The organism is Falsirhodobacter deserti, assembly GCF_004015795.1.
GTDB lineage: Bacteria > Pseudomonadota > Alphaproteobacteria > Rhodobacterales > Rhodobacteraceae > Falsirhodobacter > Falsirhodobacter deserti.
In genome coordinates, this window is record NZ_ML137218.1 from 1,458,002 (window position 1) to 1,904,168 (window position 446,167).

Below are 446,167 nucleotides of genomic sequence, written 5' to 3' on the forward strand. Positions count from 1 at the left end.
CGGCAGGCCGAGATTGCGTGGCGGCAAAGCGTGCTGGACGCGGTGGAGGATGTGCAAAGCGCAAACAGCACCTTCCGGCGCGACGGGCGGACGGTGGCGCTTCTTGCCCGGTCCGTCGCCTCGTACGAGCGGGCGCTGACCCTTTCGCAGCAGAACTTCGAGGCGGGTGCCCTGTCACTTCTGGATCTTCTGGACACCGACCGCTCGCTTGCCAATGCGCGTCTGGGCGAGGCGTCGGCGGTGCGCGATCAGGCCGTCGATTATGCGACGTTGCAGATCGCGCTTGGGGCGGGCGCCTATCCGGCGCCCTGACCCGTCATTTCGGCAAGGCCCCGCAGAAACCGCCCGTGGCAACTGCGCCTGATCCCAGCGCCAGCAGCGCCGGCGCCTTGTAGGGGTTTGCCGGCGCGCCTGTCACATCCAGCGCGATCACGCCAAGGATGAAGGCCAGTGCCGCCCCTGCTGTCAGCTTGCGCGTCATGCCCGGCCCTCCAGCCCCAGATGGGGGCGCAGGCGCACGCCCAGCGCCGATCCGGCAAAGCCTGCCGCGAACCACGCCCAGCCATGCAGGCTGCCGGTGGAAATGCCCGAAAAGAACGCCCCCACATTGCAGCCGAACGCCAGGCGCGAGGAATAGCCAAGCAGGAAGCCCGCGATGATCGTGGCGATCCATGCCCGTGCGGGCAGGCTCGGCAGGGGCTGCGACAACCCTCCGCGACGCCACGCCGCCACAAGGAACGCCCCGCCGATGATGCCGAAATTGGTAAGCGAGGTAACATCGGTCAGAACGCTTTGCCCGATGCGCGCGGCGTTGCCCGGTGCGGCCCAGAAGGCGGAACCCGACAGGTCGGCACCCATTGACGTTGCAGCCTTGGCAACCCAAAGGCCAAGGCCATAAACCACGCCCCAGGGCTGCCCCGCCACCACGAGGTTGCCAAGTGCCAGTGCCGCCATCAGCACGGCCGCCACGATCAGCCGCGTCGGGATGCGGCGCGTGCCGGGCGCGGCAATCACCAGCACCACCACGGCCACCAGCGCCAGCAGCCCCAGCGTCACCGCAAGCCCGCCGGTGCCCTGCAGAACGATGATTGGCAGCGATCCAAGGTCGGTCCACCACACAAGGTTCAACGCCCCGAAAAAGCTTCCGATGCAGAAGAACGGCAGCGCAACAAGGCTGACCGGGTTTCCGCTGCCCGCATTCACCAGCGTTCCCGATCCGCAACCAAGAACGATCTGCATCGCGATGCCGAACACAAAAGCACCGCCAACCATCGCGAAACCTATCGGGGCCTGCGCGCCCGTAAGCTCCCCCGCGTGGGAGGAAAGGAGCGGAAAGGCGACAACAGCCACCAGCGCAATGGCCAGAAGCTGCGCAAGAATGCCCGCCGGATCACGCCGCAGCAGCATCGCCCGCCAAGGACCTGCAAATCCGAAACGCAACCCCTCCAGCACGATGCCGAACCCAAGGCCGATGGCCAGCAGCAGCCCGAACCGTGCGCCCGCCAGCAGCGACACGGCCCCGACGGCAACAAGTGCCAGAAGGATCAGCGTACCGCGTTTTGCCCCTGCCCCTGCAGGGGCATCGATCGCAGCCGTTGCCATCAGTTCACGCCCCGGATCTGCCGCAGCAGGTTGTCCATCAGGCCGGGTACGTTCGCCATTTCACCGCCGTTATGGGAATAGCCGACAACGGATTCGGGATAGAGCTTCACGTTCGGCAGCCCCGCCAGTTCCGAAAGCGCGAACCATTCGGTGGAGGCCCAGTGACCGGTATTGCAGAAGGACACCACCTCTTCCTGCCCGTTCAGGCCAAGCCGCGCGGCGATTTCCTTGGCGTTGGTGGCATCACCGATGCGGGGCGTGCCATCGAACCAGACGGAATGGGGAACATTTTCCGCCCCCGGAAGCGTGCCGGGGCGGTCAGCCGAAGGGTGCGCCTGCTTGCCCTCGAAGAAGGCGGGCGGGCGGGCGTCCACCAGCGTGGCGGTCTTTTCGCCGCCCACGACAGCGTTCACGTCTTCCTCGGTGGCCAGCCACTGGTCCGAGAAGGTGATGTCGATATCCGACGGCTGCGGCGCAGTGGCCTGCGTGGTGACTGCAAGGCCTGCATCGCGCCAGGCGTTCATGCCGCCGTTGAGGATCGCGATCTGGCTGACGCCCGAAGATTTCAGCGTCCAATAGACGCGTGCCGCCGCACCGAAGTCGCTGTCATCCTTGCCTTGGTGCACGATCAGCGTGGGGCGTTCGTACGTCACGCCCAGATCGCGCAGCGTCGCCTCCAGCTTGTCTTCGGGGATCAGCTCTCCGGGGTTGCTGGCCGGCCCGCGGAACAGCGAATAAGGTGCGGAAACCGCGCCTTCGATATGGCCCTTGTCGAAGCCTTCCTCGCGGATATCGAGGATCAGCGGCGCGGTTGCTTCCTGCACCTGTGCCGGGGCCAGAAGCGGACCGAAGTCATTGGCAGCTGCCATACCGGCCCATCCGGCCAGCGTGATCGCGGAAAGAAGAATGGTTTTCATCGGATGCCCCGTCTGCATGGGTTTGGCCTCCATTTCGGCGGTTTGCCGCCTGATCACAAGTGGCACGGGGGAAACGGCCGCTCGCTATGCCCCTTGCGCGTTTCGCGTCATCCAGCGGGGGCGAACGGCCGTTCTTTCGCTGCCATCACGGCGGAACAAGGTTCCTGTGCCGTCGGGCCATGGCGGGGGATGTCCTTATTGCGCGACCCTCTTGCATGGGAACGGAAGGCGGCATAGCTTCGCGTGAACTGCTCGTTGGGGTGCCCGTTCCGGGGCTGAGAGGTGCCGCGCACCGACCCATCGAACCTGATCCGGGTCATGCCGGCGTAGGGAACGAGCGGACGGATGCGCGCAAACCGGCGCGCGGCGTTCTGCCGCCCCTGCCCGTCATGCCCCCATGTGGAGAGAACGCATGACCAAGACGGCATTGACCATCGCAGGCTCCGACAGTGGCGGCGGCGCGGGGATCCAGGCCGACCTGAAGGCATTCTCGGCGCTTGGCGTTTACGGCGCCAGCGTGCTGACGGCGATCACGGCGCAGAACACAGTGGACGTGCGTGCCGTTGATGCGGTGGCCCCGCCCATGATCGCAGCGCAGATGTCGGCGGTACTGGATGACATCGCCGTTGATGCGATCAAGATCGGGATGGTCGGCGGGCCGGAGGCGATTGCCGTGGTTGCGGCTGGCCTGCCCGATCTGCCCGTGGTGCTGGATCCGGTGATGATCGCCAAATCCGGCGCGGCACTGCTGCCGGACAGCGCGATCGAGGCGCTGGTGTCGCAACTGCTGCCCCGCGCCACGATCCTGACGCCGAACCTGCCGGAAGCGGCGCGCCTGCTGGGCACCAAGCCCGCCACGACCGAGGAGGAGATGCTGGCGCAGGGCCGTGCGCTGCGTGCGCTTGGCCCCCGCTTCGTGCTGATGAAGGGCGGTCATGCCGACGGCCCCGTTTGCACCGACCTGCTGGTGGGCACGGGGGTGGAGCGGTTCACCGCCCCCCGCATCCACACCCGGAACACACATGGCACCGGCTGCTCTCTATCCGCGGCCATCGCTGCCGGGCTGGCACAGGGACTGCCGATGACCGATGCCGTGCGTCGCGCGCATGGCTGGCTGCAAGGCGCGATCCGCGCCGCCGACGGGCTGGGGATCGGGCGCGGCCACGGCCCCGTGCATCACTTCCACGAGGTGTGGGCATGATCACCATCCGCGGCGCCGGTGTTCTTGGCCTTTGCATCGCAACAGAACTTACGGCGCGCGACGTTCCGGTGCAGATCGCCGGCAGCCCTGCCGGGCCAGAGGCATGTTCGTGGTATGCGGGCGGCATGCTCGCCCCCTTCTGCGAAGGGGAGGCGGCGGAAGAACCCGTCACCCGCAACGGCTTGATCGCTGCCGACTGGTGGCAGGCACAAGGCGTTCCCGTCATGCGCAACGGCACGCTGGTCGTCAGCCCCGCCCGTGACCGCGCGGAGGTGACACGCTTTGCCCGCCGCACCAGCAATCACCGCGACATCGCCCCGGCCGAGGTGGAGCCCGACCTTGCCCGCTTCACGCGCGGGCTGTTTTTTGATGACGAGGCCCATCTGACACCCCGCGACGCGCTGGCGATCCTGACAGCAAATCTGCAAGGCAAGGGCATCGCCTTCGGGGCCGAACCGCAAGGCCGCATCATCGATGCGCGCGGCCTTGCCGCCCGCGATGCCCTGCGCGATCTGCGCGGCGTGCGCGGCGAAATGCTGGTGATCCGCTGCCGCGACATCACCCTGTCACGCCCTGTCCGGCTGCTTCATCCGCGCATTCCGCTTTACATCGTGCCGCGCGGCGACGGTGTTTTCATGCTGGGCGCGACAACGGTGGAATCCGCCCATCGCGGCCCCGTCACCGCGCGTGCGGTGCTGGAGATGCTTTCCGCCGCCTATGCCCTGCACCCCGCCTTCGCCGAGGCGGAGGTGCTGGAGCTTGGGGCCGATGCCCGCCCCGCCTTTCCCGACAACCTGCCCCGCATCCGCCGCAAGGGCGATACGATCCATGCCAACGGTTTGTATCGCCATGGCTTCCTGCTGGCGCCCGCCGTGGCGCAAATGGTGGCGGACCACATCACCACGGGCCAACGACCGGAGTTCATGGATGAAGATCACGATTAACGGCACCCCGCACGATCTGCGCGCCACCACCGTTGCCGAGGCGCTGGAGGAAGCGGGCTTCACCGGCAAGCTTGCCACCGCCCTGAACGGCGATTTCGTTCCCGCAGGCCTTCGCGCCACCACGGCACTGACCGAAGGTGCGGCGCTGGAAGTGCTTGCCCCCATGCAGGGAGGCTGAGGATGCCCACCTTCTATGGCACCGAAGTTTCCAGTGCGCTGATGCTGGGCACCGCGGGATACCCCTCGCCCGCCATTCTGGCCGAAGCGTTCCGCGCCTCGGGGGCGGGCATCGCCACCGTGTCCTTGCGGCGCGAAACCGGCGGCGGGCAGGATTTCTGGGCGTTGATCCGCGATCTTGGCACCCGCATCCTGCCCAACACTGCCGGCTGCCACACCGTGCGCGAGGCCGTCACCACCGCCCAGATGGCCCGCGAGGTGTTCGACACGCCATGGATCAAGCTGGAGGTGATCGGCCATGCCGACAGCCTGCAGCCCGATCCTTTCGCACTGGTCGAAGCCGCCAGCATCCTGACGGCGGACGGGTTTCAGGTCTTCCCCTATTGTACCGAGGATCTGATCGTCTGCGAACATCTTCTGGATGCGGGATGCGAGGTTCTCATGCCCTGGGGTGCGCCCATCGGATCGGGCCTTGGGCTGAACAACCGTTACGGGCTGCGGGCGTTGCGGGCGCATTTTCCGGATGTTCCTCTGGTGGTGGATGCGGGCATCGGCCTGCCCAGCCATGCCGCAGCCGCGATGGAAATGGGGTTTGACGCCGTTCTGCTGAACACCGCCGTGGCCAAGGCGGGCGATCCCGCAGGCATGGCCCGTGCCATGGCGCTGGCGATCGAGGCGGGCACCGCCGCCCATGCCGCCGACCCGATGGAGCCGCGCGACATGGCCGCGCCCTCCACCCCCCTTATCGGAAAGGCCTTCCTGTGACGCTTCCCCGCTTCTATCCCATTTTCGACAGCGCCGACTGGATCGCCCGCGCCCTGCCCCTTGGCGTGCGCATGGTGCAGTTGCGCGTGAAGGACCGCGATCCGGAGGAGGAGATTACCCGCGCCCGCGATCTGTGCCGTGCGGCGGGTGCCATCCTTGTGGTGAACGATCACTGGCAGGCCGCGCTGGATCTGGACTGCGACTGGGTGCATCTGGGGCAAGAGGATCTGGACGACGCTGACCTGCCGGCCATCAAGGCCCGCCTGAAGCTTGGCATCTCCACCCATGACGAGGCGGAGCTGGAGCGGGCGCTGGCCTGCGATCCCGATTACATCGCCCTTGGTCCCGTCTGGCCGACCATCCTGAAGAAGATGAAATGGGAACGGCAGGGGGTGGAAAAGCTGACCGAATGGAAGGCGCGGATCGGGACCATCCCGCTTTGTGCCATCGGTGGCCTGACGCCCGAACGCGCACGCGAGGCGCTGGCAGCGGGCGCCGACATCGCCTCGGCCGTTACCGACATCACGCTGAACCCTGACCCCCAGGCAAGGATGCGCGAATGGCTGACGCTTTAAGATACGCGCGTCAAGCGCTGGTCACGGGGCCGGAGGGCGAGGCGAAGCTGCGCGCCGCGCATGTGCTGATCGTGGGTGCCGGTGGCCTTGGCGTGCCGGCGCTGCAATATCTTGTCGGCGCGGGCATCGGGCACATCACCCTGATCGATCCCGACAGGGCCGAGGAAACGAACCTGCACCGCCAGCCCATCTATGGCCGCCACATCGGCAAGCCAAAAGCCACGGCGGCAGCAGCAGAAATGGCGGCGCTGAACCCCCTTGCCACCGTGACACCACTGATATGCACGCTTGATCCGTCGAATGCGGCGATGGTGGCGCAGGCGGATGTGGTTCTGGATTGCGCCGACAGTTTCGCTGCCAGCTACACCCTTTCGGATGCCTGCCTTGCGGCGGGGGTGCCGCTCATCTCGGCCTCGGTTCTGGGGGTCGCGGGTTATGTCGGCGGCTTTTGCGGCGGCGCGCCCTCGCTTCGTGCGGTGTTTCCCGACCTGCCCGAAACGCTTGCAAGCTGTTCGACGGCAGGCGTGCTGGGCCCGATGGTGGGAATGCTGGGGGCAATGCAGGCGCAGATGGCGCTTTCGGTGCTGTTGGGGCTTGCCCCCTCACCGCTTGGTCAGTTGATCCGGATGGACGGGCTGCGCCCTTCGACCTTCCGTTTCGATCGCGCGCCCGAACCGCAAGGCGGATACCGGTTCATCGCGCGCAGCGACCTGCGGAAAACCGACCTGATCGTGGAACTGCGCGGAAAGGACGAGACACCCGCAGCGATCGCTCCCCATGCCCTGCGGCAACCCGGCCGCGTCACCCCCCACGAGGGGCAGCGCACCGTCTTTGCCTGCCGCTCGGGGCTGCGCGCATGGCGGGCGGCGGATGCCCTGGCCACGAGGTGGGACGGAGAGATTGCGCTGCTCGCCGCGGGGGATTTCTGAACCACGGCAGGCAGGAGTACGGGAACGTTGCCTGAACCTGTCCAAAAGAACAGTTCTGTTAAACTTTCTGCGGTATTCAATATGTAATGCTATCATTTAGGTGTCCCATTTGGCTGTGGGATCGGGGAGAAGCAGAACTCGTTAAGGTTTCTCACCGAGTGTCTGGTCATGCGGCTTATCAATCATTCCCCCCCGACCTACTCTCGGCGATCGGCATCGATCACCCTTCTGGCAATCCTTTTCCTCGGTCTTGCGGGCGTGCTGGTTGCGGGGATGTTTTCCTTTATGGGCGTTCGGCAGATCAATCATGATGCGGCACAGCGTGAAGCGGCATTTGCCCGGACAATGATAAGCTCTCTGCTGGAAAGCCAGCCAAGGGAACAGCGCAGTTCCGTCGTGTGGAACGACGCCGTTCTTCAAGTGCGCAAGCGAAACGAAGTGTTCATGCGCGACAACCTTGGCGTCTGGATGCAGGAATATTTCGGCCACGATCTCGATTTCATTGTCGATCCCGCAGGAACGCTCATCTATGCAGCTGCGAAAATGTCGACCGTTCCGGTCGATACGCAGGAACAAACGCTTCAGGCCATCCGGCCGCTGCTTGCCGAACTGTATGAGCTGGTGCTTGAGGCAGCCGATGCAGAGGAAGCCGGCAAGCTTTCCCGGACCGATATCGTCGATCTTGAAGATGGACCGGCGTTCATCAGCATAGTGCCCATCGTGCCGGAAAACGACATGATCCCCTTCCTGCCCAAGGCGACCTCGCTTCACGTCGCGGTCCGGCATCTGAATGCGGCTCTGGCGCAGAAAGTGGCCCAGCCCTTCCAGCTTGCCGATGCGCAGTTCAGCACATCGGTCGCAGCGACCCCGCGCCTTTCCGTGCCCGTTCTTGACGGCGCGGCGCGGGAAAGTTGGTTTTCCTGGGCACCGGACCGGCCGGGCCACGCGCTGGCGCGGGAACTGGCACCGACCGCCGCAATGGTTTCGCTCGTGTGCTTTGGGATGTTCCTGATGCTGGCCATCCGCCTGAACCGCACAACCAAGCAGCTGGCACGAAGCGAGCGGGACGCGAGGCACCGGGCGCATCATGATATGCTGACCGGCCTTGCAAACCGCGTGCTGCTGAAAGAACGCATGGAACAGGCGCTGCAGGACAATGCCCCCCCTGCCGGTGTGATCCTGGTCGATCTTGATGCCTTCAAGCAGGTGAACGACAATTATGGTCACCCGATGGGCGACAAGCTTGTTCAGCGGGTTGCGGCGCGCCTGCTTCGGGTTCTTGATGACGGCGCGACGGTTGCACGGCTTGGCGGGGACGAATTCGCGATCATCGTGCCCGATGTCGCGACCGAGGACGACCTTGCGCAGCATTGCCGCCGGATCGATGCGGAACTGTCGGAGCCTTTCCGCATCGACGGTCATTATTTCCAGATCACCGCCAGCATGGGTGCCGTCCATTCGGAAGCCTGCACCCGCACGAAGGATGAAATGATCCGCTGCGCCGACATCGCGCTTTACCGGTCCAAGAACGGCGGGCGGGCCCAGTTCACCCTTTACCATGGCAGCATGGATGATGCGGATGGCAAGAAGAACCGGCTCGCGGCTGATCTGGCGGTTGTGCTGACCAATGGCGGCGACGAGATCACGGTCCAGTATCAGCCGATCTTCGACAGGCAAGGCGCGCTGCTGGGGGCGGAAGCGCTTGCAAGGTGGCACCATCCCGATCTGGGGGAAATCTCACCCGAGGTGTTCGTGGCTCTTGCAGAAGAACGCGGCCTTATCGAAGGGCTTGGGCGGACGGTGCTGGCCAAGGCATGCCGTGCGGCCATGGAACTGGCTTTGCCGAAGGTGTCCGTCAACGTCTCCGCACTGGAGATTTCCCGTGCCGGCTATTCCGCGCAGGTTCTGGCGGTGCTGAGCGATCACGGCCTGCCCCCTTCGCGCCTCGAACTGGAACTGACAGAGCGGACGGCCATAAACCGTCGCAGCATTACGCAAAAGAACATCACGGCCCTGCGCGAAGTCGGCGTAACGATCGCCTTGGATGATTTCGGAACGGGGCATTCCTCCATCCGCTATCTTCGGGAGTTCGGCTTCGACCGGGTGAAGATCGACAAGTCGTTCGTGCAGCAGCTGGACTGCGATGCGACAGCCATGAGGCTTGTGCACACGATGATCGAGATGGCCTCCTCGCTTGGGATCGACGTTACGGCCGAGGGCGTGGAACAGGAAACGCAACTGGTTGTCCTGACGTCCCTGGGCTGCACGAGCTTCCAGGGGTATCATCTGGGACGGCCCATGAATGCAGAAGCGCTGGCACGCCTGCGCCTGGAACTGGAAAGCCCGTCGAAGGTGACCTATCTGTCCCCGCCGTCGCGTTCGATCGCCTGAACGACAAACCACAGTGCAATCAAGCAGAGGATGGTGGAGTCGAGGGGGATCGAACCCCTGACCTCGTCATTGCGAACGACGCGCTCTCCCAACTGAGCTACGACCCCAACGGCGAAATTTCTGCCCCATCGTCATTTGTCTGTCAACGGGGCAGAAAAGGCTTATTCGGCCGCGTCCTGATACGCCTCGATCGGCGGGCAGGTGCAGATCAGGTTCCGGTCGCCATAGGCGTTGTCGACGCGGCCCACGGACGGCCAGTACTTGTCCACCCGGAAGCTGCCTGCCGGGAAGCAGCCCTGTTCGCGTGGATAGGCGCGGGTCCAGTCGGCAACCAGATCCTCCACCGTGTGGGGGGCGTGCCGAAGAGGGGAATCATCGGCCGAGATTTCGCCCGCCTCCACCGCCTTGATCTCGTCGCGGATGGTCAAAAGCGCGGTAATGAAGCGATCCAGCTCTGCCTTGGTTTCGGATTCCGTCGGCTCCACCATCAGCGTGCCGGGAACGGGGAAGCTCATGGTCGGCGGGTGGAAGCCGTTGTCGATCAGGCGCTTGGCAATGTCATCTACCGTCACGCCCGCTTCGGCGAAGGGACGGGTATCAAGGATGCATTCATGCGCCACGCGTCCACGGTTGCCCATGAACAGCACCTGATACGCCCCGCGCAGCCGCGCCGCGATATAGTTGGCGTTCAGGATCGCCACGCGCGTTGCCTGCGCCAGCCCCTCGCCGCCCATCATCAGGCAATACGCCCAAGAGATCAGCAGGATCGAAGCCGAACCATAGGGAGCAGCCGAAACCGGCCCTTCATCCCCACCCGTTTCGGGGTGGCCCGGCAGGAACGGCGCCAGATGCGCCTTCACGCCGATCGGCCCCATGCCGGGGCCGCCGCCGCCATGCGGGATGGCGAAGGTCTTGTGCAGGTTCAGGTGGCTGACATCACCGCCGATGGCACCGGGCTTCACCAGACCCACCATCGCGTTCATGTTGGCCCCGTCGATATAGACCTGACCGCCATGCTTGTGCGTGATCTCGCACACCTCGCGCACGGCTTCCTCGAACACGCCGTGGGTGGAAGGATAGGTGATCATGCAGGCGGCCAGCTTGTCGCCCGCGGCTTCGGCCTTGGCGCGGAAGTCGTCGATATCCACGTCACCGTTGGGCGAGGATTTCACCACGACAACCTTCATCCCCACCATCTGCGCGGTGGCCGGGTTGGTGCCATGGGCCGACATCGGGATCAGGCAGATGTTCCGGTCCACGTCCCCGCGCGAGCGGTGGTAGGCCTGAATGGTCAGAAGCCCCGCATATTCCCCCTGCGCCCCCGAATTGGGCTGCATGGAAAACGCGTCATAGCCGGTGATGGTGCACAGCTTCTCCGCCAGGTCGGAGATCGCCTCGGCATAACCCTGCGCCTGGTTGACCGGCGCGAAGGGGTGCAGGCTGCCGAATTCCGGCCAGGTGATCGGCATCATCTCGGCTGCGGCGTTCAGCTTCATCGTGCAGGATCCCAGCGGGATCATCGCACGGTCCAGCGCCAGATCGCGATCGGCCAGACGGCGCATGTAACGCATCATCTCCGATTCCGCCCGGTTCATGTGGAACACGGGGTGGGTCAGGTAATCGGTCTGGCGCAGCATCGCCTCGGGGACGGAAGGTTCGGTTGTGGCAGGCGCGGCTTCCGTGATGCCGAAGGCGTCCAGAACGCGGGCGATCACTTCGTCATTCGTGGTTTCATCAAGGCTGATGCCGACGCGGTCGCGGCCCACCTTGCGCAGGTTGATGCCGCGGTGACGGGCCGCCGCCATGATGCCCTGCTGCCCCACGCCCACGCGCACGGTGATCGTGTCGAAGAAGGCGGAAGGCTGCACATCGGCCCCTGCCTCGCGCAGCGCATTGGCCAGCCGGACGGTGTTGAAATGCACACGTTCGGCAATCGCGCGCAGGCCCCGCGGGCCGTGGAACACCGCATAGAAGCTGGCCATCACCGCCAGCAGCGCTTGTGCGGTGCAAACGTTGGAGGTCGCCTTTTCGCGGCGGATGTGCTGTTCGCGCGTTTGCAGGGCAAGGCGATAGGCCTTGTTCCCACGCGCATCGATAGAAACGCCCACGATACGGCCGGGCATCGACCGCTTCAGCTCGTCCCGGCAGGACATGAAGGCCGCATGCGGGCCGCCATAGCCCATCGGCACGCCGAAGCGCTGCGAACTGCCTACGGCGATATCCGCGCCCATCGCGCCCGGCTCTTTCAGGATGCACAGTGCCAGCAGGTCGGTCGCCACCACGGCGATGGCCTTGGCGGCGTGCAGCGCCTCGATCTCGGCGATGAAGTCGCGCACTTCGCCGAAGGTGCCGGGATACTGGAAGATCGCGCCAAAAACGGCGTTCGCATCCAGCGTATCCGCCGGCCCCACGATCACCTCGATCCCCAGCGGCAGGGCGCGGGTGCGGATCACCTCGATCGTCTGCGGGTGGCAAGCTTCGTCCACGAAGAAGGCGCGGGCCTTCGATTTCGCGGCGCGTTCCGCCATCGCCATGGCCTCGGCCGCCGCCGTCGCCTCGTCCAGAAGCGAAGCATTGGCAACCGGCAGGCCCGTCAGGTCCGACACCATCGTCTGATAGTTCAGAAGCGCCTCAAGGCGGCCCTGCGCGATCTCGGGCTGATAGGGGGTATAGGCGGTGTACCAGGCCGGATTTTCCAGGATGTTGCGCTGGATCGCGGGCGGCGTGACCGTCCCGTAATACCCCTGCCCGATCAGCTGCGTCATCACGCGGTTCTTGTCGGCAACTTCGCGCATCCTTGCCAGCAGTTCATGCTCGGCCAAGGGGGCCCAGTCCAGCGGCTTGTCCTGCCGGATGGAGGCGGGGATCGTTTCCTCGATCAGCTGATCCAGCGAGGAAACACCGCAGGCGGCCAGCATCTCTTCCATCTCGGAAGGGGATGGGCCGATATGGCGGCGGTTGGCGAAATCATAGGGATCGTAAGCGACGGGCGTATAGGCCATGACAGTCCTGCCGTAAGAAAAGCGGGGGCACAGCGGCCCCCAGGATCAGCCGATAAGGTCGGCGTATTCGTCTTCGTCCATGAAGGTGTCCAGAACGCTCAGATCGTCCACCTTCAGCTTGAAGAACCACGCGCGTCCGGTCGGATCCTCGTTCACGAGGCCGGGGTTGGAGGCGAGTTCGTCATTCACCTCCACGATCTCTCCGTCGATGGGGGCAAGGATGTCCGAGGCGGCCTTGACGCTTTCGATCACGACAACCTCGTCACCCGTGGCAACCTGCGTTTCCACCTCGGGCATTTCGACGAAAACCACGTCGCCCAGCTGGGTCGCGGCGTGTTCGGTGATGCCGACGACGACATGATCGCCTTCAACGCGCAGCCATTCATGCTCTTCGGTATATTTCATGGGGAAGGTCCTTAACGTTTGTAGGATGCGGGGACGAAAGGAAGGGCGGCAACGGTGACGGGCAGACGCTTGCCCCGCACCTCGCCAAACAAGGGCGTGCCAACGGCAGCATGGGCAGAGGCGACATAGCCCATCGCGACCGGCTTGCCGACCGACGGGCCGAACCCGCCAGAGGTGACGGTGCCGACCGGCGTGCCATCAGCAGCAAACAGCGCCACACCCTCGCGCATCGGCGCGCGGCCTTCGGGCAGAAGCCCCACGCGAAGACGTTCGGGCCCTTCGGAAAGTTCCTTCACGATACGATCGTCACCCGCGAAACCGCCAGCGCGGCGCGATTTCTGGATGGCCCATGTCAGCCCCGCCTCGACCGGGCTGGTGCGATCGTCGATGTCATGGCCGTAAAGGCACAGCCCGGCCTCCAGCCGCAGGCTGTCGCGGGCACCAAGGCCGATGGGCGCAACCTTTTCCATGGCCAGAAGCGCACGGGCAAAACCATCGGCGCCGGCATCCGGCACCGAAATCTCGAACCCGTCCTCGCCTGTATAGCCCGAGCGGGAGATCCAGAGCGGCCCGAACAGCGTGTCGACGGTGATCACGTCCATAAAGCGCATCGCGGAAACCGCGGGAACCAGACGGGCCAGCGCATCTTCTGCCAGCGGACCTTGCAGCGCCAGAAGGGCGCGGCCTTGCACCGGCTGGACCTGATCGCCCAGATGAGCCGTCAGGTGGGCAATATCGGCGTCCTTGCAGGCGGCATTGACGACCACATAGAAATGATCGCCCCGGTTGGCGAACATCAGATCATCGCGGATGCCGCCCTGTTCGTTGGTCAGAAGGCCATAGCGTTGCCGCCCCTCGGCCAGCGCGGCAACGGATACGGGCATCAACGCCTCAAGCTCGTGCGCAAGGGCGTCCATGCCGGCACGCGGCTTCAGGATCACCTGCCCCATGTGGCTGACATCGAACAGACCGGCCTTTTCGCGGGTGTGCAGGTGTTCCGCCATCACGCCCTGGAACTGGACGGGCATTTCCCATCCCGCAAAGGGAACCATGCGGGCCCCATGTTCAACGTGAAGATCGTGCAGCGGAAGGCGTTGCAGGTCGGCCATGGGCACCTCTCGGTCATGTCAGGCCGGGGAATTACCGGCACCACTCGGACAGGCAGATCCCTGTCCCGCGATGCCCCCTCTGTCCCTTGCGCCTGAGATCGTTATCCCGTCGGCGGGCCGCGCGAAAACGGCCTCTCTCCAGAGCTTCGTGTCAGGCCGGTCCTTTTGCCTGAGAGTTTACCGGGGCGGTTGCTCCTTCGGCACCGGCGCGAACCGGCTTCTCCCTGACCTGATGGGCGCACGTCTAGCCAAGGGAAAACCGTCTGGCAAGAGATTTACAGCGCCCGCGACCCGCTTCATGATGCGCAGCGCAAACATGAGGATAACCGCAAGATGCATCTGGAGCTGCGCCACCTTCGCACCATCCGCGCCATCCACCGCGCCGGCGGACTTGCCCGCGCGGCCGAGATGCTGAACATCACCCAATCGGCGTTGTCGCATCAGGTGAAGGGCCTTGAGGATCAGGCGGGGGTCGAACTGTTTGTTCGCCGCACCAAGCCCATGAAGCTTTCGGCGGCGGGGCTGCGGATGCTGCGCCTTGCCGACCGCGTCCTGCCCGAGGTGGAGGCGCTGGGAGAAGAGTTTCGCGCCCTGCGGTCCGGCAAGACAGGGCGGCTGCACATCGCCATGGAATGCCATGCCTGCTTCGAATGGCTGCTTCCGGCGCTGGAAACCTTCCGCCACGAATGGCCGGATGTGGATGTGGACATCCGTGCGGGGCTGGCCTTCGATGCCCTTCCCGCCCTGTTGCGCGATGAAATCGACGTTGTCATCACATCCGATCCCGTCGCGATGGAGGGGGTGACCTTTCATCCGCTGTTCGATTACCAGCCAACCTTCATCTGTTCGGCCATGAACCCGCTGGCCAGCCGCGACATGATCGAGGCTGCCGATTTCCGCGACCAGCTTCTGATCCATTATCCCGTCGCCCGCGAAAAGCTGGACATCTTCACCGAACTTCTGACGCCTGCGCGGGTGGAACCCCGTGGCACGCGGGCGGTGGAACTGACGGCCGTGATCCTGATGCTGGTGGCGGCGGATCGCGGCGTATCCGTCATGCCCGACTGGGTCCTTCGCGAGGTACGCGAGCATCCGGATTACGCCCTGCTGCCCCTTTCCCCCGGCACGATCACGCGCACCAGCTATGCCGCGACGCGCACCGCCGACGACGCAAAGCCCTTCATGACCGATTTTCTTGCGCTGTCGGAATCGCAGTCGCTGGCGCTGCGGGACTGGAAGGGTGCGCTGATAGGCCGCAATCTTGCTGGCGCTGCGGCCCCTGCGGGTTTATGACCAAGGCACGCAAAGCGGAGGGATAGGATGACGGACGTTCAGAATGTCGTGAAGCCGGCCACGGCGCCGGCCTTATCCACGGCCTATCCTGTCATTCTTGCTGTCAGCCTGTGCCACTTCGTCAACGACGTTCTGCAATCTCTGCTTTCGGCCATCTACCCGATCCTGAAGGAAGACTTCTCGCTGGATTATTGGCAGATCGGGATGCTGACGCTGATCTTCCAATGCACCGCATCGCTGCTGCAGCCGGTGGTCGGCATCTATACCGATCGCAAGCCCGCGCCGATGTCGCTGCCCGTGGGCATGGCCTCCAGCTTCATGGGGCTGCTTGTTCTGGCATGGGCGCCCAGTTTCGCGATGCTGCTGGTCGGGGCGGCGCTGATCGGGATCGGAAGCTCTGTCTTCCACCCGGAGGCAAGCCGCGTGGCGCGCATGGCCTCGGGCGGGAAGTTCGGGGCGGCGCAGTCGATCTTTCAGGTGGGCGGCAATGCGGGCCAGGCGGCCGGGCCGTTGCTGGCGGCTTTCATCGTGGTGCCGTTGGGCCGGCCTTCTGTCGCATGGTTCTGCGTTCTGGCGGCACTGGGCATCGTCATCCTCTATCGCGTGGGCCTGTGGTACCAGGATTATGCGCGCACCAAGGGCCGCGCCCCGGTGGATCGCACGCTGCCCCTGCCCCGCAACCGCATCATCCTTGCGCTGCTGGTTCTGGCTTTCCTGACCTTTTCCAAGAACGCCTACACGGCCAGCATTTCCTCCTATTACACCTTCTACCTGATCGAGAGCTTCGGCGTTTCGACCCAGACCTCGCAACTGATGCTGTTCCTGTTCCTTGGCGCTGTGGCGGCGGGAACGCTGCTGGGCGGGCCGATCGGCGACCGCTTCGGCACCACAACGGTGATCTGGTTCTCGGTTCTTGGTGCGCTGCCCTTCACGCTGGCACTGCCTTATGCGGGGTTGATGGGCTCGGCGGTTCTGACGGTGATCATCGGCTTCATCATCGCATCCTCATTCCCCGCCATCGTGGTCACGGCGCAGGAACTGCTGCCGGGGCGCGTGGGCATGGTGGCCGGCATCTTCTTCGGGCTGGCCTTCGGGATGGGCGGCATCGCCGCGGCAGGGCTGGGCCTTGCAGCGGACGCTTACGGCATCCGCGCCGTTTATGCGGCCTGTGCCTGGCTGCCGGCGCTTGGCATCCTGACGGCCCTGCTGCCACGCCGGCACGAGTTCGCCCGCTGACCCCTTTTCTTCGGGCGGCCCTGCGGGTATACCCCCGCCCTTGAAAACAGGAGTCCCTCGGCATGCAAGGCAGCGCGAACCTCAACGTCATGATCAAGGCGGCCCGCAAGGCTGGCCGGTCCCTCGTGAAGGACTTCCGCGAAGTCGAGAACCTTCAGGTCTCCTCCAAGGGGCCGGGCGACTTCGTCACGAAAGCCGACCGCGAGGCTGAACGGATCATCAAGGAAGAACTGATGACCGCCCGCCCCACCTATGGCTGGCTGGGCGAGGAAACAGGCGGCGCCGACGGGCAGGACCCGACCCGTCGCTGGATCGTGGACCCGCTGGACGGGACCACCAACTTCCTGCACGGCCTGCCCCACTGGTGCGTTTCCATTGCACTTGAACACAAGGGCGAAATCGTCTCTGGCGTCGTGTTCGATGCCGCGAAGGACGAACTTTTCTGGGCCGAAAAAGGCGCCGGCGCCTGGATGAACGACCAGCGCCTGCGCGTGTCGGGCCGTCGCCAGATGATCGAGGGCATCTTTGCCACCGGCGTTCCCTTCGGCGGCCGCGGCACCCTGCCTGCGACGCTTCAGGATCTGGCACGGCTGATGCCCGTTTGCGCCGGCGTTCGCCGCTGGGGCGCCGCCGCGCTTGATCTGGCCTATGTGGCGGCCGGCCGCTACGACGGTTACTGGGAACGCGGCATCCAGCCGTGGGACATGGCTGCCGGGCTGGTCATCGTGCGTGAAGCAGGCGGCCTTGTGTCGGGGATTCGCGACGGTCAGGATCCGCTGGAAAGCGGTTCGGTCATCGTCGGCAACGAGGGCCTGTTCGAGCCCTTCCGCAAGGTCATCCGCGGCGAGTGACCTATCGCCGCAGCCCGCTTGCGCTTGCAGGGGGGCTGCGTCACAACCTGCGCCACGAACCCGTGGTGGCGCAGCGTGCCCTTCGGCATCCGCCGCCCTGTGCGATCTGGAGTAAGGAGGGGCGCCATGCCCGCATTACGAAGTCTGAAGGTCATGCTGGCCGCCGCCATCGGCGCACTTGCGTTGGTTGCGCTGTGGGTGGGCGTGCTTTCGCCGCTGATGGACAAGCGCGCGGCCGACCGCATCGGCTATGGCGATTACGCCCTTGAAACCACCGAAGGGACGACCTTCACCTCTGCCTCCCTGCCCGGCCAGGTGACGGCGGTGTTCTTCGGCTTCACCCATTGTCCCGATGTCTGCCCCACCACCCTTGGCGACATGATGCTGTGGCAGGACGAGTTGGGCGAAGCTGCGGACGATCTGCGCATCGTTTTCATCACGATCGACCCTGAACGCGACACCCTGCCGATGCTGAACGATTACGTCGGCTGGCTTCCGGGTGCCCTTGGCGCAACCGGCACGCCCGAACAGGTCAAAGCCGCCGAGGACGCGTTCCGCAACTTCTCGCAGAAGGTGCCGCTGGAGGGGGGCGATTACACGATGGACCATACCTCCAAGGTCATGGTGTTCGACCGCAACGGAGAGTTTGCCGACACCATTTCCTATCAGGAAGATCCGGCCAGCGCGGTGGCCAAGCTGCGGGTCCTGCTGACGGCATAAGCCAAGGCGCGGCGGATTCGCGTGCCGCGCATCTTGCGATAGAAGGGTGGATGGTGCTGCAAGAGAGGATTGAACTCTACGTTGACCCATATAAATCAATGACTTACATGCGATATTGGCACGCCGGAACGCACCAAATTTGGAACTAAAAAATGTTGCGTCACTTCCGTCTGCAATGTGCCAGATATGGCCACAGCGGAGCCTTGGCGGCAGATCTTCTGCGGGCACCCGATACACCTGGATGACAAGACCATCATCCTTCTAAGACTTCGCGACTTCGCGACGCGGCCGGTCCCACCAGCCATTCCTCAATTCAAGGCGAGTGGCGGTCGCGGATACATTGCAAGCGTCTTGGGGTAGCTGCCCCCCTTTTCAAGGCCAGCAGTCATCACCCTCCACGCTACTGAACCAGTCTGCGTAAGGCGTGTTCTTCGCCATCTTCCGGGTCAGGTCCGGTGCGCCACCGGACCACCAGACGTGACCCCGCTCGCCAAGATCGTGCTTGACCTGATCGACCGCACGGTGTGCCGCCGCTTCGCCATCTGCATCTCTGGCCGCCCGCGCCGCCTTCACCTCTCGCCGCGCATCCATCAGCGCGGCGACAAGGCGTTTTTGCTCTTCGTCCGGCAGGTTCGGGTTCGCGGCCCGCCACAGCCGACCGCGCACGATGATGTAGCGATGGTCAGGGGTCATCAGCGGCATGCCGAGATCATTCCACCAGGATCAGCTGGTCATCGCTCAATGGCCGCTGCAGCGCCTGCGCGATTCGCCAGTCGGCGGTTAGCCACATGTCGATCTCGTCCTGCGTGGTCAGGATTACGGGCATGGCCTTAAGGTGGATGGGCTTCACGACCTCGTTTGGTTCGCAGGTCAGGAAGGCGAAGAGTTCGTGATCTCCCGGTCGTGGGGTGCGGCCAGATCCGCGTGTGCCGCGCCACAGCGTCCAGATCCCCGCAAAGACAAACAGCGGGCGCGTGTCGTCGAGGGCAAACCAGTGCAGCGGCTTGCGCTTAATGGCGGGGTCAGGCTGCTGGCCGTATTCCGAGAAGGCGGTCGCTGGCACCACGCAGCGGTTCTCCACGCCCAGCCAGCGCCGCCAATGCGGGCTGGACGTATTGCGGATGTTGGTCACGCCGGTGTCCGGGGCATCCGGCGCCTTCAGGAACTGCGGCGGTGTCGGCATGCCCCAGGTCAGCCGTGCCAACTCGCGCCCCGCCTGCGTGTTGCGCACGACAGGCGCGGGCCGGTCCGGATAGACATTGAGCGCCGGCTCGAGGTTGCCGAGGCTGTCCTGCATCACGTCCACGATGTCCCGGATCGCCTGCTGGTTCGTGGTCACGTTATACAAATTGCACATCATCCGTCCTCCGCGCGGGCGTTTTCGCGCCCTCTCCTGCCGCAACGACCTGATCACGAGTGTGGTTCACCGGATTGACTTGAATACCGCAATGGAACGACCGGGGAACATATGCCTTGAGCTCTCAATCCAACAGAGCCCGACACTGCCATGTCTGCGCACCACGGATCATCTCCGTCTTCCTGCCCACCTGGCCGACGGATCGGCTGCGGCGGCAGGACGATACGCCTTCGGATAGGCCGCTGATCATCGCCAGGCGGGTCGACAACCACCGTGTGGTCACGGCCCCCAACGAAGTCGCCCTGACCCTCGGGCTGCGCGTCGGCATGCCGGTGAGCAAGGCGCACGCGCTGGTGCCGGATCTGCTGATCGAACCCGCGAACCCGCAGGCGGATGCGGAGAGCCTCGGGCGGCTCGGCCTCTGGGTGCTGGAACGCGTCAGCCCAATGGTTGCGGTGGATCCGCCGGGCGGCCTCGTGATCGACTCCGCCGGCGCATCATCCTTGACGCAGGCATGATCGCCGTGCGCGGCCGGGTGCAGCGCGAGGGCGAGGTCGTGCACCTGGTTGCGCAACATGTCGCGGGCCTGTCCGCTGATCTTGGAAGCGTGGGGGAGCGCGGCGCCGCCTTCAAGCTACCGCCTGGACGCGGTGACGGCTTCCACATCGCCCCTCCGCACCCGATCCGCGTGTGATGCCATCCGAGGGGCTCCGCGCGCGGGACAAGTATATCCGCGAACTGCATCACGAGGCGATTCACGTGAGAACGCGGGATTTTCGATAGCTTCACGACCGGCACGAGCGGGGCTACATCAGCAGGCTGGACTGCTTCACTCCGCTTCGCATTTTAAGCCGCCGGTGCCTGAGGCCTCCGGACGATATTCCCTCTGTCTCTCCGCGGGCACCTACGGCTACGTTGCCCCGGCCGCTCTCAGACCCTTCGGACGAAAAAGCCGCTGGCCGCTCACCGACGCGAAAGCCCCTAAGCCGCCGTTCGCGGTATGGCTGCCGACCAAGGGTTAAACGCTCCAGTTCGGCACAAGCCGACATCCAGTAATGGATCTCGACGCTGCGGGGCGGCCTGTCAAAGCAGATGTGCGCTGCAATAGCAAACTATCGAGGCATCGAAAGCAGCATTGCAACACACGTCAGTTGGAAACTGTCCTTGGGCGGCATAGGTCTTCTGTGATGAATATTCGCGTGAAGATGATCATGATCACTTTGGAACCAACAATTTCACAGATTGAAAAACTTCTTGAAGAAAACACAGAAGCCAGCGTGACCTATGCCGCTCTTGAGTGCCGTCTGGCTATCGAGAGAATTTGCTATGAACGTCTACGGTTAGTGCATGACTAAATTTCTCACGATGATCTGAGGAAATGGCAGCCGAGCGATATAGTGAAGACTCTTATTCAGGAGGTTGATGTCAAAGCCGCCGGGACCCTTACGCTGTCTATCGCGCGGGGACCTGTGCCAGAGGGTTCGCCTCCGCCCACTCGTGAGGATTACGAGGCCATGGATTGGCTTCCTGTCGGCACTCAAGTCGGCTTCTCCCCCAGCAAGCTTGGAAAGTTGTGGAACGGGCTTGCGAAACTCGCCCTACACATCGAAATTCCGACCTCTAAAGACGCGACCGTCAACCAATACGGTGACATTCAAGCGATAGCGTCTAAGGTCAAACAGGCTCTTGCAGAAATCAAGAGAATTTCCGAAGGCACATTGATGTCTTCTGGCATGGGCGAGGAAGTTTCCTTCGAATGTATCTGCGGTTCAAAAAACAAGCGACGGCTTGAACTGTTAAAGGAAGGGCAGTCCATTAACTGCATAAACCCCGATTGTGATGAAAGCTATGACTACGTGCAGTCTGACATGTCCTTCGGGCGCAGAACCTTTGGGATTGTCTGTCGCGCATGTAGAGCATCCCGCGACATTCCTAAGCGAATAATTGAGAAGCTCAGGACCGATCAACACGTTCACTTCGATTGCGAAGGGTGCGGCGAAACCATTTATGTATCGTGGCGTCCCATGCAAGCACAGCGAACAAAATCGCCAAAGAAAGCTTGGCGCGACCAATCGGCTGTCGGTTCCTTGAAGCCGCTCTAAAGCAACCCCATCGCTGGAGCACGCTGCGCCACCGCAAACGGCAGCTTCGTCCCATCCGCTACTAGAACGTGTCCGAGCGGCCGCTCGTCCTTTCTGGGTGACAAAGCCGGGATAGCGCGTATGGCGCTCCATGAGTTTGCGGCCGCGCCAACTCCATCAGCCGATGAGTGTGCTGCGGTAAAGTTCATGGACAAAAGCCACATCCCCTTGTCCCGGCAGGGCCAGTGCGGCGTGGACCTCAAGAACATACGGACCGTCTGCGGGGAGCAGCCGCGCAAGAGTGGTGCGTCGCACGAGACCAGCGCTTTCGAGCAGCACTCCGAAAGGGACAGCCGTATGCAGCATCCGGTGCCGAACATCCTCCGGCAGCCCCCCAGGCAGATAGATGTTCACAGCGTTGGAAACAGCCGTATCCTGCCAGAGCAGGTCCACGCACCGGTGCCGTCTGCCATCCTCGGCCGCGCGATCTTCCAGAACCTGCGCCACAAGCCTTCCGGGCCCGAAACGCCGCACACACCAGTCGCGGAGCACGCCACTGGCCGTCGCACCCGACGTCAGACGAGCCCTCAGATCTTCGGCGGTGTGGTTCATCTGTCTTGAAGTTCCCCGATGAAACATCGGAGGCAGGCACAGTTCGGCGTCGGATCGGGTCTTGCAACGGCAGCCGAGTGCTGAAGCTTACGTATCATCATGGGGTTCCTTTCCGCTTTCATCGGGCCGTCGCACGTCTTAAGCATCCGATCTTCATCATACAGGGCCAGATCATGGCGCAGAAATCCACCATCCACAAAGTCGAGCTTTCCGTGTCCGACATGGATCGCCACTACTATGCGACCCATAAGCTGACCGTTGCCAAACATCCCTCGGAGACGGACGAGCGGTTGATGGTGCGCATTCTCGCTTTTGCCCTGAACGCCCACGAGCAGTTGGAGATGACCAAAGGCCTCTCGACGGATGACGAGCCGGACATCTGGCAGAAGACCCTGAGCGGGGAACTTGAACTCTGGGTTGCTTTGGGACTTCCAAGCGAAAAAGTTGTTCGTCAGTCCTGCAGCAAATCCAAAGAGGTCATCCTCTATTGCTACGGTGGACGAACGACCGAGATCTGGTGGGAGAAGATCAGGAGCAGCACCACTCGGTTCGCCAACCTTCAGGTTGTGAACATATCCGAGAGGGAGTCCGCTGCACTTGGAAAACACGCCAGCCGCTCCATGAAAGTGCAGGTCAACGTTCAGGACGGCGATGTGATGGTCAGCGTGGACGGCAGTATCATCTACGTCACGCCGGTCGAATGGAAGAGTGCTGGCTGATTGAGGAAGCGACGTGCCTATCGGTGTCCGATGACCGATGTCTCATTGCGGAGGCAGGCTGTCGGCACCTGCCGGGAGAAATGACTTCATACGGCGAATGATGTCAATCGGCCTCCAAAAGGAACCCCCTATCGGCGTGCAAAAGGGACCCCATTGGGGTGTGGTAGCTGGCCCGATGCGGCGTAGCTTCCATATCGCGCAGCCGTGTCGGGCCAGCGGGTCACCGGGTGTCACGCACGGGTCTTGAAGCGCCAGCTTTCGTTGCCGGTCTCGACGATGTCGCAATGGTGGGTGATACGATCGAGCAGTGCGGTTGTCATCTTTGCGTCGCCGAAGACGGCGGGCCATTCCCCGAAGGCGAGATTGGTGGTCACGATGATCGAGGTTCGCTCGTAGAGGCGACTGACGAGGTGGAACAGGAGCTGGCCGCCGGTCTGGGCAAAAGGAAGGTAGCCGAGTTCATCGAGGACGAGGAAGTCGAGCCGACCGAGGATGTCGGCGGTGTGGCCTTGTCGATCATCGCGGGCCTCGGCATCGAGCTTGTTGACGAGGTCGACGACATTGAAGAAGCGGCCACGGGCGCCGTTGCGGATACAGGCGCGGACGATGCTGACGGCGAGATGGGTCTTGCCGGTTCCGGTGCCGCCGATCAGCACCACGTTGCGCTGCTGCTCGAGGAAGTCGCCTGAGGTGAGGTCCCGGACCAAGGTCTCGTTGACCGGCGTGCCCTCGAACTGGAACTCGTCAATCTCCTTGGCCAGCGGCAGCTTCGCCACCGTCATCTGATACCTGATTGAGCGGGCCCGCTTCTCGCTGATCTCGGCCTGGAGCAGGTCACCGATCACCCGTTGGGGTTCGTGCTGGCGCTTCACCGCAGTGGTGAGGATCTCGTCATAGGCAGCCTTCATGCCGTAGAGCTTGAGTTGGCCCATCGTGTCGAGGATCTGCGATCTTTGCATGGTCGGTGCTCCTGAGGGTATCGTATCGGGCGCAGTCGGCGACGGGTTCGTGGGCCAGCTTCAGCGCTTCCGGGGTGGCGATCGGTGCGGGCGGCTTGGGTTCGCGGCGGCGGGCGAGGATGTTGAGAATGACATCGGCGGAATGGACACCTTCGCCGAGCGCTTCGGTGCAGGCAGCTTCGACGGCGTCCGTACCGTCGCTCAGCAAGGCGGCGAGAATCTCGACCATCTGGCGATCCCCGCCCGGGATCCGTTCCAGTTTCCGCCGGACACGGCGCATGGCGGGCGGCAAATCCCAGTCCTTGAACGGTGCCCCGTTCCGTAGTGCGCCGGGCTTGCGCGCAAGCACAGGGAGGTAGTGCAGCGGGTCGTAGACGGCATGATCCCGTCCGAAGGCGCGGGCATGTCTGCCGACCACCTGACCATCCTGCCAGAACTCGACCCGATCAGCGTAGGCGCGGATCTCGACCGGGCGCCCGACGGCGCGGGCGTCCACCGAGTAGCGGTTACGGTCGAACCGCACGAGGCAGGTCTTGGAGACCGAGGCGGGCACGGCATGGAAGCCGTCGAAAGGGCCGACATAGGGCACCAGGCGCGGACGCTCGGCCTCGAAGACCTCCCAGGTAGTCTTGTCCCGGATCTCGGTATGGGGATTGGCCTTTGCCCAGGCGATGCAGCGGTCCTGAAGCCAGGCGTTGAGTTCGGCATAGCTCCTGAACTTCGGCCTGGGCACGAAGAACCGCCGCCGGATCACCCCGACCTGGTTCTCGACCTGGCCCTTCTCCCAGCCGGAGGCCGGGGTGCAGGCGACTGGTTCGAAGAGGTAGTGCCCGCTCATCTGCTGGAACCGGCGGTTGTAGGCCCGGTTCTTACCGACGAAGATCGTGTCCACCGCGGTCTTCATGTTGTCGTAGATGCCCCGTGTGCAGGTGCCGCCGAAGAAGGCGAACGCCTTGTCGTGGGCGTCGAACACCATCTCCCGGGTCTCGCGGGGATAGGCTCGGACGAAGACCATCCTGCTGTGGCACAGCCGGACGTGGGCCACCTTGATCGTGGTGGTCACCCCGTCGATGATCGCGACCTCGTGGCTCCAGTCGAACTGGAAGGCTTCCCCGGGATCGAAGCTGAGCGGCACGTAGGCTGCGGCGGAGGCCTCGGCCTCCGATTGCGACCAGCTCGCGGCGTAGCGCCGGACAGCATCATAGCCGCCTTCGTAGCCCAGGGCCCGGAGCTCCTCGAAGATCCGGATGCGGGTCAGACGCTCACGCTTCGGACGACGGGCATTCTCGACGAGCAGGCGGTCAAGTTCATCGCGCCACGGCCCGATCTTCGGCTGGGGCTGCACGGTGCGCTCGTAGCTGAACTCGGTGGCCCCGGAGCGGATTACCTTCCGGACCGTCTTCCGCGACACGCCCAACTCGCGGCAGATCTCCTTGATTGGCTTGCCATCCTGAAAATGCCAACGCCGGATCTTCGCGATCGTCTCCACAACCAACATCCCAAAAGCCGCTCCCGATTTGCCTCGGAAGCACGATGGACCACCGCATCAGGGGGGTCCCTTTTGGAAGCCGATCACCCCAATACGGGGTCCTTTTTGCATGCCGGTTCACAAATGACCGCTTCGTCCCATCCCGATACCTTTGGTGGTGACGCTTCAGGGATGATGTTCCTTCGAAGCGCCACCCTATGCGCTCGCATGCGAATATCCGTGATTGGGGCGACATCCGATGTGCCATGATGTATGGCTGGCGGGCGTCCCGAAGAACGGCAAGCCGAAAGGTCCCGCACCATGATACCCGAGTTCAAGATCATCTCCTTCTCCGACACGGCCCTCGTCCACTTCGCCGCCGTGCAGATGGTTGCCGACGAGCGCCGAGAGCTCGCGATCCACGAGGAGGACGGGCAGGTCGTATTCACGCTCGCCAACATGGGCCACGACGACCGCCCCGAGCAGGCGGGCTTCACGGACCAGGAGTTCGACACGCTCAACGAGGCCTACGAGCACCTGGCGCTCCTTCTGGGCAAGGACACCTGAGCCACGGAAGCGCCGCCCTCTACACGCCTTCGAGCGGGAGCCAAAACCTGACGAGCGGAACTCCTCCCATCGTGAGGATCCGATCGCGTGCTGATCGACACGCATATCATGGGCAGATTGCGCGAAGCTCCGGTTCGGCAGACACCCACTTCCTGACGCTGAAGGTCTGCTTCGTCCCATCCTCGACTGCACGACCGGCGCTAGGCAGTCGTGCAGCACCGACACTCGGAGCCCAGAGCGGTCATTGACCTGACCCTTCCCGCCGCCCATACCGCATGGAAACGAAAGGAGAACCCATGCGCCGTGGCAGCTTCGAGCACGACGACCTCATCTTCTCGTTCCTCGACGGCGGCGGCGACGGAAAGCCGCTGCTTGCCTTGCATGGACACTGGATGGGCGCGTCCGATTTCGAGGATCTTGCGGCTGACCTCGCGCCAGCTTGGAGGGTGGTGGCCCTAGATCAGCGCGGCTTCGGTGAAAGCGATCATACGGATCGGCATGCGTTGCCAGCCTACATCAGCGATGCCGTAGCTCTTCTGGATCACCTTGGCATCATCGATCCGGTGCCCGTGATTGGTCATTCCTTTGGCGGCATCGTCGCTTACCATATGGCCGCGCAGCACCCCGAACGTGTCGAGTGCATGGTCATCGAGGACATCGGTGTTGAGATCGCCGATGACTCCGCACCCTTCGTCGCGCCTTGGGCGGGCATCTATAGGCGGCGCGAGGAGCTGGAGGCCAAGCTGGGCCCGCGCCTTGCCCCCTACCTGCAACGGTCCATCGAACGACGCCCCGAAGGGTGGCAGCTCAACTTCGACCCGGATGAGTTCCTGCGCTCAGAGCAGGCTACGAATGGCGATCATTGGGGCGTTTGGCTCGCCAGTGAATGTCCCGCACTAGTCGTCGGGGGCCGGGCAAGCCGGGTTTGCAATGCCGAGCACCTGAAGGCGATGGCCGACCGGCGAAAGGACACGATGCTTGTCATGCTGGACGCAGGACACTCGGTCCATGTGGATGCGCGAAAGGATTTTGGGGTGTTGTGCCAGCAGTTCTTGGAACGCGGGGCATAGCAGTAGGCGAACGGCAGCTTCGTCCCATCCTCGACTGCACGACCGGCGCTAGGCAGTCGTGCAGCACCGAAACTCGGAGCCCTTAGCAGTCCTTCGTCATCCGGTAGGATGAGAGGCTTAGACCTCCCCTAGTTCTCCACGGTGTCTGGCATTCGATCACGTATCCAGCGGCCTGATAAAAAGGCACAGCGGAAGCCGCCGCATCAAGGATGATCTTCTTGACCCCGCTTTGGCGCATGCGTCCTTCAGCCGTCGAAAGCAATTTGCTCGCCACGCGTTGGCGCGACCATTGTGGATGGACGAAAAGCCCTGCGATCTCGTTATCCATGTAAGAGCAAAAGGCGGCGAGGGTATCCGCGCAGATGGCGGCGACAAACGTCTCGCCGGCGTCCATGGAGTTTACATAGCCGCTTGAGGTAAGGCCAAACGCCCAACTCTCGCACTCGCCCTCCGTGTAGGCTTCGCGTCCAAGTGTTCCGATCGCGGCTTGATGCACAGCCAGAAGTGCATCTGCATCGTCGTGTGTCGCGTCTCTGATGATAACGGTGCTCATTCGAGTAGCTTAACAAGCTCGGCGAGTTCGGCAATCCGGCGCACGAACGTCCGGTAATGGGATGTGCCGGCTGCTCCCCCCAGCGTTGTGTTATCCTGAACGGGATCACCGCATCGAAAGGAGTAGTAGCCATGCGCGTGAAGAAAGCGGGACATCTTGAAGACTTGGCCGTAGTCGGCATCGACATCGGCAAGGACACATTTCACCTGGTCGGTTTTGACTGCGGCGGTCAGCTGGTCTTGCGCCAGCAGATCAGGCGGCAGGCGCTGCCCGCCGTCTTCGACGGCCTGCCACGTTGCATCGTTGGCATGGAGGCCTGCCTCAGCGCCCACGTCGTCAGCCGAACGTTGCGGGCGATGGGCTTCGAGCCGCGGATCATCCCGGCGATCTACGTGAAGCCGTTCAACAAGGGCCAGAAGAACGATTACAACGACGCGGAGGCCATCGCCGAAGCGGCGCTGCGCCCGAACCTGCGGACGGTATCAGAGAAGAGCCAAGACCAGCTTGATCTTCAAGCGCTGCATCGCGTTCGGGCCCGCCTCGTGTCCCGCCGCACCGCGACCATAAACCAGATACGCGCCTTCCTGATCGAGCAGGGTATCACTGTTCGTCCCGGTCTGCGGGCGCTGGACAACTCGTTCGACAACATCCTCGAACAGCGTCACCACGAGATATCTCCAAGGATGCGTGCCATCCTGATAGGGCTGCGCGATGACTGGCGCTGGCTGGACGGGCGGATCGAGGGGGTCTCGGCCGAGATCGTGGAGGTCAGCAAAGCCGAGGAGAACTGCGCCAATGTCATGACGATCCCCGGCATCGGCCCGATGATCTCGACAGCACTGGTTGCCGCGATTGGAAAGGGCGAAGCTTTCGACCGCGGCCGCGACTTCGCCGCTTGGGTCGGGCTGGTGCCCCGTCAGTTCAGCACCGGCGGGCGCACGGTCCTTGGCCGGATCACCAAGCGAGGTAGTCGATACCTCCGGATGCTGTTTGTTCAGGCCGCCAAGGTCATCATGATGCGCCCACACCGATGGCCTGTGTTCAGCTTCGGCGCCTGGCTGACCGACGCCGCCGCGCGCTTACCCCACAACAAGGCCGCCATCGCACTGGCCAACAAGTTGGCCCGCACCGCATGGAGCATCCTGAGGCACGGCACCCGCTTTGATGTCATAGAAGATAGAGACATGGCCGCGGAAGCGATCTGATCGCACCCCCGGCCTTCACGGAGTTCGCAGGAGAGAGAACAGCATGGAACGGAGAACATACGCCCCCAGAGTCTGATGGGACAATGGGTCATGACCGACCTGTCCGCTATGTAGACCACGGCGCGTCCGCAACCCCAGAATGGCCACGGCCCGCGAGCCGAGACACAGGCCGCATACATATGAGCGACTTCCGCAAACCACGCTGAAAATCTCGATTGCGAACAGCAGCCGGCACATACAATTGTCCCATCCTCGACTGCACGACTAGCGCTCGACGCAGCCGGCGCAGCACCCGCATTCAGACTCGGGGCCGACATTGCGCCTTATGGGATGTTCTCATAAGGTTCCGGTGATCAGCACGGAGATTGCATGTCGGCGTCAGCGAGCACCACGTCTGGAGACCGCCTTCCACTCGCTGTCTCCTCGATCATCCTGACTGTTCTGGCGTTGTCTCTCGGGGATGCCCTCATAAAGATGACCAGCGGCAGCTTTGTCATCTGGCAAATCTTTGTCCTCCGATCACTGATCTTGCTTCCGATCCTTGGGTGCCTTGCGTTCTCATTGGGGAGCCTTCGTGTGCCTGCGGCTATAGGTTGGGTCACACTGCGAAGCCTGATGCTTATAGCCATGTGGGTGTCCTATTACCTTTCCCTGCCGAAGCTTTCCCTCCCGGCGGCGGCAGCGGCCTATTACACGCTTCCGATCTTCATCATCCTGTTCTCGGCCATTTTCATTGGCGATCGTATCTCGAAGACCGGATGGTTCGCCGTTGTCCTCGGTTTCCTGGGCGTTCTGCTGATCCTTCGACCGAAAGCAGATGATTTTAACGCCTATGCTCTCCTGCCGCTGATTTCCGCCATGCTGTATGCCGGGGCCATGATCGTGACGCGAACCCGGTGCCGCGATGAACATCCGTTAAGCTTATCTTTGGCTCTGAACATCGGCTTCATCATCGTCGGAGGCGTTGCTGCTGGGATCATACTTCTCCTGCCGATGGAGCTGAGGCAGGGCTTTTTGCTGTCGCCTTGGACGCCGATGGGGCAAGCCGAGTGGATCTCGATGGGGCTTCTGGCCGCCGCCATCCTGATTGGCAGCGTCGGCGCGGCCATTGCTTATCAGAACGGCCCACCTGCGGTGATCGGCGCTTTCGACTTCGCTTACGTCGGTTTTGCTGTCATTTGGGGTATCGTGTTTTTCAACGAGGCGCCTGACGTGATTGCGTCCATTGGCATGATCATGATCGTCGGGGCGGGCGTGCTGTCCTTGCGGCAATGAATGTCGGAAATTTCCTATCCTCGACTGCACATCCGGCGCCAGGCGCGAACGAGCAGCCTCGACGTTCGGAGCCTGAAGCGAGCTTCGGTGCCAGCCGCTGGACGGCTGACGCCTGTGCTGGGCGAACACGGCCGCCAGGCCGGCACACCCCCTATCAGACCTGTTGCATTCCGCCGTCGACGAACAATTCCACGCCTGTGATGAAGCTCGCCTCGTCGCTGAGAAGGAAAAGCGCGGCAGAGGCAACTTCACTTGGGCGCGCCATGCGTCCCATTGGGATGGTGGCAACGATGGCTGCGCGAACGTCGTCTGGAACAGCCGCCATCATCTCGGTATCCGTAGATGCGGGTGCCAGAACGTTGACGCGGATGCCGCGAGAGACCAGCTCGGCCGTCCAGGTGCGGGCGTAAGCGCGGACAGCCGCCTTTGTCGCACCATATGTGGCATAGTCGGCAATGCCCGCGCTCCCGGCGACCGATCCCATCAGGACTACGGAGCCGCCTTCACGCATGAGGGGAACCGCTGCCTGAAGCCCGAACACCAGTCCCTTCACGTTGACGGAGAAAAGACGGTCGAAATGTTCAGGTGTCATTTGGCCCAGTGATGCCGGCTCCGATATGCCTGCGTTGAGGACCAGCGCGTCTAGGTGCCCCTGCTCTTGCCTGATCGTCTGCACCACCTGCGCCAGATCATTGGCGTTGCTCGCGTCCGCGATGAGGCCGCGCGCGCCTTGGCCGATGGCCATCGCTGCGTGTTCGACATCCGCAGATCGCCGCCCGGTCAGATACACCTTTGCGCCTTCGGCGGCCAGCCGCTCGGCGATCGACCAACCGATCCCCTTTGCGCCACCAACGACCAGCGCGATCTTGTCCGTCATGCGTCCCATGATCCTGTCCTCATACTGGGGCATCATTCTAACGTCCGGGCGGCCTGCGCGATCACTTCGGCCACCTCGTCGGGGCTCGTCATCGGCAGCATGTGGCCGTTCTCGATCTCGACGACAGTCGAACCCGCGCGTTTGGCCATGCGGCGCTGCAGATCGGTTGCGATGACCCGGTCCTCGGTGGCGATGACGGCCCAGCTCGGTTTGCCGCTCCAGGCCGCAACATCAACCTCATGCGCGAGGTTTGCCGAGTTGGTCATCGGCTGGGACCTTGCGGCGAAGCGGGCGTCTTCGTCGGAAAGGCCGTTGCCGTTCAGCGCGACGAATGCGTCTTCACGGACCAGGAAATGCCCATCGTCAAAGATTCTGAGCTTGTCGGCCGTAAACTCCGTCGGCTCCGAGGCCAGCAGCATGTTGGCGCTTTCCCCGGTGTCCGGCTGGAACGATGCGACATAAACGAGGCCCTTCACGTTCGGGTCGCCACCGGCTTCGGTGATTATCACACCGCCATAGGAATGACTGACAAGCAGCATCGGGCCATCTTGAGCGTTAAGGTTTCTCTGAACCGCCGCGACATCATCCTCGACGGATGTCATCGGCATTTGAGAGATCGTGACGTTGAAATCTTGTGCGATCAGCCGGTCGTAGACCTCTCGCCAGGTGCTGCCATCGACGTTCCCCCCGTGAACCAAAACGATGTTCTGAACGTCAGCGGCGGCCACGCCCGGCAGCGCAATCATGGTGCCGAGTGCTACGCTTCCAGACAGGAAAAGACTGTGGAAATTTATCATTGTCGGTGTCTCTGTCGTTGCTGAATGATACCTGAAAGCGAGATAGCCATGCCCTCTGTCGATCACTATACTGATTGAAGTGATAGCGCTTATCAGCGGAGCCTATGAATGGATCGTCGCGATCTTCCCGACCTGCAATTGTTCCAGGTGGTGGCCGAGGAGGGCAGCTTTACCCGCGCTGCTCTGCGGCTCGGACGCGCGCAGTCGGGGATCAGTCAGGCGATCGCCGCGCTGGAACAGCGCATCGGCCTGCCCCTGCTGGCGCGGACAACGCGCAATGTGCGTCCGACCGAGGCCGGACAGCGTCTTCTAAACTCGTTGAACCCGGCCCTGCGGCTGATCGAGGATGGGCTGACCGAGCTAAGGGAGGCGCGCGGCGGCGTGGTCGGCACCCTACGCCTGACGTCAATCGAATACCCGGCAAGGGCGATCATGATCCCCGCGCTGTCGGGATTCATGGAGCAATATCCAAACGTGATCGTCGATCTGCGCATCAGCGACCAGCTGACCGACATCGTCGAGGCCGGGTTCGATGCCGGCATCCGGATGGGTGCGCATCTGGAGCAGGACATGTCGGCAGTGCCCCTCGGTCCCGACCTGCGCGCGGTGGTCATCGGCTCGCCCGACTACTTCGCCCGACGCGGGGTTCCGAAGCGTCTGGAGGACCTCGCCGACCATGCCTGCCTGAACTATCGACATGCGAGCCACAGCGATCTGTTCCGATGGTCGTTCAGACAAGGCGAACGTCGTATCGAGATGGCGGTCAAAGGTCCGCTGATCGCCGACGACGCCCATGTGCTGATCGAGGCCGCACTGGCAGGGCAAGGGCTGATCTACCTGTTCGAGCCCTTCGTCTCGGAGCATCTGGCGACGGGCCGTCTTCGGACCTGCCTCGAAGAGTTTTGCCCGCTCTGGTCAGGCTATCATCTCTACTACCCTGGCAGGAATCAGAAATCCGCCGCGCTTGCGGCGCTGGTCGAATACCTCCAGTCCAGAAAGCTGCGATGAGTGACGCTTATCCGATCATTGGCGCCGACGAATGGCCGCTTCATCCCAGCATTGACCAACGAGACGGTCAAGGCAGGCCAGACCTCATGAATAGTGGCTATTTCGACTCTGACTGGCGGAATGAAGTGCGGAGCGTGACAGGACTCCGCACGTGGTCGATCATGGCGCGCAGCTTGGGCGCGACATTCCGCCGGCTGGGATAGAACAGATAGAACCCTGCAAAAGGCGGCAGGAACGGTTCGAGAACCGGGATGAGGCTTCCCGTCGCAATATGGGGTGCGAAGCTTTCTTCCATCCCGAAGGTGATGCCACCGCCGGCCAGCGCCGTGCGGATCATGAGCTGCATGTCGTTGGTCGTCAGATGGGCGGGAACGGCCACGTCGAAGGCGCGACCGTTCTCCTCGAATTCCCACCGGTAGGGCGCGCGGCCCGGCGCAGGGCGCCAGCCGATGCAGCGATGCGCCGTCAGCTCGCGCGGATGGGTGGGGGTGCCGTGGGCGGCAAGGTATCCAGGTGCGGCAACGGCGATCTGGCGCTGCTCGCCGGTCAATGGCACGGCGATCATGTCCTGCGCGATCACCTCGCCAAGACGCACGCCTGCGTCGAACCCCTCCGCCACGATGTCGAACTCGGCATCGGCCACGGTAACGTCCAGAGTGATGTTGGGATATGCTTGGATGAAGCTGGCGACCAGCGGGCCGGACAGGAACCGCTCTGCGATGGAGGTGACGGCGATGCGCAGCGTTCCGCGTGGTGTGTCGGTCGCCAGATCTTCGAGCGCCGCACCGATTTCCGCAAAGGGATTGGCGATGGCCGCATGCAACCCCGCCCCCGCCTCGGTCAGACTGACGCTGCGGGTGGTGCGGTGGACAAGGGCGAGGCCGCGCTGATCCTCTAGCCGGCGGATGCCCTGGCTGATGGCGGAGCGTGTTACGCCCAGTCGTTCGGCGGCGGCAGTGAAGTTGCCCGCCTCGGCCACAGCAAGGAAGATGCGCAGGAGGTTCAAATCCATTGGTTAGCCTGGCTGGACAGTTTGTTGATCACTGGGCGGATACCGCGCTCAAGTGCTCGCGTCTACCTTCGCCTCATCAACAAAGGAGACGAAGATGGACAAGGTAATCCTGATCACCGGCGCATCGAGCGGCATCGGCGAAGGCATCACGCGCGAGTTGGCAGCCACAGGGGCGAAACTGATGATCGGCGCGCGGCGGATGGACCGGCTGGCAGCGCTGGCTGACAAATTGGGCGGCAACATCCGCTTCCGTGAACTGGATGTGACGCGGGCCGATGATGTTGCCGCCTTCGCAGAGGCGGCGCGGGCCGAATGGGGCCGGGTCGATGCCATCATCAACAATGCGGGGGTGATGCCGCTCTCGCCCATGGCCGCAACGAAGGTCGCGGAGTGGGACCGGATGGTGGACGTGAACATCAAGGGCGTGCTCTACGGCATAGCTGCGGTCCTGCCCGAGATGACGGGACGCGGGTCGGGCCATATCATCAACATCGGCTCGATCGGTGCCCTTTCGGTCTCGCCTACGGCGGCAGTCTACTGTGCGACGAAATATGCCGTCCGTGCGATCTCCGACGGGCTTCGTCAGGAGAATCCTGACATCCGCGTGACCTGCATCCATCCCGGCGTTGTGGAAAGCGAGCTTGCCGACAGCATCACCGATCCCGTCGCGGCGGAAGGCATGAAAGCCTACCGTGCCATCGCCCTGAAGCCCGATGCCATCGCCCGCGCGGCCCGTTTCGCGCTGGAACAGCCCGAGGATGTCGATGTGAACGAGATCGTCATCCGCCCCACCCGCTCGGTGTGAGAGGACGCATCATGGACCTGAACATCCCAGCCATCGTCGTGGCAGACGACGTTGCGGCGCATCCCTATGCCGGAATGTGGATCACCGCAGATAACCACATCCGGCATGAGCTTCTTCAGAACGGCCGCTACATCGAGGCACGCGGCACGCGCGAGGCCGCCTACACAGGCCGATACACGGTAACCGGTGACCGAATCGAATATCGGGACGATACCGGCTTCACTGCCGATGGAGATTTCGTGGAAGGCGTCCTCTATCACGGCAGCATGGTGCTGCGTCGGTGATGGAAACGGGTGCCGACAACCCTGTATTCACAAGCGTGCAAGTTCAAGACAGTCCCATTGATCTGTCTCGAATGTCGGCTCAGTCCCATCCCGATCACCTTTGGTGGTGACGCTTCAGGGATACTGTTCCTCCGGGGCGCCACCCTATGCGCTTCATAACAGAAACCGCGCAATTCTGCGTCGGCAGACGATGCGCTGGCATGCGAAGATCCGCGATCGGGCGACATCGAATGTGCCATGATGTATGGCTGGCGGGCGTCCCGAAGAATGCCAAGCTGAAAGGTCCCGCACCATGATACCCAAGTTCAAGATCATCTCCTTCTCCGACACGGCCCTCGTCCACTTCGCCGCCGTGCAGATGGTTGCCGACGAGCGCCGAGAGCTCGCGATCCACGAGGAGGACGGGCAGGTCGTATTCACGCTCGCCAACATGGGCCACGACGACCGCCCCGAGCAGGCGGGCTTCACGGACCAGGAGTTCGACACGCTCAACGAGGCCTATGAGCACCTGGCGCTCCTCCTGGGCAAAGACACCTGAGCCGCGGGAGCGCCGCCCCATGTGCCCATAGCGGTTTCGGCGCCTTCCGACCCGCCTTCATCCGTTCCTGATCCCGTGCAACCATGGCTCTCAGTCTCCTCCGGCGCTGACGCCGAGATGGGGTGCCGCTCGAGGCGCGGGTTGGGGCTATAAAGCAACCTTTTGGGTTTTTGGGGCAATCCTATGCCGAAAGATATCCTTGAAATACCTGCCTGAAATTTCAAGCGCTGCAACGTCGCCAACGGCAGGCATGTCCCATCATCGACACCGACATGAGGTTCAGAGCCACGTCCCGTCGGTGCGGCGCTCAATGTCCCATCCTCTGTCGCGCGGCAGACCCTAGGCGCGGCCAGAGCAACACCGGCATTGAGCTCACGCTAACGTTCATCGTTGCCATGTAGATCTCTGGGCCACGCGACGTGACGCCAGCGGCAGAACGGGCGATGTCATCGGCCTGGCAAGCATTCTGGCTAACGAGCGTCTTTTGGTGCTGACAGCGACACGCAACAGAGGAGCATAGGGCGCCACTTCGATGGCGACCCAACCGGCATGAGGATGAGCGCAGGGCGCTTGTCTAGGACTTCGGTCTGCCCTTGCGGTGCCATCCTGACGCGCCACGTCCAAGCGGGTCTGCCCTGGAACGTGCCTGTAAGCCGGCGAAGGCCCATGGAGATCAAGCCTTTCCTCATGCCCATGCCTGCCCGATGCTGCAGGGGTCAGCCGGAGAACTTCGAAGATCGGGGAAGGTTCTGTCGTCAGGCGCCCTTGACGATGCGCCCCCGTAGCTTCGAGAGCTGGAAGCACGTCACTGGGACGCAGAATGCGCCTTCGCACTCCGAGGGAGGAGGTGCGCTTTCCGGGCTTCCATCATCGACCGCACCTACATTTCTGTAAGTACGGTCAAAGCGGGCATGGAACGCAAAGCTCAGCGAGCGAGACCCGCTTTCACGAGCCAGTCCACGGACCCATGGATGCTGTCCTTGTCCCGTAGTTCTAGGATGAGGCGCGGGTTCGACGGCAGTTCGGAGAGCGCAGCAAAGACGGAATGCCACAGGATGTTGCCCTCCCCTATGGCCCAGTGCCGATCCGCATGCCCGTCGGCGTCCTGCAGATGCACATGCTGCAGCCGGTCGCCTGCACGCCGGATGAAATAATCCACCGGCGGCGCGCCGGTCGATCCGTGCGCGTAATGCGCATGTCCCGTGTCGACCGAGACGGCCACGGCCGACGAGCCGAAGCTGTCGGCCAGTATGCGGCGGATGTCGGGATCCTTGTCCTCGATGTTCTCGATCACGAGGGTCACGCCGATCTCCTCAGCGCGACGCACCACGGGGCTCATGATCCGGTGACAGGTTTCCGTCACGCGGGCGTAGCGGGCGCGTCCCGGCTCGTTGTCAAGGTTGTTGAAGTCCCAAGTCGAATAAGGCGAGTGCACGACCATCTGCGTGGCGCCCAGATGCTCGCAAACCTCGAGCCCCTGCAGATGCTTGCGACGGACGAGGTCGCCCATCTCGATATCCGGGTTGGCGATGTTCAGGCCCCAGAAGGGGCCGTGAATCCCGAGGCGCCCCCCATATCCGGCAAGGCGTGCCTTGGCTTCCTCCGCCACGGCGCGCCAATCACCGTTCAGCAGGTCAGCGTCGCAGAAGTCCTGCAGTTCCAGATCACGATTTTCGGACAGCAGGAAATCGCGGTAGACGGGCAGCAGCCGGGTCGGGATCGCTATGCCGAGAAGCGGAAGATCGGTCATGTGTCAGGCCATTTTCTGAGAGGAGGGAATACGGGTGCGCAGCAGGGCCAGCAGCCCGTCTGTGCCATGCACGACATGATGGGCCCCGGCGGCCCGTAGACGGGCATCCTGTTCGGGACGATGATCGGACGGGCCGACGAACCCCACGGCCAGACAGCCCGCCGAGCGGGCGCAGGCGACGCCGTGCACATTGTCGTCAATGAAGATCGCATCTTCCGGCCGGATGCCGAGCTGACCTGCTGCGAACAGCGCCAGATCGGGCGCGGGCTTGGCACGGGCCACCTGCTCTGCCGAATAGACGTGTCTCCCGAACCGCCGCGGCAGCGGGGTGCGGCCAAGGGACAGGTCCAGCCGCCGGATCATGGAATTGGAGCAGACGGCCATCGGCACGTCGATAGCGTCCAGCACCGCCTCGATGCCGGGGATCAGCGGCACCTCATGCTCGAACATGGCAAACAGAATCCGGTCCACCTCGGCAAGGACCGCGCCGCCGTCGAGGCCGTTCGCCGTCATCCAGGCAAGGCTTTCGGCGTGCCCGTTGCCTGGAAAGATGGCCGCCGCGTCATCGGGCGTCATGGGCAGGCCGGCGGCGGTGATCGCCTGCGCCAAGGCGACGCAGCCCATCGGCTCGCTGTCGATCAGCACACCGTCGCAGTCGAAGAGGATCGCGCTCATCCGGCGAGGCTCCGCGCGAGGACGGGATCGTCCGACACGATGAAGCCGACATCGGTGCCGGCCCAGCGGCGGATGGTGTCCGCGTCGTTGATCGTCCAGACGGAGGTCGTCTCCATCGGGCGGATCGCGGCGATCGTGTCGATCTCGGCCTCGTAAAGCTCATGGTGGATGCCGACGATGTCGACCAGCCCGTCCACCTCGCCGAGGAAGGTCGCGATACCCCCCTGCCGGTCAGCCCAGTCCCGGTTGACGGAGATCAGGCGGCGGAAGCCGGGGGCCGTGTCGCGGATCTCGCGCACCACGGCGATGTCGAAGCTGTGCAGGACGCTGCGGTCGCGAAGGCCGTGGCGGTCCAGCACGGCCGCTGCCATCGCCGCCATGCCCGAATAGGAACGCCCGGCCTCGTCCCCCTTCAGCTCCACGTAAAGATCGGCGGAGCCTTGCCGCAGGATCTCCAAGGCTTCCTCGAAGGTAGGCACGCCTTCATCGATGGTCTTGCCGTCCGGCCCCTTCAGGCGCAGGGCGCGGCGGCTTTCATCCGTCAGCGCCCGCACGGGGCCGGTGCCGGTCGTCGTGCGATCCAGCATGGCATCGTGAATGACGACCAGTTGCCCCGCATCGGTCACGTGCAGGTCGAACTCTATCGCGTCGAAGCCGAGGGCCACCGTTTCGCGGAAGCCTAGAAGCGAGTTTTCAGCCCAGAGGTTGCGGGCACCCCGATGGGCCATGATCTTCGGCATGTAACTACCTTACCGTGGGGTCGAGCCTGTCGCGCAGCCAGTCGCCAAGGAGCGAGATGGACAGCGTGGTCAGCACGATGATGAGCGCGGGAGCGAGCATGATGTGGGGCGCGCGGGTCAGGTATTCCCGCCCGAACCCCACCATGTTGCCGAGCGAGGTTTGCGGCGGTTGCACCCCGAGGCCGAGGAAGCTGAGCCCGGATTCCATTAGGATGATCTCGGGGAAGGTCAGCGTCATCGAAACGATGAGGGTGGAGGCGACGTTCGGGAGGATGTGCTTCAGGTAAAGCCTGCGCGGCGTGGCTCCCAACTGCACCACCGCCGCAGCGTAACCCTGCGCCGAGGCGGAAATGGCAAGCCCGCGCGCGATGCGGGCATACCGCTCCCACCCGTAAAAGCCCATCAGGCAGACCAGCAGCACCATGGAGGTTCCGAAGAAGGCCAGCACCGACAGCGCCATGATCATGAAGGGCAGCGCGGCCTGAAAGTCGGCCAGTGACATCACGAAGTTCTCCACCCAACCCCGGAACTGCGCGGCAAGAAAACCCAGCGTCGTGCCGAACACCGCCGAAAGGATCGTGGCGCCGAAGGCGATGACCAGCGACACGCGGATCGACTGGACGAGGCGGGAAAAGACATCGCGCCCCAGCTCGTCCGTGCCGAGCCAGTGGCCAGGTGTGCCGATCGGCGCCAGGCGGGCCATGAGGTCCATCCTCGTGACCTCGTAGGGCCGGATCAGGTCGGCGAAGATGGCGGTGGCGACCATCAGCGTCAGCCACCCGATGGCGATGGCGACAAGAAGCGGCACGCGCAGGCGGATGCGGGTAAGAAGGCGGGGCTTTGCGATTGCGATCGTCATCGAACCCTCAATGCGCGGGGCGGGCGGACCGCAGGCGCGGGTCCAGCAGGCCATAGGTGAAGTCAACGAGGAGGTTCGCGATCACCATTGTCGCAGCGATCACCAGCAGCAGGCACTGCACCACCGCAAGGTCGCGGTTGGCAACGGACACGACGATCAGCCGCCCCACGCCGGGCCAGGAGAAGATGCTTTCCACCACCACGGCCCCCGCGATCAGCGAACCGAGCATGAAGCCCACGAGCGTGACGATGGGCACGGCGGCGTTCGGCAGCGCGTGCCGCCATACCACGTCGCGCCAGGGCAGGCCCTTGGCCATCGCGGTGCGGATGTATGGCTGGCCCAGCACCTCGATCATGGCCGAACGCGAGAAGCGCGCAAGGATGCCGATGCCGCCAATGGACATGGTCAGGATCGGCAGGATCGCATGGCGCCACGTATCCTGCCCACCCGAAGGCAGAAGATCGAAGGTGATGGAGAAGATCAGGACCAGCACCAGCCCCAGCACGAATGAGGGGATCGTGAAGCCGAAGATCGAGGCCATGATGACCCCCCGGTCGGCGATGCTTTCGCGATGGAGCGCCGCATAAACGCCTGCAGGGATGCCGATCGCCAGCTTCAGGACCAGCGCGGGAACGGTCAGCGCCAGCGTGGCAGGCACCCGCTCCATGACAAGGTCGATGGCCGCGGACCCGTCGCGCATGGAGACACCGAAGTCGCCCCGCAGGATCTGCCCCAGATAGGCGAGATACTGGCGCCACAGCGGATCGTCGAAGCCCCAGCGGGCGCGGAACGCGTCGATGGCATCCTGCGGTGCGTCGGGGCCGAGCATGATCTGCGCCGGATCGCCCGACAGGCGCAGCACGACGAAGGCAAAGGTCATGACCAGCAGGATCGTGAGCAGCGCGCGGGCAAGTTTGAGGAAGACGAAGCGGATCATGCGGCCTCCCGTTCGCTCAGGCATAGGCAGGCGGCGAGACGACCATCATGATGTTCCAGCGCAGGCTCGGTCGCGGCGCAGGCGGTGACAGCCGCGCGGCAGCGCGGATGGAAGGCGCAACCCGAAGGGCGGCAGGCGGGGTTCGGCGGCTCTCCGGGCAGGATGATGCGGCCTTCCAGTCCCTGTCCCACTTTCGGGATCGATGAGACGAGCGCCTGCGTGTAGGGGTGGCGCGGGTCCGAGAAGATCCGGTCGGAAAGCGCCTCCTCCACCACGCGGCCCAGATACATGACGGCCACGCGGTCGCAGATGTTGCGCACGACCTTCAGGTCATGGCTGATGAACACCATCGTCAACCCGTCCCGCTCCTGCAGGTCGCGCAGCAGGTTCACCACCTGCGCCTGGATCGACACGTCCAACGCCGAGACCGGCTCATCGCAGACAAGAAATCGCGGACGGCTTGCAAGGGCGCGGGCGATGACGACGCGCTGACGCTGCCCGCCCGACAGCTCGTGCGGATAGCTTCGCGCCTGATCGGGGCGCAGACCGACGCGGTCCATCAGTTCGGCCACGCGGTCCGCCGCGTTTGCACGATCGATGTCGTGGATCTCCAGCGGCTCCGCAATCTGGGCGCCGATCGTCATCCGGCGATCGAGCGCGGCAAGCGGGTCCTGGAAGATCAGCTGCATCTGGGCGCGCAGCTCGCGCCAGGCGGCGGTGCGCGGGGAAGGCATGGGCCGGCCCTGCCACAGAACCTCGCCTTGATGCGGGACTTCCAGACCAAGAAGCATCCGGCCGAGCGTCGATTTGCCGGAGCCACTCTCCCCCACGATGCCGAGGATTTCGCCCTCGCGCACCGACAGGTCGATTCCGTCCACCGCACGCACGGTATCGGCCTCGCCGAACAGCGACTTGCCGGTGACGTAGCGCTGGACCAGCCCGCGGGTCTGCAGAAGCGGGGTCATGCGAAGGCCTCCTCGCGCTGCGGGGCGGGAATGGGGTAGAAGCATGCGACTTCGCCGCCGTTCGGCTGCGGCTTCAGGTCGGGCTCCTCCATCCGGCAGAATCCGTTGGCGCGGACACAACGGGGCGAGAACGCGCAGCCCGCCGGAAGGGCCTTGGGATCGGGAACAGTTCCCTCGATCGGCGCAAGGCGCGCGCGTTCGGCATCCAGATCCGGGATCGCGTCAAAGAGGCCCCGCGTGTAGGGATGCATCGGCGCGCGGAACAGCGCCCCGATCTCCGCCCGCTCCACGATGCGGCCAGCATACATCACCGTCGCACGATCACAGATCGACGACACGGCGCCGAGGTCGTGGCTGATGAACACCATCGCCATCCCCGTCTCGTGCCGCAGGCGCGCCAGAAGGTCGAGGATCTGCGCCTGGATCGTGGCATCGAGCGCGGTCGTGGGCTCGTCTGCGATCAGGAGGTCCGGCTGCCCGGCCAGCGCCATGGCGATCATGATGCGCTGGCATTGCCCGCCGGAGAATTCGTGCGGGTAAAGGTCGATCCGCTTCGCCGCCGAGGGGATACCCACCATGTCCAAAAGGCGGATGGCCTCCGCCCTTGCAGCCGCACCCCGCAGCCCGCGGTGCAGCGCGAGGCTTTCGCCGATCTGCCGGCCGATCCGATGCACCGGATTGAGCGAAGAGGACGGGTCCTGAAAGATCATCGCGATGCGCGCGCCGCGCACCTTTTCGACCGCACGGCGGGAAGCCCCGATCAGCTCCTCCCCGTCCAGCGTGACGGAGCCGGTGACGCGCGCCTTTCCCGGAAGGAGACCGAGCGCTGCCAGCCAGGTGACTGACTTGCCGCAGCCCGACTCACCGACAAGCCCCACTGCTTCGCCCCTCGCGATATCGAGGTCGATGCCGTGCAGCACGGGCACGCCACTGAATGCGACGCGCAGATCGCGAATGGAAACGAAGGCCATCCCGCCCTCCTTCGTGGGTCAAATCGGGCACGGCGGGAGCGTTCGCCCGCCGTGCGTCAGGGATCAGGCGCTCCAGTTCGAGGCGCGGAAGTCCATCGCAAAGGCCGGTGCGGCCTTCCAGTTCAGCTCCGACTTCATTCCGGTGAAGACGGCATTCTGGTGAAGCACCTGATAGGCCGGATCCTCGCGCTCGCAGATGTCCAGCATCCGCGCGAAGGCCTTCTTGCGCGCGGCCCGGTCGGTGGAGGTTTCCATGACAACCGAAAGCTGGTTCACCTCATCATTCCAGAAGTGGCGCATCTGCTGCGCCTGTCCGTTGGGTCCGAACTGGACGACCATTGGCGTGATGGGATCGTTGATCGTGTTGGAGGCGGACCAGTCGAACACGCCGCGCGTGCCTTCGGCATCGTGGATCTGGGACCAATTTTCCTTCATCTCGATCTCGACGTTCAGGCCGACCTGAGCCCACATCTCCACCAGGATCTGCGCCGTGGGCGTCTGGTTCGTGTAGTAGTTGTTCAGCAGACGATAAGGGATCGCATCGCCCTTGTAGCCTGCCTGCTTGAGGAGGTTGCGCGCCAGCTCGGGGTCGTATTCCGGCACCGCCCAGCCCTCGATGAACATGTCGGACGACCGGAAGCTTTCGAATTGCAGGCCGGCGGGCACCACCGTCTCGCCGCCCCACATCGCGTCCACGATCATCTGGCGGTCGATCGAATGGGTCAAGGCGCGGCGCACCAGCGGGTCCGCGAGGATCTCGTTCAGCTTGTTGAATACCGAAAGGCGGTGATTCCAGATGGTGGAGGACTGCACCTCGAGGCCCGGCGCGGCCGCGACCGTGGCGATCTGGTCCGGCGGCAGGTCGCAGGCGAAGTCGTAATCCCCCGACATGAGGCCGTTCACGCGGCTCGCGACTTCGGGAACCTCCACGAAGCGGATGCGTGCCAGCGGCGGGCGTCCGCCCCAATAGTCGTCATGCGCGACCAGTGTCAGTGACACGTCGGGACGATACTCCTCGACCATGTAGGCGCCGGTGGTGACGGGCTTGGCAGCCCATTCAGCATAGCTTGCGGCTTCATCCCAGGCTCGCTTGTTCAGGATCTGCGAGCCGTTGGCGTAGAGACGACCTTCCAGCGTCAGGTCCGGGGTCGCATTGTGGAAGCGGACGGTATACCTGTCCACGGCTTCCACGCCGCGCAGGGCGGGCCACATGCGGCGCGCGACGCCGGGAATGCCGGCCGGAAGCTCCTTGGCGTTCTGCGGCTTGAAATCCTCGGCATACAGGGTGGTGCCGCCGACCGGCGCGGTCCCGGCGAACAGGCGCTCGTCCGAAAAGGAGAATACCACGTCCTCGGCCGTCATCTCGTCGCCGTTGTGGAAGCGGACGCCTTCGCGCAGCTTCAGCTCGATCGTCTTGTCGTCGAGGCGGTTCCACTCGGTGGCAAGGGCCGCCACCGGACCTTGGTTGCCCATCCAGTCGCGGTCGATAAGCCCTTCCCACATGTTGGGGAAGAACACCCGCTCGCCGACGTTCGACTGCTCGTTCCAGACGTCGAGCGTCCCGTTGTTGGTGATCTTCTGCACCGCGATGGTGATCTCGCGGCGCGTTCCCTGCGCACGCAGACTGCGCGGCAGGATCAGCGACCCGGTGGCGGCCCCCAGAAGGCCAAGGGTGTGGCGGCGATTGATGAGCATGGTCCCTCGCGTTTCCCGTTTCGGTGCTTTTGCCAATCTGCTAGCGGCATTATTTTTCATTTTTGTGACCGCGTGGAATAAATCTCCAACCGATCAGCTTGACGCGGCCTCCGCCTGTGCGCAAAATCCATGGACAGGTTCGAGAAAGACGGCAGATGAGATCCACCGACGGCGCGTCCGTTCCGACCGACGTGCTGGACCTGTTGCAGGGCAGCATGGATGCCTTGCCCAACGCACTGAGTCGCATTGCGAAATACGTGCTGGAACATCCCGAGATGGTCATTCACCAGTCGGTAACGGAGCTGGGCAGCTTCTCCGGCAGTGGCGAAGCAAGCGTCGTGCGGCTCTGCCGCAGCCTCGGCTTCAAGGGCTACCGGGACTTCAAGATGGCGCTTGCGGTAGAGCTGGGCCGTCCGCAGACGCCGCCACCCGGCCTATCATCGGGAGGTGCCTACGACACGATACGAGACGCTTTCGAGCGGAGCATCAGCGATGCAGCGCGGAGTATGGATGGGAAGGAGCTTGCTCTTGTCGCGACCCTTCTGCTCCGCAGCCGACGCATCGACATCTACGGCGCCGGGTTATCCAGCATGGCAGCCGATATGCTGACCTACCGTCTGCAGCGGCTGAACCTTCCCGCCTTCTCCTTCCGCGACGCGCATATCGCCCATGAGGTCGCACATGGCCTCGATGCGGGCTGCGTCGCGATCGCCTTCTCCCTTTCAGGCCTGACCGAGGACACAGTGAAGTTCCTCCGCAGCGCACGGCATGCGAGAGCAAGGGCCATCGCCATCACCGGACGTGCGTCAAGTCCTGTCGGTGAAGCGGCCGACAAGGTCATCGCGCTGTCCGGCCTGCGGATCCGAAGTTCGGATGGCATCCTCACCCCTTTGACCGCCAACCTGTTGGTGATTGAATGCCTGGGCGCGGAAGTTGCACGACAGCGAATGAAATGAAGCGCTATGCGAACGGGAATTGCTAGCTCCAGATCCATTGTTTCTGAACGCTCGTCTTCGGCATCTCTCGCCGCGGCCGGGAGCTCCTCAGAAACGGCTCTCCAGGCCTGTCAACAGAGGAGCCTAGACTTACACTTGGGTGGCGACCCATGCGGCATCAGGATGAGCATCGCGGGCTCGTCTAGGACTTCAGTCTGCCCTTGGGGGCCATCCCGACGCGGCGCATCCGAGCCGCTCTGCCCCGGAGCGTGCCTGTATGCCGGCGAGGGCTCCCATGGAGATCAAGCCTTACCCATGTCCATCCTCGTCCGGCACCGCAGTCTGGCCGGGCAAGTCATGGGTCGAGGAAGGTCAGCTTTGGGGGCCGCGCGACCCCTACCGCAAGCTCGGCCAGCATGTTCCATGGAGTGCAGACATGCTGCAGCAACAGCCGGAAGGTCCACGTTGGCCGGAGGTGCCCAACATCTGAAACAGAGCCGTTTCGTCGTGCCGGAGGATGCCTTCCGAGACGTGACAACTGGAGCCGTCTCACGACATTATATGTATCTTACTTCTTACTGGTAACTTTAAACCTTTGTCGAGAAACGGCTCCGGCTGTCACGCTGATCCGCATCCTGGGACAACCTTCCGGCACCCGAGGAACCAGTCAGCCTTCCGGCGTTCCGGTGACGTTGGGCGGGCAGGCGCCCCCGGCCTTCTGCCCCTGCTACATACGCAGACCCGATCAGGTAGTTCTTGAACCTGCGCCAGAGCGCTTCAGCGCGTCCCTGGCAGCCTGTTCACTGTGTCCTGGTGCCGGTGGTGCACCCAGCAGGGAAAGCCAGCCAGGCGCGCGCTTTGAGAGCTTTTGTGATTGGCGCTGGTGTCACGTCTCGATCAGCTTTCCGGCACGGCCATCGGTTGTCCTTGGAGGAGGGTGCGGTTTCTCGGGCGGATAAGGCGAGCTGATCAGGCGCGGCACCCGTAGGCTACTGTCTGAACAATCCTTTCCGCAGGCAGATCGTGCCGCCTCTCCCCTCTTGGAGGGGATGTGAGCACCTGGACGGGCTTCGATACACCTTTCGACTTCTTCCCCCTCTCACCCAGGGCAGGTAGCCCTTTTCGCTGCGCTCCCGCCTGGCCGAGCCGCCCAGCCTGGGCATCATCCCTTGTCCGCCTCTCGGCCTCCTGTGAGTTCGAACACCCAGGCTTGAGGAGGATGGGCTTCCGAATGTGCCTGCGACTGCGTGAGCGAGCCGCAGGCTGGCCTTTAGGATGCTCTGGAGCTGGTGGAGCGCCCCAAATGCGAAGCTGCTTCAGCACGCGCTTCAGGTGAAATTGACGAGATTCGGAAAAGTGCATCTGGGGTGATTTCCGTCAAGCTAGGGTATGGTGGTGTCAAGCAACGGGGGTGTTCCGGGCGGGCCTGGCCGGGGTTGCTTGACCTTGCTTGACAGCTTTTGCCTTGTGACATTGACGTTTCAGGCCGAAGTTGACGGCCTGTAACGTGGAAGCGTTACAGATCAGGCCTCTGTCAAGCAAATCCCGGCCTCCTGCTCCGGCCGGGACGGGCCGGCCAGACCGGAAGTTCAGATCAGAAGATGGCCCGCAGAGCCGCCCGCAGCCGGCTCGTCAGGCGCGGATCGCTGCCCTTCGAGGCGTCCCAGAAAGGCGGTCGTTCTCGAACGCCCAGCGGAAAACGGCGCGAACACTGGCAAGGTAGACATCAGAGACGGTCTTCGGCGCTTTCTTTTCGCTCAGCAGCTTGTCGCGCCAATCGAGCAGATTGCGCTTCGTGATCCGGGCCGCGTCACTGTGGCCGACGAATTTGATCAGATGCTTGACCGCGTTCTCCCATTGCTTCGCTCCGTCCTTGTGCTTTCCGAGAGCTTGCCGGCTGGCGATGTATTCATGGAAAAGCATCTTGAGCGGGACCGGCGCAGGTGAGTCCTACACCGGGTCCGCGTTCCCGATAAGGGGGTGCGATGACTGAGCGGTGAAATCGCCCTCATCTCGCTCGACAACTCGGGCAAGTGCCTCAAGCTCGGCGGCGCAAAGAGCACGTGCAATCGAACGCCATTCTTCCGAACCCGCGTCTGCCGTCAGATTTCCGGCTCTACGAAAACGTTCGATCTCTAAGCCCATAGTCTCGGCGAGTTGGAGATCACTGAGCTTGCCGGCCGATCCGTCCCGGAGCTGCTGCACCAGCTGATCGTCTATCCCTATCAAAGCATAGCGTGAATCGTTCCGCAGTTCGTCATCGAAGGCGAGCCGCCGGATGTAATGGCTGGCGGCGATCTGAGCAGGCGTGAGAAGGAAGCGTCCCTCCTGGACCGGCATGGCTCCCGCTTGGGCAGCTTGACGCTCGGCGGACATGATTTGCGCCTGAAGGACGGCCACCGCGCCTGGGTGCTTCCGCATAGCCGCGCGCCGATCGCCACCCAGAGTTTCCAGTAGCTCGGACTTGCCGACGTAGGGGATCAGCGGCTTGGGAACAGCAACGCGGGCGTAGAACCGCCCGCCCTTCTCTTTCCAGTGTCGCAACTTTCCAGCCATCGTCTCGCCCTCATTCTGGCACCGCGTTTGGCACCAAAAAGGGCACGAACCCCCTAGATACAAGGGTTTTCTTTGTTATCAACGGGATATAATGGTGCTGCAAGAGAGGATTGAACTCTCGACCTCACCCTTACCAAGGGTGTGCTCTACCACTGAGCTACTGCAGCGCCGTGGCGGGTGGATAGACGCAAAAATCACGGCATGCAACCCCAACTGGACGGTTTTTTTTCCCCGCGCTACAAGATGGCATGAACAAGGATGACACACCCTCGGGCATGAAGCCGCCGAAGCGCGGTGCGCCCGCCCCAGAAACGCGCGAAGACCGGTTGAAGGCCGCGTTGAAGGCCAATATGGCCCGACGCAAGGCACAGGCGCGCGCCCGTTCCCAAGGGAACGCCGAGCAGGACAAGGACTGAGATTTTGGATTCGATTCTGGTGCGGGGCAATGGCCCCCTGAACGGGCAGATCCCGATTGCAGGTGCCAAGAACGCCTGCCTGACGCTGATGCCGGCCACCCTTCTGACGGATGAACCGCTGACGTTGACCAACGCGCCGCGCCTGTCGGATATCCGTACCATGACGCAGCTTCTCGGCTCTCTCGGGGCCGAGGTGGCGTCGCTGCAGGGGGGGCAGGTTCTTGCGCTTTCCTCGCACCAGATCGCCAGCCAGAAGGCCGACTACGAGATCGTGCGCAAGATGCGCGCTTCGATCCTTGTTCTGGGCCCGCTGCTGGCGCGGTTCGGCCATGCCGAGGTTTCGCTGCCCGGCGGTTGCGCCATCGGCGCGCGCCCTGTGGACCTGCACCTGAAGGCGCTGGAAGCGATGGGCGCGGATCTGGACCTGCGCGACGGCTATGTCCATGCCAAGGCACCGGGCGGGCTGAAGGGCGCAGTGTTCGACTTCCCCGTCGTCTCGGTTGGCGCCACGGAAAATGCGCTGATGGCCGCCACGCTGGCCAAAGGCACCACCGTCCTGAAGAACGCAGCACGAGAGCCGGAGATCGTCGACCTTGCCCGCTGCCTGCGCCGCATGGGCGCACAGATCGAAGGCGAAGGCACGTCCACCATCACCATCCAGGGGGTCGACCGGCTGGGCGGCGCGACGCATCCCGTCGTGACCGACCGGATCGAGCTTGGAACCTATATGCTGGCCCCCGCCATCTGCGGCGGCGAGGTGGAGCTGCTGGGCGGCAGGATCGAGCTGCTGGGCGCCTTCTGCGAAAAGCTGGACGAAGCCGGCATCAGCGTCGAGGAAACGGCAGCCGGCCTCAAGGTCAGCCGCAAGAACGGCCGCATCCGCGCCGTGGACGTGGTGACAGAGCCCTTCCCCGGCTTCCCCACTGACCTTCAGGCGCAGATGATGGCACTTTTGTGCACCGCCGAAGGCACCAGCATCCTTGAAGAGAAGATCTTCGAGAATCGCTTCATGCACGCCCCGGAACTGTCCCGCATGGGTGCGCGGATCGAAGTGCATGGTGGCCACGCCACCGTGCATGGCGTTGACAAGCTGCGCGGCGCGCCCGTGATGGCGACGGACCTGCGGGCCTCTGTCTCGCTGATCCTTGCCGCGCTGGCGGCGGAAGGCGAAACCGTCGTCAGCCGCGTGTACCACCTTGATCGCGGATATGAACGGGTGGAGGAAAAACTTTCCGCCTGCGGCGCGCTGATCGAACGTATTGAAGGCTGACCTTGCCCTTCCCCGTCCGGTGCTTATCTTGACCACGCACCGGACGGGGGAGACAAAAATGGCCGACGCGCGATTCGAAGATGCCGAGGAGCGGCCGCTTTACCTTGGCGCCGAAGATGCCGAGGATCTGAAGGTGATCTCGGCGCTGGTGCAGGATGCCGTCCTGCCGATCACCGAAATGCGGTATCGCCCGTCCAAGCGCCAGTTCCTGATGCTTCTGAACCGTTTTCGCTGGGAAGATCGCATCGCCGCGCCGGAGCGTGTCCGTTCAATCCTGTGTTTCCAGGATGTTCTGGCGGTGCGCAGCCAGGGGATCGATCGGAACGACAAGGACACGGTCCTGTCGGTGCTGGCCCTGAACTGGGTGCCCGCCGAAGAAGGCGCGGGTCTGCTGGAGGTTGTTCTGGCCGGCGATGGCGCGATTGCGCTTCAACTGGAAGCGTTGGACGTTTCGCTGCGTGATGTCACGCGCCCCTATCTTGCCGCATCGCGCCGTGCGCCCGCCCATGATTAGTGGGCGCGCCGCACCGGCCGGATTTCCACACCCCACGCCTTCGGGTCGCGATCGCGCATAAGTTCCCGGGCAACCTCGAACGGGCGGTCGGTCGTGATGCTGAGCGGGACGGTGCCGATGGCCTGCGCCACGTTGCTGATCAACTGCACCTCGAAGAAGGAGGTTGTCGCCGGAACCGCCCGCGCCGGTGCCAGAAATGCCATCCCCACTTGCTTCAATGCCTGAACGATCATCGGAAAGCTCCTCCTGTGATGCGGCAAGGATCGCGCGGAAAGGTTAATGGCCCGAAAATGCTGCGTACATTTCGCGGCCCATTGATGCGGCGGCAGCGCCGCGCGATAAGCGCCCCATGCAGACCCTTCCGATCGACGAGGCTCTCCCCGCCCTGATCACCGCCATCGCCGATCGCGGCATGGCCGTGCTTCAGGCCCCGCCTGGCGCGGGCAAGACCACCCGTGTGCCACCCGCGCTGCTGCCGCATGTCGCGGGCCGCATCGTCATGCTGGAACCGCGCCGCCTTGCCGCCCGCGCCGCCGCCGAACGCATCGCCGAGGAGATGGGCGAGCATGTGGGCCAGACCGTCGGCTATCGCATTCGCGGCGATTCGAAGCCCGGCAGCCGGATCGAAGTGGTGACCGAAGGCATCCTGACGCGCATGGTGCAGGATGATCCTTCGCTTGACGGGATCGGAGCCGTGATCTTCGACGAATTCCACGAACGGTCGCTGAATGCCGATCTCGGCTTGGCGCTGGTGCTGGAATCCCGCGGGGCCCTGCGCGAGGATCTGGCGGTGGTGGTGATGTCGGCCACGCTGGATGCGGCCCCCGTGGCCGCGCTGATGGATGCGCCTGTCATCACCTCGGCCGGTCGGGCCTTTCCGGTGGAAACGCGCTGGCTGCCCCGCCCCGCGCAGGGGCGGCTGGAGGCGGATACGGCGGCCTTGGTGCGCCACGCCGCCGGGGAAACCGAAGGCGACATCCTCGTTTTCCTGCCGGGCGAGGGAGAGATCCGCCGCGTCCAGACGCTGCTGGACGGCGATGTGCGCCCCCTGTTCGGCGCGATGGATTTTACCGCGCAGCGGGCGGCGCTGGCCCCTTCCCCGAACCGCCGCATCATCCTTGCAACATCCATCGCCGAAACGTCGCTTACCATTCCCGGCATCCGCGTCGTGGTGGATGCCGGGCGTGCACGGCGGGCGAGGTTCGATTCTGCCTCGGGGATGTCGCGGCTGGTCACCGAACGCGTGACACGGGCCGAGGCCGAGCAGCGCCGTGGCCGCGCGGGCCGTGTGGCCGAGGGCATCTGCTATCGCCTTTGGACGAAGGGCGAGGAAGGTGCCCTTGCCGCCTTCCCCCCGGCAGAGATCGAGGTGGCGGACCTGACCGGCCTTGCCCTGGAACTGGCCGTCTGGGGCAGCGACGATCTGCCCTTCCTGACCCGCCCGCCCGAAGGCCCGCTGGCCGAGGCGCGGGCGCTGCTGCACGATCTGGGTGCCTTGAAGGACGGGCGCATCACCGATCACGGCCGCGCACTGTCCCGCGCCCCGCTGCATCCGCGGCTGGCGCATATGCTGGCGCTGTCAGGCGGCGACAGCCCGCTGCTGGCGGCCCTTCTGGCAGAACGCGATCCGCTGCGCGGCGCGGCGCCCGATCTGGCCCAGCGCATGGCCGCCATTCGCGATCCGAACCGGTTTGCTGCCGCCCACCGCCCCACGATCGACCGCATCCGGCAAGAGGCAAAGCGCCTGTCGCGCATGGCGGGCAAACAGGATCACTCCTTGGGCCAGATGGCCGCGCTGGCCTATCCCGACCGCATCGGGCTGCGCCGCAAGGGCGATACCCCCCGCTGGGTGCTTTCGGGCGGCAAGGGCGCGGCAATGGAGGCGGGCCTGCCCCTCTCCTCCCAACGGCTGATCGTGGCCACCGACCTTGATGGCGACCCGCGCGAGGCGAAGGTGCGTCAGGCCGTTCCGATCGCCGAGGCCGAGCTGCGCGCCCTTTTCCCGACCCGATGGCGCGACGTTTGCGAATGGTCCCGGCGCGAAAACCGCGTGATCGCCCGCAAGCAAGAGATGTTTGGCGCCTTGGTGCTGGATGACCGCGTCTGGGACGCCCCGCCCCAAGCGACAGGGCTTGCGGCTTTCGAAGGCCTTCGCCAGATCGGCCTGCCATGGACGCCCGCCGCCGCCCGCCTGCGCGCACGCATCCGGCTCTGCGACGTGATGGATGTGTCGGACGAGGCACTTCTGGCCGATCCTGACTGGCTGCTGCCCTTTCTTGCCGGCAAACGCACCGCCGCCGACCTGCGCGCGCTGGACCTGAGCGAGCCGTTACGCGCCCGGCTGGGCTGGGACGGGGTGCAGACGATCGACCGGCTGACGCCCTCGCACTTCACCTCCCCCTTGGGAAACCGCATCCCCATCGACTATGACGGCGAGGTTCCCGCCATCGAGGTGCGCCTGCAAGAGATGTTCGGCCTGACCGCCCACCCCACGGTTGCAGGCCGGCCGCTGCGCATTTCACTTCTGTCGCCCGCCCGCCGCCCCGTGCAGGTGACGATGGACCTGCCCGGCTTCTGGGCCTCCAGCTATGCCGATGTGCGCAAGGACATGCGCGGCCAGTACCCCCGCCACCCGTGGCCAGAAGACCCGACGCAGGCCGCCCCGACCCTGAGGGCGAAACCACGCGGCACCTGAACGCGTTGTGCGGGGAAACAGGAGAAACCCCGATGAAACGCAGACTTGGTCAGACCGACATCCAGATCGCCCCTTGGGTTCTTGGCACCAACACGGCGGGCTGGACGGCGGATGAAAAGACATCCTTCGCCACCTTTGATGCTTTCGTGGATGCAGGCTTTTCCGCGCTGGATACGGCCGATGTCTATTCCCGCTGGGTGCCGGGCAATGACAGCGAAAGCGAACGGATCATCGGGCGCTGGATGAAGGCGCGCGGCAACCGCGACAAGGTTCATGTTTTCACCAAGGTCGGCATGGATCTGGGCGGCGAAGGCCAGAAGGGCCTTTCCGCACGCTGGATCGAAAAGGCGGTGGAGGATTCTCTGACGCGGCTTCAGACCGACTATATCGATCTTTACCAGCCACATGAACCCGACCCCGAAACCTCGCCCGCCGAAACGCTTGAAGCGTTCGACCGGCTGGTGAAGGCAGGCAAGGTACGCTGGATCGGCTGCTCCAACTACAACACGGCGCAGCTTGATCGCGCGATCCGCACCTCGAAGGAAAAGAACCTCGCGCAGTTCCAGTCAGTACAGAACGAGTTCAACCTTTACACGCGTGAGAAATACGATGCCGATCTGGCCGAGCTGATGCAGGGCAACGGTGTCAGCCTGCTGCCCTATTTCTCGCTCGCGGCCGGGTTCCTCACCGGCAAGTACCGCGGAGAGGCGGACCTGAAGAAATCCTCGCGCGGGGAAAGCATCGGGCGGCGCTACATGAACAACAAGGGTCATGCGATCCTGCACGCGATGGACCGCGCGGCGGAACGTGAAGGCGCCAGCCTGACGGAAATCGCGCTGGCATGGGTCGTGGCGCAGCCCGGTGTCGTGGGGGCGCTTGCCTCGGCCAGCTCCCCCGATCAGGTGGAGGAACTGGCAAACGGCGTGCAGCTGGAGCTTTCGGACACCAGCCTGCGAGAGTTGAACGCAGCCGGGGGTTAAACCCCAAGGCACCAGCGCATGACGGCCTTTTGCGCGTGAAGGCGGTTTTCGGCCTCATCGAAAATCACCGAGTGGGGGCCGTCCATCACAGCGCTGGTCGCCTCGTCATTCCGGTGGGCGGGCAGACAGTGCATGAACAGCGCGTCGGGGTTTGCCCGCTCCATCAGGGCTTCGTTCACCTGATAGGGACGAAGCTGGTTGTGGCGGCGTTCCTTGGCCGATTCCGGATCGTGCATGGAAACCCATGTATCGGTCACGACAAGGTCGGCGCCTTCAACAGCCTTCAGCGGATCACGTTCGATGCTGAACCCGATGCCGGCATTGCGGGCAAGTCCCTGCCATTCAGCCTCGGGGTCCAGCGTTTGCGGACCGGTGAACGTGAAGTCGAAGCCGAACTGGGCGGCCGCATGAATGAAGCTGGCGCAGACATTGTTGCCGTCGCCCGCCCAGACCACCTTCTTTCCGGTGATCGGACCGCGCTTTTCCTCATAGGTCATGATGTCGGCCATGATCTGGCACGGATGGGTGCGGTTCGTCAGGCCGTTGATCACCGGCACGGTGGCATATTCGGCCATCTCGTGCAGCGTCGCTTCTTCGAAGGTGCGGATCATGATCAGGTCGACGTAGCGCGACAGGACGCGGGCCGTATCCGCGATCGTCTCGCCGTGGCCAAGCTGCATTTCCTTGCCCGACAGCACCATCGTCTGCCCGCCCATCTGGCGGACGCCCACATCGAAGGACACGCGCGTGCGGGTGGACGGTTTTTCGAAAATCAGCGCGACCATGTGGCCCGCCAGCGGCTGATCGTCATCAGGTGTGCCCTTCGGGCGGCCGTTCCGCGCCGCCTTCATGGAAAGGGCGCTGTCCACCATGCCCCTCAACTCGGGCTTCGCGGTGGTGTGGATATCAAGGAAATGCTTCATGTTCTTGCTTTCGGAAGGCGAAGGATTGAGGGGATCAGCCAAGCGATGCCGCCGCGCGGTCAAGGCGCGACAGGGCTTCGGCAATATCCTCGTCGGGGATGTTCAGTGCGGGCAGAAGGCGGATGACGTTGTCGGCGGCGGCCACCGTCAGCAGTTGCTGATCGTATCCGGCCTGAACAACATCGCCCGCTGGCTTGCGGCACTTGATGCCCAGAAGCAGCCCCTGCCCCCGGACAGCCTCGAACACGTCGGGGTGCGAGGCGACGAGTCCCTCCAGCCCCTGCCGGAACAGCGCGGCCTTTCGCCCCACCTCAGCCAAAAAGGCCGGATCGGACACGATCTGCATGACCTTGCCGCCCACCGCGCAGCCCAGCGGGTTGCCGCCATAGGTGGACCCGTGCGTACCCGCCACCATTCCGGCGGCCGCAGCCTCGGTCGCCAGCACCGCGCCCAGCGGGAAGCCGCCGCCGATGCCCTTGGCCACCATCATGATGTCGGGGGTGACGCCAACCCATTCATGCGCGAACAGCTTGCCGGTCCGGCCCATGCCGCACTGAACCTCGTCGAAGATCAGCAAGGCGCCGGTTTCGTCGCATTTCGCCCGCAGCGCCTTCAGGAACGCGTCCGACGCAATGCGGATACCCCCTTCGCCCTGCGCGGGTTCGATGATGACAGCGGCGGTGGCGGGGGTGATCGCCTCAAGCGAGGGCATCTCGTCAAACGGAACCTGAACGAAGCCGGGCAGCAACGGGCCGAAGCCCTTCACCATCTTCTCTGACCCCGATGCCGCGATCGCCGCCGAGGAGCGGCCGTGGAACGCGCCGTGGAAGGCCACGATCTCGCTCCGGTCCTCTTTGCCGTACCAGTATTTGCGGGCCATCTTCACGGCCAGCTCCATCGCTTCGGTGCCCGAATTGGTGAAGAACACGGTATCGGCGAAAGTGGCATCAACCAGCGCCTGCGCCAGCGCTTCCTGTTCGGGAATGCGATAGAGGTTGGAAACATGCCAGAGTTTCGCGGCCTGTGCGCTGATGGTTTCCACCAGTTCCGGCGCGGCATGGCCAAGCGCGTTCACCGCAATCCCGGCCCCCAGATCCAGAAATCGGCGCCCGTCCTCGGCGACAAGCCAGCTGCCGCGGCCTTCGACAAAGGCAAGCGGGGCGCGGTTATAGGTCGGCAGAACGGGAGCGATCATGAAAAAGATCCTTTGAAAAAACGCACGAAAAGGGGTGCCAAGGCGATGCCCGCAAGTCAACGTCATAAGGGATGGGATATGCGCGAAGAAACGCCCGCGCAGGCGTGATCGTGAACGTCAGCGACGACGTCGGCGGCAAGTGATATGTGCAATCCGTTCGATCATGACGTAAGCGTTAGCGGCGCTGCACGTGTTCGACAAGCACTTTCCGCCCCCTGCCCTTGAATTCCGGCGGCCGTGCTTGTATCTCCGCCCTTCGCGCGGATAGACTGCGCCGCAAGCGGAACCCTCAGCGGAAGACCGATATGTCCTGGACCGATGAACGCGTTGAAACCCTGAAGCGTATGTGGACGGAAGGCCAGTCTGCCAGCCAGATCGCCAAGGTTCTTGGGGGCGTGACGCGCAATGCCGTCATCGGCAAGGTGCACCGTCTGGGCCTTTCGAACCGTGGAACGGAAGGCGAGGATGTCGCGGTTGCCGAACCGGCGCCCGAAGCCAAGCCCGAACCCGTGCGCCCCGACCCCGAACCCGTCCGCGAGGCACAGCCCGCCCCGCGCCCCGCGCCCGTCGCCACCGCGCCGACGCCGATGCGCCGCCCGATCGTGCCTGCCGGCCAGCCACTGCCCCCGCAGCCTTCCGCGAACGAGATCAGCCCCGAAACGCTTGCCTCGGTCCGCGAAGTTGAAAAACGCGCACGGAAGCTGACGCTGATGGACCTGACCGAGCGGACCTGCAAATGGCCGATCGGCGATCCCGCGACTGAAGAGTTCTGGTTCTGCGGCTTGCCCTGCGCCGCCGGCAAACCCTATTGCGAGGCGCATGTGGGCGTTGCCTTCCAACCGATGAGTGCGCGGCGCGACCGCCGCCGCTGACCGCGGATATATTTTTTCTCGAGGCGCCGGAACCTATGCTCCTCTCCGGCGTTACCTGAACGAGAGACTGCGCCCGCTGCGCGGCGGGTGCGGAAATCAGGGAGCCTCCACAATGACACGACAGGACCCCGAAGGCTTCGGCCCGCGCGCGGGGGCGGATTGGGCTGTCCCTGCCCTCCTGCCCCGCCTGCCCGGTCTTGATCACACCTTCACGTTGCTACGCCAGGGTTACCACTTCATCGGCCGCAACTGCGACGCGATGCATGTTGACGGTTTCCGGGCACGCCTGATGGGGCGGGAGGCGGTTTGCCTGCGCGGCCCGGAAGCGGGCCGTCTGCTTTACGGGTCCGATGTTGTCACGCGGCAGGGGGCAATGCCTGCAACGGTGCTGCGGCTGCTTCAGGACAAGGGCAGCGTGCAGCAACTGGAGGGCGAGGAGCATCGCGCGCGCAAGGCCATGTTCATTCGTCTTGTCATGGACCCTGCCCGCGTGGATGCCCTTGTGCGCGGGTTCGAGGCAGCATGGCGCGCCCAGCTTCGCCCCGGCACCGAAATTTCCATCCTGCATCTGGCCAATGCCGCGCTGACGCGGGCCGTGTGCCATTGGGCCGGCCTTTATCCTTCGGAAGCGCGCCTGCGGCAACTGACGCGCGTTCTTTTCGCAATGAGCGATCGGACAGGCCATTTCAGCCCCTCCACCCTTGTGACGCTGATGCAGCGGCGACGCGTGGAGCGATGGCTTCGCCAGCAGGCCGCCGCCGCGCGCGCGGGTGGCAACGCCCCCGAAGGCAGCGCCCTTGCCGTGATGGCAGCCGAACTTCCGCCCGAAGTTGCGGCCGTGGAAATCCTGAACATCCTTCGTCCGGTTGTGGCCGTTGGCCGCTATATCGCGTTTTCTGCAAAGGCGCTGCACGAACATCCGATCTGGTGCGGCCTGTTCCACAGCGGCAACGAGGATTACATCACCGACTTCTGCGAAGAGGTGCGCCGCATCTCGCCGTTTTTCCCGTTCACCGCCGCCGTTGCCACGCGCGACGTGGAATGGCAGGGCGCGACCATCGCCGCCGGAACGCGCATCCTGTTCGACATCTACGGCACCAACAACGATGCGCGGAACTTCCCGCTGCCGCACAAGTTCCGGCCTGAACGGATGCTGGACTGGAAGGTGGAAGATCCTGCCTTCGTGCCGCAAGGCGCTGGCGCAGTTGCCACCACCCACCGCTGCCCGGGCGAGGCGATGACGCTGGCGCTCATGGCCTCGGCCGTGCGGATGCTGTGCAACGAGATGAGCTATGAGCTTCCCCCGCAGGATCTTTCCGTGGCGATGAACCGCGTCCCGGCGCAACCTGCATCCGGCGTGCGGATCAGGGTTCAGCGGATCGACTGAACCAGCGCCGGAAGGTCGCGGAAGCTGTCGAAGCGCAGACGATGGGGCAGATCCTCGGCTGGCGTCTTGCGATAGCCGCCGGTGAAAAGCGCGAAATCGATGCCGGCGGCTTTCGCGGTCGCGGCATCAACCTCGCTGTCGCCCACGTAAAGCACAGGCCCGTCGCCCAGCGCGTGCGCGGCAGCAAGCAGCGGTGCCGGATGGGGTTTCTTCTGCGGCAGGCTGTCACCGCCGATCACCACCTGAAACGGGCCAAGGTCCAGATCTTCCAGCACGCCAAGCGTCAGGTCATACGGCTTGTTCGTGCACAGCCCGAAGTGCGCCAGCGGCGCAAGGGCTGCCAGCGCCTCAACCACCCCGTCGAAAGGACGGGTGAGCGAGCCATTGCCAGCATAATGCCGGGTGAACACCTCCACCCACAGGGCCCGAGCGCCCGAGGCGCCGGCGGCCCGCATGATATCCACCACCCACGGCTCCACCCCGTGGCCGATGCAGCTGCGGATCGTCGTCCTGTCCAGCGGAAGATATCCCATATCCTCCAGCGTGGCCGAGGCAGCCGCATGGATGTCGGGCAGGCTGTCCACCAGCGTGCCGTCAAGATCGAAGACGATCCTCATTTTTCGCCCTCGGCTTTCAGGTATGCGATGATGTCGGCCAGATCCTGATCCTTGCGCAGACCAGCAAAGATCATCCTGGTACCCGGAAAGGCCTGACGGGGATTGTAGAGATAATCGCGCAGAAGCTCGTCATCCCAGACGCGCCCCTCCTCCCCCGCGGCAACCAGCGCATCGGAATAGGTATAGCCATCCACAGCGGCCACAGGGCGGCCGACGATGTTATGAAGCGACGGCCCCTGACGGTTCGCGCCTTCGTTGAGGCTGTGGCAGACCATGCATTTGCGATAGACGATCCGGCCCTTGTCCGCATCGCCCTCTGCCAAGGCGGGGCTGGCGACAAGCGCCGCCAGCAAGGCCAGAACGGTACGCATCAGTAGATGATTACGCTGCGGATGCTTTCGCCGTGATGCATCAAATCGAAGCCCTTGTTGATGTCTTCAAGGCGCAGCGTGTGGGTGATCATGGGGTCGATCTCGATCTTGCCGTCCATGTACCAGTCCACGATCTGCGGAACGTCCGTACGCCCGCGCGCCCCGCCAAAGGCCGAACCTTTCCAGACGCGGCCCGTGACCAGCTGGAACGGACGGGTCTGAATTTCGGCCCCCGCGGGTGCCACGCCGATCACGATGGATTGGCCCCAGCCGCGGTGGGTGCATTCCAGCGCATCACGCATCACCTGCACATTGCCGGTGCAATCGAACGAATAATCCGCGCCGCCGATCTGGTCGATCGGGGTCTTCGTCATGTTGACGATGTGCTGGACGATACCGCCCTCGATCTCCTTGGGGTTCACGAAATGGGTCATGCCGAAACGCTCGCCCCATTCACGCTTGTCGTTGTTCAGATCGACGCCGATGATCATGTCCGCGCCGGCCATTTTCAGGCCCTGAATGACGTTCAGGCCGATCCCGCCCAGACCGAACACGACAGCCTTGGCGCCGATCTCCACCTTGGCCGTGTTGATCACCGCGCCGATGCCCGTGGTCACGCCGCAACCGACATAACAGACCTTGTCGAAGGGCGCATCGTCACGGATCTTGGCAAGCGCGATTTCCGGCACGACCGTGTGGTTGGCGAAGGTGGAACAGCCCATGTAATGCAGGATCGGCGTTCCATCCAGCATCGAGAAACGCGTTGTCCCGTCCGGCATCAGCCCCTGCCCCTGCGTTCCCCGGATCGAGGTGCAAAGGTTGGTCTTGCGCGAAAGGCAGCTGGGGCACTGGCGGCATTCGGGGGTGTAAAGCGGGATGACGTGATCGCCGGGCTTCAGCGTCGTCACGCCCTCGCCCACTTCCAGCACCACGCCGGCGCCTTCATGGCCAAGGATGGCGGGGAATATCCCTTCGGGATCGGCGCCTGACAGGGTAAAGGCATCGGTGTGGCAGATGCCCGTTGCCTTCATCTCCACCAGAACCTCGCCCGCTTTCGGGCCTTCAAGGTTGACCTCCATGACTTCCAGCGGCTGTCCGGGGGCAAGGGCGACGGCGGCACGGGTACGCATAGCTACACTCCTCAGCTGTTCGTGTCATTTGTGACGTGACCATGCACGGGTTGCAAGCGCTTGAGTTCGCCTGCCCCCCACCCTAAACCTTAAAGGCAAAGAGGAGATCCGCATGACGATCCGCATCGATCTGGCCGCATCAATCGGCAACACCCCCCTCATCCGCCTGCGCCGCGCCTCCGAGGAGACGGGATGCGAGATCCTTGGCAAGTGCGAGTTTCTGAACCCCGGCCAGTCGGTCAAGGACCGCGCGGCGCTTTACATCATCCGTGATGCCATGGCGCGGGGCGCCCTGAAGCCGGGCGGCACCATCGTCGAAGGCACGGCCGGCAATACCGGCATCGGGCTTGCGCTGGTGGGGGCCTCGATGGGCTTCCGCACCGTCATCGTCATTCCTGAGACGCAAAGTCAGGAAAAGAAGGACATGCTGCGCCTTGCCGGGGCCGAACTGGTGCAGGTGCCGGCTGCCCCGTACAAGAATCCCAACAACTATGTCCGTTATTCCCAGCGGCTTGCGCAAATGCTGGCCAAGACAGAGCCGAACGGCGCGATCTGGGCCAACCAGTTCGACAACACCGCCAACCGTCAGGCCCATGTGGAAACCACAGGGCCGGAAATCTGGGAACAGACGGGCGGCAAGGTGGACGGCTTCGTTTGCGCCGTCGGTTCGGGCGGAACGCTTGCCGGCGTGGCGATGGCGCTGCAGCCCAAGGGCGTGAAGATCGGGCTGGCCGATCCCGAGGGCGCGGCCCTGCATTCGTTCTATACCACCGGCGAATTCGCCTCCCCCGGCAGTTCCATCACCGAAGGCATCGGCCAGGGACGCATCACCGCCAACCTTGAAGGCATCACGCCCGATTACAGCTGGCGCATTCCCGATTCCGAGGCCCTGCCGATCGTGTTCGACCTGCTGGAGGAGGAAGGCCTTTGCCTTGGCGGATCGTCGGGCATCAACGTGGCGGGTGCCATCCGCATGGGGCGCGAAATGGGCCCGGGCCACACGATCGTGACCGTTCTGTGCGATTACGGAAACCGCTATCAGTCCAAGCTGTTCAACCCGGCCTTCCTGAAGGAAAAGGGCCTTCCTGTCCCCGAATGGCTGGACCGCGCCCCGCGCAGCATCCCCGAAGTTTACGAAGACTGACTTGCACGCAACCCGCCTGCTTCCTATGTGGGGGTGGACGGGTTCTGCTCTTCACGTGCGAGGCTTTTTTCCAGTGGCCGATAAGCACTTCCGAGGGAGCTGGCTCTGCCATGATCCTGGTCATGGTATCTGGTTCCCACCTGATTCGTCAGGCTCTCGGGAAATCCCGCCGTCCACGGTCGCTGCGGGCCCGTCACCTTCCCCACACATCTTTTTCGCCTGATCGTCCGGCATGAAAAAGGGGCGGCTTTCGCCACCCCTCAGGTCCGCCCTGCGACGGAACCGGGTTTCTTAGAACCCGTAAACCAGCGACACGCCCAGCGTGTTGTCGGTGCGGTCTTGCGAGCCGCCACGTGCTTCGTTGTAGTCCGACAGGTAGCTGACGCGGGTGGAGAATGCGTCCGTGATCTTGAAGTTCACGCCCAGGTCGTTGTTGACGCGCAGCGCTTCGTCCGAGTTCAGAGCGTCCGTGTCCATCGTGACGAAGACGTTCGGGTTGATCGCCCAGTAGAAGCGCGACGACAGCACGTAGCCGACCTCGGATTCGCTGCGACCGTCGCCGAACTTCAGGTAGGACTGGCCAACACCGACCTGAACGCGCCATGCAAGATCTTCACGGTTGAAGATGCGGTAACCCGGACCCACACCGATGAAAGCGTCCTGCTCGACGGTGTTGGCGATGATCTCGGCGCGCTGTGCGTCCGACAGCAGCGATTCGTCCACGACGCCGAAATAATCTTCAGCTTCGGTGTCGGAAACCTCGTCAGCGAGACCGTCAGTGACCACGCGGCCCATGACGAAGCCGTAGAAGCGGTCGTTGAAGTCATAGACGCCATCATAGATGCCGTACACCTTTTCCTTCTGCGAGTCTTCGTCGTTCTCTTGGTACTGCATCAGGAAGTTCAGGTTCTGCGTGAACACGCCGGACTTGTGCGTCAGGCGGGCACCGATGTTTAGGTTTTGCGTTTCATTGTTGCCGGTGTTGCCGGAGTAGCCCAGCGACGCGCCGCCCGACAGGCCTTCACGAACACCCGGAGCGCCGTAACGGAAAGCGTCGTTCGAACGGTCGAATTGCTGCTGCACGTCGAAGCGCTGCTGGTCGATCTGATCACCGATGGAGTTCGGGTTCACGATCGTGTCCGTTGCGCTCTGCGCGAAGGCCGGTGCTGCGATCATCAGAGCCAGCGCGGATGCGCCTGCGATCTTCATGCTCTTTTTCATTCTTCCTGTCCTTTCAAACCGGAGTATCCCCGGGCCATTCGGCCAGCGAGGCGGCTTCTTGATATTGCCAAGAAGAAGAATAGGCGTGTTGACCTAAGTGACCATGAGCCCCGAGACGGACGAAAAATTTCCGTTAAGCGGGAACCTGTTTTCATCTGCTTAAAATCGGCAATGAACCGCCTGAAATCCTCCCAAACGGGAATGTTACCTTACGTTGTGTAAAGGGTGTAACCGTTATGTAACACAAAGATCGCCTTCCGACGCTCACGTTACGTTTGCAGGTATCAGGCCCCGAACGACGTCATGAGACCTTCTTGTTGCCGTGTTGCAACAAAAAACCCGCCATAGCGGCGGGTTTTCAGGTCAGAAGCGATCCGGCTGGGCCTCTCGGGCCATGTGATCCAGCACCGCATTGACGAATTTCGGCTCCCGCCCGTCAGGGAAGAAGGCCTTCGCCACATCCACGAACTCGGTGATGACCACCTTCGGGGGTGTATCGCCAAGCACAAGCTCCGCCCCGGCAGCGCGGAACAAGGCCCGCAGGACCGAGTCGATCCGGTCGATCGGCCACTTCGCCACCAGCGCCCGGTCGGTCATCTGGTCGATGCGCCCCTGACGCTCCACAGCCTCGGAAACGAGGTGGCGGAAATGGTTCGGCTCGCCCTCGGCCATCTCCTCGCCATCAAGGATCTCACCGAAGCGGTGCGTTTCGAACTCCCGCACCACGGCTTCGACCGTCTGACCGCGTGCTTCCATCTGGAACAGTGCCTGCACCGCATAAAGACGCGAGGCGGATTTCATCTGTCGTTTTTCGGCCGGTGTCATGCGAGCGTCCCCTCGCCCTTGGCCAGATGCACCTCGTCAGGGCGGAAGCCGATGTTGCGGCGCGGCGCGGCAAAGCGGCGGCGCAGCGCGATCAGGTGCAGCGCGGCGGCGGCAGCCCCGCCCCCCTTGTTCTGATCAGCCACATCGGCGCGAACTTCGGCCTGGCGGCGGTTTTCCACGGTCAGGATGCCATTGCCGATGCAGGTGCCCTGCAGGCCCAGCAACGTGATGGCGCGGCTGGAATCGTTGCAAACGGTGTCATAATGCGTCGTTTCTCCGCGGATCACGCAACCAAGCGCGACATAGCCGTCAAACTCCGCCTGCCGTTCGCAGATCGCGATGGCAGTCGGAATCTCCAGTGCGCCCGGCACCTCGATCACTTCGACGGTGGCGCCAGCCTGTTCGGCCGCGGCGCGGGCACCGGCGATCAGGTTGTCGGCGATATCCTTGTAATAGGGCGCCACAACGATGGCGAGTTTGACCGGCGCCTCGAAGCTGGGCAGCGGCAGTGAATAATGCTGTTCCGAGGCAGCCATCGGTCAGTCCTTCCTGATCATGCGGGTTCCGGCGATGGTGAGGCCGTATGCCTCCAGCCCCACCACTTTCGGAGCCGCCGAATTGGTCAAAAGCGTCAGCGTGTGCAAGCCCAAGGCGGCCAGAATCTGCGCCCCGACGCCATAGTTCCGCAACGTCTGCGGCGAAGCCTCGCCCGCAGCGGGCACGGTCTGGCTCAGATCACGCAGGATCACCACCACTCCGCGCCCTTCCTCGGCCACGGCACGCATCACGGCCGGCACCTCGTCCACACGCTCGGGGGCAAGGCCAAGAACGTCTTCCAGCGGGTTGAGGACATGCACACGCGTCAGCACAGGCGCGTCGGTGGTAATGTCGCCCTTGATCAGGACGATATGTTCGGCCCCCGTCGGCTCGTCCACGAACAGGCGCATCATCCAGTCACCGCCGAAGGCGGACTTGACGTGCCGCACCGCGCGTTCCTTCACAAGGTTGTCGTGCCGGCGGCGATACGCGATCAGGTCGGAAATGGTGCCGATCTTCAGCCCGTGACGCTGCGCAAAGGCCACGAGGTCGGGCAGGCGCGACATGGTGCCGTCATCGTTCATGATCTCGCAGATCACGCCCGAAGCGTTGAGGCCGGCAAGACGCGACACGTCCACAGCCGCTTCGGTATGTCCGGCACGAACCAGCACACCCCCGTCGCGGGCCCGAAGGGGGAAGACGTGGCCCGGGGAATGGATGTCGTCGGCACCCTTGGACGGATCAATCGCCACCGAAACGGTGCGGGCGCGGTCATGGGCGGAAATCCCGGTGGTCACGCCCTCCTTCGCCTCGATCGACAGGGTGAAGGCCGTTTCGTGCCGGCTGCCGTTCTTCATGCTCATCTGCGGCAGGCCTAGCGCGTCGATCCGGGCCGACGGCAGGGCAAGGCAGATCAGCCCGCGCCCATGGGTCGCCATGAAGTTGATCGCCGATGGCGTGCACATCTGGGCCGGGATGACCAGGTCGCCCTCGTTCTCGCGATCCTCGTGGTCGACCAGGATGAACATGCGCCCGTTGCGGGCATCGTCGATGATCTCCTCGATGCTCGAGATCGCGTCGCTGAATTCGGTTTTTTCGGTCATGGCACTCTCCGCGGATCGCTTTGCACATAACTTCAGGGACCCGCGAAGGCCAGAGATGTCAGCCCCGCCTCACGAAATAGGGTGCCCTGTCAGCCCCATTCGCGCAGCCTCGCAACATAACGGGCCATCGTGTCCACCTCCAGGTTGACGCGCTGGCCAAGGGCGGCCTCGTTCCACGTCGTGACCTGCTGGGTATGGGGGATGAGGTTGACGCCGAATTCGGCGCCCGCAACCTCGTTCACGGTCAGCGAGGTGCCGTTCAGCGCAACCGACCCCTTGGGCGCGATGAACTTCGCCAGCGCTTCGGGGGCGCGGAAGGTAAGGCGCAGGCTGTCACCTTCGGGGCGAAGATCCACGATCTCTGCCACGCCGTCGACATGCCCCGAAACGATATGGCCGCCCAGTTCATCCCCCACGCGCAGGGCGCGTTCAAGGTTCAGGCGCTTGCCTTCGGCCCATCCCCCATTCGCGCCGATGCTCGTCACCTCGACCGTTTCGGCCGATATATCGACGTCGAACCAGTCGGGCCCCAGCTGCACAACGGTCAGGCAAACCCCGTCACAGGCGATGGAAGCGCCGATATCTATGCCGGCCGTATCGTAAGCGGTGCGGATCCGCGCCCGCAGGTCGCCGCGCCGTTCTGTCGCAACAACCGTTCCGATGTCGGTGATAATTCCCGTGAACAAGTCTGGCACCTCGCTTTTGTTCTGGGTAACCCTGTTGACGCAGCGTAACAAGCCTCGGCCTTGCAAAGGAAGCTCCGTTTGAAGAGAATTCAGCCTTGATAAGTCATGCGGCCCACTGACATGTCCAATACTGCTCGTGTTTTTCTGTTCCTGCAGGGGCCCCACGGGCCGTGGTTCCGGACCCTGGGCCGGGGCATAGCCGCATCGGGCGCGCAGGTCTGGCGCGTGGCCTTCAATCCGGGCGATCAGGCTTTCTGGCCAAGGGAGACGCTGATCCCCTTCACGGGCCAACCCGAGGAGTGGCCCGACACCTTCGCCAGCATCGCCGCAGCCAAGGGCGTGACCGATATCGTGCTTTACGGCGATACCCGGCCCATCCATGCCCGCGCCGTCGAGATCGCCCGCGCCCGCGGCATCACCGTCCACGTGTTCGAGGAAGGGTATCTGCGCCCGCATTGGGTGACTTATGAACGCGGCGGCTCCAACGGCAATTCGCGGCTGATGGACATGCCCATCGACCAGATGCGCGAGGCGCTTGCCCGCTGCGACATGGAGCTTCCCGAAGCGCCCGCCCGCTGGGGCGACATGCGCGAACACGTGTTCTGGGGCGCCGCCTACCACTTCTTCGTCATGACGGGGCGCGGCTATCCCAACTTCCGGCCGCATCGCGACCTGAAGGTGGGCGATGAATTCCTGCTGTATCTGAAGCGCCTGGCCCTGATGCCGCTGCACCACGTGGAACGCCGCCTGGCCACGCGGCGGATCATGCGCGGGGGCTTTCCTTATCATCTGGTGCTGTTGCAGCTGGAACATGATTCCAGCTTCCGCATGCACTCCTCCTTCTCCACCATGTCGGAGTTTCTGGAACTGGTGATGGAGGCTTTCGCCACTGGCGCGCCGGCACATCACCACCTTGTCTTCAAGGCCCACCCGCTTGAGGATAACCGCGCGCCGGTGGCCGATGACGTGAAGCGGCTGGCACGGGAACTGGGGATAACCAACCGCGTGCATTTCGTGCGCGGCGGCAAGCTTGCCCGCCTGATGAACGATGCCCGCAGCGCGGTCACCGTCAATTCCACCGCCGGACAGCAGGTGCTGTGGCGCGGCCTGCCGCTGGCTGCCCTTGGCCGCACCGTCTATGGCAAGCCGGAACTTGTGGCCGATCAGCCGCTGGCGCAGTTCTTCGCTTCGCCGCAGCGGCCCGACGGGCGCGCCTATCGCGATTTCCGCCACTATCTGCTGGAAACGTCCCAGGTGCCTGGCGGCTTTTATTCCGCGCGGGGACGCCATGCGCTTTTGCGGCAGGTCGTGGACATGATGCTTCAGTCCGAGGACCCGTATGACGCCCTGCCCTGTGGCAAGTCGGCCCCGCGTCAGCCGCTGCGCGTGGTTCCTTGACACGTTTTCGCGATTTAAGGGGTCACATCACGGGCATCCTAATGTAGTATCCATGAAAAATGCGACCTGAATGGAGCGGCAAGTGAAGTCGAACGCAGTGCGGTTGGCCCGGGGGGCCATCCTCGTTACCCTTATGACAACGGTCGCAGCGTGTGGGCTTCCCCGCTCCGGCCCGAACAAAAAGGAAATCTTCGCCGGTTCGGTGCAGAACGGCGGGGATTCGTTCATCTTCACCGTAACGCCGCAGGTGAACCGGATCATCAACGATCCCACGAATTTCGGCTTCAGTTCCGCCTTCCGCAGCGCGGCAGAGGTGGGGCCGGACACCATTTCCTCGGGCGATACGCTGACGCTGACGATCTTTGAGAACGTCCGCGACGATCCGCTTCTGGGAAACAGCGGCCAGCGGGTTTCCTCCCTCAGCGAGGTGCAGGTGGCAGGCGACGGGTTCATCTTCGTGCCCTATGCCGGCCGCATCCGCGCTGCCGGGCAGACGCCGGAAGCGCTTCGCCAGTCCATCACCAATGCGCTGCAGAACCAGACGCCCGATCCGCAGGTTCTGGTGCAACGCGTAGCCGGCGATGGCGCCACGGTGTCCGTCACCGGAACGGCGGGCGCTGCGGGCATTTATCCACTGGCGCAGCCGTCGCGCACGCTTCTTCGCGTTCTGTCGCTTGCAGGCGGTTCGGTCGATGAACCCTCGGCGACGGTGGTGCGGGTAACGCGCGGGAACCAGACGGGCACCGTTCGCCTGCAGGATCTTTACGACAACCCTTCGCTTGATATCGCGCTGCGCAATGGCGACGTGATCACCGTCGAACGCGACCGTCGCCGCTTCATCGCACTTGGCGCCACCGGCCAATCTGTTGTCCCGTTCGAGCAGGCGGAGATGTCGGCGCTGGAAGCCATTGCGCAGGTCGGTGGCCTTCAAACCAATCTCGCCGATCCGAAAGGCGTTTTCGTGTTCCGGGATGAGCCGGCCGAAACCGTACGCCAGCTGACGGGCCGCACCGATATCGTGGGCAGCCAGCGTGTGGCCTATGTTCTGGATCTGACCCAACCTTCGGGCATGTTCCAGGCGCGTGATTTCCGGGTGCAGGATCGCGATACGATCTATGTGACCGAAGCGCCGTTTGCCCAGTGGACGAAAACCGTTCAGGCCATCCTTGGCACGACAAACGCGGCCAACTCGGTCACCAGAGTCGGTAGGTGACGCCAAGGCGCTTGTTCTTCTACAATGCGGGTCTGCTTCGGCAGGCCCGCATTCGTCGTATCCTGCAACTGGCGGGGTACGAATTGCGGATCGGCCTTCCTGGCCCCGAAGATGCCGTTGTGGTCTGGGGGCACAGCCCCGTTGCACGGCGGGGCGAGGCGGCGGCACGGGCCCGCGGTGTGCCCCTGCTGCGGCTGGAGGATGCCTTCCTCCGCTCTGTCCATCCCGGTCGGGCGCGTCGCTGCGGTCCACTTGGCGTGTTTCTGGACAACACGGTGCATTTCGATGCCAGCCGCCGGTCGTCCATCGAAGCGGCCCTGCACGAACCTGCGGAACCTGACCTTCTGGCCCGTGCGGAGGAAGGTATTGCGCGCCTGCGGGCACTGGATCTTAGCAAGTACAACAGTTTCGATCCCGATGCGGCGCTGCCCGCCCCGGGTTTCGTGCTGGTGGTCGATCAGGTGCGCGGCGATGCCTCCACCCGTGATGCCGGTGACGCCGCTTTCGCGCGGATGCTGGTGGCGGCGCGGGAAGAACATCCCGGTATGCGAATAGTCGTCAAGGCCCATCCGGAAACGATTGGTGGCCTGCGCGGGGGCCATTTCAGCGATATCGAAACGCTGACCACCCCCGTGTCGCCATGGAAGCTGCTGGAGCGGGCACACGCTGTTTATACCGTCTCGTCGCAACTGGGCTTCGAGGCGATCCTTGCCGGTCACCGCCCCCGGGTTTTCGGTACGCCCTTCTATGCCGGCTGGGGCCTGAGTGTTGACGAAGTGTCCTTCCCCCGACGCAGCGCACGCCCTTCGGTGCAGCAGCTTTTCGCAGCCGCCATGATCCAGACGCCCTTGTGGCATGATCCGTGCCGCGACCGCCTTTGCACCTTCGAAGAGGCGGTGGACCAGCTTGAGGCGGAAACCCGCGCCTTCCGCGACGATCGCCACGGCCATGTCGCAACCGGCATGCGCTTGTGGAAACGGAACCGCCTGCAGGCCGTTTTCGGCGGGGAAAAGCCGCTGCGCTTCGTTCAGGATCCAGCCAAGGCTGCCGCCGAGGCGACCGATCGGGGTGCTGGCCTGCTGATCTGGGCTGGACGGGAACCGGCGGGCCTGTCTGCCCCCGTGATCCGACGCGTGGAAGACGGCTTCCTACGCTCCAGGGGGTTGGGGGCGGAGCTGGTGCCCCCCCTTTCGCTGGTCGCCGATGATCTGGGGATCTACTACGACCCCTCGCGCGAAAGCCGGTTGGAAAGGCTGATCCTCGCACCGCCGCCAGCGGGGGCCGAAGCTCGGATAGAACGGCTGATCGCAGCGCTGAAGGCGGGCGGGGTGTCGAAATACAACCTTGGCGGCGCGGTGCCCGACATGCCGCAAGGCCACCGCATCCTGATCCCCGGACAGGTGGAGGATGACGCCTCCATCCGCCTTGGCGGCGGCACCGTTCGGCGGAACGAGGATCTGCTGAAAGCGGCCCGCGCGGCGCATCCCGATGCCGTCCTCATCTACAAGCCGCACCCCGATGTGGAAGCTGGCCTGCGCCCCGGCGCGACCGAGGCACGCGACGCCGACATTATTGCGCGAAATGCCGACCCGATGGCGCTGGTTCTCTCCTGCCAGGAGGTCTGGACCATGACCTCCCTTCTGGGCTTCGAGGCGCTGCTGCGCGGCCTGCAGGTGACCTGCCTTGGCGCCCCCTTCTATGCCGGCTGGGGCCTGACGCGCGATCTGGGGCCTGTTCCGTTCCGGCGCGCGCCGCGCCCCTTGTGGCAGGTGGCACATGCCGCGCTCATCGCCTATCCGCGATATTTCGATCCGGTCACCCGCCGCCCCTGCCCGCCCGAGGTGGTGGCGGAACGGCTGATCCACGGCACCATCCCCCGCCCCGGCCCCGGAAACCGGATGCTGGCCAAGGCGCAGGGGGCGCTGGCCAGCCGCGCCCATCTTTGGCGTCAGTAGATATAGCGGATCTGCTCGGTCCAGAACCGCTCCATCTTGCGAAGCGCACTGTTTGCATCTTCCAGCATGTCCAGCGTCAGCAGGCCGCGATCGTTCAGTCCGAAGACATGACGTTCGAGAAGCTGCGCCAGCCGTGCTCTGAGCTTCAATCCCTTGTCGGTCAGCCGCACGCGCACCGAACGGCGATCAACCGCCGAACGTTCGTGATGCATGTATCCCAGATCCACCAGCTTGCGCAGGTTGTAGCTGACATTGGAGCCTTGATAGAAACCGCGGCTTTTCAGCTCCCCCGCGGTGACTTCGTTGGCGCCGATGTTGAAAAGAAGCAACGCCTGCACGGAGTTGATTTCAAGAAGGCCGATCCTCTCGAATTCATCCTTCACGACATCCAGCAACAGGCGGTGCATCCGTTCCACCAGGCTCAACGTTTCCAGATAGCTCGACAGCATGGCTGTTGCAGATCCATCGATGAGCTCGGCGGACATATCCATCACACGTCTCCATAATCACACGAACACATTCGGCAGAAATTGGAAACATATGGTAAATCGCCCTTATTTTCTGAAACGCTCCCGTGCGAAGACGGCGATTTCGGAAACAAGCGGTGCAATCGGTCCCTCTGGGATCGGCCGCTGGCCCAGCATCCAGGACAACAGATCCTGATCGTTTTCTTCCAGCAGCAGATCGTAAAGCTCTACCTTCTCTTGCGGAAGATTTTTCAGATTCGCATCGGACCACGGACCAAGAATCAGGTCCATTTCCTTCATGCCGCGTCGCCACGACCGCATCGACAGCCGCTTGAGCCGGTCATCCATTTCTTTTCTCCCTCTCCGGAGGCTTGATCGAAAATTGCGCTGACCCTAAGACGGTTGCGCGAAAACTTCAAATTGAGGAGCCGCCATGGCCTTCCTGTCCGATACCCTTTCCCGCGTCAAACCTTCCCCCACCATCGCCGTGACCAACAAGGCGCGGGAACTGAAGGCCGCGGGGCGCGATGTTATCGGCCTTGGCGCGGGCGAGCCCGACTTCGACACGCCCCAGAACGTCAAGGATGCGGCCAAGCGCGCCATCGACGCGGGCAAGACGAAATACACGGCCGTGGACGGCATCCCTGAACTGAAGCAGGCCATCTGCGACAAGTTCCAGCGCGAAAACGGCCTTTCCTACAAACCGAACCAGGTGACGGTCGGCACCGGCGGCAAGCAGATCCTTTACAACGCGTTCGTGGCCACCCTGAACCCCGGCGACGAGGTGATCATCCCGGCCCCCTACTGGGTCAGCTATCCCGACATGGTGCTGCTGGCCGGTGGCACGCCCGTTCCGGTGGTCGCGGGAATCGAGACGAACTTCAAGCTGACGCCCGAGGCGCTGGACGCGGCCATCACGCCCAAGACCAAGTGGTTCATCTTCAACTCCCCCTCCAACCCCACGGGCGCGGGATACACGAAGAACGAACTGAAGGCCCTGACGGAGGTGCTGCTGAAGCACCCGCATGTCTGGATCATGTCCGATGACATGTACGAACACCTTGTGTTCGACGATTTCGAATTCTTCACGCCCGCGCAGGTCGAACCCGCGCTATATGACCGCACGCTGACCTGCAACGGCGTGTCCAAGGCCTATGCCATGACCGGCTGGCGCATCGGCTATGCCGCCGGCCCGGTGGAACTGACCAAGGCCATGGGCACGATCCAGTCGCAATCGACCTCCAACCCCTGCTCCATCTCGCAATATGCGGCGCTGGAAGGGCTGACGGGCCCGCAGGAATTCCTGACGGCGAACAAGGCTCTGTTCCAGCGCCGCCGCGATCTTGTGGTGTCCATGCTGAACAAGGCGAAGGGCGTCACCTGCCCCACCCCCGAAGGCGCATTCTATGTTTATCCCGACATCTCGGGCTGCATCGGCAAGACGACCGCCGCCGGCACGAAGATCACGGATGACGAGGTGTTTGCGAATGCCCTGCTGGAAGAGGAAGGCGTGGCCGTGGTCTTCGGCGCGGCATTCGGCCTGTCCCCGAACTTCCGCGTTAGCTATGCTACTGCCGACGAGGTGCTTCGCGAAGCCTGCACCCGCATCCAACGGTTCTGTGACAGTCTGAGCTGAGTAATGGCCAAGCAATCCCCCGATCTTTATTTCCGCATTCGCGACAACGGCGCGCTCGTGTTCCGGCTGGACACGGAGAACCGCCACCGGCGTCTGGACATGGAGCATGTCGCGACGGTGAACATCGCCAAGGGCGAGTTCAAGAACCAGGGGGATCGCGTCCTGACCGGGGACGAGGAAGAAGCGATCGGCGCGTGGATCACCGCGCGCCGCAGCCTTCTGGCCCTGCGCGAGATGGAAGCCATACGCACTGCGATGGAGCAGATGAACCTTGCCGCCCAGTGGGCGCAAAGCAAGGCGACGGATGAACAGCTTGATGCTGTTACCAACGATCTGCTGATGACGATGCACGATCTGCGTTCGGTCCTTGTGCGGCGCGCGGCCGAGCGTGCAAGGGATCCGAACGAATAAGCGTCAGGTGATCGCGCGGATCGCTGTGTCCAGCCGGTTGCGTGGCAGCATCACCAGCATTCCGGGCCTGTTGAAGGACAGTACCACATCCGGCGCCGCAACGGCATTGGAGGTGCCGATCCGTCCGTCAGGCGCAAGGGTCAGCCCGTCGATGGGCCACACCAGTCCTTCCGACCGTCCGGCGATGCGCGCCATCGGCACCAACGAGATCCGATCCCCCACTTTCAACCGCAGGTTGACAGTTTCGTGAACATGGAAGATTACATCCTGCGGCCCGACAAGGATGCAGGGCGGGCCGGAATGGCGCACCAATGCATTCAACACGGCAAACCCATGATCCACACGCGCACCCGCCACACCCACCGCAAGAATAAGCGGCGCCTCCACATACCTCAGTGCCTTTTCGAAATCCGTGCTTTCCTGCTCGGCCACATGATGCAGACGGCCTGCCAGCCGCACCCGCGCACCATCCGAAATGGAGTCAAGATCGCCGATAACCGCCTCCGGCTCCATCCCTGCGGCAAGCGCCCGGTCGGCCCCGCCATCGGCCGCCACCAGAACGGGCGCACGTGCGGTGCAAAGCCGCAGATCACGTCGCGTCACCGGCCCGCCAGCCACAAGCGTTACAGCCTGCGATGATTGAACAATCCGCGTCATCATGCGAGTGAAGGGGCAACGCGCCATGAAGATGGCGAACGGACAGGTTCCATCCCTGAAGTGACCACGATCTGATTACCAACTTGCCGACCCGGATCGGGCCCGAGGGGCGGGCACCATATGAACGGACCGAAGAAAATCCTGACCGTCTCATACGGAACCTTCTCCTGCACTTTGGAGGGGTTTGATGATCCGTTCAACACCATGAAGCAAGTTACCTCGCACTTCCGCACGCTTGCAGCAACCGACCCTACTTTCGGGGCGGCCCCGCAGGCGCGCGACGCCAAACCCACGCCCGAAGAAGCCGATCCTTCGGTGGACCGCCTGATCAAGGAAGCCGACAGCCAGATGAACGAGCCACGCGCCCAGCGACGCCAGCTGGCGATTCGCCACCTTCGCGATCTGGTGGCCACGCGCGCCGCCCACCGGCTGGACGGAACTGCGAATACCGCGCCCCGACGGACAAGGACCGAACCTGCCCCCGGCTCTACCGGCTTTGCCTGCCTTGCCGACCGGCTGGGCGCCGAAACCCCGCCCGAACTGGTGGAGGCCGCGGCCGTTTTCTCGGTGTGCATGGAACATCGCGCCACGTTCACGCGCCCGCAAATCCTGCGGCACGTGGCCAGTCTTGGCACGATCACGCATGAGGCGATGGTGGAAGCGTTCGAAGAACTTGTTGCGGTTGCGATCCTGGAAAAACAGGATCGTAACCGCTTCGCCCTCACCTCCCGCTCGGTCTTTCTGCGAGAGATGAGGGGCTGATCGCGGATCAGTCCGCGAAGGGGTCCGTCACAAGGATCGTGTCGTCCCGCTCGGGGGAGGTGGAGAGCAGCGCGACGGGGCACTGGATCAGCTCCTCGATCCGGCGCACATACTTGATCGCGGCTGCGGGCAGATCGTTCCACGAACGGGCGCCGGCGGTCGATTCGCTCCACCCGTCCATTTCTTCGTAAACGGGGGTGCAACGCGCCTGCTGGTCCGCCGCGATGGGGAGATAGTCCAGCTTCTGGCCATCCAGTTCATAACCGGTACAGATCTTCAGCGTCTTGAAACCGTCCAGAACGTCCAGCTTCGTCAGCGCGATGCCGGACACGCCCGAGGTGGCGCAGGTCTGACGCACCAGAACCGCATCGAACCAGCCGCAGCGGCGCTTGCGCCCCGTCACGGTGCCGAATTCATGCCCACGCTCGCCCAGACGCTGGCCATCATCGTCGTTCAGCTCTGCGGGGAACGGGCCTTCGCCCACGCGGGTGGTATAGGCTTTGACGATGCCCAGAACAAAATCGATGGAATTGGGGCCAAGGCCCGTTCCCGTCGCCGCCTGACCCGCGATCACGTTGGAGGAGGTGACATAGGGATAGGTGCCGAAATCGATGTCCAGCAGCGCGCCCTGCGCCCCTTCGAACAGGATGCGCTTGCCGGCGCGGCGGGATTCGTTCAGCACCTTCCAGACGGGTGCCGCATAGGGCAGCACCTGCACCGCGATTTCCCGCAAGGCGGCCAGCAGCGCATCGCGATCCACCGGCTCCATCCCAAGGCCGCGGCGCAGCGCATCATGATGTACCAGCGCACGATCGACCCGCAGTTCCAGCGTGGCATCATCGGCCAGATCGGCCACGCGGATGGCACGGCGGCCAACCTTGTCCTCATAGGCCGGGCCGATGCCGCGGCCCGTGGTGCCGATCTTGGCAACCGAAGCCTGCGATTCCCGGGCGCGGTCCAGCTCGCCATGCAGCGGCAGGATCAGCGGCGCGTTTTCCGCGATCAGCAGGTTTTCCGGGGTGATTTCCACACCCTGCCCGCGCAGCTTCTCGATCTCGCTCACAAGGTGCCACGGGTCCAGCACGACGCCGTTCCCGATGACGGAGATCTTGCCACCGCGCACGATGCCCGCAGGCAGCAGCGACAGCTTGAACGCCTTTTCGCCGATGACCAGCGTGTGGCCGGCATTGTGACCGCCCTGACAACGCGCGATGACATCCGCGCGCTCGCTGAGCCAGTCAACGATCTTGCCTTTTCCTTCGTCGCCCCACTGGGCGCCGACGACGACGACATTGGCCATATGGCGGTCCTTTCCGGTCCTTGGTCAAACCGTGCGTGTCATAGCCGCTGGCGGCCCCAACGGAAACCCCTAACGCAAGCGTGGCTTCCCTCGGCCGCGATCCGCTTCTATGCTTTGCGCGCGCAAGAACTGACTGCCCTGGGGAACCGATACAATGAAACGGCTGATGCTCGCCCTCCTGATGACCGCCGTGCCGGCCCTTGGCCACGCGTTCGACACGCGTGCCAGCTCGGCCTGGGTTTATGACATGACCACGCACACCGTGCTTCTGGACAAGAATGCCCATGTGCCGGAACACCCGGCTTCCATGTCCAAGCTCATGACGCTGAACATGCTGTTCGAGGCGCTGCACGAAGGCCGCGTGACGATGGACACCACCTTCCCCGTTTCGGAAAAGGCATGGCGGATGGGCGGGTCGAAGATGTTCGTCAAACCCGATGACCGCCCCACGGTGGAAGAACTGATCCACGGCATCATCGTGAACTCGGGCAACGATGCCTGCGTCGTGGTCGCCGAAGGACTTGGCGGCACCGAGGAACATTTCGCCGAGATGATGAACGAACGGGCCGCCCAGCTCGGCCTGAACGATTCCCATTTCGCCAATTCCTCGGGCTGGCCGCATCCCGACCACCTGATGTCGATGCATGATCTGGGTGTGCTGGCCGTGCGCCTGATTACCGAATTCCCTGAACTTTACCAGAACTTCGCCGTCCGCTCGTTCGACTACAAGAACCGCGTGCCCGCAAACTCCCAGAACCGCAACCCGCTGCTGGATATCCGCGCGGGCGATTGGCAGGCCGACGGGCTGAAGACGGGCCATACCGAACAGTCGGGCTATGGCCTTGTGGGATCGGCCGAATCCAGAACCGACGGGCGGCGCATCGTGTTCGTGCTGAACGGCCTGCAAAGCAATGCGGACCGCGCAACCGAGGCCGAGGCCATCGCCAACTTCGCCTTCCGCCAGTTCGCACAGAAAAGCGTGATCCAGCCGGGCCAGCGCGTCGGCGCCGCCGATGTCTGGATGGGCGAAGCCACGCAGGTTGGCCTTGTCGCCCCCCAGGAGGTGAAGCTGCTGGTGCCCGTGCAGTCGCAGGACCAGATCACCGCCGAGATCGTTTATACCGGCCCCGTGCAGGCCCCCGTCGCCAAGGGGCAGGAACTGGCGCAGATGCATATTCGCGTGCCCGGCATGAATGACCAGACGATCGCGCTTGTGGCGGAAACCGACGTGCCCGCAGGCGGCTTTGGCACACGCCTGATGACCGCCGCGCGCGTTCTGGCCGACCGCTTCCTTGCGGCCGACACTGCTGGCGGGCAATCCGCCTCGTGACCCGCCGGGGCGTATTTCTCAGCTTCGAAGGGATCGACGGGTCGGGCAAATCCACGCAGGCGCGCGCGCTGGCAGAAAGCCTGCGGTCGCGCGGCCATCACGTGACCCTGACGCGCGAACCCGGCGGCAGCGAGGGGGCGGAACAGATCCGCCGCCTCGTGCTGGAGGGGGACCCCGACCGCTGGTCCGCAATGACCGAGCTGCTGCTGTTCACCGCGGCGCGGCGCGACCACCTGGAAAAGACCATCCTTCCGGCGCTGGAGGCGGGCGGGATCGTCATATCCGACCGTTTCGCCGACAGCACGCGGATGTACCAGGGCCTGCGCGGGGGACTGTCCGAACAAACCGACCTGCTGCACCGCACCATGATCGGCACCGAGCCGGACATGACCTTCCTGATCGACATTGATCCCGCCCTTGGTCTTGCCCGCGCCCGTACCCGCGGGGGAGAGCAGCGGTTCGAGGATATGGGCCTGCCGCTGCAACAGGCGATGCGCGACGGTTTCCTGCAGCTTGCGCAGGCCGGCCGTTTCCGCGTGATCGACGGGGGCCGCGATGCCGATGCCGTGGCGGCGGATGTGCTGGCGGCAGCGCTGGCGCATCTGGACAGCGCATAGAAGTTTCCCTCGCCACGCGGCGAACAAGGTATGACCATGGCCGAAACCGAGCTTCCCGAACCCGACCGCGTTGAGGGTGCCCCCCATCCCCGCGAAACGCCGATGCTGTTTGGCCATTCCGCGGCCGAGGCGGCGTTTCTTGACGCCCACCGTTCGGGACGGCTGCATCACGGCTGGCTGATCACCGGGCCGCGCGGCGTGGGCAAGGCCACCCTTGCATGGCGGATCGCACGGTTCCTTCTGGCGCAGGATGGCAGCTCCGGCATGGATGTGCCGCCCGACCATCCCGTGGCTCGCCGCATCGCCGCCCTGTCCGAACCGCGCCTGTTCCTGCTGCGGCGGGGGGCGAATGCCACCGGATCGGCCCTTTCCGCCGATATCCGCGTGGACGAGGTGCGGAAGATGAAGACCTTCTTCACCCTTTCGGCCGCCGATGGCGGGCGGCGCGTCGCCATCGTGGACGCGGCCGATGAACTTGCCCCGGCCGGTGCCAACGCCATCCTGAAACTGCTGGAGGAACCGCCGGCCGGCGTCACCCTGATCCTGATCAGCCACCAGCCGCAGCGCCTTCTGCCCACCATCCGCTCTCGTTGCCGCGAGTTGCGGCTGGGCGCGCTGACGCCCGATCAGATGCGCGACGCGCTGGCGCAGGCGGGGGCCGAAGTGGACGATCCGGTGCCGCTGGCCGAACTCGGCGGCGGCTCTGTGGGCGAGGCCGTGCGCCTGCTGAACGTGGGCGGCCTTGGGCTTTACCAGCAGCTGGTGGATCTGCTGGGCACCCTGCCCCGCATGGATCGTGGCCGCGCACTGGCGCTGGCCGAAAGCGGTGCGGGCCGTGGGGCCGAAGCCCGCTTCGACATGATCGTGGGGCTGGTGGACCGCCTCCTTGCGCGAATGGCGCGGGCCGGCACCCTTGGCCAGCTTCCGCCCGAAGCCGCAAGGGGCGAGGCGGACGTGATCGAACGCCTGTCCCCCGATCCCCTGTCCGCCCGCCAATGGGCCGAACTTCAGCAAACCCTTGGCCTGCGTGCACGGCGCGGGCGGGCGGTCAACCTTGACCCTGCCGCCCTTCTTATGGATATGTTCCTCAGAATCGACGAGACGGCGGCCCTGGTCGCCCGCAATCAATGAGCCTTATCCCCTTGATCGTTGACAGCCACTGCCATCTGGACTTCCCCGATTTCGACGCCGAGCGGGACGAGGTGATTGCCCGTGCCCGCGCCGCAGGCGTTTCGCGCATGGTCACGATCTGCACCCGCCTGCGCAACGAACCGCAGGTGCGCGCCATCGCCGAAAGCCATGACGGCGTCTTCTATGCCGCCGGCACCCACCCGATGAGCGCGGCGCAAGAGCCGATGGCCACGGTGGACCAGCTTGTTGCCATGTCCGCGCATCCCAAGTTCGTGGGCATCGGCGAAACCGGCCTTGATTACCATTACAGCGGCGATTCCGCTGCCGTTCAGCAGGAAAGCCTGCGCGTGCATATCGAGGCGGCGCGCCAGACCGGCCTGCCGCTGATCATCCATGCCCGCGAGGCAGATGACGACATGGCCCGCATCCTGACCGAGGAACACCGCGCCGGCACCTATTCCTGCGTGATGCATTGCTTCTCCTCCTCGGCGGAACTGGGCAGGGCGATGCTGGATCTGGGCTTCTATCTGTCCATGTCGGGCATTGCGGCCTTTCCGAAATCGGGCGCGCTGCGCGACATCTTCGCTGCCGCGCCGCTGGACCGGATCCTTCTGGAAACCGACAGCCCGTATCTGGCCCCGCCCCCCTTCCGCGGCAAGCGGAACGAGCCCGCCTATACCGCCCATACCGCAAAGGTCGGGGCCGAGGTGTTCGGCCTCTCGCTGAAAGACTTCGCCGCCGCAACAACCGCCAACTTCGACCGGCTGTTTACAAAGGCGGCGGCATGATGCGGCATACCATCCTCGGCTGTGGATCATCCGGGGGGGTGCCCCGGCTGGGCGGCCATTGGGGAAGCTGCGACCCCGCCAATCCCAAGAACCGGCGCCGCCGCTGCTCGATGCTGGTCGAACGGGACGGGCCGGACGGCACCACCCGCGTGCTGATCGATACCACGCCCGACATGCGCGACCAGCTTCTGGATGCAGGCGTGGGCACGCTGGATGCAGTCGTCTTCACCCATCCTCATGCCGATCATGTGCACGGCATCGACGATCTGCGCCAGATCGTGTTCAACACCGGCACCCGCCTGCCCGTCTGGGCCGACCAGCAAACGCAGGATGCGCTGTTCTCGCGCTTTGCCTATGCCTTTGTGCAGCCCGTCGGCTCCAGCTATCCGCCCATCTGCGATCTGCATCCAATCGACGGTGCGTTCGAGGTTCGGGGCGCGGGCGGGCCGATACCCTTTCTTCCCTTCCGCGCGGATCATGGCGCCATCCATGCCCTCGGGTTCCGCATCGGGAATGTCGCCTATCTTCCCGACGCTGTCGACATCCCCGAGGAAAGCTGGCCCGCGCTGGAAAACCTTGACCTGTTCATCGTGGACGCGCTGCGCCGCAATCCCCATCCAAGCCACGCGCATCTGGCACTGACACTGGAGTGGATCGCCCGCGCAGCCCCGGCACGCGCGATCCTGACCAACATGCACCTGGACATGGATTACGACACGCTGCTGGGCGAACTGCCCGCGCATGTCCGCCCCGCCTTCGACGGCATGAGGATCGAGGGGTGAGTGCGCTCCTCGACGTCATCCTTCCTGTCTTTCTCGTCATCGGTTTCGGCTATTGGGCGCGCAGGTCCGGCCTGATGCAGGACAGTGCGGTGGATGGCATCCTGCGGTTCGCGCAGAACTTCGCGGTTCCGTGCCTGCTGTTTCGCAACATGGCCACGCTGGACATCGCCAACAGCTTCGAGCCGGGGATCTTCCTCGCCTTCTATACCGGCGCGTTCGTCTGCTTCGCAATCGGCATCCTTGCCGTGCTTTTCATCTTCAGGCGCCCGGCCGAGGATGCGGTGGCCATCGGGTTCTGCTGCATGTTCTCCAATTCCCTCCTCATGGGGCTTCCCATCATGGAGCGGGCCTACGGGCCCGATTCGCTGGCAGGGAACTTCACCATCATCGCGCTGCATTCGCCCATCCTTTACGGCAGCGGCATCGCCCTGATGGAGATTGCGCGCGCCCGCGGCACGGGCCTGTCCCCCCTGCAGCTTGCGCGGCAGATCCTGCGGGCCATCGTGCGCCAGCCGCTGGTCATCGGGATCATGCTGGGCTTTGCGTGGAACTTCAGCGGCCTTGCGATTCCCACCGCGGTGGATGGCGGGCTGCAGATGATGGTTCGCGCCGCCCTGCCGGCTGCCCTGTTCGGCCTTGGCGGCGCATTGTGCCGTTACCGCCCCGAGGGGGATGCGAAGCTGATCACCATGGTCTGCTTCCTGTCGCTGGTCGTCCATCCGGGCGTTGCCTATCTTATCGGCCACGCCGTCGGGCTCAATGTCGGCCAGATCCGGTCGGCTGTGGTGACGGCAGCAATGGCGCCCGGAATGAACGCCTATCTGTTCGCCAACGTCTATGGGGTGGCACGCCGCGTCAGCGCGTCCAGCGTGCTGATCGCGACGGCAGCGTCACTGGTTTCCATCTGGCTCTGGCTGCATATCCTGCCATAACGCCAGCGCCGCCAGCCTGTCGCGGCAATCGCGCAAGGCGGTGCGGTCGCGGCCCCATGCCAGCTCCACCTCGGCCTGCGTCAGGCTGCGGTCGGGCAGGCCTTGCGGGGCCGCGCAGGGCACCAGCAGGCTGGGCGGCGGCGCGGGCCTATCGGCGGGCGATGCGGCGCACGCTGTCAGCGCGCAAAACGACAGAATCGGCGTCAGGGTCCGCATGGGCGGCATCCTCCAGGGCTTGGGCAAGCTGGTCACGTTCAGCGGCGGCGACAAGGCGCGCGATTTCCGCCCGCCCCGCAAGTTGTGCAGCGCGAAAGGCCTCGGCACGCGCGGCAGAAAGCGCCAGCGCCGCCTCCGTTTCTGCCGCCCCGTGCCCCATCCGCCAGCCCTGCGCGCCCGAAGCGGCGCAAAGCAGCAGCACGGCAAGCACCCACTTCACGACACGACCGTATCGGGAATTCGCGCCCACTTGGCATAGGCCGCCGCCAAACGCGTATGATACCCGTGGCGGGCATAGCCGGCACCGTTATAGCCGCGGGCAAAGGCCGACCAGTCATGGCGGCGCAACTCGTCATCCAGCCCTTCGGACCGGATGAAGTTCACCATAGCCTCAAGTTGGGCCGCCTCGCTGTCCATGAAGGCCGCGACCATACCCTGAACCGTGTCATACCCCGCCGCCTTGTGGTTGAAGCCCATGATCTGCCCCATCCCCCACGACGCTGACCGCAGCGCCGCCGTGTTGTCCAGCAACCGCGCCAGTGCCAGCCGCTGATAGCTGTCCTTGGGATAGGGCCGCGTGCCCCAGACGGGATAGGCAAGGCCTGCCCGTTCAGCCCCCTTCCGCTTTGCTGCCGGCAATTCGCGCCAGAAGACATGCGGCTCGAACAACATGCGCGGACGGCCCTGCGAATCATATCCGCCGCCCGCAGTTTCCACCTCGATCACGGCATGCAGTTCATCCTCACCCACGCCGATCAGCGCGCCGATCTCGGGCAGGTCGAAGTCGTTCAGCCGCTCTGCGCGGCCCCGGAAGCTGAGTGTCACAGGCTTGATCCCCAGATGATGAAGGTGATGATCGTGGCCAGCGCCCAGGCGCGGCCTTCTTCGCGGGCAAGACGGATCAGCAGCTCAGGCATCGTGCAGCCTCCGCGCGCGGCTTTCGCAGATCGCGCCGAACATGCGCACGCCGGAAATTCCAAGCGTGCCCGAAATGAAGGCCGCCATGGGAATCGCCTGCGGCGCCGCATCCATGCCCAGCGCCCAAAGGCTCATCGGCCAAAGATAGTGGCCTGCCAGCGCCCCGCCGGCCACGGCCAGCACCGCCGATTTCAAGCGCCGCTGTTCCGAGGCAATCCAGCGGGTCAGCCCGCCAAAGGCGCCGGCCAGCACCGTACGCGCCCCTTCCGATCCCAGCGCACAAAGCGCCATGCCGCAGCCATCCATTCCCCGCCCCTTTCCGCGTTGATGACGCAAAGGTGCCTGTCGCGGGTTAAGGTGGGGAAAGCGGACCGTACGGTGGGGAGCGCAACGAACAAGGGCGGACCTTGCAGCCCGCCCTTGGTTCAAAATGGTGCGGTCGAGAAGACTCGAACTTCCACGGGAGTTACCCCACAGCGACCTCAACGCTGCGCGTCTACCAATTCCGCCACGACCGCACTGCCTTGGCTTGGTGTCGGGCTTTTAACTGACGTTCCGCGCGATGAAAAGCGGATTCTTGCAGTCGATCGGCGATTGTATCCGGCGGCGGATTCGCCCATCTGTGATGGCGTTACAGAAAGGCCCATCATGGACTGGACCCACCTTCCCGGTCACGCCGATTATGCCGCCACCCTTGCCGCGATGGAGGAGCGGGTCGCCCGCATCGCCCGCGGCGAGGCGGAGGAGGCGATCTGGCTGCTTGAACATCCCCCCCTCTACACCGCAGGCACCTCTGCCCGCGCCGAGGATCTGGTCGCGCCCGACCGTTTTCCCGTCTTCGACGTGGGGCGCGGCGGGCAATACACGTATCACGGGCCGGGGCAGCGTGTCGCTTACGTGATGCTGAACGTGGGCGCCCGCGGGCGCGATGTGCGCCAGTTCGTGTGTTCGCTTGAAAACTGGGTGATCGACACGCTGGCCGAATTCGGCGTGCGGGGCGAACGTCGCCAAGGGCGTGTCGGCGTCTGGGTCGCGCGTCCCGACAAGGCCCCCGGCCCTACGGGCGCCGTTCGCGAAGACAAGATCGCCGCGATCGGCGTGAAGCTGCGCCGCTGGGTCAGCTTCCACGGAATCAGCCTGAACGTCGAACCCGACCTGTCGCATTTCGACGGCATCGTGCCCTGCGGCATCCGCGAACATGGTGTCACGAGCCTTGTCGATCTGGGTCTGCCCGTCACGATGGAGGATGTGGACACGGCCCTGATGGCGACGTTCCCGCGCCACTTCCCCGAGTTGAACGGCACGGACACGGCAGTATAACCTGCCCTCAACAGCCGGGCGCCGCGCCCCAGCCAGAACGGAGGGCCCATGGCCGACCTCTTGAACCACCGCCTTCCGGCAACCGATCCGCGCATGATCGGTCTGCGTTTCCTGCTGACGGCGGTTCTGGCAGGTGTTCTTTCGCTGGCACTGACGGCCCTGATGCGCCTGGAACTTGCCTCACCGGGCCTGCAGCACCTGTGTCAGGGCGGCATCCGCCTGATTGCCGATGCCGCGCGTCCCTGCACTGATTCGGGCTTCTGGCCCGTGCTTGCCGCTTCGCACGGGCTGCTGATGGCGTTCTTCACGCTGATGCCGGCGCTGTGCAGCGGGCTGGGGCTGTGGCTTCTTCCCTCGCTGATTGGCGCGAAGGATCTTGCCTTCCCGCGGATGGCGCTGACCGGCTGGTGGATCTATGCCGCGTCCCTGCTGATGGCGGTTGTGGCGATGGCGCTGTCGTCGGCCCCGCTGGCACTTGCAGCACTGGCGATGACGGGGCTTTCGGCAATCCTTGGTGCGATCAACACGATCACCACCTTCCTTAATCACCGCGCCGAGGGGGTCACGCTGGACCGTGCACCGCTTTTCGCGTGGTCGCTGACAATCGCCGCCGGCCTTGTCCTGCTGGCGGTGCCGACGGTGGCAGGCGCAGCGCTGATGCTGGCACTTGGCAAGGGCAGCGCGGCAGACCTGCTGGCGCGCCAGGGCGGCGATGCCGAGGCGATGCGCCAGATCCTGTGGTTCTTTGCGCATCCGCAGCTTTACGTGATCGCCCTTCCCTCCATCGGCATCGCCAGCCACATCATCGCGATCCGCGCAGGCCGCCCGCTGGTCGGCCGTCCGGCCGTACTGGCTGCGATGGCACTACTGGCGGGCCTCGGCGTTACGCTCTGGATGCAGGAACTTTACACCAACGGCCTTGGCGTCAGCGAGGAAGGGTTCTTCGGCATCGCGACATGGGCCTTCATCCCGCCCGCACTGCTCGCGGCGATGATGTGGATCTTGACGCTGGCCGGCGGGGCGCGTCCCTTCGATGCGCCGCTGCTTTGGGCTTGCGGGTTCGTCGCACTGATTCTCGGCGCTGTTCTGCTGGCCCTCGCAGGTACAGAAGGCACGATCGCACGCTTTCACTACGCGCTTGGCCTTGGCGCGGTGTTCGGGCTGTTCGCCGGGCTGCACCTGTGGCTGCCGATGATAACCGGCCGCGCATTGCCCGACGTTTCGGGCCGCTTGCAGGCGCTGATGATGTTCGCGGGTGTGAACCTGTCATTCCTGCCCGGCCTGACCGAGATGTGGCAGAACGCAGGCGCCACCCTGTCATTCCTGTCCTTCGCGCTGTTCGTCGGATCAGTCGGCTGGTCCCTGCGCTTCGGACAGCGCGTAACACTGCCCGAAGTGGCAGGGGAACCCGCACCGGCCCAGGTCCGGCAGGCCTAACCCGCCGGACGCTGCGGCCCTGCCAGATCGGGCGGGGCCATTTCTTCCAGCTCTGCCAGTGTCAGCATGTCATACATGTCGCGCGAACGGTGGTTAAGTGCACGCGCGTTCAGCAAGCCACGGCGGGCGGACAAAGCCGCCCCCGCACATTCGGTAAAGTACTCGGATCGGACCTGAGCGTTCACGGGAAAGCCTCCTTCTGGTGCGTCGGGTCACAAGTCGCTGCAACACGCACCAAGGCCAGAGGTTCCCTGAACAGGCGGATGTCAGCCGAGACGGGCCTTCAGCTGCGCCCCGGCGGCGCCGAAATCCATCTGCCCGGTATATTCTGCCTTCAGATGCGCCATCACGCGGCCCATGTCGCGCAGGCTGGTCGCACCGGTTTCCGCGATGGCGTTGTCGATCGCCTGTTCCACTTCCGCAGGCGAAAGCTGGCGGGGCAGGAAATCCTCGATCACGCGGATCTCGGCCCGTTCCTTAGCGGCAAGATCGGTGCGGCCACCCTCTTCATAAACGCGGGCGCTTTCCTGGCGCTGCTTGACCATGCGGCCCAGCACGGCAAGAATATCTGCATCGGGCACGACTTCCTCGCCCTCGGCGCGGGCGGCGATGTCGCGATCCTTGACGGCGGCGTTGATCAGGCGCAGCGTCGAAAGGCGATCCGCCTCCTTCGCGCGCATGGCATCCTTCAGCGCAGCCTGCAGCTTGTCGCGGATTGTCATAAAAGAACTCCTGCTGTTCCAGTGGCGCAGAATACAGATCAAGGCCCGCATGCGCAACGCGCGTTAAGCCTTGACCATGCCCCCTCCAGACCATAGGTTCCGCCCGTTTATCCAAATGCAAAAAAAGGAGTCGCGCGATGGAGCCGCAATCCAAACCCACAGCCTGCCTAGCGCTGGCCGACGGGACGGTGTTCTATGGCCGCGGCTTCGGTGCCGTCGGGGAAACGGTGGCCGAACTGGTCTTCAACACCTCCATGACCGGTTATCAGGAAATCATGACCGACCCCTCCTATGCAGGGCAGATCGTGACGTTCACCTTCCCGCATGTCGGCAATGTCGGCACCACGGCAGAAGATGACGAAACCGCTGATCCGGTTGCCGCCGGCATGGTCGTCAAATGGGATCCGACCGAACCGTCGAACTGGCGCGCCACGACCGAACTGGCAGAATGGCTTCGGCTGAAAGGCCGGATCGGCATCGGCGGCCTGGACACGCGGCGGCTGACCCGCGCGATCCGCCAGCAGGGCGCACCCCATGCCGCGCTGGCACATGATCCTGATGGCAACTTCGACATTTCCGCCCTTGTTGCGAAGGCGAAAGGGTGGCGCGGCCTTGTCGGCCTTGATCTTGCCAAGGACGTGACCTGCGCCCAAAGCTATCGCTGGGATGAAAAGCGCTGGGCATGGCCCGAAGGCTTCACCAGGCGTGAGGGCGAAGGGCTGCGGGTCGTCGCCATCGATTACGGTGCGAAACGCAACATCCTGCGCTGTCTCGCATCGGCCGGCTGCGACGTGACGGTTCTGCCCGCCACCGCCACCGCGGAAGAGGTGCTGGCCCTCAACCCCGAAGGCGTGTTCCTGTCGAACGGCCCCGGCGATCCTGCGGCAACCGGCGAATACGCCGTGCCGATGATCAAGGGCGTTCTGGAAAAGGATGTGCCGGTCTTCGGCATCTGCCTTGGCCACCAGATGCTGGCGCTGGCGCTTGGCGCAAAGACCGTAAAGATGAGCCATGGGCACCACGGCGCCAACCATCCGGTGAAAGACAATGACACCGGCAAGGTTGAGATTACGTCGATGAACCACGGCTTTACGGTCGACAGCCAGACCCTGCCCGCTGGCGTTCTGGAAACGCATGTCAGCCTGTTCGACGGTTCCAACTGCGGCATCCGTCTGGATGGCAAGCCTGTGTTCTCGGTCCAGTACCACCCCGAGGCCAGCCCCGGCCCGCAAGACAGCTATCACCTGTTCGAACGGTTTGCAGAAGCCATGCAGGCCCGCCGCGCCTGATTAATGGCGGATTAACCTTTTTACGCGATGCCTTCCGGAGCACCGGAGGGCATCCCGATGAGCCTGCAACCGATCTATTCGCCCGAGCGGGCCGCCAAGCGTCCTTCGGCCCGGCCCACGCTGCCCGAACTGCTGCTGGCCAGCGGCGCGCTTGGCGAAACCGGGCTCGCCAGGGCCCGCGACTTTGCCGTTGAACGGGATATTGGCCTTGCCCAGGCAATTCTGGCGCTGCGGCTTGTTCCATCCGACCGGCTTTATCCCCTTCTGGCCCGCCATCACGGCATGCGCCGCATCGATCCCCTTACTGATGCGCCCGATCCGCGCCTGATCGACAGTCTGGATGCGGATTTCTGCCTGCGCCACAACCTCGTTCCGTGGCGGCAGCTTGGAGACGTAACGATCATCCTCGCCCCCACTCCCGAGGATTACGAGGCGCATCATGCCCACCTCACCTCGCGGCTGGGCCCCGTTGCTTGCGCCTTGGCGGATGAGGCTTCGGTGAACGCGGCCCTTCTGAACACGCGCGGCGCGGTGCTGGCCATGCGGGCACAGAACGCGGTGCCCGATCTTTACAGTTGCCGCAACTGGAACAACGCAGCGGTGCAGGACCCGCTTTTGCTGTGCCTGATCCTGCTGGTGGCCGTCGTGATCCTGTGGCCGGCATCTATTCTGGCAGTGGCCTCTGTTTGGGCCATCATCTCGCTTGTCCTGTCCATGGGGCTAAAACTGGTGGCAGCCATCGCTGCGCACCGTGCCAACCCGCCGCCCGCGCAGCCGCCCGTCATGGCCCACCTGCCGGTGGTGACGATCATCGTCGCCCTCTACCGCGAGGCTGATATTGCCGAGCGGCTGGTCCTGCGCCTGTCGAAGCTGGACTACCCGCGCGACCGGCTGGAAATCCTGCTGGCCGTGGAAGAACGCGATCACCTGACGCGGCAGGCACTCGCACACGCCAGCCTGCCCGAATGGATGCGCGTGATCGTGACACCACATGGCAAGCTGAAAACAAAGCCCCGCGCACTGAACCACGCGCTGACCTGTTCGCGCGGCAGCATCATCGGCATTTTCGACGCCGAGGATGCCCCGGCCCCCGACCAGATCCGCAAGATGGTGGATCGCTTCCACGCCGCGGGGCCGGATCTGGGCTGCCTTCAGGGTATCCTCGACTACTACAACCCCCGCACCAACTGGATCGCACGCTGCTTCACGGTGGAATATGCCGCCCTGTTCCGCGTGATCCTGCCGGGCATCCAGCGCCTGCGCATGGCGATCCCCCTCGGCGGCACCACCCTTTACGTCCGTCGCGAGGTTCTGGCCCGCATCGGCGCATGGGATGCCCATAACGTGACCGAGGATGCCGATCTGGGCATCCGCCTTGCCCGCCACGGCTATCGCACCGAATTGGTTCCCACCGTCACGCATGAGGAAGCCAACTGCATGCCGCTCGCCTGGATCCGGCAGCGGTCGCGCTGGCAAAAGGGCTACATGATGACATGGATCGTGCATATGCGCGAACCCCGCCGCCTGTGGCGTGAAATCGGGCCGCGCGGCTTCATCGGCTTTCAGATCATGTTCTTCTGCGCGCTGTCACAGGCGATCCTGGCGCCGGTGCTGTGGTCCTATTGGCTGTTGGCGCTTGGCTTTCCGCATCCCGTCACGCATGCCCTGCCAGGCTGGTCGGTCGTGGCGCTGGTGGGCATGTTCCTGATGACCGAGGCGATCAACATCACCATCGGCATCCTTGCCCTGCGTAAGACGGGCCACCGGATGAACCCGCTTTGGGTGCCGACCCTTCTGTTCTATTATCCGCTGGCCACCATCTCGGTCTACAAGGCGCTGTGGGAAATGGTGGCCAAGCCATTCTACTGGGACAAGACATCCCACGGCCATTTCGGCTAGCGCAGCTTCAGCTCTCCGGCATCCACCAGAAGGCGGGTTTCGAAGGCGCGGCTGATATGCATGCGCAGCGCCTCGTCGGCAGCTTCGCCGTCCCGCGCCTCGATCGCGGCCACAATGGCATCATGTTCGGCCATGGCCGATCCGTCCCGCCCTTCGGCCGCAAGCGAGGTGCCGGCCATCAGGGCCATCGACCGCTGCAAAAGTCCAAGCTGTTGCACAAGGAACCGGTTGTGCGAAGCAAGGTGGATCTGCTTGTGGAACCGCCGGTTGGCCCGTGAAAGAAGCTGCGGGTCCCCCCCCAGAAGCGAACGGTCTTCCTCCACCATGCGGCGCAGGACGGTGATTTCCTCGTCCCGCGCATGGCGGGCGGCAAGGCGCGCAGCCAAGCCTTCCAGCTCGGCCCGAACGGCATAGAATTCGGCAAGCTGGTTGTGATCAAGCGCAGCGACGATCAGGCTGCGCCCGTCGCGCACCAGCATCGACTGCGTTTCCAGCCGCTGCAGCGCCTCGCGCACGGGTGTGCGCGATACGCCCAGCCGTTCGGCCAGCTCTGATTCCACCAGGCGGTCGCCGGGTTTGTAGGTGCCGCCCTCGATCGCGGCGATGATCAGCGAATATGCGTCCTTCTGCACCCTTGGCCCCCTTTTCCGGCTGCCGCATTTATCCCCCTGCGGCAAAGTGCTGCAACCGCCGTTCCGGTGACAGATTGCCGCGCCCGCATCACAAAGCTATTATCCTGCACATGATTTCCCAAGACTTTCAGCATGTGCGCGCATGGGTGTTCGATCTGGACAACACCCTTTACCACCCATCCGCCCGCCTGTTCGACCAGATCGAGGTGAAGATGACCGATTGGGTCATGCGCACCCTTTCAGTTGAACGGGAGGAAGCGGACCGGATGCGCGCCGCCTATTGGCAGCTTTACGGCACCACGCTTGCCGGCCTGATGCGCGAACATGACGTCGATCCCGTGTCCTATCTGGTCGACGTGCACGACATCTCGCTTGCCCATCTGACGATCGACGATCTTCTGGCCTCGCATATCCGCCGGTTGCCGGGGCGGCGCATCGTTTACACCAATGGCTCCGCCCCCTATGCCGAACGGGTGCTACAGGCGCGGGGCCTGTCGGGCCTGTTCGATGCGGTTTACGGCGTGGAACATGCCGATTACCGCCCCAAGCCCGAGCGTGAGGCGTTCGAGGCCATTTTCAGCGCCGACGGTCTGAACCCCGCCGAAGCCGCCATGTTCGAGGATGACGCACGGAACCTTGCCGTGCCCCACGCGCTTGGGATGCGCACGGTGCATGTGGCCGAGCGGCCTGCCCCCGCGCCCCATATCCACCACCACACCGATGATCTTGCCGCCTTTCTGGGACGGCTTCTGGAATAGCATGATGGACACCGACATTCTGATCTCGGGCGGCGGGGTGGCCGGACTGACCGCAGCCGCAGCTTTCGGCACCAAGGGCTTTCGGGTGATCTGCGTTGATTCCGCACCCGTCGCGCCCGAGGATCAACGCTCGACCGCGTTTCTTCAACCCGCCATCCCTGTGCTGGAGGCGGCGGGGCTTTGGGATCGCCTTGCCCCGCAGGCCGCGCCGCTGCAGGTCATGCGGATCGTCGATGCGGGCGGGCCCCTGCCCGAAGCGCGGCTGGTGCGGGAATTCGATGCCGCCGAAATCTCGGATCAGCCCTTCGGGTGGAACCTGCCGAACATGCTGCTGCGCAAGGTGATGGCCGCCCGCCTGGAGGACCTGCCGAACGTGACGCATCTGCAAGGCATCGGCACGGCCCGTCTTGCCACGCGGGAAGCGGGCGCACGGGTGGCGCTGACCGATGGCACGACCGTCAGCGCAAGGCTGGTCATCGCCGCCGATGGGCGCGACAGCCCGATGCGCCGCGCGGCAAACATCCCGGTGCGGGTAACGCGGTTCGGGCAGAAGGCGCTGGCCTTCAGCGTCACGCATGACATCCCCCACCAGAACGTTTCCACCGAGGTGCATCGCACGGGCGGGCCCTTCACGCTGGTTCCCCTGCCCGACAAGGACGGCACCCACCGATCCGCCATCGTCTGGATGGAACGGGGAGCGGAGGCGGAGCGGCTGCGCGGCCTGCCCCCGGACCAGCTTTCCGTGGCCGCAACCGAACGTTCGGCCGGCATCCTTGGCACGCTGAAGGTCGACTCGCCCACCGGCATCTTCCCGATCATCGCGCAGGTCGCAGATCGGATGGCCTCGGAACGGCTGGCCCTGATGGCCGAAGCCGCGCATGTGCTGCCGCCCATCGGTGCGCAGGGGCTGAACACCTCGCTGGCGGATCTGGCGGCGCTGCTGGATCTGGCCCACCCCGACACGCTGGGCAATGCCGCGATGCTGGAGGCGTATCACCGCCGCCGCCATGCCGATGTGCGGACCCGCGCCGCAGCGATCCGCGCCCTGAACCGGACCTCCATGCTGTCGGTGCCGATGATGCGTGATCTGCGGGCCTTCGGGCTTCAGGCGCTGCACGGGGTGACGCCAGTGCGCCGCGCCTTGATGCGGGCGGGACTTGGCCGCTAAACCGGGCCGGGGCGGCGTTCCTCGCTCAGCAGGACGTTCGCCTCCACCTGCCCCACGCCCGGCAGGGTCATGATCCGCCGGCGCAGGACGCGTTCGAAATCGGCAATATCGCGCGCCACCACCCGCAGGCGGTAATCGAACAGGCCCAGAACGTGCTGCACGATCTGCACCTCGGGAATGGCGGTGGCGGCGCGCTCGAAATCCTCAAGGCTGACGCGGCCTTTCGTGGCCAGCTTGATGCCCAGAAACACCGTCACGCCAAAACCAAGCGCCTCGCGGTCCACCACCACGCGGCGGCCGGTCAGGATCCCCGCCTCTTCCAGCCGGCGGATACGGCGCCAGGCGGCAGGCTGGGACAGGCCGAAACGGCGGCCCAGCGCCCCCGCCGATTGCGTCGCATCCTGTGCAAGCGCGCGAAGAAATGCGCGGTCGGTGTCGTCAAGATCGGTCATACCGGCAGCGCCTCGGCATCCTTGATGGTGGAAACAAGCATCAGCGCCTCGATATCGGCGATATGCGGCAGGGTCAGGATCTTCTCGCGATAGATTTCCTGCCAATGCGCCATGTCGCGGGCGATGACGTTCAGCCGCAGGTCGATCCGGCCAAGGAAGGTCTCGATCGCCAGAACCTCCGGCACCTCGCGCGCGGCGGCGATGAAATCGTCAAATGCGCGGGGGGCCGTCTTGTCGAGGCTGAAGCGCAGGGACACCTCCACCTCGTAGCCCATCGCCCGCCAGTCGATCACCGCTTCCTGCGCACGGATGATGCCTTGGGCCGTCAGCCGTTCCAGCCGCCGCCACGCTGTTGCCTGCGCCACCCCCGTTCTTTCGGCAATGGTGGCCGTGCTGGCGGAAGGATCATCCAGCAGATGGCGCAAAAGGCGGCGGTCGGTATCGTCCAGCTGCATGATCTATTCCGCTTTCAGCCTAGCACGCATGAATATCTCATCCTCTGACGGAAGACCTGCAAGATTGCAACGTGGTTCGCTCGTTTGCGGCTACACTGCCCCCACAAAGACAAGGAGAGCGGATATGCGCGTCTATTATGATCGCGATTGCGACATCAACCTGATCAAGGACAAGAAGGTCGCGATCCTCGGCTATGGCAGCCAGGGCCACGCCCATGCGCTGAACCTGCGCGATTCGGGCGCGAAAAACCTCGTCGTCGCGCTGCGCGAAGGCTCCCCCTCAGCCAAGAAAGCAGAAGCCGAAGGCCTGAAGGTCATGGGCATCGCCGAAGCCGCCGCTTGGTGCGACCTGATCATGTTCACCATGCCCGACGAACTGCAGGCCGAGACGTACAAGAAATACGTCCATGACAACCTGCGGGAAGGCGCGGCGATTGCCTTCGCCCACGGCCTGAACGTGCATTTCGGCCTGATCGAGCCGAAGCCCGGCGTGGACGTCATCATGATGGCCCCCAAAGGCCCCGGCCACACCGTTCGCGGCGAATACACCAAGGGCGGCGGCGTTCCCTGCCTCGTGGCCGTGCACCAGGATGCAACGGGCCGCGCGATGGAGCTTGGCCTGTCCTATTGTTCGGGCATCGGCGGCGGCCGTTCGGGCATCATCGAGACGAACTTCCGTCAGGAATGCGAAACCGACCTGTTCGGCGAACAGGCAGTTCTGTGCGGCGGCCTCGTCGAGCTGATCCGCATGGGCTTCGAAACGCTGGTGGAAGCCGGCTATGAACCCGAGATGGCCTATTTCGAGTGCCTGCACGAAGTGAAGCTGATCGTGGACCTGATCTACGAAGGCGGCATCGCCAACATGAACTACTCGATCTCCAACACGGCCGAGTATGGCGAATACGTGTCGGGCCCGCGCGTTCTTCCCTATGAAGAAACGAAGGCCCGCATGAAAGCTGTCCTGACCGACATCCAGAACGGCAAGTTCGTGCGTGACTTCATGCAGGAAAACGCCGTCGGCCAGCCCTTCTTCAAGGCAACGCGCCGCATCAACGATGAACACCAGATCGAACAGGTCGGTGAAAAGCTGCGTGCGATGATGCCTTGGATTTCCAAGGGCAAGATGGTCGATCGCGCCCGCAACTGATGATGAAAGGGCGCCCGGCCGGGCGCCCTTTTCATTTCCGCCCGACCGTGACCTTCACCTTCGCAGGCTTGGCGGCCGTCCTGGCCGCGGCAACTGCCAGAAGGCTCAGGCACAGGGCAAGCACGACAAGCGTATCCACCGACATCGTTCTGTCCTTTCGCATCTTCACGAAAGCAACCGGCGGATCGGGCAAATGTTCCCTCAGCCCGCCTGCTCCACCGCGGTGACGACACTTTCGACCACCTCGGAAAGAAGCACGGGATCTTCGGCCTCGGCCATCACGCGGATCAGGGGTTCCGTCCCCGACTTGCGGATCAGCAGCCGCCCCTTGCCATGCAGCCGCGCCTCGGCCTCCGTGATGGCGGCCTTCACCGGTGCAGCTGCCAGCGGCTCCTGCCCTGCGGCGTAACGGACGTTCTTCAGCATCTGCGGCACGGTCTCGAAGCTCTGCGTCAGCTCGGATGCCTGCCTGCCAGACCGCGCCATCTCGGCCAGGAACTGCAGGCCGGCCACCAGCCCGTCGCCGGTGGTGGTATGATCGGTCATCACGATATGGCCCGACTGTTCGCCGCCCAGATTGAAGCCGCCCTCCCGCATCCGTTCCACGACATAGCGATCGCCGACCGGTGTGCGCTCCAGCCGCAGGCCGCGCCCTTCAAGAAACCGCTCCAGTCCAAGGTTGGACATCACGGTGGCCACAAGCGCGCCGCCTTTCAGCCGGCCCTCCTCGGCCCAGCGGGCCGCCAGCAGCGCCATGATCTGGTCGCCATCGGCCACACGGCCATGCTGGTCAAGGATCATCACGCGATCCGCATCGCCATCCAGTGCGATGCCCACATCCGCGCCATGCGCCACCACAGCCTCGGCCGCGGCTTCGGGATGGGTGGAGCCGCAATGCAGGTTGATGTTCTTGCCATTGGGCGAGGTGCCGACCGGGATCACATCCGCCCCCAGTTCCCAAAGCACCTCGGGCGCCGCGCGATAGGCGGCACCGTTGGCGCAATCGATCACCACCTTCAATCCATCCAGCCGCAACCCGTGCGGGAAGGTCGTCTTGGCATATTCCTGGTAACGCCCGCGCCCATCCTCGATCCGTTTGGCGCGGCCGATATCGGCGGGATCGGCCAGCGGGATCTCGGTGTCCAGCAGGGCCTCGATCTCGGCCTCGGCGGCGTCAGACAGCTTGAAGCCGTCAGGACCGAAGAACTTGATGCCGTTATCCTGATGCGGGTTGTGACTGGCCGAGATCATGACCCCGAGATCCGCCCGCATCGATCGTGTCAGAAAGCCCACGGCCGGCGTCGGCACCGGCCCCAGCAGCAGCACGTTCATGCCCATCGCCGTCAGCCCCGCTGTCAGCGCATTTTCCAGCATATAGCCGGACAGGCGCGTATCCTTGCCGATCACCACGCGCGGCATCACCGACTTGCGCCGGAAATACTTGCCTGCCGCAAGGCCAAGCCGCAGCGCGATCTCTGCCGTCATGGGCGCCGTGTTGGCGGTGCCGCGCACCCCGTCTGTGCCGAAAAGCTTGCGGGTCATTCCATTCCTCCGGTCGAGGCCATCCACAGCGACAATGCCTGCCGTGTTGCCCATACATCATGCACGCGCAGCAACTGCGCCCCTTGCGCCACGCCCGCCAGCGCGACCGCAACCGATCCCGGCATCCGGTCACGCGGAACCATTGCCCCGCCGATCCTGCCGATGAAACCCTTGCGCGACACGCCCAGCAGGATCGCACAGCCAAGCCCGTGAAACAGCGACAGCCCGCGGATCAGCGCAAGGTTATGGGCCATCGTCTTGCCGAACCCAATTCCGGGGTCCACCACGATCCGTGCGCGGGGAATGCCCGCCGCCTCGGCCACCGCGATACGCTCGGCCAGATGGTCGTAAACATCCAGCAGCACATCGCCGTATCGCGGATCGTTCTGCATCGTTTCCGGCACGCCCTGCGCATGCATCAGGCAGATGGAGGCGCCGGTGCGGGCCACGGTTTCGGCCATGGCCGGATCATAAATCATCGCCGAAACGTCGTTGACCATCGCAGCCCCCGAAACCTCGGCCACCGCCGCCTTGCGCGTATCAACCGAGATCGGGCAAAGCCCCTGCAGAGCCGCGATCACCGGACGGGTGCGGCGGATCTCTTCATCCGCGGCGACGGTTTCCGCGCCGGGACGCGTGCTTTCGCCGCCAATATCCAGCATGTCGGCATCTTCAGCCACGATCCGCGCCTGCGCCACCGGATCATATGTGCCGCCATCGGAAAAACTGTCCGGCGTCGCGTTAACGATGCCCATGATGCGCGGCGCATCCCATGTCAGCCCGTGCAGCCCCGGACGCGGGGCCGTCAGGCGGGCCAGAACCTCAGCCGGCAGGTCCGATGCCGCGATCAGGCGGGGCGGGCGATCCCGCTCCAGCACCTCGGCGCGATCGAACCAGCACCAGCCGCCGGCGAGGGGAAGCGCCCCGTCCGGGCGCGCGCGATCGGTCATCGCGATGGGGCGGTAATAAGTCATGGCGGCAGTTCTATCCAAGCCGCGTGCGGTGGCAAGTCACCCCTGAACGACGCGGACGCGGCTTTCCGCCGAGATTGGAACAAAAGCCGTGATCTCATCCACGCCAAGGATCTTTGCAAGCCAAAGCACCAGCGCATCCGGCGCGGTGGAGGCAGGCGGCTCGGATGCCCCCAGCACCATCTTTGACGGCGCCCAAAGCACTGCCAGCCCCTGCCGCAGCGCCCAATCCATCTCGGTCCGCGTTGCGGCTACGGTAACGCCGCCTGTCACCCGCTGCCACGCCGCCTGTTCGATCGCCAGAAGGTCCAGCCGGCGCTGCGCCTGCGGATCGGAAACCTGCACCGGGTCGCCTGCCACGCAGTTGATCGCCCCGGCAACCGGCACGCCCGCATGCCCCAGCCAGACGATGCGGGGGGCGGGTGCGGCCCCGCCCGTCACCGTCACATCCCCGCGCCGGCGGGTAACGTCGATGCCAAGGGTGAAGGGGCCGCGATCGGGCTTTTCGATGACCAACCGAACTGCTTGCGCCTGCGGATGGGCCAGAATACGACCCGCAATGCCATCCGCCAGCGTTTCCAGCAGGTTGACCCGGCGCGCCGCCAGTTCATCGGCAATGGCTTCTGAAATACGGTCATAGGACAGGATAAGGTCAACCTCGTCCCCCGCCCGGACGCGCGTCACCTCCACCTCCACATGGAAGCGCAGCCGCTGGCGAGTGCCGCGCTCCACCTCGAAGGCGCCAATCTCGATTTCGACCACGTGGTCGCGCAGAAAAATCCGGTCCATGCGGCGCAATCTACGCCACTCTCATTCCCGGTAGAAGAGGTGACCGCCGATCGCCGCCGTGCGTGGCAGTCGCGAGGCCCAGGACGGGTTCACCGCCCGCGTGTGGAAATGCGTCGCCCCCTTGGTCAGCATCCTTGGCGCCCCGTCCAGCATCACGGCGGCAATCTTGCCCGCCCGTTCGAAGGCGCGCTTTTCCGTCACGACTTCCGGCTTGCCGTCGCAGATGAACGAAAACTGGCACACCGACCCCTTTTCGCCCTGCGTGACCACCGCGCAGACATCGGAAGGATAGGATGAGGCATCGACGCGGTTCAGGATCACCTCTGCCACCGCGAACTGGCCCTGCAGGGGTTCGCCCCGTGCTTCGAAATAGACGGCTTCGGCAAGGCACTTCCAGTCGGCATCATGTGCCACCTCGGGGCTTTGCGCACGCAGCCACTGGGTGTCATAGCGGATCATCGGAAGCGCCTTCGGCACCGGATCAGAAAGAGAGCGGCCGGCATCTGGCACATAAGCCACACGTTCCACCTCGGCATTCGGGCCAAGTCGGGGCATGTGGAAGCCCGGATCGGCTTTGGCGCCCATCGTGCCCGCCAACAGGAAGGCCGCAGCGGCCAGTCCCAGTCCAAACAGTCGCATGATGTCAGTCCCGCATTGTTTCACACGTCATGCGGCTGGGACGTCCCTTCTACCCATCCGCGCACAACAGCGGTCTCTCGTAACGGCTAGATGACAGAAAGTCCACCTAGAGTGGTTAAGAAGGGTTAACGATAGTGTCAGGGCGGCGCAGTTCCCCCGTGATCCAGTCCCGCTCCCCCACCGGGGTGACACGTTCCGAAAGGGCCAGATGCGCCGCAGCCAGCCGCGCCAATGGCACCCGATAGGGCGAGCAGGAGATGTAATCGAAACCGGCCTTGCGGCAGAAGGCGATGGTGTCCGGATCGCCGCCATGTTCGCCGCAAAGCGAAAGCGTCAGGTCCGGCCGGGCCGCCCGCCCCCGCTCGGCCCCGATCAGCAACAGCTCGCCCACGCCTTCGATATCAAGGGTGTGGAAGGGATCTTCGGGAAAAACGCGGCTTTTGACATAGGCGTTCATGAAGCGGCTCGCGTCATCGCGCGACAGGCCATAGGTCATCTGCGTCAGATCGTTCGTGCCAAAGGACAAAAAGGCAGCGTTCACCGCCAGGTCGCCCGCCCGAAGCGCGGCGCGGGGCGTTTCCACCATCACGCCCAGACGGTATCCCAGTTCCGCCCCTTCCTGCATCCGCACCGCCGAGGCGACGGCGTCGATCCGGCTGCGCACCAGTTCCACCTCCCGCCGTGCCGAGATGAGGGGGACCATGACCTCGGGCACTACGCGAATCCCCTCGCGGGCGCAGGCCAGCGTCGCCTCGAAGATGGCGCGGGCCTGCATTTCATAGATTTCCGGCCATGCGATCCCAAGGCGGACGCCGCGCATTCCCAGCATGGGGTTCGCCTCGGCCAGCGCCTCGGCGCGGCGGATGATCTCGGACAGCGGCCGGTCCAGCGCTTCAGCAAGGGACCGCAGCCCTTCACGCGTTTTCGGCAGGAATTCGTGCAGCGGCGGGTCCAGCAGGCGGATGCAGACCGGCTTGCCTGCCATGATCGTGAACAGCCGTATGAAATCTGCCCGCTGCATCGGCAAAAGCCGCGCCAGCGTGGCCGCACGATCCGTTGGCCCGTCGGCGAAGATCATCTCGCGCATGACGGTCAGGCGGTCATCCTCAAGGAACATATGTTCCGTCCGGCACAGGCCGATGCCCTGCGCGGCAAAGCGGCTGGCAAGTTCGGCATCGGCAGGCGTGTCGGCATTGGCCCGAACGCCGATGTCGCAGGCGGCCTCCACCCACCCCAGCAGCGTGCGGAACGCATCGTCCAGTGACGGCGCAAGCAGCTCCGCAGCGCCTGCCAGCGCTTCGCCGGTGGAACCGTCCAGCGTGATGATATCGCCTTCATGCAGCACGCGCCCGTCGGGCAGGGTCAGAATGCGTTCGCGCGGATCAAGCCGCAGATCGCCCGCCCCCACCACGCAAGGCACGCCAAGGCCGCGCGCGATCACGGCGGCATGGCTGGTGGCCCCGCCCCGTTCCGTCAGCACGCCGGCGGCGGCATGCATGCCACGCACATCCTCGGGCGCCGTTTCGCGGCGCACCAGAATGCACGGCTCCCCCCGTGCGGCAAAGGTCTGCGCGGTGACGGAACTGAAGGCGATCCGCCCGACCGCCGCACCCGGCGAGGCGGGAATACCCCGCACGATCCGGTCGCGCGGCGCGCGGGGATCGACCTGACGGTGCATCATCTCGGCCAGATCGCGGGGCTTGATCCGCAGAACCGCCTCTTGCCGCGGGATCACGCCGTCATTGGCCAGCGCAACGGCGATGCGCACACCAGCCCCCGAACTGCGCTGCACCTTCACCGCATCCAGCACCGACAGATGGCCGTTCTCGATCGTGAACTCGATCTGCATTTCTTCGCGCAGGCGTTCGCGGCAACGGGCGCCGTGGCGGATCAGGTCCGCGAACATCTGCGGGGCCTCCTCCTCCAGCGAGGGGCCGCGCGCATCGCGCGTCAGGTAAAGTTCGGCACCCTCGGCCAGCGAAAAACCGCCCTGGCTTTGATTGCGGAAGCGGCCCGTGATCTGCGGGCGGCCCGTTTCGCCGTCCACGAACTGGATCACGCCCGAACCCGAAAGCCCCTGCCCCACGCCCTGCGCCATCTGCTGCACCAGCAGGCCCAGCCCAGCCCCTTCGGGCGCACCCTTGGCCTGCCGTAGCAGCCGCGCGCTCGTCCCCTCCCACGCGCGGGACATGGATCGGGTCACCTCGGTCAGCTGGCGGGCGGGATTTTCGGGGAACGGTTCATCCGTCTGGTCCTGATAGGCGCGCAGCGCCTCGCCCAGGTCGGACCCGTCGAACATGTCGGGATCAAGCCGCGCCACGTGGATGGCATAGGCCTGAACAAAGCGCAGATAAAGCTGGTCCGCCGCGGCCTTGCCATGGGTGCGGGAAAGCTCGGCGTGCCGCGCCGCGTTCATGCCGATGTTCAGGACGGTTGAAGGGCCGCCCCAATCGGTTTCCTGCGGGCTCGGCCTGACAGAAACAAGAGGCGCGGGACCGAAACGCGACAGGATGCGCGCGCAATCCACCGGCTGGCCCTGCGCGATGGCCCGCACGGTCACGATGGGCAGCGCCACCGTCAGCGGCACGGGAATATCCAGCCGGATCAGCCGCTGCAGGCACTTGGCCCGCCAGCCATGTGCGGCGGCGGTGATGCATTGGGTGGGGGTGATCAGGACATGGTCCGGGAAGGGCGCGCTCATCTGCATGATACAAGGATAGCGGCGGCGCGCCGTTTCGCCAATGGCCCGCGTCCGGAACATCCGGACGCGGCAAGGCCGTCAATCGGCAATCTTCGTGAGGTCGGCGACGCTGGAACAGGCGGCGCGGATGCGGTGCAGCAGGTTCAGGCGATTCCGGCGAACGATCTCGTTCTCAGAATTGACCTGCACAGCCTCGAAGAAGGCATCGATCGGCACGCGAAGGGCAGCCATCGCGGTCATCGCGGCTGCGAAATCCTGCGCTTCCAGTGCCGGGCCGATCCGCCCGTCGGCCAGATCAAGCGCGGCAAACAGCGCTTTTTCTTCATCCGTTTCGGCGAACTTGGCATCGGCACCGAAGGAATATTCGACACCGTCCTTCGCTTCGGCCTGGCCAAGGATGTTGGCGGCACGGCGGAAGCCCTGAAGCAGGTTCGTGCCGTCCTCCGAAGACAGGAACGCCTGAAGCGCCTCGGCCCGCTTCACCAGAAGCGCCAGATCGTCGTTTCCTGGCATGGCAAGGCAGGCATCAATCACATCGTGCCGAACGCCCTGATCGCGCAGGTGGACCTTCAGACGATCATGGAAGAAGCCCAGAAGATCGGCGACGACGTCGGTCGCACCGCCATGCTGTTCCACGCCCCTGGACAGGATCTGCGACAGGCCGGTGGCGATGCCGTTGCCCAGCACCAGCCGGATCACGCCCAGCGCGGCGCGGCGCAGCGCGTAGGGGTCCTTCGATCCCGTCGGCTTTTCGTCAATCGCCCAGAAGCCGGTCAGCGTGTCGATCTTGTCGGCCAGCGCCACCGCCACCGTGACCGGCGCCGTCGGCACCACGTCCGACGGGCCAAGGGGCGAATAATGCCACTGGCACGCCTCGGCCACCTGGCCATCAAGGCCCGCAGCTTCGGCGTAATAGCGGCCCATCAAGCCCTGAAGCTCGGGGAATTCGCCGACCATGTCAGATTGCAGATCGGCTTTGGCCACCTGCGCGGCTTGCGTTGCCAGCGCGGGATCGGCACCGACCAGCGGCGCGAGTTCCGCCGCCAGATCGGCGATGCGGGCCACGCGGTCGGCCTGGCTGCCAAGACGGTTGTGGAAGGTCACATCGGCAAGGCCTGCGCCCATCCCCTCCAGCCCTTCGGCCTTCACGGTGCGCAGATCGTTTTCCCAGAAGAACCGCGCATCCGACAAACGGGCGGACAGCACCTTCTGGTTGCCCTTCAGGATCGTCTCGCCTTCATCGACGGTGGTGCGGTTGGCGACGGTCACGAACTTCTCGATCCGGCCCGAAGGCGCTTTGACCGAAAAGAACTTCTGGTGTTCCTTCATGGAGGTCTGCAGAACCTCGGGCGGCAGGCCAAGGAACGCCTCGTCGATGCTGCCCATCAGCACGACAGGCCATTCGACCAGTCCCGCAACCTCGGCCAGAAGGCCCTTGTCCTCCACCAGCTCCAGCCCTTGGGCGAAGGCGGCGGTGGTGGCGTCGTTCCAGATGATCGCCTCACGCTCGGCACTGTCCAGCACCACATGGGCAGCCAATAGTTTCGCGCGATAATCGTCGAATGAGGATACCGCGAACCGGCCCGGCGCCATGAAGCGATGGCCTTCCGTGGTGTTGCCCGCCGTCAGGTGATCGACGGTCACCGGCACCACGTCGCTGCCCGCCTCGGTCGTCAGCAGGCACAGGATGGAATGCAGCGGGCGCACCCAGCGAAGCTGTCCGCTGCCCCACCGCATGGATTTCGGCCACGGGAAGGTGCGGATCGTCCGCTCCACCACCTCGGCCACGATATCGGCGGCAGGGCGGCCAGGCTTTGTCACCCGTGCATAGAGGATCTGGCCCTTCTTGTCGTCGCGAACCTCGATCACGACGCCGTTCAGGTGGACATGGCTGCCCGAAGGCTGGCCCGCCAGCGCCATCACGGGCGCCGCATCGGTGATGCCAAGGCCGCGCAGGAACCCTGCCAGCGCCTGTTCGGGGGCATCGGCCTTGGGGCCCTTGCGCTCCTCCGCGACGGTGGGGGATTCGGCGTTCAACCCTTCCACCGCCAGCACCAAACGGCGCGGCGTGGAAAAGGCCCCGGCCGAGGCATAGGTCAGACCCGCCTCCACCAGACCATTGGTGACCAGCTTTTGCAGATCCTCGCGCGCGCGGGCCTGCATGCGGGCGGGAATTTCCTCGGAGAAGAGTTCGAGCAGAAGATCGGGCATGTACAGGTATCCGTCAGTGAGAGGCGCCGGCGTCGGTCATCACGAAGGCATCGGCGCAGCGCTTGGCCAGCGCACGCACGCGGCCGATATAGGCCTGCCGTTCTGTGACAGAGATGACGCCCCGCGCATCCATCAGGTTGAACAGGTGGCTGGCCTTGATGCACTGGTCATAGGCCGGCTGCGACATGATGATGCGGCGGCCTGCGCCGTCCACCTCGGGGGCCGACAGGATGCGGTCGCATTCCGCTTCGGCATCCTTGAAATGCTGCAGCAGCATGTCGGTATCGGCAATGTCGAAGTTCCAGCGGCTGTATTCCTGTTCGGCCTGCCGGAACACGTCGCCATAGGTCAGCGGCGTCGGGCTGTCCGGGTCGTTGAACGGCATGTCCATCACGTGATCCACGCCCAGCACATACATGGCCAGACGTTCAAGGCCATAGGTCAGCTCGCCCGAAACAGGTTTGCAGTCATGCCCGCCGACCTGCTGAAAATAGGTGAACTGCGACACTTCCATCCCGTCGCACCACACTTCCCAGCCAAGCCCCCACGCCCCCAGCGTCGGGGATTCCCAGTCATCCTCCACGAAGCGGATATCGTGCAGGTTCATGTCGATGCCGATGGCCTGAAGGCTGCCAAGATACAGCGCCTGAAGGTCGGGCGGCGAAGGCTTCAGGATCACCTGATACTGGTAATAGTGCTGAAGACGGTTCGGGTTTTCGCCATAGCGTCCGTCTGTCGGGCGGCGCGAGGGCTGGACATAGGCCGCAGCCCACGGCTTGGAGCCGAGAGAGCGCAGGGTCGTGGCCGGGTGGAAGGTTCCCGCCCCCACCTCCATGTCGTAGGGTTGAAGCACCGCACAACCTCGGGCACCCCAATAGCCCATCAGGCGCAGGATGATCTCCTGAAAACTGCGGGGGGGCGTGGTGGCAGACATGGCGGCTCCTTCACTCGGGGTCGCCACTGCATAGGGGGCACGGGCGGGTGCGTCAACGCATCCAGAAGCGCGGCATGAACAGCACGAACACTGTCAGCAGCTCCAGCCGGCCAACAAGCATGCCGAAGATCATGATCCACTTGGTCGCATCGGGGAAATCGGTCAGCGCCCCACTGGGGGCGACCCCGCCCCCGAACACCGGCCCGACATTCGCGATCGATGTCCATGCCGCCGTGATGGAGGCCCGCACATCCAGCCCCGTCATCGACAAAAGCACCACCAGCACGCCGAAGGTCAGCATGAACATCGTGAAGAACAGGATGACCGAGTTCATCACGTCGCGATCCACCACCTTGCCTTCGTACCGGACCGAGATGACGGCGTTGGGCGAACGCAGGCGGCGGATCTGCACTCGGATCGCCTCGAACAGGATCAGATAGCGGAACACTTTCACTGAACAGCCGGTCGAGGATGTGCACCCGCCGATCAGCCCGACGATGATGAGGATCAGCAGCGGGAAGGCATCCCATTGCGACAGGTCCACGCTGGTGAACCCCGTGCCCGAAAATGCCGAAACCACGTTGAACATCGTTTCGCGAAAGGATGGCAGAACCGGCGCGCGGTTGGCCCAGACGTCATAGATCACGATGGCGACGGTGGCATACAGGTTCCAGCGCAGATAGGTCCGCACCTGCCGGTCGTGCCAGATCGGCGCGTAATGGCCGTGCAGCATCTGGACATACCGGATGAAGGGCAGCGTCGCAGCCAGCATGAAGAACACGCAGGCATATTCCAGCGGACCCGCAAACGCCCCGAACGAGGCATCGTGCGAGGAGAAGCCGCCCGTGGAGATGGCCGTCAGCGAATGGGCCAGCGCATCGAAGCCCGTCATGCCCATCGCGCTGAAGGTCAGCATGCAGACGACCGTCATGCCGACATAGATGCGGATCAGCGCGGCAGAGATGTCCATGGCGCGGGGCAGGATCTTGCCCAGCGTGTCAAACCCTTCCGAGCGGAAGAACTGCATCCCCCCAACCTTCATGACCGGCAGGAACAGCATCGCGACAATAACGATCCCCAGGCCGCCCAGCCACTGCAGGATGGCGCGCCACAGGATGATGCCTGCCGGAAGATCGTCCAGCCCGCTGAAAACGGTGGCCCCGGTGGTGGTCATTCCCGAAACGGATTCGAACATCGCATCGGTGAAGCTTGCCTGCGTGGCACCGATGATGAAGGGCAAGGCCCCGAACAGCGGCAGCCCGATCCAGACCCCTGCCGTCAGCAGGAAGATCTGCTGCAGGTTCATCGCACCGCGTGTACCATTGGCACAGGCCAGTGCCGTGGCCGCCCCCAGCACCATCGTGATGAGCGAGATTTGCAGGAAACTCGCCCACTCCCCCTCGCCGGTGAACAGATCGAACATCATCGGCACCAGCATCGTGACGCCAAGCGCCACGACCAGAAGGCCGATCACATAGGCAACGGGCCGTATATCCACTAGCCCCGTTTGTTTTTGCGCCCGTTCAGCCACTGTGGACCAGCGTTGCAAGCATCTTCGGGTCGATGCTTTGCTGTGCGAAGGTCTGCCCCTCGGTCAGGACCGAAACGGCGTCGTGGGAGTGGAGCGATTCCTGATGGCTGGCGATGATGCGGAAATCGCGTACGCGCGGATCGGCCTGCAGCACGGCGCAGAAGGACCGGGCGGCGTCTTCCACGAAGATCGGGTTGGCGGCGTTCAGTTCGGCAAAGGCCTGTTCATCCTCGCGCTTGACCATGACCTGCGTTTCGGTCGGCACGGCGGTGCGGGCCAGCGCGATCAGATCCTCGAACCACAGCCGGTCGCCCGTCATTTCCACCGACAGGCGCGCGACGGACCGCTGCGAATGGGGCGTGGCAAGCTGCCCCCGCGTTTGGCGGGCATGTTCGGACAGTTCCAGCGAACACGGGCAGGTGGAGGAGTAAACATAGTCGAGATGCATCATCTTCTTGCGCTGGCCGGCCACGTCCACCAGTTCCAGCGCGATGTCGTAATACTGCCACCCCGTCAGCCCCGACCGCAGCGAGTGCACGCGCGCGGGGAAGGAAAACCGCATCTGGATGCGCGCATCGAAGCTGCCAAGGTCGCGCTTGTAATCCTCCAGCGCGTGCTCGATCACTTCAAGCGAGCAGTCACGCTCGGCATGGGCATAAAAGGACCGCATGATGCGGCTCATGTTGATGCCCTTCTTTTCCGCCTCAAGGCTGACGGTGCCGGTGACCGAGGTTTCCAGAACCACATCCCCGCCATCCTTCAGCCGGTACCGGATCGGCAGGCGGAAGTTGGAAATGCCCACATGCTGGATGACGGCCTGCGCCCCCACGATCAGGCTGGACGGGCCGTTCTGCAGATCGGGAAGCGTCGCGCGGTAGGCCGCATCGGCCGTGAAACCCGCAGGATAAGCGCGGCTCAGCTCCGGATAAGCGCGAAGAACCGCGGGAAGCTGCAGCGCGGCAACGTCATCCTCCGTCGCGTTGGCCGTATAGTGGCGCAAAACCGCAAGCGCGGCCTCCGCCTCGGCCCGCGTCGGCGGAAGGTCAGCACGGATGTTCATCGTAAACCCCTTCGTGGGATCAGGCGCGGCTTATATAGCGCCGCCGCGCCGTTCGCCCAAGTCAGATCACATCCAGCGCGTTGCGGATGTCGGTAATAAGATCGTCCGCATCCTCGAGCCCCACGGACAGGCGGATCAGGCCGGGCGTGATGCCCAGTTCGGCCTTCTGTGCGTCCGGCAGGCGCTGGTGCGTCGTGGTGGCCGGATGCGTCGCGATGGATTTCGCATCCCCCAGGTTGTTCGACATCTTGATGACGCGCAGCGCGTTCAGGAAGCGGAAGGCCGTATCCTTGTCCGCCAGTTCGAACGCGATCATCGTGCCACCTTCGGACATCTGCGACTTCGCCAGCGCCTGCTGGGGATGGCTGTCCAGGAAGGGATGGATCACGCGGCCCAGCCGGGTGTCGCCGGCAAGCGTTTGCGCGATCTTCCACGTGGTTTCGGCCATCGCGCGGCAGCGGAGGTCCAGCGTCGCCATGCCGTTCAGCATGATCCACGCGTTGAAAGGGCTCATCGCGCCGCCGGTATGGCGCATGTAACCTTCCAGCGTGCCACGGATGAAATCGACCGTGCCGCAAACGACGCCGCCAAGGGCGCGGCCCTGCCCGTCGATATGCTTGGTGGTGGAATAGATGACGACGTCGGCACCCAGATCCTTCACGCGGCTGAAGATCGGCGTGGCGAACACGTTGTCCACGATCACCAGCGCACCGGCGGCATGGGCGATCTCGGACACGGCGCGGATGTCGATCACTTCCAGCGTGGGGTTGGAGATGGATTCAAGGAACACCGCCTTGGTGCCGGGCGTGACGGCCTGCCGCCATGCATCCAGATCGGTGCCGTCCACCAGCACGATTTCCACGCCAAAGCGGCCAAGCACGTTTTCAAGGATGTACAGGCAGGATCCGAACAGCGCCCGCGCGGCCACGATCCGGTCGCCCGCCTTGCAGATCGACATCAATGCGCCGTTGACGGCGGCCATGCCGGATGCGGTGGCGAAGGCATCCTCCATCCCCTCGATAGCGGCGATACGTTCTTCGAACATGCGGGTCGTGGGGTTGCCATAGCGGGCATAGATGAACTCGTCGCCCTCGGTGGCCTGGAACCGCTTTTCGGCCTGTTCAGCCGTGTCATAAACGAAGCCCTGCGTCAGGAAGATCGCCTCGGCCATTTCGCCATACTGGCTGCGGCGGCTGCCGGTATGCACAAGCTTCGTGCGGGTTTTCCAGTCCTCGGCCATCGTCCACTCCAAAACGTCAAAAGCCTCCGACGCCGGAAGCGCGGAGGCGTTGCCCTCACCTCTTTAGCGGCTTGTTTAACGTGGCCCGCAATCCGGTCTCAAAGCGCCACAACCGTGGGCTTAGGACGCGCGATGGCTTTCGTCAATCCTTCACCTGCCCGTCATCACCGCTTCGCCTTGCAGTGCGACAAACGGGCCAAAGGGACAAGCGGGGGCGCAGGATGCTGATCGCCGTCAATGCCATGGGGGGTCTGCCCGTCGAAGCCAGCGACGGTGCGATCCCTGCCGCCCTCGGGGCGCTTGAGGCGGACGCGCCGGTGTCCATCCTGGTCCACGGGTTCCGGTACGCCCCGCGCCATCCGCACGACGATCCGCATGCCGGCATCCTTGGCCCCGACGGCTGGCCGCGCCGCCTTGGCTTCGGGCGCGGGCAAAGGGGCCTGTGCATCGGGTTCGGGTGGGACGGATCGGGCACCATCTGGCAGGCCAACCGGCGGGCCGAGGCTGCGGGCCGCGCCCTTGCCACGCTGATCCGGCAACTGGATCGCCGCGGTGCCCCCGTCAGCATCCTTGCCCACAGTCTTGGGGCGCGCGTGGCGCTGGCCGCCCTGCCCCACCTTCCCCCACGCGCCATCACGCGCATGGCCCTGCTGGCCGGGGCAGAATTCCGCGACACCGCCGAACGCAACCTGACGGGAACGGAAACCGAGGTTCTGAACATCACCAGCCGCGAAAACGACAGCTACGACATGCTGTATGAGAACGTGATCGCGCCGCTGTCGGGCCGCCGCACCATCAGCACGTTACCCTCCGGCCCGCGCGTGGCCACGGTGCAGATCGATGCTGCCTGCCACCGCGACGCCCTTGCCGAGCTTGGCTTTCCCACGCGCCCGCCCGAACGGCGGATCTGCCACTGGTCATGCTATCTGCGGCCCGGCATGTTCCGCCTGTACCGCCGCTTCCTGTTGGACCCGCAGGCGCTGCCGCTTTCGACCCTTCGCGCGGCCCTGCCCGACGAGGTGACGCCCCGCTGGTCGGCGATCTGGTCGGGTGCACAGCCGCTGCGCGCATGAAGGGCTGGCACCGCATGCCCATGCCCCCTACCTTTGCAACCGAGGCATTGCGAAAGGATGCAGAATGATCGACCTTTATTACTGGCCGACCCCGAACGGCCACAAGATCACCATCGCACTGGAAGAAATGGGCCTGCCCTATACCGTCCATCCGATCAACATCGGCAAGGGCGAACAGTTCGCGCCCGACTTCCTGAAGATCGCGCCGAACAACCGCATGCCCGCGATCACCGATTCCGAAGGCCCCGATGGCCAGCCCGTTTCGATCTTCGAATCCGGTGCGATCCTGCAATATCTTGCCCGCAAGACGGGCCAGCTTTACGGCAGCACCGAACGCGACCGGATCGAGGTGGAACAGTGGCTGATGTGGCAGATGGGCGGCGTCGGCCCCATGGCCGGCCAGGCGCACCACTTCCTGATGTATGCCCCCGCGATGGATCCGGCCAACGACCTGCCCTATGCCAAGAACCGCTACCGTAACGAGGTGGCACGGCTTTACGGCGTGCTGGATCGCCGCCTTGCCGATCGCGATTTTGTGGCAGGCGATTTCGTGTCCATCGCCGATTGCGCGATCTGGCCATGGGTCATGGGCTGGGAAAAGCAGGAACAAACGCTGGAGGACAAGCCCAACCTTGCCCGCTGGCTGAAGGCGCTGGAAGATCGCCCCGCCTTTGCCAAGGGCCGCGCCGTTGGGGCGGAATTCCGCACCGATGCCGGTCAGGACAAGGAAGCCCAGAAGCACCTGTTCGGGAAACGCTGAAAAAAGGGGGCGTTGCGCCCCCTTACTTCTTTTCGATGCCGTAGGTCTGCAGCAGCTTGCCCTGCCCCATGAAGAACAGGAACAGCGCCGCTGTCAGCCCGAACGTCTTGAAGCTGACCCAAACCTCGGTAGAGAACATCCGCCAGACCACCTCGTTCGCGAGCGCAAGGGCGAAGAAGAAGGCGCAGATGCGCCTGGTCAGGATCATCCAGCCTTCCTCGCGCAGCGGGATCGCCTCCTCCAGCACCAGCCGAAGATAGCTTTGCCCCCGCAGCAGGCCCACGCCCAGAATGGTGCCGAACAGCAGATAGATCAGCGTCGGCTTGATCTTGAAGAACCTTTCGTCGTTCAGCCAGACCGACAGGCCGCCGAACACGACCGCCAGCACCACCGTGGCCACCTGCATCTTCGACAGGTGTCCCGTCAGCCGCCAAAGGATCAGCGTCGTGATCACCAGCAGCGGGATGAAGGCCCCCGTCACCACGATGAACCCGCTGTAGTCGGTGCCGCCGATCGTATAGGTACTGTCCTTCAGCGCCAGATATCCAGCGAAGAACAGCACGACGGGGCCGACCTCCAGCACCATTTTCAGCAGGGGATTGATCTTGCGGCGTTCCATGTCGTTTCCCTGATTACCTTGCGTCCAGCCCGACCAGTGCACGGGCGAAATCATCCGGATCGAAGGGGGCCAGATCGTCGATCTGCTCGCCCACGCCGATGGCGTGGATGGGCAGGCCGAACTTGTCGGCCAGTGCAACCAGAACGCCCCCGCGTGCCGTGCCGTCCAGCTTCGTCATCACAAGGCCCGAGACATCGGCGATCTTGCGGAAAATCTCCACCTGGTTGACGGCGTTCTGCCCCGTGGTCGCGTCCAGCACCAGCAGCGTGTTGTGCGGCGCCGAGGGGTCCTTCTTGCGGATCACGCGGACGATCTTGGAAAGCTCTTCCATCAGGTCGGCGCGGTTCTGCAACCGCCCTGCAGTGTCGATCATCAGAAGATCCGCGCCATCGGCCTCGGCCTTGGTCATGGCGTCAAAGGCAAGGCTGGCGGGGTCCGATCCTTCGGGCGCCGTCAGAACGGGCACGCCCGCGCGCTGACCCCAGACCTGAAGCTGTTCCACAGCCGCCGCGCGGAAGGTATCGCCGGCCGCGATCACCACCTTCTTGCCGGCGGCGCGGAACTGGCTGGCCAGCTTGCCGATCGTGGTCGTCTTGCCCGAACCGTTGACGCCGACCACCAGAACCACTTGCGGGCGGCGGGCCGAAAGCGGCATCGGGCGGGCCACCGGCTCCATGATGCGGGCAACCTCGGTGGCCAGCGCCTGCCGGATCTCGGTGGTGGAAACGCGCTTGCCGAACCGCCCTTCGGCGATGTTGGCCGCCACGCGAAGCGAGGTTTCGACGCCCATGTCGGCGGCGATCAGAACCTCTTCCAGCCCTTCCAGCATGGCATCGTCGAATTCGCGCTTTGGCTCTTCCTGCCCCAGAAGGCGGCCAAGAAGGCCGGGCTTGGGCGCGGGTTCGGGCGGCGCCAGCGGGGCCGGCTGCAGTGCAGGCGTTTCAGGTGCCTGCGGCGCCGGCGCCTTGGGCGCATCGGCCACGACGGCATCGATCCCCTCGCCCAGCTTGTCCGAGGACCGCGTCATCCGTGCGCGCAATTTGCTGAAGAAGGACGCCATCGGTGCCTCGTCATCCTGTGGGTTTCCTCTCACCTATGCGCTTTGGGGGCGAAGGGCAACGGTGGCGCACCGCGCCATCCTCTGGCAGGATCGCCGTTCAGACATGGAGGACAAAGATGCGCGCAGTCTTCGGCGCAATGATGATCGCGGGGATCTGCGGCCCTGTTGCCGCCCAATCCCCCCTTACGGCCGAGGCGTTCGAGGAATACGCCACCAACCGCACCCTGTCCTATGCCAGCGACGGGCGGGTTTTCGGAACCGAACAGTATCTGCCCGGCCGCCGCGTCGTCTGGGCTTTCCAGGGCGAGCAATGCCAGTATGGCCGCTGGTATCCGCAAGACGAACAGATCTGCTTCGTTTACGAAACGGGGGAGCCGCAGTGCTGGACCTTCTGGCATGACGGCACCGGCCTGTCGGCCCGTTTCATGAACGAACCTGCAGGCACCGAACTGTCCGAAGTGTCACGATCCGAAAAGCCGCTGTTTTGCCCCGGACCGCAGGTCGGGGTCTAGAACAAGGAGCCTTGTGCGGGCGGATCGTCGCGGCGGCTTTTCTTCGGCTTGCCGTTCAGCAGCAGGCGGCCATCGGCAAACTCCGCTTCCAGCCGCGTGGCGCGTTCGGCGGCGGCCTTCGTGGTCACCACCCCGTCATCGCCCCGGATCACGGCATAGCCGCGCGCCAGCGTTTCGCGATAGCCCAGCGTCTGGCGCAAACGGTCTGTCGCCTCCAGCCGGTCCGACAGCACGCGCAAGCGGGCGGCGGGGGCCTCATCCAGCCGCGCCTGAAGCGCCGCCAGCCGCTCCCGCCCGCGGGCCGTTTCGCGGCCCGCTTCGGCCAGGGCACGGGCATAGGCAGGGCCCAGCCGCGCCGAAAACGCCGTCAGTCGTTCGGCCCCGCGTTCGTGGCGGCGATGGGTGCACGCCTCCAGCGCCTTGGCGCGTTCGGCCAGACGTTCCCGCCCACGCGCGGCCAGATCGGCCAGCAGTCGCGGGCGCAGATGCACCGCAAGTTCGGTCAGGCGCGACTGGCGGGCAGTGATGCCAAGGCCAAGTGCGCCATCCAGACGCCCCGCCCAAAGATCATGCCGCTGCGCTGCCGTCTGGGTCAGGGTTTCCGGACGCGGCAGCGCGCGCGCCAGATCACGCAGGCGCTGGCTGCGGTTCACAAATCCCATCGCGATGCAGCGCGAGAGGCTGGCCCCGCGCTGGTCCACCGCCGCCAGAAGCTCCACCCGCACCGGCACCGCCATTTCTGCCGCCGCAGTGGGCGTCGGGGCGCGGCGGTCCGAGGCGTAGTCGATGAGCGTGGTATCTGTTTCGTGCCCCACCGCCGAAATAAGCGGAACGCGCGAAGCGGCGGCGGCGCGGACCACGATCTCCTCGTTGAAGCCCCAAAGGTCTTCAAGCGAGCCGCCGCCACGGGCAACGATCAGCAGGTCGGGCTTCGGCATTCCGTCCGGCATGTTGTTGAAGCCGCGAATGGCGGCCGCAACCTCGGGGGCGCATTTCTCGCCCTGTACGGCCACGGGCCAGATCAGGACATGGCGGGGGAAACGGTCGCGCAGCCGGTGCAGGATGTCGCGGATCACGGCCCCCGAGGGCGAGGTGACCACCCCGATCACCTGCGGCAGGAACGGCAGCGGGCGCTTGCGGTCTTCGTCAAACAGCCCTTCGGCAGCCAGCGCCTTGCGCCGCTTTTCCAGCATCGCCATCAGCGCGCCAGCCCCTGCGGGGCGGATATCCTCCACGATCAGCTGGTACTTCGACTGGCCGGGGAAGGTCGTCATGCGGCCGGTGGCGATGACCTCCATCCCCTCTTCGGGCTTCACGGTCAGCTTCGCCGCCTGCCCTTTCCACGTGATCGCGGCAATGACAGACCGGTCATCCTTCAGGTCATAATAAAGATGGCCCGAGGCGGGGCGGGACACGCGCCCGATCTCTCCGCGCACGCGGACCATGCCGAACTCGCCCTCGATCACGCGCTTCACGGCCCCCGAAAGTTCGGAAACGGTGAAGTCATGGGCATTGCCTGCGGGTTCCTCGAACAGATCCATGTGGGCCTTCTTGCGGTTTGACGGGGGCAACCCTAGAACGCATGGGCATGAAGGCCAAGCGGGGGCGGCAATGAACATCCTTATTCTGGGCAGCGGCGGGCGTGAACATTCGCTTGCATGGGCGGTGAAGCAGAACCCCAAATGCGACCGGCTGATCGTTGCACCGGGCAATGCGGGCATCGCGGCACTGGCCGAATGCGCCGATCTGGACATCATGGACGGCGCGGCAGTTGTCGCATTCTGCGAAACCAACACCATCGACTTTCTGATCATCGGGCCGGAAGCACCGCTGGCGGCAGGCGTGGCCGATGCCGCGCGGGCCGCAGGCATCCTGACCTTCGGCCCTTCCGCTGCCGCAGCGCAGATCGAGGCGTCGAAGGCCTTCACCAAGCAGCTTTGCGATGATGCGCGTGCGGCCACCGCCTCCTATGCCCGCTTCACCGAGGCCGAGGGTGCCAAGGCCTATATCCGCCAGCAGGGCGCACCCATCGTGGTGAAGGCCGATGGCCTTGCCGCCGGCAAGGGCGTGATCGTCGCCATGTCCGAGGCCGAGGCGCTGGCCGCCATCGACGACATGTTCGGCGGCAGCTTCGGCACCGCCGGTGCCGAGGTGGTGATCGAGGAATTCATGGAGGGCGAGGAAGCATCCTATTTCGTGCTCTCGGACGGGGTGAACGTTCTTCCCATTGGCACGGCGCAGGATCACAAGCGCGCCTTCGAAGGCGATGCGGGCCCCAACACGGGCGGCATGGGCGCCTATTCCCCCGCACCTGTCCTGAGCGATGCGATCGCGAAGATGGCGCTGGAAGAAATCGTGAAGCCTTGCGTGGCGGAACTGGCAAAGCGCGGCACCCCCTATCAGGGCGTGATCTATGCGGGGCTGATGATCAAGGACGGCCTTCCGCGGCTGGTGGAGTTCAACGCCCGCTTCGGCGATCCCGAATGCCAGGTGCTGATGATGCGGCTTGGCGCGCAGGCGCTGGACCTGCTGATGGCCTGTGCCGAAGGCAAGCTGGACAGCGCACAGGTAAACTGGGCCGACGATCACGCGCTGACGGTGGTGATGGCCGCCAAGGGCTATCCCGGCACCTATGAAAAGGGCAGCGTGATCCGCGGGCTTGAAACGATGCCGGAAACCAGCCGCCAGATGGTGTTCCATGCGGGCACGGCCATGAAGGACGGGCAGATCGTGGCCACCGGCGGGCGCGTGCTGAACGTCACCGCACGCGCCGCGACACTGGCCGAAGCGCAGGCCGAAGCCTATCGCATGCTGGACGGCATCGACTGGCCCGAGGGGTTCGCGCGGCGCGACATCGGCTGGCGGGCGCTGTAAGCCCCCATTCTGCCCCGGATCATCCGGCGCGCCTTTCGGGGTGCGTCGGCGATTCAGCCGCCCATCCCATTTCACGCCCCGCAGCGCAGGAAAGATCATTGCCTTTCCTGACAGCCGCTTGCTCTTGTCATTTCGGATCGTTAGAGGGGATCGCGTATGTCCGGCAGAGGGGGGACCATGCCACTTCTCGTCATGAAATTCGGGGGCACCTCGGTGGCCGATCTGGCACGCATCAAGAATGCGGCCCAGAAGGTCAAGAAAGAGGTCGAGCGCGGATACGACGTCATTGTCATCGTCAGCGCCATGTCGGGCAAGACGAATGAGCTTGTCGGCTGGGTCGAACAGACCTCGCCCATGTTCGATGCGCGCGAATATGACGCCGTTGTTGCCAGCGGCGAAAACATCACCGCGGGCCTCATGGCGCTGACGTTGCAGGAAATGGATATTCCCGCGCGCAGCTGGCAGGGCTGGCAGGTGCCGATCAACACCACCTCGGCCCATTCGGCGGCACGATTCGTCGATATTCCGCGCGGCAATCTTGATGCCAAGTTCGCCGAAGGCTTCCGCGTTGCAGTTGTTGCGGGCTTCCAGGGGGTCAGCCCCGAGGGGCGGATCACCACGCTGGGCCGTGGCGGTTCGGACACCACCGCCGTGGCCTTCGCCGCCGCCTTCGATGCCGAACGCTGCGACATCTATACCGATGTGGACGGCATCTATACCACCGACCCGCGCATCACCTCGCGCGCGAAGAAGCTGGACCGCATCGCCTTCGAGGAGATGCTGGAACTGGCCTCGCTGGGCGCGAAGGTCCTGCAAACCCGTTCGGTCGAACTGGCAATGCGTTACAACGTTCGCCTGCGGGTGCTGTCCAGCTTTGAAGATACCGACGAGAACTCCGGCACGCTCGTCTGCGCAGAGGATGAAATCATGGAATCGAAAGTCGTCTCCGGCGTCGCCCACTCGCGCGAGGAAGCCAAGATCACCCTGTTCACGATCGAGGACCGCCCTGGCGTCGCCTCGGCCATCTTCGGCCCGCTGGCCGATGCGGGCATCAACGTGGACATGATCGTCCAGAACATCTCGGAAAAGGATTATGACGAGGCGCATCCCGGTGCCGTCACGGACATGACCTTCTCCTGCCCGATCAACCAGGTCGCCCGCGCGAAGAAGGCGCTGGAAGATGCCAAGGCCGCCGATCTGATCAGATATGACGAGCTGATCATCGACGAGGACGTGGCCAAGGTCTCCGTGGTTGGCATCGGCATGCGCAGCCACGCGGGCGTTGCGGCGAAGATGTTCCGCGCGCTGTCGGCGGAAGGCGTGAACATCAAGGTCATCGGCACGTCCGAGATCAAGATCTCGGTCCTGATCGACCGCAAGTATACCGAGCTTGCCGTCCAGGCCCTGCACGACGCATTCGAACTCGACAAGGCCTGAGCCCCCTGCAATCCTGGGTTGCGCGGGACGTCATCAGGTCCGACAATGGGATAAGCGCGACGCAAATGCGCGCGCACGGGATCGGGAGGCATCGTGCCGGAACGCAGCGACAGCGACAGCCGCAAGCTTCTGCGGCGCCTTCGTGACAGCCTTGCCCTTCCGGGGCAAGGCCAGGACCGGCTGGACCGCATCACCCACCTGATCGCGGATTCGATGCGGTCGGAAGTCTGCTCCATCTACATGTTCCGCGATGCCGACACGCTGGAGCTTTGCTCCACCGAAGGGCTGAAGGCCGAGGCCGTGCACCAGACGCGCCTGAAGCTGGGCGAAGGGCTGGTGGGCCAGGTTGCACGGATGGGCAAGCCGCTGAACACCGCCGATGCGCCGGCGGCGCGCGGCTTCCGCTATATGCCCGAAACCGGCGAGGAGGCGTATTCGGCCTTTCTCGGCGTGCCGATCCAGCGGGTGGGCGAACGCCTTGGCGTGCTGGTCGTGCAATCGAAAGCCGCCCGCATCTATGCCGAGGACGAGGTCGACGCGCTTGAGGTCGTGGCCATGGTTCTGGCCGAGATGGCCGAACTTGGCGCCTTCAACGGCGACGAGGTTGCCCCTGCCAAGCATACCCATCCCGTTATGTTCCGTGGCGGCACGGGGCAGGAAGGCGCGGCGGAAGGCCATATCTGGCTGCACGAACCGCGCGTCGTGGTCACCAACCCCGTGGCCGACGACCCCCTGACCGAGATCGAGCGCATCCGCGAGGCCGTCGCCAAGCTGCGCGTTTCGGTGGATGACCTGCTTTCGGCGGCCTCGCTGGACAAGGAACAGCGGCAGGTTCTGGAAGCCTATCGCATGTTCGCCAATTCGCGCGGCTGGCTGCGCCGGATGGAAGAAGACATCACCCGCGGCCTTTCGGCTGAAGCGGCGGTGCAAAAGGAACAATCGGCCGCCCGCGCCCGGATGGAGGCCGTTCCCGACGCCTATCTGCGCGACCGGCTGCACGATCTGGACGATCTGGCAAACCGCCTGCTGCGGATCCTGACGGGGCAAGGCCGCGATACAGGGGCCGAGATGCCCCCCGATCCGGTGCTGGTGGCGCGCAACATCGGGCCTGCCGAGTTGCTGGATTACGGGCGCAAGCTGAAGGGCATCGTGCTGGAGGAAGGTTCGGTCGGATCGCATGCGGCGATCGTGGCGCGGGCGCTGGCGATCCCGCTGGTCATCCATGCCGACCGCATCACGACCGAAGCACTGAACGGTGATCCGGTGCTGGTGGACGGGGATCAGGGGATCGTCCATCTACGTCCGGAAGAAACGGTAACAAGGGCTTTCCGCGACAAGATGGCGATGCAGGCGCAGGCGCAGGAACGCTATGCTTCGTTGCGGCAGCTTCCGGCCCAGTCCAGATGCGGCACGATCACGAAGCTGCACATGAATGCGGGCCTGATGGCAGACCTGCCCTCGCTGGAACATTCGGGCGCGGAAAGCGTGGGCCTGTTCCGGACGGAGCTTCAGTTCCTTGTCCGCAACCAGATGCCCCGCCGCGAGGAACTGGTCCGCATCTATGCCCGCGTGCTGGATGCAGCCAAGGGGCGCTGCGTGACTTTCCGGACGCTGGATATCGGCTCCGACAAGGTTCTGCCCTACATGAAGCCGCAGGATGAACCGAACCCCGCGATGGGCTGGCGCGCGATCCGCGTGGCGCTGGACAAGCGCGGCGTGATGCAGATGCAGCTTCAGGCGCTGATCCGGGCCCATGGTGCGCGCCCGATGACGGTGATGTTCCCGTTTATCGCGGAAGGATCGGAATTCCGCGAAGCACGCGATATCCTGATGCACCAGATCGCGCGGGAGCGGAACCTTGGCCACCCCGTGCCGGAAAGCCTGCGCGTGGGCGCGATGCTGGAAACCCCTGCCCTTGCCTTCGCGCCCGACCGCTTCTTCCGCGAGGTTGACTTCATCTCCATCGGCGGGAACGACCTGAAGCAGTTTTTCTTCGCCGCCGACCGCGAGAACGAGCGTGTCCGCCGCCGCTATGACACATTGTCGGTGGCGTTCCTTGACTTTCTGCGCCGCATCGTCGCGCGGTGCGAGGCGACAAACACCGACCTGTCCTTCTGCGGTGAAGATGCGGGCCGCCCGATCGAGGCGATGTGCTTTGCCGCCCTTGGCATCCGCACGCTGTCGATGCGCCCAGCCTCCATCGGGCCGGTGAAGACGCTTCTGCGCCGGATCGATCTGTCCGAGCTGCGCGAGGTGATCGAGGCGGCGATGCTGAACGGCGACAGCGTCCGCGAACCTGTCGTCGAATGGCTATCGGCGCAGGCCGGCGACTGATCGCTGACCAGCAAGTGACTGCGCCGCATTTGCTTTGCCCTTGACCTTGTGGTCCCGACTGTCGAAACAGCACACATGGCCACCGCACGTCTCTTCATCGATCTCGACGCCATCGCCGCCAACTGGCGCGCGCTGGACCGCATGTCCGCCGCCACCACCCAGACAGGTGCCGTGGTCAAGGCTGATGCCTATGGCACCGGCGCAGGCCGTGTCAGCCGGGCGCTGGCCCGCGCGGGTGCGCGGCGCTTCTTCGTTGCCGCAGCCGAAGAAGGCGCGGCCGTTCGCGCCGTCCTTGGGCACGGGCCGCAGATCAATGTCTTTTCCGGCCACATGGCCGGCGATACGGACCTGATCCGCGATCTTGACCTGACGCCGATGCTCAATTCCATCGACCAGATCATGCGGCATGTGGAAACGCTGCCGGGGCATCCGTTCGGCATCCAGCTTGATACCGGCATGAACCGGCTGGGGCTGGAAATGCCCGAATGGGAAGCCGTGGCGGGCATGGTTCTGGAACTGGGGCCAGAGCTGATCATGTCGCACCTTGCCTGTGCCGATGAACCGGACCACGCGATGAACGAAGCGCAGCTGGCTGAATTTCACGCCATGACCGACGGCTGCGGCGTTCCGCGGTCGCTTTCGGCCACGGGCGGCATCCTTCTGGGCGAACGATATCATTTCGACCTGACGCGCCCCGGTATCGGGCTTTACGGCTGCCGTCCCTTCGATTCCGGGCGCAACCCGCTGCAGCTGTCACTGCCCGTGGTGCAGGTGCGCGAGGTCGCCGCGGACGAGGTCGTGGGTTATGCCGCGTCGTGGCGGGCCGAGGGGCCAAGCTATGTTGCGACCGTTTCCGCCGGATATGCCGACGGGCTGCTGCGCGCGCTGTCGGGTCAGGCCACGCTTTGGGCGGGCAAGGTCCCCTGCCCGCTGATCGGACGCGTTTCGATGGATCTGATCACGGTGGATATCTCGCATCTGGAAACGGTGCCGGACACGCTGGATATCATCGGCCCCTACCAGTCGGCGGATGATCTGGCCGATATCGCCGGCACCATCGGATACGAGATGCTGACCTCGCTCGGCCAGCGCTATCATCGCCAATACGAAGGAGAGGGCGCATGACCCTGACCGCTCCGCTGGCGGCACTGGGCCGTCTGGTGCTGGACATGCTTGCCAGCATCGGGCGCATCGCGATCTTTGCGTTTCAGGTTGTCAGCCACATCTTCCGCCCGCCTTTCTATCCGCGCGAGTTTCTTAACGCGGTGCTGCAGATCGGCTGGTTCAGCCTTCCGGTCGTGGGCCTGACCTCGCTGTTCACGGGCGGCGCGCTGGCGCTGCAGATCTATGCCGGCGGGGCGCGTTACGGGGCCGAGGCTGCGGTTCCTTCCATCACCGCGATCGGCATGGTGCGCGAACTTGGTCCCGTTCTGGGCGGCCTGATGGTGGCGGCGCGGGTCACGTCCTCCATCGCGGCCGAAATCGGCACGATGAAAGTGACCGAACAGATCGACGCGCTGACGACGCTTTCCACTAACCCGCTGAAATACCTGGCGGTGCCGCGTGTCGTCGCGGCGGTGCTGGTGGTGCCGGTGCTGGTGGCGGTGGGCGATTCCATCGGCATCGCAGGCGGCTGGATCGTCGGGATCAACCAGCTTGGTTTCAACTCCTCCACCTATATCAAGAACACGGTCAACTTCCTGCAGTTCTGGGACATCGGTTCAGGCCTTGTGAAGGGCGCGGCCTTTGGCTTCATCATCGCGCTGATGGGCGTTTACCACGGCATGAATTCGGGCCGCGGCGCACAGGGCGTGGGCGATGCGACCAAATCGGCGGTTGTTGCCGCCTCGGTCCTGATCCTCGCGGCCAACTTCCTGCTGACAAGGGTGTTCTTCGGGTCATGATCGAGCTTCGGAACGTTCACAAGGCCTTCGGGTCCAACCATGTGCTGCGCGGCGTGGATCTGGTGATCCCCAAGGGTACCAGCATGGTGATCATCGGCGGATCGGGCACCGGAAAATCGGTGCTGCTGAAATCGGTTCTGGGCCTTGTGCGGCCCGACAGCGGCACGATCACGCTGGACGGCCAGGACGTGACCCGCGGTGACCGCGATGCCTTTCTTGCCCGCTTCGGCATGCTGTTCCAGGGCGGTGCGCTGTTCGATTCGCTGCGCGTTTGGGAAAACGTGGCTTTCCGCCTGCGTCAGGGCGCGCGGAAGCTGCCAAAGGATCAGGCGCGGGCCATCGCCATCGAAAAGCTTCGCCGCGTGGGCCTGAAGGAACATGTGGCCGATCAGTATCCGGCGGAACTGTCCGGCGGGATGCAAAAACGCGTGGGCCTTGCCCGCGCCATCGCCGCCGAGCCGGAGATCATCTTCTTCGATGAGCCGACGACCGGCCTTGATCCGATCATGTCGGGCGTCATCAACGACCTGATCCGCGAGATCGTGACCGAGATGGGCGCGACCGCGATGACGATCACGCATGACATGACCAGCGTGCGCGCGATCGCCGACAACGTGGCGATGCTGCATGGGGGCAAGGTGCGCTGGACGGGTGCGGTGTCCGGTCTGGATGCGACCGACGATCCCTATGTCCAGCAGTTCATCCATGGGCGGGCCGAGGGGCCGATCGAAAGCGTCCGCTGATGGCGAAGGGTCCGGCCTTCACCTGCACAGCCTGCGGGGCTTCTCATCGCAAATGGGCGGGCAAATGCGACGCTTGCGGCGCGTGGAACACGATCGTCGAGGAAGCGCCACTTTCCACCGGCCCGAAGGCGCTTGGCGCCGCGCGCGGCAAGGGGATCGAGCTGACGGACCTTGCGACCGAGGAAGCCCCCCCGCCCCGCGCCGCGTCCGGCATGGACGAATTGGACCGCGTTCTGGGCGGGGGCCTCGTTCCCGCCTCGGCGGTGCTGGTGGGCGGCGATCCGGGCATCGGCAAATCCACCCTTCTGCTGCAGGCCGCTGCCAGCTTCGCGCAATCGGGGCTGAAATGCCTTTACATCTCGGGCGAGGAAGCCTCGGCGCAGGTGCGCATGCGTGCGCAGCGTCTGGGGCTGGCCAAGGCCCCGGTGGCCCTTGGTGCCGAAACCAACCTGCGCGAGATCCTGACCACGCTGGACCGCGAACGCCCGGCGCTGGCCATCATCGATTCGATCCAGACCATGTGGCTGGACAACATCGAAAGCGCCCCGGGATCGGTCAGTCAGGTGCGCGCTGCCGCGCATGAACTTGTGACCTTCGCGAAAACGCGGGGCGTGGCGGTGATCCTTGTGGGCCACGTGACCAAGGAAGGCCAGATCGCGGGCCCCCGCGTGGTCGAACACATGGTCGATACGGTGCTTTACTTCGAGGGGGAGCGCGGCCACCAGTTCCGCATCCTGCGTGCCGTGAAGAACCGCTTCGGCCCCGCCGACGAGATCGGCGTGTTCGAGATGACGGGCGACGGGCTGGCACAGGTGGCAAACCCCTCGGCGCTGTTCCTGTCCGAACGCGACAAGCCCGCGCCGGGATCGGCCGTGTTCGCCGGCATCGAAGGCACGCGCCCGGTCCTGACCGAGATTCAGGCGCTGGTCGCCCCCTCCCCCTTGGGCACCCCGCGGCGCACGGTAGTGGGGCTGGATTCGGGCCGCCTTTCCACCATCCTTGCCGTGCTGGAGGCGCGCTGCGCCATTCCCTTCGCCGGCCTCGACGTGTTCCTGAACGTGGCCGGCGGCATGCGGGTAAATGAACCCGCCGCCGATCTGGCCGTTGCGGCGGCACTGGTTTCCGCGCGCGAGGATGTGGCAATTCCGCCAGATACCGTGCTTTTCGGCGAGATCAGCCTTTCGGGCGCGCTGCGTCCCGTGGGACAGACAGAAAACAGATTGAAAGAAGCCTCGAAACTTGGTTTCACACGGGCGATTGCCCCCAGCCGATCCAAACTCGGCTCCACGGGCGGGATGGAGGTTCGGCAGATGGCCGACCTTACCGCCTTCGTGGGTGAGATGTTCGGGGCAGGCTGACCAGGAGAAGGTTATGGACGGCTTTACCCTTATCGATGCCGTGGTTGCGGTTGTGATCGTCTTGTCGGCCATCCTCGCCTATGCGCGCGGACTGGTGCGCGAGGTCATGGCGATCCTCGGCTGGATCCTGGCCGCCGTGCTGGCCTTCGCCTTCGCCGCAGCCGCGAAGCCGCTGATCCTTCAGATCCCGGTGGTGGGCGATTTCATCGGCGACAGCTGCGAACTTTCGATGGTCGCGGCCTTTGCCGCCATCTTCGCGCTGTCGCTGGTCGTCATTTCGCTGTTCACGCCGCTTTTGTCCTCGGCCATCCAGAACACGGCACTGTCGCCGGTGGATCAGGCGCTTGGCTTCCTGTTCGGCGCGGCGCGGGGCATCATCCTCGTGGCTGTGGCCTTCATCGTCTATGACCGCGTGATCGGGGCGCAAACCGTGCCGATGGTGGACAATTCGCGCGCGGCCCATGTGTTCGCCTCGTTCCAGGGCAAGATCAACGACCAGGTTCCCGATGACGCGCCCGGCTGGGTCGTGCAGCAGTATGAAAAGCTGGTGGGCACCTGCGGCGTTCCGGTGCAGCCCGTGGCCCCTGAAGCCCCCGCGGCAACGCAAGGCTGATAAAACGTATCAGGAGGGTGACAGCCGCGCCGGAAGTGACTACATGGGGGGGCAATTCCACGGACTCGGAGCGCACCCATGCGACCCTTCCTTTCCCACCCCTTCGACGATGACAAGTTGAAGGAAGAATGCGGCGTTTTCGGTGTGGTCGGCGTGGCCGATGCGGCGAATTTCGTGGCCCTTGGCCTTCACGCGCTGCAGCACCGCGGTCAGGAAGCGGCCGGCATCGTCACGCACCACCCCGAGCACGGGTTCAACTCGGCCCGTCGCTTCGGTTATGTGCGCGACAACTTCACCAACCAGAAGGTGATGGACACGCTGCCGGGTGAACTGGCGATCGGCCATGTCCGCTATTCCACCGCGGGATCGAAGGGCGCGACCGCGATCCGCGACGTGCAGCCTTTCTTCGGCGAATTTTCCATGGGCGGCGCAGCCATTGCCCATAACGGCAACCTGACCAACGCCGCCCAGCTCCGCAAGGAACTGATCGAGCGTGGTTCGATCTTCCAGTCCTCCTCGGACAGCGAATGCATCATCCACCTGATGGCCCGTTCGATCCAGCGCACCGTGCCGGAACGGATGAAAGATGCCCTGCGCCGCGTGGAAGGGGCCTTTTCGGTCATCGCCATGACGCGCACGAAGCTGATCGGCGTGCGCGACCCGCTGGGCGTGCGCCCGCTGGTTCTGGGCAAGGTTGGCGAAGGGTACGCCCTTTCGTCGGAAACCTGCGGTCTGGACATCATCGGCGCCGATTTCATCCGCGAGGTGGAACCGGGCGAGATGGTCGTGATCGAGAATGGCGTCATCACCTCCTCGCGCCCCTTCGCGCCGGCCAAGTCGCGCTTCTGCATCTTCGAGCATGTCTATTTCTCGCGCCCCGACTCCATCCTCGGCGGCCGCTCGGTCTATGAAACCCGCCGCCAGATCGGGGTGGAACTTGCCCGTGAAGCCCCGGTGGAGGCTGACCTTGTGTGCCCCGTGCCTGACAGCGGCACGCCTGCCGCCATTGGCTTCAGCCAGGAATCGGGCATCCCCTATGCGATGGGCATCATCCGCAACCAGTACATGGGCCGGACCTTCATCGAGCCGACGGAGTCCATCCGCAACATGGGCGTTCGCCTGAAGCTGAACGTCAACCGGGCGCTGATCAAGGGCAAGCGGATCATCCTTGTGGACGATTCGGTTGTGCGGGGCACCACCAGCCGCAAGATCAAGGACATGATCCTTGATGCCGGCGCGGCCGAGGTGCACTTTCGCATCGCATCGCCCCCCACGGCATGGCCCTGCTTCTATGGTGTGGACACGCCCGAACGGTCCAAGCTGCTGGCCGCGAACATGTCCGAGGACGAGATGCGCGACTGGATCGGCGTCAACTCGCTTCGCTTCATCTCGCTTGACGGGCTGTATCGCGCGGCGGGCGAGGCGGCGGGCCGTGATCCGAAAGCCCCGCGGTACTGCGATGCGTGCTTCTCGGGTGAATATCCGGTCGCCCCGACCGACAAACTGGCCGAAGGCTTCGAAATGAAGGAGGCCGCCGAGTGATCTTTACACCCTTGCCCTGCTCCCGCATAAAAACGGGGCAAGGCAGGGGGGGCAGCATGATCACCACGTTCGAGGCCGATGGCAACGCAATTCCCTTTCGCGATGCCCTTGGCCGTTTCGCGACCGGCGTGACGCTGGTCACCACGATGACCGATCAGGGCCCCGTGGGAATGGTTGCGAACAGCTTCGCATCCGTGTCACTGGACCCGCCGCTGGTGCTTTGGTCGCCCGCCCGCTCCTCCTCGCGTTTCGTACATTTCGAACGGGCGGAACGCTTTGCGATCCACATCCTTGGCCATGATCAGGCGCATGTTTCGGCCGCTTTCGGACGCGGCGGCCCCGGTTTTGCCGACCTTGACCACGATGTTGGCGACCACGGCGCGCCCTTGGTGAACGGGGTTCTGGCGCGCTTCGAATGCACCACCCATGCCACGCATGACGGGGGCGATCACCTGATCGTCGTGGGCCGCGTTGGCCGCGTGACGGTGGGCGATGGCGATCCGATGATCTTCAACCAGGGCCGCTTCGGCAGGTTTGCGGGATGAAGGCGATTGCGCTTCTTTTGCTGCTGGCCGCCTGCGGCCCGCGCCCGGACATTCCCGCCCCCACCGATGAAGGCCCCGCCCCTGTCCTGCTACCGCAGGAAAAGATCGATGCCCGCATCGGCAAGAACCTGACCGGCCCCGAAACCGCCTCGGATCTGGACGCACGTGCCGCCGCCCTGCGCGCCCGTGCCGCGCAGTTGCGCTAAAGGCTGGCAGGGGCCGTCGCAACCGGCTATCACTCCGAAGGCTATTATCGGAGGATTCATGCCCGCTCCCCTGCGTATCGGACTTGCCGGCCTTGGAACGGTCGGCGTCGGTGTCATCAAGATCGTTCAGCAGCATGCTGACATGATCGCAATGCGCGCGGGGCGGCCGATTACCATCACTGCCGTTTCCGCCCGCGATCCCATGCGCAGCCGCGGTGTGGATCTGTCGGGTTTTGCCTGGGAAGCCGATCCGGTTGCCCTTGCCCGCCGCGACGATGTGGACGTTTTCGTTGAAGTGATGGGCGGGCACGAAGGTGCCGCCAAGGACGCGACCGAAGCTGCGCTGGCCGCTGGCAAAGACGTGGTCACCGCGAACAAGGCGCTGCTGGCCCATTACGGCCAGGCGCTGGCGGAAACCGCCGAAGCGGCGGGCCGCTGCATCCGGTTCGAGGCTGCCGTTGCCGGCGGCATCCCGATCATCAAGACGCTGGCCGAAGGCCTTGCCGGCAATGGCATCCGCCGCGTGATGGGCGTGATGAACGGCACCTGCAACTATATCCTGACGCGGATGGAAGATGCGGGCCTGCCCTATGAGGTCGTGTTCGAGGAAGCCCGCGCCCTCGGCTATCTGGAGGCAGACCCGAATCTGGATGTCGGGGGCATCGATGCCAGCCACAAGCTGAGCCTGCTGTCCTCCATCGCGTTCGGCACGCAGGTTGCCTTCGACGCGGTGGAGATGGAGGGCATCGGCGCCATTTCCATCGACGATATCCGGCGCGCGGCCGATATGGGCTATCGCATCAAGCTGCTGGGCGTTGCCCAGATGACGGGCCGCGGTCTGGAACAGCGGATGACGCCCTGCCTTGTACCTTGCGACAGCCCGCTGGGCCAGCTTTCGGGCGGCACGAACATGGTCGTGGTCGAAGGCGACGCCGTGGGCCAGATCGTGATGCGCGGTGCGGGTGCGGGCCAGGGGCCCACCGCCAGCGCCGTGATGGGCGACGTGATCGATCTGGCGCGCGGCATCCGCACGGCCACGTTCGGGGTGCCCGCCGCATCGCTGACGGTGCCTGTGGCAGCCCGCTCTGCCGCGCCGGCCGCGTGGTATCTGCGGATGCGCCTGCAAGACAAGCCCGGCGCGCTGGCCAAGATCGCAACGCGGCTGGGCGAGGCTGGCATCTCCATCAACCGGATGCGCCAGTATGGCCACATGGACGGCGATGCGCCGGTCCTGATCGTCACGCACAAGGCCACGCGCGATGATATCCTGACGGCGCTGGAATCGTTCCGAAGCACCGGCGTTCTGGTGGGCGAACCGGTCGCCTTGCGCATCGAAGACGTCTGATAGCGCCACCACGCTTGCCCCACGCCTCCCCCCGCTCTACCACTAGGGCGCAAAGAGGAGACGAGGGGCAAGATGGCCAACGCAGAACAATTTCAAGACCGTATGCTTTCGCTGGGCCTGGCCCGCGTGTCGGAGGCAGCGGCGCTTGCCTCGCACAACCTGATCGGGCGCGGCGACGAAAAGGCCGCCGACCAGGCCGCCGTGAACGCCATGCGCGACCAGCTGAACCTGCTGGATATCGCAGGCGTCGTGGTGATCGGTGAAGGCGAACGCGACGAAGCGCCCATGCTGTTCATCGGCGAGGAAGTGGGCACCGGCAACGGCCCGGCGGTGGATATCGCGCTGGACCCGCTGGAAGGCACGACGCTGACGGCCAAGGACATGCCGAACGCGCTGACCGTGATTGCAATGGCCCCACGCGGCACCCTGCTGCACGCGCCCGACGTTTACATGGAAAAGCTGGCGATCGGGCCAGATTATGCCCCCGACACGGTGACGATGGCCATGTCGCCGGCTGAACGCGTGTACGCGCTGGCCAAGGCCAAGGGCGGTTCGGCGCAGGACATCACCGTCTGCATCCTTGAACGTGATCGTCACGCCGATCTGATTGCTGAGGTCCGCTCCACCGGTGCGGCGATCCGCCTGATCACCGATGGCGACGTGGCGGGCGTGATGCACTGCTCCACCCCCGGCACGGGCATCGACATGTACATGGGTTCGGGCGGGGCGCCGGAAGGCGTGCTGGCAGCCTCGGCGCTGAAATGCATGGGCGGCCAATTCTATGGCAAGCTGCTGTTCCGCAACGATGACGAGATCGGCCGCGCCCGCAAGGCCGGGATCGAGGATCTGGACCGCGTTTACACCCGGGACGAGCTGGTGACCGCCGACGTGATCTTCGCCGCCACCGGCGTGACCGATGGCAACCTCGTCGCCGGCATCAAGCGCGAGGTGGGCTGGCTTACGACTGAAACCATCCTGATGCGCTCGCGCACCGGGTCGGTCCGGCGGATGACCTATCGCAACCCGATCAAGGCGATCTGATCCATGAACGCCCTGCCCCCGCGGCAGGGCGTTTTCGCATACCGGCCAGCCTCTACCCATTCCGCGGCGAAGGGCTTATGTCGGGGCCATGACGATCCTGCGCCCCTTCCTGAACGTTGAACGCTCCCTCACCGGTCGCCGCTGGGTCGGCCCCGGCGACGAGGAGGACCGCCTGTCCGAAGCGATGGTGCAGGCAACGCGCCTGCCCGCCGCCCTGTGCCGCACGCTTGTGCGCCGCGGCGTGGCCCCGGCCGAGGCGGAATTGTATCTTGCCCCTGCCCTGCGGGATCTTCTGCCCGATCCGATGACGCTGCGCGACATGGGCCCTGCGACGGACCGCGTGCTGCAGGCCGTGCGGCGGAACGAACGGATCGCGATTTTTGCCGATTACGACGTTGATGGCGGATCGTCTGCCGCGCTGCTGATCGTGTGGCTGCGGGCACTGGGACGGCAGGCGACACTGTATATCCCCGACCGGATCGATGAAGGCTATGGCCCCAACGTGCCTGCGATGCGCGATCTGGCGGCGCGGCACGATCTGATCATCTGCGTGGATTGCGGCACGCTCAGCCATGAACCCATCGCTGCGGCGGCTGGGGCCGATGTGGTCGTGCTGGATCACCACCTTGGGGCGGAAACCCTTCCGCCCGCACTGGCCGTGGTGAATCCCAACCGGCAGGACGAGGATGGCAGCCTTGCCCACCTTTGCGCCGCCTCGGTGGTGTTCCTGATGCTGGTGGAGGCGAACCGCCGCCTGCGGTCCGAAGGCGTGACGGGGCCGGACCTGATCGGGATGCTGGATCTGGTGGCGCTGGCCACGGTGGCCGATGTTGCCCCGCTGATCGGGGTGAACCGGGCGCTGGTGCGGCAAGGCCTGAAGGTGATGGCGCGGCGCGAACGCGTGGGACTGACGGCACTGGCCGATGTGGCACGGATGAACGAGGCGCCCACTGCCTATGCCCTTGGGTTCCTTTTGGGGCCGCGGGTGAATGCGGGCGGGCGCATCGGGCAGGCCGATCTGGGCGCGCGGCTGCTGGCAACGGACGATCCGCGCGAAGCGGCCGCCCTTGCGGCGCGGCTGGACGAGTTGAACACCGAACGCCGCGACATCGAGGCGCGCGTCCGGCAGGAAGCCATGGCACAGGCCGAAGCGCGCGGGCTTGACGCGCCGCTGGTCTGGGCGGCGGGCGAAGGCTGGCATCCAGGCGTCGTGGGCATCGTCGCCTCGCGCCTGAAGGAAGCCACCAACCGCCCTGCCATCGTGATCGGGATGGATAACGGGATCGGCAAGGGATCGGGCCGGTCCATCAGCGGCGTGGATCTGGGGGCGTCGATCCACCGGCTTGCCTCGGAAGGGCTCCTGCTGAAGGGCGGCGGGCACAAGATGGCCGCCGGCCTGACGGTGGAGGAGAAGCGCCTGCCCGAAGCGATGGAGCGGCTGGCGGCACTGCTTGCCAAACAGGGGGCCGGCAATGCGGGCCCCTCCGACCTTCGGCTGGAAGGGTTGCTGATGCCCGAGGCCTGCACCCCCGAGCTGATCGAGCAGATCGAGGGGGCCGGCCCCTTCGGCGCCTCCTCCCCCGCGCCACGCTTTGCCTTTGCCGCGCAAAGCCTGAAATGCCGCCGAATCGGAGAGAGTCATCTGCGGCTGACCTTTGGCGGCCTTGGCGGCCCGCAGATCGACGCGGTGGCCTTTGGTGCATTCGACGGCCCGCTTGGCCCCGCGCTGGAAGGCTGCGGCACGCGCCGCTTCCACCTTGCCGGCCGGCTGGAGATGAACAGCTGGGGCGGCCGCAACCGCGTGCAGCTTCGCCTTGAAGATGCTGCCGAGGAAAAGTGATTTTTCCTCTTGCGCCTGCCGTTCGGGGGCACTAGAAGCCCCCGCAGTGGCCCGTTCGTCTATCGGTTAGGACGTCAGGTTTTCAACCTGAAAAGAGGGGTTCGACTCCCCTACGGGCTGCCACTTCCCCCTTTCATGACAGAATGATCGCCTCCGGCTTTCGCTTGCCGGTCCGCCTTCAACTTTATCAAGAAACTTTCAAAAATCCTCTTGCGCCCTTTGCGCGTTCTGCGTAGAAGCCCGCTACCCAAGTGGCCCGTTCGTCTATCGGTTAGGACGTCAGGTTTTCAACCTGAAAAGAGGGGTTCGACTCCCCTACGGGCTGCCACGGGTTTCTTTCTGGAAAGAAGGCCTGCAGGTTGATCCTGCACAAGAAATTCCCCTCGCCTTTCCCGATCCGACCGCTACCATCGCCCTTGAAGAACGAGGGATGGATGCAAACACAGATCGCGATTGCCGGTGCGGGATTGGCCGCCGCCGTAACGGCGCTGCGGCTGCTGGATCGCCGCGATCCACCCCGCATCACGCTTATCGATCCGCGCCCGCTGACGGGGCGCACATGGTCGTTTCACGAACATGACGTGACGGCGGATGAACGCCGCTGGCTGCAACCGGCCATCGCGCATCAATGGCAGGGGCAGGAAGTGCATTTTCCCGCCTTCCGCCGCAGCCTGCGCGCCGGATATGCCACCATCACGCCCGAACGCATGGCGAACGCCCTCCAGCATGACCGGCTGACCATCATCGAGGCGCGAACGGAATCGCTGGCCGAGGATCACCTGCAACTGGAAGACGGAGCCCGTATCGACGCCGCCTGCGTGATCGATGCGCGCGGCATGGCCCCGCATCCCGCGCAGGATCTGGCGTTCCAGAAGTTCGTCGGCCAAGAGGTGGAGCTTGCCGCCCCCCACGGCCTGAAGCACCCGATCATCATGGATGCAAGGGTGGACCAGATCGACGGCTACCGCTTCGTTTATGTTCTGCCCTTTGGCCCCGACCGCCTGCTGATCGAGGATACGCGCTATTCCGACAGCGCCGATCTTGCACCCGAAGGATTCCGCACCGCCATCGCCGCCTATGCCGCGCAGCAGGGCTGGCAGATCAGCCGCGTTCTGGCCGAGGAAACGGGTGCCCTGCCCCTGATGCTGGAGTTCGACGCGCCCCGCTTCTGGCGTGACACGGACCTGCCGCGCATCGGGATGCGGGCGGCGCAGTTCCACCCTGTCACCGGCTATTCGCTGCCCGACGCCGTCCGCACCTCGGCCCTGGTGGAGGCGCACTGGCAGCGTGGGTCCGCCCGCCTGTCGCAGGCAATCCGCCATGACGCGCTGCTGCGCGCGCGGGGGCAACGGTTTTACCGCATGTTGAACCGGATGCTGTTCCGTGCCGCCCGCCCGGCCGAGCGTCGCAAGGTGATGGAGCGGTTCTATCGCCTGCCCGAGCCGCTGATCGAGCGTTTCTATGCCGGCCGCACCAGTTCGGCCGACATGGCACGCATCCTGATTGGCAAGCCTCCCGTGCCCATCGGACGCGCCCTGCGCGTTCTGCCCGAAAGGATCTCGAATGTCTGAAAGAACGGCCGCCGTGATCGGCGCGGGACTTGGCGGCCTTGCGCTGGCCATTCGTCTGCAATCGGCGGGCATCGCCACGACCCTGTTCGAAAAGCGCGACCTGCCGGGTGGGCGCGCCTATGTCTGGCACGATGCGGGCTTCACCTTCGATGCGGGGCCGACCGTCATCACCGATCCCGAATGCCTGAAGAAGCTGTGGCGCCTTTCGGGCCGACGGATGGAAGATTACGTCACGCTTCTGCCCGTCACGCCCTTTTACCAACTGTGCTGGGAGGACGGGTTCAAGTTCGACTATGCCGACGATCAGGACTCCATAGACCGGCAGATCGCGGCGAAATCCCCGCAGGACGTGGAAGGATATCGCCGCTTCCTGCGCTATTCACAGGACGTGTATCGCGAAGGGTATGAAAAGCTGGGGACAGTGCCCTTCCTGCATTTCAAGTCGATGATCAAGGCGGGGCCGCAGCTTGCACGGCTGCAAAGCTGGCGCTCGGTCTATTCGATGGTGGCGAAGTTCATCAAGGACGACCAGTTGCGCCAGGCCTTCAGCTTCCACACCCTGCTGGTGGGCGGCAACCCGTTCGAAACATCGTCGATCTATGCGCTGATCCATGCGCTGGAACGTCAGGGCGGCGTGTGGTTCGCCATGGGGGGCACCGGCGCCTTGGTGCAGGGCATGGTGAACCTGTTCCAGGACCTTGGCGGCATCATCCATTGCAACGCCGAGGTGGAGCGGATCGAAACCGCAGGCAGCCGCGCCACCGCCATCCACGTGAACGGGCAGCGTCATGCCTTCGACATGATCGCCAGCAATGCCGATGTGGTGCACACCTATCGCAAGCTGCTGGGCGATGCCAAAGGCGACAGGCTGGCGGCGAAGCGGCATTCGATGTCGCTCTTCGTCACCTATTTCGGGCTGCGCGGCGAAAGGCCGGACCTGCGCCACCACATGGTCCTGTTCGGCAAACGCTATCGCGAGCTGATACAAGAGATTTTCCACGGGCATGACCTGCCCGACGACTTTTCGCTTTACCTGCACGCGCCTTCGGTGACGGACGGCTCGCTGGCGCCCGAAGGGTGCAGCGCCTATTACGTGCTGTCACCCGTTCCGCATCTGGGGCAGGCCGATGTGGATTGGGATGTGATCGGGCCGCAATACCGCGACAAGATCCTCGATTACCTAGAGGAGCGGTACATCCCCAACCTGCGGCGCGACCTGATGACCGTTCGCCACTTCACGCCCTTTGATTTCCGCGACGAATTGAATGCACACCTTGGCAGCGCATTCTCTATCGAGCCGATCCTGACGCAAAGTGCGTGGTTCCGCCCCCATAACCGCGACGAGCGGCTGGAGAACCTTTACATTGTTGGCGCGGGCACCCATCCCGGCGCGGGCATTCCCGGCGTCGTGGGCAGCGCCGAGGCAACGGCAGGGCTGATGATATGACCGACACCACGATCGCCCATGCCGAGGAAAGCATCGCCAAGGGCTCCAAAAGCTTTGCCGCCGCCGCCCGCATCTTCGATCGGCGAACGCGCGATGATTGTGTCATGCTTTACGCATGGTGCCGCCATTGCGACGATGTGATCGACGGGCAGGATCACGGCATGGCGCAGTCCGAAGGGTTCCGGCAGGGCCAGATGCAGCGCCTTGCCGACCTGCGGGCGAAAACCGCCGCCGCGCTGGCGGGTGAACCACAGGCCGATCCCGTGTTCGAAAGCCTGCGCCGCGTGGCGCAGCGCAACGCTATTCCCGCCCTTTATCCGAACCAGCTTCTGGATGGCTTCGCCATGGATGTGGAAGGGCGGGAATACCGCACCACCGATGATCTTCTGGATTACTGCTATCACGTGGCGGGCGTGGTGGGGGTGATGATGGCGCAGATCATGGGCGTGCGCGATCCGGCGGTGCTGGACCGCGCTTCGGATCTTGGCATCGGCTTCCAGCTGACCAACATCGCCCGCGACGTGATGGAGGATGCCGCCGCCGGCCGCTGCTATATCCCCGCCGACCTGCTGACCACGCGCGACCGCGATGATCTTTACCGCGCCGCGCTTCAGCTTCTGGACATGGCCGAAGGGTATTACGACAGCGCCCTGACCGGCATGGGGCAACTGCCGCCCCGCTCTGCGCTGGCCATTGCGGCGGCACGGCGCGTGTATGGGGCAATCGGGCTGAAACTGCGCGGCGGCGGGCCGGCGGCATGGGACCGGCGCATCAGCACCACCAAGGCGGAAAAGGCGGCAATGTTCGCCGCCGCGCCCGCCGATGTCGCCCTTAGCAGGGTTCGCAAGCCGAAGCCGCGAGTGGGGCTTTATCAGCGGCCGTCCTGAACGTCGCGCACCACCTCGGGGTCGGTGCGCTTGTTCTGGTCAAGCTCTTTCACCAGCGCCTTGACGGGCTTGGCATAGATGAAGCCGAAGGACACGCAGCCTTCCTTGCCTTCCACCGCGTGATGCAGCCGGTGCGCCTGGTACAGCCGCTTGGCATAGCCCTTGCGGGGGATATAGTTGAACGGCCATCGCTTGTGCACCAGCCCGTCATGGGCCACGAAATACAGCACGCCGTAAAGCGTCACGCCAATGCCCAGCCACGTTGCCGGACGCCAAAGATATTCGCCCGCCAGAAACAGTCCGATGGCGAAGATGGCGAAAACAACGGCGTAAAGGTCGTTCATCTCGAACGGGCCATGCGTTTCCTCGTGGTGGGACTTGTGCCAGCCCCAGCCCCAGCCGTGCATGATGTATTTATGCGATGCCCATGCGACCCATTCCATGAAGGCCACGGTCGCGATCACGACGATGACGGGAAGAAGCCAGTCCATCAATACGCCACTCTTTCCTCTCGGGGGGCCGCGACGCGGGCGGCCAGAAGGTCACGATCAAACACCTGCCCGATCATCCACTGGTAAGGGGCGGGATCGACCTTGGCCGCATCCAGCGCATGCTGCGCCCGCAGCAGAAGATCAAGGCAGCGATGCAGCGCCCGTTCGGGCCCAAGCGCGGCAACGAAGGTTTCCTTGCCCGCATCCTTGCCGACATCCTTGCCGAATTCCTCCCTGGTCTTGATCACGTCGCCCAGATCGTCGGCAATCTGAAAGGCCTGCCCCAGATCCTCGGCGAAGCGGCGCAGATGGCGGCGGCATTCGGCGTCGCGGGAACCAAGGACCGCCCCCATCTCCATCGCGGCAACCAGAAGCACCCCCGTCTTCATGCGGTTCACACGGTCGATCCGCCGCAGGGCGCCGCCCGCCGCACCATCGCCCGCGGCAAAGCCGTTCACGTCATATTCCTGCCCCGCGACAAGGCCTGTCCAACCCACGGCCCGCGACAATGCGTTCACCAGCGCCACGCGCTGCGCGTCGTCGGCCTGCAGGGTGCCGATGATGGCATAGGCCTGGTTCAGCAGCCCGACCGCCCCGAGGATCGCCGTCGCCTCCCCCCATGCCACATGGGTGGCGGGCTTGCCGCGCCGCAGGCTGGCATCGTCCATGCAGGGCAGATCATCAAGGATCAGGGATGCGGTATGCACCATTTCAAGCGCGCAGCCGGCATCCAGCAGGGCCATGTCGCAGGCGCCCTGACCCGCCAGATGCAACAGGAACGGGCGCATCCGCTTGCCCGACGCCATGATCGCATCGCCCGACGCCGCCATCAGCCGCGCAGGCGCACCGGGAGGGGTCCCAAGGTGCAGGTGCATCCGCTGCTCCAGCGCCGTGCGAAAGGCCCGGAACCGCTCGTCATGGCTTGCAGTCGAGGACAGGTCGTGCGTCATGTTCATCGTCGGGGATCGCTTACGTTTGCCGCGGCTGTCATCTGGCACTATCTGGAGGGAACCGCCCGTATGTCAAATCATAGCTTCGGAAACCCCGCCCCAATGACCAGCCAGCGCAAATCCCAGCACCTGGATATCGTGCTGGGCGGACAGGCGGCAGGCAGCGGACGAACCGGGCTGGAGGAGGTGCGCTTTGCGCACAATGCCCTGCCCGACCTCCACATGGACGGGATCGACCTGACCACCACGTTCCTTGGCCGCCCCGTGGCCTTGCCCTTCCTTGTCAGCTCCATGACCGGGGGGCCGGCGCGGGCGGCTGCGATCAATGATAATCTTGCGCGGGCCTGCCAGGCGGCGCGGGTGCCGCTGGCCGTCGGCTCGCAGCGCGTCGCGCTGGAGGCGGGCGATACCGGCGGGCTGGACCTGTCGCTGCGCAAGGCTGCCCCCGACATCCCGATCCTTGCCAATTTCGGCGCGGCGCAACTGAACCTTGGTTACGGGGAAGATCACGCAAGGCGCGCGGTGGAGGCGATCGGCGCCGACGCGCTGATCATCCATGTGAACCCCCTGCAAGAAGCGCTGCAACCCGAGGGGGATCGTGACTGGCGCGGCCTAACAGCGAAGATCGGCCTGCTGGCCCGCACGCTGCCCGTTCCCGTGGTGGTAAAGGAAGTGGGTGCCGGTCTTTCGGCAGCGCTTGTGACACGGCTGGCGGATGAAGGCATCACGATCTTCGACACGGCCGGCAGCGGCGGCACAAGCTGGGCTGCCGTGGAAGGCGCAAGGGCGGCGCATCCGCGCGATGCAGCCATCGCCGGCGCCTTTGCCGATTGGGGCATTCCCACTGCAAGTTCGGTCCGGCAGGCGCGCGCGGCCTGCCCTTCGGCAACGATCATTGCCTCGGGCGGGCTGGCGACGGGGCTTGATGCCGCCCGCGCCATTCGCATCGGTGCGGATATGGCGGGCTTTGCCGCAATGCTGCTTCCCGCCGCGATGCAAGGCCCCGAAGCGGTTCTGGACGTTTTTGCAGTGCTTGAAGGCCAGCTTCGCGTGGCCTGCTTCTGCACCGGATCGGCCGACCTTGCCGCCCTGCGCAACGCCGCCCTGCTGTAATCCCCCTTCCGCGACGGGCCGGCCATCGCTATATGGCTGCGATGACCCAGAACCCGCCGAATCTCCGCCCCGACCTGGCCCCCAGGATCGTGATCGACGCGCCCGCCCGCGCCGGCCAGCCAACCATCGGCATGGTCAGCCTTGGCTGCCCCAAGGCGCTGGTGGACAGCGAACGGATCCTGACGCGCCTGCGTGCCGAAGGTTACGCCATCAGCCCCGATTACAAGGGTGCGGATGCCGTTATCGTGAACACCTGCGGGTTTCTGGATTCGGCCAAGGCCGAAAGCCTTGATGCCATCGGCGAGGCGCTGCGTGAAAACGGCAAGGTGCTGGTCACCGGCTGCCTTGGCGCCGACCCCGAATACATCACCGGCACCCATCCCAAGGTCATGGCCGTCACCGGCCCGCACCAATACGAAGCGGTGCTGGATGCCGTGCACAAGGCCGTGCCGCCGCAGCCCGACCCTTTCATCGACCTGCTGCCCGCGCAAAGCGTTTCGCTGACGCCGCGGCATTTCAGCTATCTGAAGATCTCGGAAGGCTGCAACCACAAGTGCAAGTTCTGCATCATCCCCGACATGCGCGGCCGCCTTGTCAGCCGTCCGGCCCACGCCGTCCTGCGCGAAGCGGAAAAGCTGGTCGAGGCGGGGGTGAAGGAACTTCTTGTCATCTCGCAGGATACCTCTGCCTATGGCGTGGACCGCAAGCATGATCTTGCCCCGTGGAAGGACGGCGATGTGCGCACGCACATCACGGACCTATCGCGCGAACTGGGCAAGCTGGGCGCGTGGGTGCGGCTGCATTACGTTTATCCCTATCCGCATGTGCGCGACCTGATCCCGCTGATGGCCGAAGGGCTGGTGCTGCCATATCTGGACATCCCGTTCCAGCACGCCCATCCCGACGTTCTGAAGCGCATGGCCCGCCCTGCTGCCGCCGCGAAAACGCTGGACGAGATCGCCGCATGGCGCGCCGCCTGCCCCGACATCACGCTGCGTTCGACCTTCATCGTGGGCTACCCCGGCGAAACGGAGGCAGAGTTCCAGACCCTGCTGGACTGGCTGGACGAGGCGCAGCTGGATCGCGTCGGCTGCTTCCAGTACGAAAACGTTGCCGGTGCACGGTCCAACGACCTGCCGGACCATGTTCCGGCCGAGGTGAAGCAGGACCGCTGGGAACGCTTCATGGAAAAGGCGCAGGCCATTTCCGAAGCCAAGCTGGCACGCAAGGTCGGCACGCTGCAGCAGGTCATCGTGGACGAGGTTGACGCCGATGGCGCCACCTGCCGCACCAAGGCCGACGCACCGGAAATCGACGGCAACCTGTTCATCGACGAAGGGTTCGAGCATCTGAAACCCGGCGACATGGTCACCGTGCGGGTGGACGAGGCCAGCGAATACGACCTCTGGGGCAGCCTCACTTGAACATCGGCGCGGGCAGCGCCTACATGGGTGTCAGCAACTGACGAAGGATATCCCATGACGCTGCCCCTGCCCCGCCCCGTTTTCGACGCCAATGCCAGCGGCGGGGGCTTCGGCAAGCTGCCCGAATGGGACCTGACGGACCTTTACCCCTCCCCCGACGCCGCCGAGGTGGAACGCGATCTGGACTGGGTGCGCGACACCTGTGCCCGCTTTGCCGCCACCTATCAGGGCAAGCTGGCCGATCTGGATGCGGCGGGCTTGCTGGAATGCGTGCAGCTTTACGAACAGATCGACATCACCGCCGGCCGCCTGATGTCCTATGCCGGCCTTCGCTATTACCAGAACACCATGGACAGCGACCGCGCCAAGTTCATGGCCGACGCGCAGGACCGCATCACCACCTTCACCACCCCGCTGGTGTTCTTCAGCCTTGAATTCAACCGGCTGGAGGATGCGCATCTGGACGGCCTTCTGGCGGAAAATGCCGATCTGGCCCGCTATCGCCCCGTGTTCGACCGGATGCGCGCCATGCGTCCCTATCAGCTTTCGGACGAGCTGGAGACGTTCCTGCACGATCAGTCCACCGTGGGCGCTGCTGCATGGAACCGCCTGTTCGACGAAACCACCGCCGGCATGACCTTCGATGTCGATGGCGAGGAGTTGAACCTTGAAGCGACCCTCAACCTGCTGACCGATGCCGATCGCGCCCGGCGCGAAACGGCGGCGCGGGCGCTTGCGGCCGTGTTCGACAAGAACGTCAAGCTGTTCGCCCGCATCCACAACACGCTGGCCAAGGAAAAAGAGATCGAGGATCGCTGGCGCAACATGCCCAGCCCGCAATCGGCCCGCCACCTGTCCAACCATGTGGAGCCGGAGGTGGTCGAGGCGCTGCGCAATGCGGTGGTTGCGGCCTATCCCAAGCTTTCGCACCGCTATTACCGCCTGAAGGCGAAGTGGATGGGGCTGGACACGCTGCAGGTCTGGGACCGCAACGCGCCCCTGCCCACCGAAACGCCCCGCACCATCGGCTGGGACGAGGCTTGCGACACGGTTCGCACTGCCTATGCCGCCTTTGATCCGCGCCTTGCCGAACTGGCCGAACCGTTCTTCACCAAGGGCTGGATCGATGCGGGCGTGAAGCCGGGCAAGGCCCCGGGCGCCTTCGCGCATCCGACGGTCACCACGGTGCATCCTTACGTGATGCTGAACTACCTTGGCAAACCGCGCGACGTGATGACGCTGGCGCATGAACTGGGCCACGGCGTCCACCAGCGCCTTGCCGCCGATCAGGGGGAGCTTTTGTCCTCCACCCCGCTGACGCTGGCCGAAACGGCAAGCGTGTTCGGCGAGATGCTGACCTTCCGCAAGCTGCTGGATGGTGCAAAAACCAGGGAAGAACGCAAAACCCTGCTGGCCGGCAAGGTGGAGGACATGATCAACACGGTCGTCCGCCAGATCGCCTTCTATGATTTCGAATGCAAGCTGCACGCCGCCCGCGCCGAGGGCGAGCTGACGCCCGACGACATCAACGCGCTGTGGATGTCGGTGCAGGCCGAAAGCCTTGGCGACGCGTTCGAATTCATGGACGGGTACGAGACGTTCTGGTCCTATGTCCCGCACTTCGTGCATTCGCCCTTCTACGTCTATGCCTATGCCTTCGGCGACGGCCTCGTGAACGCGCTTTATGCCGTTTACGCCGAGGGTGGCGCGGATTTCCAGGACAAGTATTTCGAGATGCTGAAGGCGGGCGGCTCGAAGCACCACAAGGAATTGCTGGCACCCTTCGGCCTTGACGCATCCGACCCCGCATTCTGGGACAAGGGGCTTGCAATGATCGCCGGCTTCATCGACGAGCTTGAGGCGATGGAAGACTGAAAAAACGCCCGCGAGATCATCGCGGGCGTTTTCTCATGACGGAATGGCCATTCCCTTGCCACGGGCAAGGTCGCGCATCCGGTTCTGCAACTTCTCGAAGGCGCGCACCTCGATCTGGCGGCTACGTTCGCGGCTGACGCTGTAGGTTGCCGAAAGATCTGCCAGCGTCACCGGCTCGTCCGCCAGACGGCGCTGCACGAGGATGTCCTTTTCACGATCGTTCAGCACATCCATCGCCTGCGCCAGCAACTCGCGCCGGGTTTCCAGCTCGTCCCGTTCGGCATAGTCGGCGGCCTGATCGCTGTCTTCGTCTTCCAGCCAGTCCTGCCACTGCGCGCCGCCATCTTCGGACCCCACCGTCGCGTTCAGCGACGCATCGGATCCCGACAGGCGCCGGTTCATCGAGATGACCTCGTCCTCCGACACGTTCAGATCGGTCGCGATGCGGGCCACGTTTTCGGGACGCAGATCGCCTTCTTCCAGCGCGCCCACCTTTGCCTTGGCCTTGCGCAGGTTGAAGAACAGCTTCTTCTGTGCGCTGGTGGTGCCCAGTTTCACAAGGCTCCATGACCGCAGGATGTATTCTTGGATCGAGGCGCGGATCCACCACATCGCATAGGTGGCAAGGCGGAAGCCCTTTTCGGGATCGAAGCGCTTCACGGCCTGCATCAGGCCCACATTCGCTTCCGAGATCACCTCGGCCTGCGGCAGGCCATAGCCGCGATACCCCATGGCGATCTTGGCGGCCAGCCGAAGGTGCGAGGTAACGAGCCTGTGGGCTGCGCTGGCGTCCTGATGATCCACCCAGCGCTTTGCCAGCATGTATTCCTCTTCCGGCTCCAGCAGGGGGAACTTGCGGATCTCCTGCATGTAGCGGTTCAGCCCCTGTTCCGGGCTGGGTGCGGGAAGGTTGGTATAGCTTGCCATGTGAACCTCCATTCATGCCTGCGGCGGTGCCGAAAGCATCGTCACAACCGTTTAACGCGTTTAACGCGTATCGCAGGGGAAACCGTCGCGGATGCGCATTTGTTGCGTCCGTTCACGCGAACGTGGCCGATGTGGGGGTGGATGTTTCAGATTTCAACACCGGCCCCCGCCCGCAGCAGGTTCAAAAGCGCCGCCATATCCGGCGGAAGGGGCGATTCGAAAGCCAGATCCTGCCCCGTGACAGGATGAACAAAACCCAGCGTGGCGGCGTGCAGCGCTTGCCGCGGAAAGGCCGCCGCAGCTTCGGCCGCGGCCAGGCCCAGCGCCTTGGCGGCCACCTTGCGCTTGCCGCCATAGGTCTGATCGCCCAGCAGCCCGTGGCCCACATGCGCCATGTGCACGCGGATCTGGTGCGTGCGCCCGGTTTCCAGCCAGCATTCCACCAGCGCGGCAACACCGTAATCTTCCAGCACACGGGCGCGGGTGACGGCATGGCGCCCCCCATGGAAGGTGACGGCCTGCCGCTGGCGGTCGGTGCGGTGGCGATCCAGATGCGTGGCGATCTTCAGGATGCCCCCCGCCTCGAAGCTGACGCCGGGCGTGCCGCGCAGGCGCGGATCGGCGGCATCGGGAACGCCGTGGATCAGCGCGACATAGCGGCGCGTAACGGTGTGCGCTTCGAACTGGGCGGCCAGCCCGTGATGGGCGCGGTCCGATTTCGCCGCCACCAGAAGGCCCGAAGTGTCCTTGTCGATCCGGTGCACGATCCCGGGTCGCTTCTCTCCGCCGATGCCCGAAAGCGTATCGCCGCAATGGGCCAGCAGCGCGTTCACCAGGGTGCCCGAGGGCGACCCCGGCGCGGGATGCACCACCATCCCCACGGGCTTGTCCACCACGATCAGATCGTCATCTTCATGAACCACGGTCAGCGGAATGGCCTCGGGGCGGGTTTCCACCTCCTCGGCGGGGGAAAGGCGCAGGGTCAGCACGTCGCCTTCGGCCACGCGGTCCTTGGCGGCAACCGGCTGGCCACCCCGCAGCACGTCGCCTGCCGCGATCATCTTTGCAAGGCGGGACCGGGACAGGGCCGCCTCCTCTGGCACCTCGCGCGCCAGCGCCTTATCAAGACGGTCAGGCGGGTTCGGCCCGATGATTACCTGAAGATTGGCCCCCTCGGGGCCGGAAAGGATCGCCATGGACGAGGCTCCGCAAGGCTTGCCGCCCGGATTGGGCTTTTTGAAGGCGCTGGTCACCATCCTGACGGTGGTGTTGATCGGGGGCCTGATAACCGTGATCTGGCTGCTTGTCACGCGCGTGCCGCAAATGGCCAGTCAGGAACCAATGCTGCCCCCCGCGATCAACCTGCCCGACGGGGTGGCCCCACAGGCGGTGACGCTGGGGCGCGGCTGGGTGGCCGTGGTGACCGGGGATGACCGCATCCTGATCTATGGCACGGATGGCACGCTGCGACAGGAGGTGGCGGTCGAATGATCCTGTACCGCCTCCTGATGCTGCTGGCGCTGCCGGTTCTGGCGCTGGTTGCGTGGCGGCGCGGCGGGCTGGCAGAACGGCTGGCCCTGCGCCCCCTGCCCCGTGGCGCGGTTTGGGTGCATGGCGCCAGCAACGGCGAGCTTGCCTCGGCCCGCAGCGTCATCGCGGCGCTGGCACAGGAGGGGCCGGTGCTGGTCACCTGCAATAACCCCACTGCAAAGGTTCTGGTCGGATCATGGGGGCTGGCGGGGGTGACGTCGCGGCTTGCCCCGCTGGACGCATGGCCCGTGATGCGCCGGGTGTTGCGCCACGACCCCAAGGCGCTTGTCATCGTGGAGAACGAGCTTTGGCCCGAGCGTATCCTGTCCTGCGCCACGCGGATGCCGGTGCTGATGATCGGGGCGCGCATGTCCGACCGGTCGGCCCGCCGATGGGCGCGGCTGCCGCTGATGCGCCGGATGCTGGGCGCGATGTCATGGGTCAGCGCGCAGGATGCCGCAAGCGAGGCGCGGCTGAAGGACCTTGGCCTGCCCGCACGCGCGATCGGCCCGCGCATGCTGCTGAAGGCGTCGGTTGCGGCCGATGATGCGCCCCTGCCCCCCATGCCCCATCCACGGGAAGAAACGCTTCTGGCTGCCTCCACCCATCCGGGCGAGGACGAGGTGATGCTTGATGCCTTCGGCGCCCAGTCGCGCTTCCGCTGGCTTGTCATCGCGCCCCGCCACCCGGTGCGCGGCCCCGATATCGAAGCACTGGCGCAGGCGCGCGGCCTGACGGTGGCGCGGCGGGGCGCAGGTGCGGCACCGTCAGCCCAGGTCTATGTCGCCGACACGTTGGGAGAGATGGGCCTGTGGTATCGCGCCGCTGCCGTGACGGTGATCGGTGGCAGCTTCGTTCCCAAGGGCGGGCACACCCCGTTCGAGCCTGCGGCCCATGGCTCTGCCCTTGTTCACGGGCCGGATGTGGCGAACTTCACCGAGGTGTTCGCCAGCCTGCATGCGGAAGGCGGGGCCGTGGCGGCCACGGCCCAGTCCCTTGCGCCGCTGCTGGATGGGCTTGATCCGCAGCGGCAGGCTGCCATGGTGCAGGCCGCCAGCCGCGCATTGCCGCAAGGCGATGCGGCAGCCACCGTTCTGGCTGCCCTGCGCGGCTGCGACACTCCGGCACAGGGGTGACATGGAACGGTTTGACCTTCCTGTGCATTCGGTTCCCTGAACCCGAGGGAAACCGATGCAGGAAACAATCCCATATTGCGGCCCCGCCCCCTTGCCAGCGGAGGTCTGGCAGTCTTGGAACATGGATCCGGTCGTCATCGGCGGCCTGATCCTCGCGCTGGCGCTGACGGGCAGGACCGCCGGATCGCGAACGGCCTGGCTGGCGGGGCTGGCCGTGCTGGCAATCACCTTCATCTCTCCGATCTGCGCGCTGGCCAGCTCGCTTTTTTCGGTGCGGGTGCTGCATCACGTGCTGATCGTGGCGGTGGCCGCACCGCTGCTGGTGCTGGGGCTGCGCATGCGATCCCAAGACGGAACGCTGGCTTTTCTGACGCATCTGGGCGTGATCTGGCTGTGGCACATGCCTGCCCCCTATCAGGCGGCGCTGGATTCGGTGCCGATCTACTGGGTGATGGAGCTTTCGCTGCTGCTTTCCGCCATCTGGCTTTGGTCCGCAATTCTGGCGCCGGGGAATGTGGGCCGGGCGATCACGCTGTCGCTGGGCACGCTGGTGCAGATGGGCCTGCTGGGCGCGCTGCTGACCTTTGCCAACCACCCGCTGTTTGCGGCCCATCTTGCCACAACCGCCCCCTTCGGACTTTCCCCGCTTGAGGATCAGCAGCTTGCCGGCCTTCTGATGTGGGTGCCTGCCGCGATCCCCTATGTCGGCCTCGCCCTGCACCGGCTGTGCGTGGACCTTCTGTTCCGCGAGCATCCGGCATGAGCGAGCTGCTGAAGATCGTGCACATCGCCGCCATTGCGGTGTGGTGCGCCGGACTGATCAGCCTGCCTTCGCTTTACGTTCAGCGTCGTCATGTGAAGACGAAGGACGAGCTGCACCGCCTGCAGAAGACGGTGCGGTTCGGCTATATCGTGATCGTCTCGCCCCTCGCGTTCGTCGCAGTCGGGTCAGGAACGGCACTGATCTTCACAGAGCAGGTGCATCAGGGGTGGTTCGCGGCGAAGCTGGCCTTTGTTGGGGTGCTGGCCTTTCTGCACGTTCTGACCGGCCTTGTCGTGATCCGGCTGTTCCGCGAAGGCGAACGCTATACGGCGTGGCGCTTTGTGACGACCACGGTAATGGCGGCGGGCACGGCGGCGGTGATCCTGTGGCTGGTGCTGGCCAAGCCCGAATTCCCCCCCCTTGCCGCCGGACTTTTCGCCCCCGGCGGGCTGCGCGATCTGGTTGCGCAGATCAATCCTTGGATGACACCATGAGGCCGATGCCGTGATCGAAGATCAGCTTTCCTCCATGCCAGCCGGCGATGCCGGTCATCACAGCACCCAGCAAGGAAAGTGCCAGACCCTGTGGCAGGATGCTGGACGGATCAAGGATACGAAAGCCCCAGTTCGCCCCGGCCACGGCCACCAGTGTCATGCCGGCGATGGCATGGGCCCAGCTTGCCGCGCGGGCGCGGATGCCGGGAACGGCCAAGATCTCCACCGTGCCGACAAGCGCGGCCCCGATGCCGGCAAGAAACGCCATCCCCGAGGACCAGAGGCTGACACGCACCCAGAAGGGATCGCCCGTCCACCAGTAAAGGATATCCACCCCAAGCGTGCTGATCACCAGCGCGATGGGAAAGTGCACGGCCATTGCGTGCAGGGGATGACCGGCCACCGCCACGGCGGATTCGGTCGTCTTCTCCTGCACGTTGGCGATGACGGGGTTGGTTTCGCTGTTCTTGGTTTCGCCCAGCGCCAGCTGGGTCTCGTTTTCCGAATCTTGGGTCATGGGGCCTCCATCAGCGCCACAAGGATCGCGGCAGGCATCGGGTTCCCCGCGATGTTGCTTGCCGGATGCGAGGGCGACCTTTCGACGCTGGCCCCCGCAGGGCCGGTCGCGCAAGGGATGGCGAACCTGTGGTGGGCGATGTTCTGGGGTGCGCTGGCCATCTTCCTCTTCATGATGGCGCTGTTCCTGTTGCTGATGTTCCGCCCCGACATGGGCCGCAACACACCCGCCTATCGCTGGATCATCTGGGGCGGGTTGGTGTTTCCCGTGCCCGTTCTTCTTCTGGTGACGGGCGTGGCCCTTTGGCAGGGCGAGCGTGCGCTTGGCGGCACCGCCCCCGACCGGATCGAGGCCGAGGCCCAGATGTGGTTCTGGCGCTTCAGCTATCCCGGAACGGGCATGCCCGACAGCATCGACGTGATGCACATGCCTGCAGGCCGCGACGTGGAGATCGTGGTGACCAGCCCCGATGTCATCCACAGCTTCTGGATTCCCCGCCTTGGCGGCAAGATCGACGCCATCCCCGGCCATGCCAACACCATCGTGCTGCATGCGGACGAGCCGGGGGAGTTCGGCGGCGTTTGCGCCGAATATTGCGGCATCGGCCATATCGACATGAGTTTCACAGCCGTCGCCCATGCCGACTGGCCAGCGGAGGCGCAATGACCCCGATCGAGCGTCACAAGCAACTGGATCGCATCTGGAACAGCGGAACCGGGTTCCAGCGCCTTTCGGCGGTGAACCACCCGGTTGTCGGGCGCAGGTTCATGGCACCCGCGCTGGTGTTCTTTGTCATCGGCGGGCTGCTGGCGATGCTGATCCGCACGCAGCTCGCCTCCTCCGAAAGCCCGTTCATGGAACCGGGGACCTATGCGCAGATCTTCACCATGCACGGTTCGATCATGATGTTCCTGTTCGCGATCCCCTTCTTCGAGGGGCTGGCGATGTATCTGCTGCCCAAGATGCTGGGCGCGCGCGACATGGCGTTTCCGCGCCTTTCTGCCTATGGCTACTGGTGCTATGTCATGGGTGGGTCGATCCTGATCGCGGCGCTGGTGCTGGGCGTGGCACCGGATGCGGGCTGGTTCATGTATACGCCGCTGTCCTCCAGCACCTACAGCCCGGGCATCAATGCCGATGTCTGGCTGCTGGGCGTCACGTTCGTCGAGATTTCGGCCCTTTCGGCCGCGGTAGAGATGCTGGTGTCGATCCTGCTGCTGCGGGCCGGCGGGATGTCGCTAGACCGGATGCCGATCTTCGCATGGTACATGCTGGTCGTGGCGGGGATGATGCTGGTGGGCTTTCCGCCGCTGATCCTCGGCTCAATCCTGCTGGAGGCGGAGCGGGCGTTCGACCTGCCCTTCTTCGATCCCACGCGCGGGGGCGATCCCCTGCTGTGGCAGCACCTGTTCTGGCTGTTCGGCCACCCCGAGGTTTACATCATCTTCCTGCCCGCCGCGGGGGTGCTTTCAACGCTGATCCCCGTTTTCAGCAGCACGCGGCTGGTCGGGTACCGCGCCATCGTGGCTGCAATCGTGGCGATGGGGTTTCTGTCGTTCGGGCTGTGGGTGCACCACATGTTCGCCACGGGAATTCCGCATCTGTCACTGTCGTTCTTTTCCATTGCCAGCGCGCTGGTGGCGCTGCCTACCGCCATCCAGATCTTTTCCTGGCTGGCCACGATGGCGACGGGCCGGCCACGATTTTCCGTTCCGATGCTGCATGTGGGCGGGTTCTTCTTCATCTTTGTCTGCGGCGGCCTGACCGGTGTGATGCTGGCGATGGTTCCGTTCGACCTTCAGGCCCATGATACGCATTTCGTGGTGGCCCACCTGCATTACGTGCTGGTCGGCGGCTTCGTCTTTCCCATGACGGCGGCAGCTTATTACTGGCTGCCCCACATCACGGGGCGCCAGCCGGTGCAGCACCTGTCACATGCCGCATTCTGGACAATCTTTGTCGGCTTCAACCTGACCTTCCTTGGAATGCACCTGACCGGCCTTCTGGGCATGCCCCGCCGTTCATGGGCCTATCAGGATCCGATGTGGGAGGTGCTGAACTTCGTCTCCTCCATGGGCGGGTTCGTCACCACCATCGGCTATGCGCTGCTGGCGATGGATTTGCTGATGCTGGTGAAGTTCGGACGCCCCTTCCGGCGCGATCCCTGGAAATCGGGCGGGCTGGAATGGGCCATGCCGACCCCGCCCGCCACCTATGCCTTCGGGGCGATCCCGCATCTGGACGCCCGCGGCGACAGCCTGAGCCCTGCTGAACTGGGGCCGAAGCTTGCGGCGGGCGAAGGCTATCTTGCCACCCCGCGCGGAGAGCTGGAAACGCTGGGCGTCGATCCGCTTTCCGGCAAGCCGAGCCAAGTCGTCATCCTGCCCCATCCCAGTTATCTGCCGCTGATGACCGCGCTGGCCACGGGGGGGGTTTTCCTGTCGCTTCTGTTCAAGGTCTATCCCATGGCGATCGTTTCGACGGTGGCAGTGGTGACGCTGTTCCTGTTCTGGACGCGCGGGCGGCAAAAGCCGCAGATGCTGGATGCCGGCATGGGGCTGACATTGCCGAACCACCGCGCCCACCCCGCGCCGCCCTCGCTTTGGGCGATGCGCTTCGTGGTGGCGGCCGATGCCACGGCCTTCGCCTCGTTGCTGTTCGGCGCGGGGTTCCTTTGCATCTCTGCCCCCGACTGGCCGCCCGCCATCTGGCCGGGCCCGGGATGGCTGACGCTGCTGCCCGCCATCCCCGCGCTGGTGGTGCTTCTGGCGCCCAAGGGGATCGTGCCGGTCATCATGCAAACCGCCGCCCTTGCCGGCTTTGCGCTGGTTCTGGCCCGGACCCAGGGGATGACCGAACATGCCGCCGCAGCCTCGCTTTCCGCCGTTGCCATCTATGGCGGGCTGCATGCGGCGCTGGGCATCCTGTTCGCGGGCTATTCCCACTGGCGGCGCGGGCCGGACGATGTGTCCATCTCGGCGCTGTGGCAACGCTATGCGGGGATTGTCGCCGTGACCGCCAGCGGCTTTCCGTTCATCCTCCGCCTTCTTGCCACGGGTGTCTCATGAAAGATGTTACCCTTCTGGTGTCCGGCTTCGTCATCTGGTCCGGCGCGTTCCTGCTGATCTATGCCCTGCACGCAACGGGCTGTGCGCTGGGCGTGCGGGCCGAGGTGCTGCGCGCCCTGCTGATCCTGGCCTTCGCGGTTTTCGTGTCGGCGGGGTTCGTGCCGCTGTGGCTGGCGATCCGCAGGCGCCGCGGCCTTCTGGGGCAAAGCGCGGTCATCGCGACCGTCGCGGCCCTTGTCGCAACGGTTCTGACCTTCTCCACCGTGCTGTGGCTGGGCCTGTGCTGATCCGGCCATTCGCGGAAAAACGCTGATCCGGGCAGCCGCGAGAACCATCTTGGAACGTTGGCCTGTCGGAGGTGTTCCCCTTCCACTCACTGCGGAAGGATATGATGGACAAGAACGAACATACCGGGTTTCTTCCGATCACCGAAGAACGGGCAAGCGTTTCCAAGGAAAGGCATGTCAGCGGTCGGGTGCGTGTCAGCACGCGGACGGAAACGGTGGAAAGCCGCCTGCCCGTCGATCTTACGGAAACCGAGGTGGACGTGGTCCGTGTGCCGGTCGATCGCAGGATCGACGCTGCGCCCGAGGTCGTCACCCAGGGCGATCTGACAATCATCCCCGTGGTGGAAGAGCGGCTTGTCGTGACGCGCGAACTTTACCTGCGCGAAGAGATCCACGTTCGCCGCGTCGAGCGTCGGGAAACGGCCGAGGTGCCGGTCACGACGCGCAGGCAAACCGCCATTGTCGAGCGCCTTCCCCCTGAAGGGGATGCGCCGTCCACACCTCGACACTCACAAAAGGATTCAACCGATGACCTATAACAGCGATATCGGCACTTCGGCTTCGGGTACCACCTCCGTTTCCGCCCTGTTCGACAGCCGCGCGGATGCCGAATCCGCAGCGCGCCGCCTGCGCGAGATCGGCATCTCGGATGCGCAGATCCGCATGGTGGAGGGGTCGACCGGAACCACCGGCACCACCACGACCGGCACCGCCGATGCCGATCGCAACAAGGGCTTCTGGGATACGCTGAGCGATTATCTTCTCCCCGACGAGGACCGCTATTCCTATGCCGAAGGGCTGTCGCGCGGCAGCCACCTGATCACCGTCACCGGGGTCGATGCAGCCAACTATGACCGTGTGCTGGATGTGTTGGATGATGAAGGCACCGTCAACCTGGATGAACGGGAGGCAAGCTGGCGCGCCGAAGGCTGGGGCGGTTACGATGCCGGCACCCGTGGCCGCGCAGCAGCCGACACGAGCGAAGATGCCAGCATTCCCGTCGTGGAAGAACGGCTGCACGTCGGCAAGCGCGACACCAGCCATGGCCGCGTCCGCGTCCGCGCCTATACCGTGTCCGAGCCGGTCAGCGAAAGTGTCGAGCTGCGCGACGAACGCGTGGAACTGGAACGTCGTCCGGTGGACCGCGAGGTGACCAGTGCCGACGGTGCCTTCCGCGACCGCACGCTGGAGGCCGAAGAGCATCGCGAGGAAGCTGTCGTGGTCAAGGATGCACGGGTGGTCGAGGAAGTCGGCCTGCGCAAGACCACCGACACGCATCGTGAAACGGTTTCCGACACCGTCCGCCATACCGAGGTGGAGGTCGAGGATGATCGCGATACGCGGGACGGCACGGCCCGCCCGATTCGCTGATCCGATTGCAGGGCCATGCGGCCCTGCCGCCGGTTCCGGCCCGTCATGGGCCGGATCTTTCGCAGGATCCGAAACTCCGGTTGCGTCAGAAGGCAATCCGAGCCATGATAGACAAGCAACCTGATTTTCGTGATTCTGTTCCTCTGCGGCCAGCACTCGATGTTGAGCTGCCAAGTCGTTGCATGTTGCGGACGACATTTACTAAAGGGAACATCACCATGGCTACGGGCACCGTAAAGTGGTTCAACGACACCAAAGGTTTCGGCTTCATCGAAGTTGAAGGCCAGAAGAACGACGTGTTCGTTCACATCTCGGCCGTCGAGCGTTCGGGCCTGAACGGTCTGAAAGAAGGTCAAAAGATCTCGTTCGAGACCGAGCAGGACCGTAACGGCCGCATGTCGGCAACGAACCTCAAAGCTCTCTGAGCTTTCGCCTGAAAGAATTTGAAAAGCCCGCCATCCGGCGGGCTTTTTTCATTGGTTCTCCTGAACGTCGCTGTTCGGCTTGCCCTTGGTGCGCTGCGGGTTCATGGGCGCGAATTCTTCGGGGCTGTGGGCCGAACCTTCGTGTGCCGCCTGATCGTTCTGCTTGCGCGGGGGATCGCTGCGGCTTTCGTCGGCCTTGCGCGGTTCATTCGCCATTCGTGCGTTCCTTTTGCGGTTCGGTGGTGGCCTTGGCCGCCAGCTTGGCAATATCGGGCAGATCGCGGGACATCGCTCCGAAGTGTACCGTCTTTTGATGGTTCAGATAGTCGGAGCGCAGGGCGGCATAGAGAGTTTGTGACAGGTTGATGCTGGAATGCATGGTCGTCCTCTTTCGTCCGGCCGGTGGGGCCGCTGAAACACAGACGCACGAGGGAAGATAATGTTCCCGCCTATGATACCTGCGCCCAGAACAGCGCCACGATCCCGCCGAGGCCAAGGAAGGCCCAGCAGATCTTGAACAGCAGCCAAAGATCCCCCGCCCCGGTGACGCCCGTAAGGATCGCCGCGACCAGAAACGAAACCGCCCCGCTGAGCGCTACGATCATCACAAGCGACATTGCGGTCAGAAGATACATGCGGCCTCCGTCGTTGTTACTGGCAAGACGTTCGAAAGGCGGTGATGTTCCGTGGGGGGGTGGTTTGCAGTGCCGTTGCCTGCATCTTCCAGAGAGTTGCGCCGCCGATCGAAGCGAAAGGCCGTCCGGCGGCGTGCCAGCAAAGATAACCGGCCGATCTTCCAGCTGCCCGGTTTTCCCGCGCAGCCGAGGGATGTGCTGGCGGGGCGAAATGCCCCGCCAGCAGCGTGTCAAAGTGCGATATCCGGAACCTTGCGGACCTCGCCGGCCGGCGTTGCCGGCGTGGAGAGCACGGACCGGTCAACCACCGGCACGGCCATCTCCAGCTCCAGCGCGTCCGCCGTTTCAGCCCAGACGCGTTGCAGCGCGGCCGGATCGTCGTTCAGCTTGGTGCCATAGCTGGGGATGATCTGGCGCAGGCGGCCTGCCCATTCACCTTCGACCTTCTCGGGGAAGATCCGCTCCAGCAGGGTCAGCATGATGGGTGCTGCAGTCGATGCGCCCGGCGATGCGCCCAGAAGCGCCGCAAGCGAACGATCCTCGGCGGCAACGATTTCGGTACCCAGCTTCAGCTGGCCGCCATCTTCGGTCCGCTTGATGATCTGGACGCGCTGACCGGCCTGCCACAGGCGCCAATCCTCGTCCCGCGCTTCGGGGTAATAGGCGCGAAGCTGCTCCATCTGGTCTTCAAAGGACAGCATCAGCTGACCGACGAGGTATTTCACCAGCGCCATCTCGTTCACGCCGACCTGCATCATGGGCACGATGTTGTCCAGCGACACCGAGGACGGCAGATCCCAAAGCGAGCCATGCTTCAGGAACTTGGTGGAGAAGGTCGCGAACGGACCGAACAGCAGGTTCTCCTTGCCGTCCAGCACGCGCGCATCCAGGTGCGGCACTGACATGGGCGGGTTGCCAACGGCGGCCTTGCCATAGGCCTTCACGCGGTGCTGCGCCACAACCTCGGGATTTTCACAGATCAGGAACGAACCGCCCACGGGGAAGCCGGCATAAGCTTCGCCCTCGGGGATGCCCGATTGCTGAAGCAGCGGCAACGCGCCGCCGCCCGCGCCGATGAACACGAAGCGCGCATCGACGGCAATCTCGCGGCCGCCGTCCACGGGCTGGTGCACGACGCGCCAGCTGCCATCTTCAAGGCGCTGGATGTCGGTCACGTCATGGCCGGTGGTCAGCGTGAACCCGTCATGTTCCGACAGGTGCTGGCCGAACTGGCGCGTGATCTCGCCGAAGTTGACATCGGTGCCCAGCGGGGACCACGTGGCGGCCACCTTCTCGGTCAGGTTCGGGCCCGTCATCATCAACGGCACCCATTCAGCGATCTTTTCAGGATCGGTGCTGAATTCCATGCCGGCGAAAAGCGGGCTTTGCAGCAGGGCCGCGTGGCGCTTTTCAAGATAGGCGATGTTCTTGTCGCCCCACACGAAGCTCATATGCGGGGTGGAGTTGATGAAGCTGCGCGGGTTTTCCAGCACGCCGCGGCGGATCTGGTGGGCCCAGAACTGGCGCGTGACCTGGAACTGTTCGTTGATCGACAGCGCCTTGGTGATATCGATATCGCCGGCATCAGTTTCGGGGGTATAGTTCAGCTCGCACAGGGCCGAATGGCCTGTCCCCGCATTGTTCCACCCGTTGGAGCTTTCCTCGGCAACCGAATCCATCCGTTCGATCATGTGGATCGTCCAGTTCGGCTCCAGCTCTTGCAGGAAGACGCCCAGCGTCGTGCTCATGATCCCGCCGCCGATCAGGACAACATCGACTTTTTCGGCTGTTGTCTGCGCAATGCCGCGTGCCGGAGCGATCGCGCTTGCCGCGACTGCCGCCGCTGCGGTTCCAAGCAGACGCCGGCGGGTGATCCCTGCGGGGCTGCGGGTGTTGGCGCCTTTTTTATTCATCGGAGGTCTTCTTTCTCTAAGGCCCCCCTCCCCGCGCGGCACATAGTGGCGTTGGGGGAGGGAAGTCAACGGCATACTGCAGCATGCTTTGTGTCAGGCCCGGCGACCCCCCATGAGCCGGTCAGCATGCCCCCCACTCCTGATTTCATTTGTCCTACATAACGGAACCCGTGCTACCCTGCCCTTTCCGGTCACAAAGATCCGAAAGCTATGGTTTCGGAGATCATCAGGGAGGAGAACCATGCTGCAATTTGGACGACGATGCTCCGTCGCCGCGCTGATCGCGTGCCTTGCAGGTCACGGCTGGGCACAGGAAAGCCAGACCGCACTGCCGCTTGATGCCTTTGCCGATGGCATCAACCACTGGCACAACAAGCACGGGTCGGATTACGAAACCCATGCCCCGGAAGATATCGCAGCCATCGCCGACAACCTTCTTCTTTATCAGCGCGACAACGGGGGCTGGGTGGAAAACCGTGATCCGACCCGGGTCCTGTCCGACGAGGAAAAGGAGGAGCTGCGCACCGCCAAGGATCAGCAGGATACAAGCTTCGACAACCGCAACGTCTACAGCCAGACGGAATATCTTTACGGCGCTTATGAACGGACCGGTGACGAGCGATACCGTGATGCCGCCCGCCGCGGGCTGGACTTCATCCTTTCCGAACAGATCGAAAGCTGCGGGGGCTGGCCGCATTCCTCGCCGCCAAGGCAGGAATACCACGACCGGATCACCATCACCGACGAGGTGACGACAGGTATCCTGACCATGCTTCGCAGGATCGCGGATGGCGATGCGCCTTTCGCGAAAATCGATGCCAAGACGCGCGAAGAGGCCGAGGCGGCGGTTGCGCGCGGAAATGACTGCCTGCTGCGCCTTCAGGTGAAGCAGAACGGCCGCGGAGCCGCGTGGGCGGGCCAGTATGACCCCGAAACGCTGGAGCCGACGGGTGCCCGCACCTTCGAGCTGCCCTCCATGATCTCTTGGGAAAGCGTGAGGGTCGTGAACTACCTGATGGGCGATCCCGATCCGTCACCCGAGATGGTGACTGCCATCGAGGATGCGGTCGCATGGTTCGACCGCGTGAAGCTTGCAGGCGTCAAGATCGAGGAATTCGATGCCCCGAGGGAGGTGTATGATTATCACACGGCCACGACGGATCGGCGGCTGGTGGAAGATACCGATGCGCCGCCCCTTTGGGCGCGGTTCTATGATCTGGAAACGAACGAGCCGGTGCTTGCCAATCGCGACGGTGTGCGGGTCGAAACCTATGATCAGGTTCACCGGGAACGGCGCACGGGCTATCACTGGTTCGGAACCTGGCCGGAGGAGCTTCTGACGACCGACTATCCGAAGTGGAAAGAGGCGCGGGGGAAATAGGCGATGCCATGCTCGGTGCCGGTTCACGGCACCGAGCACGGCACTGAGGCTCAGGTCGCGGGCACAACGGGCGGTGCGAAGGAAAGCACGGCGGTTTCAGGCAGACAGATTGTTGGTGCCCGCAGTCGGACTCGAACCGACAAGACCAAGGTCGAGGGATTTTAAGTCCCCTGCGTCTACCATTTCGCCATGCGGGCGGCAGGCGCGACCATAGACGATGCGGCGCGCGCGGCAAGTCAGAAGGTTGTCAGCCCACGCTCGGTTATGATGGCATCAAGGGGTTGGTCGGTCGGTTCCACCGGCACCGCAGGCAGTTCCTGCGCGGCGAAGGCGAAGCCCACGGCAAGAACGGGACGGCGCGCGCGAAGCATTTCCAGCGTCCGGTCATAGAACCCGCCGCCATAGCCGAGGCGGAAGCCGGATGCATCGAAGGCCACCAATGGCAGGATCACGATGTCAGGCTCCAGCCACTCACCCTTCGCGGGGATGTCGATGCCGAACGTGCCGGGCACCAGTTCGGCATCGGGCCTCCAGACGCGAAACCGCAAGGGATGTGCCGCAGCCTCGATCACCGGAACGCAGACGGGGCCGTCATGGGCAGCCATGGCAGGACGGGGATCAATCTCGGTCCGGATGGGCAGGTACCCGGCCAGCACCTTTCCGCCATGCGGGCGCAGCCAGGTTTCAAGGTGCAGGGCCGCCGCGCCCTGCCCTGCCGCATGGGCCAGCCGCCGCGCCTGCAACGCCTGTTTGCGCGCCTGATCCTTCACAGCAGCATCACCGTCGCAAGGCCGAGGAAGGAAAAGAAGCCTGTTACATCGGTCATCGTTGTCACGAAGGTGCCCGAGGCAAGCGCCGGATCCAGCCGCGCCTTGTTCAGGATCAGCGGAACAAGAACCCCCGCCAGCGCCGCCACGGCAAGATTGATGACCATCGCCATCGCGATCACCGCCGCCAGCAGGATGGACCCGCCATAAAAGGCCATGCCCAGCGCGCCCATCACCACGGCGAAGCCCAGCCCGTTGATCAGGCCCACCGCCACTTCCCGCCGGACGACACGCGCCGCGTTGGAGCTTGTGAGGTCACGCGTGGCCAGCGCGCGCACGGCCACCGTCAGCGATTGCGTTCCCGCATTCCCGCCCATGGAGGCAATGATCGGCATCAATGCCGCCAGCGCCACGATGACCGAGATCGTTCCCTCGAACTGCGAAATCACCCAGGCGGACAGGTTCGCCGTTCCAAGGTTGACCAGCAGCCACGGCGTGCGCTGGCGCAGCGTTTCCCAGACATTGTCAGAGATGGAGCTTTCATCGCCCACGCCGGCAAGGCGCAGGATGTCTTCCTCGTGCTCCTCGTCCAGCACGTTCATCGCATCGTCGATGGTGATGACGCCCACCAGCCGCCCGTCATCATCCACCACGGGGGCAGAAATCAGGTGATACTGGTTGAACTGATAGGCCACGTCCGATTCGGGATCCGCGGGATGGAAGGTGCGATAACTGTCCTCGGCCAGATCACGCAGCGGCATGTCGCGCCGCGATGACAGCACGCGCCCCAGCGTGACATAGGCCACCGGCTTGATCCGTGGATCGACAAGGATCACATGATAGAACTGGTCGGGCAGAAACTCCGCCTCGCGCAGATAATCGATCGCCTCGCCCACGGTCCAGTGTTCGGGGGCGACCACCGCCTCGCGCTGCATCAGGCGGCCGGCGGAATATTCGGGATAGGTCAGCGCCTTTTCCACCGCCGCCCGGTCGGCCCGGTCCAGCGCGCTGAGGATGATTTCCTGCTGCGGCTGTTCCAGATCCTGAACGATGTCCACCACGTCGTCGGTGTCCAGTTCACGCACCGCTTCAGCCAGAACCTCGGGGGCGAGGGTGTCGATGACCTCCTCGCGGATGCCCTCGCGGATTTCGGACAGAACCTCGCCGTCCATTCCCTTCCACAGGATCAGCAGCTCGTGCCGTTCCTCGGGGGCGACCTGTTCCAGAAGGTCGGCGATATCGGCGGGGTGCAGCGGGTCCAGCAAGCTCGTCAGGCGCGCGGAGTCCTGCGCTTCGACCGCATCCAGAATATCCTGGACCAGCCGTTCGTTCAGACCCTCATCGTCGCGCTCTTCGAGTTCTGCCATGATACCTCACATTGTTTGGTCGGCGATAACGCGCGTTTCCCCGGCGAGAAAGAGGGTTTAGTATGACATCACGGTAAAGCGAGGGACGCGATGGATATTCTTCTTGGTCAGGTGTTGCGGTTCGATGGCGATCCCTTTGCCGGCGGCACCGCACATATCGACGAAGCCGTCGCGCTTGAGGCGGGCCGCATCGTGGCAACCGGCACGGCAGAGGCGCTGCGCGCCGCCCATCCGCAGGCCCGTGTGACCGATTACGGCGGCTGCCTCATCTCGGCCGGGTTCGTGGATGCGCATGTGCATTACGCGCAGACAGCGATCATCGCCAGCTGGGGCAAGCGGCTGATCGACTGGCTGGAAACCTACACCTTCCCCGAAGAAATGCGCTTCGCCGATCCAACATATGCGCGGCAGGTGGCGGACAGGTATCTGGACCTGACGCTGGCAAACGGGACCACCACCGTCTGCACCTATGGCACTATCCACCCGGAAAGCGTGGATGCCTTCTTCGAGGCGGCACAGGCGCGCGATCTGCGCGTGTTCGCAGGAAAAACCTGCATGGACCGCAACGCGCCCGACCGTCTGCGCGACACCGCGCAATCGGCCTATGACGACTCCAGACGGCTGCTGCAGGCGTGGCACGGGAAGGACCGGCTTTCCTATGTCATCACGCCCCGTTTTTCGCCCACATCCACACCCGAACAGCTTGCCGCCCTTGGCGCGCTGTGGCGCGAGCATCCGGACTGCCTGATGCAGACGCACCTGTCGGAACAAACCGACGAGATCGAGTGGGTGCGCGCTCTTTTCCCGCAATCGCGCGATTATCTTGATACCTACGAGGCGCAGGGCCTTCTGGGCGAAGGTGCAGTGTTCGGCCACGCGATCCACCTGACGGACCGCGAACGCGCCCGCCTGATCGACACGGGCGCCTCGCTGGTGCATTGCCCGACATCGAACACCTTCATCGGGTCGGGCCTGTTCGACATGGGCCTTGCGCGAACCAGCCTGCGGGTGGGGCTTGCCACCGATACCGGCGGCGGGTCCAGCTTTTCCATGCTGCGCACGATGGCCGCAGCCTATGAGGTGGGCCAGCTGCGCCGCGACCCGCTGCACCCTTCGCAACTTTGGTGGCTGGCCACGCAAGGATCGGCCCGCGCGCTGCGGGCCGAAACCTCGATCGGGAACATCGCGCCGGGAATGGAGGCCGACCTTGTCGTGGTCGATCTTGCCTCCACCCCCGCCATCGAACAGGCCACCCGCCGCGCCGGCGACATATGGGCGCAGGTGTTCCCGACCATCATGATGGGCGACGACCGTGCGATCCGCGCGGTCTGGGTCAACGGAACCCTCAGGTCGGGTTGTCGCACCGGATCGTGACCTGCGTGACGCCCTTCACCGGCTTGACCCAGTTGAGGGCGACAAGGCCGCGGGTGCCGCCCAGTTCCACGTCCACCCATGCGGCGGGCACCTGGGGGGCGCCGGCACCGTCCACGACGGGGCCCTCCGGCACGATCGAGGTGACGTTGCGTGCCCAGCCGCCGAACGGCATGTAGGCGGCGGCATCCACCATCCAGCGGGCGGCGGGCGTGTTCTGCACATGCTCCACCGTCACGGGGCTGAAGATCGGCTGCTGGATGCCGTTGAAGGTGTTCGCCTCGAACACGACGTTGCGGAAGCGCCCGCGATCCAGATCGGCATAGGTGGTGTCCACATCCTCCACCCGATCCACGGTGGCGTTGATCGTCCGGAACGCATTGCCCGTCACGCTCAGCCCGTTCAGGAAGTGACCCGGCCCGCGCGGCGTGACCATCAGCCACCGAAAGCCCCGCCCCGTGCCGTTGACGGTGAAGATGTTGCCTGTGACCGTCAGCCCCCCGAACGAGAATTCGTTGTCGAAGCCGGGCGCCGGATCATGCTCGTTCGTCATTTCGATGAAGCAGTTGTCGATGTAGTTGCCGGTGAACAACCCCTTCACGTTCATCTCGGTCAGCACGACGCCGGCGCGGCGCACGCCCGCAGTTTCATTGTCCCCGCCGAAGAAATGGTTGCCGATGAACATATGGCCCGTGCCGTGCAGCACGGCGAAATGGGCGAAACGCACGATGCGGTTGTCGCGCAGCTTGGAATCGTTGGCGTTCACGTTCAGCGCGATCGTGGTGCGGTCCTGCGCGCGCAGCGGCTGTTCATTCGACAGGAACTGGCACTGATCCACGATCAGCCCCTGGCACCCCGTCCCGATCGAGGTGATGCCCCGGTCCTTGGGCTTGTTGATAACGCAGTCGGACAGGCGGAAGATCGTGCCCGCCCGCGGAAGCATCAGGGCGCTGGCCGCGCCGTTGCACTGGAATTCCACATCCGAAATCTCGAACTTGGAGTTCTTGTCGAAACCCGAAAAATCGAGGACATAGCGATACCGCTCGAACGTGAAGCGGCGCGTGCCGCCCACGGACCCTGCCGGCAGGTTCAGCTCCACCGTGCCCGCACCGACGTTTACGGACCGCACATAGATCTCGCGAGGGACGCCCGCGCCGCTGACGCGCGATCCGACGGCGATGTTGGCCACATTCTCCACATTCGTCAGGCGATAGGAATCCGATGGCGTATAGGTCGCAGTGGCTGTGACCGTGCGCGTTTCCCACGCGCCCCCCTCGATCGCGTTCAGCTGCCCGTTCGTCAGCACGCGGCGCTGCTCGAAGCTGGAGGTGGCGGCAAGGGCGGCCACGTCCACAGGTTCGGGGATGTCGACGCGGCGGCCGGAAAGATCCAGCGTCACATGGCCAGTGAAATAGAACAGGGCCTGAAGCGCCTTGCGAAAGCCAAGATATTCATCGCCGAACGCGGCGGTATAGGTGTCGAGGTCGAAGTTGCGCGTACATGCAAGGCGCGATCCTTCATCCATGACCACGGTGCCTTCGAACCGCACGCGGCTGTTCAGCGTCAGGTGCGACCCGATCCGGTAGGTGCCCGCCGAAACCAGCAAACGCCGTCCGCCGGTGGCCGCATCGGCGGCGGCAAAGGCGGCGCTGTCATCCGTGCGTCCGTCGCCCCGCGCGCCGAAATCGCGCACGTCCACCATGCCCAGCATGTCGCGCAGGAAAACAGAGGTGACATCCTCCACCACGATGTCGTCGATGCGAACCACGCCGCCATTGGGGCCGGTCAGATCAAGGCCGATATGGGCGTAAACCGGATCGGTGCCCCAAACCATGTCGACGCCTCCGCGATTGCCCGAGCCGATGATGGCGGTCACCTCCACCACCTCGCCATATCGTTGCAGCGTTGTCTGCGGGCCTGTCAGCGGCACGTTCAGCGCCCGCCCGCGGCTGTTGCCCGCCCATGCCGCGATCCGCACCGATGGCAACGATCCGGAAACAGCCTTCACCCGCGCCGTCCCCCGCAGATACAGGCCCGGCAGGCACGGGATCTGCCGGAAGCAGCTCAGCTTCTGCGTGCTGTCCAGCTTCAAAAGCTCCATGCCGCCGGCCAAATCCTGCTCGGAGGAGACCTAGGCCGCGTTGGGCTGGGCCGCCCAGCTTCCCTGCCCCGGCTCGCCATCCTCGCGCGACCACAGATCAAGCCCTTCGGAAAAGGCCGGGGGCATAAGGGCCAGACCTTCGGTAATCGCCTTGTTCATCGCAATCCTCACCTCGCAGACGTTGCGGAAAGGATTACCAATGGTGGCTTAATGCCCCCCGACACCGCCGCGCGGGGGGCTGCAACATCAGGCCAGATCGCCGCGCAGGGCCGATTCCAGCAGGGCCACGGTTTCATCCACGCCGTAAAGCGCGATGAACCCGCCAAAACGCGGCCCTTCGGAGGCGCCCAGAAGCACCTCGTACAGGGCCTTGAACCAGTCGCGCAGCGGCTCGAACCCGTGATCCTTGCCAACGGCAAAGACCATGGTCTGAAGCGCCTCGGCATCCAGACCGCCGTCCCATGCCTTCAGGCGGGCCAGCAGATCGTTCATCGCGGTCCGTTCCTGATCGGTGGGCAGACGGAATTGCCGCTTCGGCGCCACGAAGTCGCGGAAATAGCGCACGGCGAATTCGGCCGCCTGATCCAGATCGGGATGCGTTTCGGGCGACGCTTCGGGGGCATAGCGCTTGATGAAGCCCCACAGGCCTGACTTGTCGGTGGCCGCGGCAACGGAAGCAAGGTTCAGCAGCATCGCGAAGGGCACGACCATCTTCGATTCCGGCGGGTTGCCGTTGTGGATGTGCCAGACGGGATTGTCGATCCGCTTGGCCACATCCTGCGTGGCATAGGCGCGCAGCTGCTGGTGGTATTCGTCCACCGCCTTCGGGATCACGTCGAAATGCATCCGCTTGGCCGTTTTCGGCTTCAGATACATGAAATAGGCAAGGCTCTCGGTCGAGGCATAGGTCAGCCATTCATCGATGGTCAGCCCATTGCCCTTGGACTTGGAGATCTTCTCTCCATTGGCATCAAGGAACAGCTCGTAGGTGAAGTGTTCCGGCTTCTTGCCGCCAAGGATCTCGCAGATCTTGTCATAGATCGGCGTGTTGGTGGAATGGTCCTTGCCATACATCTCGAAGTCCACATCCAGCGCGGCCCAGCGGGCGCCGAAATCAGGCTTCCATTGCAGCTTCACGTTGCCCCCCGTCACAGGCAGCGTCGTTTCGGTGCCATCCTCGTCGTCGAAGGTTATGGTGCCATCCTTGGCGTTCACCTCCTTCAGCGGCACATACAGAACCCGGCCGGTCGTGGGGCTGATCGGCAGGAAGATCGAATAGGTCTGCTGACGCTCCTCGCGCAGGCTGGCCAGCATCACCTTCATCACATCGTCATAGCGTTCGCAGGCGCGCAGCAGCACCTCGTCGAACTTGCCGGTCTTGTAGAAGTCGGTCGCGGAATAGAACTCGTACTCGAAACCGAACGTATCCAGAAAACGCCGCAGCATCGCGTTGTTGTGATGCCCGAAGCTTTCGTATTCGCCGAAGGGATCGGGAACGGATGTCAGCGGGCGCTGCAGGTTTTCGCGCAGCATGTCCTGCTGGGGCACGTTGTCGGGCACCTTGCGCATCCCGTCCAGATCGTCGGAAAAACAGATCAGGCGGGTGGGGATGTCGCAGATCGCCTCGAATGCCCGTCGGATCATCGTCGTGCGCGCAACCTCGCCGAAGGTGCCGATATGCGGCAGGCCCGAAGGACCATAGCCCGTCTCGAACAGGACATACCCCTTTTCGGGCACCTTGCCGCCGACGCGCTTCAAGATCCGGCGCGCCTCCTCGAAGGGCCAGGATTTGGAGGTCATCGCGGCGTCTTTAAGGGCCGTCATGGGCGTCATCTCCGTGTAAGGGGGCGGCACCGTGCCGCCGCGCGAGGTCTATTGCCGCGACCCCTTCGCGTCAATAATCTGGGGCAAAAGAAGGACACGACCATGAACGATACGATCCCCTCCCTTTCGCAGCAGGACGCGCTGCTGGCGCTGATGATCGCGGTTTCCGCCTCGCACGGGGCGGTGGAAACCTCTGAACTGGTCGCGATCCAGCAGATGCTGAACCACCTGCCCGTCTTTGCCGAATACGATATCGATCGCTTGGGCAATGTTGCCCGCACGGTGTTCGATCTTTTCAACGAAGAAGACGGGCTGGATGCGCTGTTCGCGCTGGTGCGCACCGCACTGGACGAACGGCTGCACGAAACCGCCTATGCGCTGGCCTGCGACGTGGCCGCCGCCGACGGGCGGCTTTACCAGCCCGAACTGCGCCTACTGGAGGAGATCCGGGAAGAGCTGCGCATCGACCGCCTGCACGCTGCCGCGATTGAACGCGGCGCGCGGGCCCGCCACATGCGCCCCTAGGCCTGCGCCACCCAGCTTTCAATCAGGCGGCTTTGCAGGATGCGGGCATTGCGCGTCCATGCAGCGCCGCCTGCGGGGCGCGCCTCGCTTCCCGGATCAAGCTGGGCGCGGCGGTCCATGTCGGCGCAGAAGGTCGCAAAGACCCGCTCTGCCCCGCCGGCGCTGACATATCCCGCAAGGCCGGATGCAAAGCTGAGCGTTCCGGTCTTGGCCTTGATGCGGATCGTGTCCGACAGGTGTTCGCGCCCGCTGGCATCGAACAGCCCCTCATCCTTCATCAACGACCGCAGATAGCGTCCGTTCGGATCACTTTGCGCCAGCACCAGCGCCCGCACCATCTGCGAAGGCGCCACGCGCGATCGGCCCGACAGGCCCGAATGGTCGCGCAGATCCATCTGCACCCCGTATTTGGCAGCCGCCCATTGCGTCATCGCTGCGCCGGACGCCGAAAGCGACCCCTGGCGCGAGGCGGTCAGACCCACCGTTTCAGCTGTCATGTTGTTGGAAAATTCCAGCATGTCGCTCAGGATCTCGGTCAGCGGGGCGCTGGCATGCTGCACCAGAACCGCCCCCGCCGGGGCCGAGCGTGTGACAACGGGCGCCGGAAGCGCCACGCCGTGCCGTGCGGCCAGCCAGCGGAACACGTCGGCGGTGTAATTGTCGGGGTTGCGAACCGGCAACCAGCGGTTGCCCCCGCGGCCCAGCGCGGCCGAGGCGACGGTCCAGTTGTCCACCCCCTGCCCCGAGGAATATGTATAGGTCGGGCTGCTGCGCCCCGCCACACGGATGCGCGATGTCGTCACCGGCGGCACGACGCGTCCCGAACGCGCATCCATAGAAGCCCCCGCACCGCCCGGCCCCCACGAAAAATAGGCCCGGTTGAAGTTCAGGTTCAGCCCCGAGATGGCAGAGTTGTAGTTGGCATGCACCGGCTGGCCCGGATCGATCTGGTCGATCAGCGGCAGCGCGCCGCCATATGCACGGAACTGCCCCGTCACGCCCCGCACCCCGCGCGAGGCAAGCTCTGCCGCCATGGCATCCAGCGCGTCGGTATCCAGCGTCGGATCGCCGCCACCCACCAGCCACAGATCGCCCTGCACGATCCCGCCGGAAACCGGCCCGCCCGCGATGACCGAGGTTCCGTAGCGGTATCCCGGCCCCAGCCTGTCCAGCGCATAAAGTGCCGTGATCGCCTTCGCGGTCGATGCCGGCGGCAGCGCGGTGTCGCCCGCGTGATGATCCAGCACCCGCCCCGAGGCATCGGCCACGACATAGCCGACATTGCCCGTCACTCCAGACCGGGCCACCAGCGCGCTGGCACTGCCCGAACCAGTCAGCCGGACAGAAGGACGAGGAGCAGTGGCAGGCGCGCCGGCACAGCCGGGCACCGCCGCGATGGCCGCAAGGCCGCCAAGAAGGAAACGTCTCGTAGTCATGAATCGGACGCTACAGACGCCCGTGCGCGGGCGCTAGCCCCATTCGCCGCGTGCACGGATCGCGCTTGAAGAAACATCCACCATCGGCAGTGTCGCAAAGGCCCATGCTGGCGCGGCCGAGGCGCCAAGACGGGCTGGCGGCACCCGCGATGCGGCGAACATCCGCGCCGCCGGCCCAAGCCCCGCACGCGCCCCCCAGCCCGGACGCGCCAGCACCCCCACCGGCACCATCCGCAGGATGCGCTGCCAGTCGTCCCAGCAATGGAACTGCATAAGGTTGTCGGCCCCCATCAGCCACACGAAGCGCACACCCGGATAATGCCGCTGCAAGGCGCGCAGGGTGGCGGCGGTGTGCCGCGTGCCCAGCCGCGCTTCAAGGTCCGTCACCTCCACCCGTGGATGGCGCATCAGGGCGCGCGCCCTTTCCAGCCGCTCGGCCATGGGACGCGGGCCGCGGGCCTTCAGCGGATTGCCGGGGGAGGCAAGCCACCACACGCGGTCCAGACCGAACCGCTTCATCGCTTCGCGCGTGATATGCACATGGCCGGCATGGGCCGGATCAAAGGATCCGCCCAGAAGCCCGACAACCATTTCCGCGCGCGCCACCGGCCAGCCCTGCACGACATCCCCCTGCGAAAGTGCGGTGGCCAGAAATCACCCCCTGATTGCCCTTGTCCAGCGTTATCGCTAAGAAGGCGGCCAAATCCCTGAAAGATGGAGCACCCACGTGGCCTCGTATCAATACGTCTATCACATGGATGGCGTCTCCAAGACCTATCCGGGCGGCAAGAAAGTTTTCGAGAACATCCGCCTGAACTTCCTGCCGGGCGTGAAGATCGGCGTCGTCGGCGTCAACGGCGCGGGCAAGTCCACGCTGCTGAAGGTGATGGCCGGCATCGACAAGGACTTCCAGGGCGAGGCCTGGGCCGCCAAGGGCGCCAAGGTCGGCTACCTGCCGCAGGAACCGCAGCTGGACGAAACCCTCGACGTGCGCGGCAACGTTATGGAAGGCGTGGCTGAAAAGCGCGCGATCCTTGAACGTTACAACGAACTGGCCATGAACTACTCGGACGAAACGGCCGAGGAGATGGCGGAGCTTCAGGACAAGATCGACGCCGAGAACCTCTGGGAACTCGACAACAAGGTCGATATCGCGATGGAAGCCCTGCGCTGCCCGCCAGACGATGCCGATGTGTCCACCCTTTCGGGCGGCGAACGCCGCCGTGTCGCGCTCTGCAAGCTGCTGCTGGAAGAGCCGGACATGCTGCTGCTGGACGAACCGACCAACCACCTTGATGCCGAAACGATCGCATGGCTGCAAAAGCACCTGATCGAATACAAGGGCACCATCCTGACGGTCACCCACGACCGTTACTTCCTTGACGACATCACGTCGTGGATCCTTGAACTGGAGCGTGGGCGCGGCCTGCCGCACGAGGGCAACTACTCCTCGTGGCTGGAAGCCAAGGCCAAGCGGATGGAACAGGAAGCCCGCGAGGACAAGTCCAAGCAGAAGGTGCTGGAGCGCGAGCTGGAATGGATCCGCGCCGGTGCCAAGGCCCGTCAGGCGAAGTCCAAGGCCCGTATCTCGGCCTATAACAAGATGGCCGACGAATCGGTGAAGGAACTGGTCGGCAAGGCGCAGATCGTGATCCCGCACGGCCCGCGCCTTGGCAACAAGGTGATCGAGGTTCAGGGCCTGTCGAAGGCCATGGGTGACAAGCAACTGATCGAGAACCTGTCCTTCACGCTGCCGCCGGGCGGCATCATCGGCGTGATCGGCCCGAACGGCGCCGGCAAATCCACGCTGTTCAAGATGCTGACGGGCTTTGAAACGCCCGATGCCGGCACGATCGAAGTGGGCGACACGGTCAAGATGGCCTACGTCGACCAGTCGCGTGACGCGCTGGACCCGGAAAAGAACGTCTGGGACGAAATCTCGGGCGGCTCGGAAATCATCGAACTGGGCGATGCCCAGATCAACAGCCGCAACTATGTCGGCGCGTTCAACTTCAAGGGCGCGGACCAGCAAAAGAAGGTCGGCCTGCTTTCGGGCGGGGAACGCAACCGTGTTCACATGGCCAAGCTGCTGAAATCGGGCGGAAACGTTCTGCTTCTGGACGAACCGACGAACGATCTGGACGTGGAAACGCTGCAGGCGCTGGAAGCCGCGATCGAGAATTTCGCTGGTTGCGCGATCATCATCAGCCACGACCGCTTCTTCCTCGACCGTCTTTGCACGCACATCCTTGCCTTTGAAGGTGACGCCCATGTGGAGTTCTTCGAAGGCAACTTCGAGGATTACGAAAAGGACAAGATCCGTCGCCTTGGCCCCGATGCGGCGAACCCCAAACGGGTCAAACACAAGAAGTTCACACGTTAACGCTAAACGTGATCGACGGTGCACAGGACGCTTGCGCGATGATTTTTTCGTGCTAGCGTTGTGTGCGCGACGTTACTCTTTATCGACCTGTCCTTTGCGGCCACAGCGACTCGATCTTGCTCTGACTTAGCCACGCCGTCGCATAGTGCGGACGGCACCGGAACAGGAGACACTCACGATGGCCAAGGGCACCGTGAAATGGTTCAACACCACCAAGGGCTATGGCTTCATTGCCCCCGAGGGTGAAAACAAAGACGTGTTCGTGCACATCACTGCACTGGAGCGCGCAGGCATCCGTTCGCTGGCTGATGGCCAGGCGGTGACCTTCGACATCCAGTCCGGCCGTGACGGTCGCGAATCGGCTGTGAACATCCAGATCGCATAAGAGTGGCCAAGGCGCGACATCCGTCGCGCCTTTGCTTTCCGGCGGCCGCGCTTGCGGCAACGGGATGATCCATGCAACCAAGGGCCGACAATGGCCGGAGGTTCCATGACGCGTCCCAACATCCTGATCCTTATGGTTGACCAGCTGAACGGCACCCTGTTTCCGGATGGGCCCGCCGATTTTCTGCATGCCCCGAACCTGAAGCGGCTGGCGGAACGCTCGCGTCGGTTCACCAACACCTACACGGCCTCGCCGCTTTGCGCCCCTGCCCGTGCCAGCTTCATGTCGGGTCAATTGCCGTCGCGCACCGGCGTTTATGACAACGCAGCGGAATTCGGATCGGCAATCCCCACCTTTGCCCACCACCTGCGCCGCGCCGGGTACCAGACCTGCCTTTCCGGCAAGATGCATTTCGTCGGCCCCGACCAGCTGCACGGCTTCGAAGAACGGCTGACCACCGACATCTATCCTGCAGATTTCGGCTGGACCCCCGATTACCGCAAACCGCGGGAGCGGATCGACTGGTGGTATCACAACCTCGGATCGGTGGCCGGTGCCGGCGTGGCCGAGATCACGAACCAGCTGGAATATGATGACGACGTCGCCCACCAGGCGGTCCAGAAGCTTTATGACCTTTCACGAGGCGAGGATCAGCGCCAGTGGTGCCTGTCCGTCAGCTTCACCCATCCGCATGACCCCTATGTCGCGCGCCGCAAGTACTGGGACCTGTACGAGGATTGCCCACAGACCGAACCGCCCGAATCCATCCCGTTCGAGGAGATGGACCCCCATTCGCAGCGTCTGCTGGAAGCGAACGACCATTCCGCCTTCGACATCACCGACGACATGATTCGCCGGTCCCGCCGCGCCTACTTCGCCAATATCTCCTATGTCGATGACAAGATCGGGGAGATCCTGGATGTGCTGGAGACCACGCGGCAGGAGGCGATCATCGTCTTCACCTCGGACCATGGCGACATGCTGGGCGATCGCGGCCTCTGGTTCAAGATGAGCTTCTTTGACGGGTCCGCCCGCGTGCCGCTGATGATCACGGGGCTGGAAGCAGGCCGTACCGACACCCCCGTCTCCACGCTGGACCTGACGCCGACGCTTTGCGACATGGCCGGCATCTCCATGACCGAAGTCATGCCGTGGACGGATGGCACCACCCTTGTGCCCATCGCGCAGGGTGAGGCGCGTCAGCCCGTGCCGATGGAATACGCCGCCGAAGGCAGCATCGCCCCGCTGGTCGCCATCCGTGACGGGCGGTGGAAGTACATTCGCTGCGCCGTCGATCCCGACCAGCTTTACGATCTGCAGGCGGACCCGCTGGAACGCCGGAACCTTGTCGATGCGCCCGAAGCGGCCGAAGCATTGGCCGCCCTGCGCGATCAGGCCGATGCCCGCTGGGATCTGGCGCTTTTCGATGCGCAGGTGCGCGAAAGCCAGGCCCGCCGTTGGGTGGTTTACGAGGCGCTGCGTCAGGGCGGCTATTACCCGTGGGATTACCAACCCCTGAAGAAGGCCTCGGAACGCTACATGCGCAACCACATGGACCTGAACGTGCTGGAGGAAACGAAACGCTTCCCCCGCGGCGAGTGATCAGCGGTCCACATGCCCAAGGTCGCGATCGGGCCAGACCCGGTCGCGCACCAGTTTCTTCAGCGTCTTGCTGTCGGGAAAGCCCCCATCGCGGGCCCGATCCCAGATCAGCTCGTCATCCAGCGTGATGGTGAAGATGCCGCCCGTGCCCGGCACCAGCGTGACGGACCCGATATCCTGCCCGAAGCTTTGCAGCAGTTCCTGCGCCATCCATGCGGTGCGCAGCATCCAGTTGCATTGGGTGCAATAGGTGAAGGTGATCGCGGGCGCGCTCATGCCAGTCCCCTTCCCTTCAGCAGCGGCTCCACCCCCGGCATCCGGCCACGGAAGGCAGTGTAAAGGTCCTCGGCCTCCTGCGAGCCGCCGGCGGAAAGGATATGCGCTTCCAGCTTGCGGGCCACTTCGGGATCGAAAGGATTGCCCACCTCGGTGAAGGCTTCGAACGCATCGGCATCCATCACCTCGGACCACATATAGCTGTAATAACCCGCGGAATATCCGTCGCCCGAGAAGACGTGGCTGAAATGCGGCGTCGCGTGCCGCATCCGGATCGCCTTCGGCATTCCAAGCCCGGCCAGAACCTCGGCCTGTTTCGCCATCGGGTCGGCAGGTGCCGCACCATCGTGGAATGCCAGATCAACCATGGCCGAAGCGATATATTCCACCGTTGCGAAGGCCTGATCATAGGTTCCTGCCGCCAGCAACCGGTCCATCATATCCTGCGGCATCAGCTCGCCCGTGCGATAATGGCGGGCGTGCTTCGCCAGCACCTCCGGCACCTCAAGCCAGTGTTCGTAAAGCTGGCTGGGCAGTTCCACGAAGTCCCGCGCAACCGAGGTGCCCGAGATGAAGCCATAGGTCACGTCCGACAGCATCTGGTGCAGCGCGTGGCCGAATTCGTGGAACAGCGTGCGCGCATCGTCATAAGACAGCAGCGCCGGATCACCCTTGGCAAAGTTGCACACGTTGACCACGATCGGCGCCTGTACCCCCCCCAGCCTGCGCTGGTCGCGCATCGTCGTGCACCACGCGCCGGACCGTTTGGACGCCCGCGCAAAGTAATCCCCGACGAACACCGCCACATGCCTGCCGCCGCGCGTCACTTCCCACGCCCGCACATCGGGATGATACATCGGTGCGTCCAGCGGGCGGAACTCCAGCCCGAACAGGCGGTGCGCGGTGTCGAAGGATGCCTCGATCATCGCCTCAAGCGAGAAATATGGCTTGATTGCCGCCTCATCCAGATCGTGCTCCTCCACCCGCCGCTTTTCGGAATAAAAGCGCCAGTCCCACGGCTCCAGATCGCCATTGATGCCATCGGCCCGCATCATGCCGGTCAGGATCGCGGCATCATCCTCGGCCTTGGCGCGGGCAGGCTGCCACACTCGCAACAGCAGGTCGCGCACGGCCTGCGGCGTTTTCGCCATCTCCGGCTCCAGCTTGAAGGCGGCGAAACTGTCATAGCCCAGAAGCTGCGCACGTTCGTGGCGCAGGTGCAGGATCTCGGCGGCGATGGCGCGGTTGTCGGCATCGTTGCCATTCGCGCCCCGCGCGGTCCACGCCTCATAGGCGATGCGACGCAGGTCGCGGTTCGGCGAAAACTGCAGAAACGGCACGATCAGCGACCGGTTCAGCGTCAGGACATGCCCCTCGCGCCCCCGTTCCTGCGCGGCGGCGCGCGCCGCCTCCACCACGAAGTCCGGAAGGCCTTCCAGATCCTCCGGCGCCAGATCGCGGAACCAGTCGCGCTCCTCGGCCAGAAGGTTCTGGCTGAACTGCGTGCCCAGAACCGCAAGCCGCGCCTTCACCTCGGTCAGCCGATGCGCCGCCTGCCCGGTCAGGCGGGCACCGGCGCGCACGAACATGCGGTGGTAAAGCGCCAGCACCCGCGCCTGTTCATCGGTCAGGCCCAGCGCGTCGCGGCGCTGCCACAGCGTTTCGATCCGCTGGAACAGGGGCTGGTTGTTGATGATTTCGGAAGAAAAGGCCGACATCTTCGGCGCCAGATCGCGCTGCAGGGCCTGCCGCGCATCCGTGCTTTCAGCGCCGGAAAGGGGATAGAAAACCCCTGCGACACGGTTCAGCGCCTCTTCGGCAAGTTCCATCGCCTCGATCGTGTTGGCAAAATCGGGGGCTGCGGGATCATTGGCAATGCGGTCGATATTCGCCCGCGCCTCGGCCAGGGCAGCGTCGAAGGCCGGGGCAAAATCTTCATCACGGATCGCGTCGAAGGGCGGCAGGCCAAAAGGGCCGGTCCAGTCGGACAGAAGCGGGTTCATGGGCATCTCCTTTGCCCATGAAGCTAATCAGCTGCGCGAGGGACTGCCAGCCCCCTGCGTAACGCGATTCACATGGCCCATCTTGCGGCCCGGACGCGCCTCGCCCTTGCCGTAAAGATGCAGCGCCGCACCGCGTTCGGCCGCGATATCGGGTACGCGCAGGATGTCGTCACCGATCAGGTTTTCCATCACCACGTCGGAATGACGGCCACCGTCGCCCAAGGGCCACCCGGCCACGGCACGAATATGCTGTTCGAACTGATCCACCGCACAGCCGTTCTGCGTCCAGTGGCCCGAATTGTGCACGCGCGGCGCGATCTCGTTCACGATCAGTCCGTCCGGCGTCACGAACAGCTCCACCCCCATCACACCGACATAATCCAGCGCGTTGAGGATCTGCGCCGCCATCAGCACCGCGTCGGTGCGCTGTCCGGGCGTCAGCCGCGCCGGTATCGTGGTCGTGTGCAGGATACCGTCGCGATGGACATTCTCGCCCGGATCATAGGCTGCGACAGAGCCGTCCACGCCACGCGCCGCAATGACGGAAACTTCGTGGCTGAACGTCACGAAGCCTTCCAGCACGGCGGGCGCGCCATTCATTGCCCCCAGCGCCGCGGCCGCATCCTCTGCCGTCATGATGCGGGCCTGCCCCTTGCCGTCATAGCCAAGGCGGGTCGTCTTCAGGATGGCAGGCGTGCCGATGGCGGCAATTGCAGCCTCCAGATCTGCCGCGTCATTCACGGCGCGATACGGCGCAACGCGCAGACCCAGCCCCGACAGGAAGTCCTTTTCGGCGATGCGGTCCTGGCTGGTGGCGAGGGCGCGGCGGTTCGGGCGGATTGGCCGCTCCGCCTCCAGCAGGTCCAGCGCGGCGGTGGGGATATTCTCGAACTCATAGGTGATGACATCGACCGAGGCGGCGAAATCCTGCAACGCCTGCGTATCTTCATAAGCGGCCGTCGTTACCCGATGCGCCACATCCGCAGCGGGCGGGTTCGCCGCAGGTTCGAAGATATGGGTGCGAAATCCCAGACGGCTGGCCGCCACGGCCAACATGCGGCCAAGCTGCCCGCCACCAAGGATGCCGATGGTTGCGCCGGATTGAAGGGTCATTCCTGCGGCTCCTCGGGGATGGAGGCGGACAGCGCCTCGCGCCATGCATCAAGGCGCTGCGCCAGCGCCGGATCGTGAACGGCAAGAATGCCCGCAGCCATCAAACCCGCATTCGCCGCGCCCGCAGCGCCGATGGCCATGGTGGCAACCGGAAAGCCCTTAGGCATCTGGACGATGGAATAAAGGCTGTCCACGCCCGAAAGTGCCTTGGTCTGCACCGGAACGCCCACCACCGGCACCCGCGTCTTGGAGGCCATCATTCCCGGCAGATGCGCCGCCCCCCCCGCGCCCGCGATGATCACCTTCAGCCCGCGGCCCGCCGCTTCCTTGCCATAGGTCCAAAGCCGGTCCGGCGTGCGATGGGCAGAAACGATCTTCGCCTCATAGCTGATGCCCAGCTCATCCAGGATCTGCGCCGCTTCGCGCATTGTGGGCCAGTCCGACTGGCTTCCCATGATGATCCCGACATCCACGCCCATAACGACCCCCTTCTTGGAAAGGCGCATCATACAGCGGCGCGGCCCGCCCGCAATGGGATCAGGCGATGATGTCGGGGATAAGCTGGTCCTCGATGCGGACGATCTCGTCCTTCAGGACCAGCTTGCGCTTTTTCAGCCGCCGAAGTTGCAGCGGATCGGCGGCCGGCTGGCCTTCCAGCGCCAGGATGGCATCGTCCAGATCGCGATGTTCGCGGCGCAGAACCTCCATCCGGATCCGCAGCATGTCTTCCGTGTTCAGTTCGATTGAGGCGTTCATGGCAAATTCCACGATCCTTGGGCTTGCACCATCATAGCGTATTTCGCGCGCCCGATGCGAAAATTCTGTACCGAAGGCGGCCACTTGTGTCGTGCCGCGCCCGGCCCCATATTCAAGGGGAAGGTGCCGCCAGGGCCTTCGGGATTTGTCGCTTCATGCAAGGACAAGCGAATGACGAAACTAAGCTTCGGGGCACATCCCCATCTTCTGGGCTTCGAGCAGCTTGAACGGCTGGTGGAGCGCACCGCGAAATCGGCGGAAGGTTATCCGCCCTTCAACATCGAGGCCGTGGCCGAGAATGTCTATCGCATCACGCTGGCCGTGGCCGGGTTCCGTGAAAGCGACCTGACAATCACGGTGGAGGATCGCCAGCTGGTGATCCGTGGCCGCCAGGCCGAGGATCAGGAGGCCCGCGTCTTCCTGCACCGTGGCATCGCCGGCCGCGCCTTCCAGCGCAGTTTCGTGCTGGCCGAGGGCGTGGAAGTTGCAGGTGCCGATCTTGATCATGGGCTTCTGCATGTCGACCTGCGCCGCACCGTTCCCGATACCGTCGTACAAACCATCCCGATCCGCACCGCCCCCAGGACATAAGGAGAGACGACATGAATATCAGCGAAACGCCCAATGATCGTCTGGTGTATGTCCGCCCCGTTGCCGTGGCGGACCTGCCGCAGGACGTGCAGGATCAGGCCGAGGGGCTGGAAACGCTTTACGCCCTGCACAGCGCCGATGGCGAACAGCTTGCGCTGGTGCGCAACCGGAACATGGCGTTCCAGCTTGCGCTTCAGAACGACCTTGCGCCGGTGAACGTGCACTAGGCCATCTGCGCCCGCGCTTCCCACGCCGTCAGGCAGGGGCGCGCGGTTTCGCCATAATGCTGCGATCCTTCCGCAAGCTTCGGGGAAGATCGAGATGATTTTGTCCCATTGCTCGCTCAGTACCTCTGCCCCCCAAGGTCCGGGATGGAAGCTTTCCGTGCATGCGCCGTTCGACCGGACGATCTGGTGACTGTCGAACATGATATGCACATAGGTAACAGCCTCGCAGGGGTTTGCGGATCGCCCGGTCATTTACCAGATGCTTGGCGGCGCAGAAGAACCTCCACCTCGCCGAACATGATCCCGGCCCGGCTGTCCCGGATCAGCACGCGGTGCTGGGGCGAAAGCTGCAGGGGCGTGTCGTTGTCGATGGCGCAGGCGGTGAAGCTGATGGGGCCATCTTGCCCTGCGCCGGAACCGTGCGCTGCCCCGCCCAGCGAACCGGCTGCGCTCCGGCATCCAGCGTTTCCGCGGCCCGTCAGGCGTGTCGATCATCGTGCCGGTGGTGAAGCATACCATCGCGTCGTCGAAGTGGCTGATCGCCGCCGCACGCACCAGAAGCTTGCCGTCATAGCGGCCCAGCGTCAGTGAACCAGGCGTGTCGCCTTTGGGGATGTCACCGTCGGCCAGACACACCATGAACGTCTTGTCGGTGAACAGGAACAAATGGGCCATGACCTTCACCGGCTGTCCATCGATGATCAGCGTGCTGCCCTTGAAGGAATAGATCTCGTCCAGTCACTTGGACTCATCCCTGATGACGACGCGGTCGCCGTCGCTTGTATTGCTGAAGATGCCGAAGTTCTTTTCTTCGATCTTTCCGTCGCGATCGGCATCATTCCACGTGATTTTCGAAGGATCCGCCAGCATCGATCTTCAGGCTCTGTCCGCGCGGGCCTTCCGCTAAATCGAAGGAGCCGAAGAACCCGGTCGGCCATGTTGTGTCATGATACCACCCCCAGCCTTGGGTGTCGGTCGGATCACAGTTCAGGACAGCCGTGGGCCACCACATGACATCATTTCCTCTGCACTCGTGAATTCGGCGGTGGGAACATGATGAATCATGGAAGAATGGGGCCGGGATCGGCCCCATAAATGGCTTAATCCGTGCCTTCCAAACTACCGGATCTACCTAGAAATGTGCGGAATCTATCCCCGCCAGCCAGCGTTCGGCATCCAGTGCTGCCATGCAGCCCATGCCTGCGCTGGTGATCGCCTGACGATAAACGTGGTCCGTCAGATCGCCCGCGGCAAACACCCCGGGAACCGAGGTGCGCGTGCCGCCGGCCTCCACCTTCCCATAGCCGTCCGAATGCAGCTCCAGCTGGTCCTTCACCAGTTCGGATGCCGGCGTATGCCCGATTGCGACAAAGAAGCCGTCGCACGGGATCACCCGCTCGCTTCCGTCGCGCATGTCCTTCACGCGCACGCCGGTGACACCCAGCGGGCCCTCGGTTCCCAGAACCTCCTCCACCACGGAATGCCACGCCATTTCCACCTTGGGATGGGCGAACAGGCGGTCCTGCAGGATCTTTTCCGCACGCAGTGTGTCACGGCGGTGGATCAGCGTGACCTTGCTGGCGAAGTTGGTCAGGAACAGCGCCTCCTCCACCGCGGTGTTACCGCCGCCGATCACCACGACTTCCTTGCCGCGATAGAAGAAGCCGTCGCAGGTCGCACAGGCGGACACGCCGAAGCCCTTGAACTTTTCTTCGCTTGGCAGACCCAGCCAACGCGCCTGCGCCCCGGTGGCAAGGATCACGGCATCGGCAGTGAAGGTGGTGCCACTGTCGGCATGGGCCACGAAAGGCCGCACCGACAGATCAAGCGAGGTGATATAGTCGGTGACAATCTCTGCCCCCATCGCGCGGGCATGTTCTTCCATCCGAACCATCAGGTCGGGGCCCTGCACATGCGTATCGCCGGGCCAGTTCTCCACCTCGGTGGTGATGGTCAGCTGGCCACCCGGTTGCAGCCCCTGCACCAGGATCGGCTTCAGCATAGCGCGGGCCGAATAAACGGCAGCAGTATAACCTGCCGGACCCGAACCGATGATCAGAACCTTGCTGTGCCGAGTTTCGGCCATGATGTCGCCCCTTCTTAACTGCCGCCCCGATATATGCGAGCTGCGGGCAGGCGGAAACCCCCACACCGAAGGCGACAGAATATTGCGCAAGGCGAAGGCTTCTTGTAACGTCTCGCCATCTTAGACGGAGACGCAGATGGCCGGATCGAAGCTCGATCCCATCGACCGCCAGATCCTTGCAGAGCTGCAGGCTGACGGTCGCATTACCAACGTAGAACTCGCCCGCCGCGTGGGCATTTCCGCCCCGCCCTGCCTGCGCCGCGTTCGCGCACTGGAGGAGGCGGGCTATATCCGCGGCTATCACGCGCAGATCGATCCACGCCAGATGGGGTTCGAGGTGCAGGTCTTTGCCATGGTGCGCCTGCACAGCCAGGCGGAACGGGACCTTTCCGCGTTCGAGGCGCATTGCCGCAACCTGCCGCTTGTGCGCGAATGCCACATGCTGAACGGCGAGATCGACTTCATCCTGAAATGCGTCGCGCCGGATCTTTCCACGTTCCAGACCTTCCTGACGCAGCACCTCACCTCGGCCGAGAATGTGGCAAGCGTGAAGACCAGCCTCGTGATCCGCGGCGCCAAGGAAGAACCGGGTGTGCCCTTCGACGTGCTGGAAGCGCGGCTTAAAGCCGGATCGTCGCGATAAGGCGACCGTAATCGGCTTCTTTCGCGTGCGTGGTACGGCGGAAGGAATAGAAACGCTCCGCATCGGAATAGGTGCAGTGGCCCGTCCATTCCGCCTCTGCCCCCGCCGCCCGCAGCCGCGACAGGCCGAACCCCGGCAGGTCGAACAACAGCCGGTCCCCCTGCCCCTGGGCGAAGAAGCGGCTGTATTCGGGATCTTCCGCCATGAAGGCGTCCAGCATCTCCGGTCCTACCTCATAGGCGCGCTGGCTGATGGCCGGGCCAATGACGGCAGTGATGTCGGTCGCGCCCAGATCGCGCATCGCCTGCACGGTGTTTTCCAGAACACCCGCGAGCGCGCCCTTCCAGCCCGCATGGGCCGCCCCGATCACGCCAGCCTTCGCATCCGCCAGCAACACGGGCTGGCAATCGGCGGTCAGGATGCCCAGCGTGACGCCCGGCGTGGCCGTGACCATTCCATCGGCGCGCGGCTCCCCGTCGAACGGAGCGATGACGACATCGGCGGAATGAACCTGGTGAACCGTGCTGATCCCTTCCGCTTCCATCGCCTGCGCCACGCGGGTGCGGTTGATCGCCACCACCTCGGGCATGTCAGAACTGCCGAAGCCGCAATTCAGCCCCTTGAAGATCCCCGAGGATGCACCGCCCTTGCGGGTGAAGAAGCCGTGCCGCAGCGGATGCAGGGCGCGCGATGTGATGATCTCCAGCGTCATGGGAACCCCGGTGGTGGTGGTGCGGTGGGCGCCGTTATCGCCAGCGCCTTGAACAGTTCACCCATCTGGGCCGGATCGGTCAACCGATCCAGCGCGGAAAGATGGGTTTCGGCATCGCCCTTGGCGGCCAGCCGCTCGGCCCGGTGGCCGATACCAAGGGCGGTCAGAAGCTGCCCCTGCGTCGTGTAACGGGCCCGGCAGGGGGTGGCGCGGGCCAGCGCCTCGAAATCGACATGGGCGGTCAGGTCGGCCTGCCCCGGCGCAGCGAAGGGATCGGCAAAGGCATGGCCCGCGATCGCTTGGAACGTATCGCCCCGCGACCGCCAGCCGCCGTAATCCACGATCAGCGCCATGCCGCCCTGCATCACGCGTTCGCCGATGGTCTGCATGATGGGGACGGCCTGCGGGCAAACCTCCACCACGTCGCCATCAGCGGTATCCTCCATCCGGTGCGCCAGCATGGCGGGCCAGACGGGGGCGGAAAGGCCCGGTGCCAGATCGGGCCCCACCACCCGTTCGCGCCAGCCATCGCCATCGCGCACGAACTGGCGGATGGGAAGAGCATCGAAGAATTCGTTCGCAACCAGCCAGAGGGGGCCATCCGGCAGATCATGCACGCTGCCCACATGCCGCGCGGCAACCTGCTGCGCCTGCAGGGCGCGCAAGCGCGGGCTCGCCTCCACCAGCACGACATCGGCGGCGGCGTGAAACCCCGTAGCCCCGCGCGTGGCGCGCAGGATGTCGGCCATAAGCGTTCCGCGCCCCGGCCCGAGTTCTGCAAGCGTGAAGGCGCCGCCGCCCGAATCCAGCCAATGCTGGGCAAGGCAAAGGCCCAGCATCTCTCCGAACATCTGGCTGATCTCGGGCGCGGTGGTGAAATCGCCCTGCGCGCCGAACGGCTCGCGCGTGGTGTAATACCCATGGGCCGGATGCAGCAGGCATTCGGCCATGTAATCGGCCAGCGTGATCGGCCCCGTCTGCGCAATACGCTGCGCAAGGATGCGGCCCAGCGGCGTCACGCGCGCCTTGCCCGCAGAATCAGGAACAGGCCCACGGCGATCATCGGCAGCGACAGCGCCTGCCCCTGCGTCAGGCCATAGCCGCCCACGTGCCATGCAAGCCCCAGCGGATTTCCGGGGGAGATGAACTGCGCATCCGGCTGCCGCACGAATTCGACCAGAAACCGCGCAAGGCCATAACCTGCCGTGAACACGCCGATGATCGCACCCGGCCATTTCAGCCAGTTCCGCTTCAGGATCAGCAGCCAGATCACCGCGAACAGCAGCAGCCCTTCCAGCGCCGCCTCGTAAAGCTGCGAGGGATGGCGGGCGCAGATGCCGGCGATGCCGGCGCATGTCTGTGCAGCCTCGCCCGGGAAGGCGACGCCCCAAGGCAGATCGGTCGGCCGGCCCCACAGCTCGGCGTTGATGAAATTGGCGATGCGCCCGAAGAACAGGCCCGGCGGCACGGCAAGGGCCATCATGTCGGCGGTGGACAGCTTCGGCGCACCTTCGCGGCTGGCAAAGATCCACGTAGCAATGATCACCCCCAGAAGCCCGCCATGGAAGGACATGCCGCCCTGCCAGACCTGAAGGATCTGCGCCGGGTTGGACAGGTAGTAGCCGGGTTCATAGAACAGCACGAAGCCCAGCCGCCCGCCCAGCACGACGCCAAGGATCACCCATGTCAGCAGCCGCTCCACCTGCTCGGCCCGCATGGGGGGCGTATCGGCAGGCCAAAGCCGCGTGCACCGGATCGCGCGAAGCACCACCCACCACCCGACCAGCAGCCCGGCGATATAGGCCAGCGCATACCAGCGCAGGGCAAAGGAAAATCCGCCAAGGTTCAGCGTGAATATCTCGGGCGAGATGTCCGGGAATGGGATGTAGCTCATGGCACCTCGGGGGTTTTGGACCTTCTCCGGTGCGGCGGCAGGGTTGTCAACCGCGCGTGCGGCAGCCATATCTGGGGCAAGCCAACAGGAGATGCCATGCAAGCGCGATCCAAATTCCTCGACGACATGTCGCAGTTGATGACCAACGCCATGGGCGTGGCGCAAGGTGCGCGGACCGAAGCGGAAACCGCCTTCAAGGGCATGGTCGACCGGTGGCTGGCCGATCGCGACCTTGTGACGCGGGAAGAATTCGAAGCGGTCCGCCTTATGGCCACCAAGGCCCGCGAAGAGAACGAGGCGCTGGCTGCCAAAATCGCCGCGCTGGAGGCCCGTCTGGGCGAATGATCCGCCTTGCCGTCAGGGCGCTGATCCTTGATGCGCTTGGCCGCCTGCTGATTGTGAACGCATGGCCGGGCGGTGTTTCGGATCTTTGGACGGCACCGGGGGGTGGGGCAAACCTTCACAGCTCCCTCCCCGACAACCTCGCACGCGAGGTTCACGAGGAAACCGGCCTGACCGTTTCCGTCGATGCGCCGGTTCTGGTGAACGAGTTTCACGATCCGGATGGCAGCTTTCACCAAGTGGATATCTATTTCCGCTGCACCCTTCTGAAGGGGGAGGTGTCGCCCCAGTGGCGCGATCCCGAAGGTGTGGTCACGGAACGCCGCTGGGTGACGCCCGACGAACTGGCCGCGCTGCGCTTCAAGCCCGACACGCTAGCCAAGGCCGCATGGGGCGGTGCCATGATCTATGATCCGTTGGAACCGATCATCCGCTGAAGCGCAAAGGCTGCCACCCCGGAAACGGCCAGCGCCAGCCCCGGCCCCTCACCAACCATCAGGCCCAGCAAGGCCGTAAGGACCGCGACCGGCGCAAGCGCGGGAAAGTTCACCCGCCGGTGCCACCAAAGCGCACTAAGGCTGACCACCAGTGCGACCAGTGCCGCCAGCACCAGCGCCTGATCCCGCAGGGGCGGCTGATCCAGCATCAGAAGGAAGGCCACGGGCGCGGCAAGGATCAGGTGTGCGCCATGGGCATCCAGCGGATCGCCACGCCGCACCAGCAGCGCGTGGCTGCCCCAGCCGACCCCCGCAACCGCAACCGGCCACGCCTGCGACCCGACCAGAACCGCGCCAAGCAGAGCCAGCGCCGCGACGGGCCAGGCAAGTCCCGGAATCGGCTCACGCAGGATCAGGCGGGCCGTGAAGGCCGTCAGCGCGGCAGCGGCGCAGAACATCGCCGCCGACTGCCCGATCGGCACGGTGGCAAGGCCAAAGCACAACCCGCCGATCCAAAGGACAAGCCCCGCAGCCCCGCCGATCCGGCTCAGGTCCGGCTTCAGCTTCGGGCGCTGGTCGGTTCGCTTGCGGCACAGCATCAGAACCAGCCAGATGCCGCCCGCAGCCAGCGCAAGAGCGGTTCCGGCCAGAGCACGGGGGGCGGCCCCCGCCTCAAGCGCCAACCGGATCAGAACCGGAAGCGCCGCCAGTGCAAATATCGGATAGATCAGGAGCGCAGACCCGTTTCCTGCAGCAGCCCCTTGCGCTTGGCTTCATAGTAATAGCCGCGCGAATACCACTTCACCGCATCTTCATGGCTGCCATCGGACACCATCCACGCGCCGCGCAGATACTTCATGGCATAGCGAAGGTTGGTATCGGCATCCAGAAGCGGGCCCGGCTCGCCGCGGAAGCCCATCGTCCGCGCGGTTTGCGGCGCGATCTGCATCAGCCCGTAATAGGTGCCGTTGCGGGCAGCAGGGTTGTAGGTGCTTTCGCGCTTCACGACACGGTGCGCAAGGCTGCGTGGAACGCCGTAGATGTCGGCATACTGGTCGACCATCCGCGCCACATCGGCACGGCCCGCGGGAACCTGAAGATCAGGGCTCATCGCGCGGGAGACCTCGCCCCCTCCTCCACAAGCCGAAAGGCCAAGGATCAGCGTCAGGGCAAGGGTGGCGCGCAGCATCTTCATGTCCCAAAGATGTTATCGTTGGCACGGACGCTATCGACCGGGGCGCGTGTCCGGCAAGCGCCGTGACGGGTGCATGCAGCGCGATGCGCGGAAAGCCGCCAACGAAAAAGGGGCGCCCCAAAGGACGCCCCCGTGTTTCCCGATGGGAAACGGCAGCTTACATCATGCCGCCCATGCCGCCCATGTCGGGCATGCCGCCGCCGGCAGCACCCTTCGGCTCGGGCTTGTCGGCGATCATGGCTTCCGTCGTGATCAGCAGCGAAGCAACCGAAGCTGCGTTCTCCAGCGCGGTGCGCGACACCTTGGCCGGATCGATGACGCCGAACTTGAACATGTCGCCATATTCTTCGGTTTGCGCGTTGAAGCCGAAGGACAGCGAGTCCGACTCGCGGATCTTGCCGGCAACAACAGCGCCGTCGACGCCCGAGTTCTCGGAGATCTGACGCAGCGGTGCTTCCAGCGCGCGACGGATGATCGAGATGCCGACGTCCTGATCGGCGTTCGCGCCTTTCAGACCATCCAGCGCCTTCGTGGCCTGAACCAGTGCCACGCCGCCGCCGACGACGATGCCTTCCTGCACAGCCGCGCGGGTTGCGTTCAGGGCATCATCGACGCGGTCCTTACGCTCTTTCACTTCGACTTCGGTCGCGCCGCCAACGCGGATGACGGCAACGCCGCCTGCCAGCTTAGCCACACGCTCCTGCAGCTTCTCGCGGTCGTAGTCCGAGGTGGTTTCCTCGATCTGCGTGCGGATCTGGGCAACGCGTGCCTCGATCTCGGCCTTGTCGCCAGCGCCGTCGACGATGGTCGTGTTGTCCTTGGTGATGGACACTTTCTTGGCGCTGCCGAGCATGTCCATCGTGACATTCTCGAGCTTCATGCCGAGGTCTTCCGAGATCACCTGGCCGCCGGTCAGGATCGCGATGTCCTGCAGCATGGCCTTGCGACGATCGCCGAAGCCCGGAGCCTTGACGGCTGCGATTTTCAGGCCGCCACGCAGCTTGTTGACGACCAGCGTGGCCAGAGCCTCGCCTTCGACATCTTCAGCGATGATGATCAGCGGCTTTTGCGACTGGATCACGGCTTCCAGCAGCGGAACCATCGGCTGCAGCGACGAGAGTTTCTTCTCGTGCAGCAGGATCACTGCGTCTTCCAGATCCGCAACCATCTTGTCGGGGTTGGTCACGAAGTAGGGCGACAGGTAGCCGCGGTCGAACTGCATGCCCTCGACAACCTCAACCGAGGTTTCGGTGCCCTTGTTCTCTTCGACGGTGATGACACCCTCGTTGCCGACCTTCTGCATCGCTTCGGCGATCTGACGGCCGATCGAGGCTTCGCCGTTGGCCGAGATGGTGCCGACCTGTGCGACTTCATCCGTGCCTTCGACCGGACGCGAAGCAGCCTTGATCGCTTCCACGACCTTTGCGGTCGCAAGGTCGATACCGCGCTTCAGGTCCATCGGGTTCAGGCCGGCAGCAACCGACTTCAGACCCTCTTTGATGATCGCTTGTGCCAGAACCGTTGCGGTCGTGGTGCCGTCGCCTGCTTCGTCATTGGTGCGCGAAGCGACTTCTTTCACGAGCTGTGCGCCCATGTTCTCGAACTTGTCGGAAAGCTCGATCTCTTTGGCGACCGAAACACCGTCCTTCGTGATGCGCGGTGCGCCGAAGGATTTTTCGATCACGACGTTGCGGCCCTTGGGGCCCAGCGTCACTTTAACAGCATCGGCGAGGATGTTCACGCCGCGCAGCATGCGGTCGCGGGCTTCCGTTTCGAACTTGACGTCCTTGGCCATGATTAGCTCCTGTCAGTCTGAATGGTGGGTTGAAGAGCGATCGTTCAGGAGATGATCCCGAGGATGTCGCTTTCCTTCATGATCAGCAGCTCTTTGCCTTCGATGGTCACTTCGGTTCCGGACCATTTGCCGAACAGGATGCGATCACCTTCCTTGACGGAGGGCGCGATCAGTTCGCCCGAGTCCTTGCGAGCGCCTTCGCCCACGGCGATGATTTCGCCTTCGGACGGTTTTTCCTTGGCGCTGTCGGGGATGATCAGGCCGCCCTTGGTCTTTTCGTCGCTTTCGATGCGGCGAACCAGAACACGGTCGTGCAGCGGTTTGAATGCCATCTGGGAGCTCCCTCAGGGTCCATGTTGAATGTCTTTAGCACTCATCAGGTGCGAGTGCTAACGCGCAGCAGAGTTATGCAGACGCCCCCCACCTGTCAACGGGCCTGACAGCGAATTTTTTGTGGCATGCGGATAAACGAAAACGCCGGAGGCAATGCCCCCGGCGTCATGAAGATCGGTGGTGCCGCGATCAAACGCGGGTTTGGTCCAGGCGCGGCATCTGCGCGGGGTCGATGCCAAGGCGCAGAAGGTCGTCGGCGGCGGGCTGGCGGTGCGATTCCACCGCGATCTTGACGCGATGCACGGCGCCCAGCAGCACAAGGAACGACCCGATGCGCTTGAAGAAGCCGCCGGTCGAAGCGGTGGGGGCATGGGTTGCGACTGCGGTGCTCATGATGCTCATCCAGATATCAGAAGGGGTTCCTCCGTTACGCCCAAGATGGGCCCGCAAGACCTTTGCCGCAACGCAGAAAACCGAAGACCCGTCATGCGTGCCACGCATGGAGTGTCCGGATTCTGCCTGAAGCACAGGCGGATATGGTGACAAGCGGGCGGCCGCGGCCTATACCTCCCCGCGTGACGTTCAGCACAGGAAGGCACCCCATGATCAAGGTTTTCGGCCACACCTCCCCCGACACCGATTCCGCAGCGTCCGCCATCGTCTGGGCATGGTACCTGACCGAGATGCGGAACCGTCCCGCCAAGCCCTTCCTGCTGGGCCGCCCCAATACCGAAGCGGCCTTCGTGCTGCAGCACTGGGATGTGCCGATGCCGGAGCTTCTGGATCTGGCCGCAGGCGATGACGTGGTCATCGTCGACACCAACAACCCGGCCGAACTGCCCGACAACATCGCGGATGCCAACCTTACCGCGATCATCGACCACCACCTGCTGGTCGGCGGCCTGAAAACCAAGACGCCGATCAACATCACGATCCGTCCGCTGGCCTGCACCGCCACGGTCATGTACGACCTGATGGGCAGCGCCGTCGAAAAGGCCCCGCGCCACATCAAGGGCCTGATGCTGTCCTGCATCCTTTCGGACACGCTGGAATTCCGCAGCCCCACCACCACCCCGCATGACCGCGCCGTGGCCGAGGAGCTGGCCCGCGACCTGCGCGTGAACATTGGCGAATTCGCGGCGGAAATGTTTGCCGCGAAATCCGACGTTTCCGCCTTCTCGGAAGCCGAGCTTCTGACGATGGATTCGAAGGAATACTCCGTGGGCGACAAGGAACTGCGCGTTTCTGTGCTGGAAACCACCAGCCCCGGCCAGATCCTGTCGCGCAAGGATGCCCTCATGGCTGCGATGCCCGAAGTGGCGGCAAAGGACGGCGCCGACCAGGTGCTGCTGTTCGTGGTGGACATCCTGAACGAGGAAGCGACGCTGCTGATCCCGAACGATCTGGTGAAAACCATCGCCGAGAAAAGCTTCGGCGTTTCCGTTTCGGGTGACACGGTCGTTCTTCCCGGCGTGATGAGCCGCAAGAAGCAGATCATTCCGGTCCTGTCCCTCTGATGGCGCGGATCGTCAACGCGCTGGCCGATCTGGGCCAGTACCGCGCGCTGTTCTGCGACATCTGGGGCTGCCTGCACAACGGGCTGGCCCCCTTCCCCGAAGCTGTAAGCGCCCTTCAGGCCTTCCGGTCGCGCGGGGGAATCGTGATTCTCGTGTCGAACTCTCCCCGCCCCGCCCGCTCCGTCGTGGCGCAACTGGACGGGATGGGCGTGCCGCGCGATTGCTGGGACGACATAGCGACGTCGGGCGATGCGGCGCAATATGCCATGCTGACCGGCGAGGTGGGCCGCAAGGTCCACCACATCGGTGCCCCCAAGGACGAGACGTTCTTCAGCGACCTGTCGGACGATCTGCGTGCCGTGGCCGAAAGCCAGCCCGCGATCACCCGCGTGCCGCTGGATCAGGCCGAGGGGATCGTCTGCACCGGCCTGTTCGATGACATGACCGAAACACCGGCCGATTATGCCGCGATCCTGGGTCAGGCAAAGGCGCAGGGCCTTCGGCTTCTTTGCGCCAATCCGGATATCGAGGTTGATATCGGCCACCAGCGCGTGTTCTGCGCCGGTGCGATCGCGCAGGCCTATGACGCGATGGGTGGCAGCAGCCTTTACCTCGGCAAGCCCCATGCGCCGATCTATGCACTGGCGCGCCGCCGTCTGGCCGCCCTTGCCAGCGTGACCGATGCCGAAACGCTGTGCGTCGGCGACGGCATCCTGACGGATGTGCAGGGCGGGCTGAATGAGGGGATCGACTCGCTCTTCATCACCTCGGGGCTGGCTGCCAAGCATTTCGGCGACGATACCGCCAACCCGGATGCAACGCTTCTTGACCGCTGGCTGATCGAGCAGACGCTTGATCCCACCTATGCCATCGGCAACCTGCGCTGACTTGCAACTGCCCCCCTCCTGCGCGATAGGGGGGCGGGCGATCGCGGGACCAGAACAATGGACATCTTCAGACATTGGCGGGATCTTCCGGCAGAGGCGCGCGGCGCCTCGGTCGCGATGGGCAACTTCGACGGGTTGCATCTGGGGCACCAGGCCGTGATCGATCTGGCGCGCGGCCCCGCGCCGCTTGGCCTTGTCACCTTTGAGCCGCACCCCCGCGAATTCCTTGCCCCGCACCTCCCCCCCTTCCGCCTGATGAATGCCGAAGCACGGGCGAACCGTCTGGCCAAGCTGGGCGTGGAGCGGCTGTTCGAATTGCCCTTCGGTGCCGATCTTGCGGGGCTGGAACCCGATGCCTTCGCGCGGGACGTTCTGGCGCGGGGCCTTGGCGTGACACAGGTGGTGATCGGCAGCGATTTCCGTTTCGGCAAGGATCGCAAGGGCGATGCCGTGACGCTGGCGGCGATGGGGCGAGATCTGGGCTTCCAGGTCACCATTGCCGATCTGGTGGGGATCGAGGGGGACCTCATCTCCTCCACCGCGATTCGCGAAGCATTGAGCGAGGGCGATCCCCGCCGCGCCGCCGCGATGCTGGGCCACTGGCACCGGATCGAGGGCGAGGTGCTGCATGGCGACAAGCGTGGCCGCGATCTTGGCTATCCCACCGCGAACATGTCCATCGCCAATCTGCACCTGCCGCGCTTCGGCGTTTACGCCGTGCTGGTCGATGTCCTGACGGGGCCGCAGAAAGGCTGCTACAAGGGCGCGGCCAGCCTGGGCGTGCGTCCGATGTTCGACGGGCAGGTTCCGAACCTTGAATCGTTCCTGTTCGATTTCGACGGCGACCTTTACGGCCAGCACCTTTCGGTCGCGCTGGTGGAATATCTTCGCCCCGAACTGCGGTTCGACGGCCTGCCCGCGCTGATCGCGCAGATGGACGCCGACTGCGCCCGCGCGCGCGAAGTTCTGGCAGGGCTTTGACATCCGCCCCGCAACCCCCACTTGGGCGAGATGATGCGCGAAAAATTCTGGCAGACCGTGAAAATGAAGGACATGACCCCCCAGGAATGGGAGGCGTTGTGCGATGGCTGCGGCAAATGCTGCCTGAACAAGATCGAGTTCGAGGATACGAACGAGATCGCGATGACCCGCGTTGCCTGCAAGCTTCTGGACGGGCAAAGCTGCTTTTGTTCGAAATATGAAACGCGGCGCGACTATGTTCCCGACTGCGTCCAGCTGAGCCCGCAGAAACTGCCCGAGATTGCGTACTGGCTTCCCCGCACCTGCGCCTATCGCCGGTTGCATGAAGGCAAGCCCTTGCCCGACTGGCACCACCTGCTGACGGGCGACCGCGAGGCGATCCACCGTGCCAAGGCGTCGGTTCGGGGCTGGACGGTTCCGGAATATCAGGTATCCGAAGACGACTGGGAAGATTACCTGATCGAGGAGACCCCCTGATGTTCTTCGCCTCCGACAATGCCTCGCCCGTACCGCAGCAGGTACTGGACGCGCTTGCCCGTGCCAACGAGGGCTATGCGACCCCCTATGGCGGCGACACCGTCATGGACGGCGTGCGCACCCGCCTGCGCGAGGTGTTCGAGGCGCCGGACGCAGCCGTTTACCTTGTTGCCACGGGAACGGCGGCGAACTCGTTGTCGCTGGGGATGCTGTGCCCGCCTTGGGGCGCCGCCCTTTGCCATAGCTCGGCGCATGTGCAGGTGGATGAATGCAATGCGCCCGAATTCTACATGGGCGGTGCCAAGCTGCTGCCCGTCGCGGGCGACAATGGCCGCATCGACCCGCAGGCCCTGCGCGAAACACTGGACCGTCTGGTGCCGGCTTCCGTGCACAATGCCCAACCCTCGGCGCTGACGCTGACCAACACGACCGAGATGGGAACCGTTTACACCCCTGCCCAGATCGCGGAACTTGCCGGCATGGCGAAGGCGGCGGGTCTTGGCACGCACCTGGACGGCGCACGGTTCGCCAACGCGCTGGTCGCCACCGGTGCCACTCCGGCCGAGATGACATGGAAGGCCGGCATCGACGTGCTGTCCTTTGGTGGCACGAAGAACGGCCTGATGGGCGTTGAGGCCGTGATCATGTTCGATCCCGCCCGCGCCTTCGAATTCGAGTTGCGGCGCAAGCGCGGGGCGCACCTATTTTCCAAGCACCGTTACCTTTCCGCCCAGATGGAGGCGTATCTGGCCGATGATCTGTGGCTGGATCTGGCGCGTCGGGCGAATGCCGCGGCCGCGCGGCTGGCTGCGGGGATCAGCGCCCTGCCCGGCGGCCGCCTGCTGCATCCCGTGGAGGCGAACATGCTGTTTGCCGAATTCCCCGAAGATGGCCATCGGCGTGCCAAGGCGGCCGGTGCCGCCTTCTACAATCTGGGCGAGCTGAACGGCGGATCGCCGCTTGGCGCGCGGCTTGTCACCTCGTGGTGTACCACGGATGCCGAGGTTGATACTTTCCTGTCACATCTTCAGGGATAGGCGTTCCCGCCACGGGCATTGGGTGCTATTCGGTGCGCGACGATTCCGCTGCCAAGGATAGCCCCCATGCCCGCCCTGACCGAGCCGAAGCTGATAGCCGGCAACGCCAACCTGACCCTTGCCAAGGCCATCGCGCGCCGCATGGCCGTTCATCGGGGGATGGCTGTCAGCCTCGTCGATGCGCGCGTGGAACGCTTCAACGACCAGGAAATCTTCGTCGAGGTCTATGAGAACGTCCGCGGCGAGGACATGTTCGTGATCCAGCCGACCTCGAACCCGGCGAACGACAACCTGATGGAACTGCTGATCATCACCGACGCCCTGCGCCGGTCGTCGGCGGACCGCATCACCGCCGTGATTCCCTATTTCGGCTATGCCCGTCAGGATCGCCGCGCCAAGGCCCGCACGCCGATCTCGGCCAAGCTGGTCGCAAACCTGCTGGTTGAGGCTGGCGTGGATCGCATCCTGACGCTGGATCTGCACGCCGCGCAGATTCAGGGCTTCTTCGACATTCCGGTGGACAACCTTTATTCCGCGCCGATCTTCGCGCTGGATATCGAACACCACTTCCGCAACCAGATGCAGGACGTGATGATCATTTCGCCCGACGTGGGCGGTGTGGCCCGCGCACGCGAGATTGCGAAACGCATCAACGCACCGCTGGCCATCGTGGACAAGCGCCGGGAAAAAGCGGGCGAGATTGCCGAGATGACGGTGATCGGCGATGTGCGGGGCAAGACCTGCATCATCGTGGATGACATCTGCGACACGGCTGGCACGCTGTGCAAGGCGGCCGAGGTGCTGGTTGAAAACGGCGCGACCGAAGTCCACTCCTACATCACTCACGGCGTTCTGTCCGGCCCGGCGGTGGAGCGTGTTTCCCGATCGGTAATGAAGTCGCTGGTCATCACGGATTCGATCGAACCGACCGAGGCCGTCAGGAACTGCGAAAACATCCGCATCGTTCCGACCGCACCGATGTTCGCCCAAGCCATCCTGAACACGTGGAACGGCACGTCCGTTTCCTCTCTGTTCGAAACCGATACGCTGGTGCCGATCTACGAAGGTCTTTACACGCGCTGACGGAAAAGGGGCCGAAAGGCCCCTTTATTCCACGGCCCATTCATCGTCGGACCGGACGGACCCCATCGCAGTCCAATCCGCACGGATGCGGGCAACGCGGCTGTCGGACCATGTGCGGAACACCAGATCGAACCCGTCACGATCCACGTTCTCGGCCGAGATATCGGCCCGGAAAGCCGTCTCTTGCGCCATGTCCCACATGGAGATGCTGACGGTTACGACAGGTGCTTTCAGGAAAGGACCGGAAAAGGAAACGTGGTGCCGCCGCTCTCGCGGTCCCTGCCCTGTCCACATTTCCCCGCCATCCGCGAAGTCGGCGAACATCACATGCGATCCTCGCTGGATCCCAAGACTCGCCGTCGAAATTATTTGCATCATTCAGGCATCTCTACTTCCGGTTGAGGTTAACACGGGAGCAGGAAAGGGAAAGGCCCTCCGCATTGCGTAAGGCCTTTCGGATCAGTGCCCTGCGGCAGCGCGCAGGGCGATAAGGTCATCCACCTTCTTTTCGGCGGCGGCCTTGTCTTCGGGCAGCGCGATCTCGGCAAGGCTGCGGGCCTCGGCGACAAGTTCGTCGAAGACGTTGGCGCTGGTTTCTTCCACAGGCATCGCCTGCTCGGCCAGAACCGAAAGCGAAGGGCCGGTGATCTCGGCAAAGCCGCCGGTAACCGCAAAGGACAGATGCCCCTTGGGACCGATGACCTTCAGAAGGCCCGGACGCAGGCCGGTGATCGTCGGCGCGTGGCCGGCCATCACCGTCATGTCACCCTCGGCCCCCGGGATCAGCACCTCGGTCACGGGATTGGAGGCAAGCCTCCGCTCCGGCGTGACGAGATCGAATTGCAGGGTATCGGCCATGTCGCCCCCCTTACGCCGCGGCCTTGGCGAGACGCTCTGCCTTGGCTTTCACGTCCTCGATGCCGCCGACCATGTAGAAGGCCGCTTCGGGCAGGTGGTCGTATTCACCGGCCACAACCGCCTTGAACGAAGCGATGGTGACTTCCAGCGGAACCTGGATACCGTCTGCGCCGGTGAAGACTTTTGCCACGTCGAAAGGCTGTGACAGGAAGCGCTGGATCTTGCGCGCGCGCGACACCGTCAGCTTGTCCTCTTCCGACAGTTCGTCCATCCCGAGGATGGCGATGATGTCCTGAAGCGACTTGTAGCGCTGAAGGATGCCCTGCACGTCACGGGCGACCTTGTAATGCTCTTCGCCCACGATCGTCGGGTCCATCAGACGCGAGGTGGAGTCGAGCGGGTCAACAGCCGGGTAGATGCCCAGCTCCGAGATGGCGCGGCTCAGCGTGGTCGTTGCATCAAGGTGCGCAAACGAGGTTGCCGGTGCCGGGTCGGTAAGGTCGTCGGCCGGAACGTAGATGGCCTGAACCGAGGTGATGGAGCCGTTCTTGGTGGAGGTGATCCGCTCTTGCAGCGCGCCCATGTCGGTGGCCAGCGTCGGCTGATAACCCACAGCGGACGGGATGCGGCCCAGCAATGCCGACACTTCCGAACCGGCCTGCGTGAAACGGAAGATGTTGTCGACGAAGAACAGAACATCCGAACCCGAGGTGTCGCGGAACTGTTCGGCCAGCGTCAGGCCGGTCAGTGCGATACGGGCACGCGCGCCCGGAGGCTCGTTCATCTGGCCGTAAACCAGCGCCACTTTGGATTCCGCCAGCGCTTCCGGCTTGATAACGCCCGACTCGATCATCTCGTGATACAGGTCGTTGCCTTCACGCGTCCGCTCACCCACGCCGGCGAACACGGAATAGCCCGAGTGCACCTTCGCGATGTTGTTGATCAGTTCCATGATCAGAACCGTCTTGCCCACGCCGGCGCCGCCGAACAGGCCGATCTTGCCGCCTTTGGCGTAAGGTGCCAGCAGGTCGATGACCTTGATGCCGGTTACCAGAACCTCGGACGTGGTGGCCTGCTGGTCGAAGTCGGGGGCGGGCTGGTGGATCGCGCGATACTCGGTCGCCTCGACGGGACCGGCTTCGTCGATCGGCTCACCGATCACGTTCAGGATGCGGCCCAGCGTTGCGTCGCCCACCGGAACGGTGATGGGCGCGCCGCGGTCGGTCACGGGGGCGCCGCGGACCAGACCCTCGGTCGAATCCATGGCGATGGCGCGGACGGTGTTTTCGCCAAGGTGCTGGGCCGTTTCCAGAACCAGCGTCTTGCCGTTGTTCTCGGTGGTCAGCGCGTTGAGGATCGCAGGCAGCGCGCCCTCGAACTGCACGTCCACGACGGCGCCGATGACTTGCGTCACCTTGCCCTGTGCTGCTTGTGCCATGTCGTTTCTCCGTTCGGGATCAGAGCGCCTCGGCGCCCGAGATGATTTCGATAAGCTCTTTGGTGATCGCCGCCTGACGCGTCCGGTTGTATTCGATCGTCAGGTCGTTGATCATCTCGCCCGCGTTGCGGGTCGCGTTGTCCATCGCGCTCATCCGCGCGCCCTGCTCGGACGCGGCATTTTCAAGCAGCGCCGTGAAGATCTGCGTCGCCACGCCGCGCGGCAGCAGGTCAGTCAGGATCTCGGCCTCCGACGGCTCGTATTCGTATTCCGTCCGCTCCGCGCCTTCGGTCGGGGCTTCGAACACGGCAGGAATGACCTGCTGCGCCGTCGGCACCTGGCTGATGGGCGAGGCGAAGCGCGAATAGAAGATCGTCGCGACGTCGAACTCGGCTTCGTCAAAGCGGCCCAGCACCTCGCGCGCGATGGTCTGCGCGTGGGTGTAACCAAGCTTCTTGGCGTCCGACAGATCGACATGACCGATGAACAGGCTGCCATAATCGCGGCGAAGCTGTTCACGGCCTTTCTTGCCGACCGTCAGTATCTTGACCGTCTTGCCTTCGGCCAGCAGCGCCGTCAGGTGCTGCCGTGCCTTGCGCACGATCGAGGAGTTGAACGCGCCGCAAAGGCCGCGTTCAGCCGTCATGACGACAAGCAGATGCACGTTGTCGCGGCCCGTGCCCGACAGCAGGCGGGGTGCGCCATCCGTGCCTTGCACGGAAGCGGTCAGCCCGCCCATCACGGCATTCATCCGCTCGGCATAGGGGCGCGCAGCCTCCGCCGCGTCCTGCGCACGGCGCAGTTTCGCAGCGGCGACCATTTGCATCGCCTTCGTGATCTTCCGCGTGTTCTTTACGCTTCCGATCCGGTTCTTAAGGTCCTTAAGGCTGGGCATGCGTTATCTCCCTGCCCCGCCCTCAGGCGAAGTCTTTGGCGAAAGCGTCCAGAGCCGCGCGGATCTTCTCTTCCAGCTCACCCTTAACCTTGCGGTCGTTGTAGGTGATATCGTCCAGCAGATCCTTTTTCTCGGTCCGCAGGAACTTCAGAAGGGCGGCTTCGTAACGGGTCACGTCCTTGACGGCGACCTTGTCCAGATAGCCCTTGATACCGGCAAAGATGACGCAGACGATTTCCGCGTTGGTCAGCGGCGAATATTGCGGCTGCTTCATCAGTTCCGTCAGGCGGGCACCGCGGTTCAGCAGCGCCTGCGTCGAGGCATCAAGATCCGAACCGAACTGCGCGAAGGCAGCCATTTCGCGATACTGCGCCAGTTCCAGCTTCACCGAGCCGGCAACCGACTTCATCGCGTCCGTCTGGGCCGAGGAGCCGACGCGCGACACCGACAGACCGGTGTTCACGGCAGGACGGATGCCCTGATAGAACAGTTCTGTTTCAAGGAAGATCTGACCGTCGGTGATGGAGATCACGTTCGTCGGAATGAAGGCCGAAACGTCACCACCCTGGGTTTCGATGATCGGCAGCGCCGTCAACGAACCCGAGCCGAAATCGGCGTTCAGCTTGGCCGAACGCTCCAGCAGGCGGGAGTGGAGGTAGAACACGTCGCCCGGATAGGCTTCGCGGCCCGGCGGACGGCGCAGCAGCAGCGACATCTGACGGTAGGCGACAGCCTGCTTGGACAGGTCATCATACACGATCAGCGCGTGACGGCCGTTGTCGCGGAAATATTCGGCCATCGCCGTTGCGGCGTAGGGGGCCAGATACTGCATCGGCGCGGGGTCCGAAGCGGTTGCCGCAACAACCATCGAATAGGCCATTGCGCCGGTTTCTTCCAGCTTCTTCACCAGCTGCGCCACGGTGGAACGCTTCTGGCCGATCGCGACGTAAACGCAGTAAAGCTTCTTGCTTTCGTCCGAACCGGCAGCCTCGTTATAGGACTTCTGGTTCAGGATCGCGTCCAGCGCGATGGCGCTTTTGCCCGTCTGACGGTCGCCGATGATCAGCTCGCGCTGGCCGCGGCCAACCGGGATCATGGCGTCGACGGACTTGATGCCCGTCGCCATCGGCTCGTGCACGCCCTTGCGCGGGATGATGCCCGGCGCCTTGACATCGGCCACACGACGACCGGCCGCTTCGATCGGGCCCTTGCCGTCGATCGGGTTGCCCAGCGCGTCGACCACGCGGCCCAGCAGGGCGTCGCCCACCGGCACGTCAACGATCGCCTTCGTGCGCTTGACGACGTCGCCTTCACGGATGCCGCGGTCGTCGCCGAAGATCACGACGCCGACGTTGTCCGTTTCAAGGTTCAGCGCCATGCCGCGCACGCCGCCGGGGAATTCCACCATCTCACCGGCCTGGATCTTGTCCAGACCGTGGACGCGGGCAATCCCGTCGCCGACCGACAACACGCGGCCCACTTCGGCCACTTCGGCATCCTGACCGAAGTTCTTGATCTGCTCTTTGAGGATCGCAGAGATCTCAGCAGCCTGGATTGCCATTATCCAACCTCTTTCATAGCATTCTGGAGAGCCGAAAGCTTCGAGCGGATCGAAGTGTCGATCATGGTCGAACCAAGCTTCACGACAAGGCCGCCGATAAGCGACTCGTCAACGGCGGTTTTGAGTTTCACATCCTTGCCAGCCTTGCCCTTCAGCGTTTCCGCAAGGCGGGCGGCCTGTTCGTCCGAAAGCGGCTGGGCCGAAACGACCTCGGCCACCACTTCGCCCCGATGCTCGGCGATCATTCCGCGCAACGCGGTCAGCATGCGGGGCAGCGCGAACAAACGGCGCTTGGAGGCCATCACGGACAGGCTGTTCACCGTCAGGTCCGACAGGTTCATGGCGCGCCCAACGGCCGCCATGCCTGCCTGCTGCTCTGCCCGGGTATAGACCGGCGAGGAGATCAGGTCGCGCAGATCCGCGCTGTCGGCCAAAGCGGCCTCCAGCGTGCCGAGATCGGCTTCAAGCGTCGGGATCGAGTTGGCGTCCTTCGCCAGTTCGAAGACTGCGGTCGCGTAGCGTGTCGCGATACCAGTGGAAATCGAGGCCGGTTCAGACACTTCAACCCTTTCGATATTCTTTCCCGCAAGAGGCTGGCACCTTGCGAGGCGATGGCGTGCGCGTTCAAACAACGCGTCACAGATCGAGGGTCCGAATAGCAGAGCGTTCCAGTTGCCGCAACTGTGAAGCCGCTGCCCGAGGACGGTTTTCCTTGTGCTTACATAACATCATTGCAGAGTCAGGGGCAATATGTCGCAGCTATGACAACCCACCAGCGCCCGAAGGTGCCTTGACACTGTTGAAGCGCGGGGCCGGAAGCGGCGCAGGTGCCGTCACCCCTTCCAGCGCCTTCAATGGCCGAGTCACGGCCGCCGTCAGCCCCGGCTTGCGTGGCGCGTAAACCTGCTTGGACACCTCGACCATCACGCCGCCGCCGGCGAACCACGGGGCAAGCCTGCGCCCTGCCCGTTCCCACATCCCGGCCGTCCGCAGCCAGAAGCGCCGGTGCGAGGGGGGTGCGAACAGCGCATGATAGGCGCGCTCGGGCACGAAGGAATGCCGGCGCAGCTGCGCTTCCAGCTGGTTGGTGGAATAAGGGCGGCCAAAGCCGAACGGCGTGCGTTCGGTGCGCGCCCAAAGACCGGACCGGTTCGGCACGATGAAGATCGCGCGCGCCCCCGGCCCCATCACGCGCCAGCATTCTTCCAGCAGGTCGGGCTGATCGTCCGAAGGTTCCAGCCCGTGCAGAAGGACCAGCTTGTCCACCATCCCCGTTTCCAGTGGCCAGGCCGCCTCTTCGCTGAGAACCGAGACATTCTCCATACCGGCAGGCCACGGCATCACCCCCTGCGGGGCGGGCATGATGGCCGCCACCCGGCGGGCTTCTTCAAGATACGGGCGCAAAAGGGGCGCGGCAAACCCGTAGCCGACCACCGTCTGGCCCTTCGCCTCGGGCCACATTCCGACAAGCCGGTCGCGGATCGCACGCTGCGCCACCCGGCCAAGCTGGGTGCGATAGTAGAAATTTCGCAAGTCGAGAACGTCGAGATACATTGCGCAGTGCACCCGTTGCGGGAATGCTCATGACATTAGGCGCGGATGGAAGGAAATGCCATGCCCATCGAATTGCTGACGATCCCCTGCCTCAAGGACAATTACGCCTTCCTTCTGCACGATACCGACAGATGCGAGGCGATCTGCATCGACGTGCCCGAAGCAGGCCCGATCATGGCCGTGCTTTCCGCGCGCGAATGGCCGCTGACGCATATTCTGCTGACACACCACCATGACGACCACATCGCGGGCGTGGCCAAGCTTCAGGCCTATTCCGGCGCGAAGGTGGTCGGGGCCGCCGCCGATGCCGCGCGGCTGCCGCCGCTTGATCTGCAGGTGGCCGATGGCGATACGTTCGAAGCGATCGGCACATCCATCCGCGTGCTGGAGGTTCCGGGCCATACGGTCGGGCATATCGCGTTCCACATGCCTGAAACCGGTCATGCCTTCACCGGCGACAGCCTGATGGCGGGCGGATGCGGGCGCCTGTTCGAGGGCACGCCCGAGCAGATGTGGCACAGCCTGAACCGCCTGTCGGCCCTGCCCGCCGAAACGCTGATCTGTTCTGGCCACGAATACACGCAGTCGAACCTGCGCTTCGCCCATGCTCTTGAACCGGAAAACGCAGCCCTTATCTCTCGTATCGACGCCGTGGACGAGGCGCGGGCAGACGGAAAGCCCTCGGTTCCCTCGGTCCTGGCGGATGAACTGGCCACAAACCCCTTCCTTCGGGCGCATCTTCCGGCGCTGAAAGCTGCCATCGGCATGCCGCAAGCCAGCGATGCCGAGGCTTTTGCCGAAATCCGGTCAAGGAAGGACAATTTCTAGGCTGACGCGGAACGGCCCCTTCACATTTTGCTGCGAACGGGCGCAGTTTCGGATTCCCACTTGAAGCGCGGGCCAAAGACCCGATCTTTAGGTTACGAGGCAATGGTCGCGAGGGCCGCAAGGCCCCGCCGACCCGCAAGACAGGAGCACCATATCGTGCCATCGTTTTCGAACACTCTTGAACAAGCCATCCACGGCGCCCTGGCGCTTGCGAATGCCCGTCGCCACGAACTTGCCACACTTGAACACCTTCTGCTGTCGCTGCTGGACGAACCCGACGCTTCACGCGTCATGAAGGCCTGCGCCGTCGATCTGGACGAGCTTCGCAAGACGCTGGTCGAGTTTATCGACGATGACCTTTCCACCCTCGTGACCACCGTCGAAGGGTCGGAAGCCGTGCCGACGGCCGCGTTCCAGCGCGTGATCCAGCGCGCGGCGATCCATGTGCAATCTTCGGGCCGGACGGAAGTGACGGGCGCGAACGTGCTGGTCGCCATCTTCGCCGAGCGGGAAAGCAACGCCGCCTATTTCCTGCAGGAACAGGACATGACCCGGTATGACGCGGTGAACTTCATCGCGCATGGCGTGGCGAAGGATCCGGCATTCGGGGAACCGCGCAACATCTCCGGCGCGGAAGAACATCACCACGAAACGCCCAAGGGCGAGGCTGGAGAGGCCAAGGAATCCGCGCTGTCGAAATACTGTGTGGATCTGAACGTGAAGGCCCGCAAGGGCGATGTGGATCCGCTTATCGGCCGGGAGGCCGAGGTGGAGCGCTGCATTCAGGTTCTGTGCCGCCGCCGCAAGAACAATCCCCTTCTGGTGGGCGATCCCGGCGTGGGCAAGACCGCCATTGCAGAAGGGCTCGCCTGGAAGATCATCAACGGTCAGGTGCCGGACATCCTGGCCCGCGCCACGATCTACAGCCTGGACATGGGCGCACTTCTGGCCGGCACCCGGTATCGCGGTGACTTCGAGGAGCGTTTGAAAGCCGTCGTCAAGGAGATGGAGGACCACCCCAACGCGGTTCTGTTCATCGACGAGATCCACACGGTGATCGGTGCCGGCGCCACCTCGGGCGGGGCGATGGATGCGTCCAACCTGCTGAAGCCCGCGCTGGCGGGCGGAAAGCTGCGGACCATGGGGTCGACCACCTACAAGGAATTCCGCCAGCACTTCGAAAAGGACCGTGCCCTGTCGCGGCGCTTCCAGAAGATCGACGTGAACGAACCGTCGCTGCCCGATGCGATCAAGATCCTGATGGGTCTGAAGCCGCATTTCGAGGATCACCACGACATCCGTTACACCAACGATGCGATCAAGACGGCAGTGGAACTTGCCTCGCGCTATATCAATGATCGCAAGCTGCCCGACAGCGCGATCGATGTGATCGACGAGGCCGGTGCCGCGCAGCATCTGGTTGCGGAATCCAAGCGCCGGAAAACCATCGGCGTGAAAGAGATCGAGTCCGTGGTGGCCAAGATTGCCCGGATCCCGCCGAAGAACGTGTCCAAGGACGATGCCGAAGTGCTGCGCGATCTGGAACCGACGCTGAAGCGGGTGGTGTTCGGGCAGGATGCGGCCATCACCGCGCTTTCCTCGGCCATCAAGCTGGCGCGGGCAGGCCTGCGCGAGCCGGAAAAGCCCATCGGCAACTACCTGTTCGCCGGCCCCACCGGTGTCGGAAAGACGGAGGTGGCAAAGCAACTGGCTTCGACGCTAGGGGTGGAACTGCTGCGTTTCGACATGTCGGAATACATGGAGAAGCACGCTGTTTCGCGCCTGATCGGTGCACCTCCCGGTTATGTGGGCTTTGATCAGGGCGGCATGCTGACGGATGGCGTGGACCAGCATCCCCATTGCGTGCTGCTGCTGGACGAGATCGAGAAAGCGCATCCGGATGTTTACAACATCCTGCTGCAGGTGATGGATCACGGGAAGCTGACGGATCACAACGGCCGTCAGGTGGATTTCCGCAACGTGATCCTGATCATGACCTCGAACGCGGGGGCGGCGGACATGCAGAAAGCTGCAATCGGCTTCGGCCGCGACCGGCGCGAGGGCGAGGACACCGCCGCGATCGAGCGGACCTTCACGCCCGAATTCCGCAACCGTCTGGACGCCGTCATCTCGTTCGCGCCGCTGCCCAAATCAGTGATCCTGCAGGTTGTCGAAAAGTTCGTGCTTCAGCTGGAAGCGCAGCTGATGGATCGCAACGTCCATATCGAACTGACGCCGGAGGCCGCGCAATGGCTGGGTGACAAGGGCTATGACGATCGGATGGGGGCGCGCCCGCTGGGCCGCGTGATCCAGGAAAGCATCAAGAAGCCGCTGGCCGAGGAGCTTCTGTTCGGCCGCCTGACCAAGGGCGGGATCGTGAAGGTCGTCGTGAAGGACGACAAGATCGAGCTGGAGATCGACCAGCAGAAGGGGCGGCTTACGAACCAGCGCCCGCCCCTGCTGACCGCCGAATAAGAAAAGGCCCCCGAACGGGGGCCTCTTTACATTCAGGCAACTGCAACACGACCGCGGCCCAGTTTCGCATCGACCGAGATCGGGCCCGCGCCCGCCACGGCAAGATACAGGAACACGAAGCTGAGGATCATGGCCAGGCTGCCGCTGTTCAGCGCCGGGAAGAACCCGTTGCCGGCATGGGCATAGAAATAAGCAACCGCCATCACGCCCGAAAGCAGGAACGCGGCGGGACGCGTGAACAGGCCGATCACCAGCAGCGCGCCGCAGATCAGCTCGAAGCAGCCAGCGAACCAAGGCAGCGAACCGGCCGGCGGCTGCATGCCGACGGGGAAGTGCAGGATCTTCATCGTGCCATAGCTCAGGATCAAAAGGCCTGCGGCGATGCGCAGGATCGAAAGCATGGCGGGCTGGAAGCGCGAAAGGTTGTCCATGGTCATCCTCGATGAGCTTAAATCGTTGGCCAGTTCCTTACCATGCCTCTTCTTCACGACATATAGGTGCCAAAGCACAGAACCTGTGCGTCACCGGAACCTTGGGGCCGTTGCGACGGGAAGCGGGCCGAAGCGCACCATCCCACCTTCGACCGTCAGCGGGAATTCCAGCACCTCGTCATTCCCGCCCATCATGCGCAGTCCATTTTCAAGCATGTCCAGTCGGTTCGCCGGGATCAGGCCTGCATCCACGGCGGGTTGCAGGATGGCGGGCCAGTTTTCCACGTGCAGTTTCAGATCCCCCGCCGCAAAGCCGCGCCCGTCGGCCACCAGATCGCCCGTGATGGACAGAACGGCGCGGTCAAAGCGTAACTCGGCGCGGTGAAGCACGATGCGGTCGATCGGAACAGCCACGCCATCGGCCAGATCGTCCACCACCTCGGCCAGCGTCACATCGGCCACGGCATCGAAAGCGCCCTCCTGCAGGCGGATGTCGTTCGCCTTCAGCTCAAGCCCGTCTGCCTTAATCGTCAGGTGGTGAAGTGTCCCATCCTCCCGATCCGAGCGGAGGGCGATGCTGTTGCCCGTCAGCCGCCCTTCCGCCATCGATGCCGCGAAGGGGCCCGCCTTCACCTGCCCGGCAACCGGCGCAAGGGACGTGGAAAGCTGGAACGTGCCCCCCGCCCCATCCAGCCGCAGGTCGACCTGCCCCGTCGGCGTTTCAAGAACCTGCTGCGGCGGCAACGCGAAGTCCACGCGCAGCGGCCACCATGCCGGCATCGTCACCTCGGCCGAGGGGGCCTGCCAGCCCCAGCCACTTTCGGGATCCATCACCGTCACGGGGCCGGATGCGATGCGGAAACGTGCGGGAAAGCCCGTCACCTCCAGGTCCTGAACCTCGGCCATGCGGCCGGCTTCGGTTTGTGCGGCAAACCAGTCCTCCACCCCGCTGCGGAACAGGTGGGCCCCCACGAACCACCATGCACAAAAGGCGATCGCCGCCGCCAGAAAGATCCCGAACACCGTCCGCATTGCACTTGCCCCCGCCGAAGTTTAGCCAAAGCCTTAACGGGGGCGGCATGAAAGGACCAGCGCATGAAGGATCGGCTTTGGGTTTTCGGCTATGGCTCGCTGATCTGGGATCCCTGCTTCGAGGTGGAGCGGCAGGTGCTGGCCCGGCTGGATGGCTGGCGGCGCAGCTTCTGCATGACCTCAATGCGCTATCGCGGCACGCCCGAGGCGCCCGGCCTTGTGCTTGCGCTGGACCGCGCCGAAGGTGCCGCCTGTCACGGCGTTGCGTTTCTGGTGCGCGAAGGAACCGAAGATGCCGCCCTTGCCGCCCTGCGCGAGAGGGAGCTTTTCTCGAATGCCTATCACGAGGTGCGGCTGCCGCTGGCCCAGCCGCAGGTGACGGCCCTGACCTATGTGATCGACCCTGATCACATGCAATACTGCCTGCATGATCCCGAAACGCAGGCACGGATGATCGCGGGTGCGGCAGGCGTGCGGGGGCCGAACCGCGATTACCTGATGAACACCGTCCAACATCTGGACACGCTGGGCATTCCTGATGCCGATTTGCACGATCTTGCCATGCGGGTGCGCGAATTGCTGCCTTGACGGTTGGCACGGGCAGTGCGGCACCGTATCGTGACGCGGAAATGACCGACAGCAGGCGCTCCGTGGATAAACCCCTCACTGCCCTCCGACCCGGCCCCATCGCCCGGCCAGAGAACGTTTTTACACAGCCATTGCGGCAGCTTCTGGTGATGACGCTGATCGTTGCGCTTGTGCTGGTGGGGGTGGTGCTGACATGGCCGCACCTGTCGCCGCTGTTTCTGGCGAAGAAGTGGCTGAACGGGTTTATCGCCCTTGCCTTCGTGATCGGCATCGCCACCTGCTTTGCCAGCGTGATCCGCCTGATGCAGTCCGTCACGTGGATCGAGGCGTTCGTGCAGCGCAAGGGCGTGCAATCGGAACCACCCGCGATGCTGCTGCCGCTGGCCACGCTGCTGCGCACTCGCTCGGCGCATTCGCGCATCTCGGCAACCTCGGCCCGGTCGATCCTTGAATCGGTGGGCGCGCGCCTTGATGAATCGCGCGAGGTCAGCAACTACCTTGGCAGCCTGCTGATCTTCCTTGGCCTTCTTGGCACCTTTTACGGCCTTGCCACCACCGTGCCCGCCCTTGTGGAAACGATCCGGACGCTGGCCCCGCAAGACGGGGTGGCCACATCCGGAAGCGAGGTTCTGGGGGCACTGATGACGGGCCTGCAGAACCAGCTTGGCGGAATGGGCACGGCCTTTTCCTCCTCGCTTCTGGGGCTTGCAGGATCGCTGGTCGTGGGGCTGCTGGCGCTGTTCGCCTCCCATTCCCAAACGCGCTTCCACCAGGAGCTGGAGGAATGGCTGTCCTCCATCACCCGCCTTGGCTTTGCCGATGGCGAGGATGCAAGCATCGCCGGCGTGCTGGACATGATGGGCCAGCAGATGGACGAGCTGCGCGACCTGTTCGCCCAGTCCGAAGCCGCGCGGCAGGCAAGCGACGATCGCGCTGGCCAACTGGCCGATGCCATCACCGCCCTTCTTGCGCGCGGCGAGGAACAGGATACCGCCCATGCCCGGATGGCCGATGCGCAAACCGCCGCACTGAGCCGGATTGCCGATGGTCAGGCACGGATGGCCGACGCGATGGAAGTGTCGGCCGCCAAGGACGCCCCCCATGCCGACGCGGAATACCGCGCGCGCCTGCGTTCCATCGACACGCAGCTTCTGCGGCTGCTGGAAGAAATCGCCGTGGGCCGCCAGGAATCCGTGGCCGAATTGCGGGCCGATCTGGCGCAACTGACCAACACGCTGCGCCTTGCCGCCAAGGGTGAAATCTGATGGCCCTTTCCCGCCGGGGCGGCCGCGCACGCGAATCGCAGATCTGGCCGGGCTTCGTCGATGCGATGACAGCCCTGCTGCTGGTGCTGATGTTCGTGCTGACGATCTTCCTTGTCGTGCAATCGGTGCTGCGGGACACCATCACCTCCCAAGGAACGGAGCTTGACCGGCTGAGCGACGAGATGGCTGTCCTTTCCGACAGGCTGGGGCTGGAGCAGCGCCGCAATGACGAACTGAACGGGCAGCTTGCCGCCTCGCAGGACGAGGTTGCGCGGCAGGCACAGCTTGCCGCCACGCTGACGGCGCGACTGGATGACGCCTCGAACCGCATCGCCAGCTTTGAAGATCAGGTCGCCTCCCTCATCGCGTCGCGCAACGATCTTCAGGCCCAGAACGCCGATCTGGCGCAGGCACGCGATCAGGCCCTGTCCCAGCAGGAACAACTGAACCTTGCCCTTGCCTCGGCGCGCGAGGAGATCGACGCGCAGGCCGAAGCCGCGCGTCTTGCCGCCGCACGCCGCGAAGCGATCGAGGCGATGGTTGCCGATCTGCAAAGCCGCGCCGAAGAGGGCGAGGCCGCCGCAGCCGAAGCGCAGGCAGCCCTATCGGAGGTAGAGCAGCAGCGCCTTGTAGATGCCGCCGCAGCAGAGGCGCTGCGCGAACGCCTGCGCGACAGCGACGCAGAGCTGACCGCCCTGAGCCTGAACCTTGAAGAGGCCCGCAGGGAAGCCGAGGAAACGCTGACCCTTTTGGCCGGTGCACAGACCGAAGCCGCGCAAACGGCGGACGGACAGCCCAGCCTGCTGGACACCGCAAGGGCGGCCCTTGCCGCCGAGCGGGAGAAGGCCACCGATGCCGAAAAACAATCGGCCGCGCTGAACGCGCAGGTTGCCGAACTGCGCGCGCAACTGGCGGTGCTGCAACAAACGCTGAATGTTCAGGATGCCACCGGCGATGTCCAACAGCAGCAGATCGAAGATCTGGGAGAGCGGCTGAACGTCGCGCTTGCCCGCGCGGCCGAAGAACAGCGCCGCCGGGCCGATCTGGAAGAAGCGGAACGTATCCGCCTTGCTTCCGAGGCAGAGCAGCTTGCCCGCTACCGTTCGGAATTCTTCGGCAAGCTGAGCCAGATCCTGGAAGGCCGCGAAGGCGTGCGCGTGGTGGGCGATCGCTTCGTCTTTTCCTCAGAGGTGCTGTTCAGCGTGGGGGCGGCTGATCTTTCCGCTGAAGGGCGTGCACAGATCGCCGATGTGGCCACCACCCTGCGCGAGGTTTCGGACCAGATTCCGGAAGATCTGGACTGGATCCTGCGCGTTGACGGATTCACCGACGACCAGCCGCTTTCGGGCAGCGGAGAATTCCGCGACAACTGGGAGTTGAGCCAGGCCCGCGCCCTGTCGGTCGTGCGCTTCCTGCAGGACGATCTGGGCTTCCCGCCCCACCGGATGGCCGCCACCGGCTTCGGGCAATACCAGCCCGTAACCGATGGCACGACCCCGCAGGAACGCGCACAGAACCGCCGGATCGAATTGAAACTGACGGAGCGTTAAGCTTCGTCCCGGCCGCCCCTGCCGAAGTTGGGGGCGGCTGTGTCCTGCCCTGCCTCCACGATCGAACGACGGATCGCGCGGGTGCGGGTGAAGTAATCGTGCAGATGCTGGCCGTCGCCGGTGCGAATCGCGCGCTGCAGCACGAAAAGTTCCTCCGAGAAACGACCGAGAATATCCAGCACCGCGTCCTTGTTCGTCAGGAACACATCGCGCCACATGGTCGGATCGCTGGCCGCGATGCGCGTGAAATCACGAAATCCCGAGGCGGAATACTTGATGATCTCGCTGTCGGAAACGCGGCGTACATGTTCGGCCACGCCCACCATGGTATAGGCGATCAGGTGCGGCGTGTGCGAAACCACCGCCAGCACCACGTCATGATGCGCGGCATCCATCACATCCACATTCGCGCCCATCCCTTCCCAAAGCGCGCGAAGGCGGGCCATGGCTTCGGGATCGGTACCCTCGGCGTCGATAAGCAGGCACCAGCGGTTGCGGAACAGGGTGGCAAAGCCGGAACGGGGGCCGGACTCCTCGGTCCCGGCAAGTGGGTGGCCGGGGATGAAGTGAACGCCATCGGGCAGGTGCGGCGAAACAGCCTCCACCACCGCCTGCTTGACCGAGCCGACATCCGTCACCGTTGCACCGGGTTTCAGATAGGGCGCCATGGCGGCGGCCACATCGCCCATCGCCCCTACGGGAACGGCCAGCACGACAAGATCGGCATCGGCCACCGCATCGGCGATGCGGTCGCAAACACGGTCGCAGAACCCAACCTCGCGCGCGATATCGCGGGTTTCGGCGCTGCGGGCATAGCCGGTGATCTCACCCGCCAGCCCCGCCGCCTTCATCGCGTGCCCCATGGAGGAGGCGATCAGCCCCAGCCCCAGCAGCGCCACACGGTCGTAGATCATCAGCGAAGGCCCTTGAACTGCGCGATGGCATGGGCAACGCGGCGGCAAGACGCTTCATCGCCGATGGTGATGCGCAGGCAATGCGGCAGCTTGTATCCGGCCACGCGACGCACGATCAGCCCCTGGCTTTGCAGGAACTGGTCGCAAGCCTCTGCCTCATCGGCATCGCCAAGGCGGGCCAGCACGAAGTTGGCCATGGATGTATCGGTCGGCACCCCGATTTCGGCCAGCGCCTCGGCCAGCCAGACACGCCAGCGGGCATTTTCGGTCCGGCAGCGGGACACCCATTCCTGATCGCGGACGGCGGCCTCGGCAACCTCCAGCTGGGTGGAGGACAGGTTGAACGGACCACGGATACGGTTCAGCACGTCGATCACGTGCTGCGGGCCATAGCCCCAGCCGATCCGCAAGCCGCCCAGGCCATAGATCTTGGAAAAGGTGCGCGTCATCACGACGTTTTCGCGCGCCTCTATCAGGTTGGCACCGGCGTCATAGCCCTGAACGTATTCGGCATAAGCGCCATCGATCACCAGCAGCGCCTGCGGCGGCAAGTTTCCGGCCAGACGCGCCATTTCCGCGGCAGAGATCATCGTGCCCGTGGGGTTGTTCGGGTTGGCGACGAAAACCAGCTTCGTGCGTTCGGTGCAGGCCGCCAGCAGCGCATCCACATCCGTGGTCCGCTCCCTCTCTGCCACCTCGACCGGCGTCGCGCCCGCCGCGAGGGCCGAGATGCGATACATCAGGAAACCATGTTCGGTGAACAGAACCTCGTCGCCCGGGCCGGCATAAGCTTGGCACAGGAAGGTGATCACCTCGTCCGAGCCGGCGCCGCAGATGATGCGGCCCGCATCCAGCCCGTGCACCTCGGCGATGGCCTGCCGAAGGGATCCGTGATCGGTGTTGGGATAACGGTGCAGCGTGTGCACAGTGCGAAGGAACGCTTCCTTCGCCTTTTCGGACGGGCCGGCCGGGTTTTCGTTGGACGAAAGCTTCAGCGCATTTGCCACGCCAGCCACATGGCTTTTCCCGCCCTCATAAAGTGCGATGTCGAGAATTCCGGATTGCGGCTTGATTGCGTCGTGCATTGTCTCGTCCCTCTGGCACTCGGTTTCTAGCGGTGCCCTGTCTTGCTTGCCAGCATAAACATCTCATCGCGGTGCGGATCGGGCGGAAAGCACGACCTGTGCAGCAATGAAGACATCACGGCCCGTATCTTCAACACGGCAATTGAAAAGCGGGACCTTTATGCAACGCATCCGTGCATGCTTGAAAAGAAAAAGCCGCCGCGGTTGCCCGCAGCGGCTTTCCATGCAGATCCGATGAAGATCAGTTCTGCGCGTAGAATTCGACAACCAGGTTCGGTTCCATCACCACGGCGTAGGGGATGTCCGACAGGCCCGGCGTGCGCGTGAACGTCGCCGTCAGCTTGGAGTTGTCGACTTCGATGTAGTCGGGAACGTCACGCTCGGCCAGTGCCACGGCTTCCAGCACGATCGCCAGTTGCTTGGAGGATTGCTTGACCTCGACCACGTCACCTTCGCGAACGCGGTAGGAAGCGATGTTGACGCGCTTGCCGTTAACGGTCACGTGGCCGTGGTTCACGAACTGGCGGGCGGCCCAGATGGTCGGGACGAACTTCGCACGGTAAACAACGGCGTCCAGGCGGCGCTCCAGCAGGCCGACCAGCATCTCGCCGGTGTCGCCTTTCAGACGCTCGGCTTCGGCATAGATGCGACGGAACTGCTTTTCCGTCAGATCGCCGTAGTAGCCTTTCAGCTTCTGCTTGGCGCGCAGCTGCGTACCGAAGTCCGACAGCTTGTTCTTGCGGCGCTGACCGTGCTGGCCGGGGCCGTATTCACGCTTGTTCACCGGGGACTTCGGACGGCCCCAGATGTTTTCGCCCATGCGACGGTCGAGTTTGTACTTGGCAGAGGTGCGTTTGGTCACCGCTGATCTCCTTCGATATGTGTGAAGGGCGTTGTCCTTTCCCCTTGCGGGGCGACAGGTCATCCCCTTGCGGGGGCCACCAACACCAACTTGAAACCGCCCATGGACGGATCGCGCGCTTATACAGGTGCGGCGCCCGGTGTCAACACCGCTGCGAACAAGCCCCGCGCAACCCCATGATCGATGCCATCAGGCCTCCCATCACCACCAGCCCGTAAACCACCGCCACCTGCAGCAGCCCCAGATACTGCACGGCCACCCCTGCCAGAACCGCCGGAAGCGCAAAGGCGCAATAGCTGACGGCAAAGAAGACCGACAGCATCCCTGCCCGTTCGTGCACGGCGGCCAACGGCAGCAGAAGCCGCAGGATGGACGAAAAGATCAGCCCCTGCCCCGCCCCCGAGATGATGGTGCCGAAGAACAGCGGTGCGGCCAGCCCAAGTTCCATCCCCACCAGCGTAACGGGGATCCCGATCAACTGGAGGATGGCGCCGATCATCATCATGCGCAATGCGGGGCGTTGGCGCCCCACATACACCGCGACGGCAGCGCTGCCCATCAGCACGCATACGATGATGCCCGTCACCATCTGCGAATCGGTGTCCAGCACCTCGCGCAGAACGCCCGGCATCAGCGACATGTAAAGCCCGCCAAGCGCCCAGCCGGCCATGACCGGCGGCATCAGCCGCACGAAGGCCGCCCGAGCCTGCGGCGGAACGCCCAGATCCGGCACCAGCGAGCGCCAGGCTCCGGGCCGCCTTCCATGCGTTTCCGGCATGAATGCCAAGACAACCAGCGCCAGCGCTGTCAGCACCCCGATCAGAAGATAGGGAAGCAGCATCGGCATCGGGGCCCAGCTTACCAGCATCCCGGTGCAAAGGGCGCCCAGCGACATGCCGATGAACGGAACATAGGAGTTGAGGACGGGCCCCTTGTCATTGTCTGCATCCACGATCGCCGCCCCGCAGGTCGGAACGGCGATGCCCATGGCCAGCCCTTGAATGCTGCGGGCCAGAAGCAGCCCGCCATAGCTGTCGGCATGCAGGAAGCAGGCAACAGCCAGCAGGTTCAGCACCAGCGCACCCGCGATGACCGGCTTGCGCCCCAGATGACTGGACAGCCGCCCGACCACCAGCAACGACCCGAGCAGGAAGGCGACATAGACCGCGAAGATCAGCGTCACGTCCATCGGAGCGAGCGCATATGCCTGCTGATAAAGCGGATAAAGCGGTGTGGGAACGGACGCGCCGGCAGCAAACAGCATCGCCAGCAGCGTTCCGAACACCAGCATCGCACGCAGGCTGGCGTGTTGCATGGAATACCCCGAATGAAGATGTATCCTTCCGAGGTATCCCATACGCCAGCCCGCGGCAAGGCGTCAGGCGGCGCTGCCGATGCCGGCCGCCTTGCGCCGCGCCACGCGGGCGCGGATCGCCTCGATATCCGTCACCGGCGTCGCGGCGAACAGCTTGCGGGTATAGCCATGGCTGGGCGCGCCGAACACGGCATCGCGGCTGCCCTATTCGACAACCTCGCCCTTGAACATCACCATCACCTCGTCGGCGATATATCGCACGACGGAAAGGTCGTGGCTGATGAACACATAGGTCAGGTTGAATTCATCCTGCAGATCGGCCAGCAGGTTCAGCACCTGCGCCTGAACCGAAAGGTCCAGCGCCGAAACCGGTTCGTCCAGCACCAGAAGCCGCGGGTTCACCATCAGCGCCCGCGCGATTGCCAGACGCTGCCGCTGCCCGCCCGAGAACATGTGCGGATAGCGCCCGAAATGTTCGGGCAGCAGGCCCACGCGCGTCAGCATCGCCATCGCCTTTTCGCGGCGGGTGGCGGCGTTGTCGTCGGTGTTCAGGACCAGCGGCTCCATCAGCATGTCGCCGACCTTCTGGCGCGGGTTCAGGCTGCCATAGGGGTTCTGGAACACGATCTGCACCTGGCGGCGCAGCTCCGGCGTCAGGCCGGATACGTTCACCGCCTGCCCGTCGATCAGCAGCTCCCCTTCCGTGGCCGGGTCGATCAGCGTCAGGATGCGGGCCAGCGTGGACTTGCCGCATCCGGATTCGCCCACGATAGCCAGCGTCTTGCCCTGTTCGACGCTGAAGGTGATGCCTTTCAGCGCCCGCACCGGCTGCGCCTTGCGGAACATGCCCCCGGCACCGGGATAATCGCGGATGATGTTCTTGGCTTGCAGAACTGCGGTCATCGTGCGGCCTCCAGCGTGGCAGGGTCGATGAAGTCGGAAACGGTTGCCAGGCGGTCGCCCGTCGCATGTTCCGGCAGGGCCGACAGCAGCGCCTTGGTATAGGGATGCGAGGGGGCCTCGAACAGGGTCAGCACGTCGGCCTCCTCCATCTTGCGACCCTTGTATTTCACGATCACGCGGTCGGCGGTTTCAGCCACCACGCCCATGTCGTGGGTGATCATGATCATGCCCATGCCGGTATCTTCCTGAAGCTTCATCAGCAGGTCGAGGATCTGCTTCTGGATCGTCACGTCCAGCGCCGTCGTCGGTTCGTCCGCGATCAGTAGCTTCGGCTGGCAGGCGATGGCGATGGCGATCATCACGCGCTGGCACTGCCCGCCCGACATCTGGTGCGGATAGGAGCCAAGGCGCTTTTCCGGATCAGGAATGCCGACGGCGGCAAAAAGCTCGATCGCGCGCTTGCGGCGGTCGGCGCGGCCAAGACCCAAATGGGCGCGCAGCACCTCCTCGATCTGGTAGCCGACCGTGAAGCAGGGGTTCAGCGAGGCAATGGGCTCCTGGAAGATCATCGAGATCTCCCGCCCGATGATGGCGCGCCGGTCCTTGTCGGACATGGTCAGCAGGTCACGGCCATCGAAGGTCATGACATCGGCCGTGACGGTGGCGGTTTTCGGCAAAAGCCCCATCGCCGCCAGCATCGACACCGATTTGCCCGACCCGGATTCGCCCACGATGGCCAGCACCTCGCGCTGGGCCACCGTCAGGTCCAGCCCCTTGACGGCATGGAAGGTCCCCGTCGCCGTGGCGAAGTGGACGTTGAGGTTGCGGATCTCCAGAAGTGCCATGTCAGCTCCGCTTCAGTTTCGGGTCAAGCGCATCGCGCAGGCCGTCACCCACAAGGTTGATGGCCAGAACCGTGATCAGGATCGCAAGGCCGGGGAAGGTCACGACCCACCAGGCGCTGAGGATGAATTCGCGGGCCTCGGCCAGCATGGTGCCCCATTCGGGCAGCGGCGGCTGCGCGCCCATGCCAAGAAAGCCAAGCGCTGCCGCATCCAGAACCGCGTTCGAAAATGACAGCGTGCCCTGGACGATCAGCGGCGCCATGCAGTTCGGCAGGATCGTGCGGACCATCAGGCGGAAGTGCCCTGCCCCCGCCACACGCGCGGCCATGACATATTCACGGTTCTTTTCCGCCATCACGGCGGCGCGGGTCAGGCGCGCGAAGTGCGGCTGCAGCACGATCGCGATGGCAATCATCGCGTTCATCAGGCCCGGGCCAAGAATGGCCACCATCACCAGCGCCAGCAGCAGCGACGGGAAGGCAAGGATCACGTCCATCACGCGCATGATGACAGTATCGACCCAGCCGCCGAAGAAGCCGGCAAGAAGGCCCAGAACGATGCCGCCGATCAGCGCGATGGTCACCACCACGCAGCCGATGATCAGCGACTGTCGCGCGCCGAAGATCAGGCGCGACAGCACGTCTCGGCCCACGGCATCGGTGCCCAGCAGGAACTGGCCGGTGCCCCCTTCCTGCCACGCAGGCGGGGTCAGCAGGAAATCGCGATATTGCTGGATGGGATTATGGGGGGCCAGCAGCGGCGCGAAGATCGCGATGGCGATCAGCAGGACGAAAACGGCCAGACCGATCACGGCCCCGCGGTTTTCGGAGAAATAGAACCAGAACTCGCGCAGTGCACGGCCCCGTTCGGACTTGATTTTGGGTGTCGCGGTCATGCTGCCCTCACGAATGCCGGATGCGCGGATTGATGATGCCGTAAAGCAGATCGACGATCAGGTTCACGATCATCACGACGCCTGCAATCAGCAGCAGCCCGCCCTGCACCGACGGATAATCACGCCGCGAAATGGAATCGATCATCCACTTGCCCACACCGGGCCACGAAAAGATCGTCTCGGTCAGGATGGCGCCCGCCATCATCACGCCGATCTGCAGGCCGATGGTGGTGATCACGGGGATCATCGCGTTGCGCAGCGCATGAACGCCCACCACCCGCCAGGCCGACATGCCCTTGGCGCGGGCGGTGCGGACGTAATCCTCCGACAGCACTTCAAGCATGGCCGAACGCGACTGGCGCGCGATCACGGCCATGGGGATGGTTGCCAGCACGATGGCCGGCAGGATCAGGTGGCTGAGCGCCGACCGGAACGCCCCGCTTTGCCCCGACATCAGCGAATCGATCAGCATGAAGCCGGTGCCGTTGGGGAAGAAATACAGAAGGTCGATCCGCCCCGAAACCGGTGTCCACCCCAGAATGCCCGAGAACAGGATGATCAGCAGCAGGCCCCACCAGAAGATCGGCATCGAATATCCGACCAGTGCCGTCCCCATGGAGATCTGGTCGAAGGCGCTGCCGCGCTTGATGGCGGCAAATACGCCCAGCGGAATGCCGATAAGGGTGGCAAGGATGATGGCGCAGACCGCCAGTTCCACCGTTGCGGGAAACAGGGTCAGGAATTCGCCCAGCACCGGACGGCGCGTGGCAAGCGACGTGCCGAAATCACCCTGGAACAGCCCCGTGACAAAGTCCCAGTACTGCACCACGATGGGCCGGTCGAACCCCAGTTGCGCCGAAAGCTGCGCGTGCCGTTCAGGGCTGATGCCCCGCTCGCCCGCCATGAGAAGAACGGGATCGCCCGGCAGAAGCCGGACAAACCCGAAGGCGACGACCGTGATCCCGATAAAGGTCGGGATCAGATAGGCCAGCTTGCCAACAAGAAATCTGATCATCGGTGTCTCGAAAAGTTGGAGGCGCGCCGAAGGGAAAATCCCCTCGACGCGCCGGGTCATGCTTTGGGCCGATCACTCGGCGATGTCGACGCCTTCAAAGCTGTGGCGGCCCAGCGGGTTCATGACATATCCCGTCACCTTGGACGACATCGGCATGAAAACGGTCGAGTGACCGAGCGTGGCCCACGGGTTCTGATCCTTGAAGATCACCTGTGCTTCTTCGTAAAGGCGCGTACGTTCGGCCTGATCGGTCGAAACCTTGGCCTGCTGGATCAGCGCCTCGAACTCATCGTTGCACCACTGGGCGCGGTTGGCCCCGCCTTCGCCCGTGGCGGCGCAGCCCAGCAGCGTGGCAAGGAAGTTGTCCGGATCGCCGTTGTCACCGGTCCAGCCCATGATGACGGCACCTTCGCGGCCAAGCTCGGTCGAACGCTTCAGGTATTCGCCCCATTCATAGGACACAATGGACACGTCCACGCCAACCTCGGCGAAGTCGGACTGGATCAGTTCGGCCACGCGGCGGGCGTTGGGCATGTAGGGACGCTGCACCGGCATCGCCCAGACTTCCATCGAAAGGTCTTCCACCCCAGCCTCTTGCAGAAGCTGGCGCGCGGCTTCGGGGTCATAGGGGTTGTCCTCGACCTCGTCGTTATAGGACCACATGGTCGGCGGGATCGGGTTCTTGGCAACAACGCCCGTGCCCTGGAACACCGCATCCACGATGGCCTGCTTGTTCATGGCCATGTTCAGCGCGCGGCGCACGTCGGGATTGTCGAAGGGCGCGACCGTGGTGTTATAGGCCAGATACGCGACGTTCAGGCCCGGCTGTTCCATCACCTGCAGGTTCGGGTTGGACTTCAGCGCCTCGATATCGGCCGGGGCGGGATAGGGCATGATATGGCATTCGCCCGCTTCAAGACGCTGGCGGCGCACTGCCGGATCGGGTGTGATCGCGAAGATCAGGTTGTCGATCGCCTGCTTGCCCTTGTAATAATCGGGGTTCGCCTGATAGCGGATCACGGCATCGGGCTGATAGGCGACGAGCTGGAACGGGCCGGTACCGACAGGCTGGCTGTTCAGCGCGGCCATGTTGCCATCTGCTTCCAGCTTGTCGGCATATTCCTTGGAATAGATCGAGGCGAACGGCATCGCCAGGTTGGCCAGGAACGGCGCTTCGGGGCGGTTCAGAACGAAGGTCACCGTCAGATCATCATCCTTGCGGATTTCCTTGATCAGCGTCGGCATCTCCATCGCGTCATAATATTCATAGGTGGTGCCGGGAATGTAATCGGCCCACGGGCTTTCGGGATCGCCCTGACGCAGGAACGAGAAGATGACGTCATCGGCGTTCATCTCGCGCGTGGGGGTGAAATAATCGGTGGTATGAAACTTGATGCCCGGACGCAGGTGGAACGTGTATTCCAGGCCATCCTCGGACACGTCCCAGCTTTCGGCAAGGCCGGGCACGGTGTTGGTGGTCCCCGGCTCGAACTCCACCAGACGGTTGAAGACGGCGTCGCTGCTGGCATCCATCGTGGTGCCCGAGGTCGTGGACGCGGCATCGAACCCTTCGGGCGATCCTTCCGAACAGTAAACCAGCGTCTTGGCGTGAACGCCGGAGGCGGCCGTCAGGGCAAGCGCAGAGGCTGCCAAAAGATGGGCAAGTTTCATATGTGGCTCCCGTTACAAGCGGCGGTTGGTCCCGTCGCCATTCTCCATCCCTGCACGATTTTACCAAAATCCGCGCAACGCAAGAGCGATTATCTTTTCGGGACGCCTCCCGCAACCTTTCGGCAGAATAAACCATTCTTTTGGCCGCCAGAACGTTGCGTCGCAGCCAAAGGATGGACGAGCGGGCGCCGGAACCATATTTATGTCCGATGACCCTGCATCTTCTGAAACTTTGCGTCGGCGCAAATGGCGTCGAGGACCTGGCCCATCATCAGGCGACCCGCTGGCAGGGCCGCCCGCGGCACATAACCCGCATGTGGCCCAAGCGTGAGGACGAGCTGCTGAAGGGCGGCTCCATCTTCTGGATATTCAAGGGGCTGGTGCTGGCGCGCCAGCGCATCACGGCGCTGGAAGCCGTGCGCGGCGATGACGGGGTGGACCGTTGCGCGCTGATCCTTGATCCGGCCCTTGTGCGGACCGAGGCGCAGCCGCGCCGCGCCTTTCAGGGCTGGCGCTATCTTGATCCCAAGGATGCCCCCGCCGACCTGCCCGAAGGGCGCGGCCACGAGGACCCCCTGCCCCCCGCGCTTGCCCGCGCCCTGGCGGAAATGGGCCTGCGTTAAACGGGGCGGAACACGTCCGGCAGGGACAGGCCAAGCTGCGCCACCAACTGCTTCATCACGGGCGCGGCATCGCCCCAATCGGCATGGCGCGCCGCAAACAGCGTTGCCTGCGATTTGTGGATCACCGCATCTTCCAGCACCTTAAGGTGATTGGCCCGCAGGGTTTCCCCGGTGGAGGTGATGTCGGCGATCGCCTCGGCCGTCAGGTTGCGGATGGTGCCTTCCGTCGCGCCCTGGCTGTCCACCAGCTGGTAATCGGCCACGCCGTTGGCTGTCAGGAAATCGCGCACCAGACGGTGATACTTCGTTGCGATCCGCAGGCGGAAGCCATGCGTGCGCCGGAAGGCGGAGGCTGCGGCGTCCAGATCCTCCAGCGTGTCCACATCCACCCAGCAGGCAGGCACGGCGATGATCAGGTCGGCATGCCCGAAGCCAAGCTGCGCCACCTCGGCCACCTGCGCGGACCAGTCGGCCAGCTTGTCGCGCACAAGATCAGAACCCGTGACGCCCAGATGGATACGGCCAGCCGAAAGCTCCCTCGGGATTTCACCGGCGGAAAGAAGGACAAGCTGCACGCCCTCCACCCCGTCCACCGCGCCGGAATACTCCCGCTCGTTCCCCGTGCGGCGCATGGTGACGCCGCGGCTTCCGAACCAGTCGAAGGTCTTGTCCATCAGCCGCCCCTTGGACGGCACACCGATTTTCAGCATGATCTTACGCCTTCAACGGCGCCACCAGATGCGGGCGGATGATCCCGCCCACAGCCGGAATCGACCGTCCCTGCCCCAGCACCTTGGTCAGCGCGTCATAACGCCCGCCCGAGGAAACCACCGGCACCGACGGATCGGCTGCGTGGAAGCTGAAGACGAACCCGTCGTAATATTCCATCGAGGACCGGCCATGCCCCGTTTCGAACGGAAGCGCACCCACGTCGATCCCGCGCGCCTTCATCGCCCTCAGGCGTGCCGCAAAACGTTCCACCGCGACCGAGATGTGGGGCATGTCCACCGCCAGATCGCGCAGCCGTTCCAGCGCCTGCGGGGCGGGCGCGGCAAGGGCCATCAGATCTTCCAGCAGTTCGGCCTGCTTGGCGGGGATGGGCGGCGTGTCGGCATCCTCGGCCAGCGAATGGATGCGGGCCGCGATTTCCTGCGACGACCGAAGCCCGATATGCGCGCCCGTTTTGGGCAGCTTGCCCGCCTCCAGCGCCTTCAACAGGCGTGTACGGGCCGGATGGGGCCGCGTGCGGCCGGCATACCGGTCCAGCAGGCGGCGGAAGCTTTTGGGCCGCCAGATATGGCGCAAAAGGGCCGCGCGGCGCGTTTCTGTGGTTTCCAGCCCGCGCACGGCAGCCATCAGGATCCCGATATCGCCCGTCTGCGGCGAAAGGTTCAGCGGCGCCAGAAGATCGGCGAACAGGGCGAACACCTCGGCATCCGCCTCCTCGGGGGCGGAGCGGTCGAACACCTCGAACCCCACCTGAAGGTATTCACTGGCGCGGGGCATCAGCGTGTCCTGCTTGCGGAACACCTCGCCCATATAGGTATAGCGGGCGGGATCGGCCCCGTGCGCCATGTGGGCCTGCACCACGGGCACCGTGAAATCGGGCCGAAGCACCATCTCGCCGCGCAGCGGGTCCTGGGTGATATAGGCGCGGGCGCGGATATCCTCGCCGTAAAGATCCAGCAGCGCATCTGCCGGAAGCAGGATGTCCGCCTCTACCGGCTGGGCACCGGCGGCGCGGAAGGCGGCGCAAAGCCGCTCCGCCTCGGCACGGATCGCGGCCTTCATGCCAGGATCTTCCGGACTTCGGCCACCAGATCGCCGCGTGCGATCTCCACCTGCGCCGGGCGGGCCTTCCATTCTTCAAGGCTGGCCTCTTCGGCGACCTTCGCCCCAAGGATCAGGTCCTTGAGGATGACAGTGCCCTTGCCAGCCTCGTCCCCGCCCTGGATGACGGCGATGGGCGACTGGCGCTTGTCGGCATATTTGAGCTGGTTGCCGAAGTTCTTGGGGTTGCCCAGATACACCTCGGCGCGGATGCCGGCATTGCGCAGATCGGTCGCCATCTGCATGTAATCGGCCATCCGGTCGCGATCCATCACGGTCACGATCACCGGCCCGGGCGCCTGCGCGCCCATGCGGCCCTTGGCCCGCAAGGCGGCCAGCAGCCGGTCAACACCGATGGACACGCCCGTGGCCGGCACCGCCTGCCCCGTGAACCGCTTGACCAGATCGTCATAGCGCCCGCCCCCGGAAACAGAGCCGAACTGGCGCTTGTTGCCCTTTTCGTCAAAAATCTCGAATGTCAGCTCCGCCTCGAACACGGGCCCGGTGTAATAGCCAAGGCCGCGCACGACCGACGGGTCCACCTCGATCCGGTCGGAGGCATAGCCCTGACGGTCCAGCATCTCGGCGATCGTTTCAAGCTCCTGCACGCCCTCAAGGCCGATGGCGGAACCGCCGACCAGTTCGCGCAGCCGTGCGGCGGTTTCACCGCCCGTTGCCCGTTTGGCGGCCATGAAGCCCATCACGACCTCGGCCTGCTCGTCACTGAGGCCGGCGCCATTGGTGAAGTCGCCTGATTCATCCTTGCGGCCCGCGCCCAGAAGCGCGCGCACGCCCGCATCGCCCAGCCGGTCCAGCTTGTCGATGGCCCGCAGAACGATGCCACGTTCATTTTCGAACCGCGAAAGGTCCGAGGGATCAAGAACGCCGGCCACTTCCATCACGCCGTTCAGAACCTTGCGGTTGTTCACCCGCACCAGATAATCGCCGCGCGGAATGCCGACTGTTTCCAGCGCGTCCGAAAGCATGGCGCAGATCTCGGCATCCGCCGCGACGGAGGGCGCACCCACGGTATCGGCATCGCACTGATAGAACTGGCGGAAGCGCCCCGGCCCCGGCTTTTCATTGCGCCAGACGGGGCCCATCGCATAGCGGCGATAAGGGCTGGGAAGATCGTTGCGGAATTGCGCCGCCACGCGCGCCAGGGGGGCGGTCAGATCGTAGCGCAGGGCCAGCCACTGTTCATCCTCGTCCTGCCAGCCGAACACGCCCTCGTTCGGGCGGTCCACGTCGGGCAGGAACTTGCCCAGCGCCTCGACCGTCTCCACCGCGCTGGTTTCCAGCGGATCGAAGCCGTAGCGATGGTAAACCTCGGTGATGCCGTCAAGCATCGCCTTGCGCTCGGTGACATCCGCGCCGAAATAGTCGCGGAAGCCCTTGGGCGTTTCCGCACGCGGGCGGCGGGGGGACTTGTCCTTGGCCATGGTCGGACCCTTCGCTATGCTGTCGGGGCAAGGCATTATCGGAAGGGGCGGCGGGCGACAAGCCGCCGAAGGAAACATGGACCGGATCAACCGCGCAGAAGAACAGATCGCCCACCTGACCCGGATGGTGGAGGACCTTTCGGAAGTCGTCGTTTCCCAGACACGAGAGATCGAGCGCCTTTCGCGCCGCGTCGGCCTGCTGATGGAGCGGGAGGCCGAACGGCAACTGGATGACGGCACCATTCCGCTGGCCGACCAGCGCCCGCCGCACTGGTAAGGGCACCCTCGGGGGGCATCGAGCCCCCTCTTGGGCGCGGCCGCAGTGGCGGCTTCAGCGCCCTTGGGCGGGATGCCGTGCTTAAAGATCCTCGATCATCACGACGCCCTGCATCGCCTTGATCGCGCCCTTCACCTGCGGCGTCACGGGATACCGGTCGGGCAGCGCCAGATCGATCTCGCGTCCTTCGCCGTCCGTCACGCAGAACCGGATCTCTCCGCGCCCCCGCGCCCCGCCCGACAGGCGCGAGAACAGCGCCGCGACCGAGGCCGCCGCCTCTGCCTGTTCCAGATGGATGCGCATACCGCCGCCCGCCGCATCCGCAGCCACGCTGTCGATGGGCTGGGCCGCGCGCGCCAGAAGCTTCAGCGTTTCGCCTTCCAGCTGCGCCTCGACCGTCAGGACCACGTTCTTGCCCGGTTCCAGCAGGTCGCGCGCCTGATCCAGCGTGTCGGAAAACACCGTCACCTCGTAAAGGCCCGTCGGATCGGAAAGCTGCACGAAGGCGAAACGGTTGCCGCGCGCCGACTTGCGTTCCTGCTTGGAACTGACCGATCCGGCCAGCTTGGCCACCTTCGGCCCGCCTTGGGCGGCCTCCGTCAACTCGGTCAGGGTCATGACGTTCTTGCGGCGAAGGGGTGCCATGTAATCGTCAAGCGGGTGGCCGGAAAGGTAGAAGCCAATGGCCTTCATCTCCTCCGCCAGACGTTCGACCGGCAGCCAATCGTCGCGGCTTCCCATGCGCGGTTCCGGCAGGTCGTCCCCCGCCTCTCCGAACAGTGACACCTGCGCCGAGGCCCGCGCTTCGTGCACCGCCGCCGAATAGGCGACCAGCCCGTCCAGCCCCTCGAACACGCGGGCGCGGTTGCGGTCCAGCATGTCGAAGGCGCCGGCACGGGCCAGCATCTCCATCGGGCGTTTGCCTACGCGCTTCAGGTCCACCCGCCGCGCCATGTCGAACAGGCTGGCGAAGGGCCGGTCCCCCCGTCCATCCACGATCAGCCGCATCGCATCGACGCCGACGTTCTTCAGCGCGCCGAGACCATAGACAAGCTTGCCATCCCTTACGCTGAAGGTGGCGAGGCTGCGGTTCACGCAAGGCGGCACCGTTTCGATCCCCAGCTTGTCCACCTCGCGCTTGTAGATGGCCAGCTTGTCGGTCAGGTCGATATCGCAGTTCATGACGCCGGCCATGAATTCCACGGGGTGGTTCGCCTTCAGCCAGCCGGTCTGATAGCTGACGACGGCATAGGCGGCGGCGTGCGACTTGTTGAAGCCGTAATTCGCGAACTTCTCCAGCAGGTCGAAAACCTCGCCCGCCTTCTTTTCGTCGATGTTGTGGGTTTCCTTGGCGCCCTTGATGAACTTCGGACGCTCCTTGGCCATTTCCTCGGCGATCTTCTTGCCCATCGCGCGGCGCAGAAGGTCGGCGCCGCCAAGGCTGTATCCCGCCATGACCTGCGCGATCTGCATCACCTGTTCCTGATAAACGATGATGCCCTGCGTTTCCTTCAGGATGAAGTCGATGGTGGGGTGGATCGACTCGATCTCGCGCAGGCCGTTCTTCACCTCGCAGTAAACCGGGATGTTTTCCATCGGGCCGGGGCGATACAGGGCCACAAGCGCGACGATATCTTCGATGCAGGTCGGTTTCATGCGCCGCAGCGCGTCCATCATGCCCGAACTTTCGACCTGGAACACCGCAACCGTCCTGGCGGCGGAATAAAGATCATAGGTCGCCTTGTCGTCCAGCGGGATATGGCCGATGTCGTTTTCGGTTCCCGGTTCGGGTGCGTAAAGCTGGCGGCCGTCCGCCGCTTCGTGCAACTGCCGCCCGCCGGTGCGGATCAGGTCGATGGCGTTCTGGATCACCGTCAGCGTCTTCAGGCCAAGGAAGTCGAACTTCACAAGGCCCGCAGCCTCCACCCATTTCATGTTGAACTGGGTTGCGGGCATGTCCGACCGCGGATCCTGATACAGCGGAACCAGCTCGTCCAGCGGCCGGTCCCCGATCACCACGCCGGCAGCGTGGGTGGAGGCGTTGCGCAGCAACCCTTCCACCTGCTGGCCATATTCCAGAAGGCGGCCCACGACCTCTTCCTTCGCGGCCTCGCGCAGGCGGGGCTCGTCCGCCAGCGCCTTGGCGATGGAAACGGGCTTCACCCCTTCCACGGGGATCATCTTGGACAGGCGGTCCACCTGCATGAAGGACATCTGCAGCACGCGGCCCACATCACGCACGGCCGCCTTGGACAGAAGTGCGCCGAAGGTGATGATCTGCCCCACCTTGTCGCGGCCATACTTGCCCTGGACATAGCGGATCACCTCCTCCCGCCGGTCCATGCAGAAGTCGATGTCGAAGTCTGGCATCGAAACCCGTTCGGGGTTCAGGAAGCGCTCAAACAGCAGGGCATAGCGCAGGGGATCAAGATCGGTGATCGTCAGCGCATAGGCCACAAGCGAACCCGCGCCCGAACCCCGTCCCGGCCCCACCGGGATTTCGCGGTTCTTTGCCCACTTGATAAAGTCGGCAACGATCAGGAAGTAACCGGGAAAGCCCATCTTCTCGATGATGCCCAGTTCGAAATCCAGCCGCTTGTGATATTCCTCCACGCTGACGGCATGGGGAATGACGGCCAAACGCCGCTCCAGCCCCTCGCGGGCTTGGCGGCGCAGTTCCTCCACCTCGTCCTCGGCAAAGCGCGGCAGGATGGGCGCGCGCTTGGAGGCCTTGAAGGCGCAGCGGCGGGCAATCTCCACCGTGTTTTCCAGCGCCTCGGGCAGGTCGGCGAACAGGGCGCACATTTCGGCTTCGGACTTGAAATAGTGCTGGGGCGTCAGCCGGCGGCGCGGCTGGCTTTGATCCACATAGGCGCCCTCGGAAATACAGATCAGCGCATCATGCGCCTCGTACATCTCGGCCTTTGGGAAATAAACGTCGTTGGTGGCCACAAGCGGCAGGTTCTGGGCATAGGCCATCTCCACATGGCCGCGCTCGGACAGGGCCTCGGCCTCGGGCAGATGACCGCCTTCGCCGGGATGGCGCTGCAGTTCCACATACAGACGGTCGGGATAGATGGCCGAAAGCCGGCGCAGCAGCGCATCCGCCTTTGCCCGCTGCCCCGTGCGCAAAAGCCGCCCCACCGGCCCGTCCGGCCCGCCCGACAGGCAGATGAGGCCGTCCGAATGCGCCGCAAGTTCTTCCAGCGTCACCTGCGGAAGCTGGCCGCCCTTGTCCACGTACAGGCACGAGGACAGCTTCATCAGGTTCATGTAGCCGGCTTCGTTCTGCGCCAGCAGCACGACCGGCGCGGCGGGGCGCGGCTTTTCCCCCGGCTGGGCGGGATCGTAATCCACCGCCACCTGGCAACCGATGAGCGGCTGCACCCCCGCCCCCGACGCCAGCACCGAAAATTCCAGTGCGGTGAACATGTTGTTCGTATCCGTCACGGCGACGGCGGGCATCCCCGCAGCCTCGCACAGCTTGACAAGCTTCTTTACGGGAACAGCCCCCTCCAGAAGCGAGTATTCCGTATGGACGCGAAGATGGATGAAGCGGACAGGATTCGACATGCATCCAGTCTATCGTGGCGCCACCGCCTGCGAAAGCGCCTGCACCGCACGGCATGCGGGCAAAGCGAACACAGATGTGGCATCGGGCCACACTGCGCGCCTTCCCGCGCCGAGATCATTGCGGTATGAGGCCGCTTCCGCCTATTGAGGCAACAGGATGCGAGACGGAGATCGCCATGACGGGTGCACGGGCGCTGCTGCAACTGGAAGGGCTGACAAAAGCCTATCCGGGCGTGGTGGCCAATAGCGGGATCGGCTTTACGATCCGCGCGGGCGAAGTGCACGCGCTTCTGGGTGAAAACGGCGCGGGCAAATCCACGCTTGTGAAGATGATCTATGGCCTTGTGCGGCCGGATGCGGGGCGGATGCTGCTGAACGGCGCCGATTACGCCCCCGACCGGCCGGCCACCGCGCGCAAGGCCGGCGTGGGGATGGTCTTCCAGCATTTCAGCCTGTTCGACGCCATGACCGTGGCCGAAAACGTCGCGCTGGGCATGGAGCTTCCGCCCCCCATGCGCGAACTTGCGGCGCAGATCCGCGCCACCTCCATCAATTACGGGCTGCCGCTGGACCCTGATCGTATCGTGGGGGATCTGAGCGCGGGCGAAAGGCAGCGGGTGGAAATCGTGCGCTGCCTGCTGCAGGACCCGCGCCTGCTGATCATGGATGAGCCCACCAGCGTGCTGACCCCGCAAGAGGTGGACATACTGTTCCGCACCCTGCGCAAGCTTGCCGCCGAAGGCACCGCGATCCTGTATATCAGCCACAAGCTGGAAGAAATCCGGACGATCTGCGATCACGCCACCATCCTGCGCCGCGGCAAGGTTGTCGCCACCTGCACGCCTGCCGAACGCACCGCGCGCGAACTGGCCGAGATGATGGTCGGCACCGTCCTGACGCCGCCCGCCAGGCCCGCAGCCCCCAAGGGCGACATCGCGCTTGAGGTGAACGGCCTTTCCGCCCCCTCCCCCATCCCGTTCGGCACGGCCCTGAAGAACATCCGCCTTTCCGTCCGCGCGGGCGAGGTTCTGGGCATCGCGGGCGTGGCCGGAAACGGGCAGGACGAATTGCTGCTGGCGCTGAACGGCGAACTTCGCTGCGCCTCCGACATCGTGCGCATCAACGGCAAGTCCATCGGCCATCGCGGCCCGCGCGGGCGGCGCCATGCCGGTCTTGTGGCCGCCCCCGAGGAACGGCTGGGCCATGCCGCCGCCCCCGACATGACGCTGACCGAGAATGCCGTTCTTTCCGGTGCCCAGCGGCGCAAGCTGGTTCGGCGCGGTTTCATCGACTGGCGCCGCGCCCGCACCTTTGCCGAGGAAATCATCCGCGAATTCGATGTGCGCACCCCCGGAACGGAAGTCGCCGCGCGGGCGCTGTCGGGCGGCAACCTGCAGAAATTCGTGGTGGGCCGTGAATTGTCGCAGGATCCGGCGGTGATCGTGATCAACCAGCCCACATGGGGCGTCGATGCGGCGGCGGCGGCTTCGATCCGGCAGGCGATCCTTGACCGGGCGGCCGCTGGCGCGGCCATCATCGTCATCAGCCAGGATCTGGACGAGTTGCTGGAGATTGCCGACAGCTTCGCTGCCCTGAATGAAGGCCACCTGACCGAGCCGCGCCCCGTCGCAGGCCTGACGGTGGAACAGATCGGCCTGATGATGGGCGGCGTGCATGGAATGGAGGCGGCAAATGGTCCGGCTTGAAAAACGGGCAAACCCCTCGCGCCTTTGGTCCGTGGCCACGCCGGTTCTGGCGGTTGTGCTGACGATGATCGCGGGCGGCATCCTGTTCGCGATGCTGGGCAAGGATCCGGTGGCGGCGATCCGCACCATCTTCTGGGACCCGCTGTTCAACCCGCAATTCGCTGCCTATTCCCGCCCGCAGCTTCTGGTGAAGGCCGGGCCGCTGATCTTGATCGCGATCGGCCTGGCGCTGGGTTTCCGCGCCGGCGTGTGGAACATCGGCGCGGAAGGGCAATATGTCGTCGGCGCGCTGGTGGGTGCGGCAACGGGCCTTGCGCTTTACCCGATGGACAGCCGGCTGATCTTTCCGCTGATGGTGGTTGCAGGTGGTCTTGGCGGCCTTCTTTGGGCCATGATTCCCGCCTTGCTGCGCACGATGTTCCGCACGAACGAGATCCTCGTGTCGCTGTTGCTGGTTTACGTGGCGCAATCGCTGCTGGCCTCGATGGCGCTGGGGGCGCTGCGCAACCCGCAGGGCGGAGGGTTTCCCGGATCGCGCAACCTGTCGCAATGGGCATCCTCGGCCAATCCCGAACTTGTTGCGGGAACAGGGATGCACTGGGGCGTGGTGGCTGCCTTCATCTCGGTGATCGGGGCATATGTGCTGCTGCAACGCCACATGCTGGGCTTTTCGATCCGACTGGCAGGGCAAGCCCCGCGCGCGGCCCGCTTCGCCGGCGTATCGCCCACGCGGCTGGTGATCGTGTGCTTCGGCATCTCGGGGGCGCTGGCCGGTCTGGCCGGCCTGTTCGAAGTGACGGGGCCCGCGGGCCAGATCAGCCTTGATTTCGCCCAAGGCTATGGCTTCACCGCAATCATCGTCGCGTTCCTTGGCCGCCTGAACCCTGTGGGCATCCTGCTGGCCGGCCTGCTGATGGCCCTCACCTATATCGGGGGGGAGCTTGCACAGTTCATGCTGGGCCTGCCCGCCGCCGCCATCCAGGCCTTCCAGGGGATGCTTCTGTTCTTCCTTCTGGCGGTGGACATCCTGACCAACTACCGCATCCGCTGGACCAAACGGGAGGCTGCGTGATGGATATCGGCGGCATCAACATCATCACGCTGCTGGCCACGCTGATCGTTGCCTCCGTCCCAATCCTGATGGCGGCACTGGGGGAGCTTGTGGTCGAGAAGTCGGGCGTCCTGAACCTCGGGGTCGAGGGGATGATGATCATCGGCGCGGTGATCGGCTTCGTGGTGGCGGTGCAGACGGGCAACCCGGTGATCGGGTTTCTTGGCGGCGCGGTCGCGGGTGCGGCGCTGGCGGCGGTGTTCGCGCTGCTTACGCAGGTGCTTCTGGCCAACCAGGTGGCATCGGGCCTTGCACTGACGCTGTTCGGGCTGGGCCTGTCCAGCCTGATCGGTCAGGGATGGAACGGCATCCGCCCGCCCCTGACGCGGGATGTGCCGCTTGGGCCGCTTTCGGACATTCCGGTGCTGGGGCCGGTCCTGTTTTCGCATGACTGGATGGTCTATGCCTCGTTCGCGCTTGTGGTGGCGGTCTGGTGGGTGCTGCGCCGCACCCGCGCCGGGCTGATCCTGCGGGCGGTGGGTGAAAGCCACGATGCGGCCCATGCCCTTGGCTACAAGGTGCGCCGCATCCGGATGGCCGCGATCCTGTTCGGCGGTGCGATGGCGGGCATGGGCGGCGCCTATATCAGCCTGATCCGCGTGCCGCAGTGGACGGACGGCATCACGTCGGGTGCCGGTTGGATCGCGCTGGCCATTGTCGTTTTCGCAAGCTGGAAGCCGTGGCGCGTGCTGCTGGGCGCGTGGCTGTTCGGCGGCATCAGCGTCCTGCAGTTGAGCCTTCAGGCCGCCGGTTCGCGCATTCCGGTCGAGTATCTGTCGATGTCACCCTATGTCATCACGATCCTCGTGCTTGTGTTCATCTCGTCGGGACGGGGGCGTGCGATGGGCGCGCCTGCGGATCTGGGCAAGACCTTCCACGCATCAAGATAAACAGGGAGAACTTCATGAAACGCAGAGTGCTTCTGGCCACGGCCGCCGCGCTGATGGCATTGCCCGCAGCCTCGTTCGCGCAAGGCATGGACAAGGTGAAGGCATGCTTCATCTATGTCGGCCCCGTGGGCGATGGCGGCTGGACCTATCAGCACGATCAGGGACGTCAGGCGCTGGCCGCCGAATTCGGCGACCGTGTCGATGCGACCACCTACCAGGAATCGGTGCCCGAAGGTGCGGACTCCGAACGCGTGCTGACGCAGATGGCGCTTTCGGGCTGCAACATCGTGTTCGCCACCTCGTTCGGATATATGGACGCAGTGAACAACGTGGCCGCGAAGTTCCCGAACGTGAAGTTCGAACATGCCACCGGCTATCGCCGCGACAGCGCCAACGTGTCCACCTATGACGCACGCTTTTACGAAGGCCGCGCGGTGACGGGCACGATCGCCGGCATGATGACGCAGTCGGACAAGATCGGCTACATCGGCTCGTTCCCGATCCCGGAAAACATCCAGGGCATCAACGCGGCGTATCTGGCGGCGAAGAAGGTGAACCCCGACGTGACCATGTCGATCGTCTGGGCCTATAGCTGGTTTGACCCCGCGAAAGAGGCCGACGCCGCCCGTGCGTTGATCGAACAGGGCGTGGACGTGGTGCTTCAGCATACCGATTCGACCGCCCCGCTGGCCGAGGCAGCAAAGACCGAAGGCGTGATCGGCTTCGGTCAGGCGTCCGACATGGCAGAATTCAAGCCTTCGCCGCGCGTCGCCTCCATCATCGACAACTGGGCGCCTTATTACATTGAGCGTGTGGGCGCGCTGCTGGATGGCACCTATGAACAGAAGGCCACCTGGGCCGGCATCGCCGGCGGCGAGGTCGAGATCGGCGAAATCACGGATGTCGTTCCGGCCGATGTGAAGGCGAAGGCCGAGGAAGTGCGCGACGCCATCGCCGCGGGCGAACTTCACCCCTTTACCGGCCCGCTGAACAAGCAGGACGGGACCGAATGGCTGGCCGAAGGGGAAACCCCCGACGATGCGGATCTTGCCGGCATGAACTTCTATGTCGAAGGGATCACGGGCCAGATCCCGCAATAACCGCCGGCGGGCGCGGTGTTCCGCCGCGCCCCCTTTTCCCCCGCGTGACGCGCGCCACGATCCGGTGCACAAGGATATGCGATTCTGCCCGGAGTTCCGATGCGCCCTGTCCGTTTGCTTGCCCTTGTATTCCTCGTCGTTCTTGCCGCCTGCGGATCACGCGGGCCCGATCATGTTTCCGGCTTCCCGCCGCAGTTCGGCGATGCCGTTCCGCATGACTGGCGTGGGCGCAACGTGCCTGCCGCCTATCAGGTGCACGGGATCGACGTCGCCCGTTATCAGGATCACATCGACTGGCACACGGCCCGTGCCAGCGGGGTCCGTTTCGCCTTCATCAAGGCGACCGAGGGCGGCGATTACGTCGATCCGCTGCTGGCCCATCACCGCGCGGGCGCGCGGGCGGCAGGCATTCCGTCCAGCGCCTATCACTACTACTATTTCTGCCGCACCCCGCAGGAACAGGCGGCATGGTTCATCGCCAACGTGCCGCGCCGCGCGGGCGATCTTCCCCCCGTTCTGGACATGGAATGGACGCCCACCTCGCGCACCTGCACCCGCCGCCCCCCCGCAGCCGAGGTTCGGCAGGATGCAGCGATCTTCCTGTCGATCCTGACAAGCTATTACGGGCAGCGGCCCATCATCTATTCCACCGTGGACTTTTTCCGCGAGAACGAGATGTGGCGCGTGCAGGGGGCGGAGTTCTGGCTGCGTTCGGTCGCGGGGCATCCATCCGAGGTGCATCCCGGCCATGACTGGACCTTCTGGCAATATACCGGCACCGGCCTGATCCCCGGCATCCGGGGCCGCGTGGACATCAACGCCTTCCGCGGCAACGAACAAGCCTGGGCCAGATGGCTTGCCAACCGCCAGCAACGCTAGGTCCGCCGCAACCGGCCTGCCACCGCGGCGATGATGAAGATGCCCGCCGCCGCCGTCACGATGGACGGGCCGGCGGGGGTATCGAAGTGGTAGGACGCCCAAAGCCCCGCCAGTGCCGAAACCGCGCCGATCAGCGTCGCCCCCACGGCCATTGCCTCGGGCCCGCGTGACAAGGCACGGGCAGCGGCGGCGGGGATGATCAGCAGGGCCGAGATCAGCAGAGCCCCCACGATCTTCAGCGACAGCGCAACCACCAGCGCCAGCGCCAGCGTCAGTGCCAGCCTTTCCCGCAACGGAGAGATGCCGCTGGCATAGGCCAGATCCTCATTTACCGTGCTGAGCAGCAGGCGGTTCCAACGCCAGACGACCGCCGCCAGCACCACGACCGCCCCGCCCCAGATCATCGCAAGGTCCGTGCGGGAAACGGCAAGGATATCGCCGAACAGGAAGCTTTCAAGGCTGATGCGGACGGTGCCGACAAAGCTGATCCCGACAAGCCCAAGGGCCAGCGCCGAATGCGCCAGCACCCCCAGAACCGTGTCGGCCGCCCAGCCGCGGCCGGTCAGCGTCGCCACTGTCAGCCCCATCGCGGCGGCCACCACCGCCGCGCCCAGCGCAATCGGCAGATCCGTCGCCAGTGCCATTGCCACGCCAAGAATGGCGGCATGGGCAGTCGCATCGCCGAAATAGGCCATGCGCCGCCACACCACGAACACCCCCAGCGGCCCCGTCGCCAGCGAAACGCCGACACCAGCAATGGCCGCGCGGGTCAGAAAATCGTCAAGCATGATCCGGCTCCGCGCAGTGATGGTCATGGTGGTGGCGATAAAGCGCCAGCGCGCCGCGCGTCCCTTCGCCGAACAGGGCGCGATATTCCGGCGCGTTCGACACCACGTGGGGCGAGCCTTCACAGCACACATGTCCGTTCAGGCAGACCACCCGGTCCGATGCTGCCATGACCACGTGCAGATCGTGGCTGACCATCAGCACGGCGGCGCCGGTATCGCTCCGCACCTCCTCCAGCAGGCGATAGAAGGCGGCCTCTCCCGGCTGGTCGAGGCCCTGGGTCGGTTCATCCATCAGGATCGCCTGCGGGGCGGCCAGCAAGGCCCGCGCCAGAAGCACCCGCTGCATCTGCCCGCCTGAAAGGCCGGCCAGCGGGCGCGTCTCCACCCCCTCCAGCCCCACGCGGGCAAGGGTGGCGGCAATGTCCGCGCGCGAATGGCGCACAGGCAAGGACAGGAACCGAGCCACGTTCATCGGCAGCGTCGGGTCCAGCGCCAGCTTCTGGGGAACATAGCCAACGCGAAGCCCCGCCGCCCGCGTCACGCGCCCGCCCTGAAGCGGCACGATCCCCAGCAGCGCGCGTAGCAGCGTAGATTTTCCCGACCCGTTCGGGCCGACGATGGTCACGATCTCTCCGCCGGCAAGATGCAGGTTCACATCATGCAGCACCGGCTGCGCGCCAAGGGTCACGTTCAATCCTTCAGCGGCGATCAGGGTCATGCTTCGTCACGGCACAAGGGGCACAGGCCGACCGCCTCGACGTTGGACCGTTCGATGGCAAAGCCAAGATCATCCGCCGCCAGATCCAGCGCGGCGCGCACAGGGGCGGCAGGCGCCTCGGCCACGGTGTTGCAGGACCGGCAGATCAGGAAGGCGGGGGCGTGAACCTCTCCGGGATGCATGCAGGCGGTAAAGGCGTTCAGGCGGCGGATGCGGTGGGCCAGCCCCTGTTCCACCAGAAATTCCAGCGCGCGATATGCGACGGGGGGCTGGTTGCCGAAGCCTTCGGCCGCAAGCCGCTGCAGCACGTCATAGGCGCCAAGGGCGCGATGTTCCTCCAGCAGGATTTCCAGCGCCCTGCGGCGAACGGGCGTCAGGCGAAGACGCTTTTCGGCCACGATCGCCTCGGCCCGGGCCAGCATGTCGCCGGCGCAATGGGCATGATCATGACGGGCAAAGGCGACAGGGTCGGCCATAGGCACCTCTTGACGTGTTACATTATTACATTTAGTGCATCTCAACAGCACATGAAAGGGCACAAGATGCGTTATTCCATATCGCTGCTTATGGCGAGCCTTGCCACCCCCGCCATCGCGGATGTGACTGTTGTCACCGATATCGCCCCCGTCCAGTCACTTGTGGCCCAGGTGATGGGCGAAACACCCGAGGTGATCCTGCCGCCGGGCAGCGATCCGCACCGCTTCCAGCTTCGCCCCAGCCAGGCGCGGGCGGTGCAGAACGCCGATCTTGCCATCTGGCTTGGTCCCGAAATGACGCCTTGGCTGGAAACGACGATGGAGGGCCGCAGCGGCGAGGCGCTGGAGCTGCTTCATGTGGATGGCCTTCACGCGCGCGAATACGGTGACGATCACGCCGAACATGCCCACGGCCACGATGAGCATGAGCATGAGCATGAGCATGAGCATGATGACCATGGCCATGACGGACACCACCATCATGATGGCCTTGATCCGCATGCATGGCTTGATCCGGCGAACGCGATGCTGTGGCTGGATGTCATCGCGACGCGCCTGTCCGAGGTTGATCCCGCCAACGCGGAAACCTATGCCGCCAACGCTGCCGCCGCGAAACAGGATATCGACGCCCTTGATGGCGCCATCGCGCAGCAGCTTGCGCCCGTTGCGGACAAACCTTTCGTCGTGTTCCACGACGCTTATGGCTATTTCACCGATCATTACGGGCTGACGCTGGCAGGCTCCATCTCGGCCGGTGACGCGTCCTCGCCGTCGGCGGCACGGCTGGCGGGCATCCGGCAGGATGCGGGCCCCGCCACCTGCGTCTTTCCCGAAGAACAGCACGATCCCAAGCTGGCCGAACAGATGGCAAGCGATGCGGGCGTGCGTCTGGGTGGCGCGCTGGCCCCCGAAGGCGCAGGGCTGGAAGCAGGCCCGCAGCTTTATGCCCAGCTGATGCAGGGGCTTGCCGACACCCTGACAGAGTGTCTGGACCGCTGAAGCTTCAGGGGCCGGCAGCAATGCCGGCCTTTTCTTGTTCCATCGCAGGCATTTGTGAAACCCGATGCCGCGTTGCCGCGTTTCCGGCGGGTACAGGAGAAGCACATGCCGATCGACCCCGCCTCCATCTGCGTGATCGCGAACCCGAAATCGGGCCGCAACAGCCATGATGCACAAGCCATCGACGCCGCCATGGCGGTGTTCGAAGGTGCCACTCTGCGCCACTGGCAGCTTGGCCAGGACCTGAAGGTCGCGGTCCGTCAGGCTGTCGATGATGGGTTCACCACCATCGTGGCCGCGGGCGGTGACGGCACCGTGATGGGCGTGGCCAACACGCTGGTGCATGGCGAGGCCAATCTTGGCGTTCTGCCGCTTGGCACCTTCAACTATTTCGCACGCGGGCTGCAACTGCCGCAGGAACCGGCCGATGCGGCCCGTGCCATCCTGAACGGCACGCCGCACCGCATTTCCGTGGGGGCGGTGAACGGCACGGTGTTCCTGAACAATGCCAGCCTTGGCATTTATCCGGCCATCCTCAAGCAGCGCGAATCCGTTTACGAACGCTTTGGCCGGCGCAGGATCGCCGCGCACTGGTCGGTGCTGAAAACCTTCATGCGCTATCGTCGGCCCTGGCGCGTAACCCTGTCGATGGAGGGGCGGGAGCAGGAGATTGCGACCCCGCTGATCTTCGTCGCGCGGTCTGCCTATCAGCTGGAACGCTTCGGCCTTCCCGGCGCCGAGGAGATCAGCCACGACGATCTGGTGCTGTTCATCGCGCAGGCCGAGGGGCGGATGTCGCTGCTGAAAACCACGTGGCGGCTTTGCACGCGCAAGGTGAAACAGCACCGCGACATCGCCCTGCTGCGTGCCGACAGCTTCACCATCGACACGAAAAAGCCCAGCCTTCTGGTTGCCTATGACGGAGAAAAGTCCCGCATGGACACACCGATCCGGTTCGAGATCCTGCACGACGCGCTGTCCATCATCATTCCGCATGCGGAGGATCGGGTGGACACGCCATGACGCGGATCGTCCACCTTTCCGACCTGCATTTCGGCCGCACCTCCCCCGCCCTGCTGGAACCGCTTCTGGAACAGACGAACATGGCGGCGCCCGATCTTTGTGTCATCTCGGGCGATTTCACCCAGCGGGCACGCAATTGGCAATTCGCCGAAGCCCGTGCCTTCATCGACAGGATCAAGGCGCCGGTGCTGGCCGTTCCGGGCAACCACGACACGCCGCTGGACAACCTTTGGGTGCGCTTCCTGCGCCCGTGGAGCCGGTATCGCCGCCACATCGCCGCCGATCTTGAACCGATGTTCGAAAACGACCGCATGAAGGTGGTCGGGGTGAACACCGTGAATCGCTGGGCGCACCAGTCGGGGCGCATGTCATCCCACACCATCAACCGCGTGTGCGAGGCGTTCAGGGATGCAGGCGACCGCGCCCGCGTCGTGGTGCTTCACCATCCGCTGGAACATCTGGAGGGAACGGACAAGCGCCTGATGCGCGGCGCCGCAAAGGCGTTGAAGAAACTGGCCGGATGCGGCGCGGATGTGGTGCTGTGCGGGCACATCCACACGACCCATGTCGGCCCCTTCACCACCGCCCCGGGCCTTTTGTTCGTGCAGGCAGGAACGGGCCTGTCCAACCGCCTTCGCAACCAGGAAAACAGCTTCAACGTGCTGGACATCGCACGCCACGAAATCATGGTCCGCGCCATCTCTGCCGGGGATGATGCGCGCTTCCGCGAAACGGCATCGGCAAGGTTCCACCGGCAGGATCACGGTTGGTCGCAAGGTTAAAGCAGGCGGGCGACGTCCAGCATCCGGTTCGAAAAGCCCCACTCGTTGTCATACCAGCCGAACACGCGCAGCATTCCCTGCGGGGTGATCCGCGTTTCGGGGCAGGCCATGACGATGCTTTCCGGCCTTGCCCGCAGATCGGTGCTGACCAGCGGTCCGTCCACCGCACCCACGACGCCGCCGGCCTTGCGGAATGTCGCATTCACGGCCTCAACCGTTGCGGGTCGCTGCGTCATCACCGCCAGATCCACCGCGGAAACCGATGCGACCGGCACCCGCACGGCCGATCCCTGCACCCGCCCCGCTAGATCGGGCAGCACCTGATCCAGCAGCCGCTGGGCCGAGGTGGTGGTCGGCACCATCGATAGCGCCGCCGCACGGCTGCGGGCAAAATCGGCGGCGGGGGCGTCCACCGTGGGCTGGCTGCCGGTATAGCAATGGATCGTGGTCATCGTGCCCGTCACCACGCCCCAATCCGCATCCAGCAACCGGACAAGCGGCGCCAGCGCGTTCGTCGTGCAGCTTGCGTTGGATATGATGCGGTGGTCATCCCGCAGCACGCCTTCATTCGCACCCAGAACCAGCGTGACATCCGCCGCCTTCGACGGCCCGGAAACCAGAACCCGCGCCGCCCCTGCCCGGAGCCCCCGCTCTGCCATCTCTCGTGTATCGGAACGGCCGGTGCATTCCATCACCACGTCCACATCCGCCAGATCCAGCCGCGACAGGTCCGCCTCGCGGTACAGCGGGATCGCTGTGCCGTTCACCACCAGCGCCCCGTCCTGCAGCGCGACCGTGCCGGCAAAGGGGCCGAAGACGCTGTCATACTGGAAAAGATAGGCACACATGTCCGGTGCGGCGATGTCGTTGATGCCCACGATCTGCAGGTCCGGCCAGCCTCCGGCAGCCCATGCCCGCAGAACCGATCGCCCGATCCGTCCGAAACCGTTGAGGAATATCCGCATCGCCCGTCTCCGTCTTTGAACCCGAAAAAGCATGCCCGCCCGCCGCGTGCAATCTTCACCCGGCAGAAAAATGACCAACTAAAATAATCAGTATTTACAGACCGGCGGTTTTCGCGCAGTTTCATGACATCAGCCACGTATGCGCAGGTGCGCCATGACCGATTCCCAAGCCGGGTCCGAGTTTTCCGAAATCCTGCGGCAGGTTCTGGCCGGCCTCCTTCCGGCCTGCGACTTTTCTGCCTTCATCGACCGACTGGAGCGCCAATCATGAACGCGATGACCGACCTTTCGAACCTGATCGACACCACCATGCCGGTGCACGACGCCACCCGCCTGACCGATGGCGGCAATCAGGCGCGGATCGTGCTGAACGGCCAGATCTACAGCCTGCGCATCACCCGGGCGGGCAAACTGATCCTGACGAAATGAAGAAAAGCCCGCCGATCTGGCGGGCTTTTCTTCAGGCCTTGGCTTCGATCGCGTCCCAGATCAGGGCCGCACCGTTCGTGCCATCGAACCGTTCCAGTTCCTGCAGGCCGGTAGGCGAGGTCACGTTGATCTCGGTCAGCCAGTCGCCGATCACGTCGATGCCGACGAAGATCTGGCCCTTTTCCTTCAGGACGGGGCCGATGATGCGGCAGATTTCGCGGTCGCGCTCGGTCAGTTCGACCTTTTCGGCGCGACCGCCCACATGCATGTTCGAACGCGTTTCGCCTTCCTGCGGAACGCGGTTGATCGCGCCGATGAGTTCGCCATCCACCAGGATCACCCGCTTGTCGCCCTTGGAGACGGCAGGCAGGAATTTCTGCACGATCAGTGGTTCGCGGCGCATCGACACGAATAGTTCGTGAAGCGAGGCGAGGTTACGGTCGTTCGGGTCCAGCCGGAACACGCCGGCCCCGCCATTGCCGTAAAGCGGTTTCAGGATCACGTCGCCATGGCGCTGCTTGAATTCACGGATGGTCGGCAGGTCATAGGCGATCATAGTCGGCGGCGTCAGTTCGGGGAACTGCAGCACCAGCAGCTTTTCGGGCGAATTCCGCACCCAGAACGGATCGTTCACCACCTGCACGCTGTCTGGCAGCATCTCCAGCAGGTGCGTCGTGGTGATATACCCCATGTCGAAGGGCGGATCCTGACGCAGCCACACCACGTCGAAATCGCCCAGATCCACCACCTGCGTTTCGCTGAAGGTGACGTGATTGCCCTTTTCGCGGCGCAGCGTCATGAACTGGCCCCGCGCCGTGATCCGCCCTTCGTCATAGGCCAGATGATCGGGGTGATAATGGAACAGCTCGTGCCCCCGCTCCTGCGCCTCAAGCGCGATGCGGAAGGTGCTGTCACCGTCAATGTTCACGGCCCCGATCGGGTCCATCTGGAAGGCGACCTTCATGCGTCTCTCCTTGTCTTTGCGCCCATCTGTGGCGCAGATGGGGGGCGGTTGCAATCAGACGTTGGCGATGACCTCCACCCGCCCCTGCACCACAAGGGCCACGTCAAAGCGGCAGTCGGTGCGCTGCCCCATCGGTTCATCCCCCAGCCATGCCGCGGCCGAGGCGCGGATGCGGGCGATCTGGCGCGCGCCCAGCGCATGGGCGGCGCCCCGCCCGGCCTTCACCTCCACGAACACCACCGTGCCGCCGTCGCGCAGGATCAGGTCGATCTCTCCGCCCGGGCCACGCCAGCGGCGCGCCGCCACGGGCAGTCCGTAATGACGGATCACGCTGTCTTCGGCCGCCAGACCGGCATGGTGGTTCGTGGCACTCATTCCGAAAGGCGCAGGGCCATCTGGTACACCTCACGCTTGGGCAGGTTCAGGCGGGCGGCAACCTCTGCCGCGGCATCCTTCACGGATGCGGTGGCAAGGGCGCTGCGCAGCGCCGCCTCCACATCGGCTTCGGTCGCCTGGCGGGGGGCCGCGCGATCGATCAGGACCACGATCTCCCCCTTCACCGTCTGGCCGTCATAGGCTTCGGCCAGCGCGGGCAGCGTGTCGCGCACCGTTTCCTCGAACCGCTTGGTCAGCTCGCGGCAGATAACGGCAGCACGCTCGCCCAGCACCTCGGCCATGTCGCGCAACGAGGCGGCCAGCCGCTTGGGCGATTCATAGAAGATCAGCGTGGCCTGAACGTCCGCAACCTCGCGCAGGGCCTTCTGCCGCGCGCTGGTGGTGCTGGGCAGAAACCCCGCGAACAGGAACCGGTCCGAAGGCAGGCCCGACACAGTCAGCGCTGCCAGCACGGCCGAAGGCCCCGGCGCCGTCAGCACCGGCAGGTTGGCGGCAATGGCGGCCCGCCCCAGTTCGAACCCTGGATCGGAAACAAGCGGCGTTCCGGCTTCGGAGGCATAGGCGACGGTCTTGCCCTCCTCCATCGCGCGGATCAGGCGCGGCCCGGCCTGATCACCATTGTGATCGTGATAGGCGACCATGGGGCGCCCGTTCAGCGGGATGCCGTGAATTTCCATCAGGTGCCGCAAGGTGCGCGTATCCTCGGCGGCAAGAATATCGGCGTCACGCAGGATATCCAGCGCCCGCAGGGTGATGTCCCGCGCAGCGCCGATGGGCGTGGCCACGAAATGAAGGCCGGGGGCCAGCGCCATGATGTTTCCTTCCAAAGTTGCCAATCCCCGCCCGTCGCCCTAGGCTCTCACGCAGAGTTGCGCCATGGGATGAGGAATACGCGAATGTTGTCCGTTTTCAGCCGCGCCCGCAAGTCGGTGGGTCGCGCAGTTGTCGCCCTGTCCGCACTGGCGGTCGCTGCATGTGAGCCTGTCGGCATGACCGGCACGTCGCCCGCCGTGTCGCGGGGGGAACCTGTGCAGGTTGCACTTCTGGTGCCTGCCGGCTCTGGCAAGGCCAGCGACGAAAATCTGGCCCGGTCGCTGGAAAATGCCGCGCGCCTTGCGATGCGCGATCTTGGCACCAGCCAGATCCAGCTTCAGGTGTATCAAACCGCGGGCCAGCCGTCTGTCGCCGCCAGCCGGGCGCAGCAGGCGGTGGCCGAAGGCGCCGACATCATCCTTGGCCCGCTTTATGCCGCCGAGGCGAATGCCGTGGGCCATGCCGTGGCCCCGCAGAACATCAACGTGCTCGCATTTTCCAACAACACCTCGGTTGCAGGCGGCAATGTCTTTGTGCTGGGGCAAACCTTCCAGAACACCGCGCGCCGCCTTGCCAGCTATGCCCAAAGCCAGGGCGCGGGCCGCATGATGATCGTGTATGACCGCAACGCCGCGGGTGAAGCGGGCCGCACCGCCATCGCGGCCGGTGCGCAACAGGCAGGCGCAACGGTCGTGGGGCAGGAAGGCTATGACTTCTCGCAGAACGGGATCCGTCAGGCCGCACCGGCGATTGCGGAGCGCACGCGCAATGCGCAGGCAAGCTCTGTCTTCCTGACGGCCGATACCGCGGGCGCCCTGCCCGCCATCACCGGGGCGCTGCGCAGCAACGGCCTGACGCCGGACATGGTGCAGTTCATCGGCCTGACCCGTTGGGACATCCCGTCGCAAACGCTGGGCCTGCCCAGCGTGCAGGGCGGCTGGTTCGCGCAGCCCGACCCCGCACTTTGGGGCGGCTATGCCCAGCGGTATTCGCAAGCCTACGGTGCCGCACCCCATCCCATCTCGGGGCTGGCCTATGACGGGATCGCGGCCATCGGTGCCCTTGTGAAATCAGGACGCCCGCTGGATCGCGGCGCCCTGACACAGAAACAGGGCTTTGCCGGAACCGGCGGCACCTTCCGCCTTCTGAACGATGGAACCAACGAACGCGCGCTTGCCGTCTCGCAGATCAACAACAACCAGGTAAGCGTGATTGACCCCGCACCCCGCAACTTCCGCAGCGGATTCGGCTTCTAAGCTGATCCCGCAGCACGCCCTGACATTGCCGGGCGACCTTCCCGGCGCGGATGATCTTCTGAAGGCCATCCGCGCCGACCTTCCGGCAGACCCCGATCCCCGAGAGGCGCGCGAGATTGCCGTGCGCCATCTTTCCGCTGCGCGCATGGCGGCCAGTGCCCGGCTGAAGGCGGCGTTCGCAGAACAACCCAGCGCCGCCCGGGCCCTGATCCGCGATCAGGCGCAGCTGACCGATGCACTGGTGGTTGCCGCCTTCCGCCTTGCCTGCCAGCTTCATCCCGAAGGCACCGCCTCCATCGCGCTGGTGGCAGTGGGCGGCTATGGCCGGGCCGAGATGGCGCCGTTTTCGGATGTGGATCTTCTGTTTCTGACTCCGCCCCGCAGCAGCCCCGCGATCGGGGCGGCGGTGGAGGCCACGCTGTACATCCTGTGGGACCTGAAGCTGAAGGTGGGCCATTCCACCCGCTCGCTGCGCGACTGTCTGCACATGGCGCGCGAAGACATCACCATCCGCACTGCCCTTCTGGAACAACGCTTCCTTGCGGGCAATGCGGAACTGGCCGCCGACCTGCCCGAACGTCTGTGGACCGAGCTGTTCCGAAAGTCCGGCCCCGAATTCGTGGAAGCGAAGCTGGCCGAGCGGGCGGAACGCCACCGCCGCCAGGGCGGCCAGCGATACGTGCTGGAACCCAACGTCAAAGAAGGGAAAGGCGGGCTGCGCGATCTTCAGACACTGTACTGGATCGGCAAGTACCTGCACCGGGTTCCGCGCGCCGAAGGGCTCGTCGCGGCCGACCTGTTCACCCGCGACGAATACGAGAATTTTCGCGCGGCCGAAGATTTCCTTTGGGCCGTGCGCTGCCACCTGCACTATGCCGCGAACCGGCCCGTCGATCAGCTGACCTTCGACATGCAGGTGGAGGTGGCCGCCCGCATGAAATACGAGGATCGCCCCGGCCGGCGCGGCGTGGAACGGTTCATGCAGGATTACTTCCTGCAAGCCACCCGCGTGGGAGAGCTTACGTCCATCTTCCTGGCAGAGCTGGAAGCGCGGCACGCCAAGGGCGAACCGGCGCTTCTGGGCCTTATCCGGCGCCGCCGCACGCTGAAGCCGGAATACCGCCTGCATCACGGCCGGATCGAGATTCGCGATCCGCAGGCCTTCCTGTCCGACAAGCTGAACCTGCTTCGCATATTCGAGGAAACGCTGCGAACCGGCTACATGATGCATCCCGACACGATGCGGCTGGTCGCGGCCAACCTGCACCTGATCGATGACGGGATGATCCATGACCGGGAAGCCAACCAGATCTTCCTTGATCTGCTGCTGAAACATGGCAACCCGGAACGCGCCCTGCGCCGCATGAACGAGCTGCGCGTTCTGGGCACGTTCGTTCCCGAATTCGGGCGTATCGTGGCGATGATGCAGTTCAACGTCTATCACCACTACACGGTGGACGAACACACCATCCAGTGCATCTCCACCCTCGCCCGGATCGAACGCGGGGAACTGGCCGATGAACTTCCGATGAAGCCGGAAGTGCTTCAGGGGGCCAACCGGCGCATCATGTATGTGGCGCTGCTGATGCACGATATCGGCAAGGGCCGCCCCGAGGAACATTCGATCCTTGGCGCGCAGATCGCCCGCCGCGTCGCCCCGCGCCTTGGCCTGACGGCCGAGGAATCGGAAACCGTGGAATGGCTGGTGCGCCATCACCTTCTCATGTCGGACGTGGCGCAGAAGCGCGACATCTCGGACCCGCGGACGGTGCGGGATTTTGCCAAGGCGGTGAAGTCGCGCAGGCGGCTGGATCTTCTGACGATCCTGACCGTCTGCGACATCATCGGTGTCGGCCCCGGCACGTGGAACAACTGGAAGGCGCAGCTTCTGCGCCAGTTGCATCGCGACACCGAAACGGCCCTTGCCGGCGGGATCGAGACGCTGAATCGCGAAACCCGCGAGGGCGAGGCCCGCCGCGCCCTGCGCGAGGCGCTTGCGGGGTGGGATCCGCGCGATCTGCGGGCCGAGATGAACCGCCACTATTCGCCCTATTGGCAGGGGCTGCCCCATTCGGCGCATGTGGTGCTGGCGGGTCTTCTGCGCGACCTTGGCGATGACGAGATCCGGATCGGCCTTGATGCCGAACCCGACCGCGCCGCCACCCGCGCCTGTTTCGCGCTGGCCGACCATCCGGGCATCTTCTCGCGGCTGTCGGGGGCGCTGGCGCTGGCGGGGGCGAACGTGGTCGATGCGCGGACCTATACCACCAAGGACGGTTACGTGACGGCGGTGTTCTGGGTGCAGGATGCCGATGGCGCCCCCTATGAAGTGGCGCGCCTGCCCCGCCTGCGCCAGTTGATCGACCGTATCCTGAAGGGAGAGGTCGTGACACGCGAGGCGCTGGCCGATCGCGACAAGGTGAAAAAGCGCGACAGCGCCTTCCGCTTTCCCACCCATATCGTTTTCGACAATGACGGATCCGAGATCTACACCATCATCGAGGTGGACACCCGCGACCGCCCCGGCCTGCTTTATGACCTGACCCGCACCCTTGCGGCCGACAACATCTATATTGCGTCGGCCCAGATCGCGACCTATGGGGCGCAGGTTGTCGATACCTTCTATGTGAAAGACATGTTCGGGCTGAAACTGCATAACAAGTCCCGCCGCGAAAGCCTTGAAGGCAAGTTGCGCCGCGCCGTTTCCGAAGGTGCGGCGAGGGCGGGCCGTTGAGCCGCAACCTCGTTCGCGGCTTCCTGACCGTCGGCGGCTGGACCTTCGGATCGCGGCTGGCCGGCTTCGTGCGCGACATCATGATGGCCGCCTATCTGGGCGCGGGGCCTGCCGCAGAGGCATTCCTTGTGGCCTTTTCCCTGCCCAACATGTTCCGCCGCTTCTTTGCCGAAGGCGCGTTCAACATGGCCTTCGTGCCGATGTTTGCGAAAAAGGTCGAAGGCGGGGAAGATCCGAAGGGGTTCGCCCGCGATGCGTTCAACGGGCTGGGATCCGTTCTGATCCTTGTGGCGCTGATCGGCACGCTGGCCATGCCCGCGCTGGTCTGGCTGATGGCCTCGGGGTTCGTGGGCGACGAACGCTTCGATCTGGCGGTGCAATACGGGCGGATCGGGTTCGTTTATATCCTGTTCATCTCGCTTGTGGCGCTGATGTCGGGGGTGCTGAACACCCATGGCCGCTTCACCGAGGCAACGCTGGTGCCCGTGATGATGAACATCGTCTTCATCGTGTCGATGCTGCTGGCCGACCGGATGGGCTGGGACATGGGCCTGACGCTGGCATGGACGGTGCCGGTCACCGGCGTGGCGCAGTTCGCCTTCACATGGTGGGTGGCACGGCGGGCGGGATACACGTTCCTGCCCGGTCGCCCCCGCCTGACGCCCGAGCTTAAACGCCTTCTGGTCATTGCGGGCCCCGCCGTGCTGGCTGGCGGCGTGGTGCAGATCAACCTTCTGGTGGGCCGGCAGGTTGCCAGCCATACCGAGGGGGCCGTGGGCTGGCTGTCCTATGCCGACCGCCTGTACCAGCTTCCGCTGGGCGTTGTCGGCATTGCGATCGGCACTGTCCTGCTGCCCGAACTGTCGCGCCGCCTGCGTGCGGGCGATGCCGAGGGGGGGCGCGCCAGTTTCAACCGGGGCATGGAATTTGCGGCGCTGCTGACGCTTCCTGCCGCCGTTGCGCTGGTGGTGATCGCACTGCCGCTGACCAGCGTTCTTTATCAGCGCGGCGCCTTCAGCGCCACCGATGCGCAGAACACCGCGCTGGTGCTGGCCGCCTATGGCCTCGGGCTGCCCGCCTTCGTTCTGCACAAGCTGTTCCAGCCGCTGTATTACGCGCGCGAAGATACGCGCAGCCCCTTCCGCTTTGCCATCTGGTCGATGGTGGTGAACGTCGTTTTTGCCGTGGCGATGATGCCGGTGATCGGGTTTCTGGCGGCGGCGCTGGCTACGACGGTTTCCGGATGGGTGATGTTCGCACAGCTTTGGTGGGGTGCGCGGCACATGGGCGAAGCGGTGCGGATCGACGCGCGCCTGCGCCACCGGCTGCCGCGCATCATCCTGTCGGCGGCAATCATGGGGGCGGTGCTTTATGTGGCATCAGTGGCCTTGGCGGGGCCGCTGGCCAGCGCGGGCCTGCGCTATGCCGCGCTGGCGGCGCTGGTGGCGATCGGCATCGTCAGCTATTTCGGGGCGGCCTTCGTGCTGGGCGCGTTCCGCCCTGCCGACATGAAGGCCGCGATGCGCCGTCAGCGCTGACGCAGGCGGGCGATCACGCGCCCCCACCCGCCGGGGCTGACGATGAAGGACAGCAGGAACCCGGCAACGAAGCCGGCAAGATCGGCGATCCACTGCAGCCCGCCACCAAACAGGGCCGCGAAAAGCAGCTGCACGCCCATCAGCAGCCCGATCAGGGTGAAGGCGCGATATTGTGCGCCCGTTCCCGTCAGCCGCACCCAAAGCAGGAATGTGAAGCCGCCGATCAACCCGTAAACGGGCGGGAACGCGCCCACCAGCGGCACCCCGCTTCCGGCCACCAGCGTGAAGGCCAGCGCGCCCGCGATGGCTGCACCGAAGAACACGACCAGCACCGCCCACGGGCGGAACGCCTCGGCCACCAGCTTGCCCAGCGCAAGCAGGATCACCACCGCGAAGATGGCCTGCGTGACCGATGCCTGCACGAAAGGATAGGTTACGATCCGCATCACATGCACCAGCGGCCAGTCGCCCGCAGCCCACATTGCCCGAAGCACCTGCGGAAAGACGGCAAACCGCTCCAGCGCCTCAAGCCGCCAGCCGATCGCGCCGGGATTGGAGGTCAGGCCCGACTGGCCCAGCGCGAAAACCAGCTCCATCGCGATCATCGGCAGCGCCAGCAGCCAGACGACCCAGGGCAACGGATTGATCGGGCTGTTATGCTGCTGCATTGCTTTTCCTTGCCTTGTCTTGCCCCACAGCGTTAAGCCGAAACCTCGATACATTCCAGACGGAGTTCACATCATGGCCGAGCCGGTCCAAACGCCTCAGGCTTTCCCCACGCGCATCTTCTCGGGCATCCAACCCTCGGGAAGCCTAACGTTGGGCAATTACCTTGGCGCACTGAAACGTTTCGCGCAAAAGCAGGACGAAGGGATCGAAACGCTGTATTGCGTCGTGGACCTGCATGCGATCACCGTCTGGCAGGATCCCGAAAAGCTGCGCCAGCAAACGCGCGAGGTTGCCGCCGCCTATATCGCCTCGGGGATCGATCCGAAGCGGTCGATCCTTTACAACCAAAGCCAGGTGCGCGCCCACACCGAACTGGCATGGATCTTCAACTGCGTGGCCCGCATCGGCTGGATGTACCGGATGACGCAGTTCAAGGACAAGGCGGGCGCAAACTCGGAAAACTCGTCGCTGGGGCTTCTGGCCTATCCCTCGCTGATGGCGGCCGACATTCTTGCCTTCAAGGCCACGCATGTGCCGGTGGGCGAAGATCAGAAGCAGCATATCGAGCTGACGCGCGACATCGCGGCGAAGTTCAACCACGACTACAAGGTGAACTTCTTCCCGATCACGGAGCCGCTGATCGAAGGCCCCGCCACCAAGGTCATGAGCCTGCGCGATGGCACGAAGAAGATGTCGAAGTCCGACCCCTCGGATCAAAGCCGGATCAACCTGACCGATGATGCCGACACCATCGCCAAGAAGATCCGCAAGGCCAAGACTGACCCCGAGCCCCTGCCCGAAACGGTGGACGGGCTGGAAGGACGCGCCGATGCCAAAAGCCTTGTGAACATCTATGCCGCCCTGTCGGACAAGACGGCAGCGCAAGTGCTGGAGGAGTTTGGAGGCGCCCAGTTCGGCACCTTCAAACCGGCGCTGGCCGATCTGGCGGTGGCCAAGCTGGGCCCCATCACCGCCGAGATGAACCGCCTGATGGCCGAGCCGGACGAGATCGACGCCATCCTTGGCCGCGGCGCCGAACGGGCAGAGGCGATCTCCACCCCGATCCTGAACGATGTTTATGACATCGTCGGCATGATCCGGTCGCGTCAGGTCTGATGCTGCGGGTGGCTGCGCGGGCGGGGCTGACGGCACTGCTGGCGCTGTCGCTTGTCTTCACGCTCTGGTCGGGGATCCGCATCGCGCGGGACCCCGACCTTCGCCCCCTGACCGATCGCGCGGGGGCGGAAATCGTCGCCGCCACGGACCGTGCCATGGCGCGGGAAGCGACGGCCGAACGTATCGCCGCGCGCCTGGCGGCCCTGCTGGCAGAAGATCCCCGCAACTGGATCGCTATCGATGCCGTGGTGGATGTGGCCCGCGAACGGAGCCTGCCCTTCGACGAAGCTGCCGTGCAAGCCGCCCGCGCGGCCGACAGCGGCATCTGGTCCGGCATGCTGGACTGCGCCGCCTGCGCCTATGATCCCGCGCAATGCCAGCTTTCCGCCGTCCTGATCTGCCAGGTGCCGGTGGCGCTGACCTCGCTGGGGGATATCGCGGGGCTGACGCGCGGGGGCATCGCCTATGTGGCGGGGGAGGCGGTGGATACGCTGGAGGTGGCGCTTTCCGCCGTCGGGCTGGGGGCAACGGTGCTGATCCTTGCCTCGGGCGGCACGACGCTGGGGGTGAAGGCCGGCGCGGGCTTGGTCAAGACGGCGCACCGGATGCGCCTTCTGTCGCCGCGCCTGACCGCCACGCTGAACCGCGCCGCAACCCGCGGCCTTGACTGGCCGGCACTGGCGGCGGGCGATCTGCGCCGTGCCCTGCGCCCCGATGTGCTTGCCCCCGTGACCAGCGTCGCCCGCAACGTGAACCGGATGGAGAACGTGCTGCCCACGGCGCAAACGCTGCACCTTCTGCGCTATGTCGATGACGGGGCGGATGCCCGGCGTATCGCCAACGGGGCCGAGGCGCTTGGCCCCCGCACCGTCGGCCGGATGGAGGTTCTGGGCAAGGCGCGGTTCCTGCGGGCAACGGTGCGCGTTTCGAACGTGGCGCTTGGGCTGGCGGCGGGGATCATCGGGCTGATGCTGTCGCTGGCGGGCATGATGGCGCATCTGGGGCAAAGCCTTGCGCTGCGGGGGCTTCGGCGGCTGGCGCGGTGACTGTCACGAAACGGTCTCGGAATCGCGCTATGGTTGTATCTGGCTGCGTTCTGTTTCCTCAAGACAGCCTGCGCCTCCGGTCCCCATGTCCCCCAGACCCCAACCGGAGGCGCCCCCTTCCCGCCCCTTGTTTCCCCCGGGTCATGGTGATCTAACCCAGCCCAAAGAAGGAGACGATCATGGCGTTCGGCACGCATATCCGCACATGGTTCGACGGGGCATGGCATGACGGCGACATCCCCGTGATGAAAGCCGCAGATCACGGGCTTTGGCAGGGATCGAACGTGTTTGACGGCGCGCGGCTGTTCGACGGGGTGACGCCGGATCTGGATCTGCATTGCGCCCGCCTGAATCGGTCGGCCGAGGCGCTGATGATCACGCCCACCGTGGACGCCGCCGAAATGGTGGAAATCGTGCGCGAAGGGCTGAAGGGCTATGGCGATCAGGCGGTCTATATCCGCCCGATGTACTGGGCCGTGGACGGGTCCGAACTGGGTGTCGCGCCTGCCGAAAACTCCACCGCGTTCGCCATCAGCCTTGAAGCAGTGCCGCTTCCGCCCGCCGAAAGCACCACCACGCTGACGCGCACCCGATTCCGCCGCCCGGTGCTGGAAGATGCCGTCTGCAACGCAAAGGCCGGCGCGCTTTACCCCAACAACGCCCGGATGCTGGTGGAGGCGAAGCGCAAGGGCTTCGGCAATGCACTGGTGGGCGATGCGATGGGCAATGTTGCCGAAACCGCAACGGCCAACGTGTTCATGGTCAGGGACGGCGTCGTCTTCACGCCGATCGCCAACGGCACGTTCCTGTCGGGCATCACCCGCGCCGGCCACATCGCCAACCTTCGTGCCGACGGGGTGGAGGTGCGCGAAACCGTGCTGACGTTCGAGGACTTCCACGCCGCTGACGAGGTGTTCCTGTCGGGCAACTTTTCAAAGGTGCAGGCGGTGACGCGGTTCGACGAAACCGAATTTGCCCACGGGCCCGTCACGAAACGGGTGCGGCAGCTTTACATGGATTTCGCCCATTCGTGCTGATGCGCTTGCAAACAGTCCGCCTGCATCCAACATGCAGCAAGGGGGAGATCTGATGCGGAAATTTCTTGTCGTTCTGGATGACACCCGGGAATGCCTGAACGCAATGCGCTATGCGGCGTTCCGCGCGGCGCATACCGGCGGGGGCGTCGTGATACTTGCGGTGATCGACCGCGAGGATATGCAGCATTTCATGGGCGTGGCCGAGGTGATGCGGGCCGAGGCGCGCGAGCGGATCGAGGCCCATTACGAGGTGTTCGCCAAGTGGATGCGCGACCGCCAGGGGGTTCACCCCCAGCTGGTGCTGCGTGAAGGCGACACCTGTCAGGCAATCCTGAACCTGGTGGAGGAGGATCCCGAGATCGGTATCCTCGTGCTTGGGGCGGGCGGGGAAAAGGGTGGCCCGGGGCCGCTTGTCACGCAAATGAGCCGGAATGCCGGCACCCTGCCCATCCCCGTGACCATCGTGCCCGGCGATCTGACAAAGGAGCGGCTGGAGGCGATCACCTGACGGGAACCTCTGCCCGCGCGGCGGGTTGGCCCCGAAACGGAGGTGACCCATGTCCGAAGCGAAAAAGACCCAAGACCACGACACGATCCGCAAGTGGGCCGAAGCCCGCGACGGCCACCCTGCCAAGGTCGAGACCAAGGGCAAGGGTGGCATCCTGCGGATCGATTTCGGAGAGCCGGAAGACAACCTCACCCCGATCGAGTGGGAGGAGTTCTTCCAGATCTTCGACGACAACAACCTGACCTTCCTTTATCAGGAAGAAGTGGAAGATGGCGGCACCAGCCGCTTCAACAAGTTCGTGTCGTCCTAGAACGGTTCCAAAACTTGACAGTCGCGGGATCGGGGCGCATATCGGCACCAACCTTTGGAGGCTGCCCATGTTCATCCAGACAGAATCTACCCCGAACCCCGCGACGCTGAAATTCCTTCCGGGCCAGCAGGTGCTGGATCTTGGAACGGCGGATTTCCCGTCCGAAGATGCGGCGGCGTCCTCCCCCCTTGCGCGGCGCGTCTTTGCCGTGGGCGGCGTTGCCGGCGTGTTCCTTGGCAATGATTTCATCACCGTTACCAAGACCGAGGGGCGCGAGTGGGACCATGTGAAGCCCGCAGTTCTTGGCGCCATCATGGAGCATTACCAGTCCCGTGAGCCCGTGATCGAGGGCGAGCGTGCTTCGGCCCATGCCGAACATACCGGCGAGGATGGCGACATTGTCGAACAGATCAAGGAACTGCTGGATACGCGCGTGCGTCCGGCCGTTGCGCAGGATGGCGGCGACATCACCTTCCACGGCTTCGATCGCGGCATCGTTTATCTGCACATGCAGGGCGCCTGCGCCGGCTGCCCGTCCTCGACCCTGACGCTGAAGATGGGGATCGAGAACCTGCTGCGACATTACATCCCCGAGGTTCTGGAGGTTCGCCCGGTTGCGGCCTGACGCCCTGATCCTCGCGTTCGACACATCGGCCGCGCATTGCGCGGCCGCTTTGCTTTCGGGCGACATCGTTCTGGCGCAGGCCGAAGAGGCCATGGCCAAGGGGCAGGCGGAACGGCTGCTGCCGCTGCTGGAAGACGTTCTGGCAGCAGGCGGCAAAACCTGGGGCGATCTTGATGCCCTGGCCGTCGGCACCGGCCCCGGCAACTTCACCGGCATCCGCATCGCCGTCGCGGCTGCGCGCGGGCTGGCGCTTGGCCTGAACATCCCCGCGATCGGCGTTTCCACGCTGGAGGCGCGGGCCCACGGCCTGCCCCGTCCGCTGGTGGTGGCCGAACCCGCCCCGCGCGGCATGTTCCATGTCCAGACCTTCGGACCGGACAGCCCAGCCTGCCTGACGGACACGGTTCCCGAGGGCCCCCGCCCCGCCCCGCTTTACCCGCTGGCCGAAGCCATCGCGCGCGTGGCGCTGGCGCAGGGGCCGCAGGGCCGCCCTTCGCCCTTCTATCTGCGCGGCGCCGATGCCGCGCCCCCTTCCGACCCGCCGCCGGTGATCCTTGATGTGGAATGATCTGGCCGCGGTTCACGCGGCTTCTTTCATCAACCCGCCCCCGTGGTCCGCGAAGGATCTGCAATCGGCAGCCGAGGGTGCGGGCAGTTTCCTGCTGCGGGACGGTGCAGGCTTCCTGATCGGCCGCGCCATCGCCGGCGAGGCGGAACTGCTGACGCTGGCCACGCATCCCGATGCCCGCCGGCAAGGGACCGGATCACGTCTGGTTGCCGCGTTCTTGATCCGGGCCGCGCAGGATGCCGACATCGCCTTCCTTGAAGTGGCCGCGGACAACATGCCCGCGATCCGCCTTTATTCCACCCACGGCTTCGCCCAGGTCGCCCGACGTCCGCGTTACTACGGCGCAACGGATGCCCTTGTGATGCGTTGCCCTCTCTAGTCAGTCGCTTATACTGGCGCAAACCACATGGAGGCTGCCCTCGTGATGCTTAAGGCCCTTTTCGGCGCGACCGCGCTTGCCCTCACCGCCGGTTCCGCGCTGGCAGATCCTGCCCTGATCTATGACATGGGGGGAAAGTTCGACAAGTCGTTCAACGAGGCGGCCTATATCGGCGCGTCCCGCTGGGTCGAGGAAACGGGCGGATCGTATCGCGAGATCGAGATGCAGTCCGAAGCGCAGCGCGAACAGGCCCTCCGCCGGCTGGCGCAATCGGGCTTTGATCCCATCGTGATGACCGGCTTTTCCTTTGCCGACGTGCTGCGGCAGGTGGCGCCGGAATATCCGGACACCAAGTTCGTGATCATTGACGATCAGGTGGATGCGCCGAATGTCCGCTCGCTCATCTTCTCGGAAGATGAAGGGTCGTATCTGGCCGGCATCATGGCGGCGATGGCCTCGGAAAGCGGCACCGTGGGCTTCATCGGCGGCATGGACATCCCGCTGATCCGCAAGTTTGGCTGCGGCTTTGCCCAAGGCGTCGTGGCCACCAACCCTGATGCCCGCGTTCTGGTCAGCTGGACCGGATCGACCCCCGCGGCATGGAACGATCCCGTGCGCGGAGGAGAACTGGCGCGCGCCCAGATCGGCCAAGGCGCCGACGTGATCTATCACGGTGCGGGCGGCACGGGCATCGGCATCCTGCAGGCCGCCGCGGATGAAGGCATCCTTGGCATCGGCGTGGACAGCAACCAGAATGCGCTGCATCCGGGGCAGATCCTGACCTCCATGGTCAAGCGCGTGGACAATGCCGTTTACGACGCCTTCAGCCAGGGCGAGGGGCTGGAGCCGGGCACCTATGTGCTGGGTCTGGCCGAAGAGGGCGTTTCCGTTGCGATGGACGAACATAACCGCAGCCTTGTGACGCCGGAAATGGAAGCCGCCGTTGCCGACGCCACGCAGAAGATCATCGCGGGCGAAATCCAGGTTCATGACTACATGAGCGACGACACCTGCCCGGTTGCCGGCTTCTGATGACCGGCGATACCGCGATCGAGCTTCGGGGCATCTCGAAGGCCTTCGGGTCCGTACAGGCGAACAAGGACATCCACATCCGCGTGGCCAAGGGCTCGATCCACGGCATCATCGGGGAAAACGGGGCCGGAAAGTCGACGTTGATGTCGATCCTTTACGGCTTTTACCGGGCGGATTCGGGCCAGATTCTGGTAGACGGGCGGGAAACGCCCATCCCCGACAGCCAGGCCGCGATCCGCGCGGGCATCGGCATGGTGTTCCAGCATTTCAAGCTGGTGCAGAACTTCACCGTGCTGGAAAACGTGATCCTTGGGGTGGAGGACGGCCGGCTTTTGCGCCCGTCCCTTGCCAAGGCCCGCAAGGAGCTTGCCCGCCTTTCAAAGGATTACGGGCTTGAAGTGGACCCCGATGCCAAGATCGAGGATCTTTCGGTCGGGTATCAGCAGCGGGTGGAAATCCTGAAGGCGCTGTATCGGCAGGCCGACATCCTGATCCTGGACGAACCGACGGGCGTGCTGACCCCGGCCGAGGCCGATCACCTGTTCCGCATCCTGCGCGGATTGCGCGAGCAGGGCAAGACCGTGATCCTGATCACGCACAAGCTGCGCGAGATCATGGACATCACCGACGAGGTTTCCGTGATGCGCCGCGGCGAGATGATCGCAAGCGTCGTCACGCGCGAAACCTCTCCGCCGCAGCTGGCAGAGCTGATGGTGGGCCGCAAGGTCCTGCTGCGCGTCGACAAGCAGCCCGCCCAGCTGGGCGAGGTGGTGCTGCAGGCCAACGACCTGCGCGTCAGCCATGACGGGGTGGAGCGACTGAAGGGCGTCGACCTGACGATCCGGCGGGGAGAGATCCTTGGCATCGCCGGTGTTGCCGGCAATGGCCAGTCGGAGTTGATGGAGCTTCTGGCCGGCATCGTCGCCGGCACCGGCTCTGCGCGTCTTCTGGGGCGGGAGCTTGACCTTTCGGGCCATGAGGACGGGCGGGACCGCCGCCATGCCGGCATCGGGCACGTGCCCGAGGATCGCCAGCATCTTGGCGTCATCATGGATTTCGCCGCGTGGGAAAACGTTGCCTTCGGGTATCACCGCGAAGACGCCTATCGCAGCGGCCCCTTCACCGACAATGCCGCCCTGAAGGCGGACACGGCAGCAAAAATGGAACGGTTCGATGTGCGCCCCCCGCTGCCGAACCTTGCGATCAAGCATTTCTCGGGAGGCAACCAGCAGAAGATCATCGTCGCCCGAGAGATCGAGCGGAACCCCGACCTTCTTCTGATCGGTCAGCCCACTCGCGGTGTCGATATCGGCGCGATCGAATTCATCCACAAGCAGATTGTCGCGCTGCGCGATCAGGGAAAGGCGATCCTTCTGGTCTCGGTCGAACTGGACGAGGTGATGTCCCTTTCCGACCGCGTTGCCGTCATGTTCGACGGGCGCATCATGGGCGTGCGCGACGCCGCCACCACGAACGAACGAGAGCTTGGCCTGCTGATGGCCGGCGTGACGGAGACCGCCTGATGCGACAGATCCCCCGCTGGGCCGATGTGGTTCTGGTGCCGCTGATTTCCCTGCTGCTTGCCGCGATCTGCGCCACGCTTGTGATCCTTGCCATCGGGCAGGACCCAGTCGAGGCGCTGAACACGATGGTCACCGGCGCGCTCGGCTCGGCCTATGGCTGGGGCTATACGCTTTACTATACCACCAGCTTCATCTTCACCGGGCTGGCGGTGACGGTGGCCTTTCATGCCGGCCTGTTCAACATCGGCGGCGAAGGGCAGGCCCAGCTGGGCGGCCTTGGCGTCGCGCTGGCGCTGCTGTTTGTTCCATGGCCGCACTGGACGGTGGCGCTGCTGGGGGCGATCGTCGCCTCGGCGGCATTCGGGGCAGTTTGGGCGGCCATTCCGGGCTGGCTTCAGGCCAAGCGCGGCAGCCATATCGTCATCACGACGATCATGTTCAACTATATCGCCTATTCGCTGATCGTCTGGCTGCTGGTGGACGTGCTTCGCCCCCCGGGGCAGGCAGAGCCTGCGACAGCCCGCTTTGCCCACGGCATCCCTGCCCTGTCGGACATTCCGGGCCTGAACCTCGTGTTCACGCAGGGCATTCCGGCCAACATCTCGTTGTTTCTGGCGCTGCTTGCCTGCATTGGGGTCTGGGCGCTGTTGTGGCGCACCCCGCTGGGATATGAAATTCGCGCCTTCGGCAAATCCGAACCCGCCGCCCGTTACGCCGGCATCCGCCCCGTGCGCACCATCATGATCGCGATGGCGCTTTCGGGGGCGCTGGCCGGGATGATGTCGGTCAACAACGTCATGGGGGAAAGCGGCCGCCTGATGCAGAACGCATCGGAAGGCGCCGGCTTCATCGGCATCGCCGTGGCCCTGATGGGGCGCAACCACCCTTTCGGCGTGGTGCTTGCGGCACTGCTTTTCGGCTTCCTTTACCAGGGCGGGGCCGAGCTCGGCCTCTGGACCTCCATCCCGATCGAGCTTCGGATCGTGATTCAGGGCCTTGTGATCCTGTTCACCGGCGCGCTGGACCATATGGTGCGGATGATGCTGTCCCTCGTCTTCAGCCGGCGAAAGGTGGCGTGATGGATTACGCGACGCTTCTGCAGATCCTCGATTCCACGTTGCGCCTGACGGTGCCGCTGCTGCTGGCCTGCCTTGCAGGGCTGTTTTCGGAACGGGCGGGGATTTTCGACATCGGGCTGGAAGGCAAGATGCTGGTCGCGGCGATGACATCGGGTTCGGTTGCATTCCTGACCGGGTCGGCCTGGATCGGTCTGGCCGCCGGCATCGGCGCGTCGCTGCTTTGGGCACTGATGCACGGCATCGCCTCGATCACCTTCCGCGGCAACCAGCTGATTTCCGGCGTGGCACTGAACTTCCTCGCCTCGGGGATGACGATTTTGGTGGCGCAGGCAGCTTTCGGTCAGGGCGGGCGCACCCCGCCGCTTGCCGGTTCTGCCCGCTTCAACGAGGTGGCGCTGCCGCTGGCCGACACGCTGCGCGGTGTTCCGGTGATCGGGCCGTTTTACGCCGACGTGATCTCGGGCCACTCGCTGCTGGTCTATATCGCGCTGCTTTGCGTGCCGCTGACATGGTGGGTGTTGTTCCGCACCCGCTTCGGGCTGCGCCTGCGGGCCGTGGGGGAAAACCCCGCCGCCGTGGATACCGCCGGGATATCGGTCTCGCGGATGCGCTTCACGGCGGTGTTGATCACCGGCGTTCTGTGCGGCATCGCAGGTGCCTATCTGGCCACCGCGCTGCAGGCAGGCTTCGGGCGCGAGATGACTGCTGGGCGCGGCTATATCGCGCTGGCGGCGCTGATATTTGCCAAGTGGCGCCCTTGGGGCGCGCTTTGGGCCACGCTGCTGTTCGGCTTCTTCCAGGCGCTGGCGCTGCGTCCCGATGTTGTTCCCATTCCGGTGGCCGCGCTGGAGGCGCTGCCCTATGTGCTTACGGTGCTGGTGCTTGCCGGTTTCGTGGGCAAGGCCATTCCGCCGCGCGCTGGCGGCGAACCCTATGTGAAGGAACGCTGAGATGACTGCCGAGACGATCGCCGCCTATATCCGTGACAAGGCGGGCCACGAGCCGGTGAAGATCGGCCTCGTTCTCGGTTCCGGCCTTGGCCATCTGGCCGAAGAGGTGGAGGGCGTTTCCATTCCTTACACCGATCTTGGCGGTTTTCCCCATGCAGGCGTTTCCGGCCACAACCCCAAGCTGGTGATCGGCAATCTGGAAGGCGTGCGCGTTGCCGTTTTCGGGGGCCGGGCGCATTACTATGAAAAGGGTGATCCCGCCGCCATGCGCTGCCCGCTGGAGGTGTTGAAGGCCCTTGGCGCCGAACAGCTGATCCTGACCAATGCCGCAGGGTCGTTGCGCGCCGATATCCCCCCGGGCGATCTGATGCTGTTGTCGGATCATATTGCCTTCACCGGCCTGAATCCCCTGATCGGCGAAACCACGGATGCCCGCTTCGTTGCCATGGGTGATGCGCATGATGCAGACCTGCGGGCGCGCCTGAAGGCTGCGGCCGAAGCGGTGGGTGAACCCCTGGCCGAGGGTGTTTATGCGTGGTTCTCGGGCCCCAGTTTCGAAACACCGGCCGAGATCCGTGCAGCCAAGGTTCTGGGCGCGGATGCGGTGGGCATGTCCACCGTGCCGGAAATCATCCTGTCGCGGTTCCTTGGCCTGCGGGTTGCCGCGATCTCCACCATCACCAACATGGGCGCGGGCCTGTCGGACGAGGCGCTGAGCCACGAGCATACCAAGATCATGGCGCCCCGGGGTGCGGCAAAGCTGGAACGCATCCTTCGGGAAATGCTGCGCAACCTTTGATGAGAGTTGACTCCTCCGCCTGCTGAGCCAACACCCGAACCCGACACAACGCGGCGTCCCATATGCAGATCTACCTCCCCATTGCCGAGGTCTCGATCAACGCCTTCCTGCTTTTGGGACTGGGCGGCATCGTCGGGTTCATGTCGGGGATGTTCGGCGTGGGTGGGGGCTTTCTGATCACGCCGCTTTTGTTCTTTATCGGCATTCCGCCCGCCGTGGCCGTTGCGACGGGGGCCAACCAGGTTGTCGCATCCTCGGTTTCGGGGGTGCTGGCGCAGTGGAAGCGCAAGGCGGTCGATGTCCGGATGGGGCTCGTGATGCAGGCGGGCGGACTGGTCGGATCCGCCTTCGGCATCGCCGTCTTCGCGCGGCTTGCGGCGCTTGGGCAGGTCGATCTTTTCGTGCAGCTTTGCTATGTGCTGTTTCTGGGCGTGATCGGCGCGCTGATGCTTCACGAAAGCGTCCGCTCCCTCCGCCGCGCGCGCAAGGCGACAACCCTTGTCCGCCGGACGCACAGCCACACATGGGTGCATCGCCTGCCCTTCAAGATGAAGTTCCGCGCCTCCGGCCTTTACATCTCGGTGCTGCCGCCGCTGGCCATCGGGGCTGGCGTCGGGTTTCTTTCGGCCATCATGGGCGTGGGCGGCGGCTTCATCATGGTGCCGGCAATGATCTATCTGCTGGGGATGCCGACGAAGGTGGTTGTCGGAACCTCTCTTTTCCAGATCATCCTTGTTTCGGCCTTCACGACGCTGATGCACGCGATCACCAGCGGCACCGTGGATATCATGCTGGCACTGCTGCTGATCATCGGCAGCGTGGTGGGCGCGCAGGTGGGCGCACGCGTCGGCGTGAAGTTGCAGGCCGAACAGCTGCGCATCCTGCTGGCACTGATGGTTCTGGCCGTCAGCCTGAAGGTCGGCGCCGATCTGGTCCTTCCGCCGGGCGAAACCTACTCCGTCACGCCGGAGGCCGTGCAATGATCCGCGCGCTTGCCTTCTGCCTGGCCTTTGCCCTGCCTGCCGCCGCGCAGGAAGAAAGCATCGTCGCGGGCCTGTCGCAAACCTCCATCTCCATCACCACGAACTATGTCGGGTCCGAGATTCTGGTGTTCGGTGCCGTGCGGCGCGAGGCGCCGGCCCCCGCAGGCCCGCCGCTGGACGTGATCGTAGTGGTCGAAGGGCCGCACACCCCCGTCGTGGTGCGGCGCAAGGAGCGCAACCTCGGGATATGGATGAACGCCGAGGCCGAACGGATCGAAAGCGCGCCCAGCTTTTACGCCATCGCCACCACCGGCCCCCTGAACGAAGTGCTGAGCGAGGAAGACGACCTGCGCGAGCGGATCACCATCGGGCAGGCGATCAAGCTTGCCGATGATGACGATACCGCAGATTCGCAGCCATTCACCGACGCCCTGCTGCGCGTGCGGCAGGCGTCCGGCCGGTATCGCATCAACGAAAGCTCGGTCTGGCTGGACGAACAAACGCTGTTCCGCGCCGATGTCGCCCTGCCCTCGGACCTGATCGAGGGGCAATACCGCGTCCGCATCTTCCTGACACGTGAAGGTCAGGTCATCGACGTGCTGGAACGGGATATCGGGGTGCGGAAGGCTGGGCTGGAACGTTTCCTTTACAGCCTGTCGCGCGAACAATCCTTGCTTTACGGGCTGCTGTCGCTGGCGCTGGCAGTTCTGGCGGGCTGGGGTGCCTCGGCCATCTTCCAGCGCCTGCGGCGCTAGATCAGGCGCGGTGCGCGCCGCCTGCCAGATCGGCAACGCGTGCCAGCACCTCGTCCACCGGGCGCCCCTCGCCCACCAGCTTCACGATGGCCGATCCCACCACGCACCCATCCGCGATGGAGGCGATGCTTTCCGCAGCCTCGGCCGTGGTGATGCCGAAGCCCACGATCACCGGCAGATCGGTGGCGGCCTTGATGCGTGCAACCTCGGGCGCGACATCGGCGGCCTTGGGGGCAGCCGCCCCCGTGATCCCGTTGATCGAGACATAGTAAACAAAGCCCGACGTATTCTCCAGCACACGCGGCAGCCGCTTGCTGTCGGTCGTGGGGGTCGCAAGGCGGATGAAGTTCAGCCCTGCCGCCTGCGCGGGGATGCACAGCTCGTCATCCTCTTCTGGGGGAAGGTCCACCACGATCAGCCCGTCGATGCCGGCGGCCTTCGCTTCCGCCAGGAAACGATCGACACCGCGGGAATAGATCGGGTTGTAATAGCCCATCAGCACGATCGGCGTCGTGTCATCCTGTTCGCGGAAGCGGCGCGCCAGATCCAGCGTGCCGGTCAGCGTCTGCCCGCCTTCCAGCGCCCGCTGCCCCGCCATCTGGATGGTGGAACCGTCGGCCATGGGATCGGTGAAGGGCATCCCCAGCTCGATCACGTCAACGCCTGCGGCGGGCATGCCGCGCATCACGGCCAGCGTCGTTTCCTGATCCGGATCGCCCGCCATCAGATAGGCGACGAAGGCCTTGCGGCCCTGATCCTTGAGGGCGGCGAACTTGGCATCGATCCGGGTCATGGCAATCTCTCCTGCTGTGCCTTTCTGGTAGGGAAAAGCGGGCGGCGGTGCAATGGGCGTGCTTGCACCCAAGGGCTTTGCGGCCTATCTGGGGCGGGTTGCAGCACAGGGGATGATTATGGGCTTTCGCATGGGTATCGTGGGCTTGCCGAATGTTGGCAAATCCACCCTCTTCAACGCGCTGACCCGCACGGCGGCGGCGCAGGCCGCGAACTTCCCCTTCTGCACGATCGAACCGAACGTGGGCGAAGTTGCGGTGCCGGATGCGCGGCTGAACAAGCTGGCGGAAATCGCAGGGTCCAAGCAGGTGATCCCGGCGCGGATGACCTTTGTGGATATCGCAGGCCTTGTGCGCGGGGCCTCCAAGGGTGAAGGCCTTGGCAACCAGTTCCTTGCCAACATCCGCGAATGCGATGCCATCGCCCATGTTCTGCGCTGCTTCGAGGATGGGGACATCACCCATGTCGAGGGCCGGATCGATCCTGTTGCCGATGCCGAAACGATCGAGACCGAGCTGATGCTCGCCGATATGGAATCGATCGAACGGCGCCTGGCGAACCTTGCCCGCAAGATGAAGGGCGGCGACAAGGAAGCTGCCGATCAGGACCGCCTGCTGCGCCTGGCACAGGCCGCGCTGAACGACGGCAAGCCCGCCCGCATGATCGAGGTGGCCGAGGATGATGAAAAGCAGTGGCGCATGCTGCAACTGCTGACGGCAAAGCCCGTGCTTTATGTCTGCAACGTCGAGGAATCGGCGGCGGCAGCAGGCAATTCGGAATCCGCCCGCGTGGCCGAGATGGCGGCGAAGCAGGGTGCGGGAACCGTCATCATCTCTGCCCGGATCGAGGAAGAGATCAGCCAGCTCGATGCCGAGGAAGCCGAGATGTTCCTTGGCGAGATGGGGCTGGAAGAGGCTGGCCTCGATCGTCTGATCCGGGCCGGCTATGAGCTTCTGGGCCTACAGACCTATTTCACCGTTGGCCCGAAAGAGGCCCGCGCCTGGACGATCCACAAGGGCATGCTGGCCCCGCAAGCGGCTGGCGTGATCCATGGCGATTTCGAAAAGGGCTTCATCCGCGCCGAAACCGTCGCCTATGCAGATTATGTGGCAGGCAATGGCGAAGCGGGCGCGAAAGAAGCGGGCAAGTTCCGCGTCGAAGGTAAGACCTATGAGGTGAAGGACGGCGACGTGCTCCACTTCCTGTTCAACGGCTGATCAAACGAACGTGCCGGCCCCGCCCGGGGCTGGCACTTGCGAATACCTTGTGGATACGGCAAGGACGAAGCATGAACATCCATGCCTTCTCCCTTGCCTCCGTCCGGCTGCACGCGCTTGGCTCGGGCGCGCTTCATTGGCCGGATCGCGACCTTCTGGTTGTGTCGGACCTGCATCTTGGCAAGTCGGAACGGATGGCACGGCGCGGCGGCGCCCTTCTTCCCCCCTATGAAACCCGTGATACACTTGCCCGTCTGGAGGCGGATCTCCAGACCACCGGCGCTGCATCCGTCATCTGCCTTGGCGACAGCTTCGATGATGCCGACGCCGTACTGGAGGAGGCAGAACGCCTTTGGTTGACGCGCCTGATGGCAAACCGCGACTGGACGTGGGTCGCGGGCAACCATGATCCCACACCGATGGATCTCGGCGGGGCACATCTGGAAGACCTTGTCCTGCCCCCCCTTGCATTCCGCCATGTCGCGTCAGGCACAGGGAACGAGGTGTCAGGCCACTACCACCCCAAGGCGCGGCTGGCGGGCACGGCGCGGCCCTGTTTTCTGGTCGATGGCCGGCACATCATCATGCCCGCCTATGGCACCTATACCGGCGGGCTATGGTGCAGCGATCCGGCACTGACGGCGCTGATGGCCCCCGATGCCATCGCGATCCTTACCGGCGCCCGCCCGATTGCGGTGCCGATGCGCCCATCCGCGGCAGCCGCGCGCGGCGATGGCCCTCCGCGGCGGAGGGCTTGAGCCGGGCGCGAGCCTCCCTTACGGGGTCAGACCTTCCGGTTCGGGCAGGCCATTTGCCCGGCAACATGCGGTAACTGTATTTGCCAGCAGGCAGGCGATGGTCATGGGGCCGACGCCGCCCGGCACGGGCGTGATCGCACCTGCAACCTGCGACGCGCTTGCAAAATCCACATCGCCCACAAGCCGCATCTTGCCGTCCCGCTCCACCCGGTTGATGCCGACATCGATCACCGTCGCCCCCGGCTTGATCCAGTCGCCCGGCACCATTTCGGGCCGGCCAACGGCGGCAACAAGGATATCTGCGCCGCGGCAAACCTCGGCCAGATCCTTAGTGCGGCTGTGGGCGATGGTGACGGTGCAGCTGTCGCCCAGCAGCAGCTGCGCCATCGGCTTGCCCACGATGTTGGACCGGCCCAGAACCACCGCGTTCAGCCCCGAAAGGCTGCCATGGTGGGCGCGCAGCATCATCAGGCATCCCAGCGGCGTGCATGGCACCATCGCCTTTTGCCCCGTGCCCAGCAGGCCCACGTTCAGGATATGGAACCCGTCCACATCCTTGGCCGGGTCCAGCCGGTTGATCACCTTCGCCGCATCCATATGCGCCGGAAGCGGCAATTGCACCAAGATGCCGTGCACCGCAGGATCCGCGTTCAGCCGGTCGATCAGCGCCAGAAGTTCGGCCTCGGGGGTGCTCTCCGCAAGGCGATGCTCAAAGCTCTGCATCCCCACCTCGACCGTCATCTTGCCCTTGTTCGTGACATAAACATTGGAAGCGGGATCCTCGCCCACCAGCACAACTGCCAGACCCGGAACGATGCCCCGTTCCTTCAAAGCCGCAACATGCGCCCCAACCTGCCCGCGAACCTGCGCTGCAAATGCCTTGCCGTCGATGATCGTCGCCATGCTATTCCCCTGCTTGCCGCCTTCTCTTAACCGCGCGTGGGGAAAGCGGTCAATCGTGTCGCAGCACCAGCCCGACCATGGGCAAGCAAAAGCCCCGAAACCATGGGGTTCGGGGCTCTCGTCGTTTATGCCGAAGGTTCGGGAACAGTTTCGCCGGGCGGTTTCGGCCGCGTCTTCGGGATGGACGCGATGGAACCGGTGCCGGACGAGGGGCGGTCGTCTTCGTCTTCCGCGTCGATCGGCTCCCCCGCCACGACCTTGCGGATCTGGTTGCCGGTCAGCGTTTCATATTCCAGCAGGCCCTTGGCCAGACGCTCGAACTGCTCCGACTGCTCGATCAGGATGCGATAGGCGGTCTCGTAGCCTTCGTCGATCAGACGCTTCACCTCGGCCTCGATCCGTTGCTTGGTTTCGGCAGAAACCGAAAAGCCCGCCGTTTGCCCCTGATAGCCCTGATGCGCCTCGGCATAGTCGATATTGCCGACCGCGTCCGACATGCCCCAGCGCATCACCATGGCCCGCGCCAGCGCGCTTGCCTGCTGAATATCGCCAGCCGGGCCAGAGGAGACGCCCTCTTCCCCATACTTGATGATCTCGGCAGCCTTGCCCGCCATGGTCATGGCGATCTTCTGCTTGCCTTCATCCTTGTGCATGTTCAGCCGGTCCATCTCGGGCAGGCTGACGACCATGCCAAGGGCGCCGCCACGCGGAATGATCGTTGCCTTGTAGACGGGATCGCATTTGGGCATCGCCATGCCGACGATGGCGTGGCCAGCCTCGTGATAGGCCGTCTTTTCCTTGACGTCCGGCGTCAGCACCATCGACCGGCGCTCTGCCCCCATCATCACCTTGTCCTTGGCATTCTCGAAATCATCCATCGTCACGAAACGGCGGCCGACGCGGGCAGCCATCAGCGCCGCCTCGTTCACAAGGTTCATCAGGTCGGCGCCCGAAAAGCCGGGCGTGCCGCGCGCAATCAGGCGCAGGTCCACGTTCGGGCCCAGCGGAACCTTGCGGGCATGCACGTTCAGGATCTTTTCGCGGCCCTTGATGTCGGGGTTCGGCACATGGATCTGGCGGTCGAAGCGGCCCGGACGCAGCAGCGCGGGGTCCAGCACATCTTTGCGGTTCGTGGCGGCGACAATGATCACGCCCTCGTTCGCCTCGAAGCCGTCCATCTCCACCAGAAGCTGGTTCAGGGTCTGCTCACGCTCGTCGTTGCCGCCGCCGATGCCCACACCGCGGGCGCGGCCAACAGCGTCGATCTCGTCGATGAACACGATGCAGGGGGCGTTTTTCTTCGCCTGCTCGAACATGTCACGGACGCGGGATGCACCCACACCCACGAACATCTCCACGAAATCGGAGCCGGATATGGTGAAGAACGGAACGCCCGCCTCCCCCGCGATGGCGCGGGCCAGAAGCGTCTTGCCGGTGCCCGGAGGGCCGACAAGCAGCGCCCCTTTCGGGATCTTGCCGCCAAGACGGCTGAACTTCTGCGGGTTGCGCAGGAACTCGACGATCTCCTCAAGCTCCTCCTTCGCCTCGTCGATGCCGGCGACATCGTCAAAGGTCACGCGGCCATGCTTTTCCGTCAGCAGCTTGGCGCGGGACTTGCCGAAGCCCATGGCCCCGCCCTTCCCGCCGCCCTGCATGCGGTTCATGAAGAAGATCCAGATCCCGATCAGCACGATGAACGGCAACCACAGCGAGATGAGCGACAGGAAGCCCGACTGCTCCTGCGGCTCGGCGCGCACCTCGACATTACGTTCGATCAGGCGGTCGGTGATGTTTTCGCCCTGCGGCTTGATGGCGACATACTGGTTCCCGTCCGACCCGCGGAACAGGATGCGTTCCCCGTCAAGCGTGGCAGAGCTGACCTGATTGTTGTCCACCCGCTCGATGAAATCCGAGAAGGAGATGGTACGGGAGGCGTTTGTCGCGCTTCCCCCGCTGAAAAGGTTGAACAGTGCCAGCACAAGCAGGAACAGGACCACCCAGAAGGCAATGTTGCGCGCGTTCCCCAAAAGTCCGTCTCCCCTGACACGACCCGGCATGAACCGGGCATTTCGCCGACAAGATAGTCATTCGCGCGGGGGGTTCAATGCGATAACGGCACCCTGTGCGCAGTCCAGCCGACGGAAAGCCCCGCCAGCGGCGCCGCAACCAGTCTTGGGCCCTCCCACACGGCGGGCGTGGAAAGAAGACTGGGACGCGGAACGCCAAGGCTGCGCCAGCCGGGGCAAGCAGCAAGTCCTTCTGCACCAAGAGCTGCCAAATGAAGGCCTTCGCGCCTTGGGCCGTCCAGTTGCCAGCCATCCCAGATGCCGGTGACGGGAACCTTCAGGTCGCGCACGGCGGCCCAATCGCGAAAAATGCGCCACCGCCCCCCTTGCGCCACCATGCCGCAGCCCTGCACCGCCGCCCGCTGCCCTTCCGCAAGTGCCGAAAGCGCCCTTGCGACAGAAGCGGCGCGCGGCGGATAGGGGTTCCCCCCGCGCCACGCGATGGCCCGCAGCACCAGCCGGCGGGCCATTTCGGGGTCAAGCCCTTCGGGATCGATCAGCACGTCACCTGCCTGAACGCTCAGATGATGGCGGGCTGCAAGGTCCGTGGCGGCTTGCAGGGCCCGACGCGCCTCGGCCAGATGACCGGCAACATCGGCCAGGCGCCCCGCTGTCAGACCAAGCGGCAGATCGGGCAATGCGGCGCGGGCGCGGACACGGTCATAGGCAGGATCCTCGTTCGTCGGATCATCGGCCCAAGGGATCTGACGTGCCCGCAGCAGATCGCGCAACTCCTCCCGCCCGACGGACAGCAGGGGGCGGGTCCAGCGGATGCCTCGTTCCACCCAGTCGCCCGACATGGCGGCCAGACCGTCCAGCCCCGCACCGCGCGCCAGCCGCATCAGGAAGGTTTCCGCCACATCATCGCGCGTGTGGCCCAAGGCGACGATGTCGATGCCGTTTTCCACCGCCCAAGCGGCAATCAGGCGGCGGCGGGCGCGGCGGGCCGCGTCGGAAAGGTTCCCCTGCCCGTCCCACTGCCAGTGCAAGGTGCTGTGCGGAACGCCGAGCCGCGCGCAAAGCTGCGCCACGTCACGGGCTTCCTGCGCCGCCTCGGCCCGCAGGCCATGATCCACAGTGACGGCGCGGCAGGCGATTCCCGCCTCCACCGCCAAGACCAGCAGCGCGACCGAATCGCCCCCGCCGGACACGGCAAGGCCCAGAACCGGCGGCACCGGTTCCAGGCCCTTAAGAAACCGCGCCTGCGGCATCAGTTGCAGCCAAGCCCCGCCGCCGCCGTCTGCGCCTCGCCCGCCGCACTGCTGGCGGGGAAACGAGAGGCAACCTCGGCCAGTGTCACGCAAGCCTGCTGCGTCTGGCCCAGATCGCCCAGACGCTGGCCCACGCGCAGCAGCGCATCGGGTGCACGATCGCCTTCCGGATCACCCGAAAAGGCATCAAGATAGGACCGCGCCGCTTCTTGCGTCTGACCAAGCTGTGTCAACGCCTCGCCGCGCAGGTAAAGCGCCTCGAACGTCAGTTCCCCGCCTGTGTAGGTCTGAGCGAAGGTCGCAAACTGGTCAGCGGCGGCTTGAAAGTCACCTTGACCGAGCACCTCACGGGCCCGGTCAAAATCCGCCTGCTCCTGAACGGCAAGCTGCGTTCCGCCCGCGGGCGGCGTGGGGGACGGTGCTGGCGCAGCGGCCGAGGATGATGCCTCGCCCCCGCCCAGCGGCTGCGTCGGGGGGATGGCGCCGATGTCGCCGCCTTCCAGTTCGGTCACGCGAAACTGCAGATCGCCCAGCTGGTTGGTGCCGTCCTGAACCACGCGGTTCAGGCGAAGCTCCACCTCCTCGGTCCGGGCCGTCAGGCGCTGGATCGAGGCTTCGATGGCATCCAGCCGTTGAAGGGCAGAGCCGCCGGCAGCGCCGCTTTGGATGGCGCCGGTCGTCACAAGCTCTTGCTTCAGGCTGTCGAACCGGGCGTCAAGCTGCGAAAGCTCCGCCTGGATGTCGGCCAGCGTCTGCGCCCGGTCCTGCGCAAGCGCGGGAACCGGCAGCAGCGCCAGCGTCAGGACCAGGGCCAGCCGCATCAGGACCCCGCACCCTGTTGCAGCACCGTCACCACGCGGCGGTTCTGCGCATAGCAGGATTCTTCCGAACAGGTCGCAGCGGGGCGCTCCTTGCCATAGGACACCGTGCGCAGACGGCTGGGCGAGATCCCTTGCGAGATCAGGAAGTCCTGCGCGGCGGAAGCGCGGCGTGCGCCAAGCGCAAGGTTGTATTCGCGCGTGCCCTTTTCGTCGGCATGGCCTTCAAGGATCACGGCGTATTGCGGATGGCTATTCAGCCATTGCGCCTGACCTGTCAGGACCTGGCGGCCTTCGTCGGACAGGGTGGACTGGTCATAGGCGAACAGGATCCGGTCGCCGATGCGCTGGTTGAAATAGGCCTGGCTGTTGGGATCGTTCGGATCACCAAGCGCGGAGGTGCCGACGCCACCAACGCCGCCAACACCTTGGCCATAGGCACCGCCATTCGCGCCGCCATAAGCCCCGTCGGCACCGCCGCCCGCACCAAAGCGGTTGGGGTTGTTACAGGCCGCGAGGCCCAGCACGGCGACCAGCATCAGCGCCTTGGGAAGAAAGCTCATCGACACGTCCTCTCGTTACGTTCGCGTCAAAGGATAACAGGTTTGGGCGATCCGTCCACCTTACGGCAGAAGGGGCGACCATGCGGGATCGGAAGCGGCACCCTGCGTCGGAACACGCTTCAGGTTCCGGCCCGAGATATCGACCGAATAAAGCGCCGGCTCGCCCCCTGCCCCCGCGCTTTCGCGGGTGAACATCAGCACGCGGCCGTTGGGTGCCCAGGTCGGCCCTTCATCAAGGAACGAAGAGGTCAGAAGCCGTTCCTCGGACCCGTCGGTGCGCATCACGCCGATATGGAAGCGCCCGTCCTGCTGCTTGGTGAAAGCGATCATGTCACCGCGCGGGGACCAGACCGGCGTGTTGTAACGCCCGGGCCCTGCGGAGATGCGCCGCGCATCGCCGCCCGAAGCGGACATCACATAGATCTGCGAGGCCCCCGAACGGTCGCTTTCGAACACGATCTGGCTACCATCGGGCGAGAAGCTGGGCGCGGTGTCGATCGACGGCGCGTTCGTCAGCTGGCGGCGCTGGCCCGAATTGACGTCCAGCGCATAGATGTCGGAATTGCCGCCCTGTTCAAGGCTGAACACCACCGTGTTGCCATTGGGCGAAAAGCGCGGTGCGAAGGTCATGGTTCCGGGCTGCTGGTCCAGCGCCCGCACCTGCATGTTCCCCACATTCATCAGATAGATGCGCGGAAAGCCCGAGACATAGGAGGTGAACAGGATCCGGTCCCCCTGAGGGCTGAAGCGCGGAGCCAGCACCAACGAGGAGGAATCCGTCAGGTATTGCGTGTTCGCACCATCGTAATCCATCACCGCAAGGCGCTTCTGGCGGGCATCCTTCGGCCCGCTTTCCTGCACGAAGGCGACGCGGCTGTCGAAATACGCCCCCTCGCCCGTGATGCGGCTGTAAACGGCGTCGGCAACCTTGTGCGCCATGCGCCGCCAGGTATCGGTGGTGCCGGAAAACTGCAGCCCCTCGCCCAGCGGCTGGCCTGCGAACACGTCGAACAGGCGGAACTGCACCGTGATGCGGTTGCCCTGCTGGATCACGTTGCCGGTGATCAGCGCCTGCGCGTTGATCGCCTTCCAGTCGTTATAGCTGACTGGCGCATCGAAGCTGGACACGTTGGATATGAAGGCAGAGGACGGGATCTCGCGGAACAGGCCGGTGCCGGACAGATCGGCGGCCACGACGCGCGTGATGTCCTGCGCAGCCTGGCTGCCGCCGGTAAAGGTCGGCAGCGCGAAAGGCAGCGGCTCGATCACGCCCTCGGTGATCTCGATACGGAGGGGGCCCTGCTGGGCATGCGCCGCGCCGACAAGGGAAAGCGCAAGCGTCACAGCGGTGGCGAGGGTTCTGAACATGGTCATCCTCTGGCGTTTTCCGGTCATATAGGCGGCGAAGGCCGCGCGTCACTTCACGCGCATGTTCGCCGGGTTGAAGACGATCTCGATTTCTTTCCACTGCTCGTATTTCTCGGGTGGCAGCGGGAAACCGCGCGCGCCGCAGCGGATGATGGCGCGGCGGGCAGCTTCATAGGCCTGACGCGCACCGGCATCCGATCCCCCTTCAAACCCCAGCATCCGCACCGAACCTGCATCCGGCACGCCATTCTGGGCCACGTTGAAGGAAACGGTTACGGTGCTTTGCAGCGCCTCGGTCGAAAGGGAGCCGACGTTCCAGCATTGCTGCACGGCCACGCGCAGGTTGTCCTTTTCGCCCGATGTCATGGGCGGGCCCGAAGGGGCCGAGGGCGTTGCGGGCGCTGCCGGTTCGCTCCCGGCAAGGGCTTCGGCCAGCGCATCATCGACCGCGCCGCCCTGCTCGGGCTTCGGTTCCGGTGCGGGACGCGCGGGCGTTTCGGCAGCCTGCTGGCGTGGTGTTTCCGCCGGCTCGGCGCTCTGCTGGCGGGGTGTTTCCGTTTGCTCCGCAGCGGGCGGCGTGGGCGTTTGGGCCTGTTGCGGCGCGGCAGCCGGGCGCGGGCGATCGCGCGGACGCGGCGTGCCGGCGGGGGCAAGATTCGCCTGCGGCTGCGGTTCGGGCACGACTTCGGTCGTGGCCTCGGGCGGTGCCTGCTCGGGCTGAGGCTCCGGTTCCTCGGCCTGCTGCTCGGCAGGTTCTTCGGTCACCGCGGGGCTGGGCGTTTCGGCAACCTCGGCCTGCGGGCTGGGGGCTGGCGCGGGCGTGGGGGCCACGCGCGGCGCCTGCCGCGGACGCGGGCTGGCCTCGGGCGAAAGCTGCGGCTGTTCCACCGGCGCGGGCGGAAGCACCGCCTGCGGTTCTGGAGATTCCGGCACGGGCGCGGGCGCAACCTCCGGCGCGGCGGGGGCCGGCTCGGGCTCGGGGCGCGGCGCAGGGGCCGGTGCGGGCTCTGGCGCAGGCTCCGGCTCTGGCGTGGGGGCCGGCTGGGGCTGCGACTCCGGTTCTGGTTCCGGCTGGGGTTGGGGCTCGGGTGCGCGTTCAGGACGTGCAGGCGGCGCTGCCGGCGCTGGCTGCGGCGCCGGCTCTTCGGCGGGCTCCTCGCTTTGCGCCATCATCGCATCAAATTCGCTGCTGGACATGATCGACACTTCCGCGACCGCGATCGGCGGTGTGGGGTCGTGACGGAACAGGCCGCCGAACAGCAGCCAAAGGATCACCAGAAGGTGCCCAATACCGGAAATGATGACGCCCGTTCTCATGAACGAGGAACCCTTAGTTGCCCGCGCCGAAGGTCGGCCCGTCGCTGTCGGTGACAAGACCGATGCTGTTGAAACCGGCCGCGTTCAGCGCGCCCATGATCTGCGCCACCCGTTCATAGGGCACCGCGCCGTCGGCCCGCAGGAAGATCTTGCGATTCTCCCGCTCGGCCGCGATGGCGGTCAGGCGGGGGATTAGCTGATCCTCGGCCACGTCCGATTCCTGGATCATCAGGCTGCCATCGGCCGTGACGGTGATCGACAGCGGCTCTTCCTGCTCGGTCGGCAGGGCGGTGGCCGCCGTTTCGGGAAGCTGAACCGGAACGCCAACGGTCAGAAGGGGCGCGGCCACCATGAAGATGATCAGCAGCACCAGCATCACGTCCACAAAGGGCGTGATGTTGATTTCCGACATCGCCGCATTGCGCCGCCGCCGCCGACCCCGGCGCCCGCCACCACCTGCCCCGCGCATCACGCCACCCGCCATGGTTCAGGCGTCCAGCTGGCGCGAAAGGATGGTGGAAAATTCGTCCGAAAACGCCTCGTATCCTCCAAGAATGCGTTCGCTGTCGCCGTTCAGCTTGTTGTAGAAGATCACCGCCGGAATGGCCGCAACAAGGCCGATGCCGGTTGCCAGCAGCGCCTCGGCGATGCCGGGGGCCACGACGGCAAGGTTGGTGTTCTGGCTGATCGCGATCTGCTCGAACGAATTGGTGATGCCGACGATCGTGCCGAACAGGCCGATGAACGGCGAGGTGGACCCGACGGTGGCAAGAACGCCGAGGCCGCCTTGCAGCTTTTCGGCTTCCTTGTTGATCGCCACGTCCATCGACCGGTCGATGCGCGATTGCGCGCCCGCGATCAGGCGCCCGTCCTGGCGGTGGCTGCGCCGCCATTCCATCATGCCGGCGGCGAAGATTTTCTCCGAAGCGCCATCGGGCTGCGAGCCTGTCTTCTCGAACAGCTCGTCCAGCGGTTCACCCGACCAGAAGGCGCGATCGAAGATCGCAGCCTCGCGCCGGGCAATTTTGAAGGCTATGTGCTTCTGAATGATGATAGCCCAGGACCAGACCGACATGATGAGCAGCACGATCATCACCAGTTTCACGGTCAGGGTGGCGCGTGCGAAAAGTGCGAGCATCGAGAAGTCGATCTCGTGCGCCGCAGCAAGAGTTTGCGTGTCCATTATGCCTGCTCGTCCGAATGGGGCCCTTATGGCCTCTTAACGGCGAATCTATCTTCTTTGCAGGGGGATTGCCAACACGAACTCGTCATCTGGCAAGAGCTTGCCGGAGAGGGTCCGGAAGCCGGACCGGACGCGCCCCGTCAAGGCAGGCAAGCGTGACTGTTGCGCGGAAAAGAAGCGTATTTTCAAGCATCACGCGCTGGTTCAGCACAAGCCGCGCAGGGCCAAGGTTCGCAAGATCCGTTTCCACGTCCAGCCGGTCGCCCAGCTTTGCAGGCCGAAGGAAATCCGCCTCCACCCGCGTGACGGCGAAGATCTGCCCCGCCTTTCGCATCGCGTTCTGGTCGATGCCAAGAGCTTCGACCCATTCGCTGCGCGCCCGCTCGATGAACTTGAGATAGTTGGCGTGATAAACGATGCCGCCCAGATCGGTATCCTCGTACCAGACGCGGGTTTGGAAGCGGTGCGTCACAGGCGGGCCGCAAGGCGCAGGGCGTGGCTTGCATCCCCTGCCCGTGCGGGCAGAACGGGATCATAGGCCGCGCGCAGGATTGCCGCGATGTCGGGCCGCAGGGCGCCGCCTTCCAGCATCGGCGGATCGCCCGCCCATGTCAGCATCATCCGGGCCGCCTGATCCAGCACAAGGGGTTCGGCGGGCGCATCGGCCAGCGTTCCGCCCATCCGCAGGAACAAAAGACCCAGCCGAATCGCGCCCTGCGAATCGAAGCGGAACATCCGCGCCACATCCCCTGACAGGGTGGACGGGTCGGGAACAAGCTGGTCAAGGTTCGGCACCGCCTTCAACTCCTCCCAGTCGCGGAAAAAGAAGACCATCAGGTTCGCGCCAAGTTCCGGATCATGTTCGGCCATGCGGTGGTTCGCGGCGCAGACGACCGCCTCCAACGCGCCCTTCACCAGCGAAAGGGTATCATCCTGCACCCCGAACACGATGGGCACGATCGGCCGCCCCCAGCGGGCGCAGCGAAAACCGTCGGAATGGGTGAAAAGCGGGGCGATCTGGTCAGGCGTCATGGCAGAGGGAATAGCGGTTGCGGATCAGTCAGGCAAACAGATCAGGCTGGGTGCGCGGCGGGGCGATGCCGATATGCTGCCATGCCTTCTGCGCCAGCATCCGCCCGCGCGGCGTGCGCTGGATCAGCCCCTGTTGCAGCAGGTATGGCTCGATCACCTCCTCCACCGCGTCGCGGGATTCGGACAGCGCGGCGGCGATGGTTTCGATCCCGACCGGCCCGCCGCCATAGTTTTCGGCCAGCAGCAGGATGTAACGGCGATCGGCTCCATCAAGGCCCAGATCATCCACGCCAAGGCGCGACAGGGCGGAATCGGCAATTTCGCGCGTCAGGCGGCCATTGCCCTCCACCAGCGCGAAATCGACGACGCGGCGCAGCAGGCGGCCCGCGATGCGCGGCGTGCCACGGGCGCGGCGGGCGATTTCACGCGTGCCTTCGGGATCGCTGTCCACCCCCAGCAGGCGCGAGCCGCGGGTCACGATCAGGTCCAGCTCGTCGATGTTATAGAATTGCAGGCGGGTCGGGATGCCGAAACGGTCGCGCAGCGGCGTCGTCAGCAAACCAAGCCGCGTCGTTGCCCCCACCAGCGTGAAGGGCTGCAGATCGATCCGCACCGTGCGTGCGGCGGGCCCCTCCCCGATCACCAGATCCAGCGCGAAATCCTCCATCGCGGGGTAAAGCACCTCCTCCACCACGGGGGAAAGGCGGTGGATCTCGTCGATGAACAGAACGTCGCGCGGTTCAAGGTTGGTCAGGATGGCCGCCAGATCACCCGGCTTCGCCAGCACCGGACCCGAGGTCATGCGGAAGCCGACGCCAAGCTCCCTCGCCATGATCTGCGCGAGGGTGGTCTTGCCAAGGCCGGGCGGGCCGTGAAACAGCGTGTGGTCCATCGCCTCGCCCCGCATCCGCGCGGATTCGATGAAAACGCGAAGATTGGCGCGCGCCTCGGCCTGACCGATGAATTCATCAAGGCCCTGCGGGCGCAGGGCACGATCGGCATCTTCGGGCAAACGTTCGGGGCGGAGGGTGGGGTCAGGCTGGTCCATCAGGGAACAATCGCGGAACGCGCGGCCACCCGCAAGCCCCGATCAGCCCCACGGACCAGTGCGGGGTCGCGCCGGCACAGGGCGCGGCGCGGCAGCGGGCGCCGGCATTCCGCCTGCCATCTCGCGCAGGGCGGCGATGCGGTTGGCGGTGTTGGGATGGGTTGAAAACAGCTTGTCGTGCTTGAACGCATGAAGCGGGTTGATGATGAACATATGCGCCGTGGCCGGATTGCGTTCGGCGGCAGGATTGTCGATCCGCTGGGCGAATGCCTCGATCTTCTGAAGCGCGCCGGCCAGCCAAAGCGGGTTGCGGCAGATCTCGGCACCCATGCGGTCCGCCTCGTATTCACGGCTGCGGGAAATCGCCATCTGCACCAGCGCCGCCGCAAGGGGCGCAAGGATCATCAACGCCAGCGTGCCGATGAACCCGCCCGGCCGGTCGCGATTGCCAAAGAACATCGCGAAGTTCGCCAGCATCGAAATGGCACCTGCGAAGGTGGCCGTGATGGTCATGATCAGCGTGTCGCGATTCTTCACATGCGCCAGTTCATGCGCCATCACCCCGGCCAGTTCCTCGCGCGTCAGCCGCTGCAACAGGCCGGTGGTGGCGGCAACGGCCGCATTTTCAGGATTCCGCCCCGTCGCGAAGGCGTTGGGCTGGTCCGTTTCGATGATGAAAACGCGCGGCATGGGCAGTTCGGCATTGCGCGCCAGCTGGGCCACCATGCGGTAATATTCGGGGGCCGACCGCTCATCCACCTCGCGGGCGTTGTGTAGGCGCAGCACGGCCTTGTCCGAGTTCCAGTAGCTGAACGCGTTCATGCCGACGGCGATCACCAGCGCGATCATCATGCCGCCGCGCCCGCCGATCAGCGCACCAACGCCAAGAAACAGGGCCGTCATCGCGGCCATCAGGATCGCGGTTTTCGCAAAACCCATGGGAACCTCCATCTTCATGGCGGATATGGGGGATCAATCCTTGGGGGCAAGCCGCCGAAGCGACATGCGGATCAGTGTGGCCGTGTCGGCCTCCGGCATCTCGGCCACGGTCTCGGCCACGGCAGCTGCCGCATCCGCAGGGCCATAGCCCAGATTGGCCAGTGCCGAAAGCGCATCCGCCGTGTTCGCCGCGCGCGTGGGCGGCTTGGGCGGGCTGCGACGCTTGGGCGCAGTGGCGGGTGCGGGATCATCCTCCAGCACCGGAGGTTCGTTTTCAACGCCGCCCATCGCCATGACGGTGGGCGCCTTGGCCTTCAGCTCCAGCACCACGCGCTGCGCGATCTTCGGACCGACGCCCGGCGCCGCCTGAACCGATCGCGCATCGCCCAGGGCAATCGCCCGCGACACGCCTTCCGCGCCCAGAACCCCGAGAATCGCCATGGAGGCGCGGGCCCCGACCCCCTGCACCGTCATCAGCAAACGGTGCCATTCCTTTTCCAGCAGCGTCGGAAAGCCATAAAGCTGCAGCAGATCCTCGCGCACCAGAAGATCGGTATAAAGGGCCACCGCCTCACCTGGCCCCGGCATCGACGCCAGCGTCCTGTCCGAGACGTAAACGATATAGCCGACGCCACGCACGTCGATCAGCACATGATCCGTGCCGCGGTAATCCAGCCGCCCTGCGATACGCCCGATCATGCCGAAGCCTTTGCCAGCGCCGCCTGAAGCCGGCCCGCGCTTTGCACATGGTGCGAATGGCAGATCGCAACGGCCAGCGCATCGGCGGCATCGGGCCCCGCGATCACCACGCCGGGCAGATGCAGGCGCACCATATGGTCGACCTGCTGCTTGGCCGCGTGCCCCACGCCCACCACGGTCTTCTTCACGGCGTTGGGGGCATATTCGCCCACCTCCAGCCCAGCCTGCGCGGGAACCAGCAGCGCGATCCCCCGCGCCTGCCCCAGCTTCAGCGTGCCGGCGGCGTCCTTATTGACAAAGGTGTGTTCCACCGCGGCCGTTTCGGGCGCATAGCGGGCAACCACTTCGGTCAACTGCGCGTGGAGGGAGCAAAGCCGCCGCGCCAGATCATCCCCCACCGAATGACAGATGCCATTAGCGACATGCGTCACGCGCACCCCCGTCACATCGATGATGCCCCAGCCCATGTTTCGCAGACCGGGGTCGATTCCCAACACGCGCATCCTGTCCCTCCGGTTTTCCAAGGCGATAGCACGAAGCGCGAACATCTGTCACTTGCCAAATGAAGATTTTGCGAACGAAGCCATGCGAATCCCGCATCTCGGCAATGCGAACTGGTGCGTTGTCGTTCACACCCTGCCCGCTTATTTCACCGTCATGCAGCAAGGGTGCTGCATAATTCATCCGTTTGAAAAGGACTGCCACAATGGCCGCTATCGAGACGTCCACCCATGCGCCGGTCGGCACACTCTCGACCTCGCGCTTCGCTTCCTTCTTCCAAGCCGTTCGCGACTGGAACGACGCACGCGTTACCCGCAATGCGCTGAACAAGCTGTCGGACCGCGAACTGAACGACATCGGCCTGACCCGCGCCGACATCGCCAAGTTCTGATCCACGCATCAGTGACGAAAAGACAGGCCGCACGGGGAAACCCGCCGCGGCCTTTGTCTTATCCAGCCTTCCGCATCGTGAGGGCGGACCATTCGCCCAGATCCTCGCGGTGAACCAGCCCGAACCCCTGAGCTTCATAGGCGGCAAGGATCGCTTCCGCCTGCACCACCAGAAGCCCCGACAGGATGATGATCCCGCCCGGTGCGGCATTGGCGGCCATGTCCGGCGCAAGTTCCACCAGCGGGCCTTTCAGGATGTTGGCGAAGATCAGATCGAACGGGGCCGCGGCCTGAAGGTCGGGATGGGCGAAGCCCGCCGCTTCCATGCAGGCGATACGGCCTTTCAGATCGTTGATCTCGACATTGGCGCGGGCAACATCCACGGCCACCTCGTCGATGTCCGAGGCAAGAACCAGCGCGTCCGGAAGCTCTTTCGCGGCCGCCATCGCCAGAACTGCCGTGCCGCACCCGATATCGGCCACCTTGGCAAAGGTCGCACCTTCGTTCAGCAGACGGTCCAGCGCCTTGAGGCAGCCCAGCGTCGTGCCGTGATGGCCGGTGCCGAAGGCCACCGTCGCCTCGATCTGAAGCGGCACGCGGCCTGCGGGCACCTTGCCTGCATCATGAGAGCCATAGACGAAGAACCGTCCGGCATCCACGGGCGCAAGTTCGCGCCGCACATGGGCAACCCAGTCCACTTCGGGCACTTCGGATACCGCGAAAGGCGCGGCCCCGAACGCGGTGCGCAGCAGTTCCAGCGTCACCTCGTCCGGACGGTCAAGAAAATAGGCGCCCACTTCCCAAAGGCCCGAACCGTCCTCGATCTCGAACACGCCGACGCCGGAAGGCTCCGGCTCCATCCGCTCCAGCGCCTCGGCCAGGGCCTCGGCGGTCTCCTCTCCGGGCAGGGTGGTGAGTGCGGTATAGGTCGGCATGATGTCTCCAATGTCGTCGGCGTTTCCGCCTGCCGCCGCTTGGCGGCCCGCCCGGCCCGGCGCCTCCTCTTCACGGGGAGGTCCGGGCCGGGCGGAGTCTGCTTACACGATCTTCTGGCCCGTCTTGGCCCAGTCGGCCATGAATTGCTCCAGCCCCTTGTCGGTCAGCGGGTGGCTGGCCAGCCCCTTGATGACGGCGGGCGGCGCGGTGATCACATCGGCACCGATCAGTGCGCATTGCGACACGTGGTTCGCGTTGCGGACCGAGGCGGCAAGGATCTGCGTGCGGAAGTCGAAGTTGTCGAAGATCGTACGGATGTCCTGGATCAGCTCCAGCCCGTCAAGGTTCATGTCGTCCAGACGGCCGATGAAGGGGCTGATGAACGTCGCGCCCGCCTTGGCGGCCAGCAGTGCCTGATTGGCGCTGAAGCACAGCGTCACGTTGACCATGAAGCCGTCATCGGTCAGCACCTTGCAGGTTTTCAGACCGTCATGCGTCAGCGGCACCTTCACGGCGATGTTCGGCGCGATCTCGGCCAGCTTGCGGCCTTCGGCGATCATGTCATCGGCGTTCAGCGCGACGACTTCGGCCGAAACCGGACCGGACACGATCGAGCAGATTTCTTTCGTGACCTCAAGAATATCGCGGCCCGATTTCAGGATCAGCGACGGGTTGGTGGTCACGCCGTCAACCAGGTTCAGGTCGTTCAGCTCGCTGATGGCCGCCACGTCGGCGGTGTCGACGAAGAATTTCATGATGTCCTCCGGATATCTGCGGGGTTCCCCCCGGGCTTGCCCCCGTGATAGCGCAAGCGAAGGCCATGGGAAAGGGAAAGCGGTTGTCCGAACGGTTCAAGGAAGGCGATCTTGTCGGCGTCCTGACGACCGAGCCGCTGGGCCGCCCGCTGGATTACAAGGCGCCCGAGGGCGGCTGCACCGCCGGCGATCTGGTGGAGGTTCCGCTGGGCCCGCGCCGCGTGCTGGGTTGTGTCTGGGGGCGCGGTCAGGGCGGTTTCGATCCGGCCCGCATCAGGCCGGTCACCCGCATTCTGGACGCGACGCCCCTGCGGGACGAGATGCGCGTTTTCCTGCAACGCGCCGCCGATTACACCCTGACCCCCCTGCCGCAGATGCTGCGCCTTGCCACGCGCGCGCCCGATCTTGGCGCCGGCCCCGCAACCCGCCGCGTTCTGCGCGCAACAGGGCGCGAGCCTGCGCGCGAAACCGATGCCCGCCTGCGGGTGATGGACACGCTGGATACCTTCGGCGGCGCATGGGTCACCGCAAGCGAACTTGCGGCCGAGGCGGGCGTGTCCACCGCTGTGATCAAGGGCCTCGTCAAGGCGGGCGTTCTGGCCGAAGAGGATGCGCCGCGCGATCTGCCCTATCCCCGTCTGAACCCCGACCTGCCATCCAAGGATCTGTCGGACACCCAGGCAACGGCCGCCGCCGCCTTGGCCGCATCCGTGGCGACGGGCGATTATGGCACCACCCTGCTGAAGGGCGTCACCGGATCCGGCAAGACCGAAGTTTACCTTGAGGCCGTTGCAGAATGCCTGCGGCAGGGCCGCCAGGCGCTGGTCCTGCTGCCCGAAATCGCCCTGACCGCCGGTTTTCTGGATCGGGTCGAACAGCGGTTCGGCGCCAAGCCCGCCGAATGGCATTCGGGCGTCACCTCCACCGAGCGTCGGCGGTTGTGGCGCATGATCTCCGAAGGGGAGGCGCAGCTGGTCGTGGGCGCCCGATCGGCCCTGTTCCTGCCCTTCCGCGAACTCGGGCTGATTGTCGTGGATGAAGAACACGACACCTCCTACAAGCAGGAAGAGGGCGTGCTTTACAACGCCCGCGACATGGCCGTGCTGCGCGCCTCCATCTGCGGGGCGCAGGTGGTGCTGGCCTCGGCAACGCCGTCACTGGAAACATGGGTGAATGCCGATACGGGCAAATACCGCCGGCTGGATCTGACTGCCCGCTTCGGGGCGGCCGAGCTGCCGGACATGCGGGCCATCGACATGCGGGCCGAACGCCTGCCCCCGAACCGCTGGGTGTCGGAAACACTGGCAAAGCAGGTGGAGCGGCGCATCGCTGCAGGCGAACAATCGCTGCTGTTCCTGAACCGGCGCGGCTATGCGCCCGTCACCATCTGCCGCGCCTGCGGGCATCAGGTGGGCTGCACCGAATGCGACGCGCGGATGGTCGAACACCGGTTCCTGAAGCGCCTTGTCTGCCACCAATGCGGCGCGACCCGCCCCGTGCCCGAAGCCTGCCCCGCCTGTTCGGTGGAAGGAAAGATGGCCGCCGTCGGCCCGGGGGTGGAGCGGATGGCCGAGGAAGTGGCCGAGCGTTTTCCCGATGCCCGCGTTTCTGTCCTGTCATCGGACCTGTTCGGTACAGCGCGGGCACTGAAGGAATCCATCCAGACCATCGCCGAGGGCGGCGCGGACATCATCATCGGCACGCAGATCGTGGCCAAGGGCCACAACTTTCCCCTTCTGACGCTGGTGGGAGTGATCGACGCCGATCTTGGCCTTCAGGGATCGGACCTGCGCGCGGCGGAACGCACTTTCCAGCTGATGCGCCAGGTGGCCGGCCGCGCGGGGCGGGCGGAAAAGGCAGGCGTGGCCCTGCTGCAAACCCACCAGCCCGAACATCCCGTGATCCGCGCCATCCTGACCGGCAACGAGGAAGATTTCTGGCGCGCCGAGGCCGCAGAGCGCCGAATGGCCGGCGCGCCCCCCTTCGGCCGGATGGCCGGCATCATCCTGTCGCATCCCGACGTGGCCACCGTTTTCGATTTCGCGGGGGAACTGGTGCGCCGCGACGGGCCGCTGCGGGCCATCGGCGCGCAGATCTTCGGCCCTGCCCCCGCCCCCATCGCCCGCGTGCGTGGACGCCACCGTGTCCGCATCCTGATAAAGGCCGACCGCAGCGCCCCCTTGCAAGCGGCACTTGCCGAATGGGCCGCGCAACTGAAGCCGCCTGCCAACCTGCGCCTTGCCATCGATATTGATCCCCAAAGCTTCCTCTGACGGCGGGCGATGCCTATATACCGGCCAACTACGGAGGGTTTATTCCATGTTCTTCACCAAACCGACCGCGATGGTTCGCGCCGAAGATGCGCTTCCCGGCCGCCCCGAGCCCCTGCCCACCGCCGAAACCCACTTCCTGTCCGGCATCCCGCTGAAATCCCCCGTACCTGCGGGGATGGAGGAGGCGATGTTCGGCATGGGCTGCTTCTGGGGCGTGGAGCGGCGTTTCTGGAAGGTGCCGGGCGTGTGGCTGACAATGGCCGGTTATGCCGGCGGCTTCACGCCCAACCCCACCTACAAGGAAACCTGCACCCAGATGACCGGCCACAACGAGGTGGTGCGCGTGATCTTCGATCCGAAGGTGGTGACCTATGCCGATCTGCTGAAGGTGTTCTGGGAAAACCATGACCCGACGCAGGGCATGCGGCAGGGCAACGATGTCGGCTCCACCTATCGTTCGGGTATCTATTACTACACCCCCGAACAGAAGGCACAGGCCGAGGCGACGAAAGCCGAATTCGAGGCGAACCTGAAGGCCGCAGGTTACGGCGCCGTGACGACAGAAATCGTGCCGGTGCCGGAATTCTATTACGCCGAGGATTACCACCAGCAATATCTGGCTAAGAACCCCGACGGGTATTGCGGCCTGCGCGGCACGGGCGTGACCTGCGCGATCTGACGGAAAAGGGGCCACGCGGCCCCTTTTTTCTTTCCTTTGCGTGAAAGCCCCGTAACAAAAGCGTCAACTTGCGGGAGGGGCATATGGCAACGGTTGATGACGTTCTGGCGATCGGGGGTGCGGGGCGCTTCCAGCGGCGATTGCTGGGAATTTTCGGGCTGGTCTGGACAGCGGATGCGATGCAGGTCATCGCGGTCGGCTTTTCCGCCGCATCCATCGCGGCAACCTTCGGGCTGACGATCCCGCAGGCGCTGCAAACCGGCACTTTGTTCTTTCTGGGCATGTTTCTTGGGGCTGCGGCCTTCGGGCGGCTGGCCGACCGGATCGGACGGCGGCGGGTGCTGCTGATCACCGTGGCACTGGATGCGGTGTTCGGCCTTTTGTCGGTTTTGGCGCCCAGCTTCGGCATCCTGCTGGCCTTGCGCTTCCTGACCGGCATGGCTGTTGGCGGCACGCTTCCCGTGGATTACGCGATGATGGCCGAATTCCTGCCGCCCAAGAACCGCGGTCGCTGGCTGGTCGGGCTGGAGGGGTTCTGGGCAGTCGGCACCCTCATCATCGCGCTGACGGCATGGATCGCCAGCCTTCTGGGCATCACCGAGGCATGGCGCTGGATGTTTGCCGTTGCCGCCCTGCCCGCGCTGATCGGGATCTGGCTGCGCCTGTGGATTCCGGAATCGCCGATGTATCTTCTGAAATCGGGCCGCGAGGATGAGGCGAAGGCCGTGTTGGCCCGCGTGCTGCACGTCAACGGCCAGAAGATGCCCGACGGGGTGCGGCTTGACCTGCCGGCCCCCGCCCGCTTCACCCCCGCCCTGCGCCGCATGACGATGGCTGTGGCGGCGCTGTGGTTTCTTGTCTCGGTCGCCTATTACGGGGTGTTTGTCTGGGTGCCGGGGCAGCTTGCATCAGAAGGGTTCGGCTTCGTCCGCGGTTACGGCTTTCTGGTGGTCGTCGCGCTGGCGCAGCTGCCCGGCTATGCCCTTGCGGCCTATGGCGTCGAACGCTGGGGGCGCAGGCCGACACTGATCGGTTTTCTGCTGACCTCGGCCGCCGGATGCGCACTTTTCACCGTGGCCGGAAGCGATGCCCTGGTCGCCCTGTCGCTGCTGGTGATGAGCTTTGCATTGCTGGGCACCTGGGGCGCGCTTTATGCCTTCACGCCCGAGCTTTATCCCACCGGCCTGCGGGCCACGGGTATGGGCGGCGCAGGGGCGATGGCGCGTCTGGGCGGGCTTGCCGCCCCCTCGCTGGTCGGGCTGGTGGTGGCGCAGAGCTTCACGCTGGCCATCGGCCTGTTCGCGGGGCTGCTGCTGCTGGCGGCCCTTGCCGCCGCCACGATCCGCACCGAAACGCGCGGCGCAAGCATCGCATAACGAAATCGCCCGGAGTTTTCCTCCGGGCGCTGGCTTTAGCGGCGATCGTCTTCGTCGTCTGCATCCCGTTCGTCGCCGGGAAGCGTGAAGAAGCTATCGGCATTGGAATAATCGACCGACTCTTCTTTCTCTTCCTCATCCTTGCGGGTGAAGATCTCGAACTCGGGGGCGACGCGGGGTTCGTCCTCGTCCATCGCCAGCGACTGTTCTGTGGACACCAGCTTGCGGCGTTCGTCATCGGACATGACCACGCCTTCTGCCGCCCGTTTGCGGGCAGCCTGCTGCACCTGCGAATCCAGTTCGGTTTGGCGGCACAGGCCCAGCGCGACGGGATCGATCGGCGTCATGGACTGGATGTTCCAGTGCGTGCGTTCGCGAATCGACTGGATGGTGGGCTTGGTGGTACCGACCAGCTTGGCGATCTGGCCGTCCGTCAGTTCGGGGTGGAACTTCACCAGCCAAAGGATCGCGTTCGGACGGTCCTGGCGCTTGGACAGCGGGGTATAGCGCGGGCCGCGGCGCTTGTCTTCGCCCTGGGCGGCAGCGTTGAACTTCAGCTTCAGCTTGTGAAGCGGGTTCTTCTGGCCCTTCTCGATCTCGGACGCATCAAGCTGGTTGTTGGCCACCGGATCGAAGCCCTTCACCCCCGTCGCCACATCGCCATCGGCAATGCCCTGCACCTCAAGTTCGTGCATTCCGCAAAAATCGGCGATCTGCTTGAAGGACAGCGTCGTGTTGTCGACCAGCCAGACAGCGGTCGCCTTGGCCATCAGGGGCTTCGTCATGAGGTTGCTCCTTTACACATCTCTCCCGCGCCGGGAAAACGGCTGCGGGCGGACCCGCGACTTTCGCTTTCGGGAATTGCCGCTGTATATAGGTCATGGACACGGGAAGGGGAAGGGAAAATGCGCCTTGCGCTGCTGCTGATCCTGCTGGCGCTGCCTGCACGGGCGCAAGCGTTCGACTATTACATCCTTGCCCTGTCATGGTCGCCCACATGGTGCCAGACCGATGGCGGCCCGCACGAGCCGCAGTGCCGGCAGGATTTTGGCTTCATCGTTCATGGCCTTTGGCCGCAATATGAAGAAGGCTGGCCGGAATGGTGCGAAACGGACGCACGCGGCCCCTCGCACGCAGATCGTGCGGCAATGGCCGATATAACCGATCCCGATCTGGCCCTGCACGAATGGCGCAAGCACGGAACCTGCACGGGATTGTCGGCCAGCGGCTATTATGCCCAGACGCGGAAGGCGTGGAACAGCGTGACGCTTCCCCCTGCCCTGCAATCCCTGCGACACGATCGCCGCCTTCCCGCAAGCGAGGTAGAAGAAGCGTTCCTGTCCGCCAATCCGCAGATGGTGGCCGATGGCGTGACCGTCACTTGCGACGCGGGCCGGATCGACGAGGTACGCATCTGCATGACCCGTGATCTTGCCCCCCGCACCTGCGCGCCCGATGCGCGGCGCGATTGCACCAGGACAGCCGTGATGCCGGGGCGTTAATCCCCCGGCATTTCCAGAACGATCTTCCCGATATGGGCAGAACTTTCCATCCGCGCATGGGCCTTCGGCGCATCGTCCATCGCAAAGGTGCTGTCCATGACAGGCCGCACCTTGCCCGCCGCGATCATCGGCCAGACGTTCCGCTCCACCTCGGCGGCGATGCGGGCCTTGGCGAGGGTGCTTTGCGGACGAAGGGTTGATCCCGTGATGGTCAGGCGGCGGGTCATCACCTCTGTCAGGTTCATCTGCACCTTGGCGCCCTGAAGGAAGGCGATCTGCACCAGCCGCCCGTCATCGGCCAGCGACTTGATGTTCCGCGCGACGTAATCGCCCCCCACCATGTCGAGGATCAGGTTCGCGCCGCCCTCCATCCGCATGATCTCGACGAAGTCGCTGTCGCGATAATTGATCGCCTCGGCCCCCAGTTCGGCACAGGCATCGCATTTGTCATCGCTGCCGGCCGTGGCAAAGACACGCGCGCCAACTGCGCTTGCGATCTGGATCGCGGTGGTCCCGATGCCGGAGGATCCGCCATGAACCAGAAACCGCTCCCCTGCCATCAGGCCGCCGCGCATCACCATGTTGGACCAGACGGTGAAGCATGTTTCGGGCAGGCAGGCAGCCTCGGCGAGTGAAAGGCCCTCGGGAACCGGCAGCGCGTGATCGGCCTGCGTGACCACATGCGTGGCATAGCCGCCGCCCGGAAGCAGCGCACAAACGGCGTCGCCTACCTTCCAGCGGGTGACACCCGGCCCCACCGCGGCCACATGCCCCGCACATTCCAGCCCCGGCAAGGGAGAGGCATCGGGCGGCGGCGCGTAAAGCCCCGCCCGTTGCAGCGCATCGGGCCGGTTCACCCCGGCAAAGGCCACACGGATCAGGATCTGCCCGTGGCTGGGCACGGGTGCGGGGACGTAATCGACCTTCAGCACCTCGGGCCCGCCATGTTCGGTGATGGCGACGGCGCGCATCATCTCCGGAAGCTCTGTCGTCATTGGGTGCGCCCGGGCATGTCCTGCGAAGTGCGGGGCGCGCGGATCCACGACAGCGGGGCGGCCATCGCCTTGGCAAGCGGATTGCCCGCACATTTCGCCTTCACCATCTCGATCCGCATCACGCCGGCGATCCGGCGGTCCAGAAAGTCCCACGTGGCCTGATTGCCGGCGCTGTCATCGCCCAGCCAGAACAGCACGGTGGCGGCATAAACGCCCGAAAGGGTGGCGCGCTTGGTGTACCAGTTCACGTCATCGGACGTATCGCCCAGCGCCTGCCAGATGGAATCGGCCGTATGCCACACGGCCCGCGCCCCATCGCCCGCATGTTGCGGCAGTGCGAACAGCGTGGATCCGCGGCGAACGGCCTCCCTGTCGGCCTCTTCCAAGCGAAAGCGGATCAGGGCCGCCACCTTCTCGGAATAGCGCAAACCGTCCAGTTCGTTTCCCGCCGCCCGCTCGACCATCCGGGCATCACCGCGCCAGTGATAGGCCAGCGCAAGATCCACCGCGCCGCGCGGGAACAGCGCCCGCCCCAGCCCCGGCGACACGCCCGCATCGGCCAGCGCAGCCCGCAGTGTCGCCTCGGACCAGCCATCAAACGCGACATGTGCCAGCGCGGCGTCGATTACGGCGTTTTTCGCGTCTGTCGTTTCCATCGGCATACCTCGCTTGCAGTAGACAGGAGGGATATAGTGTCTTATATGAGCCCGGCCTGCACAATCGTGCAACTCTAGCTTAGGAAGGTGGTGACACCACATGCAGGTCAGCGTTCGTGACAATAACGTCGAACAGGCCCTCCGGGCCCTGAAGAAGAAACTTCAGCGCGAAGGCGTTTTCCGTGAAATGAAGCTCAAGCAACATTTCGAGAAACCGTCCGTGAAGAAAGCGCGCGAGCAAGCCGAGGCCGTTCGTCGTGCCCGTAAACTCGCCCGTAAGAAAGCGCAGCGCGAGGGTAACCTCTAAGACGCGTCAAAGCTGGACCTTCGGGTCATCGTTGAACCCCCTTGCCTTGGCTTGGGGGTTTTTCGTTATACGGGAATGGCGGTCGTGCGGAACACCGTCTTCAGCGCGAAGGACGAATGCATCTGCGCCACGCCCGGAAGCCGCGCCAGATGCTGGCGGTGGATGCGGGCGAAATCCTCGGTATCCTGCGCCACCACCTTCAGAAGATAATCGGCATTGCCCGCCATCAGGTGGCATTCCAGCACGTCGGGGATGCGCTGGACCGCCGCCTCGAACGCGGCCAGAACCTCATCCGCCTGCCCCGACAGCGTGATTTCCACGAAAACCACGGTGGGGCGTTCCATCTTGCGGGCGTTCAGCAGCGCGACGTAACCGGCGATGAAGCCCTCTTCCTCCAGCCGCTGCACGCGGCGATGGCAGGCAGAAGCGGACAGGTTTACCTGTTCGGCCAGATCGGCATTGGTGATGCGCCCCTGCCGCTGCAGGACGTTGAGGATGCGGCGATCGGTCGGGTCGAGTTTCATCCGGGCGAACCTTTGGCTGACGGCACGGCCATACGCCGAAGCCGCCCGGATGGGAATGTCAAACCTGCGGCTTCTGCGCCAGAAGATCGCGGATCTGCACAAGAAGTTCCTCTTGCGTGGGGCCCTTGGGCACGGCCGGCGCTGCGACGGCTTCCAGCTGTTCCTTGCGGTGCGCGGCGTCCTTCACCCGGTTCACGATCTTCACCAGCAGGAACACCACGAAGGCGATGATCAGGAAGTTGATGACCGACATGATGAAGCTGCCATAGGCGAAGATCGCCGCACCCGAAGCGCGCGCCTGTTCAAGGCTGGCCTCCAGCGGAACGCTGCCCGACAGCACCCAGTAAAGGTTCGTGAAGTCGATGCCGCCGATGATCAAGCCGATCACCGGGTTGATCAGGTCGTTGACGATGGAATTGACGATGGCGGTGAATGCCGCCCCGATGATGATCCCCACGGCAAGATCCAGCACGTTGCCGCGTGCGATGAACTTGCGGAATTCTTCAAGCATGGTCTGCCCCCGTTATTTGCGTCACCCCGTGAGTATGCCACACAGCCCCCTTCTTTCGAGTGGGACGCCGCCCGCGAGCGGCATTTACATCCCTGGATGCCCGCAGCTTCATGACCTCGTTGTAGCCTGGCAAAGCCTTTGCCAGAATCGGCCCCGTCGGCCGGCCGGTGGGCGAGCCGCCAAAGGGCTCAAGCGTGATCTCGTAAAGCTGCCCCTGTGCGGGCGCGGCGGGGGCGTCCAGCATATCGGTCCGGTCCGCTTCCAGAAGGCCCATGGGAACGGGTCCCGTCTGCTGCGATTGCAGCGTCCAGACCTGCATCTGCCGCCCCTCGGGCACGTCGACCTCACTGACAAAGCGGATGCGGGCAGAGGAGTGCCGTAATCCTTCACCACGGCGCAGGCATTGCCGGCATCATCTATCAGGACCGCCACGACCACGGGTTCGGGACGAAGGACGGTGCTGCCGGTGTATAGCCCCACCGCAAGCGCAAGGGCCGCCGCAAGGCCCGCCGGAAGGAAGCGGCGCAAGCGCGGTTGGCATGCTTGCGGCGCGGGGGCATTCCCCCAGCCGCCCTGTGGACGGGGCAGCGGTTCCGCGGTCAGGTCAAGCGGCAGCAGCCGGTCGCTGCAGGATGCGCTGGGCCACGCCCATCAGGCGGCCCCCCTCCAGTTCCATGATGCGGCGCAGCGCGGACTGTTCGTCCCAAGCACAGGCCGCCAGCGCAATATCGCACCTGCCAGCGTCCTGGATGCAAGCTCCTCTTTCCGGTACGGGGCCGCTGAAGCCGGAGCGTTGCATGCCATCGTCGGTGAAGTCCAGTTGCAGCATTAGCGCTCCTTTTCGAAGGAATGAACACACCAAACCGATTGATTGGATGCAGCCACAAAATTCGTACCCGCCTGCATCCAGATCGCGCCTCCCGCGTGTCTTGGGGGGTACGGGCGGCAATGACCGACCCGCAACAGTAAGGACACAAGATGATCAAACTGCACGCTGCCCTTGCCGGCACCACCCTTGTCCTTTCCGCACCCGCCTTTGCGGCCCCCGCTGCCGGGCTGGTCGATGGCGACACACTCGTGATATTCGACACCGACGCGCCGTCGGGCGTCTCGATGATGCAGGTCAGCGGCGTTGATGCGCTTGTCGGCATCGACTTCCGTCCGGCCAACGAAACGCTGGTTGGCGTGACGTCCGAAGGCCGGATCGTCATCATCGACACGGCACCCGGCGCGGCCACCGCGCTGTCCACGATGCCCCCCCACAGATGGCCGACATTCCCGCGAGCGTCGATTTCAACCCGATGGCCGACCGCCTGCGCCTGATGACCGGCACCACCAACCACCGCGCGAACATGGACATCGGAGAGGGTGACGGTCAACGGCTCGCTCGCCTACGAGGACGGCGACATGCATGCCGGCGAGGCGCCCATGGTCGCAGCGGCGGCCTACACCAATTCCCATGGCAAGCCCGAGGCGACGGCGATGTATGACATCGACACCACCATCGGCGCACCGATCCGCCAAACCTCGCCCAATGACGGCACGCTGGCCGCCATTGGCAAGCTGGGCTTCGAGCTGAATGACAAGGCGACCGCCTTCGATATCCAGACCACGGCAGACGGCGTGAACATCGCGTGGCCGGTCGCCTGCGGCACGATCCATACGGTCGATCTGGAACCGGCGCGGCGACCGAGGTCGGGATGATCAAAGGCGATCTGACCGACATCCCCGTGATATCGGCCATGTGAAGGATCCTGCCCCTGACCGGAAACGGTCGGGGGCGATCTTCAAACGGGTGCGAACGAAGCCACGAGTCGACACGTGGCAGCGAAATGGCGTATTTCTTCAGGGCATCATCCCGATGCCGCACGGGCCTGCACCGCCCGCTTCACGCCTTAACGCAAAGACGCCCATGGCCCCCCGACCCAACAAGACCGACCGATCATCCAAGGGCTTCTTCGGTGTCGGCCTTTACCGCCCCAAGCACGCCCACAACATCGGGCAGGTCCTGCGCGCGGCAGACAACCACCGTGCCAGCTTCGTTTCCATCGAGGGCGGGAGGAGCGAGGACATCAGAAGCGCGGCCAACACCTTCGACACGCAGCTTTCGATGCCCGTCTACATGGTGGAGGATCTGTTCGATCACCGCCCCCACGGCACGCAGGTCGTCGTCATCGACCTGATCGACGGGGCCACGGATCTGCGCACGTTCATCCATCCGCCGCGCGCCCTTTACATGTTCGGGCCAGAGGACGGAACGCTTGGCCGTGCGCATACCGGCCGCGCCCAGCACGTCGTTCATATTCCCACGAATGATTGCATGAACCTTGCCGCATCGGTGAATGTCGTTCTTTACGACCGGATGCTGAAGGAACATCTGGGCATGACCCATGCGCGCGAGGCCGCGCAGGCCAGGGCCCGCGCAGCGGCACGGACAAAGGCGGCACTGCGCGAACCTTCCGGCTGAGGGGGCACGGGGACCGCCCCGGAAACCCTCAGGGCTCGGGTTCGGCCGAGGCGAGAAGATGCGCCAGTTCCGGCTTGCAGGAACCACAGTTCGTGCCTGCGCGCAGGGCTCTGCCGATCCCCTCCACGGAAACCAGCTTCTGCGTCTGAATGCTTCGCAGGATCGTCTTTGCGCCGATGCCGAAACATGCACAAACCAGTGCGCCCTCGTCTTCGCGATCCGCACCGGGCTGCCCGGCAAGAATATCCAGCCCGCAATCGGACCCGACCGCTGCCGCGACGTATCTGCGCGACACCGCAACCGGATCGGCCGAGATGAACAGCGCCCCCACAAGCCGCCCCCCTTCGAGGAAGGCCAGCCGCAGAACGCCACGCCGATCGTCCCGCATCGTCAGCGGTTCAGCCTGCGAGCCAAGCAGGCGCGCTGCCGCCCTGCCCCAGTCATCGGGATGATGGCGGCCCGCCAGTTCAATCTGGAAACCGCCCTCCAGCGCCGCCTCGGCCCAGTAATCGCAATCGGGGCGCATCTTGCGGGCCGATACCGCAAAGCCGTACCACGCCGCCCTGAACGGTCGGATCGCCACGGCGGCCGATTTCAGCGCCGGCTGGCCCGAGACGGGATCTGTCACCGCAGGGATGATCGCGCCGATCCGGCCCGTCGGGGCCGTTTCGCCCGTCCAGTGGATGGGCGCGAACGGCTCGCCCTGCCCCACGCTGTCAGTCACCGTGACACGCAGAACGGCGCGGCCATGTGGGGTGGACACCTCGGCCAGCGCGCCCGTCTGAAGGTGCAGACGCCCTGCATCTGCGGGATGCAGGTCCAGATACGGTTCGGCCAGATGCTGGCCAAGACGCGGGGCAAGGCCGGTGCGGGTCATCGTGTGCCAATGATCGCGCACGCGTCCGGTGTTCAGCCGGAACGGAAATGCCTCTTCCACCGGCGCCGGGGCACGCGGGATGATCGGCAGCATCCGGCCCTTCCCGGAAGGCGTGGTGAACCGGCCGTCCCCGAAGAAACGCCCGCCTTTTTTCGTTGCCGATCGCGGCCAGTGGAAGGGTTCCAGATCGTCATAGGCCGCCACATCGATCGCGGCGAGGTCCGAGATGTCGAAGTCGCTGCCCAGCGCCCCCGCCACGCCGGACAAGGCCGCATGTTCGGCGAACACCTCGGCCGCGTGCGCCCAGCCGAAGGCCTGCGGCCAGCCCATCCGGCAGCCGATTTCGGCGATGATGCGCCAATCGTCCCGCGCCTGCCCGGCAGCGGGAAGGCTTCGCCGCTGCCGGCTGATGCAGCGTTCCGAATTCGTGACGGTGCCGTCCTTTTCGCCCCAGCCGGTGGCGGGCAGCAGCACATGGGCCAGCCGCGTCGTGTCGGTTTTCTCCATCATGTCCGATACCACCACAAAGTCGCATCCGGCGATGGCGCGGGCCACGCGATCCGCTTCGGGCATGGAAACGGCAGGATTGGTGCACATGATCCACAGGGCCTTGATCCGCCCCTCCTCCACCGCGCGGAATATGTCCACCGCCTTCAGGCCCGGCGCGCCTGCCATGCGCGGCGTGTTCCAGAAGGTTTGAACGGCCTTGCGATGGGCGGGATTTTCAATCTCCAGATGGCAGGCAAGCATATTGGCCAGCCCGCCAACCTCGCGCCCGCCCATCGCGTTGGGCTGCCCCGTGACCGAGAATGGCCCCATTCCCGCCCGTCCGATCCGCCCCGTTGCAAGGTGGCAGTTTATGATGGCGTTGACCTTGTCCGTCCCACTGTCCGACTGGTTTATCCCCTGCGAATAAACCGTGACGACCTTTTCCGAACCGGTCCAAAGATCAAGGAACCCCGACAGATCGCCCGGCGAAAGTCCCGAAGCATCGGGATCGGTCGCATGTGCAGCGGCAAGGGCACCGGCCATGCCTTCCACATGGGCCGAAAAGGCCTGATCGATCAGCCCGCGGCGGTCGATCTCTGCCAGCAGCAGGTTGAACAGGACGGCATCCGCGCCCGGGGCAAGCGCCAGATGCAGATCGGCAATGTCGCAGGTGGCTGTGCGACGGGGATCGATGACGACCACCTTCGTTCCACGCGCGGCACGGGCGGCGGCAAGGCGCTGATACAGCACCGGATGGCACCATGCGAGGTTGGAACCCACAAGCACCACCGTGTCCGCCAGTTCCAGATCCTCGTAAAGGCCGGGAACGGTATCGGTGCCAAAGCCCCGTCTGTGCCCCGCGACCGAGGAGGCCATGCACAGACGGGAGTTTGTGTCGATATTCCCCGAGCCGATGAAGCCCTTCATCAGCTTGTTGGCGACATAGTAATCCTCGGTCAGCAACTGCCCGGAAACATAGAAGGCGACGGAATCCGGTCCGTGTTTCGCGATGGTTTCGGTGAAACGGGCGGCGACAAGATCCAGCGCCTCGTCCCAGCCGGTTTCGCGGCCGTGGATGCGTGGCGCCAGAAGCCGCCCCTGAAGGCTCACCGTCTCGCCCAGGGCAGATCCCTTGACGCAAAGGCGGCCCGCATTGGCCGGATGATCAGGATCGCCCTTGATGGACAAGCCGCCCGCGCCATCGGGCGTGGCAAGCACGCCGCAGCCGACACCGCAATACGGGCATGTGGTTCGGATTGCGGGGGGAGTGGGTTGCATGTTCATCAGCACGCCTCGGCCAGTTGTGCAGGCTCGGGGGCCGCCTTGGGTTGAAAGGCAGGCCCGAAGATCAAGGCATCGCGCATCGCGCCGATATTCGCTTCCCGCTGAAGCAGATCATAGAACCAGCCCCCGTCGGCGGTGTCGCCATACATGACGATCCCGATGATCCGGTCGCCCTGCAGGACCAGCCGCTTGTAGATCCCGCCTTGCGGATCGCGCAGCACGATATCTTCCCGCCCCTCGCCCGGGGCGAAATCGCCCGCGCCGAACAACTCGCACCCCGTGACCTTCAGGCGCGTCGCGGTCTGCACGGGACGGAAGGTGGCCGGTTTGTTCAGCAAGGTCTGCGCCAGAACCTCGGCTTGGAGGTAAAGCGGTGCGACAAGCCCGAACAGCTGGTCGCGGTGTTCCACGCATTCGCCAAGGGCGAAGATATGCGGATCGCTGGTGCGCATTGCATCATTGACCACGATTCCGCGCGCCACCTCCAGACCGGCATCATTTGCAAGCCGTGTTTCGGGCCGGATACCGACAGCCATGCAAACGAGATCGGCGGGATAAACCGTCCCATCCTCCAGCAGCACCGCCTCGGCCTTGCCGTCGCCAAGGATCGCTTTCGTTGCGCCCTTGCAGTGAACGGTGATGCCGCGCCGTTCCAGATCCTGTTGCAGCAAAGCGCCGGCCGCGGGATCAAGCTGGCGTTCCATCAGGTGGCCCATCAGGTGGATGACGGTCACGCTCGCGCCCCGTGCGGCCATGCCCGCTGCCGCCTCCAGCCCAAGAAGACCGCCGCCGATCACCACCGCGCTTTTGCCAGCCAGACCCGCCGCGATCATGGCCTCCGTATCCTCCAGGTCGCGATAGGTCACGACGCCCGGAAGCTCTTTCCCAACCACGGGAATGATGAAAGGCGCAGATCCCGTGGCCATCACCAGCGCATCATAAGGCGTGTCCCCGCCCGCCGAGCGGACGATCCGCGCGCTGCGGTCGACCTGCGTGACGGATTCGCCGAAACGGCAGGTCACGCCGCGGGCCGCATACCAGCCCTCGTCATGCGTCACGATCTGGGCATAGGTCTTTTCGCCCGACAGCACCGGCGACAGCATCAGCCGGTTATAGTTTCCGCGCGGCTCGGCGTTGAACAGCGTCACCTCCCACTGGTCGGGTGCGGCGTTGAAAAGATGCTCCAGCATCCGGCCCGAGGCCATGCCCGCGCCGATGACCACAAGTTTGCGCTTCATCACGCCCCCTCACGCCGTTTGCGACAGTTGCGCACGCGACATGCGGGCGATGGACAGGTGCATCCAGACGGCGCAGCAGGCAACCAGAACGAACAGCACCATGAAGCAGCTGGACCACAGTCCCGTCTGGTCCTTCAGCCATCCGAAAAGCAGCGGCAGGATGAACCCGCCAAGCCCGCCGATCATCCCGACCAGTCCGCCCACGGCCCCGACATTCTGCGGATAGTAATTCGGGATGTGCTTGTAGACCGCTGCTTTCCCAAGGCTCATGAAAAAGCCAAGCGTGAAGATGACGGTCAGGAAGATCCATGTCGGAACGGTTGCGGGCATGGACAGGATTGCCGTCGCCACCAGCGAGACGGCGAAGGTCATGTAAAGCACCGTCCGTGCCCCGATGCGGTCGGACAGCACGCCGCCATAGGCGCGGAAGATGGATGCAGGGATGGAATAGGCCGCGCCTACGATACCTGCCATCCGCATGTCGAAGCCATAAACCCCGATCAGGTAATGCGGCAGCCAAAGTGCCAGCGCCACGAAGGCCCCGAAGCTGAAGAAATAATAGGCGGCGAAGCGCCAGACCTGGCCGTTTTTCAGCGGCGCGAATTCCTCGCGGAAACTGCGGGCGGGGGCGGCCGCGCCGCGGCGGGCGGCGGTCACGGGATCTTCCTTGCTCAGCACCCAGAACAGGATCGCGGTCAGGGCAAGAACACCGGCCCAGATGTGCGCGGTGGCCTGCCAGCCAACCGCGAACATCACGAAGGGGGCGGCGAACTTGGTTACCGCCGCGCCGACATTGCCGACGCCGAAGATGCCCAGTGCCGTACCCTGCCGGTCCGCACCGTAGAAGCGCGAAACATAGGCCACGCCCACCGCAAAGGATCCGCCCGCCAGACCCACGCCCAGCGCCGCCACCAGCATCTGCGCGTAGGTTGCGGCCCAGCCCAGCAGAAAGGTCGCCAGCGCCGCCGCCAGCATGGTGAGGGTATAGACAAGGCGCCCGCCCAGCCGGTCCGTCATCACGCCCAGACCAAGCCGGACAAGCGAGCCTGAAAGGATCGGCATGCCGACCAGAAGGCCGAACTGCGTATCGCTCAGCGAAAGCTGGTCGCGGATCTGCAAGCCGATGATGGAAAAGATGGTCCAGACGGCGAAGCAGATCGTGAAGGAAACTGTTGAAAGGGTCAGCGCGCGGCTGGCATCCGGTGCGGTGGTTTGAACAGGCATGGGTCCTCCGATGGCAAACTGGCTTCAGTAGCGTTCTGAAAGCGGTGCCCGGCGCCATCATGGCGGCATGCGGCTTCGTGCGCTTTCGTGATGCCACGCCTCGTTGCGTGATCGTGCCGCGGCTTTGCGGCGTATCGGTGGAACAGCTTCGCTCCGGCCCTGAAGCACAGCATTGCCCTGCTCAGGCAGACCCACAATGATCGGGGCAACGTGCAAGGGGATCTTCCGGGCATTTTCGTCAAGCGCCGAAATTTTGCGCGGTTTCGAAGGTGAAAGACCCGCAACTGGGCTCCATTCCAAGCCTAAGCGGACCCACGGCCGTGGGAAGTCGAAGGCTTCTTCCGAGCTGCTTCGATCAGAAGTCTGGTTGACGACTATTGGCTGACTGGCAAAAACCGAGCGCTTGGTATGGGATTCATGATGCGAACGCTCCATACGAAAAACATGCGGCACAGCGGCAGACTGTGGTTGACGCCGCCCGCATTTGCTTCGGCAGGACCGGCTTTCACCGCGCCACGACCGACGCCATCTGCACCGAGGCGGGCATGAGCACGGGCAAGCTTTTCAATTACTTCCCGAACAAGAGGGCGCTGATCCTTGCCGTCATCGTGGATCAGGCCCGAGAGACCTTCCGCCAGTTGGAGGCTCTGCTGTGGCAGGACGACCTCGTGGCCGCCCTCGGGGATATGCTGGACGAGATATTGCGACTGTCCGGCAACGCGCCGGAGCGGCGACTGATCCTCGAGGTGGCTGCAGAGGGAGCGGCGAGTTAAGCAAGGCAGGAGGGAATGTTTCCTCGCTCGTGTGAACGGCGGCTAAAGGGATGTGCCGGCTGCTCCCCCCGAAAGTCGTGTTATCCTGAACGGGATCACCGCATTCGAAAGGAGAACGGCCACGCGCGTAAAGAAAGCAGGAAGCCTTGAGACCCTTGCCGTAGTCGGCATCGACATCGGCAATGACACAATCCACCTGGTCGGTTTTGACTGCGGCGGCCAGCTGGTCTTGCGCCAGCAGATCCCGCGACAGGCGCTGACCCCTGCCTTTGCCGCCCCTGAGAACTGGACAGTTTGAAACTGGAGTTTTCGGCTAACATTCTCTGGCTGGGAGAGGAACTGAAGACGATGAAGGTGTCGAGGTTTACGGAAGCGCAGAAGGCGTTCATCCTGAAGCAGGGCTAGGAAGGCACGCCGGTGGCGGAGATCTGCCGCAAGGCAGGGATCACCAATCGTCCTGCTTCAACTGGAGTAAGGAGGATCATTGAACAGTCCAGTGGACTGTTCAATCGACGAACGCGGTATGGAGGGTTGCTGCCTGATGATATGCGCCGGCTGAAGGCGCTGGAGGACGAGAACAGCCGGCTGAAGAAGGTCGTGGCTGACCTGCCCCTGGACCGGGAGATGCTGCAGGACGTCATCCGACGAAAGCTCGTTCGCCAGCCGGCTTGAACCGGTGGCGCCTGCTGGCTCACCGTGCCCGCACACGGGCACTGGTCGATGGGATGTTGGTGGACTGGGGTGTGTCGATCCGCCGTGCATGTGGGGCCCTGGAGAGTGTCCGAGCTTCTGTGTATTCGTGATGTGGTCCATGCTTCCTGAGAGGAGCAAGGCTGATGACGATTTCGAACGAATTGCTGGACGAGCTGCTGAAGGGCTGCAAGCGGCCTGACGATCTGCTTGGCGAGGCCGGGCTGATGAAGGAGCTGAAGATCCGTCTGATGGAACGGATGCTCGGGGCCGAACTGACCGCGCATCTGGGCTATGAGGCCGGTGCCGAGGCCCCGCCGGAACAATCCAACCGCCGCAACGGGATTTCAACCAAGCGGGTCAAGGGTTCGGATGGCGAGGTGCCGCTGTCGGTTCCGCGCGACCGGGATGGCAGCTTTGAGCCTGAGCTGGTGAAGAAGGGTCAGACCCGGATCGACGGGGTGGATGACAAGATCATCGGGCTCTATGCCGCCGGTTTGTCGGTGCGCGACATCCAGTCCCATCTTGAGGATCTGTATGGCCTGCGGGTCTCGCCCGACCTGATCAGCCGCGTGACCGATGCAGTTCTGGACGAGGTGCGCGAGTGGCAGCACCGGGCGCTGGACCGGATGTATCCGATCGTCATTTTCGACGCGCTCAGGGTCAAGATCCGCGATGCCGACAGTCGGATGGTCAAGAACAAGGCGGTCTACATCGCCCTGGGTGTCACCAGGGATGGGGAGCGCGAGGTCCTCGGACTCTGGATCGCCGACAACGAGGGCGCCAAGTTCTGGCTGTCGGTGATGAACGAACTGCGCAACCGGGGGGTTCAGGACATCCTGATCGCGGTCGTGGACGGCCTGAAGGGCTTCCCGCAAGCCATCACAGCGGCCTTCCCGGATACCACAGTTCAGACCTGCATCGTTCACCTGATCCGGCATTCGATGAACTTCTGCAGCTGGAAGGACCGCAAGGCCGTGGCCGCCGATCTGCGCCCGATCTACCAGGCCCCGACGGCGGAGGAGGCCGCCCGACAGTTGGACGGGTTCGAGGAGAAATGGGCCGGGAAATACCCCTCCATTGCCCCGGCCTGGCGCCGGGCCTGGGCCGAGGTGATCCCGTTCTTTGCCTTCAGCGCAGCGATCCGGAAGATCATCTACACCACCAACGCCGTGGAGTCGCTGAACCGGGTGCTGCGGAAGACGCTGAAGACCAAGGGCTCATTCCCCACCGAGGAGGCCGCGACCAAGCTGATCTACCTGGCCATCCGCAACTTCGAGAAGGGCGGTCGTGCGGTTCGTGAATGGGTTGCGGCCCGCAATCAGCTGGCCATAATGTTCGCCGGGCGCTTCGACGCCTGACTGTATCTGAAAACCGTATGGGCCCCGTCAGATACACAGAGTTTCAGACACTCCCGGGCCCTGCGCTTCGACCCATCGGGCTACCCCTACAAATCCCGCCGAACCGGGCAGGCGGCTTTGGAACTGAGGATCAGGTAGTTTGCCAAACGCGGGTGCGCTACGGATACCGGCGTGTCCACGTGTTGCTGCGACAGGAAGGATGGCAGGTGAACATCAAGAAGACCCGACGGATTTACAACGAGTTGGGTCTGCAGCTTAGGAACAAGCATCCGAAGCGGCGGGTCAAGGCAGATGCGCGATGATCGCGCCGAGGTCGTTGGGCCGATGATGCCTGGGCCATGGATGTTGTCCATGACCGGCTGGCCCTGGGCAGCAAGCTGCGGATCCTGACCATCGTCGACACGCATTCCCGTCTTTGTCCGGCCGCGGACCCCCGCTTCACGTATCGCAGCGAAGATGTCGTGCGGACTTCAGAACAGGTCTGCGCCCAGATTGGCCACCCAAAGACGATCAGGGTGGACGATGGCAGCGAGTTCATCGCGTGACCTCGATCTGTGGGCTTGCGTCAACAACGTAACCCCGGACTTCTCACGTCACGGCAAGCCGACAGACAGCGGCTTCATCGAAGCGTTCAACAGCAAGCTCCGGTCTGCATGCGTGAACGCGCACTGGTTCATGAGCCTTGCGAATGCGCGGGAAAAGCTGGGGTTGGCGTCGACACTACAACGAGGACGACCCCACAGCGCGATCGGGTACAATGTTCCGACCGCCTGCGGTATCCCGGCGACGCTCCTACGCAATGAAGTGATGCAATACGGACGACGAGATTCGCCAAAACTTTGGCTCTCATGCTCTCGCATCATGTGCAAACCCACTCAAGAATCTTGCAGCTGCCGCCTGCCTCCTCGCAAACTGCCAAGGCTCCCTCTTCTGCCTCGCGTCTGGTGGGCGCAGATTTTGTAGCCCAAGGTGTGATCTGGCTGACTGCACTGTCGCCGATGGCTAGTGCGCCGCAGTGATGATATGGAAATCCGGTATCATCATCATCACTCCAGTGACGATGATTACGAAAGACTTCGACCACCTTGCACGTCTCGCCACCGGCATTCCGACAGTGCTCGAATGCAATGTCCATCGCCTCCATACGCTTATCGGCACCCCAGAAAAATCCGTGCTTTTGGTCTAAGTCGGAGTAAGCGATTGCAGCCCAGATACCTCGTTCTTCTTTTTTTGGCTGAGACATCGGTGCTTGATCCACTGTCTGTAGCGCGAGCCCGCCAGCGATGCCCTCTCCGGCAAGGGTGACAACAAACCCCAATGCGCCAATAATAGGAACCAACTTCATCTTCGAAATTGCCTTTCCATTAATCCACAGAATTCCTTGTCGACGCATAAGAAATCACAGTACACGAATTGCCACTCGGCAACAAAAGAGCATCACCACCGTTTTTACCTAGATAATAGACGGATATCTGGCCAAGATTATTGACGAGCTTGCTGCCATCCGGAAGCAAAGCGGGAATTTCCGTGCATGATGTGGAGAACGGCACCACTCTTATCATTGTGCCTTCGCAAGCCGAGGACGTTGGCGCAGCATACACAATGCCTGCAGCGGGGCCACTATAGCTGTCTGTTTTAAGATCCATACCGACGAATGCTTGAACCGCATGATCATTTGGCCGCTCGGCATTCCACGAAGATTGGATGCTATACTGTGAACCACTCGTAAGAATTTCACCTAGAGCAGGAAAAACAGTGGAACATGTACCAATGCCAGCTTCCTTGGAGTGTTGCGAGAATATCGATCCCTCCGATGCGTCTTGGGCATTGCTTGTTTCTGCGGCCGCTGGCTGTGAAAGAATGTTCGCAAATCTATCATATTGCGTCACTGCATATGAGACGGCACCAGCAGATGCGGCTCCGAGCATAAACAATAGAGCCGGCTTCAGCCAATTCCGCTTGGGACCACGCGACTTAAGACCTTCTTCTGTGGTTGTAGCATCATCCCGCGCCATTGTCCTGCCAGGAGAATTTTTTTGATTCATTGGAACTCTATCTCCATCAATTGATGGCCTCAACGGCCTCAGAAAGCCCCTTAAGAGGCGCAGTTACGCTGATCGTTTTCCCATCTATGGTGGGATACGAGATAGTTGGTGCCGCATTTCTTGCGATCTGCTCACGCGTGATGGGTCCAACCGGCAGCATTCCCAGGCACACTGTCTGGTTGCACCCGTCGAATTCAATTTGAACCGGCTCACTACGACCTTCAAAAATGAAGGATATCAGGCCCTCAGTATTCGCTATTGGGGCTGTCCGAATGATCATGTACGGCCTTCCCTCATTCGTCGCGGCGAGTGACCAGCTAAAAACCATCTGTCCAGCTTGGTTCTCAATGATTTGGGTCACGTTGCAGATGCGCTGCCGCTTTTGAAGATCTTCATCGCAAATAAGGGTCCAGTTTTCGAATGGCCGAATTGTTCTCTCGTATTCTCCAATTCGCACATCGGATGGCACTGCAACCTCGGAAGGTCTGATGCGGAATCCAGATGATATTACCTCCTGTCCAGCGACGCCGCCGCTGGACAGGAAAAGGCCAAATAGCAAGGTGGCAATCCCGTGAGTTGTTCGCCTGATCAACTTGTCCTCAATTCAGGGTAAAGCTCACACCCAAGCCGACCCCATAGTCTCCATCAGCGGCTGTACCCGAGAGGTTAGCACGAACGCGACCGTCTTCGCTGGTATAGCCTGCACCAAAGGCTATCGCGCTCTCGCCACGCCAGCGCCCGCCGCCCATAGCCACGCTCACCTTGCCTGGACGGTCGTCGTAGCGGAGTGATGCAGCCGCCAAGCCAATCGCTGCCGCCGTACGTGCCTCTGAGCGGACTTCTCCGAGTTGCTGGTTAAGCTGACTGAACCTTTGATCCGTGTAATTATTGGCAGTTGTGACAGCATAATCGATACGTTTATCCGTGTATCCATTAGATGTCTCAATGGCATAATCGACACGATTATCTGTGTAGGATTTGGCTTCTTTGGAGTGTTCCGTAAGCTGCGCGACATTAACAGCATCTGTGTCTTTGACGCCTTTGCCGACATTGGAAATGACGACCGGAGCGTTGACGTCGCCACCAACGAGGGTAACACTGTTTTTCTTATTACCGTCAGGATCAAGATCGTAGAAAACTGCGTTATTGTTCACGTTTCCGACGTTGGTCTGTAGATCCTCGATTGCCGTGTTGGTGGCGTGAAGCTGGGAGCCATTGATAGCGTCGGTGCTGTTTGCTGAAACGCGACCAGCCGCCACATTTGTGATCGTTCGTTCTGCGCCATCTGTGCCGACGCTGACAGTGCCGACGGGAGCCGTGCCGGCGAAGTCGTAGCTTTTTCCATTGATGGTGGTGCCAGCAGTCCCGACAGCATTATCCGTTACAGAACCCGAACCCAAGGCAACGTCATTGGCATTGTTGGCTTGCGCGCCCTCCCCCAGTGCAACCGAACTCTGCCCTGTGGCAGTTGAGCCGTTGCCAGCCGCCAAGCTGCTCGTACCGCTGGCGACGCTTTCCGGACCGATCGCAACACTATCCGTTCCGGTCGCAGAAGAATCCGCTAGACTGGAGTTGGCATGGAAGTACTTTATGCCGCCTCCGCCGTTGATCTGGTTATTCATGTTCGTCAGGCTGTTATCCACCGCCGTAAAGCTGTCATAGATGGTTGTGTAGCTGCCTCCTTGAATGTTGTAAGTGGGGCCGCTGATCGTGCCATCCGAATTAACCACCGACCCGCCACCAAGGTGATTTGTAATCTGCGTGCCGAGGCCCTGCAGCTGACTAACGTTTACGGCATCGGTTTCCGCCGAGCCGGCAGCCACGTTCGTAAGCTTCCGCTCGGAACCCGCGGAACCGAACGAGACCTCTCCAACTGAAGTCTGGGCCGTAGCAAGGGCAAACGCCGCATAGCCGCTTTCAGCGCCCACAGACGTGACTGAGGACGAGCCAATCGCGACGCTATTGATGTGATCGCTGGCAGCTCCTGCACCAAGCGCCACCGACTGGATCCCGTTGGCCCTTGATTGTGTACCGATTGCAACGCCATCGGCCAGCATTACCTGCGCCCCCTGGCCAATTGCGGTGCCGCCTAGGGCGAGCTGATCGACAACCGCGCCATTGCCGATGCCGATGCCATTGTCGCCGTTGACAACGGTCGTCGGGCCTACAGCGATGGACTCGGCTCCGGCTGCAATTGAATCTCCGGCTGTCGAGTTGGCATGGAAATATTTCGACGGGGACCCCGCAATGGAACCGATAGCGCCCTGAAGCTGACGCACCGTGACCGCGTCCTGGGCGTTCGTACCATCGGCGACGTTCGTGATCTGCCGGTAGGAAGTGTCTGTACCGACAGAGACTGCTCCCAGGAGAGCCTTGTCCGTCGTATTGTACTCTATGAAGCCCGTCGGACCGACTGCGATTTGTCCCGTAGTAGGCGCCAGGGCGCGATCGGAAACCGATCCCCATCCGAGCGCTACACCGCCATCGATGCTGACGTTGCTGTCACGGCCAAGCGAAAGCGAGCTGTCGGCCGAGGCGACAGCGTTATAACCAAGTGCGCTGGAACCGATGCCTTGTGCAAATGAATCGGTGACCGCCAATGTCCTGTCGTTGGTGCGGACATACCGGATGCCGTTACCATTCGCGTCGGTGTAGGTTGTCGTCGTGTCACCGGCGATGTCGTTGATGGTATCGCCGATGTCAGTGATGTCTCCGCCCAGGTTCGCGATATCCGAAGCGTTTTTGGTGATATCAATCTTGTTCTTCGTGACCTGTTGGTTGGTGGCGAAGAGCTGCGACCCGTTAATCGCGTCGGTCGAGGTGGCGGTGAGGCGCCCTGCCGCGACGTTTTGGATCTGGCGCTCTGCTCCCGCCGAACCGATGGAGAATGCGCCAACCGGCGCACTGCCGGCGAATGTATAGCTCGTACCCCCGATAGTGGCGCCTGCGACCGCGCTCGTCGCACTCGATTCCGTATTGAAACCGATCGCCACGTCACCCGCATTGCTGGCCACCGCGTTCGGACCGATGGCAACGGAGTCCGATCCGAGAGCCTGGGAATCCGGCAATGTCGAGTTGGCATGGAAGTACTTGATACCACTTCCGTTATTGATGTCGCCGATCGTGTTGCCGAGATTGGTGATGTTTGCCGTATTGGTGGCGATGTCGGTAGTGTTCGCCGTCACCTGCTGATTGGTGGCGAAAAGCTGCGACCCGTTAATCGCGTCGGTCGAGCTGGCGGTGAGTTGTCCCGCCGCCACATTGGTGATCGTGCGCTCCGCGCCCACTGCGCCGACGCTGACGGTGCTGGTCGGCACCGCTCCAGCGAAGTTGTAGGTGACGCCGCCGATCGTAGTGCTGGCGGTCCCGATGGCGGCGGCAGTCACCGAGCCCGAACCCAGCGCCACGTCGCCGGCGTTGATCGCAGTGGCTGTGTCACCGAAGGCGAGCGAGCCCGCGGCTAGCGCGCTGCTGTCGTTGCCGAGTGCGACCGAGCCCTGGCCGACCGCCACGTTGTTGTTGCCGATCGCAACCGCGCCGCTCGCCATATTGGCTGCGGTCGCCGTCGCCGTGCCGTCGGCATTGGCGATGTTGTTCGCGCCGCCCGTGAAGGCGCCGGTGCCGCTGGCATAGCTCGGATCGCCGATTGAAACCGCGCCGTCGCCATAGGCGGTGTTGTTGGAGCCGATCGAGACCGACTTGCCGCCTGTAGCGACCGCATTGGTGCCCAGCGCCACGGCTTCAGCCGTGTCGGCCGTAGCGTTGGTTCCCATCGCGATGGCATCAAGAGCGGACGCAGTCGCCCTGCTGCCGATTGCGGTGGCATTTTCGCCGCCAGCAACGGCAAGGACGCCAAGCGCGGTGGTGTTGGTTGCCGTCGCACTAGCCGTCCGGCCCACTGCGATCGACAGCGGCCCCGTGGCAACGGCCCGCGCTCCGATGGCAGTGCCACCAAGATCGGCCAGGCTTTCGGCACCCATGGCCGTTGACTCGAAGCCATGCGACTGCGCCGCCCTGCCGAGTGAGAGCGTGCTGTTCCCGTCCGTGATGCTGTTCAGGCCCAATGCAACGGAGGCAAAGTTTGTGGCATTGGCTCCGGTTCCTATAGCGACGGCGCTATTACCGTCGGTGGTGCTGCCGGTTCCGATTGCAACCGTCTGAAAGCCCAGGGCCGAGGCATTCGCACCCATGGCGGCTGTCTGCTGTCCATTTGCGACCGTCCTTGAGCCTAGCGCAATGGCATCGTCATTAGAGGCCCTAGCGCCAGCGCCGGCTGCGAGCGTGTTGATGCCGGTTGAGTGCGCGCCGGCGCCCAATGCGGTCGAAGTTGCTCCCGTGGCCTGTGCATTGACGCCAAAAGCTGCACCTGACAGCCCGGCGATAGAACCATTACCAACGGCGACGCCGTAGTTCTGGGACGCATTAGCCTGCCAACCGATAGCAACCGACGTCACCCCCTGCGATTGTGCTTGATATCCGATCGCAACAGCATTGCCGCCCGTCGCCGCAGCCCCAAAGCCGAGAGCTGTGTCATTTATGCTGGCCGCCGTGGAGCCGGCACCCAGTGCTATAGCACTCTGGCCCGAGGCCGCAGCAGATGGCCCAATCGCGATGGCGTTGACACCGCTCGCGCCATCGTTGTTGTAGTTCGGCCGCTGTGTACCGCTGTCGTTGATGCTGAGGTAATGCGGCGCCACGCCGTCCACCGCCGACTGCAGCGAATCCTGCACCGCAAACAGCTGGGAGCCGTTGACCGCATCCGTGGACATGGCGCTGATCCGGCCCGCTGCAACGTTCTGGATCTGACGCTCCGCGTCGACCGCGCCCACCGACACCACACTCGTCGGCGCTGCACCTGCGAAGTTGTACGTTGTCCCGCGAATGGTTGTGCTGGCAGTCTGAACCGCGACCGATGTATTCGAGCCCATACCCAGCGCAACATCACCATTATTGCTCGCAGTCGCGCCAACGCCGAGCGCGACGCTGCGGGTGCCTGTAGCCGATGCCGAAGTGCCGATCGCAATCGCGCCTTGTCCGGATGCTGTGACACCTGTGCCCCACGAGTTGCCGATAGCGATGGAGCCCAAATTGGTTGCTTGGGCGCCGGAGCCGATCGCTACCGCCATCGTCTCGGCTGCGCCGCCGCCCGCCGCTTGTGCACCGGAGCCGATCGCAATATCAGCGCCAGCGGTGGCAATCGCCGCATCGCCGAACGCGAGCGCCCCTGCTCCGCCGGCGCGGCTTGTGTTGCCAAGCGCGACCGAACCTTGACCGACACTCACGTTGCTGTTGCCGATGGCGACGGCGCCTGCCGCCTCGTTTGCAGCGGTGGCGGTTGCTGTACCGTCAGCGTTGGCGAGGTTATCCGCGCCGCCGACAAACGCACCGCGGCCGCTTGCATAGCTGGGGTCGCCTATTGCGACCGCGCCGTCGCCGAAAGCAGTGTTGCCAGAGCCAATAGAAACTGCTTTTCCACCGGTCGCTGTCGCATTCGTTCCAATCGCAACGGCTTCAGCGGCATCGGCGACCGCCGTGTTACCTAAAGCGACCGTGTTGTCAGCGCCGGCGTTAGCAGTGGTTCCGATCGCAATTGCGTTTGTGCCCGACGCTTGAGCCAAAGCAGAGATCGCAACGGAGTTGATGCCGGTGGCAGCAGTATCAACACCGAATGTTAATGCATTGACGGCGTTGGCTGTACTGTCGCGCCCGATGGCTATGGCGCTCTCTGCGCTTGAGGAAGCGCGGTCACCCATCGCGATGCCGTCATCGGCCGTCGCCTCTGCGAATGTTCCCACCGCGACGGAATAATGCCCAGTTGCGTGGGCCGATCGGCCCAGTGCGGTCGCACTGAGCCCAGATGAAATACTGCCCCCACCGAGCGCAGTTGCATAGCTGTTCTCCGCACTGGCACTGATGCCGATCGCTACGGCACCGAAGGCGCCGGATGCCGTCGCCGAGTTGCCCAATGCCACCGCACTCGCGCCGGTCACCTTGGTGTTGTAACCGATCGCCAAAGAAGCGCCGTCTCCCGTAACGCTCGAATTCAATCCCATTGCGATAGAATTCGCAGCGGCTGCGTTTGCACCGGGTCCAAAGGCTAACGCTTCACGTGCTGTGGCTTTACTCAGTCGTCCTATGGCGATGGCGTCGAATTGCGATGCGGTGACATCTGTACCGATGGCAATGGCACCCTGTCCTGAGGCCCCCGTTCCCGCTAGGGTGCGCGCCCCAAGATAGACCGAATTTACTCCGGACGCGATCGATTGAAAGCCAATACCAATCGCGTTTTGTTGACTGGCACTAGCGGTGGTGCCCTGTGCAATGGAATCTACCCCGGCCGCCGTTGCTTGACTTCCGAAAGCTGAGCTACGTAGTCCGCTTGCATTGGACGCCCGACCCACGGCAGTTGCGAAATCTGCAGTGGCGTTTGCACCCTGTCCAAGCGCAGTGGATGACAACCCAGACGAAAATGCGGCGTATCCGAGCGCCACCGCGTTGGTGAAGAGGGAGTGTCTGAAACTCTGTGTATCTGACGGGGCCCATACGGTTTTCAGATACAGTCAGGCGTCGAAGCGCCCGGCGAACATTATGGCCAGCTGATTGCGGGCCGCAACCCATTCACGAACCGCACGACCGCCCTTCTCGAAGTTGCGGATGGCCAGGTAGATCAGCTTGGTCGCGGCCTCCTCGGTGGGGAATGAGCCCTTGGTCTTCAGCGTCTTCCGCAGCACCCGGTTCAGCGACTCCACGGCGTTGGTGGTGTAGATGATCTTCCGGATCGCTGCGCTGAAGGCAAAGAACGGGATCACCTCGGCCCAGGCCCGGCGCCAGGCCGGGGCAATGGAGGGGTATTTCCCGGCCCATTTCTCCTCGAACCCGTCCAACTGTCGGGCGGCCTCCTCCGCCGTCGGGGCCTGGTAGATCGGGCGCAGATCGGCGGCCACGGCCTTGCGGTCCTTCCAGCTGCAGAAGTTCATCGAATGCCGGATCAGGTGAACGATGCAGGTCTGAACTGTGGTATCCGGGAAGGCCGCTGTGATGGCTTGCGGGAAGCCCTTCAGGCCGTCCACGACCGCGATCAGGATGTCCTGAACCCCCCGGTTGCGCAGTTCGTTCATCACCGACAGCCAGAACTTGGCGCCCTCGTTGTCGGCGATCCAGAGTCCGAGGACCTCGCGCTCCCCATCCCTGGTGACACCCAGGGCGATGTAGACCGCCTTGTTCTTGACCATCCGACTGTCGGCATCGCGGATCTTGACCCTGAGCGCGTCGAAAATGACGATCGGATACATCCGGTCCAGCGCCCGGTGCTGCCACTCGCGCACCTCGTCCAGAACTGCATCGGTCACGCGGCTGATCAGGTCGGGCGAGACCCGCAGGCCATACAGATCCTCAAGATGGGACTGGATGTCGCGCACCGACAAACCGGCGGCATAGAGCCCGATGATCTTGTCATCCACCCCGTCGATCCGGGTCTGACCCTTCTTCACCAGCTCAGGCTCAAAGCTGCCATCCCGGTCGCGCGGAACCGACAGCGGCACCTCGCCATCCGAACCCTTGACCCGCTTGGTTGAAATCCCGTTGCGGCGGTTGGATTGTTCCGGCGGGGCCTCGGCACCGGCCTCATAGCCCAGATGCGCGGTCAGTTCGGCCCCGAGCATCCGTTCCATCAGACGGATCTTCAGCTCCTTCATCAGCCCGGCCTCGCCAAGCAGATCGTCAGGCCGCTTGCAGCCCTTCAGCAGCTCGTCCAGCAATTCGTTCGAAATCGTCATCAGCCTTGCTCCTCTCAGGAAGCATGGACCACATCACGAATACACAGAAGCTCGGACACTCTCTGGTGAAGACGGCCTGCGCGCTGACGCCGATTGCAGTCGAGCCGCTCGCGCCGCTCGCCGTTGCCCCTGAGCCAACCGCCGTGCCGCGGACCGCCGATGCGGTAGCGTTTGCGCCGATCGCGACAGCGTCACCGCCAGTTGCCGAGCCGCCTCCGGCGGCGTACTGGGCATGCGCTGGCGCTATGGACCCGAACGCTATGATCACTGCCAAGCTGCCGATCACACCGGTGGAGCTTGCTGATGATACAGCAACCGACCCGCTGCCGCCGCCCAATGTGCCAAGCCCAAGACCTTTGCGCCGGACTCCAAGCACCCGATGCGCCATGCGCAGGACAGCCATCAGCCGCCGCCGCTGCGAGGGAGTGTCGACAGCGCCTGGTATCCAGTTGCCTGCGAAACGGCGACGGGGCTTGTGCGAAGCGATTGTGCCGGACGTGTGACTCATTGCGATTTCTCCTGGAATTCCGCAGCGCTCAATGAGCCAACACCTGCATCGGCTGCACTGGCACTCTCGGTGCTATTCTGTTTGACTATGCGAGCCCATTTCGATCATGCGACGTTCGACCGTTTCATATGCTAATGACTTGGGGAACGGCATGAAGATCAATACGGGCACGCTCAGGCGACAACTGTAGATCGACCAGAGCGCGACAAAAAAATCAGATGCTCAGCTGGTTGTTTGTCGACCCAACAAGAGTAAATCAAATCGAAGACAAAAGAGCATACCGATGAATAAGCTCAGCCGAAGACAAATGTTCATCAAAGCAACATTCAGGGGCGCGCCAAGACGCTTCTGCCTTCGGAGCAAAGATATTGACGTCACGGGATGGGAAAGGGGTATCTGTCTTATGCCCGCTGGATGAAGCGGGCTTATCCTGAAGATGGATCGTGGCGCTTCCGTCGTGTGTCGACCGCAGTGCATCCAGAAGCACGGATCTTGGCAAGCGGCCTCGATCGGTGAATTTTTTAAAATCCCACCCAGTGTCGCTTGTCCATCTGTCAGCACCGACTGCTGATCGACTACATTATCCTGCACTTTACCCGATCACACCGCATCTCTCAGAGAAAAGGCAGAAAGCTCCAGTCTAGTCTTTGGACGAAATAACTATTTCTTGTCGATTCTCACCAAAGAACTATTTGTATAAAGTTGTGTTGCTTCTGTGCCACGGCTAGCTTAGCAGTTTCCGGTAGTTAGCCGGGGTCACCCCCATCAGACGTTTGAAGATTCGGGTGAAGTGAGGCTGGTCGCCAAATCCGCTATCGACAGCGACCTGCTCGATAGGTCTGTCAGTTTGAGAAAGAAGATGCTGCGCACGACTTGTCCGACGTCGCAGTACGTATTGATACGGCGTCATCCCGGTAGACTTCTTGAATAATCGCGCAAAGTGACTGGGGCTTAAACTGTTTACTTTTGCCAAGCTGGATAACGACAAAGTCGTCCGGAGATTGGCTTCGATGTACTCGTTTAAGGTATTCATCTGACGCTGAGTGAGGCCCTCATGAACCCGTTCTGGCACAATCGTGGCCGTGCTGTGCTCAACTACGAGTCTGGCAGCGAACGTGCTAGCAAGCTGATCAACATAAAGGTGCGAGAAAGGCGTCGGGTTTTTTGCCGCATCAGATATAGCGATAGCGAGTTGTTCGAGGAGTTGATCCAAGACAGCGAATCTAGAAATGATTTCTATCTTGGAAGGATCGCCTTTGCCCAGTTCACCTGCAATCTCCTCGATGATTGCTTGCCTCACATATATCTGCAATGATTCCACCGGAACATCCGTTTGGCTATCAAACGGGACGCCTGCAGGAATGATGCCGAAACTTCCCGGCACAAACTCTTGTCTTCTTGGTATTCCGTTGATGGTACGACCAATGAATACCGGCCCACTCAAGGCAAAACTTACCAAGGGGTCATTACATTCTGCAAATTGGCGCTGATAAGGGGAAATCTTCTGACGTGAGACAAACGCACTTGTCCAATCCAGACTTTCACTGGTGATCGAGACTTCACTAAAATCTGCAACAGAAAAACCATGGGTTTCAGAACTTTTGAATATACGTCCATTTGGCGAGTCAGTAAAAACTGGCGAAACCGATTGATCTTTCGTATCGACCGCAGCCAATGATCTTCCGGCCAATCGATGAGGCGAGTTACCCGTATTGCTGCTATCGAGAAACTGATTTTTCAGTCGATGATTGATCCTGGAACCTCTGCGTTCCAGAACATCATTCCGATCATGCATTTTTACTGTCGCCTCAGTCTTCGTTAACAGTCGTCAAGCGCTGTCTGAACTTCTTGTTCCTTAGGGTTTATAGCGGCGGCTCGTCCCATTGGCCCCCCATGCCAAAAGTAGATATTACGGGTAAACGAAAGGTTAAAACGCCTACTCAAGTTGCGGCGGCAGGGCTCCAACGGTTGGTGTGGAAGATCGCGCATGGAGCCCTCGGAGTATCGAACGCGCGGCTGGGCTGGCCGTAACCGCGCTCTCGGCAGTCTGGACGCGTCGCGGCTTGGTGCCACTCTTTAATCATGTGATGTGCAGCAGAGGAGAGGGACCATGGGCACAGGCAGGACGGATGAGTTTCGCAAGGATCCGGTGCGGACCGGACCGACCAGCGGGCTTTCGCGGCGTCAGGTTGCTGATGATTGGGGGGCGGCTTATCGACCCTGAACAAATGGGGGGCCGCGCACCGTGACACGGATGTGGTCTCAGCCGAGGATCGGGAGCTGGCGCGGGAGAACGGGATCATTGTTGAACGAACGCGCAGATACAAGGTGACTACGGACAGCGACCATACGTTCAACATTGCGCCAAGCCTGCTGGATCGGGACTTCAGGGCGGATCTACCCAACCAGAAATGGGCAGGCGACATCAGCTACATCTGGACCCGGGAGGGCTGGCTGTATCTGGCGGTGATCCTGGACTTGCATTTCCGGCGGGTGATTGGCTGGCCTGTCAGCGACCGAATGAAACGGGTTCTCGCGATCCTGGCGCTAAAAATGGCCATTGTGCTGCGGTTCCTTCCGCAGCGATCGCGGCAGCCAATACTGTTCGCATGACTACCCGAAGGTGCTGCACGAACATAGCCTACTGCCGTCGATGAGCGGCAAAGCCAACTGCTATGACAACACTGCTGTCGAAACCTTCTTCAAGACCATCAAGGCCGAGATGATCTGGCGCAGCACCTGGGAGATCCGTCGCCAGACCGAAACCGCTATCTTCCAATACACCAACGGCTTCTATAACCCGCGTCGTCGTCATTCAGCCTTGGGAGGGAAAAGCACTTTGGCCTACGAGCGCCGAGTTGCCTAAACGAGCACTCGGAGCGGCACAAATACGTGACAGGTCCAGCCGATCGCGGTAGTGGCGCGAACGCTTTAGAAAGCAGGGCAGGGAACGACGTACTCTTGCCTCACGCGGCACGCATTTTTTCCGCGATGAGCCCTTTGCAGACGGTCGTAGAACCTTCTGGTTGCATGTGCTGCCCCACCACTAGCATGAGACTGGAACACTCGCCCCGGAACAAACCGGGGCGAGGATTAGGCCTGCGTCATGCGGTTAGGCAACCAGCATCCTGCCGTTCTCGATATGACGGCTGGCCAGCTTACGACCCATCCGGCCTGAGGCGATCGGGCGCGCCGCTTCGGCGATGAAGCCCTCCACCTCAAGCTCGGGGAAGAGCGTGAGGATTTCCAGACGGGCGTCCGCACTGACAGCCTTCAGCGCCTCCGGACCGGTGAACAGAGTTTCCGTTTCCGCGCCGTTGGAGTAGACGATCGCATGCCCATCCAAGAGGAAGTGGAAGTACTCCACGCCCGTGCAATCGTGCACGACATCAACTCCGTCGACCATCAGCAACTGCTTGGCGGCGACCAGAACTTCGGCGGCGCCAAACATCCGGTGTGCGATGGCGGAGCGCACGAGGATCCTGTGCTGGGGCGAAACAACCAGATCGGTTTTCGGTGTTGCCTTGCCAAGAGCGCCGGCGACGATCCGGATGGGCAACAACTTCGGGTTCTGGCGCAGGTCATCATTTTCCAACCTGTTGCTGCCGATCCAACGAATTGCCTGACACCCCTTGTCTAGTGTTCGAACGGTATCGCCCACCCGGAGAGTTTCGATGGGCACCGCTCCGCGATCTGTCTCGATCAGGGTGCCGCGTGTGAAGCATGTCACATTGATGGTTGCAAACGCCACATCGGTCGTTCCGCTCTGATCGCTGATCTCGTAGCTGAACGTTTCTTCGCCAAGAGTTCCACCGGGTTGGAAACCCAGCGAGCCGTCAGCGTTGAGTGTCACGATTGTTCCAGACACCAACGTCACGCTGTCACCGGGATTGACCGGCTGACCATTGATCTCGGTGATGGTCAGCGTTCCGCCCTCGCCGACGGTGTCGTTCTGCAGAACGTCGAGATTCTTGGTGTTGCTACGTCCGACACTGATCGCATCGGCGTAAGCAATAACTTCGGTCTGGACGCTATTTGCCGCGATCAGAAGGTTCGAGTCGTAGCTTGCATCGCCAGCATCCGCGATGCCGATGCTGATGGTATTCTCGACACCCGGATTGACAGGAGCCTTGAGCGTGAGGGTGATCGTCAACCCATCCATCTCAGTGTTGTACTGGCTCTGGGAGTTGTCGAGATAAAGGTTCTCATTACTGGGAACGCCGTTGGTTCCGCCATCTGTGATGTTATCGATCGAGATATCGCCGCTTCCGATCGAGAGTTGGACTTTCTGGCCGTTGACGAAAATGCCGACAGCGTCGTTGAAGCCGCCGTTGACATATTCCGGATACTCTTCCGACGAGAAGACCAACTGCATGGTCATCGTCGAGCCATCAGGGATGAAGGTCGCGTTCAGAATGGCACCGTCGAACGTGTCCAAGCCCGCGATCTGATCCAGAGCTGGATTGCCATCAACGCCGGCGGTGTTGGTGGATGTACCCGCCTGTTGGTTCGCATTATCGCCACCGGCGTTCGTGAATTTGCTCGCGTGCCCCGTCGACAGAATGATACCGCTGTCGGACGGCGTGCTGCCCGGCGATACCGTCTGCCCTTGGGTATAGATACCCTTGGAAGCGGCATCACCTTCATAGGTTGCCGATACAACGGTTATTCCCTTACCAAACATGGTTTGGGCGAGTTGGGTGGCATCTGCAGACGTATCCACCGGAAGCTGTGTTGCTTGGACCATCGATTTGTCCCTAGAGAAACTTGGGCAAGAGCACCCAGGGAGGAGCTCAAAACGCAAACGTGAACATAAGAAAATCAATTTGGTTAACTAGTTGAATTTGGGCGCTCAGCAGTTGCAGATGGGCAACTTTGAGAGTGCAGCCAGCGAGAGAGGAACCGTATTCGGGTGGACCAGTATCGGCTTTGTTTCATGAGCAGTCATAGGTTGGCCCGTAGCGCGGCAGTAGTCCCGTGGGTCTGCCCCGGGCGGTCCGAGCCGGACTTGCAGTGGATCAACACCGGTTTCGGCGCGTCGCGCAGCAGCGCGATCAGCTGCTCCGCCTTGGCCTGATCCAGCCCTTTACTGGCTGACAATCCAAAGTCGTCATGCTTCAGGCCAAGTGCGTCGGAGGCGGCGATTTCCGCGTCATCAGGGTTTCCCTTCATGATTGCCGCGAAGGTTGATCACGCTGCGGATGCCTTGCTGCTTCACCCACACGCGCAGGTCCTTCCCGTCGGGCTGGGCGGAACGGTAAGCCTCGCCCCCCACAATCGGGTGGAAATTGCCGCTGGTCTGGAGGTGGAGCAGATACCCGCCCGGCAAAGCGAGGCAGAGGAGGCTGGCAAGGGCGGCGCGGCGCAGGAAGGTCTTCATCGGCAATGTCCGTCTGGTGGGCCGTCCTGCATGCCGCGCGAAGCTGACGCCAAGCTGAACGCGCTGACGCATCGTCGCCGCCGCCTGTTATGATGCGGAGCGGAGGCGCGTTGCGGTTATTGCTGATCGAAGACGATGAGAGCCTCGGCTCCGCCGTGCGGGACCAGATCGCCTCGGACGGACATGTGCCCAACTCGGCGCGTGATCTGGCCGGGGCGCGGGACCATCCGGCGACGGTCGCCTATGACCTGCTGCTTCTGGACATGATGCTACCCGACGGCGCCGGACTGACGCTGCTGCGCGACCTGCGGCGCAAGGGGGCCACGGTGCCGGTCATCATCCTGACCGCAATGGACCGCATCACCGACCGCATTGGCGGGCTGAACGCGGGGGCCGACGACTACCTTGTGAAACCGTTCGACCTGTCGGAGTTGTCGGCCCGCATCAGCGCCGTCGCCCGGCGATATGCGGACAACCCGAACCCGCATCTGCAGGTGGGCGGTTTCGCGGTCGATTTGGCACAGCGGCGGGTCGAGCGGCCGGAGGGGGCAGTCGACCTCAGCCAGCGCGAATGGATCATTCTGGAGACGCTGCTGCAGAGTCGCGGCAGCATCGTCGCGAAAACGTGGTTGGAGGACCGACTATCTTCCTTTGATGCAGAGGTGGAAAGCAACACCATCGAGGTCTATGTTGGGCTGCGCCCACCTTGCTTTGCCCTTCGGATGACACAAGGTCATCCAAAGTGAAAAGCACGGATGGCTTCGCCACTGGCGGAACAGGAAGTAGCGGACGGGAATGTGGAAACACGCACGAGGTAGTTCCGTGACGCAGAAGGCAGCTTTGCTGCGGTGTTTACAACTGAGGAAATGGCGGACCCGGAGCGATTCGAACGCCCGACCCTCAGATTCGTAGTCTGATGCTCTATCCAGCTGAGCTACGGGTCCGTTGAGAGGCGATGTACCGATGTGCGGGGGGGGGCGCAAGTGAAAAACGACAGAAAGTTAAAAATTATGCTTCGGTAAGCGTTTCGCCTTTTGGCAGACGGATCAGGAACTCGGTCCCCGTCTCGGCCGAATTCAACATTTCCAGCCGCCCGCCGTGGCCGCGCACCAATTCAGAGGCGATGGCAAGGCCAAGGCCGGATCCGCCCTTGCGCGCGCCGCCCTGGAACGCCGTGAACAGATGCTCGCGCGCCTTGGGCGGCAGGCCGGGGCCCGTGTCGCCAATGCGGATCCACCATTCCACATCCGCCTCGCCGCCAGCGATCTCGATATTGCCGGGTTCGCCCGTGGCCTCGATCGCCTGACGGGCGTTGCGCATCAGGTTGGACAGGACGCGATACAGCTGCTCACGGTCGGCGCGGATCATCAGGCTGGCTGGCACGTCCAGCACGGGCGTGACGGGACCATCCTCGGGCAGTTCGGCATCCGTCACCTCCTCCACCAGCATCCTCAGCGAGAATCGCGTCAGCGAGGGTGGCGGCTCCTCGGCCTTGCCGAAGGCCAGCGTGGTTTCGCACAAGGATACTGCGCGACTGATGGAGTTCAGCAGCTTCGGCGCGGCCCGTGCCACCGCCGGATCGACGCTTGCCCCGATCCTGTCGGCGAAAAGCTGGGCAGACGTGAGGATGTTGCGCAGGTCATGGCTGATCTTGGCCACCGCGCCCCCAAGCTGTGCCAGACGTTCCTTCTGGCGAAGGTTGTCGGTCAACTGGCGCTGCATGGATTTCAGCGCCTCCTCGGCCTCGCGAATCTCCAGAATGCGGGCACTGGGATCGATCATGCGGCGGGCATCTTCGGGCGCTTCGGCATAAACGGCCATATGCGCCACAACGCGGCGAATCGGCACCACCATCAGCTTCTGCACCGCCACGAACAGGATCGCCGCCGTCAGGATGGAAATCGCGGCCGAGATCACGAGGATGCGGATGCTGTAATCCAGCATCGCCGCGCGCAACGGGCGGGTGGACATGGCCACCTCGATCAGGTCGCCCCCCTGCTCTACCGGGCTGCCGATGATGCGCACCACGCGAGCGTTGGGATCGAAGAATTCGTGCACGGCGTCACGGATCAGCGCGGCGTGACTGATCATCCGCAGATCGTACGTGGCCATGATCGGTTCGGGAATGGGCGAGGACAGAACCAGCTGGCGCACCGCATCGCGCCGCAGCACCACATTGTAAACGCCCGCATTGTCCAGCAACTCCCGCTCCAGCTGGGGAGAGATGGGGTCGTCGGTGGCCAGCAGGGCAAGGCTGGCGATCTGCGCCTTTTCCAGCCGCGCCTGCAGATAGCCTTCCCTGAACCGCGCGATGGAGGGGACGAGAATCATCAACTCCGCCAGAATGACGAAGATGACCGTCAGCATGAGGAAGCGGCCCGAAAGGGAATTGAAAAAGCCCAAGCGTCCGATCTTCAAGGTGCACCTTCCCGCCGCGCCCCAAACCGGCGCAGAACATACATAACCCGTCCTGCCGCCGTCTCAAAGGGGGACCGGCATCAGCAGGCATGCAGAGGTTGACTCGTGGCGCTTCCACGCTTATGAGACGGCCTTCGAATATGAGGCGTCCGAATCCCACGTGGCTTTCGGGCATGACCGTCTGATGGAGTTACGCAATGAAGCGCACGTTTCAACCGTCGAACCTGGTTCGCGCCCGCCGCCACGGCTTCCGTGCCCGTATGGCGACCAAGGGTGGCCGCCTGGTTCTGAACGCCCGCCGCGCCAAGGGCCGCAAGAAGCTGTCGGCCTGATCCTTCGGGACAGCGACGCGATGATACCGCCGGATCGCAAGGCCCGGCGGTCTTGTCATGTCCGGAGGTGGCAATGCAGGTTCTGACAAAACGTGCCGATTTCCTGCGCGCGGCGCAGGCAAGGCGGCAGGGCGCGCAGGGTTTCCTGCTGCAGGCACGCGCACGCGGCGATGATGCGCCGCTGCGTGTCGGATTCACCTGTTCCAAGAAGCTGGGCAATGCCGTGGCGCGTAACCGTGCCAAGCGCCGCCTGCGCGAGATTGCCCGCATGGTTCTGGCCGAGGCGGGACAGCCCGGCTGGGATTACGTTCTGGTGGGCCGCCCGAACACCACGGCCAACCGTGATTTCGCGGCCCTTCTGAACGATCTGCGGCTGGCCCTGCGCCAGATCCATAAATGAGCCCGCTGGCGCATCTGGTTGCCCTGCCGATCCGGGCCTACCGGCTGTTCCTGTCGCCTTGGGTCGGTCATGGCTGCCGCTTCCAGCCCACATGCTCGGTCTATGCACTGGAGGCGCTGGCAAAGCGCGGGGCTGTCACCGGCACATGGCTGACGGTGCGGCGGCTTGTGCGGTGCCATCCGTGGGGCGGATCGGGGTATGATCCGGTGCCGGAAAGGAAAAGATGATGGACGACGTCGACGACATCCACCCGCTGTTCCACGGCGCCCCCAAGACGACCGAGTTCCGCAAGCTGCGCAAGCGCCTCGTGCGCGAGGTGCGCGAGGCGATCGACACCTACGGCATGGTGAAGAAGGGCGACCGCTGGCTTGTCTGCCTTTCGGGCGGCAAGGACAGTTATACCCTGCTGGCCATTCTGACCGAACTGCAATGGCGCGGCGTTCTGCCGGTGGATATCCTGGCCTGCAACCTGGACCAGGGGCAGCCCAACTTCCCCGCCACGGTGCTGCCGGAATTCCTGTCGAAGATGGGCGTGCCCCACCGGATCGAATATCAGGACACCTATTCCATCGTGGTGGACAAGATCCCGCAGGGACGGACGATGTGCGCCCTCTGCTCGCGCCTGCGCCGCGGCAACCTGTACCGCATCGCGCGCGAGGAAGGCTGCTCGGCGGTGGTTCTGGGCCATCACCGTGATGACATTCTCGAGACGTTCTTCATGAACCTGTTCCACGGCGGGCGGCTGGCGACGATGCCGCCGCGCCTGTTGAACGAGGATGGGGACCTGTTCGTGCACCGCCCCCTCGCCTTTGTTGCCGAGGCCGATTGCGAGGCGTTCGCCAGCGCGATGAAATATCCGATCATCCCCTGTGATCTTTGCGGATCGCAGGAAGGCCTGCAACGCCAACAGGTAAAGCAGCTTCTGGACGGGTGGGAGGCACGCACCCCCGGACGCCGGCAGGTGATGTTCCGCGCGCTGATGAATGCCCGCCCTTCGCACCTGCTGGACCCGAACCTTTTCGATTTCGCGGGGCTGATGGCCGAAGCCGCCGACCCCGACGCGCCGCCGCATCTGCGCGCGGCCGAATGATCGCCGCAGGGGAAAAGGCTTGACGTTTAGCCTACCCTTCTGTTGAACCACCGCTGACCTACGGACTGCAAGAAGGGCGCCGCCGGCCTCATGGAAAATACGAAGAACCTCATCCTTGCGATCGTCCTCAGCCTTCTGGTGATGCTGGGATGGTTCTGGCTTTTCCCGCCGGAGCAGCAGGCGAACAACCCGAACGATCCCGATATCGTCAGCACGACCGAGGATGTGCCGGTCACGCAGCAGCAGGCGGGCCAGCCCGATGCCGCCGTGGCACCGGTTTCGGCCGAAGCACCGCGCATCACGATCGACACGCCGGAACTTGCGGGCTCGATCTCAACCCAAGGCGGGCGGATCGATGATCTGCTGCTGAAGGACTATCACGTCACGCTGGACGACAATTCCGACAACGTGCGCCTTCTGACGCCGGTTGGCGAAGATCACGCCTATTACGCGCTGCAGGGCTGGGTTCCGGCAGGCGGGCTCGATTTTCCCGACGTTCCGGGCCCCGACACGGTCTGGTCCATCCAGGGCCAGGGCACGCTGACGCCCGACACGCCCGTGTCGCTGCAATGGGAAAGCCCGGCAGGCCTGATCTTCACGCGCACCATCGCGGTGGATGACCAGTACATGTTCACCGTCACCGACCGTGTGCAGAACACGGGCGAGGCGGAACAGCGGCTGGCCCCTTATGGCATGATCGCCCGTCACGGCACCCCGCCCGATCTTCAGGGTTTCTTCGTGCTGCACGAAGGCGTCGTGGGCCGCACCGATGGCGAACTGACCGAAACCAAGTACAGCGCCATCGAGGATCTGCCCCGAATCGCGCGTGAGAACGCACAGGCCGAACTGCGCGAGGCGACCACCGATGGCTGGATCGGCTTCACAGACCACTACTGGATGACGACGCTGATCCCGCAGCAGGGCCAACCCTTCACCTCGGTCGCGAAGTATCTGGCGCAGCAGAACGTCTATACGACGGAAACGCGGATGCCCGTCATGGCCGTTGCGCCGGGCGCCACGATCGAAACATCGCAGCGCGTCTTTGCCGGTGCAAAGGAATGGGCAACCATCCGTCATTACCAGAACGAAGAAGGCATTGCCGGCTTCATCGATTCCATCGACTGGGGCTGGTTCTTCTTCCTGACCAAACCGATCTTTGCCGTGCTGCACTGGCTGAACGCGCATATCGGCAACATGGGCGTTTCCATCATCGCGCTGACCTTCCTGCTGAAGGCGCTGGTTCTGCCGCTGGCCTACAAGTCCTATGTCTCCATGGCGCGGATGAAGGAACTCCAGCCCGAGATGGAGGCCCTGAAGGAACGTGCGGGCGATGATCGCCAGAAGCTGCAAAAGGAAATGATGCAGCTTTACAAGGACAAGAAGGTCAACCCGGCGGCGGGCTGCCTTCCCATCCTGATCCAGATCCCGATCTTCTTCTCGCTCTACAAGGTGATCCTCGTCACGATCGAGCTGCGCCACGCGCCGTTCTTCGGCTGGCTGCAGGATCTGTCTGCGCCCGATCCGTCGTCGCTGTTCAACCTGTTCGGCCTGCTGCCCTGGGCCGCGCCCGAGGCGGGGACGACGCTTGCGATGGTGTTCATCGGCGTGCTGCCGATCCTTCTGGGCGTGTCGATGTGGCTGCAACAAAAGCTGAACCCGGCGCCCCCGGATCCGACGCAGCAGATGATCTTCGCTTGGATGCCGTGGGTGTTCATGTTCATGCTGGGCCATTTTGCCAGCGGTCTGGTTCTTTACTGGATCACGAACAACCTGATCACCTTCGCGCAGCAATATATCATCATGAGCAGCCACGGAAAACGGCCGGACCTGTTCGGCAATATCCGCGAAGGCTTCAAGCGCAAGACCAAGGCGGAGCCTGAGAAGAAGGGCAAGAAATGATCCTGTCGTCCATCTGGCGGCACCCGATCAAGGCACACGGACGCGAAGAACTCGCGTCCGTTCTGCTTTCCGCGGGCGCCTGCCTGCCCTTCGACCGGCACTGGGCCGTCGCACATGAAGCCGCGAGACTGGCCGAAGGCTGGAGCCAATGCGCCAACTTCTCACGCGGGGCCAAGGCCCCTGCCCTGATGGCGATCACCGCCCGGCTGGAGGGGGAGGCCGTGACGCTGTCGCATCCCGATCGCCCCGACCTGTGCTTCCGGCCCGACGATCCCGCGGACCTGCCCGTCTTTCTGGACTGGGTGCGCCCGCTGATGCCCGCCGAACGCGCGGCCTCTGCCCGGATCGTCAGTGCGGGCCGCGGCATGACCGACACGCCCTTCCCGTCGGTATCGATCCTGTCGCTTTCCTCGCTGGCGGATCTGTCGGGGCGGATGGGGACGGACCTGTCGATCCACCGCTGGCGCGGCAACCTCTGGATCGAGGGGGCGGCGCCCTGGGCCGAGTTTGATATGATCGACCGCGAAATCGCCATCGGCGACGCCGTCCTGCGGATCGAGGACCGGATCACCCGCTGCAAGGCCACCATGACCAACCCTGAAACCGGCATCATCGATGCCGACACTCTTGCCGCATTGCAAAGCCATTACGGCCACCGCGATTTCGGCGTATATGCCACCGTGATCCGCGGCGGCGAAATCACTCGCGGAGACGAGGTACGCCCATGCTGAACTTTACCCTTGCCCCGGAACCCGAAGACCTTGCCCGCGAAAAGGGCCGCCTGCTGTTCGCGGGGCCGGTCGATTTCGTGAAAGGTGTGGTGGCGATGCCGGGCCTGCCCCCTGCCGACCGCCTGGAGGTCTGCTTTGCCGGACGATCGAATGTCGGCAAATCCAGCCTGATCAACGCGCTGACGGGCCGAAAGTCGCTTGCCCGCGCCTCGAACACGCCGGGCCGGACGCAGGAGATCAACTATTTTGCGCTTGGCGAGGAAAAGTATCTCGTCGACCTTCCCGGCTATGGCTATGCCGAGGCGCCGGTGGCCATTGTCGCGAAATGGCAGGCGCTGCTGAAAAACTATCTGGCTGGCCGCAGCACCCTGCGCCGCGCCTTCGTGCTGATCGACACGCGTCACGGCATCAAGAAGGTCGATGACGAGATCATGAGCCTGCTGGACCGTTCCGCCGTGACCTTTCAGACTGTGCTGACCAAGGCCGACAAGGTCAGCCGGACCGAGCGCGAGAAAACGATCGAGCAGGTGATGGGCGCGCTGCAAAAGCACCCCGCCGCCTTCCCGGAGATCGTGGTGACCAGTTCCGAAAAAGGTGATGGCATTGAAACGCTGCGTTCTATTGTCGCAACGCTTCAATGATGGCCTAGCTGTGTTGGCAGGAGGAAGACGATGCCAAGCCAAGACAGCGACAAGCCAGCGCCCGACAGTTTCGAACAATCCCGACCCGACCAACGTACCGGTGCCGAACGCGGCGATGTCGGAGTAATGACAGGCCCCTCTGCCGCACCGCCGGGCGGCGGAGGTCAGGCACCCAAGGCGGACATGGCGGCCTCGTCGGTTCTTTCGCCGCTCAAGCATCCCGCATTCCGCATGATCTGGACGGCCACGCTTGTCGCCAACCTTGGCACGCTGATCCAGAACGTCGGCGCAGGCTGGCAGATGGCACTGCTGACGCCCTCGCATGACATGGTGGCGCTGGTGCAGGCATCGACCACGCTGCCGGTGATGATCCTTGCCATCGCGGCGGGCGCGCTGGCAGACAACTTTCCCCGCCGCCGCGTCATGCTTGCCGCGCAAAGCTTCCTGCTGGTGGTGTCGGCCATCCTTGCGATCATCGCGTTCATGGGGCTGCTGACCCCCTGGCTGCTGCTCACCTTCACCTTCCTTCTGGGCTGCGGCAACGCGATGCACCTGCCCTCGTGGCAGGCATCCATGCGGGATCTTGTTCCCCGCGCCGACCTGCCCTCGGCCATCACGCTCAACTCCATGAGCTTCAACCTCATGCGTTCGGTCGGGCCGGCGGTGGGCGGCATCATCGTGGCAAGCGCCGGACCGGCCTTTGCCTTCACGCTGAACGCCGTCAGCTATACCGCGGTGATTTTCGCGCTGGCCCGCTGGAAAAGCCCGCAGGAACCGCGCATCCTTCCGCCGGAACGCCTGGGCCACGCCATCGGCGTGGGGCTGCGATATGTCCAGCTTTCGCCCAACCTGTCGCGCGTGATGATGCGCGGGCTGGTTTTCGGCATGGGCGCGGTGGCCGTTCTGGCGCTGCTTCCGGTCATCACCCGCGATATCCTTCTGGCCGAGGCGCGGACCTATGGCAGCCTGCTGGGTGCTTTCGGCCTTGGGGCAATCGGCGGTGCGCTGGCCGCGCCGCGGCTGCGCGCCCGCCTGCGGATCGAGACGATCATCACCGGCGCCTTCGTGCTGAACGGGGCCGGCATCCTGATCATCGCCCTTTCGACGGTGGAGGCGGTGACGGTTGTCGGCCTGCTGCTGGCGGGCGCGGCATGGGTAACCGCGCTGTCATTGTTCAACGTTTCGGTCCAGCTGGCGACACCCCGCTGGGTCGTGGGGCGGGCGCTGTCGATCTATCAAACGGCTACATTCGGCGGCATGGCGCTTGGCAGCTGGCTGTGGGGCGTGCTTTCGGAAGAAATCTCGCTTCCGGCCACGCTGATTGCGGCGGCGGTGGTGCTTTTCTTCGGTGCGCTGATGGGGCGCGTCTGGCCGATGCCCGATTTCAGCGAAACGAACCTTGATCCCGCCAACCGCTTCAGCGAACCGGCGCTTCGGCTGGACCTGCAGCCGCAATCCGGGCCGATCATGGTCATGGTCGACTGGGACATCCCGCCCGAAAACACGCAGGCGTTTCTTGATGCCATGGCGGACCGCCGGCGCGTGCGCATCCGTGACGGTGCGCGGCAATGGTCGCTGCTGCGCGATCTGGAAAATCCCGACATCTGGGTGGAAACCTATCACGTACCGACATGGGTCGAATATATCCGGCACAACATCCGCCGGACGCAGGCTGATGTGGAATCCTTCGACCGGCTGCTGGAGCTGCATCGCGGGCCTGGCCGGCCGCATGTGCACAGGATGATCGAACGGCAAACCGTGCCCCTGACCGACGACATCATCATTCCGCCCAAGGTACCGTGAGGCTTGGCAGGACTTCACAAAGCCGCTAGTCCTGTGCCGAACCCCGAGGGCCCCCGATGAAGAAGCAGCTTGCCATGATGCGTGACTCGATCGCTACCGCCAAGACCCTGTCCGAGGCACTGCCCTATCTGCAGCGATATGCAGGTGCGGTTGTCGTGGTGAAGTTCGGCGGCAATGCCATGGGCGATCAGGATGCGATGGCCGAATTCGCGCGGGACATCGTGCTGATGCGGCAGGTGGGTCTGAACCCCGTTGTCGTGCATGGCGGCGGGCCGATGATCAACGACATGCTGACCCGCCTTGGCATCAAGAGCGAGTTCGTGCGCGGCAAGCGCGTGACCGACAAGGCCACCGTCGAGGTGGTGGAGATGGTGCTGTCTGGCCTTGTGAACAAGCGCATCGTGCAGGCGATCAACGATCAGGGGGGGCGCGCCGTCGGCATCTCGGGCAAGGATGACGACCTGATGGTTGCCGTGGCCGATGATCCCGAGCTCGGCTTCGTGGGCCGCCCGGTCGAAATGAACGTTCAGGTTCTGCGCGATCTTTACAAGGCGGGCATCATCCCGGTTGTCGCCCCCGTCGCCACGGGGATGGAGGATAACGAAACCTTCAACGTGAACGGCGACACGGCGGCGGGCGCGATTGCGGGCGCGCTGAAAGCCGATCGCCTGCTGCTTCTGACGGATGTATCCGGCGTCAAGAACAAGGCGGGCGAGGTTGTGACCCAGCTGACCCCTGATGAAGTGCGTGCCATGATCGCCGACGGCACCATCGCGGGCGGCATGATCCCGAAAACGGAAACCGCGCTTCAGGCGGTGGAGGAAGGCGTGCGCGCCGTCGTGATCCTTGATGGCCGTGTTTCCAACGCATCCTTGCTGGAACTGTTCACCGATCACGGCGCGGGCTCCATGATCCGCTCGACCGAGCCTCGGGTGAAGCCGCGGATCCGCTGATGCGCCGGCTTGTCCTGATCCGCCACGCCAAATCGGCGTGGGAAGATCCGCTTCTGACGGACCATCAACGCCCCCTTGCCCTTCGCGGGCAGGAGGCTGCACCCAAGATCGGCCGCTGGCTGGCCGATCAAGGCGCGGTGCCGGACCAGATCCTGTGTTCCGATGCCCAGCGCACGCGTGAGACATGGGGCCTGATCGCGCCCCTTCTGGACACGCCGGAACCGGCTTATCTGCCCGCATTGTATCATGCGGGGCCGGATGTGATCCTGCGCGAGTTGCGCCGCGCCACGGGCCAGACGGTTGCCCTGGTCGGTCACAATCCGGGAATGTGCGAATTCGCCGGCCTGATCGTGAAATACCGCCCCGCGCATCCGCAGTTCGACCGCTATCCGACGGCTGCCACACTGATCGCCGAATTCAGCATCGACGACTGGCGAGAGGCGACCTATGCCACCGCCCGCCCCATCGCCTTCACCGTTCCGCGGGATCTTTGACGATCCTCAGTGCCCGAGGATCTGGCTGAGGAACATCCTCGAACGCTCCGACTGCGGGTTGTTGAAGAACTCGCGCGGGGTGTTCTGCTCCACCACCTGCCCCTGGTCCATGAAAACGACCCGGTTCGCGACAGCTTGCGCGAAGCCCATCTCATGCGTCACGCAGATCATGGTCATCCCGTCCTCGGCCAGCGAGATCATGGTGTCCAGAACTTCCTTGATCATCTCGGGATCCAGCGCCGATGTCGGCTCGTCGAACAGCATGATGCGCGGCTTCATGCAAAGTGAGCGGGCAATGGCCACACGCTGCTGCTGCCCGCCCGAAAGCTGCCCCGGATACTTGTGCGCCTGGTCGGGGATCTTGACCTTGCGCAGGAAGTGCATGGCCGTTTCCTCTGCCTCGGCCTTGGGAACCTTGCGCACCCAGATCGGGGCAAGGGTGCAGTTTTCAAGGATGGTCAGATGCGGGAACAGGTTGAAGTGCTGGAACACCATCCCGACTTCGGAGCGGACCTTGTCGATGTTCTTCAGGTCAGATGTCAGCTCGGTACCGTCCACGATGATCTGGCCCGACTGATGCTCCTCCAGCCGGTTGATGCAGCGGATCAGGGTCGATTTGCCGGATCCCGAAGGGCCGCAGATCACGATCCGCTCCCCCCGATGGACGGTCAGGTCGATATCGCGCAGCACATGGAACTGGCCGAACCACTTGTTCATGCCGCGGATCTGGATGGCAATCTCTTCGCTGATCTGCATATGTCGGGTGTCGACGGCGCGTTCGGCAGTTTGCATGGCATGCTCCTTAACGGTTATCGCGTTTCAGGCGGCGCTCCAGATACATGGAATAGCGCGACATGCCGAAACAGAAGATGAAGAAAATGGTGCCCACGAAGATGTAAGGCTCCCAGTAGATGCCTTTCCATTCCATGGACGCGCGAACGGCGTCGGTGATGCCCTTCAACGGATCCAGAAGCCCCACGAAGATGACCAGCGTCGTGTCCTTGAACAGGCCGATGAAGGTGGACACGATCCCGGGGATGGAGATTTTCAGCGCCTGCGGCAGCACGATAAGCCGCTGCGCCTGGAAATAGTTCAGGCCCAGCGCGTCTGCCGCCTCGTATTGCCCGCGCGGCAGGGCTGCGAGACCGCCACGGATAACCTCGGCGATATAGGCGGCGGCAAACAGCGTCACCATGATGATCACCCGCAGGATGATGTCGAAGCTGGTTCCAGGCGGCAGGAAATAGTTCAGCAGAAGCGACGCCGTAAACAGCAGTGTGATCAGCGGCACCCCCCGGATGAACTCGATGAAGCAGACGGACATCGTCTTGATTAGGAACATGTCGGACCGCCGGCCCAGCGCCAGCGCGATGCCCAGCGGCAGCGACAGCGAGATGGCGGCCACGCCAATCGTAAGCGACAGCACGAAGCCCCCGAAACGGTCCGAACGGACGGCGTCGATCCCCAGCGGAATGGCAGAGCTGAGCGCCCGGTCCACCGGCGCGGCGGCCAGCAGCCACCACAGCACAGGCACGATCACGGCCGCGATGATGGCCAGCAGCGGCGAAACCCCGCGCAGCGCCCGCCACACCACCCACCCGATCACGAAGCCCAGCAGCGCCACCACCGGCAGCCACATGGATCCACCCCAAAGCAGCCAGAAGCCAAGGAACGGATAGATCGCCGAAACCGCCATCAGCCGGCGCGACATACCCGGAACCAGCACCGGTGCAAGGGCAACGAACAGCAGGACCAGCGCCAGCACGGGCCGCCAGTACAGATGCGCGGGATAAAAGCCGAACAGCCATTGCTGCCAGCGGTCGCGGACCACCGCAAAACAGGCGCCGCGCGCATCCGGCCCCCATATCTGGGCAATGATCTCGCGGCATTCGGTCAGGGTGTTCGCGTTCCAGACGCTGTGGGCGAACCATGGAACCAACCCGCGCAGCAGGAAGAACACCGCGATCAGGCCAAGCACGGTCAGGATCGTGTTCAGCCAGCCGGAGAACAGGTTCTCGCGCAACCAGCGGACGGCACCGGCCTGCCCTGCGGGGGGCGCGGCCTGCGGAAGCATCGAGTCGCGCACGAAACGAACGGTCTGGGCGTGAGTATCGCTCATCTCAACGCTCCTTCAGCTTGACGCGGGAGTTGTAGACGTTCATCGCGCCCGAGATGACAAGGCTGACCATAAGATAGATCAGCATCATCAGCAGAACGCATTCCAGCTCCCTTCCCGTCTGGTTCAGCGTGATGCCGCCAAGCGTGCCGCGCAGGTCCAGATATCCCACCGCGATGGCCAGCGAAGAGTTCTTGGTCAGGTTCAGGAACTGCGAGATCAGCGGGGGCACGATCACCCGCAGCGCCTGCGGCAGGACGACGAGGCTCATGGTGCGGCGGGGGCGCAGGCCAAGGGCGAAGGCCGCCTCGGTCTGTCCGCGCGATACGGCAAGGATGCCCGCCCGCACGATTTCCGCGATGAAGGCGCCGGTATAAAAGGACAGCGCCAGCCACAGCGCCATGAAGGCGTTCGGCACATTGACGCCGCCGGTGAAGTTGAAGCCGCTGATGGTCGGCACCAGCAGATGCACGCCCATCCACCAGCCCAGCAGCGTGACCGGCAGGATGACGATCAACAGCGATTTCCACCATGTCGTGGGGCGGCGGCCCGTCGCCTCTTGCACGGCGGCGGCGTGGCGGATCATCCTGCCGCGCAACCACAGGCTGATGACGATCACGCCCACGATGGCCGCAAAGGTAAGGTTCAGGCTGAACAGGCCCAGATCCACCGAGCCCAGCCCGCGCGTCACCCCGATATCCGGAATGGCGGTGTAGCGGTTGGTGATGGCGACAAGCCCAAGCAGAAGGCCCTGCCCCTCGTCCCCCCGGAAGACGGCAGGCGCAGGCGAGGCTTCCGTGAAAGCCGTGAAGAACAGCAGGATCCACAGCAGGATCGGCACGTTGCGGAACATCTCGACATAGATGGTCATCAACCGCGCCACCAGCCAGTTCGACGAAAGGCGCAGGATGCCGACGATGACGCCCACCACCGTGGCAAGGATGCAGCCCATCACCGCGATTAGCAGCGTGTTCATCAGGCCAACGAGCAAGGCCCGCAGATGCGTGTCGTTCTGCGAATACGGGATCAGCCGCTGAGCGATGTCGTATCCCGCGCGCATCGACAGGAATCCGAAGTCAAAGTCCTTTCCAAGCGCGGCAAGGTTCTGCACCGTATTGTCGATCAACCATGCGGCCCCTGCGACAACCAGCGCGAAAACGACGATCTGGATCGTCAGTGATCGGTAGCGGGTATCGTAAAGCAGCATGCCCAGCCGGAAGGTATCCTTCGGCCTGTTCACGGCATTGGCCATGAAGCACCCCCTGTCAAATGGCCATGCGGGATCGGACGGCGTCGTTGCGCCACCGCTGGCCTGTTCTTGATGTTCTGAATGGAGGGCGTTCACCGCCCTCCGGAAGGATCAGCGGAAGGGAGGTGCGTAAAGCAGCCCGCCTTGCGTCCATTGCGCGTTCAATCCGCGCGCCAGTCCGATCGGGGTGGATTCGCCAACCGTGGCCGAGAAGATCTCGCCATAGTTGCCGGTGGTGGAAATCGCGCGCTTGGCCCACTCCGCGTCAAGGCCAATCATCTCGCCCAGGCCGCCCTCGGTGCCCAGCAGGCGGCGAACCTCGGGGTTTTCGGAGCTGGCAGCCAGTTCCTCGATATTGGCAGAGGTGACGCCGTATTCCTCGGCCGCGACCAGCGCGTTCAGCGTCCAACGCACGATGTCAGTCCACTGGCTGTCGCCCTGGCGCGTTGCCGGCCCCAACGGTTCCTTGGAAATGATCTCGGGCAGGATGATGTGATCGTTGGGCGAGGCGAAGGCCGCGCGCGTGGCTGCAAGGCCCGACACGTCGGTGGTATAGGCGTCGCAGGCACCCGCCAGATACTGCTGTTCCCCTTCGGCGTTCGACTGGATCGCGACGGGCGTGTAGCTCATGTTATTGGAGGCGAAGTAATCGGCGAGGTTCATCTCGGTCGTTGTGCCGGTCTGGATGCAGATGGTCGCGCCATCGAGTTCCTTGGCCGAGGTGACACCGAGATCCTGCTTCACCATGAAGCCCTGACCGTCGTAATAGTTCACGCCCGCGAAATCGAGGCCAAGGTCGGTATCGCGCGAAAAGGTCCAGGTGGAGTTGCGCGCCAGGATGTCCACCTCGCCCGAGGCGAGCGCCGTGAAGCGGGTTTCGGCCGTGGTCGGCACGAAGCGCACCTTGTTACCATCGCCCAGCACCGCCGCAGCGACCGCGCGGCACAACGAGATGTCGAAGCCCGACCAGTTGCCCTGCGCATCCGGCGCGGCAAAGCCCGTCAGACCGGGGTTCACGCCGCAAACAAGCTCTCCGCGCGACTTGACGTCGTCCAGCGTGGCTGCCGATGCCGCAACGGCAGCAAGAGCCGCGATCGACAGCGTGCTGAGAAAAACAGTCCTGTTCATTTGTACCTCTTCCTGATGAAGCGCCCACGCCGCGGTTTCTCCGCCCTGACGCCATGGCCGCCAGCCCTGCGTCTGCCCCACCTTCGGACGGGAAGTTTCGACGCGTCAAGCCCGGCTGGCCACCCATGCCCATTGATGCGGCGTATGAAGCGGACCCTGCTTATGTATTCGGCTGAATTGTCACCGACACAATAGGAAAAACCGCTCCGCAGCAAGAAAGGCGGCCAGCCTCACCTCTTCGGCGGCCACGGCTTCATCATCCAGACCCCAGGTTTCGGACTGGAACGCCTCGTCGATGCGCGACAAGGCGAAGGCTTCGGCCCCTGTCAGGCGGCCATGTGCCACCGCAAGGCCAAGAACAAGCGAGCCGGAGATCGCCACCAGATCGTACAGCGCCGCCAGCTGGAACGCCGACATCGCCTGCAGCTGGCCGCGCAGGCGCATCAGGGAGGGCGCAGGCTGGTCCACGGGAACGATGCCTTCGGTGACGGTCAGCGGCGCCTCCAGCCGCTCAGCCGCCCAAGCCAGAACCGGGTCCCACGCACGCTGGCGGTCCACCAGTTCGGCAGGCCCGTCGGCGCGATAGCAAAGCAGGTCGCTGCCGCCATATCGGGCAAGCTCGCACACCACCCCGTCGAATTGCGTGGCAACCTTGTCGATGGCCGAATTGGCCGTGCGGGTGGCGGGCATCGTATCGGGGCGAACCTCCCCCTGCTGCGCGTCCCATTCCTCGGCGATCAGGCGCGCCAGCCCTTCGGTCGGCAGAAGCAGCGGCGCTTTGGCCGGCGTCCGTACGGGACGGCCGTCCAGCCGGACGCTGTGGCCCCCCTCCTCTGCGTGAACGGTGGCAGCGGTCCAGAAGCGTTTGGGGGCCCAGCTCATGGTCAGTCTCCGAAAGGATCGGCGGGAACGTCGTTTTCCTTCATGTCGAGCATGCTGAACGCGCGTTTCATATGCTCGGGCAGCGGGGCCACGAAGGTCATGGGGGTTTTCAGGATCGGATGCTCGATCGTCAGCTGGCGGGCGTGAAGGTTCAGCTTTCGGCTGATCTCGCCGCCGACACCGCCGCCCCAACCGTCACCCGCATTTTCCTGGCTGCTTCCGCCATACTTGCCATCCCCAAGGATCGGGTGCCCGATCTCGGCCATATGTGCGCGCAACTGGTGGGTCCGGCCGGTCACGGGTTCCAGCGCCATCCATGACAGGCGGGTGCCAAGGAACCACAGCACGAAGTAATCCGTATGGGCGCGCTTTGCTTCCGGAAAGTCGTTCATCTTGGCCGGGTGAACGCAGACCATCTTTTCATCCCGCCCGCCGGACTTCATCAGGCCATACTTGATCGACCCCTTCTTCGGGTTCGGCATGCCTGCCACCAGCGCCCAATATATCTTGCGGGCGTTGCGGTGACGCAGCGCTTCGGACAAGGCCCGCGCCACGCGATCCGTGCGCGCAAGGATAAGAACGCCCGAGGTGTCCTTGTCCAGCCGGTGCACCAGCTTGGGCTTGTCCTTGTAGCCGAACTTCAGCGCCTCGGCCAAACCGTCGACATGGCGGTTGCCCTGCCCCGATCCGCCCTGCGAGGGCAGCCCCGGCGGCTTGTTCAGGACGATCATATGCTCGTCCTTGAAGATAACCGCATCCTGGATCATCTTCGCGTCCGCGCTGGTGATCCGCGACGGCAGATCGCGCCGGTCATCATTGGGATCGGGCAGCGGCGGCACGCGAATGCTCATCCCCGGTTCGATCCGGTCCGAAGCTTTCGCCCGCCCGCCATCCACACGGATCTGGCCCGTGCGGCACATCTTTTCGACCGCGCCCTGCGTGACATGCGGGAAACGCCGCTTGAACCACTTGTCCAGCCGCTGTTCACCCTCATCGGCCGAAACGGTCAGTATCTTCACGCTCATGCAAGTATCCCCCGAGCTATGACGGCACCGGCCAGAACGGCCAGCAGCGACAGGATCACCGATCCAAGAACATAAAGGGCGGCCTGCGCGGCCTGCCCCCGCTCCCACAATGCCAACGCATCCAGCGAGAAGGCCGAGAAGGTGGTGAACCCGCCCAGCACACCCGTCAGCAGGAAGGGCGCGAACCGCTGCCCCCCCTTCAGCGCCAGCACAGTGGCCAGCATGCCCATGACCGCACAGCCAATCACGTTCACGGCCAGCGTGCCCCACGGAAAACCGGGTGCAAGACGCATCGCCGCAACATTGACCAGATAGCGAAGCGAGGCGCCTATCGCCCCGCCCGCCGCCACATATGGAAGTGTCAGGAGCATCGGCGCTGTCTCCGTTCCTGCTGCCCGATTGTCAACCTTCGCCGTTCCGTTTCGCCCGCAGCTTGGCGAAATACTCGACCCGCTTCTTCAATTCCCGCTCGAACCCGCGCTCGGGCGGCATGTACCAGACAGGGCGCTTCATCCCTTCGGGGAAATAGTTCTGCCCCGAAAAGGCATCCTCGGCATCATGGTCATAAGCGTAATCAGCGCCATAGCCCATTTCGCGCATCATCTTGGTGGGGGCGTTGCGGATATGAAGGGGCGGCGGTTCGCTTCCCGTCTGCTTTGCGGCGGCCCTGGCAGCCTTGAACGCGGTGTAAACGGCGTTCGATTTCGGGGCGAGCGCAAGATGAACCAGCGCCCCCGCCAGCGCCAGTTCCCCTTCGGGGCTGCCAAGGCGTTCGAAGGTGTTCCATGCATCAAGGCAGACACGCTGGGCATCCGGATCGGCCAGCGCGATATCCTCAACCGCCATGCGCGTGATGCGACGGGCAAGGTAGCGGGGATCCTCCCCCCCTTCCAGCATCCGTGCGAACCAGTAAAGCGCCGCATCCGGATCGGACCCGCGCACGGATTTGTGCAGGGCCGAGATGAGGTTGTAATGTTCTTCCCCGCCCTTGTCGTACTTGGCGGCGCGGCGCATCAGCCGGGCCGACAGAGCCGGCTTGTCCAGCACCCGGTCCAGTTTCCACGCGCTCACCTGCTCGATGAGGTTCAGAAGGGCGCGGCCATCGCCATCGGCCATTTCCAGCAACGATTCGCGGGCGGACCCGTCCAGCGGCAGGGCGCGGCCCATCTCCTGTTCGGCCCGCTGGGCCATCCGTTCCAGATCGGCCAGCGTCAGCCTTTCCAGCACGATCACCTGCGCGCGGGACAACACGGCGGCGTTCAGCTCGAACGATGGGTTCTCGGTCGTGGCGCCGACAAGAAGGATCGTCCCGTCCTCCATATGCGGCAGAAAGCTGTCTTGCTGCGCCTTGTTGAAGCGGTGGATCTCGTCCACGAACAAAAGCGTCCCCTGCCCGTTCTGCCGGCGCAGCTTTGCGCCTTCGAACACCTTCCGCAGCTCCGGAACGCCGGTGAAGATCGCGCTGATCTGCACGAAGGCCATATCCGTTTCATCGGCAAGCAACCGCGCAATGGTCGTCTTGCCCACCCCGGGCGGCCCCCACAGAATGATCGAGGACAGGCTGCCCGCCGCCAGCATCGCCCCCAGCGGCCCATCGGGCGACAGGATTTTCCCCTGCCCGATCACTTCGCCAAGTGCGCGCGGACGCAAACGGTCCGCCAAGGGGCGGTTGCCGTTGGGCGCAGGTGTTTCGGGTAGTGTATCGAACAGGTCAGCCATGACAGGAAGATAAGCCGCGTTGGCCCGCAGGGAAAGGTGCCGTCAGATCAGGCCGATTTCCTTGGCGCGCCGGATCGCCTCGGGCGTGGTACGGGCCAGCAGCCGCTCCCGCGCCGAATACAGCCGTGCCTTCAGCGCACTTTCCGAAATTCCAAGCTGCGCCGCCGCCCCCGCATACCGATTGCCCGACGAGACCACCCGAAGCGCCTCGATCTGCGAGAGCGTAAGCCGGTCAGGCGGGGACACCAGGCAGTGCAGGGTACGGATCGTGCGGAACAGGTGCTGAAGTTCGGCATCGGTGAATTCCCGGTCACTGCGGGCGATGACGCCCACGCTCATCGAAGTGACAGGTCCCTCGCAGGCCACGGCCCCGAAATTCAGGCCGAAACGCTTGGCTTCGGGGAAAACGCCATAGGGATCGATCAATCGCCGATCACTCCACCGCACGACGCCATTGTTGCTGCAGGCCCAGCCAAGGCACGGATCGCGCAGCACGAACCCCTTGTTGGTATAATGCTCCATCCAGACGCTGTTCAGAGTTGAAAACCGTGCGAGCGGGACTGACCGCCGGAAATGGAGACCAACGCAATATCCTTGAACGGCCATGTCCGACAGGCCAAGCAGGGCCTCCTCGACAGCGCGCGTCAGCGGCGCCGACCCTTCCAATGGCATACAAGTAACCCCGTGAAATACATAACCGCCCCACTCGATATCATCTCGACCGGCTGCGTTTATGCAAGAAAAAAGCCCGCCGAAAAGGCGGGCTTGATGATCGTGAAGATCAAGTTTGATTATTCTGCATCTTCTGCTTCAAGGCGGGCGCGGTCGGCTGCACCTTTGGCCGAAGTATCGCGGTCCACGAACTCGATGATTGCCATCGGGGCCATGTCGCCATAGCGGAAGCCGGCCTTCAGGATCCGGACGTAACCGCCCTGACGGTCCTTGTAGCGCGGGCCGAGGATCTCGAACAGACGCGCGACGTGCTTGTCTTCTTTCAGCTGGGCCTGCGCCTGACGACGGGCGTGCAGGTCGCCACGCTTTGCCAGCGTGATCAGCTTTTCAACGATCGGACGAAGTTCCTTCGCCTTCGGCAGCGTCGTCTTGATCTGCTCGTGCTCGATCAGCGAGCCCGACATGTTGGCGAACAGCGCCTTGCGGTGTTCGTGGGTACGGTTCAGGCGGCGGTAGCCACGTGCGTGACGCATAGGTCATCTCCTACTTTGCTTTGTCCGGCAGATCCTGCGTGTGAACCTGCTCACCTTGGGGCGGAATTGCCCATGTTTTCCCCCGCGAACCGGGGCATTGCCGGGGCGCATGACGCGCCCCGTATCTTAGAACTGGTCTTCGAAGCGCTTGGCCAGATCTTCGATGTTTTCCGGCGGCCAGTCCTCGACATCCATGCCAAGGTGCAGACCCATGCCCGAAAGCACTTCCTTGATCTCGTTCAGAGACTTGCGGCCGAAGTTCGGGGTGCGGAGCATCTCGGCTTCGGTTTTCTGGATCAGATCGCCAATATAGACGATGTTGTCGTTCTTCAGGCAGTTGGCCGAACGGACCGACAGTTCCAGCTCGTCGACTTTCTTCAGCAGCAGCGGGTTGAATTCCAGCCCGTCATCCGCATCCGAACGTGTCGCCGCTTCCGGTTCGTCGAAGTTCACGAAGATCGACAGCTGGTCCTGCAGGATGCGTGCGGCATAGGCCACGGCATCATCCGGCGTCAGCGAGCCGTCGGTTTCCACGCGCATCGTCAGCTTGTCATAGTCCAGCACCTGGCCCTCACGGGTGGGCTGCACATCATAGCTGACTTTCTTGACCGGCGAGTAGATGGCATCGATCGGGATCAGGCCAATGGGTGCATCTTCCGGACGGTTCTTGTCGGCCGAAACATAGCCCTTACCGGTGTTGACCGTCAGTTCCATCGAAACTTCGGCGCCATCATCGACGTGGCAGATCACGTGATCCTTGTTCAGGATCTCGATGCCGTTGGATTCTGAAATGTCGCCAGCCGTGACGACGCCCGGACCCTTGGCGTTGATCGAAAGGCGCTTGGGCCCTTCGACTTCCATCTTGATCGCGATGCCCTTCAGGTTCAGCACGATGTCGGTCACGTCCTCACGGACGCCGGCCACCGAGGAGAACTCGTGCAGGACGTTGTCGATCTGGACCGAAGTAATGGCCGCGCCCTGAAGCGACGACAGCAGTACGCGGCGCAGGGCGTTGCCCAGCGTCAGACCGAAGCCCCGCTCCAGCGGTTCGGCAACGACCGTCGCGATGCGCGCGGCATCGGCACCCGGCTTGACCGCCAGTTGCGTCGGCTTGATCAGTTCCTGCCAGTTCTTGTGGATCATGCGTGTCGCCTCCATACCAGCCTCTTGCCCATGTCCTAAGCGAGAAGCGCCCGAGGATCAGAAATGACGAAACCGGGCCGCGCTGTGAAGCACGGCCCGATCCTTTTCTTCGCGTTATCAGACGCGACGACGCTTCGGCGGACGGCAGCCGTTATGCGCCATCGGCGTGACGTCGCGGATCGACGTGATGTTCAGGCCAACCGCTGCCAGCGCACGCAGCGCCGATTCGCGGCCCGAACCGGGACCCTGAACTTCGACTTCGATCGTTTTCAGGCCATGCTCTTGCGCTTTGCGTGCTGCATCTTCTGCAGCCAGCTGTGCGGCATAGGGCGTGGATTTACGCGAACCCTTGAAGCCCATCGTACCGGCGGACGACCACGAGATCGCGTTGCCCTGCACGTCGGAGATCAGGATTTTCGTGTTGTTGAACGAGGAGTTCACATGAGCAACGCCTGCGGCGATGTTCTTGCGTTCCTTGCGCTTCATGCGGACTTTATCACGAGCCATCTGTCACGCCCCCTTATTTCTTCTTGCCGGCAATGGCCTTTGCAGGGCCTTTGCGCGTGCGAGCGTTGGTGTGCGTGCGCTGACCGCGAACCGGAAGGTTGCGACGGTGACGCAGGCCGCGATAGGAACCGAGGTCCATCAGACGCTTTACGTTCATCGAAACTTCGCGACGCAGGTCGCCTTCGACGGTGTAGTTGGCGTCGATGTGTTCGCGGATCGCCAGAACTTCGGCATCCGAAAGCTCGTTGACGCGGCGCGTGCGGTCGATGCCGACTGCGTCACAGATCTGTTCGGCAACGTGGTTGCCGATGCCGGTGATGTAGGTCAGGGCGATGGGGACGCGTTTCCCCGTCGGAATGTTTACGCCAGCAATACGTGCCAAACGTTATCCTTTCCAGGTTGCGGATCCGTAGCACCGGATCCTTTTTTCACAACTCCGCCCCGAGCGATCAGGACGATCCTCACCCCGAACGGGTGAAACGACCCACGGCGATTCCCGCGGGACGCCGTGAGGTATTGGATTTCCGGGCTCTGGTCAACCCTGTTCAAGCGCGGCCGAGATCGCGGCAGCAACCGCGTCGACACTGGCCAGCGCATCCACACGGCGCAGATCGCCCGTCGCGTGGTAATAGCCGATCAGGGGAGAGGTCTTCTTGTAGTATTCCGTCAACCGGTAGCGCAGCGATTCTTCATTGTCGTCGGCCCGCCGCACAAGGTTGGTGGAGCCGCAATAGTCGCAAGTGCCGGCCACCTTCGTCGGGTGTGTTTCATCGTGATACACGGCGCCGCAGCTGCCGCAGGTATAGCGGCCCGAAATGCGGCGCACCAGAACGGCATCGTCCACCTGCATCTCGATGACGGCGTCAAGCTTCTGGCCCATCTGCGCCAGAAGTGACCCAAGCGCGTCGGCTTGCGCCAGAGTGCGCGGAAAACCGTCGAAGATGTAGCCGGCGCTTTCGCCACTCTCCAGCTTCTCGCGGATGAGGCCGATCACGATCTCGTCGGTGACCAGACCGCCGGCATCCATCACCGCGGCAACTTTCAGCCCCATCTCGGAGCCGCTGCTGCGCGCTTCGCGCAGCATATCGCCCGTCGACAGCTGGGTCATGCCCCGTTCCTGCACCAGGCGTTTTGCCTGCGTCCCCTTCCCTGCCCCCGGAGGGCCGAGCAGAATCACGTTCGTCATCATTCTTCCTTAGCGGCGCGTCGGCACGCGTTTGCCGGTGCGCTTGCGGCCCCGCAGTTGCGATTTCTCGATCAGCCCCTCGTATTGATGGGCAAGAAGGTGGGACTGGACCTGCTGGATCGTGTCCATCGTGACCGACACGACGATCAGCACCGAGGTGCCGCCGAAATAGAATGGGATCGACAGCTGGTGGCGGATGATCTCCGGCAGGACACAAACAAAGGCGAGATAAGCAGACCCCAGAACCAGCACGCGGTTGACCACGTAATCCAAGTAGTCCTGCGTCCGCTTGCCCGGACGGATTCCCGGAATGAACCCGTTCTGGTTCTTCAGGTTGTCCGCCACGTCATCCGTCTTGAACGCGACGTTCGCCGTATAGAAATAGGCAAAGAACACGATCATCGCGATGAAGAACAGCAGGTAAAGCGGCTGGCCCGGCCCGAAATATGCAAGGATCGTCGACATCACCGGCCCAGTTTGCGAACCCGAGAAGGTCGCGATCGTCGTCGGCAGAAGCAGCAGCGAAGAAGCGAAGATCGCAGGGATCACACCCGCCGGGTTGACCTTGATCGGCAGGTGGCTGGACCCACCGTCATAGACCTTCATGCCCACCTGGCGGCGCGGATACTGGATGTGGATCTTCCGCAGCGCCCGCTCCATGAAGACCACGAACCCAATCACCACGACCACCATGACGGCCACGCCGATGATGACGGCAGGCGACACGGCGCCCGAGCGACCCTGGCTGAGGAACTGGCCGATATGCAGCGGCAGCTCCGCAAGGATGCCCACGAAGATGATCAGCGAGATACCGTTGCCGACGCCGCGCGCGGTGATCTGCTCGCCCAGCCACATCAGGAACATCGTCCCGCCTACCAGCGTGATGACGCAGGAGGCCTGGAAAAAGATGCCGGGATCGGTAACCAGACCGCCAGCCTCAAGGCTGCGGGCGATGCCGTAGGCCTGGAATGTCGCCAGCACGACCGTGAAATAACGGGTGTACTGGTTGATCTTCTTGCGCCCCTGTTCCCCTTCCTTCTTCAGCTGTTCAAGCTGAGGCACCATCGCGGCCAGAAGCTGCACGATGATCGAGGCGGAGATATAGGGCATGATGCCGAGCGCGAAGATCCCCATACGGCTGAGAGCGCCGCCGGTGAACATCGACAGAATACCGCCAAGGCCGGCGGCCGCACCGTCCATGAACTGACGCAGCGACGTCCCGTCGATGCCCGGCACAGGGATATAGGTGCCGATGCGATAGACGATCAGAAGGCCGATGGTGAAAAAGATGCGCCGACGCAGCTCGGTCGCCTTACCCAAGGCCCCCCAGCTGAGGTTCGACGCCATTTGCTCTGCAGCAGATGCCATGCCCGTTCTCTTTCAAGGTAGCGCCGCCGAACCGGGTCGGTGTCGGCGGCGCGGGGTAAGCGGTTCGATGCGCGGACCTGCGGCCCGCATCACCTTATTCGGCGGCAGCAGCCACCCGAGCCGTCACCGTCAGCGTGCCACCGGCCTTTTCAACCGCTTCGACAGCCGATTTGGACGCGCCGGACACGGTCAGGTTCAGCTTGGTGCTGACTTCGCCTTTGGCCAGAACGCGGATACCGTCACGCAGGTGCGTGGTCAGCCCCGCAGCCACCAGTGCAGCTTCGTCGATCGCGACCGAAGCGTCCAGCTTGCCGGCGTCGACGAATTTCTGGATCAGGCCCAGGTTGACGACTGCGTATTCCTTGCGGTTCGGCTTGGTAAAGCCGCGCTTGGGCAGACGACGGTACAGCGGCATCTGGCCGCCTTCATAACCGTTCAGTGCAACACCCGAACGCGATTTCTGACCCTTGATACCACGGCCACCCATTTTACCCTTGCCGGAGCCGGGACCACGGGCAACGCGCTTTTTCTTGCGGGCCGCGCCTTCATTGTCGCGTAGTTCGTGAAGTTTCATGTCGCTATTCTCCTTTGCCGGAACTGCCCCGCCAGCGACGGACAAGACAAACACGGCGTATATGATTCCAAGGGGCAGAAAGCCCCACCGGGTGCGTATATCCGCTTGGGCTGCATCCATCAAGCCACCCGTCGCGGCCAAAATGTCCCAGCCGATATGAAAAACGCCCCCGTCTCCGGAGGCGTTCGATCTTAGGCGCGTTCCTCGATGATCTTCACGAGGTGCGGGATCTTGTTGACCATGCCGCGCACGGAGGGAGTGTCCTCCAGTTCGCGCGTGCGGTTCATCTTGTTCAGCCCGAGACCTTTCAGCGTAGCCGTCTGGATCGCGGGGCGGCGAGCGGCCGAGGCCACCTGCTTCACGACGATGGTTGCCATCTCCGTTGCTCCTTACGCTTCCGCGACTTCAGCTTCCGGCTTCTTCAGGATGTCGGCGACTTTCTTGCCGCGACGGTTCGCCACCATGCGGGGCGACGCTTCCTGCTTCAGACCGTCCAGCGTGGCACGGATCATGTTGTACGGGTTCTGCGAACCCAGCGACTTTGCCACCACGTCCTGGACGCCAAGCATCTCGAACACGGCGCGCATCGGACCACCGGCGATGATGCCGGTACCCGCTTCAGCGGCACGCATCACGACCTTGCCGGCGCCGTGGCGACCGTTGGTGTCGTGGTGCAGCGTCCGACCGTCGCGCAGCGGCACGCGGATCATCTGACGCTTGGCCTGCTCGGTCGCCTTGCGGATCGCCTCGGGCACTTCTTTCGCCTTGCCCTTGCCGAAGCCAACACGACCACGCTGGTCGCCGACTACCACGAGAGCAGCAAAGCCGAAGCGTTTACCACCTTTCACGGTTTTCGACACGCGGTTGATCGCCACGAGACGATCGGCGAATTCCGGGGTTTCCTCGCGTTCGCGACGGTCCCGACGGTTCTCACGTTCTGCCATAATCGTCTCCTTAGAACTTCAGGCCGCCTTCACGGGCAGCCTCGGCCAGAGCCTTGACTTTTCCGTGAAAGATGAAGCCGCCACGATCGAAATAGCATTCTTCGATCCCGGCCTTCTTGGCGCGCTCGGCGATTGCCTTGCCAACAGCCGTCGAAGCCTCGACGTTGTTCTTGCCGATGAAGCCCAGCTCTTTCTCCATGGTGGAGGCCGAAGCCAGCGTGACGCCGTTCACGTCGTCGATCAGCTGAACGCTGATGTTCTTGGACGAACGGTGGACCGACAGGCGCGGACGCCCATTGGCCATTGCCTTCAGTTTGTTCCGGACGCGCAGGCGGCGCTTCAGGAACAGCTCGCGTTTTTTCAAAGCCATTTTAGCGCCCCCTTACTTCTTCTTGCCTTCCTTGCGGAACACGAACTCACCCTTGTACCGGATGCCTTTGCCCTTGTAGGGCTCAGGGCGTTTCCAGTCACGGATGTTCGCTGCGACCTGACCAACCTGCTGCTGATCAATGCCTTCCACAACGATTTCGGTTTGCTTCGGAGCCGTGACGGTGACGCCAGCGGGAACTTCGAAGTTGACTTCATGCGAATAGCCGAGCGACAGCTTCAGGACGTTGCCGGCCATCGCAGCGCGGTAACCCACACCTTGAATTTCCAGCTCTTTCTTGAAGCCCGTGGTCACGCCCTTCACCAGGTTTTCAACCTGGCTGCGGACCATGCCCCACTGCTGACGCGCGCGCTTCGAGTTGCCACGCGGGGCAACCGAAACGGCATTGTCAGCAAACGAAAGCGTCACGTCGTCGGTCGCGGTGAAGCTGCGGGTCCCTTTCGGGCCCTTCACTTCAACCATCTGGCCGCTGACCGTGGCGGTCACGCCGCTGGGCAGTTCGACGGGTTTCTTGCCAATACGAGACATCAAACCCTCCTTAGAATACCGTGCAGAGCACTTCGCCGCCAACATTGGCGGAACGTGCAGCTGCATCGGACATGACGCCTTTCGGCGTGGAGATGATGGACACACCAAGGCCGTTGCGTACGGACGGCAGATCTTTCGATGCCATGTACACGCGGCGGCCCGGCTTGGACACGCGCTTGACTTCGCGGATCACCGGGGTGCCTTCGAAGTATTTCAAGCTGATGACCAGCTCGCCCTGACCGTTTTCGGTCTCGGCTTTTTCATAACCGCGGATGTAACCTTCATCCAGCAGCACATCCAGCACCCATGCACGCAGCTTCGAAGCAGGGGTCGACACGGTCGACTTGCCACGCAGCTGTGCGTTGCGGATGCGGGTCAGCATATCGCCGAGAGGATCGTTCACGAACATCTACGCTCCTCCTTACCAGCTGGACTTGACCATGCCCGGGATCTGGCCGAACGAGGCCAGTTCGCGCAGCATGATCCGCGAGAGTTTGAGCTTACGGTAGTAAGCATGGGGACGGCCCGTCAGTTGGCAGCGGTTGTGCAGCCGGGTGGCGGACGAATTGCGGGGCATCTCAGCCAGCTTCAGTTGCGCCTTGAAGCGCTCTTCCATCGGCAGGTCTGCGTTTTTGGTGATTTCCTTGAGGGCGGCGCGTTTTGCAGCATGCTGTTTCACCAGCTTGGCGCGCTTGACCTCACGTTCAACCATGGATTTCTTGGCCATTTGGTCTCTCTCCGCTTAGCCGATGAAGGGCATGTTGAAGTGCTTCAGCAGCGCTTTCGCTTCCGCATCCGTCTTCGACGTCGTGCAGATGATGATGTCCATGCCCAGGATCTCGTCGACCTTGTCGAAGTTGATCTCGGGGAACACGATCTGCTCTTTCAGGCCCATGGCATAGTTGCCGCGGCCGTCGAACGAATTGCCCTTCACGCCGCGGAAGTCGCGGACGCGCGGCAGCGCGATCGTGATCAGACGGTCCAGGAACTCGTACATCCGGTCGCCACGCAGCGTGACCTTGCAGCCCAGCGGCATTTCTTCACGCACGCGGAAGCCGGCGATCGACTTCTTGGCATGCGTGACGACAGCCTTCTGGCCGGCGATCAGCGACAGCTCTTCAGCTGCGGCTTTCACCTTCTTGGTGTCTTTCACGGCTTCGCCGACGCCCATGTTCAGGACGATCTTGTCCAGACGCGGGATCTGCATGTCGTTCTTGTAGCCGAACTCCGTCTTCATCGCGGCACGGATGGTGTCACGGTAAAGCGTGCGGAAGCGCGGGGTATAGGTGGCAGCGTCGAGCATCAGATCGCCTCCCCGGTGGTCTTGGCAAAACGCACCTTCTTGCCGTCTTCCTCACGGAAGCCGACGCGGGTGGCCTTGCCGTTCTTGTCCAGCAGAGCGAGGTTCGACAGGTCGATCGGCATCGCCTTGGGGATGCGGCCGCCTTGCGAGCCCTGGGACTGCTTGGTGTGACGGATCGCGATGTTCACACCCTCGACCACGGCTTTGTTGTCCTTGGGCGCAACGGACGAAATCGTCCCTTTCTTGCCCTTGTCCTTGCCGGTGAGGACGATGACTTCATCGCCTTTCTTCAACTTCGCAGCCATCAGAGCACCTCCGGAGCGAGCGAGATGATCTTCATGAAGTTCTTGGCACGCAGCTCGCGCACGACCGGCCCGAAGATACGGGTGCCGACCGGTTCGCCCTGGTTGTTCAGGATGACGGCGGCATTGCGATCGAAGCGGATAGCGGTGCCGTCTTCACGGCGAACTTCCTTGGCGGTACGAACGACAACGGCCTTGCGGACGTCACCTTTCTTTACGCGGCCGCGCGGAATGGCTTCCTTGACCGACACCACGATGATGTCACCCACGGAGGCATACCGGCGGTGCGAACCACCCAGGACCTTGATGCACTGAACCCGGCGAGCGCCGGAGTTGTCAGCAACATCCAGATTGGTCTGCATCTGGATCATTTAGGTTCTCCCGACCTTTGGGGAGCGGCGGGCCGCCCCCAGGGTTTCGTTTCGGCAGAACGATCAGACCGTTTCGGTCACAACCGTCCAGCGTTTCGTCTTCGAGATGGGCGCGCATTCTTCGATGCGAACGGAATCGCCGACCTTGAATTTGTTCTCCGCGTCATGGGCGCGGTATTTCTTCGACAGACGCACGGTCTTCTTCAGCAGCGGGTGCTTGAAGCGACGCTCAACCAGAACGGTGATCGTTTGCGCGTTCTTGTCGCTGGTCACGGTGCCTTGCAGGATACGTTTGGGCATCTAATCGGCTCCTCAGTTCGCCGCCGCTTCAGCGGCTTTCTGGTTCAGAACCGTCTTGATGCGGGCGACGTCGCGGCGGACCGTGCGCATACGGGCGGTATTCTCAAGCTGGCCGGTGGCCTGCTGGAAGCGCAGGTTGAACGCTTCCTTCTTCAGCGCAACAAGCTGCTCACGCAGCTGGTCGGGCGTCTTGGACGTGAATTCACTGGCGGACATGCGCCATTCCTTTCCGTCTCACCAGAGGGCCCCGATGGGGTGACCCTGAACCTGGTGGGTTTCATCAAAAATCCGAACCCCCGGGGCATCCCCGGGGGTTCAGATGAATTCTTACCAGTCTTCGCGGATGACGACACGGCTTGTGACCGGAAGCTTCATCGCACCAAGGCGGAGCGCTTCTCTTGCCACAGATTCGGGCACGCCGTCAATCTCAAACATGACGCGACCCGGTTTCACCTTCGCCGCCCAGAAGTCGACGGAGCCTTTACCCTTACCCATCCGAACTTCGGTAGGCTTCGAGGTGACCGGTACATCCGGGAAGATCCGGATCCAGACGCGACCCTGACGCTTCATGTGGCGGGTGATCGCGCGGCGGGCCGCCTCGATCTGGCGCGCCGTCACACGCTCGGGCTCGGTAGCTTTCAGGCCATAGGTGCCGAAGTTCAGCAGGAAGCCGCCTTTGGCTTCACCGTGAATGCGGCCCTTGTGCTGTTTGCGGAACTTGGTCCGTTTCGGTTGCAGCATCTGTCGTGCTCCTTACGCGCGCTCGCGGCGGGGACGCGGCGCGGCACCCTCCTGCGATTCCGCCTGGCGACGGTCGTGCGCCTGCGGGTCATGCTCCAGGATCTCGCCTTTGAAGATCCAGACCTTCACGCCGATGATGCCATAGGGCGTCATCGCCTCGTCGGTGGCATAGTCGATGTCGGCGCGCAGCGTGTGCAGCGGCACGCGACCTTCACGATACCATTCCGTCCGCGCGATCTCGGCGCCGCCAAGGCGGCCCGAAACGTTCACACGAATGCCGAGGGCGCCAATACGCATGGCGTTCTGCACGCCACGCTTCATGGCACGACGGAAGGACACGCGACGCTCCATCTGCTGGGCGATCGACTCGGCCACCAGTTGTGCGTCCAGCTCGGGCTTGCGAACCTCGACGATGTTGAGGTGCAGTTCCGAAGCCGTGAACTTCGTCAGCTTCTTGCGCAGCGTCTCGATGTCCGCGCCCTTCTTGCCGATGATGACACCGGGACGGGCAGCGTGGATCGTGACGCGGCATTTCTTGTGCGGGCGCTCGATGATGACTTTCGAGATGCCAGCCTGCTTGACTTCCTTGTGCACGAAGTCACGGATCTTCAGATCCTCGAGCAGCAGGTCACCGTAGTCTTTCGACTCGGCGAACCAGCGGCTGTCCCAGGTGCGGTTGACCTGGAGGCGCATCCCGATGGGGTTTACCTTCTGACCCATTACGCAGTCTCCCCTTTCTGACGCACCGTGATGGTCAGTTCGCTGAAGGGCTTCATGATCTTGCCGAACCGACCGCGCGCACGCGGGCGACCACGCTTCAGCGTGATGTTCTTGCCGCAATAGGCTTCGGCAACAACCAGCTCATCCACGTCAAGGCCGTGGTTGTTCTCGGCGTTGGCGATGGCCGACTGCAGGCACTTCAGCACGTCCTGGCTGATGCGCTTTTTCGAGAAGGTCAGGTCGGCGATAGCCTTGTCGACCTTCTTGCCGCGGATCAGGGCCGCCACGAGGTTCAGCTTCTGCGGCGAGACGCGCAGCATCTTGGCTTTCGCCATTGCCTCGTTTTCGGCCACGCGGCGCGGATTCTTTTCCTTGCTCATGGCTTACTTCCTCTTGGCTTTCTTATCGGCCGCGTGACCGTAATAGGTCCGCGTCGGCGAGTACTCGCCGAATTTCTGGCCGATCATCTCTTCGGTCACGGCGACCGGGATGTGCTTCTTGCCGTTATAGACGCCGAACGTCAGACCGACGAACTGCGGCAGGATGGTGGAGCGACGCGACCAGATCTTGATCACTTCGTTCTTGCCCGACTCGCGCGACTTCTCTGCTTTTTTCAGCAGGTAGGCGTCGACGAAAGGGCCTTTCCAAACGGAACGCGACATGGATTAACGCCCTTTCTTCCTGGCGTGACGCGAGCGGACGATATACTTGTCCGTCGTCTTGTTCTTGCGGGTGCGGTTGCCCTTGGTGCCCTTGCCCCACGGCGTGACCGGGTGACGGCCTCCCGAGGTCCGGCCTTCACCACCACCGTGCGGGTGGTCGATCGGGTTCATGGCGACGCCGCGAACGGTCGGACGCACGCCCTTGTGGCGCATACGACCGGCTTTACCGAAGTTCTGGTTCGAATGGTCGGCGTTGGACACGGCACCGATGGTGGCCATGCATTCCTGACGCACCATGCGCAGTTCACCCGACGACAGGCGGATCTGGGCATAGCCGCCGTCGCGACCGACGAACTGGGCATAGGTGCCAGCAGCACGAGCGATCTGACCGCCCTTGCCCGGCTTCATCTCGACGTTATGCACGATCGTACCGATCGGCATACCCGAGAAAGGCATCGCGTTGCCCGGCTTCACATCGGTGCGCGTACCGGCAACGATAGTGTCCCCAACGGCCAGACGCTGCGGCGCGAGGATGTAGGCCAGCTCGCCGTCATTGTACTTGACCAGCGCGATGAAGGCCGTGCGGTTGGGGTCGTATTCGATACGTTCAACAACCGCGGGAACGTCGAACTTGCGACGTTTGAAATCGACGACACGATAGAGACGCTTCGCGCCACCACCCTTGTGCCACATCGTAACGCGTCCGGTGTTGTTCCGGCCGCCCGTCTTGATCAAGCCCTCGGTAAGGGTTTTGACCGGGCGTCCTTTCCACAGCTCCGAACGGTCGATCAGAACCAGCCCACGCTGGCCAGGCGTCGTCGGCTTATACGACTTAAGTGCCATGTTTCCTGTCTTCCGTACAGCTGGGACCTGCAAGCAGGTCCGGTGAAGGGCTCCGAAGATCCCCGTCGTAAAAATCAGTGGCCCCGGACGAATCCGGGGCCACTTGATTCGTTGCGCCTTCTATCAGAGGCCCGTGGCCACGTCGATAGTGTTCCCCTCCTCGAGGGTGACATAGGCTTTCTTCTTGTCGCTACGCTCGCCGGGGCGACCGCGGAAACGCTTGGCCTTACCTTTGGTGATGGTCGTGTTCACGGCCTTCACCTTGACGCCGAAGACGTTCTCGACGGCTTCCTTGATCATCGGCTTGGTCGCGTCCATTGCGACCTGGAACACCACCGCGTTCGCCTCGGAGGCCAGAGTGGCCTTTTCCGTGATGATCGGCTTCTTGATGATGTCGTAGTGTTCGGGTTTCACGCTCATTTCAGGCGAGCCTCCAGAGCTTCGACACCCGCTTTCGTGATCACCAGCGTGTCACGCTTCAGGATGTCATAGACGTTCGCGCCCATCGTCGGCAGGATGTCCACGCCTTCGATGTTGCGGGCTGCCTTTGCGAAGTTTTCATTCACGTCGGCGCCGTCGATGATCAGAACACGCTTCCAGCCCAGTTCCTTCACGGCTTTTGCAAGCGTCGACGTCTTGGCTTCCGTCATGTTGACGTCTTCCAGAACGATCAGGTTACCGGTCGCGGCCTTGGACGACAAGGCGTGCTTCAGCCCCAGAGCGCGGAACTTCTTGGGAAGCTCATGCGCGTGGCTGCGGGGCGTCGGACCCTTGTAGACACCACCGTGACGGAAGGTCGGCGCCTTCTTGGAACCGTGACGAGCGCCGCCGGTGCCTTTCTGGCGATAGATCTTCTTGGTGGAGTAGGACACGTCGGACTTGCCGAGCACCGAGTGGGTGCCAGCCTGTGCCTTCGCGCGCTGCCAGCGGACGACGCGGTGCAGGATGTCGGCGCGCGGCTCGAGGCCGAAGACCTCGTCCGCGAGGTCGATCGAGCCCGCTTTGCCGGCGTCAAGCTTGATGACGTCGAGTTTCATTTCGCTTCTCCTTCGTCGGAGGCATCGTTGGCAGCAACGGCTTGCGAAGCCGAACGCAGCGCGGCGGGCAGCACAAGGTTGTCCGGAGCCGGCTTCTTGACGGCATCCTTGACGGTGACCCAACCACCCTTCGACCCGGGAACGGCGCCCTTGATCATGATGATGCCACGCTCGGCATCGGTCTTGACCACTTGCAGGTTCTGGGTCGTGACGCGGACGGCACCGAGGTGACCGGCCATCTTCTTGCCTTTGAAGACCTTGCCCGGATCCTGACACTGCCCTGTGGAGCCGTGCGAACGGTGCGAGATCGACACGCCGTGCGACGCACGCAGACCGCCGAAGTTGTGACGCTTCATGGCGCCGGCGAAACCCTTACCGATCGAGGTGCCCGCGACGTCAACGAACTGACCTGCGAGGTAGTGATCGGCGGTGATTTCCTCACCCACGTTGATCAGGTTCTCGGGCGAGACGCGGAATTCCGCGATCTTGCGCTTGGGTTCCACGTTCGCTTTCGCGAAGTGGCCGCGCATGGCTGCCGAGGTGCGTTTCGCTTTGGCGGTGCCTGCACCCAGCTGAACGGCGGAATAGCCGTCTTTGTCAGCAGTGCGCTGCGCCACGACCTGAAGCGTGTCGAGCTGGAGAACCGTCACCGGAACCTGGCGACCGTCTTCCATGAACAGCCGGGTCATGCCCAGCTTCTTTGCGATAATTCCAGAGCGCATAGGTCTACCCCTTACACTTTGATTTCGACGTCAACGCCGGCCGCGAGGTCGAGCTTCATCAGCGCGTCCACGGTCTGCGGGGTCGGATCAACGATGTCGAGGAGACGCTTGTGCGTGCGGATTTCCCACTGGTCGCGCGACTTCTTGTCGATGTGCGGACCACGGAGAACCGTGAACTTCTCGATCTTGTTCGGCAGCGGGATCGGGCCGCGCACTTGCGCGCCGGTCCGCTTGGCCGTGGAGACGATTTCCTGCGTGCTGGCGTCCAGCACCCGGTAATCGAAGGCTTTCAGCCTGATGCGGATAGTTTGACCTTGCATTTTACATGCCCTTTGGGGCCCGGCGGGAAGACGGGGACCCGTAGGCCCCCGCCCCCTCTTCCGGTGCGGTTGATTAAGCGATGATTTTGGAGACGACGCCTGCGCCGACGGTACGGCCGCCTTCACGGATGGCGAAGCGGAGCTTCTCTTCCATGGCGATCGGCGCGATCAGTTCCACGTTGAACTTCAGGTTGTCGCCCGGCATCACCATCTCGGTGCCTTCCGGCAGCTGAACGGTGCCCGTCACGTCCGTCGTACGGAAGTAGAACTGCGGACGGTAGTTGGCGAAGAACGGCGTGTGGCGGCCACCTTCCTCTTTCGTGAGGATGTAGGCTTCCGCTTCGAACTTCGTGTGCGGCTTCACCGAGCCGGGCTTGCACAGCACCTGGCCGCGCTCGATGCCCTCACGGTCAACACCGCGCAGCAGCAGGCCGACGTTGTCGCCAGCTTCGCCCTGGTCCAGCAGCTTGCGGAACATCTCGACGCCCGTGCACACCGTCTTCTTGGTGTCGCGGATACCGACAATCTCCACTTCCTCGCCGACCTTCACGACGCCACGCTCCACGCGGCCGGTCGCAACCGTGCCACGGCCGGAGATCGAGAACACGTCCTCAACCGGCATCAGGAAGGGCTGGTCAACAGCGCGGGCCGGCGTCGGGATGTATTCGTCAACGGCTGCCAGCAGCGCGCGGATCGAGCTTTCGCCGATTTCCGGATCGCGGCCTTCCATGGCGGCAAGTGCCGAGCCCTTGATGATCGGAATGTCGTCGCCCGGATAGTCGTAGGACGACAGAAGCTCACGGACTTCCATCTCGACCAGTTCCAGAAGCTCTTCGTCATCCACCTGGTCGACCTTGTTCAGGTAAACAACCATGTACGGGATGCCGACCTGGCGACCCAGCAGGATGTGCTCGCGCGTTTGCGGCATCGGGCCGTCAGCAGCGTTCACAACCAGGATCGCGCCGTCCATCTGCGCCGCGCCCGTGATCATGTTCTTCACATAGTCGGCGTGGCCGGGGCAGTCGACGTGCGCGTAGTGGCGCGTCTCGGTCTCGTACTCAACGTGAGCCGTCGAGATCGTGATCCCGCGGGCCTTCTCTTCCGGAGCGCCGTCAATCTGGTCATACGCACGGAAGTCACCGAAGTACTTCGTGATCGCCGCCGTCAGCGTCGTCTTGCCGTGGTCAACGTGACCAATCGTGCCAATGTTGACGTGCGGTTTCGTCCGTTCAAACTTTGCCTTTGCCATCGTGGCTTCCTCTTGATTCGATTCCGCAGCGGCGGGGAAGGCCCCGCACTACAGGAACGGTGCTGCGACTGCAACACCCGACATAATGGAAGGGCGGGGTTTCCCCCGCCGCCCCTGTTACGCGTATTTCTTCTGGATCTCGTCCGAGATGTTCTGAGGAACAGCCTCGTAGTGATCGAAGTGCATCGAGAACACAGCGCGGCCCGACGACATGGAGCGCAGGTTGTTGATGTAGCCGAACATGTTGGCCAGCGGGACCATCGCCGTGATGACGTTGGCGTTGCCGCGGCTGTCCTGACCCTGCACCATGCCCCGACGCGAGGTCAGGTCGCCGATGATGGAACCGGTATACTCTTCCGGCGTCACCACTTCGACTTTCATGATCGGCTCGAGCAGCTTGGCACCTGCTTTCCGCATCCCTTCACGCATCGCGGCACGCGAAGCAATCTCGAACGCGAGAACCGAGGAGTCGACGTCGTGGAAGGCACCGTCCGTCAGTGCAACCTTGAAGTCGATGACCGGGAATCCTGCCAGCGGACCGGAGTCCATGACCGACTTGATGCCCTTTTCGACGCCCGGGATGTACTCCTTCGGAACAGCACCGCCGACGATCTTGGATTCGAACGAGAAGCCCTCGCCCGGTTCCGTCGGCGTGATCGTCAGCTTCACGCGTGCGAACTGGCCGGTACCACCGGTCTGTTTCTTGTGCGTGTAGTCGATCTCGGCCTGCGTCGAGATGGTTTCGCGGTAGGCCACCTGCGGAGCGCCGATGTTCGCCTCGACCTTGAACTCCCGCTTCATGCGGTCAACCAGGATGTCGAGGTGAAGTTCGCCCATGCCCTTCATGATCGTCTGGCCCGATTCGAAGTCGGTTTCCACACGGAAGGACGGGTCTTCGGCAGCCAGACGAGCGAGCGCGAGGCCCATCTTCTCCTGGTCGGCCTTCGACTTCGGCTCAACGGCGATCTCGATAACCGGCGTCGGGAACGTCATCGTTTCCAGCACGACCGGTTTTGCCGGATCGCACAGGGTGTCGCCGGTGGTGGTCTCTTTCAGACCGGCCAGCGCGATGATGTCGCCCGCAAAGGCTTCTTCGATCTCTTCGCGGTTGATGGCGTGCATCATCATCATACGGCCGACGCGCTCACGCTTGCCCTTGGTCGCGTTCAGCATCGTGTCGCCCTTTTTCAGGACGCCCGAATAGATACGCGTGAAGGTCAGCGAGCCCACGAAGGGGTCGTTCATGATCTTGAATGCCAGACCCGAGAAGGGCTCCGCATCATCGGCATGACGCTCCTGGTTCCGCGTTTCCGTCTCGTCGTCCGGCAGGAAGCCGGTATAGGCGGGAACGTCCAGCGGGGACGGCAGGAAGTCGATGACCGAGTTCAGGAGGGGCTGAACGCCCTTGTTCTTGAACGCGGAACCGGCGGTGACCGGAACGAAGGACAGCGACAGCGTCCCCTTGCGGATCAGCGCGCGCAGCGTCGCCTCGTCGGGCTCGTTGCCCTCGAGGTAGGCTTCCATGGCCGTATCGTCCTGCTCGACAGCGATCTCGATCAGGTTGGAGCGCCACTCGTCGGCCAGTTCCTTCAGGTCGTCGCGGATTTCCTGACGGGTCCAGGAAGCACCGAGGTCCTCCCCGCGCCAAGTCCACTCTTCCATCTTGATCAGGTCGATGATGCCTTCCAGCTTGTCCTCGGCACCGATCGGCAGTGCGATCGGCAGCGGGGTGGCGCCGGTGCGGTCCTTGATCATCTTGACGCAGTTGAAGAAGTCGGCGCCGATCTTGTCCATCTTGTTGACGAACACGATCCGCGGAACCCCATAACGGTCGGCCTGACGCCACACCGTTTCAGTCTGCGGCTCGACACCGGCGTTGGCGTCCAGAAGGCAGATCGCGCCATCCAGAACAGCCAGCGAGCGTTCGACTTCAATGGTGAAGTCGACGTGGCCGGGGGTGTCGATGATGTTGAAGCGGTACTTCGTGTCCGAAGTACCCTCTTTCGTGGGATCTTCCTGGCGCTGCCAGAAGGTGGTGGTAGCAGCCGAGGTGATCGTGATGCCACGCTCCTGCTCCTGCTCCATCCAGTCCATCGTCGCGGCGCCTTCATGCACCTCGCCGATTTTGTGGGACTTGCCGGTGTAGAACAGGATCCGCTCAGTCGTCGTCGTTTTACCGGCGTCGATGTGAGCCATGATCCCGAAGTTGCGGTATCGTTGCAGCGGGTAGTCGCGTGCCATTGGTTCGGTCCTCAGGCTGATGGGTTACCAGCGGTAATGGCTGAACGCTTTGTTCGCGTCGGCCATCTTGTGCGTGTCTTCGCGCTTCTTCACAGCGGTGCCGCGGTTGTTGACCGCGTCCGAAAGCTCAGCGGCAAGACGCTCTTCCATGGTGTTCTCGTTGCGCTTGCGGGCAGCGGTGATCAGCCAGCGGATCGCCAGCGCCTCGCGGCGCTCCGTGCGGACTTCGACCGGAACCTGGTACGTTGCACCACCGACGCGGCGCGAACGCACTTCGACGGAAGGTTTCACGTTGTCCAGCGCTTCGTGGAAGGCTTCGATCGGCTCGCGCTTCAGACGGGTCTGAACGCGGTCGAGCGCGTTGTAGACGATCGATTCGGCAATGGATTTCTTGCCATCGATCATCAGGTTGTTCATGAACTTGGTCAGAACCCGATCGCCGAACTTGGCATCGGGAAGGATTTCGCGCTTTTCGGCGGCGTGACGACGGGACATCTCTCAGAACCTCACTTCGGACGTTTCGCGCCGTATTTCGAACGGCGTTGACGACGATCTTTGACGCCTTGCGTGTCCAGCACGCCGCGCAGGATATGGTAACGGACGCCCGGAAGGTCTTTTACGCGGCCGCCGCGGATGAGCACGACGGAGTGCTCTTGCAGGTTGTGCTTTTCGCCCGGGATGTACGAAATCACCTCGAACCCGTTGGTGAGGCGCACTTTCGCCACTTTCCGCATAGCCGAGTTCGGCTTCTTCGGCGTGGTGGTGTAGACGCGCGTGCAAACGCCGCGCTTCTGCGGGCAAGACTCCAGGTGCTGTGACTTGGAGCGGTTCTTCTTCGGCTCCCGCGGTTTGCGGATGAGCTGTTGGATCGTCGGCATTCGGTTCCCCGTTGCTTCCTGTTGCGTGGACGCCTGCCCGGATCCTCTCGGGGGGCGCCAGTTCAGGACGTTTCATATGAAACGCCAAAACCGCATCCATCCCGTGAAGGACGGCGCGGTGGAATTCCAGAGGATCGGGGCTCTCGCCCGGATCATGACCACTACATAACCCGAAGGTGTTCGCGGCGGGCAAACCCGCAATTCGGTACCGCGCGTATAGGTGGAGTCGCGCCGATTGTCAACAAAGGCCAAGGGCGCTGCGGAAGGCAGGCAGATCGATACCGAAGCGGCGTGCAAGCATTCGCGTCTCGTGCGTCTGATCGAACGCAAAGGGCGCCCCGCCTCGCGCGGGCGGCCGGCTGTCATTCGTTTCGTGCTTGCCACGCAGATACATGATCGGGTCCGACAGGCTGACCCCCGGCATCAGGGTGATCAGCTTGTGATGCGGATAATCCAGTGCACCCCTGTCATGCCCCGCCGGCGCCACGATATTGAGGGCGACGCCCAGTGTATGGGTGATCTGCGGGTTCAACGTCAGCACCTGCCCGTCATAATCCAGGGTGAAGCCCCGTGGGTAATCCAGATAGAAAAGCGGATAGGTGTCCGCCATGCCACCCAGTCTCTGCAGATCCCGCCGGGAGCTTTCCACATAGTCGATCGCCACCGCGTCATCGTCGTCGTGCCGGAACAGCACCATCCGATCGGCAGAAGGGTCCGCATGCCGCAACATGGCCGTCCGACAAACCTGCCGGTGGTGGTTGGGGGGGCACAGTTCGATCACAATCTGCGGGATGGGAGAGACGAGATCGTGCAACCGTTCCAGCCATGGCAGCGGGAAATCCTCCCCCACGGCGATGACAAGCTTGAAATCGGGATCGGTCTGCCGCGCCCATGACGGAAGCGCGACATATTCGAACCACAGGAAACGCTGGGCCAGGCGGTCCGGATCGTAAAGCAGACGCCGACGCTCATCGAGCGTTTCGTGAACAACTTTGAAGCCGCCTTCCGACAGAAGCGAAAAACGGCACAAGCCAAGCATCTGTATCTTCACTTGCCCTCCTGCAAAAAAAGGCCCCCCGGAACCGGAGGGCCTTTTTCTGTCTTAGTTGTCGCCCTGCGCGGCTTCCGGGGCTGCCAGCGGCACCGCAGCCTCGGCAGCCGATCGGCGTGCCTCGATCACGGTGGCGTCGCGCTTGGCAGCAACCTGCTTCACGCGGCTGGTCGCCCCGCCCGTCCCTGCCGGGATCAGACGGCCGACGATGACGTTCTCTTTAAGGCCGACCAGTTTGTCGCGCTTGCCCTGAACCGAAGCCTCGGTCAGCACACGCGTGGTTTCCTGGAAGGACGCCGCCGAGATGAAGCTGCGCGTTTGCAGCGACGCCTTGGTGATGCCCAGCAGGATCGGCTCGGCCGTGGCGCGGCGCATGCCGTGCTGGTCGGCCTTGGCGTTGACCTCGTCAAGCTCGGCCTTGTCGACGTGTTCGCCTTTCAGCAGCGTCGTTTCACCCGAATCCAAGACCTCGTACTTCTGCAGCATCTGCCGCACGATGACTTCGATGTGCTTGTCGTTGATCTTCACGCCCTGCAGTCGGTAAACCTCCTGCACTTCGTCGATCATGTAGTTGGCCAGCGCCTCGATCCCCATGATCCGCAGGATGTCATGCGGAGCCGGGTTGCCGTCCATGATGTAGTCACCCTTCTGCACGAAGTCGCCTTCCTGCACCGGGATGTGCTTGCCTTTCGGCACCATGTATTCGACGGCCTGCAGGCTTTCGTCCACCGGCTCAATCGTGATGCGGCGCTTGTTCTTATAGTCCTTGCCGAAGCGCACGTAGCCATCGTTTTCCACGATGATGGCGTGATCTTTCGGACGACGGGCTTCGAACAGTTCCGCAACGCGCGGCAGACCACCGGTGATGTCCTTCGTCCGCGCGCCTTCACGCGGAATACGGGCCACCACGTCGCCGGCCTTGACTTCCTGACCATCTTCGATCGACAGGATCGCATCCACCGACATCGGGTAGGAGACGGGGTTGCCGCCTTCGCCACGCATCGGTTCGCCGGTTTCCGGGTCCATGATGATGATCTCGGGCTTCAGCTCGTTCCCTTTCGGGGCCGTGCGCCAGTCCGAAACGATCTTCTGGCTCATGCCGGTGGCTTCGTCCGTGTCCTCGCGGACGGACAGGCCCGCGACGAGGTCCACGAAACGGGCCGTACCCGAACGCTCCGCAATGATCGGCAGGGTATAGGGGTCCCATTCGATCAGCTTGGTGCCGCGCTTGATCACTTCGCCGTCACGTACGTGCACCTTGGTACCATAGGTAACCTTGTGCGTCGCACGCTCCTGCCCCGCGTCATCGATGATGACCAGCTGCATGTTGCGGCCCATCGCCACCTGATCGCCGGCTGCGTTTTCCAACAGCTGGGCGTTGCGGAACTCCACCCGACCCTCTTGCGAGGCTTCGAGGAAGGACTGCTGACCACCCTGGGCAACGCCGCCGATGTGGAACGTCCGCATCGTCAGCTGCGTGCCCGGCTCGCCGATGGACTGTGCGGCAATGATGCCGACAGCTTCGCCCTGGTTCACCAGCGTGCCGCGCGCAAGGTCGCGGCCATAGCACATGGCGCAAACGCCCTCTTCGGCCTGGCAGGTCAGCGGGCTGCGGATGCGGACCGATGCCACGTTCGCCTGGTCGATCGCGTCGGCCTTGCGCTCGTCGATCAGCTCGCCCTGTGCAACCAGAACCTCGTCCGTCCCCGGAACGAAGATGTCATCGGCAGCCACACGGCCCAGCACACGCTCGGACAGCGGGGCGACGACTTCGCCCTCGTTGACCGCGGCGGATGCGGTGATCGCCTGCTCGGTGCCGCAGTCATGCTCGCGCACGATGCAGTCCTGGGCGACGTCCACCAGACGGCGGGTCAGGTAACCCGAGTTCGCCGTCTTCAGCGCCGTATCCGACAGACCCTTACGGGCGCCGTGGGTCGAGTTGAAGTATTCAAGAACGGTCAGACCTTCCTTGAAGTTCGAGATGATGGGCGTTTCGATGATCTCGCCGTTCGGCTTGGCCATCAGGCCGCGCATCCCGCCCAGCTGCTTCATCTGCGTGACCGAACCCCGGGCACCGGAGTGGGCCATCATGTAGACCGAGTTCGGCTCCATCTCGGCGCCATTCTCGTCATGACGCGTGGCCGAGATGGTCGACATCATGGCCTCGGTCACCTTGTCGTTGCACTTCGACCAGGCGTCCACGACCTTGTTGTACTTCTCGCCCTGCGTGATCAGGCCGTCCATGTACTGCTGTTCGAAGTCCTTCACCTGCTCCTGGACCTCGTTCACGATGGTCCACTTGGTGTCGGGGATCAGCATATCGTCCTTGCCGAACGAGATGCCGGCCTTGAACGCCTCACGGAAGCCCATGCCCATGATCTGGTCGCAGAAGATGACCGATTCCTTCTGGCCGCAATAGCGGTAGACGGTGTCGATGACGTTCTGGACGTCCTTCTTGCGCAGCAGGCGGTTCACCAGCTCGAACGGTGCCTTGGCGTTCTTGGGCAGAAGGTTGCCCAGACGCAGGCGGCCCGGCGTCGTCTCGTAGCGTTTGACGACCTCGTTGCCTTCGTTGTCGATCTGCGTGATCCGCGCCTGGATCTTGGCGTGCAGATGCACCTCGCCGGCGGCAAGGGCGTGCTCCACTTCCTCGATCGAGGCAAAGGCCATGCCTTCACCCTTCATGCCGTCACGCTGCATGGTCGTATAGTAAAGACCAAGCACCATGTCCTGCGACGGAACGATGATCGGCGCGCCGTTGGCGGGCGACAGAACGTTGTTCGTCGACATCATCAGCACGCGCGCTTCCAGCTGGGCCTCAAGGCTCAGCGGAACGTGGACGGCCATCTGGTCGCCGTCGAAGTCGGCGTTGAACGCCGAGCAAACCAACGGGTGCAGCTGGATCGCCTTGCCTTCGATCAGGATCGGCTCGAACGCCTGGATGCCAAGACGGTGCAGCGTGGGCGCACGGTTCAGCAGAACCGGATGCTCGCGGATGACCTCGTCAAGGATGTCCCAAACCTCGGGGCGCTCTTTCTCGACCAGTTTCTTCGCCTGTTTCACGGTGCTGGACAGGCCCTTGGCCTCCAGGCGCGAATAGATGAAGGGCTTGAACAGTTCCAGCGCCATCTTCTTGGGAAGGCCGCACTGGTGCAGCTTCAGTTCCGGCCCCGTCACGATGACCGAACGGCCCGAGAAGTCGACGCGTTTGCCCAGAAGGTTCTGGCGGAAACGGCCCTGCTTGCCTTTCAGCATGTCGGACAGCGATTTCAGCGGGCGCTTGTTGGTGCCCGTGATCACGCGGCCGCGGCGGCCGTTGTCGAAAAGCGCGTCGACGGCTTCCTGCAACATCCGCTTTTCGTTGCGCACGATGATGTCCGGCGCGCGAAGCTCGATCAGGCGCTTCAGGCGGTTGTTCCGGTTGATCACGCGACGATACAGGTCGTTCAGGTCGGACGTGGCGAACCGGCCGCCGTCCAGCGGGACCAGCGGGCGCAGTTCCGGCGGGATCACCGGAAGAACGGTCAGGATCATCCACTCGGGGCGGTTGCCCGATTCCAGGAACGACTCGACGATCTTCAAACGCTTGATGATCTTCTTGGGCTTCAGCTCGCCTGTCGCTTCCTTCAGGTCTTCACGCAGCTGATCGGCAGTGGCCTGCAGATCGATCGCGGCCAGCATCTCGCGGATGGCTTCCGCACCGATGTTCGCCGTGAACGCGTCGGCACCATACTGGTCCTGCGCATCGAGGAATTCTTCCTCGTTCATCAGCTGGCCATAGGTCAGGTCGGTCAGACCCGGCTCGATCACGACGTAGTTTTCGAAGTAAAGGATGCGTTCCAGATCGCGCAGCGTCATGTCCAGCATCAGGCCGATGCGGGACGGCAGCGACTTCAGGAACCAGATATGGGCAACGGGCGCGGCCAGCTCGATATGGCCCATACGCTCGCGGCGCACCTTCTGGAGCGTGACTTCAACGCCGCACTTTTCGCAGACAACGCCGCGATACTTCATGCGCTTGTACTTGCCGCACAGGCATTCGTAGTCCTTGATCGGCCCGAAGATGCGCGCGCAGAACAGGCCGTCACGTTCCGGCTTGAACGTGCGGTAGTTGATGGTTTCCGGCTTCTTGATCTCGCCGTAGGACCACGAAAGGATCCGCTCCGGCGATGCCAGAGAGATCTTGATCTCGTCAAAGGTCCGGACGGGGGCCACCGGATTGAACGGATTGGTGCTCAGTTCCTGGTTCATCTTGTGTCCTTAAAACAGGGATGGGGTAAGTGGGGCGGAGACCGCCCTCACTCTTCCTCCGAATCCAGGAGTTCCATGTTGAGGCCCAGACCGCGGACCTCCTTGACGAGAACGTTGAACGATTCCGGCACGCCGGCTTCGAAGTTGTCCTCACCCTTCACGATGCTTTCGTACATCTTCGTCCGGCCGGCGACGTCATCCGACTTCACCGTCAGCATCTCTTGCAGGGTGTAGGCGGCGCCATAGGCTTCCAGAGCCCAGACCTCCATCTCACCCAGACGCTGACCACCGAACTGCGCCTTACCGCCCAGCGGCTGCTGGGTCACAAGGCTGTACGGACCGGTCGAACGGGCGTGCAGCTTGTCATCCACCAGGTGGTGGAGTTTCAGCATGTACTTCACACCCACCGTGACAGGACGCGCGAACTGTTCGCCCGAACGGCCATCGAACACGATCGACTGGCCGGATTCGTTGAAGCCCGCGCGGCGAAGCGCATCGTTCACGTCCGGTTCCTTGGCGCCGTCGAAGACCGGCGTTGCGATCGGAACACCTTTCGTGACGGTGCCCGCCATTTCAAGGATATCCTCGTCTTCGTGGTCACCGAAGGCCGCCTCGTAGGTCTCGTCGCCATAGGCAAGGCGCAGGGCTTCCTTAACAGGGGTCATGTCACCCTTGCGACGGTATTCCTGAAGTGCCTCGTCGATCTTGATGCCCAGACCGCGCGCGGCCCAGCCCATATGGGTTTCAAGGATCTGACCGACGTTCATGCGCGACGGCACGCCCAGCGGGTTAAGCACGAGATCGACCGCAGTCCCGTCGGCAAGGAACGGCATGTCCTCCACCGGCACGACCTTGGAGATGACGCCCTTGTTGCCGTGACGACCGGCCATCTTGTCGCCCGGTTGCAGCTTGCGCTTCACCGCGACGAACACCTTGACCATCTTCATCACGCCCGGGGGCAGATCGTCGCCGCGACGGACCTTCTCGACCTTGTCTTCGAAGCGGTGGTCGAGCTGGCGCTTCTGCGCCTCGTATTGCTCGTGCAGCGCCTCGATGTCCTTGGCCTCGGCTTCCTCGCCGATCGCAAGCTGCCACCACTGCCCCTTGGACAGCGTGCCCAGCAGTTCGGCGTCGATGGTGGAGCCGGACTTGATGCCCTTCGGACCCTTCACCGCCGTCTTGCCCAGCAGCAACGTGCGCAGACGCGAGTAGATGTTGCGATCAAGAATCGCCAGCTCGTCGTCACGGTCGCGCGACAGGCGTTCCACTTCCTCACGCTCGATCTGCAGCGCACGCTCGTCCTTGTCGACGCCGTGACGGTTGAACACCCGCACCTCAACGATCGTGCCGTAAGCACCCGGCGGCAGACGCAGCGAGGTATCGCGGACGTCAGAAGCCTTTTCGCCGAAGATGGCGCGGAGCAGTTTCTCCTCCGGCGTCATCGGGCTTTCGCCCTTCGGGGTGATCTTGCCGACCAGGATGTCGCCCGGCTGAACCTCGGCGCCGATATAAACGATGCCGGCTTCATCCAGGTTGCGCAGGGCTTCTTCACCCACGTTCGGGATGTCGCGCGTGATCTCTTCCGGGCCAAGCTTGGTATCGCGGGCCGCGACTTCGTATTCCTCGATATGGATCGAGGTGAAGACGTCATCCTTCAGGATGCGCTCCGAGATCAGGATCGAGTCCTCGTAGTTATAGCCGTTCCACGGCATGAACGCGACGACCACGTTCCGGCCAAGGGCCAGTTCGCCCATGTCGGTGCTGGGGCCGTCGGCCACAACCTGACCGCGTGCCACCTGTTCACCCACCTTCACCAGCGGACGCTGGTTGATGCAGGAGGACTGGTTGGACCGCTTGAACTTGCGCAGACGATAGATGTCCACGCCCGGCTCGCCCGGCTCCAGCATCTCGGTGGCGCGGACAACGATACGCGTCGCGTCCACCTGATCGATGATGCCGGCGCGGCGCGCCATGATCGCGGCGCCGGAGTCGCGGGCCACGACAGCCTCGATCCCCGTGCCGACGAAGGGCGCATCCGATTGCAGCAGCGGAACCGCCTGACGTTGCATGTTCGAACCCATCAGGGCGCGGTTGGCGTCGTCGTTTTCAAGGAACGGGATCAGCGAGGCCGCAACCGAAACCAGCTGCTTCGGCGACACGTCGATCAGGTCCACGGCATCCGGCGGGTTCAGCATGAACTCGCCCGCGCGGCGGGTGGAGATCAGGTCGCTGGTGAAGCGGCCGCTCTCGTCGATGGTCGCGTTGGCCTGGGCCACCGTGTGACGCATCTCTTCCGTGGCGGACATGTACACGACGTCATCCGTCACCTGACCATCCGCGACCTTGCGGTACGGCGTTTCGATGAAGCCATACTTGTTCACGCGGGCGAAGGTGGCCAGAGAGTTGATCAGACCGATGTTCTGACCTTCCGGCGTTTCGATCGGGCACATCCGGCCATAGTGGGTCGGGTGAACGTCGCGAACCTCGAAGCCTGCACGCTCACGCGTCAGACCGCCCGGCCCGAGAGCCGAGAGACGACGCTTGTGCGTCACTTCCGAAAGCGGGTTCGTCTGGTCCATGAACTGCGACAGCTGCGAGGAGCCGAAGAATTCACGAACCGCAGCCGCCGCCGGCTTGGCGTTGATCAGGTCCTGCGGCATGATCGTGTCGATCTCGACCGAGGACATGCGTTCCTTGATCGCGCGTTCCATGCGCAGCAGGCCGACGCGGTACTGGTTCTCCATCAGCTCGCCCACCGAACGCACGCGGCGGTTGCCGAGGTGGTCGATGTCGTCGATTTCGCCCTTGCCGTCGCGCAGATCGGTCAGTGCACGAATGCACGAGATGATGTCGTCGCGGTCCAGGGTGCGCTGCGTGTCCGGCTTGTCCAGATCGAGGCGCATGTTCATCTTCACGCGGCCAACGGCCGAGAGATCATAACGCTCGCTGTCGAAGAACAGCGTTTCGAACAGGTTGGATGCGGCTTCGACGGTCGGCGGCTCGCCCGGGCGCATGACGCGGTAGATGTCCATGAGCGCGCTTTCGCGGTTCATGTTCTTGTCCGCCGCCATCGTGTTGCGGATGTAGGGGCCGACATTCACGCCGTCGATGTCCAGAACCGGGATCTCGGTGATGCCCTGGTCCAGCAGCAGCTTGAGCGTACCGCCCTTCACCTCGCCGTCGCGGTCGTACTCCATCGTGAGTTCATCACCGGCTTCCACCCAGATCTCACCGGTTTCCTCGTTGATGATGTCTTGCGCGACATAGCGACCGATGATGCGGTCGAACGGCAGCAGCAGTTCCTTGACCTCGCCCTCGTCGATCAGCTTTTTGACCATTCGGGGCGTCATCTTGTCGCCGGCCTTGCAGATCACTTCGCCGGTCGCGGCGTCGATCAGGTCATAGGTCGGGCGGGTGCCGCGCACACGCTCGGGGAAGAACTTGGTCACCCAGCCCTTGTTCTTCTGGTAGGTGTAGGACACCGTGTCGTAATATTGCGACATGATGGCTTCCTGGTCCAGGCCCAGGGCATAAAGCAGCGTCGTCACCGGCAGCTTGCGGCGACGGTCGATGCGCGCAAAGACAATGTCCTTGGCGTCAAATTCGAAGTCCAGCCACGAACCGCGGTACGGGATAATACGGCAGGCGAACAGCAGTTTGCCCGAGGAATGCGTCTTGCCCTTGTCGTGGTCAAAGAACACGCCCGGCGAACGGTGCATCTGGGACACGATCACCCGTTCGGTCCCGTTGACGATGAACGTGCCGTTCGACGTCATCAGGGGCATGTCGCCCATGTAGACGTCCTGTTCCTTGATGTCCTTGACCGACCGGCTGCCCGTCGTTTCGTCAACATCGAATACGATCAGGCGCAGCGTGACCTTCAGCGGCGCGGCATAGGTCATGTCGCGCTGCTGGCACTCGTCCACGTCGTATTTCGGCTTCTCCAGCTCGTATTTCACGAACTCGAGCACCGCAGTCTCGTTGAAGTCCTTGATCGGGAAGACGGACTGGAAGACGCCCTTGATCCCCTCACCGTCCGCCGGCACCTGGCCTTCGCCGGATTTCAGGAACAGATCGTAAGAGGATTTCTGAACCTCGATAAGGTTCGGCATTTCCAGAACTTCACGGATTTTTCCGAAGTAACGGCGGATGCGCTTCTGGCCAACGTAGCTCTGAGCCATGCTCAAGGTCACCTTTCGTGTCTCGCGGGCGTGCGTCCGTCGGGGACCGGGCGCGCGCCGCTTGCGAAGCAGGGGGTTGAGGTTCCATTCATGCCCGCCGTCCCACCGGCAAGCTCCCGAACCTTGAACCGCGCCTTGGGCGGAACTTTCGCAAAAGCTCCCTCCAAGACAGGTTCGGCTGGGCCCGAAATTTCGGACCCAGCCCTTGTCATGCGTCGATGCCGGACGGCACCGGCCGGATTACTTCAGCTCGGCTTTCGCGCCAGCTGCTTCCAGCTTTTTCTTCATTTCTTCGGCTTCGGCTTTCGCCACGCCTTCTTTGATCTTGCCGCCGGCTTCGACCAGGTCCTTGGCTTCTTTCAGGCCCAGACCGGTGATGCCGCGAACTTCTTTGATCACGTTGATCTTGTTCGCGCCAGCGTCCGTCAGGACGACGTCGAATTCGGTTTTTTCTTCTTCTGCTTCAGCAGCAGCGCCAGCAGCCGGGCCAGCCATCATGACGGCGCCACCGGCAGCCGGCTCGATGCCGTACTCGTCTTTCAGGATCGTCTTCAGTTCTTGCGCTTGCAGCAGCGTGAGGTTCACGATTTGCTCAGCGAGTGCTTTCAGATCAGCCATTTTCTGTTCCGTTCGTTAAGATGGGTTCCAACGTGGGCATATTCAACCACGCAGGCCAAGAGTTGCTCAGGCGGCTTCCCGCTCCTCCAGAGTGGAGAGGATGCCAGCGATGTTCGAAGCAGGCGCGCCAATGGCACCGGCGATGTTCGACGCGGGCGCACCGATGCAGCCGACGATCGAAGCAATAAGCTCTTCACGCGACGGCATGGCGGCCACGGCTTTCACACCGGCCGGATCCAGAACCGTTTCACCCATTGCACCGCCAAGGATGACGAACTTGTCCGTCGTCTTGGCATAGTCTTCCGCGACCTTCGCAGCAGCGACAGGATCTTCGGAGAAGGTAAGAACGGTCATGCCCGTGAGCAGGTCACCCATCGCAGCGGCGGGTTTCCCTTCAAGGGCGATCTTGGCGAGCTTGTTCTTGGCAACGCGTACGGATCCGCCAACTTCGCGCATGCGCGCGCGCAGATCCTGCATCTGTGCAACCGTCAGACCTGCATAGTGGGCAACGACCACCACGCCAGAGCTTTCGAAGATCTGGCCGAGTTCCTCGACCACTTGCTCTTTCTGGGCTCTATCCACAGGTTCACTCCAAGTATGGGGGTTTCCCCCCGGCTCAAATGTGCCCCCACCCCCGAAAGGATGGCGACGTTCGGGTCCCAACAGGGTCCCGAGGCCATGATCGCCCGAGGAAAATCCCCGGAATCACTCTCGACAACCCATCTCAGGCAGGAAATTAAGCGATTTGCATCGCACCCACCGTCTAGGACGAATACAGCGCACCCGCGACGAATCGCGCGAAAGCTGTAAGTGGCTGCTATATCCCCTGCCCGTCCGTGCGGCAAGCCCCAATGAAAAAAGCCGCCACCTTGCGGTGACGGCCCTTCGATAGCATCAGGTCGGGATCAGTTGCCCGTGGCCGAAGCCAGATCAACCGACACACCCGGCCCCATGGTGGAGGAGAGCGAGACCTTCTTCACGTAGGTGCCCTTGGCGCCTGCGGGTTTCGCACGCGACACGGCTTCCACGAAAGCGCGGACGTTCTCGGCCAGCTTGACCTCGTCGAACGACACCTTGCCGATGCCGGCATGGATGACACCGGCTTTTTCGACCTTGAACTGGACTTCACCGCCCTTGGCGTTGCCAACAGCACCAGCCACGTCCATCGTCACCGTGCCAACCTTGGGGTTCGGCATCAGGTTGCGCGGGCCAAGGATCTTGCCCAGGCGGCCGACCAGCGGCATCATGTCCGGCGTCGCGATGCAGCGATCGAATTCGATCTTGCCCGACTGGATCGTTTCCATCAGGTCTTCCGCGCCCACGATGTCTGCACCGGCAGCCTTGGCTTCGTCAGCCTTGGCACCGCGTGCGAACACGGCGACGCGAACGGTCTTGCCCGTGCCGTTCGGCAGGGTGACCACACCGCGAACCATCTGGTCGGCGTGACGCGGGTCAACGCCCAGGTTCATCGCGATTTCCAGCGTTTCGTCGAACTTGGCCGTGGCCGCGCCCTTGATCAGCTTTACAGCTTCTTCGACCGCGATCAGGTCCTTGCCCTCGAAGGCGGCCCGTGCGGCTTTTGTACGTTTACCAGTGGCCATGACTTACCCCTTGACCTCGATGCCGCAGGACTTGGCCGAACCGAGGATGATCTGCATCGCAGCTTCCACGGAGTTGGCGTTCAGGTCCTTCATCTTCGCTTCGGCGATCTGGCGGATCTGCGCCACAGTCACCGAACCTGCCGTTTCACGGCCCGGCTTTTCCGACCCTTTCGGGCGGTTGCGCTTGCCGACGGAGGGAAGGCCAGCAGCCTTCTTCAGCATGTAGGAAGCAGGGGCGGTCTTCAGCTCGAGGCTGAACGACTTGTCCTGGTAGTAGGTGATGATGGTCGGCGTGGGCGTACCCGGCTCGATATCAGCGGTCTTCGCGTTGAATTCCTTCACGAAGGCCATGATGTTCAGACCGCGCTGACCCAGTGCCGGACCAACGGGCGGGGACGGGTTCGCCTGCCCCGCTTTAACTTGCAGCTTCAGCTGCCCGATAATCTTCTTGGCCATTTGGCCTCTCCTTTGTCACAATGCCCGAAGGCACGGTTTAGTGGTCCGGCCCCGGATGGATACGGGCACCTCCCACGAGATTCCTCAGCTGACTTTCGACACCTGAGTGAATTCCAACTCGACCGGCGTCGCACGGCCGAAGATCGACACGGTCACCTTCAGGCGCGCGTTGTCGTCATCGACATCCTCGACCTGACCGGCAAAGCCCTCGAACGGGCCGTCTGTCACGTTCACCGTCTCACCCACCTCATAGCGGATCAGGTTGCGCGGTGCTGCCGCCTCGCCCGACACGTCGGTACGGTTCAGCATCGCGTTCACCTCGGCATCGCGCATGGGCATCGGGCGCCCCTGCGGGCCAAGGAAGCCCGTCACGCGGTTGATGGAGGTGATCAGGTGATACCCGCGATTCGACATCTCCATCCGCACCAGCACATAGCCGGGCATGAAGCGCCGCTCACTCGTGACTTTCTTGCCGCGACGGACCTCGATCACCTCTTCGGTCGGAACGAGAACTTCGTCGATCTCTTCCTCGAGGCCGGCCTCGGCGACAGCTTGCTTGATCTGCTCGGCAATCTTCTTCTCGAAGTTCGAGAGGACGCTCACCGAATACCAACGCTTCGCCATGCCAGCCACCTATCTCCATGGTTCGCGGGCGTACCCGCCGGAACAAAAAGCAGCGCGCAACCGAATCGCTGCGCGCCTGCCCAATGCGTCATCGTGGCGGGATAACCGCGTCGCGCCTCGATGACAAGAAAAATTCAGAACGCGCCGAGAATCGCCGCCAGTGCGGCCCGGATCCCGACATCGACCAGAGAGAAGAACGTCGCCGTCAGCGCCGCCAGAACGAAGACCATCACGGTGGTCAGCAGAACCTCGCGACGGGTTGGCCAAACGACCTTTCCGACCTCGGTACGGACCTGCTGCATGAACTGGATCGGGTTTGCCATTACGTCGTCCTTTGGCACATCCGCGCGCTGATACATGCTTCGCTTCGGCGGATCAAGGCGGGGATATGGCAGGAGTTGAGGGACTCGAACCCACGACCCTCGGTTTTGGAGACCGATGCTCTACCAACTGAGCTAAACTCCTAGCGCGAGTGGTAGCTATGACATATGGGCACGGATGACAAGACGTGAAATTGAAAAGGCCGCCCCGAAAGGCGGCCTTTTCACGAAGCGGGTTACATGCTCTCGAGAATCTCGGTCAGCTCGGCTTCGGTCAGGCCGTCACCGTCGACTTCCTCGTTAATCTCGTTCACCTGGATCGGCGTCAGCGTGGTCACATCCAGATCGGGCGCCAGCGTCCGCAGCTGCTCAATGGCGCTGGAATGCAGCGGCATTTCATTGGTGGCTGCTGTTTCTGCGGTGGCCGCACCAGCAAAAGTCAGAAGGGCAGCGGCGGTAAGAGCAATCTTCTTCATCTCGTGTCCTTTCAGTGATCAAAGCGCGGTATGCGCCCCGGGTGTGTTGCCGTTCAGGACGGCTACGGGGCAGAAACGCCCGTCCCCCCAAAAAGGTTCACGCAAATATGGGCTGCACCTTAAAATGACAAAGCCGCCCGGAGGGGCGGCTTGCCGGTTACGCTGAACCTTAAAAATCAGTTCGCGAGGATCGTGTACAGGTCAGCGCGCGAAAGACCGTCGTTGGAGCCGACTTCGCGGTTAATCCGGTTGACTTGAATGGCGGACAGGCTGTCCGCGTCCACTTGCGGTGCAAGCGTTTCAAGCGTGACTTCGGCGGCCGAGTTGAGGCCGTTCGTCGGGTTTGCAACAGCAGCGCCTGCAATGGCGATCAGGGCGGCGGAGGCGAGCATGATGTGTTTCATCACATGTTCCTTTTTGTTGAAAAGGTCGACTTTTATTCGTCGGCTCTGCTCATATGCACACTCGCCCTCGACGAGAAAAGGGCCCCCGACAGATGATTTCCATCGCGAAAACGTGAGGTTAGGACGCTCACTTCCCTTGTGTTTAAATTTTTGTTACAAAGCAGAAGCTTAGTGGGCCCAATGTTCACACGATAACATCGGTTCAGTTTTTGCATAGCGACTATGCAAGAACGCACAGTGAGATCGAAGCCCTCGAAATGAAAAAGCCGCCCCTTGGGGCGGCTTTCGCGTTCACCTGAAAGGGAATATCAGGCGATGATTTTGGAGACGACGCCTGCGCCGACGGTACGGCCGCCTTCACGGATTGCGAAGCGGAGCTTCTCTTCCATGGCGATCGGCGCGATCAGTTCCACGTTGAACTTCAGGTTGTCGCCCGGCATCACCATCTCGGTGCCTTCCGGCAGCTGAACGGTGCCCGTCACGTCCGTCGTACGGAAGTAGAACTGCGGACGGTAGTTGGCGAAGAACGGCGTGTGGCGGCCACCTTCCTCTTTCGTGAGGATGTAGGCTTCCGCTTCGAACTTCGTGTGCGGCTTCACCGAGCCGGGCTTGCACAGCACCTGGCCGCGCTCGATGCCCTCACGGTCAACACCGCGCAGCAGCAGGCCGACGTTGTCGCCAGCTTCGCCCTGGTCCAGCAGCTTGCGGAACATCTCGACGCCCGTGCACACCGTCTTCTTGGTGTCGCGGATACCGACAATCTCCACTTCCTCGCCGACCTTCACGACGCCACGCTCCACGCGGCCGGTCGCAACCGTGCCACGGCCGGAGATCGAGAACACGTCCTCGACCGGCATCAGGAAGGGCTGGTCAACAGCGCGGGCCGGCGTCGGGATGTATTCGTCAACGGCTGCCAGCAGCGCGCGGATCGAGCTTTCGCCGATTTCCGGATCGCGGCCTTCCATGGCGGCAAGTGCCGAGCCCTTGATGATCGGAATGTCGTCGCCCGGATAGTCGTAGGACGACAGAAGCTCACGGACTTCCATCTCGACCAGTTCCAGAAGCTCTTCGTCATCCACCTGGTCGACCTTGTTCAGGTAAACAACCATGTACGGGATGCCGACCTGGCGACCCAGCAGGATGTGCTCGCGCGTTTGCGGCATCGGGCCGTCAGCAGCGTTCACAACCAGGATCGCGCCGTCCATCTGCGCCGCGCCCGTGATCATGTTCTTCACATAGTCGGCGTGGCCGGGGCAGTCGACGTGCGCGTAGTGGCGCGTCTCGGTCTCGTACTCAACGTGAGCCGTCGAGATCGTGATCCCGCGGGCCTTCTCTTCCGGAGCGCCGTCAATCTGGTCATACGCACGGAAGTCACCGAAGTACTTCGTGATCGCCGCCGTCAGCGTCGTCTTCCCGTGGTCAACGTGACCAATCGTGCCAATGTTGACGTGCGGTTTCGTCCGTTCAAACTTTGCCTTTGCCATGGCGGGGGCCTCGAGGTTTCGGGGGCCCCCACGGGGCCCGGTTTACTCCGCGCGGCAAATATCCAGTGACGCGCGGAAAATCAAGTCTCAGTTGACGGGAACAGCGTCCGCGGCTGCGGCAGCAGGCTGCTGGATGTCGAACCATTCGGGATTTTGCTGGAACCATTCCTCCACCTTCTTGGCGGCGTTATAGGCCAGCGATTCCATCTGGCGGTCCCTGCCCCGGATCAGGCCCGAGCCGAGGATGTTCGCACCAGCGTCTTCCCACAAGGTGATCTGCTTGCCTTCGGCATTCAGCTTCGTCTGCGCAGCATCGTCCCAAACGTTCGCCGTGATCACCAGCACCGATTTCGGCGCCGCGATTACCGGAATACCCGGAGGCGCGAGGGCATAGCCATCAACGCTGATCCCGATATTGTAAAGCTTCGATCCGCGATACCGTCCAAACCGGTCATCCACCGCCTTGCGGATCGCGGTTTCCCATTCGTCCGGCGTGGCCGTGCGCGAGATCGGGACCTTTTCGGCATTGTCGGCGACCGCGATGTTCAGGCCAAGGCGGAAGTTGCCCAGGTCTGCCGGCGGATCCTCCAGATCGCTGCGCCCGCAGGCCGTCAGGGCGGCCAGTCCGGCACAAAGAACAAGAAGGCGGATCGGCATGAAATTCTCCGTCAGGGTCCGCGTCACCTTAGGGTGTGCGACGCGGTCCGCAAGCCACAAACTACCCGAAGCGGTTGTCGCGCGGGAACCCGCGCGGAGCCATCCGGCCCGCAGTCGCGCGTGATCCAAGCCATTCGGAAAGGTCCGGCTCTCTCCGCGTCCGCCCGCCTTCGAGCTGCCACGAGATGCCGTCGGCCAGATTGAAGCTGATCGCATCCGAAAGGCCGCCATCCTTGTACTTCTGCAGCCGCACGCCCTTGCCCTTGCCCATCTCGGGCAGTTCGGACACGGGGAAGACCAGCATCTTGCGGTTGTCGCCCACAACGGCCACGTGATCGCCGGTCAGGGGCTTCACAAGCGCCGTGCTTACACCGTCCTTCACCGTCAGCACGGCCTTGCCAGCCCGCGTCTGGGCCACCGCCTCGTCGGAAGGCAGGATGAAGCCATCCCCCGCCGTGGACGCGATCAGCCACTTCATCCCGGGCTTCCAGATGATCAGATCGGTTATCGCGGCTTCGTTCGGCAGATCCACCATCAGGCGGACAGGCTCTCCCATTCCGCGCCCACCGGGCAGGTTGGCCCCGATCAGCGTGTAAAAACGACCGTTGGATCCGACCAGCAGGATCTTGTCCGTCGTTTCCGCGTGGAAAATGAAGCGTGGCCCGTCGCCGTCCTTGAACTTCACATCCTGATCCAGCGGGACATGGCCCTTCATCGCACGGATCCAGCCCATCTTCGAACAGATCACGGTGATCGGCTCGCGCTCGATCATCGCCTCGAACGGGACATCCTCGACCACCCCCGCCTCGGCGAAGGTGCTGCGGCGGGCGCCAAGGGCGGTGGCCTTGCCGAAGGATTTCTGGATCGTCGCCAGTTCCTTGCCGATGGCCTTCCACTGCTTCGCCGGGCTTTCCAGCAGCGCGTGCAGGTCCGCCTTCTCGGCCTGCAGGGCGTCCCGTTCGGCCAGCAGCTCCAGCTCCTCCAGCCGACGAAGCGAGCGCAGGCGCAGGTTCAGGATCGCCTCGGCCTGCACCTCGGACAGCGTCCCCTGCCCGCCCGGCGAAACGTAATCCTCCTCGGAGGTGGCCTTGGGGCGGGTCAGCGTCCAGTCCTCGGCCATCAGCGCCCGTTTGGGATTGTCATCATAGCGGATGATGTCGATCACGCGGTCAAGGTTCAGGAAGGCCGTGATCAGGCCCTCCAGCACTTCAAGCTGGTGGTCGATCTTGTCCAGCCGGTGCTGCGAACGGCGCACCAGAACATCGCGGCGGTGATCGAGGAAGGCGCGCAGCACCTCCTTCAGGCTGCACACCTTCGGGGTGCGTCCGTCGATCAGCACGTTCATGTTCAGGCTGAAGCGCGTTTCCAGATCGGAATTCCTGAAAAGCATGCCCATCAGCATATCCGGCTCCACCGTGCGGGCCCGCGGCTCCAGCACGATGCGGATATCTTCGGCCGATTCGTCGCGCACATCGGCCAGAAGCGGCACCTTGCGCGTCTGGATCAGTTCGGCCAACCGCTCGATCAGTTTGGACTTCTGCACCTGATACGGGATCTCGGTGACGACGATCTGCCAGTTGCCGCGGCCAAGATCCTCCTTTTCCCACTTGGCGCGGATGCGGAAGGCGCCGCGCCCCGTGCGATAGGCATCAAGGATGGCCGATTTCGGCTCCACAATAGTGCCACCGGTGGGGAAGTCGGGGCCAGGCACCAGATCGACCAGCGCCTCGTCCGTCACATCGGGGTTCTTGATCATCGTCTGGCAGGCATCGACCAGTTCATGCAGGTTGTGGGGCGGGATGTTCGTCGCCATCCCCACCGCGATGCCGGAGGCGCCGTTGGCCAGCAGGTTCGGGAAGGCGGCGGGCATGACCCCCGGCTCTTCCAGCGTGCCGTCATAGTTGGGGCGGAAATCGACCGCGTTCTCGGCCAGCCCTTCCATCAGCGTTTCCGCGATCGCGGTCAGCCGCGCCTCGGTATAGCGGGAGGCGGCAGGGTTGTCGCCGTCGATGTTTCCGAAGTTGCCCTGCCCGTCCACCAGCGGATAGCGGACGGCGAAATCCTGCGCCAGACGCGCCATCGCATCATAGATCGCGGCATCGCCGTGCGGGTGATAGTTGCCCATCACATCGCCCGAGATCTTGGCGGATTTGCGGAAGCCCCCGCTGGGGGAAAGCCGCAATTCGCGCATCGCATAAAGGATGCGCCTGTGCACCGGCTTCAGACCATCCCGCGCATCGGGAAGCGCGCGGTTCATGATCGTCGACAGGGCATAGGTCAGATAACGCTCGCCAATGGCGCGCGACAAAGGCTCGAAGGTCAGGGCGGGTTCGTCACTCATGCCATTCCTGTAGTCGCCTGCGCGTCGCCGGTCCAGAGGCGGGAACATTTTCACACTCTTGTCATTGTTCTCTTGACGATACGCAAGTTTCCGCTGACGGAGGTCACCCAAAATGATTCGCGCCACACTGATTCTGTCTGCAGCCGTTTATCTGACACTGGTGATAGGCGGGCAGGACGACGGCCAGAAGCGGATCGGCCTGATGCAGGCCGAAGCAAACACCCCCGCATTCAGCTACCGCTATACCCCGCGCGAACCGCAGCCCGAACCTCGGGTGCGGACGGTTTCGACCCTGCCCACTGCCTTTGTGACGGCCAGCACCTTGAACGTCCGGTTCGGGCCTTCCACCGACCGCCACGCTGTCGGAAAACTGTCGCAGGGCGAAGAGGTGTCGGTCCTGCGCCGCGCCGCAGGCTGGACGCAGATCCGGATCGAGGGGGACGGCGTGGAAGGCTGGGTTTCCTCCGACTACCTGACCGATGCCCCCCTTCGGATGGCTGCGAACTGAGGGTTTGTGTTTGCGTCATGGCAGGCGCATAACGGCGCCATGACGCAACGTTCCATCCTCATCACGGGTTGTTCCTCGGGCATCGGATACGATGCCGCCCATGGGCTTGCCGCAAAAGGGTGGCGCGTTTTCGCCACCTGCCGCAGCGTCGCCGATTGCGAGCGCCTGGCCACGGAGGGGCTGGAAAGCTTTCCGCTGGATCTGGACAGTCCCGCCAGCATCCAAGGGGCGGTGGACCAGGTTCTGGTCCGGACCGGCGGCACGCTGGATGCCCTTTACAACAATGCGGCCTTCGCCTGCCCCGGCGCGGTGGAGGATGTTCCGCGCGACGGCCTGCGTGCGATCTTCGAAACCAACCTTTTCGGCACCCACGACCTGACCCGCCGCATCATTCCCGTGATGCGCAAGCAAGGGCACGGGCGGATCATCAACTGCTCGTCCGTGCTGGGGCTTGTCGGGGTGAAATGGCGGGGGGCCTATGCCTCCACCAAGTTCGCGTTGGAAGGACTGACCGACATCCTGCGGATGGAGATGACGGACACCGGCATCCATGTCGTGCTGGTCGAACCCGGCCCCATCACCTCGGACATGCGCCGAAAGGCGATCCCGCATTTTGAGCGGTGGATCGACTGGAAAGCCTCGGCCCGGGCCGAAGAATATCATGGCCTTCTGCACCGGCTTTATGAAGATGGTGGTACGGACAGGTGGGAACTTCCCGCATCCGCCGTGACCGAGGTGCTGGCCCGCGCGCTGGATGCGCCCCGGCCCCGCCCCCGGTATTACATCACCACCCCAACCAAGGCGATGGCCGTGGCGCGGCGCATCCTGCCGACGCGGCTGCTGGACCGCGTCCTGATGAAAGCATGAACGAGGCATAATGGAACACGTATCGCAACGGGCCTTCTTCGTTCTTGGTTGTGTCGCCATCATCGCGGTGCTGATCATCGCCATGCTTGTTCTGTCCAGCCTGCTGCCGCGGGAACAGGACAAGGCCCGCGTGCGCCTTCTGCTGCGGCTTCGGGTAATGGCGCAGGTGCTGGCCGTAGGAATGATCCTGCTGGTTGCATGGGCGGCGCGCGGCGTTTGATGCCGATTGCGGGTTTTCTTTCCCCCAAGCGGCCCGCTATGCATTTCACACCCAGAGGATGCCCGTTCCGGGCCAACTAACGGAGAAGCGGATGAAGGTCCTTGTGCCTGTCAAGCGCGTGATCGATTATAACGTGAAGGTTCGCGTGAAGGCGGACGGGTCGGGCGTCGATCTTGCCAACGTCAAGATGTCGATGAACCCCTTCGACGAAATCGCGGTGGAAGAAGCCGTGCGCCTGAAGGAAAAGGGCGTCGCCTCGGAAGTGGTGGCCGTTTCCATCGGCGTGAAGCAGGCCGGCGATACGCTGCGCACCGCAATGGCGATGGGTGCGGACCGCGCGATCCTGATCAACGCCTCGGAAGATGCCGCCACCGATATCGAGCCGCTGGCCGTGGCCAAGCTGCTGGCCGCCGTCGTGCGCGAAGAACAGCCCGGCCTTGTCATCACCGGCAAGCAGGCGATCGACAATGACATGAACGCGACGGGCCAGATGCTGGCCGCACTGCTTGGCTGGGGTCAGGCCACGTTCGCCTCCAAGCTGGAGGTCGAGGGCGACGCCGCGGTTGTCACGCGCGAGGTTGACGGGGGGATGCAGACGATCCGCGTGGCCCTGCCCGCGATTGTCACCGCCGACCTGCGCCTGAACGAGCCGCGCTATGCCTCGCTGCCCAACATCATGAAGGCCAAGCGCAAGCCGCTGGAAGAAAAGACGCCGGCAGATTACGGCGTCGATATCGCGCCGCGCCTGACGGTGCTGAAAACGATGGAGCCGGCAGAGCGCAAGGCCGGCATCCGCGTCGGATCGGTCGATGAACTGGTGGCGAAACTGAAAGAGACGGGGGTGCTGTGATGGCCGTTCTTCTTCTGGCAGAGGTTTCCGGCGGCAAGCTGGCCCTGGATGCGACTGCGCGCGCCGTCACGGCGGCAAAAGAGCTGGGCGACGTGACGGTGCTGGTGGCAGGCCCTGCCGCCGCCGGGGCCGAGGCTGCGACCATCGAGGGTGTGGCAAAGGTGCTGGTTGCTGAAACCGAACATGCACTGGCTGAACCCGTGGCCGCGCTTATTTCGGGCATGACCGGCTTCAGCCATATCGTCGCCCCCTCCACGGCAGCGACGCGCAACGTTCTGCCACGCGTGGCTGCTCTTCTGGACGTGATGATCGTGCCGGACGTGCTGGCCGTGGCAGATGACAGCACTTTCCAGCGCGCAGCCTATGCCGGCAACGCGGTGCAGATTGTCCGCTCTGCCGATCCGGTGAAGGTGCTGACGATCCGCACCACCGCTTTCGATGCGGCAGGCAGCGGCAATTCGGCACCCGTGGAAACCGTGGCGCTGGCTGATGCAGGCTTGTCGACCTGGGTGGCAGATCATGTCGCCGCATCCGACCGGCCCGAACTTGCATCGGCGGGCATCGTCGTTGCGGGCGGCCGCGGCATCGGTTCGGAAGAAAATTTCCGGATCGTCGAAGCGCTGGCCGACAAACTGGGCGCAGCCGTTGGCGCATCGCGCGCCGCCGTAGATGCGGGCTATGCCCCCAACGACTGGCAGGTGGGCCAGACCGGTAAGGTCGTAGCACCGGACCTCTACATCGCCTGCGGCATTTCGGGTGCGATCCAGCATCTTGCAGGAATGAAGGACAGCAAGGTGATCGTCGCGATCAACAGCGATGCCGATGCGCCCATCTTCCAGGTTGCAGATTACGGGCTGGTGGGGGATTTGTTCACCCTGATCCCGGAATTGACCGAGAAGGTCTAATTCTCTTCGCCGAAGCGGTTTGCCACCAGCGCTTCCAGCGCATCGGCAAGCGCTTCGGCCTGCGGCCCGCTGGTTTCGACCCCAATGCGGGTCCCACGCGAGGCGGCCAGCATCAACAGCCCCATGATGGAATCGCCCGAAACATCCATGCCATCCTTGGACACGGTCGCTTCGGCATCGAAGCTTTCCACCACTTCCACGAAGCGGGCAGAGGCACGGGCGTGCAGGCCCTTGGTGTTGACGATCCGCAGGTTGCGCCGCATCAGGTGGCGGCCTCGCCCAGATCAAGGCTGTTGATGTATTTGCGCCCCGCATCCAGCGCCAGCGCCACGGCATCGGGCACCGGAAGCTCCCTCGACTTGGCAAGCTTGATCAGCATGGGAAGGTTCGCGCCGTAAACGATGCGGCGGTTGCGACCGATGCAGGCCGGCAGCGACAGGTTGGACGGCGATCCGCCGAACATGTCCGTCACCACCACGACACCGCCGCCCGTATCGACGGCCTGCGCTGCCGCAAAGATTTCCGCCTGCTTGGCAGTGCGGTCATGCTCGTCCTCGATCGCAATGGCTTCCATTGCGATTTGCTTGCCCACGACATGCTCCACCGCCGAGAGATATTCCCTCGCCAGCCCACCATGTGCCACGATCACGATTCCGATCACGCGTTCATCCTGCCTGCGTTGGGGGCTTAGCGGCCGCCCTGCGTTCCAGTTCCCGATGCCGTTTTGACACCGGCCAGCCTTCCTGTGCAAGTACGTCCGCTAACATTTCCGCCAGCGCGACCGAGCGATGCTGACCGCCCGTGCACCCGAAGCCGATCGTCAGGTGTGCCTTGCCCTCGTTCAGTTGGGCAGGCAACAGGAACAATACAAGATCACGGACGCGGGTGAAGAATTCCTCGAAGTTGGGATCGCGCCGGATATGGTCCACAACCGCCGCATCGCGGCCATCCATCTCTCGCAACTGCGCAACCCAGTGGGGGTTGTTGAGGAAACGGCAGTCGAAGATCATGTCGACGCCGCGGGGAACGCCGCGCTTGTAGGAGAAAGACTGAACCGCAACCGACATCCGCGCCTGCTGGTCGGGCGCATACCATCGGACAATTTCGGCCTTCAGATCGTGCGGCGACATTTCGGTCGTGTCGATCAGGTTGTCCGCCCGCACCCGCACGGGGGTCAGCAGGTCCACCTCCCGCGCGATGGCCTCGGCGGGCGCTTCGCCAAGCGGATGACGGCGGCGGGTCTGGTTGTACCGGCGGCTCAGTTCTTCGGCCGAACAGTCGATATAAAGCACGTCCAGCGAAACATCGGGATTGCGCGTCAGCCGGTCGATCAACTCGATCAGTGCGGTCGCGGCGAAATCACGGTTGCGAATATCAAGGCCAAGCGCGATCGGCCCCACGGGCGGACCTTCCACCAGGCGCGGCACAAGGCTCAGCGGCAGGTTGTCGATCACCTCGTATCCCAGATCTTCCAGCGCATTGATCGCGGTGGAGCGTCCAGCACCAGACGGCCCGGTGACCAGCACCAGCTCATGCCCCTCGCTCTGGTTTGCCCGAGTGATCGGCGTGTCCGCGTTCAACTCTGCCGTCCATCCTTGAGATATTGCAGGATCGCAACAGCAAGGTGATCCTGCCCGCGCCCAAGCACAAGGGGCAACTGGCAACCCAGCATAAGAGTGTGACGAAAGGGCGGCAGCCGCTCTGTTTCCGCCGTGTCCAGATCGACCGCCAAGGCCAGCGGCGCGGTGGTATACGCCGCCCGCAGGATTCCGATGCCCCGCGCCTCGATCAGACCGGCTATCGTCGCGGGGGGGGTGGCGATCAGACCCTCGGGACAGGCCGTCACTTCAGTCCTGTCATCGGCGATCAGCGTGGCGCCATACGCCATCAGCGCCAGCGCCAGCGTCGTCTTTCCGCTTCCCGATGCGCCAAGGATCAGCACGCCCCGCCCCTGCCATGCGACCGAGGAGGCGTGCACGATCATGCCGGCAGCCCCACGACAAAACGCGCGCCACGCACGGAACCATCCTCCGCCATGATGTTTTCGGCCCATATCACGCCGCGATGCGCCTCCACGATCTGCTTGGAGATCGAAAGTCCAAGCCCCGAATGATCCCCGAACTGCCCCTCTGGCCGCTCCGAATAGAAACGGCGGAAGATCGCGGTCAGGGCTTCTTCGGGAATGCCGGGGCCTTCATCCTCCACGACGATCAGCGCACGGTTGCCCCGCCGATACGCCCAGACCCGCACTGTTCCGCCAGCCGGCGAAAACGAAAGCGCATTACTGATCAGGTTCTCGAACACCTGCGCCAGCCGTGCTTCCAACCCCTGAAGCAGGATCGGGGCCGCAGGCAGATCACAAACCAGCGTCACCCCTTCTCCCGCCGCCTGATGGCCCAGATGATCGGTCAGTCCGCGCAGCATCGCGCTCAGATCGCACGGCTCCTCTTCCTCCTTGACCAGTTCGGCATCAAGCCGCGAGGCATCGGAGATATCGGTCACAAGCCGGTCCAGCCGCCGCACATCGTGATCGATGATCGACATGAGCGTCGGGCGCTGATCCTCGCGGGCGACCCGCAGCGTATCCACCGCCGAGCGCAACGAGGCGAGCGGGTTCTTGACCTCATGCGCGACATCGGCCGCGAACTGCTCGTTCGCCTCGATCCGGTCGTAAAGGGCGTCGACCATGCTGCGCAGGGCCTCGGACAGGCGTCCGATCTCGTCGGGGCGGCCCGTCATGTCCGGGATGGCAATGCGCCCCTCGGCCGGTCCCGAACGACCAGCAGCGGCCGTCAGGTCACGCAGCGGGCGCGCGATCATCAGCGCCAGCGCAAGGCTCAGCCCGACTGAGACGATCAGGCCGCAGACAAAGATCGCAATCAGGCCGCGATAGGCTCCCTCGACTTGTGCATCAACCAGCGCCGGCGACTCGCGAAGCACCACGCGGCCGCCGTCCGGGGCCGGCACTTCCACCACCAGCCATTGCGGGCTGGGGCGGAACAGGCGGGACCAAAGGCTGCCGGTTTCAACGGCGGGACCAACGGCCGCTTCGACAACAGACCCCGATGCATTTCTTATGCTGATGGTCTGCCCCATCATGGGTGCCAGCGCGGACGATCCATCCCCCTGCACCATGCGCATCGCGACAAGCTGCGCCTGAAGCTCCAGCACCTGCTGACGCTGCTGCAGCAGCAGGCCGCGCGTGGGGGAAAATGCCATCAGTGCCGCAAGCAGCAAGCACAGCGTGACAAGGTTGAACCCCACCGCCCGCCGCACAAGGCGCGAGCGCAAGACATTCCCACAGTCCCGCCATGCCGACGACGGTCCCCACACGGGCAGACACGCGTCACGCCCCGCCTTCATCCTGTCAGGCCTCGTTGTAGCGATAGCCGATTCCATAAAGCGTCTCGATCGCCGAAAAAGTTGGATCCGCCATACGCAGCTTCTTGCGAAGGCGCTTGATGTGACTGTCGATGGTCCGGTCATCCACATGCACTTCGTTCTGATACGCTGCCTGCATCAGTTGGTCACGCGTTTTGACGAATCCCGGACGCTCCGCCATGGCTTGCAGCAACAGGAACTCGGTCACGGTCAGGCTCACCTCCTGCTCACGCCAGGTTACCGCATGGCGCAGTGCATCCATCCGCAAGCCGCCCCGTTCCAGCAGGTGGCGATCATCGGCGGGTTCGGGGGGCATCTGGCGCGCCTCGTGACGGCGCAGGACAGCACGGATCCGCTCAACCAGCAGGCGCTGGGAAAACGGCTTGCGCATGTAATCGTCAGCCCCCATCCGCAAACCAAGAATCTCGTCGATCTCGTCATCCTTGGATGTCAGGAAGATCACGGGAAGGCTGCTGTGCCGGCGCAGCCGCTGAAGCAGATCCATTCCGTCCATGCGCGGCATCTTGATATCCAGGACCGCCAGATCGGGTGCCCGACGGATGAAGGCATCAAGCGCACTTTGCCCGTCGCTGAAGGTTTCCACGACGAAACCTTCAGCCTCAAGCGTCATGGAGACCGAGGTCAGGATGTTCCGGTCATCATCCACAAGCGCGATGTGCGGCATCAAAAGCAAGTCTTTCGCAGGCGTTAACGAGTCACTTACCTTCTTCCATTACCCAGAATCACTTACAACCGCCAATCGCGGCCAATGGCGGGTTCCCCCCAGATCGGCACCCACAGACCGAAAGGCCCGATTCACGCCGCAGATGGTTGCGCTAAAGCCGGCGTGGTTGCGCTAACGTACTGATTCCCGCCTATTCTTTCCGTTTTTCCACATGCTATATGGAAACTGTCACACAGCGGCAGCATGTGGCCGGCGTCCAGGTGTCGCGGGCGCCGAATTCGGGGTAGGATTGTCGCCTGCGCGGCATCGGGAGCTTGCACATGACCATTGGACGCGTGAATCTGGCGCAAAAGCTGGATGATCAGGGCATTACCGGACTGGGTAACGTCCACTACAACCTGACCGAGCCGGCGCTTATGGAAGCCGCCGTGGCCCGTCAGGAAGGCAAGATCGGACAGGGCGGGGCGTTTCTTGTCACCACCGGCGCCTTTACGGGCCGTTCGCCCAAGGACAAGCACGTCGTGCGCACGCCCAGCGTCGAAGATACCATCTGGTGGGAAAACAACGCCGCCATGGAGCCCGAGGCGTTTGACCGCCTTTACGATGACATGCTGGCCCACATGAAGGGCCGCGACTATTTCGTGCAGGATCTTTACGCGGGGGCCGATGCCCAGCACCGGCTGGACGTGCGCGTGGTGACTGAACTTGCATGGCACGGCCTGTTCATCCGGCACCTGCTGCGCCGCCCCGCGCGCGAGGAACTGGAAAGCTTCGCCCCCGATTTCACGATCATCAACTGCCCCAGCTTCAAAGCCGATCCTGCCCGCCACGGCTGCCGCTCCGACACGGTGATCGCGCTGAACTTCGACCGCAAGCTGATCCTGATCGCCAACACCGAATACGCGGGCGAGAACAAGAAGTCCGTGTTCACGCTGCTGAACTATCTGCTGCCGGAAAAAGGCGTGATGCCGATGCACTGCTCGGCCAACCATGCGGTCGGCAATCCGGTCGACACGGCCGTGTTCTTCGGCCTGTCCGGCACGGGCAAGACGACGCTTTCGGCCGATCCCGCGCGCGTTCTGATCGGTGATGACGAACATGGCTGGTCCGACCGCGGCACCTTCAACTTCGAAGGCGGCTGCTATGCGAAAACCATCTCCCTTTCCGCCGAGGCGGAACCCGAGATCTATGCCACCACCAAGAAGTTCGGCACCGTGATCGAGAACATGGTGTTCGATCCCGAAACGCTGGAACTGGATTTCGAGGATGCCAGCCTGACGCAGAACATGCGTTGCGCCTATCCGCTCGACTATATCTCCAACGCGTCGAAGGACGGGCTGGGCGGGCACCCCAAGAACGTGATCCTGCTGACCTGCGATGCCTATGGCGTGCTGCCGCCCATCGCGCGGCTGACGCCTGCGCAGGCGATGTACCACTTCCTGTCGGGCTTCACCTCGAAGACGCCGGGCACCGAACGCGGCGTGGTGGAGCCGATCCCCACCTTCTCCACCTGCTTCGGCGCACCGTTCATGCCGCGACGTCCGGAAGCCTATGGAAAGCTACTGCAGGAAAAGATCGCAAAGCATGGCGCGTCCTGCTGGCTGGTGAACACCGGCTGGACCGGCGGCGCCTATGGCACCGGCAAGCGGATGCCGATCAAGGCGACCCGCGCCCTGCTGACGGCGGCGCTGGATGGAACGCTGGAGGGCGTGCAGTTCCGCAAGGACCCGAATTGCGGGTTCGAGGTGCCGGTGGACGTGCCGGGCGTTGATGCCAAGCTGCTCGACCCTCGCTCCACCTGGGCCGACACGGCGGCCTATGACGCGCAGGCGAAGAAGCTGGTGGGCATGTTCGCCGACAACTTCGCCCAGTATGTGCCCTTCATCGATGCGGATGTGAAAGCCGCCGCGATCGGCTGAAACTGACAAGGGGCGGCACTGCCGCCCCTTTCTACATGATCGCCTGCCGTATCAGGTTCAGGCCCGTCAGCACCAGAAACGCCTGGGTCCACCAGCGAAAGCGCGCCTGATCCAGCCGGGCCTGAATGCGATACCCCATCAGCATTCCGGCAAAAGCGGGAACGATCAGCGCCGCCGAAAACAGCAGCCTGTCCCCCGTCATCAATCCTGTCGCAAGATGCGCAAGGAACAGGGCCATCGCGCCGATCAGGAAGACGACGCCCTGGATGCGCACATTCTCCACCTTTGGAACATTCAGCGACAGAAGATAGATCAGCAGTGGCGGCCCCCAGATGCCCGACACGCCGCCATAAAGGCCCGCAACCGCGCCAAGCCCCCATTCCGCCCTGCGCTGGTGTTCCAGCTTCAATGCAAGGTTGGCACCCGCCATCTGGAGACCGGCATAGATCGTGATGGGCACCCCCAGCAACAGCAGGAACCCCATGGGTGGGATCTTGTCGGCGAAGGGTGCCGACACGCAGATGAACACGATGGTTGCGATGATGAAGCGGCGTACCTTCAGGCCCGATTCCACCGCCGGCCGCATCCCGTTGCGCAAGGATTGCTGGATGTTCGTGGCCAGCGTCGGCAGGATCAGGCCTGCCAGCGCGAATTCCGGCGGCAGGAAAGACGAAAACAGCGAGATCATGATCAGCGGCATCGCGAAACCGATGGCACCCTTCACCATTCCAGCAAACAACGTGATGGCGATTGCTGCCCAGAACGCTGTTTGCGGCAGTCCTGCGATCTGATCCATCGGCTCCCCCTTCGTCTCAGGGGTTCAATCGGACGTCGTGCCAGAAGATGCAAGCCGCGTCAGAAGATCCACCAGCCGCGCACGGGCTTCGGGCAACGGGCGGTCCAGTTCCCGCGTCAGGAAGTGCGCGGTCAGAGCAAAGCCGTCGGGCCACCCCTCGGCCCCGCCGCCCTGCCCCAGAAGCACGGCAGGCAAGCGCAGAAGCCGGTCGGCCCAATCCCCTGCCCCCTGCGTTGAAACGGCACGCCCGGTGCGCGGGCTGACAAAGGCCAGATCGTCGGCGCTGCCCGTCACGGCACAGCGGCTCAGATCAAGGCCAAAGCCGATCTCCTCCAAAAGGCGCGCTTCCCAGCGAAGATAGGCGGTTCCCCAATGCGCCGTGCCCAGCGTGTCCAGCAATGGTATCGTGGCGCGGTAAAGATCGGGATGCGGCTCCCTCTCCGGCAGGGTTATCCGCAGCATGGCGCAGACGGCATTCAGCCCGGCCAGCGCCAGCCGGTCCTGTAACACGCTGCGGCTTTGCACAGGTTCCACCGCGAAGGTTCCCAGCTGATCGTCCAGCCGCGCCCGCCATGTTACATCCAGCTGGTTGCCCGGTTGCAGCACAGGCGCCATCCGCCGCGAGGCACCGCCATGCACCAGCCCCGCGTGGCGGCCATGCGCCGCCGTGAACACCTCGATGATCGCGGCGCTTTCGCCATGCCGGCGAACCGACAGCAGCGCGCCCTCGTCCCGCCATTCCATGGGGTATCAAGTATCGGAAAGTCCCGGCTCGTCCAGTAGGGTTCGCCCCTGCCGGTCCTCAAGCTCGATCACCCAAAGGTCAGGATCGAAGCTGCGTTGACGGGAGACGGCGGCATCGACATCCGCTTCGGCACCTTCGGCCAGCACGACCCATGCACGGTTGCCCGTCATCAGGTCAAAACTGCGCTGGAAGGCCTTGGCCTGCCCATCCAGCGTTGCCAGCTTTACCAGCACGGCGCCGGCGGTCGGATCGCCCTTGGCCGTGATAAAGGCAGGGATGTCGGCCAGACGCAGCCGCGCCAGATAGGCGCGGACCCAGAAATCCGCCGTCAGGCGGCTCAAGCGTTGCCGTCCTTGAAGTCGAGACCCATCTCCGAATAGCGCTCCGGCTCTTCCAGCCAGTTCGGGCGCACCTTCACCTGAAGGAACAGGTGGGCCGGACGGCCAAGGAATTCGGTGATATCCACCCGCGCCGCCTGCCCGACAGACTTGATCGTCTCGCCCTTGTTGCCAAGCACGATGCCTTTGTGGCCGTCGCGTGCAACATAAACCACCTGATCGATGCGGGTCGAACCGTCGGGGCGATCCTCCCACTTCTCGGTCTCCACCGTCAGCTGATAGGGCAGTTCCTCGTGCAGGCGCAGGGTCAGCTTTTCGCGCGTGATCTCGGCGGCGATGACGCGCATCGGCAGATCCGCGATCTGGTCTTCGGGATAGAACCATTCGCCTTCCGGCATCTGGGCGCCCAGCCACGCCTTCAGCTTTTCGACCCCATGCCCTTTTTCGGCCGAGATCATGAAGGTTTCCACGAAGGGAAACGCCTCGTTCAGATCCTTGGCAAGGCCCAGAAGCGCCTCGGCCTTCACGCGGTCGATCTTGTTGATCGCCAGCGCCACCCGCACGCCCTGCGGCACGCGATCCTTCAGCGCATCGATGATGGACGCCGCGCCCTCGGTCAGGCCGCGATGCGCCTCCACCAGAAGGACGATCAGGTCGGCATCGGCGGCGCCGCCCCAGGCGGCGGCAACCATCGCGCGATCCAGCCGGCGACGCGGGCGGAACAGGCCGGGCGTGTCAACGAAAACGATCTGCGCCTCGCCTTCCATCGCGACGCCGCGAATGCGGGCACGCGTGGTCTGGACCTTGTGCGTGACGATGGAAACCTTCGCCCCCACCATGCGGTTCAGCAGGGTGGATTTGCCGGCGTTCGGCTCTCCGATCAGGGCAACGAAACCTGCGCGTGTCATGTCAATTCTCCATCCGCGCCAGAAGCGCCTTGGCCGCAGCTTGTTCGGCGGCCCGTTTGGTGCGGGCATCCGCCCGCTCAGTCTCGCCCGAATCAAGCCGCGCTTCCACGGTGAAGACGGGTTCGTGATCAGGACCCGACCGTCCCAGTTCGACATAGCGCGGCGGTTGCTGACCACGAGCCTGCGCCCATTCCTGAAGCGCAGTCTTCGGATCGCGGGCATCCGCCTCGGCGGTGGCGATCCTGTCGCCCCAAAGCCGCAGTACCATGTCGCGCGCGGCCTCGAAACCGGCGTCAAGATAAACGGCAGCGATCACCGCCTCCATCGCGTCGCCCAGCAGCGCCTCCTTGCGCCGCCCGCCCGACATCATTTCGGATCGGCCAAGCTTCAGCGCCTCGCCTACGCCGGTTTCCCGGGCGACATCGGCGCAGGCTTCCTTGCGCACCAGCGCATTGAAGCGGGGGGCAAGCTGGCCTTCGGCGGCGTGCCGGTCAGCGCGCACCAGCGCGTCGGAAATGGCAAGGCCCAGAACGCGGTCGCCCAAAAACTCCAGCCGTTCGTTTGACGGGCGCGTAGGGGAAGCGATCGATGAGTGCGTCAGCGCCCGAACCAGAAGTTCGGGACGCTTGAAGTCATGCCCCAGACGGGTCTGGAGCGTACGGAGATCGGCCGACAGTTTCACTCGACCGCCTTGAAGAAGCGGTCCGGGCGCCATGTCCAGAAATACAGGAGCGAACGGCCCGCCGCAGAGAATACGATCCGGTCGGCGCGGCCCACCAGATATTCCGCCGGCACCATGCCAACGCCGCCGACGGCCTGGCTGAAGCGGCTGTCTTCGGAATTGTCGCGGTTGTCGCCCATGAAGAAGTAATGGCCTGCCGGAACGGTATAAACATCGGTGTTGTCGGCAAAACCGTTCGGGTCGATATCCAGCACGTCATGCGACACGCCGTTCGGCAGGGTTTCAGTGAACCGCTGCTTTTCGCAGGTTCCGCCCTGCCCGACCGGCGCATTGGCGCAGCGCGGAAGGCTGCCCATCGGGCCCTGCGGCTCATACGTTTCGGTGAAGATGCCGGCATCTTCCTGCGGCACCTGCTGACCATTGATGAACGGCACACCGCCGCGCATCTGGATCGTGTCGCCCGGAAGGCCGATCAGCCGCTTGATGAAATCGGAGCCGGTAACGGGATGGCGGAACACCACCACGTCGCCCCGCTCCGGCTCGGACTCGAAGATGCGGCCCGAAATGGGGCACAGCGCGAAGGGGCAGGAAAAGCGCGAATAGCCATAGGCCATCTTGTTCACGAACAGGAAGTCGCCGATCAGCAGCGTATCCTTCATCGAGCCGGAGGGGATCCAGAACGGCTGGAAGAACAGCGTGCGGAACACCGCTGCGATCAGCAGCGCATAGACCACGGTCTTGATCGTTTCGACGATCCCACCCTTGGTCTCGGTCTTCTTCTTGCGTGCGAACATGGCCTGCCCCTTATGACCCGGCGCTTCATGCGCGTGGGCCGCGGATAAGTCAAGTTTCGGTGGCGTGAACCGGCCGCGCTTCGATCACCACAAAGGCCTGCGCCCAGGGGTGATCGTCTGTCAGCGTCACGTGAACGATGGCTTCATGCCCCGGCGGCGTCATGGAGGCCAGCCTGTCGGCGGCCCAGCCGGTCAGATGCATCACGGGCTGGCCCGTAGGCAGGTTCGTCACCGCCATGTCCTTCCACGCGATGCCCATGCGCAGGCCGGTGCCAAGCGCTTTCGAACACGCCTCCTTGGCGGCCCAGCGCTTGGCATAGGTTCCAGCGACATCCGCCCGCCGTTCGGCCTTCGCCTGTTCGGTGGGGGTGAAGCAGCGGTTGCGGAAACGGTCGCCAAAGCGGGCCAATGTCCGCTCCACCCGTTCGATATTGGCCAGATCGGTGCCGATGCCGAGGATCATCAGCCCGCGCCTGCAAGGGCACGCGCCGCATCCATGCGGCGGCGCATTTCCTCGATCGCAGGGCCAAGGCCGCGGAAGATCGCTTCGCCGATCAGGAAGTGCCCGATATTCAGTTCTTCAACCTGCGGGAAGGCGGCAATGGCCGAAACGGTATCATAGCTGATGCCGTGGCCGGCATGAACCTCCAGCCCCAGCTGGTGCGCATGGGCCGCCGCGCGCTTCAGGGCGGCCAGTTCCACGGTCGCCGCGTCCTCGTTCCCTTCGGCCATCAGGTCGCAATAACGGCCGGTATGCAGTTCCACGACCGCCGCACCGATCCGATGGCTCGCCTCGATTTGTGCAGGCTCGTGCCCGATGAACATGGACACGCGTGCGCCCGCTTCACGCAAGGGGGCGATGAAGTCTGCCAGCCGTGCCTCGTCCGCCGCAACGTCCAGCCCGCCCTCGGTCGTCCGCTCCTCGCGCCGCTCCGGCACGATACAGACGGCGTGGGGGCCGTGACGCAGGGCAATGGCCTGCATCTCCTCGGTTGCGGCCATCTCGAAGTTCAGCGGCACGCGCAGGCCGGCCATCAGCGCTTCGATATCGGCGTCGCGGATATGCCGACGATCTTCGCGCAGATGGGCAGTGATGCCATCGGCGCCTGCCGCTTCGGCAAGAAGGGCGGCCCGAAGCGGATCGGGCAACGCCCCGCCCCGCGCGTTGCGGACCGTTGCCACATGGTCGATGTTCACACCCAGACGCAGCTTCGTCATTCCCGCCCCCCGTTTTCCCGCAGCGCCTCGTTTCTGGCCCGAAGCCGCGCGATCCGCAAGCCGCGATAGGCCCGCACCAGCGACAGGACGATCCAATAGGCGCAAAGCCCGGCCGCCGTTCCGATGATCGTGCCGCCCAGAAGATAGGGCAGATAGATGCTTTGAACGAAGAGCCCCAGCCCAAGCCAGCGCATCTCCGCCTCGGTGAACATCGCCCAAAGGTTATAACCGAGATCGGACACCGCCCCGCCGAAGAACCCGATGATCTGCCATGAGGGAAGCCCCTCGCCGACGCCCAACAGGGTCTGACCCAGCGTGACGGACATCACTGCGAAGAACGGCAGTGTCAGCGGATTGTTCACGCAGGATGCGACAAGGGCGGCAAAGACATTGCCCCGAAACAGCCAGGCCAGCCCCATGGCGATGACATAATCGTGGAACAGATACGGCCCGAAACAGGCAAAGATGCCGACAGCCACCCCGCGCGCCACGCGGCGCGGATCATCAGGAAGGCGCACAACGCGGTGCCACAGATACTGGCCTGCCCGCCGCCAGCCGGTGCGCGGCCAAAGCGTCCGCCGGATCTTCTCCCAGAACGTGTGTTCGATCCGCCGCCGGAACACCATGACTGCCCCTTTCGCCCCCCTTCGGGATACGTGCCGGTCACCTGCCACGCAAGTTATTCGGGGGGCTGCATCCGCCGCGCCCGTTCAGCCGCGCGTGTAAGTCGCAGGCGGTGATAGGCCCGCACCACCGGCAGCGTCAGCCAGTAGAAGCCCGCCGACGCCACGAGGCCCGGCGCAATGCCCCCGACAAGATAAGGCAGGTAAATATCGCGGAAGAACTCTGCCAGCCGGTTCCAGTGCATCACCTCTTCGGTGAAGATCGCGGTGATGTTGGCCCAAAGCTGGCCACCGGCATGGCCGAAGGCACGCCCGATCTCGGGCAGGTCCAGCGCGTGGGGAACCCCCATGATCCACTGCCCCAGCCCCACCGACACAAGCGCGATCAACGGCATCGTCAATGGATTACCGACGAACGTGCCCAGAAGCGCGGCAAGGATGTTGCCGCGGATCGCCCACGCAATCGCGGCCGCCCCAAGAAAGTGCAGCCCGAAAAGCGGGGTGAAGCTGATAAACACCCCCGCCGCGAATCCCCGCGCCACCCGTTCGGGCTGGTCGGGCAAGCGGCGCATCCGGTGCAGGACGTATTGCGACGCACGGCGGAAACCGCCCCGCGGATAGATCAGATCACGCAACCATTCGCCGGCGCGGCGTGGGTTGCGCCTTTTGAACACCATAAGGAGGATCCCTTCACGGCTTGCGCCCCAGATCACGCGCCCGGCCGATGCGGGCCACCTGGCTCTCGGCTTCAAGCGCGGTCATTGCCAGATGCACGTGCTCCACATCCCGTACTTCGATCTCGATCAGGATACGGTAGTAGTCGGGCTTGCGATCCTCGATGACAAGATCGGAGATATTGGCCTTCTGCTCTCCGATCAAGGTGCAGATGCGGCCAAGCACCCCAGCATCGTTCGCAATCGTCATGCACAGCCCGACATTATGGATCGGCGGGTGCCGGCCGGGCTGCCAGTGCAGATCGACCCACCGCTGCGGCTGGCTTTCAAGCTCTTCCAGCGCGGGGCAATCGATGGCGTGAATCATCACGCCCTGCCCGCGATAGGTGATGCCGACGATCCGTTCACCCGGCAGCGGCTGGCAGCACTGGGCGCGGCGGAAGGTCTGGTCGGACGGCAGGCCGACAACGGGGCGCTGCGTCACCTCATCAGCATGGCCCTGCGCCACTTCGGGATACAGCACCTCGATCACGCGGCGTGCGGCAAGCTCGGCCGAGCCGATGCGGGCCAGAAGCTCCACCTCGTCGGGCACGGCCAGCATCTTGGCCGCCGTGCGCAGCGCCTTATCGGTCATCTTGCGCGACACCTGATCAAAGGCGGCGCGGGCAAGTTCCTGCCCCAGTCGGACAAAGCGGCTGCGGTCGTCCTCGCGCAGGGCGCGGCGGATCGCGGCCTTGGCACGGCCCGTGGTCACGATGTCGATCCAGCTTGCCTGCGGGCGCTGCGCCTCGGCGGTGATGATTTCCACGGACTGGCCGTTCCGCAAGCGGGTCCAAAGCGGGACGCGAATGCCATCCACCTTGGCCGAAACGCAGGAATTGCCGATGCGGGTATGGATGGCGAAGGCGAAATCCAGCGGCGTCGCGCCTTTCGGCAACTGGATCACATCGCCCTTCGGCGTGAAGCAGAACACCTGATCGGTGTACATCTCCAGCTTCACGGTTTCCATGAAGGCAACGTGGTCTTCGTCATCCAGCCGTTCGGTCAGGCTTGCGATCCATTTCGCGGGATCGACCGCGAAGGGGTTCTTGACGCGCTGCCCTTCGCGATAGGCCCAGTGGGCAGCAACGCCGGCCTCGGCCACCTCGTGCATCTGGCGGGTGCGGATCTGCACCTCCACCCGCTTGCCGTCGCGGCCCTGCACCGTGGTATGGATGGAACGGTAGCCGTTCTGCTTGGGCTGGCTGATGTAATCCTTGAAACGCCCCGGAACCGCCTTCCAGCGGTGATGGATCACGCCAAGGATGCGATAGCAGTCGGCCTCATCCTCGCAGATGACGCGGAAGCCATAGATGTCAGACAGCCGGGAAAAGGCGAGGTCCTTTTCCTGCATCTTGCGCCAGATCGAGTAGGGTTTCTTCGCACGGCCATACACGGCGGCGTCGATCCCCATCTTGTCCATCTCGGTGCGGATGTCGGCGGTGATGGAGTGCACCAGATCGCCGGTTTCGCGCTGAAGCGTGATGAAGCGGCGGATGATGGATTTGCGCGCTTCGGGATTAAGAACGCGGAAGGCCAGATCCTCCAGCTCCTCGCGCATCCACTGCATGCCCATGCGGCCTGCCAGCGGAGCGAAGATCTCCATCGTTTCGCGGGCTTTCTGCGCCTGCTTTTCCGGGCGCATCGACCGGATCGTGCGCATGTTGTGCAAACGGTCGGCCAGCTTCACAAGGATCACGCGCAAATCCTTGGACATTGCCATGAACAGCTTGCGGAAGTTGTCCGCCTGCTTGGACTGCGCCGAGGAAAGTTCCAGATTCGTCAGCTTGGTGACGCCATCCACCAGCTCCGCGATCTCGGTGGAGAAGAGCCGCTCGATCTCGCCGAAGGTGGATTTGGTATCTTCGATCGTATCGTGCAGCAGCGCCGTGACGATGGTCGCATCATCAAGATGCTGTTCGGTCAGGATGGCGGCAACAGCGACGGGATGCGTGAAATAGGGCTCGCCCGATTGGCGCATCTGCCCGTCATGCATACGCGCGCCATAATCATAGGCGCGCGCGATCAGGTCCGTATTGGTATGCGGATTGTAATTGCGGACAAGGGCGATCAGGTCGTCAAGGTCGATCATCCCTGCCGCATCCGATCAGTTCTGGCCCTGCGCTTCCATAAGGGCGCGCAGCAGTTTTTCCTCGGACATGTCATCCTGGGCCGGACGGTCGGCTTCACCACCCAAGAGGGAGGCCATCTGGTCTTCCTCGGGTTCGTCCACCTCGATCTGGGTCTGGTGGCTTTCGATCATCCGTTCGCGCAGCAGGTCCGCCGGCTGCGTTTCCTCGGCGATCTCGCGCAGCGACACGACGGGGTTCTTGTCGTTGTCCCGATCAACCGTGAGCGGCGAGCCTGTCGCGATCTCGCGCGCACGATGGGCGGCAAGCATCACAAGCTCGAAACGGTTCGGAACCTTGTCAACGCAATCTTCGACCGTCACGCGGGCCATCGGTCTCTCCGTCTGAAGGGGGCATGGAAGGGCCTACTTAGGTGAAACCGAGCCTCTTGACAAGGTGCGCATCCGGAAGACCCGCCAGAAGTTGCGCCACCGTCCGATCCAGAACGGGATGGCGCCAATCGGGCGCGATGTCGGCCCATGGCACCAGCACGAAGCTGCGGTCCTGAAGCCGCGGGTGCGGCAGGATCAGCCGGTCCGGCACTTCCGTCTGCTGGCGGCCGGGTGGCAGATCGTGCCAGCGTTGCCAATGGCCTGCATCGGGCAGAACCAGATCACCCAGTGCCAGCAGATCCAGATCCAGCGTCCGCGCGCCCCAGCGGATCACGCGTTCGCGCCCCGCCCCCGCCTCGATCCGGTGCAGCGCCGCCAGAAGCGCGTCTGCATCGCCGCTCCATTCCACCGCCGCCACCGCGTTCACGTAGTCGGGACCGGAACCTGCGGGAAAGGCCGGGGTGCGGTAAAAGGGGCTGATCGCGCCAAGGGTGATTCCCTCATCCCCGAACGCATCCAGCGCTGCGCGCAAAAGCGCCTCGGGCGGGTGCCCGTCATGCGGTCGATTGCCGCCCAGTGCCACATAGCCGTGCATCTTGCCCTCCGGGGGGTGGACCCGGACGCCCCCGCCCATTACCTCTGTCACGACGTCGAAGAAGGCAAGCCGCATGTCCCTGCCCCCCCTGATGCTGTATCTCGCCGCGCCGCGCGGCTTTTGCGCCGGTGTGGACCGCGCAATCAAGATCGTTGAAATGGCGCTGCAGAAATGGGGCGCGCCCGTTTATGTCCGGCACGAAATCGTGCACAACAAGTTCGTCGTGGACAATCTTCGCGATAAGGGCGCCGTCTTCGTGGAGGAGTTGGACGAGGTTCCCGGCGACCGTCCCGTGATCTTTTCCGCGCATGGCGTGCCCAAGGCCGTTCCGGCCGAAGCTGCCCGCCGCGAGATGGTTTACGTCGATGCCACCTGCCCGCTCGTGTCGAAGGTGCATATCGAGGCGGAACGTCACCACCAGGACGGGTTGCAGATGGTCATGATCGGCCATGCCGGCCACCCCGAAACCATCGGCACCATGGGCCAGCTGCCCGAGGGCGAGGTTCTGCTGGTCGAAGTGCCCGAGGATGTCGCAATGCTGGAGGTGCGCGATCCCGAGCGTCTTGCCTTCATCACGCAAACCACGCTTTCGGTCGATGACACCGTTGCCATCGTGGAGGCGCTTCGCGCGCGGTTCCCGGCCATTGTCGGCCCGCACAAGGAAGACATCTGCTATGCCACGACGAACCGGCAGATGTCGGTCAAGGCCATCGCGGGCAGGATCGACGCGCTGCTGGTAATCGGCGCCCCGAACTCCTCCAATTCCAAGCGGCTGGTGGAAGTGGGCAAGGCGGCAGGCTGCGCCTATGCGCAGCTGGTGCAGCGGGCGACCGATATCGACTGGCGCGCCCTTGAAGGGATTCGCAGCGTCGGCATCACGGCGGGCGCCTCTGCCCCCGAAGTTCTGGTGAACGAGGTGATCGACGCCTTCCGCGCCCGCTTCGACACGACGGTGGAACTGGTGGAAACAGCGCAGGAACGCGTGGAATTCAAGGTGCCGCGGGTCTTGCGGGAACCTCTCCAACACTCCATTTGACATTCGCGGCCTGCGGTGGAACGGTGCCTGCAACCGGAGGAGTTTTTGCAGATGATTGCTCTGATCGCCACGATGACGGCACTGGCCGGATTTGCCCTCGCGATGCGTCGCGAACCGGCCCGCGTTCGCGTCACGGCAGACAAGCGCCGCCGCTGAGCGCTTGCGCGGCGGGACGGCTTGCGATAGCCCGCCTTCCATGCCTGACCTTTATGCCTATACCGATGGCGCGTGCAGCGGAAATCCCGGCCCGGGCGGCTGGGGCGTTCTTATGCTGGCCAAGGACGGTGACACCGTCCTGAAAGAACGCACACTTCAGGGCGGCGAAGAGCTGACCACCAACAACCGGATGGAGCTTCTTGCAGCCATCTCGGCGCTGGAAGCGCTGACGCGGCCTTCCACGCTCATCGTCGTGACCGACTCCGCGTATGTGAAGAACGGTGTGACCGGCTGGATTCACGGATGGAAGCGCAACGGCTGGAAAACTGCCGATCGCAAGCCGGTGAAGAATGCCGATCTTTGGCAACGGCTGGATGCGGCGCAGGCGCAGCATCAGGTCGAATGGCGGTGGATCAAGGGCCATGCGGGCCATGCCGAAAATGAACGCGCGGACGAACTGGCGCGGGCCGGCATGGCACCCTTCAAGAAAAAGCCCGCTTCTTGAGGCGGGCTTTGCCGTTTATGTCAGCAGGTTCCAAAGCTCGTTCAGGCACAGCACGATGAACAGCGCCGCAGCAATGCCCAACAACCCGTTCGACACCCAGCCGCTGCGCCATTCCTTCGGCATCCGGCTGGAGTTCAGAAGCCAGATCAGCGTCAGCGCAAGGAACGGCATGAAGAACGCCCCAAGTGCGCCGTAAAGCACGACCAGCGCCAGCGGACGGCCGAGCGCCAGCAGGACCATCGGGGGGATGGTCAGCCAGAACAGATAGAACTTGAAGGCCGGCGTCTTGTCCAACCCCTCGCGCGTGTCGGCCACCTTGCCCTGCACATGGTTGCGCCAGAAATCGGCGAACAGCAGCGAAACCCCGTGCCACACCCCAAGGATGGACGAAAAGGCCGACGCCCAGAAGCCCAGCAGGAACAGGACCGACACCACCGGACCGAACCGCTCGCGCAGAACCTCGTCAAGGTCCAGCAGGCCGCGATCGCCCTTTGTCAGCGCAATCTGCGCCGAATGCAGAAGCTCTGCCCCGATGATCAGCATGGCGATGACGAAAATGCCCGTCATGACATAGGCCACGCGGTTGTCCAGCCGCATGATCCCCATCCATTTCGGCGTGCGCCAGCCCTTGGCGTTCACCCAATAGCCATAGGCCGCCATGGTGATCGTGCCGCCCACGCCGCCGATCAGGCCAAGTGTATAGATGATGGAGCCTTCGGGAAGCGTCGGGATCAGGCCCGTTCCGATACCTTTGAGATCGGGCGTCACAAGGATGGCGATGCCGACCACGATCAAGAACATCGTGCCGATGAACACCTTCATCACGTTTTCGAAGAAATGGTACTGGTTGGCCCAGACGAAGGCACAGCCCAGAAGGCCTGAAAGCATTGCCCAAGCCCAAAGCGGCATGAAGGGGAACAGCGCCGCCAGCGGCAGGGCCGTCGCGCTCATGGCCGTGGCGCCGTAAACGAAGCCCCAGATCATGATGTAGAGGCCGAAATACCAGCTGGTCCAGCGACCCAGCGATTTCCAGCCGTCCAGCATCGTCGTGCCCGTGGCCAGATGATAACGGGCCGACCCTTCGGCCAGCGCGATCTTCACGATGCAGCCGACCACCGCAGCCCAAAGCAGGGCATAGCCGAAAAGGGAACCCGCGATCAGCGTTGCCACCAGATCGCCCGACCCCACGCCGGTTGCCGCGGCCACGATCCCCGGTCCGATCAGCTTCCACTTTCCGCTGGTTGGCGGGTCGCCGGCGTCATACGCCACCGGCGTCGTTGTTTCTGTCATGATGTCCCCCAGTTTCAGGGGCGGCCACCTGCGAAGGATGGCGCACCCCGTCCCAGCGCTTTGACGCGCCCTCACGCCCCCGTGTTAGCGGGTGGAAAAGGGATCAGTCCAGCCGTTTTGGCAGGTCAACGCCGCGCAGCAGCTCCTCGGCCGGAACGGCACGCCTGCCCTCGCGCTGGGCCATGGTGATCTGCACGGCACCGTTTCCGCAGGCCACGGTCAGCGGGCCAAGCACTTCACCGGGCGCCCCCTCGCCGGTGACGACGCGGCTGTGAAGCAGCTTCAGGCGTTCTTCGCCGGCCATGCACCATGCACCGGGGAAAGGGGAAAGGGCGCGGATCTGCCGGTCCACGTCGGCAGCCGGACGCTTCCAGTCGATGCGGGCTTCCGCCTTGTCGATCTTGGCTGCATAGGTCACGCCGTCTTCGGGCTGGGGCGTGGCAGCAAAATTGCCTTCCAGCGCCCGCAACACGGCTCCCGCGCCCATCCTCGACAGCCGGTCATGCAGGGAGGCTGTCGTATCTTCTGCCGTGATCGGCGTCGCCTCGCGCAGGATGACGGGACCCGTGTCCAGCCCCGCTTCCATCTGCATGATGCAGATGCCGGTTTCCGTATCGCCGGCAAGGATGGCACGATGGACCGGCGCCGCCCCGCGCCAGCGCGGCAGAAGCGAGGCGTGGATGTTCAGGCAGCCCAGCCGCGGCGCATCCAGAACCGGCTGCGGCAGGATCAGGCCATAGGCGACCACAACCGCGACATCCGCGCCCAGATCGGCAAAGGCGGCCTGATCTTCGGGCGCCTTCAGGCGTTCTGGATGGCGCACCGGCAGGCCCAGTTCCAAGGCGCGGGCATGAACGGGGGTGGGCCGGTCCTTCTTTCCACGGCCTGCGGGGCGCGGCGGCTGGGTGTAGACGCAAACTACTTCATGCGCCCGGTGCAGCGCCTCAAGCGCCGGAACCGAGAAATCGGGCGTTCCCATGAAGATGATTTTCATCGCGTTCCCTTCGAGATCAGCGGCGGGCGATCTTCTGCGCGCGGGCGATCAGCATCTTGCGTTTCAGCGGCGAAAGACGGTCGAAATACATCTTGCCGTTCAGATGGTCGATCTGGTGCTGCACCGAGGTCGCCCAGAGGCCGACGAAATCGCGATCCTCCATCTGCCCCTCTGCGTTCAGGAAGCGCACGGTCACTGCGCGGGGGCGCGTGACGGCGGCGTGCACACCGGGCAGGTTGGGGCTCGCCTCCTCATGCTCGCGCGGCTGGACGGAAGCGTGAAGAACCTCGGGATTGGCCAGCAGCACCGCTTTGCCGCGCGTGTCGGAACAATCCACCACGGCCAAGCGCAGCATCACCCCGATCTGCGGGCCGGCAAGACCATAGCCGGGCATCGCATCCATGGTTTCAACCATGTCGGCCCAGATGGCTCGGATATCGTCCGTGATCGCTCCGACCGGCTGCGCAGGGGTGCGCAGGCGCTGGTCGGGCCACGGGATGAACGGGCGGATCATGCCTGTTCGCGCGTGCGTTCGCGCTTCAGTTTTTCCATCTTCCGCGTGATCATCTGGCGCTTCAGGGGGCCCAGATAGTCGATGAACAGCTTACCATCCAGGTGGTCGATCTCGTGCTGCACGCAGGTGGCCCAAAGGTCCTCGAACTCCTGCTCTTGCGCGGCACCTTCAAGATCGGTCCAGCGCACGCGCACGCGCGCGGGGCGCTGCACTTCGGCATACTGGTCGGGGATGGACAGGCAACCTTCTTCATAGCTGCCCAAATCCTCCGAGGCCCAGACGATCTCGGGGTTGATCAGGACCATCGGCTGCGGCTCCGCCTCCGGTTCTTTCGAACAATCCATGGTGATGATGCGCTTTGTCACCCCGATCTGCGGGCCGGCAAGACCCACGCCGGGGGCGGCGTACATCGTCTCCAGCATGTCGCGGGCAAGGTCGCGGATTTCGTCCGTGACAGCCTCGACGGGCGTGCAGACCTTTTTCAGGCGCGGATCGGGATGGATCAGGATGGGGCGTATCATGCACGTGATTTAGGACAAGCCGGATGCCTTCGCAATCCTTCCCCTTGCCCTTCCGAGGGGATAGCCTGCCCGCGAAAAGGAGGCCCCGATGAACTTTGACGAACAGATCGACCGGATCGGCACCCATTCCGCGAAATGGGACTTGATGGAGGCCCTTTACGACGTGCCCAAGGGCCGGGGATTGGCCATGTGGGTGGCCGACATGGATTTCCGCCCGCCCGCCTGCGTGCAGAAGGTGGTGGAGGAGATGGCCGCCCACGGCGTGTACGGCTATTTCGGGGACGACCGAGCCTATCTGGACGCCATCGGATGGTGGATGCGTACCCGCCACGGGTGGGAGGTGGAGCCGGAGGCGATCTTCACAACCCACGGGCTGGTCAACGGCACCGGGATCTGCATCGACGCCTTCACGCAGCCGGGCGATGGCGTGGTGCTGATGACGCCTGTCTATCACGCCTTTGCCCGCATCATCGCGGCAGCCGGGCGCGAGGTTGTCTCCTGCCCGCTGGCGCAGGAAGACGGCCGGTACGTGATGGACTTCACGGCATGGGATGCCCGGATGACAGGGCGCGAAAAGATGCTGATCCTGTGCTCGCCGCACAATCCCGGCGGGCGGGTCTGGACGGCGGACGAGCTGCGCGGCGTGGCCGAGTTCTGCCGCCGGCACGACCTGATCCTGATCTCGGACGAGATCCACCACGATCTGGTCTTTGCCGGCCAGCGCCACATCCCCATGGCGGTGGCAGAGCCGGGAATCGCGGATCGTCTGGTGATGATGACGGCCACCACCAAGACGTTCAACATCGCGGGCGGGCATACCGGCAACGTCATCATCCAGAATGCCGCCCTGCGCGAACGCTTCGCCGCGCGGATGGCAGCGCTGGGCATGTCGCCCAACACCTTTGGGGTCCGGATGGCGACGGCCGCCTATTCCCCCGAAGGGGCGGAATGGGTGGACAGCCTGATGCGCTATCTGGACGAAAACCGCCGGATCTTCGATGAAACCGTCGATACCATTCCGGGCCTCCGCTCCATGCCGCTGGAGGCGACCTATCTGGCGTGGGTCGATACCTCCGGCACCGGTATGACGATGGACGAAATCATTACCCGGGTGGAACGGCAGGGCGGCATCGCGACAAACCACGGCGCGGCCTTCGGCAAGGGCGGGGAAAGCTTCCTGCGGTTTAACATCGCGATGCCGCGCGCGATGATCAAGGATGCCTGCGCGCGGCTGCGGGATGTATTCGCCGATCTTCAGTGATCAGGCGCTGGCCAGATAGCCGGAGATCTCCTCGCCCGTCCGTTCGAAATCGACGGGCGGGCGATCCGCGACCGTCTGGAAATACTTGAAGTCGCAGATCAGCTCGTCCTCCTCCAGCACCGAGGCGACGATCAGGCAGTGCCCGAGATGGCGAGGCCCGTCATAAACATCCACAAGGCCCCGCAGATGGGTCAGGCGGCCCGCCTCGATGGCAAGGCCCGTGGCCCACAGGCGTTGCAGCGGATAGATCACATCACCAAGCTGGATATGCAGGCGCGAGCCGCGACGTCGTTTCTTCGCAGCTTGGCGAAGATCCTCACGCAGATGGTCGGGCAGATATTCCAGCATGACAGCCTCCCATGGTCACAATAGAAGTGTGGTCCGAAACGGCGAAATTTCAAGTGAGTCGAAGGGGAAGACGCGATGGACTGGGGCATCTGCACGACGGCCGCCGCGCCCGTGGAAAAGCTGCGGGCCTTTCTGGCCCATCACCTTGAACTTGGGGTTTCGCAGATCTGGCTGCATCTGGACGATCCCGATGACAGCGCCGCCGAGGCGCTGGCGGGCATCGATCGCGTCAATGTGATCCGCTGCGATGCCGCATGGTGGGGCCCGCGGCGCCCCGAGCGTCACCAGAACCGCCAGTCGCGCAACATGCGCCGGCTTTACGACGCCGCCCCGCTGCCATGGATCGCCCATCTGGACGTTGATGAATTCATGCTGCCCCGCCGCCCTGTTTCCGATGTTCTGGCGCAGGCCGAAACGATCATGGTGCGCATGCGCCCGTGGGAAGCGCTGCACGATCCTGACCTGCCGCAAGGCATCTTCGCCGCACGCCAGTTCCGCGCGCCCCTGAAGCCCTTGGCCCAGCGCGTGATGGCCTTCGGCGATTACTCCGAGGTGATGGCCTCGGGCGCACTGGGCCATGCGGTGGGCAAGGCCATCTTCCGAACCGGCATTTCGGGGCTGGAACCGCGGCTGCATGGCGGGTTCCTGAACGGCAACCGGATCGAGGGGATCGGCTTCACCGACGACCTGCCCCTTCTGCATTTCCATGCCGAGGATCGCACCGCATGGCTGGACCGGCTGCCCTTCCGGCTGGAGCGAGGGGCCTATCGCAACAACGCCGCCCTCAATGCCTTCCTGACCGAGGCGACGACCGAAGAAATCGCCGCCTTCTATGACCACGTGATGTCGCCCGATCCCCAAATGCGGGCGAAACTCGCCGCACAGGGGCTTCTGATCGAGGCTGACCTGAACCTGGGCCGGAAGGGGAACGCACGGACATGATGGCGATGGAAGATCTTGTGACCGGCCTGCCGCATGTGCTGGGTGCGCCGAAGGATGATGCGCCGGTGACCGGCCTCTGCTTCCGCCCTGCCGTGGGGGAACGCATCTTTCCCGATGCCCTGCGCCTGACTCGGGCAGAAGGCGTGCCGGGGGACCGATGGCTGACCCGCCCCTGGCTGCGCCTGCCCGATGGAAGCCCCCATCCCGCGATCCAGGTTTCCGTCCTGCCGCAGCGCGTGCTGGATCTGGTCTGGCGGGACCGGACGCAGCCGCATCCGGGCGATCCGGTCATCGCCGACATGGACATGTCAGAGGCGAACCTGCCGGTCGGCACGCTGCTGCGCGTGGGCACTGCCGTGATCCGCGTGTCGGACGTGTTCAACGATGGCTGCGTGAAGTGGAAGGTCCGCTATGGCGCCGATGCGAAGAACTGGATCGTGGCGCAGCCCGAACTGCGCCTGCGCGGCATCCTGTGTTCGGTGGAGCAGGACGGAGAGGTGTGGGTCGGTGACCGGATCACCAAGCTTTAACCGACCATCTCCTCGGCGCGCTTCAGGTCCACGCTGACAAGCTGGCTGACACCCTGTTCCACCATCGTCACGCCGAACAGGCGGTCCATCCGCGCCATGGTCACCGCGTGGTGGGTGATGATCAGAAAGCGCGTATCGGTGCGGCGGGTCATTTCGTCCAGCAGGTCGCAGAACCGGGTGACGTTGGCATCGTCCAGCGGCGCGTCCACCTCGTCCAGCACACAGATCGGCGCGGGGTTGGCAAGGAACACAGCGAAGATCAGCGCCATCGCCGTCAGCGTCTGCTCCCCCCCTGACAGCAGGGAAAGGGTCGACAGCTTCTTGCCCGGCGGCTGGCACAGGATTTCCAAACCGGCATCCAGCGGATCGTCGGATTCCACCATCACCAGCTTTGCCTCGCCGCCGCCGAACAGGTGGGTGAACAGGGTGCCGAAGCTGGCGTTCACCTGCTCGAACGCGGCCAGAAGCCGTTCGCGGCCCTCGCGGTTCAACGTGGCGATGCCGGCGCGAAGGCGCTTGATCGCCTCCTCCAGATCGGCGGCTTCGGCGGCAAGCGTTCCATGCTCCTCGGCGATGGCCTTCGCATCTTCTTCGGCGCGCAGGTTCACTGCGCCAAGGCCGTCGCGCTGGCGGCGCAGGCGGTGCACCTCCTCCTCCAGTGCGGCAGCATCGGGCATCGCCTCGGGATCGACGGACAAGGAAACAAGCAGATCGTCAGGCCCGCGCTCCGTTTCCTCGTGGATGCGGGCGGCGGCGGTGGCCACCGCGGCAGCGGCGGCATCACGCAGGGCTTCGGCACGGGCCCGGGCCTCGCGCGCCTCGCCCGCCGCGCGTTCGGTATCGCGTTCGGCCGCCTGAGCGGTGCGTGCCGCCTCTTCGGCGGCGGAAAGGGCAGTTCGGGCGGCATCGCGCCGTGCCTCGGCAGCCTCCAGCTCTTCCGTCAGGTCATCGCGGGCGGCGGCAATCTCTTCGGGGGCGGCAAGGGCCTCCTCCAGCTCCGCCTCGGCCTCAGCCCGGCGTTCGGCCAGTTCGGCAGCACGGCGTTCGGCATTATCAAGACGGCCCCGCCACATCCCCATCTCGCGTGTGATGTCCTGACGGCGGCGCTTGCGGGCCTCGCCCTCACGCTTCAGTTCGTCATGGGCGGCACGGCGGGTCAGCATCGCGATCCGGGCGGCTTCCAGGGCCGTGCGCACGTCCTCCACCGCAGCGCGGGCGGCATGCAGATCGGGCAGCGCGGCAATGGCGGCCTCCGCCTCGGCCAAACGTGCGCGTGCAGCCATCGCCTCGTCGCCATGACGGGCTGTGGCAAGGCGCGCGCCTTCCAGCCGGCCCGCCAGAACCGACCGTTCCGCTTCGGCGCGGGACGCGGCGCGGCCCGCCTCGGTCAGGCGCAGATCGGCGGCGCGGCGGGCATCGCGGGCTGCCTGATCGGCGCGGGTGGCATCTGCAAGCCGCACGCGAAGGGCTTCATGTGCCATGACGGCTTCGGCGGCGCGGGCCTCGGCCTCGTCCAGGTCCTGCCGAAGGGCTGCCAGCCGGTTCATCTGGCGCAAACGCATCGCCGCGGCCGAGGGCATGTCGCCCGCAGCCGCGCGGAACCCGTCCCAGCGCCACAGGTCGCCCTTCAGGCTGACAAGGCGCTGTCCGGGCCGCAGACGTGCTTGGAGGGCCGCGCCCTGCCCTGTATCCACAACACCGATGCGCCCCAGCCGCCGCGCCAGAACGTGCGGCGCGGTCACATGATCAGACAGCGGTGTTGCACCTTCGGGCACGTCCGCATCCAGATCTGAAAGCAAGGCCCAGCCCGATACGCCCTCCGTTTCCTCGGCCCGCAGATCGTCGCCCAGCGCGGCACCCAGCGCCGCTTCGTATCCCGGGGCCACGACAAGGCGGTCCAGAAGCGGGTCGCCGCCCTCGGCCTCGCGGTCCACCATCCGCGCAAGGGCGGAAAGTTCCGCGCGCACTGCCCCGGCTGCGCTTTCGGCGGCAGAGCGGGCGGCCCGCCCCTCCCCCTCGGCAGACTGGGCCTGCATGCGGGCGTCTTCCGCCAGAACCAGCGCCTCGGCAGCGGCTTCCGCGGCTTCGCGCGCTTCGGCCAGAACCTCTTCCGCGGCGTCATAGGCTTCGGCGGCGGCCTCTTGCGCTTCGGCGGCACGCTCGGCCTCGTCGGTGGCGCGGGCGGCTTCGGCCTCGGCACGGGCAAGCGTTGCTTGCGTGTCCGACAAAAGGCGCTGGGCGGACTGGTGGCGGGCAGCAAGGCGGGCGGCATCTTCCGTGCGTTCGGACTGCTGGGCCTCCCGCTCGGCAAGGATGTCGGCAGCTTCCCGCGCGGCTTCGGCGGCTTCGGCCAGCGCATCGTCCTGGCCTTCATCAAGGGCGGCCAATTCCTCGGCCTCCGCCTCCAGCCGTTCCAGCGTTTCGGAAGCGTCCCGGTTCAGCGTCCATTCACGGTCGGCATCGCGCGCAAGCTGGTCGATGCGGGACCGAAGCGTTTGGATGGCGGCCTGCGCCCGCCGCTCCTGATCGGCCAGCGTGTCGCGGCGCACCAGAAGGCGCTGAAGGATCGCGGCGGCGATCGCCTCTTCGTCCCGCCTCGGCTGAAGGCTGGCCTCGGCAGCGGCGCGGGCACCTGCGGCGGCTTCGGCGGCACGCTCGGCCTCGGCGGCGGCGGCAAGGCGGGTGCGCAACGCGCCCTCGGTTTCAAGGCGTGCCAGATCGGCCTCGCGCCAGCGGCGCCACAAAAGGCTGCCTTCGGCCCGGCGCAGTGCCTCGCCGATCTGGCGGTATCTCTGCGCCTGCTTTGCCTGGCGGGCCAGAACGGCAAGCTGAGAGGAAAGCGTTTCCACCGTATCCGCCACACGGGCAAGGTTTGCCTCGGCCCCGCCAAGGCGCAGTTCGGCATCATGGCGGCGGGCGTAAAGCCCCGAGATGCCGGCCGCTTCCTCAAGTATGCGGCGGCGGGCCTTGGGCTTGGCGTTGATCAGCTCGGCAATCTGGCCCTGCCGCACCAGCGCAGGGCTGTGCGCCCCGGTGGAAGCATCGGCAAACAGCATCTGCACATCGCGCGCCCGCACATCCTTGGCATTCGCCTTATAGGCAGAACCTGCATCGCGGGTGATGCGGCGCACGATCTCTATCTGGTCCTGATCGTTGAAGGCGGGCGGCGCGCGCCGGTCGGAATTGTCCATCACGAGCGCGACTTCGGCAAAGCTGCGCGCCCCGCGGCTGGCGGTGCCGGCGAAGATCACATCCTCCATCCCGGCGCCGCGCATCGCGGTGGGGCGGTTTTCGCCCATGACCCAGCGCAGCGCCTCCAGCAGGTTGGACTTGCCGCAGCCATTCGGGCCGACCACGCCCGTCAGCCCCTCGCGGATCACCAGATCCGTGGGGTCCACGAAGCTTTTGAAGCCGTTAAGACGAAGGCGGGTGAAGCGCAAATGATGATTCCGCTGTTAAGTGGCGCCCTGATATGGGCATCAGGCGCAAAGGTCACGCAGATGTTGCCCTTGCGGCCTGCACCGCTAGGATCGGCACGATTCGGAGAGATGGCATGATCCCACCCTTTCTGCTTCTTCTGGGCTGCCAGCTGGCGGGCGAGGTTCTGGCACGCGTTTCCCAGCTGCCCCTGCCCGGCCCGGTGATCGGCATGCTGCTGATGCTGGGATTGCTGGTGACATCGCCGCGCACAGAGGCGATGATGCGCCCCGTGATCGCCGTGTTTCTTGCCAACCTTTCGCTGCTGTTCGTGCCTGCCGGCGCGGGCGTTGTCGCATTTCTTGGCCAATTGCGCGCGGAGGGTCTGGCACTGGCGGTCACGCTTGTCGGCTCCACCGTCGCCGCCCTTTTGGCCGGGGCCTTCGCCTTTCTGGCCGTGGCACGCCTGACCGGCAACAGGGCCAGTGAATGAGCGGGATGTGGACCCTGCTGAGCCACCAGTCCCTGATGTGGATTGCCGCAACCGTTGCCGCCTTCTGGATCGGCGATCTGATGGCGCGGGCAAGCGGACGGCATCCGCTGGCCAATCCCGTCCTGATCGCGGTGCTGATCCTTGTGGCGCTGCTGCTGGGAACGGGCACCGATTACGGCACCTATTTCGAAGGGGCACAATTCATCCACTTCCTGCTGGGACCGGCCACGGTTGCGCTGGCGCTGCCGATCCGCGACAATCTGCACCATGTGCGCCGGGCGCTTCTGCCGCTGATGGCGGCACTGCTGGCAGGGTCCGCCACGGCGGCCGTAACGGCTGTGGGCATCGGTCGGGCGTTCGGGCTTGATGCGCAAACGCTTGCCTCGGTCGCGCCGAAATCGGCCACGGCACCCGTGGCGATCGGCATCGCGGAAACGCTGGGCGGCATACCTACGATGACGGCCGGCATGGTGTTGATCACCGGCATGACGGGGGCGATCGTCGTGACGCCCCTGATGAACGCGATGCGCATCCGTGACTGGCGGGCGCGCGGCTTTGCGGTGGGCGTCGCCGCGCATGGCATCGGAACGGCCCGCGCATTGCAGGTCAATCCGGTGGCGGGGGCATTTGCCGGTCTGGGAATGGGGTTGAACGCCATCCTGACGGCCTTCATCGCCCCTTGGGCATTGGGACTTTTCAGATGAAACAAGGACGGCACAACCTTATCACCGACGTGGCTGGGCTGCGCGTCGGCCACGCGCAGGACGAGGCGCTGCGGTCCGGAACGACTGTGCTGACGGCAGACAAGCCCTTCACCGCAGCCGTTTCCGTCATGGGCGGCGCGCCCGGCACGCGGGAAACCGATCTTCTTTCCCCCGACAAGCTGGTGGCACAGGTTGATGCGCTGGTTCTTTCGGGCGGCTCTGCCTTCGGGCTGGACGCGTGTTCGGGCGTGATGGACGCGCTGCGCGCGCAAGGGCGCGGCTTTGCCGTGGGCGAGGCGCGCGTGCCGATCGTGCCGGGGGCCATCCTGTTCGACCTGCTGAACGGCGGCGACAAGAACTGGACCGAAAACCCCTATCGTGATTTTGGCCGCAGGGCTTTGGAAGCGGCAGCAGAGGAATTCGCCCTTGGCACCGCAGGTGCGGGTTTCGGCGCGATGACGGCGCGGTGGAAAGGCGGGGTCGGGTCGGCCTCGGCGGTGCTGTCGAACGGGGTCACGGTTGGCGCGCTGGTGGCCGTCAATGCCGTGGGTTCGGTCACTGCGGGGCAGAGCCGCCGCTTCTGGGCCGCGCCCTGGGAACTGGATGCCGAGTTCGGCTCCGTCGGGCTGCCCTCGGTTCTGGTGGGGCAGGATGAACCGCCGCGCACCAAGCGTCAGGGCGAAGCGACCACCGTTGCCATCGTCGCCACCGATGCCGCGCTGACCCAGGCCGAGGCACAGCGGATGGCAACGGCGGCGCAGGACGGCATCGCGCGCGCCATCGTGCCGTCGCACACGCCGTTCGACGGCGATCTGGTTTTCGCCGCCGCCACCGGTGAAAAACCGGTCGAGGATACGTTCCTTCTGGGGCACGCCGCTGCTGTCACCCTGTCCCGTGCCATTGCGCGTGCGGTGTATGAGGCGACCCCGCGCCCGGGCGATCTGCAAGCCGTCTGGCGGGACGGGCTTGGCTGATCACCAGCGGGTCAGCGCATCTTCGTCGCTGGCCTTCGCCGCCACCCACTCTGCCCCATCAGCGCCGATCTCTTTTTTCCAGAACGGCGCGCGGGACTTGAGATAGTCCATCAGGAACTCTGCCGCCTGAAAGGCTGCGGCGCGGTGGCGGGCGGCTGTGGCCACCATCATGATCGGCGCGCCCACCTGCAGCCGGCCATGCCGGTGGATGACCAGCACCCGTTCCAGCGACCAGCGGGCTGCGGCATCCTCGGCAATGGCCGCGATGGCACGCTCGGTCATGCCGGGATAATGCTCGATCTCCATCGCGATCATGGAACCGGCATCGCGCACAAGGCCCGAGAAGGTAACAACAGCGCCCGCCTGCAGCCCTTCGGAAAAGGCGTTCAATTCCGCCCCCGCGTCGAAGGCTTCCGTCTGGACCCGAACGCCTATCATCCGCCTGTCATCGGCGGGAAGAAGGCCACCTCGCGCACGCCGACCAAGGGCGCGTCGAAATCGGCCAGTTCCTGATCAACCGCAACCCGCAGGGCGGATATATCTGCGAAAGCCAGCGCGTAACGGTCTTCGCGGGCGCGCAGTTCGTCAACCAGACCGGCCACGGTGGTGGCTTCTGTGTCCACCCGTTCACGCGGCAGGCCGATGCGTTCGCGCACCCATGCGAAGTAAAGGATGTCGATCATTTCTCGTCCCTCAGGAAGGGAAGCGCCTTGACGAAATAATCGATGCCCGTGATCGCGGTCAGCACCGCCGCGATCCAGATCAGGGCCAGCCCGATCTGCGTTGCGGTGGTGGCACAGCCGATGGCCCCGCACGTGCGGATTGCAGGCTCCATCCCGTCGGTCACGGCCTGCGCGTATTCGGCAGCCGTCATACCCTGAAGGTTGATCCCTTCCAGATATTCAAGGCCGGTGCCAAGAAACAGAACGGAAATCGCGACCATCTGTGCGGTCGTCTTCCACTTCGCCAGTTTGGTCACGCGCAAAAGCGAGGCGTTGGCACCCAGAAATTCGCGAAGGCCGCTGACGAACACCTCCCGGAACAGGATGACGGTGGCGGGCAGGATCAGCCACGGGTTCATTCCGGAATAGCCGGTGATGATCAAAAGGGCGATGACGACCATCGCCTTGTCGGCAATCGGGTCCATCATCCGCCCGAAGTTCGATTCCTGTTTCCACAGCCGGGCCAGATATCCGTCGAACCAGTCGGTCACTGCGGCGCCGATGAACAGCGACAAGGCCAGCCAGTCGGCCCATGGACGATGGAAATACAGAAACATCAGCGCCACACCCGGTGCGGCCAACAGGCGAAGGACAGTCAGGGTGTTGGGCAGGTTCCATTTCATATTTCAGGCATATCCCGTTTTCCGCCCCAAGGGGAAGAGGGCGGACCAGTAACAGATATGCGGCACGCTGCCCAATTCAGCCCTGCGGGTGGAAGAAATCATGCACGTTCTGCGCCATCTGCGCCGAAATTCCCTCCACCGCCTGCAGATCCTGCAAGCCGGCCCGCGCCACGGCCTTGGCCGATCCGAAATGCGCCAGCAGCGCCCGCTTGCGCGCCGCGCCAACACCGGGAATTTCGTCCAGCGGTGTGGCGCTTACGGCCTTGGCACGCTTGGTGCGGTGGGCGCCGATGGCCCAGCGGTGCGCCTCGTCCCGCATCCGCTGGATGAAATACAGCACCGGATCGTTGCGCTGAAGCGCGAAGGGCCGCTGGCCGATGCGGTGGAATTCCTCCTTGCCGGCGTCGCGGTCGATGCCCTTGGCCACCCCGACCATCGGAATATCGTCGACGCCAAGGCCGGCCATCACCTCGTGCACGGCGCTGACCTGCCCCGCGCCGCCGTCGATCAGCAGCAGATCGGGCCATGCGCCCGACTGCCGGTCGGGGTCTTCCTTCAGCAAGCGTTCGAACCGGCGGGTCAGCACCTCGCGCATCATGCCGAAATCATCGCTGTTGGCACCCGCCGCGCTGCGGATGTTGAACTTGCGATACTGCCCCTTGATGAACCCTTCCGTCCCCGCGACGATCATGCCGCCAACCGCGTTCGTGCCCTGAATGTGGGAGTTGTCGTAGACCTCGATCCGCTGCGGAGGGCCATCCAGCCCAAAGGCTTCGGCCAGCCCTTCCAGCAGGCGGCCCTGGGTGGCGCTTTCGGACATGCGGCGGGCAAGGCTTTCGCGGGCGTTGCGGGCGGCATTCTCCACCAGCTCGGCCTTCTCTCCGCGCTGCGGCACGCCAACCACCACCTTTCGGCCCGCGCGCTCCGACAGGACGGCACGCACCAGATCCAGGTTTTCCACCTCGTGGTTCAGCAGCACCATGCGTGGCGGTTCCTTGCCGTCATAGAACTGCGTCAAAAACGCCTCAAGGATTTCAGGCGCTTCGGCCCCTGCCCCCGTTTTGGGATAAAAGTCGCGGTTGCCCCAGCTTTGGTTGGCGCGGATGAAGAAGACCTGCACACAGGCCTGCCCGCCTTCCATGTGCAGCGCGATGACATCGGCTTCGGGCACGCCCTTGGGGTTGATGCTCTGGCCCGACTGCACCTGAGTCAGCGCCTTGATGCGGTCACGCAAAGCGGCGGCGCGTTCGAACTCCATATCCTCGGACGCTTTGGCCATGTCACGCGCAAGATCGGCCTGCACGCGGGTGGAGCGGCCCTTCAGAAACAGCTCTGCATCCGCGATCAGGCCGTTGTAATCTTCATTGCTGATCTTGCCCACGCAAGGGGCCGAACAGCGCTTGATCTGGTGCAGCAGGCAGGGGCGCGTGCGGGATTCGAATACACTGTCCGAACAGGTGCGCAGCAGGAACACCCGCTGCAACTGGTTCAGCGTGCGGTTCACGGCCCCTGCACTGGCAAAGGGCCCGAAATAGCTGCCATCCTTGCCCCGCTTGCCGCGGTGCTTGCGGATCATCGGGAAGGCGTGATCCTTGGCAATCAGGATGTCGGGAAAACTTTTGTCGTCGCGCAGCAGCACGTTATAGCGCGGCTTCAGCTGCTTGATGAGGTTCTGTTCCAGCAGCAGCGCCTCGGTTTCCGTGCGCGTGGTAAGGAACATCATGCTGGCCGTTTCGCGGATCATGCGCGCGATACGGCCCGAATGGCCCGACGGGCGGACATAGTTCGACACCCGCGCCCGCAGGTTCCGGGCCTTGCCCACGTATAGCACCTGGCTTTGCGCATCCAGCATCCGGTACACGCCCGGAGAGGCATCAAGCGATTTCAGGTACCCCTGAATGAGCTGGTGGCCGGTGGGTGCGGTGGCGGCAGTATCGGTCACGAGTGATTCCCCGGTCGGCTGCGATGGTGCCCCCCACTCTGCAAGAGCGAATGCATCCACCGAACCTGTGGACAAGTCTGGGCAAAAACTGCGGGAAGATGCCAAAACCCCTTGTTTTGCAGGCGCGGGCTTGGTTTGCACATTTTTTCAGCACATTTCCAAGTTGTTGTTAACGAATGGTTTTATTTCGAACAGGCGCCCAAACCCCTGTTTTTCTTGGTGTTCCAAGCGTCCTGTAACAGTCTGACGACAGCGTGGACAAGTTCAGCGTTTGCGCCTCAGCAGGCCCAGAAAGCCCAGCAGCACAACCACAGCAAGAAACAGAACGGCGATCTTGATCAGCATCTCATAACCCCAGCCTTGACCATGCGGCTCGATCCTCCACCGCCTGAAGCGCAGCCGTGGCGGCGCGGAAACCAAAGCGGGACAAAAGCCCCCGCTTCGGTGCAAGCGGCATGAGCCGCACCTTCGGGCCGTAAAGCTCTTTCAGCTTGGGCACCAGATGCGCCACGCCATCGGCCAGCCCCAGATCCACCGCCTGACGCCCCACCCAGATATCGGCGTTGAACAGGTCCGCATCCGCCAGCCGCGCCCCGCGCCGTGCCTTCACATGATCGATGAAGGCCTCATGGATCGGCGCCTGGATCGCTTTCAGCCGGGCCACGTCCTCGGGCTTTTCGGGCTGGAAGGGATCAGCAAGGCTTTTCGACCGGCCGGCCGTGTGCACCCGACGCTCGATCCCGTGGCGGGACAGGAATTCGGGGAACCCGAAGCCGGCCGAGATGACGCCGATCGACCCGACAAGGGAGCTTTCATCCACCCAGATGTCATCGCCCGCACAGGCCAGCCAGTACCCGCCCGAGGCTGCCGCATCTTCCACGAACACATGGACGGGCAGCTTCTTTTCATCCGCCAGCCGCCGGATCCGCGCCGCGATCAGGCTGGATTGCGCGGGCGATCCGCCGGGAGAGTTGATGATCAGGGCCACCGCCACAGGCTTGCCCCGCCCGAAGGCCCGCTCGATCAGCGGGGCCATGGAGGCATCCGAGATCCCCCGTCCGGAGGAGATGACGCCCTGCAACCGGATGACCGGCACGACAGGACCTTTGTTCAGAAAGGGGATGAAGCGCTTCATGGTCCAGAGATAGAGGCTTGCCGCCCGTGGAACAAGGGCCGCTTGACCCCTGCCCCGCCCCTCGCTACGCCATCCCGAACACCAGAAAACAGGAGGCGTCCTTGGCCAATCCATCCCTTCTTATCCTGCCCGGCGACGGCATTGGCCCCGAGGTCATGGCCGAGGTGCGCAAGGTCATCGACTGGTTCGGCACCCAGGGCATCGCCTTCGACGTGGAGGAAGGCCTGATCGGAGGCGCTTCCTATGACGCCTTCGGCGCCCCGATGACGGATGCCACCATGGAACGCGCACAGGCGGTGGATGCCGTGCTGCTGGGCGCCGTGGGCGGGCCAAAATACGACGTGCTTGATTTCGCGGTGAAGCCCGAACGGGGCCTGCTGCGCATCCGCAAGGAGATGGATCTTTACGCCAACCTGCGCCCCGCCCAGTGCTTCGACGCGCTGGCGGACTTTTCAAGCCTGAAGCGCGACATCGTTGCCGGTCTTGATATCATGATCGTGCGGGAACTGACCTCGGGCATCTATTTCGGGGAACCGCGTGGCATTCAGGATGATAACGAAGGCGGCCGCGTCGGCATTAACACCCAGCGCTATACCACGAACGAGATCCGCCGCGTCGCCCGTTCGGCGTTCGAACTCGCACGCCGCCGCGGCAACCACGTCTGTTCGATGGAAAAGGCGAACGTGATGGAATCGGGCATCCTTTGGCGGGAAGAGGTGCAGTGGGTTCATGACAACGAATATCCCGATGTGGAGCTTTCGCACATGTATGCCGACAACGGCGCGATGCAGTTGGTGCGCAACCCCAAGCAGTTCGACGTGATCGTGACCGACAACCTGTTCGGCGACCTGCTTTCGGACGCGGCCGCGATGCTCACCGGATCGCTGGGAATGCTGCCTTCGGCCAGCCTCGGTGCACCGATGGCCAATGGCCGCCCCAAGGCGCTGTACGAGCCTGTCCACGGCTCGGCCCCTGACATCGCGGGTCAGGGCAAGGCCAACCCGATCGCCTGCATCCTCAGCTTTGCGATGGCGCTGCGCTATTCCTTCGACATGGGCGATCAGGCCACGCGGCTTGAGCGCGCGGTCGAAAAGGTGCTGGCCGACGGGCACCGCACCGCCGACCTGATGGGCCCTGAAGGCGGCACCCCCATCACCACCAGCCAGATGGGCGACGCGATCGTGGCGGCACTGGCGGGCTGACGCCACCCGGGGGCGGCGGCCCTTGCCTTGCCAGATGGATGCGACAGGTTCTGCGCGTAAGCAACGAAACCGACGGATTCATGGACGACAAAAGCAACCTGCGCGCCGCCCTTTCGGCCCTGACGGCCTTCTTCGTCTACTCCACCCATGACACGGTGGTGAAATTTCTCGGAGGCTCCTACAGTCCGGTGCAGATCGTGTTCTTCTCGGTCTGCTTCGGGATGCCCCTTGTCACCTTCATGCTGATGCGTGATCGATCCGACGGCAATCTTCGCCCGAAGCATCCGTGGTGGACGCTGATCCGCACCGTCGCCGCCATCATTTCCGGGCTGTCTGCCTTCTTTGCCTTCAGCGTCCTGCCGATGGCACAGGCCTATGCGATCCTGTTCGCGACCCCCCTTCTGATCACACTCCTTGCCATCCCCATCCTGGGCGAGAAGGTGGGGCTTCACCGGGGCGGTGCGATCATCGCGGGCCTGATCGGCGTGATGATCGTGATCCAGCCGGGGAGCGAGCCGTTGACGCTGGGCCACCTTGCGGCCCTTGCGGCGGCGGTCTGTGGGGCACTTGCCGCGATCATCGTCCGCAAGATTGGCCGGGTGGAACGAAGCGTGGTGCTGCTACTTTACCCCATGATGGGCAACTTCGTCATCATGGCCTGCATCCTGCCCTTTGTGTACGAGCCGATGCCGATCCAGCATGTCGGCCTTCTGGGCGTCATGGCGGTCTTTTCCTTCATTGCGATGCTGCTGACAATCTCTGCCTATCGTGCTGGGCAGGCAGTTATTGTGGCCCCGATGCAGTACAGCCAGATCATCTGGGCGGCCCTGTTCGGCTTCATCATCTTCGGCGAGGCGGTCGACAGGAACACCATACTCGGCGCGGCAGTCATCGTTGCCTCTGGCATCTATATTGTTCTGCGAGAGGATGGCGGCGCATCCGAAGCCAAGCCGGTCCTGCAATCGCGCTGGCGCCCCGAGGGCATCATGCCCCGCGTCGGCCCGATGATGCGCTGGCAGAAGCAGTCAAGACGCCATTGACCCAGTGCGAAGGTTGCGAAAGATGACCCCTTGCCAAGGATGCGCGAACAGGTTAGTCCCACGCCCACGGTCGGAGCGTAGCGCAGCCTGGTAGCGCACCTGCTTCGGGAGCAGGGGGTCGGAGGTTCGAATCCTCTCGCTCCGACCAAATCAAAAATGATAAGCGGCAGATAGTTCTGCCCTTTCGGTCAGATGGTTTGCCTTTCGACCGCGTTCTTCTCTTTAATCAATGGCTGCGATGAGCCTGCGCTTAGTGTTGAGGCAACTGCCTTTACTTGTACTGATCGCCGGATCCTGCGGATTGAATACGGCGTTTTCAGCGGCACCTACGCTCGTTGCGCATGACCCACATAAGGCGGATTATTGCACTTCACGTGGCGCGCACCCACCCACCTCCAACTCACGACCCACGCACCCAGCCACCAAGACACCGCACTACACTATACCGAAGCACTCACCCACGCCCTCCAGCTCAGGTGCCACTGTCACTGTCTCCGACAGAAAGGGCACGAACTCGGTTGACAGTGCTAGGCTCCAGACCCATTGATTTCAGGCTGCTGGCGTGATTCAGGCTCCGCAAGGAGACCCGATCGATGAGCAATCTGTGAACCGGCATGCAAAAAGGACCCCGTATTGGGGTGATCGGCTTCCAAAAGGGACCCCCCTGATGCGGTGGTCCATCGTGCTTCCGAGGCAAATCGGGAGCGGCTTTTGGGATGTTGGTTGTGGAGACGATCGCGAAGATCCGGCGTTGGCATTTTCAGGATGGCAAGCCAATCAAGGAGATCTGCCGCGAGTTGGGCGTGTCGCGGAAGACGGTCCGGAAGGTAATCCGCTCCGGGGCCACCGAGTTCAGCTACGAGCGCACCGTGCAGCCCCAGCCGAAGATCGGGCCGTGGCGCGATGAACTTGACCGCCTGCTCGTCGAGAATGCCCGTCGTCCGAAGCGTGAGCGTCTGACCCGCATCCGGATCTTCGAGGAGCTCCGGGCCCTGGGCTACGAAGGCGGCTATGATGCTGTCCGGCGCTACGCCGCGAGCTGGTCGCAATCGGAGGCCGAGGCCTCCGCCGCAGCCTACGTGCCGCTCAGCTTCGATCCCGGGGAAGCCTTCCAGTTCGACTGGAGCCACGAGGTCGCGATCATCGACGGGGTGACCACCACGATCAAGGTGGCCCACGTCCGGCTGTGCCACAGCAGGATGGTCTTCGTCCGAGCCTATCCCCGCGAGACCCGGGAGATGGTGTTCGACGCCCACGACAAGGCGTTCGCCTTCTTCGGCGGCACCTGCACACGGGGCATCTACGACAACATGAAGACCGCGGTGGACACGATCTTCGTCGGTAAGAACCGGGCCTACAACCGCCGGTTCCAGCAGATGAGCGGGCACTACCTCTTCGAACCAGTCGCCTGCACCCCGGCCTCCGGCTGGGAGAAGGGCCAGGTCGAGAACCAGGTCGGGGTGATCCGGCGGCGGTTCTTCGTGCCCAGGCCGAAGTTCAGGAGCTATGCCGAACTCAACGCCTGGCTTCAGGACCGCTGCATCGCCTGGGCAAAGGCCAATCCCCATACCGAGATCCGGGACAAGACTACCTGGGAGGTCTTCGAGGCCGAGCGTCCGCGCCTGGTGCCCTATGTCGGCCCTTTCGACGGCTTCCATGCCGTGCCCGCCTCGGTCTCCAAGACCTGCCTCGTGCGGTTCGACCGTAACCGCTACTCGGTGGACGCCCGCGCCGTCGGGCGCCCGGTCGAGATCCGCGCCTACGCTGATCGGGTCGAGTTCTGGCAGGATGGTCAGGTGGTCGGCAGACATGCCCGCGCCTTCGGACGGGATCATGCCGTCTACGACCCGCTGCACTACCTCCCTGTGCTTGCGCGCAAGCCCGGCGCACTACGGAACGGGGCACCGTTCAAGGACTGGGATTTGCCGCCCGCCATGCGCCGTGTCCGGCGGAAACTGGAACGGATCCCGGGCGGGGATCGCCAGATGGTCGAGATTCTCGCCGCCTTGCTGAGCGACGGTACGGACGCCGTCGAAGCTGCCTGCACCGAAGCGCTCGGCGAAGGTGTCCATTCCGCCGATGTCATTCTCAACATCCTCGCCCGCCGCCGCGAACCCAAGCCGCCCGCACCGATCGCCACCCCGGAAGCGCTGAAGCTGGCCCACGAACCCGTCGCCGACTGCGCCCGATACGATACCCTCAGGAGCACCGACCATGCAAAGATCGCAGATCCTCGACACGATGGGCCAACTCAAGCTCTACGGCATGAAGGCTGCCTATGACGAGATCCTCACCACTGCGGTGAAGCGCCAGCACGAACCCCAACGGGTGATCGGTGACCTGCTCCAGGCCGAGATCAGCGAGAAGCGGGCCCGCTCAATCAGGTATCAGATGACGGTGGCGAAGCTGCCGCTGGCCAAGGAGATTGACGAGTTCCAGTTCGAGGGCACGCCGGTCAACGAGACCTTGGTCCGGGACCTCACCTCAGGCGACTTCCTCGAGCAGCAGCGCAACGTGGTGCTGATCGGCGGCACCGGAACCGGCAAGACCCATCTCGCCGTCAGCATCGTCCGCGCCTGTATCCGCAACGGCGCCCGTGGCCGCTTCTTCAATGTCGTCGACCTCGTCAACAAGCTCGATGCCGAGGCCCGCGATGATCGACAAGGCCACACCGCCGACATCCTCGGTCGGCTCGACTTCCTCGTCCTCGATGAACTCGGCTACCTTCCTTTTGCCCAGACCGGCGGCCAGCTCCTGTTCCACCTCGTCAGTCGCCTCTACGAGCGAACCTCGATCATCGTGACCACCAATCTCGCCTTCGGGGAATGGCCCGCCGTCTTCGGCGACGCAAAGATGACAACCGCACTGCTCGATCGTATCACCCACCATTGCGACATCGTCGAGACCGGCAACGAAAGCTGGCGCTTCAAGACCCGTGCGTGACACCCGGTGACCCGCTGGCCCGACACGGCTGCGCGATATGGAAGCTACGCCGCATCGGGCCAGCTACCACACCCCAATGGGGTCCCTTTTGCACGCCGATAGGGGGTTCCTTTTGGAGGCCGATTGACACTGGTCGGCCATTCCTTGCTTCGAGCCTTGGGCTTCCAGATCAGCTCGGAGCGACAGGCCTGGTACATCTGGGATCTGGTGCGGCACCACCTTCGTGAACGGAAGGTCCTCTTCGTCCATCTGGACGAAGCGCAGGATCTGGCGTCGCGAGGAACGAAGCATGAGCTCCGGGCTGTCGCCGCCATGCTGAAAACACTGATGACCGATGCCGATTGGCCGGTCAGCATCATTCTGTCCGGCACGACAGAGCTAGAGGATATCCTGAACCATGATCCGCAGCTCGCCAGGCGGATGAAGACGATCCACTTTGGGCCATTGTCCGGCGTCGGCCATGCCGATGATGTCCTGAGCCTGGTGGAAGCCTACTGTCGGCGCGGAGAGCTCATGATCGACGAAGAGACTGCCACCATAGAGCTTGCGGAGCGGCTGATTCACGCCGCCGCCAACCAATTCGGCCTCGTCATCGAGTTGACCCTGGCCGCGATGGAGCAGGCCTACCTGAGCGGCAACGAGATGCTCTCAATGCGGCACTTTGTCGAAGCCTATGCGCAGCGATCCGGATCGGACGACGCGTTCAACCCGTTCGTCATCCCGGACTACCACCGGATCGACGCCCGTCAGGTGTTCGTAAGGGAGCTTCACTGATGTTCAGCGCGACAAAGCCGCTTCCTTTGACGGTACCCACCGCGCCAGGGGAGTCGGCGACCTCCTTCGCCTCACGCCTGGCCCGCCGCAACGGCGTGCCCCGGCTGATCACGTTCTGCTCCGATGTCGGGATCGATTACTTTGGCTTGGTGAATGGCGCGCCGATAGAAGTTCAGCGGCTGGCGGTTCTTGGCGGTGTTGATCCCGTCATGCTGCAAGCAGCAACACCTTCCCTGATCGAGCCGGGCTGGTTTCAGCTTGGGAAGGAACGGATCAAGTTCACCGGCTTCGTCCGGACAACGCTACGGATTTGCCCTCTCTGCCTTGAAGAGGCGCCCACAAAAACCGGAGTCATCCACCAAGGTATCTGGCAGCTCGCATCAATTCGATCCTGCATGCAGCACGGATGTCATCTCGTGGCGGTTCCCAAGCCCAAGAACGCAAATGATTGCTTTGACCACATTCCGATGGTGGAGCACTTTCGCCCTGACCGCATCACTCTGGTTGAACCTGAGCAACTTTCGCTGGAGCGATACCTGCTGGATCGTATACAAAATGGGCCCACGGATACTTGGCTGGATCACTCCCCATTCCACGTTGCAGCGCAGGCTTGCGAGATGCTCGGACTACTGCTGACGAAGGGCCCGAAGGCAAGGCGCTCCGGGTTGACGAACGCACAATGGGCCGCAGCAGGGACGGCCGGTCTTGGAGTACTTCGTGGCGGGCCAAACGGGTTGCGCAGAAAGCTTAGAGCCATACGAGACGCTCACCCGATCGAAGACAAGCTGCATCGATGGCATTACGGGGTATTCTTCGAATGGCTGCGATACCGCGATGACGATAAAGATTTTGATATCTTCCGTAACATCGTTCGAGACTTCATATTCAAAAATTTTCCGATTGCAGCTGGCGCAATTGTATTTGGTCAGCCTTGCCCTGAGCAGCGGCTTCATTCACTCACGACAGCGGAAAAACTCTATGGCGTTCCGCACATAAGGCTTGGCCGCAAACTGGCCCAACTAGGATATGCAAAGCTGGAACCTAGCGGGAGATTCTACACCCTGCGGAGATACATCCCGGTTGATGTCCTTAATAACATAAGTACGGAACTAAACACCTTGGTCGGCGCGAAAGAAGCTTCGAAAAGCATTGGGATCAAATATGTGTTGTTCGAGAGGTTGGCGGACCAAGGCCTCATTAAGCGTTACTTTGAAGATGGACAGGCGAAGTCGTTCTACCAGATGAAGGATGCCGCTGAGTTCATCGGGCACCTGCGGCAGCTGGCGAGGCGCCCCGAGCCAGACACGGAGGCAGTCGAGATCGGCGTCGCCGCCCGCCTCCGGGGCGTCATGATCGCGCCTCTCACCAAATTCATTCTTGAGCGTCAGGTTCCGCTGATTACCACTGGCTCCGAACCGAACAGCTTCCGAGAGTTCCGGGTGTGCCTCAAGGACCTGCATGGTCTTAAAGATCGCCGTAGAGAGGAGATCGTCGCGTCGTCGGAGGCAGCGACGGTGCTGAAGGTCAATCGTCAGACGATATATCGTCTGCGTGATGAAGGGTACTTGCAGGTCGCCACCGAGCGCAAAGGTGCGTGGGTTCGTCGAGGCCACTACTCCACACGCAAGTCGCTGGAAGAGTTCAAAGCAGCGCATGTTTCGCTAGAAGAGCTTGCGGAGGTATCCGGAAGGTCACTGGCCGCAGAGCGTGCCCATCGATCAAGCCACGGCGTTGTTCCGCTTAAGCTTGGAAACGGTTGCAGCGAAATATTAAAGCGAGAAGATGTTGATTGACTTCCGATAATTGGACATGCTGCGCCTTCAGGACGCAGAAACAATACCTTCCATATGCGAAATTCGCCTACCCTCGCAAAGGGAACCCTGCAGGTACGGAATCAGCCAAGTTTCTGGGACTTATGGCATCCGTGTATCGACCCAGCAGAATCTGCTCAGGTTATGCCGCTAATCTGAATGCCTCGGCAGGTGTTCGCATTGCAAGTGCCTGATGCGGGCGGCGGGTGTTGTAGAACTGGATCCAATCGCCGATCGCGCGGGCAGCGTGTTGGATGCTTTCGAAGCGGTGCCGATGCACGCACTGCTCTTTCAGCGTCCGGATCACACGCTCGACCATGCCGTTCTGCTGCGGACAATGCGGGGTGATGAACTCCTGCTTTAGCCCGTAGCTACGGACCAATGCCGTGTAGTGGCGGCTGGTGAAGACCAGGCCATTGTCCGACCGCAGCAGGAACTCGCGGTTGACGCGTCCGAGGGTGCCGAAGCGGCTGATCAGGGCGTGTTCTAACGCGCTGGCTGCCGTGGTTGCCTTGCCGGTGCGCGACAGGTGCCAACCGAGAAGCTCACGCGTGTGGCAGTCGATGACCAATGCCAGCGAGGTCCAGCCGTCCTTGCCAGCCCAGATCCGGCAGAGGTCGGTGGACCAGCGTTCGTTCGGCGCCGTGGCGACGGATGGCATCGCCTGGATGCGGGGCCGCATGCCAATGGGCCGCTTGCGGACCTGCCAGTTCTTCAGCTGGAAAATCCGCTGCACGGTGTTCTTGTTGAAGCCCAGCAGGAACGCCACCGTGCGGTAGCCGAAGGAGGGGTTCTCCTCGATCATGGCCTTGATTGGCTCGGCGAAGCCAAGATTGATCTTCGGGGCGGCCTTGGTCGGCTTGTAGTAGACGGTCCGCCGCGGCACGCCGAACCATGCGCAGAGCTTCACCAGCGATACCCGGATCCCGTCCGCCAGCAGGCCCTCATGGAGCGTCCGGATCAATTGTCGTCCTCCCGCTCCATGAGGGCCGCCAACTTTTTTCGGGCGCGGAGTTCCAACATCGCTTCGCCATAGGCTTCCTGCAGGTCGCGAAGCTGCTTCTCGTATTCCTGCCGGACATCGAGCGGGTTCGCCCGAAGCGCATTCTCCATGCCCCGACGGGCATCATCGACCCAACCCTCAATCTCGGACGGGGAAAGGTCAAAACTGCGACTGGCTTCCGCCACCGTCGTCTTGCCTTGAATGATCTCGATAACCAGCGCCGACTTGCGCTTGGCCGTCCACCGTTTGACGACGTCTTCCAATGGTCCACTCATCGCTACGTTTTACTCCTTATAGCATGAGCAGATTTTCACTGGGTCGATACATCCGTACCTGCGGACACGAGATCGATGGCCTCATTAGACCTTTGTACCGCTAAGCTCTTCGATCTCAGCTTCTGTGAAAAACCGCACTTTTCTTCCCTGCAAGATAAATGCCAGCCGAGCAGTTTCCTCAAGCTCTTCTGCATTGTTAACAGCGTCCTCGACATTCTTTCCAAGAACCACGACACCATGCGATGCCAATAGAAAAGCGTTCGCAGCCTGTGTTTGCGCAATATTGGCCAAATCTCTAGCAATTTCCGCCGATCCGGGGCGGTAATAGGGGATCACTGGTAGGGTTCCCACGCGCATGACGTAATATGGTGTGAAAGCACGCAGCGCGTTATCCTTGGGCAGATCTTCCAGACAAGACAAGGCCGTTAGATAAGTAGAATGGAGGTGGACGATTGCTCCCACCTCAGGACGACAGTCAAACAGCGCTTTATGGAAGGCAAATTCCTTCGATGGTTTTGGCCCCGCCAAAATGGTTCCAACGGCATCCACCTCCGCCAAATCGGACGGACCAATGCGGCCCAAGCTGCCACCTGTCGGAGTCACGAGGAACCCACCCGTGTCCAGCCGGACAGAAACGTTGCCCGCACCGCCTACCGAGTAGCCACGGTCGAAAAGGCTGCGGCACAGGTCGCAGAGCGTCTTTGCAAGAATTTCACGCGTCATGGCAGCCTCAATTCAGTTTGAAATGGCCCAGCCGGTGAATGCCGGCCAGTAGGATACCAGCATCAACACGCCGAGCATGATCCCCCAGAACGGGAGGAATGCTCGTGTTAGACGAAGGATCGGAACGCCCGAAATGCTGCTCGCCAAATACATGGCGGTACCGACCGGTGGCGTCAGCAGGCCGATCGTCAGGTTAATCACCATAATCAGGCCGAACTGAACCGGATCCACACCGGCCGACGCCGCTACGGGTGCCAATACAGGGGTCAGCAGCAGGATTGCGGGCCCGCTGTCAAGGAACATGCCCACCACCAGCAGCATGACATTTATCAGCAGCAACAGCAGGATCTTGTTTTCGGTCAGGCCGAGAATGGCACCTGCGATTGTCTGGGGCAGTTGAGCGTTCGTCAGAAGCCAGCCGAACATCGACGTCGCGGCGATGATAGTCGCGATCACGGCGGTGGAGATCGCCGCCTCCATGCAGATCCGCGGGATCTTCGCCAGCGTGATCTCCTTGTAGACGAAGGTTCCGACCAGGAAGGCGTAGACGGCCACCACCGCGCCCCCTTCGGTCGGGGTGAAGATGCCCCCGCGGATGCCGCCGATGATAATGATCGGCATCAACAGCGCCCAGCTCGCCTCCTTGAACCTCTGCCACTTCTCCCGCCCGCTGACACGTCCTTCGATCGGATAGCCGTGCTTGCGCGCGTAGTAGTAGGAGTAGAGCCCGAACAGCAGGCCCAACAGAAGGCCTGGCGCGATGGCGGCGGTGAACAGATCGCCGATCGACGACTGCGTCGACACCCCGTAGATGATGATCGCGATGCTGGGCGGGACGATCAGCCCGAGGCTGCCCGCACTGGCCACTAGTGCGGCAGAGAAGCCCGCGTCATAATTACGCTTCTTCATCTCCGGGATCATGACGGAGCCGAGCGCCGCGACATCGGCCACGCCGGAGCCGGAAATGCCCCCCATGATGACACCGCTGGACGACACCACATGGGCAAGGCTGCCCCGGATGTTTCCGAACAGGGCCAGCGCGAGGTTGATGATCCGTCGCGTGATGCCACCATGGCCCATCAGCGCACCCGCCAGCATGAACAGCGGAATCGCCATCAGCGGGAAGGAGTCCACCGAGGTGAACAGCCGCTGCCCGAACAGCGCCATCGGGAACCCGTAGTAGAGGATCCCAGCAAGGGAGGCGAGCGCGATGCCGAAGGCCACCGGCAGTCCGAGGATGAGGAACAGCACGAAGCCGCCGAAAAGGATGAGTGAGATCAAGCGTCAGCCCTCCGGACAGGAATCGCGCGCCGCCAGGCCTCGCGCAATGCGAAATAGGACAACATCGACCCGCTGAAGGGGATCACGGAATAGACGAGATACATGGGCAACCCTAATGCGGCGCTGCGCTGGTTCATCCCGAATTTGATCAGCGACAGCCCCCCGATCACCAGGGCGGCCCCGACCACGGCGACCAGAAGCGCGTTCAGCACGACCAGACCGCGCGACGGCCGCGCTGGCAGCAGCGTGACGAGGAAGTCCAGCGCCACATGCGCGCGTGACTGGAAGGCGGCGGCAAGGCCGATGAAGGTGATCCAGACGAAAAGGTAACGCCCCAACTCTTCCGACCAGCTGAGCGAGCTGGAAAAACCGTAGCGGGCGACAACCTGACCAAAGGTGACCACCATCATGGTGAAAATCAGGATCGCGACGGTCCAGAGCAGGAATTGATGTATCAGACGATCTAACGTGTCCACGCTGTCCTCCTAAGTTGGCATCCCCTGCCGCCGCGCCAGTCATGGCAGCAGGAGTGGCAACGCCCGTGGCTTATCGCCCGACCGCTTCGATGATCCGGTTGTAGAGGTCGATGTCCACGTCCTCGGCAAAGGCCTCGTGCGCAGCTGTGGCCGCTTCTACCATCGGCGCAGTGTCGGGCTCGGTCACCTGCAGACCGGCCTCGACCATGCTCTTCAGCATCTCGTCCGTGCGGGTCCGCACGGCCTCGTTCTCGGCCATGGTCGCGGCCTCGGCGGCTTCGGTGATGATCTGCTGCTGGTCGGGGGTGAGCTGCATCCAGCGCAGCTCGCTCATCGTCAGGGTGACGTACTCGTACTTGTGGTTGGTGAAGGCGAGGTAGTCCTGCACCTCGTTGATGCGCCCGCCGAAGATGAACGGGATCGGGTTCTCCTGCGCTTCGATAACGTGCTGTTCCAGCCCGGTATACACTTCGCTCCACGCCATAGGCGTAGGGTTGGCACCGATGGCGCGCCACGTGGACACCATCGCGGGGATCTCCGGCACGCGGATCTTCAGCCCCTGCAAGTCTTCGATCCCATTGATCGGTTTGTTGGAGGTGACCTGACGCGATCCGCGTTCCCACCAATCCAAGATGCGGACGTTGGCGTTCTGCAGGACGTTATCCGCGATCTCCTCGCCGATCTCGCCGTTGATGACGGTGTCGAACTCCTCCTGCGACTGGAACAGATAGGGCAGCTCGAGAAGCTGGATGGAAGGCTCGAAGTTGCCCAGAACTCCAGCGATCAGGCCGAAGTCGACGGTGCCCATCTGCATCCCCTCGACCAGATCCCGGTCCCCGCCGAGGGTCGAGTTCGGGTAGATCGTCAGCGTGATCTCGCCGTTCGAACGTGCCTCCAGCTCCTCCTTGAACTTCTGGGCACCGAAGTGCCACAGGTCTTGCTCGGACTGAATGTGTCCAAGCTTCAGGTTCAGGGTCTGCGCGAACGCGGCCCCCGGACCCGCCGCAAGGATCAGGGCCGAAAGGGCCGCGAACGATGTGCGATGAAGCGTTTTCCCAATGTGATTGAACATGTTTTCCTCCTCCATGTGTTGTCTCCCCTCCCCTCCGACGTCAGCCCCCGGCGAGGATCCCGTCCGCTTCGGCGAAGAAATCGGGGCCCCCAAAATTTCCCGACTTCAGCGCCAGGGCCAGTGTGCCGCCGTCCGGCAGCGTGCTTCGCAGCGCCGGCACGCCGGGCGCGATCTCCGGGCCAATCTCCAGCGCAACAAGGTCCAGCGCCTCGATCACCGCCCCGGAGGTCTCGCCCCCCGCAACGACCAGCAGCCGCGCTCCCCTTGCAACAAGCGCGCGCGCGACGGAGGCGAAAAGCCCCTCGATGGCCTCGGCGACCACGGCACCGCCAAACTTCCGTTGTGCCTCGCGAACCGCGACCGGATCGGCGGACGAGAAGATCAGCGGCCGCCCCTCCTGCGCCAAGGCCCAGTCGGCGATCTCACCTGCGTCGTACGAGCCGGCGATCGCCGCCTCCGCCAGAATCTCGTACATCGGCAAGCCCATCTCGCGATGCCGCGCCACCTGCCCCCGAGTCGCGATCGAGCAGGAGCCCGAGAGAACGACGCACGGCCCTTCAACGCCCTCCCAGTCATCGCTCCCACCCGCCAGAAGACCCTGACGGCGGAAGTTTCCCGGAAGGCCCATTGCGATGCCCGACCCGCCCGTAAGCAGCGGCAACCCATCCAGCGCCGTGCCGATCTGAATCAGGTCGTCATCCGACACGGCATCCACGACGATCAGCCGCGCCCCGCCGGTATCGGCATCCGAGAGGGCCTGCGCGATCATGGCAGCCCCCCCGGCCACGCTGGACAACCCGACATGGCCGACGGGTATATCCGTCTGCCGGGCCAGCCAGCGTCTCAGATCCGCATCCGTCATCGGATTCAGCGGATGGTTCTCCATCCCGCTTTCGTTCAGCAGGCGATCCTGAACAAACAGGTGGCCCTGATACACGGTGCGGCCCGCGCCCGGAAATGCTGGGCAGACGACGACCTTGCGCGCGTCCAGCGCCTTTGCCAGAGCGGCGGCCACCGGGCCGATATTGCCCTCGGGCGTGCTGTCGAAGGTGGAGCAGTACTTGAACAGGAATTGACGGCACCCTTGCGCGCGCAGCCAGTCCAGCGCCTGGAGCGACTGTGCGATGGCGGCTTCCACCGGAATGCTGCGCGATTTCAGCGCGACGACCCCCGCCTCCACCGACGCATCCGCAGGACCCGTGGGGATGCCGGAATACTGGGTCACGCGCATTCCCTGCTTGGACAGAGTGTTCGCCAGATCGCTGGAGCCGGTGAAGTCGTCCCCAATGCAGCCAAGAAGCATGTCGGTGCCTTTCAGAATGTCAGGATCGACGGGAGCATCCGGTCAGGACGCGTCACCGCCCTGTTCGAAAATGTCCCAATAGGTGCTGATCACGGTTTCCAGATGTTCCCGCATCGCCGCTTCGGCCTTATCGGCATCGCGTGCACTGATGGCCTCGAAGATCGACCGGTGGGCCAAGGCCGCCTTCGACAACGCTTCCGGATGGCTCAGCGACATCCGGCGCTGATCCTCGAGAAGATCCAACACAACGTGATAAAGCGCATCCAGCAGCGAGTCCTGGGCGATGGCACCGATCCGTTGGTGGAAGGCGTCGTCGCTGGCCGCGAATGCGGCAATGTCGTCCTTGCTGGCCTCGTTCTCCAGAAGCAGCTTCTCCAGTGCCGCGATGTCGGCGGCGGTGGCATGCCTGGCGGCTTCCCGTACAAGGGCCGCCTCAACGAAGATGCGCGTTTTCTGGAACTGACGCATGCCCTCCGGTCGAGCCACCATCAGCTTCGCGGATCCGGACAGCACGTGCAGCAAGTCGCGAGGTTCGGGGGTGCTGACGCGAGTGCGGTCGCCATTCGATATCGCGAGGATGCCCGTCTTGTTCAGCCACAGCAGAGCCTCGCGCACGGCGGGGCGACCCACTCCGTAATGTGCCATTAGGTCGCGCTCGGACGGCAGCTGATCGCCGACCACGAGCTCTCCCGAGAGAACACGCTCCTCGATGTCCCTCGCGATCTTGTCGGACAACCGTTCGCGGCTCAGATGCGCAGGCGCGCCGAAGCCGCTCATACGCCCAAATCCCTCGCAATGCCCTTCTTGGCCTCGACGACGGAGGCCAAGAAGCCGTCACGCCATTTGCGCCGCGCAGGCAGTTCGTCCGCAGGCACATTAGCGCGCATCTCGGCGTCAATCGACGCAACCAATTCCGGCCCCCATTCGCGAGGATCCGCCTGCTCCTTGGCCAGACCGTAATACATGGGACCAAGGTTGGCGCAGTATTCGCGGAGACCCTGCGCGGCGTTCAGGTCGATCGTGGCAAACGGCCCCATGAAGCACCAGCGCAGGCCAAGGCCATCGGCTACGGCAGCATCCACCTCGGCGGGGGTGCAGATGCCATCCTCGACCAAGCGGAACGCCTCTCCAAGAAGGGCACTCTGCAGACGGTTGACGACGAAGCCGTTGATCTCACGCGTCAGGGTGATCGGAGACTGATCGAGCAATTGCATCAGGTCCCGCGTGAACTCAAGTGTTTGCGGCGCGGTCCACGGCGCGGGAACAAGCTCCACCAGCGGGATCAGGTGTGGCGGATTGATGGGGTGGGAGACGAGGCAACGCGCCGCATTAACGAGACCATCCGTAAAACTCGATGCCGGGAGGCCGGAGGTAGAGCTTCCGACAACAGTCTCCGCCCCCAGCAGCCTATCCATTTCCTTATAAAGCGCCTGCTTGATCGGCAGCCGCTCGGGAGCGCTTTCCTGAACATATCGGGCACCCTCCAAGACATCTTGCAGGCTGGTAGCCACACGGCAGAGCGAGGCGAAGGAAGGGTCGACTGCAGCGACGAAATCAACTGCCGCTTGGGCGGCGTCTACATTCCGATCATAGATGGCAACCTCATGGCCTTTGCGTGCGAAGACCAGAGCCCATGACGACCCAACGACACCACAGCCAACGATTGCAATTTTCATATATTTAACCCTTCCCATCATACAGGGCTGGGACCCGCAGCACCTCCCCTGCAACCGCACTGCGTACAATTGCCGTCACTGCCCGCTAAGCTCCCAACTCACTTAAACAGTGGTATGACAGGTTGACAGACTAATAGTCAACCTTATTCAAATTAAATGGTAGCGTAAGTGAGTTCAGCATGAATCCTCACGCTCGCCGACACAGCGGCCTAACAAGGTGCGTGCGATCGCGAACAGTCTGAAACCTGATCGTTGTTCTTCGAGGCTGCCATAGCTGTAGGCTGGGCAAGGTGTTGGATAGATTGGCGAAGAAGATGTTCCAGGAAAGCATGGCCGCAAACCATCCGGCTGAGTTTTCCAACACAATCGGGACAGAACTGCTGTTCAATTCGATGTGCCGCATCCCGGCGAGGGATGTAGCGATGGGCGGTTAAAGCGGTCCGACTTCAGTGCGGTGTGGCGCTTGCAGCGATTGGTGGAGCGGTCATTCGCTGAATCTTGGTGGCGTTCGGATAGGACAACCTGCTCAAACGTGAACGGATCGGGCGCAGGACCTACCGGACCCGCTACGCTGCAAAGCAGGACATGTTCGATTAGGTCGAGATGTTCTACAACCTGAAGCGCAAACATGCGGGCAACGGGATACTGTCACTCGCAAAGTTCAAGCGACGGCAGATGATGAAACGTGAAGACGCCTGAGAAACTCGGGGCTATTCACATCCGCATGGTCGATTGCACTGCTGCTATTTGGAAGTTGTCAAATAATTCTTGAGGCTGCTCCGCGTAACGAGTTCCGGCTCGAACAATGTCACCTCGGCCTTCGAGCTTTCCGAGGCAGCTTCAAAAGCTTTTTCAATGATGCGTCCAAGATCGATTCGAACTGTCGTCAGCGGTGGCACCGAATAACGGACCTCCTGCATGTCGTCACAGCCAATCACCGAAATGTCTCGACCTACCTGCCATCCAGCATTGTGGCAGCCGGACAGAACGCCAAGCGCAATCAGGTCACTGAAACAAAGAAAGGCCAGATCCTCCGGCGTCTCCTCCCGCAGTAGTTTCGTCGTGATGTCGAAACCGAACGCGCGGGATGTCGGTCCGTTGAAAACACCCGCCACCTCGATTCCCGCTGCACGCAGTTCGGCCAGCGCGCCGCTCTGACGCAGCCTCGCGGCGCTGGTTTCTTGTCCGCCACCAAGCCAGAAGATCCTGCGATGACCTGCTTCTACCGCCGCTCTGGCGGAAAGGCGGCCGGCCTCGAACTCGTTGCTGACGACCTGGGGTGCCGCGAACCCTTCGATGGAGCGGAAGAACAGGGCGGTCGGCACGATCAAACGACCGCAGCGGATCAAGATATCCTCCAGATCGCGACAGGTCGTGCCATAGGCCGGGCATATGAGGATCGCCTCGCAACCGACGCGCATCGCCTGATGAAGAAAGTCAGCCTGTCTTTCGCGTGACTCCCGCGTGACGCCCAGAAGCAACCGCTTGCCGCGACTGTCAATTTCGCGCTCGGCGGATGCGAGCATGTCATTGAAGATCGGGTTCGAAATGTCGCCGAGACACACCGCGACGGTGTTGCTGCGTGAGGTCCGAAGGTCTGCCGCGCCCTGATTATAGATGTAGCCAAGCTTTCGCGCGGCACCGTCCACCTTGTCGAGAGTGGCTTTCGGAAAGCGGCTGTCACCCTTCAGCGCGAGGGATACGCTGGACACGGAAAGCCCGGTTTCCTGTGCAATATGTTTGAGGGTTATACGCTTCGTCATTTTCTGGCCCCGGTATTTTTCCGGACTGTGAATACGGACCACACGCTAGTCAATCGTTCTAGTAGAACGATTGACTAAATATGATTCGCGTGACAGCCTTGCATCGGGGAGAGGGCCATCGGCCCAAATGTCTGGGAGGACATCATGAAGAAGACAGCATTTGCCGCTGTCGCCATCGTGGCGACGGCCCTGTCATCGACAGCCTTCGCGGCTTGCGAATGGAAGCCGGAGCGTCCGGTCACGCTGATTGTGCCTTGGGGTGCAGGCGGGACGACCGACCTGAATTCGCGGCAGATGGCGACGCTGTTGCAACAGCATTTCGGCGTGCCGTTCAACGTCGTCAACCGCACCGGCGGCAACGGCGTGACGGGGCATACCGCGATTTCGCAGTCGCGCCCCGACGGTTACACGATCGGCGCGGCATCGGTCGAAATCAACACGATGCACTGGTTCGGCCTGACGCCGCTGACCTATACCGACATCACGCCGATCGCGCTGATCAACCAGCCTGCGGCAAGCGTGCTGGTCGCCAAGGACAGCGAGTTCCAGACCATCGGTCAGATCCTTGATCACGCACGCGCAAATCCGGGCGAATTGACCGCATCGGGAACTTCGCTTGGCGGGATCTGGCACCTTGCGCTGGCGGGAATGCTGAATGCCGAAGGTCTCGACCCGCAGGCCATCCGTTGGGTTCCGTCTCAGGGATCCGCAAGCGCTTTGCAGGAACTTCTAGCGGGCGGCGTGGACATGGTGACCCCCTCGCTGGACGAAGGCAAGGCGCTGATCGATGCGGGCGAGGTGCGCGCCGTTTCCTACATGAGCGACAAGCCGAGCGAGTTTGCACCGGATGTGCCGCTTACCGCGACGGAGCTGGAAAGCGGCTGGACCCTTGCCGCCTATACCACCATCTCCGGCCCCGCCGACCTGCCCGAGGAGATCACCTGCAGTTACGAAGCTGCGATACAGGATATCGTCGCCTCGCCGGAATGGGCCGCATTCCGGCAGAGCTTGGGCGCGCCGGTGGTTTGGGGCGATGCCGCACAGCTTTCGGCACTGATGACGTCCTATGACGAAAGCCTCGGAGGGACGATCAAGGCAATCGGCATGGCCAAGGAGCAGTAACATGCAGATCTCCCGCGATATCGCGACCGGAACGGTGCTGATCGTCGCTGGGGCGGCCATGTTCGTCGGCGCGCGGGGCTTCATGCTCCCCGCCGGCCTCGACTACGGGGCAGGGTTCTTTCCCAAGATCGTATCCTGCGGCATGGCCGTCTCGGGGCTGCTCATCTTGGTCGGGGAATTGCGGAGCCGATCCTCGGAGCCGTTGACGATCGTGTGGCGCGCTCTGAGACGCATCGCGGCGTTGATCGGAATGATCGTGCTGTACGGGTTGGCCTTCGATCCGATCGGCTTCCACATCTCCACCGTGGCGCTGCTATTCGCGGTGACGCTGTTCTTCGGCGGGAGCATCGCCGCCGCCGCCATCCTGTCTGTCTCTGCCACGCTCATGCTGCATGTCTGCTTCTATTCGGTGATGAAGGTGGCGTTGCCTTGGGGGCTTCTGCTCCCCTTTGCCTGGTAAGGGAAGGCCATGGATATCCTGATTTCCCTGAGCGATCCGGCCCTGCTTCTGACCATCGTGGTCTGCACGTTGTACGGATCGCTGATCGGTGCGCTGCCGGGGCTTTCAGCCACAATGGCGGTGGCGCTGCTGGTCCCGTTCACCTTCTACATGGATCCGGTGCAGGCGATCACCGCCATCGTCGCGACCACGTCCACCGCCATCTTCGCCGGAGACATCAGCGGCGCCTTGCTCCGGATTCCCGGCACGCCCGCATCGGCCGCCTATGTGGCCGATAGCGCGACCATCGCCCATAACGGGCGGCCGCGCACCGTGCTGTTCGTGGATTTGTTCACCAGTGCCGCGGGCGGCATCATCGGCGTCATCGTGCTTAGTTTGGCGACGCCGATGCTGGCCCGGTTCGCGACGAACTTCTCCAGCTACGAGATGTTCTGGCTCGCGGCGCTCGGTCTAAGCTGTGCGGTATTCGTCGCGGGGGCTTCGCCGCCCAAGACGTTTGCGAGCCTGTTCATCGGGCTGGCCATTGCCTGCGTCGGGATCGACGTGGCGGTCGGGATGCCGCGCTACACCTTCGGGTTCTACGATCTTTTCGACGGGGTGGACTTCATCTCCGCCATGATCGGCTTCTTCGCGCTGACCGAGTTGTTCCGCGCCGCCGTCGAACGTGACGGTATCGGCAAGGCGGTGCTTCCGACGGTGGTGGAACCCGTGCGCAGGGCCATCGCCGACGGCTGGAAGATCAGTTGCGCGCATTGGAAACACGTCCTGCGGTCAAGTCCCGTCGGGGTCATCATCGGTGTACTGCCCGGCGCAGGGTCGGATGTGGCGGCATGGGTGACCTACGCCCTGTCGCGCAAGCTGTCGAAGACGCCCGAGAAATACGGCAACGGGCATATGGAGGGGATCATCGACGCCGGTTCGTCCAACAACGCGGCGGTGGCCGGAGCCTGGACGCCCGCACTGGTCTTCGGAATCCCCGGCGACAGCGTGACGGCAATCGCCATCGGGGTGCTGATGATGAAGGGGCTTGCCCCCGGACCCGACATCTTCGAACGCAGCGGGGATGTCGTCTACACGCTATTCGGCGCCTTTCTCCTGTCGAACGTCATCATGGTGTTCACCGGCGGGATCGCGATCCTTTTGGCCAGCCAGTTGTTGCGGATGCCGCGCAGGCTGCTGATGCCACTGATCCTCGGGCTGTCCCTGATCGGCGGGTTCGCGGTGATGAACTCAGTGTTTTCCATCTGGATCATCATCGCTCTCGGGGTCCTCGGCTATCTGATGATCCTGGGCGGCATTCCCATCGCTCCGGCCATTCTCGGCGTCGTGCTGGGCAAGACGCTGGAGCAGAACTTCATGACATCCATGATCAAGTCGCAGGGCGAGTTTCTGCCCTTCTTCTCGCGCGACATCTCGATGGTGCTGGGTGTCGCGACCATCCTGATCTGGGGGCTGTGCCTGCTGCAGGGGGTCCGCACCATCATCTCCCCCGGACCCGCATCCAAAAACGAGGAAAATCCAACATGACCAATGCATTGAAGAAACGCCTTCTGGACGGCGAGACTATCACCGCATCGTGGATCGACACCGGATCGCCCGAGGTTTGCGACATCGTCGTCAACGCAGGCTGGGACGTGGTGGTGATCGATTGCGAACACGGTGCCGCCCCGCTGGAGGAAGGGCTGGGTCTGATCCGTGCCGTGCAGGCGGCGGGCGGCGAGGCGATCCTGCGCGTGCCGGACGGCAGCGACACCACACTGAAGCGCGCATTAGATCGTGGCGCGCGGTCGATCATCGTGCCGATGGTCAACACCGTCGAACAGGCGCAGGCCATCGCGCGGTCGTGCCTCTATCCGCCGCGTGGCGGTCGTGGCTATGCCGCGCCCATCGTGCGTGCGTCGCATTACGGGCGGTGGGTCGACTATGCGCGCACGGCGCACAACGATCTTCTTCTGATGGTGCAATGCGAACATGTCGACGCGGTGCCGCATCTGGCCGCCATCGGCGCGATCGAGGGGATCGACATGGTCTTTGTCGGTCCGAACGACCTATCCGGCTCCATCGGTCTGCTGGAGCAACTGGATCATGCCGATCTGCTGAGCCTGAAGGAGCAGATCGAGACCTCGGCCCGGGGAGCGAAGATCCGGCTGGGCACGATCCTAGGCGGCGGACGCAGCTACAGTCAGCTTCGCGATGCGGGCTACCAGTTCATCGTGGGACCGGCGGATGTGGGCCTGCTCTATGCTGCCGCGCGGCAGGCGCGCGCGGAGATGCTGGCGGAACTCTCCCCCGGCTCACAAGCAGACACCCTTAAGCGCAGCTATTGAGGGAGATCGCGATGAAGAAGATCCTCAACGATCCCGCCGCCTATGTGGACGAGATGCTGGAAGGCCTGGTTGCGGCCCATCCCGAAATCTACCACGCCCACGCCCACCGTGTGATCCTCCGCGCGGGGGCGAAGGCGTCCGGAAAGGTCGGCATCGTGACGGGAGGCGGCTCTGGCCATCTGCCCGTGTTCACCGGTTATGTCGGCAGGGGCCTCCTGGACGGCTGCGCCATCGGCAACGTCTTTGCCAGCCCTTCGGCTGAACAGATGGCCGACACGATCCGTGCCGTCGATGCAGGTGCGGGCGTCCTGTGCCTTTACGGCAACTACGGCGGTGACGTGATGAACTTCGACATGGCGGCCGAGACGGTGGCCTTCGAGGATGACATCCGCACCACCTCGGTCGCCGTGGCCGACGATGTGGTCTCCGCCCCACGATCCGAGGCGGGCAAGCGTCGGGGTGTCGCCGGGATGATCTACCCGTTCAAGATCGCAGGTGCGGCAGCAGAGGCGATGGCCGATCTGGATGAAGTGACCCGCCTGGCCGCCAAGGCCTCGGACAGTACCGTGTCGATGGGGATGGCGATGACCCCCTGCATCATCCCGCAACTGGGCAGGCCAAGCTCCGTCATCGCAGATGACGAGATGGAGATGGGGATGGGCATCCACGGCGAGCCTGGCATCTGGACCGGCCCGATCAAGACTGCCGATGCCATTCTGGACGAAATGTTCGACACGCTCCAGAAGGATCGGCCGCTGTCGTCGGGGGATCGCGTCTCGGTGCTGGTCAACTCGCTGGGTGCCACACCGTTGGAGGAACTTTACATCCTTTACCGCCGCCTGCATGCGCGGCTGGACGATCTGGGAGTGACGGTCGTGATGCCATTGGTCGGACGCTATGCGACGTCAATGGAGATGACTGGGGCCACCCTGAGCATCCTGAAGCTGGACGACGAACTGGAGACACTTTTGCGTGCCCCAGCCCATTGTGCATTCTGGAGCGTGGCATGAGCATCACATCGGACGATCTCAGAGCAGGCCTCGGCCGGATTGCCGCGCGCGCATCAGCGGATCGTGACGCGCTTTGTGCCGCCGATGCCCGCTTGGGCGACGGCGATCTGGGCATAACCGTTGCCGACGGGTTCGCGGCCTGTGCCGAACTCGATCTGCCCGAAGATGTTGGGCGGGCTTTCTTCGAGATGTCGAAGGCGTGGCAGAAAGCCTCGTCTTCATCATTCGGCACGCTGACGGCGACCGGCCTGATGGCGGTCGCAAAAACCCTGAAAGAGCGTACAGAGTTCGAGCCGAGCGAGATCGGCGGCCTTCTTGCCACCGCCCGCGATGCCATGATCGTCAGGGGGAAAGCTGCCTTGGGCGAAAAGACCGTTCTGGACGGATTGCAAGCGCAAGTCGACGCACTCGACGCGTGCCGAAACGACGACAATCTGCTGGACGCTGCTATCCGCGCAGCTGCGAACACCGTTATGAGGTTTCAGCCGCTCCCGAACCTTGCGGGCCGAGCCAGAATATTTGCCGATAAATCTGTTGGTTTGCCAGATCCGGGCCAGCTTGCGCTCGTGACAATGACCGAGGGCTTGCGCTAGGTCGGATTAAGATGTGAACAGCGCGCTTGGGGGCTGGACAGTCTGAAACCGTAGAGTTGCCGCGACGCCCACGCATCGCTGCTGCTCTGCGGTCCAGTGGCCGCGTCCCCAAAAATAATATTGATCAATGGCACCGCGATCGCTGATCCGAAGGACAGTCGCGCCTCCGCTTTGCTCTGGCACGACTGACAACCTCTCGTTTCGTTATTCGCCTGCCATCCGGCTAGCGATTTGAATACAGGCTCAGGTGCCGCTTCGCATCAGCCTTCACGGAGAAATCCGGTTTCCCCCTCGCCAGAGCGCGGGTTCCTCCCAATTTCACCGCTCCGGCCCCATGTCTCAGATCACCGTCCGGTTGCGGGGCTGGCTTCGCCACTGGCGGAATAGGAAGGAGCGCACCGATATGTCGAGCTGGATCAGAACACGTGTTGAAGATCAGGGTGCGACCTATCAGAGGCAAATCTTCTTGACAGGAAAGGCAAACCCGCCTTTGCACTGGGAATTTGGCATACTGTTTTCGCGCAGTTTTTCCCCTCGTTGAAGGCAGGACTATCTGACGCCTGCCAAAAAATGATAAGCGGCAGATAGTTCTGCCCTTTCGGTCAGATGGTCTGCCTTTTGACCGCATTCTTCTCAATCATTGGCCTTGATGAGCCTGCGCTCAAGCGTTGGGGTAACTGCCTTTACTTGTGCTGATCGCCGGATCTTACGGAGTTAAAGCGCGTCTTCAGCGGCACCTGCACTCGTCGTGCATGACCCGACATAAGGCTTATTATTGCACTTCACGTGGCGGGCACCCGCCCAGGAGGCACCCACCCACCGCACGACCAGAACCGCATTCGCCTGGAAAGGTTCGGAGCGGAGCGATGAGACAGGCATCAGGAAATTTGCTTCCGCCTCCGTCAGATTGAGCGACGAAGCAACGGGACCACGTGATCGACAAAAGCGCGCGCAGCGCTGCCAAGCCTCGGTCGGAACACAAGGTGGACCGGAAGCGGCTCCGGCTCGTGCCGGTCGAGCAGGGTTTCGAGTGTCCCTTCGGCCAACTGCCGTTGCACCTGGTAAGAGAGCGGGCGGATCACCCCCTCTCCCTCTTCCGCCGCAGCGATGGCCGTCGCGGCGCTGGTGGTCGACAGGCGACAGGTCACGCGGACGGAGCGAAGGCGGTGCGGCGCGATTGGGTGGCGATATTGCCAGAGTTCCTGAGCGCCAGCCTCGTTCAGACCGATGCACCAATGATCGCCCAGATCCGCAGGGCGCGTGGGCCGCGGACGTCCGGCAAGATAGGAGGGTGCGGCGCAGGTCAGGCGCCGCACCGTGCCGACCTTCACCGCCGACAACGATGAATCCGGCAGGGCCGCGAGGCGGACCGCGACGTCCAGACCCTCGCTCACCAGATCAACGACCCGGTTCAACAACAGAAGGCGGACGCGAACTTCCGGATACGCCTTCTGGAAACTCCGGATCGCGTGCAGGACATGCAGGCGCCCGAACAACTCCGGCGCTGTGACGGTGATCATTCCGGATACCGTCGCGCGAGACCTGGGACGCAGGCTCTCGAACTCGTCCAGGATCCTGCGAAAGCTTTCGACATGACGGATCCCTGCCTCGGTCGCAGCAAAGCGGCGGGTGGTGCGTTCAAGCAATCGCTCGCCCACCATCGCCTCGGTCTGGGCGACGGCGCGGGTCACCTTGGCGGACGAACATCCGAGCTTCCGGCCCGCCGCTGCGAGGGAGCCGCCATCGACGGCGGCCACGAAGATGGAAAGGGCTTCAAGACGGTCCATGATTTCAGATCCTGCAATCCAGTCTCTCAACATGACCGGATTTTCACCAGTCAAGAAAGGGTCCAGTTTCGCGGAAACGGAAAGGATCATTGCCATGACGACACGTTACGGTTTCGAGACGGTCGCGGAGACCGAGGTTTTCTACCGTGAAGCGGGGCCGGCCGATGCCCCGGTGATCCTGCTGCTGCACGGATTCCCGTCGGCCAGCCACATGTTCCGCGACCTCATCCCGCTCCTGTCCGATCGCTTCCGGCTGATCGCCCCGGACCTGCCCGGGTTCGGACAAACGAAGGCCCCGGCGCGGGGTGCCTTCGACTACACCTTCGACCGGCTGGCCGAGGTGATCGACGGCTTCACCGAAGCGCTGTCGCTGGAGCGTTACGCGCTCTACATCTTCGACTACGGCGCGCCCGTGGGTCTGCGGCTGGCCTTGCGGCACCCGGAGCGGATCTCGGCGATCATCACCCAGAACGGCAACGCCTATTTGGACGGGTTCAGCGAACAGTGGGGCCCGTGGGAGGCCTACTGGCGCGACCCGAGCGCAGAGAACCGCGAGGCCTGCCGCCCCTCTCTCGCGCCTGACACGATCCGCGACTGGCAATACGGCACGGGTGCCGATCCCGCACGGCTTTCGCCCGACGGATACGAACTCGACATCGCCTACATGGCGCGTCCCGGGGCCGAGGAGATCCAGCTCGACCTCATCCTCGACTACCGCAGCAACCTTGCGCTTTATCCCGCGTTCCAGGAGTTCTTCCGGACGCATCGACCGCCATTGCTGGCGGCCTGGGGCCGCCACGATCCCGCGTTCATTCCTGCCGGGGCGGGAGCCTATCGCCGGGACTTGCCCGACGCGGAGATCCATCTGCTCGATGCCGGTCACTTCGCGCTCGAAACGCATGCGGAAGACGTGGCGCGGCTGATCCGGGCGTTCCTTGAGAAGCTTTGATCAGGTTGTCCCGAGAACCCAGCCGGCCGAACATGTCGGGGCCAGCTGCTTGCCTGCGTCCTGATCGCAGATAATCGCAACGTCCCTGACCGTGGTGGACTTGGCGTGAGGTGCTCAATCCGTCGGACTGTGCAGCACCTCAATCCGTGACATGCCGCTCCGACCGAACGCAGTCTATCAAGGCGCGCAGTCGCGAGGGCATGTCCCGCCGGCTCGGATAGTAGAGAAAGAAGCCCGGGAAGCGTGGGGAGAATTCCTCCAGAAGCGGCACCAGGTCGCCGCGCTCCAGCTGGACGCGGAAGCACTCTTCCATGCCGAAGGTGATGCCCCCTCCCGCGCAGGCGAGGCGGGTCATCAGGGCCATGTCGTTCGTCGTGATCTCCGGCTCCACCGCGACGGCAAACTCGCGACCGTCTTGAGCAAATTTCCAGCGATAGGGAGCGGATCGCGGCGAGGGTCGCCAGCCAATGCAACGGTGTGCGGCAAGATCCCGCGGATGCCGGGGCGCCCCTACCCTAGCCAGATAGGACGGTGCGCAGACGGCCAGCTGGCGCTGCGGGGCCGAGACCGGGATCGCGATCATCTCCTGCGCGATGACTTCGCCGAGCCGGACCCCGGCATCATAGCCCTCGGCCACGATGTCGAACTCCTCATCCGTCACGGTGATGTCCAGTTGCACCTCGGGGCATCGCTGCACGAACTCCGTCAGCCAGTGCCCTGACAGAACGTCTTCGGCAATGGAGGAGACGGCAAGACGCACCTGCCCCCGCGGGGTCGCGTCGGTGTCGGCGACCGAGGCGACCGCAGCTCGCACACCGGCAAAAGCGGGAGCCAGCCCTGCGAGAAGGCGTTCTCCCTCCTCGGTCAAGGAAACGCTGCGGGTGGTCCGGCGCAACAGGGCGCTCCCGAGTTCCCCTTCCAGCTGGCGGATCGTTTGACTGACGGCGGGACGGCTGATGCCAAGCCGGTCAGCGGCACCACGAAAGCTTCGCTCCTCTGCCACCGCAAGAAAGACGTTCAGTCCGTTCAGGTTCATTGGTTCTTCCTGCTTACCAGCATATTCAGCATTGGGCGGCTTATGCGCAGGGTGCTTGGTCGCTACCTTTTCCGCAATATCATCATGAAAGGATCGGACATGGAAAAGGTTGTTCTTATCACCGGCGCCTCCAGCGGGATCGGCACCGGCATTGCACGGGAACTGTCGGCTGCAGGGTATCGGCTCATGCTGGGCGCACGCCGCACCGACCGGCTGGAAGCGCTGGCGGCGGAACTGCCGGGCGAGGTGCGTTTCAGGAAGCTTGACGTGACGGACCTTGCCGATGTGGAAGGCTTCGCCGAAGCGGCGCGGGCGGCTTTCGGGCAAGTGGACGTGATCGTGAACAACGCGGGGGTGATGCCCCTGTCGCCCATGTCCTCGCTGAAGGTCGACGAGTGGCATCGCATGATCGACGTCAACATCAAGGGCGTTCTGCACGGCATTGCGGCGGTTCTGCCGGAGATGACCGCCCGAGGATCGGGCCATATCGTCAACATCGGGTCCATCGGGGCGCTGTCGGTCGTGCCGACGGCCGCCGTCTATTGCGCGACGAAACATGCCGTGCGCGCCATCTCCGAAGGACTCCGTCAGGAGCATGACAACCTGCGCGTGACCTGCATCCATCCCGGTGTGGTCGAAAGCGAACTGGCCGACACCATCACCGATCCGGCGGCGGCCAAGGCGATGAAGGCGTATCGCGCCATTGCTCTGCAGCCTTCGGCGATCGCCCGTGCGGTGCGCTATGCGATCGAGCAGCCGGACGATGTGGATGTGAACGAGATCGTCGTGCGCCCCGTGCGCACGATGTGACGGATGACTTCCGGTCCCGGTGCGTCCTTCGGTATGCATCGGGGCTTTTCTAAGGCCGATTGTCCAAGAAGGTCACGTGCCCGGTTTGAGCTTGAGGAGCTTTGGGGATCAGGCGGACAGGATCTTCACCTCGGAACCCTACCCGAACTGGACGGCCGTCGGGGTGAACTGGCTTGCCGGTTTCGATTTCGAGATCAAGGTCGTCGCCCGCATCCCTAGGTGATCCCTCACGATCTCAAACTGACACAGGATCAGCACAGCCGTCGCCCAATGTTCCTTAACATATGGCGGATTATCCCAATCGGACGCCGCCTCGACGGCTGACATCTCCGGCGGCTCCGGTCAGCAACCTAGAGGTTGGGTTCCTGTTCGACGAGGTACGGCTTAATTTGCGCGATGAGGTAGAGGACGTACTCGGCAAGAAAGATCGCATTGAGACTGCTGATTTCGTTGTTGTAATCCACAAGCCCATGTATTGCCGCGTTTCTATTCGGGATCAGGTTGTTCTCGAAAAGCTCTATAGACTCAGGGCTGACCACCTGGGCATACAGATGCTTGTGAACGATCTGGATCAAGTCGTAGGAGGCTAGATCTTTGAAGGCAACGCCGATCGGGACCTCCATCATCGCAGTTCTCAAATCTCTAAGGCTGGCTTGTCCCTTGGGTTCACGCTTGAACGCTTGTCGATACTCGTTCTCTAGGACGGGAAACAACGTGAGGACAGCGGATCGGTAAAGCTTGTTGCGATGGCAAGCGAGCGCGTCGGCGAACGCATCCTTTGCGACATCGCTGACGTCAAATTCGCGAACGCCGGATAGGAGATCAATTTCGACCTCTGCCCACTTCTGGCGATAGTGTTCCAAAACGCTTTCAGTGAATTTCTCGGGGCTTCCTTCGTCAAACAGAGGCCATGGAATAGTGCGGCTTGGCATGATCTGAGACTGTGCAAGAAGTTTTTTCGCTTCTCGGTATCTGTTCAGCGCGCTGAAAAATTCCGGTAGCGGACCCAGCACGGGTTGGATTGCACGCGCCACGGAAGCGAAAAGGTCCATCATCGCTTTCGCGTTGACCTGAAGTTGCTGGACTTGCTGCGCTAACCGCTCCCTCGTAACTTGATCGATGTCGAGCCTTTCCCGAATTTTAGCAAGGGCCACCCGCCGCGCTTCGATCGTTTTCTCGTCTTCCATCTCAACTACCGCTCTGCCTCGCCACTTGAATTTTATAAGGGAAGCTGGGGCGAGAAAACGACCGAATGAGATCCGGGATCATGCCAGTATCGGTGTCACAGCATAGCAGCCCTGCGTGTGGCTCACACCACGAAGAACGCTCCTAGGAGGTCCTGCAGCGTCAGAACCCAATAAAATCTGCCCTCTTGCGCACAGCTCAGTCTACTTTTGTTCCCTTCTGCCAGTGTCCTTGGTTCGGGGCTGTTGTCCAGCCCACGCCGGTATTCGCCTGCCGCGCGGACAATGCCGAACTTGGTCGCGACCTTCACCTTCGCGCCGCCGCGCAGGAAGGCCCCGATCAACTCCTCGTTGTGGTGGGGGCCATACATGTCGGCGGTGTCGAGCATGCCGATCCCCCGCTCCACCGCCTCGTGTAGCACCTGCATCGAGGTGGCGTCGTCGCGCGGGCCGTAGAACTCGCTCATCCCCATGCAGCCGAGGCCGAGGGCGGAAGTCCTGAAGCCCTGTCCGAGTGTGCGCTGTAGCATCTGTTGTCCCTTTCTTGCGGATCGGGGCGGAAGATGTCATCGCTCATCCTTGGAATATATGCGCCGCAATGGAAGGCTGTTTTCCATGATTGGAAACCTCGTCTGGGATGATCTTCAGGTATTCCTCGCCGTGGTGCGCAGCCAGACCCTCAGCGGGGCGGCACTGCGGCTGAACCTCGGCATCGCCACCGTCTCGCGACGGATCGAGCGGCTGGAGGCGGCCATCGGCCAGCCGCTGTTCCTGCGCCAGCAGACCGGCTATCGGCTGACCGAGGATGGCGCGGCGCTGATCGAACGCGCCGAGGAGATGGAGGCGGCGGCGCGGTCGCTGTCCGGCACGCGGCAGCAGGCCGAGGTGTCGGGAACGGTCCGCCTTGCCACCGCCGAAACCTTCGCCACGCATCTGATCCTGCCCGAGATCGGCCGCCTTCGCACCGCGCATCCCGCAATGACGCTGGAGATCGTGACCGACATCGCCACCGCGAACTTGCACCGCCGCGATGCCGATATCGCGCTGCGGATGGTGAAGCCGGACCGCGGCAACGTCTCGCTGCAACGGCTGGGGGTGCTGGGCTACGGACTCTACGGATCGCCCGCATATATGGCGGCGCGTACCCATCGGCCCGATGCTGCGGCGTTCGAGGGGGACAGCTTCATTGGCTGGACCGAGATACATGCCCATCTTCCCGCCGCCGGGTGGCTGGACCGCCTGCTGCAAGGTCGGCGTCCGGGGCTGATCACTTCCTCGGTGGCCTCGCAGTATGCCGCCTGCGTTGCAGGACAGGGACTGGCGGTGCTGCCGCATTTCCTTGCCGGCCCTGAACTGGTCTGCCTGAAGGCCGAGCTCGGCATCGACCAGGACATCTGGCTCGTCACCCAGTCGGATCTGGCGCAGTCCCGCCGCGTGAAAGTCGTCGCGGAGTTCTGTCGCGATCTGGTGGCAAGGCACCGGATGAGGTTGAATGGAGTAGGCTGACAGGGATCGCTTCGAATGACTGCAATGGGCTCTGAGTGTCTTATAGGATGGAGCAGACTTCGATGCTCAAATATCTCGTTGCCACAGTATACCTTGCTACTTCAGCAGGTCAGCGCACATAACGCCCTCCAAGAGAACCGCTCACAGGTGTCAGCTATGCCGGTCGAAATCGAACGGAAGTTTCTTCTTGCCAATGACTCATGGCGAAGCGTGGTCGTGAAGTCCTCTCGTTTGCGAGATGGGCTTCTTGCCTTCTATGATGGGCGCAAGATCCGCATTCGTTTCTATGACGACAAAGCGACGCTGACCGTGAAAGGGCCGCGCAAGGGCCTTGCAAGGCACGAATTTGAATACGCGATCCCAGCTTCGGACGGTTTGGTTTTGTTGGAGCAGCACTGCAAGGGCGAGGTTGTCGAGAAGACGCGTCACCACGTTCTTGTGGGTGATCAGCAGTGGATGATCGACGAGTATCACGGCCTTCTGGATGGTGTGATCCTGGCGGAAGTCGAACTGGCGCGCGAGGATACACACGTGCATCTTCCGGACTGGATCGCAAAGGAAGTGACCGGGGTCGAGAAGTATCGGAAGATCAACCTGGTGAAGGCGCGGAAGAAGAAGATGGCACATGCTGCGCGCCAAGCCAAACGACGCAGCAAGGATCTAGCACACAAACCCATGGCCTAACTTCGGTCGTGCAGAGTTGGTGACATCCTATTTTGCCTATGAAGGCCGTGACGGTTGATGATGGGACGAAGCCGACATTGCGTTCCGGCATGACTAGCTTCTTACTGATGGCTGAATGCAAATTAAGGGTGGGCCATGTTGTCCTTGAATAGCGACTGCTGGGCTTCGACACCCCCTCCATCGCAAATCCGACGGATGGCCACATGACGGAAGCCGAAGCGGATCTGATCATATCGAAAGGCTCCACCGGATGCGGCACGCCGTATCTTACCGTGGAGGAGGTGAAGGAGCTCCTCCCGTTCCTCGAGGCAAGGAACCTGTTCGTGCCCGCCTCAGAGATCGTGGCTTTCGACCTCGACGGACGGAATCACATGGACATGAGGCTGAGCCTGCTGGGCATGGACGAGGTCTTCGACTGGGAAAGTTACGAGGATTGCGTCAGATGTCGCGACATCTTCCACTCGACCCTCGCAGCCATGAACCGGCCGGGCATTCGCTACGAATGTCAGCTGTGGTTCGATGACATGGGTGCTCCATGCATAGTGTGATCATCCTCAATCAAGCAAATGACCGCTTTGGGCTCTTTGCGTCGATGCTGCTCGGCAGCCGAGAGGCCGCTTTTCAAGAGATATGGTGATCGCGGGCGCCGCGATCGCTGATCCAAGGGACAACCGCACCTCCGCTTCGCTCTGGCACGGCTGACGATCTTTCATTTCGTTTTTCCGCCTGCCATCCGGCCGGCAATCCGAACACGGGCTCTGGTGCCGCTGCGCGTCAGCCTCCACGGAGAAATCCGGTTCCTCCCACGCCAAGGCGCGGGTCCCTCCCAATTTCACCGCTCCGGCCCCGTGTGTCAGATCACCGTCCGGCCGCAGGTCGGGCTTCGCCACTGGCGGAACAGGGAGGAGCGCCACGACATGTCGGACCGGATCGAAACACAGGGCGAAGATTGGGCTGCGGCCTATCAGAGGCAGACCTTTGTGACAGGAAAGGCAATCCCGCTTTCGCATCAGCGATTGGCCCCGCTGTTTTCACGCAATTTTTCCCATCGCTAAAGGCAGCACTATCTGACGCCTGCCAAAAAATGTGACGCGTTTCAAGAAGTTTTGCTTTTTGTTTCAAGGAGCACTTCCGACGCGCGCATGTCCTCAGAAGATACGCTAGCTCCTCTGCACAGTGCTGCGCTTGCTGAGCAAGATGTCAGCGCTCTTGTCTGCGGAACATTCCGTCGATGTAGGGTCGCGAAATTCCGGAGTTGAGCAGGTAGCGCAAGATGCTTCAACCGCATCGCCACCATCGCGCTCGCTACCGCGCGGATAACACGGAAAGGGCGGAAAGCCGTCCGACGGCACCGCGGCGAGGCAAGCGCAGCGATGGTAGGAAAGCAGACACTCAAGCGCCTCGAGGTGACACCCTGCCCGGCGCCCTCTGAGAACGGGGAAACCGCCCAACTGTGGTGTGGCATCGCGACCGCAGCGATCCTAAAAAAGCGGTTGTCCAGGCAACTCGCACGAGCTTGCTGACCGCTACTCATCCTGCAGGCTTTCAGCTGCGACCGGAAAGAGCAAAAGCCCGGGGATGTCCTCGCCCTATCTGCCATCCCCATCCTCTTAGAAAGCGACAGTAATGGGCGATCTGCTGCTCGACACTTTTTCAGACGCAGCGTACGTTTCTCCGATCCAAACCGAGCCGACCATAATGCCAGCGAACAAATTGACCAAGAAGAAGACCGAGACCGATCTTGAAGCGGCAATCCGCGGCACCGTCATGCGGGTCTTCCCGTGGCTCGACCCCGCTCACGTGAAACACCAGGTCAAATTCTCGTTCACCTTTGGACGCTCGAGGATCGACGTCGACAATACCGACAGCTACGACAAGCAGGCGCGATCAGACATCATTCTTGAGAAGGGTGGCGTTCCCTTGGCCGTCCTCGAACTAAAGCGGGAAGGCAACGCGTTGTCCACCGAGGATGAAGCACAGGGTCTCTCTTACGCGCGGGTGCTCGATCCGATGGCACCCATCGTCATTGTGACGAATGGCAATCAAACCCGCATCTTCGACAGCTACACCGGAAAGCGCCTCGGAGCCGACACGCTTACGGAAACCCAATTTGTCGCGACCATAAATGCCGCCGCGCGGCTCGCTGCCGGGAACCTGAAGCAGGCGATCCAGACATTGATGGGGAACGAACCCGCGATCTGGCGGCAGGCGGTAGAGCAGCTCAGCGATGCAACCATTGAAGATCTAACCGCCACTTCCGACAACCCCGGTCTCCCATTCACCAAGGACTTCCTGATTCAACGCGAGGCGACTGAGGAAGCGATCGATTTGCTTGAAGATGGGAAGCGCCTGATCCTGATCGAAGGTCCGCCGCTCATCGGCAAAAGCAACATTTTGCGCGACCTAGCGGGCCGAACCCGGAAGGCAGACCGGTTTGCTACCTTATTGATCGAAGTCGGGCGTAGTGGCATCGTCCAGGCCGTCGCCGATGGGTTAGCCAATCAACTGAACTGGCCCGTGACGAAAGAGGAAGCCCGGGCGTGGTTGATGCAACTTTCGCAGGGCGACCAGCATCTGCATTTGGTTCTGGCACTGGACGGTATCGACCCTAGAAACAAAAGGGCCGTTGCCGAGATAGAGGACCTCAGCTCCAGTCGCTTCGGTGTCGGCCTGCGAGTGGTTGTGGCGTTTGACGACTCTGCAGTTCATCGCATCCTCGAGAGCAAAGGCGGTCGCGATCAATCACAGATCGGGCGTCGAGCTGCTCGGATTGCCGTGGATCGGATGAGCGACGCCGAGTTCCGCGCGGCCGTCAACATGATGTCGGACATGCGCATATGGTTGATGCACGGCGCACTATCGGCCCGCGAATTGCGCTTTCCGTGGGCGTTGCGAATGCGCGCTTGGAGCGTCATGCAGAACGCCAAATTCGGTGATCCCAACTGGGGAGCGAGCCTCGCCCCTCTGATCGGCCTTGAGATGATCGCCCATGCTCGAAAGGCGTTCCCCGGTCAGGAACTGCGCCATCAGTTTCATGAGATAGCCATGGCTGTGCTTGACGACGCCCGCAGTAGGAAGCGCCCAATCGCACTCGTCCTGCAATCCATGGGCGTCTTCATGGTCCGTAAAAAGAAGCTGACCACGAGGCTCACGAATGCCACAATCAAGAGCCTGGTTAAAGACGGCTACCTGAAACCGGCGATGCAGCCGTCAGGAGAGCCTGTCTTGATCGTGCGGCTTCCTGAATTGTTGGCCAGCGAACTGGCGGCCCTGATTGCTCATGAATTGACGCAATCGGAACTATTAGATCCGGTCACGGCGGCTGAATGGCTCACAAGCGCATCTTCTAATCTGCCGCTGGGCGATATTGTGGCGGCTCAAGCGATTCTGGACGCCGCAAGTAGTGGGTTTGGGCTATCCCTAGATCTCGTGTTGGCACTCGCGGAAGAACGACCCACCCTGCAAACCGTGCAGCCCGGGGCCCGTTTTGCGACTTACCATCCAGGAATAGGCCTTGTCGACTTCACAGTAACCGAAGACGGTTCACTGCTCGTCGAAGCGAACGGCAGACACAGCCGCATCGAATTGGACCCGGAAGAAACACCGGGCGAGATGTACCACGATTTCCACAGCTGGATGATCCTGTCCCATCTTGCGATGGTGCCGTCGGTAGCCAGGATCGACGGTGCCGACCAGCGCATTGACACGGCTATCCTCTTGGAGGTCGCCTCGGCGCCCGTGGTCCTACGATCAGTTGGCCCCGAGTTACAGTTCAATGCCGTGCGCGTCCATGATGTTCCGGGTGAAGGTTCGATCGTGTGCCACCGCGAAGGAATCGTCGAGCCCATTACTTTCGCTCTCTATGAATATTTTCATCGTGAGTTTCGGGTTGCAACCGACTGGATCGATGAGGCCTGTAGACGGGACTCGTTGGCTCTAATGGCCCGAATACAAATCGCTCTGCTATACCTAGCGGATATCGGAGACGGTGACAGGTCCGAATTTGCTCGAGAAATGCTGAACGGCCCAATCGCGGCAGCTTTTAAAGCTCTGCCGGAGCTCCACCCTGAACGCGGATGATCTCTAAAAGTGCCTTGCTCCCCGAGTTGGGAGCGCCGTCTAATGGCGGCGCGGCGAAGCTGCCACGGGCAAAGCGGCCATCCGTGCGCAGTATAGCGACAACCGGGTCACCCGCCCCGTTCGGGCGGTTAGGAGACCGACGGTTTTCTGCTTATCGAACTTTGGGAGCCGCTGTTCGCGGGTCGTCGCTGAGTTACCGCTCCCGATCAGAACTATCATTCACATCCGCTTCGATGAAGGTCGGGGTGGGCCGTCCACCTTATCGGCTTTAGGCCCGCGCAAATCTGCAATAGCATCCAGGACGCGTCTGATGATCGCGGCTCCCTCGGGGGTTTGGTCCCAGATCCGGCGCAGGCTCGCATTCGCTTTTGCCCACTCAGCATCCATTTCAATCTCTTCGTCGACTTTTGGCACCTTAACTTTGAGGACCCTGCAAATTTGTACCACGTTATTGCTAATTGTTTTGAAGTCGCCCGCGCATACACGGCCAACCTGACTTGGATGGACGTTCGCTAATCGTCCTAGATCGGCTTTGCTGAGCTTGCTTTTCGCGAATTTTCTCAAGATCCGCTTGTGTAGCTCATCTAGCTGCTCTCCCCCGGGGACGGGAGTGTAGAGGAACCTGTAGACCTCGGGCCGCGTGTGATAGGCATCATAGGCAGGACGATCGGAGGGCTTGAAGGGCCGAAGTGCAGTAAGCGGTGCAAAGGCCCCCGAAACGCCTCTGATGTCAGGATCATTTGCGGAGCGCGCCCGGCCAAGGTTGCGTCCGTTGCGCTCGACCCAAGACCCGATTCGACTGTGCGGACCATATCCGTCCTGTATCCCCACGAAGATGCGCGCCACCATGATAGCCGAACCCTGGGAGATCGCGCTCGGGCTTGCCGGTGAAGCCGCCCCCAGAGATAGTGCTCTACATGTTCGGTAGCTCGGCTGCCGCGCGTGCTCAGGGAGTTCAGGATGGCGGACCAGGATAATGGCCCCAAGAAAATTAAGCGGCGTCGAGGAAACACCCTCGAGAACTGGGAAGTCGCATTGGTCAAGGCGATGATCACGCGGGGCGGAGCATCCACGAATGATCAGGACATCCTGGCCTACTTCACCCGGCCGACCCGGACGGTAAACCATCGGCTGATCGGAGAAATCCGAAGCGAGGCGAAGCACAAAGCGACGAAACCCGCTACTGACGACGATCTGGATGCCTTTCTCTCGACATGGCCGGACATCGATCATGCGACCGGCCTCAGCGTTCGCGGCGATGAGTTGCTCATCAAAGCACGGGAGGCGATGATCGCCGGGGTCCAGACTTTCAACTCCGCCGGGCTGACTTTCCGGGCCGAACTGTTCATCGTTACGGCGATCATCGCTTGGACATATCTGCTCCACGCTTGGTTCCGTCGGGAGGGAATCGACTATCGTTATGCGGGGCAGAAGACCAAGGAGGGTGCCGAAAAATTCTGGGAGCTTGGCCATTGCCTCAAGTAGCCGAAATGCCCGGTGAAAGGCGGAGTCGCCAAGAACCTCGAATTTCTGATCGAGATCCGCCATGAGATCGAACACCGCTCGACCAACCGGATTGATGATGCGCTTGGCGCAAAGTTGCAGTCCTGCGCGCTGAATTTCAATGACCTGCTGAAGAAGGAGTTCGGGGCGCAGTATGGGTTGGAGAAGCGCCTACCGCTCGCCTTGCAGTTTGTTTCCTTCGGCGCGGAACAGCGGGCCGCTCTGAAGAAGGCGTCCGGCCTTCCGAAGCATATCGAGGCGGCCATCGATGCGTTCGAGCATGGCCTCACCGACGAGGAGATGAAGGATCCGGCTTATCGCATCTCCTACGGCTTTGTGCCGATGGTGGCGAAGAAGCCCGGCGCGGCCGACACCGCGGTTCATATCGTCTCTGGCGGCAGCGACGAGGCGGGGGAAATCAGCAAGATCATCCTCAAGGAGGTGAACAAGGATCGGTATCCGCCCAACAAAGTGGTGGAGAAGATGCAAGCGGCAGGTTTCCAAAAATTCCGCATGCATGACCATACGCAGCTCTGGAAGCAATTCGATGCGAAAAACCCGGGCAAGGGTTTCGGGTGCGTCGGTGACTATGGAAACTGGGTTTGGTTCGATCGTTGGATCGATCAGGTGCGCCAGCACTGCGAAGCTGAAGGTGAGAAATTCATTTGATGTCGAACATGTATGATATTCGAATATCCTTGACTTGGTTCCAACGCCGTTCGGCCGGAAACCTCGAGGATTCCGGCTGATTATTGTGATGACGGGATGGATCTAGCCCGGCCTAGCAGGCCGGGCCGATCGACGGTCAGGCGTCCAGGTGCCCGACGGGGCAGTGCCAAGGCATCAGCTTGGCATGGTCGATCTCGCCGCCGCTGCGCTCGATCTGTTCCACCACCCAGTTCAGATAGGCACGCGGGTTGACCTGGTTCAGACGGGCGCTTTCGATCAGCGTATAGAAGATCGCCCAGACCTGCGCCGCCTCGTGCGAGCCGGCACCGATCGAGTTCTTCTTCGCCAGGGCGATCAACCGCATGCAGCGCTCGATGGGGTTGTTGTCGATTTCCAGTCGGCCATCGAAAACGAAACGCCGCAGGGCATCGAATGCGTTCAGCGTATAGTTGATCGCCTTTTTCAGCTCTCCATGCGCCCGACCCTCGGCCTTGAGGAGATCCGTGTGAATATCGTCAAGGATAGGCATTGATTGTTCCTGCCGGATCGCAAGGCGCGCCTCGGAAGGCAGGCCGACCGCCGTCTTCTCGATCTTATACAGCTTTGTGATCTTGCTCCTGACCCGCGCCGCCAGGCCGCTGCCGGTCGCTTTTAGGGTTTCGTGGAACTTCCGCCGGGCGTGGGCCCAGCACCGCACCGGGGTCATGGGCTGGTTCGTGCCGTCAGTCCTGAACAGGCGGTTGTAACCGGCATAGCCGTCGGTCTGGAGATATTCGATCAGGGAACCAGTCAGTAGTCTTTCAGCCACCTCCCCCGCCCGGGTGGGAGCATATTCGTAATAGACCGCTGGATGCGTGTCCGGATTCCAACACCGCTCATCGCGGCAGAGGGCCCAGAGATAGCCGGTATCGCTCTTTCCGGTCCCCGGCGCCTGGATCCGCAGCGGGGTCTCGTCCATATGCGCCACGGAGCCAGACCTGATGTATTCAAGCAGCTCCTCGCAGACCGGGCGCAAAAAGCGGGACAGATGGGCGAGGTTCCGGCCGATGGTCTGGCGAGACAGGTTGATATTGCTGTTGGCAAATCGCCGTTCCATCCGGTAGATCGCGTTGCTTTCGAAGAATTTCTGGGCCGCCGCCTCGACGATAAGGCCGGTCTCGACACCGCGATTCCTCATGATGAATTTCGTCGCCTTGGCCGCCACGGGCTTGTTCTCCTTGCAGCGTTCGTCGCGATTGCAGGCACAGGTATGATACACGTCCTTGACCACGACGACGTGCTCGGGGACGATCTGAAAGCTTCCCACGCGCTCCTCCGCCTTGATCGATTTCATCTGGCAGCCGCAGGTGCAACAGGTCATGTCCTCGGGGTAGTGATCGACCCGCCTGATCTTGATATCCTTTGAGATCTTCCGCGCCGCTTTGCCTTTCGCCTTCGCCTCCTCGTCCTGTTCGTCCTCCTCGTCGGGATTGTCGTCCCCGAGGTCGATGTCGGCGTCGGAATCGAGGCTCCGTTCGGAGCTGGTGCCGAAATGCTCCTGGTTCAGCACCGCCAGCCGTTCTTTCAGTGCCCGCACATCTTTCCGCAGGTCGCGGATCCGCTTTTTGGCGGTTTCGACCTTTGTTTCGGCTGCGGAGAACATCACCACGATGCCGCTGACCTGCGTGCCGATCGCCATTCTTGCATTGTCGGGGAGGCCGGGTGCGGCATTGACGGCTGACAGGATACCGTCACAAAGGAGGCCAATGGGGCTGAGCCTGCCCGAAGCCCGGTTGGGAGGCGGGCACAGGGGCTCCGCCGGGTTGTGGGTTGCCATGGTCGTTCCTCATGGGGGATCGATCCCACCCGGAGCCGGGCAGGTGCGGACTTGCGCCCCAACGGACGGAGGCCGGTCGGGGATGAGGCTTTTCCCAGAGCGCAGGCATGACGGTGCCGTTCCCCACCCACCGAATCTACGGGCGGGGCAAGGCTGGCTGTCAGCGGCGTCAGGAAAGAAGCCTGTTATGGTGAGGAAGACCGTCGCCCATGCGGATTCCTTGCGCCGGAGCGCGGAATCTGCTAATGAACCAGTATCAACGCTGGAGGGCGTCGGTCTTCCTGAAAACGATCACGTCGGAATGCGCCAACATTCCGGCGTTTTCGTATCTAGGGTCATCAGGTATTCATGGTGTTATGCCTCCTTGAGCCGCGCGACCGTCGCGCGAGATAATATTCCGCAATCCGTCGAATTGAAATAAGTCTAGCTTCATCAATGAGTTGACTTGACCCCCAAAAGGGATTCAGTTTTTCGCATCCCGTTCGGCACTCGCTGAGGGCAAGTCTTGTGGACCAACTTCCTGAAGCCGCGACAGGCAGTTCTTCGGCTCCGGTCCGGATCGGGCGACGGCTGTGCGAAAAGCAATCGGTCTGATTGCCGAAATTCGTCTGCTGCAGGAAAGCTCGGAAGTGGATGGCCCTCTGAATGCTCCGGGCAGCCCCGGAACGGCCTGTTCTATGACAGACGATTCGAGGCCGTTTCCGGCGATCAGTTCAGGGGAGACATCAGGCTAAGCGACACCCTGCGCCCGATCCGGAGAAATCAGCGTATCAGGCGGAAGGCCGTGAGGACGATATGAGGGATCATGTTCGGGACCAACTGTCTAAAGTCGATAATTCGGGATCGCAAAGGGTGGCTGTTTGGTTCAGGTCTCAACAATTTGCACCAGCTTGCGGAAAAGGTTTCCGCGCAAAATGATCCTACGCTCCCAGTCAGGCTCGGCCCTCGGATCTGCCCCTTGCGCAGCAAAGCCGAGTTCCAGTCGATTGCCGGCCCACTCCAGAGTGAAATCAGCCCATGGACCGCTCAGCCCGATTTCAAGGCTGGCAACGCCTTCCTCCTTCCAGGGCAATGTGGCGTCGAACAGGCCGTCAATCCAATTGCCCACGAACGCGCCGAGAGTGGATGTGACCTCAATTCCGGGCAGCGGATCCTGCTTCATGAAGCTGAGCGCGGAGTCCCGGGGCGGTTGATTGCTCGCTGCCCATACGACCTGTTCTCCCTGCAGAAGAATTCCGCTCTTCAGTTCCATGTCGATGACGTTCCGGACGAAGGCCGGCGCGGCGGTCATGCCAACGCCAGCGGCAAGAACAATTGTCAGGTTGAACGTATCCTGTCCCACCATGTTGCTTGCGCCGCGACCTTTGCCGCCATCGGTTCGCAGACCCGCCTGTTTAAGGGCACGGCTGAGCCCCTCGACGCTCGTCAGGGACTGGCCGAAGATGGCCGCGAGCGCGACTGCCATGTTGGTCGAGTTTGCCATGCCGATCTCCTTCCGTCCTGAGGGGAAGGTGTATGCGAGGGTCAGGCATGAGTCAAACATTATTCGCAAATATAACCGATAAAAAATATCGCAAAGAAAGGCGGCTATGAGCGAGCTGTTTTAGACATATTCCACAATGGCCAAGTCTTGTTACCACGATTACAGTTTGACCCTGATAATGGCCGCATTTTCAGGGTTGTCACTGCGATCCTGAAGATCAGGCCGCCACGCATTAGCAATCTCAGGGTCGTGTGTTAGATGACGCGGCCGCACATCGATTATGGTTGCGCGCCAACGGACGTGTTCAAATAGAAGAACGCGGCGGCAGTCGCTGCGTTCAGGCGAAGCATCGAGCCAAACTGGAACGGGTCTACGATACCCGAAGACTGCACTCTGCCCTCGGCTACCGTCCGCCCGAGGAATTCGAAACGCTAATCGCCCAGCAGGCGGCTCAGTTCGAAGGGACCTTCGTGGTCCAGCCGATGGGGTTTACTCCATCGGCTCACTTCTGGGTGGAAATCAACACATTCTCAACCCATCCCGTATCGCTTCGCTGGTTGATACGAGCCATGGCTTGCCGACACCAGCTCCTGAGAACTACGACTATCGGTAATCGCCAGCACCGATCTTCAGATAACACCGTTCAGACGATGATCCGGTCACCCCGGGACGCTTGGCGCCCCCAGACGTCATCAGGTAACTCAGAGGTGAACTCTAGAGGCCATCCCGCGGCGGCGTGGGCTTTCATGCTTTCGATCGACGGATGCTTGTAGCAGTTCTCCAGCCCCAGCGAGACGATCGCACGAGGACAGGTGCTTGGGGCAGTCGGAACTGTTCCATCAACCTTCGCACCATGATGGGAAACAACGAGGCGGTCGGGAGCCGGATAGAGTGCATTGTTGATCCCCAAGTAGTCGGCGTCTCCTGGTAGGAGAACGTTTCCTTTGCCCTCGAGGGCAATACTCATCGCCATCCCGGAGTTGTTCATCTGCTTGGACTTCCCGTTGACCGAGGATGGGTCACAGCCAATTACGGTAATGCTTCCGACGGTAAACGCCTTGCTCGGAAATGGTGTGGCGAGAATGAGCCGGTTGACCTTCATCAAGGCTTCGACAACGAATTCGGCATTGGGTCCAAGTTTCTGATCAGGAACGACCCAAAACGCATTCTGCACAGCAGGCCACCTGTGGAAGCCGTTGTAGTGATCCGAGTCCCAGTGCGAAAGAACGACGATATTCGCATACGGTCCGGCCGGTTCCGTCGGTGGATAGGTTTTCCAATTATACGGGATAGGCCAACCACAGTCGAAGTGGAGCATCGGGGCCCCGGTGCTGTCGAGCACAGTCGTGAAATTGGCATGTCCAACGTCGTGGACGACTATGGAATGAACCGCAGTGTTTGCGACGGCTGAGTAAAGTTGGGCGATGTCATGCCAAGACGCTGTGGTCGACGCCTTGACGCCCTTCGGCTGACGGCGACGGCTAAGCCTTGCCGCCACGACCTTCGATGAGTTTGCAGCCGCACCGACAGACCTCGGCTCTTCAGGATCGAAGCCGAAGTCGGTGATCTCAGAGACAGTGAAGCGTTCCAGGCGTTCGTATCCGCGCTCACCTAACCGACAGACTTGGGCCAACGGACCCGACACCTTGCCTCTCGGAACGAGCTGAAGCTCCATCCAGCGTCCAGCGAGGTTTTCATGCCCGTTCTCGTCGTATGGACCATCCATTTTGGCCAGTTCCGCGAACTTTTCTGCCGTGGTCATAATACGCAGGAGCGCGAGGTTTTCCCGCTCCCAATCTGCGAACGGCCGATCCACCTCACCGAGGCCCACGGCAGTGTCCACCGCATCGATAATGATGGTGTGTCGCCGTTCAGGGGCGTCTGGATGGAGTTCCACGCTCTCAATGCGACCGACGAAGGAACGCGGTTCCGTCGCCAACTCCCCGGGGTCGCGCACCGCAAAGGGTCTGCCCTCGGAAGCTCTGTTGAAACGAGCCTTGCCAACTGAGGAAGATTTGCCGTCGCGGGAAGTCGAAGCGACCGCCACCTTGGGCTTTTTTGAAGTCTGGCTATCAGTCATCATGTCCCTTCGCGCGCCTCGCGCGACGAGTTGGCGGCCATGCGGCCGGTGATGTTGAGAATAGTGGGACGACGCGGCCGCGGGGCCGCGTCGTCGTTTGGTTAAGCCCCGATGATCGATCTGACGAACATGTCGAGTGTGCGCCCAGCGGGCCGATGCGAGATCGAGGCGCACCGATGGGCCAGATGCTGGACGATGTTGGCGTCCGCATAGAGCTCGGTCTCGAATAGCTCCACGACCCCGATGGCGCGGCCGATGTCGGCCCCATAGGCGCTGAGGTCGACCTTTCGATCTTGGAACCCGGCCCCCTTCTCCGCAAAGGGATAGGCTATATTCAGCTCGAAGATCCGATCGCTTACACTGCGCACGAGGAACGATTGACCGTAATAGGTATCGTTCCCGAAGTTCTTTTCAGGATTTTTCGCACCGAAGTCGATGTATCGATACCGATACTCGTCGCTGACCGGGATCAGCACCGTTCGGCCTCTAGGGAAGTGTTCGAGCAGCAGCGGCTGGATCAGCTTTCCGTGCTCGACTACCCGGCCGCTCTTTGTCACCCCCATCACCAGCGGAGGCAGCCCGACCACCCGGGATCGCACGTCATTGATCATCTTCATCATCGGCCGGTGAAGCTTCGCCGGCTCGCCGAAGATGCCGAGCGGTCCGTCGACAAGGAAGATGGCGCCGTTCAGGATGGCGCGGGTGTGCTCATCCGCGTCCAAGCGCATAATGGTGTGAGCAAGGACGAGGTGCTCCAGGGCGCTCATGGCGCGCGTATAGGCCTGCTGATTCGTGCCTTCTTCCGCGAAGGCTTCTGAGAGGCGTAGAATGTCGGTCAGATACAGCGGGCTATCGGGCGCGTGCGGAGATGGAACCTCTCCGATGTCTTCCGGCACGAGCACGTCGTGACCGAATCTTTCTCCGGTGATGGGGCAACTCATGGTCGAGGGCAGCTTCAGATGCCTCCGGCCGTTCACGGCTTCGGTCGCTCCGTCAATCGCAAAGAGATCGACAAGAGTTGTTTCAAGCTTGCCGCCGAGAAGTTCAAAACGCTTTGAGCGAAATGCTTCGAACGTCGATTTCCTGAAGCTCTCCCGCGGGCCGTGGCCGTCGAGATGGATGCCCGCGCCGGTGAGCGGCACCGAGTAGGTGTTCTTCTCTCGTTCGATCTTTGCAATGGTTATCGGATCAGGCGTCCCACCTGAGCGGGGGTCGATCTTGTGGTATTCTGCGATATCGATCCCGACCTGGCCGATCTTGAGAAGGCCCATACGTGCGCTGGGAAAACCGTTGGAGATAGAGGCCTCATAGTTGGACCCGTCGGCCGCAATGACTAAGCCCTCCAGAGGCCGAACGACCTCATCCGTATAATCGATCGCGGCACGAAGCACTTCGCCTGCGAACGCCTCCGGGTCCAGGTGGTGGCGACAGCGCTGGAAGAGCGCGGTCACCTCCGCGTCCTTCATGATATCCTCCGCGCCCAATGCGGACGCGGTCTCGTTCGCAAACGGCATCAGTTCTGGCCCTCGGCCGGAAGCGGCGTGAACCAGGAGTTCGTTCCGGTCGCTTTGGCTTGCTCGTATTGGCGCTTCGCGTGATCCGGCTCGAATTTCGAGATCTGGGTTGGGGTGACGAAGCTCGCGGAGAGCGTCTTGATGCGCGCGAAGCCGACGTCTTGGCTACGCTTCAGGCCAGCGGCAAAGTCAGCGAAGTCATAGAAGCCTGAGATGGCGCGGATCTCGGAGTCGTTGTTCAGGTGGGTGACGAAGAAGTTTTCCGTGTTCGCAAGGATATTCGGATGGATCGAACTTGGCTCCTGGGTCGCATAGACGAGGGCGATGCCATACTTCGCCCCTTCTTTCGCGATCCGCGGCCAGATCTCCGTCAGCTCCGCCTTTTTGCCGATGAGGTTGTGTGCCTCCTCGACATAGATGACGACGCGAGGCGGTATGTCTCCGACGTTGAAGGCCGCACTGCTCCGTTTGAAGATCTCGCGCACAAGCTTTTTGGAAAGCTCCTCTCTGATGGTGGGGCTGCCTACCGACAGGTCGAGGATCACGATCCGGCCGTCTTTCAGCAGCGAATAGATTTCCGTCGCGATTTCTTTGGACCCATTCGGCCCGTGGTAGTCGCGCGCAGCGCCGATCGCTCCCGGGCCGATGATTGCCCCATCAGTGGTCGAAGACTTGCCGACGAGAACGCCAAGTAGGCTGCGCTCCGTCTCATTCAGCCAGGGCGTCCCTGGCCGACCATCCTTCGCGGGTTTGCTCGAAATTGCGGTGGCATCGTTGCGGTGCCCGTCATTGGCCATCTCGATTTCGCGCACCGCACGCCAGAAAGTCCGCATGTCTTCGAGGGATGCTACATGCTTGGATCCGCTGCCTTGCCGTGTCAGACCGAAGTAGGCGCGACACGCGTCTGCCAGCGCGTCCGCCGTCGGCTTGTCAGGCAGTTGCCCGACCTGAGAAGCATCTAGTTTGCCCGAGCTCAGCCCTTTGCGAATGATATCCGCGAGAACGTCCTTGCCTATCTCAATCTCTTGCCGAGCCGCATTTTGCGGATCGGGCCGATATCCGGCGGACAAAAGGATTGCCCTGAAAATAGATGCCCTGCGCAACCAGTGGTTCCACTCCGAATGCTCCGAAGGACTCGGGCGATCGAGGTTCATGGATAGGAAGTTCTTGAGGTCGTTTCCGCCCGTGGATCGGCCCTGCTGCTCGATTTCATGCCCGATGAGTTCCAGAGCAATCGGGAGATCATTGTAGAAGTTCGTGCGCAGATCACGAAAACCGGGCGTAGAAATGATCCGGTAGCGAACCGTCATGTCCGGGAATACGTCGTTGATCGCGCTGCCCTGATCTTGCTGGTTTGCGTTCGAATACTCGCCATTGATGTCGAAGATCAGCTGTCCGATGGGGCGCGTGGTCTGGAACGACGTTGTGGCCACTTGGGAGACCATCGTTTTCGTGGTGTTCGACTTACCGGTCCGGGTCATTCCGAACACGGCTGTGCGGCGTGCCAGAAAGTCCACCGGTGAAATCTTGACCGGAACCGCAGTGCTCCCGCCGCGCTCGGCCATGTGCTGCGTTGACGTGTAGCGCACGGTGCCGATCTGAAACGCAATGGGCGGAGCGCCACCTGCCGCGGTGGCGTCGGCTTCCGCCTTCTTACGCCGATCCGGGTCCACGTAGTTCACGATCGTCTCGAGGGCCAACGCGGTCGGTTTGTAGACCCGCATCATCCGAGTTGCGAAAACGTCCTCGATGTCTGTGCCCATGCGCAACTCGCCGTCTTGGCCGACGAAGAAGGTGCCAAGGATGTGCCCCTTCATGCCGGTCCAACTCATCCGGTTGACCGTGATCGGCTCCAATTCCTCCAGCCGTCCGTTTTTCACATCCGGGTTTTCCTGGAAGAACTGAGTAATGGCGCGTAGATGCTCGGAGTCCGTTTCAATGGACGCGCGTCCTGTCACTCGCAGCAAGATGACCCGGCGGTCCACCGGTGCGGTGGTGACAAAGTCGGCCGGGTTGAAGGTTGCCGCGAGCAGATACGAGTTGTGTGGGATGCCCTCGACATCACTGCGCCACTTGTCGTGGACCATGACCAGCGCTTCGCTGTAGTCCATCGACAACGTGAAGCCCACCCGGCGGCCGTCATGCGTGTCCTGCTTCGCCACATCGTCGACGAGCAGAGAGACAAGGGGCGATCTTTCGGCAGTGCCGCGCTCAAGAAGGGCTTTCATCGTATATCTACTGCTTTTACCGTTGGAATCGTGATTTGCACGTCAAGCGCGGCATGCGCTTTTCGCAGAATGAAGTTTTCGACGATCATTTCCGTGCAGTCGATCTTCTGCACCGTCATGGCCTTCGCCGCCGTGTAGCGCATGTCTACCGCGCCCCGGCCAGCATGGTCGCGATACATCTGCCGTGCTTCCGGGCAGCTGTCATAGGAGAGGATCCAAGGCTCATCGAGGCGCTCCAGGCAGCTGTGAAGCGCCCGGTGGTCGTCGTCTTCGAACCAGTATCGGTAGAGCTTGTCCGCCTTATGGAAGAATGGCGGGTCAAAATACCAGAGCGCCAGCATATCTGGGTTGCGGCTATGGGCTGACCGGTAGGTCCCGACAAGGCTCCTGAAATCCTTGTTGTAGACGCGAGCCCGCCCGCTGAGGCGCCCAAGGCCCCAAATGCGTTCGGCGAGTTCGTCAGCGTTCCACCGGCAATCGATCGGATTGGCGCTTGTCTGCGCCTTCCCACCGAGCGGTCCCGCCGACGGGTTCAGAGAGCCTGAAAAGGACGTGCGGTTGAGGAAGATGCATTTGAACGCCTTGTCGACGATGCTGGCCGGATTTGCGGCACGCTGCTTCTCCCACTCATCCAACGTGACTTTCGCATCCAAGATGCGGTCCGCGAGTTCAAAGTGGCGGTCGGAAAAGACGACCTTCCAGAAAGCGGAGACCAGCGGGTCCAGATCGTTCAGGATCGCTTCGCGGGCGATCCCGGATTCGAGCAGAGCAATCGACATGGCCGCGCCGCCGGTGAACGGCTCGATGATCCTGTCGATCTTGGGTGTTCCGTTGCGGTCGAGTGCGGCTGCG

At 63.6% G+C, this 446,167-nt stretch carries 458 protein-coding genes, 9 tRNA genes, 9 pseudogenes and 4 riboswitches (2 of these 480 cut by a window edge); of the genes and pseudogenes, 202 read left to right on the forward strand and 274 right to left on the reverse strand.

The genetic code is table 11. From position 1 onward, the window contains the following. Positions 1-312, forward strand: the final stretch of a protein-coding gene (locus JX25_RS07275) for an efflux transporter outer membrane subunit (protein WP_128254372.1). Its footprint begins 1,032 nt before the window's first position; only the last 312 of its 1,344 coding nucleotides appear in the window; its start codon lies beyond the left edge, outside the window; its stop codon occupies positions 310-312. 4 nt (positions 313-316) lie between these two features. Here the strand turns inward: JX25_RS07275 and JX25_RS14810 are convergent, their stop codons facing one another. Genes JX25_RS14810 through JX25_RS07285 form a run of 3 tightly spaced genes read right to left on the reverse strand, consistent with a single transcriptional unit; the run spans position 317 to position 2,519 of the window. Then, positions 317-481, reverse strand: coding sequence for a hypothetical protein (locus tag JX25_RS14810; protein WP_164876083.1), 165 nt, complete (start codon positions 479-481; stop codon positions 317-319). After that, complete coding sequence (locus tag JX25_RS07280; RefSeq protein WP_128254373.1) at positions 478-1,602, reverse strand: YeeE/YedE family protein; 1,125 nt, start codon at positions 1,600-1,602, stop codon at positions 478-480. The genes JX25_RS14810 and JX25_RS07280 overlap by 4 nt, the downstream gene beginning before the upstream one ends. Next, a complete protein-coding gene (locus JX25_RS07285; protein ID WP_128254374.1) occupies positions 1,602-2,519 on the reverse strand; it encodes a sulfurtransferase in 918 nt (305 codons plus the stop codon). The genes JX25_RS07280 and JX25_RS07285 overlap by 1 nt, the downstream gene beginning before the upstream one ends. 246 nt (positions 2,520-2,765) lie before the next feature. Beyond that, positions 2,766-2,869, forward strand: a riboswitch (TPP riboswitch). A 62-nt stretch (positions 2,870-2,931) separates the two neighbouring features. On the opposite strand from JX25_RS07285, the gene thiD reads away from it, so the two are divergent. From thiD to JX25_RS07320, 7 genes are all read left to right on the forward strand, one after another. Continuing rightward, on the forward strand, positions 2,932-3,720 hold the full coding sequence (gene thiD, locus JX25_RS07290; RefSeq protein ID WP_128254375.1) for a bifunctional hydroxymethylpyrimidine kinase/phosphomethylpyrimidine kinase: 789 nt from the start codon (positions 2,932-2,934) through the stop codon (positions 3,718-3,720). Further along, a complete protein-coding gene (locus JX25_RS07295; RefSeq protein ID WP_128254376.1) occupies positions 3,717-4,664 on the forward strand; it encodes an FAD-dependent oxidoreductase in 948 nt (315 codons plus the stop codon). The genes thiD and JX25_RS07295 overlap by 4 nt, the downstream gene beginning before the upstream one ends. After that, entirely contained in the window at positions 4,648-4,842 is a 195-nt protein-coding gene (gene thiS / locus JX25_RS07300) for a sulfur carrier protein ThiS (RefSeq protein ID WP_128254377.1), read from the forward strand. Before JX25_RS07295 ends, thiS begins: the two co-directional genes overlap by 17 nt. A gap of 2 nt (positions 4,843-4,844) precedes the next feature. After that, complete coding sequence (locus JX25_RS07305; RefSeq protein WP_128254378.1) at positions 4,845-5,606, forward strand: thiazole synthase; 762 nt, start codon at positions 4,845-4,847, stop codon at positions 5,604-5,606. Continuing rightward, a complete protein-coding gene (locus JX25_RS07310; protein WP_128254379.1) occupies positions 5,603-6,181 on the forward strand; it encodes a thiamine phosphate synthase in 579 nt (192 codons plus the stop codon). The genes JX25_RS07305 and JX25_RS07310 overlap by 4 nt, the downstream gene beginning before the upstream one ends. Then, a complete protein-coding gene (locus tag JX25_RS07315; RefSeq protein ID WP_128254380.1) occupies positions 6,166-7,110 on the forward strand; it encodes a HesA/MoeB/ThiF family protein in 945 nt (314 codons plus the stop codon). The genes JX25_RS07310 and JX25_RS07315 overlap by 16 nt, the downstream gene beginning before the upstream one ends. A 168-nt stretch (positions 7,111-7,278) precedes the next feature. After that, positions 7,279-9,501, forward strand: coding sequence for a putative bifunctional diguanylate cyclase/phosphodiesterase (locus JX25_RS07320; RefSeq protein ID WP_128254381.1), 2,223 nt, complete (start codon positions 7,279-7,281; stop codon positions 9,499-9,501). Positions 9,502-9,532: 31 nt separating this feature from the next. Here JX25_RS07320 and JX25_RS07325 read toward each other — a convergent pair. The 4 genes from JX25_RS07325 to gcvT all read right to left on the reverse strand — a co-directional run bounded on the left by JX25_RS07325 (position 9,533) and on the right by gcvT (position 14,017). Continuing rightward, a tRNA-Ala gene (locus JX25_RS07325) sits at positions 9,533-9,608 on the reverse strand. Between the two features lie 54 nt (positions 9,609-9,662). Next, positions 9,663-12,503, reverse strand: coding sequence for an aminomethyl-transferring glycine dehydrogenase (gcvP, locus tag JX25_RS07330; RefSeq protein WP_128254382.1), 2,841 nt, complete (start codon positions 12,501-12,503; stop codon positions 9,663-9,665). Positions 12,504-12,548: 45 nt separating this feature from the next. After that, a complete protein-coding gene (gcvH, locus tag JX25_RS07335) occupies positions 12,549-12,908 on the reverse strand; it encodes a glycine cleavage system protein GcvH (protein ID WP_128254383.1) in 360 nt (119 codons plus the stop codon). Positions 12,909-12,919: 11 nt separating this feature from the next. After that, on the reverse strand, positions 12,920-14,017 hold the full coding sequence (gcvT, locus tag JX25_RS07340) for a glycine cleavage system aminomethyltransferase GcvT (RefSeq protein WP_128254384.1): 1,098 nt from the start codon (positions 14,015-14,017) through the stop codon (positions 12,920-12,922). Between the two features lie 77 nt (positions 14,018-14,094). Beyond that, positions 14,095-14,161, reverse strand: a riboswitch (glycine riboswitch). A gap of 3 nt (positions 14,162-14,164) precedes the next feature. Then, positions 14,165-14,254: riboswitch (glycine riboswitch) on the reverse strand. A 96-nt stretch (positions 14,255-14,350) separates the two neighbouring features. On the opposite strand from gcvT, the gene JX25_RS07345 reads away from it, so the two are divergent. The 4 genes from JX25_RS07345 (at position 14,351) to JX25_RS07360 (ending at position 18,117) form a co-directional block, all read left to right on the forward strand. Further along, positions 14,351-15,310, forward strand: coding sequence for a LysR family transcriptional regulator (locus tag JX25_RS07345; protein WP_128254385.1), 960 nt, complete (start codon positions 14,351-14,353; stop codon positions 15,308-15,310). Between the two features lie 27 nt (positions 15,311-15,337). Beyond that, positions 15,338-16,546: an MFS transporter gene (locus JX25_RS07350; protein ID WP_128254386.1), complete on the forward strand. Its 1,209-nt coding sequence runs from the start codon at positions 15,338-15,340 to the stop codon at positions 16,544-16,546. 62 nt (positions 16,547-16,608) lie between these two features. Then, the gene (locus tag JX25_RS07355) at positions 16,609-17,397 is read left to right on the forward strand and encodes an inositol monophosphatase family protein (RefSeq protein ID WP_128254387.1); all 789 of its coding nucleotides are present in this window, start codon (positions 16,609-16,611) and stop codon (positions 17,395-17,397) included. 126 nt (positions 17,398-17,523) lie between these two features. Next, positions 17,524-18,117, forward strand: coding sequence for an SCO family protein (locus JX25_RS07360; RefSeq protein ID WP_128254388.1), 594 nt, complete (start codon positions 17,524-17,526; stop codon positions 18,115-18,117). 372 nt (positions 18,118-18,489) lie between these two features. On the opposite strand, the gene JX25_RS07365 is transcribed toward JX25_RS07360, so the two are convergent. Next, on the reverse strand, positions 18,490-18,819 hold the full coding sequence (locus JX25_RS07365) for a hypothetical protein (protein WP_206611532.1): 330 nt from the start codon (positions 18,817-18,819) through the stop codon (positions 18,490-18,492). A gap of 7 nt (positions 18,820-18,826) precedes the next feature. Beyond that, a complete protein-coding gene (locus JX25_RS07370; protein ID WP_128255210.1) occupies positions 18,827-19,474 on the reverse strand; it encodes an SOS response-associated peptidase in 648 nt (215 codons plus the stop codon). 116 nt (positions 19,475-19,590) lie between these two features. Between JX25_RS07370 and JX25_RS07375 the strand changes: the two genes are divergently transcribed. The 3 genes from JX25_RS07375 to JX25_RS07385 all read left to right on the forward strand — a co-directional run bounded on the left by JX25_RS07375 (position 19,591) and on the right by JX25_RS07385 (position 21,576). Further along, positions 19,591-19,992 carry a Y-family DNA polymerase gene (locus JX25_RS07375; protein ID WP_128254389.1) on the forward strand — a complete coding sequence of 134 codons (402 nt, stop codon included), beginning with the start codon at positions 19,591-19,593 and terminating at the stop codon, positions 19,990-19,992. After that, the gene (locus JX25_RS07380; protein WP_206611533.1) at positions 19,989-20,168 is read left to right on the forward strand and encodes a hypothetical protein; all 180 of its coding nucleotides are present in this window, start codon (positions 19,989-19,991) and stop codon (positions 20,166-20,168) included. Before JX25_RS07375 ends, JX25_RS07380 begins: the two co-directional genes overlap by 4 nt. An 820-nt stretch (positions 20,169-20,988) precedes the next feature. Beyond that, on the forward strand, positions 20,989-21,576 hold the full coding sequence (locus JX25_RS07385; protein ID WP_128254390.1) for a hypothetical protein: 588 nt from the start codon (positions 20,989-20,991) through the stop codon (positions 21,574-21,576). A 156-nt stretch (positions 21,577-21,732) separates the two neighbouring features. On the opposite strand, the gene JX25_RS07390 is transcribed toward JX25_RS07385, so the two are convergent. Further along, the gene (locus JX25_RS07390) at positions 21,733-22,167 is read right to left on the reverse strand and encodes a hypothetical protein (protein WP_128254391.1); all 435 of its coding nucleotides are present in this window, start codon (positions 22,165-22,167) and stop codon (positions 21,733-21,735) included. Positions 22,168-22,340: 173 nt separating this feature from the next. Here JX25_RS07390 and JX25_RS07395 point away from each other — a divergent pair, with 173 nt between their 5' ends. Beyond that, positions 22,341-22,886 (forward strand): YaeQ family protein, encoded by a 546-nt coding sequence (locus JX25_RS07395; protein ID WP_128255212.1) that lies wholly within the window; start codon positions 22,341-22,343, stop codon positions 22,884-22,886. Between the two features lie 230 nt (positions 22,887-23,116). On the opposite strand, the gene istB (JX25_RS07400) is transcribed toward JX25_RS07395, so the two are convergent. Together istB (JX25_RS07400) and istA (JX25_RS07405) are read right to left on the reverse strand one after the other, a co-directional pair. Next, positions 23,117-23,845, reverse strand: a complete 729-nt coding sequence (istB, locus tag JX25_RS07400) for an IS21-like element helper ATPase IstB (RefSeq protein ID WP_128253886.1) — start codon at positions 23,843-23,845, stop codon at positions 23,117-23,119. Beyond that, complete coding sequence (gene istA / locus JX25_RS07405) at positions 23,778-25,343, reverse strand: IS21 family transposase (protein WP_128253885.1); 1,566 nt, start codon at positions 25,341-25,343, stop codon at positions 23,778-23,780. The genes istB (JX25_RS07400) and istA (JX25_RS07405) overlap by 68 nt, the downstream gene beginning before the upstream one ends. Before the next feature lie 291 nt (positions 25,344-25,634). Between istA (JX25_RS07405) and JX25_RS07410 the strand changes: the two genes are divergently transcribed. Together JX25_RS07410 and JX25_RS07415 are read left to right on the forward strand one after the other, a co-directional pair. Then, positions 25,635-25,880, forward strand: a complete 246-nt coding sequence (locus JX25_RS07410) for a hypothetical protein (protein ID WP_128254392.1) — start codon at positions 25,635-25,637, stop codon at positions 25,878-25,880. A gap of 296 nt (positions 25,881-26,176) precedes the next feature. After that, the gene (locus JX25_RS07415; RefSeq protein ID WP_128254393.1) at positions 26,177-26,950 is read left to right on the forward strand and encodes an alpha/beta fold hydrolase; all 774 of its coding nucleotides are present in this window, start codon (positions 26,177-26,179) and stop codon (positions 26,948-26,950) included. An 82-nt stretch (positions 26,951-27,032) separates the two neighbouring features. On the opposite strand, the gene JX25_RS07420 is transcribed toward JX25_RS07415, so the two are convergent. Further along, positions 27,033-27,503, reverse strand: a complete 471-nt coding sequence (locus JX25_RS07420; protein WP_128254394.1) for a GNAT family N-acetyltransferase — start codon at positions 27,501-27,503, stop codon at positions 27,033-27,035. Between the two features lie 131 nt (positions 27,504-27,634). On the opposite strand from JX25_RS07420, the gene JX25_RS07425 reads away from it, so the two are divergent. Both JX25_RS07425 and JX25_RS07430 read left to right on the forward strand, forming a co-directional pair. Continuing rightward, positions 27,635-28,708 (forward strand): IS110 family RNA-guided transposase, encoded by a 1,074-nt coding sequence (locus tag JX25_RS07425; RefSeq protein ID WP_128254395.1) that lies wholly within the window; start codon positions 27,635-27,637, stop codon positions 28,706-28,708. A gap of 369 nt (positions 28,709-29,077) precedes the next feature. After that, positions 29,078-29,983, forward strand: a complete 906-nt coding sequence (locus tag JX25_RS07430) for a DMT family transporter (RefSeq protein WP_128254396.1) — start codon at positions 29,078-29,080, stop codon at positions 29,981-29,983. Positions 29,984-30,137: 154 nt separating this feature from the next. On the opposite strand, the gene JX25_RS07435 is transcribed toward JX25_RS07430, so the two are convergent. Both JX25_RS07435 and JX25_RS07440 read right to left on the reverse strand, forming a co-directional pair. After that, positions 30,138-30,869, reverse strand: a complete 732-nt coding sequence (locus JX25_RS07435; RefSeq protein ID WP_128254397.1) for an SDR family NAD(P)-dependent oxidoreductase — start codon at positions 30,867-30,869, stop codon at positions 30,138-30,140. A 23-nt stretch (positions 30,870-30,892) separates the two neighbouring features. Beyond that, a complete protein-coding gene (locus JX25_RS07440; RefSeq protein WP_241557879.1) occupies positions 30,893-31,657 on the reverse strand; it encodes an alpha/beta hydrolase in 765 nt (254 codons plus the stop codon). Positions 31,658-31,765: 108 nt separating this feature from the next. On the opposite strand from JX25_RS07440, the gene JX25_RS07445 reads away from it, so the two are divergent. Further along, a complete protein-coding gene (locus tag JX25_RS07445; protein WP_128254398.1) occupies positions 31,766-32,665 on the forward strand; it encodes a LysR family transcriptional regulator in 900 nt (299 codons plus the stop codon). A 97-nt stretch (positions 32,666-32,762) separates the two neighbouring features. Here JX25_RS07445 and JX25_RS07450 read toward each other — a convergent pair whose 3' ends face one another. Further along, complete coding sequence (locus JX25_RS07450) at positions 32,763-33,677, reverse strand: LysR family transcriptional regulator (RefSeq protein WP_128254399.1); 915 nt, start codon at positions 33,675-33,677, stop codon at positions 32,763-32,765. Between the two features lie 94 nt (positions 33,678-33,771). Here JX25_RS07450 and JX25_RS07455 point away from each other — a divergent pair, with 94 nt between their 5' ends. The 3 genes from JX25_RS07455 (at position 33,772) to JX25_RS07465 (ending at position 35,304) form a co-directional block, all read left to right on the forward strand. Next, positions 33,772-34,482, forward strand: coding sequence for an SDR family oxidoreductase (locus JX25_RS07455; RefSeq protein ID WP_128254400.1), 711 nt, complete (start codon positions 33,772-33,774; stop codon positions 34,480-34,482). Between the two features lie 11 nt (positions 34,483-34,493). Then, entirely contained in the window at positions 34,494-34,766 is a 273-nt protein-coding gene (locus JX25_RS07460; protein WP_128254401.1) for an Atu4866 domain-containing protein, read from the forward strand. Positions 34,767-35,058: 292 nt separating this feature from the next. Continuing rightward, on the forward strand, positions 35,059-35,304 hold the full coding sequence (locus tag JX25_RS07465) for a hypothetical protein (RefSeq protein WP_128254402.1): 246 nt from the start codon (positions 35,059-35,061) through the stop codon (positions 35,302-35,304). A 925-nt stretch (positions 35,305-36,229) separates the two neighbouring features. Here JX25_RS07465 and JX25_RS07470 read toward each other — a convergent pair. From JX25_RS07470 to JX25_RS07505, 8 genes are all read right to left on the reverse strand, one after another. Next, complete coding sequence (locus JX25_RS07470; protein ID WP_128254403.1) at positions 36,230-37,054, reverse strand: sugar phosphate isomerase/epimerase family protein; 825 nt, start codon at positions 37,052-37,054, stop codon at positions 36,230-36,232. Positions 37,055-37,057: 3 nt separating this feature from the next. Next, on the reverse strand, positions 37,058-37,729 hold the full coding sequence (locus JX25_RS07475; RefSeq protein WP_128254404.1) for an HAD family hydrolase: 672 nt from the start codon (positions 37,727-37,729) through the stop codon (positions 37,058-37,060). Then, on the reverse strand, positions 37,726-38,469 hold the full coding sequence (locus JX25_RS07480; protein ID WP_128254405.1) for a glycerophosphodiester phosphodiesterase family protein: 744 nt from the start codon (positions 38,467-38,469) through the stop codon (positions 37,726-37,728). The genes JX25_RS07475 and JX25_RS07480 overlap by 4 nt, the downstream gene beginning before the upstream one ends. A 4-nt stretch (positions 38,470-38,473) precedes the next feature. Further along, positions 38,474-39,328: an ABC transporter permease gene (locus JX25_RS07485; protein WP_128254406.1), complete on the reverse strand. Its 855-nt coding sequence runs from the start codon at positions 39,326-39,328 to the stop codon at positions 38,474-38,476. 7 nt (positions 39,329-39,335) lie between these two features. Next, the gene (locus tag JX25_RS07490; RefSeq protein WP_128254407.1) at positions 39,336-40,265 is read right to left on the reverse strand and encodes an ABC transporter permease; all 930 of its coding nucleotides are present in this window, start codon (positions 40,263-40,265) and stop codon (positions 39,336-39,338) included. Continuing rightward, on the reverse strand, positions 40,262-41,230 hold the full coding sequence (locus JX25_RS07495; RefSeq protein WP_128254408.1) for an ABC transporter ATP-binding protein: 969 nt from the start codon (positions 41,228-41,230) through the stop codon (positions 40,262-40,264). Before JX25_RS07495 ends, JX25_RS07490 begins: the two co-directional genes overlap by 4 nt. Beyond that, a complete protein-coding gene (locus JX25_RS07500) occupies positions 41,227-42,201 on the reverse strand; it encodes an ABC transporter ATP-binding protein (RefSeq protein ID WP_128254409.1) in 975 nt (324 codons plus the stop codon). Before JX25_RS07500 ends, JX25_RS07495 begins: the two co-directional genes overlap by 4 nt. 63 nt (positions 42,202-42,264) lie before the next feature. Then, entirely contained in the window at positions 42,265-43,896 is a 1,632-nt protein-coding gene (locus JX25_RS07505) for an ABC transporter substrate-binding protein (RefSeq protein ID WP_128254410.1), read from the reverse strand. 155 nt (positions 43,897-44,051) lie between these two features. Here JX25_RS07505 and JX25_RS07510 point away from each other — a divergent pair, with 155 nt between their 5' ends. After that, the gene (locus JX25_RS07510; RefSeq protein WP_128254411.1) at positions 44,052-44,852 is read left to right on the forward strand and encodes a MurR/RpiR family transcriptional regulator; all 801 of its coding nucleotides are present in this window, start codon (positions 44,052-44,054) and stop codon (positions 44,850-44,852) included. A 1,611-nt stretch (positions 44,853-46,463) separates the two neighbouring features. On the opposite strand, the gene JX25_RS07515 is transcribed toward JX25_RS07510, so the two are convergent. From JX25_RS07515 to JX25_RS07525, 3 genes are all read right to left on the reverse strand, one after another. Further along, positions 46,464-46,754 carry a phage integrase SAM-like domain-containing protein gene (locus JX25_RS07515; RefSeq protein WP_128254412.1) on the reverse strand — a complete coding sequence of 97 codons (291 nt, stop codon included), beginning with the start codon at positions 46,752-46,754 and terminating at the stop codon, positions 46,464-46,466. 27 nt (positions 46,755-46,781) lie between these two features. Continuing rightward, the gene (locus tag JX25_RS07520; RefSeq protein WP_206611534.1) at positions 46,782-47,387 is read right to left on the reverse strand and encodes a DUF6538 domain-containing protein; all 606 of its coding nucleotides are present in this window, start codon (positions 47,385-47,387) and stop codon (positions 46,782-46,784) included. Positions 47,388-47,479: 92 nt separating this feature from the next. Further along, positions 47,480-47,554 (reverse strand) — tRNA-Thr (locus tag JX25_RS07525). 81 nt (positions 47,555-47,635) lie between these two features. Between JX25_RS07525 and JX25_RS14815 the strand changes: the two genes are divergently transcribed. From JX25_RS14815 to JX25_RS07535, 3 genes are read left to right on the forward strand one after another with little or no spacing between them, the layout of a single operon-like run. After that, a complete protein-coding gene (locus JX25_RS14815; RefSeq protein ID WP_164876003.1) occupies positions 47,636-47,803 on the forward strand; it encodes a hypothetical protein in 168 nt (55 codons plus the stop codon). 4 nt (positions 47,804-47,807) lie between these two features. Further along, a complete protein-coding gene (gene murA / locus JX25_RS07530; RefSeq protein WP_128254413.1) occupies positions 47,808-49,073 on the forward strand; it encodes a UDP-N-acetylglucosamine 1-carboxyvinyltransferase in 1,266 nt (421 codons plus the stop codon). A 58-nt stretch (positions 49,074-49,131) separates the two neighbouring features. Beyond that, on the forward strand, positions 49,132-49,587 hold the full coding sequence (locus tag JX25_RS07535; protein ID WP_128254414.1) for a DUF2948 family protein: 456 nt from the start codon (positions 49,132-49,134) through the stop codon (positions 49,585-49,587). On the opposite strand, the gene JX25_RS07540 is transcribed toward JX25_RS07535, so the two are convergent. Further along, entirely contained in the window at positions 49,584-49,820 is a 237-nt protein-coding gene (locus JX25_RS07540) for a hypothetical protein (protein ID WP_128254415.1), read from the reverse strand. The genes JX25_RS07535 and JX25_RS07540 overlap by 4 nt on opposite strands. A 116-nt stretch (positions 49,821-49,936) precedes the next feature. On the opposite strand from JX25_RS07540, the gene hrpB reads away from it, so the two are divergent. Both hrpB and JX25_RS07550 read left to right on the forward strand, forming a co-directional pair. Beyond that, entirely contained in the window at positions 49,937-52,282 is a 2,346-nt protein-coding gene (gene hrpB, locus JX25_RS07545; protein ID WP_128254416.1) for an ATP-dependent helicase HrpB, read from the forward strand. Between the two features lie 32 nt (positions 52,283-52,314). Beyond that, on the forward strand, positions 52,315-53,262 hold the full coding sequence (locus JX25_RS07550; RefSeq protein WP_128254417.1) for an aldo/keto reductase: 948 nt from the start codon (positions 52,315-52,317) through the stop codon (positions 53,260-53,262). On the opposite strand, the gene argF is transcribed toward JX25_RS07550, so the two are convergent. Next, a complete protein-coding gene (gene argF, locus JX25_RS07555) occupies positions 53,259-54,185 on the reverse strand; it encodes an ornithine carbamoyltransferase (protein WP_128254418.1) in 927 nt (308 codons plus the stop codon). The two genes, JX25_RS07550 and argF, sit on opposite strands and share 4 nt — an antisense overlap. Before the next feature lie 34 nt (positions 54,186-54,219). Further along, on the reverse strand, positions 54,220-55,380 hold the full coding sequence (locus JX25_RS07560) for an aspartate aminotransferase family protein (protein ID WP_128254419.1): 1,161 nt from the start codon (positions 55,378-55,380) through the stop codon (positions 54,220-54,222). Positions 55,381-55,685: 305 nt separating this feature from the next. Here JX25_RS07560 and JX25_RS07565 point away from each other — a divergent pair, with 305 nt between their 5' ends. Together JX25_RS07565 and JX25_RS07570 are read left to right on the forward strand one after the other, a co-directional pair. Further along, positions 55,686-56,252 (forward strand): GcrA family cell cycle regulator, encoded by a 567-nt coding sequence (locus JX25_RS07565; protein WP_128254420.1) that lies wholly within the window; start codon positions 55,686-55,688, stop codon positions 56,250-56,252. 112 nt (positions 56,253-56,364) lie between these two features. Continuing rightward, a complete protein-coding gene (locus JX25_RS07570; RefSeq protein WP_128254421.1) occupies positions 56,365-57,639 on the forward strand; it encodes a cytochrome P450 in 1,275 nt (424 codons plus the stop codon). Here JX25_RS07570 and gph read toward each other — a convergent pair. Genes gph through JX25_RS07585 form a run of 3 tightly spaced genes read right to left on the reverse strand, consistent with a single transcriptional unit; the run spans position 57,624 to position 59,757 of the window. Next, a complete protein-coding gene (gene gph, locus JX25_RS07575; RefSeq protein WP_128254422.1) occupies positions 57,624-58,256 on the reverse strand; it encodes a phosphoglycolate phosphatase in 633 nt (210 codons plus the stop codon). The genes JX25_RS07570 and gph overlap by 16 nt on opposite strands. Beyond that, on the reverse strand, positions 58,253-58,627 hold the full coding sequence (locus JX25_RS07580; RefSeq protein WP_128254423.1) for a c-type cytochrome: 375 nt from the start codon (positions 58,625-58,627) through the stop codon (positions 58,253-58,255). The genes gph and JX25_RS07580 overlap by 4 nt, the downstream gene beginning before the upstream one ends. Continuing rightward, positions 58,627-59,757, reverse strand: a complete 1,131-nt coding sequence (locus tag JX25_RS07585; RefSeq protein WP_128254424.1) for an S-(hydroxymethyl)glutathione dehydrogenase/class III alcohol dehydrogenase — start codon at positions 59,755-59,757, stop codon at positions 58,627-58,629. The genes JX25_RS07580 and JX25_RS07585 overlap by 1 nt, the downstream gene beginning before the upstream one ends. 112 nt (positions 59,758-59,869) lie before the next feature. Between JX25_RS07585 and JX25_RS07590 the strand changes: the two genes are divergently transcribed. After that, positions 59,870-60,901: a cysteine synthase A gene (locus JX25_RS07590; protein WP_128254425.1), complete on the forward strand. Its 1,032-nt coding sequence runs from the start codon at positions 59,870-59,872 to the stop codon at positions 60,899-60,901. Positions 60,902-61,192: 291 nt separating this feature from the next. Here JX25_RS07590 and JX25_RS07595 read toward each other — a convergent pair whose 3' ends face one another. From JX25_RS07595 to JX25_RS07615, 5 genes are all read right to left on the reverse strand, one after another. Further along, the gene (locus tag JX25_RS07595) at positions 61,193-62,122 is read right to left on the reverse strand and encodes a DUF481 domain-containing protein (RefSeq protein ID WP_128254426.1); all 930 of its coding nucleotides are present in this window, start codon (positions 62,120-62,122) and stop codon (positions 61,193-61,195) included. 363 nt (positions 62,123-62,485) lie between these two features. After that, positions 62,486-62,947, reverse strand: coding sequence for a transcription antitermination factor NusB (gene nusB, locus JX25_RS07600; protein WP_241557880.1), 462 nt, complete (start codon positions 62,945-62,947; stop codon positions 62,486-62,488). Next, entirely contained in the window at positions 62,944-63,483 is a 540-nt protein-coding gene (locus JX25_RS07605; protein ID WP_128254427.1) for a 6,7-dimethyl-8-ribityllumazine synthase, read from the reverse strand. The genes nusB and JX25_RS07605 overlap by 4 nt, the downstream gene beginning before the upstream one ends. 3 nt (positions 63,484-63,486) lie before the next feature. Further along, a complete protein-coding gene (ribB, locus tag JX25_RS07610; protein ID WP_128254428.1) occupies positions 63,487-64,587 on the reverse strand; it encodes a 3,4-dihydroxy-2-butanone-4-phosphate synthase in 1,101 nt (366 codons plus the stop codon). 89 nt (positions 64,588-64,676) lie between these two features. Beyond that, positions 64,677-65,273, reverse strand: coding sequence for a riboflavin synthase (locus JX25_RS07615; protein WP_128254429.1), 597 nt, complete (start codon positions 65,271-65,273; stop codon positions 64,677-64,679). Between the two features lie 120 nt (positions 65,274-65,393). Here JX25_RS07615 and JX25_RS07620 point away from each other — a divergent pair, with 120 nt between their 5' ends. The 3 genes from JX25_RS07620 (at position 65,394) to JX25_RS07630 (ending at position 69,839) form a co-directional block, all read left to right on the forward strand. Then, on the forward strand, positions 65,394-66,671 hold the full coding sequence (locus JX25_RS07620) for a capsule biosynthesis protein (RefSeq protein WP_128254430.1): 1,278 nt from the start codon (positions 65,394-65,396) through the stop codon (positions 66,669-66,671). A gap of 82 nt (positions 66,672-66,753) precedes the next feature. Next, positions 66,754-67,884 (forward strand): polysaccharide biosynthesis/export family protein, encoded by a 1,131-nt coding sequence (locus tag JX25_RS07625; RefSeq protein WP_128254431.1) that lies wholly within the window; start codon positions 66,754-66,756, stop codon positions 67,882-67,884. Continuing rightward, positions 67,881-69,839 (forward strand): capsular polysaccharide biosynthesis protein, encoded by a 1,959-nt coding sequence (locus JX25_RS07630; RefSeq protein ID WP_128254432.1) that lies wholly within the window; start codon positions 67,881-67,883, stop codon positions 69,837-69,839. The genes JX25_RS07625 and JX25_RS07630 overlap by 4 nt, the downstream gene beginning before the upstream one ends. Here JX25_RS07630 and JX25_RS07635 read toward each other — a convergent pair. Further along, the gene (locus tag JX25_RS07635) at positions 69,833-70,330 is read right to left on the reverse strand and encodes a MarR family winged helix-turn-helix transcriptional regulator (RefSeq protein ID WP_128254433.1); all 498 of its coding nucleotides are present in this window, start codon (positions 70,328-70,330) and stop codon (positions 69,833-69,835) included. The genes JX25_RS07630 and JX25_RS07635 overlap by 7 nt on opposite strands. Positions 70,331-70,393: 63 nt before the next feature. Then, positions 70,394-70,654 (reverse strand): succinate dehydrogenase assembly factor 2, encoded by a 261-nt coding sequence (locus tag JX25_RS07640; protein WP_128254434.1) that lies wholly within the window; start codon positions 70,652-70,654, stop codon positions 70,394-70,396. Between the two features lie 85 nt (positions 70,655-70,739). Here JX25_RS07640 and JX25_RS07645 point away from each other — a divergent pair, with 85 nt between their 5' ends. Then, a complete protein-coding gene (locus JX25_RS07645) occupies positions 70,740-71,942 on the forward strand; it encodes a pyridoxal phosphate-dependent aminotransferase (RefSeq protein ID WP_128254435.1) in 1,203 nt (400 codons plus the stop codon). Between the two features lie 3 nt (positions 71,943-71,945). Further along, positions 71,946-72,353, forward strand: a complete 408-nt coding sequence (locus tag JX25_RS07650; protein WP_128254436.1) for a hypothetical protein — start codon at positions 71,946-71,948, stop codon at positions 72,351-72,353. 3 nt (positions 72,354-72,356) lie between these two features. On the opposite strand, the gene JX25_RS07655 is transcribed toward JX25_RS07650, so the two are convergent. Next, on the reverse strand, positions 72,357-73,013 hold the full coding sequence (locus JX25_RS07655) for a thiamine diphosphokinase (RefSeq protein WP_128254437.1): 657 nt from the start codon (positions 73,011-73,013) through the stop codon (positions 72,357-72,359). Between the two features lie 201 nt (positions 73,014-73,214). Here JX25_RS07655 and JX25_RS07660 point away from each other — a divergent pair, with 201 nt between their 5' ends. Then, positions 73,215-73,772: a hypothetical protein gene (locus JX25_RS07660; protein WP_164876004.1), complete on the forward strand. Its 558-nt coding sequence runs from the start codon at positions 73,215-73,217 to the stop codon at positions 73,770-73,772. Positions 73,773-73,779: 7 nt separating this feature from the next. Here the strand turns inward: JX25_RS07660 and JX25_RS07665 are convergent, their stop codons facing one another. Further along, on the reverse strand, positions 73,780-75,072 hold the full coding sequence (locus JX25_RS07665) for an adenylosuccinate synthase (RefSeq protein ID WP_128254439.1): 1,293 nt from the start codon (positions 75,070-75,072) through the stop codon (positions 73,780-73,782). A 154-nt stretch (positions 75,073-75,226) separates the two neighbouring features. Here JX25_RS07665 and JX25_RS07670 point away from each other — a divergent pair, with 154 nt between their 5' ends. From JX25_RS07670 to JX25_RS07695, 6 genes are read left to right on the forward strand one after another with little or no spacing between them, the layout of a single operon-like run. Continuing rightward, entirely contained in the window at positions 75,227-76,402 is a 1,176-nt protein-coding gene (locus JX25_RS07670) for a D-alanyl-D-alanine carboxypeptidase family protein (RefSeq protein WP_128254440.1), read from the forward strand. After that, positions 76,399-77,019: a dTMP kinase gene (gene tmk / locus JX25_RS07675; RefSeq protein ID WP_128254441.1), complete on the forward strand. Its 621-nt coding sequence runs from the start codon at positions 76,399-76,401 to the stop codon at positions 77,017-77,019. The genes JX25_RS07670 and tmk overlap by 4 nt, the downstream gene beginning before the upstream one ends. 36 nt (positions 77,020-77,055) lie before the next feature. After that, entirely contained in the window at positions 77,056-78,150 is a 1,095-nt protein-coding gene (locus tag JX25_RS07680) for a DNA polymerase III subunit delta' (protein WP_128254442.1), read from the forward strand. Then, positions 78,147-78,938: a TatD family hydrolase gene (locus tag JX25_RS07685; RefSeq protein WP_128254443.1), complete on the forward strand. Its 792-nt coding sequence runs from the start codon at positions 78,147-78,149 to the stop codon at positions 78,936-78,938. The genes JX25_RS07680 and JX25_RS07685 overlap by 4 nt, the downstream gene beginning before the upstream one ends. Continuing rightward, the gene (locus JX25_RS07690; RefSeq protein WP_128254444.1) at positions 78,935-79,720 is read left to right on the forward strand and encodes an MBL fold metallo-hydrolase; all 786 of its coding nucleotides are present in this window, start codon (positions 78,935-78,937) and stop codon (positions 79,718-79,720) included. Before JX25_RS07685 ends, JX25_RS07690 begins: the two co-directional genes overlap by 4 nt. Further along, positions 79,717-80,652: an AEC family transporter gene (locus JX25_RS07695; RefSeq protein ID WP_128254445.1), complete on the forward strand. Its 936-nt coding sequence runs from the start codon at positions 79,717-79,719 to the stop codon at positions 80,650-80,652. The genes JX25_RS07690 and JX25_RS07695 overlap by 4 nt, the downstream gene beginning before the upstream one ends. Here JX25_RS07695 and JX25_RS07700 read toward each other — a convergent pair. The 5 genes from JX25_RS07700 to JX25_RS07720 form a co-directional block, all read right to left on the reverse strand. Further along, positions 80,611-80,868: a hypothetical protein gene (locus tag JX25_RS07700; protein ID WP_128254446.1), complete on the reverse strand. Its 258-nt coding sequence runs from the start codon at positions 80,866-80,868 to the stop codon at positions 80,611-80,613. The genes JX25_RS07695 and JX25_RS07700 overlap by 42 nt on opposite strands. After that, positions 80,801-81,088 carry a hypothetical protein gene (locus JX25_RS07705; protein WP_128254447.1) on the reverse strand — a complete coding sequence of 96 codons (288 nt, stop codon included), beginning with the start codon at positions 81,086-81,088 and terminating at the stop codon, positions 80,801-80,803. Before JX25_RS07705 ends, JX25_RS07700 begins: the two co-directional genes overlap by 68 nt. Then, complete coding sequence (locus tag JX25_RS07710; protein WP_128254448.1) at positions 81,085-81,693, reverse strand: N-acetylmuramidase family protein; 609 nt, start codon at positions 81,691-81,693, stop codon at positions 81,085-81,087. Before JX25_RS07710 ends, JX25_RS07705 begins: the two co-directional genes overlap by 4 nt. Before the next feature lie 84 nt (positions 81,694-81,777). Next, positions 81,778-82,092 carry a hypothetical protein gene (locus tag JX25_RS07715; protein ID WP_128254449.1) on the reverse strand — a complete coding sequence of 105 codons (315 nt, stop codon included), beginning with the start codon at positions 82,090-82,092 and terminating at the stop codon, positions 81,778-81,780. Positions 82,093-82,217: 125 nt separating this feature from the next. After that, a tRNA-Leu gene (locus JX25_RS07720) sits at positions 82,218-82,304 on the reverse strand. 127 nt (positions 82,305-82,431) lie between these two features. Between JX25_RS07720 and lipB the strand changes: the two genes are divergently transcribed. Both lipB and JX25_RS07730 read left to right on the forward strand, forming a co-directional pair. After that, a complete protein-coding gene (gene lipB, locus JX25_RS07725) occupies positions 82,432-83,106 on the forward strand; it encodes a lipoyl(octanoyl) transferase LipB (protein WP_421780798.1) in 675 nt (224 codons plus the stop codon). A gap of 48 nt (positions 83,107-83,154) precedes the next feature. Then, positions 83,155-84,543, forward strand: a complete 1,389-nt coding sequence (locus JX25_RS07730; protein ID WP_128254451.1) for a cbb3-type cytochrome c oxidase subunit I — start codon at positions 83,155-83,157, stop codon at positions 84,541-84,543. On the opposite strand, the gene JX25_RS07735 is transcribed toward JX25_RS07730, so the two are convergent. After that, positions 84,540-84,728, reverse strand: coding sequence for a DUF3008 family protein (locus JX25_RS07735; protein ID WP_128254452.1), 189 nt, complete (start codon positions 84,726-84,728; stop codon positions 84,540-84,542). The two genes, JX25_RS07730 and JX25_RS07735, sit on opposite strands and share 4 nt — an antisense overlap. An 81-nt stretch (positions 84,729-84,809) precedes the next feature. After that, a complete protein-coding gene (locus JX25_RS07740; RefSeq protein WP_128254453.1) occupies positions 84,810-85,265 on the reverse strand; it encodes a GatB/YqeY domain-containing protein in 456 nt (151 codons plus the stop codon). Positions 85,266-85,402: 137 nt separating this feature from the next. Between JX25_RS07740 and carA the strand changes: the two genes are divergently transcribed. Beyond that, on the forward strand, positions 85,403-86,554 hold the full coding sequence (gene carA, locus JX25_RS07745) for a glutamine-hydrolyzing carbamoyl-phosphate synthase small subunit (RefSeq protein WP_128254454.1): 1,152 nt from the start codon (positions 85,403-85,405) through the stop codon (positions 86,552-86,554). Positions 86,555-86,611: 57 nt separating this feature from the next. Then, a complete protein-coding gene (locus JX25_RS07750; RefSeq protein WP_241557881.1) occupies positions 86,612-88,453 on the forward strand; it encodes a glycosyltransferase in 1,842 nt (613 codons plus the stop codon). Here JX25_RS07750 and JX25_RS07755 read toward each other — a convergent pair. Then, positions 88,450-89,085, reverse strand: coding sequence for a GntR family transcriptional regulator (locus tag JX25_RS07755; protein WP_128254456.1), 636 nt, complete (start codon positions 89,083-89,085; stop codon positions 88,450-88,452). The two genes, JX25_RS07750 and JX25_RS07755, sit on opposite strands and share 4 nt — an antisense overlap. Positions 89,086-89,195: 110 nt before the next feature. Between JX25_RS07755 and JX25_RS07760 the strand changes: the two genes are divergently transcribed. After that, positions 89,196-89,843: a pyrimidine 5'-nucleotidase gene (locus JX25_RS07760; protein ID WP_128254457.1), complete on the forward strand. Its 648-nt coding sequence runs from the start codon at positions 89,196-89,198 to the stop codon at positions 89,841-89,843. Between the two features lie 4 nt (positions 89,844-89,847). Continuing rightward, positions 89,848-91,011, forward strand: coding sequence for a UbiH/UbiF family hydroxylase (locus JX25_RS07765; RefSeq protein ID WP_128254458.1), 1,164 nt, complete (start codon positions 89,848-89,850; stop codon positions 91,009-91,011). Here the strand turns inward: JX25_RS07765 and JX25_RS07770 are convergent. Next, the gene (locus JX25_RS07770; RefSeq protein WP_128254459.1) at positions 91,008-91,463 is read right to left on the reverse strand and encodes an Lrp/AsnC family transcriptional regulator; all 456 of its coding nucleotides are present in this window, start codon (positions 91,461-91,463) and stop codon (positions 91,008-91,010) included. The two genes, JX25_RS07765 and JX25_RS07770, sit on opposite strands and share 4 nt — an antisense overlap. Continuing rightward, positions 91,460-91,918, reverse strand: coding sequence for an Lrp/AsnC family transcriptional regulator (locus tag JX25_RS07775; RefSeq protein WP_128254460.1), 459 nt, complete (start codon positions 91,916-91,918; stop codon positions 91,460-91,462). Before JX25_RS07775 ends, JX25_RS07770 begins: the two co-directional genes overlap by 4 nt. A 124-nt stretch (positions 91,919-92,042) precedes the next feature. Here JX25_RS07775 and ilvC point away from each other — a divergent pair, with 124 nt between their 5' ends. Beyond that, positions 92,043-93,065 carry a ketol-acid reductoisomerase gene (gene ilvC / locus JX25_RS07780; RefSeq protein ID WP_128254461.1) on the forward strand — a complete coding sequence of 341 codons (1,023 nt, stop codon included), beginning with the start codon at positions 92,043-92,045 and terminating at the stop codon, positions 93,063-93,065. Positions 93,066-93,266: 201 nt separating this feature from the next. On the opposite strand, the gene glmM is transcribed toward ilvC, so the two are convergent. The 10 genes from glmM to metZ all read right to left on the reverse strand — a co-directional run bounded on the left by glmM (position 93,267) and on the right by metZ (position 106,683). Further along, complete coding sequence (gene glmM, locus JX25_RS07785) at positions 93,267-94,607, reverse strand: phosphoglucosamine mutase (protein WP_128254462.1); 1,341 nt, start codon at positions 94,605-94,607, stop codon at positions 93,267-93,269. Continuing rightward, positions 94,604-95,581: a dihydropteroate synthase gene (folP, locus tag JX25_RS07790; RefSeq protein ID WP_128254463.1), complete on the reverse strand. Its 978-nt coding sequence runs from the start codon at positions 95,579-95,581 to the stop codon at positions 94,604-94,606. Before folP ends, glmM begins: the two co-directional genes overlap by 4 nt. Positions 95,582-95,617: 36 nt before the next feature. Further along, positions 95,618-96,367: a dihydroneopterin aldolase gene (locus JX25_RS07795; RefSeq protein WP_128254464.1), complete on the reverse strand. Its 750-nt coding sequence runs from the start codon at positions 96,365-96,367 to the stop codon at positions 95,618-95,620. 21 nt (positions 96,368-96,388) lie between these two features. Further along, positions 96,389-96,952 carry a cell wall hydrolase gene (locus JX25_RS07800; protein ID WP_421780800.1) on the reverse strand — a complete coding sequence of 188 codons (564 nt, stop codon included), beginning with the start codon at positions 96,950-96,952 and terminating at the stop codon, positions 96,389-96,391. A 169-nt stretch (positions 96,953-97,121) separates the two neighbouring features. Next, positions 97,122-99,713 carry a putative PEP-binding protein gene (locus JX25_RS07805; protein ID WP_128255215.1) on the reverse strand — a complete coding sequence of 864 codons (2,592 nt, stop codon included), beginning with the start codon at positions 99,711-99,713 and terminating at the stop codon, positions 97,122-97,124. Positions 99,714-99,785: 72 nt separating this feature from the next. Further along, the gene (glyS, locus tag JX25_RS07810) at positions 99,786-101,918 is read right to left on the reverse strand and encodes a glycine--tRNA ligase subunit beta (RefSeq protein WP_128254466.1); all 2,133 of its coding nucleotides are present in this window, start codon (positions 101,916-101,918) and stop codon (positions 99,786-99,788) included. Positions 101,919-101,931: 13 nt separating this feature from the next. After that, positions 101,932-102,852, reverse strand: coding sequence for a glycine--tRNA ligase subunit alpha (locus JX25_RS07815; protein ID WP_128254467.1), 921 nt, complete (start codon positions 102,850-102,852; stop codon positions 101,932-101,934). A 52-nt stretch (positions 102,853-102,904) separates the two neighbouring features. After that, positions 102,905-104,350 carry a TrkH family potassium uptake protein gene (locus JX25_RS07820; RefSeq protein ID WP_241557882.1) on the reverse strand — a complete coding sequence of 482 codons (1,446 nt, stop codon included), beginning with the start codon at positions 104,348-104,350 and terminating at the stop codon, positions 102,905-102,907. 25 nt (positions 104,351-104,375) lie between these two features. Beyond that, positions 104,376-105,443, reverse strand: coding sequence for a GTP cyclohydrolase FolE2 (gene folE2, locus JX25_RS07825; protein ID WP_128254468.1), 1,068 nt, complete (start codon positions 105,441-105,443; stop codon positions 104,376-104,378). Positions 105,444-105,504: 61 nt separating this feature from the next. Further along, positions 105,505-106,683: an O-succinylhomoserine sulfhydrylase gene (gene metZ / locus JX25_RS07830; RefSeq protein ID WP_128254469.1), complete on the reverse strand. Its 1,179-nt coding sequence runs from the start codon at positions 106,681-106,683 to the stop codon at positions 105,505-105,507. Positions 106,684-106,725: 42 nt separating this feature from the next. Then, positions 106,726-106,803: riboswitch (SAM riboswitch) on the reverse strand. A 101-nt stretch (positions 106,804-106,904) separates the two neighbouring features. Here metZ and JX25_RS07835 point away from each other — a divergent pair. Further along, positions 106,905-107,756: an alpha/beta hydrolase family protein gene (locus JX25_RS07835; RefSeq protein ID WP_128254470.1), complete on the forward strand. Its 852-nt coding sequence runs from the start codon at positions 106,905-106,907 to the stop codon at positions 107,754-107,756. A gap of 64 nt (positions 107,757-107,820) precedes the next feature. Next, positions 107,821-108,516: a glutathione S-transferase family protein gene (locus JX25_RS07840; RefSeq protein ID WP_128254471.1), complete on the forward strand. Its 696-nt coding sequence runs from the start codon at positions 107,821-107,823 to the stop codon at positions 108,514-108,516. A gap of 22 nt (positions 108,517-108,538) precedes the next feature. Here the strand turns inward: JX25_RS07840 and JX25_RS07845 are convergent, their stop codons facing one another. Both JX25_RS07845 and ftsY read right to left on the reverse strand, forming a co-directional pair. Then, positions 108,539-109,135, reverse strand: coding sequence for an inner membrane-spanning protein YciB (locus JX25_RS07845; RefSeq protein ID WP_128254472.1), 597 nt, complete (start codon positions 109,133-109,135; stop codon positions 108,539-108,541). Positions 109,136-109,148: 13 nt separating this feature from the next. Then, entirely contained in the window at positions 109,149-110,195 is a 1,047-nt protein-coding gene (ftsY, locus tag JX25_RS07850) for a signal recognition particle-docking protein FtsY (protein WP_128254473.1), read from the reverse strand. A 116-nt stretch (positions 110,196-110,311) separates the two neighbouring features. Between ftsY and JX25_RS07855 the strand changes: the two genes are divergently transcribed. After that, positions 110,312-110,707, forward strand: coding sequence for a hypothetical protein (locus JX25_RS07855; protein ID WP_128254474.1), 396 nt, complete (start codon positions 110,312-110,314; stop codon positions 110,705-110,707). On the opposite strand, the gene xseA is transcribed toward JX25_RS07855, so the two are convergent. After that, positions 110,704-112,248: an exodeoxyribonuclease VII large subunit gene (xseA, locus tag JX25_RS07860; protein ID WP_128254475.1), complete on the reverse strand. Its 1,545-nt coding sequence runs from the start codon at positions 112,246-112,248 to the stop codon at positions 110,704-110,706. The two genes, JX25_RS07855 and xseA, sit on opposite strands and share 4 nt — an antisense overlap. Positions 112,249-112,318: 70 nt before the next feature. Between xseA and purD the strand changes: the two genes are divergently transcribed. The 19 genes from purD to JX25_RS07955 all read left to right on the forward strand — a co-directional run bounded on the left by purD (position 112,319) and on the right by JX25_RS07955 (position 132,394). Then, on the forward strand, positions 112,319-113,581 hold the full coding sequence (gene purD / locus JX25_RS07865; RefSeq protein WP_128254476.1) for a phosphoribosylamine--glycine ligase: 1,263 nt from the start codon (positions 112,319-112,321) through the stop codon (positions 113,579-113,581). 177 nt (positions 113,582-113,758) lie between these two features. After that, positions 113,759-115,018, forward strand: coding sequence for an aspartate kinase (locus JX25_RS07870; protein ID WP_128254477.1), 1,260 nt, complete (start codon positions 113,759-113,761; stop codon positions 115,016-115,018). Between the two features lie 93 nt (positions 115,019-115,111). Then, a complete protein-coding gene (ptsP, locus tag JX25_RS07875) occupies positions 115,112-117,352 on the forward strand; it encodes a phosphoenolpyruvate--protein phosphotransferase (protein ID WP_128254478.1) in 2,241 nt (746 codons plus the stop codon). Between the two features lie 75 nt (positions 117,353-117,427). After that, positions 117,428-118,477: an alanine racemase gene (gene alr / locus JX25_RS07880; protein WP_128254479.1), complete on the forward strand. Its 1,050-nt coding sequence runs from the start codon at positions 117,428-117,430 to the stop codon at positions 118,475-118,477. Further along, positions 118,474-119,256 (forward strand): MlaE family ABC transporter permease, encoded by a 783-nt coding sequence (locus tag JX25_RS07885; protein WP_128254480.1) that lies wholly within the window; start codon positions 118,474-118,476, stop codon positions 119,254-119,256. The genes alr and JX25_RS07885 overlap by 4 nt, the downstream gene beginning before the upstream one ends. Then, the gene (locus JX25_RS07890; RefSeq protein ID WP_128254481.1) at positions 119,253-119,999 is read left to right on the forward strand and encodes an ABC transporter ATP-binding protein; all 747 of its coding nucleotides are present in this window, start codon (positions 119,253-119,255) and stop codon (positions 119,997-119,999) included. The genes JX25_RS07885 and JX25_RS07890 overlap by 4 nt, the downstream gene beginning before the upstream one ends. Further along, on the forward strand, positions 119,999-121,357 hold the full coding sequence (radA, locus tag JX25_RS07895; protein WP_128254482.1) for a DNA repair protein RadA: 1,359 nt from the start codon (positions 119,999-120,001) through the stop codon (positions 121,355-121,357). The genes JX25_RS07890 and radA overlap by 1 nt, the downstream gene beginning before the upstream one ends. Positions 121,358-121,370: 13 nt before the next feature. Beyond that, positions 121,371-121,970 (forward strand): CvpA family protein, encoded by a 600-nt coding sequence (locus tag JX25_RS07900; RefSeq protein ID WP_128254483.1) that lies wholly within the window; start codon positions 121,371-121,373, stop codon positions 121,968-121,970. A gap of 78 nt (positions 121,971-122,048) precedes the next feature. Further along, complete coding sequence (gene purF, locus JX25_RS07905; RefSeq protein ID WP_128254484.1) at positions 122,049-123,512, forward strand: amidophosphoribosyltransferase; 1,464 nt, start codon at positions 122,049-122,051, stop codon at positions 123,510-123,512. A gap of 56 nt (positions 123,513-123,568) precedes the next feature. After that, positions 123,569-124,057: a flavin reductase family protein gene (locus JX25_RS07910; protein ID WP_128254485.1), complete on the forward strand. Its 489-nt coding sequence runs from the start codon at positions 123,569-123,571 to the stop codon at positions 124,055-124,057. Next, a complete protein-coding gene (locus JX25_RS07915; protein ID WP_128254486.1) occupies positions 124,054-124,263 on the forward strand; it encodes a hypothetical protein in 210 nt (69 codons plus the stop codon). The genes JX25_RS07910 and JX25_RS07915 overlap by 4 nt, the downstream gene beginning before the upstream one ends. Before the next feature lie 58 nt (positions 124,264-124,321). Continuing rightward, positions 124,322-125,608 (forward strand): homoserine dehydrogenase, encoded by a 1,287-nt coding sequence (locus JX25_RS07920; RefSeq protein WP_128254487.1) that lies wholly within the window; start codon positions 124,322-124,324, stop codon positions 125,606-125,608. Between the two features lie 72 nt (positions 125,609-125,680). Continuing rightward, a complete protein-coding gene (gene glpX / locus JX25_RS07925; protein ID WP_128254488.1) occupies positions 125,681-126,649 on the forward strand; it encodes a class II fructose-bisphosphatase in 969 nt (322 codons plus the stop codon). 88 nt (positions 126,650-126,737) lie between these two features. Further along, on the forward strand, positions 126,738-128,489 hold the full coding sequence (gene recJ / locus JX25_RS07930) for a single-stranded-DNA-specific exonuclease RecJ (protein WP_128254489.1): 1,752 nt from the start codon (positions 126,738-126,740) through the stop codon (positions 128,487-128,489). A 48-nt stretch (positions 128,490-128,537) separates the two neighbouring features. Further along, positions 128,538-128,612: transfer RNA gene (locus JX25_RS07935), tRNA-Glu, on the forward strand. Positions 128,613-128,742: 130 nt separating this feature from the next. Beyond that, a tRNA-Glu gene (locus JX25_RS07940) sits at positions 128,743-128,817 on the forward strand. 106 nt (positions 128,818-128,923) lie between these two features. Continuing rightward, the gene (crtY, locus tag JX25_RS07945; RefSeq protein ID WP_128254490.1) at positions 128,924-130,060 is read left to right on the forward strand and encodes a lycopene beta-cyclase CrtY; all 1,137 of its coding nucleotides are present in this window, start codon (positions 128,924-128,926) and stop codon (positions 130,058-130,060) included. Further along, the gene (locus JX25_RS07950) at positions 130,053-131,507 is read left to right on the forward strand and encodes a phytoene desaturase (RefSeq protein ID WP_128254491.1); all 1,455 of its coding nucleotides are present in this window, start codon (positions 130,053-130,055) and stop codon (positions 131,505-131,507) included. The genes crtY and JX25_RS07950 overlap by 8 nt, the downstream gene beginning before the upstream one ends. Next, positions 131,504-132,394 (forward strand): phytoene/squalene synthase family protein, encoded by an 891-nt coding sequence (locus tag JX25_RS07955; RefSeq protein ID WP_128254492.1) that lies wholly within the window; start codon positions 131,504-131,506, stop codon positions 132,392-132,394. Before JX25_RS07950 ends, JX25_RS07955 begins: the two co-directional genes overlap by 4 nt. On the opposite strand, the gene JX25_RS07960 is transcribed toward JX25_RS07955, so the two are convergent. Both JX25_RS07960 and JX25_RS07965 read right to left on the reverse strand, forming a co-directional pair. After that, positions 132,379-132,885 (reverse strand): sterol desaturase family protein, encoded by a 507-nt coding sequence (locus JX25_RS07960; RefSeq protein ID WP_128254493.1) that lies wholly within the window; start codon positions 132,883-132,885, stop codon positions 132,379-132,381. The genes JX25_RS07955 and JX25_RS07960 overlap by 16 nt on opposite strands. Continuing rightward, positions 132,885-133,841, reverse strand: a complete 957-nt coding sequence (locus tag JX25_RS07965; RefSeq protein WP_128254494.1) for a polyprenyl synthetase family protein — start codon at positions 133,839-133,841, stop codon at positions 132,885-132,887. Before JX25_RS07965 ends, JX25_RS07960 begins: the two co-directional genes overlap by 1 nt. 96 nt (positions 133,842-133,937) lie before the next feature. Here JX25_RS07965 and fni point away from each other — a divergent pair, with 96 nt between their 5' ends. Genes fni through JX25_RS07980 form a run of 3 tightly spaced genes read left to right on the forward strand, consistent with a single transcriptional unit; the run spans position 133,938 to position 138,247 of the window. Continuing rightward, complete coding sequence (fni, locus tag JX25_RS07970) at positions 133,938-134,948, forward strand: type 2 isopentenyl-diphosphate Delta-isomerase (protein WP_128254495.1); 1,011 nt, start codon at positions 133,938-133,940, stop codon at positions 134,946-134,948. Between the two features lie 32 nt (positions 134,949-134,980). Then, positions 134,981-136,372 carry a 30S ribosomal protein S12 methylthiotransferase RimO gene (gene rimO, locus JX25_RS07975; protein ID WP_206611535.1) on the forward strand — a complete coding sequence of 464 codons (1,392 nt, stop codon included), beginning with the start codon at positions 134,981-134,983 and terminating at the stop codon, positions 136,370-136,372. Between the two features lie 54 nt (positions 136,373-136,426). Further along, positions 136,427-138,247, forward strand: a complete 1,821-nt coding sequence (locus JX25_RS07980) for a M3 family oligoendopeptidase (RefSeq protein ID WP_128254497.1) — start codon at positions 136,427-136,429, stop codon at positions 138,245-138,247. Between the two features lie 33 nt (positions 138,248-138,280). On the opposite strand, the gene rpoH is transcribed toward JX25_RS07980, so the two are convergent. Together rpoH and JX25_RS07990 are read right to left on the reverse strand one after the other, a co-directional pair. Then, complete coding sequence (gene rpoH, locus JX25_RS07985) at positions 138,281-139,174, reverse strand: RNA polymerase sigma factor RpoH (RefSeq protein WP_128254498.1); 894 nt, start codon at positions 139,172-139,174, stop codon at positions 138,281-138,283. A gap of 146 nt (positions 139,175-139,320) precedes the next feature. Next, the gene (locus JX25_RS07990) at positions 139,321-140,370 is read right to left on the reverse strand and encodes an RluA family pseudouridine synthase (protein WP_128254499.1); all 1,050 of its coding nucleotides are present in this window, start codon (positions 140,368-140,370) and stop codon (positions 139,321-139,323) included. Between JX25_RS07990 and JX25_RS07995 the strand changes: the two genes are divergently transcribed. From JX25_RS07995 to JX25_RS08010, 4 genes are all read left to right on the forward strand, one after another. Then, the gene (locus tag JX25_RS07995; protein WP_128254500.1) at positions 140,369-140,665 is read left to right on the forward strand and encodes a DUF6476 family protein; all 297 of its coding nucleotides are present in this window, start codon (positions 140,369-140,371) and stop codon (positions 140,663-140,665) included. The two genes, JX25_RS07990 and JX25_RS07995, sit on opposite strands and share 2 nt — an antisense overlap. Next, entirely contained in the window at positions 140,662-141,840 is a 1,179-nt protein-coding gene (locus JX25_RS08000; RefSeq protein ID WP_128254501.1) for a 3-deoxy-D-manno-octulosonic acid transferase, read from the forward strand. Before JX25_RS07995 ends, JX25_RS08000 begins: the two co-directional genes overlap by 4 nt. Before the next feature lie 121 nt (positions 141,841-141,961). Next, positions 141,962-142,603: a cytochrome c oxidase assembly protein gene (locus tag JX25_RS08005; RefSeq protein WP_241557883.1), complete on the forward strand. Its 642-nt coding sequence runs from the start codon at positions 141,962-141,964 to the stop codon at positions 142,601-142,603. Beyond that, complete coding sequence (locus JX25_RS08010) at positions 142,600-143,097, forward strand: CopD family protein (protein ID WP_128254503.1); 498 nt, start codon at positions 142,600-142,602, stop codon at positions 143,095-143,097. Before JX25_RS08005 ends, JX25_RS08010 begins: the two co-directional genes overlap by 4 nt. On the opposite strand, the gene JX25_RS08015 is transcribed toward JX25_RS08010, so the two are convergent. Beyond that, the gene (locus JX25_RS08015; RefSeq protein ID WP_128254504.1) at positions 143,075-143,614 is read right to left on the reverse strand and encodes a DUF2231 domain-containing protein; all 540 of its coding nucleotides are present in this window, start codon (positions 143,612-143,614) and stop codon (positions 143,075-143,077) included. The two genes, JX25_RS08010 and JX25_RS08015, sit on opposite strands and share 23 nt — an antisense overlap. Positions 143,615-143,665: 51 nt before the next feature. On the opposite strand from JX25_RS08015, the gene JX25_RS08020 reads away from it, so the two are divergent. The 6 genes from JX25_RS08020 (at position 143,666) to JX25_RS08045 (ending at position 148,765) form a co-directional block, all read left to right on the forward strand. Beyond that, on the forward strand, positions 143,666-144,280 hold the full coding sequence (locus JX25_RS08020) for a cytochrome c oxidase subunit II (RefSeq protein WP_128254505.1): 615 nt from the start codon (positions 143,666-143,668) through the stop codon (positions 144,278-144,280). Continuing rightward, complete coding sequence (locus JX25_RS08025; RefSeq protein WP_128254506.1) at positions 144,277-146,682, forward strand: cbb3-type cytochrome c oxidase subunit I; 2,406 nt, start codon at positions 144,277-144,279, stop codon at positions 146,680-146,682. Before JX25_RS08020 ends, JX25_RS08025 begins: the two co-directional genes overlap by 4 nt. Next, positions 146,679-146,969: a hypothetical protein gene (locus tag JX25_RS08030; protein ID WP_128254507.1), complete on the forward strand. Its 291-nt coding sequence runs from the start codon at positions 146,679-146,681 to the stop codon at positions 146,967-146,969. Before JX25_RS08025 ends, JX25_RS08030 begins: the two co-directional genes overlap by 4 nt. A gap of 104 nt (positions 146,970-147,073) precedes the next feature. Next, a complete protein-coding gene (locus JX25_RS08035; RefSeq protein WP_128254508.1) occupies positions 147,074-147,508 on the forward strand; it encodes a YsnF/AvaK domain-containing protein in 435 nt (144 codons plus the stop codon). Then, entirely contained in the window at positions 147,498-148,340 is an 843-nt protein-coding gene (locus tag JX25_RS08040) for a YsnF/AvaK domain-containing protein (protein WP_128254509.1), read from the forward strand. Before JX25_RS08035 ends, JX25_RS08040 begins: the two co-directional genes overlap by 11 nt. A gap of 218 nt (positions 148,341-148,558) precedes the next feature. Further along, complete coding sequence (locus tag JX25_RS08045) at positions 148,559-148,765, forward strand: cold-shock protein (RefSeq protein ID WP_128255217.1); 207 nt, start codon at positions 148,559-148,561, stop codon at positions 148,763-148,765. Positions 148,766-148,813: 48 nt separating this feature from the next. Here JX25_RS08045 and JX25_RS14820 read toward each other — a convergent pair whose 3' ends face one another. The 4 genes from JX25_RS14820 to mqo all read right to left on the reverse strand — a co-directional run bounded on the left by JX25_RS14820 (position 148,814) and on the right by mqo (position 151,313). Next, the gene (locus JX25_RS14820; RefSeq protein ID WP_164876085.1) at positions 148,814-148,981 is read right to left on the reverse strand and encodes a hypothetical protein; all 168 of its coding nucleotides are present in this window, start codon (positions 148,979-148,981) and stop codon (positions 148,814-148,816) included. After that, positions 148,971-149,144 (reverse strand): hypothetical protein, encoded by a 174-nt coding sequence (locus tag JX25_RS14825; RefSeq protein WP_164876086.1) that lies wholly within the window; start codon positions 149,142-149,144, stop codon positions 148,971-148,973. Before JX25_RS14825 ends, JX25_RS14820 begins: the two co-directional genes overlap by 11 nt. Before the next feature lie 70 nt (positions 149,145-149,214). Next, a complete protein-coding gene (locus JX25_RS08050; protein ID WP_128254510.1) occupies positions 149,215-149,400 on the reverse strand; it encodes a hypothetical protein in 186 nt (61 codons plus the stop codon). 230 nt (positions 149,401-149,630) lie between these two features. Continuing rightward, positions 149,631-151,313 carry a malate dehydrogenase (quinone) gene (gene mqo, locus JX25_RS08055; RefSeq protein ID WP_128254511.1) on the reverse strand — a complete coding sequence of 561 codons (1,683 nt, stop codon included), beginning with the start codon at positions 151,311-151,313 and terminating at the stop codon, positions 149,631-149,633. Between the two features lie 241 nt (positions 151,314-151,554). Here mqo and pelA point away from each other — a divergent pair, with 241 nt between their 5' ends. Next, entirely contained in the window at positions 151,555-152,694 is a 1,140-nt protein-coding gene (pelA, locus tag JX25_RS08060; protein ID WP_164876087.1) for a pectate lyase, read from the forward strand. A gap of 113 nt (positions 152,695-152,807) precedes the next feature. On the opposite strand, the gene JX25_RS08065 is transcribed toward pelA, so the two are convergent. From JX25_RS08065 to mgtE, 3 genes are all read right to left on the reverse strand, one after another. Next, a tRNA-Leu gene (locus JX25_RS08065) sits at positions 152,808-152,891 on the reverse strand. A 39-nt stretch (positions 152,892-152,930) separates the two neighbouring features. Continuing rightward, positions 152,931-153,464, reverse strand: coding sequence for a 5-formyltetrahydrofolate cyclo-ligase (locus tag JX25_RS08070; protein ID WP_128254513.1), 534 nt, complete (start codon positions 153,462-153,464; stop codon positions 152,931-152,933). Beyond that, positions 153,461-154,828 (reverse strand): magnesium transporter, encoded by a 1,368-nt coding sequence (gene mgtE, locus JX25_RS08075; protein ID WP_128254514.1) that lies wholly within the window; start codon positions 154,826-154,828, stop codon positions 153,461-153,463. The genes JX25_RS08070 and mgtE overlap by 4 nt, the downstream gene beginning before the upstream one ends. A gap of 90 nt (positions 154,829-154,918) precedes the next feature. On the opposite strand from mgtE, the gene guaD reads away from it, so the two are divergent. Then, on the forward strand, positions 154,919-156,202 hold the full coding sequence (guaD, locus tag JX25_RS08080) for a guanine deaminase (protein ID WP_128254515.1): 1,284 nt from the start codon (positions 154,919-154,921) through the stop codon (positions 156,200-156,202). Here the strand turns inward: guaD and JX25_RS08085 are convergent. The 3 genes from JX25_RS08085 to JX25_RS08090 form a co-directional block, all read right to left on the reverse strand. Further along, positions 156,174-158,300 carry a glycosyl hydrolase family 28-related protein gene (locus tag JX25_RS08085; RefSeq protein ID WP_241557884.1) on the reverse strand — a complete coding sequence of 709 codons (2,127 nt, stop codon included), beginning with the start codon at positions 158,298-158,300 and terminating at the stop codon, positions 156,174-156,176. The genes guaD and JX25_RS08085 overlap by 29 nt on opposite strands. A gap of 30 nt (positions 158,301-158,330) precedes the next feature. Further along, the gene (locus JX25_RS15255; RefSeq protein ID WP_277750073.1) at positions 158,331-158,459 is read right to left on the reverse strand and encodes a hypothetical protein; all 129 of its coding nucleotides are present in this window, start codon (positions 158,457-158,459) and stop codon (positions 158,331-158,333) included. Positions 158,460-158,546: 87 nt separating this feature from the next. Further along, positions 158,547-160,124, reverse strand: a complete 1,578-nt coding sequence (locus JX25_RS08090; protein ID WP_128254516.1) for a lysine--tRNA ligase — start codon at positions 160,122-160,124, stop codon at positions 158,547-158,549. A gap of 102 nt (positions 160,125-160,226) precedes the next feature. On the opposite strand from JX25_RS08090, the gene JX25_RS08095 reads away from it, so the two are divergent. Beyond that, complete coding sequence (locus JX25_RS08095; RefSeq protein WP_128254517.1) at positions 160,227-160,649, forward strand: tellurite resistance TerB family protein; 423 nt, start codon at positions 160,227-160,229, stop codon at positions 160,647-160,649. Here JX25_RS08095 and dacB read toward each other — a convergent pair. Both dacB and JX25_RS08105 read right to left on the reverse strand, forming a co-directional pair. After that, positions 160,646-162,085: a D-alanyl-D-alanine carboxypeptidase/D-alanyl-D-alanine endopeptidase gene (gene dacB / locus JX25_RS08100; RefSeq protein WP_128254518.1), complete on the reverse strand. Its 1,440-nt coding sequence runs from the start codon at positions 162,083-162,085 to the stop codon at positions 160,646-160,648. The two genes, JX25_RS08095 and dacB, sit on opposite strands and share 4 nt — an antisense overlap. 33 nt (positions 162,086-162,118) lie before the next feature. Continuing rightward, positions 162,119-162,676, reverse strand: coding sequence for a nicotinate-nucleotide adenylyltransferase (locus tag JX25_RS08105; RefSeq protein ID WP_241557939.1), 558 nt, complete (start codon positions 162,674-162,676; stop codon positions 162,119-162,121). 136 nt (positions 162,677-162,812) lie between these two features. On the opposite strand from JX25_RS08105, the gene ettA reads away from it, so the two are divergent. The 3 genes from ettA to betC all read left to right on the forward strand — a co-directional run bounded on the left by ettA (position 162,813) and on the right by betC (position 166,455). After that, positions 162,813-164,468, forward strand: coding sequence for an energy-dependent translational throttle protein EttA (ettA, locus tag JX25_RS08110; protein ID WP_128254519.1), 1,656 nt, complete (start codon positions 162,813-162,815; stop codon positions 164,466-164,468). Positions 164,469-164,646: 178 nt separating this feature from the next. Then, on the forward strand, positions 164,647-164,853 hold the full coding sequence (locus tag JX25_RS08115) for a cold-shock protein (protein ID WP_128254520.1): 207 nt from the start codon (positions 164,647-164,649) through the stop codon (positions 164,851-164,853). A 105-nt stretch (positions 164,854-164,958) separates the two neighbouring features. Next, positions 164,959-166,455 carry a choline-sulfatase gene (gene betC / locus JX25_RS08120; protein WP_128254521.1) on the forward strand — a complete coding sequence of 499 codons (1,497 nt, stop codon included), beginning with the start codon at positions 164,959-164,961 and terminating at the stop codon, positions 166,453-166,455. On the opposite strand, the gene JX25_RS08125 is transcribed toward betC, so the two are convergent. From JX25_RS08125 to JX25_RS08145, 5 genes are read right to left on the reverse strand one after another with little or no spacing between them, the layout of a single operon-like run. Continuing rightward, positions 166,456-166,731 carry an Rdx family protein gene (locus tag JX25_RS08125; protein WP_128254522.1) on the reverse strand — a complete coding sequence of 92 codons (276 nt, stop codon included), beginning with the start codon at positions 166,729-166,731 and terminating at the stop codon, positions 166,456-166,458. Further along, positions 166,728-168,734, reverse strand: a complete 2,007-nt coding sequence (locus JX25_RS08130; protein ID WP_421780484.1) for a M3 family metallopeptidase — start codon at positions 168,732-168,734, stop codon at positions 166,728-166,730. Before JX25_RS08130 ends, JX25_RS08125 begins: the two co-directional genes overlap by 4 nt. 27 nt (positions 168,735-168,761) lie before the next feature. Beyond that, a complete protein-coding gene (locus tag JX25_RS08135) occupies positions 168,762-169,847 on the reverse strand; it encodes a 5-(carboxyamino)imidazole ribonucleotide synthase (protein ID WP_128254524.1) in 1,086 nt (361 codons plus the stop codon). Further along, complete coding sequence (gene purE / locus JX25_RS08140) at positions 169,844-170,326, reverse strand: 5-(carboxyamino)imidazole ribonucleotide mutase (RefSeq protein ID WP_128254525.1); 483 nt, start codon at positions 170,324-170,326, stop codon at positions 169,844-169,846. Before purE ends, JX25_RS08135 begins: the two co-directional genes overlap by 4 nt. A 58-nt stretch (positions 170,327-170,384) precedes the next feature. Further along, positions 170,385-170,603 carry a YdcH family protein gene (locus tag JX25_RS08145; protein ID WP_128254526.1) on the reverse strand — a complete coding sequence of 73 codons (219 nt, stop codon included), beginning with the start codon at positions 170,601-170,603 and terminating at the stop codon, positions 170,385-170,387. A gap of 171 nt (positions 170,604-170,774) precedes the next feature. On the opposite strand from JX25_RS08145, the gene JX25_RS08150 reads away from it, so the two are divergent. Beyond that, positions 170,775-171,194, forward strand: coding sequence for an Hsp20 family protein (locus JX25_RS08150; protein ID WP_128254527.1), 420 nt, complete (start codon positions 170,775-170,777; stop codon positions 171,192-171,194). A gap of 11 nt (positions 171,195-171,205) precedes the next feature. After that, positions 171,206-171,421 carry a DUF1150 family protein gene (locus JX25_RS08155; protein ID WP_128254528.1) on the forward strand — a complete coding sequence of 72 codons (216 nt, stop codon included), beginning with the start codon at positions 171,206-171,208 and terminating at the stop codon, positions 171,419-171,421. A gap of 150 nt (positions 171,422-171,571) precedes the next feature. Here the strand turns inward: JX25_RS08155 and JX25_RS15355 are convergent. From JX25_RS15355 to trxB, 3 genes and pseudogenes are all read right to left on the reverse strand, one after another. Beyond that, a pseudogene (locus tag JX25_RS15355) lies at positions 171,572-171,673 on the reverse strand (Hint domain-containing protein); the annotation flags it as partial. Beyond that, entirely contained in the window at positions 171,670-171,903 is a 234-nt protein-coding gene (locus JX25_RS15360; RefSeq protein ID WP_421780803.1) for a Hint domain-containing protein, read from the reverse strand. The pseudogene JX25_RS15355 and the gene JX25_RS15360, both read right to left, overlap by 4 nt. 650 nt (positions 171,904-172,553) lie before the next feature. Then, positions 172,554-173,507, reverse strand: coding sequence for a thioredoxin-disulfide reductase (gene trxB / locus JX25_RS08170; RefSeq protein ID WP_128254530.1), 954 nt, complete (start codon positions 173,505-173,507; stop codon positions 172,554-172,556). 136 nt (positions 173,508-173,643) lie between these two features. Between trxB and JX25_RS08175 the strand changes: the two genes are divergently transcribed. Beyond that, positions 173,644-174,150 (forward strand): Lrp/AsnC family transcriptional regulator, encoded by a 507-nt coding sequence (locus JX25_RS08175; RefSeq protein WP_128254531.1) that lies wholly within the window; start codon positions 173,644-173,646, stop codon positions 174,148-174,150. Here the strand turns inward: JX25_RS08175 and pgeF are convergent. Genes pgeF through lgt form a run of 3 tightly spaced genes read right to left on the reverse strand, consistent with a single transcriptional unit; the run spans position 174,128 to position 176,756 of the window. Next, a complete protein-coding gene (gene pgeF / locus JX25_RS08180; RefSeq protein ID WP_128254532.1) occupies positions 174,128-174,862 on the reverse strand; it encodes a peptidoglycan editing factor PgeF in 735 nt (244 codons plus the stop codon). The two genes, JX25_RS08175 and pgeF, sit on opposite strands and share 23 nt — an antisense overlap. Then, on the reverse strand, positions 174,859-175,881 hold the full coding sequence (locus JX25_RS08185; RefSeq protein WP_128254533.1) for a class I SAM-dependent methyltransferase: 1,023 nt from the start codon (positions 175,879-175,881) through the stop codon (positions 174,859-174,861). Before JX25_RS08185 ends, pgeF begins: the two co-directional genes overlap by 4 nt. Further along, positions 175,878-176,756, reverse strand: a complete 879-nt coding sequence (gene lgt, locus JX25_RS08190) for a prolipoprotein diacylglyceryl transferase (protein WP_128254534.1) — start codon at positions 176,754-176,756, stop codon at positions 175,878-175,880. Before lgt ends, JX25_RS08185 begins: the two co-directional genes overlap by 4 nt. Before the next feature lie 96 nt (positions 176,757-176,852). On the opposite strand from lgt, the gene JX25_RS08195 reads away from it, so the two are divergent. Both JX25_RS08195 and JX25_RS08200 read left to right on the forward strand, forming a co-directional pair. Further along, positions 176,853-177,101: an accessory factor UbiK family protein gene (locus JX25_RS08195; protein WP_128254535.1), complete on the forward strand. Its 249-nt coding sequence runs from the start codon at positions 176,853-176,855 to the stop codon at positions 177,099-177,101. Continuing rightward, positions 177,098-177,535: an NUDIX domain-containing protein gene (locus tag JX25_RS08200; RefSeq protein ID WP_128254536.1), complete on the forward strand. Its 438-nt coding sequence runs from the start codon at positions 177,098-177,100 to the stop codon at positions 177,533-177,535. The genes JX25_RS08195 and JX25_RS08200 overlap by 4 nt, the downstream gene beginning before the upstream one ends. Here JX25_RS08200 and JX25_RS08205 read toward each other — a convergent pair. From JX25_RS08205 to JX25_RS08225, 5 genes are all read right to left on the reverse strand, one after another. Then, a complete protein-coding gene (locus tag JX25_RS08205; protein ID WP_128254537.1) occupies positions 177,505-178,218 on the reverse strand; it encodes a hypothetical protein in 714 nt (237 codons plus the stop codon). The two genes, JX25_RS08200 and JX25_RS08205, sit on opposite strands and share 31 nt — an antisense overlap. 44 nt (positions 178,219-178,262) lie before the next feature. Then, positions 178,263-178,730 carry a transglycosylase SLT domain-containing protein gene (locus JX25_RS08210; RefSeq protein WP_421780491.1) on the reverse strand — a complete coding sequence of 156 codons (468 nt, stop codon included), beginning with the start codon at positions 178,728-178,730 and terminating at the stop codon, positions 178,263-178,265. 157 nt (positions 178,731-178,887) lie between these two features. After that, the gene (gene groL / locus JX25_RS08215; protein ID WP_128254539.1) at positions 178,888-180,528 is read right to left on the reverse strand and encodes a chaperonin GroEL; all 1,641 of its coding nucleotides are present in this window, start codon (positions 180,526-180,528) and stop codon (positions 178,888-178,890) included. Positions 180,529-180,569: 41 nt separating this feature from the next. Continuing rightward, positions 180,570-180,857: a co-chaperone GroES gene (gene groES, locus JX25_RS08220; protein ID WP_128254540.1), complete on the reverse strand. Its 288-nt coding sequence runs from the start codon at positions 180,855-180,857 to the stop codon at positions 180,570-180,572. Between the two features lie 190 nt (positions 180,858-181,047). Further along, positions 181,048-181,251: a hypothetical protein gene (locus tag JX25_RS08225; protein WP_128254541.1), complete on the reverse strand. Its 204-nt coding sequence runs from the start codon at positions 181,249-181,251 to the stop codon at positions 181,048-181,050. Positions 181,252-181,460: 209 nt separating this feature from the next. Between JX25_RS08225 and JX25_RS08230 the strand changes: the two genes are divergently transcribed. The 6 genes from JX25_RS08230 (at position 181,461) to JX25_RS08255 (ending at position 186,840) form a co-directional block, all read left to right on the forward strand. Then, positions 181,461-182,375, forward strand: a complete 915-nt coding sequence (locus JX25_RS08230; RefSeq protein ID WP_128254542.1) for a manganese-dependent inorganic pyrophosphatase — start codon at positions 181,461-181,463, stop codon at positions 182,373-182,375. Continuing rightward, the gene (locus JX25_RS08235; RefSeq protein ID WP_128254543.1) at positions 182,375-183,262 is read left to right on the forward strand and encodes a TIGR01459 family HAD-type hydrolase; all 888 of its coding nucleotides are present in this window, start codon (positions 182,375-182,377) and stop codon (positions 183,260-183,262) included. The genes JX25_RS08230 and JX25_RS08235 overlap by 1 nt, the downstream gene beginning before the upstream one ends. Positions 183,263-183,319: 57 nt before the next feature. Further along, positions 183,320-184,243, forward strand: coding sequence for a bifunctional riboflavin kinase/FAD synthetase (locus JX25_RS08240; RefSeq protein ID WP_128254544.1), 924 nt, complete (start codon positions 183,320-183,322; stop codon positions 184,241-184,243). A gap of 33 nt (positions 184,244-184,276) precedes the next feature. After that, complete coding sequence (locus tag JX25_RS08245) at positions 184,277-184,720, forward strand: YcgN family cysteine cluster protein (RefSeq protein ID WP_128254545.1); 444 nt, start codon at positions 184,277-184,279, stop codon at positions 184,718-184,720. Beyond that, the gene (locus tag JX25_RS08250; protein ID WP_128254546.1) at positions 184,720-185,757 is read left to right on the forward strand and encodes a threonine aldolase family protein; all 1,038 of its coding nucleotides are present in this window, start codon (positions 184,720-184,722) and stop codon (positions 185,755-185,757) included. Before JX25_RS08245 ends, JX25_RS08250 begins: the two co-directional genes overlap by 1 nt. Before the next feature lie 66 nt (positions 185,758-185,823). Then, positions 185,824-186,840 carry a ribose-phosphate pyrophosphokinase gene (locus JX25_RS08255; protein WP_128254547.1) on the forward strand — a complete coding sequence of 339 codons (1,017 nt, stop codon included), beginning with the start codon at positions 185,824-185,826 and terminating at the stop codon, positions 186,838-186,840. Between the two features lie 24 nt (positions 186,841-186,864). Here the strand turns inward: JX25_RS08255 and JX25_RS08260 are convergent, their stop codons facing one another. The 7 genes from JX25_RS08260 to JX25_RS08290 all read right to left on the reverse strand — a co-directional run bounded on the left by JX25_RS08260 (position 186,865) and on the right by JX25_RS08290 (position 193,146). Beyond that, entirely contained in the window at positions 186,865-187,164 is a 300-nt protein-coding gene (locus tag JX25_RS08260) for an H-type lectin domain-containing protein (protein WP_338323027.1), read from the reverse strand. 135 nt (positions 187,165-187,299) lie between these two features. Beyond that, positions 187,300-187,698 carry a F0F1 ATP synthase subunit epsilon gene (locus JX25_RS08265; protein ID WP_128254548.1) on the reverse strand — a complete coding sequence of 133 codons (399 nt, stop codon included), beginning with the start codon at positions 187,696-187,698 and terminating at the stop codon, positions 187,300-187,302. 10 nt (positions 187,699-187,708) lie between these two features. Next, positions 187,709-189,136, reverse strand: coding sequence for a F0F1 ATP synthase subunit beta (gene atpD, locus JX25_RS08270; protein ID WP_128254549.1), 1,428 nt, complete (start codon positions 189,134-189,136; stop codon positions 187,709-187,711). Between the two features lie 19 nt (positions 189,137-189,155). Then, on the reverse strand, positions 189,156-190,031 hold the full coding sequence (locus tag JX25_RS08275) for a F0F1 ATP synthase subunit gamma (RefSeq protein ID WP_128254550.1): 876 nt from the start codon (positions 190,029-190,031) through the stop codon (positions 189,156-189,158). Between the two features lie 22 nt (positions 190,032-190,053). Then, on the reverse strand, positions 190,054-191,592 hold the full coding sequence (gene atpA / locus JX25_RS08280) for a F0F1 ATP synthase subunit alpha (protein ID WP_128254551.1): 1,539 nt from the start codon (positions 191,590-191,592) through the stop codon (positions 190,054-190,056). Next, positions 191,592-192,152 carry a F0F1 ATP synthase subunit delta gene (locus JX25_RS08285; RefSeq protein ID WP_128254552.1) on the reverse strand — a complete coding sequence of 187 codons (561 nt, stop codon included), beginning with the start codon at positions 192,150-192,152 and terminating at the stop codon, positions 191,592-191,594. The genes atpA and JX25_RS08285 overlap by 1 nt, the downstream gene beginning before the upstream one ends. Before the next feature lie 199 nt (positions 192,153-192,351). Next, positions 192,352-193,146, reverse strand: a complete 795-nt coding sequence (locus JX25_RS08290; RefSeq protein ID WP_128254553.1) for a transglutaminase-like domain-containing protein — start codon at positions 193,144-193,146, stop codon at positions 192,352-192,354. A 60-nt stretch (positions 193,147-193,206) separates the two neighbouring features. On the opposite strand from JX25_RS08290, the gene gloB reads away from it, so the two are divergent. Together gloB and clpA are read left to right on the forward strand one after the other, a co-directional pair. After that, positions 193,207-193,974, forward strand: a complete 768-nt coding sequence (gloB, locus tag JX25_RS08295; protein ID WP_128254554.1) for a hydroxyacylglutathione hydrolase — start codon at positions 193,207-193,209, stop codon at positions 193,972-193,974. A gap of 156 nt (positions 193,975-194,130) precedes the next feature. Then, on the forward strand, positions 194,131-196,449 hold the full coding sequence (clpA, locus tag JX25_RS08300; RefSeq protein WP_128254555.1) for an ATP-dependent Clp protease ATP-binding subunit ClpA: 2,319 nt from the start codon (positions 194,131-194,133) through the stop codon (positions 196,447-196,449). Between the two features lie 32 nt (positions 196,450-196,481). Here the strand turns inward: clpA and JX25_RS08305 are convergent, their stop codons facing one another. Together JX25_RS08305 and JX25_RS08310 are read right to left on the reverse strand one after the other, a co-directional pair. Then, a complete protein-coding gene (locus JX25_RS08305) occupies positions 196,482-196,880 on the reverse strand; it encodes a DoxX family protein (RefSeq protein WP_128254556.1) in 399 nt (132 codons plus the stop codon). Between the two features lie 90 nt (positions 196,881-196,970). Then, positions 196,971-197,912 (reverse strand): DUF2125 domain-containing protein, encoded by a 942-nt coding sequence (locus JX25_RS08310; RefSeq protein ID WP_128254557.1) that lies wholly within the window; start codon positions 197,910-197,912, stop codon positions 196,971-196,973. 63 nt (positions 197,913-197,975) lie between these two features. Between JX25_RS08310 and JX25_RS08315 the strand changes: the two genes are divergently transcribed. From JX25_RS08315 to JX25_RS08325, 3 genes are all read left to right on the forward strand, one after another. Next, complete coding sequence (locus tag JX25_RS08315; protein ID WP_128254558.1) at positions 197,976-198,500, forward strand: gamma-glutamylcyclotransferase; 525 nt, start codon at positions 197,976-197,978, stop codon at positions 198,498-198,500. A 149-nt stretch (positions 198,501-198,649) separates the two neighbouring features. After that, a complete protein-coding gene (locus JX25_RS08320) occupies positions 198,650-199,765 on the forward strand; it encodes an AAA family ATPase (RefSeq protein ID WP_241557885.1) in 1,116 nt (371 codons plus the stop codon). Next, complete coding sequence (locus JX25_RS08325) at positions 199,765-201,315, forward strand: peptidoglycan -binding protein (protein WP_128254559.1); 1,551 nt, start codon at positions 199,765-199,767, stop codon at positions 201,313-201,315. Before JX25_RS08320 ends, JX25_RS08325 begins: the two co-directional genes overlap by 1 nt. Here the strand turns inward: JX25_RS08325 and JX25_RS08330 are convergent. From JX25_RS08330 to JX25_RS08370, 9 genes and pseudogenes are all read right to left on the reverse strand, one after another. Further along, complete coding sequence (locus JX25_RS08330; RefSeq protein WP_128255221.1) at positions 201,312-202,232, reverse strand: prephenate/arogenate dehydrogenase family protein; 921 nt, start codon at positions 202,230-202,232, stop codon at positions 201,312-201,314. The genes JX25_RS08325 and JX25_RS08330 overlap by 4 nt on opposite strands. Next, positions 202,229-203,314, reverse strand: coding sequence for a histidinol-phosphate transaminase (hisC, locus tag JX25_RS08335; RefSeq protein ID WP_128254560.1), 1,086 nt, complete (start codon positions 203,312-203,314; stop codon positions 202,229-202,231). Before hisC ends, JX25_RS08330 begins: the two co-directional genes overlap by 4 nt. Positions 203,315-203,555: 241 nt before the next feature. Continuing rightward, positions 203,556-204,176 carry a 30S ribosomal protein S4 gene (rpsD, locus tag JX25_RS08340; protein ID WP_128254561.1) on the reverse strand — a complete coding sequence of 207 codons (621 nt, stop codon included), beginning with the start codon at positions 204,174-204,176 and terminating at the stop codon, positions 203,556-203,558. A gap of 142 nt (positions 204,177-204,318) precedes the next feature. After that, positions 204,319-205,491 carry an MFS transporter gene (locus JX25_RS08345; protein ID WP_164876088.1) on the reverse strand — a complete coding sequence of 391 codons (1,173 nt, stop codon included), beginning with the start codon at positions 205,489-205,491 and terminating at the stop codon, positions 204,319-204,321. A gap of 63 nt (positions 205,492-205,554) precedes the next feature. Further along, a pseudogene (locus JX25_RS08350) lies at positions 205,555-206,394 on the reverse strand (ATP-binding cassette domain-containing protein). Continuing rightward, positions 206,391-207,239 carry an ABC transporter ATP-binding protein gene (locus JX25_RS08355; RefSeq protein ID WP_128254563.1) on the reverse strand — a complete coding sequence of 283 codons (849 nt, stop codon included), beginning with the start codon at positions 207,237-207,239 and terminating at the stop codon, positions 206,391-206,393. Before JX25_RS08355 ends, JX25_RS08350 begins: the two are co-directional and overlap by 4 nt. Before the next feature lies 1 nt (position 207,240). Further along, on the reverse strand, positions 207,241-208,134 hold the full coding sequence (locus JX25_RS08360; RefSeq protein ID WP_128254564.1) for an ABC transporter permease subunit: 894 nt from the start codon (positions 208,132-208,134) through the stop codon (positions 207,241-207,243). 7 nt (positions 208,135-208,141) lie between these two features. After that, positions 208,142-209,149, reverse strand: a complete 1,008-nt coding sequence (locus JX25_RS08365) for an ABC transporter permease subunit (protein ID WP_128254565.1) — start codon at positions 209,147-209,149, stop codon at positions 208,142-208,144. A 72-nt stretch (positions 209,150-209,221) separates the two neighbouring features. Then, a complete protein-coding gene (locus JX25_RS08370) occupies positions 209,222-210,820 on the reverse strand; it encodes an ABC transporter substrate-binding protein (protein WP_128254566.1) in 1,599 nt (532 codons plus the stop codon). 209 nt (positions 210,821-211,029) lie between these two features. Here JX25_RS08370 and JX25_RS08375 point away from each other — a divergent pair, with 209 nt between their 5' ends. Next, complete coding sequence (locus JX25_RS08375) at positions 211,030-211,443, forward strand: DUF1489 family protein (RefSeq protein ID WP_128254567.1); 414 nt, start codon at positions 211,030-211,032, stop codon at positions 211,441-211,443. Here JX25_RS08375 and hisG read toward each other — a convergent pair. From hisG to hisS, 3 genes are read right to left on the reverse strand one after another with little or no spacing between them, the layout of a single operon-like run. Beyond that, a complete protein-coding gene (gene hisG / locus JX25_RS08380) occupies positions 211,440-212,156 on the reverse strand; it encodes an ATP phosphoribosyltransferase (RefSeq protein ID WP_128254568.1) in 717 nt (238 codons plus the stop codon). The two genes, JX25_RS08375 and hisG, sit on opposite strands and share 4 nt — an antisense overlap. Position 212,157: 1 nt before the next feature. Continuing rightward, positions 212,158-213,234 carry an ATP phosphoribosyltransferase regulatory subunit gene (locus JX25_RS08385; RefSeq protein ID WP_128254569.1) on the reverse strand — a complete coding sequence of 359 codons (1,077 nt, stop codon included), beginning with the start codon at positions 213,232-213,234 and terminating at the stop codon, positions 212,158-212,160. After that, positions 213,231-214,715 (reverse strand): histidine--tRNA ligase, encoded by a 1,485-nt coding sequence (gene hisS / locus JX25_RS08390; RefSeq protein WP_128254570.1) that lies wholly within the window; start codon positions 214,713-214,715, stop codon positions 213,231-213,233. The genes JX25_RS08385 and hisS overlap by 4 nt, the downstream gene beginning before the upstream one ends. 76 nt (positions 214,716-214,791) lie before the next feature. Here hisS and JX25_RS08395 point away from each other — a divergent pair, with 76 nt between their 5' ends. After that, entirely contained in the window at positions 214,792-214,992 is a 201-nt protein-coding gene (locus JX25_RS08395; protein ID WP_128254571.1) for a SlyX family protein, read from the forward strand. Between the two features lie 81 nt (positions 214,993-215,073). Here the strand turns inward: JX25_RS08395 and dnaE are convergent, their stop codons facing one another. Next, the gene (dnaE, locus tag JX25_RS08400) at positions 215,074-218,565 is read right to left on the reverse strand and encodes a DNA polymerase III subunit alpha (protein WP_128254572.1); all 3,492 of its coding nucleotides are present in this window, start codon (positions 218,563-218,565) and stop codon (positions 215,074-215,076) included. Positions 218,566-218,741: 176 nt separating this feature from the next. On the opposite strand from dnaE, the gene JX25_RS08405 reads away from it, so the two are divergent. From JX25_RS08405 to JX25_RS08425, 5 genes are all read left to right on the forward strand, one after another. After that, the gene (locus JX25_RS08405; protein WP_128254573.1) at positions 218,742-220,271 is read left to right on the forward strand and encodes an ABC transporter ATP-binding protein; all 1,530 of its coding nucleotides are present in this window, start codon (positions 218,742-218,744) and stop codon (positions 220,269-220,271) included. Then, positions 220,258-221,343, forward strand: a complete 1,086-nt coding sequence (locus tag JX25_RS08410; RefSeq protein ID WP_128254574.1) for an ABC transporter permease — start codon at positions 220,258-220,260, stop codon at positions 221,341-221,343. The genes JX25_RS08405 and JX25_RS08410 overlap by 14 nt, the downstream gene beginning before the upstream one ends. Then, complete coding sequence (locus JX25_RS08415; protein ID WP_128254575.1) at positions 221,343-222,272, forward strand: ABC transporter permease; 930 nt, start codon at positions 221,343-221,345, stop codon at positions 222,270-222,272. The genes JX25_RS08410 and JX25_RS08415 overlap by 1 nt, the downstream gene beginning before the upstream one ends. A gap of 14 nt (positions 222,273-222,286) precedes the next feature. Next, positions 222,287-223,372 carry a BMP family ABC transporter substrate-binding protein gene (locus tag JX25_RS08420; RefSeq protein WP_128254576.1) on the forward strand — a complete coding sequence of 362 codons (1,086 nt, stop codon included), beginning with the start codon at positions 222,287-222,289 and terminating at the stop codon, positions 223,370-223,372. Between the two features lie 99 nt (positions 223,373-223,471). Further along, entirely contained in the window at positions 223,472-224,251 is a 780-nt protein-coding gene (locus JX25_RS08425) for a GH25 family lysozyme (protein ID WP_128254577.1), read from the forward strand. Here JX25_RS08425 and JX25_RS08430 read toward each other — a convergent pair. The 3 genes from JX25_RS08430 to JX25_RS08440 are packed head-to-tail and all read right to left on the reverse strand — an operon-like array spanning position 224,248 to position 226,233. Then, positions 224,248-225,039: a metal ABC transporter permease gene (locus JX25_RS08430; RefSeq protein WP_128254578.1), complete on the reverse strand. Its 792-nt coding sequence runs from the start codon at positions 225,037-225,039 to the stop codon at positions 224,248-224,250. The genes JX25_RS08425 and JX25_RS08430 overlap by 4 nt on opposite strands. Beyond that, the gene (locus JX25_RS08435) at positions 225,032-225,757 is read right to left on the reverse strand and encodes an ATP-binding cassette domain-containing protein (RefSeq protein ID WP_128254579.1); all 726 of its coding nucleotides are present in this window, start codon (positions 225,755-225,757) and stop codon (positions 225,032-225,034) included. Before JX25_RS08435 ends, JX25_RS08430 begins: the two co-directional genes overlap by 8 nt. Next, positions 225,754-226,233, reverse strand: a complete 480-nt coding sequence (locus tag JX25_RS08440; RefSeq protein WP_128254580.1) for a Fur family transcriptional regulator — start codon at positions 226,231-226,233, stop codon at positions 225,754-225,756. The genes JX25_RS08435 and JX25_RS08440 overlap by 4 nt, the downstream gene beginning before the upstream one ends. A 66-nt stretch (positions 226,234-226,299) precedes the next feature. Here JX25_RS08440 and JX25_RS08445 point away from each other — a divergent pair, with 66 nt between their 5' ends. From JX25_RS08445 to JX25_RS08455, 3 genes are all read left to right on the forward strand, one after another. Next, a complete protein-coding gene (locus JX25_RS08445; RefSeq protein ID WP_128254581.1) occupies positions 226,300-227,232 on the forward strand; it encodes a zinc ABC transporter substrate-binding protein in 933 nt (310 codons plus the stop codon). A 105-nt stretch (positions 227,233-227,337) separates the two neighbouring features. Further along, on the forward strand, positions 227,338-228,255 hold the full coding sequence (locus JX25_RS08450; RefSeq protein WP_128254582.1) for a diacylglycerol/lipid kinase family protein: 918 nt from the start codon (positions 227,338-227,340) through the stop codon (positions 228,253-228,255). Next, complete coding sequence (locus tag JX25_RS08455; RefSeq protein WP_128254583.1) at positions 228,252-229,037, forward strand: metallophosphoesterase family protein; 786 nt, start codon at positions 228,252-228,254, stop codon at positions 229,035-229,037. Before JX25_RS08450 ends, JX25_RS08455 begins: the two co-directional genes overlap by 4 nt. Here the strand turns inward: JX25_RS08455 and JX25_RS08460 are convergent. Beyond that, positions 229,034-230,002, reverse strand: coding sequence for a type I glyceraldehyde-3-phosphate dehydrogenase (locus JX25_RS08460; RefSeq protein ID WP_128254584.1), 969 nt, complete (start codon positions 230,000-230,002; stop codon positions 229,034-229,036). The genes JX25_RS08455 and JX25_RS08460 overlap by 4 nt on opposite strands. 309 nt (positions 230,003-230,311) lie before the next feature. On the opposite strand from JX25_RS08460, the gene hemP reads away from it, so the two are divergent. Further along, positions 230,312-230,431, forward strand: a complete 120-nt coding sequence (gene hemP / locus JX25_RS08465; RefSeq protein ID WP_241557940.1) for a hemin uptake protein HemP — start codon at positions 230,312-230,314, stop codon at positions 230,429-230,431. A 31-nt stretch (positions 230,432-230,462) separates the two neighbouring features. Here the strand turns inward: hemP and gshB are convergent, their stop codons facing one another. From gshB to rsmI, 3 genes are read right to left on the reverse strand one after another with little or no spacing between them, the layout of a single operon-like run. Then, on the reverse strand, positions 230,463-231,395 hold the full coding sequence (gene gshB / locus JX25_RS08470; RefSeq protein WP_128254586.1) for a glutathione synthase: 933 nt from the start codon (positions 231,393-231,395) through the stop codon (positions 230,463-230,465). A gap of 54 nt (positions 231,396-231,449) precedes the next feature. Beyond that, the gene (locus tag JX25_RS08475; RefSeq protein WP_128254587.1) at positions 231,450-231,770 is read right to left on the reverse strand and encodes a YraN family protein; all 321 of its coding nucleotides are present in this window, start codon (positions 231,768-231,770) and stop codon (positions 231,450-231,452) included. Further along, a complete protein-coding gene (gene rsmI / locus JX25_RS08480) occupies positions 231,767-232,603 on the reverse strand; it encodes a 16S rRNA (cytidine(1402)-2'-O)-methyltransferase (protein ID WP_128254588.1) in 837 nt (278 codons plus the stop codon). The genes JX25_RS08475 and rsmI overlap by 4 nt, the downstream gene beginning before the upstream one ends. An 84-nt stretch (positions 232,604-232,687) precedes the next feature. Here rsmI and JX25_RS08485 point away from each other — a divergent pair, with 84 nt between their 5' ends. The 3 genes from JX25_RS08485 to murJ are packed head-to-tail and all read left to right on the forward strand — an operon-like array spanning position 232,688 to position 238,132. After that, positions 232,688-233,860 (forward strand): penicillin-binding protein activator, encoded by a 1,173-nt coding sequence (locus tag JX25_RS08485; RefSeq protein WP_128254589.1) that lies wholly within the window; start codon positions 232,688-232,690, stop codon positions 233,858-233,860. Beyond that, entirely contained in the window at positions 233,817-236,594 is a 2,778-nt protein-coding gene (locus tag JX25_RS08490) for a [protein-PII] uridylyltransferase (RefSeq protein WP_421780517.1), read from the forward strand. Before JX25_RS08485 ends, JX25_RS08490 begins: the two co-directional genes overlap by 44 nt. Next, positions 236,591-238,132, forward strand: a complete 1,542-nt coding sequence (gene murJ / locus JX25_RS08495; RefSeq protein WP_128254590.1) for a murein biosynthesis integral membrane protein MurJ — start codon at positions 236,591-236,593, stop codon at positions 238,130-238,132. The genes JX25_RS08490 and murJ overlap by 4 nt, the downstream gene beginning before the upstream one ends. Here murJ and JX25_RS08500 read toward each other — a convergent pair. Beyond that, positions 238,123-238,800: a rhomboid family intramembrane serine protease gene (locus tag JX25_RS08500; protein WP_128254591.1), complete on the reverse strand. Its 678-nt coding sequence runs from the start codon at positions 238,798-238,800 to the stop codon at positions 238,123-238,125. The two genes, murJ and JX25_RS08500, sit on opposite strands and share 10 nt — an antisense overlap. Positions 238,801-238,873: 73 nt before the next feature. Between JX25_RS08500 and trpS the strand changes: the two genes are divergently transcribed. The 15 genes from trpS to JX25_RS08575 all read left to right on the forward strand — a co-directional run bounded on the left by trpS (position 238,874) and on the right by JX25_RS08575 (position 251,511). Next, positions 238,874-239,917 (forward strand): tryptophan--tRNA ligase, encoded by a 1,044-nt coding sequence (gene trpS / locus JX25_RS08505; RefSeq protein WP_128254592.1) that lies wholly within the window; start codon positions 238,874-238,876, stop codon positions 239,915-239,917. Beyond that, positions 239,917-240,963, forward strand: coding sequence for a hypothetical protein (locus JX25_RS08510; protein ID WP_128254593.1), 1,047 nt, complete (start codon positions 239,917-239,919; stop codon positions 240,961-240,963). Before trpS ends, JX25_RS08510 begins: the two co-directional genes overlap by 1 nt. 179 nt (positions 240,964-241,142) lie before the next feature. Next, a complete protein-coding gene (locus JX25_RS08515) occupies positions 241,143-242,000 on the forward strand; it encodes a branched-chain amino acid aminotransferase (RefSeq protein WP_128254594.1) in 858 nt (285 codons plus the stop codon). A 52-nt stretch (positions 242,001-242,052) separates the two neighbouring features. Next, positions 242,053-242,508, forward strand: coding sequence for a universal stress protein (locus JX25_RS08520; protein WP_128254595.1), 456 nt, complete (start codon positions 242,053-242,055; stop codon positions 242,506-242,508). 49 nt (positions 242,509-242,557) lie between these two features. Beyond that, positions 242,558-242,818: a hypothetical protein gene (locus JX25_RS08525; protein WP_128254596.1), complete on the forward strand. Its 261-nt coding sequence runs from the start codon at positions 242,558-242,560 to the stop codon at positions 242,816-242,818. Positions 242,819-242,885: 67 nt separating this feature from the next. Further along, complete coding sequence (locus JX25_RS08530) at positions 242,886-243,443, forward strand: NifU family protein (protein WP_128254597.1); 558 nt, start codon at positions 242,886-242,888, stop codon at positions 243,441-243,443. Continuing rightward, positions 243,433-244,011, forward strand: coding sequence for a tRNA (adenosine(37)-N6)-threonylcarbamoyltransferase complex dimerization subunit type 1 TsaB (tsaB, locus tag JX25_RS08535; protein ID WP_128254598.1), 579 nt, complete (start codon positions 243,433-243,435; stop codon positions 244,009-244,011). The genes JX25_RS08530 and tsaB overlap by 11 nt, the downstream gene beginning before the upstream one ends. Next, positions 244,001-244,390, forward strand: a complete 390-nt coding sequence (locus JX25_RS08540) for a GNAT family N-acetyltransferase (RefSeq protein WP_128254599.1) — start codon at positions 244,001-244,003, stop codon at positions 244,388-244,390. The genes tsaB and JX25_RS08540 overlap by 11 nt, the downstream gene beginning before the upstream one ends. A 45-nt stretch (positions 244,391-244,435) precedes the next feature. Next, the gene (locus JX25_RS08545) at positions 244,436-245,422 is read left to right on the forward strand and encodes a BMP family lipoprotein (protein ID WP_241557886.1); all 987 of its coding nucleotides are present in this window, start codon (positions 244,436-244,438) and stop codon (positions 245,420-245,422) included. Then, positions 245,422-246,945 carry an ABC transporter ATP-binding protein gene (locus tag JX25_RS08550; RefSeq protein WP_128254601.1) on the forward strand — a complete coding sequence of 508 codons (1,524 nt, stop codon included), beginning with the start codon at positions 245,422-245,424 and terminating at the stop codon, positions 246,943-246,945. The genes JX25_RS08545 and JX25_RS08550 overlap by 1 nt, the downstream gene beginning before the upstream one ends. Next, positions 246,945-248,024: an ABC transporter permease gene (locus JX25_RS08555; protein WP_128254602.1), complete on the forward strand. Its 1,080-nt coding sequence runs from the start codon at positions 246,945-246,947 to the stop codon at positions 248,022-248,024. Before JX25_RS08550 ends, JX25_RS08555 begins: the two co-directional genes overlap by 1 nt. Next, positions 248,024-248,974: an ABC transporter permease gene (locus JX25_RS08560; RefSeq protein ID WP_128254603.1), complete on the forward strand. Its 951-nt coding sequence runs from the start codon at positions 248,024-248,026 to the stop codon at positions 248,972-248,974. Before JX25_RS08555 ends, JX25_RS08560 begins: the two co-directional genes overlap by 1 nt. Position 248,975: 1 nt before the next feature. Then, complete coding sequence (locus JX25_RS08565; protein WP_128254604.1) at positions 248,976-249,773, forward strand: purine-nucleoside phosphorylase; 798 nt, start codon at positions 248,976-248,978, stop codon at positions 249,771-249,773. Between the two features lie 62 nt (positions 249,774-249,835). Then, positions 249,836-250,756: a sulfite exporter TauE/SafE family protein gene (locus JX25_RS08570; RefSeq protein ID WP_128254605.1), complete on the forward strand. Its 921-nt coding sequence runs from the start codon at positions 249,836-249,838 to the stop codon at positions 250,754-250,756. Beyond that, positions 250,753-251,511, forward strand: coding sequence for a TIGR02186 family protein (locus JX25_RS08575; RefSeq protein ID WP_128254606.1), 759 nt, complete (start codon positions 250,753-250,755; stop codon positions 251,509-251,511). The genes JX25_RS08570 and JX25_RS08575 overlap by 4 nt, the downstream gene beginning before the upstream one ends. A 1-nt stretch (position 251,512) precedes the next feature. Here JX25_RS08575 and trpA read toward each other — a convergent pair whose 3' ends face one another. Then, complete coding sequence (gene trpA / locus JX25_RS08580) at positions 251,513-252,304, reverse strand: tryptophan synthase subunit alpha (RefSeq protein ID WP_128254607.1); 792 nt, start codon at positions 252,302-252,304, stop codon at positions 251,513-251,515. A 118-nt stretch (positions 252,305-252,422) separates the two neighbouring features. On the opposite strand from trpA, the gene ychF reads away from it, so the two are divergent. Both ychF and pdeM read left to right on the forward strand, forming a co-directional pair. Continuing rightward, positions 252,423-253,520: a redox-regulated ATPase YchF gene (gene ychF / locus JX25_RS08585; protein ID WP_128255223.1), complete on the forward strand. Its 1,098-nt coding sequence runs from the start codon at positions 252,423-252,425 to the stop codon at positions 253,518-253,520. A 71-nt stretch (positions 253,521-253,591) separates the two neighbouring features. After that, positions 253,592-254,278, forward strand: coding sequence for a ligase-associated DNA damage response endonuclease PdeM (pdeM, locus tag JX25_RS08590; protein ID WP_128254608.1), 687 nt, complete (start codon positions 253,592-253,594; stop codon positions 254,276-254,278). A gap of 18 nt (positions 254,279-254,296) precedes the next feature. On the opposite strand, the gene folD is transcribed toward pdeM, so the two are convergent. From folD to ruvC, 15 genes are all read right to left on the reverse strand, one after another. After that, on the reverse strand, positions 254,297-255,181 hold the full coding sequence (folD, locus tag JX25_RS08595; RefSeq protein WP_128254609.1) for a bifunctional methylenetetrahydrofolate dehydrogenase/methenyltetrahydrofolate cyclohydrolase FolD: 885 nt from the start codon (positions 255,179-255,181) through the stop codon (positions 254,297-254,299). A gap of 125 nt (positions 255,182-255,306) precedes the next feature. Further along, positions 255,307-257,208, reverse strand: a complete 1,902-nt coding sequence (gene ftsH, locus JX25_RS08600; RefSeq protein WP_128255224.1) for an ATP-dependent zinc metalloprotease FtsH — start codon at positions 257,206-257,208, stop codon at positions 255,307-255,309. 74 nt (positions 257,209-257,282) lie between these two features. Continuing rightward, the gene (tilS, locus tag JX25_RS08605) at positions 257,283-258,458 is read right to left on the reverse strand and encodes a tRNA lysidine(34) synthetase TilS (RefSeq protein ID WP_128254610.1); all 1,176 of its coding nucleotides are present in this window, start codon (positions 258,456-258,458) and stop codon (positions 257,283-257,285) included. Beyond that, positions 258,458-259,279: a tol-pal system protein YbgF gene (ybgF, locus tag JX25_RS08610; RefSeq protein ID WP_128254611.1), complete on the reverse strand. Its 822-nt coding sequence runs from the start codon at positions 259,277-259,279 to the stop codon at positions 258,458-258,460. The genes tilS and ybgF overlap by 1 nt, the downstream gene beginning before the upstream one ends. Then, entirely contained in the window at positions 259,279-259,839 is a 561-nt protein-coding gene (pal, locus tag JX25_RS08615; protein WP_128254612.1) for a peptidoglycan-associated lipoprotein Pal, read from the reverse strand. The genes ybgF and pal overlap by 1 nt, the downstream gene beginning before the upstream one ends. A 60-nt stretch (positions 259,840-259,899) precedes the next feature. Continuing rightward, entirely contained in the window at positions 259,900-261,213 is a 1,314-nt protein-coding gene (tolB, locus tag JX25_RS08620; RefSeq protein WP_128254613.1) for a Tol-Pal system beta propeller repeat protein TolB, read from the reverse strand. A 42-nt stretch (positions 261,214-261,255) separates the two neighbouring features. Continuing rightward, positions 261,256-262,524, reverse strand: a complete 1,269-nt coding sequence (locus JX25_RS08625; protein ID WP_128254614.1) for a cell envelope biogenesis protein TolA — start codon at positions 262,522-262,524, stop codon at positions 261,256-261,258. Positions 262,525-262,537: 13 nt separating this feature from the next. Continuing rightward, positions 262,538-263,008 (reverse strand): protein TolR, encoded by a 471-nt coding sequence (gene tolR / locus JX25_RS08630; RefSeq protein ID WP_128254615.1) that lies wholly within the window; start codon positions 263,006-263,008, stop codon positions 262,538-262,540. Positions 263,009-263,011: 3 nt separating this feature from the next. Next, positions 263,012-263,707, reverse strand: coding sequence for a protein TolQ (gene tolQ, locus JX25_RS08635; protein WP_128254616.1), 696 nt, complete (start codon positions 263,705-263,707; stop codon positions 263,012-263,014). 85 nt (positions 263,708-263,792) lie between these two features. After that, a complete protein-coding gene (gene ybgC / locus JX25_RS08640; RefSeq protein ID WP_128254617.1) occupies positions 263,793-264,179 on the reverse strand; it encodes a tol-pal system-associated acyl-CoA thioesterase in 387 nt (128 codons plus the stop codon). Further along, on the reverse strand, positions 264,176-264,739 hold the full coding sequence (locus tag JX25_RS08645; protein WP_128254618.1) for a hypothetical protein: 564 nt from the start codon (positions 264,737-264,739) through the stop codon (positions 264,176-264,178). The genes ybgC and JX25_RS08645 overlap by 4 nt, the downstream gene beginning before the upstream one ends. Positions 264,740-264,767: 28 nt before the next feature. Further along, positions 264,768-265,787, reverse strand: coding sequence for a Holliday junction branch migration DNA helicase RuvB (gene ruvB, locus JX25_RS08650; RefSeq protein ID WP_128254619.1), 1,020 nt, complete (start codon positions 265,785-265,787; stop codon positions 264,768-264,770). 42 nt (positions 265,788-265,829) lie between these two features. After that, complete coding sequence (gene htpX / locus JX25_RS08655) at positions 265,830-266,726, reverse strand: zinc metalloprotease HtpX (protein WP_128254620.1); 897 nt, start codon at positions 266,724-266,726, stop codon at positions 265,830-265,832. Positions 266,727-266,759: 33 nt separating this feature from the next. Beyond that, on the reverse strand, positions 266,760-267,425 hold the full coding sequence (gene ruvA / locus JX25_RS08660; protein WP_128254621.1) for a Holliday junction branch migration protein RuvA: 666 nt from the start codon (positions 267,423-267,425) through the stop codon (positions 266,760-266,762). Continuing rightward, positions 267,422-267,928, reverse strand: a complete 507-nt coding sequence (ruvC, locus tag JX25_RS08665; protein WP_128254622.1) for a crossover junction endodeoxyribonuclease RuvC — start codon at positions 267,926-267,928, stop codon at positions 267,422-267,424. The genes ruvA and ruvC overlap by 4 nt, the downstream gene beginning before the upstream one ends. 203 nt (positions 267,929-268,131) lie before the next feature. On the opposite strand from ruvC, the gene JX25_RS08670 reads away from it, so the two are divergent. Next, positions 268,132-268,317 carry a DUF1127 domain-containing protein gene (locus JX25_RS08670; protein WP_128254623.1) on the forward strand — a complete coding sequence of 62 codons (186 nt, stop codon included), beginning with the start codon at positions 268,132-268,134 and terminating at the stop codon, positions 268,315-268,317. Between the two features lie 58 nt (positions 268,318-268,375). On the opposite strand, the gene JX25_RS08675 is transcribed toward JX25_RS08670, so the two are convergent. Further along, complete coding sequence (locus JX25_RS08675) at positions 268,376-269,251, reverse strand: 50S ribosomal protein L11 methyltransferase (protein WP_128254624.1); 876 nt, start codon at positions 269,249-269,251, stop codon at positions 268,376-268,378. A gap of 102 nt (positions 269,252-269,353) precedes the next feature. Next, positions 269,354-270,007, reverse strand: a complete 654-nt coding sequence (gene fsa / locus JX25_RS08680) for a fructose-6-phosphate aldolase (RefSeq protein ID WP_128254625.1) — start codon at positions 270,005-270,007, stop codon at positions 269,354-269,356. 83 nt (positions 270,008-270,090) lie between these two features. Here fsa and JX25_RS08685 point away from each other — a divergent pair, with 83 nt between their 5' ends. The 3 genes from JX25_RS08685 to JX25_RS08695 all read left to right on the forward strand — a co-directional run bounded on the left by JX25_RS08685 (position 270,091) and on the right by JX25_RS08695 (position 274,335). Further along, entirely contained in the window at positions 270,091-272,280 is a 2,190-nt protein-coding gene (locus JX25_RS08685; RefSeq protein ID WP_128254626.1) for a primosomal protein N', read from the forward strand. Positions 272,281-272,326: 46 nt separating this feature from the next. Continuing rightward, on the forward strand, positions 272,327-272,959 hold the full coding sequence (msrA, locus tag JX25_RS08690; protein ID WP_128254627.1) for a peptide-methionine (S)-S-oxide reductase MsrA: 633 nt from the start codon (positions 272,327-272,329) through the stop codon (positions 272,957-272,959). A gap of 83 nt (positions 272,960-273,042) precedes the next feature. Next, positions 273,043-274,335, forward strand: a complete 1,293-nt coding sequence (locus JX25_RS08695; protein WP_128254628.1) for an MFS transporter — start codon at positions 273,043-273,045, stop codon at positions 274,333-274,335. Between the two features lie 35 nt (positions 274,336-274,370). Here the strand turns inward: JX25_RS08695 and JX25_RS08700 are convergent, their stop codons facing one another. Further along, positions 274,371-275,120, reverse strand: a complete 750-nt coding sequence (locus JX25_RS08700) for a DUF1013 domain-containing protein (RefSeq protein WP_128254629.1) — start codon at positions 275,118-275,120, stop codon at positions 274,371-274,373. A gap of 120 nt (positions 275,121-275,240) precedes the next feature. Here JX25_RS08700 and JX25_RS08705 point away from each other — a divergent pair, with 120 nt between their 5' ends. Continuing rightward, the gene (locus JX25_RS08705) at positions 275,241-275,837 is read left to right on the forward strand and encodes a ribonuclease T2 family protein (protein WP_128254630.1); all 597 of its coding nucleotides are present in this window, start codon (positions 275,241-275,243) and stop codon (positions 275,835-275,837) included. Here JX25_RS08705 and JX25_RS08710 read toward each other — a convergent pair. Together JX25_RS08710 and JX25_RS08715 are read right to left on the reverse strand one after the other, a co-directional pair. Continuing rightward, positions 275,834-276,832 (reverse strand): NAD(P)H-quinone oxidoreductase, encoded by a 999-nt coding sequence (locus tag JX25_RS08710; RefSeq protein WP_128254631.1) that lies wholly within the window; start codon positions 276,830-276,832, stop codon positions 275,834-275,836. The two genes, JX25_RS08705 and JX25_RS08710, sit on opposite strands and share 4 nt — an antisense overlap. Next, positions 276,829-277,488, reverse strand: a complete 660-nt coding sequence (locus tag JX25_RS08715; RefSeq protein WP_128254632.1) for a COQ9 family protein — start codon at positions 277,486-277,488, stop codon at positions 276,829-276,831. The genes JX25_RS08710 and JX25_RS08715 overlap by 4 nt, the downstream gene beginning before the upstream one ends. Positions 277,489-277,588: 100 nt before the next feature. Between JX25_RS08715 and rpsU the strand changes: the two genes are divergently transcribed. Beyond that, the gene (gene rpsU, locus JX25_RS08720; protein WP_128254633.1) at positions 277,589-277,795 is read left to right on the forward strand and encodes a 30S ribosomal protein S21; all 207 of its coding nucleotides are present in this window, start codon (positions 277,589-277,591) and stop codon (positions 277,793-277,795) included. Between the two features lie 65 nt (positions 277,796-277,860). On the opposite strand, the gene JX25_RS08725 is transcribed toward rpsU, so the two are convergent. The 4 genes from JX25_RS08725 to JX25_RS08740 form a co-directional block, all read right to left on the reverse strand. Next, positions 277,861-278,319, reverse strand: a complete 459-nt coding sequence (locus JX25_RS08725; protein WP_128254634.1) for an Lrp/AsnC family transcriptional regulator — start codon at positions 278,317-278,319, stop codon at positions 277,861-277,863. 58 nt (positions 278,320-278,377) lie between these two features. Further along, on the reverse strand, positions 278,378-278,830 hold the full coding sequence (gene mscL, locus JX25_RS08730) for a large conductance mechanosensitive channel protein MscL (RefSeq protein ID WP_128254635.1): 453 nt from the start codon (positions 278,828-278,830) through the stop codon (positions 278,378-278,380). After that, a complete protein-coding gene (locus JX25_RS08735) occupies positions 278,823-279,230 on the reverse strand; it encodes an anti-sigma factor domain-containing protein (RefSeq protein ID WP_338323036.1) in 408 nt (135 codons plus the stop codon). The genes mscL and JX25_RS08735 overlap by 8 nt, the downstream gene beginning before the upstream one ends. 204 nt (positions 279,231-279,434) lie before the next feature. Then, positions 279,435-279,659 (reverse strand): hypothetical protein, encoded by a 225-nt coding sequence (locus JX25_RS08740; RefSeq protein WP_128254637.1) that lies wholly within the window; start codon positions 279,657-279,659, stop codon positions 279,435-279,437. Between the two features lie 287 nt (positions 279,660-279,946). On the opposite strand from JX25_RS08740, the pseudogene JX25_RS08745 reads away from it, so the two are divergent. Further along, positions 279,947-280,534, forward strand: a pseudogene (locus JX25_RS08745) (DUF4394 domain-containing protein). A 208-nt stretch (positions 280,535-280,742) separates the two neighbouring features. Continuing rightward, a complete protein-coding gene (locus tag JX25_RS08750; RefSeq protein WP_164876090.1) occupies positions 280,743-281,297 on the forward strand; it encodes a TrmH family RNA methyltransferase in 555 nt (184 codons plus the stop codon). 28 nt (positions 281,298-281,325) lie between these two features. Here JX25_RS08750 and JX25_RS08755 read toward each other — a convergent pair whose 3' ends face one another. The 3 genes and pseudogenes from JX25_RS08755 to JX25_RS08765 form a co-directional block, all read right to left on the reverse strand. Beyond that, positions 281,326-283,947 (reverse strand): nitrate reductase, encoded by a 2,622-nt coding sequence (locus JX25_RS08755; protein ID WP_241557888.1) that lies wholly within the window; start codon positions 283,945-283,947, stop codon positions 281,326-281,328. 23 nt (positions 283,948-283,970) lie between these two features. After that, positions 283,971-285,185: pseudogene (locus tag JX25_RS08760) on the reverse strand (NAD(P)/FAD-dependent oxidoreductase); the annotation flags it as partial. 9 nt (positions 285,186-285,194) lie between these two features. Beyond that, a complete protein-coding gene (locus JX25_RS08765; protein ID WP_128254639.1) occupies positions 285,195-286,409 on the reverse strand; it encodes an MFS transporter in 1,215 nt (404 codons plus the stop codon). A 464-nt stretch (positions 286,410-286,873) separates the two neighbouring features. Between JX25_RS08765 and JX25_RS08770 the strand changes: the two genes are divergently transcribed. The 6 genes and pseudogenes from JX25_RS08770 (at position 286,874) to JX25_RS15375 (ending at position 290,196) form a co-directional block, all read left to right on the forward strand. Beyond that, complete coding sequence (locus tag JX25_RS08770; protein WP_164876091.1) at positions 286,874-287,182, forward strand: TetR family transcriptional regulator; 309 nt, start codon at positions 286,874-286,876, stop codon at positions 287,180-287,182. Between the two features lie 348 nt (positions 287,183-287,530). Continuing rightward, positions 287,531-287,973: pseudogene (locus JX25_RS15100) on the forward strand (hypothetical protein); the annotation flags it as partial. Between the two features lie 45 nt (positions 287,974-288,018). Continuing rightward, complete coding sequence (locus JX25_RS08785; RefSeq protein WP_128254264.1) at positions 288,019-289,233, forward strand: IS256 family transposase; 1,215 nt, start codon at positions 288,019-288,021, stop codon at positions 289,231-289,233. Between the two features lie 17 nt (positions 289,234-289,250). After that, a complete protein-coding gene (locus JX25_RS15365; RefSeq protein ID WP_421780535.1) occupies positions 289,251-289,535 on the forward strand; it encodes an IS3 family transposase in 285 nt (94 codons plus the stop codon). Between the two features lie 36 nt (positions 289,536-289,571). After that, complete coding sequence (locus JX25_RS15370) at positions 289,572-289,778, forward strand: integrase catalytic domain-containing protein (RefSeq protein WP_128254644.1); 207 nt, start codon at positions 289,572-289,574, stop codon at positions 289,776-289,778. Beyond that, entirely contained in the window at positions 289,756-290,196 is a 441-nt protein-coding gene (locus JX25_RS15375) for an integrase core domain-containing protein (protein ID WP_164876093.1), read from the forward strand. Before JX25_RS15370 ends, JX25_RS15375 begins: the two co-directional genes overlap by 23 nt. Here the strand turns inward: JX25_RS15375 and JX25_RS08805 are convergent. The 7 genes and pseudogenes from JX25_RS08805 to JX25_RS08840 all read right to left on the reverse strand — a co-directional run bounded on the left by JX25_RS08805 (position 290,093) and on the right by JX25_RS08840 (position 301,356). After that, complete coding sequence (locus tag JX25_RS08805) at positions 290,093-290,578, reverse strand: DUF4189 domain-containing protein (protein ID WP_128254646.1); 486 nt, start codon at positions 290,576-290,578, stop codon at positions 290,093-290,095. The two genes, JX25_RS15375 and JX25_RS08805, sit on opposite strands and share 104 nt — an antisense overlap. A 19-nt stretch (positions 290,579-290,597) precedes the next feature. Further along, entirely contained in the window at positions 290,598-291,278 is a 681-nt protein-coding gene (locus tag JX25_RS08810) for a hypothetical protein (protein ID WP_206611537.1), read from the reverse strand. Positions 291,279-291,294: 16 nt separating this feature from the next. Next, positions 291,295-291,870, reverse strand: a complete 576-nt coding sequence (locus JX25_RS08815) for an invasion associated locus B family protein (RefSeq protein WP_206611538.1) — start codon at positions 291,868-291,870, stop codon at positions 291,295-291,297. Between the two features lie 7 nt (positions 291,871-291,877). Next, positions 291,878-297,292, reverse strand: coding sequence for a YadA-like family protein (locus JX25_RS08820; protein WP_241557890.1), 5,415 nt, complete (start codon positions 297,290-297,292; stop codon positions 291,878-291,880). A gap of 36 nt (positions 297,293-297,328) precedes the next feature. Next, a pseudogene (locus tag JX25_RS15380) lies at positions 297,329-297,769 on the reverse strand (hypothetical protein); the annotation flags it as partial. A 69-nt stretch (positions 297,770-297,838) separates the two neighbouring features. Beyond that, positions 297,839-299,053: an IS256 family transposase gene (locus JX25_RS08830; RefSeq protein WP_128254264.1), complete on the reverse strand. Its 1,215-nt coding sequence runs from the start codon at positions 299,051-299,053 to the stop codon at positions 297,839-297,841. A 1,232-nt stretch (positions 299,054-300,285) separates the two neighbouring features. Beyond that, positions 300,286-301,356, reverse strand: a complete 1,071-nt coding sequence (locus JX25_RS08840) for a helix-turn-helix domain-containing protein (RefSeq protein WP_128254649.1) — start codon at positions 301,354-301,356, stop codon at positions 300,286-300,288. A gap of 485 nt (positions 301,357-301,841) precedes the next feature. Here JX25_RS08840 and JX25_RS08845 point away from each other — a divergent pair. Beyond that, a pseudogene (locus tag JX25_RS08845) lies at positions 301,842-302,427 on the forward strand (IS3 family transposase); the annotation flags it as partial. A 246-nt stretch (positions 302,428-302,673) separates the two neighbouring features. On the opposite strand, the gene JX25_RS14835 reads toward JX25_RS08845, so the two are convergent. From JX25_RS14835 to JX25_RS08860, 3 genes are all read right to left on the reverse strand, one after another. Next, positions 302,674-304,308 carry a Hint domain-containing protein gene (locus JX25_RS14835; protein ID WP_164876097.1) on the reverse strand — a complete coding sequence of 545 codons (1,635 nt, stop codon included), beginning with the start codon at positions 304,306-304,308 and terminating at the stop codon, positions 302,674-302,676. 197 nt (positions 304,309-304,505) lie between these two features. Continuing rightward, positions 304,506-304,733, reverse strand: coding sequence for a protein-tyrosine phosphatase family protein (locus tag JX25_RS08855; protein ID WP_128254650.1), 228 nt, complete (start codon positions 304,731-304,733; stop codon positions 304,506-304,508). Next, the gene (locus JX25_RS08860) at positions 304,717-304,941 is read right to left on the reverse strand and encodes a protein-tyrosine phosphatase family protein (protein WP_128254651.1); all 225 of its coding nucleotides are present in this window, start codon (positions 304,939-304,941) and stop codon (positions 304,717-304,719) included. The genes JX25_RS08855 and JX25_RS08860 overlap by 17 nt, the downstream gene beginning before the upstream one ends. A 110-nt stretch (positions 304,942-305,051) precedes the next feature. Here JX25_RS08860 and JX25_RS08865 point away from each other — a divergent pair, with 110 nt between their 5' ends. Continuing rightward, on the forward strand, positions 305,052-305,687 hold the full coding sequence (locus tag JX25_RS08865) for a response regulator (RefSeq protein ID WP_128254652.1): 636 nt from the start codon (positions 305,052-305,054) through the stop codon (positions 305,685-305,687). Between the two features lie 121 nt (positions 305,688-305,808). Here the strand turns inward: JX25_RS08865 and JX25_RS08870 are convergent. Together JX25_RS08870 and JX25_RS08875 are read right to left on the reverse strand one after the other, a co-directional pair. Then, positions 305,809-305,885: transfer RNA gene (locus JX25_RS08870), tRNA-Arg, on the reverse strand. A gap of 64 nt (positions 305,886-305,949) precedes the next feature. Continuing rightward, complete coding sequence (locus JX25_RS08875) at positions 305,950-307,308, reverse strand: sensor histidine kinase (RefSeq protein WP_128255229.1); 1,359 nt, start codon at positions 307,306-307,308, stop codon at positions 305,950-305,952. A 248-nt stretch (positions 307,309-307,556) separates the two neighbouring features. On the opposite strand from JX25_RS08875, the gene rpmH reads away from it, so the two are divergent. The 10 genes from rpmH (at position 307,557) to JX25_RS08925 (ending at position 315,702) form a co-directional block, all read left to right on the forward strand. Beyond that, a complete protein-coding gene (gene rpmH / locus JX25_RS08880) occupies positions 307,557-307,691 on the forward strand; it encodes a 50S ribosomal protein L34 (RefSeq protein WP_002721419.1) in 135 nt (44 codons plus the stop codon). A gap of 73 nt (positions 307,692-307,764) precedes the next feature. Continuing rightward, positions 307,765-308,091, forward strand: a complete 327-nt coding sequence (rnpA, locus tag JX25_RS08885) for a ribonuclease P protein component (protein ID WP_128254653.1) — start codon at positions 307,765-307,767, stop codon at positions 308,089-308,091. Continuing rightward, entirely contained in the window at positions 308,088-308,318 is a 231-nt protein-coding gene (gene yidD / locus JX25_RS08890) for a membrane protein insertion efficiency factor YidD (protein WP_128254654.1), read from the forward strand. Before rnpA ends, yidD begins: the two co-directional genes overlap by 4 nt. Beyond that, positions 308,315-309,181 carry a tRNA 2-thiocytidine(32) synthetase TtcA gene (gene ttcA / locus JX25_RS08895; protein WP_128254655.1) on the forward strand — a complete coding sequence of 289 codons (867 nt, stop codon included), beginning with the start codon at positions 308,315-308,317 and terminating at the stop codon, positions 309,179-309,181. Before yidD ends, ttcA begins: the two co-directional genes overlap by 4 nt. Positions 309,182-309,271: 90 nt before the next feature. Then, positions 309,272-311,080 (forward strand): membrane protein insertase YidC, encoded by a 1,809-nt coding sequence (gene yidC, locus JX25_RS08900; RefSeq protein WP_128254656.1) that lies wholly within the window; start codon positions 309,272-309,274, stop codon positions 311,078-311,080. Then, positions 311,077-311,811, forward strand: coding sequence for an MOSC domain-containing protein (locus JX25_RS08905; protein ID WP_128254657.1), 735 nt, complete (start codon positions 311,077-311,079; stop codon positions 311,809-311,811). The genes yidC and JX25_RS08905 overlap by 4 nt, the downstream gene beginning before the upstream one ends. Beyond that, positions 311,805-312,452 carry a ribosome biogenesis GTP-binding protein YihA/YsxC gene (yihA, locus tag JX25_RS08910; RefSeq protein WP_128254658.1) on the forward strand — a complete coding sequence of 216 codons (648 nt, stop codon included), beginning with the start codon at positions 311,805-311,807 and terminating at the stop codon, positions 312,450-312,452. The genes JX25_RS08905 and yihA overlap by 7 nt, the downstream gene beginning before the upstream one ends. A gap of 183 nt (positions 312,453-312,635) precedes the next feature. Then, a complete protein-coding gene (locus JX25_RS08915) occupies positions 312,636-314,255 on the forward strand; it encodes an MFS transporter (protein ID WP_128255230.1) in 1,620 nt (539 codons plus the stop codon). Positions 314,256-314,329: 74 nt separating this feature from the next. Further along, positions 314,330-315,208 carry an acetylglutamate kinase gene (gene argB / locus JX25_RS08920; protein WP_128255231.1) on the forward strand — a complete coding sequence of 293 codons (879 nt, stop codon included), beginning with the start codon at positions 314,330-314,332 and terminating at the stop codon, positions 315,206-315,208. Then, positions 315,205-315,702, forward strand: a complete 498-nt coding sequence (locus JX25_RS08925) for a SixA phosphatase family protein (RefSeq protein WP_128254659.1) — start codon at positions 315,205-315,207, stop codon at positions 315,700-315,702. Before argB ends, JX25_RS08925 begins: the two co-directional genes overlap by 4 nt. Positions 315,703-315,708: 6 nt before the next feature. On the opposite strand, the gene JX25_RS08930 is transcribed toward JX25_RS08925, so the two are convergent. The 55 genes from JX25_RS08930 to parC all read right to left on the reverse strand — a co-directional run bounded on the left by JX25_RS08930 (position 315,709) and on the right by parC (position 361,817). Then, positions 315,709-316,494 carry an ATP-binding cassette domain-containing protein gene (locus JX25_RS08930; RefSeq protein WP_128254660.1) on the reverse strand — a complete coding sequence of 262 codons (786 nt, stop codon included), beginning with the start codon at positions 316,492-316,494 and terminating at the stop codon, positions 315,709-315,711. A gap of 10 nt (positions 316,495-316,504) precedes the next feature. Next, positions 316,505-317,821 carry an amino acid ABC transporter permease gene (locus tag JX25_RS08935; RefSeq protein WP_128254661.1) on the reverse strand — a complete coding sequence of 439 codons (1,317 nt, stop codon included), beginning with the start codon at positions 317,819-317,821 and terminating at the stop codon, positions 316,505-316,507. Between the two features lies 1 nt (position 317,822). After that, on the reverse strand, positions 317,823-319,070 hold the full coding sequence (locus JX25_RS08940; protein WP_128254662.1) for an amino acid ABC transporter permease: 1,248 nt from the start codon (positions 319,068-319,070) through the stop codon (positions 317,823-317,825). Positions 319,071-319,178: 108 nt separating this feature from the next. Then, complete coding sequence (locus JX25_RS08945) at positions 319,179-320,195, reverse strand: amino acid ABC transporter substrate-binding protein (RefSeq protein WP_128254663.1); 1,017 nt, start codon at positions 320,193-320,195, stop codon at positions 319,179-319,181. A 180-nt stretch (positions 320,196-320,375) separates the two neighbouring features. Further along, entirely contained in the window at positions 320,376-321,077 is a 702-nt protein-coding gene (locus JX25_RS08950; RefSeq protein WP_128254664.1) for an ATP12 family chaperone protein, read from the reverse strand. Positions 321,078-321,079: 2 nt separating this feature from the next. Continuing rightward, the gene (locus tag JX25_RS08955; RefSeq protein ID WP_128254665.1) at positions 321,080-322,102 is read right to left on the reverse strand and encodes an RluA family pseudouridine synthase; all 1,023 of its coding nucleotides are present in this window, start codon (positions 322,100-322,102) and stop codon (positions 321,080-321,082) included. Continuing rightward, entirely contained in the window at positions 322,099-322,473 is a 375-nt protein-coding gene (gene crcB / locus JX25_RS08960) for a fluoride efflux transporter CrcB (protein ID WP_128254666.1), read from the reverse strand. Before crcB ends, JX25_RS08955 begins: the two co-directional genes overlap by 4 nt. 31 nt (positions 322,474-322,504) lie before the next feature. Next, positions 322,505-323,821: a replication-associated recombination protein A gene (locus JX25_RS08965; RefSeq protein WP_128254667.1), complete on the reverse strand. Its 1,317-nt coding sequence runs from the start codon at positions 323,819-323,821 to the stop codon at positions 322,505-322,507. Between the two features lie 42 nt (positions 323,822-323,863). Then, the gene (locus JX25_RS08970) at positions 323,864-324,493 is read right to left on the reverse strand and encodes a helix-turn-helix transcriptional regulator (protein ID WP_128254668.1); all 630 of its coding nucleotides are present in this window, start codon (positions 324,491-324,493) and stop codon (positions 323,864-323,866) included. Between the two features lie 119 nt (positions 324,494-324,612). Continuing rightward, positions 324,613-325,026 (reverse strand): 50S ribosomal protein L17, encoded by a 414-nt coding sequence (rplQ, locus tag JX25_RS08975; RefSeq protein WP_128254669.1) that lies wholly within the window; start codon positions 325,024-325,026, stop codon positions 324,613-324,615. A gap of 126 nt (positions 325,027-325,152) precedes the next feature. Next, positions 325,153-326,169: a DNA-directed RNA polymerase subunit alpha gene (locus JX25_RS08980; protein WP_128254670.1), complete on the reverse strand. Its 1,017-nt coding sequence runs from the start codon at positions 326,167-326,169 to the stop codon at positions 325,153-325,155. Positions 326,170-326,286: 117 nt separating this feature from the next. Continuing rightward, the gene (gene rpsK / locus JX25_RS08985) at positions 326,287-326,676 is read right to left on the reverse strand and encodes a 30S ribosomal protein S11 (protein ID WP_128254671.1); all 390 of its coding nucleotides are present in this window, start codon (positions 326,674-326,676) and stop codon (positions 326,287-326,289) included. 13 nt (positions 326,677-326,689) lie between these two features. Next, the gene (gene rpsM, locus JX25_RS08990; RefSeq protein ID WP_128254672.1) at positions 326,690-327,058 is read right to left on the reverse strand and encodes a 30S ribosomal protein S13; all 369 of its coding nucleotides are present in this window, start codon (positions 327,056-327,058) and stop codon (positions 326,690-326,692) included. A 153-nt stretch (positions 327,059-327,211) separates the two neighbouring features. Beyond that, positions 327,212-327,862 (reverse strand): adenylate kinase, encoded by a 651-nt coding sequence (locus tag JX25_RS08995; protein ID WP_128254673.1) that lies wholly within the window; start codon positions 327,860-327,862, stop codon positions 327,212-327,214. A 9-nt stretch (positions 327,863-327,871) separates the two neighbouring features. Continuing rightward, positions 327,872-329,230, reverse strand: coding sequence for a preprotein translocase subunit SecY (gene secY, locus JX25_RS09000; protein WP_128254674.1), 1,359 nt, complete (start codon positions 329,228-329,230; stop codon positions 327,872-327,874). A 94-nt stretch (positions 329,231-329,324) separates the two neighbouring features. Next, entirely contained in the window at positions 329,325-329,804 is a 480-nt protein-coding gene (gene rplO, locus JX25_RS09005) for a 50S ribosomal protein L15 (protein ID WP_128254675.1), read from the reverse strand. A 191-nt stretch (positions 329,805-329,995) separates the two neighbouring features. Next, a complete protein-coding gene (rpmD, locus tag JX25_RS09010) occupies positions 329,996-330,181 on the reverse strand; it encodes a 50S ribosomal protein L30 (protein WP_128254676.1) in 186 nt (61 codons plus the stop codon). A gap of 12 nt (positions 330,182-330,193) precedes the next feature. Next, complete coding sequence (gene rpsE / locus JX25_RS09015) at positions 330,194-330,748, reverse strand: 30S ribosomal protein S5 (RefSeq protein ID WP_128254677.1); 555 nt, start codon at positions 330,746-330,748, stop codon at positions 330,194-330,196. A 10-nt stretch (positions 330,749-330,758) separates the two neighbouring features. Then, entirely contained in the window at positions 330,759-331,118 is a 360-nt protein-coding gene (gene rplR / locus JX25_RS09020; protein WP_128254678.1) for a 50S ribosomal protein L18, read from the reverse strand. 12 nt (positions 331,119-331,130) lie between these two features. Continuing rightward, the gene (gene rplF, locus JX25_RS09025) at positions 331,131-331,664 is read right to left on the reverse strand and encodes a 50S ribosomal protein L6 (protein WP_128255232.1); all 534 of its coding nucleotides are present in this window, start codon (positions 331,662-331,664) and stop codon (positions 331,131-331,133) included. 10 nt (positions 331,665-331,674) lie between these two features. Then, on the reverse strand, positions 331,675-332,073 hold the full coding sequence (rpsH, locus tag JX25_RS09030; protein WP_128254679.1) for a 30S ribosomal protein S8: 399 nt from the start codon (positions 332,071-332,073) through the stop codon (positions 331,675-331,677). Between the two features lie 12 nt (positions 332,074-332,085). After that, positions 332,086-332,391: a 30S ribosomal protein S14 gene (gene rpsN, locus JX25_RS09035; RefSeq protein WP_128254680.1), complete on the reverse strand. Its 306-nt coding sequence runs from the start codon at positions 332,389-332,391 to the stop codon at positions 332,086-332,088. Between the two features lie 15 nt (positions 332,392-332,406). Next, the gene (rplE, locus tag JX25_RS09040) at positions 332,407-332,967 is read right to left on the reverse strand and encodes a 50S ribosomal protein L5 (RefSeq protein ID WP_128254681.1); all 561 of its coding nucleotides are present in this window, start codon (positions 332,965-332,967) and stop codon (positions 332,407-332,409) included. Further along, entirely contained in the window at positions 332,967-333,272 is a 306-nt protein-coding gene (gene rplX, locus JX25_RS09045) for a 50S ribosomal protein L24 (RefSeq protein ID WP_128254682.1), read from the reverse strand. Before rplX ends, rplE begins: the two co-directional genes overlap by 1 nt. Continuing rightward, positions 333,272-333,640 carry a 50S ribosomal protein L14 gene (rplN, locus tag JX25_RS09050; protein ID WP_022705624.1) on the reverse strand — a complete coding sequence of 123 codons (369 nt, stop codon included), beginning with the start codon at positions 333,638-333,640 and terminating at the stop codon, positions 333,272-333,274. Before rplN ends, rplX begins: the two co-directional genes overlap by 1 nt. A 63-nt stretch (positions 333,641-333,703) precedes the next feature. Further along, positions 333,704-333,940, reverse strand: coding sequence for a 30S ribosomal protein S17 (gene rpsQ / locus JX25_RS09055; protein ID WP_128254683.1), 237 nt, complete (start codon positions 333,938-333,940; stop codon positions 333,704-333,706). Positions 333,941-333,952: 12 nt separating this feature from the next. Continuing rightward, a complete protein-coding gene (gene rpmC, locus JX25_RS09060) occupies positions 333,953-334,156 on the reverse strand; it encodes a 50S ribosomal protein L29 (protein ID WP_128254684.1) in 204 nt (67 codons plus the stop codon). 111 nt (positions 334,157-334,267) lie between these two features. After that, on the reverse strand, positions 334,268-334,681 hold the full coding sequence (gene rplP / locus JX25_RS09065; RefSeq protein WP_128254685.1) for a 50S ribosomal protein L16: 414 nt from the start codon (positions 334,679-334,681) through the stop codon (positions 334,268-334,270). A 12-nt stretch (positions 334,682-334,693) separates the two neighbouring features. Further along, a complete protein-coding gene (gene rpsC / locus JX25_RS09070) occupies positions 334,694-335,401 on the reverse strand; it encodes a 30S ribosomal protein S3 (protein ID WP_128254686.1) in 708 nt (235 codons plus the stop codon). Next, a complete protein-coding gene (gene rplV / locus JX25_RS09075; RefSeq protein ID WP_128254687.1) occupies positions 335,401-335,781 on the reverse strand; it encodes a 50S ribosomal protein L22 in 381 nt (126 codons plus the stop codon). The genes rpsC and rplV overlap by 1 nt, the downstream gene beginning before the upstream one ends. Positions 335,782-335,784: 3 nt before the next feature. Then, on the reverse strand, positions 335,785-336,063 hold the full coding sequence (gene rpsS, locus JX25_RS09080; protein WP_128254688.1) for a 30S ribosomal protein S19: 279 nt from the start codon (positions 336,061-336,063) through the stop codon (positions 335,785-335,787). Between the two features lie 3 nt (positions 336,064-336,066). Continuing rightward, complete coding sequence (rplB, locus tag JX25_RS09085; protein WP_128254689.1) at positions 336,067-336,906, reverse strand: 50S ribosomal protein L2; 840 nt, start codon at positions 336,904-336,906, stop codon at positions 336,067-336,069. Positions 336,907-337,029: 123 nt separating this feature from the next. Next, entirely contained in the window at positions 337,030-337,326 is a 297-nt protein-coding gene (locus tag JX25_RS09090; RefSeq protein WP_128254690.1) for a 50S ribosomal protein L23, read from the reverse strand. Then, positions 337,323-337,943 carry a 50S ribosomal protein L4 gene (gene rplD, locus JX25_RS09095; RefSeq protein WP_128254691.1) on the reverse strand — a complete coding sequence of 207 codons (621 nt, stop codon included), beginning with the start codon at positions 337,941-337,943 and terminating at the stop codon, positions 337,323-337,325. Before rplD ends, JX25_RS09090 begins: the two co-directional genes overlap by 4 nt. Next, positions 337,940-338,665 carry a 50S ribosomal protein L3 gene (gene rplC, locus JX25_RS09100; protein WP_128254692.1) on the reverse strand — a complete coding sequence of 242 codons (726 nt, stop codon included), beginning with the start codon at positions 338,663-338,665 and terminating at the stop codon, positions 337,940-337,942. The genes rplD and rplC overlap by 4 nt, the downstream gene beginning before the upstream one ends. 11 nt (positions 338,666-338,676) lie before the next feature. Further along, the gene (rpsJ, locus tag JX25_RS09105) at positions 338,677-338,985 is read right to left on the reverse strand and encodes a 30S ribosomal protein S10 (RefSeq protein ID WP_101921455.1); all 309 of its coding nucleotides are present in this window, start codon (positions 338,983-338,985) and stop codon (positions 338,677-338,679) included. Between the two features lie 73 nt (positions 338,986-339,058). Beyond that, positions 339,059-340,234, reverse strand: coding sequence for an elongation factor Tu (gene tuf / locus JX25_RS09110; RefSeq protein WP_128254693.1), 1,176 nt, complete (start codon positions 340,232-340,234; stop codon positions 339,059-339,061). A gap of 117 nt (positions 340,235-340,351) precedes the next feature. Beyond that, on the reverse strand, positions 340,352-342,475 hold the full coding sequence (fusA, locus tag JX25_RS09115; RefSeq protein WP_128254694.1) for an elongation factor G: 2,124 nt from the start codon (positions 342,473-342,475) through the stop codon (positions 340,352-340,354). Between the two features lie 24 nt (positions 342,476-342,499). Further along, entirely contained in the window at positions 342,500-342,970 is a 471-nt protein-coding gene (rpsG, locus tag JX25_RS09120; RefSeq protein WP_128254695.1) for a 30S ribosomal protein S7, read from the reverse strand. Between the two features lie 11 nt (positions 342,971-342,981). After that, the gene (rpsL, locus tag JX25_RS09125; RefSeq protein ID WP_128254696.1) at positions 342,982-343,353 is read right to left on the reverse strand and encodes a 30S ribosomal protein S12; all 372 of its coding nucleotides are present in this window, start codon (positions 343,351-343,353) and stop codon (positions 342,982-342,984) included. Positions 343,354-343,591: 238 nt separating this feature from the next. Then, entirely contained in the window at positions 343,592-344,404 is an 813-nt protein-coding gene (locus JX25_RS09130) for a glycosyltransferase (RefSeq protein ID WP_128254697.1), read from the reverse strand. Positions 344,405-344,455: 51 nt separating this feature from the next. After that, complete coding sequence (gene rpoC / locus JX25_RS09135) at positions 344,456-348,655, reverse strand: DNA-directed RNA polymerase subunit beta' (RefSeq protein WP_128254698.1); 4,200 nt, start codon at positions 348,653-348,655, stop codon at positions 344,456-344,458. A 47-nt stretch (positions 348,656-348,702) separates the two neighbouring features. Further along, on the reverse strand, positions 348,703-352,836 hold the full coding sequence (rpoB, locus tag JX25_RS09140) for a DNA-directed RNA polymerase subunit beta (RefSeq protein WP_128254699.1): 4,134 nt from the start codon (positions 352,834-352,836) through the stop codon (positions 348,703-348,705). A 240-nt stretch (positions 352,837-353,076) separates the two neighbouring features. Then, the gene (gene rplL, locus JX25_RS09145; RefSeq protein WP_128254700.1) at positions 353,077-353,454 is read right to left on the reverse strand and encodes a 50S ribosomal protein L7/L12; all 378 of its coding nucleotides are present in this window, start codon (positions 353,452-353,454) and stop codon (positions 353,077-353,079) included. A gap of 66 nt (positions 353,455-353,520) precedes the next feature. Then, the gene (gene rplJ / locus JX25_RS09150) at positions 353,521-354,036 is read right to left on the reverse strand and encodes a 50S ribosomal protein L10 (RefSeq protein WP_128254701.1); all 516 of its coding nucleotides are present in this window, start codon (positions 354,034-354,036) and stop codon (positions 353,521-353,523) included. 323 nt (positions 354,037-354,359) lie between these two features. Further along, positions 354,360-355,055 (reverse strand): 50S ribosomal protein L1, encoded by a 696-nt coding sequence (gene rplA / locus JX25_RS09155; RefSeq protein WP_128254702.1) that lies wholly within the window; start codon positions 355,053-355,055, stop codon positions 354,360-354,362. Between the two features lie 3 nt (positions 355,056-355,058). Continuing rightward, positions 355,059-355,511 carry a 50S ribosomal protein L11 gene (rplK, locus tag JX25_RS09160; protein ID WP_128254703.1) on the reverse strand — a complete coding sequence of 151 codons (453 nt, stop codon included), beginning with the start codon at positions 355,509-355,511 and terminating at the stop codon, positions 355,059-355,061. A gap of 84 nt (positions 355,512-355,595) precedes the next feature. Continuing rightward, the gene (gene nusG / locus JX25_RS09165; protein ID WP_128254704.1) at positions 355,596-356,135 is read right to left on the reverse strand and encodes a transcription termination/antitermination protein NusG; all 540 of its coding nucleotides are present in this window, start codon (positions 356,133-356,135) and stop codon (positions 355,596-355,598) included. A gap of 134 nt (positions 356,136-356,269) precedes the next feature. Beyond that, positions 356,270-356,458 carry a preprotein translocase subunit SecE gene (gene secE, locus JX25_RS09170; RefSeq protein ID WP_128254705.1) on the reverse strand — a complete coding sequence of 63 codons (189 nt, stop codon included), beginning with the start codon at positions 356,456-356,458 and terminating at the stop codon, positions 356,270-356,272. Between the two features lie 66 nt (positions 356,459-356,524). Further along, positions 356,525-356,600, reverse strand: a tRNA-Trp gene (locus tag JX25_RS09175). Between the two features lie 91 nt (positions 356,601-356,691). Continuing rightward, positions 356,692-356,931 carry a hypothetical protein gene (locus JX25_RS09180; protein ID WP_128254706.1) on the reverse strand — a complete coding sequence of 80 codons (240 nt, stop codon included), beginning with the start codon at positions 356,929-356,931 and terminating at the stop codon, positions 356,692-356,694. A 176-nt stretch (positions 356,932-357,107) separates the two neighbouring features. Then, positions 357,108-357,335 carry a hypothetical protein gene (locus tag JX25_RS09185; protein ID WP_128254707.1) on the reverse strand — a complete coding sequence of 76 codons (228 nt, stop codon included), beginning with the start codon at positions 357,333-357,335 and terminating at the stop codon, positions 357,108-357,110. Between the two features lie 308 nt (positions 357,336-357,643). Beyond that, the gene (gene tuf, locus JX25_RS09190; RefSeq protein WP_128254693.1) at positions 357,644-358,819 is read right to left on the reverse strand and encodes an elongation factor Tu; all 1,176 of its coding nucleotides are present in this window, start codon (positions 358,817-358,819) and stop codon (positions 357,644-357,646) included. 87 nt (positions 358,820-358,906) lie between these two features. After that, positions 358,907-359,476 carry a hypothetical protein gene (locus JX25_RS09195; RefSeq protein WP_128254708.1) on the reverse strand — a complete coding sequence of 190 codons (570 nt, stop codon included), beginning with the start codon at positions 359,474-359,476 and terminating at the stop codon, positions 358,907-358,909. Between the two features lie 61 nt (positions 359,477-359,537). Beyond that, positions 359,538-361,817 (reverse strand): DNA topoisomerase IV subunit A, encoded by a 2,280-nt coding sequence (parC, locus tag JX25_RS09200; RefSeq protein ID WP_128254709.1) that lies wholly within the window; start codon positions 361,815-361,817, stop codon positions 359,538-359,540. 112 nt (positions 361,818-361,929) lie between these two features. On the opposite strand from parC, the gene JX25_RS09205 reads away from it, so the two are divergent. The 5 genes from JX25_RS09205 (at position 361,930) to JX25_RS09225 (ending at position 365,167) form a co-directional block, all read left to right on the forward strand. After that, positions 361,930-362,325 (forward strand): SH3 domain-containing protein, encoded by a 396-nt coding sequence (locus JX25_RS09205; RefSeq protein ID WP_128254710.1) that lies wholly within the window; start codon positions 361,930-361,932, stop codon positions 362,323-362,325. A 39-nt stretch (positions 362,326-362,364) separates the two neighbouring features. Further along, entirely contained in the window at positions 362,365-363,192 is an 828-nt protein-coding gene (locus tag JX25_RS09210) for an SDR family NAD(P)-dependent oxidoreductase (RefSeq protein ID WP_128254711.1), read from the forward strand. A gap of 10 nt (positions 363,193-363,202) precedes the next feature. Beyond that, the gene (locus tag JX25_RS09215) at positions 363,203-363,412 is read left to right on the forward strand and encodes a hypothetical protein (RefSeq protein ID WP_128254712.1); all 210 of its coding nucleotides are present in this window, start codon (positions 363,203-363,205) and stop codon (positions 363,410-363,412) included. Positions 363,413-363,503: 91 nt separating this feature from the next. Further along, a complete protein-coding gene (locus JX25_RS09220; protein ID WP_128254713.1) occupies positions 363,504-364,262 on the forward strand; it encodes an electron transfer flavoprotein subunit beta/FixA family protein in 759 nt (252 codons plus the stop codon). Beyond that, positions 364,262-365,167 (forward strand): electron transfer flavoprotein subunit alpha/FixB family protein, encoded by a 906-nt coding sequence (locus JX25_RS09225; RefSeq protein ID WP_128254714.1) that lies wholly within the window; start codon positions 364,262-364,264, stop codon positions 365,165-365,167. The genes JX25_RS09220 and JX25_RS09225 overlap by 1 nt, the downstream gene beginning before the upstream one ends. Here JX25_RS09225 and JX25_RS09230 read toward each other — a convergent pair. The 6 genes from JX25_RS09230 to JX25_RS09255 are packed head-to-tail and all read right to left on the reverse strand — an operon-like array spanning position 365,164 to position 369,233. Then, a complete protein-coding gene (locus tag JX25_RS09230; RefSeq protein WP_206611539.1) occupies positions 365,164-365,430 on the reverse strand; it encodes an HPr family phosphocarrier protein in 267 nt (88 codons plus the stop codon). The genes JX25_RS09225 and JX25_RS09230 overlap by 4 nt on opposite strands. Beyond that, the gene (locus tag JX25_RS09235; RefSeq protein WP_128254716.1) at positions 365,430-365,828 is read right to left on the reverse strand and encodes a PTS sugar transporter subunit IIA; all 399 of its coding nucleotides are present in this window, start codon (positions 365,826-365,828) and stop codon (positions 365,430-365,432) included. The genes JX25_RS09230 and JX25_RS09235 overlap by 1 nt, the downstream gene beginning before the upstream one ends. Before the next feature lie 4 nt (positions 365,829-365,832). Beyond that, positions 365,833-366,747 carry an RNase adapter RapZ gene (gene rapZ / locus JX25_RS09240; RefSeq protein ID WP_241557892.1) on the reverse strand — a complete coding sequence of 305 codons (915 nt, stop codon included), beginning with the start codon at positions 366,745-366,747 and terminating at the stop codon, positions 365,833-365,835. Then, positions 366,744-367,151, reverse strand: a complete 408-nt coding sequence (locus tag JX25_RS09245) for an HPr kinase/phosphorylase (RefSeq protein WP_128254717.1) — start codon at positions 367,149-367,151, stop codon at positions 366,744-366,746. The genes rapZ and JX25_RS09245 overlap by 4 nt, the downstream gene beginning before the upstream one ends. Continuing rightward, entirely contained in the window at positions 367,148-368,566 is a 1,419-nt protein-coding gene (locus tag JX25_RS09250) for a HAMP domain-containing sensor histidine kinase (protein ID WP_421780573.1), read from the reverse strand. The genes JX25_RS09245 and JX25_RS09250 overlap by 4 nt, the downstream gene beginning before the upstream one ends. Then, on the reverse strand, positions 368,535-369,233 hold the full coding sequence (locus JX25_RS09255; protein WP_128254718.1) for a response regulator transcription factor: 699 nt from the start codon (positions 369,231-369,233) through the stop codon (positions 368,535-368,537). Before JX25_RS09255 ends, JX25_RS09250 begins: the two co-directional genes overlap by 32 nt. A 320-nt stretch (positions 369,234-369,553) precedes the next feature. Here JX25_RS09255 and JX25_RS09260 point away from each other — a divergent pair, with 320 nt between their 5' ends. Next, positions 369,554-371,152 (forward strand): phosphoenolpyruvate carboxykinase, encoded by a 1,599-nt coding sequence (locus JX25_RS09260; RefSeq protein WP_128254719.1) that lies wholly within the window; start codon positions 369,554-369,556, stop codon positions 371,150-371,152. Positions 371,153-371,183: 31 nt separating this feature from the next. On the opposite strand, the gene JX25_RS09265 is transcribed toward JX25_RS09260, so the two are convergent. The 13 genes from JX25_RS09265 to folK are packed head-to-tail and all read right to left on the reverse strand — an operon-like array spanning position 371,184 to position 381,100. Next, the gene (locus JX25_RS09265; RefSeq protein WP_128254720.1) at positions 371,184-371,948 is read right to left on the reverse strand and encodes a sulfite exporter TauE/SafE family protein; all 765 of its coding nucleotides are present in this window, start codon (positions 371,946-371,948) and stop codon (positions 371,184-371,186) included. A 24-nt stretch (positions 371,949-371,972) separates the two neighbouring features. Further along, complete coding sequence (recO, locus tag JX25_RS09270) at positions 371,973-372,692, reverse strand: DNA repair protein RecO (protein WP_128254721.1); 720 nt, start codon at positions 372,690-372,692, stop codon at positions 371,973-371,975. 6 nt (positions 372,693-372,698) lie between these two features. Then, positions 372,699-373,034 carry a DUF1491 family protein gene (locus JX25_RS09275; protein ID WP_128254722.1) on the reverse strand — a complete coding sequence of 112 codons (336 nt, stop codon included), beginning with the start codon at positions 373,032-373,034 and terminating at the stop codon, positions 372,699-372,701. After that, positions 373,031-373,939 carry a GTPase Era gene (gene era / locus JX25_RS09280; protein WP_128254723.1) on the reverse strand — a complete coding sequence of 303 codons (909 nt, stop codon included), beginning with the start codon at positions 373,937-373,939 and terminating at the stop codon, positions 373,031-373,033. The genes JX25_RS09275 and era overlap by 4 nt, the downstream gene beginning before the upstream one ends. A 1-nt stretch (position 373,940) precedes the next feature. Beyond that, positions 373,941-374,621 (reverse strand): ribonuclease III, encoded by a 681-nt coding sequence (gene rnc, locus JX25_RS09285; protein ID WP_128254724.1) that lies wholly within the window; start codon positions 374,619-374,621, stop codon positions 373,941-373,943. Further along, positions 374,618-375,415, reverse strand: a complete 798-nt coding sequence (lepB, locus tag JX25_RS09290; RefSeq protein ID WP_128254725.1) for a signal peptidase I — start codon at positions 375,413-375,415, stop codon at positions 374,618-374,620. The genes rnc and lepB overlap by 4 nt, the downstream gene beginning before the upstream one ends. Before the next feature lie 49 nt (positions 375,416-375,464). Further along, a complete protein-coding gene (gene acpS, locus JX25_RS09295) occupies positions 375,465-375,878 on the reverse strand; it encodes a holo-ACP synthase (protein WP_128254726.1) in 414 nt (137 codons plus the stop codon). Then, entirely contained in the window at positions 375,878-376,633 is a 756-nt protein-coding gene (locus tag JX25_RS09300) for a pyridoxine 5'-phosphate synthase (protein ID WP_128254727.1), read from the reverse strand. The genes acpS and JX25_RS09300 overlap by 1 nt, the downstream gene beginning before the upstream one ends. Continuing rightward, the gene (locus JX25_RS09305; protein ID WP_128254728.1) at positions 376,630-377,259 is read right to left on the reverse strand and encodes a DUF2062 domain-containing protein; all 630 of its coding nucleotides are present in this window, start codon (positions 377,257-377,259) and stop codon (positions 376,630-376,632) included. Before JX25_RS09305 ends, JX25_RS09300 begins: the two co-directional genes overlap by 4 nt. 53 nt (positions 377,260-377,312) lie before the next feature. Next, entirely contained in the window at positions 377,313-377,933 is a 621-nt protein-coding gene (locus JX25_RS09310) for a DUF2062 domain-containing protein (RefSeq protein ID WP_128254729.1), read from the reverse strand. Positions 377,934-377,946: 13 nt separating this feature from the next. After that, positions 377,947-380,061, reverse strand: coding sequence for a RelA/SpoT family protein (locus JX25_RS09315; protein ID WP_128254730.1), 2,115 nt, complete (start codon positions 380,059-380,061; stop codon positions 377,947-377,949). Positions 380,062-380,076: 15 nt separating this feature from the next. Next, the gene (gene rpoZ, locus JX25_RS09320; RefSeq protein ID WP_128254731.1) at positions 380,077-380,430 is read right to left on the reverse strand and encodes a DNA-directed RNA polymerase subunit omega; all 354 of its coding nucleotides are present in this window, start codon (positions 380,428-380,430) and stop codon (positions 380,077-380,079) included. A 37-nt stretch (positions 380,431-380,467) separates the two neighbouring features. Continuing rightward, positions 380,468-381,100 (reverse strand): 2-amino-4-hydroxy-6-hydroxymethyldihydropteridine diphosphokinase, encoded by a 633-nt coding sequence (gene folK / locus JX25_RS09325; protein ID WP_241557894.1) that lies wholly within the window; start codon positions 381,098-381,100, stop codon positions 380,468-380,470. Here folK and ispH point away from each other — a divergent pair. Both ispH and rnhA read left to right on the forward strand, forming a co-directional pair. Then, positions 381,099-382,061 (forward strand): 4-hydroxy-3-methylbut-2-enyl diphosphate reductase, encoded by a 963-nt coding sequence (gene ispH / locus JX25_RS09330; protein WP_128254732.1) that lies wholly within the window; start codon positions 381,099-381,101, stop codon positions 382,059-382,061. The two genes, folK and ispH, sit on opposite strands and share 2 nt — an antisense overlap. Before the next feature lie 196 nt (positions 382,062-382,257). Then, positions 382,258-382,722, forward strand: coding sequence for a ribonuclease HI (gene rnhA, locus JX25_RS09335; protein WP_128254733.1), 465 nt, complete (start codon positions 382,258-382,260; stop codon positions 382,720-382,722). Positions 382,723-382,737: 15 nt separating this feature from the next. Here rnhA and JX25_RS09340 read toward each other — a convergent pair whose 3' ends face one another. The 4 genes from JX25_RS09340 to def (JX25_RS09355) all read right to left on the reverse strand — a co-directional run bounded on the left by JX25_RS09340 (position 382,738) and on the right by def (JX25_RS09355) (position 386,041). Then, a complete protein-coding gene (locus tag JX25_RS09340; RefSeq protein ID WP_128254734.1) occupies positions 382,738-384,012 on the reverse strand; it encodes an Nramp family divalent metal transporter in 1,275 nt (424 codons plus the stop codon). A 103-nt stretch (positions 384,013-384,115) separates the two neighbouring features. Next, on the reverse strand, positions 384,116-385,006 hold the full coding sequence (gene fmt / locus JX25_RS09345) for a methionyl-tRNA formyltransferase (protein WP_128254735.1): 891 nt from the start codon (positions 385,004-385,006) through the stop codon (positions 384,116-384,118). A gap of 16 nt (positions 385,007-385,022) precedes the next feature. Next, the gene (gene def, locus JX25_RS09350) at positions 385,023-385,520 is read right to left on the reverse strand and encodes a peptide deformylase (protein ID WP_128254736.1); all 498 of its coding nucleotides are present in this window, start codon (positions 385,518-385,520) and stop codon (positions 385,023-385,025) included. After that, positions 385,517-386,041, reverse strand: coding sequence for a peptide deformylase (gene def, locus JX25_RS09355; RefSeq protein WP_128254737.1), 525 nt, complete (start codon positions 386,039-386,041; stop codon positions 385,517-385,519). Before def (JX25_RS09355) ends, def (JX25_RS09350) begins: the two co-directional genes overlap by 4 nt. Before the next feature lie 88 nt (positions 386,042-386,129). Between def (JX25_RS09355) and JX25_RS09360 the strand changes: the two genes are divergently transcribed. Continuing rightward, complete coding sequence (locus tag JX25_RS09360; protein WP_128254738.1) at positions 386,130-387,302, forward strand: MalY/PatB family protein; 1,173 nt, start codon at positions 386,130-386,132, stop codon at positions 387,300-387,302. On the opposite strand, the gene JX25_RS09365 is transcribed toward JX25_RS09360, so the two are convergent. Continuing rightward, the gene (locus JX25_RS09365) at positions 387,303-387,650 is read right to left on the reverse strand and encodes a hypothetical protein (protein WP_128254739.1); all 348 of its coding nucleotides are present in this window, start codon (positions 387,648-387,650) and stop codon (positions 387,303-387,305) included. Positions 387,651-387,725: 75 nt separating this feature from the next. Between JX25_RS09365 and JX25_RS09370 the strand changes: the two genes are divergently transcribed. Beyond that, on the forward strand, positions 387,726-388,592 hold the full coding sequence (locus JX25_RS09370) for a glycosyltransferase family 2 protein (RefSeq protein ID WP_128254740.1): 867 nt from the start codon (positions 387,726-387,728) through the stop codon (positions 388,590-388,592). Beyond that, a complete protein-coding gene (locus JX25_RS09375; RefSeq protein ID WP_128254741.1) occupies positions 388,589-389,122 on the forward strand; it encodes an MOSC domain-containing protein in 534 nt (177 codons plus the stop codon). Before JX25_RS09370 ends, JX25_RS09375 begins: the two co-directional genes overlap by 4 nt. Here JX25_RS09375 and smc read toward each other — a convergent pair. Continuing rightward, entirely contained in the window at positions 389,119-392,562 is a 3,444-nt protein-coding gene (gene smc / locus JX25_RS09380) for a chromosome segregation protein SMC (RefSeq protein ID WP_128254742.1), read from the reverse strand. The genes JX25_RS09375 and smc overlap by 4 nt on opposite strands. A gap of 113 nt (positions 392,563-392,675) precedes the next feature. On the opposite strand from smc, the gene JX25_RS09385 reads away from it, so the two are divergent. The 3 genes from JX25_RS09385 to JX25_RS09395 are packed head-to-tail and all read left to right on the forward strand — an operon-like array spanning position 392,676 to position 394,710. Then, positions 392,676-393,032 carry a CidA/LrgA family protein gene (locus JX25_RS09385; protein WP_128254743.1) on the forward strand — a complete coding sequence of 119 codons (357 nt, stop codon included), beginning with the start codon at positions 392,676-392,678 and terminating at the stop codon, positions 393,030-393,032. Further along, positions 393,029-393,736 carry an LrgB family protein gene (locus tag JX25_RS09390; RefSeq protein WP_128254744.1) on the forward strand — a complete coding sequence of 236 codons (708 nt, stop codon included), beginning with the start codon at positions 393,029-393,031 and terminating at the stop codon, positions 393,734-393,736. The genes JX25_RS09385 and JX25_RS09390 overlap by 4 nt, the downstream gene beginning before the upstream one ends. Next, complete coding sequence (locus tag JX25_RS09395; RefSeq protein ID WP_128254745.1) at positions 393,733-394,710, forward strand: P1 family peptidase; 978 nt, start codon at positions 393,733-393,735, stop codon at positions 394,708-394,710. Before JX25_RS09390 ends, JX25_RS09395 begins: the two co-directional genes overlap by 4 nt. Here JX25_RS09395 and JX25_RS09400 read toward each other — a convergent pair whose 3' ends face one another. From JX25_RS09400 to JX25_RS09420, 5 genes are all read right to left on the reverse strand, one after another. Further along, entirely contained in the window at positions 394,711-395,145 is a 435-nt protein-coding gene (locus JX25_RS09400) for a molybdenum cofactor biosynthesis protein MoaE (protein ID WP_128255236.1), read from the reverse strand. Beyond that, positions 395,145-395,393, reverse strand: coding sequence for a molybdopterin converting factor subunit 1 (gene moaD / locus JX25_RS09405; protein ID WP_128254746.1), 249 nt, complete (start codon positions 395,391-395,393; stop codon positions 395,145-395,147). The genes JX25_RS09400 and moaD overlap by 1 nt, the downstream gene beginning before the upstream one ends. Then, a complete protein-coding gene (gene pgsA / locus JX25_RS09410; RefSeq protein ID WP_128254747.1) occupies positions 395,390-396,055 on the reverse strand; it encodes a CDP-diacylglycerol--glycerol-3-phosphate 3-phosphatidyltransferase in 666 nt (221 codons plus the stop codon). The genes moaD and pgsA overlap by 4 nt, the downstream gene beginning before the upstream one ends. A 76-nt stretch (positions 396,056-396,131) precedes the next feature. Beyond that, entirely contained in the window at positions 396,132-397,997 is a 1,866-nt protein-coding gene (gene uvrC, locus JX25_RS09415; RefSeq protein ID WP_128254748.1) for an excinuclease ABC subunit UvrC, read from the reverse strand. Positions 397,998-398,343: 346 nt separating this feature from the next. Next, a complete protein-coding gene (locus JX25_RS09420) occupies positions 398,344-399,132 on the reverse strand; it encodes a S49 family peptidase (protein ID WP_128254749.1) in 789 nt (262 codons plus the stop codon). 101 nt (positions 399,133-399,233) lie between these two features. Between JX25_RS09420 and leuB the strand changes: the two genes are divergently transcribed. The 7 genes from leuB to JX25_RS09455 all read left to right on the forward strand — a co-directional run bounded on the left by leuB (position 399,234) and on the right by JX25_RS09455 (position 406,884). Continuing rightward, positions 399,234-400,334 (forward strand): 3-isopropylmalate dehydrogenase, encoded by a 1,101-nt coding sequence (gene leuB, locus JX25_RS09425; RefSeq protein WP_128254750.1) that lies wholly within the window; start codon positions 399,234-399,236, stop codon positions 400,332-400,334. Positions 400,335-400,414: 80 nt separating this feature from the next. Then, a complete protein-coding gene (locus JX25_RS09430) occupies positions 400,415-401,374 on the forward strand; it encodes a DMT family transporter (protein ID WP_128254751.1) in 960 nt (319 codons plus the stop codon). A 71-nt stretch (positions 401,375-401,445) separates the two neighbouring features. After that, positions 401,446-401,522: transfer RNA gene (locus JX25_RS09435), tRNA-Pro, on the forward strand. Between the two features lie 568 nt (positions 401,523-402,090). Continuing rightward, a complete protein-coding gene (gene istA / locus JX25_RS09440) occupies positions 402,091-403,656 on the forward strand; it encodes an IS21 family transposase (protein ID WP_128253885.1) in 1,566 nt (521 codons plus the stop codon). Then, entirely contained in the window at positions 403,589-404,317 is a 729-nt protein-coding gene (gene istB, locus JX25_RS09445) for an IS21-like element helper ATPase IstB (protein ID WP_128253886.1), read from the forward strand. The genes istA (JX25_RS09440) and istB (JX25_RS09445) overlap by 68 nt, the downstream gene beginning before the upstream one ends. 123 nt (positions 404,318-404,440) lie before the next feature. Continuing rightward, positions 404,441-405,091, forward strand: coding sequence for a TniB family NTP-binding protein (locus tag JX25_RS09450; RefSeq protein WP_128254752.1), 651 nt, complete (start codon positions 404,441-404,443; stop codon positions 405,089-405,091). Then, entirely contained in the window at positions 405,091-406,884 is a 1,794-nt protein-coding gene (locus tag JX25_RS09455) for a TniQ family protein (RefSeq protein ID WP_128254753.1), read from the forward strand. Before JX25_RS09450 ends, JX25_RS09455 begins: the two co-directional genes overlap by 1 nt. Positions 406,885-407,044: 160 nt before the next feature. Here the strand turns inward: JX25_RS09455 and JX25_RS09460 are convergent, their stop codons facing one another. From JX25_RS09460 to JX25_RS09500, 9 genes are all read right to left on the reverse strand, one after another. Beyond that, entirely contained in the window at positions 407,045-407,866 is an 822-nt protein-coding gene (locus JX25_RS09460) for an IS3 family transposase (RefSeq protein WP_164876098.1), read from the reverse strand. Then, a complete protein-coding gene (locus JX25_RS09465; RefSeq protein WP_128254754.1) occupies positions 407,863-408,180 on the reverse strand; it encodes a transposase in 318 nt (105 codons plus the stop codon). Before JX25_RS09465 ends, JX25_RS09460 begins: the two co-directional genes overlap by 4 nt. Before the next feature lie 84 nt (positions 408,181-408,264). Further along, positions 408,265-408,903 (reverse strand): 3-oxo-tetronate 4-phosphate decarboxylase, encoded by a 639-nt coding sequence (gene otnC, locus JX25_RS09470; protein WP_128254755.1) that lies wholly within the window; start codon positions 408,901-408,903, stop codon positions 408,265-408,267. 12 nt (positions 408,904-408,915) lie between these two features. Next, positions 408,916-410,184, reverse strand: a complete 1,269-nt coding sequence (locus tag JX25_RS09475) for a TRAP transporter large permease (protein ID WP_128254756.1) — start codon at positions 410,182-410,184, stop codon at positions 408,916-408,918. Then, positions 410,181-410,660, reverse strand: coding sequence for a TRAP transporter small permease (locus JX25_RS09480; protein WP_128254757.1), 480 nt, complete (start codon positions 410,658-410,660; stop codon positions 410,181-410,183). Before JX25_RS09480 ends, JX25_RS09475 begins: the two co-directional genes overlap by 4 nt. Positions 410,661-410,730: 70 nt before the next feature. Next, positions 410,731-411,732, reverse strand: a complete 1,002-nt coding sequence (locus JX25_RS09485; protein ID WP_128254758.1) for a TRAP transporter substrate-binding protein — start codon at positions 411,730-411,732, stop codon at positions 410,731-410,733. Positions 411,733-411,772: 40 nt separating this feature from the next. Then, entirely contained in the window at positions 411,773-413,035 is a 1,263-nt protein-coding gene (otnK, locus tag JX25_RS09490) for a 3-oxo-tetronate kinase (RefSeq protein ID WP_128254759.1), read from the reverse strand. Between the two features lie 42 nt (positions 413,036-413,077). Further along, positions 413,078-413,812, reverse strand: a complete 735-nt coding sequence (locus JX25_RS09495; protein ID WP_128254760.1) for an FCD domain-containing protein — start codon at positions 413,810-413,812, stop codon at positions 413,078-413,080. After that, entirely contained in the window at positions 413,809-414,711 is a 903-nt protein-coding gene (locus JX25_RS09500; RefSeq protein WP_128254761.1) for a 3-hydroxyacyl-CoA dehydrogenase, read from the reverse strand. The genes JX25_RS09495 and JX25_RS09500 overlap by 4 nt, the downstream gene beginning before the upstream one ends. 519 nt (positions 414,712-415,230) lie before the next feature. On the opposite strand from JX25_RS09500, the pseudogene JX25_RS15110 reads away from it, so the two are divergent. Further along, a pseudogene (locus tag JX25_RS15110) lies at positions 415,231-415,410 on the forward strand (IS3 family transposase); the annotation flags it as partial. 44 nt (positions 415,411-415,454) lie between these two features. On the opposite strand, the gene JX25_RS09505 reads toward JX25_RS15110, so the two are convergent. Then, positions 415,455-416,474 carry a LacI family DNA-binding transcriptional regulator gene (locus JX25_RS09505; protein WP_128254762.1) on the reverse strand — a complete coding sequence of 340 codons (1,020 nt, stop codon included), beginning with the start codon at positions 416,472-416,474 and terminating at the stop codon, positions 415,455-415,457. A gap of 144 nt (positions 416,475-416,618) precedes the next feature. On the opposite strand from JX25_RS09505, the gene JX25_RS09510 reads away from it, so the two are divergent. The 6 genes from JX25_RS09510 to JX25_RS09535 are packed head-to-tail and all read left to right on the forward strand — an operon-like array spanning position 416,619 to position 421,986. Beyond that, the gene (locus tag JX25_RS09510; protein WP_128254763.1) at positions 416,619-417,596 is read left to right on the forward strand and encodes a Bug family tripartite tricarboxylate transporter substrate binding protein; all 978 of its coding nucleotides are present in this window, start codon (positions 416,619-416,621) and stop codon (positions 417,594-417,596) included. 1 nt (position 417,597) lies between these two features. Then, positions 417,598-418,056, forward strand: coding sequence for a tripartite tricarboxylate transporter TctB family protein (locus tag JX25_RS09515; RefSeq protein ID WP_164876099.1), 459 nt, complete (start codon positions 417,598-417,600; stop codon positions 418,054-418,056). Positions 418,057-418,065: 9 nt separating this feature from the next. Then, entirely contained in the window at positions 418,066-419,583 is a 1,518-nt protein-coding gene (locus JX25_RS09520) for a tripartite tricarboxylate transporter permease (RefSeq protein ID WP_128254765.1), read from the forward strand. After that, complete coding sequence (locus tag JX25_RS09525; RefSeq protein WP_128254766.1) at positions 419,580-420,383, forward strand: HpcH/HpaI aldolase family protein; 804 nt, start codon at positions 419,580-419,582, stop codon at positions 420,381-420,383. Before JX25_RS09520 ends, JX25_RS09525 begins: the two co-directional genes overlap by 4 nt. Before the next feature lie 11 nt (positions 420,384-420,394). Continuing rightward, positions 420,395-421,393: a dihydroxyacetone kinase subunit DhaK gene (locus JX25_RS09530; RefSeq protein WP_128254767.1), complete on the forward strand. Its 999-nt coding sequence runs from the start codon at positions 420,395-420,397 to the stop codon at positions 421,391-421,393. After that, positions 421,390-421,986 (forward strand): dihydroxyacetone kinase subunit L, encoded by a 597-nt coding sequence (locus JX25_RS09535; RefSeq protein ID WP_128254768.1) that lies wholly within the window; start codon positions 421,390-421,392, stop codon positions 421,984-421,986. Before JX25_RS09530 ends, JX25_RS09535 begins: the two co-directional genes overlap by 4 nt. A gap of 902 nt (positions 421,987-422,888) precedes the next feature. Here JX25_RS09535 and JX25_RS09540 read toward each other — a convergent pair. Next, complete coding sequence (locus tag JX25_RS09540; protein WP_164876100.1) at positions 422,889-423,773, reverse strand: LysR family transcriptional regulator; 885 nt, start codon at positions 423,771-423,773, stop codon at positions 422,889-422,891. A 94-nt stretch (positions 423,774-423,867) separates the two neighbouring features. Here JX25_RS09540 and JX25_RS09545 point away from each other — a divergent pair, with 94 nt between their 5' ends. Then, a complete protein-coding gene (locus JX25_RS09545; protein ID WP_128254770.1) occupies positions 423,868-424,722 on the forward strand; it encodes an alpha/beta fold hydrolase in 855 nt (284 codons plus the stop codon). Between the two features lie 139 nt (positions 424,723-424,861). Here the strand turns inward: JX25_RS09545 and JX25_RS09550 are convergent, their stop codons facing one another. After that, the gene (locus JX25_RS09550) at positions 424,862-425,758 is read right to left on the reverse strand and encodes a LysR family transcriptional regulator (RefSeq protein ID WP_128254771.1); all 897 of its coding nucleotides are present in this window, start codon (positions 425,756-425,758) and stop codon (positions 424,862-424,864) included. Positions 425,759-425,857: 99 nt separating this feature from the next. On the opposite strand from JX25_RS09550, the gene JX25_RS09555 reads away from it, so the two are divergent. Next, positions 425,858-426,568: an SDR family oxidoreductase gene (locus JX25_RS09555; protein WP_128254772.1), complete on the forward strand. Its 711-nt coding sequence runs from the start codon at positions 425,858-425,860 to the stop codon at positions 426,566-426,568. Between the two features lie 76 nt (positions 426,569-426,644). Next, positions 426,645-426,791, forward strand: coding sequence for a RidA family protein (locus JX25_RS09560; protein ID WP_241557895.1), 147 nt, complete (start codon positions 426,645-426,647; stop codon positions 426,789-426,791). 127 nt (positions 426,792-426,918) lie between these two features. Here JX25_RS09560 and JX25_RS09565 read toward each other — a convergent pair whose 3' ends face one another. Beyond that, positions 426,919-427,755, reverse strand: coding sequence for a hypothetical protein (locus tag JX25_RS09565; RefSeq protein WP_128254773.1), 837 nt, complete (start codon positions 427,753-427,755; stop codon positions 426,919-426,921). 122 nt (positions 427,756-427,877) lie between these two features. Continuing rightward, on the reverse strand, positions 427,878-428,282 hold the full coding sequence (locus tag JX25_RS09570; RefSeq protein ID WP_128254774.1) for an aldo/keto reductase: 405 nt from the start codon (positions 428,280-428,282) through the stop codon (positions 427,878-427,880). An 85-nt stretch (positions 428,283-428,367) separates the two neighbouring features. Between JX25_RS09570 and JX25_RS09575 the strand changes: the two genes are divergently transcribed. From JX25_RS09575 to JX25_RS09590, 4 genes are all read left to right on the forward strand, one after another. Continuing rightward, complete coding sequence (locus tag JX25_RS09575; RefSeq protein ID WP_128254775.1) at positions 428,368-429,258, forward strand: LysR family transcriptional regulator; 891 nt, start codon at positions 428,368-428,370, stop codon at positions 429,256-429,258. Positions 429,259-429,273: 15 nt separating this feature from the next. Continuing rightward, the gene (locus JX25_RS09580; RefSeq protein WP_206611540.1) at positions 429,274-429,942 is read left to right on the forward strand and encodes a CYTH domain-containing protein; all 669 of its coding nucleotides are present in this window, start codon (positions 429,274-429,276) and stop codon (positions 429,940-429,942) included. 203 nt (positions 429,943-430,145) lie between these two features. After that, entirely contained in the window at positions 430,146-430,490 is a 345-nt protein-coding gene (locus tag JX25_RS09585) for a hypothetical protein (RefSeq protein ID WP_128254776.1), read from the forward strand. Between the two features lie 1,078 nt (positions 430,491-431,568). Then, positions 431,569-434,022, forward strand: a complete 2,454-nt coding sequence (locus JX25_RS09590; protein WP_128254777.1) for a type I restriction endonuclease — start codon at positions 431,569-431,571, stop codon at positions 434,020-434,022. 219 nt (positions 434,023-434,241) lie between these two features. On the opposite strand, the gene JX25_RS14955 is transcribed toward JX25_RS09590, so the two are convergent. Beyond that, positions 434,242-434,871 (reverse strand): GNAT family N-acetyltransferase, encoded by a 630-nt coding sequence (locus JX25_RS14955; protein WP_206611541.1) that lies wholly within the window; start codon positions 434,869-434,871, stop codon positions 434,242-434,244. A 198-nt stretch (positions 434,872-435,069) separates the two neighbouring features. On the opposite strand from JX25_RS14955, the pseudogene JX25_RS15285 reads away from it, so the two are divergent. Beyond that, positions 435,070-436,194 (forward strand): annotated as a pseudogene (locus tag JX25_RS15285) (DUF3644 domain-containing protein). 136 nt (positions 436,195-436,330) lie between these two features. Here the strand turns inward: JX25_RS15285 and tnpC are convergent. The 6 genes from tnpC to JX25_RS09630 all read right to left on the reverse strand — a co-directional run. Beyond that, positions 436,331-438,010, reverse strand: coding sequence for an IS66 family transposase (gene tnpC / locus JX25_RS09605; protein ID WP_128254778.1), 1,680 nt, complete (start codon positions 438,008-438,010; stop codon positions 436,331-436,333). Positions 438,011-438,875: 865 nt separating this feature from the next. Beyond that, the gene (locus tag JX25_RS15115; RefSeq protein WP_241557896.1) at positions 438,876-439,493 is read right to left on the reverse strand and encodes a hypothetical protein; all 618 of its coding nucleotides are present in this window, start codon (positions 439,491-439,493) and stop codon (positions 438,876-438,878) included. Positions 439,494-440,136: 643 nt separating this feature from the next. After that, positions 440,137-441,573 carry a ComEC/Rec2 family competence protein gene (locus tag JX25_RS09615; RefSeq protein ID WP_128254779.1) on the reverse strand — a complete coding sequence of 479 codons (1,437 nt, stop codon included), beginning with the start codon at positions 441,571-441,573 and terminating at the stop codon, positions 440,137-440,139. Positions 441,574-441,674: 101 nt separating this feature from the next. Continuing rightward, on the reverse strand, positions 441,675-443,039 hold the full coding sequence (locus JX25_RS09620) for a hypothetical protein (protein ID WP_128254780.1): 1,365 nt from the start codon (positions 443,037-443,039) through the stop codon (positions 441,675-441,677). A gap of 47 nt (positions 443,040-443,086) precedes the next feature. Then, positions 443,087-445,315 carry an ATP-binding protein gene (locus JX25_RS09625; protein WP_128254781.1) on the reverse strand — a complete coding sequence of 743 codons (2,229 nt, stop codon included), beginning with the start codon at positions 445,313-445,315 and terminating at the stop codon, positions 443,087-443,089. After that, on the reverse strand, positions 445,312-446,167 hold the 3' portion of the coding sequence (locus JX25_RS09630; protein ID WP_128254782.1) for a DNA adenine methylase. It continues 116 nt past the right edge of the window; the window shows 856 of its 972 coding nt (coding positions 117-972); its start codon lies beyond the right edge, outside the window — the gene reads right to left on this strand; it ends in the stop codon at positions 445,312-445,314. Before JX25_RS09630 ends, JX25_RS09625 begins: the two co-directional genes overlap by 4 nt.

Bases quoted from the DNA above. Each gene is read 5' to 3' on its own strand.
- rpsH (WP_128254679.1), bottom strand. From the start codon at position 332,073: ATGTTCGTGAACGATCCTCTCGGCGATATGCTGACCCGCATCCGCAAC.
- tuf (WP_128254693.1), bottom strand. From the start codon at position 340,234: ATGGCAAAGGCAAAGTTTGAACGGACGAAACCGCACGTCAACATTGGC.
- JX25_RS08420 (WP_128254576.1), top strand. From the start codon at position 222,287: ATGAAACGCAGAGTGCTTCTGGCCACGGCCGCCGCGCTGATGGCATTG.
- JX25_RS09385 (WP_128254743.1), top strand. From the start codon at position 392,676: ATGATCCCACCCTTTCTGCTTCTTCTGGGCTGCCAGCTGGCGGGCGAG.
- argF (WP_128254418.1), bottom strand. From the start codon at position 54,185: ATGAAGCATTTCCTTGATATCCACACCACCGCGAAGCCCGAGTTGAGG.
- JX25_RS07740 (WP_128254453.1), bottom strand. From the start codon at position 85,265: ATGACAATCCGCGACAAGCTGCAGGCTGCGCTGAAGGATGCCATGCGC.
- JX25_RS07565 (WP_128254420.1), top strand. From the start codon at position 55,686: ATGTCCTGGACCGATGAACGCGTTGAAACCCTGAAGCGTATGTGGACG.
- mscL (WP_128254635.1), bottom strand. From the start codon at position 278,830: ATGCTTGAAGAATTCCGCAAGTTCATCGCACGCGGCAACGTGCTGGAT.
- radA (WP_128254482.1), top strand. From the start codon at position 119,999: ATGGCGAAGGGTCCGGCCTTCACCTGCACAGCCTGCGGGGCTTCTCAT.
- htpX (WP_128254620.1), bottom strand. From the start codon at position 266,726: ATGGGTTTTGCGAAAACCGCGATCCTGATGGCCGCGATGACGGCCCTG.
- rpmD (WP_128254676.1), bottom strand. From the start codon at position 330,181: ATGGCAACCATCGTCGTGAAGCAGGTGGCCTCGGCCGCTCGCCGCCCC.
- JX25_RS08950 (WP_128254664.1), bottom strand. From the start codon at position 321,077: ATGAGCTGGGCCCCCAAACGCTTCTGGACCGCTGCCACCGTTCACGCA.
- glyS (WP_128254466.1), bottom strand. From the start codon at position 101,918: ATGCCCGATCTTCTGCTCGAACTCTTCTCCGAGGAAATTCCCGCCCGC.
- JX25_RS08840 (WP_128254649.1), bottom strand. From the start codon at position 301,356: ATGCATGATCGGAATGATGTTCTGGAACGCAGAGGTTCCAGGATCAAT.
- tolR (WP_128254615.1), bottom strand. From the start codon at position 263,008: ATGGCGGGTGGCGTGATGCGCGGGGCAGGTGGTGGCGGGCGCCGGGGT.
- JX25_RS09505 (WP_128254762.1), bottom strand. From the start codon at position 416,474: ATGACGAAGCGTATAACCCTCAAACATATTGCACAGGAAACCGGGCTT.
- carA (WP_128254454.1), top strand. From the start codon at position 85,403: ATGGAGCCGCAATCCAAACCCACAGCCTGCCTAGCGCTGGCCGACGGG.
- JX25_RS14810 (WP_164876083.1), bottom strand. From the start codon at position 481: ATGACGCGCAAGCTGACAGCAGGGGCGGCACTGGCCTTCATCCTTGGC.
- pal (WP_128254612.1), bottom strand. From the start codon at position 259,839: ATGAGCTTTCTTCCCAAGGCGCTGATGCTGGTCGCCGTGCTGGGCCTC.
- istB (WP_128253886.1), top strand. From the start codon at position 403,589: ATGCAAAGATCGCAGATCCTCGACACGATGGGCCAACTCAAGCTCTAC.
- metZ (WP_128254469.1), bottom strand. From the start codon at position 106,683: ATGGCCGAGGACTGGAAAACCCGCACGAAGCTTGTGCATACCGGCAGC.
- gshB (WP_128254586.1), bottom strand. From the start codon at position 231,395: ATGAAGGTCGCCTTCCAGATGGACCCGATCGGGGCCGTGAACATTGAC.
- JX25_RS08935 (WP_128254661.1), bottom strand. From the start codon at position 317,821: ATGAGCGATACTCACGCCCAGACCGTTCGTTTCGTGCGCGACTCGATG.
- JX25_RS09500 (WP_128254761.1), bottom strand. From the start codon at position 414,711: ATGAAAATTGCAATCGTTGGCTGTGGTGTCGTTGGGTCGTCATGGGCT.
- JX25_RS08540 (WP_128254599.1), top strand. From the start codon at position 244,001: ATGTGGAATGATCTGGCCGCGGTTCACGCGGCTTCTTTCATCAACCCG.
- JX25_RS08695 (WP_128254628.1), top strand. From the start codon at position 273,043: ATGGCAACGGTTGATGACGTTCTGGCGATCGGGGGTGCGGGGCGCTTC.
- JX25_RS07465 (WP_128254402.1), top strand. From the start codon at position 35,059: ATGATACCCAAGTTCAAGATCATCTCCTTCTCCGACACGGCCCTCGTC.
- JX25_RS08320 (WP_241557885.1), top strand. From the start codon at position 198,650: ATGACGCTGATCGTTGCGCTTGTGCTGGTGGGGGTGGTGCTGACATGG.
- JX25_RS07385 (WP_128254390.1), top strand. From the start codon at position 20,989: ATGGATTGGCTTCCTGTCGGCACTCAAGTCGGCTTCTCCCCCAGCAAG.
- JX25_RS07885 (WP_128254480.1), top strand. From the start codon at position 118,474: ATGACCCTGACCGCTCCGCTGGCGGCACTGGGCCGTCTGGTGCTGGAC.
- JX25_RS09580 (WP_206611540.1), top strand. From the start codon at position 429,274: ATGACTGCAATGGGCTCTGAGTGTCTTATAGGATGGAGCAGACTTCGA.
- ribB (WP_128254428.1), bottom strand. From the start codon at position 64,587: ATGACCGAAAAAACCGAATTCAGCGACGCGATCTCGAGCATCGAGGAG.
- JX25_RS08645 (WP_128254618.1), bottom strand. From the start codon at position 264,739: ATGACGCCTGACCAGATCGCCCCGCTTTTCACCCATTCCGACGGTTTT.
- betC (WP_128254521.1), top strand. From the start codon at position 164,959: ATGACGCGTCCCAACATCCTGATCCTTATGGTTGACCAGCTGAACGGC.
- crcB (WP_128254666.1), bottom strand. From the start codon at position 322,473: ATGCTCCTGACACTTCCATATGTGGCGGCGGGCGGGGCGATAGGCGCC.
- fusA (WP_128254694.1), bottom strand. From the start codon at position 342,475: ATGGCACGCGACTACCCGCTGCAACGATACCGCAACTTCGGGATCATG.
- rplR (WP_128254678.1), bottom strand. From the start codon at position 331,118: ATGGCTTTGAAAAAACGCGAGCTGTTCCTGAAGCGCCGCCTGCGCGTC.
- JX25_RS09625 (WP_128254781.1), bottom strand. From the start codon at position 445,315: ATGAAAGCCCTTCTTGAGCGCGGCACTGCCGAAAGATCGCCCCTTGTC.
- JX25_RS08355 (WP_128254563.1), bottom strand. From the start codon at position 207,239: ATGGCACTTCTGGAGATCCGCAACCTCAACGTCCACTTCGCCACGGCG.
- tilS (WP_128254610.1), bottom strand. From the start codon at position 258,458: ATGCCGCAGGCGCGGTTTCTTAAGGGCCTGGAACCGGTGCCGCCGGTT.
- JX25_RS07665 (WP_128254439.1), bottom strand. From the start codon at position 75,072: ATGGCCAATGTCGTCGTCGTCGGCGCCCAGTGGGGCGACGAAGGAAAA.
- JX25_RS15365 (WP_421780535.1), top strand. From the start codon at position 289,251: ATGGGCCCCGTCAGATACACAGAGTTTCAGACACTCCCGGGCCCTGCG.
- secE (WP_128254705.1), bottom strand. From the start codon at position 356,458: ATGGCAAACCCGATCCAGTTCATGCAGCAGGTCCGTACCGAGGTCGGA.
- JX25_RS08965 (WP_128254667.1), bottom strand. From the start codon at position 323,821: ATGGCTGACCTGTTCGATACACTACCCGAAACACCTGCGCCCAACGGC.
- JX25_RS07355 (WP_128254387.1), top strand. From the start codon at position 16,609: ATGCAAGGCAGCGCGAACCTCAACGTCATGATCAAGGCGGCCCGCAAG.
- JX25_RS07815 (WP_128254467.1), bottom strand. From the start codon at position 102,852: ATGTCTGCCACCACGCCCCCCCGCAGTTTTCAGGAGATCATCCTGCGC.
- JX25_RS08115 (WP_128254520.1), top strand. From the start codon at position 164,647: ATGGCCAAGGGCACCGTGAAATGGTTCAACACCACCAAGGGCTATGGC.
- JX25_RS07320 (WP_128254381.1), top strand. From the start codon at position 7,279: ATGCGGCTTATCAATCATTCCCCCCCGACCTACTCTCGGCGATCGGCA.
- JX25_RS07685 (WP_128254443.1), top strand. From the start codon at position 78,147: ATGAGCCTTATCCCCTTGATCGTTGACAGCCACTGCCATCTGGACTTC.
- folE2 (WP_128254468.1), bottom strand. From the start codon at position 105,443: ATGAACATCCGTGCTGACCTTCCGCCGACGCGGGCCGAGGCGGAGGCC.
- JX25_RS09300 (WP_128254727.1), bottom strand. From the start codon at position 376,633: ATGACGAAGCTGCGTCTGGGTGTGAACATCGACCATGTGGCAACGGTC.
- JX25_RS09520 (WP_128254765.1), top strand. From the start codon at position 418,066: ATGGATATCCTGATTTCCCTGAGCGATCCGGCCCTGCTTCTGACCATC.
- rpsU (WP_128254633.1), top strand. From the start codon at position 277,589: ATGCAGGTCAGCGTTCGTGACAATAACGTCGAACAGGCCCTCCGGGCC.
- rnpA (WP_128254653.1), top strand. From the start codon at position 307,765: ATGCAGGTTCTGACAAAACGTGCCGATTTCCTGCGCGCGGCGCAGGCA.
- ttcA (WP_128254655.1), top strand. From the start codon at position 308,315: ATGATGGACGACGTCGACGACATCCACCCGCTGTTCCACGGCGCCCCC.
- JX25_RS07470 (WP_128254403.1), bottom strand. From the start codon at position 37,054: ATGACCGATCTTCCGCTTCTCGGCATAGCGATCCCGACCCGGCTGCTG.
- JX25_RS07440 (WP_241557879.1), bottom strand. From the start codon at position 31,657: ATGATAAATTTCCACAGTCTTTTCCTGTCTGGAAGCGTAGCACTCGGC.
- JX25_RS08670 (WP_128254623.1), top strand. From the start codon at position 268,132: ATGGCCGCTATCGAGACGTCCACCCATGCGCCGGTCGGCACACTCTCG.
- JX25_RS08765 (WP_128254639.1), bottom strand. From the start codon at position 286,409: ATGCCTGTTCAAACCACCGCACCGGATGCCAGCCGCGCGCTGACCCTT.
- JX25_RS07770 (WP_128254459.1), bottom strand. From the start codon at position 91,463: ATGACCGATCTTGACGACACCGACCGCGCATTTCTTCGCGCGCTTGCA.
- JX25_RS09615 (WP_128254779.1), bottom strand. From the start codon at position 441,573: ATGACTGATAGCCAGACTTCAAAAAAGCCCAAGGTGGCGGTCGCTTCG.
- JX25_RS09340 (WP_128254734.1), bottom strand. From the start codon at position 384,012: ATGACAGAAACAACGACGCCGGTGGCGTATGACGCCGGCGACCCGCCA.
- JX25_RS14815 (WP_164876003.1), top strand. From the start codon at position 47,636: ATGAACAAGGATGACACACCCTCGGGCATGAAGCCGCCGAAGCGCGGT.
- JX25_RS07370 (WP_128255210.1), bottom strand. From the start codon at position 19,474: ATGTGCAATTTGTATAACGTGACCACGAACCAGCAGGCGATCCGGGAC.
- JX25_RS08035 (WP_128254508.1), top strand. From the start codon at position 147,074: ATGGACAAGAACGAACATACCGGGTTTCTTCCGATCACCGAAGAACGG.
- JX25_RS08225 (WP_128254541.1), bottom strand. From the start codon at position 181,251: ATGAGCACCGCAGTCGCAACCCATGCCCCCACCGCTTCGACCGGCGGC.
- JX25_RS08200 (WP_128254536.1), top strand. From the start codon at position 177,098: ATGATCCGCCTTGCCGTCAGGGCGCTGATCCTTGATGCGCTTGGCCGC.
- JX25_RS09420 (WP_128254749.1), bottom strand. From the start codon at position 399,132: ATGAAGCGCTTCATCCCCTTTCTGAACAAAGGTCCTGTCGTGCCGGTC.
- mgtE (WP_128254514.1), bottom strand. From the start codon at position 154,828: ATGGCAGAACTCGAAGAGCGCGACGATGAGGGTCTGAACGAACGGCTG.
- JX25_RS09265 (WP_128254720.1), bottom strand. From the start codon at position 371,948: ATGGATCAGATCGCAGGACTGCCGCAAACAGCGTTCTGGGCAGCAATC.
- JX25_RS07915 (WP_128254486.1), top strand. From the start codon at position 124,054: ATGAAGGCGATTGCGCTTCTTTTGCTGCTGGCCGCCTGCGGCCCGCGC.
- rplV (WP_128254687.1), bottom strand. From the start codon at position 335,781: ATGAGCAAGGAAAAGAATCCGCGCCGCGTGGCCGAAAACGAGGCAATG.
- JX25_RS09510 (WP_128254763.1), top strand. From the start codon at position 416,619: ATGAAGAAGACAGCATTTGCCGCTGTCGCCATCGTGGCGACGGCCCTG.
- JX25_RS08405 (WP_128254573.1), top strand. From the start codon at position 218,742: ATGACGGGTGCACGGGCGCTGCTGCAACTGGAAGGGCTGACAAAAGCC.
- rplF (WP_128255232.1), bottom strand. From the start codon at position 331,664: ATGTCTCGTATTGGCAAGAAACCCGTCGAACTGCCCAGCGGCGTGACC.
- alr (WP_128254479.1), top strand. From the start codon at position 117,428: ATGGCCACCGCACGTCTCTTCATCGATCTCGACGCCATCGCCGCCAAC.
- JX25_RS09195 (WP_128254708.1), bottom strand. From the start codon at position 359,476: ATGCCGATCCGCCTTCTTGTTCTTTGTGCCGGACTGGCCGCCCTGACG.
- JX25_RS08570 (WP_128254605.1), top strand. From the start codon at position 249,836: ATGCAGATCTACCTCCCCATTGCCGAGGTCTCGATCAACGCCTTCCTG.
- rpsE (WP_128254677.1), bottom strand. From the start codon at position 330,748: ATGGCAGAACGTGAGAACCGTCGGGACCGTCGCGAACGCGAGGAAACC.
- JX25_RS08860 (WP_128254651.1), bottom strand. From the start codon at position 304,941: ATGAAGACCTTCCTGCGCCGCGCCGCCCTTGCCAGCCTCCTCTGCCTC.
- JX25_RS07560 (WP_128254419.1), bottom strand. From the start codon at position 55,380: ATGATCGCTCCCGTTCTGCCGACCTATAACCGCGCCCCGCTTGCCTTT.
- def (WP_128254737.1), bottom strand. From the start codon at position 386,041: ATGATACGCCCCATCCTGATCCATCCCGATCCGCGCCTGAAAAAGGTC.
- JX25_RS07980 (WP_128254497.1), top strand. From the start codon at position 136,427: ATGACGCTGCCCCTGCCCCGCCCCGTTTTCGACGCCAATGCCAGCGGC.
- JX25_RS07460 (WP_128254401.1), top strand. From the start codon at position 34,494: ATGGACCTGAACATCCCAGCCATCGTCGTGGCAGACGACGTTGCGGCG.
- pelA (WP_164876087.1), top strand. From the start codon at position 151,555: ATGCTGCAATTTGGACGACGATGCTCCGTCGCCGCGCTGATCGCGTGC.
- JX25_RS09225 (WP_128254714.1), top strand. From the start codon at position 364,262: ATGGCCGTTCTTCTTCTGGCAGAGGTTTCCGGCGGCAAGCTGGCCCTG.
- JX25_RS08525 (WP_128254596.1), top strand. From the start codon at position 242,558: ATGTCCGAAGCGAAAAAGACCCAAGACCACGACACGATCCGCAAGTGG.
- fmt (WP_128254735.1), bottom strand. From the start codon at position 385,006: ATGAAAATCATCTTCATGGGAACGCCCGATTTCTCGGTTCCGGCGCTT.
- JX25_RS09570 (WP_128254774.1), bottom strand. From the start codon at position 428,282: ATGCTACAGCGCACACTCGGACAGGGCTTCAGGACTTCCGCCCTCGGC.
- JX25_RS08250 (WP_128254546.1), top strand. From the start codon at position 184,720: ATGTTCTTCGCCTCCGACAATGCCTCGCCCGTACCGCAGCAGGTACTG.
- rplN (WP_022705624.1), bottom strand. From the start codon at position 333,640: ATGATCCAGATGCAGACCAATCTGGATGTTGCTGACAACTCCGGCGCT.
- JX25_RS07495 (WP_128254408.1), bottom strand. From the start codon at position 41,230: ATGACCCCGCTTCTGCAGACCCGCGGGCTGGTCCAGCGCTACGTCACC.
- JX25_RS08325 (WP_128254559.1), top strand. From the start codon at position 199,765: ATGGCCCTTTCCCGCCGGGGCGGCCGCGCACGCGAATCGCAGATCTGG.
- JX25_RS09375 (WP_128254741.1), top strand. From the start codon at position 388,589: ATGATGGCGATGGAAGATCTTGTGACCGGCCTGCCGCATGTGCTGGGT.
- JX25_RS07670 (WP_128254440.1), top strand. From the start codon at position 75,227: ATGAAACGGCTGATGCTCGCCCTCCTGATGACCGCCGTGCCGGCCCTT.
- JX25_RS07410 (WP_128254392.1), top strand. From the start codon at position 25,635: ATGATACCCGAGTTCAAGATCATCTCCTTCTCCGACACGGCCCTCGTC.
- JX25_RS07550 (WP_128254417.1), top strand. From the start codon at position 52,315: ATGAAACGCAGACTTGGTCAGACCGACATCCAGATCGCCCCTTGGGTT.
- JX25_RS09395 (WP_128254745.1), top strand. From the start codon at position 393,733: ATGAAACAAGGACGGCACAACCTTATCACCGACGTGGCTGGGCTGCGC.
- JX25_RS08485 (WP_128254589.1), top strand. From the start codon at position 232,688: ATGTTGTCCGTTTTCAGCCGCGCCCGCAAGTCGGTGGGTCGCGCAGTT.
- atpA (WP_128254551.1), bottom strand. From the start codon at position 191,592: ATGGCAATCCAGGCTGCTGAGATCTCTGCGATCCTCAAAGAGCAGATC.
- def (WP_128254736.1), bottom strand. From the start codon at position 385,520: ATGATCCGCCCGTTCATCCCGTGGCCCGACCAGCGCCTGCGCACCCCT.
- JX25_RS07680 (WP_128254442.1), top strand. From the start codon at position 77,056: ATGGCCGAAACCGAGCTTCCCGAACCCGACCGCGTTGAGGGTGCCCCC.
- JX25_RS09535 (WP_128254768.1), top strand. From the start codon at position 421,390: ATGAGCATCACATCGGACGATCTCAGAGCAGGCCTCGGCCGGATTGCC.
- JX25_RS08915 (WP_128255230.1), top strand. From the start codon at position 312,636: ATGGCGGCCTCGTCGGTTCTTTCGCCGCTCAAGCATCCCGCATTCCGC.
- JX25_RS07640 (WP_128254434.1), bottom strand. From the start codon at position 70,654: ATGGATGACCGGCTCAAGCGGCTGTCGATGCGGTCGTGGCGACGCGGC.
- JX25_RS08010 (WP_128254503.1), top strand. From the start codon at position 142,600: ATGAGCGAGCTGCTGAAGATCGTGCACATCGCCGCCATTGCGGTGTGG.
- JX25_RS07890 (WP_128254481.1), top strand. From the start codon at position 119,253: ATGATCGAGCTTCGGAACGTTCACAAGGCCTTCGGGTCCAACCATGTG.
- JX25_RS07960 (WP_128254493.1), bottom strand. From the start codon at position 132,885: ATGGACTGGCTTCTTCCCGTCATCGTCGTGATCGCGACCGTGGCCTTC.
- JX25_RS07480 (WP_128254405.1), bottom strand. From the start codon at position 38,469: ATGCCGAAGATCATGGCCCATCGGGGTGCCCGCAACCTCTGGGCTGAA.
- JX25_RS08310 (WP_128254557.1), bottom strand. From the start codon at position 197,912: ATGCGGACGGTGTTCGGGATCTTTCTGGCGGCGGCGATCGCCTTTTGT.
- JX25_RS09245 (WP_128254717.1), bottom strand. From the start codon at position 367,151: ATGATCGTGCACGCCTCCTCGGTCGCATGGCAGGGGCGGGGCGTGCTG.
- fni (WP_128254495.1), top strand. From the start codon at position 133,938: ATGACCAGCCAGCGCAAATCCCAGCACCTGGATATCGTGCTGGGCGGA.
- JX25_RS07285 (WP_128254374.1), bottom strand. From the start codon at position 2,519: ATGAAAACCATTCTTCTTTCCGCGATCACGCTGGCCGGATGGGCCGGT.
- JX25_RS08700 (WP_128254629.1), bottom strand. From the start codon at position 275,120: ATGACGAAGCCCCTGATGGCCAAGGCGACCGCTGTCTGGCTGGTCGAC.
- JX25_RS08085 (WP_241557884.1), bottom strand. From the start codon at position 158,300: ATGGAGCTTTTGAAGCTGGACAGCACGCAGAAGCTGAGCTGCTTCCGG.
- thiD (WP_128254375.1), top strand. From the start codon at position 2,932: ATGACCAAGACGGCATTGACCATCGCAGGCTCCGACAGTGGCGGCGGC.
- rpsJ (WP_101921455.1), bottom strand. From the start codon at position 338,985: ATGCAAGGTCAAACTATCCGCATCAGGCTGAAAGCCTTCGATTACCGG.
- JX25_RS08855 (WP_128254650.1), bottom strand. From the start codon at position 304,733: ATGAAGGGAAACCCTGATGACGCGGAAATCGCCGCCTCCGACGCACTT.
- JX25_RS08175 (WP_128254531.1), top strand. From the start codon at position 173,644: ATGGCCGGATCGAAGCTCGATCCCATCGACCGCCAGATCCTTGCAGAG.
- JX25_RS07280 (WP_128254373.1), bottom strand. From the start codon at position 1,602: ATGGCAACGGCTGCGATCGATGCCCCTGCAGGGGCAGGGGCAAAACGC.
- hemP (WP_241557940.1), top strand. From the start codon at position 230,312: ATGCCGGTGCACGACGCCACCCGCCTGACCGATGGCGGCAATCAGGCG.
- gcvT (WP_128254384.1), bottom strand. From the start codon at position 14,017: ATGGCCGACCTGCAACGCCTTCCGCTGCACGATCTTCACGTTGAACAT.
- JX25_RS09565 (WP_128254773.1), bottom strand. From the start codon at position 427,755: ATGGAAGACGAGAAAACGATCGAAGCGCGGCGGGTGGCCCTTGCTAAA.
- JX25_RS09210 (WP_128254711.1), top strand. From the start codon at position 362,365: ATGACGCAACGTTCCATCCTCATCACGGGTTGTTCCTCGGGCATCGGA.
- pdeM (WP_128254608.1), top strand. From the start codon at position 253,592: ATGAACATCCATGCCTTCTCCCTTGCCTCCGTCCGGCTGCACGCGCTT.
- JX25_RS08560 (WP_128254603.1), top strand. From the start codon at position 248,024: ATGGATTACGCGACGCTTCTGCAGATCCTCGATTCCACGTTGCGCCTG.
- JX25_RS07650 (WP_128254436.1), top strand. From the start codon at position 71,946: ATGGCCAAGCAATCCCCCGATCTTTATTTCCGCATTCGCGACAACGGC.
- JX25_RS08750 (WP_164876090.1), top strand. From the start codon at position 280,743: ATGGCCCCCCGACCCAACAAGACCGACCGATCATCCAAGGGCTTCTTC.
- JX25_RS08040 (WP_128254509.1), top strand. From the start codon at position 147,498: ATGACCTATAACAGCGATATCGGCACTTCGGCTTCGGGTACCACCTCC.
- JX25_RS09545 (WP_128254770.1), top strand. From the start codon at position 423,868: ATGACGACACGTTACGGTTTCGAGACGGTCGCGGAGACCGAGGTTTTC.
- JX25_RS08500 (WP_128254591.1), bottom strand. From the start codon at position 238,800: ATGCAGCAGCATAACAGCCCGATCAATCCGTTGCCCTGGGTCGTCTGG.
- JX25_RS08945 (WP_128254663.1), bottom strand. From the start codon at position 320,195: ATGAACAGGACTGTTTTTCTCAGCACGCTGTCGATCGCGGCTCTTGCT.
- atpD (WP_128254549.1), bottom strand. From the start codon at position 189,136: ATGGCACAAGCAGCACAGGGCAAGGTGACGCAAGTCATCGGCGCCGTC.
- JX25_RS09180 (WP_128254706.1), bottom strand. From the start codon at position 356,931: ATGAAGAAGATTGCTCTTACCGCCGCTGCCCTTCTGACTTTTGCTGGT.
- yihA (WP_128254658.1), top strand. From the start codon at position 311,805: ATGCTGAACTTTACCCTTGCCCCGGAACCCGAAGACCTTGCCCGCGAA.
- istB (WP_128253886.1), bottom strand. From the start codon at position 23,845: ATGCAAAGATCGCAGATCCTCGACACGATGGGCCAACTCAAGCTCTAC.
- JX25_RS07505 (WP_128254410.1), bottom strand. From the start codon at position 43,896: ATGCTCATCAATCGCCGCCACACCCTTGGCCTTCTGGGGGCCGCCACC.
- JX25_RS08705 (WP_128254630.1), top strand. From the start codon at position 275,241: ATGCGCCTTGCGCTGCTGCTGATCCTGCTGGCGCTGCCTGCACGGGCG.
- JX25_RS07420 (WP_128254394.1), bottom strand. From the start codon at position 27,503: ATGAGCACCGTTATCATCAGAGACGCGACACACGACGATGCAGATGCA.
- JX25_RS14820 (WP_164876085.1), bottom strand. From the start codon at position 148,981: ATGGCGAATGAACCGCGCAAGGCCGACGAAAGCCGCAGCGATCCCCCG.
- ruvC (WP_128254622.1), bottom strand. From the start codon at position 267,928: ATGCGCGTGTTGGGAATCGACCCCGGTCTGCGAAACATGGGCTGGGGC.
- JX25_RS08030 (WP_128254507.1), top strand. From the start codon at position 146,679: ATGAAAGATGTTACCCTTCTGGTGTCCGGCTTCGTCATCTGGTCCGGC.
- JX25_RS08435 (WP_128254579.1), bottom strand. From the start codon at position 225,757: ATGACCCTGATCGCCGCTGAAGGATTGAACGTGACCCTTGGCGCGCAG.
- JX25_RS07520 (WP_206611534.1), bottom strand. From the start codon at position 47,387: ATGGCTGGAAAGTTGCGACACTGGAAAGAGAAGGGCGGGCGGTTCTAC.
- JX25_RS09215 (WP_128254712.1), top strand. From the start codon at position 363,203: ATGGAACACGTATCGCAACGGGCCTTCTTCGTTCTTGGTTGTGTCGCC.
- JX25_RS07380 (WP_206611533.1), top strand. From the start codon at position 19,989: ATGATCGCCGTGCGCGGCCGGGTGCAGCGCGAGGGCGAGGTCGTGCAC.
- JX25_RS14955 (WP_206611541.1), bottom strand. From the start codon at position 434,871: ATGGTGGCGCGCATCTTCGTGGGGATACAGGACGGATATGGTCCGCAC.
- rpsN (WP_128254680.1), bottom strand. From the start codon at position 332,391: ATGGCCAAGAAATCCATGGTTGAACGTGAGGTCAAGCGCGCCAAGCTG.
- JX25_RS08805 (WP_128254646.1), bottom strand. From the start codon at position 290,578: ATGAAGTTGGTTCCTATTATTGGCGCATTGGGGTTTGTTGTCACCCTT.
- JX25_RS09310 (WP_128254729.1), bottom strand. From the start codon at position 377,933: ATGGTGTTCAAAAGGCGCAACCCACGCCGCGCCGGCGAATGGTTGCGT.
- JX25_RS08995 (WP_128254673.1), bottom strand. From the start codon at position 327,862: ATGACGAACGTGATTCTGCTCGGCCCTCCGGGGGCAGGGAAGGGGACG.
- folP (WP_128254463.1), bottom strand. From the start codon at position 95,581: ATGACTTATTACCGCCCCATCGCGATGACCGATCGCGCGCGCCCGGAC.
- JX25_RS08555 (WP_128254602.1), top strand. From the start codon at position 246,945: ATGCGACAGATCCCCCGCTGGGCCGATGTGGTTCTGGTGCCGCTGATT.
- otnC (WP_128254755.1), bottom strand. From the start codon at position 408,903: ATGACGCGTGAAATTCTTGCAAAGACGCTCTGCGACCTGTGCCGCAGC.
- tnpC (WP_128254778.1), bottom strand. From the start codon at position 438,010: ATGGCAACCCACAACCCGGCGGAGCCCCTGTGCCCGCCTCCCAACCGG.
- JX25_RS08095 (WP_128254517.1), top strand. From the start codon at position 160,227: ATGAACGATACGATCCCCTCCCTTTCGCAGCAGGACGCGCTGCTGGCG.
- JX25_RS08785 (WP_128254264.1), top strand. From the start codon at position 288,019: ATGACGATTTCGAACGAATTGCTGGACGAGCTGCTGAAGGGCTGCAAG.
- JX25_RS07760 (WP_128254457.1), top strand. From the start codon at position 89,196: ATGATTTCCCAAGACTTTCAGCATGTGCGCGCATGGGTGTTCGATCTG.
- JX25_RS09430 (WP_128254751.1), top strand. From the start codon at position 400,415: ATGGACGACAAAAGCAACCTGCGCGCCGCCCTTTCGGCCCTGACGGCC.
- JX25_RS09315 (WP_128254730.1), bottom strand. From the start codon at position 380,061: ATGATCGACCTTGACGACCTGATCGCCCTTGTCCGCAATTACAATCCG.
- rplQ (WP_128254669.1), bottom strand. From the start codon at position 325,026: ATGCGTCACGCACGTGGCTACCGCCGCCTGAACCGTACCCACGAACAC.
- JX25_RS14825 (WP_164876086.1), bottom strand. From the start codon at position 149,144: ATGCATTCCAGCATCAACCTGTCACAAACTCTCTATGCCGCCCTGCGC.
- istA (WP_128253885.1), bottom strand. From the start codon at position 25,343: ATGTTGGTTGTGGAGACGATCGCGAAGATCCGGCGTTGGCATTTTCAG.
- JX25_RS08905 (WP_128254657.1), top strand. From the start codon at position 311,077: ATGATCCTGTCGTCCATCTGGCGGCACCCGATCAAGGCACACGGACGC.
- JX25_RS08510 (WP_128254593.1), top strand. From the start codon at position 239,917: ATGCTGCGGGTGGCTGCGCGGGCGGGGCTGACGGCACTGCTGGCGCTG.
- JX25_RS07510 (WP_128254411.1), top strand. From the start codon at position 44,052: ATGAGATCCACCGACGGCGCGTCCGTTCCGACCGACGTGCTGGACCTG.
- JX25_RS08235 (WP_128254543.1), top strand. From the start codon at position 182,375: ATGGCGCGGATCGTCAACGCGCTGGCCGATCTGGGCCAGTACCGCGCG.
- trpS (WP_128254592.1), top strand. From the start codon at position 238,874: ATGGCCGAGCCGGTCCAAACGCCTCAGGCTTTCCCCACGCGCATCTTC.
- JX25_RS08195 (WP_128254535.1), top strand. From the start codon at position 176,853: ATGCAAGCGCGATCCAAATTCCTCGACGACATGTCGCAGTTGATGACC.
- JX25_RS07425 (WP_128254395.1), top strand. From the start codon at position 27,635: ATGCGCGTGAAGAAAGCGGGACATCTTGAAGACTTGGCCGTAGTCGGC.
- nusG (WP_128254704.1), bottom strand. From the start codon at position 356,135: ATGGCGAAGCGTTGGTATTCGGTGAGCGTCCTCTCGAACTTCGAGAAG.
- JX25_RS07305 (WP_128254378.1), top strand. From the start codon at position 4,845: ATGCCCACCTTCTATGGCACCGAAGTTTCCAGTGCGCTGATGCTGGGC.
- JX25_RS09540 (WP_164876100.1), bottom strand. From the start codon at position 423,773: ATGGACCGTCTTGAAGCCCTTTCCATCTTCGTGGCCGCCGTCGATGGC.
- rpsK (WP_128254671.1), bottom strand. From the start codon at position 326,676: ATGGCTCGTGATAAAGTCCGCATGAAGCGCAAGGAACGCAAGAACATC.
- JX25_RS07605 (WP_128254427.1), bottom strand. From the start codon at position 63,483: ATGGCTGCCTCGGAACAGCATTATTCACTGCCGCTGCCCAGCTTCGAG.
- JX25_RS07345 (WP_128254385.1), top strand. From the start codon at position 14,351: ATGCATCTGGAGCTGCGCCACCTTCGCACCATCCGCGCCATCCACCGC.
- JX25_RS07445 (WP_128254398.1), top strand. From the start codon at position 31,766: ATGGATCGTCGCGATCTTCCCGACCTGCAATTGTTCCAGGTGGTGGCC.
- rplL (WP_128254700.1), bottom strand. From the start codon at position 353,454: ATGGCTGATCTGAAAGCACTCGCTGAGCAAATCGTGAACCTCACGCTG.
- ispH (WP_128254732.1), top strand. From the start codon at position 381,099: ATGTCCCTGCCCCCCCTGATGCTGTATCTCGCCGCGCCGCGCGGCTTT.
- otnK (WP_128254759.1), bottom strand. From the start codon at position 413,035: ATGCTTCTTGGCTGCATTGGGGACGACTTCACCGGCTCCAGCGATCTG.
- JX25_RS08315 (WP_128254558.1), top strand. From the start codon at position 197,976: ATGAAGGATCGGCTTTGGGTTTTCGGCTATGGCTCGCTGATCTGGGAT.
- JX25_RS08675 (WP_128254624.1), bottom strand. From the start codon at position 269,251: ATGCCGACCTATACCGCACTCACCACCCTGCCCGGAGAGGAGACCGCC.
- JX25_RS07845 (WP_128254472.1), bottom strand. From the start codon at position 109,135: ATGGAACGCCGCAAGATCAATCCCCTGCTGAAAATGGTGCTGGAGGTC.
- JX25_RS09515 (WP_164876099.1), top strand. From the start codon at position 417,598: ATGCAGATCTCCCGCGATATCGCGACCGGAACGGTGCTGATCGTCGCT.
- JX25_RS07570 (WP_128254421.1), top strand. From the start codon at position 56,365: ATGACACGACAGGACCCCGAAGGCTTCGGCCCGCGCGCGGGGGCGGAT.
- rplX (WP_128254682.1), bottom strand. From the start codon at position 333,272: ATGGCTGCGAAGTTGAAGAAAGGCGATGAAGTCATCGTCCTCACCGGC.
- JX25_RS07910 (WP_128254485.1), top strand. From the start codon at position 123,569: ATGATCACCACGTTCGAGGCCGATGGCAACGCAATTCCCTTTCGCGAT.
- JX25_RS07295 (WP_128254376.1), top strand. From the start codon at position 3,717: ATGATCACCATCCGCGGCGCCGGTGTTCTTGGCCTTTGCATCGCAACA.
- JX25_RS07590 (WP_128254425.1), top strand. From the start codon at position 59,870: ATGACGATCCGCATCGATCTGGCCGCATCAATCGGCAACACCCCCCTC.
- JX25_RS08810 (WP_206611537.1), bottom strand. From the start codon at position 291,278: ATGAATCAAAAAAATTCTCCTGGCAGGACAATGGCGCGGGATGATGCT.
- nusB (WP_241557880.1), bottom strand. From the start codon at position 62,947: ATGACACCGGCCGAAAAACGACAGATGAAATCCGCCTCGCGTCTTTAT.
- JX25_RS08530 (WP_128254597.1), top strand. From the start codon at position 242,886: ATGTTCATCCAGACAGAATCTACCCCGAACCCCGCGACGCTGAAATTC.
- rnhA (WP_128254733.1), top strand. From the start codon at position 382,258: ATGCCTGACCTTTATGCCTATACCGATGGCGCGTGCAGCGGAAATCCC.
- pgsA (WP_128254747.1), bottom strand. From the start codon at position 396,055: ATGAAATGGAACCTGCCCAACACCCTGACTGTCCTTCGCCTGTTGGCC.
- rplE (WP_128254681.1), bottom strand. From the start codon at position 332,967: ATGCTCGACGCTGCCACCTATACCCCGCGCTTCCGCACGCTTTACCGT.
- crtY (WP_128254490.1), top strand. From the start codon at position 128,924: ATGCAAACACAGATCGCGATTGCCGGTGCGGGATTGGCCGCCGCCGTA.
- JX25_RS09360 (WP_128254738.1), top strand. From the start codon at position 386,130: ATGAACTTTGACGAACAGATCGACCGGATCGGCACCCATTCCGCGAAA.
- JX25_RS08875 (WP_128255229.1), bottom strand. From the start codon at position 307,308: ATGCTGACGGTCATCTTCGTCATTCTGGCGGAGTTGATGATTCTCGTC.
- JX25_RS08290 (WP_128254553.1), bottom strand. From the start codon at position 193,146: ATGTATCTCGACGTTCTCGACTTGCGAAATTTCTACTATCGCACCCAG.
- JX25_RS07690 (WP_128254444.1), top strand. From the start codon at position 78,935: ATGATGCGGCATACCATCCTCGGCTGTGGATCATCCGGGGGGGTGCCC.
- guaD (WP_128254515.1), top strand. From the start codon at position 154,919: ATGGATATTCTTCTTGGTCAGGTGTTGCGGTTCGATGGCGATCCCTTT.
- JX25_RS08375 (WP_128254567.1), top strand. From the start codon at position 211,030: ATGACCCTGCATCTTCTGAAACTTTGCGTCGGCGCAAATGGCGTCGAG.
- JX25_RS07455 (WP_128254400.1), top strand. From the start codon at position 33,772: ATGGACAAGGTAATCCTGATCACCGGCGCATCGAGCGGCATCGGCGAA.
- rplB (WP_128254689.1), bottom strand. From the start codon at position 336,906: ATGGCACTTAAGTCGTATAAGCCGACGACGCCTGGCCAGCGTGGGCTG.
- JX25_RS08450 (WP_128254582.1), top strand. From the start codon at position 227,338: ATGCCGATCGACCCCGCCTCCATCTGCGTGATCGCGAACCCGAAATCG.
- lgt (WP_128254534.1), bottom strand. From the start codon at position 176,756: ATGAGCTACATCCCATTCCCGGACATCTCGCCCGAGATATTCACGCTG.
- JX25_RS07765 (WP_128254458.1), top strand. From the start codon at position 89,848: ATGGACACCGACATTCTGATCTCGGGCGGCGGGGTGGCCGGACTGACC.
- JX25_RS08210 (WP_421780491.1), bottom strand. From the start codon at position 178,730: ATGAAGATGCTGCGCGCCACCCTTGCCCTGACGCTGATCCTTGGCCTT.
- JX25_RS08425 (WP_128254577.1), top strand. From the start codon at position 223,472: ATGCGCCCTGTCCGTTTGCTTGCCCTTGTATTCCTCGTCGTTCTTGCC.
- JX25_RS08155 (WP_128254528.1), top strand. From the start codon at position 171,206: ATGAATATCAGCGAAACGCCCAATGATCGTCTGGTGTATGTCCGCCCC.
- ychF (WP_128255223.1), top strand. From the start codon at position 252,423: ATGGGCTTTCGCATGGGTATCGTGGGCTTGCCGAATGTTGGCAAATCC.
- gph (WP_128254422.1), bottom strand. From the start codon at position 58,256: ATGAGGATCGTCTTCGATCTTGACGGCACGCTGGTGGACAGCCTGCCC.
- JX25_RS08970 (WP_128254668.1), bottom strand. From the start codon at position 324,493: ATGCCATTGGAAGGGTCGGCGCCGCTGACGCGCGCTGTCGAGGAGGCC.
- JX25_RS08275 (WP_128254550.1), bottom strand. From the start codon at position 190,031: ATGCCCAGCCTTAAGGACCTTAAGAACCGGATCGGAAGCGTAAAGAAC.
- yidC (WP_128254656.1), top strand. From the start codon at position 309,272: ATGGAAAATACGAAGAACCTCATCCTTGCGATCGTCCTCAGCCTTCTG.
- fsa (WP_128254625.1), bottom strand. From the start codon at position 270,007: ATGAAATTCTTCGTCGACACCGCCGACGTGGCGGCCATCAGCGAGCTG.
- JX25_RS08930 (WP_128254660.1), bottom strand. From the start codon at position 316,494: ATGCAAACTGCCGAACGCGCCGTCGACACCCGACATATGCAGATCAGC.
- JX25_RS07870 (WP_128254477.1), top strand. From the start codon at position 113,759: ATGCCACTTCTCGTCATGAAATTCGGGGGCACCTCGGTGGCCGATCTG.
- folD (WP_128254609.1), bottom strand. From the start codon at position 255,181: ATGGCGACGATCATCGACGGCAAGGCATTTGCAGCGCAGGTTCGCGGG.
- JX25_RS09090 (WP_128254690.1), bottom strand. From the start codon at position 337,326: ATGAGCGTGAAACCCGAACACTACGACATCATCAAGAAGCCGATCATC.
- JX25_RS07855 (WP_128254474.1), top strand. From the start codon at position 110,312: ATGCGCGCAGTCTTCGGCGCAATGATGATCGCGGGGATCTGCGGCCCT.
- JX25_RS09465 (WP_128254754.1), bottom strand. From the start codon at position 408,180: ATGAGTGGACCATTGGAAGACGTCGTCAAACGGTGGACGGCCAAGCGC.
- JX25_RS07990 (WP_128254499.1), bottom strand. From the start codon at position 140,370: ATGGCGATCCTTTCCGGCCCCGAGGGGGCCAATCTTCAGGTAATCATC.
- JX25_RS07750 (WP_241557881.1), top strand. From the start codon at position 86,612: ATGAGCCTGCAACCGATCTATTCGCCCGAGCGGGCCGCCAAGCGTCCT.
- JX25_RS08430 (WP_128254578.1), bottom strand. From the start codon at position 225,039: ATGCTTGACGATTTTCTGACCCGCGCGGCCATTGCTGGTGTCGGCGTT.
- rplA (WP_128254702.1), bottom strand. From the start codon at position 355,055: ATGGCCACTGGTAAACGTACAAAAGCCGCACGGGCCGCCTTCGAGGGC.
- JX25_RS09230 (WP_206611539.1), bottom strand. From the start codon at position 365,430: ATGCGGCGCAACCTGCGGATCGTCAACACCAAGGGCCTGCACGCCCGT.
- JX25_RS07700 (WP_128254446.1), bottom strand. From the start codon at position 80,868: ATGCGGACCCTGACGCCGATTCTGTCGTTTTGCGCGCTGACAGCGTGC.
- ruvB (WP_128254619.1), bottom strand. From the start codon at position 265,787: ATGGACCAGCCTGACCCCACCCTCCGCCCCGAACGTTTGCCCGAAGAT.
- JX25_RS08365 (WP_128254565.1), bottom strand. From the start codon at position 209,149: ATGATCAGATTTCTTGTTGGCAAGCTGGCCTATCTGATCCCGACCTTT.
- rimO (WP_206611535.1), top strand. From the start codon at position 134,981: ATGGCTGCGATGACCCAGAACCCGCCGAATCTCCGCCCCGACCTGGCC.
- rpoC (WP_128254698.1), bottom strand. From the start codon at position 348,655: ATGAACCAGGAACTGAGCACCAATCCGTTCAATCCGGTGGCCCCCGTC.
- JX25_RS07360 (WP_128254388.1), top strand. From the start codon at position 17,524: ATGCCCGCATTACGAAGTCTGAAGGTCATGCTGGCCGCCGCCATCGGC.
- JX25_RS15370 (WP_128254644.1), top strand. From the start codon at position 289,572: ATGGATGTTGTCCATGACCGGCTGGCCCTGGGCAGCAAGCTGCGGATC.
- JX25_RS07920 (WP_128254487.1), top strand. From the start codon at position 124,322: ATGCCCGCTCCCCTGCGTATCGGACTTGCCGGCCTTGGAACGGTCGGC.
- era (WP_128254723.1), bottom strand. From the start codon at position 373,939: ATGACACGCGCAGGTTTCGTTGCCCTGATCGGAGAGCCGAACGCCGGC.
- JX25_RS07365 (WP_206611532.1), bottom strand. From the start codon at position 18,819: ATGCCGCTGATGACCCCTGACCATCGCTACATCATCGTGCGCGGTCGG.
- JX25_RS09550 (WP_128254771.1), bottom strand. From the start codon at position 425,758: ATGAACCTGAACGGACTGAACGTCTTTCTTGCGGTGGCAGAGGAGCGA.
- xseA (WP_128254475.1), bottom strand. From the start codon at position 112,248: ATGGATCTGTTCGAGGAACCCGCAGGCAATGCCCATGACTTCACCGTT.
- JX25_RS07660 (WP_164876004.1), top strand. From the start codon at position 73,215: ATGAAGCAAGTTACCTCGCACTTCCGCACGCTTGCAGCAACCGACCCT.
- JX25_RS07395 (WP_128255212.1), top strand. From the start codon at position 22,341: ATGGCGCAGAAATCCACCATCCACAAAGTCGAGCTTTCCGTGTCCGAC.
- JX25_RS07580 (WP_128254423.1), bottom strand. From the start codon at position 58,627: ATGCGTACCGTTCTGGCCTTGCTGGCGGCGCTTGTCGCCAGCCCCGCC.
- JX25_RS07840 (WP_128254471.1), top strand. From the start codon at position 107,821: ATGATCGACCTTTATTACTGGCCGACCCCGAACGGCCACAAGATCACC.
- gcvP (WP_128254382.1), bottom strand. From the start codon at position 12,503: ATGGCCTATACGCCCGTCGCTTACGATCCCTATGATTTCGCCAACCGC.
- JX25_RS14835 (WP_164876097.1), bottom strand. From the start codon at position 304,308: ATGGTCCAAGCAACACAGCTTCCGGTGGATACGTCTGCAGATGCCACC.
- JX25_RS07450 (WP_128254399.1), bottom strand. From the start codon at position 33,677: ATGGATTTGAACCTCCTGCGCATCTTCCTTGCTGTGGCCGAGGCGGGC.
- JX25_RS15115 (WP_241557896.1), bottom strand. From the start codon at position 439,493: ATGGCAAACTCGACCAACATGGCAGTCGCGCTCGCGGCCATCTTCGGC.
- rpmH (WP_002721419.1), top strand. From the start codon at position 307,557: ATGAAGCGCACGTTTCAACCGTCGAACCTGGTTCGCGCCCGCCGCCAC.
- ybgF (WP_128254611.1), bottom strand. From the start codon at position 259,279: ATGCGGCTGGCCCTGGTCCTGACGCTGGCGCTGCTGCCGGTTCCCGCG.
- JX25_RS07620 (WP_128254430.1), top strand. From the start codon at position 65,394: ATGTCCAATACTGCTCGTGTTTTTCTGTTCCTGCAGGGGCCCCACGGG.
- JX25_RS09185 (WP_128254707.1), bottom strand. From the start codon at position 357,335: ATGAAACACATCATGCTCGCCTCCGCCGCCCTGATCGCCATTGCAGGC.
- rpoH (WP_128254498.1), bottom strand. From the start codon at position 139,174: ATGGCAAGCTATACCAACCTTCCCGCACCCAGCCCGGAACAGGGGCTG.
- JX25_RS08045 (WP_128255217.1), top strand. From the start codon at position 148,559: ATGGCTACGGGCACCGTAAAGTGGTTCAACGACACCAAAGGTTTCGGC.
- purD (WP_128254476.1), top strand. From the start codon at position 112,319: ATGAACATCCTTATTCTGGGCAGCGGCGGGCGTGAACATTCGCTTGCA.
- JX25_RS07995 (WP_128254500.1), top strand. From the start codon at position 140,369: ATGGACGAGGCTCCGCAAGGCTTGCCGCCCGGATTGGGCTTTTTGAAG.
- JX25_RS07965 (WP_128254494.1), bottom strand. From the start codon at position 133,841: ATGAACATGACGCACGACCTGTCCTCGACTGCAAGCCATGACGAGCGG.
- trpA (WP_128254607.1), bottom strand. From the start codon at position 252,304: ATGACCCGGATCGATGCCAAGTTCGCCGCCCTCAAGGATCAGGGCCGC.
- JX25_RS09590 (WP_128254777.1), top strand. From the start codon at position 431,569: ATGGGCGATCTGCTGCTCGACACTTTTTCAGACGCAGCGTACGTTTCT.
- JX25_RS08260 (WP_338323027.1), bottom strand. From the start codon at position 187,164: ATGTTCGCCGACTTCGCGGATGGCGGGGAAATGTGGACAGGGCAGGGA.
- dacB (WP_128254518.1), bottom strand. From the start codon at position 162,085: ATGACTACGAGACGTTTCCTTCTTGGCGGCCTTGCGGCCATCGCGGCG.
- JX25_RS08130 (WP_421780484.1), bottom strand. From the start codon at position 168,734: ATGAACCCGCTTCTGTCCGACTGGACCGGCCCTTTTGGCCTGCCGCCC.
- JX25_RS08550 (WP_128254601.1), top strand. From the start codon at position 245,422: ATGACCGGCGATACCGCGATCGAGCTTCGGGGCATCTCGAAGGCCTTC.
- rpsQ (WP_128254683.1), bottom strand. From the start codon at position 333,940: ATGCCCAAACGTATCCTGCAAGGCACCGTGACCAGCGACAAGAACGCG.
- mqo (WP_128254511.1), bottom strand. From the start codon at position 151,313: ATGAATAAAAAAGGCGCCAACACCCGCAGCCCCGCAGGGATCACCCGC.
- JX25_RS08385 (WP_128254569.1), bottom strand. From the start codon at position 213,234: ATGAAGGCCGCGATCCGTGCCGAGGCGGAGCGGCTTTGCGCCGCCTTC.
- groES (WP_128254540.1), bottom strand. From the start codon at position 180,857: ATGGCATTCAAACCGCTGCACGACCGTGTTCTGGTTCGCCGCATCGAA.
- JX25_RS08050 (WP_128254510.1), bottom strand. From the start codon at position 149,400: ATGTATCTTCTGACCGCAATGTCGCTTGTGATGATCGTAGCGCTCAGC.
- JX25_RS08090 (WP_128254516.1), bottom strand. From the start codon at position 160,124: ATGACGGCCCTTAAAGACGCCGCGATGACCTCCAAATCCTGGCCCTTC.
- JX25_RS08370 (WP_128254566.1), bottom strand. From the start codon at position 210,820: ATGAAACTTGCCCATCTTTTGGCAGCCTCTGCGCTTGCCCTGACGGCC.
- ftsY (WP_128254473.1), bottom strand. From the start codon at position 110,195: ATGGCGTCCTTCTTCAGCAAATTGCGCGCACGGATGACGCGGTCCTCG.
- folK (WP_241557894.1), bottom strand. From the start codon at position 381,100: ATGCGGCTTGCCTTCTTCGACGTCGTGACAGAGGTAATGGGCGGGGGC.
- JX25_RS09250 (WP_421780573.1), bottom strand. From the start codon at position 368,566: ATGGAATCGGCTATCGCTACAACGAGGCCTGACAGGATGAAGGCGGGG.
- JX25_RS08135 (WP_128254524.1), bottom strand. From the start codon at position 169,847: ATGACCCTTCAATCCGGCGCAACCATCGGCATCCTTGGTGGCGGGCAG.
- acpS (WP_128254726.1), bottom strand. From the start codon at position 375,878: ATGATCCTCGGCATCGGCACCGATCTGGCCAATATCGAACGGGTGGAG.
- JX25_RS08240 (WP_128254544.1), top strand. From the start codon at position 183,320: ATGGACATCTTCAGACATTGGCGGGATCTTCCGGCAGAGGCGCGCGGC.
- JX25_RS09575 (WP_128254775.1), top strand. From the start codon at position 428,368: ATGATTGGAAACCTCGTCTGGGATGATCTTCAGGTATTCCTCGCCGTG.
- JX25_RS07350 (WP_128254386.1), top strand. From the start codon at position 15,338: ATGACGGACGTTCAGAATGTCGTGAAGCCGGCCACGGCGCCGGCCTTA.
- JX25_RS09260 (WP_128254719.1), top strand. From the start codon at position 369,554: ATGACCATTGGACGCGTGAATCTGGCGCAAAAGCTGGATGATCAGGGC.
- rpsG (WP_128254695.1), bottom strand. From the start codon at position 342,970: ATGTCCCGTCGTCACGCCGCCGAAAAGCGCGAAATCCTTCCCGATGCC.
- JX25_RS08575 (WP_128254606.1), top strand. From the start codon at position 250,753: ATGATCCGCGCGCTTGCCTTCTGCCTGGCCTTTGCCCTGCCTGCCGCC.
- JX25_RS08625 (WP_128254614.1), bottom strand. From the start codon at position 262,524: ATGAGAACGGGCGTCATCATTTCCGGTATTGGGCACCTTCTGGTGATC.
- JX25_RS08515 (WP_128254594.1), top strand. From the start codon at position 241,143: ATGGCGTTCGGCACGCATATCCGCACATGGTTCGACGGGGCATGGCAT.
- JX25_RS08830 (WP_128254264.1), bottom strand. From the start codon at position 299,053: ATGACGATTTCGAACGAATTGCTGGACGAGCTGCTGAAGGGCTGCAAG.
- JX25_RS08345 (WP_164876088.1), bottom strand. From the start codon at position 205,491: ATGCAACACGCCAGCCTGCGTGCGATGCTGGTGTTCGGAACGCTGCTG.
- JX25_RS07635 (WP_128254433.1), bottom strand. From the start codon at position 70,330: ATGGATATGTCCGCCGAGCTCATCGATGGATCTGCAACAGCCATGCTG.
- JX25_RS07515 (WP_128254412.1), bottom strand. From the start codon at position 46,754: ATGCTTTTCCATGAATACATCGCCAGCCGGCAAGCTCTCGGAAAGCAC.
- JX25_RS07475 (WP_128254404.1), bottom strand. From the start codon at position 37,729: ATGAGCGCGATCCTCTTCGACTGCGACGGTGTGCTGATCGACAGCGAG.
- JX25_RS08020 (WP_128254505.1), top strand. From the start codon at position 143,666: ATGTTGCTTGCCGGATGCGAGGGCGACCTTTCGACGCTGGCCCCCGCA.
- purE (WP_128254525.1), bottom strand. From the start codon at position 170,326: ATGGGCGTGGATGTCGGGATCATCATGGGAAGCCAGTCGGACTGGCCC.
- JX25_RS08710 (WP_128254631.1), bottom strand. From the start codon at position 276,832: ATGACGACAGAGCTTCCGGAGATGATGCGCGCCGTCGCCATCACCGAA.
- JX25_RS07490 (WP_128254407.1), bottom strand. From the start codon at position 40,265: ATGATCCGCTTCGTCTTCCTCAAACTTGCCCGCGCGCTGCTCACGATC.
- JX25_RS07645 (WP_128254435.1), top strand. From the start codon at position 70,740: ATGGCCTTCCTGTCCGATACCCTTTCCCGCGTCAAACCTTCCCCCACC.
- JX25_RS07715 (WP_128254449.1), bottom strand. From the start codon at position 82,092: ATGGATGGCTGCGGCATGGCGCTTTGTGCGCTGGGATCGGAAGGGGCG.
- ruvA (WP_128254621.1), bottom strand. From the start codon at position 267,425: ATGATCGGGCGTATCGCAGGGCGGCTGGATTACCGCGGCACGGATCAT.
- JX25_RS08415 (WP_128254575.1), top strand. From the start codon at position 221,343: ATGGATATCGGCGGCATCAACATCATCACGCTGCTGGCCACGCTGATC.
- JX25_RS09370 (WP_128254740.1), top strand. From the start codon at position 387,726: ATGGACTGGGGCATCTGCACGACGGCCGCCGCGCCCGTGGAAAAGCTG.
- gloB (WP_128254554.1), top strand. From the start codon at position 193,207: ATGCCCATCGAATTGCTGACGATCCCCTGCCTCAAGGACAATTACGCC.
- JX25_RS08715 (WP_128254632.1), bottom strand. From the start codon at position 277,488: ATGGAAACGACAGACGCGAAAAACGCCGTAATCGACGCCGCGCTGGCA.
- JX25_RS07955 (WP_128254492.1), top strand. From the start codon at position 131,504: ATGACCGACACCACGATCGCCCATGCCGAGGAAAGCATCGCCAAGGGC.
- JX25_RS08125 (WP_128254522.1), bottom strand. From the start codon at position 166,731: ATGAGCGCGCCCGCGATCACCTTCACCTATTGCACCCAATGCAACTGG.
- recJ (WP_128254489.1), top strand. From the start codon at position 126,738: ATGACGATCCTGCGCCCCTTCCTGAACGTTGAACGCTCCCTCACCGGT.
- recO (WP_128254721.1), bottom strand. From the start codon at position 372,692: ATGGAATGGCGGGACGAGGGCGCGCTGCTGTCGGTTCGCCGGCATGGC.
- JX25_RS07805 (WP_128255215.1), bottom strand. From the start codon at position 99,713: ATGCAGATGAGCGCGCCCTTCCCGGACCATGTCCTGATCACCCCCACC.
- glpX (WP_128254488.1), top strand. From the start codon at position 125,681: ATGGCCAACGCAGAACAATTTCAAGACCGTATGCTTTCGCTGGGCCTG.
- JX25_RS09530 (WP_128254767.1), top strand. From the start codon at position 420,395: ATGAAGAAGATCCTCAACGATCCCGCCGCCTATGTGGACGAGATGCTG.
- JX25_RS08255 (WP_128254547.1), top strand. From the start codon at position 185,824: ATGCCCGCCCTGACCGAGCCGAAGCTGATAGCCGGCAACGCCAACCTG.
- JX25_RS08740 (WP_128254637.1), bottom strand. From the start codon at position 279,659: ATGCTGCAACTGGACTTCACCGACGATGGCATGCAACGCTCCGGCTTC.
- JX25_RS08755 (WP_241557888.1), bottom strand. From the start codon at position 283,947: ATGAACATGCAACCCACTCCCCCCGCAATCCGAACCACATGCCCGTAT.
- purF (WP_128254484.1), top strand. From the start codon at position 122,049: ATGCGACCCTTCCTTTCCCACCCCTTCGACGATGACAAGTTGAAGGAA.
- hisC (WP_128254560.1), bottom strand. From the start codon at position 203,314: ATGCACGACGCAATCAAGCCGCAATCCGGAATTCTCGACATCGCACTT.
- yidD (WP_128254654.1), top strand. From the start codon at position 308,088: ATGAGCCCGCTGGCGCATCTGGTTGCCCTGCCGATCCGGGCCTACCGG.
- JX25_RS09620 (WP_128254780.1), bottom strand. From the start codon at position 443,039: ATGAAGGACGCGGAGGTGACCGCGCTCTTCCAGCGCTGTCGCCACCAC.
- dnaE (WP_128254572.1), bottom strand. From the start codon at position 218,565: ATGTCGAATCCTGTCCGCTTCATCCATCTTCGCGTCCATACGGAATAC.
- lepB (WP_128254725.1), bottom strand. From the start codon at position 375,415: ATGTTCGCACGCAAGAAGAAGACCGAGACCAAGGGTGGGATCGTCGAA.
- JX25_RS07800 (WP_421780800.1), bottom strand. From the start codon at position 96,952: ATGGGCGCCAAAGCCGATCCGGGCTTCCACATGCCCCGACTTGGCCCG.
- JX25_RS08150 (WP_128254527.1), top strand. From the start codon at position 170,775: ATGACGAAACTAAGCTTCGGGGCACATCCCCATCTTCTGGGCTTCGAG.
- JX25_RS08980 (WP_128254670.1), bottom strand. From the start codon at position 326,169: ATGATCCACAAGAACTGGCAGGAACTGATCAAGCCGACGCAACTGGCG.
- JX25_RS07500 (WP_128254409.1), bottom strand. From the start codon at position 42,201: ATGGCCTTCGTTTCCATTCGCGATCTGCGCGTCGCATTCAGTGGCGTG.
- JX25_RS07595 (WP_128254426.1), bottom strand. From the start codon at position 62,122: ATGAAAAAGAGCATGAAGATCGCAGGCGCATCCGCGCTGGCTCTGATG.
- JX25_RS09455 (WP_128254753.1), top strand. From the start codon at position 405,091: ATGTTCAGCGCGACAAAGCCGCTTCCTTTGACGGTACCCACCGCGCCA.
- JX25_RS08725 (WP_128254634.1), bottom strand. From the start codon at position 278,319: ATGAAACTCGACCCGACCGATCGCCGCATCCTCAACGTCCTGCAGCGG.
- JX25_RS08940 (WP_128254662.1), bottom strand. From the start codon at position 319,070: ATGGCCAATGCCGTGAACAGGCCGAAGGATACCTTCCGGCTGGGCATG.
- argB (WP_128255231.1), top strand. From the start codon at position 314,330: ATGATGCGTGACTCGATCGCTACCGCCAAGACCCTGTCCGAGGCACTG.
- JX25_RS07315 (WP_128254380.1), top strand. From the start codon at position 6,166: ATGGCTGACGCTTTAAGATACGCGCGTCAAGCGCTGGTCACGGGGCCG.
- JX25_RS08305 (WP_128254556.1), bottom strand. From the start codon at position 196,880: ATGGACAACCTTTCGCGCTTCCAGCCCGCCATGCTTTCGATCCTGCGC.
- JX25_RS07485 (WP_128254406.1), bottom strand. From the start codon at position 39,328: ATGACGATCGCAATCGCAAAGCCCCGCCTTCTTACCCGCATCCGCCTG.
- JX25_RS08025 (WP_128254506.1), top strand. From the start codon at position 144,277: ATGACCCCGATCGAGCGTCACAAGCAACTGGATCGCATCTGGAACAGC.
- tolQ (WP_128254616.1), bottom strand. From the start codon at position 263,707: ATGGACACGCAAACTCTTGCTGCGGCGCACGAGATCGACTTCTCGATG.
- JX25_RS09305 (WP_128254728.1), bottom strand. From the start codon at position 377,259: ATGGTGTTCCGGCGGCGGATCGAACACACGTTCTGGGAGAAGATCCGG.
- JX25_RS08015 (WP_128254504.1), bottom strand. From the start codon at position 143,614: ATGACCCAAGATTCGGAAAACGAGACCCAGCTGGCGCTGGGCGAAACC.
- JX25_RS09390 (WP_128254744.1), top strand. From the start codon at position 393,029: ATGAGCGGGATGTGGACCCTGCTGAGCCACCAGTCCCTGATGTGGATT.
- JX25_RS09585 (WP_128254776.1), top strand. From the start codon at position 430,146: ATGACGGAAGCCGAAGCGGATCTGATCATATCGAAAGGCTCCACCGGA.
- moaD (WP_128254746.1), bottom strand. From the start codon at position 395,393: ATGATCGACATCCTTTACTTCGCATGGGTGCGCGAACGCATCGGCCTG.
- JX25_RS09555 (WP_128254772.1), top strand. From the start codon at position 425,858: ATGGAAAAGGTTGTTCTTATCACCGGCGCCTCCAGCGGGATCGGCACC.
- JX25_RS07900 (WP_128254483.1), top strand. From the start codon at position 121,371: ATGGACGGCTTTACCCTTATCGATGCCGTGGTTGCGGTTGTGATCGTC.
- JX25_RS08445 (WP_128254581.1), top strand. From the start codon at position 226,300: ATGCGTTATTCCATATCGCTGCTTATGGCGAGCCTTGCCACCCCCGCC.
- JX25_RS08395 (WP_128254571.1), top strand. From the start codon at position 214,792: ATGGACCGGATCAACCGCGCAGAAGAACAGATCGCCCACCTGACCCGG.
- JX25_RS08005 (WP_241557883.1), top strand. From the start codon at position 141,962: ATGGATCCGGTCGTCATCGGCGGCCTGATCCTCGCGCTGGCGCTGACG.
- rplO (WP_128254675.1), bottom strand. From the start codon at position 329,804: ATGAAACTTCACGAACTACGCGACAATGAAGGCGCGGCCCGCAAGAAA.
- JX25_RS07430 (WP_128254396.1), top strand. From the start codon at position 29,078: ATGTCGGCGTCAGCGAGCACCACGTCTGGAGACCGCCTTCCACTCGCT.
- JX25_RS07775 (WP_128254460.1), bottom strand. From the start codon at position 91,918: ATGCAGCTGGACGATACCGACCGCCGCCTTTTGCGCCATCTGCTGGAT.
- JX25_RS09495 (WP_128254760.1), bottom strand. From the start codon at position 413,812: ATGAGCGGCTTCGGCGCGCCTGCGCATCTGAGCCGCGAACGGTTGTCC.
- JX25_RS09255 (WP_128254718.1), bottom strand. From the start codon at position 369,233: ATGCCGCACATCGCGCTTGTGGATGATGACCGGAACATCCTGACCTCG.
- secY (WP_128254674.1), bottom strand. From the start codon at position 329,230: ATGGCATCTGCTGCAGAGCAAATGGCGTCGAACCTCAGCTGGGGGGCC.
- gcvH (WP_128254383.1), bottom strand. From the start codon at position 12,908: ATGAAATATACCGAAGAGCATGAATGGCTGCGCGTTGAAGGCGATCAT.
- JX25_RS07435 (WP_128254397.1), bottom strand. From the start codon at position 30,869: ATGGGACGCATGACGGACAAGATCGCGCTGGTCGTTGGTGGCGCAAAG.
- JX25_RS07835 (WP_128254470.1), top strand. From the start codon at position 106,905: ATGCTGATCGCCGTCAATGCCATGGGGGGTCTGCCCGTCGAAGCCAGC.
- JX25_RS15375 (WP_164876093.1), top strand. From the start codon at position 289,756: ATGGCAGCGAGTTCATCGCGTGACCTCGATCTGTGGGCTTGCGTCAAC.
- rplP (WP_128254685.1), bottom strand. From the start codon at position 334,681: ATGCTGCAACCGAAACGGACCAAGTTCCGCAAACAGCACAAGGGCCGC.
- tolB (WP_128254613.1), bottom strand. From the start codon at position 261,213: ATGACCATGTTCAGAACCCTCGCCACCGCTGTGACGCTTGCGCTTTCC.
- tuf (WP_128254693.1), bottom strand. From the start codon at position 358,819: ATGGCAAAGGCAAAGTTTGAACGGACGAAACCGCACGTCAACATTGGC.
- rpoB (WP_128254699.1), bottom strand. From the start codon at position 352,836: ATGGCTCAGAGCTACGTTGGCCAGAAGCGCATCCGCCGTTACTTCGGA.
- hrpB (WP_128254416.1), top strand. From the start codon at position 49,937: ATGCAGACCCTTCCGATCGACGAGGCTCTCCCCGCCCTGATCACCGCC.
- JX25_RS09485 (WP_128254758.1), bottom strand. From the start codon at position 411,732: ATGTTCAATCACATTGGGAAAACGCTTCATCGCACATCGTTCGCGGCC.
- msrA (WP_128254627.1), top strand. From the start codon at position 272,327: ATGTTCTTCACCAAACCGACCGCGATGGTTCGCGCCGAAGATGCGCTT.
- ilvC (WP_128254461.1), top strand. From the start codon at position 92,043: ATGCGCGTCTATTATGATCGCGATTGCGACATCAACCTGATCAAGGAC.
- JX25_RS08245 (WP_128254545.1), top strand. From the start codon at position 184,277: ATGCGCGAAAAATTCTGGCAGACCGTGAAAATGAAGGACATGACCCCC.
- JX25_RS07585 (WP_128254424.1), bottom strand. From the start codon at position 59,757: ATGCGTACCCGTGCCGCCGTCGCCCTTGCCCCCGGACAGCCGCTGGAA.
- JX25_RS15255 (WP_277750073.1), bottom strand. From the start codon at position 158,459: ATGAACAAGGCGATTACCGAAGGTCTGGCCCTTATGCCCCCGGCCTTT.
- istA (WP_128253885.1), top strand. From the start codon at position 402,091: ATGTTGGTTGTGGAGACGATCGCGAAGATCCGGCGTTGGCATTTTCAG.
- JX25_RS07415 (WP_128254393.1), top strand. From the start codon at position 26,177: ATGCGCCGTGGCAGCTTCGAGCACGACGACCTCATCTTCTCGTTCCTC.
- parC (WP_128254709.1), bottom strand. From the start codon at position 361,817: ATGAGTGACGAACCCGCCCTGACCTTCGAGCCTTTGTCGCGCGCCATT.
- JX25_RS08105 (WP_241557939.1), bottom strand. From the start codon at position 162,676: ATGGTTGTCGGGCTTCTGGGCGGATCCTTTGATCCGGCCCATGCCGGC.
- JX25_RS07795 (WP_128254464.1), bottom strand. From the start codon at position 96,367: ATGGACCGGATTTTTCTGCGCGACCACGTGGTCGAAATCGAGATTGGC.
- JX25_RS09205 (WP_128254710.1), top strand. From the start codon at position 361,930: ATGATTCGCGCCACACTGATTCTGTCTGCAGCCGTTTATCTGACACTG.
- rpsC (WP_128254686.1), bottom strand. From the start codon at position 335,401: ATGGGTCAGAAGGTAAACCCCATCGGGATGCGCCTCCAGGTCAACCGC.
- rpmC (WP_128254684.1), bottom strand. From the start codon at position 334,156: ATGTCCGCCAGTGAATTCACGTCCAAGACGCCCGACCAGCTGCGTGAG.
- JX25_RS08230 (WP_128254542.1), top strand. From the start codon at position 181,461: ATGATCAAGGTTTTCGGCCACACCTCCCCCGACACCGATTCCGCAGCG.
- JX25_RS07540 (WP_128254415.1), bottom strand. From the start codon at position 49,820: ATGATCGTTCAGGCATTGAAGCAAGTGGGGATGGCATTTCTGGCACCG.
- JX25_RS08265 (WP_128254548.1), bottom strand. From the start codon at position 187,698: ATGGCCGATACCCTGCAATTCGATCTCGTCACGCCGGAGCGGAGGCTT.
- JX25_RS08955 (WP_128254665.1), bottom strand. From the start codon at position 322,102: ATGAGCGTGAAGATACTGACCGTTTCGGCCGATGAGGGTGAACAGCGG.
- rpsL (WP_128254696.1), bottom strand. From the start codon at position 343,353: ATGCCGACGATCCAACAGCTCATCCGCAAACCGCGGGAGCCGAAGAAG.
- JX25_RS08455 (WP_128254583.1), top strand. From the start codon at position 228,252: ATGACGCGGATCGTCCACCTTTCCGACCTGCATTTCGGCCGCACCTCC.
- rplK (WP_128254703.1), bottom strand. From the start codon at position 355,511: ATGGCCAAGAAGATTATCGGGCAGCTGAAGCTGCAAGTTAAAGCGGGG.
- JX25_RS09525 (WP_128254766.1), top strand. From the start codon at position 419,580: ATGACCAATGCATTGAAGAAACGCCTTCTGGACGGCGAGACTATCACC.
- JX25_RS08520 (WP_128254595.1), top strand. From the start codon at position 242,053: ATGCGGAAATTTCTTGTCGTTCTGGATGACACCCGGGAATGCCTGAAC.
- JX25_RS08545 (WP_241557886.1), top strand. From the start codon at position 244,436: ATGCTTAAGGCCCTTTTCGGCGCGACCGCGCTTGCCCTCACCGCCGGT.
- JX25_RS07950 (WP_128254491.1), top strand. From the start codon at position 130,053: ATGTCTGAAAGAACGGCCGCCGTGATCGGCGCGGGACTTGGCGGCCTT.
- JX25_RS07535 (WP_128254414.1), top strand. From the start codon at position 49,132: ATGGCCGACGCGCGATTCGAAGATGCCGAGGAGCGGCCGCTTTACCTT.
- hisS (WP_128254570.1), bottom strand. From the start codon at position 214,715: ATGGCCAAGGACAAGTCCCCCCGCCGCCCGCGTGCGGAAACGCCCAAG.
- JX25_RS08145 (WP_128254526.1), bottom strand. From the start codon at position 170,603: ATGAACGCCTCAATCGAACTGAACACGGAAGACATGCTGCGGATCCGG.
- rplD (WP_128254691.1), bottom strand. From the start codon at position 337,943: ATGAAACTCGACGTCATCAAGCTTGACGCCGGCAAAGCGGGCTCGATC.
- rpsS (WP_128254688.1), bottom strand. From the start codon at position 336,063: ATGTCGCGTTCCGTTTGGAAAGGCCCTTTCGTCGACGCCTACCTGCTG.
- rsmI (WP_128254588.1), bottom strand. From the start codon at position 232,603: ATGGCGCTGGCCCCCGGCCTTCATTTCGTGGCCACGCCCATCGGCGCT.
- JX25_RS07730 (WP_128254451.1), top strand. From the start codon at position 83,155: ATGGCCGACCTCTTGAACCACCGCCTTCCGGCAACCGATCCGCGCATG.
- thiS (WP_128254377.1), top strand. From the start codon at position 4,648: ATGAAGATCACGATTAACGGCACCCCGCACGATCTGCGCGCCACCACC.
- JX25_RS09365 (WP_128254739.1), bottom strand. From the start codon at position 387,650: ATGCTGGAATATCTGCCCGACCATCTGCGTGAGGATCTTCGCCAAGCT.
- JX25_RS07390 (WP_128254391.1), bottom strand. From the start codon at position 22,167: ATGAACCACACCGCCGAAGATCTGAGGGCTCGTCTGACGTCGGGTGCG.
- JX25_RS08460 (WP_128254584.1), bottom strand. From the start codon at position 230,002: ATGCGGATATTCCTCAACGGTTTCGGACGGATCGGGCGATCGGTTCTG.
- JX25_RS08440 (WP_128254580.1), bottom strand. From the start codon at position 226,233: ATGGCCGACCCTGTCGCCTTTGCCCGTCATGATCATGCCCATTGCGCC.
- JX25_RS08360 (WP_128254564.1), bottom strand. From the start codon at position 208,134: ATGACCGCGACACCCAAAATCAAGTCCGAACGGGGCCGTGCACTGCGC.
- JX25_RS08475 (WP_128254587.1), bottom strand. From the start codon at position 231,770: ATGAGTGCCACGAACCACCATGCCGGTCTGGCGGCCGAAGACAGCGTG.
- glmM (WP_128254462.1), bottom strand. From the start codon at position 94,607: ATGACCCGCAAGCTTTTCGGCACAGACGGGGTGCGCGGCACCGCCAAC.
- rplC (WP_128254692.1), bottom strand. From the start codon at position 338,665: ATGCGCTCTGGAATTATCGCAAAGAAGCTGGGCATGACCCGGCTGTTC.
- JX25_RS08565 (WP_128254604.1), top strand. From the start codon at position 248,976: ATGACTGCCGAGACGATCGCCGCCTATATCCGTGACAAGGCGGGCCAC.
- JX25_RS07655 (WP_128254437.1), bottom strand. From the start codon at position 73,013: ATGATGACGCGGATTGTTCAATCATCGCAGGCTGTAACGCTTGTGGCT.
- JX25_RS08000 (WP_128254501.1), top strand. From the start codon at position 140,662: ATGATCCTGTACCGCCTCCTGATGCTGCTGGCGCTGCCGGTTCTGGCG.
- trxB (WP_128254530.1), bottom strand. From the start codon at position 173,507: ATGGCCGAAACTCGGCACAGCAAGGTTCTGATCATCGGTTCGGGTCCG.
- rpoZ (WP_128254731.1), bottom strand. From the start codon at position 380,430: ATGGCCCGCGTGACGGTCGAAGATTGCGTTGACAAGGTTCCGAACCGT.
- JX25_RS09220 (WP_128254713.1), top strand. From the start codon at position 363,504: ATGAAGGTCCTTGTGCCTGTCAAGCGCGTGATCGATTATAACGTGAAG.
- JX25_RS08410 (WP_128254574.1), top strand. From the start codon at position 220,258: ATGGTCCGGCTTGAAAAACGGGCAAACCCCTCGCGCCTTTGGTCCGTG.
- pgeF (WP_128254532.1), bottom strand. From the start codon at position 174,862: ATGACGCTGGAGATCATCACATCGCGCGCCCTGCATCCGCTGCGGCAC.